The following is a 461,373-nucleotide window of genomic DNA, read 5'->3' on the forward strand; positions in this document are numbered from 1 at the left end:
TACCTGGTAATCGTTCTGCTTTGTGTCTGGAATATTTCCTGTAAGAAAACGGATCACCCGCTTTTTGAGTTATTATCTTCTTCATCTACCAATATCCATTTCATCAACCACGTCACCGATAATGATAAACCGGGAATTTTAGACTATTTGTATTTTTATAATGGCGGAGGAGTAGCTATCGGTGATATTAATAATGACGGCTTACCCGACATATTTTTTACGGCCAATAAAAAGGGAGGGAATAAGCTTTATCTAAATAAAGGCAATTACCGCTTTGAAGACATCACCGAAAAGGCAGGAGTAGCCGGAAATGCAGACTGGAGCTCTGGCGTTACCATGGCCGATGTTAATAATGACGGCTATCTGGATATATATGTATGCGTAGTTGCCCAAAAATTGGGTCTGCAAGGCCATAATATGCTTTATATCAACAATCATGATGGAACCTTTACAGAAGAATCGGCTAAATACGGGCTCAATTTTTCCGGCTTTTGCACTCAGGCTGTATTTTTTGATGCCAATCATGATGGTTTGCTAGATTGCTTTCTGCTTAATCAATCTGATCACACCGAATCTATGTATGGCATGGACACATCACAACGTAAAGTACCTAACAAGCTGGCTGGCAGTAAATTTTACCTGAACAACAAGGGGCACTTTGATGACTTCACCTCAAAATCAGGGATTTATAGTAGTGCTATGGGCTATGGTTTGGGTGTTGCTGTAGGAGATGTAAATAACGATGGATGGGATGATATTTATGTTAGTAACGATTTTCACGAAAACGACTATTATTATATCAACAATCACGACGGAACTTTTACAGAATCGGGCGCTAAACATTTTAACCATTATAGCCGGGCGAGTATGGGAAATGACATGGCCGATTTTAACAATGATGGCCAACTGGATATCATAACTGTAGATATGCTGCCTGCCGAAGAACACTTTTTAAAAACCTTTAACGGCGATGAGTCTTATGAACAATATAAAAGCAAGATTGTAACCCCAGGTTTCCAGTACCAGTATTCACGTAATTGTTTGCAAAAAAACTTAGGCAGTGGTAAAGCATTCAGCGATGTTGGTTTGATGGACGGTATATATGCCACAGACTGGAGCTGGAGCCCCTTGTTTGCAGATTTTGATAATGATGGAATAAAAGATCTTTTTGTAGCGAACGGAGTAGAACGCAGACCTTCAGATCTGGACTATATTACTTACATATCAGATGATGCGGTACGCGGCATGTTGGTAAATGGTCATGGTATGGATAGTGTTGTACTTAATAAAATGCCCGCCGGTGATTCGCATAGCTATATTTTTAAAGGCACAAAGAGCGAGAAATTTATTGACAAAAGTGCCGCATGGGGAATAAAACAAGCCATGCTTTCAAATGGTGCTGCTTATGCCGACTTAAATAATGATGGACATCTTGATATTGTAACTAACAATATTAACCGCGAAGCCTGTATATATAAAAATACCGACACCTCAACCCATCATCTCAGTCTTAAATTCACAGGAAGGGATGATAATCATTTTGGTATAGGAGTAAAAGCCTACGCCTTTAACGGGAAACAGTTGCAATATGAGCAGTTAATGCTCACCCGCGGATTTCAGTCATCCGTGGAGCCCAAGCTGCATTTCGGGTTTAACGGTTCTCCGAAACTTGATAGTTTATTAATTGTTTGGCCAAACCAAACATATCAATTGATTAAAAATGTGAAGACCAATCAACTTTTAAACATTGATCAAAAAAATGCAGCCGCCCATTTTGACTATAATAAGTTTTTTCCTCCTTCCGCCCCCCTTTTTGAGGATGTTACCAGCAAAACAAACGTAAACTGGAAGCACCAAAAAGATAGCTATGTTGATTTTAATCATCAGCCGCTTATTCCACACATGCTCTCAACGCAAGGGCCCCGGGTAGCTGTAGCCGATGTAAACGGCGACGGATTAGATGATTTTTATGTCTGTGGCGGAAAAGACCAACCCGGCGCTTTATTTATTCAATCAGGAGATGGGACTTTTAAATCGACTGTTCAGCCTGCCTTTATTGCTAATCGCGAAAATGAAGGAGCTGATGCAGTGTTTTTAGATGTAAATCATGATGGATTCCCAGACCTGTACGTAGCAAGCAGGAATAATGAACAGAATGCTGGTTCCTCGGGCCCGGAAGATCATCTATATGTTAATGATGGTAAAGGAAACTTTACCACGGTAAATTCTATTCCGGGCATAAAACTAAATAAATCAGCTATTGCAGTTGCAGATGTGAACCATGATGGCTATCCGGATATTTTCGTTGCCGGCAGTGCGAATGACCGGGCATTAGACATAATACCCGAATCATATTTATTGATGAATGACGGTCATGGTCGCTATCGCCAGGTACAGCTTCCCGAAGAGTTGAAACATGCCGGGATGATATGTACCGCATCATTTGCTGATCTGGACAATGATGGATGGCCAGACCTGGTTATTGCCGGTGAATGGATGCCGGTTGAGATATTTATGAATAAGAAAGGCCGGCTTATTCGAAAACACAGCGATGTTTTGGATAAGCAACAAGGCTGGTGGCAACGCATATTACTTACAGATGTAGATGGCGATGGAAAAATTGATATCATTGCCGGAAATTATGGCTGGAACTCCAAACTTAAACCAACCACAACAGACCCTGTAAAATTATTTCTATCCGACTTAGATTTAAATGGAACGCTCGACCCACTGCTTACTTATAGTATAAATCAAAACGATTATTCATTTTTAGGCCAAAATGAACTTGAAAAACAAATACCGTTCCTTAAAAAGAAATTCCCATACTATCGTGATTTTGCAGGAAAAACTGTTCAGCAGATTTTTGGTGATGCACTTAAAAGTGATAAACAGCTAACAGTTAACTCTTTCACATCTGGAGTATTTTACAATGAGGGGGGCGGTAACTTTACATTTAGGGAATTCCCGTCATCGGCACAAGTTTCGCCATTGTTTGGTTTTGCAGTTTCACCTGATGCAAACAAAACAATTTTAGCTGGGGGAAACTTTTCAGGAGTAACGCCGGTTGAAGGCAGATACGACGCCGATTACGGAGATGTGCTACTTATAGATAAAAATCGAAATTTCAAGACAGTATCCCCTATTTCATCAGGATTTCTTTTGGGTGGAGAAGTAAGAGATATTAAAACAATAAAAACCAAGTCAGGCCCTCTATATCTGGTTGCATTCAATAATCAGGAGATCAGAATTTTTAAATCCTTGTAGAAATGTAATAGTTTATATTATAATCAACTCATGCTATTTTCTTTAAAATTGGCCATACTACTTATTTAAAAAAATCACGGTTTTCTGCGATTGCCTGCCCCCTACCTATCAGCGATCTTTGAGTATTATTATAACATTATTTATGAAATCATTTTTTTCAAGGGTAATATTGTTTGCTGCCCTTTTTACTATCGCCGGAACCTTTATTAATGTGTCAATAAGCTACGCCCAAACATCTGACAATATTACAGCAATGACCGATAAGTACTGGGCCGATTATGAATCATATATTAAAAAAGCAGTCACTGAAAAAGACCCTCATAAATGCGCTGCAATACTTAATCAAATGGTAAAGGAACTGGTTCCGGAAGCAACTGAGCTCAAAGCAAAAACCGCTGTCTGGAAAAAATCCCATACCCAAATGGAACAAATCCAGGTGATGGGCGCCACCCAGGGTAACAAGCACATGATGGCGGCTGTTAAATATTTTATGGACCCGGGCATGGCAATGCGCTCTGGGCAAAATGAGGAATTGCATAAAGCTATGGATAACATGCAAAAAAAGCTCCCACTTAACATCAATAACAGCATGGATACAAAAGGGCAAATCAATACCAACTAATTAAAATCGGGATAAATGGCATTCCGTTAAACAGCTACTTTTAGCCAAAATGCATTGGTTGATCTTTTAATTAGCTCCATAGAATTTTTAACCTGCAGTTTTTTCAAAAGATGCCTCCGATGTGTTTCAACTGTATTGATACTGATAAAAAGCTGGTCGGCAATTTGTTTTGTTGAGTAGCCCTCCCCTATAAGTTGCAAAATTTCCAATTCCCTTTTAGTCGGCATCACCACACCATGAGGTTGTATATGATTATCTGTTAGGTATACGTGATCGGGTTTTGATTTTTGTTCCATGTCTATAACAGGCAGCGCATGTTGTAACATTTGATTGGTTTTGCGTTCTTCTTCAAGCAGTTTTTTTAGTTGTGCTTCTTCTTCATTCTTTATCTCGGTAATATCTTCAACTCTGCCAAGAATAAATTCATATTTGTTTTCGCTGGTTAACGACGCAACCAGTTTGGTTTCACACATCCACCGGTAATCGCCAAAAGTATTCTTTACACGATATTGCAGGGTGAATATTTTTTTAAGACGTTGCCTTGCAGGTTTTAAAAAATAATGTCGAAAAACCTCGTTAAGCATCGGTTCAAGATCATCCGGATGAATGATTGAAAGCCACCAATCCCGGCCTCCTTCTTGAATATCCCTGGGACTATAACCTAGCAACTCAGTCAAAGATTCGCTTATAAAGAGCATTTCCTTTTGCTCGCAGGAAGTAAGGTACAGACAATTTAACTTATTGCCATAAGTGCCCCAGAAGGCTTTTGGCACAACCAGGTTTGGTATAAACTCATAAATTTTTTTGGGTATAAGCATAATATCCATGTTATGGTGAATAAACCGGCTAAACCGGAAACGTTGTGTTAAAATAAATAGGGAGATGTGATAAAAGGTATAGGCGGTGTACTACAAATATAAAAAACTATTCAATTCTATCAGCCAGACTCAGGTAGTACTAACTTCAGTATCTTAAGTCATATTCAATTTCTTCGTTCACAAAATTACGGTTTCAAAAATCAGTAAATGAAAACCAGCTATCAATCACGGAATACCGTGATTGATGTATTAACCCAAAAGAATCGTTTTAAAATAAAACAGCTGTAATTCATTAATTCCAGGAGGACAGTCATACATCTACAGTAGTTCTCTTAATGTCATTAACCTGTTCATCAGCACGTTGCTTATAAAATCATGGTTTTCTGTGATTGATGCGCCTTTTGCTTATTCAGACTTTTGCAATCGTCGGGATAAGTTTTCCGGTTTTAATATTATTTAAAAAGTACTAATTATGAAAAAAACACAATTATTAATTGCATTTGCCCTTCTGATATCGGTTGCATTGGCAAGCTGTTCAAAAGACAAAAATGATGCAGGCAACAGCAGCAATAACAATCCGGGAAATGATTCGGTGACTTATATCATCAATGGAGGTTCCTTTGTAAATAAGCATATATCTTTTCATTCTGATCCCAAACAGAACCAGAATGGGGCTAGCGCAGGTCACATAGGTTATCTAAAAATAAATCTCACCGATACCCCCCCAGGTGGTTCGACAGTAACTCAAGGACTTGATATTGCCTATCCTCAAGCAACTACAGGAACAGCGAATGTAAATGATCCGATCAATAACATTTACCCGGGAAACACAGATAAACATGCATACTTCCTTTTGCAGCTTCAGGAGAATGGAAAAAACAGAATTCTTGACCGCGATTCCGAAAATCCGAGTAACACACCAGGGAAGATAACCATCACCAAGTGTGAATCGGTAGGCGGAGTTGTCGAAGGAGATTTTTCAGGTACCGTATCTGATGGTACCGGTAGTAACGCTCCTAAATATATCATCACTAAAGGACATTTCGTTGTAACCCGTAAATCATAACACTATTTACAAAACCTATGTAGTATAACGCAACGCGGGAAAAGTAATTTTTCACCGCGTTGCCTTGACCTGAATACCGCCTTATCAAATAATCATCTTATGAAAAAGAAATTAAAACTAATGCCACTCCTGGTATTACTAAGCATTTGTTGCCCGGTTTGGGGGCAGACTGAAAAAAACATAGTAACCTATACTATTGATGGTGCACTTTTCACCATAAGTTGATCACCTTTAGTGCTAGTCCCAAATCAGTGAGTAGCGGAGTTGATGCATCTGCAGGTTACCTAAAGTTATATATCGATGATGCCTCCTCAGAAAATGCAGATTCAAAATTTGCCCTTGTGCTCATCTTTAACAAACTGGGTACGGGGACAGCTAAAGTATTTGATCCGGTTAGTAATGCCACGGGCGATGATAAAGGGGCGGTAGTATGCTTTACTTTAGGGCTTCCACAGAATAAAGGATCATTGTTTCTTACCCGGAGTCTTAATTTTCCTGCACACACGCCCGGAACAATCACCATTACCAGGTTTGGATCCGTAGGTGGTACTATTGAAGGAACTTTTGAAGCTACGCTAATAGATTTGAGTAGAGTTAAGTACACTATAACGGGCGGACATTTCGTAACCACGCGCAAGGCATAGCTGCTTTCAAGAGCAGTTATTCTATCTCATCAATCAAAACCCAATTTTCAGGATCAATATTAACCATAGAATGGATATCAAAATATCCATTCTATGGTATGGTATTTCTTTTATCTATGAATGCCTTATAATTCTAATCACAAAATATCATTTAACAGATCTATACTTATGAAAACAAAACATTTTCTATTCACATTCGCTCTGCTAATAGCGGTTACATTAATTAGTTGCAAAAAAGACAAAGGCGACTCTAACAACAGTAACAATAATAACAATGGTGGCACTGGGGGAAACGCCCAGGTAAGTTATACCATTAATGGCGGAGGCTTCCAGAATCAACTGATCTCCTTTAATGCTAATCCCAAATCAACAGGCAACGGAGTTGATGCATCTTCAGGTTGGATAAAACTCTATATCGATGATGCCACGTCTGATGACGGGGATTCAAAGTTTGCCCTTACTCTGGGTTTTAACAAAGCAGGTACAGGGACAGCTAAAGTATATGACCCGATTACTAATGCTACTGGCAATGATAAAGGGGCCGTGGTAAGTTTCAACTTACAGCTTCAGCAGAATGGAGGATCAATGGTTGTCGGTCGGAGTGCTGATTTTCCAAAAACCACGCCAGGAACAATTACTATCACCAAATTCGGGCCTATAGGTGCAACTGTTGAAGGAACTTTTGAAGGTACGGTAATGGATATAACCGGCGTAAAATACACCATCACCGGAGGACATTTCGCAGTCCCCCGTACATTATAACGAACGGTACCAGTACTTTACACCTATTCGAAGGCGCTGAAAATCATCATATTCTGTGATTGCCGCATCGGTTATATAGCTGGAGCTTTATAAGCTTATTAAATAGTAATTTATATGAAAAAGAGATTCAAACTAATACCAGCAGTAATGGTACTGCTGACAACTTCTTACACTGTTTGGGGGCAGGCCGGAAAAAACCAGGTAACTTATACTATCGATGGCGGTACTTTTCACCATCAGCAAATCACCATTAACGCCGATCCCAAAGTGATGGAAAATGGAGCCTTCACAAATACTGTTGGTAATTACCTGGAAATAAACCTCGGCGACAAGGCCATGAATATTAAAAACGGAACTAAGTGGGGATTGAACATTGTTTTTAATAAAGCCAGTACAGGAACGGCTAAAGTCAATGATCCTATTCCTAAGGGTGTGCTTGATCACCAGGTATATTTTACTTTAGAGGTTCAGGTTAATGGAGAAACAAAGTTTCTGGGGGTTGATCTGCAGAAACCAGCTAAAACACCAGGAACAATTACCATCACCAGGTTCGGATCTGTAGGCGGAACTGTTGAAGGGAATTTTCAAGGCACGGTAACAGATGCTGCAGGCATTAAGTACACCATTACGGGAGGACATTTCGTAGCTGGCCGTAAATCATAATTGCATTAACGGGTAATTATTTAATTGTAGTGATACACTTACAAACAATCATTTTATGAAAAAAGAATTCAAACTAATATCGGTGCTAATAATGCTCTTAATAATTTCATGTTCCGGCTGGGCGCAGGATGGGAAAGACAAGGTAACTTATACCATAGATGGTGGCACCTTTCACCATCAGCTTATCACCATTAACTCTAACCCCAAGTTGTTTGAAAATGGAGCATTTACAAGTACTGCTGGTCATTCTTACCTAAAAATAAACCTCGACGACAACACTGTAGGTAATACTACAGGACCGAAGTGGGAGGTGGTGATTGCCTTTAACCGTGTAGGTACAGGAAGCGCTAAAGTAAACGACCCTATTCCGAATGGCATGATTGAGCATCGGGTATATTTTCTTTTACAGGTTCAAGTCGATGGTAAAGAAAGACTGCTGATGTCTGAATCGAAAAAGCCTGACCAAACGCCCGGAACAATCACTATCACCAAAGTGGATGCGCTAGGCGGAATTGCTGAAGGCACTTTTGAAGGCAAGCTAATCGACAATCATATTACATATACTATCACCGGTGGGCATTTCGTTGCCACTGTCAAAGACCGTATTCGTCTATAATTACTTGCACTGAATGCACATTTTATAAAACCAACTTTCAACACAGCTTTGCCTGTATAGTTCTAAAAAAATCATGCTATCACAATTTGTATCAGCACCTTACGCATAATAAATGATTGTAAAATCATGGTATTCTGTGATTGTGGCTTCAACCGGATTGAGAGACTTTTGTACAAAGTATCAAATAACAATTTTATGAAAAAGAATTTAAAACACATCTCAGCACTAATTGTGTTGCTTACATTTTCAGGCTCAATTTGGGCCCAGGCCGGAAAAAACATGGTAACTTATACCATTGATGGTGGAGCCTTTCATCACCAGCAAATAACCATTCATGCAGACCCTAAAGGAGTAGAGAACGGCGCCATGTCAGGTCCCACCGTTGGTTACACCAAAATAAATCTTGATGATGCAGCCCCTGGAGACAGAACAACAGGTCCTAAGTGGGATCTTGATATAGCCTTTAGTCAGGTAGGTACAGGTACCGCCAAGGTAGGTGAGCCTCTTACCGGTTCTCACAACCATGTTGATAGACAGGTATATTTTAGGTTACAGGTTCAGAGTGAGGGAAAAAACAAATATTTAGGTGCCGATCATAATGATCCTTCCAAAACACCGGGAACTATCCGGATCACCAAGTTTGGACCAGTAGGCGGAACGATTGAAGGTGATTTTGAAGGCACTGTAAAAGGTTCTGATGGCCTATATACTATTACAGGTGGCCATTTTGTAGCCACCCGTAAATTATAATTGCATTTATGCATAACCATTTTATTATAATACATACAATTTTCATGAAAAAACTATTTTTAATGTTTATCACGGTAACCGTTATTGGTTTCGTACAGGCGCAAACCAAAAGAAAAAGTGTTAAACCGGCAACGCCTGTTACTCCCGTAAAAGCGGCTTCTAAAACAGATAATACCACCAAAGCAACACAAACAGCAGCACCAGTTGCTGTTGCGAAACCAGAACCAAAAGCAGCCCCTAAAACAAATTCCTTTCAGGTAAAAGGAGCCAACTTGCTCAATGCAGGTATTGGCGTAGGCACTTATTATGTTGGCCTGCCTTTTGGGGTTTCATTTGAACACGGTTTCAGTAAGGACATCAGTGGCGGTATTTTTGTTGATTATTCATCTCATAACTACGGCTCTTATTACGGAGGTAATTCTAAATTAAACATAGTTTATGCTGGCGTCAGAGCTTCATATCATCTTGGAGAAGTATTCAAGGTAACGAATAATAAATTCGATCCTTATGCAGGTGCTTCGCTCGGATATCATCACATTAGCTGGACCTATGACGGAAGCAATTCCGTTGCTACACCTTATGATAATTCTATATTTTTTGGAGTACATGCAGGTGCCAGATATCTGTTCAGCGATCACGTGGGTGCTTTTGCAGAGGTTGGCTACGGCGTCGCAGCTTTAAAATTGGGTGCCACCTTTAAATTTTAATCAATCAATTAAATACCAATAAAATCCCGGCAATGTTGCCGGGATTTTATTATAGAATGACGACAATTCCACAGTTGATCATTATTCCATTAAGATTATCCTAACCCTTACCATGACCAAAATCATGGTTTTCTGTGATTGATCGACCTGTTTTATTTGGGCATAATTGTGAATTAAATCAGGATCCTCTTTAAAATCAAATATCAACACTAATGAAAAAATTATTAATACTAACCGTATTGCTATTATTAGGAGCCAAAGCCTTCTGTCAGATCATCGATCCAAAAGAAACGGTAAAAAACAGCGCGACCAGCCGGACCAATGATCGGATGGGTCAAGGCGTTGATAAAGGACTAGATAAAGTGGAAAGCGGCATTGGCAGCATTTTCAAGAAAAAAAAGAAAAAAACAGATACTCCTACTGAAACCTCCTCTACCGTAGATAGTGGTGTGGCTCCGGATTTTGTTATTGTCATCAACTACAAGCATTCAGATCAACAAAGCGCATTGAACGCGCAACGCCTATATAGCCAGGTCCTCAACCTGCAAAGTAAGCCCGTTACCTACTATACCAGCGACCTGGACAACGTTAATACCATAGCCGCATCCCATAAAATGATTAAACTAATGGGATTGGATGAGATCTGGCAAAAAATCAACAGTTCCGGAAACGCATATATCATTGATACCCGTAATAAAACGGTAGTAAAAAGCATTAAAACCAGCGCTACAGACGATGATGCGCTGAAAACTATATATACGGCAATGGATAGTAATTAACCCCATTCTGGGTATTTATAAAAATTAAAAATCCCGGCTTGTATAAACACAACCGGGATCGAATCAAAAACACGGCTAAACTTTGAATGAACAATCGTTTAAGCAGCTTTTTATTAAAAAACGTAAAATATGCTGGCCTGAATATTGGTATTCTTAAAGTCGTTGTTGATAGTGGTACCTGTAAAGTTGCCCACTTTGGAAATTCCATAAACGTACCGGGCGCCGATACCCAAACCAATTTTTGACTGATATCCGATACCACCTACAGCAGCCCCGTCTATCTTTTTAGCAAAATCGCTACCGTTGTACCCCACTACTTCCTCTTTAAGCTTTATCCCTACCTGGGCGCCTCCCTCAACATAGAAACCGGAATTGGTGCGGTATTTAAGCAGAAACGGCACAGTCATATAAGACAGCTTAAGGTTTTGGGCACCTAGTGAGCCGTCTGTGATTTTGGCTCCCTGTTGAGAGTATAAAAACTCTTCCTGGATCAAAAAATTATTAGTTATCTTGAAAGCTACCGTAGCTCCAGCATGGAAGCCAGCCAGGTAATCGGTTCCAAAATTGGCTTTGTCAAAATTACTATAGTTACCACCGGCCTTGATACCGAATTCTAGTTTTGAAGTTACTTTCTGGAAAAAACTCTGGCTAAAGCCTTTCGTTGATACCAGGATAAAACAAATTAACATTAAGATTAGCTTTTTCATAAATTTCATTTAAAAGTTTGAGATACTATTTGCAACACAGGGCCGCACCTATTTTTTATTTAGGCCAAAAGTGAGTCTTTAGAGCTGCTTATAGAAGGAAAAGGTAACCGAAGCGGGCAAACTTGGTTCGGAAGCGACATAAACGCGTTTAAATAAAAAGCAACAAATAGTTATTTATAAAAATCTACTACCTAAAACGATAAAAGCCTGATGTGCTATTAGTTAACACATCAGGCTTCTGGTAATAAAAAAGAAATGTAAGGATTATATTTCAGGCTTTTGACAACCAGTTCAGAAACTGGGAAGCTTTTCCTTTGCTTACTATCACCTTATCGTTAAAGGTTATGTTTAGATTGAGCGATAGCTTCCTGGAAAAGAAACTGGATACATCAATAATGGCTTTACGATTGACCAGAAACTGCCTGTTTGCCCTAAAAAAACAGCTACCGCTTAGCTTTTCCAGTTCATCCAGATTTTTATTTGGATAAAAAATCTTACCTGAGAAGGTTAGTAAATGAGTTACTTCGTTGGCGAGGTAAAACAGGGCTATGTCTTCCAGTTTTATAGGGATGATCTTATCCTGATGGTATACCAATACAGAAGATGATTTTTGATTGTTTTTGCCGGTCAGCATTTCCACCAGGGCATTATATTGCGGCGTCTGATTGGTTGAGAACAGTTTTTTAAGTTCGCTGTATCGTTGCAAGGCGCGTTCAAGCGTCTGCGTAGTAAACGGCTTCAGGATATAATCAATCCCATTTGCCTTGAAGGCATCCAGCGCATATTCGTCATAAGCAGTACAAAAGATTACCGGGACAGAAACAGGTATAGCAACAAATATCTCAAAGCTTAAGCCGTCTCCCAATTGAATGTCGCTGAATATCAGATCGGGCATGGATGTACTTTTAAAATAGTTGATGGCTTCTTTAACAGAATGAAGCTGCGTAATATTTAATGGCTCCGGCATCAATTGTGTGATACTCAATTCCAGGTCATCTGCAACTATCGGCTCATCTTCTATGATCACTATATTCATTGTTCAATAATTTAATGCTTACGGAAAATGTATTTTTATCTTCTTTGATCATGATCTCATCTCCGGATAACAAACTATACCTTTCGGCAAGATTGGCCAGGCCATGATAGGCTGAAGAAACGTTAACAGATTTTTTTTGAAGGTTATTGTACACTACAATTCTACCTTCCAAACAGAAAATATGTACAACCAACGGTGATTCCTGGGTAAGATCGTTGTGTTTGATCGCATTTTCCAATAATGGCTGCAATGAAAAAGACGGCAAATAATGATCTTTCAGAATCTCATCAGGCAGATCAATAGTACAGTCCAGAGCAATCCCGAATCTGATCTTCTGCATTTCCAGATAGTCACTCAACAGCGCTACTTCCTCTGCCAGGCTAGATACTTTGGCGGCATGATTATAAACAGAAGCTCTTAAAAAATTAGCCAGGTGAACAATATAGGTATCGCCAGCCCGCGGATCTTTCCTATAAAGTGCTTTTACTGTATTGAGGGCGTTAAACAAAAAGTGCGGATGTATCTGTTGTTTTAAAAGCAGATTGGTAGCCTCGGCATTAGCGGTTTTTAGTTTTGACAATTCCAACCCCGCACGTGCCTTATCACTATGCAGGATAATAAAATCATGAAAAATAACAATCACCGTATTAACAACTATACTTGAAACAACAAATATGGAAGGAAACACAAGGAAAGGATATAATTCGCTTTTTTTTGAGATATAATCGAACACAGGCGACAATCCAATGTAAATTACAGCACTAGCCGCGTAAGTGTATAAAAGCCGATAAACTTTAAATCGTTTGGTTTCAGCATTATATTTTCGCTCCAATAAAATTAAAATACCCACATTGGCAAAACCAACCAGGCCAATACCCAATCCAGTCATCACCGTATAAAATATCTTGTGGATTGGTAAATCCTCTAGCAAAAAAACAAAATACACCGATGAGATAGCCGTAAAAGCTACCACCAGCAACCAGTTAAGACGCACAAGGTTTTTAATTGGTAAAACAGAATCCATATCAACAAATGTAGCGAATCAGGCACCAATGAAATAAACAGTTATACCCCGAAGCAGGCAAAAACAACTTTGAACAACTCTTTTTGCTATTTAAAAGGTTACGAGCGAAAAATCACCTGCTATCCCCTATTGTCTGCCGGGCACTTTTTAGCTATCATCAACTATAATTTGTTGAACCTCTCTATTGAAACACTCAGTCGGCTTTTTGCCCGCTTCCCTTTGTTTTTGATATAACACGATGTTTAATGCCAATACCTTCGTTTCAAAATGAATGTTAAATTTTAAAAATCAACAAAATGAAAAAGACAACTGCATGCTGTATAAACCTGTTTATCGGTTTGCTGTTCATCCTCTTTGCTTCTTATACAAAAGCACAGGAAACGCAAATCAAAGTTACAGATATCAGGTCGGGAAAGGGAAATATCATCCTTAATGTATTTAAAGACAATGATTCTTACGACAAAAATCAACCTTACAAAAAATTCACATTTGACAAAAAGGCTTTATTAAACGGCACATTGAATGTACATATTAATATAGAACCCGGTGTATACGGAATAACAATGATTGATGACGAAAATGAAGATGGTAAGATCAATAAAAACTTTGTTGGAATACCCAAAGAAGGTTTTGGCTTTTCCAACTTTTTGATGACCAAAATGAAAAAGCCATCATTTGATGATTTCAAAGTTGATCTAAAATCAACTGAGCACCAGGTAACCATCAAAGTAAAATACATGTAAATCTACTAGTGAATTAACATAAAATAATTAAACAAGTACAACCATGAAACGAAATATAATTCATAACTACTTATTGATTGGAGCAGCACTATTGGTAACTGTTATATACGTTTCTTCTTGCAAGGAAAACAACGTTAATCCATCAGAAACCTTTGATATTAAAGTAGTTAATACCTCAGAAACCTCAGGTCCGCAAAGTTTCACCCTAGTTGATAAAGTGCTAGTTACCGGAGGTCTTAATTTTACCGATGCTTCTGATTATATAACTACTAATTCCGGTACCAGGTTGGTTGAACAGTTTAAAAATACAAACGGAAGTCTGACTGCTTCTGGTGAAATCTGGACCGATAATGGCAAAAGGTTTACCGTATACCTGGTTGGTGAAGGGTCAAAGGCCAGAGTTAAAGAATTTGAGGATAAACTTACTATTCCTCCCAGCGGTATGGCAAGAGTGAAGTTTTTGCATTTGAGTGACGGTGCACCATCCGTAATCAACATCAAAAATGCGAATGGCGATAATCTCGTAACTACCCTTTCAGAAGATACCGACAGCGGTTACTCTAATGTTGCTCCCGGAACTCTTTCTATTAGAATTTATGGCGTAGCTTCAAGAAACAACATCGGCAATTTTGATATAACAGATCTTCAGGCTGGTAAAATATACTCCATCTACCTTACCGGGTCTGGTGATAATAATCTTAGCGTACACAAAGTGTTGCATAATTAAAGCAATCAGAACCATATAACCTCATTCCGGAATCATGCAAATATCCCGGAATGAGGTTATTAATACAGTCGCAAAAGAGTAGGTCATGAGTAATTTTCCTGAAAACATCATTTCTGTTGTGGCGGGTAGTGGAAATACCTGCCAACATATTATAACTGCGTTATTAAATCATAATGCCACAGTAATTGTTCCTGTTAAAAGTTTTGTTGAGATACAGTCCCTTCAAAAAGCAACTGCTGATGTTACTTTGGGCGAATTGGTTCCTGTATTAGCTGACATACCGGATCATCATAAGGCATCTCGCCTTTTTAAAGATATTGAAGGGCGGTTTGGACAAATTAATTTAACAATAATAGTATTTGATAATAATTATTCGGGTGGCCAACTTACAGAAACCCCTTATGAAGAATGGGAAAGAATGCAGCAAAATAGTATATCATCCTGCTTTGTTGTTGGGAAGGTTATTCTGGACTTTATGAAACGCAATACTCAAGGTGTTTATAGAAATGCACATGGTATTTATATAGCTGTTAGCGACAGATATTCCTGTGATAAAGCAAAAATTTCTCCGCTTACTATTATCGCAGCACATATGCAGGCAGAATTATCAAAAATATTTGCAGAAGAAGTTAAATATACCGGCATCAAATATTACCATATTATTGCGGATGATTTTAATTCACAGACAAACGATTATGATATTGCCCAGTACATTATTGATCTGTGCACCGTGTAATTGGAAATAACGATGGTATAATCCAAGCACCTCTTTTATAACATCATATCCATAACGATGCTATCGTAAACAGAAGCGCTACAGTCATGATCAGGAATCCAAGTTTTAGAAAAGCCCATGCGCTTACACTTTGTCCCTCCCGGCGCAGAGCTACCAGCCACAGGATAGTTGCCAACGATCCGGTTATCGATAAATTAGGTCCCAGATCTACACCAATTAAAGCGGAACTTTTCACAATTTCTGGTATGTGGTCCCCCTGCATAACACTACCGGTTATCAGTCCTACAGGCAGATTATTCATAAGGTTACAGGCTAAGGCAATGATGATACCACTTCCCCATACAGTTTGGTTAACTGCATTCTGTGCACTTTGATGTAGCAAAACATTTAGCATCTGGGTTATACCTGTTTTATTAAGCGCCTCAACTAAAACAAAAAGCCCCCCTACTAACGGAAGTACACTCCAGGATACTCCTTTCACAATTGCCCAGGGATTTTTCCTGGCACTAACAATCACGATTGCCGAAGTAAATACTCCTGTAATTGCTGTAGGAAGACCAAGTTGAATATTCAGGGCCGAAGCTACGAGTAAGGTGACAGCCGTAACAGCAATACCAACAATCGCCGTTTTACCACCTTGTGAAAGTATTGGTACTGAAATATTAGTTTCGATATTTTGCTTTAGCGCTTTCCGTTGTGTTAAATACAGCATCAGATAGGTTACCACTATAGCTACTATAGAAGGCATAATATACTGCGGAAACCATTGTAATAATGGCGGCATATGATTACCGTAAATAACCAGATTAGCCGGATTGGATATGGGAAGTACGAAAGACGCAGCGTTGGCAATAAATGCGCAAATTAAAAGATAAGGAAGAGGCTTTTCTACCTTAGCGGCCTTTACCGCAGCAGCCACCGCGGGTGTTAATACAACAGCTGTAGCATCATTTGATAAAAATGCAGTAACTACAACGCCAACCAGATAAATTAAAAGAAAAAGATTGCCTGATGATCCTTTGGCCATTTTGGTTGCATGAGCTGCCAGCCAATCAAAAAGCTTTTCTTCTCGTGCTGTTTCAGCCAATAGCATCATACCTATTAAAAACAAATAAACATCAGTGCCCTTGTTGATTCCTGAAAGTGCTTCTGTAGGTGAAATAAGCTGCAACACCACTAATGCAACAGCACCGGATACTGCCCAGATAGCTTCTGGTATTTTAAATGGACGTATAATAACTCCTGCTATAGCTAAAAAAGTAATTATCCAGATAATATAGTGAGTCATTTCAGTGTATCAACAAACGTAAATATGTGTTTTTAAAGGCGGTCTGCAATGATGGGTTTAATATCGCAGGCTCTTTTTATTATTTTAGCAAATGTTGCCCATAAAAGTATAGATATTATTGCAAAGCTTCCTAGAATCAGGAAAGCAGCACTGAAACTAATACTTTGGGCAATCCACCCTCCTATGGCTGGGCTAAGTGATGCACCAAGTCCCTGGATAGTCATTACAGCACCCTGCCCTATATTTATCCGCCCCGTACCATCTAGGATATGGGCTACCAGTCCCGGCACCGCAACACTTTGCAAACCGGCTCCTACACCATCCAGTATTTGTACCGGATACAATCCAACATGACTAATCATATGAGCCGCAATTAAACCGCGAACCGGAAGAGCTAAAAAGGATAAGAGCATTACTAACCAGTATCCTTTTTTATTAGCCATCCGCATGGCTATCATCGACATCACAATCATGGCCAATTGTGCTATAATAATGGTCATAGCTACAAACATGATAGGATTCCCCTGATTACTTACCGCTGCCGCCATCCCGTACAACGGAAGCATTGCCCCATTACCTAAATGGAAAGCTGCGAGCGCACTGGCTAAAATTAAAAGAGGCTTACATGTAAATAAGGTTTTAAGACCACTTGCTTTTTCAACTAGTGCGTTTGTTCGCTTTAAGCCACGGGCAGCGTCATCATCAATTGTATTACCGGGTATCAACGATATAGAAATAATGGATAATACTCCAAAAATGGCAGCAAGCCAAAACACTGCCGGCATACCAAATTTCATTCCTAAATAACCAGACAGTCCAGCACCAGCTACATTCCCTGCATGATTAAAAGCCTGATTATAGCCATTTTGACGATTGAAACCTGCCTGCTTTACAATACCAAGCGTAATGCCAATTACTGCTGGCCCAATAGCAGCTCCTGCAATAGCAGTAGCCACCTGAGATACGCTTACCAGCCAGAAATTTTGAGATAATAAAATTACACCCGAAGCAATAATGGTAAAAATACCCGGGATAACAACGTACATTCGTTTACGTTTTGTTGCATCAATCAAGGCACCAGCGGGTGCAGTCATTAACATACCGGCAACACCACCAATCGTCATCACAGATCCTATCAAACCACTTTTCCAGCCATGTGCCAATAAGAATATCCCCAGAAATGGGCCGATACCGGCTTGCATATCTGCCATAAAAAAATTAAGAGACTGAAGTGACAGGATAACTCTTCTGTTGGCGATGTAACTGGGTTGTTGTTTATCCATACTTCAAATCCCAACAGTATTTAATCGGCAATGTTTTGGTTTAAAATACATTAACCAAAACATTGCTGATTATTTTATACTTGACAATACCACTTGAAATATTCTTGAATTAAGACGGTTAAAACTTAACCATCAGCTTTTCTGAGATAAGCTTACCATCCTGGTAGTATTCAAAAAACCAATCGTTATTCTTTTTCAAAACAATCCCATTAGAGGTGCCATTATTGGCAATAAAGTAATCTGGTACTGAGGTTTTAAGAAGAGTTAAAACAATTTTTGGTGTAGTATCAATTAATTGATAACCATTAGCTATTACCTGTGCATATAAAGTTCCGGCAGATTGACTCGGTTCCATCTGTATTGCCTTTGCCGAAACCATTGAAGCGGTTGCCTGGGGTGGAGCTATTGCAGTTTTGGGCGGTGCATTTGTAGTTGTTATTGTTGTAGTCGCGGCAACTGCTGGTTGTATTTGTTGTTCACTAGTTTTTCCATTATAAGCATATGGCACCCCATCCAATGAAGTAAATGCTTCTCTCAGTGCCAGATTATAAGAAACCCGATATTCTTTCTCCCTGCTTTTACCCTCTTTACTTTTAAAAACTATATTGCCCTGGCAATCCTTTAACAGTAGTGTAAGGCTGGTGGTGAACATACTGCTTTTCTCTAATACTTCAGCATTCAGCGCCTGACATTTGTTATTAGCAATTTCATTGGGTAATTCATTGTTATCCAGATAAACCGTAAATCCTTTTTCTGCTAAAAGAGCCTTGGTCAGGTTGTTTAATCCATACTGATCATTTTGCTTTAAGAAGCTAAATTTTTCGGGGACTACAACGTATTTGTAATTATTGATCGTATTTTGAGCGTATACAGAAAAAGAAAGAAATAAAAGAGATAATAAAATGTATTTTTTCATATAAAAACAAGTATGATAAAACCCCGAGTTTAACTTTAAAATTAGTTTACCTCAAAATCTTATAGGTTATCGGGAACGACATTAAAATTAGTAATATTTTTTAATATGGCTAAGTCATTCTACATGCTTAAATACTCTTTTGATGTACCTGCTGTTATAGTAAAAGTTGTGAATGGTAAAATTTTTAACTACCAATAATCTTGTTTAACATTATTTAACGAATATTTATTTGGTGTTTTGAGTTTGCTTTCTTTAATTTATAGCATAATGTTAGCATTCTTATATTCTCGGAAGTTATCCTTTATCACCCTGTTTATCTTTCTTTTACCTGCACCGCTCTTGGCACAAAATCTTTTTTTGGAAAAAATAGATGTGTGTAGTACTGCCAGTTTTTGCATGGATTGCGGAGACCCTAAAGCAACTTGCGACCAATTCACGCTTGATTATATCTGTGATCAGATTAATCGTAAATATATATTGAAAGATGCTTATGGGTCTATATCCTTCCAGGTATTGGTTGAGCCATCAGGTTTTAGCTGTGTACTTAGTCATACCGACGTTACCAATGGCCCTCTAACAGCAGAACTTATCAGGTATTTGAATGGTAATATATGGCGACCAGCCAAAGAAAATGGCAAACCCGTTTATGCATCTGTTAATGTGATTTTTCGTTTTGCCAATGGAAAAATATCGAGCCAAATGCAAAGAATGGATCTGACAGAATTAAAACCACCTGGTGATCCTGCTATTTATAATAAAACAACTACATATTCTAATCCATCGTTGAAATCTTATGAATTTACCACCTGGACTAAGTATAACTCCCCTCTTCCGGATAACATCAGCAAATCTTGTATTGTAGATAAATCTGATGTATTATGGTATACTACTATCAAAGGATTAACCCGGTTTGATGGCCAAAACTTTAATCCGGTTAATGAATTCAATTCACCATTCACTGCCGAAACAGTTGTAGCAGATATTAATGTCGATAAGGATAATAATAAATGGGTATATGTTGATGATAAAATGTATAAGTACAGCGATGCAGGATGGCAGATATTTGATTTTAAAAAGTTTGTGGCACCCGGAGCCATCCGGATTTTAAACAACCGCCATGGTGATCTTCTTTTTGCTACTAAAGCAGGGCTGGTTGTTTTAAGAAAGGACAAAGTAGTAGTGCTCAATAAGAAGACTATTCCCCTGCTCCCATCTAACGACGTTATTTATGTTTATGAAGATAGCCGAAAGCGGTTGTGGATGGGTACATCAAAAGGCTGCATTATGATTGACCACAATGTGCCAACTACATTTAATACATCTAATACACCTTTAAAAGACACCTATATTTCTAATGCTGTAGAAGATGAAGCTGGCAACCTATACTTCTCATTAACAGCCTGTAATGCAACACCGGGCGATAATGACAAAGAAGGCATAGCGGTATTAAAAACCAATGGAAGCTGGCTTCATTATACTGATAAAAATTCAGGGATGCCATCAAATCATGTTAATGACATGCTGTATGATAAATATGAACATGTTTTATGGATTGGCACCGAGCAGTCAGGCCTTGTACGGTTTAATTTGAAGGATGGTTGGGAAAACTATCATAACAATAACTCGCCTATGCCAGGCTACACCATTAACAAGTTAGCGCAAGACTCCAAAGGTGTTATTTATGCAGCGACAGTTAATGGCTTATTAAGGATCAAAAAGAAATAAAAGTGTATTTCGTATTATTAAACAGACGTTAGCTCTTTTGTAACCGTTTGCTTTTTCATTACACCAGAGGCAAAATCATTGGTTCGAGAAAATTCATACCCTTTTGATTGCGCCCAGGCAATAAAGCTTTTTATTCGAAGTATAAATGGCTCTCCTGAGTTTTTAGATATATAACCAGGGAGTCCGTATTTTTCTTTATTGTGCAGATTGGTAAACTCCCAGGGATGGAAGTAAAGATTAAGGTATCCATCTTTCCGATAAGCTGCTGAACTCATCCATTTAATCACCGATAAAGATAAATTGTGAAAACTTAACCAAAAAAGCGGAAAACGAATCAAAGGGGATACCGAAGCAGGGATCTGCAAAACGCCCTGATCATAAAACCAGGTACGCGGTTTATCAAAATTGTTATAACGACCAGGCAACCAGGTAGGATTTATGGATGAATTATAAGTATATCCGGCCATATTAATCTCAACCTCATCCACAGGCATCATCCGCGCCATCCGAAAACCTGTAACCTCAGTGCCCGAAATATCTTCAAGTACCTGCTTTGATTGCTTTAAATGCTCTGTTTTAAAATCAGAATGATAATATCCGTGCGATGCTATTTCATGCCCCTCATTCACAATTCTGGTAATAATATCAGGTTTATGAAGTGCGTAATTAGCAGTACAAAAAAAGGTAACTTTAATGTTTGCAGATCTCAACAACTCTAAAATTGAATTTGTTCCGTTTGTTGAGATTTGCAATTGTTCATCAAAAGATATTGACCGATCATATTCTAAAGGCAAATCAAACTCCTCTACATCAAACCCCAATAAAATCATTGTTTACATTTTTTATACTCATAAGATTTGTAGAGCGAATAATATAATTAGGACGATGTTTGGATTGCATAAATATTTTACCAACATACACCCCTATTATACCCAGCACCAGCAGTTGCAAACCGCCAAAAAAAGCTACGGTTGCCAACACAGAAGCCCATCCAGAAACAGCATACCCGGCAAAATAGCTAAACAATACATAAGGAATGTATAATATGGCCATAGCCGAAAAGAATAAACCAATACCTGTAACTAAATATAAAGGGCGGGCGCTAAAAGCCATAATACTACCTACGGCCAGCTTAACCAATTTAAAGAAAGAATAACTCGCTTCGCCGGTATGCCTTTTAGAAGGTGTATAAGGGATACCTATTTGCTTGTAACCAGCCCACTTAATTATACCTCTGAAAAACATCTCATACTCATCAATAAGCTTTAATTGTTTTACTACTTTTTCATCCATCAACCTGAAATCGGCCGTGCCATTCTCCAGTTTAATATCCGAGAGCATATTTATGCCTTTGTAGAAGAGTTTTGATGTAGCTTTTTGATAAGCTTTTGCATGGGGGTTGCTATTTTGCCTATAGGTATAAATAATGTCATAGCCGTTTTCCCAATACTTCAACATTTTCAATATTAAATGGGGAGGATGTTGCATATCAGCATCCATGGTTATTACGGCATCGCCCTGAGCCATACCAATACCCGCTTTAAGAGCATGGTCTTTCCCAAAGTTTTTTGAAAGCTCTATATAAAAAACATTGGCATGCAATTGTGCATTAAATTTTATTTCATTTAAGGTATTATCACTACTACCATCATCTACAAAAATCAATTCATAGTCATAATTGGTATTGCTCAGTGTTTCATTGATCTGGTCAATCAAAAAACCTATATTTTTTTCTTCATTATAAGACGGTATGATTACCGATATTTTCTTTTTTAGAACGAATGTCATGTTATTTTAACAGGGGCTTTAAACTGTGATAGGTGAACTAATACTATATTGGTCAGGATTATTATTATAGTCTTATTAATTATCTGTATGTAACAAATATGATACGAAGAATTAAACAACAACGTTACAACTGTATCATAATAAAAAAATCAGCACACAATTATCTACAAAGAAACATTTTTTAGCCAATGTAACTTTAGTGTTACAAAAATAAATAATTAATAATGATTTAATCATAAAATCATTATTAATTAGCCATAGAATTGTAAACATATCAACATGCCAGATAAGATGTTATCCAGGAAGTATTAATAGTCTATAACGCTTCAAGTTTTTCTTGCTTAGAAAAATCCCTTGTTAGCGTTTCGTAAACTATTTTTAGCCAGATTAGGAAACATGGCAGGGCTTTAAGTTTATAAGGCACAACATATTCCATCCTGATATATCTTGGAAACAGATCAGATGGAGAAAGACTGGTTATAATAAGGGCAAAAATCAATAAAAACACTTCGTATTTGGTAACTGGTCTGTCTAAATTCATGAACCAAATAGCCACTCCGGCAAAAGCAATAATATAAGTTGATGATTCTGATGAACTGCTGAAAATTATGGCAAATATCAAAGCAGATGATAAAATAAGCAATTGGTACTGTTGAAATTTAAAACTTTTGGGTCTCAGATAAGAAAGCGCAAAAAGCACAATCCCTGGCGCTATAACATATATATTTTTTAAGCCAGGATAATTAAATATTCTCCTGATCAGGCCCATTACACATATTTCCTGAAGGTCGGAACCCTGATTACTGGCATTTTTAGCTACTAGATCATGATACCAATCGTGATAAGTCTGAATAATAAATGCCGGCGATGAAATAAACATAGGCAGCACAAATAACACCATCGACCAAAAAAGAAAACTTCCGATAAACTTTAGTTTGTTTTCGGAAAAGAAGAAAAATGCAAGCCCTACTATTCCGTATAATTTTATAAACGTTCCGAGGGCTATCATCAAAGCTGCCCAAAAATCCTGCTTCTTTTTTATAAAACTAAAACTTAAAATAATCAATCCGGCTATCATTGGATTACTTTGAACATTAGCAGAAGCAGTCATTAACTCATGTGCACAAATCAGCAAAATAACAACGTACTGGTTTTCTTTAATGGGGAGTAGCTGTATGGCTTTAAATAGTATAAAAGCATTAAACATTACCCACATCAAAACGCCAATACTATCAGGCATTAGTGCAAAAGGTGCTATAATTAATGAAAATACCGGACCATAATGATTAAGATCATCGAAGTGTTCTGGTTGATAAGTATAAAGATTATGTTGATGGATGGTATTAATGAAATTGTATTTAAAAACCAGGTAATTATTAAACAACTGATGAGTTAAGATTCCTTTAAGAACAATCAGGAAACTTAGGCCGAACCATAAAGAAAAAACGAAGGGTTTGTTGTAAATAAGCTTAGTTATCTTTTGCATAAAACAGGGGCATTGGGTTGCGAATATACAAAACAAGCCCATTAGTAGTGTTTTATGTTTAATTTGAAGCAATTACGAGTAAATTTCCAATCAGATTTTTATTACTCTGTCCCTGCTTCTTTTACAAAAAATCTGGTGCCTACTTTGCGGGGACAAATAATACAGCATCAGCTACTACTGCCCCGTTAGCCCTGGCATTGGATATTTTTACCGATGCCTCTTTACCTGGCGCAAATGAGCTATCCCCTATCCAAAGCCATTCACCGGAGGTTTGGCCAGTCACCATCATATCTTTTGTATTTATAACTGTATTGATTCGCTTTACTCCATTAAATAACTCTACATTGGTAATTGTACTTGCATTTTGGAGTTTAGGAAAATAAACATATACCCTGTATTTGCCCGCCTTGCTAATAGCAGGTATAAATTGGACCCAAGCAGAAGCCGATTTCGTATTGACCAGGTATGATGGGCCGTATCCTCCATTATTTATTTGCTTCCAGTCCCCATTTTTAATGACACCTGTAGCATCATCGTTATCCACTAATATTTCCGGAGTAGAACCATCTGCCAATGGGTTGTTTTTTAATTCGCCCTGTAACTGTTTAATATTTACCTGTTGTACTGTTGATTTTTGATTTATAGCCATATCTGCCGCTACTGCTGCGGATTGACCAAGTACCATAAAAACTGGCTCCATACGAATAGAGCCATAAGCCATATGGCTGGCAGAAAGGCAAACGGGGACCAATAAGTTGCCGCATTGATTACTTTTGGGTGTAATGGATCTGTAAGCTATTGGATATGGGTTGACACCATCCCTGAGTTGTACATCACCTTCATTCTTTGCCATACCATTTACAACAATCCGTTCTGCATTGTGCGAATCCATGGTATAAGCCGCCTTTCCTATTTCATCAGTAACAACTTCTCTTCCCTGGCAGTTGGCCTGGGTCATCACGTAAGCCCCTATCATACGCCGGGCTTCCCGTACATACAATTGTGGTGTCCAGTGTTTATTATCCAAATACTCATCTTTAGGGTATCCCCACTCCAGCATCTGCTTACGCAATTGTTCTGGCATACGAGTGTCATGACCAATAAAATAAAGCAGTCCTTTTGTATAATCCTCATGTTTTTGAATAATGACAGACCGGGTTTGATAATCGCCATCAGGGTAATCGTAATTCATGCCGATCATATCGGTTGAAAACGGGCCATTATTATTAATATCCGTTTTATGATTAGGCATCAGGTCCATTTTCAAAAACCCACCAAGGTTGTCTGTTGGTTTAATGGAGAGATATCTTAGTAAAAGCTCGTAACGGGTTGAATCATAATTAGCCGGTCTGGTAATAGCGATACGATTGCCTGGGTCATTGCTCAAGCATATCCTAAAATTATAGGCTTGTACTTTTTTATCACTGCTGCCCATTTCGGCTAATATGCCTGTGCTGATACCCCAAAGTAAACCACTTTCAGGTTTGCCTGGCATTTTATAAGGATCAACCCCATCAGGGAATTGGTGTTCATTTTTTAACTGCACACCATTAACTGTTTCATGATATGTAGCGTTTGCTTCGCGCCCGATGGTATAACTTACACCTGCTTTGGCCATTAAGTCGCCTTCGTAAGTACAGTCTATATATTGTTTAGCTTTAATGAGCTCTTTTTTTGTGTTGGCCCTGTCAGAATTCTCCAGTTCAATGGATATGATAAGATTTTGTTTTTTATTAATCTGAGTGAGCCTCTTACCATATAACGTTTTAAATGCTCCCCTTTTTGCATAATCGTTAAATAATGAATCGGCTATCCTGGGTTCAAAAGTCCATTGTTCCAGCTTACCATAATGGGTACCTATACGGCGGTAAAAATCACGAGCCAACCCTGTAACCACATACTTATTGCCAATATCAGTAAATCCCAAACCACCGGATGATAACCCTCCTAAACGATGTCCAGGCTCCACAAGAATTACTCTTTTGCCCATTTTTGAAGCTGTATAAGCCGCAATTACACCAGAAGAAGTACCTCCGTATACGCAAACATCGGTGGTAACAATGTTCGATGTTGATGTTTGGGCTTGTATAATTCCTGGCAATAACCATAAAGTCAGTGTTACAAATTTTATTAAGTTATTAATCATTGGTACAAATTGGCAAACAAGTGAAGGATTTATTAAATGTGCGTTTTTAACAACACGCACATAACCACCAATATAGGACTTACAGGTCAATAAAAAAAGCCACCCGCTAGGAGTGGCTTTCTCTTGTATTTAATAAGTATCAGGATCCAGACGTTCCAGAATCAAGTTTTATTTCCAATGATGCCCTCACATTAGCCGGCAAATTGGATAACAAAGTATAGCCTGTAGCCAGCTCTATATCTTTTACAGTTACAATATATTTTGTCCAATCGCTATTAATACTGTTAATATTGGGGGTATTTACAGCAATAACTCTTGTTGAAGCGGTTACGCGACCCAGGTCATTATCACCAACTGGTATAATAACAGCCACCTTCCATACATTACTTGGAACATTAACATGACCATTATTGATGGTAGTTGCAGATCCATTTGAACCTGTACCACCCGTACCGTAGCTACCCATAATAATATATACCTCGTTACCTAAAACCACCTGCTCGCGCAGGTAATTTTCCAGGTTGCCCCAGGTTTGCTGATTATTCTGCGGAGCCTGAGGTATCATATTGGTCATTAAAAATGTAGCTGAATTGGCATCAGTTGAACTTGTTCTATCGGCCGAAGGACAATTATGCCCCCTATCGAACCCACTACCAGAGTAACTGTTATCATTAACCATATACCAGTTTGCCGGCAAGCTTGCCCAGCCTGCAAAGTTATTTAACCTGGCAGAAGCACCGGTGATATTAGTAGCATCCAAATGCCAGCTAACCCAATTCGGTTCGCCCTTGGTAGCATTGTATGATTCTGTATAATATTTCTGATCGATAAGATAGTTATCCATGGAGGCGGTGCTGCTTTGAGCGTTCGATGGGTTACCAAATAACAGGTCGCTGTTGTCGCCAGTTGAGGGTGGAGCATCCGTGCCTGCCGTTACATCTCTTGGTGTTGATGCAGGAGCTGTTGTTGAACCGCCACCATCGTCACCCCCATTGTCGGGCGTACCTACAACAATGCCAGGATCACCTTTACCTTTAAAGGTAATATCATCGATATTTATCCGATTTGTAGTACTTGTTCCTGTTCTCTTAATTTCAAAACGTACCTTACCTGTCACACTTACCTTAAACGAGTCAGTGACCAGTGTTGTATTGTTTTCGTTGATATCGTTTCCGACCTGTGTATAAGTTTTACCCCCATCAACAGACATTAACAGTTGCCAAACTGAAGCGGCGTCTGAACCATATTTGGCATGTTTGATATATAAGGTGTTAAGACCATTGATATCAAAATTCATAGCGATATCACCGGCGCGTATTCGTACTGCCCAGGAACCATCTTTTACATCAGCAGCAAGGTTACCTAAAACGGCGTCATTAAAATTCCAACTGCCGGTAAGTAAGGTTACATCTGCCGCAGCGTATCCAGGTTTCTTACCTTGTTCGAAGGTCTCGGTGATACTATACGATGGAATTACAGGTGGTTTAACCGTAGTTGTGTCCCCGGGTTTGGTAGGCGGCGTGTCTGTTGATTTTTTTGAACAGCTTGCTATGGTTAATACCAAAGCAAAGCCCAGCAGTAAGTTTTGAATTTTTATCATAATTTATTTTTTTGTGATAGATAAATAACAAAGCATGGCCATAGCATTTATGCCCATGAAAAAATCATACTAAGAGTGATATGGATGGGTGGGTAAAATCAGGAGCCGGTATAAACCATGCTCCTGATTTGGATATAGGTATATTTTAGCTTTTAATTATAAAAGCAGACCCGTTATAAGTAAATGTTTTGGTTACGTTTGATATAACACCAAATTTATAAACCGCATAGGTAACGTTAAATATCTGATCCTTGATAGGGCTGGTATATTTATTTGCTAACAAAGCTATAAAAGCATTATTTAAATCTGTATCGCTCCAATAAGTAGCATCTGTAGTAGCACTGATATTGAAATCTTTATATTGTGCTACGTTGGCTCTTGCTGCTGCTGTACCAGCACTGGTTGTTCCTATAAAGCTATAATCGGCAGAGGATAATGTTAAATAAACCGTAGGATCAGGTATCCAAGTTCCATTGTTTTTAAGGAATGATGCGGTTGATTGTGTGGCATTAGTTACCCATGCCGTACCGTTATAAGTAAGGGCGATTACTTTTTGGTAAGTAGTTAAATACCTATAATTTACATATTTAACATCTCCTGTTTTAACAGTTGTTGAAACAAGCGGATCTGCCTTTAAAAACGTGTTAATATAAGATGGAATGGTAGTACTACTACTTATATCAGAAGCAATAAACCAATTATTAGTACCACGGCCAACAGAGGCATATTGAGCCGCAGATACACGGTATATTTTTTGCCATGCACCATTCAAATATAAAAAAGCATCAGTAGCAGGAACGCCGGCACTCGGCGTAGCGCCCGATTCATAATAATTATAACTTAATACTGCCAATTGATTAGCTACAGGGCTTGTGTATTTGTAAGGAAGCCAGCTTAATATTTGGGCTGTACTAAAATCAGTATACGTATTACCAGGTAATAAGGTGTAATCGTCTTTTGTCAGCGTATATGCTGTTTTCGCGTTTGTTGAATCAGCTAAAGTAATAGATAGCGGCGCCAAGGTAAAAGTAACGATGGCTGTTGAACCGTTACCCAATTGAGGCTCTTTCGCATTTAAAATCTGTGGGATATAGGTATTTGCGTCGGCAATTGACTTAAAATTGTATGATTTAGAAGGATATTTTGACGTATCCAACAACTTATAATCTGCTTGTGCCAGAGTAAGGCTCATAGCCTTGGTATATGTTGCCGGGCTTACGTTTGGCTGCTTTTGACAAGCTGTTAATATAACAGCCATAAAAGCAATTAAGCTATATATCTTTTTCATGAAGTTTTTTTTTTAAAATTTAACTTTTATACCTGTAGTAAATGTTCTTACCAAACCATAATACACATTCAGATTTGAAGGAATACCGGTACCAGCGGCATCGTACGCATCTGATATATATTTGGTGTTTAACAGATTGTTTACATTACCATTAAGTGAAGCATCCAAACCAGCTAACTTAAACTTAAAGGTTGCGTTAAGATCCCATACTGAGTAATTCGGCAACTTGTACGGATGTGCCCCGGCAGATGTAATATTTGCGAAGTTGAAACTTGAATAATAATTACCAAAGAAGTTATAATTTGTACCCAGTTTTAAATCGGGCAAAACTTTAATATCTAACCCAAACGCCGCTGTGGTTTGTGCTGCATCTCCAACTTTAATTCCTTTTATGAATACCTCTTTAACTGTACCAATAGCCTTTTGCTGGTTATTGAATACGGTAGCTGGGCCTGCATTTTTGGTATAATACCAATCGCCATAAGAAAACATGCCATGCAATGTAACTGCTCTAATTGGCTGATATGTTAATTCCAATTCGGCTCCCTGGTGCATCTCACTAACTCCAGCTACGTTTACGCTGTATATTAGGTTCGTAGCGTTATCGGTAAAAGGAGTCGTAAATGCCTCATCCTTATATAAACTGCGGTAAAAATTCAGTTTGGCTAAAAAACCAGATGTTTTAAATTGATAGCCCAATTCATAGCTAAATAATTTTTCATCTACCGTTCCGGTGTTGATGGAATTGGTAAATTTTTGAAACACATTATCAAAATAAGGCGGTTTGGTGATGTAACCAATATTGGCAAACACGTTCATCTGATCGTTCAGATTATAGTTTGCGCCAGCTTTGGCCTGATAGCTCAGGAAGTTAACATATCGGCTTGATTGTGCCGGATCGCTGTTCAGGTAGTTATAAAGATCTGTTCTTTTATCACCTGTACCTGAACCAGAAAGTGTGATAAATGCAGAGAAATCATCCTTAGCATACTCTGCTTGTGTATACACACCACCAGACATTACATAATCTTTGTTGTAATAGCCAATTTTATCGCCAACTACTGCACGATGAAAAGGGTTATTGATATCACCTGAGCGGCTGCCAGCAGCTGAATTACCAGTATAAGGATCATATACATAATCGGCACCTAACAGATCTTTAACCTCTTCATAATGGGTACCTTTATAATACCTTGCATCAAGACCGGCAGAAAGGTTTAAATATTGCCCCAATGTAGTAGTATAAGTACTTCTTAAACCATACCAGGCATGATCATTATGTGCTGCGTACAAATAGGTTGATGCCGAACCATCCGGATTAGCAGCATTGCTTTTCTGTACAGCATCAAAATCAAATGGCGAATATAGGTTACTCACCCTCGGCGGTATAGCAGTACCACTAGCAGATGCGCCTATTGCACCACCGCCTCCAGTACCATAAGTAGCGTATAATACTGTTGACAGGCTTGATTTTTCATTAATAACCCAGTTATGATTTAATGAAAATACCGGCTTACTAAAAAAGTTGTTATATGGATTTATTTGTTTACCATCTTTAACTCCCAGATCGTAGTTCCATTTAATACCCTGCGGGGCACCGGCATATTCAGTTAACGGTCGTTCAGGACGCTGCCCGTGTGTTTGGGTTGCCCCCATTACGGTAAAAGATAAGGTTTGGCTTGGGGTCAATACTTTTGATAAGTTAAAAAAGTAGTTGTAACCTAAAAAGTTCAGTCCATCAGCATAGCCATCACCTTTGGTTCTGCTACCCTGAAAAGTAGCAGCCCAACCATTGGCATTTAAACCAGTTGATACCAATACAGCTGTTTTTTCGTAATTATTGGTTCCGATAGTTTGCGAAATGTATCCACCCTTTTCGGCATCAGTTGTACGTGTGGTAATATTGATAGTACCACCAAATGACGGAACAATAATTTTTGAAGCACCTAAGCCACGCTGTACTTGCACAGAATTGGTTACATCCGTAAGACCCGACCAGTTTGACCAGAATATTGAGCCGTTTTCCATATCATTAACAGGGATACCGTTAATGGTAAGTGCAACGTTACCCTTTTTTGAGCCGCTTGAAAAACCACGAATACTGATACGAGAATCGCCATAACCACCACCCTGTGCCGTTGCCATGATACCCGGTGTACTCTGTAAAAGCTGAGGAATGTCGCGACCACCTAATTTTTCTTCAATATATTGCTGATTAATAGTTGATACTGCTATTGGCGTTTTACGATCTATAGCCAAATCGCCGGTTACTACAACTTCTTTCATGGCATTTGCGCTGGATTTCAGCAGAATTAAGCCCAGGTCATTTTTATCTCCGAGTTGGATTTCCTGCGAAACGTATCCGATGTAAGAGATCACTAACACTTTGGCACCATCAGAACCAACGTTAAGCTTAAAATCACCATTCAATCCGGTTGAAGTGGCCTTGCCGCCACCTTTTACACCCACAGAAGCACCAATAAGAGGTTCTTTAGTATCGGCATCAACTACCTTACCGCTATACACAGAGGCTAACATAGCTTGCTCAGCTGCCGATAATGGTTTGCCCAACGTTTTTGCTTTAACCACAATGGTGTGGCCAACTATGGCATAAGTAATGGGCTGCCCTTTAAACACTTTATCCAATACGGCATTCAGAGCCTGGTTCTTTACATTAAGGGATACCTTGTTACTGCTGGCTACCAGTTCGGTTTGCATAAAAATATCATAGCCGCTTTGCTGTTCTATTTTATTTAAAATGCTTTCGAGACTTGCATTTTTTTCAGAAAGCGTAATACTTTGGCTAAAGCTCGCAGCACTCAGATGAAGGCATACAGCAAAAAGCAACGCTGTGATAAGTTTAATCCGCATAATAAATTTCCTTTTTGTGGCCGGATTTATCCGGGAAAAACAATTGGTAATCTTATTAATTTTATTTACCCGCGTGCCTTCACATACGGGCGCAGGAAATGTAGAAAAATCCATACTTTTGTTTGGGTTGTTTAGTAAAAAGTTTATTTAGTCAATATTATTTTATATGCTCAGCCCGATATCTGGCCGGAGGTGCTCGCAACACTTTCCGGCTTTTTTTATGGGGCCAAACCCGGTAACCGACCTTGCCGGCTACCGCTATCAGGCTTTATGATCTTACTATAATCTTCCTCCCGTCAATTGTGAAGTTTATGCCGCTTGTTTTTAATATCTGAAATATCTCTGAAACGGGTACATTCCGTGAAATACGGCCCCGGTAGTGCTTTTGCACTACGTTACCCTGATACTCTACATCTACGTCATACCATCTGGATAACTGGCGCATAATGGTATGCAGATCGGTATTTCGGAAAAGAAATTTGCCGTTCTTCCAGGCCACAGCTTCATCTATATCTGCATTTTCTTTTACATCAATGGTGTTTATTGTGTTTACAGCCTGTTCTCCTGGTTTAAGCTTAACAGAAGCTCCGCTAGTATTACTGATGACTTTTACACTACCTTCCAGCAATGTTGTTTTAGTAGTAGCTTCATCGGCATAGCTATTGATATTGAAATGCGTTCCTAAAACTGTAACAGTTTGCGTTGTAGTTTTTACATAAAAAGGTTTATTGGGATCTTTGCTTACTTCAAAATAAGCTTCTCCAGTGAGCTCCACCCTGCGTTCATTACCGGCGAATGCCGTAGGATATTTTAAAGACGAAGCTGAGTTTAACCAAACCTTAGTACCATCAGGTAAAACAATTTCATATTGACCACCGCGCGGCGTAGCCAACATATTCATCACAACCTTTTCAAACAGCGGCTGATCTTCATGTTGAGTAGCTTCCGCAACCTGGTAAACCAGCTCACCACTCTCATCTTTTGTTATAACGATATTTTGCTGACTGGCTATTTTCCCGCGCTTAGTATCGTCCAAAACAATCTTTGATCCATCCGCCAGTGTCAGGATAGCTTTGTTACTCCCGGGTAAAAGATCTTTCTGTGACTTAATAGCTATTTTTTGTTCACCGGAAGTATGGCGATACCGGGTTAATGTAACCCCCAGGGCTATTAATAGGATTACAGCGGCAGCATACGAAGGCCATAATTTAAGCGTAGCTTTTGTACGGTTAGTTTTTTTAAACCCCGTTTTCTTCACAATATTTTTCCAGGCTTTATCCTTATCGTTTGCCTCAAAAGTTTCAAGCTCCGAGTCGATTATAGTTTGATCGGTAAGTTTTTTGAATAACTCCGGGTTGTGTTCATCTGCCTGAAGCCATTGCTCCAGTTCGTCTTTCTCTTGTTCAGTAAGCTCATTTCGCAGATATTTTGCTATCAGCTTGCCAAGATCAAAATAGGGTTGGTAATTATTCATATTTCCTTTTCGTATATAAAGACACCTTCGTTTTCAAAAAGGATAAAGGAGGTATGAAAAAAAATATTTTTTTTTCTTCGACATGTCCAATTCAAGTCTCCTCAATTGATATGCAGGTGTAATTCATATATTTATTAACAATTAAAATTTGAAACGATGGACGAATTCATTTTAATATTCAGGCATGAGGATGGCACTAAAGTAGCCTCGCCCGAACAAATAGAGGTTTGGATGAAACAAACGATGGATTGGATAGGCGGTATTGCAGCCCAAAACAAATTCAGCAGCGGTACCGGTTTGCCTTTTGATGATGCCAAGGTAGTTTGGCATAATAATGTAGTAACCAACGGCCCTTTTGGCGAGATTAAGGAAACCATTGGAGGATATATTATTGTAAAAGCCAGTTCTGTTGAAGAAGCAGTGGAGTTTGCCAAAGGCAGTCCGGTATTACAGGGTGAAGGCAATAGCGTAGAGGTGCGCAAAATTGCCCGACGCGATGGCACGCATTAAATTATTGAGGCCAAATTATCAAACCGTCACTGGTGTTGTACCACCTACAAATTAACATTAAGCCGGTGATATTTATGCAAAAAAGTGGGTTAACATGGGTTTACACAATTTAGGGTTAAAATCGATTTATATAATTGACAGTCAATTAATTATATATTTTTTCAAGGAAATTATGTAAACCCACTTTTGGATTAATTGAATCAACCCAACCCTCATCTTACCATGGAAAAACAGGAACTCATACCCCATCTGTTCAGGACTGAATACCGGAAAATAGTAGCCGTGCTTTGCCGTCGCTTCGGGTTTGATCAGATCGAAATTGCCGAAGATATTGCCAGTGATACTTTCTTGGCAGCAGCCCAAACCTGGAGTTTTAATGGAATTCCGCCAAATGCCACGGCCTGGCTATACAATGTGGCTAAAAACAAAGCCAGGAATCATTTACACTGTAATACTATTTTTGAAAGCAAAATATCTCCTGAAATAAAAATCATCACTTCCGAATTTCATGAACTGGATATCGATCTTTCACCACAAAACATTAATGATAGCCAATTACAAATGATGTTTGCCATTTGCCACCCGGCTATATCTCCAGAGTCGCAAATTGGTCTATCATTGCGCATTCTTTGTGGTTTTGGAATTGACGAAATTGCCGAGGCCTTTTTGACCAATAAAGAAACCGTCAACAAGCGTTTATTCAGAGCTAAAGAAAAGATCAGAAACGAAAAACTAAAAATAGAGCTGCCAGGTCCTGCTGAAATTAATGATCGCCTTGAAAATGTATTAACTACCATATACCTGTTATTTAGTGAAGGATATTATTCAGTTAGCCAGAATCAAACATTACGTAAAGACCTCTGCTTTGAAGCAATGCGTTTGTGTAACATGCTAATTGAAAACAGCAGTACCAACAAACCGCAGGTAAACGCTCTACTATCGCTCATGTGTTTCCATGCTTCGCGTTTTGAGGCCCGTCTCGATAAAAACGGAGAGCATATTTTGTATGACGATCAGGATGTTAGTCTTTGGAACGCAGACCTGATCAGTAAGGGCGCTTATTTTTTAAAATGCGCCACAACTGGCAACATCCTTTCCAAGTACCACATCGAGGCCAGCATAGCTTATTGGAGTACTCAAAGAAACGATACTAAAGAAAAATGGGAAAACGTATTACAATTATACAATCGTTTATTACAGATAGCTTACTCTCCCATTGCCGCGCTTAACCGCACATTCGCTTTATCAAAAGCCAACAGTAAAGCAGAAGCAATTATGGAGGCCGAAAAACTTAGGCTAACCGATAATCAATTTTATTTTACCCTATTGGGCGAGCTTTATACAGGTATTGATCATGAGAAAGCAAAATGTAATTTTCAAATGGCTTTGTCTATAGCCCGCACACCTGCTGATAAACAGGTGATTCAAAAGAAGCTTGATCAGCTACAGTAGTAATTAATGTTTATTTCTTGAAAGTAAGCACCGCTAATGCAAACCAGGCAAATAATTCGGGCGAGAGTTTTACCCGCAGCAATTCCAGGGCTCTTTGTTTTTGTTTTTTTACCGTATTGATAGACATATTCAGTTCATCGGCAATTTCCTGGTTCTTTTTTCCGTCAAAATATCCCATGATAGATATCGATTTATAGCTATCTGGCAAAGCATGAAGGGCAGCATGAATTTCGGCCATTGCCTCGGCTGTGATCATGGCTTCAATTATAGGCGGTTCTTCAGGCTCGGCATTTCCATAATATTGTACGTAGCCCTCTACTACTTTGTGATGCCTGATGCTGTTAAGGCTTGCGTTACGAACCGAGCTATATAGGAAGTTTTTGATGGCTATATTATTCTGCATTACCGTTTCACGGTGATTCCAATATTTTATAAACGCATCCTGCACAATATCCTCTGCCTGATCTTTATCTTTAAGCAATTGGAAAGAAAAATATACAAGCCTGTCGTAATATTCTTTGAAAAGAACATCCAGGTCTATTTGCTCAGTTGACCTGTCCGACTCACTTTTGTGTGTAAATATTCCTTTTACAATGCTCATCTATCCGTTTCAGAAATAAGTTTGAGCATTAAATACATCATTTCCGATGCATCCTAAATACCCGGTTCAAAGTTGAACTTTGTGTGTTCAATTTAAGTTAAATCCGGGTTAATAAATAATGTTATTATAGTAACTTTTCAGTTGCAAACCGCATAACAAATTAAAAAGTTGCGGTACATGTCTGTTATCTGAAACTAATCAACTCCAATAATTACTGCGTATTTATAATTAATTAAGGGAAAATAACCGCAAATAGTCCAATAGTTCCCCGCCATCATCTATTTTTTCAGACACACTTTTACGGTTGCTTTGCATCATTAAAACAACAAATAAATGAAAGATCATAAAAAGTTAATAAAAGAAATATTTCAAAATATTTTTGAAAGCCCTGGTTATAACGAGGCCATTGTAAAGCGTTATTTTAGTACAGATTACGTACAGCTGGTAGATGGTAAAACACTACATTTCAACGAGTTTATCAAACACATTAAAGCAGTTAAAGAGGCTATAGCATCTATGTCTGTAACTTTTGACACGATAGCCCAGGATAATGATATTATTTTCACCAATCACCGGGTTACGGCGACTACTAAAGAAGGCCGAACAAGTGAAGTTCAGGTAATTGCTGAATTTCACATTCAGGGTGGACAAATAAATTATTGCAATGAACTAACCCGTCAGATCAGCGGTGACCCTCGGGAAGGTGATCTTGGTTCAAGACATTAATTATCACAATAAAGCTTTAAAAGCCACCCGGTTATTTCGGGTGGCTTTTTTTTAAAAAATGCGGGCCTACTTATAAAAGCTCACAAAAGTATCCGTTATTATTCATCAGCTTAATGACTCTTGGTACCGGAACATATTCTCCCTCAATTCGTAATACGCGGTCACAATCTTCCAGATCAAAATTTATTTCAATACCTGGAATATGTTGTCTGAGTTTGCGAATAAGTTTAACCGACTGATCAATAGTTTGAACATCTGTTTTGAAAACTTCTACCATGGTATCTGTCATTGTTGGTGCATATGCCTGTTTAACCATCATTAATTTGTTTTTATGAGAATAAGTGTACGGTGCAAAAAGGTGATTTTTAAAATCTGTAGTTAATACCGGTTGAAACAGCAACACCTGTTTTCTTTAATTCGGTTAAAGGAGCGCCTCGTTTGTCCAGGTTGTTAAATGGCACCCAGTTAACTTTTTGGTCTTTATCATACAGATCAAGCTTTTGGACAACATTATACCCGGCACTCACCTCTACGGAGAAATTTTTAGCCAATGCATAATTGTAGTATAGTGAAGCCTTGAACTGCTGTGCCTGGAAATAATCGGAGTTCATCTTTTTTGATAAACGATAAGTGCCGCCACCGATGCCAAAATCGCCGCTTAAGCCAAAATTGCTTTTCTTGGATAGCTTGTAGTTTAGCTTTTCAGAAACCGGTATAGTTCCTGATAAACTTAGTTTGTCGGAAATATTCCAATCAATACCAAATACCGGAACAAGTACAGAACCAAAGAATTGTTTAGAATAAACTACCCCTATTGAGTACGTAAATTTAGCTGATTTCCTGATCTTTAACATAGCCACACCTGTATAAAGCATGTCATTACCGGAAATGTCTTTCAGATCAGAAGATAATGTTGGTACAGCCGAAATAAGCAACGCATATTTAGGTGAAAGTGCCTTTTGAAAGGTAAGCGGAACCGAAAATGAGTGAAAGTTGTTACCGCCAAACTGATTGCCCATACCGGATAGAAACAAGCCGCTGTACCCTACTCCTGCCAGGAAAAAATCAACTTTACCATTTTGCATCTTGCTATATAAGGGTAAGGTAAGATTGCCATTCACCTGTTGTATATTCATATCCTTGCCATCAATTTTAAAGGGAGAATAGGTATAGTCGGCCTCAAATGAACCTAAATTAGGTACAGAGGTTATGGGAGCGGATACGCCTTCCTCTACCGGTGCATTTTGTTGTGCCTGTGCAGATAGCGCGAATGATACTGTAACTATCGCAATTAAAGACAAGATCTTTGTTTTCATGAGTTGTTGTGGAGTTTTTTTAATTATTTGATGATTTGTTTTGCCAAACCGGCTACAAGGTGGATCCTCCCTTGTATACAGTTTGATATTGCTTTTTAATTCATATTTCTCTTGAAACACGCTTAGGCACATTTACCCTTACTCTTCATGAAAATTATTCTGCAATACAGTCAGGCTATTTCACCTTAACCCTTAGTCTTTATTTAAATTATTTTCTGCAAATGACATTTTGATGATTAAACGACTCATCATCAGCATGGGTAAAAACAGGGGGTTAAAAATCAGGGTATGGTTTTTAGGATGGTCTGGAATAATAGTAATTCGGATGTGTCAGATACTATTTGATAAAGTACCTGCAGATTGACGGCCCTCAAAAACTTTTTAAACCTTAAATTTTAACACTTTTCTGCTCAAAAACGGCCTAAAAACGGGTCAAAATTCATTCAAAACCATCGATTTTAACACTTTTTAACAAATTACAGGAGGATTTTGATGCGTTTTAAAAACTTTAAAAAGTATTAATTTACTGACAATCAAATCAATACATAAAAAAACAGTTGATTTTTGACCTGTTCTTTTCTTTAGCAAAACGGCCCGGGTTCCTTTTTTATCAGGAACCCGGGCCGTTTAATGATCATCAATGTACGAAAATTTAACCGCAAAATCAAGACATGGATAGCGCCTCAGCTTGAAATTTGAAACCACTTTTGAAGAAAAATAAAAGAAATGAATTAGTGTATGATTAAAAATAAAGCGAAATTTAAAAAGACAAAATAAGCAAGTCATCATTCCATATGAACATACAAGAGCAAACCAAAGAATATCTTAACAACCTACCTGAGGCAAAGCGTAGCGATATGCAAGAGTTACACCATCTTGTATTGGAGGTTTTACCAGCTTGTAAATTATGGTTCGATGATGGTAAAAACAGCGAAAATAAAACCGTTACCAATCCTACTATAGGCTACGGATTGTACACTATAAAATATGCTGATGGGAAGACCAGAGATTTTTTCCAAATTGGTTTAAGCCCCAATAAAACCGGAATATCCGTTTATATCCTTGGTATTAAGGATAAAACGTACCTGGCTCAAACATATGGAAAAGAAATAGGCAAGGCGAGCGTGACCGGATATTGCATTAGGTTTAAAGCGCTAAAAGATATAAACATGAATGTACTTAAGGCAGCTATACAATATGGGGTTGAGGCTACCAGTGAAAATTAAATTGAGGCACTCTAAAAGAATCAGCAACCTATTTCCCCTCTTCCTTATTGACTTGCAGCAAAGCCAAAACATCATTCTTTAAATGATCTGGGATGAGTATAATACTTTGAGAAACCTGGCCGATCTCCTGAAGTTGGACGGGAATTTCGGGCACAGAACTACGATACCCTTTCAGAATAAAACAACCTTTTTCATTTTCATATTGCACGGTTATTCTTAATTCGGTTAATAATTGGATATCGCGGTAAAGGGTACGGGTGCTGATATGAAATTTTTCTTTTAAATAGTCAACCGTTACCACCTTTTGGGTTTGTAAAACGGCCAGCACCTCCAATAACCTGTCTGTCCTGTTCATTTGGTTTTGTGTTTCTATACAAAGCTGATACAGGGCGATGACAGCAGTATGTCAGTAGGTTTTGGGAGCAAGGATTGAGAGAGCAAGGAATAAGGACTCCTGGAATAAAGATTTTTGGAACAAGGAGCAAGGACTTTTGGATTAAAGATTTTTGGAGCAAGGAACAAAGATTTTGTATCACTCCTGTTTTTCCTTTTTGTTATTGGATTCAAAATCCTTGTTCCTTGTTCCAAAAGTCCTTGTTCTCCCAATCCTTGCTCCTGAAGCTCTCTAGTCCTTCCTCAGCCTGTCCCTTTCGTCACCGGCTCCCTGTTTCGGCTGACCGCTTGCCTTTGTGCTGCCAAATGATTTGGAATAGGTGAGTTTTATGACAGGGAATTTGCTCGATTCTGTATGTACATCCACGTAACTTTTAACGTTAAAAGGCTCCTGCGTTAATGTACCGTAATGAACATGCACCCGTATACTCCTTAAAATATCGGCCACAGAAAGCTGGAAACTCCCGCCGTTATTATTCAACTCCTTTTTTACACCCGCATTCAGGGAGCCTAGACCATCAATTTTAGTGGTACCATTATACCATTGCGAATTGTACCAACCCGAAAACTCCAGGGAATATTTTTTAGGCAATTTAAACGACTCATTAAAATTGAACGTATATATAAAATAGCTTTTTTGAAACGGAAATGCCGAATAGCCACTCCCCTTAAACTGGCTCAGTCCACCTGTAAAACTGTAGGTCATGTCCCACCAGTTGTTTATTTTAAAAGGCAGGTTTGCCTGAAAAGTAAAGTTGTTTTGATAAGTTAGGTTTTGGGGCGATATATACAGCAGATCTTTTGACGGCCCTGTACTGAGCTGGTACCGTGCTATAGGATTATCATCGCGGCTGTAGAGCAGCGAGAAGGAATAATCACGATAATTATAACCCAGTTTAATGTTATTGGTAATAGTTGGTTTAAGGAAAGGGTTACCGGTATACACAGCCGTAGGGTCGCTGTAGCCAACATATGATGCCAGATCGTTATAGGTAGGCCGGCTGATCCGTTTGGTGTAAGATAGCTGCAGTTCGGCATTGTCATTTAGTTTTTTCGAGAATAAAATATTGGGAAACAGTACACCCAGTTTACGGTTAACCAGATTTTTACCAGTGTTGGGATCGTTCATATCGGTATACGAATACTCGTACCTTAGCCCGACAGTAAGATTCATAGATGCACTTATTTGTGAATTGAATGAAGCATAAGCAGCACCTATGCCCTCTTTCATGTAGATTTCATTAGCCGATTCGGTTCTTTTAACCCATACATTATCTAACAAACTTTCTAATCCCGACGAGCTGGAACTGGTGGTATAGGTTCCTTTAATGCCTGTTTCCAGTTTCAGCTTAGGGTTCAGTTGTTTGGTGTAATCAACTTTGGCTACCCCAACCTTGATGCTTGTAGCGGCAAAACCTCTTTGCTGCGGTGAGTTCAAACTATCGTTAGTCCCCGCTACCTGCCCATGCTTATTAATAAAGGCAGTTTGCACCTGCGATGGATTATCATTATGGTAATAAATATAATCGGCGGCAAAGCTGAGTTTTTCGCCGGTATTTATTTGTTTGTCAATACTTACCGAGCTGACTACATTGCTCCAGCTATTTTGGGAGGTATTCAAACCTTTATAGGTTAATAAAGAATCGGGCAATACATTATAAAGAGCATGGTTAGTGGTGGTATAGGCCGCGCTGCTGTTATTGTAGGTTATATTACCACTTAAAGTTGTTTTTGAGCCGAGTTTTATGTCAGCCCCGATATTGGCGTTATGGTCATTCTGCACACGTTTGGTATGGCTGTCAAAAACAACAGCCACATCGCCACCCAAAAAGGGCATATTCTGGGTGCTGTTGATAAGCAAATCGGTGTAAGTTCTGTCGTGCGAAAAGGTATACGCGCCATATAAATTTACATTTTTTGTATTGTGAGCCAGGTTAAAGCTGGCTGTACCCTTTTCGCCCCAGCCATAACCGCCAGTTGCCGAAAATGAACCATTGGTACCCTGTTTTTTATTCTTTTTGGTTACAATGTTGATGACACCTGCGCTACCTTCGGCGTCATAGCCGGCGGGTGGCGTGCTCAACAATTCTATTTTTTCGATGTTAGAGGCGCTCATGCCACTCAGCATATTCACCACCTGATCCATCGGTATACGCATCAGTTTGCCGTCCATCATCACCATCACCCCGCCTTTACCATTTAAATTGATGCTGTTGTTTCGATGATCAATCACCACCCCGGGCGATCGTTCCAAAACCTGCAGGGCACTACTCCCTTTGGTCATTAAACTGCTTTCTACATTCACTACCATACCATCTGGGCGCTGCTGGTACAGCGGTTTGCTGGCCCTGATCACTACCTCGCCTAACTGCCGAGTAGTTCCCTGCACGATTTGGGTACCAAAATCTTTATTAGCAGAGCGGGCGTTGACCCCAAAAACCGGCGAGTCCCAGGTTTGGTAGCCAATACTCTTAAGCCTGAGCTTATAATTGCCAGCAGGCACGTTTGCTATGCGGTAAGCACCATCTGCATTGGTTTGCGCGCTTCTTACTACCGATGTATCTGTGGCTTTAAGCAACAATACATTAGCAAACATAAGCGGCTTTCCATCGACCGTCACGAGTTTTCCGCTTATCTGCCCAAAGCTATTTTGCATCAGCATAAAGCATAAAATATTCAAACAGAGTGTTTTCATCGGTAATAATTTTCGTTAATACTGGTTATCCCATATCAACTCACCCCGACGTCACTGCGCTTGTCACCCCTCTCTCCGCTTCGCGCATAGAGGGGATTTCATTTCCTTTTTTCCCACCCTCTTTCCGGCGAAGCCGAAGAGAGGGTGGTCCAGCGAAGCGTAGACCGGGTGAGTCGATTCTGCGGCGTGGTTTTATCCGGTTCAAAGAAATACTGCTAACTGATAACAGAAAAATGAGAATGACCAGCGGCTGTTTATAATTGATAAGGCGCACAAATACAAGCAAAAACACCAAAAACAATGATTATCACGCCTGATTTACAGCTTATACATTGGGTGATGTAAGTGGTCAATTAATTGGTTACGTTCATGTATCAGAGCTGTTTATAGTAATAGTAATTGCGTAACTTTAAATAATAGGCTTTTGATAAGATTAAGATACCTAAGATGAGGTGAATCAATACTTACAAAAGTGATATTTTGGCTAAAGCCATTAGATTGATAAATTTTAACCGTCCCTTAAAAGGGACGGCAATAGTTTGTCTCATTCATTGCCGTTGGCTTTAGCCAACGGATAATGAATTGCAAAAACAGGGCTTCAGCCCAATAAGACCGATGGATTATCAATAATGAATGGACTTCATAAAAATTGGCACTAAAAACAAAATGAACGCATTAGCAACCGATAAATTAAGCCAGAACTGGTTGTTTAAATACAAGCTGTACCACATCCCGTTTTGGTGTGTATACAACTATTTTTGGTATGTAATTGCCGTTGGCGATCCCTTAGCTGCTGCCCACTCCATGTTTTTTTCGGCTTATACCGTCAAGATTTTCTCATATGTGATATTCCAGGCGCTTGCAGTATATTTCAACCTCTATTTCCTGATCCCCCGTTACCTGGAAAAAAACAGACTTACCGAGTACATCATTTACCTGGCTATAACCATTGCCTGCGCTTCATCGCTGATCAACACCGGATATTATTTAAGCGCTTTTTTGGCTCATTGTACCATAACAAAAATGTTTGGAGCCGAGGCCGGCAGCTTTTTTCATTTTTATAACACCTCGCTCCCATCTACTTTGGCCAGTATGACCCTGGCGATGAGCATCAAGCTCACCAAAAACTGGATCCAGGCCGAGCGGAAACAACAGATGATGGAAAAGGAAAAGCTGGAAACGGAGCTCAAGTTTTTAAAATACCAGTTTAACCCGCATTTCCTGTTCAACAGCATCAATTCGATTTTTTTCCTGATCCACAAAAACCCGGATATGGCATCCGATTCGCTGGCCAAATTTTCGGGCTTGCTGCGGTATCAGCTGTATGAATGTAACGATCAGCAGATATCCCTCAGCAAAGAGATCACCTACCTGAAAAACTTTATTGAGCTGGAGAAACTCCGTCAGAATAACGATGTGGAGGTAATATTTGAGGTTGAGCAATCCGGTACCGAACATTGGGGTATAGCGCCGTTTATATTGATGACCTTTGTTGAGAATGCATTTAAACATGTATCCAAACATAGCAACGCCCCTAACTGGATCAGCATCAAATTGAGCACCAACGAAGGACTGCTGAACTTACTGATTACCAATAGTACTTCGCCCGATGTTGTAAAAGAAGCGGTGAATTACGGCGGCATTGGTTTAAAAAATGTACAACGCAGGCTTGATCTGGTTTACCCCGATCAGTACAAACTGGGTATACAGCATGCCGACAATTGTTTTGAGGTTAAACTACAATTAAAACTGAGCGAACTGGGATTCGAGAACGAGGACTTTTGGAACAAAGAACAAAGGCTATTGGAGCAAGGATAGAAGGAACAAAGAGTAAGGACTTTTTTTGGGAGCAAAGAGCAAGGACTTTTGGAACAAAGCCAGGAAGAACAAAGAAGAAAAAATCCTTGTTCCTTACTCTCAAAATCTTTGCTCCAATCAAAATCTTTGCTCTAAAAAAATAAAAGATGATTAATTGTGTAATTATAGATGATGAACCGCTGGCCCGGGAAGGCTTGTCCAACTATGTAAGGGAAGTTGACTTTTTGCAGTTGACAGGTACTTGTCAAAATCCGTTGGAGCTGATGAAACTATTGGATGAGTATCCGGTAGACCTAATATTCCTGGATATACAGATGCCCAAAATGAATGGTATCGATTTTTTAAAGATCGTACAAAATCCACCTATGGTGATCATTACCACTGCCTATCCCAGTTACGCGCTGGAAGGTTTTCAGCTCAATGTGCTTGATTATTTATTGAAACCGGTTACGTTTGATCGTTTTTTTAAATCGGCCAATAAAGCAAAGGATTATCACCGGTTACTCACCCAATCAACTCAAAACGGTGTTCAAAAAGAGGAACCTGAGGCCGACTATTTCTTTATCAAATGCGGCAACAAATACGAAAAGATCTATTTCGATGATATTCTGTATGTAGAAGGCATGCAAAACTATGTGAGCATTTACACCAGGAAGGGCAAATATATGACCCTGCTGAACCTCAAAAGCCTGGAGCAAAATCTGGATAGCCGGGCTTTTATCCGCGTGCATAAATCATACATCGTGTCTATCAGTAAAATAGAGGGACTGGAAGGCAACGAAATCTTTATACAAAGCCATCGTATACCTATCAGTCGCAATTACCGGGAGCAGGTGATAACCCAGGTGGTGGAATGTAAGCTATGGGATAAGATCAAACTGTCGTGAAGGGGCAAAAAAGGCTTGTCACCCTGAGCTTGTCGAAGGGTCGCGTGCAGAGGCCTGCCCACCATGCTTCGACGGAGCTCAGCATGACATCCGTTTTATTATCATCTATCCCCTATCCGTAAATCTCCTTACTCAAAAAATCATTCCGGAATTTTCCTTTGGGATCAAACTCGGCCACCAGCTTTTTAAAATCATTGAGCTTTTCATAGCGCGATTCCAGCACCTTGGGTGCCATGGTAAATATTTTGCCCCAATGTGGTCGCGCGTTAAACGGCGAAAGTTCTTTTTCAATCAGGGGTAACAGTTTCAATACAGCTGCTGTTTCCTGTTTCCAGGTAAAGTGAATGGTAACCGAAGTTTGATTATGGCATGGGCTCATCCACAACTGATCGGCGGCGATGGTACGAATCTCAGTAATGAACAAATGCGGACTTATCTGTTTACCCAAACGTGCAATAGCGCTTATAGCTTCTACAGCATGATGTATCGGCACAAAGTATTCCGATTGCAGTTCTTTACCGCTGCTGGGGGTAAAACCCATTTTAAAATGTGGTAAGCGTTCATACCAGGGCCCGGGTACACCCATTTGTTCGGTACAATTTTCGGCAGAAAGCGCGATGATGGGATGCACATTCTTTGTGGCTGCCTTGGCACCGTAAAACTCGGGGCCACTGTGATCTTTATCTGTACCGATGCGGCTTTTTATCCATACCTCGTTGATGCTGTCCTGCTGCCAGTCGGTAAATAAACTCACACTGTAACCGGCGGATACTATTTTTTCAAAATTTTGCTTTACCTGCGCCATGGGCATTTGGGTAAATACCCGTTGCTGCATCATAAAGGTGGGCTCCACCTGCAAAGTAACTTTAGTAATAACCCCGAGTGCGCCAAGACCAACTACGGCAGCATTCAGTTTTTCGGCATCCGCAGCTTTTGACAGATGGACGATACTGCCATCTGCTTTTACAATTTCCAGGGCGGTAACCGCGCTGGAAAGATTACCATTTTTAACACCGGAGCCATGCGTAGCCGTAGTGATAGAACCAGCTACAGAAATGTGTGGCAAGGATGCCAAATTATTGAGGGCAAAACCTTCTTTATGCAGGTATGGGGCCAATTCGCCATATTTAATGCCGCCTTCAACGGTAACGGTATGAGCTTTTTTATCGAGACTCAGCAACTTGTTGAGCTCTTTGGTAGAAAGCAGGTTGTCTTTACTATCGGCAATGGTATTAAAACAGTGCCTTGTACCCAACACCTTAAGCTTTGTATGTGATTTAACCAACTGCTGAACCTCCTGAACCGATTTGGGATAAAACACATGATCGGTGCTGTAGGTAAGATTACCTGCCCAGTTTTTTAATCGCGGAGCCTGGGCCCAGCCCTCCAGGGATGACAATAACGGTGTAGCCATTAAGGTGGTGCTTAATTGAATAAATGTTTTTCTTTTCATGATGTAATAGGTTACTACAATGTAACACTAAAAATCAAGAATCAATAGCATTTCAATCAAGATACTTTTTACCAAACCAGCAATGTTTTGCTGATACATTATTCTCCCTGATAAGATCTGAGCGGTAATAGTCGAGTAGCTTTTTCTTTTTTACCGGTTTAATGATTTCTACTTCGTCAGAGTCATTTGCCTGATCGGTTATCTTATTAATGGCTAACAACTCAGTTGGCTTTTCAAATGATCTGCTTATGGCAATAGTATCCAGGAATAAAGGGGACGGCAGGAGCGGTAATGTATCCCTTGCTGCTGTTGGCTGTTCACTTTGTATAGCTTCAACGGCAACATTTTTACTTCGCTGGTGCTGAATCGTTACAGGTATAAGTATGCGGGATACTGTTTCTTGGATCTGTGTTACCATCTGTGGTTTGGCCGCTTGTAATACTTCCCGGTAATAACGTTCGTTGAAGCGCATGGAAATAGCCTCTTCCACGTTACCCGTTATGCCCATGAGCAAAGCGCCCAGTCCCACGCCCAGCCAATAATTTTTTTTCATGGTGAAAAGCAATAGAACACCAGCAAGTGTCAGCACACTCCAAACAATTCTGATGCGCAGCCAGGAATGATGAGTACGTTCCACTTTCGGGACTTCTTCCTTAAAAAAAGCCTGTTTATTTTCCTGGTATAAACGCAGCTTTTCAGGCAGCGCTTTTCGGGTTACGTATCCATCGCCAAAACCACCTATACCCATCACCAGGCCAATAACAAGAAAAGGCAGCGATAACCCTTTTAACAAGGATAACGGTTTAGCAAAACGCCATAATACCAGGCCAGCTATTAATAAGAATACGCCTAACGCTGCTCCGGTAAAGCCGTGCCTGGATTCGGTATGATAGTATTGCAGTATTTTTTGAATAAAGTCCATGCTAAGGGATATAAAATATACCGGTAAAATTGAACAATAAAAAAGCACAGAATTTTGGTGAGAGGCTCAGTTTTACTTTGTTGCAAAGCTCAATGATAAGTTACTCATTATTAAAACATTTGAGCTACGGAATACGTTAAGTAGGTAATCAAAATTAAACCAAGTTACCATTATGAAACATGCATTTATTTTTGGCACCAGCATATTTTTAAGCCGCCAAAACACCCTGACCTACACAGACGGTGATAAAAGCACCGAATTTTTAAAGGTACTCGCATTTTATAAGCATGAACGGGGTTCGGAAGACCAATCGCTCGTTATTGATGCTAATATTACTACCCTATCCGGTGAAGTCATTAAAATAAGCGGCAACAAGTTGGAGACCGGCCCATCAACTGTACATGTAGAAACGGATGCCAATCGGGTTTGGGTATTTCAAACCGGTCACCACGAACCGGTATTAGATGTTTACCAATTAAATGAGCATGAATTTCATGGTTTAGGCAGCCATATTGTGAACGAGATAGGTGTACAACAACCAGATGCCGTACTCACCATTAAAGGAAACTTTAAAGTTGATGGGGCACACTTCATGATCGAAAATGAAAAGATGTTTATCAACCATAACGGTTTTGCTAATGGTGTAGAGAATGCGCATGAGGGCATCCTTTTATCTGCCGGAGAGCCAACTCATTAAGTTACATTAAATATTACTGTTTTTGAAAAGCCCTTGGATTGCATCCTGAGGGCTTTTTATTTGTTTGAACATTTTTTTACGCGTTTGGTCGCAAACCCTTAGGGTTAATTAACTTTTGAATAACTTTGACTTTATTTGCCGTAGTCAATTTAAATCAGATCAATAGGTATCAATTCCGGATCTGAATAGTGTCTATGGAATAGGTTGTTATGAAAGTGTAACCAAAATGGGTCCCGAAAACGATAAGCTGATTACTACTGATGATTCTGAACTTTGGGATCTGTTTAGGGATGGCGATGAATTGGCCTATACCCAGCTTATACAAAAATACTCCAAACCACTTTTTAACTATGGCTACCGCATTTATCAGGACAAGGATTTCCTGAAAGATTGTATCCAGGATGTGTTCCTGGAGTTGTGGAACAGAAGACTGCGTATAAGCCCCACACCTGCTGTAAAATGGTACCTGTTTAAAGCCGTACGCCTGCGCATATTTCGTGAACAATCCAAATGGAACAGAAGCGAGGAGCTTGATGATAGCTACGAGTTCCTGGTAGAGTTCAATATCGAGTCGAAAATGATAACGGACCTGGAAACCAAAAACCTAAGCTCCAGGATACAACAGGTTTTAAACGCCCTCCCTCCACGTCAGCGCGAGATCATGTACCTCCGTTTTTATGAAAACCTTGATTTTGATAACATTTCGCAGATCATGGAGATCAGCAAACAATCGGTTCATAACCTGCTTCAAAAGGCTTATAAAAACTTCAGGGCCGAATGGGTTATCCTGCTCATGGCCTTTTCAAACCTAAATTTGTAAAATTATACAACTGTTTATCAGACAATTATAATAAAATCACAAAAAACTTTCATTTTTTCATCTTTCAAGAGGGTAATATTCAGGCAATTCGGAATATATAGGTTATAACCAATTGAATCTGTTTCCTGTGACCAACTATACGAATTACGAAGTCGAAGACTTTTTGCACGACGATTTTTTTATCGACTGGGTTTTAAAAAACCAACCAGCACATCAGGCTTTCTGGGAGCAATGGCTTATTGAAAATCCAGATCGAAAAAAAGTCGTTGATCAGGCGCGTATCATTATCTTATCTATCAAAATTAACCCACTTCAAGAGGGATTGACCGATGCCGAGATAAACTCCATGCTAATCAACATCAATCAACAAATACATGGGCAACATGAACCTGTTATATGGAGGCCAAGATTTTATCAAACCGGTTGGTTTCGCGCTGCGGCTACCGTAGTGTTAGTTGCAAGTGCAGGCTTTCTTTTCTTTAAGAAATATGATCAACAAACATTACCAGCTAACCAGGTTGCCCGGGCCGATTCTTTTTTGCAAGTGGTTAACCATACCCCGAACTCAAAACTGGTGCAAATGAGCGATGGCAGCCTTGCAGTTTTAAAACCAGGCTCGGGACTTAGATACCTGCGTTCATTTCATGACAAAAGAGAGGTTTTTTTAGATGGGGAAGCTTTTTTTGAGGTTCACAAAAATCCACAGATGCCTTTCCAGGTGCATAGTCATGATATGGTGGTACGGGTATTAGGCACGAGCTTTACTGTAAAAAACTCGGATAACAATCAATATTTTAAGGTTGTGGTAAATACCGGCAAAGTATTGGTATACAATCAAAAAGCAGTTACCAAGGCCGATAAGCAAAAATATGAGGTTATTCTGACCCCTAACCAACAAGTTACTTATGCCGAAAAACAATCAGGCTTTAAAAAAGAAACACTCCCGGTACCATTAAAACTATCAAAGGAAATAGCGAAAAAAGATTTCACTTTTGATAATGCCCCTCTATCAAGCATTATTGACAGGATAAATAATGACTATGATGTGAATGTTGAATATGACAAAGCTAAGCTGGGAAACATCGGTCTCACTATGTCTATTTCTGACAGGCCTCTGGACGAAAAAGTAAAACTAATATGTAAAGCAATTAACGCCACCTGCCAATTTACCGATGGCCGTATCATTATTAACAGTCAAAATCTAAACCCTATACCACCAACCAATTAACCTATTATTAAACCTATTTATAAATGATGAGAGAAAGAAATACTTAAACCCACCTAAAAAACAAACCGGCAATATTTGCGGTACTGCCGGTCCAAATGTTTAGCCCCAAAATGATCGATACTCATTTACTGTAACCTTTTGCAAAGGTTGAGCGGGGCTTTTTTGTCAAGTTATTAACGAATCATTAACTCTAACCAAATTTATGAAATATAAACCTATACTCGTAAAAATAATGAAGATCACATTTTTACAGTTAACATTAAGTCTCTCATTATTAGGAAGCGCCATTGCAAAAGATGGTAAAGCCCAGGCTATTTTAGATACAAAGATTACTGTAAGCGAAAGTAATATTGCGTTAAAGGCAGTAATAAAAAAGCTGGAGCAGAAATACCACGTCAACTTTGCATTTAGCCCGGCGCTTATCAATGATAACCAGAAAGTGAATGCATCATTCACAGATAAAGCGTTAGGAACCGTATTAACCGAACTGTTTACGCCGCTTAATCTGGCTTATGAGGTTTCTGGTGATGTAATCGTGATCAGAAACAATACGCCACAGGTAATTACCAGAATAGCCGATCTGGATATGACCCAGGCTCCTATCAAAGGTAATGTAATCGACGATAAAGGATTAACGGTTCCTGGTGTTACGGTAACTATTAAAGGCACCAAAACCGGAACAGTTACGGATGTTAATGGTAATTTTTCGCTCAATGTAAGTCCGGGTACTGTATTGGTTTTTACCGCCGTAGGCTTTGAGCCAAAGGAAATGCTTGCCACAGCCGAGCCTATGAAAATTACCATGGTAACATCGAATAACAACCTTGCGGAGATAGTAGTGGTGGGTACAACCTTCAAAAAAGGCGACCTTACCGGCTCTGTAAGTAACGTAGATTCCAAAACATTGCAGGAACGCCCGGTTACCAATGTTAGCAGTGCTTTACAAGGTCGTGTGGCTGGTGTATTTATTGGAGGTGGCTCCAAACCCAGCGATGATCCAGTGATTAAAATCCGCGGTACCAATACCATCAATTCAGGCTCCACCCCTATTTATGTAGTGGATGGTTTGATTATGGAAAACAACCTGGGTGGTTTTAACTCCATCAACATGAACGATGTAGAATCGGTATCTATATTAAAAGACGCATCTGCTACGGCTCTTTATGGTTCACGCGGTGCCAATGGCGTGGTGGTTATCACTACCAAAAAAGGCAAGAAATCGTCTGGTGATGGTATTATTAGCTATGATGCATGGGCCGGCTTCTCCAACTACGCCAACAGGCCCGAAACAATGAATGCCCAGCAACTGTTTGATTTACGGGTAGATGCCTATGCCAACGGCTATATTAAAGATAACCCTAATGCCAACAGGCAGGATTACATCAATAATACTTTACTCAAAACCAACCTGGCATTTTCGCAGCAGGAGTTTGATACCAATAACAGCGGTAAAAGTTACGATTGGCTTAAAGCCATTTCACAAACCGGCTATCAGCAAAACCATGCATTAAGCTTTGCAGGAGGTACAGAAAAAGGCTCATTTTACCTGAGCCTGGGTTATGCCGGTACAAAAGGTCTTATTCAAACAGTAAATGAAAATAAATATACCGGTCGTTTTAATGCTGATTATTTAATTAAAAAATGGTTGAAAATCGGCACCAATACCGGCTATACCCGTACCGATGATGCCCAGGCCGATGACGATGCATATAACCAGGCGCTTAATGCCAATCCGCTTTTAAATTATGATCCATACAGGGCAGCGGCTACCAGGTATACCCCTAATTACCTCACCATATATTATCGTGCACTTGGCCAAAACAGCAACAATAATTTCAATCCGTTCAACGCGCTTGATATTACCCGCAGGCAAAATCGTAACCGCCTGGTAACATCAAACTTTATCAATGTAAACCCAATACCTGGTTTGGATATACGATCTACCTATTCTGTTGATTACGGACAGCAAAGCTACTCTACTTTTACGCCGAACAACATACAGGAAGCAATCCGTAACTATAATGGCGATGCGCGCGCCAGGGCCGAGCGCTGGAACGATTTGTATTGGCAGTGGGATAATACCGCCACATACAGTAAAACGTTTAACTCCAAACATCGTATTACTGCCTTATTGGGTACCAGTGCCAGCAAACGCACCTCTGATTATACTTTGGCACAGGGCGATCGTTTTGCAAGTAACGATCTGTTATATCATGATCTTGGAGGCGCAGCAGCGCAGGACAAAACAACTATCGGATCTAACTTTTATGCCTACTCTATTTTTTCGGTAATCGCCCGCTTTACCTACAGTTATGATGATAAATATTTCCTGACAGCTACCGCCCGCGATGACGGTTCTTCCAGGTTTGCTCCCGGGCATCAATATGGTATTTTCCCTTCAGCTTCGGTAAAATGGGATGTTACCAAAGAGGATTTCATGAAACAGCAGAAAATCTTTAACCAATTGAGTCTGCGGGTAGGCTATGGTGTTGTAGGTAATCAAGATATTACCAATTATGCTTTCCAAACACTGTACGGTTCAAAAGTAAATAATAACAATGCCTTGTTAGCCAATGATGGTTTAAAGGGTAACCCTGATTTGACCTGGGAAAGGCAAAAACAAGCCAATCTTGGTTTAGATATGGCCTTCCTGAACTCGCGTCTTTCTGTTACTGCCGATGCGTTTTACATTAACAATGATAACCTGTTGCTTGATCGTGGCCTGGCTACCACCACAGGGTATACGCATCAATTACAAAACATTGGCCGTGTAAATAACAAAGGTATCGACCTGTCATTAAGCGGTCAGGTAATCAAAAGCAAAGACTGGAACTGGTCATTATCAGGCAATATATCTTTTGCCAAAAACACCGTGAAACAATTGTATGGCAATGCCACAGTGATATACAGCACTTCGGGCGATAGTCGTGAAAACAATTTATTTATCGGTCAGTCACTGCATAGTATCTATACTTTGCGTTCGGGCGGAATAGCCCAGGAATCAAACCGTGCAGAATGGCAGGGGCTTAACTATAACGGTAAAACAGTAGGTCTGGGCGATTTATTCGCGCTGGATGTTTCTGGCCCAAATGGAGTTAAAGACGGTATTGTGAACCAATACGACAGGCAGGTTGTGGGTAACGAAGATCCAAAATACTATGGCGGTTTTTCAACAGATCTTTCCTATAAAGGAATAGTCCTGAACGCGGTATTTGTTTACTCGCATGGCGCTAAAAAGATCAGCAGTTATTACGAAGGTTTAATTAACAGTGTTGGCTCAAGCATGGCTTCAACCGATCTGTTAAACCGCTGGACACCAACTAACACCAATACCAATATACCACGCGTAATTGACAATACCAGCTATAACCGGTATAACCCTTCTGATCTGGATTATGCCATTCAGGATGCCTCTTATCTGCGTTTATCGGCACTTACTTTGGGATACAACTTGCCGCAAAAATTGCTGAACAGCTGGCATGCCAGCCGGGTACGTATATACGCCACAGGCTCAAACCTGTTCTGTATTACCAAATACAAAGGGCTTGATCCCGAGACAGGTGATTATGGTTATCCACCGGTAAGGACATTTGTTCTTGGGGTAAACTTTGGATTTTAAACTTCAATGCAAAAAATCATGAAAAAAACCATTATAAATATATTGATTGCCGGAACGGTAATATGTTCAGCTTCCTGCAAAAAATTTCTGAACCAGGATAGTTTGACAAAACTGGATGAAAGCAAGGTGTATTCAGATATCAACCTGGTACAAACAAGTTTAAAGGGTGTATATGCCAGCTGGTTAAATAACCGTGTAGATGAGCAGGGAACCGTTTTAATGATGGGTACCGACGAAACCCAACAGGGCGCCTATCAAATGAAAAGCGATGCCTCTAAAGGCGGATTGGACAGGTATGACGGCAACCTTAACTCGTTACAGGGGCAAGTAACCACCCAGTGGAACCTTCGCTGGCCACTGGTTAATGAAGCGGCCAAAATCATCAACGGGGTTGATAAACCTACACTGCAGGCAGGATCTGTAGAAGCCGGTATTGTTGGTGAGGCCTGTTTTATAAGAGGCTTTATTGACTTTGAGCTGGCCATGTACTGGGGTGAGATACCGATCAGGGACCTGAGTCGCGAATCGCAATTAGGTCTTAAACGCCAGCCACTTAAAGATGTATGGACATTTATTATTGCTGATTTGACCAAGGCAGCTGCTTTTTGTCCGGACAAAAACTCTCCGGGCAGGGCAACAAGCGGCGCAGCCTTGGCTATGCTGGGTAAGGCTTATATGTCGGCACCGGTATCAACAGGTCTGCGCGATTTTGATAAGGCCCGCGATTGCTTTGAAAAAATGATGGGCAGATATACCCTGGTGCCCTACGCCGATCTTTGGGACTATACCAAACCTAACACCAACGAGGCCATCCTGGAGTTCCAGTACAGTCCTGTTTCTCCAAACAATAATAAAGTACAGTTCCAGATAGGCTCGCGCGCGGTGCAGAATACCTTTGGCGATGGCTGCTATTATTCGGGATATGATAAAATTGTCCCAACAATACACGCTTATGAAACCGTAGCCAATGGTGGTATATGGGAAGATGGCGATATACGCCGTAACGAAAGTATCCGCTATGATTTTACTTATTATGGGGTTACACCAACGCTCGACATTATTTCGTGGGAAGGTTTGGGTAACGACTTTGATGAGCTAAAACCTCACGTAAAAAAGTATGAGGATTTCCGTACCGATACACATAGTGGTTTGGGCTATAACAATATGTACAACTCCGGAAAAGATATGCCGGTACTCCGTTTAGGCGATATTAAACTATGTTATGCCGAATGTTTGAATGAGTTGAACAGAACAGGCGATGCTATAACTGTAGTTAACCAGGTAAGAGCCCGTGCCTGGGGTGGTACATTACCCAGTGATAAAATGTGGGGCGCAATGGCACAAGCCGATTTCCGTACCAATATCATGGATGAACGCACCCGGGAACTTTTTGCAGAGGGCTGGCGCCGCATTGATCTGATCAGGACCGGGCTACTGGTCGACCGGACTAAAAAGTACAACAAATGGACCGCGCAATCCGGAACAATTCAGGCATTTAATAACCTGTATCCGATACCTGATACAGAATTAAAGCTGAACCCTGAAATAACACCACAGGATCAAAATCCGGGTTATCATTAATCCCGGGATCAATAGATCAAAATAAAAGAGGCTGTTTCCAAAGTGTGGGAACAGCCTCTTTTGTTACTGATGATCTGCATATCAGTTTACTATATTATCACGCTTAAAACTAAAGTATTCAATAAACTTCTTAAACCTGTTTTCTGATCTGGTAAACTGCTCCAGCAGTTTTAATTGATTTTGCGCCCTCACCAGGTTTTGTAACGGATAGGTAGTGTGATAATAGATATCGTCATTTAAAAAATCGGTCAGGAACCTGAGCACCTGCATATAGATCATGTATTTGCCAGAATACGTAAAATATTCCTTCTCTGCCGGTGTCAAAGCTGGCCCCATAGCCGAAATGTAACCTTTATAAATAGCATAAAAACACTCCTCGTTGATCTGTATCTTTGAAAAATCACGCTCTTCTTCATTTGCCGGTGAAAGATAAGTTCGTAACATATCCCCTACATCGCTCAGAAAATAACCCGGCATTACCGTATCCAGGTCAATCACACACAAGCCCTTATGATCCTGATCAAACAACACATTGCTAATTTTAGTATCATGATGTATAACACGCAAGGGCAATTGCTGGTGATCAATCAGTTGCATATAGGTAAATAATATGCCCTGATATTTATAAATATCATTGATAGCCGTTGTGGCTATGGCCAGCTTATCAGCACCCGCAGTTGAACATGCCTCCTTAAACTGATCAAACCGTAGTTTCAGGTCATGAAATTGGGGTAAGGTATAATGCAACTTTTCCAGATTGAAATCTCTCAATAAATAAGTGAATTTTCCAAATTGTTGGGCTGCCTCAAAGGCTTCCTGTTGGTTGGTAATTTCAGTAATAGTTACCGAATTGTCAATAAAAGAAAAAAGGCGATAATATTCTTTATGGTTAATTTCGGCCATACGCTCACCCTTTAAAGTGGGTATTGGTGCCACAAAAAGATAATCGGGTGCAGTATGTTTAAGGTAATCGGCCAGTAAGGCCATGTTTTCTGCAATAGCTTCCGGGTTTTTAAAAACGTACGGGTTAATACGCTGAAGAATGTAATTTTCGGGCCCGCTAACCTTCCAGGTATGATTGATCAATCCTGTACCAAAACTTTTAATATGATAGTTATTGGTGTTTAGTCCGTATAGTTCCAGGATCTGGTCAAGTATCATTTATGGGCAAATTTTAGCCAAACGTAATTAATTACTTATGAAAAAGCATGCGCAAACGTTTGTGTATTTTTTATTACACATAAGCTAATTATCTTAATAAAAGAGCTTTATAAAAAACAATAATATTTACAACGCTAATATTATAAAATATTACCCAATCATATACTTTAGAAAATTCAATAAACCCGGGTGAGCGATATATTTCGACTAGGACGTCGTCATGTTTAAAATCAATACAAACGATCATGCCCCAGTGTACAGATTGCAAACGTTTGCGTGATATTTTGTGCGTTTATTTGAGCGGCCTTATCAATGAAAACACTAATTTCCATTATTCTATTTAAACCACATATCGCATGAAATACAATATCAGTCAGCATCATTGGGGCAATTTTAATAATCAGGAGATATTTCTTTATCAACTGAGCAATGATCATGGCGTAAAAGTTTCCATTACCAATTTTGGCGCAGCTATACAATCTTTATCCGTTCCGGATCATCAGGGCACTATGGCTGATGTTGTACTGGGATACGATGATTTGCAAGGTTATATTGACGATCAGTTTTATATCGGCACCATAGTTGGCCGTTTTGCTAACCGCATTGCCGGTGGTAAGGTGGTCATCAACGGCGCAACACATCAGCTTACGGTTAAGGATGGCGGTTTTCACCATCATGGAGGCAAGGTTGGCTTCAATAAAAAAGTATGGCAATCACGGTCGTTTATTAATGATGACGGGGTTGGTGTAATCCTGGAGTACCTGAGTAAAGATGGTGAAGAAGGTTTTCCCGGCAACCTGACTACAACGGTTACTTATACCCTTAATAACCAAAACCAGTTAATAGTTGATTTTGATGCTGTAACAGATCAGTCAACCTTAATCAATTTAACACAGCATGCTTATTTTAACCTGGCAGGGCATAACAACGGTTCAATTTTAGATCATCAACTTCAACTACCTTTAGCAGACTACCTTCCAGTAAATGCCATGCAAGTACCCGAAGGTACCCTTACCCCGGTGAGCGGTACGCCCTTTGATTTTACAAAACCAACAGCCATTGGCGGGCGTATCCATGAAGATAATGCACAATTGATATTAAGCCGTGGTTACGATCATTCATGGGTGGTAAAAAAGCAAGACTCGACTGAGTTAAAGTTGGCTGCAACGGTTTTCGAGCCTATCAGCAAAAGGGTATTAAATGTTTTTACTACCGAGCCTGCCATACATATTTATACCGGCAATTTTTTAGATGAAACCTGCATCGGTAAACAAAACAGCAATTACCCGTTCAGGAGTGGGTTGTGCCTGGAAACACAACATTATCCGGATGCACCTAATAAACCCCATTTTCCAAGTACATTGCTAAATCCGGGAGATCGGTTTAAAAGCCGTACTGTTTTTGAATTTAGGGTAAATGCCTAGCACTATCAAACGTTTGCGGCGTGTTAGGGATATATAAGCTGTTGATTTTATAAATATCATCAATAACTTCAATCCCGAAACAGGGTTATAAACCAAACCATCAATTCAAACTAATAAATCATTATCAAACAATAACATAAATGGACAGAAGAACATTTGTAAAAAACAGTGCCATTGCTGCTGCAGGGCTTACTATACTGCCAACAGGCAGCTTATTTGCCAAAGATAACGGCAAAGTACGATTGGGCTATATTGGCGTAGGTGCCCGGGGTATGAGCCATATTTCTGAAGGTGCCCTGCGCGACGATGTGGAAATTGTTGCTATATGCGATACCCAGGAACACTCCTTAAATATTTGCCGGGAATTTTTGGCCAAAAAAGGTCGGCCGGCAGCTAAAGAGTACACTGGTGGCCTTGATGCTTACAAAAAACTACTCGAAAGAAATGATATTGATGCGGTAATTATAGCTACTCCATGGCAGTTTCACTACCAGCAATCTATTGATGCCATGAAAGCAGGCAAATATGTAGGTTGCGAAGTAATTGCAGGATTAACCGTTGAGGAGCACTGGGATATTGTTAAAACATCCGAAAAAACGGGCATTCCTTACATGACGCTTGAAAATGTATGTTATCGTCGTGATGTAATGGCTGCTTTAAATATGGTTAGACAAGGCTTATTTGGCGAATTGGTACACCTGGAAGGAGGTTATCAGCATAATCTTCGTGATGTATTGTTTAATGATGGCAAGGGCCGCTATGGTGGTAAAGGCGTAGAATACGGAGCAAAAGCATTGAGTGAAGCCCAATGGCGTACCCAATTCAACATCGATCGTGATGGCGACCTGTACCCTACCCATGGAGCCGGCCCTGTAATGCATTATATTGATATTAACAGTGGCAACCGGTTTACCAGCCTGGTTTCGTTCAGTTCAAAAGCACGTGGTTTGGCGGCTTATATTGAGGAGCTTTCACCGGGTCATCCAAATGCCAAACTCAATTACAAAAATGGCGACGTAACTACCACTATGATCAACTGTGCCAATGGCGAAACCGTTCTGTTATCGCATGACACGCATTTGCCTCGTCCGTATTCGCTCGGTTTCCGGGTTCAGGGTACCAAAGGTATCTGGATGGATGTAAATCAATCCATCTATATCGATCATAAATCAAAAGAGGATGATAGCTGGGATCCGGCAAAAGAATGGTTTGCCAAATATGACCATCCACTATGGAAAAAACACGATGCCGAGGCCGCGGGCGCCGGGCATGGCGGTATGGACTGGTTTGTGTTTAATGCTTTTATCGAATCGGTAAAACATAAACGCCAAACACCTATCGATGTATATGATTCCGTTACCATGAGCGTGATAGCACCATTATCAACTCAATCTGTAAAAGAAGGCAAAACATTGGAATTCCCTGATTTTACAAAAGGAAAATGGAAAGACCGTAAAAATACCTTTGCTTTAGACGATAGCGGCTTTTAAGCTTGTTTTCATAAAAATTTCAGTAATTTGAGCTGTGTTTGATCGGCTCAAAAAAATAGCACCACAACTTCAAGGCGCATGGGAAAAGTATGAGAGTCTTTACCATCGCCTTGAAGTTCCTGCAAAAACTATCCTTTTGCAGGAGGGCGACGTATCCAAAAAAGCTTACTATATTGAAAAGGGCTGCCTGAGGGTATGGTTCAACAATAAAGGCAAAGATGTAACCTTCCAGTTCTTTTTTGAACAGGAAGCTGTATCATCTATCGAAAGTTTCCGGAAAGGCACACCAAGTCTGGTTACGCTGGAAACCATTGAACCCTGTGTGCTTTACTGGATTCACAAAAAAGATTATGTTGAAATGATGAGCGAACTCAACGCCATTCCGGCGGTGAGGGAACAACTAGCCGATGTTATGCTCGACAGGCAAATTAACTACATGACGCATTTCATGTCGTTCATTAGGGATACACCCAGGGAGCGCTATCTGAATTTGCTGAAAGAAAAACCTCATATTGTTAAGCGTATACCACAGCGTTATATAGCTTCCTACCTGGGTATTACCTCTGTTTCGCTAAGTCGCATCCGGAACGCAGTTACCAGATAATTATTGAATTAGTGATTTAATGAATTACTGAATTACTGAATCAAAAGCGCCTTATTAATGATTATTGAATTAATGATTTAGTGAATTACTGAATCAAAAAGCGCCTTTTGATTTATTAACAATTGTTATCGCAGGCCTGTAGCCGGCTGCCGAAATTTGTTGAACAAATAATAAATGAAATGAAAGCAGCAGTATTATATCGGGTAGGTGAAATTCCTCAATATGCAGATTTTGCAGAGCCCATCCCCGCTCCTCACGAACAACTTATACACATGAAAGCGGCCAGCATCAAAAATCTGGATAAGGGAAGAGCTAAAGGTACCCATTACGATAAGCATAAAAATTATCCGGCAATTGTTGGGGTTGATGGCGTTGGCGTACTGGAAGATGGAACACGGGTTTACGCAGGGTCACAAACAGGTATGATGAGTGAAAAAGCGCTGATCAATAAGAGTTGGTATGTTTCCGTACCCGATGAGCTGGATGATGTTACCGCAGCGGCCATACCTAATCCGGCCATATCGGCATGGTTATCCTTAGTGTACAAAGGCAAATTAAAGGCAGGTGACACCGTACTAATATTAGGAGCAACTGGTATCACCGGGAAACTGGCCGTGCAGATAGCCCGCCATTTAGGTGCAGGTAAGATCATCGCTATCGGTCGTAATCAGCAGGCCTTGGATAAACTTGATGCTGATGTAAGCATCTCCCTTAACCAATCTGACGACGACATTAAACAGGCTATTAAAGCCGAAACAGCAAAAACTCCGTTCGATGTGGTTATTGACTACCTATGGGGCAAACCCGCCGAACTGCTACTAAATACTTTGGCAGGGCACGATCTTAATGCTACCATTGATCATATTACCCGCTACGTTCAGGTTGGTGAAATGGCTGGCTCTGCTATTAACCTGCCAGCCGCTATCCTGCGCAGCACCGCTATTGAACTCACCGGAGCAGGCGGTGGAAGCATTTCAAAAGAAGTAATTGTTAAAATCCAAACAGAGATACTACCCGAAGTATTTAAGCTGGCCGCGGAGGGAAAGTTATCTATAGATACCCTGGCCATACCCTTAAAAGATGTAGCCGATGCGTGGCAGCAGGAGGCACAAGGGAAACGAGTGGTGATTACGATGTGAGTTTATATTAAATTTGTCATCCTGAGGAATGAAGGATCTGTTTATTGGCAGATCCTTCACACCGTTAGCTCTACCTATCCACCATGTCATTGCGAGCGATAGCGTGGCAATCTCCTCGCTTGCATATTGAACGCGAGGAGATTGCTTCACTCCGTTCGCAATGACATGGTTTTATATTTTGTCCTTGCTCTACTTGCGCTCGTTTGTAACGAGTGCTTATTGTGGAGCAGCGATTGCATCGCTCTTGCGTTTTAAACGCAAACCCATTATAAGCACTCGTTACAAACGAGCGCAAGATAGTATTACCCTAACACTCATTAATTTGTCATCCTGAGGAACGAAGGATCTATCATACGACCTAACCGCTGGTCAATAGATTCTTCGTTGCACTCAGAATGACAAACTTTGTTGTTAAAACTAATTAACCGGCAATCCCTCCTCAAAACCAGCCGGATCATCATTCTTACTTTTGGCAACATCAATATTCCAGGCCGAGGTCAGGAAATAGGGTGTTGTACCTGCGGCATCTTTATTGCTGTAAGTACATTTGATCACCCTGGTTTCGCCGGGAGCCAGCGAAATATAGTTATCACTGAATATCACTGGTAATATGTCATCACCCTCTCTATCTTTTAACGCACGCAAGTGTATAAAAAAGGCCACCGCTTTACCGGTATTCGTAATTGTTACCGCATGTATCGTGCTATCGCCTTGAGCGGCTTCTTGAACGTGACTCAGTTTAAGCGCTGTTTTCGGGATCTGCTGTAAAGCGGTATAATCGGCATAGGCAGATTCCGGCGTGGTATACCAATTCGATTTTTTCCAATTCAGCACCTCTGCTTTTTGCGATAGCCAGTACCAATTAATGCTTTCTGTTTTACCTCTGTTATCGCTAAGCTCCAAACGCACAAAATAGGCCGGTGACAATCCAGTAATAGCGGGTAAGGCAAAAACCGCTTTCGAGGCATCAGCTTCGATACTCACCGGTGCAGTTTTGGTAAATTTTACAGAACCATCAATATTATAAACCGTAGCCTTTACCTGCAAACCGCTAAATTTCTTCAAATAGGAGTTGATAACACCTACTTCGTTTGATTTATAGGAATACATCACATGCAATGGCTCCATCGACTTCTTCATACCGAAATAAGTACCCGCCGGATACAGGTAATAATCATAGGTATGCCAAATTAATCCGGGCCATGGATTGCTGAGCATCCATTGTACTACCCCGGTAGCGGTATTGTATTTCTTAAAGCCGTAAGCCTCCATCATGGCGCGGTGTGCCTCATAATTTTGTGCTTGTGCCTTGGCTATATAATTTTTGATCGATGTTGATTCGCCGTAACGATTGGAAAGTGCCTTATCAAATACTTTGGTGGTGCCAAATGATCCTGTACCGCAATGGTATAACCATGCCGGCGAACTGGTTGATAAAGAATCTTTAGGGATAAACTTGATCAGGCTTTCATACGGAGGGATAGACGGGCCCGGTGATATCTCCGTTGCAAAACTCCAGGTGCCGCCAAATTTGTGCGTAGCATCCGTTTCCCAGTAAATAGGTGGCACCCATTCATATGGGCCAGCCATTTTTACACCGCTATAGCCCGATACTTTCGATTTAGTTTCATTGGCAGTTGATAAGGTAGGATTTGGCCACTTCAGCGTTTTCTCGATCTTCAGGTAATCACGCTCTACCGAAGTATCAGTCGGCGGCATGTCGCTGCCATTGAGCCATACCATGAGGCTGGCTTTGTTGCGCAGCCAGTACATCACGCTACTGTCGGATGCCATGGCTACCTTGCGTTCGGCCGCGTTCCAGTGTTCGGGATGCTGCCATACACCGCAGCACATCCAGCCGGTCATCACCAGCATACCATACTGATCGCACAGATCATAAAAGTTGTCATCCTCCATTTTACCTTCGGAGCGAATGATGTTCATGTTCATATCACGCACCAACCTTACCTCCTGCTCCTGACGCTCGGGCGACCGACGCTGGAAAATATCCGGCGACCAAGCCGCGCCCCGGATCAGGATAGGTTTACCATTCACAATAAACTCGCGCGATTCATTGTCTATCAGTTTGGAATCTATCTGGCGGATACCAAACTTCTCCCAAAGGGTGTTACTTACTTTACCATCTACCACAGCGGAAAGTTCAACCCTGTTCAACTCCGCCTTACCATATTGCCATGGCCACCAAATGCGCGGATTTTTGATATTGAGCTGCTTATACACCTCCGGACTAAAATCTACATTTTTGGACTCATGGGGCAGTAAATGCACTTTTTGTTCAAAGCTCACGTCACTGTTGATCTGCCCTTTGATTACGGCGTCCTGCGCGGTGTTGGTATAATTGGTTACCTGCGCATCTACGTATAAATGCGCTACGGCCAGTGAAGGCAGATCAAAATGAGTAGTCACCAGCGGATACTGCACCCCTACTTTATCGTAGGTTTTGATCTCAACATTGTTTACAATACCTCCGTTATAATCTGGTGGATAAGGAATCCAGTCGGCGTAATCAATGGCCAGGTCGCCTTTTGATTTGTTGGGTGTAAACGGTCGTGTTATTTGAAGGGCCAGCACATTGTTGCCCGTATAATTGATATGTTTGGTTACATCCAGCTGAATAATGCGGAAAGGTCCTTTGGTTTGGGTGGAATCGGCAATTTTTACGCCGTTAAGCCATATGTTCGCCTTGTAGTTGATACCGTGTAAGCGCAGGATCACATTTTTACCGTTTTCGGCGGCAGGCAAGGTAAACTCCCGGCGAAACCACCAGGGTTTATCCAGTTTAGTATCACTGAGTTTTTTTAAATTGCGGCCCATGAAAGGGTCAAAATCATAAACTTTATTGGCCAGTAAGCCGGCTATAATAGTAGTAGGTACGCTTACTTTGTACCAGCTTTGGGTATCGTAATTTTCTTTGGAGATTTTATCGGCCGATGCGGCATCGGTCACTGCCGATTGCATTTTCCAATCATCTTTCAGTATAAGCTGGAAACTTTCCTGCCTGGCCTGGCTAAATGCCTGTTGAAAGCACCATGATAAAATGAGCGCGAGTATGATTTTTTTCATGATAAGAAGTATAGTTTATTGTTGATGATCATAATACAGTGCCGCGGCGCCTATGATACCGCTATTTTCCAGTTCGGAGACCTCTACCCTAATCCGTTCAGCGGTTTTGGTATAGGCAAATGTTTTGATCTCCTGCCACATGGTTTGCTCAAACAGCGCGTAAGCATGCCGTACCGAGCCCCCCAGCACAATCAGCTGCGGATCATACGCATACATCACCTGTTTTATGGCATGGCCGATGTGCGTACCCAGCTCCGCATATAGTTTCAATGCTTCTGCATCGCCTTTTTTGGCATCCTCAAAAACCTGCACACCATCTAAACCATACACATTACTAAAAAATGATCCGCTGCAATAGTACTCCAGTATATTATCCAAATACGGAAACATGCCAAACTCGCCGGCGCCGCAATTAAAGCCGGGATATAGGCGTTTGTTGATCATTACTCCAGCTCCCAAGCCTGTGCCCAGTGTTAAGCCGATCATGGAATCAACACCGTTGCCTTTGCCAAAATAGTATTCGCCCAGGGCAAAGCAGTTGGCATCGTTATTTACATAAACGGGGATATCGTAACGCGCCTCCATGAGTTGTTTTAAATGCACCTCTTTCCAGGAAGGGATATTTTGTACATCATAAACAATACCTTCGGCCACATCAACCACACTGGGTACACCAATGCCTATAGCTGTTGGCTTATCTTCTTTTAGTAAAGCATCGGTTACTTTATAGATATCCTCCATCACCTCATTAACAGAACCATGCGTTCGGATTTTTTGTGATACGATATCGGATAAGGAACCATCGTTCACTACAGCACCTCGTATATTGGTGGCCCCCAGATCGAGCCCTATAATTTTAGTATTACTCATGGTTCGCTTTCTTTTTAATGTCGATAGTTTTATTGGTGATGAGTGGTTTCGCCCAAAAACCAACACTTAATATATAACCCAGGGTGATGTACAAAAAGAACATACCTGCCCGTAAACCAAACGCATCACCCAGCAAACCAATAACCGGCGGTATAATAGCGCCACCGATAATGGCCGTAACCAACAGCCCGGCAAAAGAGCCATGATCTTTATCAATAGAGTTAAGCGCCAATGAAAATATAATGGGATACATCACCGAGGCAAAGAAACCTACCAACGGAAACGCGACCAAAGCCCAGCTGGTTGGCCCGAACAAAGCCGCGGTAAGGCATACCAAAGCCAGTATGGTAAAACTGATGAGCACTTTACGGCTGTCCATGATCTTCAACAGAAACAGCCCAAGGATACCACCTGCTGTCATCAGTCCCCAGAAATAGGCTACTGTATCCGCCCCTTTTGTTTGCGGATCAAGTCCATGATAGGTTTTCAAAAATTGAGATATCCAGTTGGCAATACCCTGCTCGGTGCCTACATAACAAAACATGGCCACTAAAAACAGGATAACCACAGGCTGTTTAAACAGAGCAAAATGAGTTTGTAAAGAGCCCACTTGTTCATCTTCTTTTAATTCCACCTTAGGAAACCTGGTAAGCATCAACAAAATAACCATAGCCAGACAAATCACCGTAAAGAGCCAATACAAGGATATCCAGGGTAAGCTAGCAGGAACCAATGAATGTAATAAGCCTACGATACCGCCACTATTGTTTTCTTTTAGGGCTTTAACCATATAAGAATAAACCAGTGGACTCAGAAAAGATGCCAATCCGAATATCAATTGTGCTAAAACCGATGTAAAGGCATAATTCTCTTCACCTCCAGATGTCCGTAATAGTGGATTGATAACCACCTGCAGCATAGCCATACCGCAGCCTATCAGGAACAATGAAATAATGGCACTCAGGTAATTGGGTTCCATAGCCAATAACAGCGAGCCTAAAAAAGCCACGATGAATGCCGCGACCATGATCTTTTTCTCCTTGAACGTTTCCAGCATAATAGCCGATGGCACCGACATCACACCATAGGCAATAAAAAATGCTAAAGGAAGTACGCCTGCTAATGTGTAACTTAAATTGAATACTTTTATAATATCCGGTATCAGCGGACCGATCACATTGGTCAGAAAAGAGATCACGAAGAAAATCAGCATGATCAGGGCTACAATGTAGTAGTTGCGTTTCATTGGCTATGGTTAAAGGTTTATGAGATTTAATACCGCAAACAATGTTATTGATATTCTTTTATAATAACAGTTCCGTTTTGTTCTTAACGGCATAAGAAGGACAATTGTAGGGGCAAATACCCTCAAAGACAGAATAAATATTTAATTAATAATTGCTAAAGTGAGCATTGAACAAATTGTCAATCAAATTTACGCTATCCCTGAAGCTTCAAGTCAGCAATTGCAACAGGTAATAGAGGAAATCAATTTACCCAAAGGCCATATTTTGTTTGAAGCCGGTAAAATTGGCAGGAGCGTTTATTTTATAAAAAAAGGCATTGTGCGGGCTTATTTATACCAGCATGATACCGAGGTTACTTTTTGGTTTGGCCGGGAAGGTGATACCATTATTTCGATGAAAAATTATGTAGATAATAAACCCGGTTATGAAAATATTGAGCTTTTAGAAGATTGTGAGTTATATCGTATAAAAACCCGCGAACTCCAAAAGCTGTTTGCCGAGGATATCCATATTGCCAACTGGGGTCGCCGCTTTGCCGAAACAGAACTGATCAAGGTGGAAGAGAGATTGATCTCCAGGCAATTCAGCATGGCTGCCGACAGGTACCAGGAGTTACTCACCCATAATCCCGATCTCGTGCAAAGGGTGCAGTTATGCCATATAGCCTCTTATCTGGGTATTACGCAAGTGAGTTTGAGCCGCATAAGATCGAAAATCCGATAGCTATATTATTTATCCTATGTTAATTTTTAGGCTGTTTATACTCCGGAACTTTACAGTCGAAATAAATACAAGATAAAATGAATTGGATAATATTGATCATCGCAGGTCTTTGCGAAGTGGCTTTTGCCTCCTGCCTGGGCAAAGCAAAACAAACTACAGGTACCGAAATGTACCTTTGGTATACCGGATTTTTTATCACCATGACACTGAGCATGGTACTGCTGATAAAAGCAATACAAACCCTACCTATAGGTACAGCTTATGCTGTTTGGACAGGCATTGGTGCCGTAGGTACGGTACTGGTAGGTATTTTAGTATTTAAAGACCCAACTAACTTTTGGCGCTTGTTTTTTATGAGCACCCTTATTATATCCGTAATCGGGCTTAAGTTTGTTGCGGAGTAAACATAAAACAAAACCGGCGACCATATCAGGTCGCCGGTTTCCGTTAATCATCCGTCAGAAATCTTATTGATTTATCCGGAATGATTCTGTTGCGGTTATAGTTGTGCGGGTGCAAGTCATGGCCTGAGTACCACCCTCACTTGAAATATAAGCGCCATTATTTCCTCTGAGGGAAATTGTTCCGTCAGCGTTTACAACCCAGTCAAACTGTTCCCATGGGCCAACAGCCGTGCGATTGCAGGTAATAGCCTGGGTGCCGTTTTCTGAGGACACGTATTTACCTGAGTTTTGCAGAACAACTTTTCCGTTACCCGCGTTAGTAATCGCAAACTGCTCCCAACCTTGCGCTGTTGCACGGTTACAGTTCATAGCTTGCGTACCATTCTCTGAACTTACGTACAGGTTGTTTGAACCTTTTATAGTTATTGTTTGACCAAAAGGAGGTGTGCTTGGATTGCTGCCACCTACTACGGGCGCTGTCGGGCGTACAGCAGTAAGTGCAATTTGCCCTTTGAGCATCCTGCCGCCATCTCCTGTTAACCTCAGGTAATAATCGGCAGAACATACGGTGCCATCTTCGTCCAGCGATAAAAAGTTAGAACCAGCCGGAACAGATGACGAGTTTTCTGTTGTTTTAGCAATCTGGTTACCTTCGTTATATTCATCAAACATAGATATGTACAAACCTTGTGCACCACCTTTAATCAGGTTATAAAACTGTGCCCACATCAGGTCGCCATGCGCGCGCTGGCGCAGCTGCAGATCGCCCGGTAACACACATGGCTGGTAATCGATACCATTGGCATTACAATAAGCCTGATCCCCTGCCTGATGATCGTTATAAAAATTATTGGCTTCGGTTACGTTGCTTATTTTACCAATCATCCATGGCGATATCATGTTCAGCGCAGTAGCAGTTGGCAAAAAGTTGGGCTGTATATCGGTTGCATTGGTATCGCGCCAGGAGGCTGGCACCCCGCCTATAATATAAACTCCCTGGCCTTTAAACCAATTGATCACATCCAAACAAACGGCCGAAGAAAATGGGTGATTAGCATCGTTAAAACCTAATCCCCAGATACATACTACCGGTTTTCCGTTTTGTTTGGCATAAGCTGATGATGAAGTATATGCCGACATTTTATTAGTCCAATCAGTTTTAATTTCCGATTGCATATTTGTCCAGCCGGTTATATCATACATAATATAAAACTTACGGCCGGTAGCCTCGGCAGCGGTTTTTACTTTAGCGGTTATCGCATCACGTACGGGGCCTTCGCCTCCTGTAGGGTTAAAGCGTTGTAGCGCAGCACAATCAATATTGTTTTGCTGCATCCACTGGAACTGCACATTTACCGTTTGATCATTAAAGGATGAGAACAGTTTTGCCGGAGTACCATTATTCAAATTGGCAAAACCTGTTTGATACGAGCTGGTGTACTCGCGCATATCGGGCCATGATTTGATACCGACATTATTGGTTGAGGGTGCCTGGCTGGCATTTGGAGCCCAGTGCCACCAGATGTTAATGGGTGAACCATCGCCAATGGCGGCAAACCATCCCTGGTAACCTACGGTGATCTTTCCTACAACATCCCCCACCGGTGATGAGAATGTTTTCTTATTTTTTCCGGCCAATGCTCCGGCGTTGTTGCTATCTAATCCTTTTTTACAGCTGTTTAAACTTATTATGCCAAACAGTGCTAATAAAAATAAAGCTTTAATACTTTTTAGTTTCATAATTTAAGTGTTTAATAATTGGTTTGATAGTAGTTAATAGTAGAAATTGGACGTAGTAGTCCCTAAGGAGGCATAAAAACATGTTTTTTCATAGATATTAAGGTTTAATAAACCGAAAACTTTAAGAAAAAGTTTATCGGTATAAGTTGGTTATCAGCATAAAATAAGGAGATGGATATTAAAAAAAGCTTAATAAATACTTAATTTTTAAACTATTATGCAATAATTATTAAGCAGAAAAGAAAATTATAGATAACTTATAAGGAAACTCATAAACATATATGGTCAATAAATTTAATAAGCAAACAAATAACTTTGATCAAAATAAAAAGCCTGACTTTGTAAAGACAGGCTTTTTATTTTATATAGATAATAGATTATATCTACCGCCATCCACCACCCAGGGCGCGGTATAGATTCACAATGGCTTGTAATTCCTGAAGTTTGTCGCTCACACCGCTTAGTTGTGCGGCTAATAAATTTTGTTCGGAGGTTAACACATCTGTATAGTTTGTTGCCGAGCTGTAACGTAATAACTCCTGTGTATAGTCAACCGATTTTTGCAGGGCGATGATCTGCTTACTGCGTGAGTCCTGTTTTTCAACCGCGGTTTCGTGAGCATACAGGGCATTGGAAACTTCTTGTCCTGCCACTAACAAGGTTTTCTGAAAGCTGTTCAGGGCTTCTTGTTGCTGTGCTTGGGCGGTGCGTAAGCGGGCTTTATTAATACCCTGATTAAAAATAGGTTGAGTTAAACCAACAGCCGCATTGTAGAATATCGATTTGGTAAAGAAATCTGTTAAGGTTAAGCTCGATAATCCTCCGGAAGCCGTTATGGTAAACGAGGGATAAAAATAAGTCCGCGCCAGGTTGGTATTCTCAAAAGCGGCCCTAAAGGCATATTCACTTTGTTGCACATCCGGGCGATTGGTCAATAATTGTGTCGGAACGCCCGTCTGCAATTCGGTGGTCAGCTTTTGATCGGCCAGGGTACTCCGGTTAATTGGCCCGGGTGGCCTGGAAAGCAATATATCCAATGCGTTCTCTGTTTCACGGATACTGCGTTTGATATCTGGAATAGATACTTCTGCGGCATAACGATTGGCCTCACTTTGTACAACCGCAGCACCATTAACCACGGCTCCTTTTTTGAGCTCTTTCATGGTTTCTACATCCTGAATCCGGTTTTTGAGCGTTTGTTGGGTAATTTCCAATTGTTTGTCTAAGGCTAGCAAGCTAAAATAATTATTAGCAATATCAGCTATCAACTGGGTTTGCACTGCCCTTTTAGCGGCATCACTCTGTAAAAAGCTGGCCAGTGCAGCTCTTTTAGTACTGCTTAATTTACCCCAAACATCTGCCTCCCATGAGGTGCTTAAACCCGCCTGATACGTAGTGGTAAGCGTATTAATATCTATACCCTCCGGAAAATTTAAACCGGCCTGTGATTGTTTTGATCTTGTAACACTGGCATTACCGCTTAAACTGGGTAAATAAGCCGCCTTGCTTTGGCGCAATGTAGCCTGTGCTTCCAGGATCTTTTGAACCGCGGTTTTCAGGTCAAGGTTATTACTTAAGCCCTCTTGTATCAATGATCTCAATACCGTATCAGCAAAAAGGTTTTGCCAGGGCATCGAAGCCATGGTGGTCGTATCAGTCGACTGGCTACCGCGATATAGGCCCGAGGTGTTTACATCCGGACTTTTATAGCTTTTGGTTATCCGGCAGGAAAGCAACACTGACGAAAGCGAGGCAAATAATAATATATATTTTAAACAATTTCTGTTCATGGCGATGTTTTTAATTGATAGATCAATGAACTGGTTTAAGTTCAACCGCTTCATCCTCATCGTCGTCATTATCCTGTTTTGGTGGACCGCTCACCCTTTCCTGCAAATGCTGGAAGATGATAAACAATACAGGGATCACAAAAACCCCAAATATAGTCCCTACAAACATACCCCCAACTGCACCTGTACCGATAGATCTATTGCCATTGGCACCTGCCCCTGTCGAGAACATCAATGGCATAATACCAAATATAAAAGCGAAAGATGTCATCAGGATTGGGCGTAAACGGGCTTCGGCACCGGCAATAGCAGCCGGTATCAGTTCCATACCCGCGCGTCGTCTTTCCAAGGCAAACTCCACAATCAAGATAGCATTTTTGGCCAGCAAACCGATGAGCATAATGAGCGAGATCTGCAGGTAAATATTGCTTTCGATACCGAATATCTTGGCGAACAGATAAGTTCCGGACAAACCTACCGGCAAAGAAAGTAATACTGCGAAAGGCAGAATATAACTCTCATACTGGGCACTTAATAAAAAGTACACAAACACCAGGCAAAGCATAAATATATAAGCCGATTGCGTACCAGCGGTTAACTCTTCCCGCGTTAAACCTGAAAACTCGTAACCATAACCCGCGGGCAGACTCTCCAAGGCGACTTCTTTGATAGCTTTGATGGCATCACCCGTACTAAAACCAGCCTTCGGCTGCCCCGAAACAGATATGGCTGTGAACAGGTTGAACCTGGAAATCGACTCGGGCCCGAATACTCTTTTTAATGAAATGAAAGAAGTTATAGGCGCCATAGTTCCCGCGCTGTTACGTACAAATATTTTGCTTAAACCTGTTTCCTTAGCCCGGTAATCATAATCGGCCTGAACCATTACGCGATACTGTTTACCAAACTCGTTGAAGTTGGAGGCATATAAACCACCATAGTAACCTTGCAGCGTATTCAATACCGAATTTACGGTTACACCAGCCTCCTTACATTTGGCCACATTCACATCAACCTGATACTGCGGAAAATTGGGGTTGAAAGATGAATTAAGACTCTGAATTTCGGGGCGTTTGCCAAGAGCAGCTATAAAGTCGTTACTTACTTTAAATAATTCGTTCACGGTATGCCCGCCTTTGTCCTGCAACTGAAACTCAAAGCCATCGCTGTTACCAAAACCATTTAAGGTAGGCGGCGAAAAATAAAACACATTAGCCTCTCGCATTCCGCTGGTTTTGCCATAAAGCTGACCAATAATCCCTTCCTGGCTATCACTCTTTGACTTACGCTTATCCCAGGTTTTCAGCTTCATGATCACCATCGCATAGGCGCTGCCATTACCTGCTATAAAGTTAAACCCAACCAGTTTCAAGGTACTTACAACAGCCGGAAAAGTATGCCCGATGCTATCGATCTTATTGGCAACCGCATCCGTACGCTCCATAGACGATGCCGGAGGCAGACTAATAGCCGCGAATACAACACCCTGGTCTTCATTTGGCACAAAACTGGACGGGGTGGTTTTTACCAGATAAATCAAAACCGCGGCAAATATGGCGATGGCAGCCACCGCTATCCATTTTTTATGCGCCAAAAAACCTACCGATTTTTTATACTTACCGCTTACCGCATCAAAAGCGGTATTGAATATCACGTAGAAATGATTGATAAAGCCATGTTTCTTGGTGCCTTTTTCATGAGGCTTTAAGAACAGGGCGCACAAGGCCGGACTAAGCGTTAACGCATTAATAGCCGATAGCATAATGGCAACGGCCAGTGTAATACCAAACTGCTTATAAAATACTCCTGTAGAACCTGATATGAAAGTTACCGGTAGAAACACTGCCGACATCACCAGGGTAATGGACACAATGGCGCCCGATATTTCGCTCATGGCATCGACAGATGCTTTACGGGCCGATTTATAGCCGATATCCAGTTTAGCATGCACTGCCTCTACCACTACAATGGCATCATCAACCACAATACCAATGGCCAGTACCAGGGCGAACAAGGTAAGCAGGTTAATGGTAAAACCAAACAGGTTGAGGAAAAAGAAGGTACCCACAATAGCCACCGGAACCGCAATGGCCGGGATCAGGGTTGACCGGAAATCCTGCAGGAACACAAACACCACAATAAATACCAGTATAAACGCCTCAATAAGGGTACTGATCACCTTTTCTATCGAGGCATCCAAAACCTCATTGGCATCAACCAGATAGGTGATCTTCATCCCTTTAGGAAAAGTTTCAGAAGCGGCATCCAGGATCTTTTTTGATTCGTTGATCACATCACGGGCATTCGACCCTGCTGTTTGGCTAATGGCCACACCTACCGATGGTTTGCCATCGGTGATAATATGAAACGAATAATCCAGCGCGCCCAACTCAACGCGGGCAACATCATTTAAACGCAGTAACTGCCCGTTTCCAACCGATTTGATGATCATGTTACCAAACTCAGCGGCAGATTGCAATCGACCTTTATACCTGATCACATATTGAAAAGATTGATTGCTGTTTTCGCCAAATTTACCCGGCGCGGCTTCAATGTTTTGCTCGTTAAGTACATCGGTAATATCATCAGGCACCAGTCCATAGCGCGACATCACATCAGGTTTTAACCAGATACGCATGGAATAATCACGTGAGCCAAACACCTCAGCGGTACCCACCCCCGTTACACGCTGTATTTGCGGCACCAGGTTTATCTTGGCATAGTTTTGCAGAAAGGTTTCGTCGTAGGTCTTATTATCGCTGTATAAGGAAAAGATAACCAGGTTACTGCTCTGGCTTTTGGCCACTGTAACACCCGATTGTGTAACAACTAATGGTAATAAGCTGGTTGCTCGCGACACCCTGTTCTGTACGTTCACAGCGGCCAGATCGGGATTGGTACCCACTTTAAAATATACGGTGATAGATGCAGAACCATCATTGGAGGCAGTTGAGGTCATGTAGGTCATGTTCTCCACCCCGTTGATCTGCTCTTCCATGGGGATAATCACACTTTTAAGTACCACATCGGCATTGGCGCCATTATAAAAAGCAGATACGTTTACCGTTGGCGGCGCTATATCCGGGTATTGGGATATAGGAAGATTAATAAGACCTAATATGCCCAGTATCAGCAATAAAACTGATATAACTGTTGATAATACCGGGCGTTCTATAAATTTTTTAAGCATACAATTGCTTTAACAGGATTGATAAATTAAATTTCCATTATTTAAGGTTGCCGTAAACGGATGCCTCGCTAACCGGGTTGGCCTTTATGGTTGTACCATCTTTTAAGTTATTGGCGCTTTCCAGTACTATTTTATCGCCGGCATGTAAACCGTCGGTAACTACATAGAACTGGCCGGCAGTGTTATCCATCACTTGTATAGCCACATTTTTGATTTGGTTCTTTTTATCAACCAGGTAAACAAAGCGTTTGTCCTGCAGTTCATAAGTAGCGCTTTGCGGCACCAGCAAGCCAGACTTGATGGTATTTGGTATTCTTACAATTGCGCTGCTGCCGCTACGGATAAGACCACGGGGATTGATAAAACCGGCTCTTACATTGGCAGCCCCCGTAGCGGTATTAATTAATCCGTTCACGGTTTCTACACGACCAGTATGCTCATAAGGAGTACCATTAGGTAGTATGAGTAAAACATCAGGCAGCTTACTCAATTTTGATTTGAAAGAAGTTGTACCTGTGCTATCCTTGCTAAAATCGAGCAGTTGTTTTTCGTTCAGGGCGAAGTAAGCGTAAATATTGGAAGTGTTGTAAACTGTTGTTAAAGGATCGGTTGTGGTGCTGCTTACCAAACTGCCTAGTTTGTAGGGTAACGAACCTATAACACCATTTACCGGACTGGTGATGGTGGTATAGCCTAAATTTACCTGTGCATTTACCAATGCGGCTTTAGCTTGTGCTAAGGCTGCTGCTTTTGATTGTTGGGTATACTCTGCCGATTCCAGTTCGTAATGACTGATGATATCTTTCTCAACCAGAGGTTTTACTTTGATTACCTGCATTTTGGCTAAGCTCAGGTCTGCCTCTGCCGTTTTGATGCCAGCCTGTGCAGTACGTACATCCTGCTCATATTGCGGCGCATTGATCTTAAAAAGCAATTGCCCTTTTTTCACAATAGAGCCTTCGTCTACATATATTTTCTCTACGAAACCATCAACCTTGGGGCGTATTTCAATATTTTGCTGACCCTGTATACTGGCCGGATAATCAACATTTAAAGTAGCAGAACGGGGTTGCAAAGTAAGCACTTTATAATCCAACACAGGCTCTCCTGCCTGGCCCTCGGCAGCTTGTTTATTTTTACTGCCGCAAGAACTTAATATAGCAGTTGATGAAACAATTGTAAAAAGTAGAGCCCAGTTTTTAGGCAAAAGTACATGGTAAGCTTTGTAGAACGGTTTTAAAAGCATCATAAGGTAAAATAATCGTGAAAATATAGGGCGTAGAGGCTCACGCCGCTAAATACGGCATTAATTAGGTACTTTGACTGTTAAATATAGTTAATGTTACAGCTTATTTTAAAATCACAGCCATAACTAGTCAGACATCAATTAAAATAGCTTTTATTTTTTGATCGAGATCCTGCGCATCAAAAGGCTTTGCCACAAAATCATTCATGCCGTGATCCAGGCATTTTTCCATTACTTCCCGGGTGGCATGGGCTGTTATGGCAATAATCGGGATGCTGTTTTTGGCATTATCTTCACTTCGGATAGCTATGGTGGCCTCGTAACCATCTAACTCGGGCATATCCAGATCCATCAGTATAATGTCGTAATGATTTAGTTTTAATTTTTCCAGGGCCTGTCTTCCATTATCAACTGCATCCACGCAATACCCACGTTTTTCCAACACCTTACTAATCAGCAGCTTATTTAACTGATTATCATCTGCAACCAATACACGTGTATTTTTTGTTTCACCTTGTGGGATGCAATTATCCAAACCGTTCTCAACTATAGATGCCTGGGTAGTTACCACATGTTTATAAAAAGGAAGTGTAAATCTAAAATCTGACCCATCAGATGTGCTGGTTTTTATAAATATATCCCCGCCGTGCAGATCAACCAGATGTTTGGCCATGCTAAGTCCTAAACCTATTCCGCCTAATCCTTTATTTTGCCTGAACTGATCAAGGCTTTCAAATATTTTATCCTGCTTGTCTTCAGGGATACCCATGCCTGTATCCTGAACACTAAACCCTATCCAAACCACATCGGCCGTATTATCTATAACATACGCCTCTACCAAAACAGAGCCTTCCGGGGTGAATTTTACCGCATTGGAAAGCAGGTTTAATAATATATGGCTTAACCGCATCTCATCGCCCAAAACCAATTGTGGAACATCGCTATCAACATGGTAACTGATAGTCAGCGATTTTTTATTGATCTCCGGTTTTAACATCGATACTGCATGATGCACTACATCATAGATATTTAAAGGCTTTCTTTCTAACTGAACATGACCAGACCCTATTTTTGACAGATCGAGAATATTGTTGAGTAAGCCTTTCAAAAAATCACCAGATTTCATAATGGCGCGGATATATTCCTTTTGTTCTTTACTTATTTCTGATTCCTCCAGCAAACCGGCAAACCCCATGATGGCATTCATGGGTGTTAAAATTTCGTGGTTCATATTGGCGATAAACACCTGCTTAATTTTTTCAGAGGCTTCTGCCCTCTCCAATTGCCGCAACTCTTTAACTTTAGCGTTTTTCAGTTCGAATATAGTATGTTCCAGTTTATCCGTCATCTGATTAAAGGCAGTCGCCAAAACGCCAATCTCATCCTTTGAATATACTTTTACCCGTGTATCAAATGATTCTTCGGATACCTTTTTAGCTCCGGAAATAATTTCCTTGATGCCTTTTTGCATGCCCTTGCTTATGGATATTGCTATCAGTATCCCTGTAAGTTCAACGGTAAATGCCAAACCTATCAGAACTTTAAGTACAAGGCCCTCAAACCATCGGGAACCTTCACCCAGGCTATAGGAAAAGCCATCTTCCATAGGTGTAAATTCCACGTCGATCTTTGAAATGTAGCTTAAAAATTGTTGCGTTTCTGCCGGAGTTATGGTGCCGGATATTACCTTATCATGTAATTGCTTACTCACGGGGATTAGCTTCAACAATACACTCTCGGCTTTTTTCCAATAAAAAATGGTTTGTTTTAAATATTTCACCTGGCTAAATCGCAGCATCAGCTTAATCATACCATCGATATCATCAAGGTGATTGCGCCCTGCCAGGAAACCTAAACGGGCCGCATCATAATCTGGAGGTGTTTTTTCAAGAGCTGTTCGCGCTGCGCCATCGCCCAGCGGCACCTTTAAAAATTGCTGGAAAGCCTGGTAATCTTGTTCATTATGTGAATAGGCATAAACTTTTAAATGAGATAAAGCATCTTTTTGTGCCTTTGACCAAAGCCCTTCACCGCCTACATATGACCTTACAGCAGAAAGTGTTTTTATAGCAAAACTAAGCGTAAACAACTCTATCACAATTAGAAAAGCCATTATACCTATAGTAAAATACAGCTTTTTCGCAATCGGTATATCCCTAAACCATTTTACTAAAAAGAATGACTGCATGATGTGATAAGAGTTTCACGTTTTAACCTCTAAAAGTACTTTAAACTAAAATGTTATTTCTGTTCATTAATTACATACAAGTTCATTTTATTCACAGAACATATCTTCAATTTTTATCGGGTAAATCTATGAACAATAAAACTAAAGAAGGCCACCTATTGGTAGCCTTCTTTACTAAAACAGGTTGTAACTGTTCAAATAAATTAATGAAACACAAAGGTTGCAGGGAAATAATAGCCGGTATAGGAAATATCTTTACTTTGAGCACCGCTTGATGGATCATAAAAATAAAGGTCATTTACACTATAATTAGTGCCGTATCCTGATTTTACAGTGGTTACCACCAATTGGTTAAGTTTTTCATTATAGGCTAATCCTGCACCATACATTTCTTTGCCGGCGGGTACAGTAACAAATGGTGTAGTGAATGAAGCAGCATTTGCAGCTGTATATTTATAAATTTGGGTACCGCCGCTATAAGGGCCATTTTTAGCTATAAAAATAGCATTCTCGGTAGTTGAGGCAGTAATTGAACCCGGATGCCAGGCACCCCATGAACCATTAACAGTAAATGGTACTGTAATAGCTTGAACCACCAATGTAGCCGGATCAATACGCACCAGTTGTGTGCCACCGGCAGCCCATATAGCACCATCTTTACTGCGGGCAAATGCAACTTCTAAACCGGGAATAGTTTTAACTACAGCATAAGTAGTAGCATTTAATACAACTACGCCACTTGATTGTGATAGCGCGAATATATAATTACCTGCTTTAATCAGATCGCCTACCTCGCCACTTACACCGCTGATCTTGGCACCAAGCGTAACGGTTTGCAAATTAAGCTGGTAAATACCATCACCCGTACTTACCAAACCTGTGTTGCTATCAATTCCTACAAATGCCCGCCAATCGTTGCCTGAAGCGGCGGCTATACGTCCTGTTTCTTTCAGGGAAAGATCATCAGTTACTACCAAAGGTCCACCAGCTTTTGATAACAGGTAAAATTTATGATTATAAATCGTACCAAATTCAAGTGTTGAACCAATTGGTTCCAATGTTTTACCAGGATTTTCTTTCGTGAATATACTATCGGTTAACGCCCCTTTAGCGTAATCAAAAAAGCTTACGGTGCCAGTACCATGGCCAAACCAACCTTCGTTTACCACAAAAAAGCCATTTTCGTACTTACCAGGCTCGGCTATTTTAACATTGTGATCCTTTTTACATGATGCGATCGTCATCGTCAGCAATACCGGAATAAGGTACGCCGACAGTTTTAAAGTGAATTTATTTTTCATGCTTGTTATTTTTGATATCTAAAAAATTAATGAAATACAGCAATTGAAGGGAAGTAATATCCCGTGTAGGCAATATCATTGATCAATGAACCTGTAGAAGCGTTATAAAAACACAGGTCATTAAAACTATAATTGGTTGTAAAACCAGAGTGTACCGTATTAACAATTACCTGATTATGAACGGGATCATAAGCCACTCCGGCACCGTAAAGTTCCCTGCCTGTTGGCACTGTTATAAAGGGAGTTGTAAATGAAGCACTATTGGCAGCAGTATATTTATAGATCTGAGTTCCGCCAGAAAATGTAGCGTTCTGAGCTATAAAGATGGCATTTTCGGTAGTAGAGGCTGCGATAGATCCGGGATGCCATGCTGCCCATGAACCATATATAGAAAAAGGCACCGTTATAGTTTGCACCGCCAAAGTAGCCGGATCAATACGTACCAGTTGCGTACCACCGGCAGCCCAAACAGCGCCATCAGGAGTTTTGGCAAACGCGCAAAGCATGCCCGCAATAGAGGTAACAACTGTATTGTTAGATGCATTGAGCACCACTACCCCACTGGATTGAGACAATACAAAAACATAGTTACCCGCTTTAATCATATCACCTATCTGCCCTGTCACGCCGCTAAGCTTAGTACCCAGCGCCAATGTTTGCAGATTTATAGGGTAAATTCCCGAATTAGTACTCACTAAACCATTGTTAGCATCAATACCCACAAAGGCTCTAAAATCATTGGTGCTTTTGGCCGCAATCCGGTTTATTTCCTGTAAGCTATGTGAATCGGCTACTACCAATGGGCCCCCAACTTTACTTACCAGGTATAGTCTATCATTAAAAATAGTACCGTATTGCAAAGTACTACTGATTGGATTAAGATTTTTTCCCGGGTTTTCTTTAGTGAATAAGCTATCGCTGATTAAACCGGTGCCAAAATCGTAAAAACTTACTGTTCCGGTACCATGTCCATACCAGCCTTCATTTACCAGGAAAAAGCCGTTATCATATTTGCCTGTCCCGCGCACCTGGAGCTTTCCGGATGTTTGATTTGCATTCGTTGCATTAATAGCAGCATCCTTTTTACAGGAGCTTACCATTCCCATCAATAATATCGGGAAGATGCAGGGTAATAGTTTTACAAGGGCAGATTTTTTTGTGTTCATTTTTACAGGTTTTATGTTTTTGGATAGGTAGAATTATTGATTTGATTTTAGTTTTTAAGCATGCTTAAATCGGCAGCGCCACCAAACTCAGTCGATTGCTCGCCCAACCAGCCCATATTATATAGTATACCGGTTTGCACTTTTATAAAATCTATACCTTTCAGGCTCACTTTATTACCCTTAGCATCTATAGCATTATCAATATCTATTTTATCGCCACCTGCTGTATTATCGCCGTAGCCATAATCATAAGCCGCACTGGTAATGTATGTCGGGTCATCGTCGTTAATATTTGATGATGGCAACAGCGTGCCACTAAAAGTATAAGTATCACCTTTGATGCCGATAGGAAAATAAGGTTGCTTATGGAATATGTTGGTTTTTACAAAGCCAGTTTTGCCTTTATTGTCTTTCCATGGTACGCTGCACGTATCACATTTAGGCCGTGTATAGGTAACCGAGTAATTACGGGTATAACCATCCTTATACTGAGCACTACCGGTTAACTCATACCAGGTATCATCCGGCTTACCATTGTTATTGGTATCCTGCATCACCCATATGACACCGGGCTCCGAAAAATTGGCAAAAGCATTACCATAAACAATAAAGTCTTCTTTATAGGGTACGTTTAAAACCGTGTGATCAAAGCCAACGATGATATATCCACCCCAGGCTCCCAAGCTTACCAATCCCTGATCGCCGTTTAAGGTGCTTTTAGCGGCTACGGTATCACCAATACCTGTATTATCAAACTGTCCCGGAGCCGGATTAAAATCAAACAGCTGACTTACATATGCCTTGCTTTGGGCCGTTATAGGGTGTACAGGCGTTTCGGGAGTTGTATTATCGGTTGATTTATCCTTTTTACAGGATGACATTAGCACGATGCCGAGCAAAAGCCCTAAGGACAAGTTTTTCATGTGGTTTAAGTTGATCTTTATCATTTTTATTGATTTTCTGTTTCTTAATATTAATAAGCAAATGCAAAGTGCCCGGGGATATCACCTGTTATCACCGACCATTTTTTCTTTCCGGCTGTACTAAAGCAGTATAAAGTTCCTGGAGATACATAATCTTTTGCATCTGTAACCAACACTTCTTTGGTTACCGGGTTTACCGCGATGCCATAGGGAACTTTTATTTGGGCTTCGGTTCCGTCTGTTATAAACTTTGTATTCAGTACGGTTTCGTCCTTCACGTTAATCATCGAGTAGGTTGTGGTATTTTTACCGGTGATGTAGCTAAATTCATAACTATACATATAGGCTGTATCACCATCTATCCAAAGGTTGCTTACCCCAAAATCAAATTCCTTTTTTACCTGGTCGGTCTTGGTATCGATCACAAATAGTTTTGAAGGAATATTATAATAATCGCCCCGGGAGGTTACGTAGATGTCGCCATATTGATCGGCCTTTACCCTATCCAGATTGATTGCTACATCGATGCGTTTCAATTCCGTAAATGAAGCCAGGTCAACCACAGATACTGTACGCTCATAATTTGGAGGACTATAGCCACCAGAGTTGGCTACATACAGTTTTTCGCCCACAATGGCCATTTCTTCCGGCTGGCGACCGACGGTCACTGTTCGCGTAATCTGCAGGGTGGTAGTATCAATCTCATTTACTGCGCCATTCGGGGCTTTGGGATCACCCACTTTGCCCAGATAGGCGCTTACATAAGCTTTACCGTTATGAAAAGTAACATATCGGCAATTGGTAATGTCAATTTGAGTTATCCTTTTGTTAGTATGCAGGTTAAGCACCTCAACCTTGTTGGAATTATTAACTACGATATACACCTTGGAACCGTAGATGCCTACATCATTACCTACGTCGCCAAGACCTTTAACCACTTGTGGATTTGCCTGACCATATATGTTTTTACTGAATTGCCCTGTTGTATAATCCAGGTAATCCAATGATGCTTTACTTGAACCCAAATTACCTTCATCAACCAGGTAAAAGCCTTTTACCACACTATTGGGGTCTGGCGGAAACAGCGTAGTTACTACCTCCGGAACGGGCTGCTGAGCTTTGCGGCACGAACCGTATATCATTAGCGTACATCCGAGTAGCAGGTAAAGCAGTTTGTAATTTATATTTTTCATAACATCAAAAAGTTGAGCTTATGGTAAAACGATAGTTAATTTGCGGCATCGGAAAATTGAGCGCTATATAATTTTCCTGACTAAATACATTATTTAACTCGCCGGTTAGTTTTATTTTATGCTTGTTATAATTGGAGGTATAAGAAAAGCTTATATCATGGGTATACCAGGGTTGCAAATAATTCTCCGGGGCATTATATTTTGAATCGTACCTGCTGGCAACATAAATATAACTGTAGTTAAAGGCGAACTTACGCCACTCGGCACCAACCAATACCGAACCACTGTTGATCGGCGTATAAGGTATTTGCTGTTTGTAATTAATATCTGTTGGGTCTGTTACATCTATCGCTTTCTGATAAGTGTAGCTGATACCCGTATTAATAAACAGCTCGCCGGGTAATTGCCAGGTTGCCTGCGAGTTGATTTCAAGTCCTCTGATATGCACCTTACCGAGGTTGTACATCGTCCACCGCGCCAGGTTCATACCTGGTATAGCTACAATTTTATCTGTTACCTGGTTATAGTAGGCATCGGTTTGTATAGCAAAATAAATTAAGGTATGTTGTTGAAAGGTCTTATTATAAGTAAAACCTACATCATATTGCTTGGTATACTCCGGCCTTAAAAAAGAGTTCCCGATAAAAGTGTAATACAGATCATTAAAACTTGGCAGCCTGAAAATACTCTTGTAAAAACTCCTTAACCTGAAATCGGGATTATCAAATGGCTGCCATGATAAAAGTACTGCAGGTGTAAATTTTGTTTTTTTACCTGCGGCCTGCAGGGTATCAACCTGGTCATTTACAAAGGTACCCAGCAAGCTTGCCTGTGCGTTAAAGCGTTTAAAATGAACTTCGGTAGCTAATGCTGTTAATATAGTATTGCGTGTGGGTCGCACAAACCGGTATACTGCCGAATCATTTTGCGTAGCATCGAGCGTATTGCGCTGGTAATCGGCAGAGAACGCTGCATCCCAAAAGGAGTTGATATGAAATTTATTAGCTGCTGACAGGTATAGTTCGTGCTCGTCATATTTATTTTCGAGTAGCCCCCGTGTAGTGGTTATTGTGGGGTCGAAGTATTCTGTATGATCATCAGAATATTTAGCACCCAGCATTAAACTATAACTTTCACTAAACTTTTTGTTGTAGCTTGATTGTATAAAAACGTCCTTTTCTTTTTGCCGCTGTTTGGAATCGAAATTATTGTTTACAGTAGGGCCGGGTAATCCCCTGTCCGAATGATATAGATAACCCTTCAGCGTCCAGGCACTGCTATCTTTTAGCTTACCATACAATCCGGCTTCTACACGCTGCGCGTCAATGTCGCCATTGTGCCTTATTGCCGTGGTATCATAGCCAGTAACACCGTTGGTTGTCCTGAACCTGTAACGCCCATTGGCATGAATTACTTCGGTACTTATGCTGCTGTAAACATTATCGCTCAATTTATACTGCCAAAGCAATGACGGGTTTACCAATCCGAATGACCCTGTTTTAAAACTGAGCTTACCATTGGTGCGACTACCCGCTTCAAAATTTGGTTGCTTGGACATCATGTAAAGGGAAGCCCCCGCAGCGAAGCCCTTAGCCGGTTGAAAAATTGTACTTTTCTGGGCGTTGTATAGGTCTATTTCTTCAATGTTATCCAGCGAGAACTTACCCAGATCTACCTGTCCGTTCTGAGCATTACCGAACTCTACACCATCATAAAAAACAGCTACATGGTTAGTACCCAGACTGCGTACGTTAACCGTTTTTAAGCCTCCTATGCCACCATAGTCTTTTATTTGTACACCCGAAAAAAACCGGATGGCATCGGCTACAGAAAGACTGTTCAGCTTTTCAAGATCTGTGCCTTTAAGTATTTGAACAGGCGTGGCCGATGTATTACGCAGAGACAGGCGGGCGGCACGTATAGAAACCTCTTTCAAATGGTGGCTTTTAACCGTATCTGTAGTTATTTTTTCACGACTGGTATCTGCCGCCTGCGCCAAAGCATGGTCACAAAACAAGCCTTGTATCGCTGTAAGGCAAATAGAAAACATCAGGAAGCACAAATATTTGTACGAGTGTTGCAATACGTTCTGTTCGTGAAAAATTAAACAAACAGCCAACAGGGTACCATAAATGGAATACACACAACGTGAGGTACTTCATTCCAGCTTCAATCCCCGAAAGCTATGAATACATATAGTGCAATGGCAGGTCTTCTGACTTACTCCCCACTTATCCAGCCTTCCCGTCGCGATCATATCGAAACAGTGGCTACAGAATGGATAGCGGTTAACAGAGCTTACAGCTGCGGGACAGTTCCGGAATTACACCGGATTCCCTTTTAATCCCAAAACCACAAAGGGCTTCGGGAACCAAAAGCGACGCAAATATAGAAATAAAAAATGCAAGGAATTTTATTTTAGTATCATCAGGCGGCGGCCTGAGAATTGATAGCCTGTATCGGTAAAAACTTTTTAAACCTTTTATTTTAACACTTTTCTGATCAAAAACAGGGCAAAAAGGCCCGATAAATATCTGTTTTAACTAAATTTTAACGCCATTTTAACACTTTTTAACAAATTTTTGGTGGCTTTTGAAAGGTTTAAAAAGTATTAAATTATTGAATATCAAACAACTAAATACAAAACGACGTTTTTTCACCCTCTTTTCTCTTTAACTAAACAGCCCGGATGTCTGGTTGATGACATCCGGGCTGATATGGATATAAATATACGAAAATTCGGGCAGAAAAGCGCTAGCACTTTTCAGTTCTGTTGCCTTTTAAATAGCCGAATTAATAAAATAACTTAATGATATCAGAATTTACCATAACCTACATGTGCCATACGTTCGCCCATTTCGGCGTAGGCTTCGTTGGGGCCTGGAGCCCAGGTACCTAAACCATCTACATAACGGTTAAACATACAAAACGCGGCTGCTATCAGTACCGTATCATGTATCTCTGTATCAGTTGCCCCTTCTGCACGGGCCTTTTCTACGTCATTTTCCGTTACGTTTTTACCATTGCGCTGTACCTGGTGTGCAATGTGCAACAAGGAACGCAACTTATCAGATACCGGGGTATCGGGCAAGCCAGCTTTGATATCGTCAATAATATTCAGTCCGCTTTTTAAATGTGCTGCCGCCGCGGCAGCATGTGAAGTGTGACAGAAATGGCAATCGTTCCAATAAGATACCGATGCGGCTATAATTTCCCGTTCGCCGCTGGTTAAAGATGATGGCCCTCGCAATAAGGTTTCAGCCAGGTCAAGCAGAGGACGGGCAGTTTCCGGGCGGTAGTTCAATAAACCGATGATACCCGGCAGTTCTTCGTTGTTTAATTTAATATGCGCCATGCTCTTATATGGTTTCGGTTAAGTTCATATCGGTTACTTTTGGCGGAGGGGTCAGGTACCCTTCGCGGGCACGTTGTTCGCCCATTTTATCATATAATTCGTCATTATCGGGCTGCCAGGTAGCCAGGCCATCCACATAACGGTTATACATACAAAATGCAGCCGCTATTAACACGGTATCATGAATATCTATATCACTGGCACCTGTATTACGGGCACGCTCTACATCATCGGGAGTAACATTTTTTCCGCCTGATTGTACTTTGGCTGCGATATTTAATAATGCCTTAAGCTTATCGCTTACAGGGGCTGTTTCCGGATCGGCAATCACGCTGCTCACTATTTCGGCATTATTGCCTAATTGGTGTTTGGCAATAGCACCATGTATGGTGGTGCAATATTTACAGGTATTTAAACTGGATACATACGTAGCTATCAGCTCACGCTCCCCGGCGCTTAATGAAGGGTGTGGATCATGCAGTAAAGTTTGTACCAAATGATTCAGGGGAGCCGCGGTCTCTGGCCTGTACATGAACAAGCTCCGGATACCCGGAAATTCCGAGGGTAAATTAATGAGTGGCATAATCTGGTTTTTAAATAGGGTTGATTTTTACAATCTGTAACTGGTTAATTAAAGATGGATGATAAACGCCATATTTCAAAATATTTTCGATTATTCACCAACGCTTTTTATTCCCTCCCCACGGGAGGGGTGCGGTGGTTTGTGTAATGGCGGGGAGGGCTTCTACGCGCGATGATTATCCTGTTCCATAAACCCCTTCCTCCCCTTCCCGAGGGAAGGAATCGCACAGGGCTTGGGCTTTTTGATTGGCTGTCATGCTGAGCTCCGTCGAAGCATGGTGGGCAGGCCTCTGCGCTATACTTCGCTGCCGCGGGCTTCCAGCCCGTGGTATACATGGTTCAGCTTTCAGCTGACTGACGTAAGCTGAAAGCTTACCACAATACTACCCACGAGATACGCTCCGCTAATCTCGCGGGAGCGAATAACACACCCCTGCCCCTCTTAAGAGGGGAGCCAACACCCTTCTAACCCGTAGCCGCTTTCATTTTACGCAGGGCCGTTTGAGCAACACGCAAAGCATCCTGGGCATAATAACTTTTGTTGAATACCTCGCACGATATAATGAGGGGCTTTTCGGGATGCTTTACCAATTGCAGGATGCGCTTTAATGGCGCCACACCATCACCAGGATATACGCGGTCGGGTTCTGAAATAATCTCCGGATTTATACCTGACGGATAATCGTTTACATGAAATATCTCTAACGACGGTTTACCTACTAATTGCAGACTTTCTACCGCCGATTGCCCTTTGTAGATATGAAAAACATCCAGCAATACCCGGGCATCGGGATGCCCGCTTTGCAAGGCTACATACAGCACCTGGCTGATGTGTTTCAGATTAACCGATCCGCCCCACATTTCCAATTGTGGGATAACACCGGTATCGCGGCCCATGGTGAGGATGGTGTTATACCGCTCTGTTACCGTATCCAGATTGATCATATCACCTTTGGTTGCGCCTGCCGGCGGAGCAGCTATACGCTTGCAACCCAATTTGGCCAGCAGATCCATTTCGCCTTGTAACTGAGTAAGTGCTTGTTTGCGCACAGTCTCATCATCCACTATCCATGGCGCAAAACCTATGGCATTTTGAATGGTGATACTCAGACCATCGGCGATCTTTTTGGCCTCGGTTATTGAGCCCCCGTTTTTCAAATAGGCTTGCAAAGTGTCCAGCCAAATCTCCACTGAAGTAAAGCCAGCTTTGGCAGCAGTTTCCAGTTCCTTTACAAAACCCAGGTTTTGCCCGCGGATGGTACTCATGTTTAAAGAGTATTCAAAGCCATGTATGTTCTTATCTACACTAATAGCTGCCTCGGACCGGCTGCCGATAACCGCAGCGCCCACTGCTACCCCTAAAGTTTTCAATGCAGTTCTTCTATTTACAGATTTGAAATTCATAGGCTTATATTAATTTTTTAAACTTTTAATATAAGCTATAGTAACCGGTAACTGCTTGCTGTATGAGGGACTTTCATCTTCAATAAAATAATGTTTAATGCCCGCCTTTTTGGCCGCCTTCAGCACTTCGGGGATATTGATCTGCCCGGTTCCCAGGGCTACATCGTTGCGGGTATCCGTACCGCCGGTAAGGTCATTAGCTACGCCTTTGCGAATATCTTTCAGGTGCATGAGCTTCATGCGCGAAGGGTATTTGTTGATAAGCTGTGCAGGATCCTGCCCGCCATGAAACGACCACAGGATATCGATCTCGAACGATACATATCGCGGATCGGTATTTTTGGCGATGTAATCAAACAGCGTACCGTCCTCATATTTACCAAACTCATAGCCGTGGTTATGATAGCAAAAGGTCAATCCGTTTTCCTTTAATATTTTGCCCACGCGGTTAAAATCTGTGGCCGCTTTTTTGGCATCCTCCAGTGTAAACTCTTTTTTATGCGGTATCCAGGCTACCATCACGTAGCTTGCACCCAGCGTTTTAGCCAGCTTAACTATAGCTTGTGGATCTTTAACAATATCGTCATATCCTGCCCCAACCGATGGAATTTTGATGCCGCGCTCATCGCAAAGCTTTTTAAATTGTTCCTTGGGCATATCCTTTGGCCCCTCGCCTTCCAGTTCGGTTATACCAAGGGCCTTAATGGTATCCAACACAGCAACAGTAGCTTTGGGCATACTGCTACGAAAGGTATAAGCCTGTACACCTATAGCGTTGGTGAAAAGTGGCTTGCCGCTTTGGGCAAAGGCCGAAGATCCGAGTGCGAGACAGACACTTAGGATAATGGTATATTTTTTCATGGTTTATTGTTGTTATGTTCTTCGATATGTCATTGCGAGGAGGAACGACGAAGCAATCTCGTAGCTATTCTCATCAATGAGAACGCGAGGAGATTGCCACGCTCCGCTCGCAATGACATGGTTTTTATTTGTTATTACTCCTTACCTTCTTCTCCGTTGAGGGTGAGATCATTCAAACTGTATATCTTTAATACTCAAAATACCCTCGCTTGGTTTGGTTCTTTTGATAGCAAAAAAGTAGATGTCATGCTTGCCGCTAATTGGTTTCTGCACTTCGCCGGTTACAGAGGCCTGTTTTTTCCAGTCGCCTGTTTCAGTATAAGCTGCGGAGCTGATCACCGGACCTGCCTGCGAATCAATACGTACCTCAATTTCACCTGCCGCGTCTTTGGACGCGTATCGGTAAACAAACTTTTTAATATTCGAGAGGTCGATATCCCTGAACATCACATATGATTTATGGTTACCGGCCGACAGATCATTTTTAAAGCGGTTAAACCCTTTCAGCTCATCAGCATAAACTGCTTTTACATCGGCATTACGCAGGGTAACCACATCGGTACCTGTAAGCGGGCCAACCACTTTACCGCCTTTATCGGTGTATGACGCCAGCAGCGTGTATTCACCACGTGGTTCGGCATCATTGAATTTCAAATTCAGGCTGCCATGGAGTGGCAGTGGCATAACTTTGTTCTTTTTATCCGTAAGCGAAAAAATATACCGTACAATCTCTTTGGTATCCGGAGTTGATAATTGGGGATGAGCACTCATCAAATGCTCCGTTCCCCAACTGCCGGCACCACCATTGATGATCTTTTTAGCCAATTTATCAGTCGCTCCCTTTTGTGTTTTATACCGATTGGCTATAGCTGTAAAGCTTGGCCCTACGGCGGTTTTGTTTATAGTATGGCACGATTTACAATCGCTGGCGGCCATCAGAGCTTTGCCCGGGTAACTGACTTCAGCAGCCGATAAAGCTGCGAGGCTTTTAACAACTTTACCATCGGTAGATGGCTGCGGGTTATAAACGTAAAACAACTTTACCCGTTTTGGATCGATCACCTTATCTTCCTTATCCTTCACCACCACATTATACTTAAACGGCTTACTTTTCCAGATGAAGGATTTATTATCGGCACTGGCTATACTTACCGATGGTACGGTATTACCCACCTTTACCAGTATGGTATCACGACCTACCGCACCGGCCTTATCTGTTACTTTAAGTATAGCTTTATAAATACCTGGTTTTGTGTAAGTATGTGTTGCCGAAACAGTGGTGGCCCCTACCGTTTTACCATCAAAAAGCCATTGATAGCTAATCTGGTCATCATCGTCCAGATCGCGGCTGCCTTGCCCGTTAACGGTTAAGGTAAGCGGTGCCTGACCGGCTATTTCTTTTTTTACCGGGATAGTTTTCAACTCGGCAGTGAGGTATTTGGTGTGCTGATACAGGTTAATCATGGCGGCATCGGTAATAGCCGCTTTGGCTATCGGCGCACGGTTACCGGTATTGTATTCAATTTTCACCAGGCGGGCATCTTCGTTCTGCGCGCCGTAAACCGAACCGTATTCCAGCATATAAAATACGCCATCGGGCCCAAACTGCATATCAATAGGTCGCCTGAAATCGCCGGTTGAGGGCATAAAGGCATCGTTGCGTACATAATTTTCGTTCTGATCAAACCTCAGGTCGATCACCCAGTTGCGCATCCAGTCGGCCACAAACAAAGTACCGTCATAATACGCCGGAAATTTATTGGGGTTAGGATTATTGGCATCATACTCATAAAAATCGCCACCGATGGCGCAGCGGCCACCCAAACCCAGTTCGGGGAATTCATCCGAAGCAGCGTAAGGATACCAGATCATGGCGGGCATCGCCGGAGGCAAAACATTTAAACCGGTATTATTTGGCGAGTTATTTACCGGTGCTTTAGGATCAAACATGGGTCCGGGCGTTGCAGTAGCAAAATCCCAGTGTGAGTAAGCGAAGTTTTTGCCTACAAAATATGGCCAGCCAAAATTACCGGCTTTACGGGCCTGATTAAACTCATCATAGCCGCGCGGGCCTCGTGGCGAATCGTGCCCGGCATCGGGACCTATCTCACCCCAATACAGCACCGATGTTTTGGGATTTACGGCTATACGGTACGGGTTACGACAGCCCATTACATAAATTTCGGGACGGGTTTTGGGTGTACCTTTCGGAAACAGGTTGCCATCCGGGATGGTATAAGTACCGTCAGGCTCTGGGTGGATACGCAGGATCTTTCCTTTCAGATCGTTGGTATTACCGGCGCTACGCTGCGCATCCAGACTATAGTGTTCCTGACCGGGGCGTTCATCCAGCGGCGCATAACCATCGGAGGGAAAGGGACTGGAGCTATCGCCGACAGAAAGATACAGGTTACCATTCTTATCCCAGGCCAGCGAACCGCCATGATGCGCACCGCTCACCTTTTGAACCGGCACTTTAAATAAAATCTTTTCTGATTTGAGGTCGAGCACATTCTGCTTACTTAAAGTAAACCTTGACAGTTGAAAATTTAATGGTTCGATAGTTTGCCCGGCAGGCATATAATAGATGTAAACATAGCCATTGGTTTCAAACTGGGGATCGATATTGAGACCGATAACACCCGTTCCGCCATCGTCAGTAATGGGGAATTTATGAATTACCTTGTACTGTTTGGTATGCGTATTATACACCGAAAAATTACCGTACAACTGCGTAAAAAACACCCGGCCATCTTTAGCCACGGCCAGTTCCATAGGCGAAGCAATGTTATTTACCAGTACGGTTTTTACAAAGCGGCCCTGATCGGGCGCTACTTTGGAGTAAGCCTTAGTATAATCTAAAGGCTTGCCATTCCCCATAGCGTATTTGATGCCGCCTAACAATTGCCCCAGGAACAGCGGATCGCTGTAACTTTCGTCGGTATGACCGCAACCGGTATAAAAGGAGCGACCGCCATCATACTCGTGGTACCAGGTAATGGGATGGTCGGCGCCGTTGGTACCACCATCATAGGTATTTTCGTCCAAACTGGCCAACACATGGATGCCGCTGTAGATGGATTTATAATTATACCATTCGTCGGTACGCTCCCAGCGGGCCGGTAAATTGGCCGTGATGGGGTTGGTACGGTCGGTAACATCAATAGTAGCCTTGCGGATATTGGAATTATTGGGATGACTGGAAAAGTATGCCCCTACCAGTTTACCATACCAGGGCCAGTCGTACTCGGTATCTGCCGCCGAATGTACGCCGGCAAAACCACCACCAGCCTGTATATATCGCTCAAAGGCGGCCTGCTCTTCGGCGTTGAGCACATTGCCGGTAGTACAGTTAAATATCACCGCCTGATATTTTTTAAGATTATCGTCGGTAAAAAGCGCGGAATTGGTGGTAGTATCCACCTCAAAACCGTTCTCCTTGCCCAGCTTTTGAATAGCTGCTATACCAAACGGGATACAGGAGTGATGCCAGCCCAGTGTTTTTGAAAACACCAATACACGCGGCCCCGGAGCCGGCTTTTTAAACGAATACAGCAAAAAGCTAAGCCCAAGCCATAAAACACAGATGAGTTTGATTTTGAGAGACATGATGTGAGATTTAGTTGATATTTTTTATTCCATCAACCGGTAAAATCCCTCGTCATAAAGCACAATTACCTCTGCATGAGAGCATACTAACAAAATGCGCTATATAAAGATGAAATACTACCGGTTAAGCAATTGGTTACTACAATATTAATATTTATTTGTGTATTTACTACACTTATATTTATTCATTAAATATTGTAAGTAAATTGTTACCCGGTTTAATTTTTATCAGCTCATTTTCATAGCTCACGGTAAGCTATATCGGTTTAGTAAATTTTATCTCAATGCTTATTCAGTTTTTCTTCAATACGTTCCTGCATCTGTTTTTTATACTCTTCATCCAGCTTCAGCTCAGTGATTTTTTCCGGATGGAAGAGGTCACGTACCATTTTATTAATAAGCGTGCTTTGCTGTTCAAACACCCGGCAAACCGAGCAGCCGGCCAGGTGTATCTTCAATTCCAGTTTTTCGCGAAGCGTTAAATGGTCTATCAGCTTCTTCTCAATTAAATGAGTGGCTTTGCGGCAGTTGTACGCTATTTTTGTTAGTTCATCCATATTCCTCCCCTATTTTAAATCCAGTTTTTTTGCAGACAAGCCCTCAGATTAAGCTTGGTGCGGTGTATAATAACCCAGAAATTTGAGGGCGAAACCCTCAGTTCCTCACAAATAACATCGGTAGATTGATCATCCATATGTTTCATGGTAAATACCGAAAGCCAAAGCGCCGGCAGTTTTTGTAAACATTTTTGCAGGATGTAATTAAACTCCTTATTGATTAAGGGATCCTGTTCTTCAATTCCAAATGCTTTTGGGCGGTGTTCTACATTCCAATGCCCATCGTTGTGATCAAAGAAATCCTGTTGCTCCCGTTCGGCTTCGGCCACATCTGTTTTTTGGGCAAATGCAGATGATTTTTTACGATACACATCAATCACCTTATTTTTAAGGATGGCCGTTAACCAGGTACGCTCAGAGCTGTTGCCTTTAAACTGATCGAGCTTTTCCAGGGCTGCCAGAAAAGTTTCCTGAACAAGGTCCTTTGCCAGATCTTCATCGTTAATGCGCGTATAGGCGTACGTGTATAAATAATCGGCATATTGAGCCACCCATTTACCTGGCTCTGTTAACACATTGGTGGCGATATCATTATTGTTTGACATGAATATATTCCGGGTTAAAACTATTTTTCCTGTGCTTTTGCGGCTTAGTCGTGCCACAAGAAAAATCCTTACAGATTTTTTGAGCAAAGATTTTCGGACCAAGGAGTAAGGACAGAAAGAGAACGACGAAAGAAATTGCGCGGACCATACTGTCGCTTTTCATCCTTGCTCTTTGTTCTCTTCATCCTTACTCCAAAAAAATCCTTGCTCTTTGCTCCAAAAATCCTTGCTCCCAAAAATCCCTACCTTTGCAGGTAATGGATTATTTCAAAAAGCTCCTTGATCTGCTGAATAAAGAAAAAGAGGAGGACCGTAACGCTTATCTTAAACTAACCGAAAACTCATCAGCTGCCGACCGCCGTGCACAGGGACTTAGCTGGTACCCTATCGCTATCCGCGGAACCGAGCCCGGTCGGGGTGATTATATCAGCGTGGAGGTGGAACGCACTACTCATAAGGACCTGTCGCATCAACTGCGTTTTGGTGTACCGGCTGCCCTGTTCTCTAACCACGATCCAAAGACCGACCGTGTAGAAGGTACCATCACTTACCAGGGCGGCGATCGCCTAAAGATCACCCTATATACCGATGAACTACCCGACTGGACACGCGACGGCAAACTGGGCATCGATCTGCTTTTTGATAACAACAGTTACGACGAAATGCAGAACGCCCTTAAACAGGCTTCGGCATTAGCAGCAAAGCCACAGGAAGGACGTTTGATCCAGATCCTTACCGGTGATAAAGCACCTGCATTTAATACTATTGCACCCCTTTCCGTTCCACGCTTAAACGCGTCACAAACGGAAGCGGTTCAGAAGATCGTTTCGGCGCAAGATCTGGCTATTGTTCATGGGCCACCGGGCACGGGTAAAACAACCACTTTGGTTCAAGCCATTAAAGCGCTCATTCAGCAAAATAAAAAACAGGTTCTGGTTGTGGCTCCCAGCAATACAGCGGTTGATCTGCTCAGCGAAAAACTTACAGACGAAGGGCTGAATGTATTGCGCATCGGTAACCCGGCCAGAGTGTCTGAAAAACTATTTTCCTTAACCCTCGACAGCAAGGTTGCCGAGCATGGTGACAACAAGGAGATCAAAAAACTAAAAAAACAGGCCAGTGCTTATAAAGACATGGCCCATAAATACAAACGCAGCTTTGGCAAAGCAGAACGCGATCAGCGTAAGGCCCTGTTTAACGAAGCGCACAAGATCATGAAGGATGTGGCCGCCACCGAACAGCATATTGTTGATGATCTGGTGAGTAAGGCGCAGGTAATCACTGCTACACTGGTAGGCGCCAATCATTACACCATACGCGATGTTAAATTTGATACCGTGGTAATTGATGAGGCCGGTCAGGCGTTGGAGCCTGCCTGCTGGATACCTATACTGAAAGCGCAGAAAGTAATATTGGCTGGTGATCATTGCCAACTGCCCCCTACTATTAAATCGGCGGAGGCGGCAAAAAATGGACTGAGCACTACCCTTCTCGAAAAATGCACCACCCTGCACCCCGAAGCCGTGGTTTTACTGGAAGAACAATACCGTATGCACGAAGCCATTATGGGCTTTTCGTCGGCAGAGTTTTATCAGGGCAAGTTGAAAGCCCATGCTTCTGTAGCGCAGCGTTTACTATTCCCGGATGATATGCCTGTTTCATTTATAGACACCGCTGGCTGTGGTTTCGAAGAGCAACAGCAAGGTACCAGTGTGGCCAATCCCGAAGAAGCCGTATTTTTGTTAAAGCATCTGAATAAACTAGTCGGCAATTTAACTGATACTGCCAATTTCCCCAGCATTGCTATTATCGCGCCTTATAAAGAGCAGATCAGGGTATTGAATGAGTTGCTGGCCGCCCACCCCGAATTACTTCGTTACAGCAATCATATTTCGATCAATACTGTTGACAGTTTCCAGGGCCAGGAACGCGATGTGGTTTATATCAGCATGACGCGCAGCAATCCGGATGGTGAGATTGGTTTCCTCTCAGACATCCGGCGGATGAACGTAGCGCTGACCCGCGCCCGGAAAAAACTGGTGGTTATCGGCGACAGCTCTACCCTTACCCGATTACCTTTTTATGCCGACCTTGTTGACTATACCGAGCGCCTGAACGCCTACGAAAGTGCCTGGACTTATGCCGGTGATTAATACACTTTGCTAACACCTTTTAGTAGCCATTTTTACACTATTAACTCATGAAACGCAAACGTTATCGACGATAAATATTGCCAAATTGTTTCATTTTAGCCTTTTTTATGATTACCTTGTGAGCAAACCAATAACAAATTAATACGTAAAAAATACACTAAGCCTATGGCACAAGCAAAAACATTAGGGCAATTTATCATTGAAAAACAAGCGGATTTTCCGTACGCTAAAGGTGAGCTTTCACGCTTGTTACGTGATATAGGTATTGCGGCAAAAATTGTTAACCGCGAGGTAAACAAAGCGGGATTGATGGACATGCAGGGAGAAGCCGGTAGTACCAATGTTCAGGGCGAAAGTCAGCAAAAACTGGATATTTATGCCAATGAGCAATTTATAACAGCCCTTAAAAGCGGCGGGGAATGCTGCATTGTAGCATCAGAAGAAAACGAGGAGATTGTGATGCTGGATACCGATGTATCCCTGGATGCTAAATATATTGTAGCTATTGACCCACTGGATGGTTCCTCCAATATCGATGTGAATGTATCGGTAGGTACTATTTTTTCTATATATCGCCGCCAAAGCACTTCGGGCCGGGCTACACTGGCCGATGTATTACAAAAAGGCGTAAACCAGGTTGCCGCAGGTTATGTGATCTACGGTACATCAACCATGCTGGTTTATACCACTGGCAAAGGCGTTAATGGCTTTACGCTGGATCCGTCCATAGGCGAATTCTGCCTGTCGCATCCGGATATGAAAATACCCAAAACAGGCATTATCTATTCTATCAACGAAGGTTACTATGTACATTTCCCGCAAGGAGTAAAATCGTACATCAAATATTGCCAGGTTGAAGATGAAACCACCCATCGCCCTTACAGCTCGCGCTATGTTGGCTCCATGATAGCCGATCTGCATCGCAGCATGATTAAAGGTGGCATATTCATTTACCCGGTTACGGCAGCCACTCCAGGCGGTAAATTACGACTGGTTTATGAATGTAACCCTATGTCGTTTGTTATTGAGCAGGCTGGTGGCCGGGCCACTGACGGTAAAAATCGAATTATGGAACTGGATGTAAATTCCCTTCACCAGCGTACTCCTATTTTTATCGGCTCCGAACAAATGGTTCTCAAAGCCGAAGAATTTATGGCCGAAGCTGTAGAAGAGGAAATAAGTATGGGATTAGCGGGGTAAAAAGCGGAATTGTCATTCTGAGCGGAGCGAAGAATCTACTCTACGATAGTCAATTCGGCAATAGATCCTTCACTCCGCTCAGGATGACAAATTGAGTTAAAGAGAAAAGCCAAACCAAAAACCCCGGCAATTTGCCGGGGTTTTCTCATTTGAAAAACGAAACACAATTATTATCGATTATCCAGCCGTTACAACGGTTGGCCCAACGGAGCAAAGCATTCCGTCAGAAAATCCTTTGTATTGACTGCAGTTTTTGCGGAAAAGACCGGCCAGGTGATTAGCCGTTTCTTCGTAATTATAAGAGTCGGTCCAGGTATTTGCCGGGTTCAGTAACTCTGAAGGAACGCCAGGGCAGCTTTCAGGTATCATCAGATCAAAAATGGGTAGTTTTTGATAAGATACATCATTCAACTTTCCTCTAAGTGCGGCCTTGATCATGGCACGGGTATAACTTAGCTTAATACGTTCGCCTGTACCGTATGAGCCTCCTGTCCAGCCGGTATTCACCAGCCATACATTTAGCGGATACTTGTCCAGCTTTTCGCCCAGCATTTCGGCGTATTTAGTAGGATGCAATGGCAAAAAGGCCCTGCCGAAACAGGCAGAAAAGGTAGCTTCTGGTTCGTTAATACCATATTCAGTCCCGGCTATTTTTGCGGTATAGCCCGAAAGAAAATAATACATAGCCTGCGCTTTATTTAGCCTGGATATAGGTGGCAGCACCCCAAAAGCATCGGCCGTGAGGAAAAATATATTCTTCGGAATATCACCAATTGCCGGTTCTATCGCGTTGCTGATGAAACTCATGGGGTACGAAAGGCGGATATTTTCGGTCTTAGACAGATTATCAAAGTCAACCGTTTTTGACCAGGGCTTAAAACAAATGTTTTCCAAAAGTGCCCCGGGCTGCATAGCCTGGTATATCTGCGGTTCCTTTTCGGCTGTAAGTCCGGCTATCTTGGCATAACATCCCCCTTCAAAATTAAACACAGAATTTTCACCCCAGCCATGCTCATCATCACCAATCAGTTGTCGGTCCGGATCGGCAGAAAGCGTGGTTTTACCGGTGCCCGATAAGCCAAAAAAGATGGCCGTATCGCCATCTGCACCTTTATTGGCCGCACAATGCATAGGCAGGATCCCCTGGCGTGGTAAAAGAAAATTCAGTACGGTAAATACCGCTTTTTTGATCTCCCCGGTGTAACCTGTCCCTCCTATCAGGATAATCTTACGGGTAAAGTTGATGATCGAAAAATTATGCTGACGGGTACCATCCACAGCAGGGTCAGCTTTAAACCCAGGAGCCGATACAATAGTCCACTCCGGATCGATAACTCCTTCGGGTCGCAGAAACAGGTTATAAGCAAACAGGTTCTGACTGGCTGTTTCGGTAATCACACGCAAGGTAAGGCGACTGCTTTTTTCGGCACATACCATGGCATCGCGTGTAAAAATAGACTTGCCATATAGGTAAGCCATCACCTTAGTGTACAGACTATCAAACACTTCCGCATCTACAGGAATATTAATATCACTCCACCAAACGGTGTCTTTTGTCACATTGTCCAGCACAATAAACCGGTCTTTTGGTGAGCGGCCGGTAAACTCACCAGTGTCGATAGTTAATACATCATGATCAGTTAAATAGCCCTCCTTGCGTTCCAAAGCGGCTTTTATTAAAATCTCCGGAGGTAATTGATAATGAATCTCCTGGGCTTTATTCAGCTCCGGAAATTCCGTTTGTAAGCTTGTACTTTTATTAGTGATTTGTCCCATATCACATTAATTTTGTTATTGGTTTGGGGCAAAACTAAGACTACAAAAACGCAATTCAAAATATATAACAACTGATAATCAATAAGTTGTATTCAATACACTAAGCCAGTTAACCCTACTAATCAGAGGGTTACCGTGCAATTTCGCAAGGAATTGCTTTGGAAATATTTATAGCTGTAATATTGACGGAAATAAGCTAAAAACGGTTATTTTGAGGCATTTTCATATATTTTTCCTATCCATCTTTGTCACCTCAAACGATAATGAGAGATTTTTCGCCCAGGATAAGTTCAGCGCAAAAGATCTCTCCTCGTACCTCGTTCGAGATGACATTTCTTATTTTTCACATAAAGAGGATTCACACTTTGCTTACTGCTTAACCGGCACGCTGATAAAACTATTATTGTACCATTTGATACGCAGCGGAACGTTCCCGTCGCTTACAGTTTCAGTACTAACATCCTTCCCTGTCCCGTAGTTCACCTCAGCGAATGAATTTTTATTGATATCCAGCACTACCAGCAAACGACTACCTTTGCTTAACTGACGGCTCACCATACGGCTACGGTAAAACGGGATAGTTTCTATTTTACCCGGGTGCAGCAGTTTCCGCACACTCATATCTGCGGCATAACTGGCACGCCCTAAAAAGTACGACAGGTCAAAAAGATCGCCATTAGGCATCACCTCATATAGCGAAACCCCAATATCCATATCTTTTTTGTTGATCATGGCTTTTAAACTGCCACTAAACATACCGTTTACCTCCACCGGCTTATTAAAAGGCTTACTCATGAAAAACAAACCGGTAGTATGATCGAGCTCCTTTTTGATGATAGGATAAGGATAATAGTTATTATTATTAGAAGTCTGATGATCGGCCAGATTTACTTCCTGGTTCAGTGCCACAAGTGTATTGGGCTTTTTATCAGAAAGAACATAATGATCGCCTTCTTTTTTATCCGTGAGGTACAAATTAAGCGTGGTATTCGCCATTTTAGGTATAGAAGCTGCATGCTCCCATTTGTTGGCACCCATTACCTCAAAGTTCACCTTATCCTGCAAAATAGCCGGCTTTTTGTCATCTTTTAAAACATGATCCAGCCATTGAAAAGTAATATCCCGCGTATTGATAAGCGCTACAGAATCAACAGCATAGTCGCGCAAAACAGGATATCCGCCCCGTTGTGATCCAAAATGATCATAAGGACCTATGATAAGGTAATGCTCAGCTTTTGGATTATACTTTAGATGCTCCTGCAGGTAATGCAGAGCCGATATCTGCCCATCATCATAATACCCGGTAACTGTAAGTACAGGAATCTTGATATTAGCGTAATCCTCTTGATATGGTATCTGCCCCTGCCAGTATTTGTCGAAGCCAGGATGCTTCAAGGAGCGTTGCAGCCAGGGATTAGACGTTCCGTCGATGCTGTCGAGTTTATTATAGGCAACACCAGTGGTATACCACCTATCGTTTGTACTTCGCCAACGCTGGGGATTATAATACACCTCGTTGTCCAGGTATTTATTATTGGTAACATAAAGAAACCAGCCATAATTAGCATTGATAAATACATTGTTTTCCATCGGCAAGCCCAAACCTGGTATAGCTGCCACATAAGGCACAATGGTTTTAAGCGCTGGGTGATGGTATTTGGCTGCGGCCCATTGGGTAAAGCCATTATAACTGCCCCCATACATACCAATTTTGCCGTTACACCAGTTTTGTTTACTGATCCAGTCAATAACCTCATTAGCATCCTTGCCATCGTGCTCATAAGGAACAATCTGATCAGGACTTAAACCTTTGCCCCGGGTATAAGCCATCACTCCTGTATAACCATGAATAGCCGGCTCCAATATAGATGACCAGTCTGCACTATCGGCATAAATGGTGTATTGCAAAACCACCGGCTGTGGTGTTGTAACGCCTTTTAAACGAACCACGATAGCAGCAATGGAGGCGCCATCCTTTGTTTTAATGAGTTGATTACGGATAATATATCGCTTGTTAAATTCCTCGCTTAATAAAATTTTTGATATCGCCTCAACCTGCTGATAAAAGTTAAGCCGGTAGTATCTTTTGCAAAGCTCCAAAGCATCTTTGATATCCAGGCTATCGTTGTTTTCGGCCTTCGTCAGTGCTTCTGCAAAATCCTTTTTCACTTGACTTATTCCACTCCGGGTAATAAACGCGAGCGAAAAACGCACGGCATCCTTATTATTCAACTCAGAAAACATATTGCGGAACAATGGTTTATAAGCTTCACTAAACGAAAGATTGGATGATGACTGTTTGAGCCTAGCCTGCACCAACAGCTCATGTTGTTTATATAATAGCTGATCGTTGGTTTTTGATATTCCACGCAAGTTGGTAATGCTTACCAGGGCATCTGTATACCTGCCAGCTAATATCTGCAGTTGGAACACATCATTCAAATAGTCTTTTTGATCGCCGGCTTGCTGATACTTCGCCAGCACTTCATTAGCCAGTACCGGCATTTGCCGGGCAATACTTATGCTATCTGTTTCGCTTAGTTTTTGAAAATGAATACGTTGCGCGTGACAACAAAAACTTATCAAAAGGCATAGCAATGCCATACAGTGTTTTCTGTTCATGATTTTTAATGTTTTATGATTATTTACTCCTTCTCCTTTGGAGAAGGACTGGGATAAGATTTATATACGACCCATACTTTTCAGCTTTACGGATTGCCGGTCGGAAGCCTCGAGCACCTCTCCCGTTTTCAGACTGATCTGCAGGCGACCATTTGGCACGATTTGGACACTTTGGATAAATTTCAGGTTGATGATCTGCGAGCGATTGATCCTGAAAAAAACAGAAACATCCAGCTTTTCCTCCAATTGATTTAATGAGCTTTTCAGAAATACATTTTTATCCTCAAAGTATAACCGCGCGTAGTTATCCATAGATTCTATCAGATGCACCTTGCTCCATTTAATAAAATGATATTGCTGCCTGTCCTTCACAAATATTTGCGGGTCAGAGATTTGCTGTGCCAGTTTTTGCCGTACCTTTTCCATAGCCAGGGAAAAGCGTTCTTCACGGATGGGCTTCATCAGATAGTCCAGCGCGTTTACCTCAAAAGCCTTTACGGCGTACTCATCAAAAGCAGTGGTAAATATCACTTCGGGCACCTCGCTCAAGGATTCCAGCAGGTCGAACCCCGAACGTTCGGGCATCTGCACATCCAAAAAAATCAAATCGGGATGTTTTTCCGTTATTTGAACAATAGCCTCGTCGGCGTTTTTAGCCTCTCCTATAATCTCCATATCAGGATACGGCATCAACAAGCGTTTAACCTCCTGCCTGGCCATGCGTTCATCATCAATTATCAATACACGCAGCTTTTTCATGAGTTTGGGATCATTACGGTTGCTAAAACAATACCCGGCATCCGTCCGGTGATAGTAAAGGTTGCCTTACCCTTATACTGTAACTCCAGGCGTTCCTGTAAGTTTTTGAGCCCTACGCCTCCTCCTGACTGATCCATATCCAAATATCCCGGATTTTGAACGCAGATATGGGTATGCTCCGGAAATTGTTCGATTTGAATACTAACAAGTCCTCCATCCTTTTGCTTCGCGATACCATGTTTGATGGCATTCTCAACGAGAGTTTGAACGCTGAGTCTCAGGATAGACATTTTTAACAATTCATCATCAACCTTTATGATAAACTGCAGGCGTTCTTCAAAGCGTAATTTTTCCAGTTCCAGGTAATCTTTTACCAGTTCAACTTCTTTAGTGACAGATGTCAGCATGATATCACCGCTATATAAACTGGTGCGCAGGATATCTGAAAGCAGATCGATACCTCTGCGTGCCGAGTCTGGGTTTTCAATAACGAGGGCTTTGATATTATTAAGCGAATTGAACAAAAAATGCGGATTAAGTTGTGCCGACAGATTATTCAGTTGCGCCTCGCGGGTAATGATGGCCAGGCGGGCATTCTCTTTGGTTATGTTAATCTCTCTTCGTGCATATTGGTACAAATGATAAGCCAGCAACCAGATGGACATTAACCGCACACCAGCTATAAAAATATGCTCTATGTTTAATTGAACAAATTCTGAAAAAGGTTGCTGAAAGGCCGAAACAAACCAAAATTTCAAAAAATACACCTTTAAGATAGTAAATATGGTATAAGCCACACCCAATACCAAAGCGGCGGGCACCATTCTTTGCAGCAACCGGTTAATGCCCAGCATTTGCCATTGATGACGTAATGCAAAATTGCGGTACAGGTGGGTGATCAGGATATAAAGACCTACATCTGTTACAAACTGCAACAGCCCCAGCACCGGATTAAAAGGCCCACCAGTAAAACCAATAAAAGTCCAGTAAAGCGAAGCCACCGACCAACCGATGAGTTGGCATTTCCAATAAAGAGATAGAGGTAATGGCTTTTTCAATTTGTACTTTGCTTATTTTTTATATACCAAAGCAACAAAATCTATCTGCAACAAAAAAATAAAGTACAGGAACGGGGTATTTTGGGGATAAACGGGGGAACTTTGAATGATATAGTGATAACTAAATGCCATCGAAACCCAAAGGGTACAAACGCATGTAATACATCCGTACCCTTTGGGTTTTCCTACTACCGGTATTCGGAACTATTTATAATTTGCACCTCCGCGTTCTATTTTCCTCTTCCTGTCAGGTTTTTGATCAGTTCGGCTTCTTCGGATTTGTAAGGGGTGCCGTCTTTGCGGAAAATATCGTGAAACCATAATTTGGGTTCGCTGCCATCAGGTATAGGGGTATCCCAGGCGTAAATAGTATTGGTTTTGCCCGATACAAAACCCCAATTAATAGCACCAACATTTTCTTTCTTTAACATAGGCAATACCGTACTGAACAAACTATTGCGCGGACGTGCCATATATTCGGTACAGATCAACGGGCGACCAATCATTTTCAGGAACTGAACAGTTTTTAAATGATCAGCCTCGGGTGAGTAATCGTGATAAGTGATCACATCTGAATTGGCTATCTGGTACTGGTTGAGGGTTTCCAAATTCCAGCTCCATACACCTGCACTAACCGGTTGACTTGGATTGATTTCCCTTGCCCATTTAAAAACCGATTTTAATAGCGGTAAAGACTTATCACCTTTTCCTGAGTTGCCGGGTTCATTATACAAATCCCATAGCAATATGCGTTTATCAGCAGCAAAACGTCTTAATACATCTTTTACATATTTTTCGAGCGCCGGAAAATTGGCAGCTTCTTCTGAAGCGGGTTGTCCTGGATCCTGCATCCAGCCAGAGTTATGAACCCCTGGTTTGGGCTCTGGTTGTTTCCCGGTTTTGGGTTCCTTGTTCCAGCAATCATCAAAAAACACAAACATGGTTTGGATGCCGTGCTTACTGGAAATAGCCAGGTATTGATCAACCCGTTTCTTAAAACCTTCGGGATCTTGCTGCCAGGCCAGGTGGTGTAAAAACACACGCATCACATTCATGCCTATGCCTTGCGCGTAACCCAGCTCTTTGTCGATGGTATTGGGGTCGAAGGTATCGGCCTGCCACATTTCCAGTTGATTAATGGCCGTACTGGGTATAAAATCACTACCTACTAACCATTGGTGTTTAGCGTACCATGTTTTTGCCTTTTGTGCCGGCCATACCTGTGCCGGGGCTTTTTGCTGTGCCGAAGCCGCCATATGGAACAGGGCGAATACTATGGCCAATAATTTTAATTTCTTTTGCATGTGTTATTATTTAATAAATTCTTTTTTATTGATTAAATGTCCTTTGATCATCCAAATGGCTGTATAGCTATTATAAGCATCGGTTGAAGTGAGGGCAATAACGGTTCCATCCTTCAATATGCACAGCGAGTTCCATAATCCATGTTTATTTAGCGGGATGTTAAATGGTGTAGCTGTATTTACAAAATCCTCACCTTTATTATTGCCCACGGCTACCTGCATACAGGCCAGCTCCCAGTTGCCGTTCCTGCCAAAAGTGCTTTGATAAGATAAAATTGTTTGCCCGCCCGGTAGTTGGCGCAGATATGGCGCACCGGCGTAAACAGTATCAGGTAGTTTAGGTGTTAGGGCATAAGTGCGTTCAGGATCATTGGCACCTACCGTTCTTTGCCAGTTTTGACTAAAGCTATTGCGAATAATGGATGGCTTAAACTGGCGACCGGCATTGTCTTCGATAGAAAACAATATCTCTTTTGTCCCTTTCAGTATAATAGGCACAGGCATACCATCCCGATGACCCGGCGTAAAAGAAACTATCTTGGGTGTTGTAGTCCAGGTTAAGCCATTATCATGCGACCGGAAGATGGATATATTTTGCTCGTTGGAGTGCGTATAAACCCCTTCGTTGGAGAAATATAATTGAATTTCGCCATTGGGCAGCTGTATTTGCGATGGTTCCCAGCAACCATCTTCAAACCGATAGCCCGCTTCGTATACCAGCCGTTCATCGCGCCAGGTTTTACCTTGGTCATAACTTTTTTTAGTGCGGATAGCAAAATGTTTGTTGGTATCCCAGCTACCATTTATTTTGTGCGGCCGCGGATTATAGGATACCAACAACGAATGATCTTTCAATTCCAGGATATCGGGCACAGCCATATTCACCCCAGAGATAGCTTTAGCTATAACCACCGGTTGCAGCCAGGTTTTACCCAAATCATGACTTTGTGTACACTCCACGCCACCATTACTTTCATACACACATAACAGACTGCCATTGTACAGCTGTATCATACGGGCGTAGTTGGCATCTTTGCTGCCTGACAATGGCGCAACCTGTTTTAATGACGCCTGATCCCATATAATAGCTGCCTGCCCCATCGACATCAACGGGATAAATAGCAAGAACAGCCAGGCGAGTGTTTGTTTCATGGTCATTATTGAATATCGTCGAGCCAAAAATTAAATGGTTTATCCCTATCGCAAACGAGTGTGCCATTGCTCCATTCCAGTTCGGCCGCATGTATTGAAGTTCTCTTGGATGAGTAGGAATATGTCCCATCCTTATCCAGTCCCCCATCATCCTGGTGCGTTTTCCGGCCGGGATGCGTAAAGTAAATAATATAAGCATGATCGTCGGATATCACTACATCAGCATGAGCGCCGGTTGGTGTATCCTCCGGGCGGTGTCCCGGTGTATCCAACACGAGCCCTTGGCGTTCCCAGGTTTTGGCATCATTTGAACGGCAAACCCGTTGACCGTGCCATTCGTCAGTGATCATCCAGTAATAATTTTTGAACCGGAAAATCTTGGGGCCTTCATGTGCCTGGCCATCAATGGCGGGCTTATCAGCGGCTTTCCAATTGATCAGGTCGGTGCTTTCGGCGGTCATGGTGATGCTGCCCAGCTTCTGATCTTTATACCACATGTGCCATTTACCATCCAATAATTTGATGAGTGTGGGATCGATAATGTTATGATCGGGCAAATTCAGCGGTCCCACATATTTCCAGTCCCACAGGTTTTTACTCGTATAATGCACAAGGTGCGAGTCGCCGCCCCATTGGCTGTAAATCCCGCGGATGTAAACCACAAACATGTGATAGGTGCCATTTTCATAAACAACATCAGGCGCCCAAAAGGTATTTTGTCCTTGTTCAAACTCCAGGTTTAATGCGCCTTTATAAACCCAGGTATGGCCATGATCTTTAGATGTAGCCGCCCCTATTGCCGTACCATAACAAAAGGCTACACCTGGCGACTGTACATTAGCCCTGCGCTGGGTGTATAGCATTGTCCATACCTTTTCGGCACGATTGTAAACCAGTACCGGATCGGCAGCGCCATCATACACCGGATCGCGGTAAAGTGGCGATGGTGGCTGATGAGTTATAGCCAGGCTGTTCTGGGCTTTGCTATCAACAGACAGCAAAGCCAGAACTATGAATATCAGAAGGCCTTTTAACTTCATTCTGTTAACTATTCTACAACCGGGAAAGACGAAATTCGTAATCTGGCCCCTCCCATGGGCACTAAGGTGAGATTGGCTACCGGTTTATCCGTTTTTACCGGACTGGCTGGCAGTAATCCGCAAAGGCCATATTGATCTATCGTCCAGCCGGGAATCTGTTTTCCTTTTGCCTTGAGTTCAATAGGCGCGTTGGCATTGGTAAAAGGATTATCATCTTTTGGCCAGCTTTTGTGGATGACCTCTAAGGATTTTTCCGGATGCTGTTCATTTATCACCAAACCATAGTTCCAGGCAGATGCCGGGTGAATTTCATACGAAGGCCATTTCTGCGGATCGGCAGTGGCTTGCCAATGCGAATCGCCTTGTGTTGACTTACGACCATCTTCTTTTGTATATTGCTCATCAATTTTGAGCGAATACGTAAGCGGTCCGTAATTTATGCTCACACTATTCTTATTGGCAGCCCACTGGCGAACTTTCAGTTGCATAGGTAAATGCAGGGTTATCTTATCACCATTTTTCCAGGTTTTGGCCAACTTAATATAACTGCCTGTACTGGTATTTACCGCTACGGCAACACCATTTACTTTTACAGCAGCTCCCTTGCACCACTCAGGTATTCGCAAATAAAGCGGAAAACTTACTGAACCAGAGGTATTAACCGTAAAACTCACCTGATCTTCAAAAGGATATCTGGTAGTTTCTGTAAGACTTACCTGTACCCCGTTACCCACTTTGGCATTTACCTCACCTTGCGTGTACAACTGTACGGCAAGGCCATTATCAGGTGTGGCCATACAACTGTTTTCGGCATAGTAAACCCAACCAGCGGCATGATTATGCTGGCAACAACGGCTGCTGAATGGGTTCATCATCAAAAATGGCCCTTCATTGGATATACCGGGGTGATGGTCTTTGCTATCACTTACCACCATATTAGGGGCTGTTAAATATCGTAGCGACCGGTAGTCGGGCATAAAAGCAGCTGAGAAAGTATTGAAAGCTACGTCTTCGCAATTCTCGGCCCAGAAAGTATCGCCGGTTGAACCCAGCAACATCTGATCTGATGTCATTTGCTCCACCATACCGCAGGTTTCAACAGCCTGACGCGGGTCATCATAACCTTTACGGGCGTTTTCATCTGCACCAAACATACCGCCCGGCACCTGACCATACAATGTACGGATGATTTTAAAATCGTTATAGGTAGCAGCCAGGTCTTTTGGATCATGGCTTTGCAGGTAATAGGTAGCCGGTTCGCGAAAACACTGAGCTATATTTACGTTATGCCAATTGGGCAAATTGTTGGCCTGGCGCCAGTTTGCGGTATTTCTATCGAGCTTGGCAGCCAGATCGAGCAGGAATTTATCGCCGGTACGGTTGTACAACCAATATACGCTGAGCATATTATCGCCACCGCGGCTATTTTCCCAATAATCTTCCAGGAACTTATTATCGGGTACAGATAACTCGTACTTGAAATATTTGGTCATGAAAGGGATTACCCTGGGATCCTTACTATACTCATAATAAGATTGCAGGCACCAAAGCATCGGCATGTTCGTCCACAGGTCACGATTCCCATTATTTGTTCTTGCCGGACCGAAATCACCGTCGTCCCGTTGATTATTCAGCACAGCATCTATCCAGAATTTGGCTTCGGCAATCATTTTTTTGTCATTCAGCATATAACCAATATCGGCGTAGCCTTTTAGCCAGTAAGGCAGTTCTTCCCAGCCATATTCGCCTTTACCCTCTTTGTTAAGCCAGGCATTATTGGTTTTAGAGAGCCATATGCTAATCTCACCCAGGTTGCCGGTGAGGCCGTCACGCTGTAATTCCAGCGCTTTTTTTAACCAGCCACTGGCTTTGATGCTCCCGACAGGTAATTTGGTAAAGTATTGCCTTTGCAGGGGCGCACGGTTATTTACATAAAATGCATTAGCCTGCCCATTGTCAACTTTGGTCACAGTTGTGGCTTTCACTCCTGTTTGGGCTATTGCCGCAATACCTGAGCATACCAGAACCGAGGTAAAGCAAAGACTAGTTTTAATAATGTTGATCTTATTTTTGAAGCGCATATTCAACGGTTATTTTATTTTACTAAAGATGGATCGTACAGCTTACTATTTACTTTTTGCAACGATTCTACCGGCATTTTAATCACCTTACGATCATAGGTCATAAAGCCGTTCACCTCGCCTTCCACATCAGTAGTTTGGGTGTATACAGCCGCTGATAAACCTAGTTTAATTAATTCTTGTAACCTGTCGGTAAACGTGGCATACTTTTTAAACAGGTCATCGCCATTTTTAAAGTTTTGGTAGCCCCAGTTTTTGTTAGCTTGCCAGGTATGCCCTTCTACCGGCCACCCCAGACCACCAAACTCACCCAGTACTACAGCCTGCGTTTTACCAAATATTTCGGCACGCGGCATAGCCGGATTAGGATAGTTATGCAGATCGACTATATTACCGGTAGCATAAAAGTTGCCACCACTGGCGCTGTTCACCAGGCGTGATGGATCTTTTTTCATTGTCCACCCGGTAATTTCCACTGTTTTAAACTGGCCCCAGGCTTCGTTAAACGGCGTCCAAACAACGATGCATGGATAATTGTATAAAGCGTTCATAATGGCATTCCATTCCTTGCGGTAATAACCTTCAGACTCCGGCGTGCGCTGCTGGTCTGTTGCCCTGTCATACACACCCGGGCGGTTTTCCCAATGGTTACCTAAGTCTCCGCTGGGCATATCCTGCCAAAGCAGCATCCCCGTTTTATCACAATAAGCATAGTAACGGGCAGGCTCTACCTTAATATGCTTGCGGATCATGTTAAAGCCCATGGCTTTCAGCTTATCGATATCAAAGCTCATAGCCTCATACGTTGGTGGGGTGTATAAACCATCGGGCCACCAACCCTGGTCAAGCGGGCCATATTCAAATACAAACTTGTTGTTCAGCAACATGCGCTGTACACCATTGGCATCGGCCCCTAGTGATATTTTACGCATGGCGAAATAGCTTTTTACTTCGTCAACCAGTTTGTTGTTACGAATAAGTGCTACACGCAGGTCATACAGAAAAGGATCTGTTGTCGACCATAATTTCTCATTTTTAATATCCAGTACGGCGGTTGCGCCGGCATCCACAATTTTTTCGTCAACCTGCGTTTGTCCATCCCAGGCCGTGATCTTCAATTGATCACCTGGCTGGCTATTAGCAACATAGGCCGAAACCGAAAGTGTGTGCTCATCAATATTGGGTGTTTGCTTGGTAGCTTCGATATGCGTTTTGGCTACACCTTCTAACCAAACGGTTTGCCAGATGCCGGTAACAGGGGTATACCAGATACCTTCGGGCTTTTTAACCTGCTTACCGCGCGGTTGCGGACCATCATCCGTAGGATCCCAAACACTTACTTTAATTTCCTGTTTTGAACCTCCTTTTAAATAAGGAGTTATATTGAAGGTAAAAGGATCAAATCCACCTTCGTGGACACCGGCGCTTTTACCATTAACGAATACTTCCGTGCGCCAGTCCACCGCGCCAAAGTGTAACAAAATATCTTTTCCTTTGATAGTTTTATTAAGTGTGATGCTTGTTTTATACCACAACATGCTATCCTTACCTACTGTTTTGCCTACTCCTGATAATGCCGATTCAACAGCAAAAGGAACCAATATCTTTCCCTCATATTTAGCAGGACCCGCCGTAGCTTTAGGTACTATAGCATAGTCCCACAAACCGTTCAGATTTTGCCAGTTGGGGCGTACCAATTGCGGCCGTGGATATTCAGGCAGGGGCGCTTGTGGGTCAACCTTTTCGGCCCATGGCGTGGTGATCCTGTCTTTGATCAGATGCCAGTCATTTTGTTGCGCACCTGCTGACAGGGAAGCGGAAATTAAAAGGGATAAGCAAAAATTCAGTTTTTTCATCAGGGATTAACAGAGATGTAATTGTATATAGAATTAAGATTTATTTTATAAATATAAGGGGCCATCATGATGAATGGCCCCTTTAAGTTGTAATTAATAAGATACTTTAACTACCGGCGAAAATATCATATCCTCTACCCCGGCTATCCGGATGCCTACACGGGCATAAACATAGTTTTGTGTTACCGGAAAAGTAGGTATAGCCACGTTTAAAGATACATTTGATGGATCGGTGATAGCACCGCCATCCAAATCGGCTTCTGCGGCGTGATCGCTGGGCGATACAAACTGGGTTTTATTTACAAATAAACTTACCGTTTGTATATTTTTAGCGGTAGCATCCGTAATCACTTTTTCGATACCAAAATTTGCGGTTATTTTACCACTGGCAGCGGCTATCTGCGCATTCCTGATCATATAATAAGGAGTTACTTCAATATTTACGGTCTGATCTCCGGTTAAGGCGATATTAATCGTATCCCTTCCGCCCGAGGGGAGCTCTTTCCATTGAAAAGGCCCTTGCCCACCCGGAATAGTAAATTTATAATTTCCGCTGAAGGTTAATACAGAATAGGTACCATCCTGATCAAATGTACCGGTAATGGGCGTATTACCCTTATAACCTGTTTGATAAAGCTGAAAAGGAACCTGATTATATTCCACTCCAATAGGCGAACCTTTGTACATTAACTGCCCGGTTAATTTAATTGAAGGAGGTTTAACATTATCCAGCTTACAGCCCACAGCCGAAAGCATCAGGATAAATATGGCGATGTGATGAAATTTAATTTTCATGATCTTTGAATTATAATAATTGACTTATTGATTTGGCTGTCTCTTGATTTTTGGGTTAGCAGATATGATATTATCGCCAATTTGTGAATAGTAATTACCCAACCTGAAATTGAGAACACCCGTTACAGGCGATGGTAAAATCTCCCTGAATACCCATTTGCCATCATTCGGGCTACCTGGGCTATAATATTTATAAGGATACAGGCCCCAGGGCTGTGTATTTCTTTTGGTTGCCGAACTGATATTACTGGTTAAGTCATTTAAACCTTCCGGATTGCCATCCCAAACTTTGGTGGCTATTCTCCAGCGCTTCATATCAAACAACACATGCCCTTCAAATGAAAGTTCGGCACGACGTTCGTGTACTACCCTGTCGAAATAATTAGAAGCATTTAAAATAATAGGTGTTGTTAAACCTGCCCTTGCACGCACCTGGTTCATATAGTTTGATGCGCCCGCGAAATCACCGAGCTCAGCAGAAGCTTCTGCAGCATTTAATAAAACTTCGGCATAACGGTAACGGATAAAGTTAACATCACTCTGGCGTCCACGGCGACCGGATCCTGTTGCAGGATCCAGGTATTTACGAATATAAAAACCTGTTTGTGTACGAAGAGGTTCACCGGTTGGTGTAGGTCCATCTTTACCCACTACCTGTACCAGTGTAGAGCTGCCTGGTAACGCGGCATAATGTGTAGCATCATCACTGCTGATGATATTGCCATTAGCTAACAAATAGCCACCCCAGATATCAATATAAGCGGTTTTCCAGAAAAAGTGCGGTAACATTACAGTACCCGCCAGCCTGGCATCCCTCCCTGCAAATGGATCTTGCTGATCTGCATAATATATCGGGTTTCCTGAGGCATCTTTAGTGGCTATCGGTGCAAAAGTATTGTCCAGTTTTTCAAATGACTGTACCAGGTTCAGTGAAGGATCCAAACGGCCAGCATCCGAAGCTTCATCTGATACAGAATAAGGCTGATCATTGGTTGTAAAAGAGTGCACTTTACCGGCCAGCACTTTGAAATCTTCTACCCAAATTGACTCCTGGTTTACACTACTTTTATCTAAAAATATAGCAGCAAAGTTATCTGAAAGATTAGGCAGTACCTGGTATAATTTATATGACCCGGCAGAGCCACTGATGATTTCCTTGGCTGCGTTTAGGGCTTTGGTGTAATATCCTGGAGCCATGCTTGCCGGAATACCAACCTCACCCCCTGACAATGAAACCTGTGGTGTTGCAGCGCCATATTTTGCTATGGAACCTGCATATAATGCCGCTCTGGTTTCCATTGCCAGGGCTGCTGCTTTAGTTGCTCTTGATTTTTCAGTAGGATCAGCAGGTAATAATCCTTTGATCGCCTCTGCTTCGCTGATCACAAAATCATAAATATCAGATTCTTTTGAGCGTGGAAATTGCAAATCGGTTACGTTACCGCTATTGTTATAGGTGAGGGTTTGGGTGATCAACGGAACGCCTCCCATTCTCTTTACCATTTCAAAATAATAGCTGGCGCGTAAAAAACGTCCCTCAGCCAGGAAGCGGCTTTTATCAGCAGCCAGTAACTTGGTAGATGCAGTTACGTTGTCAATAAACAAATTCAAGTCGCGCACATACCCGTAATCCCAGGTTCCCCAGGTTCCATAATCCCATGACCTGTTTTGAACAAAGCCATAAGAGCCATTATCTGAGGGAAATGACTCTCCAAAATCGGCAAAGGTTGTCCAGCCGTTATCCAGGCTCGAAAAGTCGAGCACACGGTTATACAAATCGCCCAGTACTGATAATACCAATGCCGGATCTGAAAAAACCACATCGGTAGTAACCACCGACTTTGGCGGCACATTTAAAAAATCGCTATCTTTTTTGCATGATTCCGCGCCTATCAGTACCGAAATCATAGCTATTGTGAATATCTTTTTCATCGAATATTTTACTTAATGTTTTTATTAAAAGGTTAGGTTAACACCAAAGTTGTAAACCCTGCTTTGCGGCGTTTGCAAACCGTTATCGTCATTAACCTCCGGGTCAACTCCGTATTGGCGCAGGTTATCTATAGAAAACAGATTGTATACGTTGGCGTAGAATCTCGCCCTTTTAATTTTCACTTTGGCTAACAGGTCTTTAGGCAACGAATAGCCTATTTCAATTGTCCGGGCCCGTATGTATTTCACGTTGTGGAGCCAAAAGGTAGAGTTTGAGGAGTAGTCGTAATGATTGGTACCTACGTTGTTACGGTTAACCGGATACTTGCCGGATACCCAGGTACTATTTACATCGTTTGGATTACTCAGGTGCCAGCTGTCCAGGAAAATGGTATTTAAATTGCCATTATTCTGGAAGGCCCATCTTGATTCCCAGTTCTGGTTCCATGAATAGCCGGATCCGCCTGAAAAGTCGGCATGAAAATCAAAACCTTTATAAGCCAAACCCAGCGAAAGGCCAAAGTTCATATTAGGTTGCGCACCCAAACCGTAACCTATAGGGCGCATATCATTGCCGTCAATTTTACCGTCGCCATTTTGATCTTTGTATATCAAATCACCGGGTAATACAGTGCTGTTACCTTTTCCGTCTTCATTTACTTTATACCCGTTGATCTGGGCAGCAGAGGTAAATTGCCCGATAACCTGATATCCCCAGAAAATATTGGCGGTACGGTTATTTTGTGAGCGGAAGTATTCATCCAGCGAGTTGCCAAAAGGCGTATCGGCATAAATACCTGTTTTTTTACGACTATAAGAGAAGTTTCCGCCAATGTTATAGCTTACTTCACCTATTTTATTGTTGTAGGCCAGAGATATTTCAGCGCCGCGTTGCGAGTCGGAATTTTCATTGATGCCGGGCAAACCAAAGCCTACTTCGACTGGTAATACTACGCTATAATTGTTTCCGACAATACCTGTACGTGATCTTTTAAAATACTCAATGGCACCGGTTAAACGGTTATTGAGCATACTAAAATCGGCACCCACGTTAAATATTTTACTTTTCATCCAGGATACGTTATTAACCGGGATACCTTTATTGATGGAGGTGGAAACAGGGTTACCATCCAATATAGCCACGTTACCGGCAGCTCCATTTGCGTAATTATAACCGGGCAGATAAGCATATGGCGTTACAATAGGTGTATTTCCACTAGCATCATAAGGACTTCTGTCGTCACCCAGTACACCATATGAAGCTCTGAATTTCAAGTCGTTAAGTATGCTATTATCACCCAACAGTTTTTTCATAAAACCCTCGTTGGTAATTCTCCATCCTACCGATACACCGGGAAAATAACCAACACGATGGGCGGGGTCAAACAGATATGATGCATCTCTTCTACCCAATGCTTCCAAATAATAACGGTTATCATAGTTATAATTGAAACGGGCTACATAACCTATACGAGCTTCGGAGTCATCACTGTCCTGGTACTGATCCATAGTTGGGAAATAGATCAAAGGCAGATTATTAGAGATAGGGTTAGCATGCAGCCAGTTCCTCAGGTGCTCTTTATGGATGCGCTCGTTAACCAGGGTAGCGCCGATGGTACTTTTACCAAAAGTGTTATTATAGCTTAACTGTAGCTGGGTAGTGGTATTAAGCTCTTTCCGTTGTTCGCGCTCCCGCCACGGGTTGGTAACGGCATGGGTTATATCATAGTTACCGGTTTGTTGGTTATAAGTGTAGGCGTTGTAAGTATACTCGTGGTTGTTTAGCAACTCATCGGCATAGTAATATGAATAATCATACTTTGCTGTAAGACCTTTTATACCTGGGATAATATACTCAGCTTCAAAATTGGTTTGTAATACCCGCCAGTCCTGGTGCCAGACACCCGAAAGCTTATCATTTAAAAACGCATAATTGGCTTCGGTATGCGGACCATTGTCGCGCAAATAAGCGGGGTTATCATTAGCATAGGGTCTATCTAAAGGGGTATTTTCGAGTATTCCCAATTTAGCTAAAAAATAGTCGTCAGCTCCTGGAACACCCGGATTTTCGCGTGTTTCTACCCTGCCGTTGATATTCATACTTACCGAAAGACCAGCAGCTACTCTTGCTTTTACATTGGATTGGATATTGGTACGCTTGAAAAGATATTCAGCACCGGCCGGCGAGTTTTGGTATAAATGGGTACCAGCTACATAGTAGGTAACTCTATCGCCTGCGCCAGTAAAATCTGCATGGAATGAATTTAATGGTGCACCTGAATTTGCCAACACAAATGGTTTCCAATTAAAACTCTGATACCCTGGTTCGGTACCTGCCTTGTACTTTGCCAGTTCGGCGTCGGTAATGGAGGTACTGCCATTGGTAATTACCTGTGCTGCCGCCAGGGCTTTCATATAATCATAAGAATTAGTCAATACGTTTGGAAACCTGTCCCATGATTGAAAACCCAGGTAAGAGTCTACATTGATCCGGCTCTCTCCCGATCCTCTTTTAGTGGTTACCACTACCACACCATTTCCTGCACGTACACCATAAATGGCTGCTGATGCATCCTTCAATACCGAGATACTTTCCACATCATTAGGCGCCAGGTTGTTAAACTGCCCCTCATCTTGCTGAATACCATCAATTACATAAAGTGGTGCGCCCAAATTACGGATCTGGATAGACGCACTGGAACCAGGACGTCCTTCTGCTTGTCTGAAAGTGACACCTGGTATCTTACCAGCTAAACCCGTACTCACGGTAGAACCACCATGCACGCGTTCAATATCCTTACTGGTTATGCTGGAAATAGCACCTGTTATCGAAGCTCTTTTTTGCGTGCCATAACCGGTTACTACCACTTCCTGAAGTGCCGAGTTATTCGATTTTAAACGGATAGCAATAACCGATCGGCCATTGATCGGAATCTCGGCTGTTACAAAGCCAATATAGCTTACGCTCAAAGTGCTATTAGCATCCGGAACGTTGAGGGTAAATTTTCCTTTAATATCGGTTGTTGTACCGGCCTGGGTTCCCTGCACGCGGATGGCAACCCCGGTAAGCACTTCGCCGGTGGTATCAGTTACCGTACCGCTTATCTTAAACTTATTTTGCGCAGATACCGAAGATGAGGTAAGCAGGTAAAACATGAAGAAAAAAGCAACCAATGCTAATTGAGGGCACCATTTATTGGGTGGCCATTGCAAGCGGAAATACCCTACTTGTTTGAGTAGTAAAAATTTTCTCATAAATGATTTATTTAATTGGTTAAGTATTTTAATTTAAAAATGTAGGTTTGACAGATTTAAATCATGCTGTAAAGAAAAAGCATTTTCGTCCGCACCTATTAACCAAATCATATCAATTATTAGTCAAAACGTATCATTTTTTTCAGCAACAAAAACGCTTGTTGAGAATGGTTATATTTGCTTACTGAACGATTTTGAAACCTGTATTTTTAGCCGCTTTATTATTACTCCTGTCATTTAATATCTGCTGTGCACAATCGTACTATTTCAGACATTACCAGGTAGAACAGGGGTTGTCAAACAATACCGTTTACTGCATCATGCAGGATAAGCGTGGCTTTTTATGGCTCGGAACCAAGGATGGCCTTAATCGGTTTGATGGCTACACCTTTAAAACATTCAGGCATGATGTAAAGGATAAAAAAAGCATTTCCGGCAATATGGTGCATACCCTTTGCCTGGATAAGGACGGCAGTTTTTGGATAGGTACAGACCACGGACTTGACAAATACAACCCTCAAACAGAAAGCTTTATACACATCACTTCAAACAACAACGCCATCAGGTATATGGTAAGCGATCAGTTTCATAACTGCTGGTTTGTTTCCCGGTCGGCATTGATGAAGTTTGATAAAAGGACAGGAAAAATAATTGACTACAGGCCATTTCAACATTTTGATGCAACCTCTGTGGCCATTAATGAATCTGGCGATGTCTGGGTATCATCCACATCGGGCAGCCTGGAAAAACTGGATACTGTAACGCATTCCTTTAGCAGCTATAGTGTGTTTAAAAACTCCCCACTGGTTGCCTCAAAATTCATTGAAAAAATATATAGCGCTGATAATAAAATATTCATCGGCACTACCAACCAGGGTATCAAGGAGTTTGATTGCTCCAGGGGTACTTACCGCGACTTGCTAACCTACAATCCTAATAAAACCGAGATATACGTACGCGACTTTGTAAAATATAATGATCATGAATTGTGGATAGCTACCGAGTCGGGCATATTTATTTATGATATACAAAAAGGCACCTTCACTAATCTCAAGAAACAGTTCAATGATCCTTACTCTATATCAGATAATGCTGTTTACACGGTTTACAAAGACTCCGAAGGTGGTCTTTGGGCCGGAACTTACTTTGGCGGGGTAAATTATTATCCCAAGCAATACTCTACATTCAACAAATTCTATCCCGGATCTGACGAAACAGGTTTGCAGGGCAATGTGGTGCGTGAAATATGTAAAGATCAATACGGCAATCTATGGATGGGTACGGAGGACAACGGGCTGAACAAACTTAGTCCGGATAAACAAACCTGGACACATTACTATCCCGGTGGTAAAAACACTATATCCAACACCAATATACATGGCTTAATGGCCAATGGTAATGAGCTTTTTATCGGCACATTAGAACGTGGATTAAATATACTGGATATCCCCAGCGGTAAAGTGATCAGGTATTATCTGGCTGGCAATGCTAAAAACATGCTCAAAAGTAATTTCATTATCACTTTCTGCAAAACACGTTCGGGTATTATCCTGGTGGGCACAACACAAGGGCTTTACAGATACAATACCACTACCAAAGATTTTACGCAGATAGACGGCGTGCCAACACACGATTTTATTTACAGCATTACGGAAGATCATAACGGCAATATCTGGATAGGTACGGTACATGATGGTGTTTATTTTTATAACCCCGACAAAAATTCCAGTTACAAACTAAAAGATGAACATGGCATAACCAATGCCCTGGACAACAGCACAGTTAACGGCATTTTTGAAGACAGCAACCATCAGCTCTGGTTCGCTACCGAGGGTCTGGGTTTATGGAATTATAACCCGGATCAAAAAGCCTTTCAATTTTACGATCTAAGTAATGGTTTTCCTAGTAACTATGTTTTCCGGATACTGGAAGATGATCACAAAAATCTGTGGATAAGCACCACCCGCGGACTGGTGTGCTTAAACATTTACGCTAAAAGCATTAAGGTATACACCAAAGCCAGTGGTTTGCTGAGCGATCAGTTTAACTATAACTCAGCCTTTAAAGACACAGATGGCACCATGTATTTTGGCTGTGTAAAAGGCATGGTGAGCTTTAATCCTTCACAATTCAAAAAAAACGATTTTGTAGCGCCGGTTTATATCACCGGGATACAAGTACACAACCAGGAGATATTGGTTAACGGCAATGATTCCTTACTTCACCAATCAATCATCAGCACCAAAAAGCTTAGTCTCAACCATAACCAATCGTCATTTAGTATTGATTTTGCGGCATTGAGCTACCCTTCTCCCGAAATGACCCAGTATAAATACCTCATGAAGGGGCTCGACAAAAACTGGACTTTTTTAAAAACAAACCGTAAAGTATACTTTACTCAGTTACAACCCGGCCATTACACTTTTATTGTTAAAGCGACTAATAACAACGGACAGTGGCTAAGCCAAGAAACGAGGCTCGACATTACTATAACCCCGCCTTTCTGGGAAAGTATCTGGGCATATATGGCTTATATAGTATTGATACTGTTTGCTATATATTATTTATTAAATCAATACCACATTAAAACCCGCGAGAAGAACAAGCGACTCATCGAGATACTGGAAAACGATAAGGAAAAGCAGATATACAATGCCAAAATAGAGTTTTTTACCAATGTAGCCCATGAAATACGCACCCCGCTTACCTTGATAAAAGGCCCGATGGAAAAGGTAATCAAAAAAGCGGGCAGCGTTCCAGAGATACAGCACAACCTGCAAATCATGGAAAAAAACACCGATCGCTTGTTGGAACTGACTAACCAGCTGCTTGATTTCCGGAAAACCGAAACCAATGGCTTTAGCCTCAGCTTTGTTAAAACCGATATTACAGAGTTGCTTGCTGATACCTTTTTAAGATTCAAGCCCATGGCGGAACAGAAAAATATTCACTACGAATTGAAGCACCCACCTAAAAATCTGTATGCTTATGTAGATATTGAGGCTTTCACCAAAATTATAAGTAACCTCATTAACAATGCTATCAAATACGGTCGTTCGATAGTTGAGGTGGAATTATTGAAGCTCCAGCCAGATGAAGGTACTTTTTCTATCGAGATCAGGAACAATGGACACATCGTTCCCTATGAAATGCGCGAGAAAATATTTGAACCCTTCTTTCGCCTAAAAGAATCTGAAAAACAAATAGGTACCGGCATCGGACTTTCCCTTTCACGCTCCCTTACAGGGTTACATAAAGGTGTATTGGTGCTTTGCAAACCGGTGGATGACCTGAATACATTTTTGTTAACCCTACCTATACACCAGGACGAAGAATTTGACCTGTATAATATACCCGAGGATTATGAACTAATTGATAAAACCAAAGAGGAGGATTTTGACTTTATGAAACCAATTATACTTTTAGTGGATGATAACCCTGAGATACTTGACTTTATTTCGGACGACCTGAGCGAAAAATATTCGGTTATTAAAGCCCTGAATGGCCAGGAAGCTTTGGATATGATCGAAATTGAAAACATACAGCTCATCATCAGCGATGTAATGATGCCTGTGATGGATGGTTTTGAACTATGTAAAAAAATAAAAACCAACTTTGACCACAGCCATATCCCCATTATATTGCTTACGGCCAAAAACACCCTGCAAAGCAAAATAGAGGGCCTTGAGGTAGGTGCTGATGCCTATATAGAAAAGCCATTCTCGCCCGAACATTTACAGGTGCAGATAGCCAACCTGCTGATCAACCGCAACAAGATACGGGAACACTTTGCAAGCTCGCCGCTGGCAGGCATCAATACCATGGCTTACTCCAAACCCGATGAAAGCTTTTTGGACAGACTTAACTCGGCTATTACCAAAAACATCCAAAACCCCGAGCTGGATGTGGAGCAAATTGCCGGCTTAATGAATATGAGCAAACCCACTTTATATCGTAAGGTTAAAGCCATATCAAACCTCACCATCAATGAGCTCATTAACATAACCCGGCTAAAAGCCGCTGCCCAGCTGCTGGAAGATGGCGATTATAAAATTTACGAAGTAGCTGCTATGGTGGGTTACAGCTCACAATCGCACCTGGGCCGTAACTTTCTGAAACAGTTTGGCACTACCCCTACAGAGTATCAGCAAAATAAAAAAAGCATCAAAACCCGATCGGTTAATTAAACATTCTATACCATTATATATGAAAAAGTTATACATCACTTTTTGCCTTTTCATACTAACCTCCATGGGCTGCCTGGCTCAGGACACTTTTACCAATCCGCTGCTGCCATCAGGTGCCGATCCTTGGATTATTTATCACAATGGTTATTACTATTATACCAACTCAACCGGAAGTAACCTGGTGATCTGGAAAACCAAACGGGTAACCGACTTGAACAAAGCGGAGAAAAAAGTGATCTGGACACCACCCGCCGGTACAGCACATTCTAAAGAACTATGGGCACCCGAGCTCCATTTTTTGCAGGGCAAATGGTACATGTATTTTGCTGCCGATGATGGCGATAACAACCATCACCGTTTATATGTACTGGAAAACGCCTCTGCCGATCCGCTACAGGGCGAATGGATATTCAAAGGGCAAATTGGCGATAGCACCAACAAATGGGCTATTGATGTTTCTGTATTTGAGAACAAAGGCCAACTTTACCTGATATGGGCAGGCTGGGAAGGCGACGCCAACGGCCAGCAGAATATTTATATCGCCAAAATGAAAGATCCCTGTACTGTAAGCAGTGAAAGGGTTAAAATATCAAGTCCGGAGTATCCCTGGGAAAAATATGGCGACCTACACGACGACAAAAACCCAACCCATGTTAATGTAAACGAAGGTCCCGAGATATTGAAACATGGTAACAAATTGTTTCTGATATACTCGGCAAGCGGTTGCTGGACAGATTATTATGCACTGGGAATGCTTAGCACTACCATCAGCAGTAATTTACTTGATGCAGCCTCCTGGAAAAAGTCGCCTGAGCCGGTTTTTAAGCAGTCGCCCGAGAATGGGGTGTATGCGCCGGGACACAATTCATTTTTCAAATCGCCAAATGGTAAGGAGAATTGGATCCTGTATCATGCCAACTCCAAACCCGGTCAGGGCTGCGGACACGACCGTTCGCCAAGGGCACAAAAATTTACCTGGAATAAAGATGGTTCGCCAAATTTTGGTATACCTCTGAAAGAGGGAATACCGTTACCAATTCCAGCTGAGTAAAAACTTTTTAAACCTTAAATTTTAACAAATTTCTGCTCAAAAAGGGCGTAAAACAGTGCAAAAATTGATCGAAAAACCTCGATTTTAACACTTTTTAACAAATTACAATGCGGTTTTGATGCGTTTTAAAAACTTTAAAAAGTATTAATTTATTGATTGTCAAATAACTATATACAAAGCGATCAATTTTTGACCTTGTTTTGCTTTAACCAAACAGCCCGGTTATCCTATTTTAAGGTAACCGGGCTGTTGTTTGATACAATATACGAAATTTTCTGGACAGATACGGTGACCCTGTTATGCATGGCATCTTTCGTTATGCTACTCATCACGTGCCTCGCAATGACATATTTTTTAAACAAAAGAATTATTAAACCCTCCGTTCTTTCAAAACCCCAATCCGTTTTATTTTTTGACACCCCTATCATTTTTCTATAAAATTTTATCCTTAAACTGGCATGTTTTATATTTAAGCAAGACTATTAATTACTAAACACAGCATCCTTATGAAAATAATTATTGTGGGCGCCAGCGGCACCATTGGTAAAAAAGTAACAGAAGCCCTTCGCGGCGAAAATGAGATCATTACTGCCGGGTCCAAGAGCGGCGATATACAGGTAGATATCAGCAGTACCGAATCTATCGAAGCATTTTACAAACAAACAGGCCATTTTGATGCTCTCGTGAGTGTTACCGGCAATGCCTATTTTGGTCCGCTCAAAACCATGACCATCAAAGATTTTGATATCGGTCTGCAAAGCAAAGTACGAGGACAGGTAAACCTGGTATTAATTGGTCAGCATTATATAAACGCAAAAGGATCATTTACGCTTACCTCCGGTATTTTATCAGACGATCCTATTTTGCTTGGCGCCAACCCAAGCGCAGTAAACGGGGCCATTAACTCATTTGTAAAAGCCGCGGCTATTGAACTGGAAAATAATGTACGTATTAACGCTATCAGCGCCGGTGTGGTAGAAGACGCACCAGGCTATTTCCCCTACTTCCCTGGCCATATCCCCGTAACTATGGATAAGGTAACCAATGCCTATTACAAAAGCGTATTTGGCGCGTTGACTGGGCAGGTAATACAGGTTTGGTAAAACAAAAAACATGTCATTGCGAGGAGATTGCCGCGTCGTGCCTCCTCGCAATGACATATATGGTATATATCTCACCATCAATCCTCACTTCTCTCTCCTAAAGTGGGGATATACAGCATTTTTCATTTTAGTTTTAGGTATAAAAAACATAAGTTTGATGTTTGTAAATCCTTTTTAATTTAATGAGCCAGTTAATTGAATCGTCAACTATTCCCGGTTTTATACGCAATGTTGTAGCCAACGTCCATCCAGATAGTCATACTTTTTTAATGCATAAGGTAAAAGATACCTGGGTTGAAATAACCTATAAGCAAGCATTAGAAAAAATTGACGCTATATCGGCCTGGTTCCTTCGCATGGGTGTACAGAAAGGCGACCGTCTTTCGCTCATTATCGAGAACGGTCCTGATTATGTTTACTATGATCAGGCCCTGCAGCAGATAGGCGCCGTAAATACATCCATCTACCCTACACTTAGCGAAAGCGAGATTGAATACATCCTCAATGATTCTGGTGCTAAAACCATTTTGGTGGGTAATCCCTTTCTGTTAAGGAAAGTTTTAAGGGTTGCTAACAATTGCGAGGCCTTAATCCGCATTATACCGGCTTTTGATGATTTTGAAAAATACAGCGACAAGCTGAGCCTGAATGCCGGCGTAGTTGGCTTTGAGCAGGTGATACAGGAAGGTCTTGGTCTGGTTGAACAATACAAACACGCTATTGCCGCCGCCCGCGAAGCTATTTTAACTACGGATATTTCCTGTTTAATCTATACTTCGGGCACTACGGGTATTCCCAAAGGTGTTATGCTTACGCATCATAACCTTACCCAAAACGTGATCAACAGTTTAATTCAGATCCCGTATATCGAAAAAACAGACCTATTCCTCTCGTTCCTGCCCTTATCGCATGTGTTTGAGCGCACAGCCACTTATCATATTTGCCTTTCGATGGGTTGTACCATAGCCTTTGCACAAAGTTTGGAACTGCTGGCTAAAAACATGGCCGAGGTAAAACCAACCGTATTGTGCTGCGTACCGCGATTGCTGGAACGCATTCATGATAAGGCCATCAAAAACGGCACATCTGCCGGAGGCGTAAAATCAAAAATATTTCTTTGGGCCCTGGAAATAGGCAAAAAATACCGCCTGGTTCAGGAAGCAGGTAAAAAACCTGGACTCATTCTAAAAAATCAACATAAAATTGCCGAGAAACTGGTATTCAGCAAGATCAAGGAGAAAACCGGCGGTCGCTTAAAGTTCATGGTATCGGGCGGCGGTGCATTGCCACGTAATATCGGCGAGTTTTTTGGTGATCTGGGCATTGTGATACTGGAAGGCTTTGGCCTAACAGAAACATCGCCGGTTATGGCCGTTACCGAATATCACCGGGTAATTTATGGCACCGTTGGCCGTATTATTCCGGGTATTGAGGTGGCTATTCAAAATGTAGAAACACAGCATATTTATACCATACAAACACACGATAACTTTAAGGAAGATCTGGAATCGGAAGAAGGAGAGATCATTGTGCGCGGGCATTGCGTAATGAAAGGCTACTGGAACAAACCCGAGGAGACCGCTACCGTAATTGATAAAGATGGCTGGTTCCATACCGGTGATATCGGCAGATTTTATCGTGGCAACCTGCAAATAACCGACCGGTTAAAGAACATGCTCGTGAATGCCTATGGCAAAAACATATACCCTACCCCGGTTGAGAACACGTACCTCAAAAGCCCTAAAATTGAACAGATATTTTTAGTGGGCGATAAACGCGAATATATTACGGCCATCATCGTACCGTCGCGCGAAACCATGCAGGAAACTTTTGGCTTAAAAGACGCGTTTTTTGAACAGCCTGATGTGTTTATTGAAGATAAAGAACTGGTTGACTGGGTAGGTCAGGATCTGCGCAAACTGAGCCACGAACTGGCCAAGTTTGAGCGCATCAAAGCTTTCAAAGTAAAACGCAATCCATTCAGCATGGACGATGGTGAGATAACCCCCACCATGAAAGCCAAACGCAAAGTGATCGAAAAGAAATACGCCGCAGACATTGACGAAATGTACCTGCAGGAAACAGAAGCTGACTAGACCGCTGATTTTTTTGATTAAGCTGATAGCGTTGATGAATTAACCACTTAATGATATTATTTGTAGAGACACATTACATGTGTCTCTTTTTTGTTTAAAGCCGTCTATATCCAAATATGTCATTGTGAGGAGGAACGACGAAGCAATCTCCTGGCTATTGTAAGAACGCGACGAGATTGCCACGCTATCGCTCGCAATGACATATTTTGTTTTTATTTTACTAACTTTGTTAGCATGAAGCGATCCGGGAGTGCCGATATGCCTTTACATTATGGCTATGTGCCGCAATGGCTTGCCGAGCGTATGGCTAAGTTGGGTTTGGCCGTGGTAGAGAATATTGTGATAGATTACGGCAAGGATGAGGTTTTGCGTCGCCTGAGTGATCCTTTCTGGTTTCAGAGTTTAGGCGCGGTGATGGGGATGGACTGGCATTCGTCGGGCATTACCACATCGGTGATGGGTGCGCTCAAAAGGGCTATTAATCCACACAGCCGCGAACTAGGCATCTATATTTGCGGCGGCAAGGGCAAATACTCTAAACAAACCCCGGCCGAGCTGATGAAGATTAGCGAAAGCACCGGTTTGGATGGTAATTACCTGGTGAAATGCAGCAAACTGAGCGCCAAGGTTGATAATACTGCCATACAGGATGGCTTTCAGCTATATCTGCACAATTTTATCCTGAGCGATACCGGTAAATGGGCCGTAGTGCAACAAGGCATGAGCGATGCCAGCGGCACAGCACGCAGGTATCACTGGCATTCGGAACAATTAACCTCTTTTGTGAATGATCCGCATACCTTTATTTACGGGCAAAATCATGGACTTATCCTCAACCTGACCGACCAGCAGGCTGATAGTTCCCGAAATGGTGTAATGCAGATAGCAGGCGAAAACCCAGAGCAAATGCTGCGGGAGATCAACAAACTGGTCATGCCCGGCCATCATTACGTTACGGCTAAAGACGTTGACTTGAAACGGTTAGGCGCCGTGCTGTGGCTGGCCCATGAAAAACAACCAGCCGATTTTGAAGAATTATTGTTATTGCAAGGATTAGGTCCACGAACCTTACAATCATTGGCCCTGGTGAGCGAGGTGATCCATGGTACACCTTCGCGGTTTAAAGACCCGGCCCGGTTCTCTTTCGCGCATGGCGGTAAGGATGGTCACCCCTTCCCGGTGCCTACCAAAGTTTACGACGAAACTATCGGCACGCTGCAAAACGCCATCTATAAAGCCAAATTAGGACAATCGGAAAAGAATGAAGCCATCAAGCGCTTATCGAAAATAGCCGAGAATGCTGAAAAGGATTTTACGCCCAATGCCAATTTTGAGCAAGTGATAGCCCGTGAACGTGAAGATTCCTGGAAGTATGGCGGCCGTACGGTAATGGGGCCGGCCAAACCACCGGTGCAACAACAGCTGAGGTTATTTTAATGCAGCGCTCAAAGTCTTTTCCGACTCTAACCTTGCCCGTAAATCGGGTAATTTGATTTTAGCAAAATCTACCACATTGACATTACCGTTATGCGTGGCCGCCTCAAATAAACTGATTAGCTGTTGCTGTCCGTTAATAATTTCCTGCAAACAGGCCTTATCAAACAGAGTACCATGCATTTTTGTTAACCGGCTTATCATTTGCTGATGTTTGTCGCTTATCGAATCTTCGGAAGTTACAAAGTTATCGGTCTTCATTTTTTTCAGTTCGGCAACCAGCCTGGTATTATCCCCGTTGATCTTTTGGGCAAACTGGATAACCTCCTGATTTTTGGAGTTTGACAGTGGTAAACCCGAAATTTTGATCATGGTAAGCCCTGTTTCTGTTCCGCTATTCAAAAAAGCCAGGCCTTTATCATCTACCAATGGTTTGTTATTATAATTATTGGGGTGCTGATTACCTGTACAGCCCTGCACCAAAACCAAGGCTATCCATCCTATTAATATTCCTGCTATCTGCTTCATTTACACGTGACTTGTGGTTTACATAAACTTTAACAAAAATTATTCCTTCTGGTTTAGCAAAGCACCTATAATCAGGCTATCCATCTCAATTGTTACTTATTCAGTTTTTTTATTTTTTTTATTGTGTAACCAAAAGGTTTCATTTATATTTGTAACCTAACGGTTTCAAAACTATTAACTATGCTTCAGAGAGACGTTTTTAAGGCCATTGCCGATCCTACCCGACGCGAGATCATCAATTTGATTGCCCACAACAACATGAATTTAAATGCCCTGGCCGATAATTTTAACATTAGTCGACCAGCGGTATCAAAACATATTAAAATATTAACCGAATGCGGTTTACTGGTGATTAAGCAGCAGGGCCGGGAACGGTTTTGTCAGGCGGATCTGCGCCAGCTACAGGAAGTGACCGACTGGGCCGAGCAATACCGCCAATTCTGGATGAAAAAGCTGGATGCCCTGGGCGATTTCCTGGATAAAGAAGGAAGCTAAAGCCGAAAGCTAATACATTGATTATAAACCTAAAAATGAGAATTTATGAGCGCACAACCATTTGTGATCGACCGAGTTTACAATGCCCCGCCTGAAAGAGTTTGGCAGGCTATTACTGACAACAGCAAAATGAAGGAATGGTATTTTGATATACCTGATTTTAAACCGGTAGTTGGCTTTGAATTTAGTTTCACCGCCGGAAGCAAAGAAAAAGAATATGTGCACCTGTGCCGGGTAACTGAAGTTATAGAAGGCAAAAAACTATCGCACACCTGGCGATACGAGGGGTATGAGGGTGATTCAGAAGTTACCTGGGAATTGTTTCCTGAAGGTGATAAAACCAGGGTTGTATTAACCCATTCGGGTCTGGAAACTTTCCCTCACTTAAAAGATTTCGGCAGAGAAAGCTTTGCACAGGGATGGACAGATATTGTTGGCCGTATGCTGAAGGACTATGTAGAGAAGGCATAACAACAGACGCATGTGATGCGTCTCTACGTTTTATTTTTTGTAGAGACACATCACATGTGTCTCTTACCAGAAGATGCCGCAATTCTTATTATCTTCGGATGAACAATTATGCTGAACAACCTTACCAACCATATCAAAAAATTCGTAGAGCTTCATGATGCTGATGTGGAGTTGATCAATTCGGTGGTAACTATAAAGCAGTTTAAGAAGAAAACCTTTCTGCTGGAGCCTGATCATGTTTGCCGCGAGTTATATTTTGTAAGCAAAGGATGTTTGCGTCTGTATTTCATCAACAAAAAACTCAATGAACAAATAACCCAGTTTGCTATCGAAAACTGGTGGATGAGCGATCTGGGGAGTTTTGAAAATACGCAACCATCGAGCTACTATATTCAGGCAGTTGAAAATTCCGAAATCGTCAGCATCAGCAAACCCAAACTGGAAGAGCTTTTTGAAAAAGCCCCCAGTCTGGAGCGTTATTTCCGGATAGTGCAGCAGCGTGCCTTTATTGCTTCACAAAAGCGCATTGAATACATTTACAGCATGAGCGATGAAGAACGTTATCGCCATTTCAACAGTCTTTTCCCCGATTTTATACAGCGTATACCACAATATATGCTGGCCTCCTACTTGGGCTTTACGCCGCAGTTTATGAGTAAAATACGGGCCAAAAAAGTTTAATCAACACTGTTTTTCTTAATCTTGATTCATTTTTTGAGGTATGTTTTGTCCTGATCTTTGGGTATCACAAAAAACAAAAGAAAATGAAAACAAGAATCTTAATCAAAAAAGCAGATCCTGAAGCATATAAAGCACTAGGCGTTTTAAGCAGTTATGTTGCCAACAGCAGCTTAACCAAAACTCATCAGGAACTCATCAAAATACGTGCATCACAATTAAACGGCTGTGCTTATTGTATAGACGCGCACACCAAAGATGCCCGCAAAAACGGCGAGACCGAACAACGTATCTACGCCCTGAACGCCTGGCGCGAAACGCCTTTCTTTACCGAAGAAGAGCGTGCTATATTGGCCCTGACCGAAGAGGTGACCCTGATACAAAATCACGTATCCGACAAAACCTACGAAGAAGCCGAACGCCTCCTGGGCGAAAAATACCTGGCCCAGGTAATCATGGCCATCATCAACATCAGCGCCTGGAACAGGATCGGTATCGCTACAGGGATGCAGCCTGCTTTGTAAAAATCACAATTCTTCTTAAAAGCCATTTCAAGGCGTGAATTTTTTTAGGACATGCCCTCAAAAAATTCACGCCCTGTTTATTTACGGCATAATAATATCTGTTATATTAGCAAACCGTTATTTGAAACGGTTTTTGATTATTTATTATGACCCAACCTTATCTTGCCAAGCTCTTGCAGACATTATGCAACGGTCGCTCTATTTTGGCCATCCTGAAACGATGCGCCCTGTTCATGCTCTTCTTTTTTATTTCTGTGTTAACTGTTACGGCCCAGCAAAAAGGCAGCTACACTTTGCTTTGGCGTATCAGTGGCAAAGGTTTAGCCAAACCTTCATACCTGTTTGGCACCATGCATGTAAAAGATAAACGCGCTTTTGGTTTTAGCGATTCGGTAATGCTGGCTATTCAAAATACGCAGGCTTTTGCGCTTGAAGTACATCCGGATACGCTGATCGGTAAAATGTTTGAAACCATTCGCGAAAAAGATAGTACCCGCAGTATCCGCAAACTGCTGAGTAAAAATAATTATGACAGGCTGGCCAAACGCTTCCGGGAAAAGAACGGATACCCAATGGGCAACATCGATCCTGTTCAGCTGGAATCTATGATGAAACCTGAAAAGAAAAAGGCGGATGATAAAAAGACCGTTGTTGATGCTTACTTATATGGCGTGGCGCGCGGTTTGGGTAAAAACATCTACGGACTTGAGAATACCTCGCAACAGTATGACGAAATTTTTGGATCAAAAGCCGACCTGAAATCAAAATTAGAAGATCTGCTTGATGATAATGAAGAAGCAGACCTTGAAAATACCGAACAGATGACCAAGATATACAGCACCGGTAACCTAGAAAGTATTTTGGCATTTATGGATGAACACAACATGGGTACTGATGAAATTATTGCCCGCAACAAAGTTATGGCAAACGGCATGATTCAGCATATGAAAGATCAATCACTGTTTACGGCTGTTGGTGTTGCCCACCTGCCTGGCGAAAATGGCATCATTTCACTACTCAGAAAAGCAGGTTATACCTTAACACCTGTAAGTGCTGGTTTTACAGGTATTGCCAACAACTATAACACCGATTACTCCAAACTCCAATGGCAAACTTATACCGAAGAAAACAACGGATATTCTATAGCCTTTCCCTTTAAACCCATCAAAACCAATGTGTTTTTGGGTGTAAGCACCACCGTGTATGCCGATATTGCCAATGATGCTTTCTTTGGTGCATTTGCTATAAAAAAAGGCTCAGATCAAAAACCGGCAAATCAAATAGAAGTGATGCAGGACATGATTAACCGGTTTAAGGCCGATAAGAAGAATAATATACTAAGTCAAAAACCAGTAGTGATAGCCGGCTTAAAAGGTATCGATATCGTTATGAGATCGGGTAATAATGTTTTAAAATATCGCTTGTTATATACTAACAACTACCTGTATTGCCTGTATGGCGGCAATAATGAAGCAACGCTCAATTCAGCCTATGCCGATCGTTTTTTCAATTCATTTAAAAGTTTCAAACCAACTTCAAAAATCAATCCGGACTGGATTACTATAAAAAATGATACTGCAGCATTTTCACTGCATGTACCCGGTCAGCTCAAATTGCTCGAAAAAGAAACACCCGATCCCAGCGATATTCACGGGGAGTCTTTCAAAATGAAGATCTATTATATAACGGATACTGTTAATTTAGAAAACTATATTATACGTTATAATGATTATCCGGCGCAAAAGTATCTGGCTTATAAGAGTAAGGTTTTTGATGCCCTGGTAAACGAAATAAAATCAAAAGGGACACAGGTTGGCAAAATCAAACAAATATTTAAGGATGGGTATGAGGGCCGGGAGTTTGGTTTTATGCTTGCCGAAAAATACAACTGCAAGGCACAGATATTTGTGCGCGGAAACCGGATCTACCTTTTAATGAAGCAAAACCTTCAGGAAGGATCCAAAGAGCAGCCCATGGACGGCTTTTTTGAGTCGTTTAAGTTTCTGCCTTATATTAAACAAACGCTGAAGCCATTTAAAATTGACGACAGCGCTTTTTCGGCAGCGGGTTTTTCCATATTAAAAACTGCCTCTGATACCACGCATGACTATACTTCATTTTTGACATCCGTTTCAGACACGTATTCAACTAACCCGGCATCGGGCGGCTTGTATATTTTGGAGCATGCTACTATCAATAAATACTACCGTATAAAAAATGTCGACTCTTTATATAATTACCTTATTCCTAAGTTTGTTCATTATCCCGACTCTCTCATCAAAACAGATACGATCCTGGTAAACGGTTTGAAGGGCCGCGAGTTTATATCAGAAAAAAGGGAAACCAAGGAAAAAAGACGGTATCGCTTATTTATTGACAATGGCCACTTGCTTTATTTTTTTGGGTTTATGGCCAATGATGAGTTGTTTGACGAAAACAACAACGCTTTTTATAATTCCCTGATCAAAACAGGTACTAACCCTTCAATTGATCTGAATGCTTCAAAGGCCGAATTGATCACCAACGGTCTCTTAGCTACCGATACAAGCATTTATAAAGCAGCGCACGGAGCCCTCTCCTATTATAAATTCGAAAAGGAAGAACTTCCTTTTATTTACAAGGCACTTGATAAGAAATATGCTGATGATACCAGTAGTACAGGTACCCGCGCAAAATTGGTTGAAGTCCTGGAAAAAGTAAATGACACCCAAACTATCAGCAAACTAACCTCACTTTTTAAAAACCCGGATACAGGCGATGAAATAAAGCTAAACATATTAGCTGCCATCCCCAGGATAAATAAAAAGGAGGGTTATGATATCTATCTTGATCTTTTAACCAATTCGCCTGTTTTAAAAAGCGAAAATATTTACCCGGCTTTTGGACCTCTAAATGATTCGATTGAGTATGCTGCTGCTAACTTTAAACGCCTGATACCGTTGTTGAAATATCCGGATTATCGTAAAGAACTGCTGTCCATTACGCAGCAGATGCAGTATACAGAAGTTAAAGAGAAATACCTTCCTCTTTTAAAAACCCATTTTAATGATCTGACACAATATGCTCAAACCGATTTGGATGCATACCTTTCTAAAACAGATACGGCTAACAACAAATGGTTTTCATCTGGTTATTATTATCTCCGGCTGATGCAATCAGTGAAAAACCAACCTGTAACAGAATCATTTACAGCAAAATTTATCCGCGGTGATAAAACCGGGAATCAATTATATACTGCCGTCACTACCCGCCTAATGAATCATTTGGTTACAGATCAGAAACTGATAAATCAACTTATGGATAGTATAGAGAACCGTTATAATTTGATGGAAACCCTGAATAATGAAAAACAGTTATCACGCGTTCCGCTTAAATATAAAAGCCAGGCTGAGTTTGCTAAAATCAACCTTTACCAATCACTGGTTAATACAGACGATGATGATATGCCACAAAATATAACCTCATTAGGTACTCTATCAGATAAAAGCGGTATTTACTATGTATTTAAGTACAACCGGACATATAGCGAAGAAAACACATCATACATAGGTATATGCGGTCCTTATTCTCCCGCTTCAACCAAATTGGATTTCAGCAGCTATCATGCCTATTTTGACGGATCAGTTAAGAAAGCCAACTGGCAGCAGCAGGCCAAAGGCATGATACCCAAACTTAAACAACAAAATAAAGAGGAACTTGCCAACGCGGCTAAATAAAGCTTATCCTATAACAAAAAAGCCGGGTCTTTTTCAAGAGCCCGGCTTTTGGATTTGGATTTATAATTCAATTAGAACACACTAATTAGAATACTTGGTCAAATTGGTTAACGGCGTCTTTGCTTTCGAGCACGGAATGCCCCATCAAAAACTCGTCAACCTTGCGGGCGGTTTCGCGGCCCTCAGATATGGCCCATACCACCAGTGATTGTCCGCGGCGCATATCGCCTGCGGTAAATACTTTGCTTACATTGGTACGGTACACACCTTCTTTTGCTTTTACGTTTTTACGCTCGTCAAGCTCAACTCCCAACTGCTGGATCAAACCTTCATGCTGCGGATGTAAAAAGCCCATCGCCAGGAATACACGCTGACAAGGTATTTCGCGCTCAGAACCTTCGACCACGTTGAATTTTACCGGGCGACCCAGGAAATCCTGCTCCCACTCTACATCAACTACTTTAAGGGCTCTAAGGTTACCTTCGGCATCACCTAAAAACTCCAAAGTGTTTACGCCCCAGAAACGCTCAGCGCCTTCTTCGTGCGAACTGGTGGTTTTCATCACCATAGGGTAAGTTGGCCATGGCATGTGTTTGGTGCGCTGCTCTGGCGGCTGAAACATCACCTCAAATTGTTTGATAGAGCTGGCACCCTGGCGGTTTGATGTACCTACGCAGTCAGAACCGGTGTCGCCACCGCCAATGACTACCACATCTTTACCGGTAACCAGGATATCTTCACCCTGAACCTGAATATCGCTTACCCGTTTGTTTTGCTGTTTCAAAAAGTCCATCGCGAAATGAATGCCTTTTAACTCGCGGCCCGGGATGTTCAGGTTACGCGGGATGGTTGAACCGCCTGCCAGTACTACAGCATCATGACTGCGTACCAGTTCATCAGCAGCTACGTTAACACCAACCTCGCTGTTGCATTTAAATACAACACCATCTTTCTCCATCACTTCGATTCGGCGCTCAACTACCCATTTTTCCAGTTTAAAATCGGGGATGCCATAACGTAACAGGCCTCCTGGTTTGTCGTCGCGTTCGTAAACGGTTACCGCGTGGCCTGCCTTGGTGAGCTGCGCTGCAGCAGCCAATCCTGCCGGACCTGAACCTACCACAGCTACCTTTTTACCGGTTTTAACCAGTGGAGCCGTCTGTTTTACCAGGTTTTTCTGGTAAGCGATCTCGATAATATGTTTCTCAATTTCCTCAATAGCTACAGCGGGTTTGTTGATACCCAGCACACATGCCGACTCGCACGGAGCTGGACATATACGGCCTGTAAACTCGGGGAAATTATTGGTTGACGATAAAATATGGTAAGCCTCTTCCCAGTTTTTACGATAAACCGCATCGTTAAACTCCGGAATAATATTACCCAGCGGGCATCCCGAATGGCAAAACGGAATACCGCAATTCATACACCTGGCCGATTGCTGGTTCAGCTTTTCGTCGGTATATAAATTAACAAACTCTTTATAGTTTTTTACGCGTTCAGCAGCGGGGGTCTTGGTTGGTAACTCCCTGTTAAACTCCTGAAATCCTGTTGGTTTTCCCATTGAAATTTAGCCTATTGTTTGATATTGTAATTTCTCTATTGCTTTTTTATACTCTTTCGGATACACTTTTACAAACTGTGTAGATGCTTGCGCCCAATTGCTCAGGATCTGCTGTGCCAGTTTGCTGCCGGTTAAGCTGATGTGCTTGCGTAACAATGCCTGTATTTGTTCCCCATCCTGTGCAGATAGCGGATCAAGGTCAACCATCTCGGTGTTGCAGTTTTCGGCAAAAGTACCTTCCGGATTGTATACCCAGGCTATACCACCGCTCATACCCGCCGCGAAGTTTCTGCCTGTTTGTCCCAGGATCAACGCACGACCGCCGGTCATGTATTCGCAACCGTGGTCGCCTATACCTTCAACAACTGTTGTTGCACCGGAGTTACGCACCGCGAAACGCTCGCCTGCCATACCGCCGATGAATACCTCGCCGGATGTAGCGCCATACAGGGCCACGTTACCGATGATGATATTATCTTTTGGTACAAAAGTGGCATTACCTGCCGGGTAAATAGCCAGTTGTGCTCCTGATAAACCTTTACCTACATAGTCATTTGCTTCGCCTTCCAGCTCAAAGGATAAACCTTTAGTGGCAAACGCGCCGAAGCTTTGACCGGCTGAACCTTTAAACTTGTAGTTGATGGTATTATCCGGTAATCCTGCCGATCCATATTTTTTAGATACTTCGTTGGATAACAAAGTACCGATGGTACGGTTAACGTTGATCACATCAAATGATGCAAATACAGGCGTTTTATCTTCCAAGGCTGCTTTAGCGCTTTCCACCAGTTTCCAGTCCAGGATATCGGCCATGCCATGATCCTGGCTTTCGCTGTTGTACAGGGTCATGCCTTTGGTATTGGTTACCGGGTGCAGGATGCCGGAAAGATCAATCTTTTTAGCTTTCCAGTTATCCAGGTGGTCTTTTACTTTCAGGAACTGAACACGGCCCACCATCTCATTGATGGTACGGAAGCCCAGTTCGGCCATGATTTCGCGCAGCTCTTCGGCCATAAACTTAAACAAGTTCACCACATGCTCAGGCTTGCCAGAGAATAGCTTACGCAATTCAGGATCTTGTGTGGCCACACCTACCGGGCAGGTGTTCAGGTGGCATTTGCGCATCATGATACAGCCGCCGGCAACAAGGGCAGCAGTAGCTACGCCCCATTCTTCGGCACCCATCAGGGCGGCAATAGCCAGGTCACGACCGGTTTTTAACTGACCATCTGTTTGCAATACCACACGGCTACGCAGTTTGTTGCGTACCAGGGTTTGATGAGCCTCGGTTAAACCAAGTTCCCATGGTAAGCCCGCGTGTTTTACAGAGCTTATTGGCGATGCGCCTGTACCACCATCATATCCGGCAATCAGGATCACATCGGCGTGTGCTTTGGCAACCCCCGCAGCAATAGTACCTACGCCTGCTTTTGAAACCAGTTTTACGTTGATACGCGCGGCGCGGTTGGCATTCTTTAAGTCGAATATCAATTGAGCCAAATCTTCGATAGAATAAATATCGTGGTGCGGTGGCGGAGAGATCAAACCAACACCCGGTGTAGAGTGACGGGTTTTAGCGATCCAGTCGTCCACTTTATGACCGGGTAATTGTCCGCCTTCGCCCGGTTTTGCACCCTGGGCCATTTTTATCTGCAGCTCATCTGCATTAGTCAAATAATTGGAGGTTACACCAAAACGAGCCGAAGCGATCTGTTTAATAGCCGAACGCATCGAATCGCCGTTTGGCAATATTTCATAGCGCATTTCGTCTTCACCACCTTCGCCGGTATTACTTTTACCGCCAATGCGATTCATGGCGATAGCCATGGTGCTGTGTGCCTCATGCGAGATAGAACCGAATGACATGGCGCCCGTTGCAAAGCGTTTCATGATGTTTTCGGCCGGTTCAACCTCATCAATGGTGATGGCCTCACGGTGATGGGCAAAATCAAGCAGGCCACGGATGGTGAAATGCTTTTCGGTTTGCTCGTTAATTACTTTAGCGTAGTTTTTATATACTTCGTAGTCATTAGTACGGGTAGCATGCTGTAATAAGTGTACAGTAGTTGGGTTAAACAAGTGGGCTTCACCACGACGTTTCCACTGATAGATACCACCTTCGGGCAGTAAGTTATCAGCCGCTTTTGCACTAAAACCAATGCGGTGTTTGCAAAGAGCTTCGCGGGCAATTTCATCCAGACCTAAACCGCCTATGCGACTTACAGCACCGCAGAAATAACGATCAACAACAGCTTTGTTCAAACCTAATATTTCAAACACCTGTGATCCGTGGTATGACTGCAAGGTAGAGATCCCCATTTTAGAGAAGATCTTCAGCAAGCCATCGTTTACAGATTTTACATAATTCTTTTGCAGATACTTGATATCCAGGCTGGTTTCCAGGCTGCCATTGTTTTTGATAGTTTCGATGGTTGACAGGGCCAGGTAAGGATTGATAGCCGTTGCACCAAAAGCCAGCAAGCAGGCAAAATGGTGTACTTCCCAGGCATCGCCGGTTTCCACAACCAGGCCTACTGCACCGCGGCGACCGATCTTAACCAAATGATGGTGAACCGCAGATACTGCCAGTAGTGATGGTATAGGCGCATGTTCAGAATCCACCGCACGATCCGACAGGATCAATACCTCAAAACCGTCATCAACCGCATCTTCGGCATAGCGGCAAAGTCTGGCTATACCTTTTTCCAGTGAACCCGGCATGCCATCGGCATTAAAATAAGTTTGCAGGGTTTTAGCATGGAACAAACCGGTATCAATACTGCGCAGTTTCTCTAACTGGTGATTTTTTAATATCGGGTGTTTTAACACTACGCAATGGCAGTGCATTTTATCTTCATCCAACAGGTTACCGTTGTTGCCGATGAAGGTAGCCAAACTCATTACCAAACGCTCGCGGATAGGATCTATCGGCGGGTTGGTAACCTGGGCAAAAAACTGTTTAAAATAGCTCGACAGGTGCTGTGGTTTGTCAGACAGGATAGCCAGAGGCACATCCGTACCCATAGAACCTACAGGCTCTTTACCATCAACCGCCATTGGTTTAATGATAGTGTCGATATCCTCGCGGCTGTAGCCAAATACCTGCTGGTAACGGAACACTGCCGACTCAGACAGGCTGGCAAATGCCAAACGCGGTTCGGCCAGTTCGCCCAGGTTTATTTTATAGTTTTCCAGCCAGCGGCCATATGGTTGTTGTCCGCTAATCTCTTTTTTTATTTCATCATCGGTAATGATCCTGCCTTTTTCGGTATCAATCAATAGCATTTTACCGGGCTGTAAACGTCCTTTACGTACTACGGTACTTTCGTCAATAGCCAGTGTGCCTGCCTCTGAAGCTGCAATTACACGGTTATCATTAGTGATCACATAACGCAACGGGCGCAGACCATTACGATCAAGTACAGCGCCAACCAGTTTACCATCGGTAAAGCTGATAGCGGCAGGGCCATCCCATGGCTCCATTAAAGTAGCATGATATTCGTAGAATGCTTTTTTAACCGGATCCATCTGCTCGTTGCCGTCCCATGCTTCGGGGATCAGCATCATCATTACATGTGGTAATGAACGGCCTGAATGCAGTAATATCTCGATGATATTATCCAGACAGGCAGAGTCGGACTGGTTATTGTCGATCACCGGCATGATCATCTCCATTTCTTCGGCACTGAAATAGGTCGAAGCATAAGATTTTAAACCAGAGTAGAACCAGTTTAAGTTACCGGTAAGGGTATTAATCTCGCCGTTATGGGCAATCAGGCGGAAAGGTTGCGCCAATTTCCATGACGGGAAGGTATTGGTAGAGAAACGCGAGTGGATCATGGCAAAGCCAGATGCGATACGCGGATCGTTCAGATCTGAATAATATTTACGCAGTTGATAGGTAGTAACCTGCCCTTTATAAACAATGGTTTTACATGATAATGATGTAAAATAAAAATGCTCACCGGCGCCGGGAATAGTTTCGACGATGGTTTTATTAATATACCTTCTTAATATAAACAGTTTACGTTCAAAATCATCGGCATTGGTAATGCTGCCCGGGCGGGCAATAAAAATCTGCTCAACATCCGGTTCGGCCTGGCGGGCGGTTTCGCCAACAGCCATCGAATCGACAGTAAGCTTACGATAGCCTAACTTGATCAAACCCAGCTTTTCAATAGCATTGGTGATCACATTTCGGCATGCTTTCTTTTGTGCCGAATCTTTTGGAAAAAATATCATCCCCACACCATACTCACCGGGTTCAGGCAGGCTGATCTCCAGGTTTGAGCATTCTTCCATGAAAAATTCATGTGGCAATTGTATCAGTATACCTGCGCCGTCGCCGGTTTCAGGATCGCATCCGCAAGCGCCGCGGTGTTCCATGTTTTCCAACATAGTTAGCGCATCGTCAATGATCTGGTAAGATTTATGACCGTTAATATTGGTTATAAATCCTGTTCCGCAGGAGTCGTGTTCAAATTCTGGCCGGTAAAGGCCCTGGTGGCTCTCAGTTTGATTCATCGTAAAATTTAAACCAGTTTTATAAAAAGGGTGTAATCACGAAATTACTAAATCCCACATAAATTATAAAATTATCGGTTATTTTTTAAAATATCTAAAAAATCCATTACCGAAGTAATGTTTATTTAACAAATCGATAACAAAAAATACAGAATATTATGATTAAGAAAATGAAACACGATATTTTACTATTTAGAATCGATATAAAGTTGCACAAACAAAGCAATATTCAGTTATAGCAGCGGTAATTTTTATTATAACAGAATTAAATTTTGTGCGATTTCTCTATGTATCCTATAGGATAATGACTGTTTTTAAATAGTGTACAACTTACATTAACCGATTCGTTATCGACTCACCCCGGCATCGTTGCGCTCGCCGACCCTCTCTTCGCCTACGGCGGAAAGATGGTAAAAAAACTATTTGTCATGCTGAGGAACGAAGTATCTATTTTTGAACTTTTAATCGCAAAATAGATCCTTCACTCCGTTCAGGATGACAAAGAAGCAAGAATCCGAACCCCTCTCTCCAACGAAGCTAAAGAGAGGGTGCCCGAGCGAAGCAATGGGCGGGTGAGTCGACGCCGATTAAAGATATGCCTACCTTTTAACCTAAATTTTAGAATTGTTAACTTCGCACAAAATTTAAAACTGATGCCAGCAAAAAATAAAGCCGTTTTTTTAGATCGTGATGGGGTACTTAATCAGGAAATGGGCGACTATGTGCGCCGCCTGGAGGATTTTCATATCCTGGATAATTTTGAAGCACTAAAAACCCTGCAGGATCGAGGTTATATACTGTTGGTAGCCACTAACCAGGGCGGCCTGGCCAAAGGCTGGTATACCGAAGAAGAACTGGGTAAAATGCACAGTTTGTTAAAGCAGACCTACCACGAGCATGGTGTGGAAATTACCGACTTTTTTTATTGCCCGCACCATCCTCAGTTTACCGGCGATTGCGATTGTCGCAAACCAAAACCAGGACTATTATTACAAGGCATTGCGAAATACGATATCGACCCTGCCTTATCTTATTTTATAGGCGACCGTGAGCGCGACGTAGAAGCCGGAACCGCCGCCGGTGTTAAAGGTATATTAATAGACAGCGACCAGCCGATTAGTACGGTGTTGGATCAAATAAAATAAGAGCCCCACCCAACCCTCCCCTAAAGGGAGAGGGCTTTAAAAAATGGATTCTAAAAGTCTCACCCTTTAGGGGGAGATTATTCACGGTGATTCGCTCTTAATGTGTTCATGAGGGCTGCGCCGTTTAGAGGGGGCTCTACTTTTTTAAAACATTTTCGCTCTATACAACTTTTACCACTATTAACCAGTAAAACATCACATGCAACTAAACCGCTACCTGAAGAACTATGATACTTTTATAGCCGCACTGCTTGGATTTTTCGCTGTGCGTATATTTTGCAGTTATAGCGGTATCGGCATCTCGCCCGATTCAATCATGTATGTGAGCGCTGCCCGCAGTTTAAACACCAACGGTACGCTGCAAACATTTAATCATCTCCCCATAGTTGATTTCCCGGTGTTCTACCCTATTTTTCTGGGTATTATCAAATTCATCACCCGTATTGATCCGGTTGTTTTTGGTTCGGTTCTGAACGGGCTGATGTTTGCCACCTTAATATATTTCAGCGGCTGGATTATGCATCGTTTTGTACCCACATCACGCGTTTATAAATGGCTGATGCTGGTGGCCATTATACTGAGCCCGGCCTTGTTGCAGGTATACTCCTATTTATGGTCGGAGACTTTATTTATTCTGGAAACCTTAATCTTCCTGGTAGCTTTCAGGCAATACCTTTTAAAACATACGCTTAAACCATTACTGGTGGCCGCTATTATTGCTGCTATCAGCTGTATTACCCGTTATGCTGCGGTCACCATTGTAGGCACCGGTGGGTTGCTTTTATTGTTAGACAGGGTGTTGCCACTTAAAAAGAAAATCGTACATATTATGATATACGGTTTTGTTTGTATATCGCTGCTGGTAGGCAATCTGTTGTTCAACGCGTTTATGTCGGGCACTACAACCGGGCCGCGCGAACCTTCTATTACCTCCTTTGGTAAAAACCTGTACTATTTTGGTACCGTAATGTGCGATTGGATGGGCTTTACCCCCAATCAGTACTACCTGGCTACACCGATTGCTACCATTATGCTGCTGGGCTTTATAGCAGCTTTGGCTTACAATTACTATCGCCGCCGGCTGGATAGTTTTGAAAACCTGGCCATTACTTTTGCTTTGGTTTATGGACTGTTCATTATCGTTTCCTCCACCTTTTCGCGTTACGAACGTATCAATCACCGTTTACTGGCGCCAATTTTTATTCCGGCGCTTTGGGGTTATACCAGTTGGGGCTTGCTCATTTTGAAGAAGATTAGCAGTATAGCAACCCGCAGAATAGTAGCCGCTTTGTTTATAGTACTGATGCTGGGCTTTGTAACCAAGGAGTTTTTGATTGATAAAGCCCGCTACAGCGACCAGATAGCCGACCAATATGGCAACCCGGGCTATACCGACAATAGCTGGATCGAATCGCCTTTTGCGGCTTATTTGAAACATATTGATAAAAACATGTTTAAGCCAAAGGTTACCATTTACACCGATGCGCATGAGGCGGTTTATTTCTTTTCGGGCATGTCGTCGTACCTGGTTCCGCACCGTTTCTTCAAAAAAGACATTGCCAGTTTCTATAAAAAGAAACATTTCTACCTCATCTGGTTTAATGTGCTTGAAAACCCCGAACTGATCAACCTAAAAGATATTCAAAAAGTAAAATCGCTGAAGCTGATCAAAGATTTTGGCGAAGAGGGTGCTATTTATGAATATGAGGATCTGAATCAGCATTAAAGAATTTTAGAATTTACGGAACACAAATTTTCAATAATTCAATTTAGCGGGCAAATTATAGGGCATAATTCAGAAAATCCTAAAATTCAGAAAATTCTGATTCAGAAACTTTGATTTAAAAAACATCTGTCTATATTTGCGACAGCTAATCCATAGTTTTACTATATAAAAATGAACGGCATCGCACTACATCATCTTCATCTGCATCACCACCATGTGGTGATCAGCTAATATGTATGTTTCTACGCGAAATAACAACCCCCGTTTATACTCTTTTTTATCATAGTTTCTTAAATTCAATCTTTTGAAAACACTTAAAATAGCGATCCAGAAATCTGGTCGTCTCAACGAAAAATCTGTTGAATTATTAAAAAATTGCGGCTTAAATTTCGAAAATTACAAAAGCTCGCTTATCTCCCCCGTTTCCAATTTCCCTTTAGAGATCCTTTTTCTGCGCGATGATGATATTCCTGAATATGTTCAGGATGGCATTGCCGATCTGGGTATCGTTGGCGAAAACGTGATTCAGGAAACCGAGGTTGAAGTAAGCTATCTGCAACGCCTTGGTTTTGGCAAATGCTCACTCAAAATAGCCGTACCCAACAACAACAATATTCAAAACCTGAGCGACCTGAACGGCAAAGCCATCGCTACCACCTACCCTGTTATTTTAGGTAAGTTCCTGCAACAGCAAGGTATTCAGTCAGATATCCGTACCATATCCGGTTCGGTAGAGATCTCTCCGGGCCTTGGCCTGAGTGATGCCATCTGCGACCTTGTTTCAACAGGCGGTACTTTAAAAAGTAACGGACTAAAACCATTTGCCGATGTAATGTCGTCAGAAGCGGTGCTTATCGGCTGCAAAACTATCGAGGATAATCACCTGGTACAGGAGCTAATTCAGCGTATCCAATCCGTTTTGCGTGCTAAAGAAACTAAGTACGTGGTACTTAACGTTCATGTAGGTAACCTTAAGGCAGTAACCGCTTTATTGCCGGGCGTAAAAAGCCCGTCGGTAGTGCCATTGGCCGAACCAGAATGGGTTGCGGTACACACCGTAATCCCTGAGCGTGATTTCTGGGACAGGATAAGTCAGCTAAAACAAGCCGGCGCGCAAGGCATTGTAGTAATGCCGATTGAGAAGATAATTTTATAAGACCGCCCCCTACCCCCCTAAAGGGGGAATTTTTGAATAGCATAATGTAATATGGAAAATACAGAACCAACTGGGTCTTCCCCAACTTCCGGCTCCCCCTTTAGGGGGCAGGGGGGGCTGCAGCTTTATAATTATTCAGAACTTTCTGTTACCGATATCCAGAAACTGGTTCAGCGTAATGTTGACCCGGCCAATGAGATCCGTACCATTGTTGAAGAGGTTATTGCCAACGTACAGCAACACGGCGACCGTGCTTTGTACGATTATGCCAGCCAGTTTGACAAGGTTGAATTAAGCAACCTGTACCTGGACAAAACCGACCTGGAAGAACTGGCCGAATCGGTATCTGCAGAGCAAAAAGCCGCGCTGCAAACAGCATACAACAATATCCATAAATTTCACAAGGCGCAGTTAAAAACCGAGGATAAAGTAGAAACCATGCCTGGCGTTACCTGCTGGCGCGAATTACGGCCAATTGAAAAAGTGGGTTTGTATATTCCCGGTGGTACAGCAGTACTGCCAAGCACTTTTTTAATGCTCGGTATCCCGGCACGCATAGCCGGTTGTCATGAAATTGTGGTGTGTTCGCCACCGCAAAAAAATGGTAAAGTGAATGCCTTTATCGCTTATGTAGCCTTGCTATTGGGTATCGATAGAATATACCTGGCAGGTGGTTCGCAGGCTATCGCGGCCATGGCTTATGGCACCGAAAGCATCACTAAAGTTGACAAGATATTTGGACCTGGTAATCAATTTGTTACTAAAGCAAAAACCATTATCCAGTCAACTACCACAACAGCTATTGATATGCCTGCAGGCCCGTCGGAAGTATTGGTGATTGCGGATGAAACCGCTACCCCGGCCTACATCGCCGCAGATCTTTTGGCTCAGGCCGAACATGGTATTGATAGTCAATCGGTATTGGTTTGTACCTCTGCTAAAATAGCACAGGAAACGCTGGCCGAAGTAGAGAAACAACTACCTACTTTACCCCGTGCCGAAATAGCTAAACTGGCTATTGACAACTCGTACATCGTAGTTGCTTCCAGTTTAGAGAAAGCTATGGATTTCAGCAATCAGTATGCACCAGAGCACTTGATACTGGCTACCGAAAGGTGGAAAGAGATCATCGGTTTTATCATCAACGCGGGCTCGGTATTCCTGGGTAATTTAACCCCTGAAAGCGCCGGCGATTATGCCTCAGGAACCAATCATACGCTGCCTACCAGCAGCTATGCTCGTGCATATTCAGGTGTTTCGGTTGACTCTTTTGTTAAGAAGATCACCTTTCAGCACATCACCCGAGAAGGCATTCAGAATATCGGCCCATCAGTTGAAATTTTGGCCGAGTTGGAAGGCTTGCACGCGCATCGGAATGCGGTATCAATAAGGACTAATAATTAAAAGTTTGTCATCCTGAGGGACGAAGGATCTATTCAACGATTAGATTCTTCGCTACGCTCAGAATGACAGGAAAAATTTGAAAGAACCATGTACAATATCAACAATATACTCCGCGAAAACATCAAAAACCTAACCCCCTACTCCTCTGCACGGGATGAGTATCAGGGCGAGGCCAGTGTTTTCCTGGATGCTAATGAAAACGCGTTTGGATCGCCGCTGAACCAGCAGTTTAACCGCTACCCCGATCCTTTACAGTATCAGCTAAAAAAGCGTATCACCGAAATTAAAGGTGTACCGCCCCGCAATATTTTTATAGGCAATGGCAGCGATGAGGCTATCGACATCCTTTTCCGCAGTTTCTGCAACCCCGGTGTGGACAATGTGATCATCGTGCCCCCTACTTACGGTATGTACCAGGTATCGGCCAATATCAATGATGTGGAGGCCCGCAAAGTTCTACTCACCGAAGATTACCAGCTTAATCTGGAAGGCATTGCCGAAGCTATTGACGAGCGTACCAAGCTGATCTTCATTTGTTCACCCAACAACCCAACCGGCAATTCCATTAACCGTGCGGATGTGGAAACCCTGCTGGCCAACTTTAACGGCCTGGTGATTGTAGATGAGGCATATATCAATTTCAGTCGCCAAAAAACATTTATACAGGAATTAACTGAATATGCCAACTTGGTGGTTTTACAAACCCTGTCAAAAGCCTGGGGACTGGCCGGTTTACGCATAGGTATGGCCTTTGCCAGCGAGGAGATCATCGAGGTGATGAACAAGGTAAAACCACCTTACAATGTAAACGAGGCTTCGCAACAACTGGCTTTGGAGGCACTCGCCAATATCGACCAGATCAACAGCTGGATCAAGGAAACATTGACACAGCGCGACAGATTGGTGCTTGAACTCAAGAATTTTGATTTTGTACTGGATATTTACCCATCAGATGCTAACTTTATCCTCGTGAAAACAACCGATGCCAACCGTATCTACGACTACCTGGTAAGCAAAGGCATCATTATACGCAACCGTGCCAAAGTGGAGCTTTGCGAAGGCTGCCTGCGCATCACCGTTGGCACGCCCGATGAAAATACCATATTACTTGATACCTTAAAAAGTTTTAAATAAATATCCAGGTGGATCTTTTTGTACAAAGAAGGAAGAAATCACTAATTCAATAATTCACTAAATCAGTAATTATTTTAAATGAAACGGAAAATATTATTTGTTGACCGCGACGGTACGCTGATCAAAGAACCTGCCGATGAGCAGATAGATTCTTTTGAAAAGCTGGAATTTTATCCCGGCGCGTTAACTTATCTGCCCAAAATTGTCAAAGAGCTTGATTTTGAACTGGTGATGATTACCAACCAAGATGGTTTGGGCACGGCATCGTACCCGGAAGATACTTTTTGGCCGGTGCATAATTTCATATTAAAAACATTTGAAGCTGAGGGTGTAAAGTTCGACAACATCGTGATCGACCGTACCTTCCCTGCCGAAAAAGCGCCGACACGTAAACCGGGTACTGCCCTGCTTACCCAATATTTCGATACTGAAAAATATGACCTGCCGGGTTCATTCACCATCGGCGACCGTAAAAACGATGTACTGCTGGCCCGTAATTTAGGCGCAAAAGCCATCTGGATCAACAATGAATCGGGACTAGGCGGCGCTGAATTTACCGAAGCTGATCATATTGGCGATACCATTGTACTGGAAACTACCGACTGGCAACAGATCTACGAGTTTCTGAAACTGGGTCAGCGTGTGATTAAACACCGCCGTACCACTAAAGAAACCGACATCTACATCAAAATAAACCTGGATGGTACCGGCGAAGCCAAAGTATCTACCGGTTTGAACTTCTTTGATCACATGTTGGATCAGATTGCCCGCCACGGCAGCATCGACCTGGAAGTAATTGCCAAAGGCGATCTGCATATCGACGAGCATCATACCATTGAAGATACCGGCATAGCCTTGGGTGAGGTTTTTGCGGAAGCTTTAGGTAACAAAAAAGGCATTGAACGCTATGGTTTTTGCCTGCCTATGGACGATTGTCTGGCGCAAGCTGCTATTGATTTCGGCGGCAGAAACTGGATTGTTTGGGAAGCAGAGTTTAACCGCGAAAAAGTAGGCGACGTACCAACAGAAATGTTTTATCATTTCTTCAAATCGTTCTCAGACGCAGCCAAATGCAATCTAAACATTAAAGCCGAAGGGCAAAACGAGCATCACAAAATCGAAGCGATATTTAAAGCCTTTGCCAAGGCAATAAAAATGGCCGTAAAACGTGATGTAGATAAGATGGTTTTACCAAGTACTAAAGGGGTACTATAAGAGCCCCCCGGCCCCCTAAAGGGGGAGCAAAAAAACAACATGGAAACATTTAATCAAGATATATCCGGTGAAAGCCTCGCAGAGGCACCCCCTTCAGGGGGCGGGGGGGGCGTCGGCATTATTCTATACGGCGCAGGCAATATATTTTCTTTAACCGCGGCTTTGGAGCGGTTGGGCATTCCCTATGGCTTTATCAACAGCCAGGAGGATTTCGATAAGTTTGATCGCTATATTATTCCTGGTGTAGGCCATGCTGGCGCAGCTATGGATAAGCTGGAGAAAACGGGTCTGGTGCCCGCTATTAAAGCGCTTAAAAAGCCTACACTGGGTATTTGTGTGGGTATGCAGCTCCTTACCTCCTACTCCCAAGAAGGCGATTCCGATCTGTTAAATATCTTCCCGATCAAAACTTTACGGTTTCAGGACAGCGCCGAATATAAGGTGCCACATACCGGCTGGAACCAGGTGTATCCCGAAAAAGACAATCCATTATTTAAAAATATACCGTCGGGTTCACATTTTTACTTTGTACATTCATACTTTATTGAGTATGACAAGGCATACACATTACTATCTGCCAATTACAGCACCGAATTTTCGGCATCAATTTGGCATGATAATTTTTACGGCGTACAGTTTCACCCCGAAAAATCAGGAGTGTACGGCGAAACATTATTAACTAACTTCTCTAAACTATAAAAGACATGTACATTATCCCTGCTATCGACATATTGAACAAAAAGGTAGTGCGTTTGCGCGAAGGCGACTATGGCCAGGTGACTGAATACGATGTTACGTTGGAAGAAATGATTGAGCGCTACCAAAGCAATGGTACCAATTTCATCCACATTATTGACCTCAACGGCGCCAAAAACGATTTCAGTAATCAGCAATACCTGTTTGATGTGATCCGTAAAACCGATATGAAGGTGCAATACGGCGGCGGTATCCGCAGCATTGATAAAGTGAAAGAGCTGATAGATGCCGGTGTTCACCGCGTAATTGTGGGTACACAGGCTCTTACCAATCCTAACTTTTTGCCCGAGCTGGGTTCAGAGATCTGTGGTAAAGAAAAATGCTCAGATCAGGTAGTTATCGCCATCGATGTATTGGATGAAGTAATCAAATACTCCGGCTGGATGGAAAGCTCTCCCATTAAACTGATGGATTACGTTGATAAATGCCTTGCCCTGGGTTTCTTCCGCTTTTTATGTACCGACATTAATAAAGACGGTAAACTGGGTGGTGCAGGTATCGAGCTGTATGAAAAACTGCTTGATCATTCACCTTTTATCAAGCTGATCGCCTCGGGTGGCGTAAGCTCTATGAAAGATATCGAACAATTGAGTCGCCTTAAAGTAGAATCATGTGTAGTTGGCAAAGCCATTTACGAAGGTCACATCACTATCGAAGACGTTAAAAACTGGAATCTGGATGCGCTAATATCCATTTAATACGCCCCCTAGCCCCCTGAAGGGGGAACTACTTGCTTGCGTAGCCTTTTGCTTTATGAAAAAGAAGATGTTTTTGGGTGCAGATCCATTCATATTTAGAAATGCAGAGGCACTCCGTTACAAAATGACCGCAGCAGAAGATTTATTATGGGGACATTTAAAGGGTAAGCAATTAGGTGCAAAGTTTAGAAGACAGCATCCTTTAGGAATTTATATTGCTGATTTTTATTGTCATCAACATAAGCTAATTATCGAATTAGATGGCAGTATTCATAACCTGCACGAGATAGCCCAAAACGATATTGAACGACAAACCAATTTAGAATTGGATGGCCTAAAAGTATTAAGATTCACAAACGATCAAATATTCAACAACCTAAATAAAGTATTGGAAGATATAACCAAGCAAATCAAAAGCACCCCCTTTAGGGGGCGGGGGGGGCTATCGAAGCGAATCATCCCCTGTCTTGATGTAAAAGACGGTCGTACGGTAAAAGGTGTGAACTTTGTCGACCTACGCGATGCCGGCGACCCGGTTGAACTGGCCTGGAATTATTCGCGCCAGGGTGCCGATGAACTGGTTTTCCTGGATATTACCGCCACTGTAGAGCGCCGCAAAACCATGGTGGAACTGGTCAAATCCGTTGCACGACAGATCAATATCCCCTTTACCATAGGTGGCGGCATCAACGAAATTGCCGATGCCGACGCGCTGCTCAATGCCGGTGCCGACAAAATATCCATCAATTCGGCAGCGGTACGGAACCCAGCCTTGATCGATGAACTGGCCAAAGCCTTCGGTGTGCAATTTGTAGTAATAGCGGTTGATACCCGACGCATTGATGATAAAAATATAGTGCACCTGAATGGCGGTCGTCTGCCAACGGAGCGCCAAACCTTAGAATGGATAAAAGAGGCCGAAAGTCGGGGTGCCGGTGAAATACTGCTTACCTCCATGGATCATGACGGCACCAAGAACGGTTTCGACAATGGGTTGTTAAAAACAGTGAACGATGCCGTGCACATACCCGTTATCGCTTCTGGCGGTGCAGGCGCGGTACTGCACTTTGTGGATGTTTTTGAAAAAACCAATGTGGACGCAGCACTGGCGGCATCTGTATTCCATTATGGCGAAATACTGATACCTGATTTGAAAGCGGTATTAAAAAGTAATAATATTGAGGTAAGGATATAATCAGGATGAGGTTTAGTGAAGTCATCCCGAATTTATTTCGGGATCCCACATGCAAAGTCTACACCCATCAAATGTAATACCTTGCTGATGGGGTGCTGAAACAAGTTCAGCATGACATAATTTTTTACAACCAATCCGTTGTTTGTGTCCTCACAGACAACTACGAAACTGCCTGTGAGGACACAGGCAGTGGTAAATAAAAATAAAAATGAATATAGATTTTAACAAAACCGACGGACTGGTTCCGGTGATTATACAGGATGAGCAAACGCTTGAAGTGCTGATGCTTGGTTATATGAACCAGGAAGCCTACGATAAAACCGTACAGGAAAATATAGTAACCTTCTTTTCCCGCTCCAAGCAACGCTTGTGGACAAAAGGAGAAACCAGCAGTAACTTTCTGCATGTAAAAAACATCAGCATTGATTGTGATAGCGATACCCTGCTCATCAAAGTAAAAGCCGATGGCCCAACCTGCCACACCGGCTCGCGCAGCTGCTTTAAAACTGAATTTAACCAGAACTTTATCCTGGAACTGGAAAACATCATTGCCGACAGATATGAAAACCCGGTTGAGGGTTCATACGTAAATAAACTACGCAATAAGGGCCTTAACAAAATAGCCCAGAAAGTAGGTGAAGAAGGTGTAGAAACTGTTATAGCCGCGCTTGCCGAAACAGAAACCGATCTGATCAATGAATCATCAGACCTGGTATTTCACTTGCTGGTTCTATTGCGCGAAAAAGGCCTCGATCTGAAAACAATAGCTAAGAATTTAGAATCAAGACATAAGTAGTTTTTTAGTTCATGGTTCATAGATAATAGTTCATGGTAAAAATCACTACAGTACTATTATCCTTCCGTCTATGAACCATGAACCATTAACCATGAATTAAAGCAATGACCGCAGAAAAAATAGCAGAATTGACCGGGCATGGCAACCCCATTTTTACACTGGAGCTTTCGCAAAAACCTGACATTTTATTTACCGGTGGCAACGATAAGGGCTTGGTGGAATGGAACTTGCACGACTATTCTTTTATAAAAGTGATGTTCCCGGTGAGGGCATCTATTTATGCTATACATGGCCCGGTGGGCTATCCTATATTATTGACAGGTTTACGCAGCGGCGAGGTGTTGGTGTTTGATTTTATACAGCAAAAGATCATTAAATCATTACAACATCATCTAAAACCGATCTTCGATATCAAATCGGTGAGTAAAAAGAATGAATTGCTGATCGCGTCTGAAGATGGCACGGTTTCCGTTTGGAGTTTGGCCAGCCTAGAGATGGTGCACAGCATCAAATTATCTGCCGATACAGTACGCTGCATAGCCATATCGCCCGATGAAAAACAGGTTGCTTTTGGTTGCAGGGATAATTCTATCAAAATTTATGATCTTCATGATTATACCCTGCTTAAATCAATACATGGGCATACCATGTCGGTTTTTACCCTGGCTTATAGCCCCGATGGTACTTATCTGGCATCAGGTGGCCGCGATGCGCAGATCAAGATATGGGACAGTGCCATTTATCAACCTATCAAAAATATTCCCGCGCATCTATTTGCCATAAACCATATCCTGTTTCATCCCACAAAACCCTATTTTGCTACAGCCAGTATGGACAAGGGCATCAAGATCTGGGGAGCCGACGATTTTAAACTCTACAAGATCATTAGTCGCGAAAAAGGACATCCGGGGCATGTGCTCTCCATCAACAAACTAGCCTGGAACGGTGATCAGCTCCTATCGGTAAGTGATGATAAGAGCGTGCTGGTATGGGATATTAAGTTTGATTGAGGATTATTGTATTGCCAAATTCCCTCCCCACGGGAGGGGTGCGTTGGAATTGTGTAGTAGCAGGGAGGGGTTTATACAAGCGATTCAAACATGTCATGTTTACTAAACCCCTACCTCCCCTTCCCCAAGGAAGGAATCGCACTATCCCCCACTTTTCTTTGAGTATTACATAAATCTCTTAATACTATGCAGCTTATGCGTATGTCGTTTCTGCTCCAACGAATAAATGCCTTCCGCGTCTATCGTATCAATTTTAACTTTTCCTGAAGCGTGGATGATGTGTTCGTTGTTCAGCATAATACCCACGTGGGTTACTTTACCTGCTTCGTTATTAAAAAAAGCCAGATCGCCCAGGCGGGCCTCTTCTATATTTTCAACCAGGGTCCCCTCTTGAACCTGCTGACTGGCATCGCGTTTTATCTTGATATTGTTCAGGCTAAAAACTACTTGTGTAAAGCCCGAGCAATCAATACCAAAATGCGTACGACCGCCCCATAAATAAGGTGCATTTAAAAATGATTTGGCAGTGGTGGCTATGTCTTCCCGCTCACCTATTTCGCCTATAATTTCAAAACGCTCGTTACCTATACGGCAGGTGGTACCTTCTAAAAAGGCTAAAGAACTGCCTGCAGGTAAATAAACAACACTGTTATCGGCTATTTTCCAAGCTTGTGTTACAGCCCGGTAGGTAAGCGGTGGTTTTATATGTTTGAAGCTTTTGTAAGCGACATGCCCAAGCATAGCAAATTGCAGGCGACCGATCCAGCCTTCATAACCATCACTTTCGGTGATGATCTTTACCCAGCGTTCGCTCCATTCTATGATCTCAAATGCTTCGCCAAACAAAACCTGCGATACCTGCTCGCTGCGGTCATTAGCCTCGGCACGCAGCGGGATAACCGCCAGATTACAAATACCGTATTCCATTGATAATAGTGAAAAACAAATATAGAAATAAAAATAATTTATATATTTGTAAGTACTTACGTAACTAATATGAGTTTAATTGATGATCTGGAAGAATTGGCCGTTGGAGCAAGGCTCAAACGCCTTTATGAATACTTTGCAAAGGATGTTGTTCAGATATATAAAGATGAGCAGCTGAACTTTGAACCCAAATACTTTACCCTCTATTACCTGATCAGCAAACAGGGTGAAGCTGCTGTAACCGAAATTGCCGAAGAACTGGGCTGCACTCATCCGGGTGTCATTCACCTGGCCAAGGAACTGGAAGAACTGGGTTTTATTGAGTCAGTTAAATCTACAACCGACAGTCGTAAACGTATGCTGCGCCTGTCAGAAAAAGGGAAAGACTCCCTCCCAAAATTTGAGCGGGTATGGGCCAAGATCCTCACCCTCAATAAATCATTATTTAATAGTCAACAACATAATTTATTAAGCGCTATTATGGAAACTGAAGCACAACTCAACGACAAACCATACTACCAACGTTTTCAGGATATGTTTAATCCTCAGGGAAACAATCCGGTAACAGTAACCAACTACGATCCACAATATGCACGCTACTTCAAAAACCTGAATATAGAGTGGATCAACACTTATTTTACTGTAGAAGAGCATGATCTGGAGCAATTGAACCATCCCGAAGAATACATCATTGGCCCCGGTGGCGAAATACTTTTCGCTCATATCGACGACGATGTTGTTGGCACCTGCGCCGTGATCAAAACAGGCGAGGCCGAATACGAGCTGGCCAAAATGGCGGTAAGCCCAAAATACCAGGGCCGCAAAATTGGCAATGCCCTTATGGAAGCAGCCATAGCCAAAACAAAAGAGCTAGGCGGCACACGCCTTTGGCTCGGCTCAAACACATTACTTTCCCCGGCTATTAGCCTGTACCGGAAATACGGTTTTAAGGAGTTTAAAGTGGCTGATACGCCTTATGCCCGCGCCAATATCCACATGGAAAGGGATCTGCGGTAGATATGAGACGTGAGATATGAGATTTGAGACATCTAAAACATCCCGCGGGCCGTGTCCTCACGGTTCGCTTAACAATTCATAAAGCACAAAAAAAGGGGATCAATGCTGATCCCCTTTTTTGTGTCTCATATCTCAGATCTAATATCTCACATCTGAATACTATTCGTTGATATGCAGCCAGTCTTTCTTGGCTAACAATTCTTCTTTGCTTTCGCGAATATCTTCATCATCAACACAACAATCTACAGGGCATACTGCAGCACATTGTGGTTCGTCATGAAAACCAACACATTCGGTACATTTATCTGGTACAATGTAATATATATCATCAGAAAGTGCAGCCTGTGATTCTTCGGCATTTAATGTGTTACCATCGCCAAAATCAATAACCCCTTTAAGCCCTGTTCCGTCGCTAAAGCGCCATGCCGCGCCGGCATCATAAATGGCATTATTTGGGCACTCCGGCTCGCAGGCTCCGCAGTTTATGCATTCATCGGTGATTTTAATCGCCATATTTCTAAATATCTAATATTCTCAATTAACTTTGCCTGAAATTATCAAGCGCACAAATATAACAAAAAAAGGGTTTCGGGGTTTACAACCTTACCATATATATGTCAAAAATTAATATAAAAACCGCAATAAATTCATTTTCAGTCTTAGGAAAGCAGTTAGCCGAACCTGATGAGCAGTTAATGGCCATTATTAACGACGAACAGTACCATAATGCATGGTTTACACCCGAAAGTGTTTTACGCGCTGTTACCGCTATCGGCAAAATGCTTAATGAGGCTGATTTAACAGCCTGGCTCGACAGATACAACCTTTCGGGCGATGATCAACCTAAAAAAGTGGGACTCATCCTGGCCGGTAATATCCCGCTGGTAGGCTTTCATGATGTGCTTTGTGTACTGGCAACCGGTAATCACGCGCTCATTAAAACATCATCACAGGATGCGTACCTTATCAAGCACGTATTGCAACGCCTGGTTGATATCGATGATAGCTTTGCTTCCCAGTTTAGTTTTGTAGAACGCCTTACCGATTTTGATGCCATTATAGCTACCGGCAGCAACAATAGTTCGCGCTATTTTGACTATTATTTTGGCAAAGTACCCAATATTATCCGCAAAAACCGCAACAGCATAGCCCTGCTTACCGGCAACGAAAGTGCGGAGGACCTGTTTAACCTGGGTCACGATATTTTTGATTACTATGGCCTGGGCTGTCGTAACGTGTCGAAATTATTGGTACCTGAGGGATACGTTTTTAATTTCTTTTTTGAATCGATAGAAGAGTTTAAAACCATCATCCATCACCACAAATACAGCAACAATTACGATTACAACAAATCCATTTACCTGGTAAACGGCGACAAACATTTCGACAATGGCTTTTTAATGGCCAAGGAAGATGAACGTATAGCATCGCCCCTGGCGGTGGTGTATTACAGCCATTATGCCGATCTGCCTGCAGCACAGCAATTATTGATGGAACAAAGCGAAAACCTGCAATGCATCGTTACCAAAGCGCCAATAAATGTGCAAAGCCAGGTAGTAGGTTTTGGCCAAAGCCAGCAACCCGCTTTATGGGATTATGCCGATGGCATTGATACCATGGATTTCTTGGCAAATCTTTAAAATAACAATACCTTTGGGGGAAAGCATATAGTTGATAGTTCATAGATCATAGCTGATCTTTTTAGCTTTGAAGCAACATGAACCATGAACCATGAACCATGAACTAACATGTATATTATAAAAGTAAAAGGCGTTGCCAAAATACCCGATTATGTGCAGCTGCGTGATGATAAGTTTACGCTGCTGGCTTATTTCAGGGTCGACAGGCCTGATAAATCGCTGGATAAGGTGGGACTGGCCGATAAGGCCGAATATATTATGAATATAATCAAGGATCTGCCTTTTGGACAGATCTTAAAATTAGAGCTATAAAAAACGATGATCGGAAATTCTATTATTAAGCTAAACAATGTTGATATTTTTCAGCAGTCGCACCTGGTATTGTCAAACGTTAATCTGCATATTGATAAAGGCGATTTTGTATGGCTCATAGGCCAAACCGGATCGGGCAAGAGCAGTTTGCTTAAAGTAATTTATGGTGATCTGACCCCGAAATCAGGCACCGGTCATGCCTGCGGTTACGAGCTGAGCAAACTGGCCAGCCGCGAGGTGCCATTTCTGCGCCGTAAGCTGGGCATAGTTTTCCAGGATTTCCAGTTGCTTACCGATCGTTCTATCGAGCAAAACCTGTTATTTGTAATGCGCGCCACCGGCTGGACAGACAAAAAGCTGATAGCAGACCGTACCCTTGACGTATTGGAAAAAGTAGGCTTACGTTCCAAACTCAAAAAAATGCCGCATGAGCTATCAGGCGGCGAGCAGCAACGCGTGGTAATTGCCCGCGCCCTGCTAAACGACCCGGAAATTATCCTGGCCGATGAGCCAACCGGTAACCTTGACCCGGAAACATCCGAAGAAATTGTGTTGCTGTTAAAACAGATCAGCCAATCGGGTACCGCGGTATTGGTGGCTACGCATGATTATCACATCATCCGCGCTTTCCCTTCACGCATTATCAAATGCGTGAATGGTAAAGTTTTGGAAGACGCGGAGATATAACCGTTGATTGTCTGAACTCGAATTTCAAGAATTAGTGAATTAACAGAATGTCATCATTAATTCTGCCCATTCTTCAATTCTTAAAATTCGAGTTCAGACAATCAACGGTCATCTTGTCACCCCCGCGTAAAACGTGTCACTCCTTCCTGATATTAAAACACACCACTGACAGCTTGTCGGCTTTATGCTAATGGCAGGATACTTGATTGGCACTATGAGCTATGAAATTTAACGATATGTTGAAGAAAAAGAAGAAAGAAAATACGGACACCCCAGATATGAATACGGCAGAACAAGAAAATTTAAACGAGAACGGGCAGGAGCAAGCCCCAACCGAAGCTACTGAAGCAACTACAGCAGAAGTTGTATCTGCCGAAGACAAATTGAAAGAAGAATTGGCACAGGCAAACGACAAGTACCTGCGCTTATATGCCGAATTTGACAACTTCAGAAGACGTACCATCAAAGAACGCGCGGAAGCCCGTGAAACAGAAGGTAAAGAGCTGTTAGTAGCCCTGTTGCCTGTTCTGGATGATTTTGAGCGCGCGCAACGTTCCATGGAAAATGCTGCTGATGTAGCTCCGGTTAAAGAAGGTGTTACGCTGATACAGAACAAATTAAAAAACATACTGGGTCAAAAAGGTCTGAAAGAAATGACATCAATTGGCGAGCCTTTTGATGCCGATCTGCATGAAGCCATTACCAATATACCAGCCCCTACCGATGATCTGAAAGGGAAAGTGATGGATGAAATGGAAAAAGGTTATTACCTGAAAGACAGAGTAATACGTTTTGCCAAAGTAATTGTAGGAGCATAATTAATTAGTGAATTATTGAATTAGTGATTTAGTGAATTCTTTCACCTTCAGATTCAATTGTTCGCATGTTAATATTATTAAAATAAAAGGAATTGAATTATTGGTTATTCTAAATCAATCACTAATTCACTAACTCAATAATTCAACATTGAATATATGGCTAAGAGAGATTATTACGATATCCTGGGAGTCGCCAAAGGTGCCGATGCCGACGAGATAAAAAAGGCATATCGTAAAATGGCTATTAAATATCACCCGGATAAAAACCAGGGCGATAAAGAGGCGGAAGAAAAATTCAAGGAAGCTGCCGAAGCTTATGAAGTGCTGAGCAGCCCTGAAAAGCGCCAGCGTTATGATCAGTTTGGTCATGCGGCCAATGCGTCATCACCCAATGGTGGTGGTGGCTATGGCGGCAGCATGAATATGGACGACATATTTAGCCAGTTTGGTGATATTTTTGGTGGCGGCAGTCCGTTTGAAGGCTTTTTTGGCGGTGGCCGTCAAAGTGGCGGTGGTGGCAGGCGCGTGGCACGCGGCAGCAACCTGCGTATCAAAGTGCGTTTAACCTTAGAGGAAATAGCCAATGGCGCCGAAAAGAAGATCAAAGTAAACAAACAAATAGTTTGTAAAACCTGTGATGGTTCGGGCGCTAAGGATAAATCATCCTTCCAAACCTGTAAAACATGCGGTGGCTCGGGCGCGGTGCGCAGAGTAACCAATACCATACTGGGCCAGATGCAAACTACCAGCACCTGTCCTACCTGTAACGGCGAAGGCACAACCATACTGTCAAAATGTACCGTTTGTCATGGCGATGGCGTTGTTCGCGGCGAAGAGCTGATCACCATTAACGTTCCTGCCGGTGTAAGCGAAGGCATGCAGCTGAGCATGAGCGGCAAAGGTAATGCTGCTCCACGTGGTGGTGTACCGGGCGACCTGATCATCCTGATTGAGGAAATCCCGCACGAAACACTAAAACGCGATGGTAACAACGTAATATATGATCTGCACGTAAACTTTGTGGATGCTACCTTGGGTACCACTGTTGAAGTGCCAACCATTGACGGCAAAGCCAAGATCAAGATTGACCCGGGAACCCAGGGTGGTAAAATCCTGCGCCTGAAAGGCAAAGGCGTGCCCGAAGTGAATTCCTATCACCGTGGCGACCAGTTGGTTCACATCAACATCTGGACACCAAAGGCACTAAGCCGCGAAGAGCGCGAACTGCTGGAAAAATTACAGAACTCACCCAACTTTAAACCCAACCCGGGCAAAAACGAAAAAAGCTTTTTTGAACGGATGAAGGAATATTTTGAATAAAAGCTAAAAGCAGAAGGCTTAAAGCCAAAAGCTATTACAAAGCCCGGAGTTTATATACTTCGGGCTTTTTTGTTTTGATAGCTTGGTTGTATTAGCTATTATTGGGTTATGCGTAAATTGTTAAAGTTTCTCCTGAGTATAGCCTTATTCTTCTCTTGCAATTATCTTTTCGCCCAAACCCCATCCATCCGCAATAACTACCAAACCGAAGCGAGTGTGCCCCGCTTAAAAATTGAACGGAGCATGATTTACTCGCCTGATAAGGAATGGTTGTATAATCATCACCCTTCTATTATCCATTTCAAGGACCGCTTTATAGCGATATGGAGCAACGGGCTTATTGATGAGGATTCACCAGGCCAGCGGGTAGTTTATGCTACTTCTACCGATTTTGTGCATTGGTCGAAGCCTGAAGTGCTGGCATCGCCCGAAAAATTTAAAGATACACTAACCGTGCTTACAGCTGCCGGTTTATATCAATACAAAGGGACTTTAGTGGCTTATTATGGTGAGTATACCAAACATCGACAAAATACGCACTTATGGGCCAAAACCAGTACCGATGGCATCCATTGGAGCAATGCTATAGATATGCATGTACCGCTGATACCTAACCATGGCCCCGAGATTACCCAAAGCGGGCGGCTCATCATCAGCGGTAACTTTATGTTTCCGTACACCGATGATCCTAAAGGCATTTCGAGTTGGAAAATCAGCAGTTTTTACCCTGGTTCGTTATATACCCAGGATAACTCTTCCGCCTTTTATGCTCCGGCTGCCAAGCTGGGACTACCCCCACTTTGTGAGGGCTCATTTTTTGAAACGGACGATCATGTACTGCACATGTTGTTGCGGGTTACCGGTAAGGGTTGGAAAGGCCGTTTATGGCTAACCGAAAGCAGGAATGATGGTCAGAGCTGGTCGCGCCCGGTAGAAACCGCGTTTTCTGATAACGACAGTAAATTTCATTTCGGTCGCCTGCCCGATAAGCGTTTTTACTATGTAGGTATTCCAGATACGCTGCATCATTACAGCCGCAACCCGCTGGTACTGTCGCTCTCTCAAAACGGTGAAACTTTTGATAAAAATTATATTATTGCCGATGAACTATACCACCTGAAAAAAGAAGGTTTATGGAAAGGTGGCCAATATGGTTATCCGCATACCATTATTTATAATGGCTATATGTATGTAATTATTTCCCGGCAAAAGGAGGCTATTGAAACATTGCGGTTTAGTTTAAATCAGCTTCGCTGATAACTGCTGAGATTACAGAAGCCCGGGATCATAACAATCCGGGCTTTTTTGTTTCTCATGATTAGTTTATAACTTGCTTTTTAAATCATCGCCTCATGATCAACCTTAAGTCAATCCGCATTGTTACCTTAGTTGCTTTTTTTAAGATTGCTATTTTAATCCTCTACCCTTGTTTAGCTATAACTAATATAGTAGCAGCTACTTATATACGATATCTGTTCACCATTTTATCCCTGGCTACCTTTACCATTATTGTCATCTATCTGTTTGGTATTCTTAAATTTCTGAGAGAGGACGATGATATACTCCTGGCATTTAAAGTATTTATAGGTTTTGAGCTGGTTAATTTTGTGATAAATATGAGCCTCTCCCTGCTTGTGTTCCCTAAACTTCATAACAGCTATTTGTACGTAGGCTATTACTATGGAATCATGGAGATTATCCGCTTTGTCTTATTATTATATTTATCTATTCAGTTAAGCAGGATGCAAGATCCTGCACTTAAATCCTCTTTCGTATTTTTTGGGGTTGCATCATTGGCATCATGTATCATCGTAACAGTTGCACCATTTTATGCTGCATATATAGTAAACTACATGGGTGTTGGATCTCATGCGCATATTATGCGCCATATATATGACTATGCGGGCATGGCCAATATACTTCCATTAATAGCGGTAATTATTATCTTAAGTCAGCTACGGCAACGGCTTAATTACATAGATGAAACAATTAAAAAAGGACCTTTTTTTGCCGGATATGAAGACAACTCAGAGCAAAAATAGGCTTTCCAGCATTTCTGGGCATAAGTTTTCCAATACGCTGCCGTGATGTAACATTTTGAAATTGCCCGTATCTAAAGCGTACTATTAACATCATAAACCAATTACATGTTAAGCATACGCCATATTGTTAAACAGTACGCTGGTCACCGGGCTCTGGACGATGTAAGTCTGGAAGTGGAAAGTGGACAAATATTCGGGCTTTTAGGTCCGAATGGTGCGGGTAAAACCTCCCTTATCCGCATTGTAAACCAGATCACTGCGCCTGACTCGGGCGAAATCTATTTCGACGGTCAAAAACTCAATCAATCCCATATCGAACGTATTGGTTATCTGCCTGAAGAACGCGGCCTCTACAAAAAAATGGAGATTGGCGAACAGATGATCTACCTGGCCCGGTTGAAAGGCCTAAGCCGTGATGAAGCCAACAAGCGTCTCAAATTCTGGTTCGAAAAGCTAGGCATCGAAGCCTGGTGGAAAAAGAAAATAGAAGAACTATCCAAAGGTATGCAGCAAAAGGCCCAGTTTGTGGCTACTGTGCTGCATGAACCCGATCTGATAATACTGGATGAACCTTTCAGCGGATTCGATCCCGTAAATGCCGAAGTGATCAAGGATGAAATATTGGAGCTTAACCGCAAGGGAGCTACTATCCTGTTCTCTACCCACCGCATGGAATCGGTAGAGGAGCTTTGCGATTCCATTGCGCTCATCCATAAATCGCACAAAATATTGGACGGTAAGGTTAAACACATCCGTAATTCCTATCGTAATGAGGTGTACCTGGTGGAGTATTCGGGCAATCCATTAAGCTTTAGCGGCGCACAACCATTCGACCTCATCGGCGAAACCATCAGTGATGAAGACAGGCATACTATCCGCATCAAACTTCATGATGGCCGTACTTCCAATGATGTGCTGCAGTACCTCATCCCCCAAACCCACATCAATATGCTGCAGGAAATAATACCCAGCATGAACGAGATATTTATTGAAAAAGTAAACCTAATACCTTAACCATGAATAAAGTTTTGCTTATTATACAAAGAGAATACCTCACCAGGGTAAGGAAAAAATCGTTCATTATCATGATATTCGTGGTGCCTCTGCTTATCCTGGTAATGGGTGGCGCTATTGCCCTCATAGCTAAAAACAGCAGTCAGCTAACCAATCTGCAGGTAGTTAATGTGGTGGACAAAAGCGGTATTTTCGCCAAAAAACTGCAGAATGTACCCAATATAAAATTCACGTTTGCTCATCAGGATATTAATGAGGCCAAGGCAATGTCGAAAAAAGATGAGAATATCTCTACTTTATACATCCCTGCCGATTACACCAAAAAAGGAGCTATACAAATATTTGCCAAAAAGAAATCGCCACTGCAGCTTACAGATGAGATACAGAGGCAGATGAACGATATTGATTTTAACAACAGCATGATCATGCATCATATAGATACGGCAGTGATCCATTCTATCAAGAAAGCAGATATCTCTGTTAACGCTGTAGAAATCACCGACAAAGGCGACAAAGACGCCAATATAGGCCCTAATATAGCTATCAGTATTGCCTGTGCTATATTCATTTACCTGGCACTTTTTATTTATGGCAGCCAGGTAATGCGCGGGGTAATAGAAGAAAAAACGAGTCGTATTATAGAAGTGATCATATCCTCAGTAAAACCGTTTCAGTTGATGCTGGGTAAAATTATTGGTGTAGGCCTGGTGGGTTTAACACAATTCAGCGCCTGGATCATTTTATCAGTCATCTCATCAAAAATTGCCGGGCATGCCTTTAACACGCCGCAAAGCCCAATGGCAAGCGCTATGGCTGTGCTGCAAACTATTCCGTTTGGATTTATACTGGGCTGTTTCCTGTTTTACTTTTTAACCGGGTACTTATTGTACAGCGCCTTATTCGCAGCTGTAGGTTCGGCGGTAGATAGCGAAACAGAAACGCAGCAGTTTATGTTTCCCATCACTATGCCGCTATTGTTCACCTATATTTTATCGGTATCAGTTTTGTTCCGGGCTCCTGACAGCGCACTGGCTGTTTGGCTTTCCATTATACCATTTACCGCTCCTGTGGCCATGATGGTACGTTTACCCTTTGATCCGCCGGGATGGCAGTTAGCCTTATCCATGAGCTTAATGGTAATAGGCTTCCTGTTCACCACCTATGTAGCGGCGCGCATATATCGTGTTGGTATTCTGATGTATGGTAAAAAAGTAAACTTCAAAGAACTGGGCAAATGGTTTTTTTATAAAGAATAAGAAAGGTGAAAGGTGAAAGGTAGTCAAAAAGAGCTTTCATTTTTATCCTTTCTTTGTCCTTTTACCTTTCACCCTTTTCCTTTTACCTTTAAGAGCCTTATCTTAGCCTCATGAGTAAACGCGTTGCTGTAATGGATTTGGGTACCAATACCTTTCACCTGTTGATTGCTGAGGGTACCGTGACTAACTATCACGAAATTGCACATGATCAGGAGCCTGTAAAACTGGGCGAAGGCGGTATCAATAAAGGTTATATTTTACCAGAGGCCTTTGCCCGTGGTATAAAAACCATGCAGCAATTTCAGGAGCAGATAGATGCCAATAATGTACAGCAAGTGCGTGCCCTGGCTACATCGGCCCTGCGCAGCGCATCAAACGGCAGGGATTTTATTAACGAAGTAAAAGCAAAAACCGGTATCAGCATCGAAATCATTAACGGCGATCAGGAAGCCGGTTTTATTTATGAGGGGGTAAAGATCAGCGGTTGCTTATCTGCCCAAAATTCCCTCATTATGGATATCGGCGGTGGCAGCGTAGAGTTTATTCTGGGCAATACCGATCATATCATCTGGAAACAGAGCTTTGAAATTGGCGCGGCCCGCCTCATGGATCTTTTCCATCGTACCGATCCTATCCCACCGGCATCTATCGAAGCGTTGGATGTTTACCTGCAGGATAACCTAAGCGATTTGTTCAGTGCAATTGAAGGGCATGAAGTGGATACATTGATTGGCTCATCGGGCGTATTTGAATCCTTCGCTACGCTTATCGAAACCGAAAAAGGTCATTCTTTCGATCTCAAAACCACCAAGACCTATGGCTTTGATCAGGAGGAACTCCTGATCGAAACCAATAAAATTGTGCAATCCACCCATCTGCAAAGGGCAGCCAATCAGGATATTATCCCGGTACGTGTAGACATGATCGTGGTGGCATCACTCATTACCCGGTTTATTATACACAAACTGGCTATCCAGCAAGTTTTGATGTGTACTAATTCTTTAAAAGAAGGTGTTTTGGCCGGGATGCTTAGTTGAATATTTTGCGGATAGGCTTTCTGATCAGATTATAATACATTCGTTTAAAGAATGGCGGCTTTGATATAACACGTACACCACCAAGTACGCTAACTACTGTAGAATCTGCCTGCGGAATTTTATCCTGAAAAGCTATCGGTTTAAGGGCTGATACCACCTTCCCTATTCTTACATCATCATCATAAAGTATTTGTCTACCCCGAGTAGTATCAGTTTGCTCGGTTTTTATTGGCTTGGTTTGTGCCTGTGCTTTAAAAAACATCGTAGAGCCTACCAAACTAATAGCCATAATCCATTTTTTCCAATCATTTGAGCCTGATAAATTCTGGATATCCAACTGATCATTGAGGCTATCCAATTGATGTTCATTAAACCTGCCACAAACGTTCTTAGCAGAAGCCAGGTACGCTATGATCTCATCATTGCTCATCACCGTAAAATCGGTAACCGTTTTGCAGCATTGCTGGCAGTGCCTGCCTTGGTCAACCTGGGTCATTTGCTGCCACGATTCGTGACAGGCTTCAGGGATACTGATATTTTGAATTGGTGTCATGGTATTTATCTTTTATACCATGATGCATTTGATAACCGCATTCCATAAAAGAGATTCACTTTAATGCATCGGCCCAATATTTCCCAAAGCTACACAAGTTGAAAAACCAATTACCAATACCAAAAATGCCGATAGTATCCACAACCAGTCTTTACGCACAATGGTCATAATGATACAGGCAAAAACATGTACGGCTATCAAAAAGGCAGCCAGTAACAACCCTCCCAAATCAGGTATCAGTTTGCACAATATCGTATATATCACCAGTATCAATAAATTGATGCCAACAATTTTCATCCCCCCATTTTTGGGATGAGGACCGGGTTTTGGAATATAATTCGGCTTTTCTTCACCTGCAGGTGGATTGGGTTCGTTAATATCGTCTGTCATATTGCCATTTCGTTTCTTAGTTGTTCCAGGTATTCGCGTTTATCGTCCCGGTAAAAAATATTCATGGTTTCAAACGGGATGATCTGCATATCCTTATTCACAATGTGAACGCATGATTTTTTGATGGCGCGAACATCAAAGTTTTGCGCGTCGATAAATTGCATAATAATCACCCTGAACAAATTATCATAGCTCAGACTTGGTGCGTCGATCTCAGGTAAGCAGCACAATAACGAGTGCAGATGCTCCTTTGCTTTATCCACCGAATTACCGGTACTGAACATATTGAGCAAATGGCCTTTCAAACGCTCGTCCTGCTCATAAACAATAGTATTTTTGGAGTTATCCAGCAGATCGTCGGGATTGATCATCCGGGTGAGCGGTATTACCTCTCCGCCCAGTTTCAGCGCATAGCCCATCACCAGGGCATCGGGGTTACAGGGTACCGGGATCAGGTCATTATGGTTAAATACCTTGGTTTGCTCCAATATAGCGCTACGTACCTCGGTCATGGTATAACGATCGGTTTTACCGTTAAAGTTCTCCAGGCGACCCGCCTGCTGTGTTGGCTGAAAGGTTACGCCACGCACGCAAGGCTGTTGCAAGGCATATTCGATGATCTTGCCTATCTCGTCGGTATTCAATCCTTTTTGCAGGGTGACTACCAACGTGGTTGACAGGTTGTATTTATTCAGATATTCCAGCGCTTTCAGCCTTACCTCGCGCAGGTCTTCGCCCCTTAATTGCTCCAGTGCTTCTTTTTTGAAAGAATCAAACTGCAGGTAAATTTCGAAATCGGGCATATAGGTTGCCAGGCGTTTTACAAATTGCTCGTCTTTTGCTATGCGGATACCATTGGTATTCACCATCAGGTGTTTGATGGGTTTTGTTTTGGCAATATCAAGGATCTCAAAAAACTGCGGATGTACTGTGGGTTCGCCCCCGCTTATCTGTACCACATCTGGGTTGCCTTCGTTGGCGACTACCACATCCAGCATTTGCTCAATTTCTTCCAAAGTACGGTGACGGCCATAACTTGGCGACGACATGGCATAGCACGTTGGGCAGCTGAGATTGCACCTGTCGGTAACTTCCACTACCGTTAGGCAGGAATGCTGCTCATGATCTTGGCACAAACCACAATCATACGGACAGCCATAATGCGTTTTGGCGTTGAATTTCAGCGGCATTTCGCTGCGCTTGGCATAATTACGGCAGTTTTTATAATAGGCTACATCGGTGGCTATCAATACCTTTTCAAAACCGTGCTCGCGGCAGTTTTTAAGCATATACACCTTATCGTCCTCAAAAACTATCTTGGCATCAACCCTGCGCAAACAGGTAGAGCAAATGCTCAGCGTAAAATCATAATAAATATATGGGCGTTCAGGCATGGTTTTTCAGGAGTTTGGTTGGATACAGAAATACTTTATAATAATACAAAATCCCGCCGATACAAACCAACTGAATTACCGATAAGCCAAAGCTAAAGAAGTAGTCGGGCTTAATAAATTCTACCAGCAGCCTGAATAACAGGTAGCTTACCATAAATAATTTAAACCGGGCGCCGTCGGCAAACGAGTGTTTCTTTTCAATTATCCATAACACTATCCAAAGCAGCAGCCAAAAGATGATTTCGTATAAATTGGTAGGATGTCTGCGGATACCATCGCCAAAGTCAATAGCCCAGGGCAAATTAGAGGCGATGCCGTAGGTGCCATCTTCCAGTCCGGCCAGGAAACAACCGGTACGCCCGATGATCATGGCCAGTATAAGCGGATAAACCATCATATCGCCGGATGATACCCTTACACCTATTTGTTTTTTGGTAAGTTCTACACCTATTAAACCGCCCAGCATACCGCCAACAATGGTTTTGTTACCCATAAAATAGATCACCCCAAAATGTGATAGCAATGTGGGATTTTCCAATACACCCACTACATGCGAGCCTATAAACGCCCCGAAAGCCGCACCTATAAATATCAACAGCCGCTTATGATCGCTGATCTGATCAACCGTATGGCGGCGCAGGTACACATAGTACCGGTAACCCAGAAAATAGCTCAGGGTTTCGCACACAAAATGTACGGGGATAGACGACGAATGACCTATGGGGATGTTGACAGGGAAGTGCAAGATGGCGTAAAGTTATAGCAGGAGCAATGTACCAATTCATAGTATCATTTTAAAACTTCCGCAAAAAATACCCCCATCCTTTGTATATTGTGGCCTTAAAATTCCTACATGAAATTAAAATTTACCGGCTTTGCCTTATTGGCCCTGTTTGCTGTTTCGGCACAGGCGCAGAAAAGAAAGATCAACCCCGATGATACCACCTCCAACTATAACCCGGCCGAAGCTTTTTCGCCACAGTTTTATACCGATAAGGGTAACGATTTTCATTCGGCCAATGGCAACCCGGGTCCCCGATACTGGCAAAACCGGGCTAATTATACTTTAAATGTTAAACTGGATACCGCAGCCAAAACCATCGGCGGTACCGAAACTATCGAGTATATCAACAATAGCCCAGATGCTTTGCCATTTTTGTGGTTACAGCTGGATCAAAACACTTATAAAAAAGATGCCCGTTCTAACTTTGTAACCGGTTTTGCACCCAGGCCAGCCGATCATACCGATGGCTACCAGATTGAATCTGTTGCTATAGAGGAAGCCGGTGTGAGCAAAGAAGTAAAATATGTGATCAGCGATACCCGTATGCAGATCCGCCTGCCAAAAGCTGTACCTAACAAAAGCAGTATCCGCATCAAAATCAAATATCATTATACCATTCCCGGTGCTTTTGGCGGTCGTACCGATTATACAGATACTAAAAACGGGAAGATATTTGAAATTGCTCAGTGGTTTCCGCGCATGTGCGTATATGACGACAGCCGCGGCTGGGATACCCTGCCATTTTTAGGCAGCGGCGAGTTTTACCTGGATTATGGCGACATCGATTACAGCGTAAATGTTCCATGGGATATGATCGTGGCTGGCTCGGGCGAGTTACAGAACCCCAAAGAAGTATTAACTGCCAAACAAATAGCACGCCTGGAAACTGCCCGCAACAGCGATAAAACCATCATGATCCGCGATCTGGCCGAGGTGAACGACCCGGCAAGTCGCCCGGTGCAAAAAGGTACGCTTACCTGGCATTTTAAAATGCTCAACACCCGCGATGTAGCCTTTGGCGCATCCAAAGCTTTTATTTGGGATGCCGCAAGGGTGAATCTGCCCGAGGGTAAAAAATCCCTGGCCATGAGCGTTTATCCGGCCGAAAGTTATGGCAACGATGCCTGGGGCCGTGCTACGGAATACCTCAAAAAATCTATCGAGTATTTTTCCGAAAAATGGTTTGTTTACCCCTACCCGGTTGCCGTTAACGAAGCCGGTATTGCCGGTGGTATGGAGTACCCAGGTATTGTGTTTGATGGTATTACCGACAAAGGCGCTGTACTGTACTGGGTAACCGCACATGAGATAGGCCACAACTGGTTCCCGATGATCGTAGGATCGGATGAGCGCCGTTTTGCCTGGATGGATGAAGGATTTAACACCTTTATTGATGTATATGCCTCCGACGCCTTTAACAAGGGCGAATTTGCCCCAAAACGCGACAGCGAGTATGCCGAAAAAGGCGGCAATCCAGCCGATGAGATTATTCCTTTCATCACCGCTCCCGGCTCGCCAACCATCATGACAGCGGCCGATGGTCTTGCCGAAAAATATCGTCACCCACTTACCTACTTTAAACCAGCTTTTGGTCTGGTTTTGCTGCGCGAGCAGATATTAGGAAAAGATAAATTTGATTATGCTTTCCGTAATTATATCCACCAATGGGCCTACAAGCACCCGCAACCCGACGATTTTTTCCGCTCGATGGAAAACGGCGCCGGCGAAGACCTGAGCTGGTTTTGGAAAGGCTGGTTCTACAACAACTGGACACTTGACCTGGCCCTGATTGATGCCAAACAGGTAGATAACAAAGGCGTAAGCATCACCGTAGTAAACAAAGAAAAACTGCCAATGCCGTTTACCATCGAAGTAAAATATAAAGACGGCAGCAAAAAACGCACCTACCTGCCGGTTGAAACCTGGCTGCAAAACAAACAGATTTCCCTTACACTGCCCGGCACCCAGGAAGCAGAAAGCGTAACCATAGATCCAGATAACGCGCTGCCTGATTTGAACAGGAGTAATAATACCTTGAAAGTGAAGTAGTGAGTGGTGAGTTTTGAGCAGTAAAAAGTAAATAACAAACCCCAATTGTCATCTCGAACGAGGTACGAGGAGAGATCTTATACTCGGGATAAACCAATAGCAGACAGACTTACGAAGTTTTAAAAACTTCGTAAGTCTGTTTGCAAACAATTACTTCTACTTGCGCTCGTTTGCAACGAGTGCTTATTGTGGTTAAGCGATTGCATCGCCCTTGCGTTTAAAACGCAAACCCAGGTTAAGCACTCGTTGCAAACGAGCGCAAGAGCAATAGTAAATCAACTGCTTTTTATTCATTGCCGTCCCATTTATGGGGCGGACAATTGCAGTACCTTCTGGCTTTAGCCTCAATAGCAATCTTCCACACACCTTCGGCTGTAAATGAGCCAAAGGTTAGTAATAACCCGAAAGCTAAACCATTAAAGAGCTTCTGACGGTTTTAACCAGTTGATGCGTTAAGGGCAATGCTATATAATCTATTGGTTCTTTCCATGACGAGAACTTAGCAATAACCATATTGTTAGCCCGGTCAATAAAAAGGTTCTGACCATAAATACCCATAGCAAACATCATTTGGGGCTCATCATTAATCATATACCAACCATTACGATAGTTCATATTTTTGCTGATAGGTGCAAAAGCTTTACCCCATTGGCCATTGGCCCAGGCATCACCGTCACCATTGCTTGTGATATCATTTATTAATGATGGGGGTATAATTTCCGTCGAATTATGCATCCCCCCGTTTATAATAAGCTGACCGATACGGGCAAAATCCCGGGCGGTTGCGCAAAGCCCTCCTGTACATCTTGGTGCCCCATCCTTATCAACTGTTATATAAGCCTCATTTTCGGCCCCCATTGGCTTCCAAATCAGATCGCTCAACAGTGTATTAAATGAGCGTCCTGTAGCACATTCAATAGCCCAGCCTAACAGGTCGGTATTGGCAGATACATAACTAAAATTGTGATCTGTTAATTTTTCGGATTGCTTTAGTCGGGTAAAAAACCCGTGTAACCCCATAGGTTCATTTCCCTCAGGTACTGGCTCCCAATTTGTCGCGGCATCATATTGCTTTTGCTGATCTTCATCCAATATTATTCCGGCACGCATATCCAATAGCTGGCGCAGGGTTACCTGCTGATAAATTGTTCCCATAGTTTGCGGAATATAGGCGGAGACGGGGGCACTCAGATCGATTGCTCCTTGAAGTTCCAGGATACCTGCAACAAGCCCAACCACCGCTTTAGTTGCAGACATCAGGATATGCGGGGTATGTTCATCATTCCCGTTAGCGTATGCCTCATAAACAATTTTACCTTTATGAAGAATAACTATGGCGTCAGTTGCCGTAGCCTTTAGCAGTTGTTTAAGTATAACTCCCTTTATGGATACGGGAGCATTTTCCAGCAAATTTTGATGGTGAACATCATTCGCGATGGTTATTGATGGAATAAGCTTTTTAACGTGATGAAAAGACCAGCGGTTAAATGGCCTGGTTTTCCAGTTATTGATATTGGCCTGATTTTCTTGTGTAGCCGTTGTGGAGTTAGTTAGCATTTCATTAGTATTAGAAACACCAAAATTGCGACTGCCTTAGCGCATTTTTTTTGCCATATGGCAAAAATTAAGTGATCTTTCTTCTAATACGACTTAAAGAAGATTGCTTAATCCCCAGGTAAGAAGCAAGAGCCGATAACGGTATCCGGTTTGCCAGGCCCGGATAAATTTTCAGAAATTCCAGGTATCGCGTTGTCGCATCCTGTGTAAGCATATTTTGGCTTACTTTTGATTTATTGGTTAATGCCGTAGCGGTAATTTTTAAAAGAATCTCATTCCAGCCAGGAATTGCATTCGCCAGCTCAACCAGGTCTTTTTGGGAAAAAACCAGCAATTTGCAATTAGAAGTAGCCTCAAAACAAACTTCAGATGGTGTTTCGTTATTAAAACTTGAAACGTTTAGTGCGAAATGATGCTCCGGAATAAATGCTCTTGTAATATCCTCGCCATTGTCGTTATACCAACAAACCCTTAAAACTCCTTCCATTACAAACCCAAGCTGTTTAGCAATCCTACCAACTTCTAAAAAACAATCGCCCTTTTTTAGGCTTAATAATTTAGCCTTGCTGATTATCAATTCCATATGCTGCTGACTAAGTATACCGTATTTTGATAAACAATTTATAAGCTCTTTCATTATTCACGGCTTTATCACAACCAAACACTAAAGTACGTGAAGTATATATAAATGAGTTATCAAAATTCTTAAATTAAAGTCCTTAAATCATAATCAGCCCCTCGCTACTGCAAGCACCCTGCCAGTAGCTTCTTACATAAGCTAAGGTCTTATGATAGTTATCTGATAAATTTTTTGTATATTGTATAAAACAACAGCCCGGTTCTCCAATCAACGAGAACCGGGCTGTTTAGTTAAGAAAAATAAGCCAACAAAAACCGGCCGTTTGATATCTGGCTATTTAATAATCAAAAAGTTAGCACTTTTTAAAATTTCAAAAACACGCTAAAACCATGTTAAAATTTGTTAAAAAGTGTTAAAATAGATGATTTTGAATGAATTTCGAGCAGTTTTTACGCCATTTTTGAGTCGAAAAATGTTAAAATCGGGGGTTTAAAAAGGTTTCTCAGGAGGAAATATTTTTAAGAAGCCTGGGATCCCAAAAATAAGCTTCAAAAACCACAACCTCATTAATTTGTCAATCTTACCGGTCGCATGAAACTATTCATCATCTAAAGTTTTATCTTTGTTAAATGAACACAGCCGATCTGTTGCAACGCGCTTTGCGGTTTGATTTTTTAACCCAGGACGAAGGGGTTTACCTATATAATAATGCCTCTACTGCCGATTTGATGTATACCGCCAATGAACTGCGTAAAAAGCAGGTTCCGCATGGCAAGGTTACCTGGCAGATAGACCGTAATGTGAATACTACCAATGTTTGTATAGCCAATTGCAAGTTCTGCAACTTTTTCCGCAGGCCCGGTCATGAGGATAGCTACATTACTGATATTGAGACCTATAAAAAGAAGATCGAAGAAACTTTTCGCTATGGAGGAGACCAGTTACTATTACAGGGCGGCCATCATCCCGATCTGGGTCTACAGTTTTATACCGATCTGTTCAGGGAATTGAAACAGCTGTACCCCAAGCTAAAACTACATTCATTAGGTCCACCAGAGATAGCACACGTTGCTAAGCTGGAAGGTATGGCTCATATAGATGTGCTGAGAGCTATGCAGGAAGCTGGTCTTGATTCATTGCCAGGCGCCGGTGCAGAGATCCTGAATGACCGCGTACGCCGTCTGATATCCAAGGGCAAATGCGGTGGTAAGGAGTGGCTGGATGTGATGCGTGCCGCTCACCAATTGAACCTGCCTACATCAGCCACCATGATGTTTGGACATATTGAAACCATAGAAGAGCGCTTTGAGCACCTGGTTTGGATCCGCGAGGTACAGTCCGAAAAACCCGAAGGCGCTCATGGCTTTGTGGCCTTTATCCCCTGGCCTTTCCAGGATGATGGTACCCTATTGCGTAAAGTTCGTGGCATCACCAACAACGTAACCGGCGATGAATATATCCGCATGATAGCGCTAAGCCGCATCATGCTGCCCAATATCAAAAACATACAGGCTTCATGGCTTACCGTGGGTAAACAGGTGGCCCAGATATGCTTACATGCAGGGGCCAATGATTTTGGATCTATCATGATCGAAGAAAATGTGGTATCGGCCGCAGGTGCACCACACAGGTTTACTGCTAAAGGCATCCAGGATTCTATCAAAGAAGCTGGATTTGAGCCACAATTGCGTACACAAAAATACGATTGGCGCGATATCCCCGCCGAAATTGAAGAACAGGTTATTAACTATTAAAGTGAGTGGTGAATAGGGAGTGATGAGTGGAAAACAGGAAGTTACCTAACCATTCACCACTTACTATTCACCGCTCACCACTCACAAACATGGAGCATCAAATAGAGGCATTAATTTTCGCGTCGGAACAAGGTATTCGTATGGAGGAGATCATGTATTGCCTCCAGGCTGCCTTTGAACGCGATTTTACTGCTGATGAAGTAAATGAAAGTTTAACCGCTATCAAAAACAAGTATAGTGATGATAGTTTGGCAATTGAGCTGGTCAAAATAAACAATGGATATCAGTTTTTGACTAAAAAGCAGTATCATCCGGTTATTAATCTGTTACAGTTACAACGTTCCAAAAAGCGGTTAAGTCAGGCCGCTTTGGAAACCCTGGCCATTATTGCTTACAAGCAGCCGGTAACCAAAACCGATGTGGAGCAGATACGCGGTGTGAACTGCGATTATTCGATACAAAAATTACTGGAAAAAGAATTGATTGCCATAATTGGGAAGTCAGAAGGCGTTGGAAAACCCATTCTATATGGTACCAGCAGCATGTTTATGGACTATTTTGGTATAAATAGCATAGATGAATTACCTCAAATTAAGGATTTTACGACTAATACCGCAACCATAGGCGAACAAACAGAATAATTTTAAAAGATATTTTTAATAAAAATGATTTTAATTATTTTTACTACTGAATTAGCCGCCAGAAGTAAGAAAACAACCTAAGGCCGATTTAAATTATATTGATAAAGTTTTACTAAAAAAATCCGTTACAATGGGAACGCCAAAAAAACCGAGCACTAAAAAGATCGACAACTCAGAAGACGAAAATGATGACGATGATGATCAATCGCTTACTCCGAAAAAGAAAAAAGAGATTGACGAAGATGAGGATGACTATGATCAGCCATTAGATGATGATTTGGGCCGAGGAGGTTACGAATCATTTGACGATGACGACGACGACGATTTTTAATTATTAAGATACATACTTAGTTATAAAAGCGTTCAGTGGCATGCCCTGAATGCTTTTTTTATATTTGCCCTCCAGCAACATCCTATGACTATTACAGAAGTAAAAGACAAAACCTCCCAAAAAGCATTTTTAAACGTAGCCCGTATCATCTATAAAGATGATAAAACCTGGGTTTGTCCGCTTGATAATGATGTAGAAGCTGTATTTGATCCGACAAAAAACAACTTTCATCAGGACGGAAAATGCACACGCTGGATATTGACTGATGATAATAATCAGTTAATTGGTCGTGTGGCAGCGTTCATTAATAACAAAAAAGCCTATCATTATGAACAGCCAACCGGCGGCATGGGTTTTTTTGAATGCATTGACAATCAGGATGCTGCTTTTTTACTTTTCGATACTGCTAAAAAATGGTTACAGGATAACGGTATGCAAGCCATGGATGGCCCTATCAATTTTGGTGAAAATGATAACTTCTGGGGCTTACTGGTGGAGGGCTTTACACATCCTTCATATGGGATGAATTATAACCCGCTTTATTACAGAGTTTTTTTTGAATCATATGGTTTTAAAACACTCTATGAACAGATTACCAATCACCTGGATGTGCACAAGCCATTTTCAGAGCGGTTTACTAAAATTGCCAACTGGGTGATCCAGAAACCAGGATACAGCTTCAGACACTTCAGAGTAAAAGAAATGGAAAAATTTGCTGCTGATTTTATAGAGATATACAATGATGCCTGGCGCGATTTTGAGAATTTTGTCCCCATAACGCATGCTACCATAGCCGAAAGCTTTGAAAAAATGAAACCACTGATGGACGAAAAATTGATATGGTTTGCCTATATCGACGATGAACCGGCCTCATTTATTATTATTTTACCTGACGCCAATCAAATGCTTAAACCACTTAACGGAAAGTTAAATTTGATAGGTAAGCTTAAGTTTTTATACTACCGCTGGAAAGGTGTATCCCGCATGCGGGCTATTGTGATGGGAACCAAACAGAAATTCCAGAAGCATGGTTTGGAGTCGGCCATATTTATTAAATTAAAAGAATACGTTTTACCTTTAAAGCAATATGACGAGCTGGAACTATCGTGGGTTGGCGATTTTAATGAGAAAATGATTGCCATACACAGTGCAGTTGGAGCTACATTTGGCAAAAAGCATTTAACAATGCGTTATATTTTTTAACTAAGCCCGGCATTACACCGGGCTTTAGATTATGCAGTAGCTTTTGAGTGCCTTAGCTCTTCAAATAGCTCTATTACCTTCTTTTGCAGATCAATAACTTCTGTTTCGCGATCCATCAACCGTTTGTTAACGGTTTCAAGTTCATTAACAAATTTCTGATCCTGCTCGGCGTCATTAAATGTAAGAAGCTGAACTACAGACATTTCGAACAAAGTTGCAATCTGTTCAAGCCTCGATAAATTGATGTCAGTTATTCCAGTTTCAATCTTTGAAAAGGCTGGAATAGAGATATCCAATCGTTTGGCAACATCTTCCTGGCTCCACCCTTTTTGATGACGTAACAGTCTGATTTTTTTCCCAAGTGTTTTCATGTGAGTTTAATAATAGTAATAGTTAGGTTTCGCGAAAGTTAATTACTTTGCAATAGTATTTATTATTACGCTAATTATCAACTAATTTGCATTTTTTTTTATTTAAAAGTGAAACTTTTTTAAACAATCTTCGTTTAAGGGAATCTCTCTTTACAAAAGTGTATTCTTAACAATCATTAAATCAGCACATTAATTACTAATTAAGTTATTGATTATCATTAAAACGTAATTTAATGTTAATATAATGAAAATTTCAGAGCTTATAAAATATAAATTCTACTTTTGTACTGTAACTTTTTTAATTACAGATGAACGGACAATTTCAGATAGCAATTCACATTCTTACCCTACTTGACCAGGCTAATGGTGAACTCTTATCGTCTGAATATATTGCGGGCAGCATCAACATAAATCCGGCATTGGTACGTAAGGAAATACGTAACCTGCGCAATTATGGATTGATTAATAGTAAAGAAGGAAAAACAGGTGGCTATAGCCTGGGGAAAGCGCCGGACAACATTGCCTTAGCCGATGTATATAAAGCTGTAAAAAGTCACCCGGCACTGGGCCAGGCTAAAAATCTCCCTAATCCTGCCTGTCCTATTGGACGGCAAATCAATCAACATCTGGATGATTTAGCTGCCGAAGTAGATACAGCTATCATTAGTAAATTAACAAAAATCACATTGGCTGACTTTAGTCAAAAATTTAAATAATTTTTTTTAAACAAAACTGTAACAAATTTAATTACATATAAAAACAAATCCATTATGAAATTAGCACTGATAGGCGCCACAGGCAATGTAGGCCAAACCATTTTAAACGAAGCGTTGTTACGCGGCTATGAAGTAACTGCCATTGCCCGCGATCCGCAGAAATTGGATATAAACAATGATAAACTAACATTAAAAGCAGTTGATATATTCAATATAGACAGTTTAACCGAAGCACTTAAAGGTCATGACGCCGTAGTAAGCGCTTACAATTCAGGATGGGCAAACCCAAATATTTACGATGATTTTATTGCAGGTTCCGAAGCTATCCAGCAAGCGGTAAAGCAATCTGGTGTTAAACGTTTATTGGTAATTGGCGGGGCCGGAAGCCTGGAAATTGCTCCTGGACTTCAACTGGTCGACTCTCCGAACTTTCCTGCTGCGTACAAACCAGGCGCCTCTGCTGCCCGTGATTATTTGAATATCCTGCGTAAAGAAGAAAATCTGGATTGGACATTTTTAAGTCCGGCTATCAACATGCACCCGGATGCGCATGGCGAGCCTAAAAGAAAATTCCGTTTAGGTACCGATCAGCCGGTATTTAATGAAAAAGGCGAAAACAATATTCTTATTGAGGACCTGGCAGTAGCTGTTATCGACGAACTGGAAAACAACCAGTTTATAAAACGCCGGTTTACTTTAGGGTATTAATAAAGAAAATGCCGCTGTTAGTGGTTATGATACAAATAACAGCGGCATTTTAAATATCTACTTTACAAATTTAGCCGCTACCCAATCGTTCGTTTTTTTATGGGTAATATATTTTAAGCCATATTTCCTGGCTTCATCAGTAATAATTTCCAAGTCGGGAGATTCATAAAAACCGCTGAAATAGATCTCGCCCCCAGCTTTTAGTACCTGGGTATAACGCTCCATTTGATCCAACAGGATATTGCGGTTTATATTGGCCAGGATAATATCGTATTGTTCTTCAGGGATTACTTCTTTTGAGCCACACAGCGGAGTGATATTTGTTATATGGTTGAGTGCTGAGTTTTCAATCGTGCTATCATAACACACCGGATCATAATCAATAGCTGTAATTTCGGCGGCATTTAGTTTGGCAGCCATAATAGCCAGTATGCCTGTGCCACAACCCATATCCAATACTTTTTTACCGGCAAAATCATTCTCCAATATCAACTCCAGCATCATAGAAGTGGTTTGATGATGCCCTGTACCAAAAGCCATCTTCGGGTCAATCACAATTTCGTAAGGAAACGCAGGCCTGGCCGGGTGAAAAGTAGCCCGCACATATATCTTATCCCCTATTTCTATGGGCTCAAAATTACTTTCCCATACCTCGTTCCAGTTCTTTTGCGGGATAAGGGCTATTTCATAGCTAAAAGTAAACATATCCCGGTAGGGCAACAGATGTTCCTTTAGCTGCTGCTCATCAAAATCATCAGTAGGGATATATGCCTTGAAACCAAATTCCAGCTCTTCAAATGTATCAAAGCCAATCTCTCCTAAGGCGTTAATCAATAAATCCTGCTGATAATCTTCGGTAGTGATGGTGGTAAAAAGTAATTCGTAATAGTTCATTATTAATAGTTGATAATATCATTATAGCAACTGGCTTATGCCGCAGCTTCAACCTCTGTGGGTGCCGATGGCTTAGTAAACTTACGCCTGTCAATCAAAAACAAAATGACAAAGGTAAAAACCCAATAAAAAAGCTGAATTTCTGACATATACCACCAAAAGCTATAAAAAGGCGCATCTCCTTCGGTTTGATCCCAGATGATATAACTGATGAAACCTGCAAAAGCAATGCAAACTACGGCGATGCAAATTCCAATAATTAAACGCGCCTTAAAGCTTTTTACTGCATAGTTATCCCATAACGGCACTACGATTAAGTATTGGGTTAAAATACCAACCGTAAGCAACAAAGGCCAAAAAAGATGAAAGTAAGCCATTAAACTGTATAAATTACCGTCTCCAATCTCAATCAGTTTCATGGGATGAGTGGGCATATTATACTCAATCACGGCCCAATAGATGCCAAAATCAATTAAAACAGGTAGAATAACTTTTAACAGCTTCCTCATTTAGATATGAGTATGGAGATATGAGATTTGAGATTATTTTTATCTAACATCACAAATCTGTTTCTGTTTGATATGTGCATTGTTATCTCAATACTCATATCTCACATCTCATATCTAATTAATTGAATACTTTTACAATATCTACAAAATCGCGCGATTTCAGCGAAGCGCCACCTATCAAACCACCATCAATATCTGGTTGAGCAAATAATTCAGGCGCATTTTTTGGATTACAGCTACCGCCGTACAAAATGGTGGTATTATCGGCTACTTCTTGGTTGTATTTAGCAGCAATTTCTTTACGGATAAACGCGTGAATTTCCTGCGCTTGCTCTGATGAAGCAGTTACCCCTGTACCAATAGCCCAAACCGGTTCATAAGCTATAACCAGTTTTGAAAAGTGAGCCGCATCCAGGTGAAATACACCTTCAACTAACTGGCTTTTGATCACATCAAAATGTTGATTTGCTTCACGCTCCTGCAAAGTTTCGCCAATACAGAATATCGGGCGAAGATCATTTGCTAATACAGTATCTGTTTTTTTAGCTAATAATTCGTTGGTTTCACCAAAATACTGACGGCGTTCTGAGTGACCCAGGATCACATAAGCAGCCCCTATTGATTTGATCATTTTGGCAGATATTTCACCGGTATAGGCGCCGGATTCTGCCTGATGCGCATTCTGGGCTCCTAACGAAACTTTATTATACCCTTTTGCCAATTGTACCAGGCTGTGCAGATGTATAAAAGGACTACAGATAACCGCTTCCTGTGTACCGGTTACTTCATCTTTTACCATATTGATGATCTCGGAAAATACGCCCAAACCCTCGTTATAATCAAGATTCATTTTCCAGTTACCGGCAACAATTTTTTTTCTCATGATGGTGTTTTTTAGTGTGATCTTTTAGTTGATTAAGTTTGATTATGTTGATTGGTTGATTGGTTGACTGAGTTTATTGGGATTGATTGTTATATAGTTTCTTTAACCATGCACTTAATTAACTTAACAAACCCAATCAACCAAAAATTAAAACCTCCTGTATTCTTCGGTTAATTCAAATATTCGCGTTAGCAGGTCTTTTTCCATTTGATTAAACTGGCGGTGTTCGCGGCGTTCAAAAACCTTTTGAGCGGTTTCGAGCATTTTGTTAAGAACATAAACTTCAAAACCTGCTGCACCACCCCATGAAAAATCTGGAACAAAGTTACGCGGGAAGCCTGCGTCAAAAACATTGGCTCCCACACCTACCACGCTCCCTGTGTTGAACATGGTGTTGATACCGCATTTGGCATGATCGGCCATGATTAACCCACAAAATTGCAGACCTGTTTTACGGAAACTCTGGGTATTATAATCCCACAACTTCACCTCGGCATAGTTGTTTTTCAGATTGGAGTTATTGGAATCTGCTCCAATATTACACCATTCGCCCAGTACAGAGTTGCCCAGGTATCCCTCATGCCCTTTAGACGAATAACCCCATATCACCGCGTTATTTATTTCGCCACCAACGCGCGAATATGGCCCTACGGTTGTGGCACCATATATTTTTGTACCCATTTTCACTTGCGAATGTTCGCAAATGGCAAAAGCTCCGCGAATATGGGTACCTTCCCAAACCTCGGTATTGTTTGATAAATATATAGGCCCGTTAGTAGTATTAAATGTGGAGCATTCGGCAATGGCGCCTTCTTCGGCAAAAAAATCGTTGCCTATAATAACATTTGTAGGACTTACAGCTGCGCTGGTGCGACCTTTGGTAAGCAGTCGAAAATCCTTCCGCAATTCTATATCGTTCTTCCTGAAAATATCTTCCGGATAACGAATAGCGACAAAAAGATTTGGATAATTAACAATACTGTCAAATTCGGTCTCTGGCTTAAAGTTAACCGCATCTGTTTGATTTAACCTTACAGCCAATAAGTGCTCATTGTATTTAAGCGCCTGGCCTGTTTGTAGTTTATCAATAGCTTCCAGCAGATTATCGTCCGGACAAACAGCTCCGTTTATAAATAAATTATCCGTGCCAATCTTTACAGGATACTTGACCTGTAAATAATCAGCAGTATAAAAAGAATGATCTGTATTTAAATACCTGGCCCATTTTTCGGCTATGGTTAGTATACCTATCCGCAAATCGGCAACCGGCCGGGTGTAAGTAAGGGGCAGTAGTGTTTGGCGTGCGTTATCGTCAAAAAGGATAATAGACATGGAGCAAAAATAAAAAAAGTCGCCCGATGTATCGGGCGACTTTTAAATATTTAATTCAACAAGTAATTATTTCTTGTTGTAACGTGAGCGGAATTTATCGATACGTCCTGCAGTATCAACCAGTTTCATTTTACCGGTGTAGAAAGGGTGAGATGTATGCGAAATTTCTAATTTCACTAATGGATACTCATTTCCGTCTTCCCATTTTACGGATTCACGGGTATCGATGCAAGATTTAGTTATGAAAGAATAGTCGTTTGACATGTCTTTGAATACAACTAATCTATAGTTTGATGGATGCAGATCTTTTTTCATTATATATAAACTTATACCTTCTGTACTTTTTAAAAGAGGCGCAAATATAATTAAAAATTCAAAATTAAAAAGTCAAAAAGCTAAAAGTTTTATTTAACACTAAAATCAACTTACAAAGCCAGAGAACTATCTGTTAGTGAGCGCAAAACCTCAGTCTGCCTTATTATATATTTTATCTTGAGGCATAATTCTACTAACGCCGCCCCTACCTCCAGAATGAAAAAAGCATACCAGTTTTTTACCGGCACCTGCTTTAATCCATCTTTTAACAATATAAATTCATTTCTTTTGGCAGCTTTTCATATATATTATCCACTATTTTAATATCATTCCCCTGCAATATGAATATGCCTCACTTTGTTCATGTCCAAATATTGTAAATTAATGATCAGGATTAATATTTTGCCACTTGTTTTGAATGAATTTAAATAAAATCTTGTGTATCTTTGTTCTTGTTAATATACTTAAGATATGAATATCCCAATTTATTTAGATAATAATGCAACAACTCCGATGGATCCCCGCGTCCTGGAAGCTATGTTACCTTATTTTAACGAAAAATTCGGTAATGCAGCAAGCCGTAACCATGCCTTTGGCTGGGTGGCTGAAGAGGGTGTTGATTATGCACGTGAGCAGGTGGCCAAATTAATTGGCGCATCAGACAAGGAGATCATTTTTACATCAGGCGCTACCGAATCAGATAACCTTGCTATTAAAGGTGTGTTTGAAATGTATAAAGATAAAGGTAACCACATTATTACTACGGTTACAGAACATAAAGCTGTACTTGATGCCTGCAAACACGTAGAAAAATTGGGAGGAAAAGTTACTTATCTGCCAGTAAAAGAAGACGGGTTGATTGACTTAGCTGAATTAGAAAACCACATGACACCAGAAACCATCCTGGTATCGATCATGTATGGTAATAACGAGATCGGCGTTATTCAACCGGTTAAAGAAATTGCTGCTATTGCCCATAAGCACGGTGCTTTGTTCATGACAGATGCTACCCAGGCTGTTGGTAAAATTCCGGTTGACGTTAATGCTGATGGCATTGACCTGCTGGCTTTATCGGCACACAAAATATACGGCCCTAAAGGCGTTGGCGCTTTATACGTACGCCGTAAAGGACCACGTGTTAAGGTTACCGCTCAAATGGACGGTGGAGGTCACGAACGCGGTATGCGTTCAGGTACTTTAAACGTTCCTGGTATTGTTGGTTTAGGTAAAGCCTGTGAGCTTTGCGGTTTAGAAATGGAAAGCGAAGCAAAACGCCTTTCAGCTTTACGTGATAAACTACAAAAAGAATTAACCGTATTAGAGGAAAGTTATGTAAACGGTAATGTAGAACACCGCTTACCACACGTAGCTAACATCTCCTTTAAATACGTAGAAGGTGAAGGCTTGATGATGGCGATGAAAGATTTGGCCGTATCATCAGGATCGGCTTGTACATCAGCATCACTAGAGCCATCATATGTATTGAAAAGCTTAGGCTTATCAGATGATTTGGCACACTCGTCTATCCGTTTTGGTTTAGGCAGGTTTACTACCGAAGAAGAAGTTGATTACGCTATTGAAGTAACCAAAAAAGCGGTTACCCACCTGCGCGAATTATCACCACTTTGGGAAATGTTTAAAGAAGGTATCGACCTTAACTCTATTGAGTGGGCAGAACATTAATAAAATATGCAGATGTGCGAATTTCAAATGTGCAGATGCTTTAAAAAACAAAATATTACGAGTTCAGATTATTCAATAATTCACTAACTCAAAATTCAATAATTAAAAGAAAATGGCATATTCAGATAAAGTAATCGATCACTATACTAACCCCCGCAATGTGGGCACTTTAGATAAAAGCAGCCACAAAGTTGGTACCGGTTTAGTAGGTGCACCTGAGTGCGGCGACGTAATGCGTTTGCAAATACAGGTTGATGATAACAATGTTATCACCGATGCAAAATTTAAAACATTCGGATGCGGTTCGGCTATCGCTTCTTCATCTTTAGCTACAGAGTGGTTAAAAGGTAAAAGCATCGACGACGCTATGAAAATTGACAACATGGATATCGTTGAAGAATTGGCATTGCCACCGGTAAAAATCCACTGCTCAGTATTGGCAGAGGATGCTATCAAGGCAGCTATCAATGATTTTCGCGTAAAAAACGGCTTAGCGCCAATTGAAAGCGAAAAAGTACATCACTAAAAAGTATCAAGTAGTTAGTATCAAGTATCACGATTTTTTGTATTGACCAACTAACTACTTGAAATAAAAAAACGGTAAGGTATTTACAGGACATTTGTCTTGATACATGATACTAATTACTTGATACTAAAAAGAATAAAATGGTAACTGTAACTGATAAAGCAAAAAGCAAAATAGAACACCTGATGCAGGATTCGGGGCTTGATGCTTCTTATTTTCTGCGTGTATCTGTTCAGGGTGGTGGCTGCTCTGGTTTATCCTATAATCTTGATTTTGATAACGAAGAGAAAAAAGGCGACCAGTTTTTTGAAGATAAGGGTGTTCGCTTTGCGTTAGATATGAAATCGTTCCTGTACCTTGCCGGTACCGAACTTGATTTTTCTGACGGTTTGAATGGTAAAGGTTTTAATTTCAACAACCCAAATGCCAGCCGTACTTGTGGTTGCGGTGAAAGTTTTTCTGTATAACGATTATCATGAACATATTTAAAAGAGGCTCCTATTTGGAGCCCCTTTTGTTTTTACCATACTCGATTTGTATAGCGTAAGACTTACGAAGTTTTTGAAACTTCGTAAGTCTCCTGTTCTACTTGTTTGTCATCCTGAACTTGTTTCAGGATCCCTCAGGACAGGTTAATCAGCATGATTATGCTTTACTTGTGGGATACCGAAACAAGTTCGGCATGACGTATTTATTGATGTATCAAAACATGGCATCTGGCTCCACCCCATCCGGGATAGCCTGCTCTACACTCCAGTGTTCTGCTATTTTACTGTGCTCAACCCTGAATATTTCATAAAACACAAACGCTTTTCCAGCTCTTTTAAATTCTGATTGAACAACAACAAAATCCCCCTCGCCAATAATACGGTGTATTTTAATTTGGCGATCATTATCGGCGGTCAAATAAGCACCCAGGCCTTTACCGCTATGAATTACTGCTAGGTCATGCTCTACATAGTCCGGCTTTATCAAATCAGTTACAGACGCTTTTTGAATTACAGCCTGATAAAATTGATCAACAATTGCTTTACTTTTTGTGGCAGAAGCGTTTTGATCAATCTTATATCTTCCATTGGTAGCGGTGATAGCCATGCCGGTTTGATCGGGGAGCGCTTGTATCCCATCCCAATGTTCGGCCAGCATACCATCTTTTAGTTTAAACAGATCAATAACGGCCATGCGTTTACCCATAAACTCGACATCCAAATGGGTCACTACGAGGTCGCCCTCTTGTATAGCCCTGATAATCGGCGATTTCGCACCTGCCTGCGGTGGCGGTAAAGCTTTCAGATAATTGATCATTTCGGTGATACCGTCCCTACCCTGTTTCACGGTGGGATTGTGTTGCCTATAGTCTTCCCGCACAAATTCAGGGATCAGATCGGCCCGTCGTTGACCAACAATTAATTTATAAAATGAAAGTACTCTTTGTTTATTGGTTAAGGTATCCATAATAGTATTTGCTTTGGCAGGCAAGCTAGTGCATAATAAAATGCAGGATATAGCCATTGCCCGTAGTTTGGTAATTTGCATTACTTGTAATAAAAATAAAGGATGTAAAATTTAGTCCGTACAAAACACCGACACTAATAGTTCAGTGCTTTTGATAACCTGATTAACAGGCCGGATTTTTGGCAATCCTGATTTGATATGTGGTAAAAGTAATTATGCTTTAAATATAGGAATGTTTTCGATATAACGATAATATGGAACCATTCAGATATTAGTAATTCGTTGCTTAAAGTGGGTTAACATAAAAACCATGAAATTATGGTAATTATTTAATTAACTATCTAATTTTCAAATACATATAAATATGCAAACCATAAAAAGTGTAAACCCATGTAAACCCACTTTTGCCTACTCTTCTGCCGGCGCGGCATAAAACCGGCCATCAAAATTAACCAGAAAAAGCTCGGTGGTGGCACGGGTTACGGCGGTATAAAACCAGCGCAGAAAATCCATATTGATCATTTCGTCGGTCACGTAACCCTGATCAACAAATACCGCATCCCATTGCCCGCCTTGCGCCTTGTGACAGGTAATAGCATAAGCAAACTTGATTTGCAAGGCATTATAGTATGGATTTTGTTTCAATTCATTATGCATAGCACGCTTGTTGACCATACCCTCATAATCCTTCATTACTTCCTCGTAAAATCGTTTCTGATCTGCCTGCGATAAGGCCGGTGAATCAGCATATAGCGTATCGAGTAGAATTTTACAATCCAGCACCGGGTCTTCGGCATAATCAATAAACTCAATTTGTACATCGGCAAATCGGAAACCATACATATCTTCAATACGGCGTACCTTTCTGATACGGGCAATATCGCCATTGGCAATAAAATTGGTACTGCTTTCGTCCTGTTCCTGCAACCAGAAGTAATTGTTTTTTACCACCATGATCTGATCGCCGCCGGTAAGTTCTTCTTCGCGGTATAATATGCGGTTCCTGATCTGCCCATTGTACAGGTTAGCATTTTTATTGGAACGGCAGATAATGAGCGTACGGTCATAACCATATTTCCGGTAAGCATATTCCAAGCCCTCCGAAAGTCGCTCACCGGTCATCCTGAATACATCTTTATATCCTTTAGTAACTACCTTCGGCGTACTTATTTCTTTTGCCCGTATGATATCACGTATACGGGTGGCATTATACAATATCCCTGAGTCTTTTCCCTGCCGAAGCACATCGGTCAGCTCATAGCTAAATACAGTTAGCCCAAACTTGTCTTTCATTAAACTTTCGTCGAGCGCGGGGCTATTTTCAGAGCCTACAGGAGGTAATTGAGCAGTATCACCCACTAATACCAGCTTACAATTTTTAGTGTTATATACGTACTTTAATAAGTCGAACAGCAATGATGCCCGGTTTAAGCCACCAGGTTCGTCAGATATCATTGATGCTTCGTCTACAATAAACAGTGTATCACTGGCCAGGTTATCGGCGATGGCAAATCCATCATCCAGATTCAAAGCCGATTTTTTACGGTAGATGCGTTTATGTATAGTGAATGCCTTGCGACCCGAATAATTAGTGATCACTTTAGCCGCACGACCTGTAGGTGCCAGCAAAACAGCTTTATATTTATACGCTCTTAGTGCTTTTACTAATGCGCCCAATACCGTGGTTTTGCCCGTTCCGGCGTAACCTTTTAGTATAAAACATTCATCCCCGTCATCGCTTAACAAAAACTCATGCAGGCGGTTAAACAACTCCAGTTGCTGGCCCGTGGGCTGATGCGGAAAGGCCTTACGTATATGATCAAATTCAGTCACTTTACAAAAATGATGATTAGTAAATTAGTTATCATCATTTTTATAAATTTGACCATGGATTTTGATGAAGATAAAATAGAAGAAAGCGAAGGAGACTATGTTGAAATATATTCCAGGCGAGCCATATTCTGGTTTGCTGTATTCAGCCCCTTGTATGCAGGTATACTACTCATCATCAACTTATGGGTAGCGGGTTATAAATGGGTAATAAGCCAGGTTATCTTGTTTTTATTGTTCAGTAACCTGCTTTTATTGTTTATCGTGAGGGCGTTAAATATTAAACCCGACCTGGAAGCTCTGCGAAAGTTTGTATCAGGCAGTACCCCGTTAACCTCGTTTAGCCAAGTAATGCCTTTTTTTCAATTATTTTGTTTAACCCTAGTTTTCAATATTGTAGCAGGAATTGTGCTGACAAGATATTTCTTTAAGAAATATTTTCCAGATGATGACTATTACCCCAGATCTGTTTTGTGGCCAATATTGATTTATGTGCTTTTAACCCTGTTTTTGGGTGGAGGCGGTTTTTAATCAGATATGCTTTTTTGATTGCGGCATCTGCAGTATCTGCCAAAAAATATTACTTTTGTTAAACTGGCATGAGCGAATACAATTATAACTACCATGATGATAACTTTAGCCTTGATGAGGCCGAACGTTATAATTTATTGATACAGATTGATAAAGCTACATTTTCGTACGCGATCACTGATCAGGATAAACTGGTTGCCTGCGCGGATATGCATCCTCTGGATGAACTAAGCAATCCGCAGGAATTGCTCGATCTTTTATCAGCCAAGTACAAACACGTAGTTGTAGGCTTGCCGGCTAATGGTTTCACACTTGTACCTCAAAGCCTGTTTAGCCAGGATCATATTACTGATTTTGCCCGTTTCCTGGATGTAAAACCTGGCGAAAAAGTGTCTGCGCAACCTTTAGACATTCACAACACCATCGTTTATAAAACTGATAATGCGGTTATCAACGCTGCAGAAGAATTTGGTCTGCGTAACAGTGTATTTTCATCAAAAGGGTGGATAAAGGCCATTGCTAAAAATAATCCTGCAGATCATGACCTATATTTAAATTTAAACGGATCAGGTGTCGAGATCGTAACTTTCAAAGGAGGTCAGCTGCGTTTCTATAACCGGTTTGATTTTCAAAATAACGACGAACTCGCATACTTTATAGCCCTTACAGCCAATGAACTGGGTTTACAACCTGCCGATGTTCATGTTTACATAAATGGCGATATGGACACCAGCGATAAGAGCCTCAGCCATCTGGCAGACTTTTTTGGCCAGGTACAGCTTAATCAGCTACAAGTGGTAAAAGTTCCCGCCGAAATACCCGCACACCAAATATTGTCACTCGCCGCTTTATCCTTATGCGCATCATCGGAGGCCGTTTAAAGGGGCTCAGGCTAAACCCACCCAAAAATCTTCCGGTACGCCCTACTACTGATCTGGCTAAGGAAGCCTTATTCAATATCCTGCAAAATCAAATTGAATTTGAGGACATTAGGGTGCTTGACTTATTTAGCGGCACAGGCAATATCTCCATGGAATTTGCTTCCAGAGGAGCCTCTCAGGTTATCTCCGTGGATCGCAGCATACATTGTGTGAACTATTTGAAGGATATATCCCGTCAGCATAAACTGGAGCAAATAAAGGCCTACAAGGAGGATGTTTTCAAGTACCTGCAAATGGAAACCGAGCAATACGATCTCATTTTTGCCGACCCTCCTTACGACCTCAACAAGATTCCTGAAATTTCAAAGATTGTTTTTGAACGCAACATCCTGGCACCTGATGGCCTGCTGATTGTTGAGCACCAATCCATGCAAAACCTCAACAATCATCCAACTTTTGTGGAACAGCGAAAATATGGGCATTCTTCGTTTTCTTTTTTCAGGCATGCTGCCGAGTAAGGCTTCCAAAAGCTTTTTAAACCTTTAATTTTAACAAATTTAGGTTCAAAAACGGGTCAAAAAAGGCTCAAAATTCATTCAAAACCATCGATTTTAACACTTTTTAACAAATTCCAATGCGATTTTGATGCGTTTTAAAAACTTTAAAAAGTATTAATTAATTGAATATCAAATAACTATATAAAAATCAGTAGATTTTTGACTCTTGTTGTTCCTTAACAAAACAGGCCAAATCTCCTTAACAGAGACCCGGCCTTGGTATATCATAAAGATACGAAATTTTTATTTAAAAATACCCCACTCTATCAACGTGGATAAATATATTTGATATATGAAAAGAAACCTAACCTTAACCTATTCTTTACTTTTAAGCGTATTTCTTGGTATTGGATGCAACATCGGTACATCTGGTACATCGAAGGATGAAAGCATCAATAAAGATATCCGAAACCAAATCTCAACGCTCGATAACAAACTGTTCGAGGCCATCCGCACTAAAAATATACCTGGGGTTAAAAACTTATTATCGCCTGGTCTGATTAGCACGGCAGGCAGCTCAATAGATACCTTAATTAATAAAGTGGGTGGAGCTTTAAGCCCCGCTGGCTATAGCATTATTAATGAATTTTATGTAAGAAACACGGCGGTCGACATCCCCAACACTGTATTTTCGGGACTGGGCAGCAATAGAAATGATTATGCTGTTAGCTACAAGGCATTAAATATAGAAATGTATGTTTCGGTTATCAAGTCAAAAACCAACCCTACAAGCGCCCTGGTATTAGCCATATACGGAAGATATGGCAATGATTGGAAGATCAATATTTTACGGATAGGCGAATATTCCCTATTAGGGAAAACGGCGCCTGATTATTATGAAGATGCCGTTAAATTATATAACAGTGGAGATATTCTTGACGCGGTCAACAAAATGTTCCTGGCAAACCAATTAGGAGCACCAGGCGGTGATCAGATGAGATATCAAAATACCGACAAAATGAAAGACTTTTACTCCAAAATGCTTAAAACAGTAAACGCGACCTATAAATTTCCGCTTACAGTAACTGAAGTAAAAACCCATCCACAAATCTTTTATATTTATCCGCAATATATTGGCGAGCCTGGCCATGAAGGGGTATATCCGGCCCTCAGATATTTATCCACCATTAAGCTTGATGATACCATAGCATTAAAAGCCGAAAATCAGGAATTGCAAAAAAGCATTGGAAAAGTTTTTAAGGGGATCAATCAAAATAACGATGTCATCTTATATCAGGCATATAATGAAATTCCGAACAATACCAATATGAGAACAATCCATCATTATGGTTTTGTACAAAAATTAAAGTAAGGGTCTACCCCACCTGCAAAACAGTGAGCGCGGTATCTTTAAAGCCTGCCAATTTTTGGTCATCCGCATTGGTTATGATGGCTTCAACCTGGTTGATATCGGCAAATTTCAGATAAGTATCCTTTCCTATTTTGCTATCATCACATAATACATAGGTATAGGCGCTTTGGCTGATATACATCGATGTAATTTCGGCTTCCAACTCGCTGTTGGCAAACAAACCACGGGCAGATATACCATCTACCCCCAAAAATGCTTTACCGGCATGATACCTGGCAATATGTTCATTGGCTATTTTACCATGCGTTGCCTGCCGCTCGTTATTAAACTCACCACCAATAATGTTGATGGATACTGCACAGTTTTGCAGCTCATAAATAACGGGTAGCGAATTGGTGATCACCTTGATTTTCTTATGCTTGATAAACTGGCACAGCCTGAAAACCGTGCTGCCGCAGTCCATAAAAACAATGTCGCCATCGTTGATGTGCTCAGCTGCTTTACGACAGATACGGTCCTTTACATCAGCGTTTTGAGCCGCCTTATTGGCAAAATCTTTTGGTTTGGCTAAAGGATCAACTTTCATGGCGCCGCCATGGGTACGGTAAAGCAAACCATCATTTGCTAATTGATTCAAATCGCGGCGGGCCGTGATCTCCGAAATATCCAGTTCGGCAGCCAGTTCTTTAATGTCAACCTCGCCCGTACGGTCAAGCTGCTCTAATATTTTTTGCTTTCTTTTTTGAAAGTTCATTTAAATAGTTTTACATTTGATCAAATACAATCAAATATGATCATTTTTAATCAATTTATACATGAATGATATAAAAATTTTAAAAACAGAGGTACTATCAGATAACTGGTACATCCTCCGCAAAATAATTTTTGAAGCTACAAAAAAAGATGGCACCGTACTAAAACTTACCCGCGAAGCTTATGACCGGGGCAACGGGGCAACCATACTATTATATAACCGGGATTCTAAAACCGTGATACTCACCAAACAATTCCGTGTGGCCACATACCTCAATGGTAACGACAATGGGATGCTGATTGAATGCTGTGCGGGTTTGCTGGATCAAAACAATGCCGAAGACTGCATCAAGCGGGAAACAGAAGAGGAAACAGGCTATCAGATCACCAATGTACAAAAGGTATTTGAAGCTTACATGTCGCCAGGCTCAGTGACAGAGATCCTGTATTTTTTTGTTGCAGAGTACACCAAAGATATGAAGATAAGCGATGGCGGCGGACTGGAAGAAGAGCACGAAAACATTGAAGTACTGGAACTGCCATTTGCCACGGCCCTTCAAATGGTACAAACCGGCGAAATAAAAGACGGTAAAACCATTATGCTTTTACAATATGCACAACTTAATCAGTTAATATCATGACCAATACACCTTTAGTAATTTTAATAGCAGGCCCGTATCGCTCGGGTACCAACGACGATCCGAACCTGATGGCTCAAAACTTAAAAAAACTGGAAGAAATGGCGCTGCCGATATTCAGAGCCGGACATATCCCGGTAATTGGCGAATGGTTTGCCCTGCCCTTGCTGGAGCAAGCCGGTTCAACACACCCCGGTGATGCCGCTTACGAAGAGATCCTGTATCCGGTGGCCCAGCGACTGCTCACTAAATGCGATGCTGTTTTAAGGATTCCCGGCGCCTCCAAAGGAGCTGATGAAGATGTAAGGATAGCCAAAGAACGTGGTTTGAAGGTTTATTACCAGTTGGAGGATATTGTTGGCGCAGGAAGAGGATTCTAAATACCACTTGAAGACTTACGAAGTTTTAAAAACTTCGTAAGTCTTGCTTTCGACGTAACTCTTTTTAATACATGAAGTCATGCCGAATTTATTTCGGAATCCCATCAGCAAGGTGTACAACTTGGCAGTTAACCTGTCCTGTGAGATCCTGAAACAAGTTCAGGATGACCCATTTCTATCAATAGCACATCGTTATATCATTTCTGTATCATCCTTTGCTTTTAAATAGGAGTTGTTGTAAAATTCGCTTAGTATTACCATTGGATACAATCATACAACAACCATAAAAAACATGAACACTTTACCAGAAATTGCCAATCGTTTAGCTTCATTATGTAATGGGCTTAAATTTGTTGAAGCTTATACCGAATTATACGCTGATGATGCCGTAAGTATCGACCCTCAAAATAAAAATGAACCGATAATCGGTCTTCATAACCTGATTGAGCGGGAAAAACAATTTTTAGCCAATGTAGAAATCATTGATATCAAAGTATCTGATGCGATTTTTGCCGGGAGTTACTTCAGCCTGATTTTCTCGATGCATTTTACGATTAAAGGACAGGGCGAAAAACGGGTTGAAGAAGTTTGCGTTTACAAAGTTGAAAACGGAAAGATTGTTAGTCAGCAGTTTTTTATAGGCTGATAAGCTGAAAAACCTTTTTGTCATGCTGAGGCACGAAGCATCTGTTATCGAACTTGCAATTGTAGAATAGATCCTTCTCTCTCCGCTCAGAATGACAAATGGGTTTAATTTTTTCATCCCATTTATCCTCCGAACTCTTGATTCTTGACTCTTGATTCCTGGCTCTAAAAAACCTACTTTTGGGCAAAGCATTAACATCAGCCTAAAATGAAGATCGCTCTTTTCCCTGGTTCTTTTGATCCGGTTACCAAAGCCCACGTTGATATTGTAAAACGCTCGGTTGATTTATTCGACAAGGTGTATATTGGTATAGGCGCCAACAGTAGTAAACAGGGTCTGCTCAGTATTGAAACCCGCGAACAGATGCTCCGGGCTGTTTTTAAACATGATGAGCGGATACATATTGTGGCTTATGAAGGTTTAACGGTAAACTTTTGCAAAAGTGTTGGCGCTACCTATATGATCAGGGGTATACGCACCGTATCCGACTTTGAATACGAAAAAGCTATAGCCCAGATGAACCACGCTTTGGTACCCGATATTGAAAGCATTTTTATTGTAAGCAAACCAGGCTATTCGTCCATCAGCTCAACCATTGTGCGCGAAATTATGCGTCATCATGGCGATGTGGCCCAGTTTATCCCCGCAGAGGCATTAGCTTATTTGTAACCAGCTTTTCTTTATGCAGCACATCCATAATGGATGGAAAGGTATTTTCAACAATGGGTTCAATGTGCTCTTTTTTAAACCAACGCACATCGGTAATACCTTCTTCTTTTTGAGGTTTTAGCTTGTCCTTACCCTTGCTGTCCATGGCAAACCAATGTGTTTTTTTGAGCACCACTTCACCCCTGCTGATGTAAACATGGTAGGTTTTGCATATTTTCTCGTTCAGCTTGCTCACTTTTATGCCACATTCCTCTTCTACTTCGCGCACGGCAGCTTCTTTTACCTTCTCGTCCTTCTCAATTTTACCTTTGGGCAAGTCCCATTTATCGTTACGGTAAATAAACAGGTAATCGCCGGCTGTATTCATCACCAGCCCACCGGCCGCCTCAATAAGCGTTATATTTTTGATAACCGATTTTAAGAAAAGTTTGGCATTGCCGCAGGGCACATAGAATAACTTTTTAGGATTTGCCAGTATCCATGTATAAATTATTCTCAAATCAAATGTCTCAGCATCAAGTCGTTCGTAACTTTCTACATGTGATGGTTCCGATTCAGTTAACAGGATAACCTTTTCGTTGATATAAATTCTGTATTTTTGAGCCATGTTTAATAATAATGAGATCGAGCAGCAAGTTGCTGAATTCCTGCTGCAAATTAAAGCAATTAAATTACAACCTAACAATCCTTTTACATGGGCGTCGGGATGGAAATCACCAATTTATTGTGATAACCGAGTAACACTTTCTCATCCCTCTATCCGTACTTATATCCGTCAGCAATTAACCGTTGCTATTCAGGAAAAATTTGGCAGTGTGGGTTGCATAGCCGGTGTAGCAACTGCCGGTATACCACAAGGAGCCCTGGTAGCTCAGGAATTGGGCTTACCATTTATCTATGTACGCTCCAAACCAAAAGATCATGGCACCGGCAGCCTTATTGAAGGCGATGCCTCCACCACTACCGGCAAACGCGTGGTAGTTATTGAAGACCTGATATCAACCGGCAAAAGCAGTTTACAGGCTGTGGAAGCCCTACGCGCCGCTGGTTTCGAAGTAGCAGGTCTTGCAGCCATATTCAGCTATGGTTTTGACGTAGCTACCGAAAACTTTAAACAGGCCAGTTGCCCATTTGTCACTTTATCAAACTATAATGCTTTAATAAAATATGCCGAAGAGCATCAATACATTGCGGATAAAGACGTGGCTATTTTAAAACAATGGCGCGAAAATCCGGCAGCCTGGGGACAAATAGCATCCAGCTAAGACCATTGATTTCTTTGATTCCGATGATTGCGTTGATTTTTGTTGGAAGCATAATTGGCACGATTAAAGGATAATCAGGATTTTTGACTTGATCGTTTCCTAGCATAAAACTTACAACGTATCACGTACAACTTAAAAAATGAGCACTTTCACCAGCAATACCAGCATTAATAAACCTATTAGCGAGGTCTATGCGTTTTTAGCCGATTTTAACAATCACCAGAAACTGATGCCGGAAAATATACAGGAATGGGTTTCAACTACGGATGAAGCTCATTTCAGCATCCAGAATATGGCTAAGCTTTCTTTAAAGATCGAAAGCCGTATCCCTGATCAGGAAATTATCATTGCACCAACAGTAAAGCCGCCCTTTGATTTGAAATTAAAATGGTCGTTATCTTTTGATAACGACCATACTGATATTGTTTTTACTATTGATGCAGATCTGAACATGATGATGAAGATGCTTGCCTCAGGACCGCTACAAAAACTGGCAGATCATGAGACCAATAGTTTAACCGAAATATTAAGTTAAACAAGCAGGAAAGGTCTGCATCTTAATACAATTTTCTTTTTCTTTCAATTTTGTTAATGGCTATTACTATAACGTTGATAATAACCAATGTGATGATTAATGCTCCCATGACTGGTAATATTTAATAATTTATAAATCTGTTGAGTCAAAGGCTGTTCCATTTTTTACAATTGGCTTATTTATAACTTTATAACACTAAAAAGAGCTCTTAGTTTTAAAGTTACCTATAATACGGGCAAATATGTACACAGCAATGTCAATTAATTGTGACTGTATATGTACTTAAATGCACAAAACTCCCCATTTTAATATAAATCCAAATACCAAAAAAACGAACTATTTACCGTATTTTTGCGCCAAATTACAGGTGCAGCATGATTACGGTATCCAATCTATCATTACGTTACGGAAAACGGACTTTATTTGAAGACGTTAACCTTAAATTTTCACAAGGCAATTGCTATGGCATTATAGGCGCCAACGGTGCTGGTAAATCAACATTTTTAAAAATCCTTTCGGGCGATATTGATCCAACAAGTGGTTCGGTAAGCTTTACTCCGGGTGAGCGTATGGCGGTTTTAAGTCAGAACCATTATGCCTTTGACGAGTTTTCGGTTATTGAAACCGTAATGATGGGCTACAAAGAAATGTATGCCGTGATGAAGGAAAAAGACGCCATCTACCTGAAAGAAGATTTTACAGATGCCGATGGCGAGCGCGCCGGTGAACTGGAAAACCTTTTTGCCGAAATGGATGGATGGAATGCCGAAAGCAATGCCGCTACCCTGTTGAGTAACCTGGGCATTAAAGAGGAATTTCATTATAACCTGGTGAAGGACTTGGATAATACTCAAAAAGTACGTGTATTATTAGCACAAGCCCTTTTTGGCAAACCCGATATTTTACTACTGGATGAGCCTACCAACGATTTGGACATTCATACCGTAAGTTGGCTGGAAGATTTCCTGGCGTCATACGAGGCTATCGTTTTGGTAGTATCGCACGACAGGCACTTCCTGGATACTGTTTGTACCCACGTGGTGGATATCGATTTTTCTAAAATGACCATCTATACCGGTAACTATACGTTCTGGTATGAGTCGAGCCAACTAGCCTTAAAACAACGTGCCGATCAGAATAAAAAAGCCGAAGACCGTGTTAAGGAGTTGCAGGAGTTTATCCGCCGCTTTAGTGCCAACGCATCTAAATCAAAACAAGCTACCAGCCGTAAAAAAGCGTTGGATAAGATCAATCTTGACGAGATACAGCCATCAAACCGTAAATATCCCGGAATTATATTCAATAATCTGGGCCGTGAAGCTGGCGACCAGATATTACAGATCGAGAATTTAAGTAAAACCCTTAACGGCGAGCTTTTATTCAACAACATCAGTCTTACGGTAAACAAGGGTGATAAGATTGCCATATTATCACAAAACAGTTTGGCAACCACTGCCCTATACAATATTTTAACCGGCCGTGATACCGATTTTAAAGGAACCTTTAAATGGGGCGTAACTATTAACCATGCCGATATTCCGATTGACAACGCTGAGTATTTTAAAGGTAAAGATGATAACCTGATCGACTGGCTGCGCGAGTACTCACCGGGCGAAAAGGATGATCAGTTTATCCGCGGCTTTTTAGGCCGGATGCTGTTCTCGGGCGAAGAGGTATTGAAAAAAAGCAACGTACTGTCTGGTGGTGAAAAAATGCGCTGTATGTTTAGCCGTATGATGCTGCAACAAGCCAATTTACTGATGTTTGATGAACCTACCAACCACTTGGATCTGGAATCGATCACAGCGCTTAATAATGGCATGAAAGACTTCAGAGGCACCATCCTGTTCACCTCACGAGATCATGAGCTGGTAGAGACCGTAGCCAATCGCATATTTGAATTAACCCCGGGCGGTTACATCGACAAACTGATGACCTACGACGAATATATCAACAGCGATGTTGTAGAAAAACAACGGACTGACTTATACGCTTTAGTATAAGAAGCCTGAAAATTAGAAAAGACCGAAAGCCCGGAAGACAAGAAAGAAAAAACTTTCTGACTTTACTGGCTCTCGGTCTTTCGCACTTCAATAAAATTTTGTTTATTTGCAACCCCAATAAAAATTGACTTGGTAGCTCAGCCGGTAGAGCAACTGACTCTTAATCAGTGGGTCGAGAGTTCGAGCCTCTCCCAGGTCACTGAAGGAGACAACATATATTTGTTGGCTCCTTTTTTTATGCACATAAGAAAATGATAGCCAAACTGTTAGGCTTCCGCAAAAAAGAGTTCGAAATTTTAAAACAGGTTATATTTTTTGAATTATCAGGCTTTTATAATAGCCTAATGGTGCACTAATACTATCGGGATTCGTCAAAAATCAATTAAACACAGATTACAAATCCCCAATTTAATGGGAATTTGTAATCTGTACTATTTTCTCACAAATATTAATAACCAGGGTTTTGCGTTAATTTTTTATCAAGGTCAATTTCAGATTGCGGAAGCGGCCATAAATAATTTTTATCAGCAAACGCCCGGGTTTCAAGCCTTAATGGTGCCCCTGTTATGGTATATTTGCCCGTAGTGGGGTCTACTGTACCTAATTTAGCCCCGTAAACTGTCCCTGGCATCACCTGCGCGCCAATTTTCCAACGTTGGATGTCAAAAAAACGCAGTCCCTCAAATGCCAGTTCAACCCGGCGTTCGTTGCGCACCAGGGCACGCAGGTTGCTTTGGCTACCGTATACGGCTTTATCTGTACGGGGCATTCCCGCCCTTAGTCGTATCGCGTCTATATCATCATACACGGTACCATCAATTTTACCCAATTCTATCTTCGCTTCGGCATCGGTTAATAAAACTTCGGCATAGCGTATAACCGGCATGTTTAATCCGGTGTTAAATAGCTGACTAAAATCGCTTAGATTTGGTGTGTATTTTTTAACCAGGTAGGCTCCCGGCGAACTATTATTACGGCTTGCATAATAATCAGATCCCTGAGGGTCAAAAGGATTATAATAAGTAAGTGTACCATTTGGTTGCGTAAATTGCTGACCCGGATACATAATGGTAGCTGCCAGGCGGGGGTCGCGGTTTGCATATGGATTAGCTGTATCATAGCCTGACGCAGGATCAGTTATCGGTTTGCCATTATTCATCTCATAAGCATCTACCAGGTTTTGTAGCGGAACGAGAGCTGCGTAGCCTCCAGAAGAGTTGGTAGATAATTGGCCTGGCGTATTATTGGAATAGTTTGTTTGCACATATTGCGCTGACAGGATGACCTCAGAATTATTATTTTGATATTTCATTCTAAAAAGATCAGTAAAACTTGGGTACAAGGTATATCCCATTTTTATTACCGCCTGGCAATCGGTAATACAATTGGCATAATCCCCGGTATAAAGTTCCAGCCGTGCCTTTAATGCTAAAGCCGCACCTTGAGTAATATGGCCATCTCCCGAGTTATTGGTAACGGGCAAATCAGGGGCCGCAGCTGCCAGTTCGCTGAGAATAAATTTAACTATATCGGCCCTTGGCGCTCTGACAGAGATCAAAGATTCATCCGGGGAGAGCAATGTTGTAACCAATGGCACATCGCCATAAAGTTGGCTCATTAAAAAATATTCATAAGCGCGCAAAAATTTTACCTGGGCCACCATATTTGCCTTTTGTTTTGCATCAATAGGCGCTTTATCAATGTTGGCCAAAAAGAAATTACAACGGGTTATGGTTGTATAGCTGTATGCCTTGTAAGCATTGGTTGAAGGGTAGCCAGGGCCACCAACAAGTGAGGGGTTAACGGAACCATTGCCATATACCTGGAAACCTTCCCACGGCCATTGGCTATAACCATTATCTGCTACGCAATCAGCTTTAATCATAAAGTCAACACTCGTCCAGCCATTATAAACACCCGCGAGCGCTGCGGTAGCGTCGGTTGCCGAGGTCCATAAGCTGTTATTAGTATATGAGTCCTGCGGGTTCCTGTTCAAAAAATCTTTTTTACAGGCCGAAAAAAGCAATGATATAGCCAGTATATTTAATATAAATTTATTTTTCATGATCTTAATTTTTTGAATTCTTACAAAGTCGCATTCAAGCCGAAGGAATTAATTTTTAACTGGGGATAACCGCCTCCGTTTTGGCCGGCTGAGATTTCCGGATCAACCCATTTGTAAAAGCTGGTAAAGGTTAATAAATTTTGTCCGCTATAATATACCCGGAGTTTTTTAACACCTATTTTTTTTGCCCAGTCTACAGGTAGCGTATAGCCCAATTGTAAATTTTTTAATCGCAGGTAACTTGCATTTCTAACCCAGAACGATGAAACGGTAGATGAAGGATCGTTTTGACTATAAGTTATCCAGAGTCGTGGAAAGGTGGCATTTGGATTGCTTGGCGTCCAACTATCTAGCATAGCGCTGGTTGGTTTGCCTGTCGCGATTCCGTTTTGCCCCAACTGAACCAATTGAATATAGTTCTTAACACCGGCAGCTCCCTGAAAAAATGCGGTAAAATCAAACTCTTTCCAATTCAGGTTTAAATTGAGACCGTAGGTAACTTTAGGGAAGTTAGAACCTAATACGGTTTTGTCTTTCGCATCTATTTTACCATCGCCATTCAAATCCTTATACATAATATCACCAGGGCCTATATTTGTACCTAACCCCGCCTGGCTTGCATGCGCGTTAACCTGCGCCTGGTTCTGAAACAAGCCTTCGGCTACATAGCCGTAAAAAGAGGCCAAGGGTTGCCCAACTTCATTTATAATACCATTGGGATAGTTTGGCGGGTTTATTTGAGGAGCGTTAGTGGTACCTAACTTTAACACTTTATTTTTTATTAATGCAGCATTTCCGGTAACATTCCAGCTAAAAGCCCCCGCCCTATCATGATAAGTTAAAGCAAACTCCCATCCGGTGTTTTGAGAAGTTGAGGCGTTTACAACAGGTGCACCCAAACCATAAGTTGCCGGAAGTGTTACCTGATATAAAGCATCACTGTTTTTTTTATTGAAATAATCAACAGTCAGGCTAAATACATTTAAAAAATCAGCATCTAAACCAATATCAGTTTGTGTTGATTTTTCCCATACTATTGTAGGATCAACCCCATTGATTGGCGCAAGACCACCAATAACAGTACCACCAAAGGGATAATTTTGACCAGAGTTAACTGTTCCAATGGTTGGATAATATCCTGTAATATCCTGATTACCTAATTTACCCCAGCTTGCACGTAACTTTAAACTGGATACTGTTGATTTCAAACTGCTAAAAAAGTCTTCTTCAGAAATCCTCCAGCCTACAGAAGCACCAGGAAAAACACCCCATCTATTAGCCGGGGCAAAACGGGATGAGCCATCATATCTCATGTCGCCTTCTATCAGGTATTTTCCTTTATAATCATAATTGGCCCTGCCAAAAAATGATCGGAGCGCTACATCATGAGTATTACTTCCTGTTGATTGATTTGCGGGCGGTGCTGCATCCAGGTCACTTAAACTACTGTTTATAAAACCTTCCCTATAGCCTCTCAAATAGTAATTCTTGCTATACTCCTGCGATGCACCAGCCAGAACTTTAATACTGTGATTACCTATTTTAGTTCCATATTCTAATAACACCTGCGGCGAAACATAAGTAAAGCTGCCATACTCCTGGAGCGAACTGGCAAGGTTTGCTGTTCCATTGGTACCTCCTTGAGCGTTATAATACTGGATAGATGAGGTAAAATTAGTATTTTGATTGGTGTTAAACTTATAGTTTAACGATGGTTTAAAGTGGAGTCCTTTTATGATTTCCCAGTCGATCCCCACGCTTCCCTGAAAATTATAATAATTTTGACGATTGAACGATGGAGATTTGAGCCATGCCAAAGGGCTTCCATCCGAAATGCTTCCGTACTGACCATTCGCATAATACGCCGGGATAATAGGTGATATCCTATTGAACTGAAATATCACCTGGCTAAAATCAGGAGTGTTCCCACGTGAGTTTTGAGGCTCACTTACAGGCTGATAGTCATAGGATAAATATCCAAAAGCAGATAAATTATCTTTTAGCTGGGTATTTAAATTTAAGCGCGCCGTATATTTCTTGGTATTGGTATTTGGTGTAATACCATTTTGATCAAAGTAACCTGCCGAAAGCGCATAAGTTGTTTTGTCGCTGCCACCGCTAACACCTATATAATGGTTTTGTTGAAAGCCATTACCGGAGTAAAGATACTTTAACCAATCGGTATTAGGATAATTAAATGGATCTGAGCCATCTTTAAACTTTTGTATTTGGGCATCGGTATAAAGAGCAGTACCACCTTCATTTACCAGCGCCTGATCATACATGGTAGCAGCCTGCCACGACGGAAGATAATCGGGCAAGGCCACAGCTGTGTTTTTACCAAAAGAATTATTATAGGTAATTACCGCAGTTCCCTTTTTTCCTTTTTTGGTTGTAATTACAATAACCCCACCCGAGGCCCGGTTTCCATAAATTGATGCGGATGCAGCATCCTTTAAAACAGAAACATTATCAATATCATTCGGGTTGATATTGTTGAGCTCATTGGTTCCGGAGATAATACCATCAATAACCATTAACGCATTAGTAGCGTTTAGCGATTGCCCCCTGAGGTTAATACTACCCGCATCCTTACCTGGTTGGCCGTTATTGGTTATAATGGTAAGGCCCGGAACAGTACCTGCCAAAGCATTGGTAACACCGGTAACCGGTCGATTCTCCAATTGGGCAGAGCCAACTGTTGATACTGCACCCGTAAGGTTTGCTTTTTTCTGGGTGCCATAACCCACAACCACAACTTCAGAAAGTTTGGAATCCTGATCAACTAAAACAATATCTATCCTGGTTTTATCACCTATAGTTACCTCCTGAGTTACAAACCCAATAAAACTGAAGGCCAATACGTTATTACTATTATTCACGGTAATCGTATAACTACCATCAGTATTGGTCTGTGTACCAATGGCTGTGCCCTTAAGTTTAACACTAACACCGGGAAGAGGGAGGCCTTTTGAATCTTTAACTATACCCTTAATAATGATAGCCGGCGCAGGTTTTTCTTCCTGTTTCTTCGGTGTAATTATAATGGTATTATCATTGACCACATAAGTAAATGGTTGTCCTTGAAAACATTGTTCCAAGGCATTAACCAAACTTACATTATTAAGGTGCACATTTACCGCCACGGCCTTTTTGATCATTTGTGCATCATAAATGATATTAAAGCTGCTTTGCTTTTGAATTTGTTTTAAAACTGATGTTAACGAGGCGTTGGACGCATTCAGGTTGATTGTTTGTGCTGCGGTTGATGCCGCGCGAACCTGAAGTATAGAAACCAGAAGTAAAAAGGCTGACAACCTCATAATAAGAAAAAGCTTGGATTGGACACAGGAGGGCCTCCTGCATTTGATTGCAATTAAAATTTTATACATTTGAATGAGGGTAAATAATTGGTTACTGAATACGATTATTTGTTTACCTGACACCTAATACCAGGGGTGGTTAGAACACCTCTGGTTATTTACAAGATCATTACCGTTTACGATACGGATCTTTCAGGTGATTACAGATATAGTAGGAAAAATAAAGCTACTTCATAATAATCACCCTCCTTCCCTCAAGTTTATAATGTATGGTTTGAGTAAGTTGTATATTGTTTAGCAATTCCGTTATATTCTTGTATTTGGATATAGTGCCACCAAACTCTTTGTTTTGTACACCATCCTTATATTCAACATCAACATCGTACCACCTGCTAACCTGTTTCATGATATTGGCAATACTTTGGTCGTGAAATATAAAAAGGCCATTTTTCCAGGCCATAACTTCTTCGGCATCTACGAAACCGGTTTTGATTGGTTCGCCGGCCTTATTGGTTACCCCTTGCTGCCCAGGCTTAAGCATTACGGTAGCACCTGCATAAGTCATACTAACGGAGCCTTCCAATAATGTTGTAGCTATGTTAGAATTATCGGCATAGGCATTTACATTAAAATGAGTCCCAAATACCTGTACCTCGGTTCCGTTTGCCTTTACGATAAAGGGCTTGGCTTTATTTTTGGCCACCTCAAAATAAGCCTCACCGCTTAGTTCAACCTGTCTGTTTTTATCGATAAAAGCTTCTGGAAATTTAATATAGGATGCCGAATTCAGCCACACCCTTGTCCCGTCTTCTAACACAATCTGATACTGGCCACCACGCGGAGTTGTAATGGTATTAATTGCAGAGTATGCTGCTATATTTTTACCTGAGATGTTTTTATTAAAATGATAAATCAAAACGCCGTTGCTTGTTTTAGTTACCTTAACACTGGTGTTTTGAGAAATACTGCCATTTTTAGCGTCATCTAATATAATCCGGGTGCCGTTTGCAAGTGTTAAAACTGCTTTATTACCTCCCGGAGCTATATCATTTTTAAGTAATTGTCTTTTTGCTTTCAAATTATCGACAACCGGCCTTTTTAAAAGAAAATAAGCACCTGAAGCGAAGCAGAAAAGGATCACTGCTGCAGCGATGGAATATCGCCTTTTAAAATATCGTGTATTATTATCTTCAGGAATTTTTTGGAGTATCCTGTTCCAGATCAAGCGTTCCTCTTCCATGACATCCCCGGGACCGTCGGTTGCTTCTTGCTTGGCAGCTTCATGAAAATACCAGCGATCCAAAAGTGCTTGCTCTTCCGCTGTACATTCGCCGAGTTGACTTCTATTCAATAAATCCTGGGCTTGTTCCCTGGTCATGGTTTATTTGGTGGTTATTTATGATAAACGGCTACCAGGACAGGAAGTAGTAGATGAAATGAAAAAAATTACAATCTGGATAAAAATATGATGGCGATGGAGAGGTGCCGTAGTTTAGGACGGATTATCTGGATGGCATTGCTGATTTGTTTTTTAACCGTTTTGTCAGATATATTCAGTTTATCGGCAATTTCTATATAAGTTAGGTGCTCATGAATCCGCATTTCAAAAATCTGTTTCATTTTCACAGGTAATCGCTCAATTTCGTACTGAAGAGCTTGTAGCAGTTCTTTTTCTTCAATGCGTGCTGATATTTGGTTGCCATTAGTCTCTGTAAAAGAAGATAACGATCCTAAATAATCCAAACGGACACGTCGGTGGGTTATCAAATCCAAAACCTTATTTTTTGTGGCGACAAAAAGATATCCTGCTAAATTAACCTTCGGATCAATGAATTGGCGTTTGAGCCATAAAGATGTAAATATCTCCTGCACTATATCCCGCGCATCATTTTCACTTTTGAGCATTTTTAGTGCATGCATATACATGACCATCCAATAACGCTGATAAATTTTGGTAAATGCCTCTTTATCGCCCTCTCTCAGAAGAGTAACCAGTTTATGGTCAATAAGCACAGATTCATTAGGCATAATTGGGATATCAATCAAATGTAAAAAATTATTTAACTACTTTGACTCTAGAATATCCACCCTTATGCTGACGGATCTGAATTATTGGTCCTCTCAATAATGATGCGGTCTCCTTAGTTCTGCTTTTGTATAGTTTAAAATTTCAAGTTCTGTCGGATCTGATTCCTGCGCACGAACTAACCCATGCTTTGTTACCCTTTTTAGGTTTATACTTAGCCACGTAATAAAACACATTCAACATGACCATCATCCCGCAACCAGGAAATGAACATAAGAAGATTAACAGGTCAAAGTGTTCCAGCATGATTAGCCTGCTATTTCAGAATAAACTGCTTAACAAGCTATTTAATATTTAATTATAAAAATGTGGTGGATTATCTTTTTATAATTGAACACTTATTGATGCCGGTTTCTTCAAATCTTCCATAAAAAAGTTTGAAAACTGCGGTCGGACCGTCACTGAAGGAAACACTCCATTATGGATGTTTCCTTTTTTTATGCCCATAAGAAAATGATAGCCAAACCATTAGGCACAGTTAATTCCCCATCATTTTAACCATATTAATCTATTGATTATTAATTGCAATCCCCCTCATTTTTTAAACTATGCGGTGCTCCAAAGCACACGAAACAGCCTGAACAAGGCTCCTGGAATATCCACTATAGATTACTTTTTCGCTTTCTTTTGATAGTAGTGAGTGAGTTCTATCAACGTATCAACAGTTGTATGATATTTTTTGGCACCGACAACTTTAATATGCTCAGCTAAAAGTTCATTGGTCATTTCATCCATTTGCTGGTAAAATTTCTTTCCGCTCTCAGTAAGATACAGCCTTAACAGCCGTGCGTCGGAATCACTTTTTTCTGCTTTAACCAGTTTATAAGAAACCAGCTTTCGTACAATACGACCAGCACCTTGTTTAGTCACGCCGGTAAGCAAAGCCAGTTCGCTGGTCGATATTCCGGATAGTCCAATTCTCATAAAGAATGATAAGTACGTGAATTGAAAATCCGGGTATGTGGAAAAGTCAAAACTCTCATTAAACCACTCTTCCAGCGCTTTGTCGAGCACATATAGAATCCAAAAAATATTTCTATCACGGTCTTCGAAGTCGGTCAGTTCACTCGGTTTCATCTTCAAAGTTATCATTTTTCCAGTTATAAAGCAATTGTCACTGGTTTGTAAATAGACAACAGTGTTTACCTTTGTCGCATAAAAAATTAGCAATGGAAACTATACAAGAAACTTACATTCCCAATCCTCCCGTGGCTGCCCTTCCCTGGAAATGGGCTGTAATTGGCCTGGTAATAATTACCACGCTGTATTTCGGCAGCCAAAAGATCTATCACGCGTTTAATTATGAAAGTACAGATAACGCACAGGTAGAAAGTATTGCCGTACCGGTTGTGAATAGGGCTTCGGGCTTCATCCAGTCCTTTACGCTGAAAGATTACCAGTCGGTTGTAAAAGGTCAGGTTCTCTTAACAATTGATGACCGGGAATACAGGATTGCTGTACAGCAGGCAGAAGCAGATCTGGCAGCCGCTAAAGCCGATCTCGCTAGTGCAAATGCACAGATCAATAACATATCTTCAGATAAAAGCGTTGCGGCTGCCGGGGTAAACGTTGAGCAGGTAGCGTTGGACAAAGCTAAGCGGGACATGGAACGCGATCAGGCATTGTTCAACGAGGGATCTATTACGAGACATCAGTTGGATAACACTGGTTCAGCTTATCAAACTGCCATTAAACAAATAGCTAAAAGCCGGTCGGTAGTCAATCAGGTAAATACGCAAACCGGCACAGCAAATGCACAGATCGCGCGTTCAAAAGCTACAATAGCGCTTCGTGAAGCAGCATTGGAAACAGCTAAACTCAATTTGTCTTATACCCGCATTATCGCTCCGGCAAACGGCAAGATTGGGAAAACGAACCTGGAATCCGGGCAATTCATTGAGGCCGGACAGCAATTGTTCAGTGTGGTTAACAATAACTTTTGGATCATAGCTAATTTTAAAGAAACACAGATCGAACATATGCATATCGGGCAGCCGGTGAATATAGAGGTAGACGGCTATCCGGACAAAGGTATAACTGGTAAAATCAGCGACTTCAGCCAGGCCACCGGGGCAAGGTTCTCTTTGCTGCCGCCTGATAACTCCACAGGAAACTTTGTGAAGGTAACACAACGTGTGCCCGTCAAAATACAAATAGACAATGTCAACGAATTGCGGGATGTGCTTAAAGCAGGCCTGAGTGTAAACGTGGATGTTAAAATTAAATAACACGATCATGCCTGAAACCAGTAAAATTATCTGCGCCGTCGATTTTTCGGCCGCGTCTATGAAAACGCTTGAATACGCCAAAGATCTGGCCAGTATCAAAAATGCCTGCCTGTATATACTGCACGTTTTTCATTACGACGACCTTGCTGCCACCGTTTATGAAGATGATACTTATTACCAGGAAGCTGAACAGAAATTAAAGGCCCTGTGTATGGAGCACGATCCCTTACATCGGTACATCCAACCGCTTTTAGAAGCAGGAGAAGTATCTCCAACTATCGTCAGATGTGCTGAAGAAATGCAACCCGATTTTATGGTCATTGGCTCACACGGGCACAACATTATTCAGGAGCTTCTGGGTAGTACAGCGGCTTACGTTATGGAGCACAGTAGAGTACCACTGCTCATCATCAAGCATTAATTATTATGTACTATCCTAAAAAAATTCCCTATGGCCATCAGTAAATTAACCCGTGCAATTATCGTTATCACCACAATTTCGGGTGCAGTGATGGAGCTCATCGATTCTTCTATTGTTAACGTCGCACTCAATAATATCAGTGGTAACCTGGGGGCAACAACAGAGGATGCTTCCTGGGTTGTTACATCTTATGCTATAGCCAATGTGATCGTTATTCCAATGACGGGCTTTTTAAGTCGTTTTTTTGGACGGAAGAACTACTATTTGTCTTCCATCATCATTTTCACCATAGCCTCCTATATGTGCGGTGCTTCCACATCATTATGGATGCTTGTTTTCTGGCGCTTTATACAAGGTTTAGGTGGCGGAGCACTGTTGTCCGTTTCTCAAGGTATTTTATTTGAAGCTTTTGATCCCTCCGAAAAATCCAAAGCATCGGGAATCTTCGGGATGGGTGTGGTTATCGGGCCAACCATCGGACCCATGCTGGGCGGGTATATAGTAGATAATTACTCCTGGCCACTGATTTTTACCATTAACATTCCTATAGGTGTCATCGCTGCTTTATTAACCTGGCGTTATATTGACAAAAAGCCCGAAGAACTTGTTATTGACCGCAAAGTAATTAAGGTAGATTATATTGGTATACTTTCACTCGCGGCCGGTGTAGGCGCATTACAGTATGTACTTGAAAAAGGGCAGACAGACGATTGGTTTGAAAATGAAGCCATCCGCATCATGACAACCATCGCATTCGTTGGGCTGGCATTATTCATCTGGTGGGAAATCACCACAAAACAACCGGTTATTAATTTAAAGGTGATGAAAAGCACTAACCTGATTGGAAGTAACGTGATCACTTTTGTGTGTGGATTCGGGTTGTACAGCTCCGTTTATATTTTTCCGCTTATGGTACAACGTGCAATGGGTTATACACCAACGGAATCGGGCCTTTCTCTTATTCCAAGTGCGCTGGCGTCAATTATCGCTATGCCATTAATCGGCAATCTAATGGGCAAGGGTGTATCTCCGCTGATATTTGTTGCAGCCGGCTTCCTGTTCTTTATTTCGCATGGCTTTCTAGCATCACAGGCTTCACCAGAGGCCAGCAGGGCATGGTTCACCTACGTTCAGATTTTTCGCGGTCTGGGTACTTCCTGCCTAACAGTACCCCTACTCACTCAAGCAGTAGTTGGATTAAAGCCGAAAGATATTCCTTACGGCATATCGCTCAATAACATGTCCAGACAACTTGGAGGTGCTTTCGGAATTGGACTAATGAATACATATGCCGCGCGTCGCATGGCTGTCCACCGTTCAGACCTGGTATCCAACTTGCAGGGAAACAACATATTGTTACAGGAGCGGTTACACCGGATATCAAATACATTAACGGCCAAAGGCGTTAACCGCCTTCAGGCAAAATCACAGGCAGCCTACGCAACACTTGACCATGCTATTAGTAACCAGGCGCAAATGCGTGCCTATTTAGATGGGTTCCTGCTCATCAGCATATTTTTTATTGCTGCGGTTCCTTTCATACTAATGCTCAAAACAAAACCTATGGATGCCGCCACACGCGCCCGCATTGCCAGTGAAGCACATTAAAAAAACAGATTAACATCATGAGAAAATTAACAACTATATACCTATTCCTTTTTGCATGCAGCCATTTATCGGCCCAGCAGATCAATCCAGAGCTGAAAGGGTTAATCAACCAATCGTTCACCTATTTTCCGCAGTTTAATGAGCTGAATCAGCAGGTACAGGTGGCCTCCGACAAGGTTAGCCTGATCCAGGCTTCGCGGTTACCAAAGGTTGATGTCAGTGCGGGTTACCGATATGATGATCCTATTTCATCATTTGATTTACCCGTTAACGGCCGGTTAACGAATTTTAAAATAGCACCCAACAATAATTACAGTACCGCGATGAATGCGAGTTACGTGCTATTGGATTTCGGTATGGTAAAAGCCAATGTGGATAAGGCCAAAAAAGACCTGCAATATGCCAGAGACAATGTCGCTTACAATCAGGCGCAAACAGCTTACCAGGTAGCCAATATCTATTATCAGATCATTTACTTAAAAAAGGCTGTTGCGATTCAGGATAGTGTCATCAATTTTCTGAAAGCAAATAAGCAGGATACCGAGGTTAAGCTTAAACATGGTGATGCATTAAGATATGATGTACTGTCTATCCAATCTACCATCGATCAGGCCGAGAATACTAAGATCGATCTGCAAAACAGCCAGGCTAAGCAATACAATCTACTCCAATATATAACAGGATCTGCCCAAAACTCGGGTACGCAATTTGATTTTTCTGGCGAAGGATCTGTTAAGGCAGAAGACGCACTTGCAGCCGCACAAAGTAATAACCCCGGATTTACTCTATTAAAAGACCATATCGCGCAATCTAAAGCAGATTTAGCAGCGAGCAGAAACGGCGGAAAACCTTCTGTTGTATTAAGTGCAGGCACAGGCTTTGTCAATGGCTACGGCCCCAACCTTGACGCCTTTAAATATAACTACAATGCAGGTGTAACACTCCGCATCCCCATCTACCTTGGAGGCACTGTCAGAAAACAGATCCGGTTATCACAAAGTCAGCTCAGGGAAACTAATTTAAGGAAGGAATCGATGAATAACGATTACCTGAAAGATATTAAACAGGCACTCGTTGATATAGAAAGCAACAGGAATAGTCTGATCAATGTACAGAAGCAAGTCAATGAGGTTCAAGAAGCAAAAAAGCTGGCACAAAGCCGCTATCGGAACGGAACCGGTACTAATCTGGAGCTAACCAATGCAAGTACCAACGTTCAACAGGTGCAACTTACCCAACTGCGTTACAAATTTCAACTATGCCTGGCACAGCTGGAACTTGCAAGGCTTACAGGCGAGGTATACTGGTAATATACGAGAGAGACAATTCCAATCATAGAGGTTTATAATCTGCGATTAGCAGATCGACTGAAGTTATTTCAAAACATATTAGCCTTTTATAACAATTGAAGATGAATGCAAACATGACCGATCCTGTATATATCTTTACACACCTTATCATGATCATTTGTTTTTTAGTCGTGATGATTGTTCCGTATGAAAAAAATTTCTTAAAGTGGATACGGAAAAACCGGGTCTATCCTCAAATGTAATTGTTGCTACATTTGGAACAATTAGGCGAAATCGATTTTGCGAATAATATGCCCAAAAAGCTGAATATTGAAAAAATGTATGTCGTCAAAGATTCTTTGATCATAACCTTAATAAATAATAAGCGGCATTCAGAGTACTAATTTATTGGAAAACAAACACATTAATAACATATGCAACAATACGATATCAACTGGTTGAAATTTAGCATAGGAGTTATCATGAGCCTGGTGCTTTCGCTAAGTGTTCATATTGTAATGCTCCAGGGCATGAATGTAGCCTTTCCTGATTTTACAGTTATTACTGGGCCTTACAAATTTTTCACTCGCGTGGTTTCAGTATTGAGTTTGATGTTTTTTTGGGAATTAGCTGATAAGAAAGTTGGAGGAACGATTGCAAAAAAATGGACTTTGCTGGTTATTATTGATGCTATGTTAACAGAAAGTCTTTTTAGGGGCCCATTTATGAACGGCTATTGCAGCAATTCGATAAGCTTTATGTTGATCAACAACATTCCAAAGTTACTGGCGATAGCTGTAATGTGTGGACTAATAGTTTTCACTGCGTCAAGACTAAATAATTTTTTTCTTAAATTTTCAGCTGCAGTTGCCATAGCCGCTATTTTCATGTTTGTTGCGAGTCCATTGATTACAGCAGCCTGGAGGCCGGTAGCAAACTCGATCGCCCACCTTGCCCCTACAGGCGAATGGTGCAAATTGCCTTATGGTCCCGAAGTACTCATACCTTCATATGTCAGCTTTATTGAACCTGTTATTGCTTGCATGATAATGGCAATCTTAATTTGGAATCAGCTTTCACCAACAAGATGGTTAAAGTATTTTCTGTTCACTTTAATTATATTGGCAATAAAAAATCAATTATTAATGCCGATATTTTACGCAATATTGGGTAAAGACAATCTTATAATCAATTTGGCAAGCGAGGGACAATTTACTTTGGAAGCTATTACTTTAGCTATAACTACTGGTTTTACTTTTGAATGGAGCTTAAAAAGCTAGTTCTTGTTTCTCATTCGACCGCAAGGTAACCTCTTGAATTCAAACCACTATAACACATTGATAAACAGAAGAAAAAAATTTCAAAATACGATCCAAGCGAGAACCGATCTTATATAGTTCAAACTATACTGCCATCCAAGCCAATTTCTTCAAATCCTCCATAAAGGTGTTAGAAAACTGGCCGGACCTTCACAAAAAAAGCACAGTAATACTCAACATTACCGTGCTTTTTATTTTATAAACTGTAGTAACCCTATCAATACTTTTTTTCCTCAATAAAGGTTCTTAAATTCTTATCGTAACTAATTTCAACAATAGCATTGGGAAAGCCAATGGGAGTTTGTCACTTTTGAATTAAGATTTACGTTGTCATGATCATTGTCAACTATAAACATGTTACCGGATGTTAAAGTAGCAAAGCAAACAAGACGTGCTTAAGGCTTACACCTTTATCTAAATTCTTAACCTGCGTCAAGTGAATTTCTTACCATAGATCAAACGTTTACGATTTTATTTAGGCAAATTTTGTATGGTCAATAATGACATAACGCTTAATGCTTAAAAATGAAAAACGCCATTCAATCTGCAGCCATTATCCTGCTTATCATCACAGCCGGAAATTTCACACTCCAAGCTCAGTCAAAACAAGAAATTGTCAACGCACAAAATCAGCTTAAACAGCTTACCGCTGCCGACAAGCTGGTACAACAACATCTGAAAACTTTTGACACGCTCGATTATACCATTTTCAGTAATCAGCAATGGCTACGCTTTCATGAAAGTCATGCCCAAAACATTAAAGTTTACTGGCCCGATGGGCATGTAACTGTTGGCTTAGCAAAACATATTGAAGATATGAAGGCCTTGTTTGTTTATGCACCCGATACCCGGATCAAGCAACATCCTATCCGGTTTGGCTCTGGCAACTTTACCGCAGTAACCGGTGTTTTTGAAGGTACTTTTACTAAACCAATGCCTATAGGTAAAGGTAAGTTTATACAACCCACAGGTAAAAAATTCAGCATACCGATGGCTACCATTGGGATATGGAAAAATGGCGTAATGACCGAAGAACATCTTTTTTGGGATAATAAAGCCTACTTAGATCAGATAGGCTTAGGTAAATAATTTTTATAAACGTACCCGGATGATCCCTATCGTGATCATCCGGGTTTACACAGATACTACATATCATGAAACTGCACCATCTTGATCAGATAACACAGGGGTACCAGGCGAGGGATAAAAAAATGCCGGTATTGTTTATTGGCCATGGCCACCCGGTAAATGCTATCCTGGATAATGATTTTACACAAACGCTTACCAGCCTGGGCAGGCAAATAGACAAGCCCAACGCTATACTGGTTATATCGGCCCATTGGGAAACGGTGGGTACCTATGTAAGCGTAAACCCCAACCCCAAAATTATTTATGATTTTGGACGGTTTGACGACCGTCTTTTTGAGGTAAGCTATACCCCCCAAGGCCATCCCGAACTGGCCAGGGCTGTAAAACAAGCCGTTACCCTTACAGATGTTATGGAAGACCCGGAGATGGGGCTTGATCATGGCGCCTGGACCATTTTGAAATTTATATGGCCGCAGGCCGATGTCCCGGTTTTTGAAATGAGTATGGATTATACCCGCTCGCCCCAATATCATTATCAGCTTGGGCAGCAGTTAAAGGCTTTACGTAACAAAGGCGTGCTTATAGTTTGCAGCGGCAATATTGTACACAACCTGCGGCTTACTCACTGGCATGATATCGCGGCTAAACCGTACGACTGGAACCTGGAGTTTGATGCTACGGTAAAACACCATATTGATACCCATAATTTTGAGGCCTTGGTTAATTATCATCAGTTAGGTAATGCTGCACAACTATCCATACCAACAAACGATCATTATTTACCTATGCTGTATAGTTTAGGACTTGCCGATTCCAACGAACCCATTAAACATATTTACGAAGGCTTTCAGTTTGCCAGCATGAGTATGCGCTGCTTTCAGATAGGCTGATCATCAGCATTAAAAACAAAAAATGGAAAATAACCATAAATACACCGCTATCAAAGGCCAGGAATTGGTATTAACTTACAAGATCCGCCAACCTCTGGTAAAAACCACTAATCCAGGCTTGCTGATATTACTACACGGCGTGGGTAGTAATGAAGACGATCTATTTCGCTTTGCAGATACCCTGCCGCCACACTTCATCGTGGTTTCTGCCAGAGCGCCCTATACTATCTGCCCCGGACGTTATGCCTGGTTCAGGGTTGATTTTTCATCTGGCAAGCCAGTAATTGATCCGGAGCAAGCCGAAAAAAGCAGGCAGGTCTTGAATTTATTTACCAGCCAGCTTATGGAGCGTTATGAAGTTAACCCTACCGAAGTTTATATGGGCGGTTTTAGCCAGGGCGGTATCATGTCATACAGTACCGGTTTAACCCATCCGCAAAAATTTAAAGGTATTTTTATTTTGAGCAGCCGCCTGTTGCCCGAAGTAAAACCCCTTATTAACCCCGGGCCCGCGCTGCAAAAACTGCGCGTATTTATTGCACATGGTATAGCCGACCAGGTTTTGCCATTGCCGCATGCCCATGAAGCTAAAGCTTACCTGGATAACCTCACGCCCGACATCACTTATCACGAATACCGTATAGGCCACCAGGTTGATACCCGGGAGCTGGCTGATCTGAATAATTGGCTATTGTCATAACAGGGCATTATAGCTAATTTAGTCAATGGAATTTGCACTACTGTTCAATAATTTTAATAAGTATGCCCATGTTTCTGAAGAAGAGCAAGCCCTCATTGAAGAAACACTAATCAAACGCTTTGTAAAAAAAAGGCGCAATCTTTTGAACCAGGGCGATGTAAGCCGATACCTGTATTTTGTAAACAAAGGCGTGCTACGATCATACACGATTGATAAACAAGGCACAGAGCATGTGGTGCAATTTGCCCTGGAAGGTTACTGGATAGCTGATTTATGCAGCTTTGTAACCCAAACACCCGGCGATATCAATATTGATGCCATTGAGGATACCGAAGTACTAATGCTACCTCATCATGAACTGGAAATACTGTATGAGAAGATCCCTGGTCTCGAAAAATTCTTCAGGCAACTTTACCAGCGGGCCTATGTAGCTTTACAAAAGCGGTATAACTCATCGCAAAGCATCATAGCCGAAGAACGTTACCTCGAATTAATGCTGCAACAGCCCGATATTGCCATGCGTATACCGCTTATATATATTGCCTCGTACCTCGGTATTACAGCCGAAAGCCTGAGCCGCATCAGGAAAAAGATCGCTTCACCAAAACCAGGTTGATTCGACATTGGTAATGCTAGCCCGGTTAAAAATTATATGATCATAATTCTCTTATTTTTATATTTCTAAATGAAATACCAGTAGCCCAATCTTGTAATGCGATATGCCCGCTAATATGCTTTCCAAACTCCGGGAAGCCCTTAAAATGAGAGTTCGCTACTTTGTCTGCCCACTTTTTGGAGGTAAAATCTTCCTCAGCGGTCAATACACCATTTAAATAGAACTGTACCTTTCCGTTTTTTTGCTTGATTTCAGAATGATTCCATGCATCAGAGGGTTTACTTTTTACTTTGTTTTTTTGCGGAGCAAACCCATATAAACAGCCTGAACGGGATTGCGGTTTGGCAAAGTCGGGATTGGCATCATCCAGCAATTGGTATTCTGGCCCCGATGCCCAGGCGGTAGGAATTTCTTTCTTTTCCAAAACATTGATAAAAACACCGCTATTTCCACCTTTAGGTAGCTTCCATTCGAATTTCAGATCGAAATTTTTGTATTCCTGGTCAGTAATCAGGTCCCCTACTCCGGCCTTGTCCAACGGATCACAGAATAATTGGCCGTCCTTCGCTTTCCATCTGGTAAACGGCGCCTGGCTATTATACTGATGCCAGCCAGTAACTGACCGTCCGTCAAATAGGAGTTTCCAGCCTTGGGCTCGCTCTTTAGCGGAAAGCTTGTTGCTCTGATCTGTAGTATAGGCATAGCAGTTAAAAATGACTACTGATATGGCCAGCATCGAGAAAAATTTGATCGTGTTTCTTTTCATAATTTCAGGTTGTTAATTGTTAGTATTTGTGCATTAAGATGAATTTCACATCAATTGGTCTTAAGTTAATCTTAGAATGGTTTGAAATGGTAAGCAAAAGTATAGGTAATGAAAACTCTTCTCTTGTCTTATAATTGAAAATACTTGTCATATATTTGGAAAACTGATAAGTTTTAATGAAGAATACAGGTCGAAAAATCAAATATTGCCCACCATCGAACCAAGAAAAACGATCTTTCCGGGTTGACCATGTTAGAATTCCACCAAACGAGCAAATAACTTTTCACCAACATGATGCTCTTGAAATATCTTATATAATAGTTGGGTCGGGCACAAGGGTAATCGGCAATACCATGGAGCCATTCTCCCAGGGTGAAATCGTGTTCATCCCATCCAATGTGCCGCATTGTTGGTCATTTGACGATTTTGATACTTCATCTGACGGAACCATTGAAAATATCTCGATATTCTTTTCGCCTCGTTTACTTGAAAATGCTTACGCTGGCTTTCCAGAATTATATGAATGCGCGTCGAAAATGGAACAATTGGAAAACGCGGTTGTGTTTGGTGGTGGTACTTTAGTAAATCTGCAGTCCATAATGAAGGCAATGGTGTCTGAAACAGAAGTGGAACAGTTAGGAAGTCTTTTTAGAATGTTCGCAGCGATATCTTCTGCAGAACAAATGAATGTTGTTGGCAGCCGGATAACAGAAGATCGCAACAATAAAAGAATGCAGCGAGCCTACTACTACGTGATCAATAACTTTCAAACAGATATTTCGTTGGACGATGCGGCGAAATATGTCGGAATGGACAAGTCGTCCTTTTGCACTTTCTTTAAAAAAATGACAGGAAAATCCTTTTTTACATTTCTTACAGAGTATCGTCTTGAATCATCTGTACAGATGCTACAAAAGACCAATTTTTCCGTAGCCGAAATTTGCAATGCATCAGGTTTCAACGATGTACCTCATTTTAACAGGGTATTTAAAAAGGTGAAGCAAATAACCCCAACGGCCTTTAGAAAAAATATTTTAGCCAGATCTTTAAAAAGTAATAAATAAAACATTCCTATAAGAATGTTTTATTTATTACTTTTACCACATGGAACAACAGTTAAAGTCGGAATTAACTCAGCAAGTTATCCTGGATAAGGCATTCGACATCTTTTATAAAAATGGTTTCGAATCAACAACTGTTGCTATGGTTATGGAAGCCACTAAACTATCAAAAGGCGCATTTTATCATCATTTTACCAATAAAAAAGAATTGGTGCTTGCCGTTATCGCCCAAAAAGTAAAAAAAAGGATATATGATAGTATGATCCTCCCGCTTTATACAGACGGCGATGTTCCGGAGGTCTTAAAACATGTATTTTCGAACAGGATAAGATCTTTTAGCGAGGCAGAAAAACGTTCCGGATGCCCGGCAAATAATCTTATCAATGAAATCGGTGATACTGAGCCGGCTTATCAAATTGCCTTGCGAAAAATTATAGACGAATGGAAAGCTGCCCTGGTTGCATTATTAGAGAAAGGTAAGCGATCTGGAAATATTAAAAACAACATTAATAGCGATGCCGTGGCTATTTATCTGATTGGTGCTTTTGAAGGCGTCAGAGGTCTCAGAAAATTGTATCATAATGATGAGATTTTTGAAGATTATTTAAGCGCCGTTAATACTTACATCACTCAGCTAAGTTAATTTTTTTTATCATAAAACATTCTATAAAGAATGTTTTATGATACTCTCCCATTTGCCACAGAAAATTGAATGAATACGATGAAAACAATGAACATTAAACTAATGCAAAAATCTGCTACGGCAGTACAACTGACTCAGGAAGCGTATTCGGTTATTGTTGACAGGCCCATTGAAAACGGCGGTGGCGGTCAGGGAATTATTGGCGGAAAATACCTGCTAATTGGGATAGGAGGATGTTTTTGCAGCACACTGCTGGCCGCCGCACAATCAAGAAATATACGTATTGACGAATTAACGGTAGAAGTAACAGCGAATCTTTCAGCTGAGGCCCCTCTCCGATTTACAGATATCCAGATAACTGTAGATTATTTGCAGAATGCAGATTACCAACATATTAAAAAACTGATAGCCATAGCCGAAAAGGGATGCACGGTGATCAATACTATTAAAACAGGTGTAAATTTCAAGGCAGGACTTAAAGCATAATTATCATGAAAATTTTAGGGTTAATTGGTGGAATGAGTTACGTATCCACTTTAGATTATTACAGAATGATCAATCAAGGTGTTAATGAACAACTTGGCGGTTCAAATTTTGCGGAATGTATTATTCATTCCTTCAATTTTGTCAGTATGATCAGGCATTTTGAAGAACGGCAATGGGATGTTGTACTCCATAAAGTTGCCAATGTTGCACGCAGCTTAAAGGCAAGTGGAGCAGAAGCAATTCTTATTTGTGCAAATACACCTCATGTTATTGCCGATCAGCTGCAGGAAACAATCCAGCTGCCGGTTATCCACATAGCCCGGGAAACCGCAATGGAAATCAAAGCAAACGGCCTGAATAAGGTTGGTTTATTAGGAACAAAGCCCACCATGGATCTGCCATTCTTTAAAGATATCTTAAACAATGACAACATTGAAGTAATCGTTCCGGAACCTGATGAACGTGAGTACATCCATCAATCTGTATTTGGCGAATTAGGCAAAGGAATTTTCACAGAACAGGCTAAAAGCAAATATTTAGAAATTATTGAGCGCCTTATAGAAAATGGCGCACAAGGCATTATACTCGGCTGCACAGAAATCCCATTACTCATTAATAATAAAGATGTTGCTTTACCCCTGTTTAATACAACACAGATACATGCAAGGGCTGGGGTGAAGTTTGCTTTGAGTTTATAAATATAGTCAACGTTTTTACTTTAGTTGACGAGCACCTGCTAACTGATTTCACGAACCCATATCAACCATTGACGGCCGATAACTACCTCTTCGTCTAAATTTCTAATATTATACTTTAACTACCTCTACTTTAGCAGTTCAGAACTTTGCTCTAAAAAAATAACCTCTAAAAATCAATCTTATGGTAACGATTACGAAAGAACAAAAGTCAATAACCCTTGTCAATGTGTTTACTGTAGCGCCTGAAAGACAAGAAGAACTCGCTGCCTTCCTGATTCAGAATACTGATGAATTTATTTCCAAATGCCTAGGTTTTATTTCGGCAAGTGTTCTTAAGAGCATTGATGGAAAAGGTGTGGTAGTTTATGCACAATATGAAAGCCTGGAAGCATTTCAAAACATGATCAAAACCGAAGGTGGTTTAAAATTGGTAGAAGAAGGAACGAAAATAGCAGAATCTGCCCAGCGTAATTTATGCTATGTTTATGACACCAGGGATCTTCAATTGTAGCGTTAGTAAGTTGTACTTTGGGCTGGTTTAAGAAGATTTCGACAAAAAGGTGATTATCTGGCATTGCAGGATGATTATCTTTGATTGTTATGAAAAAAATTGGATTTCTATCATTCGGACACTGGTCTAACCACCCATCTTATAAAACCCGTACAGCGGGAGACACTTTACTTCAGTCTATTGATCTGGCTGTTGCGGCTGAAGAACTGGGCTTAGATGGCGCCTATTTCCGCGTTCATCACTTCGCGCGCCAATTAGCATCACCATTTCCTTTACTTTCAGCTATCGGTGCAAAAACAAACAAAATAGAAATCGGTACCGGCGTTATCGATATGCGATATGAAAACCCTATGTACATGGTGGAGGATGCCGGCGCTGCGGATCTCATCTCCGGAGGGCGTTTACAATTAGGAATCAGCAGAGGTTCACCGGAGCAAGTGATCGACGGTTGGCGTTATTTCGGATATGAGCCTGTTGAAGGAGAAATCGATGCGGATATGGGACGAAGGAAAGCTTTGGAATTTTTAGACAAACTAAAAGGCACTGGCTTTGCCCAACCCAACCCGAACCCCATGTTTCCGAATCCACCGGGTTTGTTACGCTTAGAGCCGCATTCGGATGGGCTGCGGGAACGCATCTGGTGGGGAGCTGCCTCTAATGCAACCGCAGTATGGGCCGCCGAGAACGGCATGCATCTGCAAAGTTCGACTTTAAAGTTTGACGAAACCGGCAAGCCTTTCCATATCCAACAGGCAGAACAAATCAGGCTATATAAAGAAGCCTGGAAAAAAGCAGGACATCAGCGGGAACCGAGAGTTTCGGTGAGCCGGTCTATATTTGCTTTGGTAACAGACCAGGACAGGTATTATTTCGGACAGCAAGGAAAGGCATCCGACAGTTTCGGTTATATTGAAAGCGATAAACGGGCCATCTTCGGGAAAAGCTATGCTGCCGAACCAGAACAACTCATCAGGGAACTGGCATTGGACGAAGCCATCCAGGAAGCGGACACACTGCTCCTGACCATCCCCAATACACTGGGTGTTGATTACAATGTACATGTGCTATCAGCCATTTTAGAACATATTGCGCCTGCATTGGGTTGGCGATAGCTCATTAACAAAACACACAATTATGTATAGTTAAAGTAATCGTACGCTGCTTGTGTCACAACAGAAACAAGTGCACTACAGCGTACGATTTGATTACTTTTCATACGATAAAAACATCCGGATTGCATTATACATTTCCACCCATTAATGGATCGGTTTTAGTAATTTTCCCATTTTCAACACGGCCTGCAAAACGATGCTCAAAAAATTCGTGCTTATTTAGTTTCACGCTGAAATCGCACCAATTATGGCTTTCTGACAGGGTTAAAACAATGCTTACCTTTCTACCAGGTGCAACTATTCTGGTAATACCACTGGTTTTGCAATTATTTTTTAATCGATTTTAACAATCACTTGCAGGAAGGTTTAAAAATCAAAGGTCAAATAGTAATTACAAAAAAATAGCTCGGTACAGTCAAAAAACAGCCTGGTCACGTATTTGTTGGCGCTGATCTTGTGAAGAGGTATCCTGTCAATTGGGTTGATCGATATTTCCCGACTGTTCATCGGGAAAATCATCCTCTTGACATGAAAATGTTACAGTAAACCTATGCTGTAGTACATTTGAGCCATGAAACTTCTATATAACAAAAAGATACAGCTGTAGGATATAACTCCTTCCAGGATTATACAGGATTATACAGGATTACAAAAAACGTTATGGTGTTGATGGCGGCTTAAGCCATTCCTTTGCCGATAAAAAGCAAATATTAAACTGGCCCTTGATGATATCTTTTATACGCGCCGTCTTATCTTTACTAGCAACGTAGTAGGAAACGATCTTCTTGTCCGTCAATATAGGGACACACACATTGGACGCCTAACCTTTACCTATAACTTTGGGAACAGTAAGATAAAATCGCGTCAACACCAAAGTGGTGCAGATGATGAAAACGACAGAGCTAAGAAAGGTAATTTAAGTTTGTAATTAAAGGCTAAAAGCATAAAGGGTGAAAGGTTTTAAAATCTTTTGCCCTTTTAATTATTAACTGGTATATAATATCTCCCACACTCTGTTTGGCTCCTTTATGAGCAATAAGCACTCCTGATTTTTTCATAACAACGTACTGTTTCGGACTATTAATTTACCCAAACCCGTTATTTTACTCCATCATGAACACATAATTTTGAAACGTCTTAACCTACCATCATGAATGCACTGCATACATGATAAGTCTGAAATGAAAAAACAATTTTAATTTTATTAATAATACCCCGAAATGAAAGTAACATCTACAACACTCAAAACGAGAAATTTTATTGTCCTTTATTTAATAGTCATATTGCTGGCTGCTTGTAGTAAAAACAATATTGGTCAGGATAATCCGCAGCCCACCAATTCAACCGATCAAAACGCCCTTACTGCGCCCACTACATTGAATTTACAATTGGGCTATGTAAATGGCCGCACTTTCCCGACCCGACTTGCATTACCTATAACTAAAATCGGCAACCAGGATATTAATATAAAAACAGTATTTGATACCGGCAGTGAAGGGCTCATTCTTAAGGCCGAACATGTCATCTCGCCAAGCCTGATCACTGCAGATGGTATAAACCTGAATGGGCAAAATCAAAGGGATATTAATGGCATTACCGTTACTTCGGCTAAAACTACAGCCTCTTATGGAACCGGCGTTAATATTAGAACGTTTTATGGACAAATTGCCTATGCCAGCATTACTATTGGTGATGCAAATGGTCATGTGGTTACAAAATCAATGCCTTTCTTATTAATCTATAAAGGAATTAGTAAGCCTTCTGGTAATCCCACCTCGATAGATCCCGATCTTGATGGGATATGCGGAGTAGCATCACCTAAAAGCTTACCAACGCAGGATACGTCACAAAGCAACAGACGTAGCCCGTTCGCTTATATTAATTATAGTAATAGTGTTATACCGGGCTTTAAACTACAAGCATATGAACCTTTTTTTAACGGTACTATCCCAGGACAAGCAACTGCGGGTAACCTCCAGTTAACCAATGCTCCTATACTCCAGGTAGGACTAACCGCCAACACTGAACAGGGCTTTACTTTACAACAAAAACCCGTTTTGAATAACGGTCAAAGCGTTTCGGCCTATGTTAATGGTAAATTTACAATTGGTAGTAATAGCTTTGATGCCGAAATTTTATTTGATACGGGTACTCCTCACGGTGTTAATATTTCCTTTCCTGAAAGTTTAGGCCTAAGCCAGTCTCAGGTGTTAAATGATCAAACCAAGGTTAGTTTCACTTCAGATGAGGGATACCATTATAATTACCTGGCAGATCAAACATCATGGAGAACACAAATAAATCCGGCTGTTAAGATAGGAAGGTCAATAGTTGGGTTACAATTTTTTGCTAACAACTCATTTTTAATTGATTTTAACAATCATTTTATTGGTTTAAAGCCTCTTTAAGATTTAAATCCATTCAGCAACTTCAATCTAATAAAAACATATCCAAACAGCTGATAATAATGAAGGCGGCAATAACTATTGCCGCCTTCATTATTATCAGCTGTAAATATTATTTTTTTTCGTCCACGTTTATTAACCTTGATAAAGGAGACCACATGAACATGATGCTTCAACAAAACTTATCAACTCCAACACATTACTTTATTAGCGGCATAGAGCAGTATGACATGCAGCGATGAGTTTACTAAGACGATTGCCTTCATGTATATGACTAACAGATCCCCTCGTAATAGTTACCTGCTATTTATAGCATATTTTTTGGGCTTCAATCCAATATGGGCTTCAAATATCCTCGAAAAATGACTGAGATTTGAAAACCCTAAACGGTATCCCACTTCAGATACAGAGATCTTTTCCTCTTTAATAAGGTAGGCGGCTTCCTGCATTCTGAATGATTGATGATAATTATAGATACTATTACCAAAAACCTGTTTAAACAATCGTTGTAGTTTTGATTGGCTCATTCCTGAAAACTTTGCCAGTTCTTTCAATTTGGGTGGCTTGTCCATAACCATCAAAATCCTTTCCTTTACCCTGTAAATCATTTTTGCATCACTACTATTAATCACCTGAACTGGAGTATCATTTCGTTTAGCTAAACCCATAAATAAATAATGGATCAATTCTTCTGCCTTCAATTTCAGGTAAGGGCGCTGTAAGGATTCGGCTGTATTAGCGGCAGCTAATTCCGTAGCTATAATTTGCATACAGGATGAAATCTGCTCCAGTAAAAATGATTGATTATCATGTGTAATAGTCTGTAATAAATTATTTCGATCATTTTGGTCGGGCATAGACCTTTTAACAACTGTCAAAAAACTTCGCTCACCGGCTATTTCTGGAATCATAATTTGACTGCTTATTTCTATATTCTTTTGCCAAGGGTCATTACATTTATAATGAACCTTAATTTTTGCAAGCCCAAATAAATGGAGTATTTCTTTTAGTTTTTCACTATTTAGACCATGACCTAATATAGCGGGGTGAAGACAACTTTATCAACCAAGAAATCATTTAGCGGTTGATTTTTTGCCTTTCAAAGTATAAAGAGTGCTTCTGGTCGAAAAGCCTATTGTATGATTCCATTTTTATGCAGTTTTACATGAGGTACTGTATGAAACTCAAGCAATATAATTCGATTGGCAGGCAGTTGTTGTTATGGCTGGTATATATTTTATATATCATCATCATCGATGGATGGAATCATCGGGATAGAGATACCTGGCATTTTATTTTACCCGGATCGGATCAGTTAACTGATATACTACTGGTTATGCTTGCTGTTTATATCAATTTATACTTTTTGATTCCCGTGTTTTACCTGCGCCAAAAATATGTACAATATATAGTGTATTTGTTATTGCTGGTGTTAGCAGGTGGTCTTTCGCAACGCTTTCTTTGTTGGTTAATCTGGTTTCCGATTGCGCGGATGCATCATCCCGGTATTAGATTGCCTACAGGTTTTTGGCTAACCATACGTATTATAAAGGATACCATCGATGTTTTAATAGTAGTAAGCGCTACGATGTTCATTAAACTGCTTAGAAACGCCCACCAGCAGGAAAAAAAATTGAGAGAAATAGAAAAGGAAAAATTTAGTGCCGAAATGAGTCTCTTAAAAGCTCAGATCAACCCACACTTTTTCTTTAACACGCTCAATAGTTTATATGCCTTAACTTTAGTTGCCTCAAAAGAATCACCGAATGTGGTGTTAAAACTATCAAATCTGATGCGCTATATGCTTTATGAAGCCAGCGAGGGTAAAGTAATATTAAGAAATGAACTCACCCATCTGCAAAACTATATCCAAATTGAACAGATGCGTTTTACAGACCGACTTGATCTTTCTTTTCAGTACTCCGGAGATATCGAGGGGCAGTGGATAGCTCCACTCCTGTTGCTTCCCTTTATTGAAAACGCCTTCAAACATGGCATCGAAAACAATTCTGGCTGGATCACTATCGATCTGAAAATCATTGAAAATCACTTATATTTAAAGGTGGAAAATAGTTTTGATACTGCCTCTAAACCCAAAATTGGAGGTTTCGGGCTTGCAAATGTAAAAAGAAGGTTACATTTGATTTACCCTGGAAGTCACGAACTTAACGAAGATCAGGATGAAGGTGTTTATAAGGTAGATCTGAAAATAAATCTATGAAAAAGATCAATTGTATTATAGCAGACGATGAGGTTCTGGCCCGGAATGTTATCGCATCATATATTGGTAAACTGGAAAGATTAAGCATTGGAGCCATTTGCGCTACCGGTTTAGAAGTATATACTGCAATCAGAGCCTCCAGTATTGATCTGCTTTTCCTTGACATTCAAATGCCTCACCTATCCGGTATTGAATTATTACGAACGCTTAAAAATCCTCCGGCCGTTATTATTACTACTGCGTATAGTGAGTTTGCGGTAGAAGGTTATGAACTCAATGTTATAGATTATTTGCTTAAACCCATTTCTTTTGAGCGTTTTTTAAAGGCCATCGATAAATACGAAAGTCAGGCCTCCCCCGGTCATATCCATCAACAACACGTTCAACTGACCGAGGCGATTAATAACGAAGCTTTTATTTATGTAAAGTCTGATAAAAAAATGGTTAGGATTGTATTAAAAGAGATCATGTATTTTGAAGGGCAAAAAGATTATGTCAAAATATTTACGATTAACAATCAAATAATTACCTATCAAACCTTGACTTATTTTGAAGAAAAACTACCTGCAAACCAATTCCTAAGAGTACACCGGTCTTATATTGTTTCTTTGGCTCATATCAATTCTTATTCCGCCTCGGTATTAACCATTCAATCTGCAACTATTCCCATCGGGAATACCTATGCAAGGGAAGTAGTGAAGAAACTGGATTGGAAAGTTTGATTAATAAAATCATGAAATTCAGGTCCATGTTGCTTGTATTTAACCTACAACTCTTCCTGGTTTTTTATCTATTCATTTTACGCATTGACGTTTGATTATGTAACTTATTCAAATCATCATTTTGTATAAAAAATAACACACCATTAATCAGGGTTACGATAATACTATTCAGACTCCAGATAATTCAGATCTTTATGAAATGTTTCTTCCATTTTCCAGACCGCTAAAAACGCAAACCCTACTGCACAGGCTCCCACCACTCCTGCTGAAGGCAATACTCCCCAATAACCTTTTCCTATCAAAAATAACGGTCCTAAAATATTAACGCTACCCCTAACAAAATTAGGAACGCTAGTTGCTACTGTAGCCCGGAGGTTTGTACCAAATTGCTCAGCTGAAATAGTAACAAATAATGCCCAAAAGCCAATAGAAAATCCAAGAAAAAGACAAAGGCTGTAAAACACGAAAATATTCTTTGAATCTTGTGTCAGAAAAAGTGTAATAGCGAAACTGGTCAGTATTAAAAAAAAGAAAACTATCTTTCTTCTGCTTTTCATATACTGACTTAATAGTCCGCTGCTGATATCACCCAGTGAAAGGCCAATATATCCATACATTACAGCTTTGCCAGCCTGAATGGGAACCGGTATTCCCATTACTTTACCAAACTCAGGAGAAAATGTGAATAATACCCCAATAACAAACCAAACAGGCAGCCCCACCAAGATACATCTTAGATATTTTATAAATTTCCGAGATGAGCTAAATAACACCAGGATATTTCCTCTTCTAATATTTTTCTCCTTTACCATGTTAAACATTCCGGATTCAAACAACTTAAAACGTATACCAAGAAGCATAAATCCCATAAAACCTCCTATTATATAAGCTATCTTCCAATCGAAGGCATCAGCCACCAGATAAGCTAAAACGGCTCCGAGTAAGCCTATAGCGGCAACTATGGAGGTACCATACCCACGGATGGCTTTAGGAAGTATTTCAGCAACCAGCGTAATACCGGCTCCCAGCTCACCAGCTAATCCAATCCCTGCAATGAATCTAAAAAAAGCATACTGATCAACGGAAACAATAAAACCATTGGCAATATTGGCCAAAGAATATAGGGTGATCGATCCAAACAATACTGACAGTCGGCCACGTTTATCACCTATAATACCCCAAAAAATACCACCTACCAACATCCCTCCCATTTGTATATTAATCAGGAAAACACCTTTTTCGAGAAGTTGATTAGCCGGCACATGTAATCCCTTCAGACTTGATATTCTGACAATACTAAATAACAACAGATCATAAATATCAACAAAGTAACCCATGGCGGCAACGAGCACAGGCAGTGATAATACTTGTTTATACGAATGGTTTTCTTCCATAAAATTCTATTAAATAAATTTATTGAGCGGCAATAGCTGGCGCCAGATTGATCATTATAATAACTTCACATTCCTGTTGCTTGTAAACAGCAGGCTGCTTTTAACGTACAACGTTTTTGAAATAGCTTAACAACGGTGGAGAAAGGCCGGAAGCTTAAAAATAGGGCAACACCTGATTATGTAAATGGCTTGGTTTGTCATGCTGAATAATTTGTATATAAACAGCACAAAATTATTTATCGGTGCACGGATAAAATAGCCTCTTCGGGTAAATAAACAGTCACAAACAGTAAAGTAATACCTAATATTTTAGAGATGCTGCAAGCTCTGATACATATGGAAGCGAAATACCATTTCAGACTATTAGTTAACTAAACGTAACTATTTTACCCCGCTATGAGTAGTTAATTTTGAACCAATATAGAGCGACTTAATTAAAAAAAGCAGATGGCCAAAGTTGGTGCGCTGAGCTATCTGCATGAAGGCTTATGCAGTAATCTAAAAGTAAATACACTTCGTTCTTTATTTCTCATAGGAATTACACGGATTATTATACGGGTAAACTAGATCGGTCAATAGTGCAATATATAGCACCGCTTAAGTGGGCGGTGCTTATATTAAACCGGCAGTTTTGAAGCAGCTTAGTTATAGGTATGGATTCAATTCACCAGATAATAATGCACTGCCTGCTAGCTTTTATAGGCTTTACTCATAAATCAATTTTCAGATCTACCCTATAAACGTCATTATCATGTTCTACATTCAGTTGATGATGAGAAGGATAAATTAGAGCAAGCCGCCTTTTTACATTTTTAAGCCCCATTCCTCCCCCTTGTAATCGGCCAGGAATTTCTGTAAAACTGTTTTCTACCTTTAGGTATAACCGTTTTTCGCTAACCTTAAGATCGATTGTCACCCAGCCTCCATCCTTTTCAACACCATGTTTAAAAGCATTTTCCACAAAAGGCAGCAACAAAAGCGGGGTGATCCATTTGCCTTCAATATCTCCGGAATACTGAAAAGAAAGATCAAGGTGATCACCAAAACGCATTCGTTCAATGCCTATATAATTTTCCAGGTGGGTGAGTTCATCTGTGAGTAAAACTCTACTTGCACTGGTATCATAAAGCATGTACCGCATTAAATCAGCCAAATGCATTATCATTTTTGGAGACTTGGGAGAAGCTTCCAGCGAAAGGGAATAAAGACTATTAAGGGTATTAAAGAAAAAATGTGGGTTGATTTGTGCTTTTAATAAACCAATTTCGGCATCATAACTTTCTCTTTCTATCTCCCTTATCCTTTTTTCCTGGCGGTAAGCATTACCAACCAATCTAAGAATCATAGTTGCTGCAATTACCGGAAATATTTTTGCGATATTTTTGATTATTCGTGCCGGGATCCAAAAATTACCAGGCTCCCATTCTGAGGGATTACCCAAATGTTCTAAAGGAAGCCATATCGAAAATGCAAAAAAACGTGTCCCAAGCCCTCCCATAAATAATAATAAAATAAAACAGCACATGTACTGAACATATTTACCCTTACTATAAAATGCTGGCATAAGCACATAGTAATTGATATACACTATAGGTACAATCACAATCAAATCGGTTGCAAGGGATGGTCGAATACTAAAAATCCAGGAATCTTTGTTTGTCCATCCAGCGTCGATTATATTATACAAGATGAAAGCCGACCAAAAAAGCAGATGGATACCAATTATTTTATAATTTTTCCGGATCAAATTGATCATGATACAAAAATGCTCATTTTACAGAGGATACTCGTACTACAAACCAAATTGTTTTCTGAACCCAACTTTATCTTTTTCTCCAAAATTCTGTGATTTTAAGTTCAGACTATACCTATAATTTGAATAAAGCGTGACTCAATTGCAAGTATTTTGATGCAATCTTCCATATGTATATACTTTATTGTCTTCTGTATTGACAATGCATTTTTAAAGAACGTCCGAGTTACTGTTAGACCCCATAAAACTTGTTAATACTGGATGAGCCAACCAATCTAAAAAGATATGTTGCTCTGATCTTTAAATTATTGAGGCCAATTTCTTTAAATCGTCTATAAAGGTATTGGAGAATTGTGGTCCGAGCGCCACTTAAAGAGACAATACTTAGGTGTTGTCTCCTTTTTTATGTCAATAAAAAATTGATATAGAGATACTTTATCTAGGCACGAATGAAAATTGTAAATCTCAAGACAGAGCAGTGCAATCCGATCCAGGTACCAGTATGCCGGTTTTATCGAAAAGCCCTTTGATATAGATCATCCCTTGTGCAAAGTAAACATACAGATAGCTAGTTAATATTAATCTTCCCTATCAGTTCACTACGAAATATCTAAAAAATAAAATATAAAACTTTACCATAATTATATAAAAACGAATCGAAGAATTGCCTTAATTTAGCATCGTGAAAAGAATAGCAGTCATATTACTTCTCCTGATCTACACAGCATCTGTTTATGGGATTACCATAGATAAGTTTTATTGTTGTGGTAAATTAGCCAGTGTATCTCTGTCTGTTAGTTCTGCATCGAAAGGTGATTGTAAGGCAATAAGTGGCTCTGATTGCTGCAAAACCGTTAAGGCAAACTTCAAAGTAAAAGACAATCACGTTTCGGCCAAAACCGATCTGAACTTAAAAAATTCATTTGCTTTTATTATTCCGTTATTTTCTGTTCCAACATTAGCAGAAAGAATAACCTCAAAAGATGTAAGGGCCTATAATAGCCAGGCACCCCCTTTCCATCGCGATCCACTTTACATCCTCTACTCCAACTACAGAATTTAATACCTCCGGCATTTCCTCTCCTATTGTTTAATCGCCATACAGGCGAATTAGACTATTCCATCTTTTAACCCATATTTTTTATCTATCGATGTATTGCTGAACGATTTCGGCAATTACACACTTATATTTTTAAAAATGAAAACTTTCAAATTTTCGATCGTTTTGTTTGCCCTGATTTTATCAAAATCATTGGTGCAAGCCAATAGCTTTAATGCTCCAATTATTATTACAACTCAAGATTCGCCTGTCGCCATAAAAGGTCTCCGCATTTCCGATTTCAAAGTTTTGGAACGCGGTGCCATTACTATTTACGAACGTCAGCGTCCCGGTGATAAACTTAACCTCTTCAAACCTGTCATTACGCATTATTTCAGTGTAAAGGGAGCTGATCAGGTATATCTGTATACCCTGGAGAATTTAAAAAAGATATTCAGGAACGGAAGGGCTTTCGAGGTTCTGGATACCCGGTTCAGAACAGACAGCGATCTGCTAATCTACGATGCTATTCACCAACAATATAGCGTCAACTATTACCTGTCAAAAGTGGATCCCTCCTGATTTTAAAACGTGCAATTAATCATCAAACCATATAATTAGTTAAAACTCATGAAAAAAGTAATGTTAATGGCTGTTGCCATCCTATTTTCAGCAGTAACCGTTTTTGCCACAAATACTACTAATACAGTATCCGACACCACAAAAACAAAAAAGGTTAAACCAGCAAAAGTGCAGTATACCTGTACCATGCATCCGGAAGTGCTGAGTGATAAACCCGGTAAATGTCCAAAATGCGGCATGACACTGGTTAAAAAAGAACCGGCCAAAAAGAAGACCGAACCGATGAAAATGAAGATGTAAAATGATTTACCCCCTTTTAGTCAACTGGCTAAAGGGGGTATTAAAACCTATTACGATGATTAATCAACTCATTTCCCTGTCTTTAAAAAACAGGTATATCGTTCTCCTGGTTGCGGCTGGTCTGTTTGCCTGGGGCATCTACGCGATTAAAGAAAACCCCATCGATGCTATACCCGATCTTTCGGAGAACCAGGTGATCGTATTTACCGAATGGCAGGGGCGCAGTCCGCAAATTATGGAAGACCAGGTGACTTACCCATTGGTGAGTAATCTGCAGGGGATTCCCAAAGTAAAAGCCATTCGTGCCACATCCATGTTCGGGATGAGCTTTGTTTATATTGTTTTTGACGATAAAGCCGATGTGTACTGGGCACGCAGCCGGGTACTGGAAAGACTAAATTACGCACAGCGTCTATTACCGCAAGGAATCACCCCGACGTTAGGTCCCGACGGCACAGGTGTTGGCCATATTTTATGGTATACACTGGATGCCAAAGGGATGGACCTGGGTGAACAAAGGGCCCTGCAGGACTGGTATGTAAAATTAGGACTGCAAACCGTACCGGATGTTAGCGAAGTGGCCTCTTTCGGCGGTTTTGAGAAGCAATACCAGGTTACTATCGATCCGCATAAACTCAATTACTATAATATCCCGCTATCACAGGTTTTGAAAGCGGTGAAAAGCAATAACAACGATGTAGGTGGCCGTAAGTTTGAAATGAACGGCACAGGTTACATCGTTCGCGGCCTGGGCTATATCAAGACCCTATCAGATGTGGAGAACATGCCCGTTGGCGTGATCAATACCATACCAGTGAAGATCAAAGATATTGCTACCGTACAAATGGGTGGAGATGAGCGCCTGGGCATTTTTGACCAGAACGGCAATGGCGAAGCTGTTGGTGGTATTGTGGTGATGCGTTACGGTGAAAATGCCGATAAGGTTATTCACGCGGTGAAAGATAAAATGGCCGACATTCAAAAAGGACTTCCTCAAGGCGTAAAATTCAAGATAGCTTATGACCGGAGCGAACTCATAGAAAGCGCTATTGGTTCTGTGAAACATACGCTTATCGAAGAAATGATCACAGTATCTGTTATTGTGATCCTGTTCTTGCTGAGTTTTAAAAGTGCTTTAAGCATTATTATACAGATCCCCATTACTATAGCCACCAGTTTCATCCTGCTCAATGCATTTGGCATCAGCTCTAACATCATGTCGCTAACAGGCATTGCGCTGGCAATTGGGGTAATTGTAGATAACGGCATTGTCATGGTTGAAAACGCGCACCGGAACCTATCCCTGGCACAACAAAAAGAAAAATCATGAACACAGCAGAACGAATAAAAATCATAGAAGCTTCCTGCAAGCAGGTGGGCCGTGGCGTGTTTTTTTCTACGCTGATTATTGTGGCTTCATTCCTGCCGGTATTTTTACTGGAAGGACAGGAAGGCAAACTGTTCGGCCCACTGGCCTGGACAAAGACTTTTATACTGGCTATTGATGCCATCCTGGCGGTAACGCTCGCTCCTGTCTTGATCTCTTTTTTCCTGAAAGGGAAATTGAGAACAGATGACCGTAACCCTTTAACTAATACGTTGGAAAAGCTGTACCGGCCCATACTTAACTGGTGCATTACCTGGCGCAAAACAACTATCGGGATTAATCTTATAGCTTTATTGATCAGCATACCACTGTTGGTGAGTTTAGGCAGCGAGTTTATGCCGCCATTAGATGAGGGGACGATCCTGTTTATGCCGGTTACCCAACCCGATGTATCCAATGCACAGGCAAAACAGCTTTTACAGGTACAGGACAAGATCATTAAAAGCGTGCCTGAGGTAAAAAATGTTTTGGGCAAAGCCGGGCGGGCCAATACCGCTACCGATAATTCACCGATCAGTATGACAGAAACAATCATCCTGTTAAAGCCTAAAAGCGAATGGCGTAAAGGCATTAAAAAGGAAGATATCATCAATGAACTGAACGCTAAATTACAAATACCTGGTGTGGTGAACGGCTGGACTCAACCCATCATCAACCGTATCAATATGCTCTCGACTGGTATCCGTACCGATGTGGGTTTAAAAGTTTACGGCCAAAATCTGGATACCATCTATGCGTTATCGAGCCAGATGAAACAAGCACTACAGGGCATTAACGGGGTAAAAGACTTATATGTTGATCCGATCACCGGTGGTAAATACCTGGATATCCAGGTCAATAAAGAGGCTATCGGCAGATACGGCCTTAGTGTAGACGATGTAAATGAGGTGGTGGAAAGCGCATTGGGAGGTATGAACCTAACCACTACAGTTGAAGGCAGGCAACGGTTCAGTGTCAACACACGGCTGGCGCAGGACTACCGCAACAACCTGGATGCAATCAAACGCACATTGGTACAAACTACTAATAACGGGCCGATTCCCTTATCATCCGTTGCTGATATCAAAATCAGTGATGGCCCGGCTATGGTACAATCCGAAAATGCCCTGTTGAGAGGTACAGTTCTGTTCAATGTACGCGACCGCGATCTGGGTAGTACGGTTAAAGAAGCACAGGAAAGATTAAATACCATGGTTAAATCGTTGCCCAAAGGTTATTATATTGAATGGAGCGGTCAGTATGAAAACCTGATCCGTGCTGAGCATACCTTAAAGCTGGTATTGCCCATTGTACTACTCATCATTTTTGCCTGTTTGTATTTTGCCTTCCACTCCATCCGTGAAGCTTTTTTTAGCCTCATCTCTATCCCTTTCGCGTTGATCGGCGGCGCTTACATGGTGTATTTCTTTGGGGTGCATTTGTCTGTTGCTGTTGCAGTGGGATTTATCGCTTTGTTTGGGATAGCTGTAGAAACAGGTATTGTGATGGTGATCTATTTGAATGATGCTATGCAGCAATTGATCGCATTAAAAGGAAATTCCAAAGAATCAATTACCCGCGAAGATCTGCGTGTTTACGTGATGAACGGTGCCGTGAAACGCCTGCGGCCAAAACTCATGACGGTTTGTGTAGCCTTGTTCGGATTAGTGCCAGTGCTTTGGGCAAGCGGAACAGGCAGTGATGTGATGTTGCCTATCGTATTGCCAATGATAGGAGGTGTTTTAACTTCTTCTACACATATTTTACTGGTTACCCCACTCATCTTTTTGATGGTGAAGGAATACGAGTTAAAAAGATATGGCAAGCTGGAAGTATTAGATGTAAAAGAATAAAACCATGAAAACGAAATTTCAAATTATAGCTATGCTGTTCGCCTGGTTTATATACCTGCCGGCAAAAGCGCAAGTACAGCGTCTGCCGTTGGATAGTGTTGTTGCTCGTGTGGCTGATAACCCTGCATTACAGGCTTTGGTCGCCAAGGCCAGCGCGCAGGATGCTTACGCCACCGGGGCAAAAAGCCTGGATGCACCCAAGATAAGCGCGGGCCAGTACCAGGTGCCCTACCAGTTTAGCCCCAATGGTGGTTCATTCATGATCCAGGCCGAGCAAATGTTCACCAACCCGGCAAAGCTCAAGGCCAAAGAGAATTATATGAAAGGAGCTTCCAAAATAACAGAAGCCGACAAAGATTATCTAAAAAACCAGCTGGTTGCTCAGGCTAAGCAATACTATTATGAGCGTGTGGTATTGGAGAAAAAGCTGACCTTACTACAGCATTCACAAAGCCTGTTGGAGTACATGCTCAAAGACGCCAATATCCGGCTCACATATGGCAAAGAAAAGCTTAATAATATTTACAAGGCCAAAGCAGATCTATACGAACTGGATAATACCCGTGATCAATTAAACAATGAGATCAGCCAAAAAAATATCATGCTCAATACGTTGATGAACCGGGATAAACAGGCAGTTTTTTCGGTAGACACTACAGTCGTATTAAATAATTACGACAGTGCATTAACCGATACCGCGACATTGGCCAATGCCCGAAGTGATATAAAAAGTATCAACAGGAATATTGAACTACAAGCATTAAATGCAAAGGTTGAATACAGCAAACGCAAGCCTGATTTTGGAATCCAGGCCGCACATATGATCAGTTATGGCGGTTATGCTAACCAATATATTTTAATGGCTTCTGTCACCATCCCTATAGTTCCATGGGCATCCAAAGAATATAAGGCTAACCTGAAAGGTATCCGCTACGAAGTTGAGGAATTACAGCAGCGAAAAATGGATGTGCTCAACCAGGCCCAGGGGCAACTGGCCAGTATTAAAGTAGATATGACGAACAAAAAAAAGCAGATTGGCAACTACCAGCAAAACATCATTCCCGCCTTACAGAATAGTTATAAAACAGCATTATTGGCCTATGATCAAAATACAGGCGACCTGCCATCCGTACTGCTTGTTATCAAAGATCTGCAAACTTCCAGAATGAATGCATTAGATCGCCTGCAGGAGCTTTTAACCTTACAGGTTGCTTATGAACGGGAAAATGAAACTACGGTATCCGCATTAAATAACCAGAACAAATGAAAAGTATTAAAATCATCATGATCAGTTTACTGTCGGGCCTGTTGCTGTTCTCTTCCTGTTCTGATCAAAAAAAGAAAGCAGCTAATGCGCAGGTTGAAACGGCTGCTAAATACACCTGCCCTATGCACCCTCAAATATTGGAAGATCATCCGGGCAGCTGCCCTATCTGTGGCATGGCACTGGTAAAGAAATCAGGTCAGGTCAGTGAAGGTTCGGGCATCGGTTTAAATACCGTTTTACAACCGGTTAGTTCTTCGGTGCTATCAACGGTTAATGCTATTGTGCCCATAGAAAAGGATGTACAAACAACGATCTCGGCCCAGGGTTACCTCGACTTTGATACACGCACATTTAACAATATTGCGTCACGTTTTTCGGGCCGTATAGAAAAACTGTATATCAAATATGCCTTTCAGGAAATTCACCGGGGGCAGCGGATTTTTGATATATACAGCCCAGATATGGTTACTGCCCAACAAGACCTGATCTTTCTGACAAAGAACTCAGCAAAGGAAACGGCATTAATTGATGCCGCAAAGCAGAAATTGTTACTGCTGGGCATGACCTCCGAACAAATTAACCAGCTTATTAAAACCAGGCAGATTTTTTACCGCTTGCCCGTATACAGTGCTTATGATGGTCATGTGCATGATATGCCACATAGCCAGATGGCTGGTGCTCCCCAGGTATCATCACCGTCTGATCTTACCACAAACCTGCCCTTATCGGTTAAGGAAGGTATGTATGTAGAAAAAGGACAAACTTTATTTAACGTAGTTGACCCACATAAACTTTGGGCGATCATAAAAATTGACGGCGCTGCTATTTCCGGATTGAAATTAAACCAGTCAGTAACTATTTCATTACCAGATATACCAGGCAAGACCATCAATGGTAAGATCAATTTTATTGAACCTGCTCTACAAGATGGCGACAAAACAACGAGCATCCGGGTTTATCTCGATAATATGAATCATGAACTAAAAGTAAATAGCATCGTCAAAGCTACTATACAAACCGGCAGTACGGAGGGCTTATGGATTCCGCGATCGGCGCTGGTTGATTTAGGGCAGACTAAAATTGTCTGGTTAAAAAGCGGCGGGTCTTTCCATGCTCACCAGGTAAGTTCAGGAACAGCCCACAATAACGAAATACAGATCACAAAAGGTTTATCCGTAACGGATAGCCTGGCATATAATGCCCAATATTTAACAGACAGTGAAAGCTTCATTAAAACACAAGGTCATGAATAATATAAAGAAACGTTTTTGGATATTAAGTGCAGCCGGGCTCCTATTCTTTATGACAGTAATAGCTGTACTTTTTACAGCCTGTACACAAAAACCGAAGGCTACAGTTACTAAGACGGCAAACAAAGCCTATTATACCTGTTCCATGCATCCGCAAATTCACGAAGATCATCCAGGCAATTGCCCGATATGTGGCATGAAGCTCATCAAAGTAGAAATGACCGGGAATAATATGGATATGACTGCAAATAAGATCAGATTGACAGTCACGCAGATTCAACTGGCCGGTATTCAAACCGATACCGTAAGGGAAGAGAATACTGGCAGTGAAAAAACGTTGACCGGAACCGTTACTACCGATGATAATCGATCAGAAGAGTTGAGTGCAAGGCTAGCGGGCCGGATACAGCAATTGTTTATCAGAACTACCGGCGAAAGAATTATGACAGGACAGCCTGTTTATTCCATCTATAGCGAAGATTTGCAAGAGGCAGAAAAGGAATATTTATTGGCTAAACAGCAGCAGAAGGTGCTCCATAACCCAGATGTGGATTACCAGCAATTGATTAGTGCTGCCGAAAATAAACTACAACTTTGGGGACTGTCACCTGCTCAGATCAGGAATATAGCAGCTTCCGGCAAAGTATCTGCAACCACAACCATATTAAGTAAAATCAGCGGAACTGTTAGTGAAATTGCTGTTCATGAAGGTGATTATGTAACTGAAGGGATGTCTATTTTGAAGACACAAGCCCTGGATAATTTATGGATAGAAGCTCAGTTGTATGCCAGCGAAATAAACAGCTATAAGGAAAATGACCGGGTAAGCGTTTCATTTCCTGATTTAGGCGGCCAAGTTACTAATGGCAAAATTGAATTTATTAATCCCGAATTATCAAATGCCTCTAAAGTAAATTTGATTAGGATTAATATCCCTAATCCACAAGGCTTGATCAGACCCGGAATGCTAGCTTATATTTCTATTGGCCATGGTAACAACCATGCTTTAGCGGTACCTGTTTCGGCTATTTTAACAGATGGAAAAGGCAGCTTAGTGTGGGTCAAGAACTTGGATGGCAGCTTTTCATCCAAAATAATCAAGCCGGGAAATGGTAATCAGAGCTATGTGCCCGTCCTTTCTGGTTTAAATGCCGGAGATATTGTGGTTACCAACGGAGCCTATTTGTTAAACAGCGAAGCCATATTTAAAAATGGTGGAGATAACATGGCTGGTATGAATATGTGATCGCCAACTTCTTTAAATCTCCCATAAAACATTCGTAAACTATGATTGCAAGGTCACTTGAGGAGACAACACATAAGTGTTGTCTCCTTTTCATATAAACTGATAGGCAACAGGATCTTTTATAGTTCGATTTTAGCAAATAAACCCCTAAACCGTTAAGCGCTAACAATTTAAAAGAGCGTCAGAAATGTGATTAAGCAGCAAAATCTTTATCTCCGAACGGGCATATATTGAACTAAGCGGCTGTTGAACCTTATCAGATATGTATAATTCACTCCTTTATCTTTAAAAAATCCCTCTTATAAGACATTTCAAAGCATTCGCAAACAAGCTATGCCAGATGGAGGAATGTTCAGCTTCTGAATTCCTTTCTTAACTTTTAATCTTTGAGTCCTGATTTTTTTTCCCTCACAATCAAATACATCAACTTTATATGCTCTGGCAAAATCCAATCGTAATAATACTCCATTTGTGGTTTTCCCGTTGATGACATCCACAAAAGGCATGTTTAAAAGAAGTGGCTGACTCTGATCACTGTAAATGCCTGCAATCAGTTTATCACCCATTTTACTGCTAAGTACCGGATAATTCATCTCCGGCCCATACGCTCTGAACCTGCCATTCAACAAAACATCTTTGTTTTTGAGCCAATACTGTGTATAAAACCTAACCATGTTAAGATGCGCTGCAGGTATTTCCGTTAAGCGTACAGAAAGCTGAGGGATAGCGAAGATCACATTGAGAATTTGCAAAGCAGCAACCTCCGGTTTATCTCCATAATTCCAGGTAAGCATATCAGAATGAATGGCAGTTTCTTCTGCTAATAACCTGATGTCTGTTGTTCTGATCCGGTTAGTAAGTGCAGCTGCAGCGCAATCGCCTGCTCTGAACATATTGCCATATTTGCGCATAGCCGGCCCTGTATAAGATTGCCGAAACTCAATCAGTATATCTGGTTTAATTGCAGTAAGTGCATTTTTCACCTCCACCATCAATGCATCAACCCCATCATAAATTGATTGATAATCGGCTTCTTTACTAACAACCGGAGGATTTCCAGGTTGATTGGTAAAGCTGTCAATAAAATCAAGTTTAAAACCATCTAACTTCCACAAGCTTAGTGCCTGCACATATTTATTCACTATAAATTTCCTGACATCGGGATATCTGGGATCAAGTACCCCCGCAGACTGACGGTCACTTTTGTATAAAAATTTGTTCTCAAATCGTTTATAAGCTTCGGCCCGGTACCCCATAAAAGGTACAGAGTACCAAAGCAAGCATTTCATTCCGGTTGCATGTACCTTTTTAATAAAATCAGCCATATGGGTAATACGTTCGGCTTTCCAATCCCCGGTAAATGCATACCCCCCGGAATGATTTACCGTTTGCCAGCCGTCATCAACAATAATTCCCGAATAGCCAAGTTTATGAGCCTCCATGCACTCCTTTAAAAGTAAAGATTCGGTAAAGTTCTGATGATAACTGTACCATGTTGAATATAAGGGCTGTTTTGCAGCAAAAGGTATCACAGCAGGATGATAAACGGGCATATTACCCCACCAAACGGCTACTTTGCGCAGGGCATCTTCATATCTTTCATCCTGATCGTTTAATAACAGGCTAAGTTGATATGGCTTGTTTCGTTCTTCGCCCGAGATTTCAATATTTGCAGTACAGCTCAGCATAGCACTATCTTCATTTACAGCGGCAGACAGCGTTGTTTTATGAAAAGCGTCGGATAAAGCTACGGTCAATCGATTTTGTCCCGCATCATTATACATGGCCAAAACCGGCGCCTGGCTGGCAAGGTTTGCCTGAATTTTGAAACCTGCATGAATAAAACGCGCTTCGTTACCGTTCGTTGTCCAGAAACCGGTAATATCACGAAGTGGGGTGGCCCATTTAATGATAATCTCATTTTTTAAAGAACTCGTCATAGTGAATTGACAGGTCACGAGTAAGGCCCCGCTTTTTAACCTTTCATGATATACACTCACTTTAACACCTTCTTGCTGTGGAATTGTAAACTTAAAAGCGCCTGCTTGATATTCCTGGGCCTTTACCTGAGTAGCCAGTAAGCAAAGTAAAACTAAAACAAATTTCAAAGCATAATTTATTGTATGACATGCTTTGTTTGGGGATTTGGGTATAGTAATTTTCATTGATTAGTTCCATTTCTATCTGATAGAAACCGCATTCTTTGATGTGGAATCTTTCAATTCATAAAGGCGTTGAATGTTGGTGGAGTATTTTCCGGCTATAATAATATTTTTCGATTGTGCTCCCCGAATTAGGAAAAGTAGAGGAATTGATTGGTTCCATGCATGACCTTCAAAACTCACTCCGGATGTCTCGCTCAGTTCTACTAATGGCGCACCACCAATTGGAGTAACAGCCTGTAGCTCCGAAATATGAATTCCCAGGCCATCCTCCACATATATTGCGGGACGAGCTTCGTCATCTAATGGATTAAATTGAAGGTTATAAAGACCAATATTACTTACATGCCTAAGGTATAAGCCATAGGCCGGAAGACTGGTATTAAACATCCGGTTTTCAGGATAGGCGTTCACCTGCTCAGGAACTTTGGCTAAATATTCATTTTTAATTCCCCCTCCCGGACTTTGGATATTGATATCACGCAAAAGTACGCTCTCGATCTTAAACCCCGGAACCGCTGTTATACTACTCGCTATTCTGCTTACGCTTTTAGCTGTCACATTACTTATTATCACATTTTTGATTGCACCGGTAGGATTGCTTCGAGATCCCAGCCGGATAAATAAAGGAGTTTGAACCCCATCCATTACTATGTTATTAATTTGAATACCATCCATAATACCGCCATCAACAATCTCCAGCGCAATTCCTGCAAGGCCAGTCACGGGTTCCTTTACGCCAGGAACACTGCGCTCCCAAAACCGGAAGCGGGATTCTGACGCTCTCCGCAATACACAATTACTTACGCTGATATTCCTGAAGCCACCTACAGAGGCGGTACCCATTTTAATAAAGTTGCAATTGGAGGCAAGGACGCAATTGGATACGGTAACATTCTGACAAATAAAACTGCTATCACTTTTAAAACATAGCGCGTCATCGTCAGTATCTATAATACAATTGCTTATAGTAACATTTTTACTATCGATATCCAATCCGTCATTATTAAAATTTACATGTGAATATATGCGGATGCCATCAACATTGACCTGATCATTATAAAGCAGACGAAAGGTCCAGAAAGCGGCATTCTTAAGACTGACACCAGATACTGCTACATGGCTGCAATTCTTTATCATAACCAGAAATGGTCGGTCAGGTGCGTTATCACCATGAAAAAAGGCTTCACCATTACCGTTAATCTCTCCTCTGCCTGTAATACTTATATCTGTTGCATTTAAAGCGAATATCAACCCGCGTTCGCCGGCAACCTTAGGGTAATCAGCCCGGTTAAGGCTCCCTGAAATTTTAGCGCCACTTTCCAGATAAAATTCAACATGACTCTTTAAATGTAGAGTACCTGTTAAAAAATCTCCGGATGGGATCACAACCCTTCCCCCGCCATTGGCCTGGCATGCATCAATAGCTTTTTGAATATATTTAGTGCATAGTTGGTTGCCGTTCCCTACAGCGCCATAATCGGTGATCAGGTAATCATTCGTTCGTGCAAACAATTGCGATCCTGTAAAAAGTAATAATAACGCCAGAAAAGATTTGCTCATAATTTATTATCGCGTTCAAATTGGTTATTGGGCCGCCTTTATAACTTAACAGCGGCTATGATGGCGAAACTATCAATTCGGCATATTTAAGGTTAAATGCATTTTCAGGCATAGTCAAGCAGAATACGCCAGCCATGAATTTTTATGATTTTAGGAGTAGTATTGCAAAGCGATTTTAAGTTTTCAAATACGGGAAGGAGTCGCTGGTTGCGAAAAATGTGTTGTGTAAAAAAACAATGTGAATTGTCATAAATTTTAGATTCCATTTAGCATATTTGAGAGCCAACTAAAACCCGATTAATTATACTATTGATGCTTTTGCACAATTGCTGACTTAAACATGAAGAACCATGACTATTTGCTAAAATGTACTCAGTTAATCGAGGATAAAATGCAGTCGGGGAAAAGCAATGACTGGATTGATTACAATTACACAAAACTTCATGATCAGATTTTTGAAGCAACAAGGGTCTCCATCAGCATTCGTACATTAAAACGTATTTTTAAAGTAAACGATAACTATGAGCCACAGATAGCTACAAAAAACGCGATGGTCCAATACCTGGGATACAGGGATTGGGCTCATTTTTTGAAAGAAAATTTCGATACGGAAACAAATGATATCCGTATATCAGAAGAGACGGTTAATACGCCTCCTAAAACGCTCAATCAGCGATATAAAACAACTAAATTTTGGATAATCAGCGGGGTATCGCTAATTGTTTTAATTATCGGAACAACCCTATTTTTTAATCAATTTATCGATCAGCCAAAGGTTTTTTTCAATGTAAAAAATAATTCGGGGCATGCTCCGCTTACGGCAGCTATTAGTTATGACCTTTCCAATATCAATTATAAAAATGCTTTTATAGATTTTGGAAGCGGCGGTGAGTACAAAATGTTACTCGCACCAAAAGGCGAACTTACCTATCAGTACAAAACCCCAAACTTTTATAAAATGAGGTTAATTGCTGATGGTAAAGCATTAGCCAAAACTACTGTTGATGTAACAACAAAGGGATGGGTCTGTTATGTGGGTAATAACGACCAGAATGCCAGGGTGGTAACTGATCGGGATAAATTCAGCGATAAAACATCACTATACTTTGTTCCGGCCATAATAAGTACACTCCAAATCAATACCAATGAGGAGTATTGGGTTGATTATCGCAACATACGTAACTTTCATGTTGATGGTGATCAGATGACTGTAGAGTTCCGTTTACGCAACAGTCAAAACATAGGAGGCTTCGATTGCTTTGATACCAGCCTGGAATTTACCGGTGAAAGCGGACGCGGGCGTTTCAAATTTGTTAAACCTGGCTGTACCCAATACGCGGATACTGAATTTGGGGATACTCAGCTGACCGGTAATTTTCACAATCTATCTTCATTAGGTGTCGATTTATCAAAATGGACTGTTGTACGTATTGAAACCCGAAATAAAACGAGCATGGTTTATATTGACAATGCTTTTAAGTTTAAAACGGTTTACAACACACCTATTGGAAATATAAGGGGGCTTTTCTGCAGATTTAAAGGGTCAGGCCAGCTTGACTTTATCAGGGTTTATGATCAAGGCCACCATTTGGTGTATAATGACGAGTTTAATCGTTAATGTAATAAATAAAAAGAGCAAGCAATAATTCAAATGCTTACTCTTTTTATGGTATAATCAATGTTCACTAAAAGCTTTTGCAATGGCCGGGGCAAGCATACCATAACCAACCGCATTAGGATGCAAACCATCACCAAATAATTCCTCTCTGATCTTGCCTGAGTTATTGAGCAAAGCGGTTCCGGGGTTGATAAATGTTATCTTCTTTTCTTCGGCTAACTTTTCGATGGATTGATTGAGCAGTGCGATCCTATCTTCCATATTCCGTCGTGGCAAAATTCCGGAAATTAATACCTTGCTATTTGGCTGCCGTACCCCAACAGCAACAATCAGCTGCCGAAGGCCCTGAATAATTTCGTCGTTGGTGTTCACTTGCAGATTATTAGTACCGATCATGAGCAGAATATGATCTGCTTTAAAACCATCCAGTTCATCATGGTAAATTCGCCAAAGCACATTTTCAATCCTATCCCAGCCAAATCCCATATTCTGAACACCTAATGGCTGGAGATAGGCATTCCATGAATCCTGCCCGCGGGCAATGATTGATTGTGGCAAACCGCCCCAGTAATGAATGATGGAGTTGGCAAATATGATATTTTTTGGTGCTTTTTCTTTGCTCAAAGCCAGCTCGTCGGCATGGCGTTGCCGCCAGTTATAATTTCTATCACGGCTTTGAATTACGGCCTTCGTTGTAGAAATTTCGCCATCTGGTTCTTGAAAAACAGAACGTACGTTTGTATTGAAAGCGATCCAATTATCTGTTGTTGGACTCGCTAACAGATATATGCCTTTTATATTAGCTATCCTTCGGGCAACTACTTTTAATATACCCTGACTCCCGACCGGCGTATCCCCACTTGGAAAAATAAAGACAGGTATTCCTGCCCGTTGTATTTGACGGGTCTCTTTTATAATTTTATTTGCTTCATCAGTAGCATTCCCGTGAGCATAAAGCTCCCAAAAAACAGCTTTTGTTTCCGACTTTAATCCGTTACGTAAAAACCTTTCCCAATCGCTACTCCGATCTAAAACCATGGCAGGCCGGTCTAATGCTCTTTCTAATCGGGCCGACCAATCTGTTCCTGGTATACTCTGCTTGTCTTTTGAAACCTGTTTATAAATAACAATTTGCTTTTCGGGTTGAGGAAGCATTAACTCGATATGGCTTTGTGCCGGAATGCCCATAGCAATAAGAGACGGCATCTTTCCCTCTGGCAGAAATAAGCGATATTCAAAATTCCTGGCCGGAATGTGGCTATCTAGTGAAATCCCCTGAAATGACTGTGTAATAACTGTATCGCCCGATGATTGGATTCCCTCAAATTCAATCCATTTACCATCGTCATTCAAACCATAAAGCATGCATTTGCTCTTCTCCCCTTTTATATCAATATTTGGTATCGACTGATAAGTTAAACGAATAACAACGTTGCCAGCATTAGTAACAAACCGCACATAAGGATAATTATTTTTTTGCCCTAATACCTCATTGCCAGAATTCTGAAATGGCGCATAAAATTCGGCCCAAGTGATTTTATCGGTTTGGGCAGAACAGAAAATTGGCCTCGTTAAAATAATGAGGAGTAATATTTTATATTTCAGCATAGGTTAATATCGGTAATTTTATTACAAATCATTTTTCAAAACTAAATTCCACTTCGTTTGCCCAATGTGTTTTCCAATCGGGATGAAATGCCCGGGCATTTATTTTAGACACACTTCGGTCTTTGGCAAGTTCCATAGTGGCTGCTGGTGAAGCATTATCATTAACCCGGAAAGATAATTTTATTTTCTCTCCTCTTTCAAACGCTTTTCGTACATCCGGTATTTCTGACCAGGGAATTGCACATTCTGTAATCAGGGTATTTCCAATCCTTTTAATTGCTAACTGACCATTTTTTACAGGCCCTTCGCCGGTAGATTTTGGCTGCCGGGGGAAGAAATGTTTTCTGTTCAGTTGAGGCGTTAACAACCGCCAGATTTCAGTTCCTCCTCCATACTCAGACGCTACACTGTTCATGGCATACTCGTAATCCGTATCTTTATAACCTGTGTACCGAGGCATTGTACCAGGAGGGTTTGCCAGCATACCATCAGTCCCCACCGGCAATACATTGAAAGCTAAGATGACATTATCAAATGAATAACCGAGCCCGGAATTATCTGGCGTTACCGGATTTTTACGATAGGTATAATGACGAACGCCGGCAGGCCAGGGCAGCGGAAGCTTAACCTTTACCTCCGGGATGCTAAGTTTTAGATCCGTAGGTACTTTTCCCGGAACTCCTATAATATTATAGCCGTTTTTTCCATAAAGCCCTTTCCAGTTGCCCCTGGTGTCCAGATCGTCTTTGATAAAAACAGCTTTATCATGTACTTCCTTACTGGGTGAGTCATCAAAGAAAAGGCCGGCAACTTTTACTGATGTCCACCAGTTATAAGTTCTGAAAACTACCCGTACCTTACCAGCAAGATCCAAAGTTTCGTAGGCTCCCTGCCATAAATTATCTATTTTTTTTCTTAAAATAAATTTACCATTTACTCCATCAAACACTTCAATTGTTGCATTAGGAACCCTGATGTTAGGCATATAAAATGATACTCTTGTATACTTTTGTGCAGGCAGATCCATGTCGATACCGAAAGCATAAGCTATATCACTGCTTGACCAGAAATGCATAATTCTCCCATTTCCATAGGGCATTTGCAGCGCTCCGTTGTCATTGTTTTTTAGAGGCACACTATCCTCTTTGGCTATCAGTGTTTTATCCATATCCATCACATAAGAGGTATCCGGATAAAAGAAAGTATCATCTGGCCTGTTTTCAAACCTGTAAGTACCAGGATGAGGTGTATTATCGGCTACCTTAGCCGCGAAATAGAAATTCTTATCGTCATAGGCAAAGTAACCATTAGCATACCCCTCGGCCTTAGTGTCAAAATTTTTAAATGGGTACCAGGCTGCCTCTGTGAGACTTACATTTTCAGTTCCCTTACTGCTTACGGTTTGCGGTATTGCCGTCCCCCATTCATCGAGATTTCCGTCCACTTTAACGGGAATCCGCGAAATAACATTAACATGCATATCTTCATCAAGCACAGCAATACCATCCTTAGGCGTTTCAATACGGACATTCAGCGGATAAACATTCGCATTATTGGATTGCCCCTTGATTATCCGGACAGGTATAGTAATTGTTTCATGCGGGGCAATGGTTATAGTCTTTGGATAAGACAACTGAAAATTGGAAAGCGTCGCCGTCAATTTCCCACTGATCGGACGATTAAGAATGTTAGTTAGTTGCAGATCAAGTGAAGCCTTTTGTTCAATTCTGGCTGTCATATCATGAGCTATGATCTCCACAGGTTCATAACCATCAATACGGGCATGTTCCATGGCTTTAATAAGCATCGCAAAGGATCCTTTACTACCATCTGTTCGCAAATAATAACCTTGTGTATTTAATGGGACTTGAATACTGTTACCCTTTGGTTTTATGATATTACCATAAAAATCATACAACCTGAAATGCTTATCGGCTGGCAGAATCATTATACCGCCAGAAAGCGGCTGGGGTATTTTCAGTAAGCGGGATAGACTGTCCTTTTGATTAGAATTAAGGGAATTATCCTCCAGTTGCTTGCGAATACGGTCTTTATCTGCAACTTCTTTAAGACCTCTTACCGTTCTGAAAAGTAAACGTTCGTTGCCAAAGGCTTCGCCGATGTCGCCACTTACTACAGCCGTGCCATCATCAGGGTTCTGATCGTAGCCGTTAAACAGCATAACCCAGGGTAAGCCTTTTTTAAATAGCAACCTGTTAAAATCACGTTCCCCTATTAAATGTTGAACTGCACCTACCCCTACCGCTGGCGCCCATGCATCCGGAATCCTGTCTATTACTGTGTGTCCGGCATCGGTTAGTACAGTTTGCTTAAAATGTTCGGATCCTCGTCCTCCTGTAGATAAATAACCGGCATAAATACCCATAGAACGATCGTACCCGGCTGATCTGTTGGTTGCAACCGTCAGTCCGATACGGTCATCTGTATTCCCTACCCAGCTTTCGGTATCCCATATTTTAACCCGCCCTCTGGGCGATTTACGATTAACCCATTCCGGGTAAATACTCGGCGATTCCATTCCCTGATAATGAATAGAGCAAAAATCGAAAATAGGCAGAAAGGTCATCTTACCGTCGGCAAAAAGCTTATCCCAGGCGTTGGAGTTGGAATCTCCGCCGCCAACCAATACATCAGCACCTTTTTTCCGGGCATCTAAAACTGCGTTGGCCATAGCTGTATAAATTTCCCGGTAACGTGGAATATCAGACTGCCATCCTGAAATAGAGCTTCCCTCCCATGGTTCGTTCCATAACGATACAGCTGTAACTGGCCCATTTGGCCAGCCCTGATCAACGCAGAACCGGTTAACGAACTTAGCAAAATCCTTATCTGTTGGTGGTGCCCATACCAGGTCCTGTTTGGTTTTACGCATAATGCCCTCATCATTTAACAGCGGCCGGGGCATTCCTAGCGGTAATTCTGCTGTGCCTGCACCAAACATCAATAAAACCGTAATATTTCTGTCTCTGTATTTCTTCAATTTTTCGTAGACGGTAGACAATTTAGTCTGATAATCAGCATCTGTGGTAGGAAAATAATCAATACCCATCCGAACTGCCTGAATGCCTAAGCGTTGAAGAAAATCGGGATCCATATCGTCCAATGATTGCTTGGGATACTGTAGCCGTTTGGGGTTAGCGGTAAAAGTTCTTACTACGCTGCATATCAGTCGGCGGCCATATTTCCCCAGATCAAGAATGATTGCATAGCCTCCAAAGGTGGCTGGAATAATGGGTTTGATCTCCATATTAACAAAGCCCTTTGTTTTTAAAGATACCTGCAGATCTGATGTAGAAACGGTAGCATACTTTACTACCTCAGGCTGCCAGATATCATTAGGCCTGCCTTTTGTGCCGTAATGAATAATCTCCAGTTTCCCTTTAGCATCCAGGGGTTCGGCAAGATTGTTAACAATCTGGATGGTATATTGAGCCTGCTCGCCGGGCCAAAGCACATTTGTATTGGTACTTGAACGAATCAGGGCAACATTGTAATCATATTGTCTTAATCCGGTTTTAAGATTAAAAACCAGGTCATAGTTCACCCATTGCTCCGGCGCTGTCATCTGTGCCCCTACCGTTAAATAGTTTAACAGCAGAAGCAACAGGATAACTTTGTATTTTATCGATTTAATGATATTCATTTATATTTATCGGTTATTTTATAATTATCATGGAGTCCACTGATAAAGCACTACTTTATTAGCATTATAATCATCCTTCGTGATCAGGTATTGACCGTTCGATTTACGGTAAGCGCTGATGCCATACATCGAGTCGACATCATTGCCAACATAAACATCATTATTACTGGTCATGCTCAACACTAATGCTCCGGTAGCCAAATCAAAAATATCGATATTCGGCATCGCATAATAGCCCACAAATACATAATTCCCAGCCGCAGTCATAGATTTTGCCTGGCCCCTGGTTAAAGTAATAACGGTATTGGGTGTGCGGTTACCAGCCTTCCATCCGTTATAAACCTCTATCCGGTTTCCGATAAGCGTCCAATCATTATTGCCACCTGCTAATATCATCCGGTCGCCATTTGGTAAATATATCAAACGGTTGAGACGGGCTATACTTGCCGGTACAGGTGTACTCACGGGCGAAGCCCAGGTTGGTTTTCCATTGCCGCCAAATCCGGTTAATTCGTAATATTGAATAGCATTGGTTTTATCTTGCGAGGTCCATACATTACCCAGGGAATCCAGTGCAAAACCATTGCGTATTTTGGTAAATGAATCACCAGGGATGGCAATATAGCCATCGGTGTTTCTGTTAAAATAAAAACTATACAAAACATCCGGATTCTGACCGCAGGCAATCAGGATCTTTTTTCCGCCAACATCGGCAAACTGCCCGAAGTGTAACCCTCTTGAAGGGTCACTGATATTGATACGTGGATCAGATGGGTACCGGAAAGGGTCAATAGTATTACCCTTATATCTTCCGCCTCCGGTACCGCTATAGGTATAAAAAATGTTCGCACTGTAAAAATCGGCACCATCTGTTCCTGAATCAGCAGCGGCATTTCCTTCAAAATTGAGCGCCTGTAACTCCCACAATAAATTGCCCGAAGCGCCGTAACAATGAATATCCGTCGCACCGTTACGTCCCAGATCCCAGGAACCTCCCCATGGATTATTGAGCACATATAATTGACCGGTGTTATCCTTTCCTATACCTACTATCCGGGTAAATCGCTTATCTCCGGTTTGGCCGCGAATACCCATAGTTGATTCCAGGTAACCGCCGGTAACACCAAAAGTGCCCTGTAATTGAGGCGTTGATGCCAGGTTAGTATAAATTTTGATATTTTGATCCGGGCCTTGATCGCCAACATAAAGCAGGCCGGCCGCCTTGTCACAATAGAGTGCAGAAGGCTGGGCATTTGCCCCCATTGTAATAACCGGTCCGGCAACGCCGCTGGTACTAAAACTTTTTAACTGCCCCGCGCTCATCTGCGTAACCCACAATTGAGATTGGCCGTCTATAGTTATTGCTCCGGGTTCTGTAACCGTCCATTCTCTTAACAGAGAACCGGTTTTAGAATATACTCCAATCCTGTTTCCGGCAAAATCACTTACAAAAATCTCATTGCCATTAATCACAATCCCACGAATAGCTTCTCCCGTACCATTACTCGCTTTAAAAAGCAGATCACGTGTTTTCGAATTTCGGTTATAGCGACCGATGTACCCGGAATTTGGTGCTTGCTGTGCCGTATAAATATAAGTTGAATCGCCACCTATAGCACTACCCTGGGAATCTTTTGTGCCTCCCATGGCCCCTATAGTGTTGCCATTTTGGTATATGCCTATATTTCTTCCCTTTTCATCCCAAAGAGATGCGGTATAAACAACACCTTCTGGTGATACCCACATTGACCGGGCAGCATTCCCTACATAGTTAGTAACAGCAGGAAAATTGTTTCCAAACCAGGTAACTGTATAATCATTAACAGAATTGGTATTCTTTTGATGATTAATAGCTTTTAAATGATCATTGGTTGAGGTCATTTGCTTTGTACAATTGGTAATTATACCGGTAAAGCAAAACAACAGTGTGTAAATTAAGCTCTTTTTCATAATGGTAATAAGTAGGGTTAATAGCCAGGGTTTTGTTGTAATTTAGGATTACGGCCAACCTCACGAAGCGGAATAGGCCATAAAGTTTGATTCGTACTGATTCCGAGGACAGCCGCGGCACGACCAGTTCTAACCAGGTCATCAAAGCGTTGTCCTTCAAAGCACAGCTCTTTCATCCGCTCATTTTCAATAGCCTGCGTCAGGTTATAACCATTAACGGTATCATTTGCACTGGGAAAATCCCGACTGGAAGCTGTGTTTAATGGCAATCCAAACGCCCTTCTCCGAATAATGTTCAAGGCATCTGTTGCCCCGTCAGTTTGTCCCAGATTATTCAGTGCTTCGGCCCGTATCAGTATAATATCGGCAAGTCTGATAGCTATAATATTAGGATCAGTACCATTGGTCAGTCTTAAATATTTACCTATATAAGGGACAGAGGGCGTGGCGGGACTATTGCTTACTGATACCGTCCTCCTGATATCGCCCGCTTCAAAGGCATTGATGATCTTATCTGTAGGTACAATCTGGTAACTGCCTCCCTGAATGCCGCTTGGGGCCGGAGTTGGTACATAAAAACTAAACAAACCATTGCTCTCAGATGATGAGCTTACATATTGAATTTCAAAAATAGATTCATTACTATTTTTAGATGATGCGGAGAACATAGCTGCATATGACGATGCACCGGTTACAAGGTTATAAGTACTGTTATTCATTACCTCAAGCGCTTTTGCCGCCGCGTTGGTATAATCTTTCATAGCTAAATATACTTTAGCCATAAGCGCTTTTGCCCCGCCCTGAGTAGCCCTTCCCCGGGTATCAATATTGGAGGGATAACTTAAGGGAAGATTAGGTTCAGCATTTTTCAGATCAGCAAGGATCTGAGCGTATACCTGATCGGTTGTAGAGCGCGCTATGGTAAAGTCAGCGTTGAAAGAATCATAAGGTACGGTTACAAGTGGTACCCCACCAAAGGCTTTTAGCAGGTTAAAGTAAAAATAGGCTCGCATAAAATAAGCCTCACTCAGGATCCGCTCTTTTTGCCCGGCGGCAAACAAACTGCTGTTAATATTGGGCACATTTTTTAGTACATCATTACACCGGCCTATTCCCAAATAGTTATTTTGCCAATAGGAAGCCACTATAGCATTGTCAACCGTAATTCCATGCTGTGAAAATGGACTGTAGTTAATTAGTAAGGCATTGGCCAAATCGGATGCTGCGTCAAAAGCCACCGGATATTGGGTAGATAATGCCTGGGCCGCATCATAAATACCAGTTGCTGCTGCTTCGGCATCACCAGGGGTTTTATAAAAATTTTCTTCCGTGATTTTATCCTGTGGAACCTGGTCAAGTACTTTGGTGCACGAATTAAGTACAAATACTGGTATAAGAAGTGTTATTAAAAACTTTTTCATAATGGATGAATTAAAAACTAACATTGATGCCTGCACTGATGGTACGTGGTTGTGGCTGAACCGCATAATCAATACCGAGTTGTGAATTTTTGACCGACTGGTTTTGCGCTTCCGGATCATATCCGGAGTATTTAGTCCATAGAGCAAGGTTTTGTCCGCTCAGAAATACTTTTGCCGATTGAATTCGCAGTCTTTTTAAAACAGATGCTGGGATATTGTAGTTCAATGTGATGTTTTTGAGCCTGATAAAGGAACCATTCTCTACCCAACGTGATGACATTTCTCCATTGGTAAGACTATTGGTAACCACCGGATCGTTAAAAACGGCTTTAGGCACATTGGTAACAGTATTAGCAGGTGTCCATCGATTCAGCGTTGTTGTGTTACCGTTATTGTAACCAGCCATGCGCTCCAAGATAGCCCTGGTTTGGTTATATACCTGGTTACCATACGAGAAATAAAGGAAGATGCTAAGATCAAATCCCTTATAACTGAAAGTATTCGTAAATCCACCGGTGAATTTAGGTAACGCGTTCCCAATGATAACTCTATCTGCAGCGTTAATTTTTCCATCACCATTCGTATCCTGATAGATCATATTTCCAGTTGCCGGATTTACACCCAGGCTCTTATAGCCAAAAAAAGATCCAACAGGTTCGCCTACACGATAAATACTCGTAGGGAGTGTTGTGCCATAAAGCCCCGGTAAACTTTCTGTAAAATCGGAACTGCTGGGATCGCCCACAACCAACTGTGGTAAATCGGTGATCTTGTTCCGGTTAAAAGACATATTATAATTTGTACTCCAGGCAAATTTGCCCCTGATATTATCGGTACTCACATTGATATCGATGCCCTTATTTTGCAGCTTACCTATGTTTGCTCCATTTGTTCTGGCGAAACCCGAAGTATAAGGCAGATCCAATTTAAAGATCAACCGGTTTGTTTGTTTAAGGTAAGCGTCGACCGTGATGTTAATGCGACTATTGAAAAGGGAAAGATCCAATCCGATGTTTGTTTGCGTGGTAGCTTCCCAGCTTAAATCTTTATTTGATAGTGTCGAGGCGGCAATTCCTGGCTCTGTACCGTAGTTAACCCCAGTGGCATAGGTTGCCAATGACGGAAAATCATTTCCTAAACCTTCCTGGCTCCCGGAAACACCGATACTTGCACGTAACTTCAAATCATCAATGAAGGTTTGATTCTTCATAAATGATTCATTACTAATGCGCCAGCCACCAGAGATAGTTGGGAAGAATCCATATTTTTGGTTTGTACCAAAACGCGAAGAGCCGTCAATACGTCCGGCTACTTGTACCAGGTACCGATCCCTGTAATTATAATTGACACGTCCAAAATAAGAGAGCAATCCGGATTTAGAGCGATAGTCACTTGCTTCTGTACGATTTGTAAAACCGGTTATCGCCTCAATCAAATCTGTAGCATTGGTATTCCCGGCTGCACCAATTCTGCGGATACTGGTCACCTGGGTACTTTCGCCAATCACTCCAGAAAGCGAGTGTCCTTTGGGTAAATTTGCGGTATAAGTAAGGGTATTCTCGTTTAGCCAAAGCAACTGCGTAAAAAAGTCAGCAGCCCCGGTTGCAGCGCTTTGGTTGTTGATTTGGGTAGATTGATAACGATCATCCTGGATACCTTGATTATCCATACCAAAACTCGTCCGGAATTTCAGATTTGGCAGAATAGTATACTCTCCAAAAATATTACCAACATAACGGTCAACAATAGACACAAAACGAAGATTATTAGCCAGCATGACCGGGTTGGTAGCTCTGCGGTTAACATCATAATAATAGCTTCCATCAGCATTATAAATCGGGTAATTGGGATTATATATCAATGCATTAGCAAGAACAGATTGGCCGGAAAAACTATTATCGATACGATTATTTAACGAGTGCATACCATTCATACTTATGCCGATCTTTAAATCATCTGTTGCTTTATATTCCAGATTTATCCGTCCGTTGAAACGCTTAAAATGTTGCCGGCCTACAATTGTGCCTGTTTGATCAAGATATCCAAGCGATAAATAATGAGTGATATTTTTATCTCCACCTGAAATAGATAGATTGTATTCGGAGATGGGTGCATTCCTAAAAATGGCATCCTGCCAATTGGTATTGGTGCCAGTTTTAACAATTGCAGGGTCAACCGGAAGATTTGCATTGGCACGTTCTTCCGTAATCAGATCTACATATTGGTCGGCATTAAGTAAGGAAAGTCGTTTTTTCACTGTTGCCACACCGGTATAAGCATTGAAATTAAAGCGGGCTCTTCCGGCCTTACCTTTCTTAGTCGTTATCAGGATTACACCGGCAGCGGCGCGAGAGCCATAGATAGCTGTTGCCGCTGCATCTTTTAGTACCTCAATAGATTCCACATCATTGGGGTTAATATCATTGGTAGCGGTTATCCGTTGACCGTCCCCACCAAGCGGAGATACTCCAGCAGGAATATTATTCATCGGCACACCATCAATTACATATAATGGCCGGTTTTCACCAAACAACGATCCGTTACCCCGGATACGGATATAAGTTTCGTCGCCCGGCGCACCTGAGTTCTGAACCACCTGAACACCCGCTACTTTTCCTTGCAACGCTGCATCAAGATTGGTTACCGGTACTCTCGCAATTTCTTCGCCTTTAACAGAGGCAACAGATGATGTCAGATCTTTCCTTGTTTGGGTGCCATAACCCACCACTACTACCTCGTTAAGTGATTTTGAATCCTCAACCAATTCAATAGAAAGGTTTGTTTTACCACCTACCAGCACTTCTTGTTTAACAAACCCAATCATACTGAATATCAGCATATCGTTGGTACTCGCTTTAATTGTAAAATGTCCGGTCGCATCTGTAACTGATCCTCCTTTTATTCCTTTAACAGCAATAGTTACACCTGGCAATGGTTGTCCCTTACTGGTAACTACGCCTGTAATAACTTCCTCGGGAAGGTGATGGAATTTTTTGTTTTTAATAGCTGAATATGAAGTAAGCGGAGCTGCTATAACAGTAAAAATAAGGCCGCACCATACATGTATAGCACAAAGCTTTAATACTTGATGTCTATACCTCCATTGAAGTAAAAATTGTTTCATAATTAATTATTAATTGTCAAATTGGTTTCGATCCCGATGACGTCATCAGATGCATATAGTTTGTTACGATGTGCAAACTGACATTTCCTACTCTGAGCAGCATGCATACTCAACGATGGCGCATGAATTTAATATGGGCAATCAGCAGGAAAAGAGTCATTATTATAATTGGTTGACGGTGCCCCAAACTTATCCGTGTTCCATTTGCAACTGTATCCGGTGATGTCGGGCGACTATCGTCTAAGCAAACATATTATTACTGCTTGCAAAATCGGTCAGGCAAAATCAGGCATTTACATGCAAAGTCTAACAAAATCAGAAAATGCAAATAATGAAGCAATTGAATAGAGTGTTACTGTGAGTGAAGCAGGAAGTCGGTAATCTTTTTCCTGGTCTCCTGACTTATCAATTTAATAGCAATTTAAGCGCTGTAAACCCTATCAAATAAATAAAGTTCAATATAACTGTAGCTGATTCCTAAACTACGGCACCAGCTGAGGAAAGCCTACAAAACTGCAGTTGATTTTAAGTACTACAGAAGTACATTAGTGTTCCATTTTTGAAGTAACAAGAATAAGCTTTTCGAATTGTATAAAATCCTTGTCCAGCTTTGCTGTCAGTTTTTGCTTTATGTCCGGTTCTTTGATAAAAGAGTATTTTATACTGTTGTACACAATTTCTTTAATGTCCTGGTAAGTAAATTCCGGGTATCTGTTAGCCAATAATACATATTGCTCTGTTAGGTTTGTCCTTAAAACTCCGGCATCATCTGAGCTTATTACAATTGGTACTTGAAACTCTTTATAAAGGGTAACAGGGTGGCGGCCTTCTTTAACTTTTAAAATGAATTCGTTGCTCGAAAGATTTATTTCGACAGCTATCCCCTTTTTCTTCATATAGTTCATTAAAGCATAACTATTTGTTTCATACGGCATATCCACACCGTGCCCAATGCGCGAGGCGCCCGCATCAAATACAGCTGCATTAATATGCCAGTTGAGCTCTTCTGGTTTTACCAGGCCCAGTGTAAGTTCTCCGGCATGCATAGAATACTTAACTCCGGGATATTTCATATGGAGATATCTAAACATCTGCATATGTAACCAATAATCCCGCATCGCTATATCATTATTTTCTGGCGAAAGGATATTAACACCCACAATTAATGGGTTTTTACTGGCTGCATCAAAAGCCGATAATAGTCGCTTAAAAACTTCAGTTGCTTCAAAAGTCCTTACGGTGTAAGTCTGGTAGCGCATCGTAAACAAATCATCATCGATATGTAATGAGCTGTGAGTTTTAGTAATTGTATTTGCGCTGAAATTATCTGCACAGGAGATAATATCTTTTTTTATTAACTCCCCATAAACCGTATCCAGGATCGCTTGACAGTGCGTTACATTTTTTTCTTTTAATACCACCTGAAGTTTGGGGTCAAACTGTAAGCTTACATCATCTGTACGACCACATGCCGGTGAAAAAAACGTAGTTTCTATATAACTCACATGTTCATCGATCGCGCGTTTCTTTATCTCCAGTAACCCTGTCTCCACATCATTTCTGCTGGCAATACTAAAATTCGGAAACGTTTCGAAAAATTGCTTATCTGAAGGGATACTTACCTGGTTATAGTCTTTTATAGACCATTTTTGCAGAAGCCTAAATTTATATTCTGATAGTTGTCCATCTTTTTCCAGCGTGCTGAATTTTGTCCAGTTCTCATCCTCGGAAGTTTTCCTGTTGTTTACTTCCAGCGTCTGCTTATTTAGAAAATAATCCTTTTCAATAACGTATTTAATAAACGTTTCGGCATAAACTGAACCGCTGTAGTGATGATGAAGGTCGCCCCCTTTGGGCATTTGTGAGAAAAAGGCTGTAAGTTTTGCCGGATTATTCCTGATTTTGTCCAAATAAGTATTGACCGATTGTGCATCGACAGAAAAATAAAAAAATAAAAAAATTAAGGTAAGATACTTTTTCATAGAACCAATTTGGCTTGCAAAGTCATAAAGATCGGTCTTCTAAACGGAAGTACAGCTGTTTTATCACTTATTGATCAAATAAAACCGAAAGTCCTGCATTGGTGTACCATTGTAATTTTTTATAGTAGGTCAGGTTTTTATCTCCCTGATAAGGGATATAACTAGTTAACCCGGAGAACTTCCTGATAGGCACTCCTAAAAAGCTTGGAGTAGCCGCCTTGTATAAGATAACTTTGCCCAAAGCTTGATTAATACCATTCAGATCTGCAGCCTCGAAATTGTGCGTTAAGAAATCACCGAAATCATAATTAGGGACAGGAAAATTAGCCGTATAATCTAAACGCTGGACACCAGCACTTATCAGCGCGTCACCATATTTTTTATGGCTAAGCATCAGCGTCTTCATTTGCGAAGCCAGGTCAGCCAGTTCGCTGGTTTTAATTAATACTACTGTCGCAGAACGCCGGTCATCTGTGTAGGCGTTATAATAATTATAGTAGGCCTGGCCTACGTCGCTCAAATGATCTGGTGTTTGAAAAAGCAACGGAACGATATTTTGATAAGGAAAGCTTTCGGATAGCGTTTCTGTGGGAGAAGCAATAATATATTTGGCCTTGTCCTTAAACTCATACAACACCTCAACGCCACCCATCGAGCATGCATCGAAGATCAGGAATTCCAGATTGTCGGGCAAGGCATTTTTCAGGTCTATGATATCCATTTCTTTTCCCGAATCTTCGCCAAATGAAAAAGTTTTGAGCTGACCGGAGGGAGGAGCCCAGGATGTAGCATGCGACCAGAGGATAAGACCATAACTTTGCGCCGGAAACTCGGCCTGTGCATATTGAACTACATTATGAAGAAACTGAGCATCCGAAGGATTGCTGCTATTAAATACTTTAACGGTATCACTAACGATCCTGTTCACATCAGCATCAGCTTTGATCTTGAGCAAGTAGGAATTCGCACTGTTTGTTTTGATATAGACCAGTAAAGTTCCGTCTAATGCACCGGCGCCTTTTTCCATCATATTGATACTGTTCAGGGCATCATATCTCAAATCGTTGTTGGCCTCCATGTATACCAACACAGTCTTCTTTGCAATGCTTTTTTTTATCGCTCCCTCCTTTTTACAAGATAATGAGGCGCTAAGAAAGAGAAAAATAAAAAACAGAAAAAAATTATGTTTTAGGGATTTCATGAACAGTAATCTCTGTTGCCCGGTGACAACATCATAAAATCAGGAGAAGACAAATCTATCAGCCACAATAATTATTGTTCAGATTCATTGAATTCCTGGCCTGCAAAATTACATCTATCCGTCAAGTATTTTTATTATCAAATTGTTAACTATTGTTATATCATCAACCCTATTTTTTGACTATAGCGCAGGGAAATAATTTCATATAAATCTGATTATCAGTAATTAAAAAACTTTTTCAAGTTAACAAAATCTTGTCACCGGCTTAACCTCAAGGCTACATTCCGGCGTTTTCTTTGTGAGCTCAAACTTGTTAAGCCTTTGGATACAACTGCTGACCTTATCTAAAACTCCGCCCCTACCGTTTTAGGTCATTAACCTGCTAATCACTTAAAAATAAATATGCGTATTAAATCCTTAAAAATTCCTGCTTTTGCACTGCTGTTGATGTTCGTCGGTGCCTGTAAAAAAGACAACAAAAAAGATGTGCCTGGCGTCGGCCAGGCCGAAGTTCAATTCTCATCTACCATCAGTGGTCAGATCAAGACCAAGGCGGTAAACGATTCCTGGGAAGCTAATGATGCTATCGGGGTGTTTATGAAAACCGGTACCGGATTAAGTAATGTTTTAGCCGCCAACAAATCTTATATGACCACTGGCGATGGTACATTCAAAGCATCTTCGACAGACCAGACCATTTATTATCCCGAAGACGGCAGCAAGGCCGATTTCATTGCTTATTATCCCTATAAGCAAAGCTTAACCGACGCCAATTACCCGGTTAATGTAACCGACCAATCGGCACAGGGAGCTATTGACCTGATGTACGCCAATAATGCGACAGGCTTGAGCAAAACCAACACCAACGCACAACTTGTTTTTGTACACCAGTTATCTAAAATTCAGATTACTGTAAAAAACGGTGTTGGCGTTGCTGATCTGAATGGTCTGAGAACAACCATCTCTGGTTTAAAAACCACTGCCAATTTTGCTTTGGCTACAGGATTTCTAAGTGGTCAGGGCCAGGTATCCGATATCCAGGCCAAAACCAGTGTCCAGAACGGGCTCACTGTAGCGGAGGCCATTGTGCTCCCGACTACAGATGAAACTGGTATTAAAGTAGTTTTTGTATTGAATGCCAAAACCTATACCTGGACCTTACCTGCGGGTACCACCTTTGAACAGGGCAAGAAATACACTTACGAAGTGGAGTTACAGGGAGCTGGCGGCAATAGTGGTATCGCCGCATCATTGAATGCGATTATCACCAACTGGACAGATACCCCCTCAGGCAGCTATTCTTTAGATCAGGAAACAGGAAGCTCAAATCCTCCGCAAACTTCTGCCTATATGGAAACACCGTTAATTACTACGGATAATAATATGACCTATATCTTCCATAATTCGCCTGACAATGCAAACGTGCGGGATTATGCGATGCTTTATGACAAACGTTATAAAATGGCTTATTGGGTGGCTTATCCCCTGCATGCTTCCTACATCGGCGGCTCCGGAAGAACAGACGCCTGGGCATTTGATCCATCCCTTCCCCAAAGCCAACAAGTAGACCTGAGCAGCTCCTTTGGTAATGGTTATGACCGCGGACACCAGATTCCAAGCGGTGACCGAACCGCATCCAGGACGTTGAATCAGACCACTTTTTATTATACCAATATGACGGCCCAGATATCTTCGATGAACCAGGGTATTTGGGAAAACCTGGAATCGCAGGTACGTACCTGGATGAGCAAGGGTGATACTCTATATGTGGTGACCGGTGCTTCTATCAAAACAGCTACCGATGCTACCATCAATTATGCGAAGGGTTCGGCTATACCGAAATATTACTATAAAGCTCTGGCCCTCAAGAAAGGCGATGTGTACTACACCATAGGTTTTAAGATCAACAACGCAATCATCCCGTCGCCTCTTACTTACAACAGTTTCCGCATCAGTGTAAGTGACCTTGAAAAAGAAACAGGCTTTACTTTTTTCCCAAAACTTTCTACAACAGTAAAAACAACGATCGATAACACAATCTGGAATTAATCTTACACACACAATCAAATGAAAAAACAAAACATCCTGCTGGCAACAACCGTATCGCTGCTCATTCTGGGCAGTTCATGCAAAAAGGAGAACAAACACGAAGGTGGCAATCCAACCGGTTCTAAGGCGGTGCAATTCACAGCTTCTATCAATGGTCAGATCAAAACCAAAGCATCGAATGATCAATGGGGTGCTGGCGATACGATCGGCGTATTTATGAAGACAGGTACCGGCCTGAGCAACGTGCTTGCGGCTAACAAATCTTATTCAACTACCGGTGACGGGGCATTTACGCCATCAAAAACAGATCAGACCATTTATTATCCTGAAAACGGAACGGTAGACTTCATCGCCTACTATCCATTCAAACAAATCCTTTCGGGCAATACCTATCCGGTTGACGTGACTAAACAGGCTAATCAGAGCGCTATCGACCTGCTTTATTCGAATAACGCAACTGGTTTAAGCAAAACCAGTACACTTGCTAACCTGGTATTTGCACACCAATTATCAAAAATCGAATTCACTGTTAAAAATGGTGCAGGTGTAGCCGATCTGAATGGTCTGACTGTAAGCCTGGCGGGGCAAAATGCCAAAGCTAATTTCGATCTGGCAGCCGGTACATTATCAAATACAACAGCAACTGCCGATATCAGTGCAAAAACCACTACTCAGACCGGCTCTGTTCTGGCCGAAGCTATTGTGCTGCCAACAGCAGATGCCAGTGGTAAGGTAGTTACCTTCAGTCTTCCTGCTGGTCAGTTCAAATTGACCTTACCTGCAGGCACCAAGTATGAGCAAGGAAAAAAATACACTTATGATATTGAGTTAAAGAATGGATCGGCGGGTACTCCGGTTGCTGCAGCCATATCGGCAACAATTACCAACTGGACCAATGTGCCATCCGGATCTTATACCGTAGGCCAGGATTCGACAGCTAATCCACCAGCAGGTACAGAGGAAGTATTGTTTACCGAAACTTTTGGTACCGGTTCGGCAAGTACTAAACCAAAAGTTAGTGCTTATAGCGGCTGGGCAAATCCAAGCTGGACTTTCAGCGACAGTTTTGGCACCGCTGATTTACGCACTATCAGTGCTTATCCAGACAATATACATTTATGGCTTCCGGCTACTAAGGATGCTTCATTGAAAATCGAAAACATACAGATTACAGGTTACACTAAGCTGAAACTTAAATATGATCTGGCCCCTAATGCGGCCTCGGCATCATCGGTTACAGACGTGAATGTGATTAGCGTTAAAGTGAACGGTATAAGCATCACTGTTCCTAGTCGCCAGCTTACCAACGCAGACAATAATAAATTTGTAACTGTCGAATTAAGTAACATTACTGCTTCAGCAACCAACACCATCGAATTTATGGGGTCGGCGGCTACCAATACCTTAGGTATGCGCCTGGATAATCTGGTGGTTATCGGCGTGAAATAATTGATCAAAAATCTAAATGAGCGAGCCTGTCCCCAAAAAGGACAGGCTTTTTTATTAATTACATGAGGTCAACACGTAAAATTACAGCGGCAATTTAATGCTTCTGTACACATTCCCCCCCTTGTAATTTCGCGACTATTTTAGTTTTAAATTGCTATGACTTATAACCAATACTAACTTCCTATTTAACAAAGCATCATTAAGCCTTAATCCTACCGCATGACCTCATTATTTAGTTTTGCCATCAGAAACTTAATACATTTTAACAAAACAAAAAATGAGGAAATTTTTACTTCTCTCCTTACTCTGCTTTTTTACCACGATGCATGTTTTTGCACAGGTAACGTCCAGCAGCATGTCGGGGACAATCAAAGACGACAAGAATGTCACATTACCAGGTGCAACCGTAAAAGCAACGCATTTACCTTCAGGAACAGTTTATGCTGTAATCACCAACAAAGATGGGTTATTCAGTATTCCGGGCATGCGTACCGGTGGCCCATACAAGGTTGAAATATCTTTTATAGGTTTCAGCAAATCAACCTATACCGATATTACACTACAATTAGGACAGCCTTATATTTTAAATTCAAACATGTCTGCAACCGGTGTGGAATTACAGGTTGTAACCGTTAAGGGTACTAAGCGTTTAGCAACTGCACGTACAGGCGCAAGTACCAGTATTGATAGAAAATCAATCGAAACTTTGCCTACATTTTCGCGTAGTATTACCGATTTTACCCGTTTATCACCACAGGCAAGCGGTAGCAGTTTTGCCGGTCGCGATCCAAGGTATAACAGTATAACAGTTGACGGAGCCAACCTGAACAACACCTTTGGTACCTCTAATGACTTGTTACCCGGCGGCGGCACTCAGCCAATCTCTATAGAAGCTTATGATGAGATTTCAATAAATGTTGCTCCTTTTGATGTGAAACAATCGGGCTTTACAGGAGCCGGGGTGTATGCTACCACTAAAAGCGGTACTAATACCTTCCATGGTTCTGCGTATACCTATTACAAAAACCAGTCGTTTAACGGTAACAATATCGGCGATAACTACATCGGTAATAACGTAGCCAAAGCCAGCACTAAAATTTACGGCTTTACCTTAGGCGGTCCAATCATTAAAAACAAATTGTTCTTCTTCGGTAACTTCGAAAAGGAAAATTCAACTTCACCAGGTATCAACTATTCACCCAAAGGAGGTTCTGGTAATGGCACCATTGCCGGTACACCCGTTGCAGATTTAGTTAAAGTATCTGATTACCTGAGAACTAAATTCGGTTATGAGACCGGTGCTTACGACAATTTTGATGCATTTAAGCCAAAAAACACCAAGTACCTGTTAAAACTGGATTGGAACATCAATGACAAAAATAAGCTGACAGTTAAATATAGCTATTTAAACGCTACGAGCGATCAGCAGATAAATGCTGGCAGCACGCCAAACAATGCTGCTTATTCGTTCACCAATAGTACTGGTGGAACTACAACACGTGGTACCGGTGGTTTACCAAACAATCGCTACAGCAATCAATCAATTGCCTTCGCCAATTCAAATTACGGATTTATCAATAAGATAACTACCGGAACTGCAGAGTTAAACAGCTCAATCAGTCCTAAATTATCAAACCAGTTATTGTTAACCTTTAAAAGGTACGATAATCCAAGAACATCTAAAGGTGACATATTCCCAACCATAGACATCTTTAATGGTCAGGGTAATAACTACATTACCGCAGGTTCTGATCCGTATACCAAATACAACGAGGTTATTGATAATACAACCAGTTTATATGACAACGTAACCTATTACGCAGGTAAGCATACCATTACAGGTGGTATTAACTATGAGTATCAGCGTATTGGTAACTCCTATATGCCTGGTGCAGCGGGTTCATATATCTATAACTCATTAGATGATTTTCTAAATGATCGCGCACCAATCCAATTTACCTATAACTACTCACTGGTACCCGGACAGGATAAAGTATTTGCTGCTAACTTAAAAGTGGGTACGCTAAGTTTATATGCTCAGGACGAGTATACGGTAAACAGTAATTTCAAAATTACTTATGGTTTACGCGCAGATAAAAGTATTTACCTGCAAAATCCAATAGAAAACCCGCAAATGACAGCGTTATTGTTGCCGGATGCCAATGGTAACATGAAATCTTATAGCTCTGGTTTATGGCCAAAGTCAAGAATAATGTTATCACCAAGAATTGGATTCAGAGCAAGCTTCCTGGATGATAACTCACTAGTGTTCCGTGGTGGAATGGGTATTTTTACCGGCAGGGTTCCTTATGTGTTTTTAACCAATGGCCCAAGCAACAGCGGTATGTATAACTTTGGCGGCGTTGCTACAGCAGAACAGCTAAAAACCATTAAATTAAACCGCGATCCAAGTACTTATGCCTCCTTGTTCCCGCAGTCGGCAGGTACAGCAATCCAATCGACGACAGTGTTAATCGACCGTAATTTCAAGTTCCCGCAAATTTTCAGGGTTAACGCCGCTTTAGAGAAAAATCTGGGTAATGGTTTTACCGCAACTTTTGAAGGTTTATATACTAAAGATATCAACGCAACCCGCATGCGTAATGCAAACCTTAAAGCGCCTACCGGTGTCCTTATCGAAGGTGATCAATCAAGGGTACGTTATGTGGGAACAGGCGCTAACGGCTTGGTTACTGCCAATGACCGTCTAATTTATCCTAACATCAATACCGCGGTAATATTAGAAAACACGAATAAAGGTTACGCTGCCTCTGCCACAGCACAGTTAACCAAAAGATTTGAAAACGGCCTGTTTGCTTCTGCATCTTATACCTACACCAAGGCCCAGGAGGCATTTAGTACCGCAGGCTCAACAGCAGCCAGTGTTTGGGCTTCTACTACAAATGTAGGCACCAGTAACGATATAGAACTTGGCAACACACCAAACTTTGTACCTCATCGTGTGGTTGCTTATGCATCTTACAGATTTAACTATCTTGATCATGCTGCTACCACTATCGGTTTATTCTACCAGGGATCAGCACAAGGTTTCGGAGGTTACAGCTATACCGTTAATGGTGATTTGAACGGAGACGGAAACGGATCTTCAGACCTGATGTACATTCCTAAAAAGGCGAGCGAGTTAACTTTTGCTTCTTACACAGCTACTGTAAACGGTGTGGTATATACTTTTACGCCTCAACAACAAGCCGCTGCTCTGGAGCAGTTTATCAACAATACTCCTTATCTGAAAAAACACAGAGGTCAGTACGCTCAAAGAAACGCAGCTTATTTCCCTTGGTATAACCGTATAGATGCCAATTTACTACAGGACTTCTATTTTACTACCGGTAAAAATAACCAGAGACATACCTTGCAATTAAGTGCCGTTGTACAAAACCTGCCTAACTTATTGAGTAAATACTGGGGCATACAAAAGCAAGCTACTTATACCAGCCCACTTACTTATACCAGTATTGATAACAATGGCGTACCAAGTTATAACATGCGCCAGTTAAACGGACAATTGGTAAATACACCATTTGTTGATGCTACCTCTGGTACAACATGGAGTTTATTAATTGGTGCCAAGTATATTTTTTAATCAACGATAGCATTCAGAATTTTAAATAGAAAACAATGAAAAAAAATATAATCATGACTTTTGTAATGCTGTTAACATTAACCATGTTTTCGTGCACAAAGAAGGCCGATATTGAGGGAATTGAACCCAAACTACCCCCACTGCAACTAAGCAGCCTGGGATACCAGCAAGTGAGCCCTTTTACCATATCAAATACAGTTTTGCAGTTGAATTTTGGGGCAACTACTACTAATATGACTACAGGAGCGTTTAAAGTAGACATCCTTAACGGCTCCACAGTTATTAAAACCGTTAATTTTGCTGCCTGGACTGGTAAAGATGAGTCATCAACCGGTACTACTACCAACCATACCATCGACTACACTTTGCAATCAACTACTTATAGTAGTAATACGAGTGTTTATGCGGGCACAATTAACCTTAAACTAAGTCTTTTGGGCCTAACCAATGGTGGAACTTATGGTGTAAGAGCCACTGCCTATAATGCAGACAAGTCAAAAAGCTCATCTATAACACAAGCGTCTTTCTTTAAGACAACAGCACAGTAAACTCAATTAACAGAATTGAGGCTGCTTACAAAAAGTAAGCAGCCTCTTTTTATTTATATGGTCACCTGCATATTAAGTTTTGATTAAACAATTTCAATAATATTATTATCTGAAAATTATATCTCATATTTGCAAGCTAATTAGTTTCAATATTGATCCGGTCTGCTTTTATAAAGTCTTTCTTTTTGCTGTTAAGCATTTATATGCTTTTAATAAGTCCGGCAATTTTTGCTTTTCAGGGTGGCACACCTCATATTCATAAGCCAGGTTTAAACGCTTCTTTTGTTCATGCCAATTCCTGGGAATCAATTTCTCATTATCATTTTACAACACCAGCACCTATTAGATTAGCCATTAAAGACCTGGCTATCATATTTTATTGCATAGGTTTTTTACTCTTTACTTCAAGCAATCTTACCGCTGCTTTAAGAAACCGTTTATATAAATATCCCATTATACCCGGTTCAAGCGGCATTTACCTTCTCATTCGAACACTTCTTATCTGATATAAACAAAAAATACATTTAATACCCCCCATTTCAATGTATCTTATTGTTTTATGTGTGCTCTCTGCTAAAAACAGGAACAGAGCGTTTTAGTGATTTTATTTTATGAATTTCGGAGAAGAGTTTAGCTTGGAATTAAAGCTGGCTAATAAATCATATCATCAATATTTAAGTAAATTTTTTGGACAAAGCGATATCAGGCAACATTATCAGATCATCATACAGCTGTCGCGTTTTGGCGGCAGAATGACTCAAAAAATGTTATGCAGAAACCTGAATATCGAACGCTCGAATATGGTACCTATCATCGATACGCTTCAAAACAATGGGTACGTAACCCGTGAGATGAATAATAAAGACCGACGAGGCAAACTTGTTTTACTTACTGAAAAGGGAAACAAAATTTTAGAGAGTTTGGAAACAACTTTTCAGCATTTTGAAGCAAATATTATACAGGGTTTAACCTGGCAGGAAATGTATAACTGCATTCGCGTTTTGAAGGTGATTAACATGAATCTTGGAGATATTTTAAGTGAAGACAAATTAGATTTAACTACAGCAATGTAGAGGGGCTCTTTACGGTAAGCAAGTATTTAGTATAGCCATGTTATGCTAGTCTTTTATTTACTTCATCCCAGTTTACTACATTCCACCAACCGGCTATATAATCGTTGCGTTTGTTCTGGTATTTTAAATAATAGGCATGCTCCCAAACATCCAAAGCCAATAATGGCGTGCCTTTTACCTCAGCATTATTAAATAACGGATTATCCTGGTTTGCAGTGGATGTTATTTTTAAAGTGCCGTTGTCATTAACCAGCCATGCCCAACCCGAGCCAAAACGGGTAAGGGCAGCCTGGCTAAACAACTCTTTAAATTTATCTACAGAGCCAAATGAACTGATGATGGCATCTTTCACTTTACCATCCGGCCCGGTAGATATGCCTGGCTTTAAACTCTGCCAAAAGAAATTGTGGTTCCAGGCTCCGCCGCCATTGTTGCGGGCTTTGGCCGATAGTTTGGATGCATTATCGAAAAAGTTCTTTTCAGAAGAAAAAGTCAACTTTTCGGCTATTATTGCCTCATTTACATTTTTAATATAGGCGGTATGATGTTTTGTATAATGTATTTCCATGGTAAGCGCATCTATGTGTGGTTCTAAAGCCTTATAATCAAACCCTAACGGTACTTGTGTAAATTTCAAGGGTTCATCTGCATTAGCCAGATGATGATTTCCGGTAACTGATGCCGATGCACTGTTTAAAATTGCCGGAACGCCTATCGTAGCTATTACCGTTGCTTTTAAGGTATTTTCAATGAATTTTCTGCGACTGTTTGTTTTCATGATATCATGTTTTAGAGGGTTAAGTAATTAAAGCAGCCCGGAACGGGACCGGGCGTGCTTTAAAGCACACGCTATTAAATCACTTATATAATGTGCTGTATTTTAGTTATGCGTTAGGATAGTTGCACCTATGGCTGCGCTGCCCGGTGTTCCGTTAATGTAAATGGTATAAATTTTACCGGCCTGTAAGCTAATGTTGCTCAATTGATTATTCAGTATGCTTACTGCTGAGTGATCGCTTGTTTTGCTTACCTGAAAATTAAGCGTACCCGCATCTATAGTAATAAATGGCCCTATTGACCAGGTGTTAAAACCAGCTCCTGATAATACGGAACCTCCTGCCCTGCCATATGCGGTATTGGTAAACAATGCGGTTTGCCCTGCTATACCAAAATCAACATTCGGGCTGCCCGGGGCCAGGTTCACAAACCTTATTTTGGCCTTGCCTGCCGTTGGTACGGCCAGATCATCATAAAACAGGATCAGTGAATCGGCAGTTGCCTTGGTATTTTTAATGGCGAACACCGTATGGTAATAATTGGCTATAGGGCCATTAGGCCCTCCGCTGCTGGTGAATGTAGCACTGTTACCAAACTCACGCGATGCTTTATAAGAGGTATTTGTACCCTCGGTAAAGTTGATCTGCACATCGCCAAACTGCGCATCCAGATAATCTGATTTACCATTAATAGGTATCGCAGTTTTGGTTACCTGGGTGGTATACGTCCAGAATTGTATGCCCACGTTAACCGGCCGGGCATTTACAAAGCTGATATGCGCAGCAAGCGGAGGTCTGTCCGCAGCGTTAATATCAAGATAATCAGCCTTTTTGCAGGATGAAGTAATCAGAGTTAATACTCCTATCCATAATAACAATCCCTTTGACCGCGAAATGAAAGCTATACTGTTCATGGCTTTTTTATTTATAAAATATATTTTGTTCATGTTTTGAAGGATGAATGATTAAAAATGGGCTGATAACCTGACAAATGGCTGAATACCCGCGCTGCCATTTTGAATACCAACCACGGTTGGGTTACGCAGGCCGGATATAGTTGGATCGGTATAATCTCCCAGGCTATTGAATACATTATTTACCCCAACGGTACCTTGTAGCTTGGCGGTAAATTTATATCCTACCGATAGGTCGGTTACCCATATGGGTTTAAGTCGCTGATAAAAATAAACAGGGTTAAGCGGATCGGCGGCACTAAGCTGTGTTGCTGTAGTAACGCTGCCAAAGTATACGGTGCGGGCCAGGAAAGTAAATTTATCTATGCTGTAAATACCCTGCAGGTTAATTTTTTGACCGGGAATATTAGTGGTTACCCTGGCACGCTCTCCCGGGCTCAGGATCACGTTCTTGTAGGCTTCCAGGCCTTTTGGGGTATTTACTTTGGTTACTTCGTTCTTAGCAAAATTACCGCCGAATAAAAAGTTGATATTCCCTTTGTTCAGCAATACGTTATAGCTGCCTGTAAACTCAATCCCTTTGGTGCGTGTACTAAATTCGTTATAAAAAAAGTTAGCCTGAGCCGCACCGGTTTGTTGAAATAATGCCTTTACATCGGCAGGCAGATTGGCATCTGTAGCTGTAAAATTGCCCGTATTACCTACCCGGTTATCAATATTAATGAGGTAAGCATCCACAGTTAACTCCACATTACTGCCTGGTGCCGAGGTTAGACCAATGGTATATCCTTTTGACTTTTCGGGTGATAGTTTGGGGATACCGAGTGCCCTTGCCGCAGCACTTTGATTCGATGCGGTCAGGATATCAACACCCCTCCCTTGCTGAAAGGTAGTAGATACCGAAGTGTAATATGATTGTGCCAGATCTGGAGCGCGGAAACCGGTATTGGCAGATCCGCGCAGGTTTAACCAGGGTGCAAAGGTATACCGGGTTGCGGCCTTCCAGGTAAATACATTACCAAAATCCGAGAAATACTCGGCTCTTCCTGCGGCTGATACCAGCCATTCTTTAGTTACATTCAATTCAACATCGGCATAACCGGCAGTTACGGATCTATTTACATCAACCGCATTCTCGGGCCTGAAACCCAGGTGGATCTGTGAACCAGCTGCAAGGCCATTCAAGGAAGTAACTCCTGCTGATGATAAATAGGGTATGCCTCCGGTGGTTGTATCTATGTCGACGATGGTGCGTTGGTCGGCTTTGGAATAGGAAGCTTCTTCCCCTGCTTTGATCTGGAAGGTCTCCACCCGGTGTTGCGCGCCAAAGGCAATGTTGAGCCCCTTTAGTATTTTATCAAAATAGCGGGTAAAATCTAAAGCAGTGGTGTTTTGACTGGCATTATAACTACCGGCATCAAAACTGGTAGGACTTTTTAAACCCAAACTGGCATTCAGTGAATTATCAACCCGGTTGCCAAAAATATTTTTACCATAAACATTGGAGAAATCGACATTCCAGTCGCCTACTTTACCTTTTAAACCTATGGCTATGGATTCATCTACAATGTTGTTTTCCATGGCCGGTAAAAAACCGTCGGGATAAATAAAGTTGTTGTTCCTGGATGTCCAGCCCGGTAAACGATACGTTGCTGTAAACTGCGAATTACGACTGCTGATACCACCAAAAGCATATAATTCAGCTGAGTTTTTTAAGGGAAGCCCAGCATTAAAAAACAACAAAGCATCCTGACCGGCATTGGATCCGCTGGCGCGCTGATCAAAAAAATGCCTGTCGATACCGCGGCTTTTTAATATAGCATCGTCAATATCTTTAGTATAAATAGCATCGTAGCCCCTAGTATTGGCACCGCCACCGTATATCGGGCCATTATAAAGCCCGGCATCAGCCTTACCTGATGGCAAAGAAATAGCCTGAGTAGCATATTCTGTAGTAACGTTAATATACCCTCCGTTGCCCAAACCTACGCCATAATTTACATTGGTACGTGTTACTGCGCCATCACCACGACGGCGTGTGCTTCCGGTGCTGCTTACAGCCAAATCATCTGTTTTTTTCTTCAGCACAATGTTGATCACCCCGGCAATAGCGTCTGATCCATACTGGGCCGCAGCACCGTCACGCAATATCTCAATGCGATCAATGGAGCCCGTGGGTATGGAGTTCAGATCGTATCCGGTTGACCCATTACCCAGGCCTCCATAGTTTACGTTGGCGCTTTTATGTCTGCGTTTTCCGTTAACCAACACCAATACCTGATCCGGGCCGAGGCCACGTAACTGAGCCAAACTCAATGCCGATCCCGCATCACCGGCATTACTGCCATTCACCGAGTGGAAGGATGGGGATATGTACTGCAGTATCTGCGTTACACTTACCTGCGGTGCCGACTCCAATAAGGGTTTAATATCAATAACATCAACAGGCGATGCCGAGTTGAGTTTAGTACGATTAGCATTGCGCGAGCCAACGATCTGCACTTCATTCAAGGCATTACCGGCAGGTTTCAAGCTAATATTAAAGTTCTTAATACCGTCAATCTCTACCTCCTGACTTTCAAAACCAATAAACGAAAACACCAGGTATTTACCATTACGTATCACTATCTCGAAAGAGCCATCGGCTTTGGTAACCGCTCCCTGGTTAAGACCTTTTACGGTTACCGACACACCCGGCAAGGGCGCTTTATCATCTGCGGAGGTTACTACTCCGCTTACCGTTCGTTTTTGTGCCCATACATTTTGCCCGTAAAGCAGGCTGAGAAATAAAATTAAGCGTACAATTTTCTTCATTTTACAATAGTTTAAAGGCAAAGCAGCGGCCCGGGCAAGGCGAAAAACACCTGCCAGCACCTTACTGATACCCAGATCAATTAATTATTTATATAGGGGATTATATTTTCAATTAGCGGCGATCTTTTGTTTAAAGCGGTCGTCGGTGAGTGCTTTTAAAAATTCAACAATGTCATCAATTTCGCTGCTGCTGAGGTTTAAAGGTTTATCAAGTGAGAGGTCGCGGTTAATACCATCCTTAACTACAGCCGAAGGGTCATTATAATATTCCACCACGCTGCGCAGGGTTTTAAACTTGCCATTATGCATATAAGGCGCGGTAACAGCCACATTGCGTAAGCTCGGGATCTTAAATTCGCCGTCTTCCGTTTTATTTTTGGTGATCACCGAACGGCCCGGATCGTTCAGATCCTTCCCGTTATACAGGCCGATACTTTTAAATCTGTCGGCTGTAAAATCTTCGCCCGAGTGGCAGTTGTTACAATTGGCTTTACCAATAAACAATAACCTGCCACGTGCAGCGGATGCGGATAAGGCATTATCATCTCCATTGATGTACCGGTCATAAGGGCTATTTGAGGTTTCCAATGTACGCTCAAATGAAGCTATAGCCTTAAGCAAGTTATCTTTGTTGGCAGGTGCCTTAAATACTTTTTGAAAAGCCGCAGCATAAACTACATCATCATTCAATCTTTTAACCGCTTCATCCAGGGACAGCCCCATTTCCGTGGGCGATGTGATAGGTCCCATAGCCTGTTCTTCCAAGGAAGATGCGCGTCCGTCCCAAAAAAGATGTGGCCGGCCTGAAAGATTAGTAAGTCCCGGTGAATTTCTGGCAGTGCGGTTACCTTTGATACCCAAGCTAAAAGTAACGGTATCGGCAAAAGCAAATTCCGGCTTATGGCAGGATGAACAACTGATAGTTTTATCCAGCGATAATATCGGATCGAAAAAAAGTTTCTCGCCCAGTTGCTCCTTGCTCTGTACCTCATCCCTGCCGCTCATAAAGCCGGTGAGACTTATTATTAAACTAAATACAGTTAAAATTAATAGCGTACTTTTCTTTTTCATATCAAACTACAGGTATTCCAGAACTTTCGCCGGGGCATACATGAGCCGCTACCCCGGCTACTCGTTCACTAACCACCAAATCCGGCTTTTTTGGATACTTTTTAGCCAAAACAGTGGCCATTCGCTCCATAGAGCGACTTTAATTGTGTTGTATCTTGTTAAAATTTGTTAAAAAACGGGCTTACTGAGCGTTGGCCACCAGGTTCACATTAAGATCAAAATCATCGTAGATCACTTTGTCGCCCAGGTTTTCGAAAAAATTCTTCGACCTGAATTTGATATCATACTTGGTACGGTCGACTGTAATTTTGGCGGTAGCATTTAACTTTTTCCCATCAACTTTTACAGCAGCCGGGAAACTCACATCATTGGTAATACCCTTAATGGTTAATTTGCCTTTAACATCATATTGGTTACCAGATGTTTTAGTTGCGGAAACGATCACAAAATTTGCTTTTGGAAACTTATCAGTACTGAAAAAAGTTTCGCTTTTAAGGGTGCTTACCAGTTTATCGTTCGAGGCCTGATCAGTTAGGTCGGCATCAGTAATGGTATTCAGGTCGATATCAAAAGTGCCACTTTTTAAAACATTATTTTCGGCTGTAAACTGGCCGTTACTTATTTTAACCTCGCCGTTATGATCGCCGGTTGCTTTTTTAGCTTGCCAGGTAAGTTTACTACCCTGATTATCAACCTTAAAACTTTGAGCCTTATAGTGTCTGTGTGCCGAAATAGTTTTTATCGGAAGGTTGGCTGTAGTTGTATTTGGGGTAAAAGCTGTAGCTAAAGTTGCTATAGAAATAATAGCTGCGGAATAAGTTGCGATGGTTAGTTTAGTTGTCATGGTGGATAGTTGTTTTGTATCTGTTTTCAATATGTTAAATGTTACCCGGTAAAGTATTAAGCTTTACCGGGGTGTATTAATGATTATTTACCTTTTTGCGTATTACTTTGAGAGTCTACTGCCGATGCACTGGCCGGAACTGGTTCTGCGATCAGTTCATCTAAAAGCTTATTGAATTTCTGCTCGTAATCTGCATAATACTTGCCTGTTACCGTGCCGGTATAACCTGTGTATATCTCCCTTACATCACCTTTACGATCGATAATGATTGTGGTTGGGAAAGCTATAAACTTATTCAGGGCAGGTAATTTTTGCGATACCAGCTTTTTATCGGCCAGGCCACCAAACAGGATATCGTACTGGATATTGTATTTCTCTTTCAGTTTCCCTAAGGTATACTGTGCATACTTCAAGCTGTCTTTTTGCTCAAAACCTATGGCTATGGCTTCTACACCTCGATTGTGGTTTTTGTTAAACCAAGGCGATAGAAATACCGTCTGATCTGTACAATTGGGGCACCAGGTACCAACAATCTCAATGATGGTGACCTTGCCTTTATACTTGGCATCGCTTAATGATACAGGCTTGCCTGTTAAATCTGGAAAAGTAAAATCGAGCTTTTTGTAACCCTCTTTCAAATAGGTAAGTTTGTAGGGATCAGGCAACTCGGCTTTATCATCCTTCACGGCATCAAACTTGGTATTATCATAAATTCCCTGTCCTATCTCTCCGCTTAAAGTACCATCGGCATTGATCTTTCCTTTATAGATTTTGGGACTCGGTCCGGTAAAACCTGATAGCTCAAATTCATCGCCCTGAACGGTACCTTCCAGCTCCCGGCTATCACCGGTTACCTGCATAATAACACCGGTAAGCTTGTTACCTGTTTGCTTTAAAATGGCTATCTTATTAGGTACCTGTTCTTTTGAATAAACTTTAAGCTCCCATTTACCGGTTAAGTTAGCTGCAGGAGCTACATCCTTACCTGGTTCAACAAAGCGGTAGCTTTTGCCATACTCAGCTATAAAAGGCAAGGAATTGCCTCTGAAACCAGGTACCAGGCTACGATATTCACCGCTCAGAGTCCCGTCATCTTCTATTTTGGCAACCAGGGCAGCATCATAGGTATTCATTTTTATAAATACCGAATCTTTGCCGATACGCTGCACATGAAAATTATCACGGCGGCTTCCATTAAGCAAGGTAAATACGGCATGTTCGGCATCTTTACCTTTAAACTCAAAGTTGAATGGTACTTTTGATTCGGCCACGGTAAATACGCCACGCCATACACCTTCTTTTATAAATTTTGCAGAAGGTGGGATATCTGCAGCTACGGCGGCTCCGCTAAACAACAAGCCTACTGTCAGGCATTTGAATGAAGTAATCAGATTAAGTGTTTTCATTTGATTGATTATAGATAGGTTAATAATGTTAGTTTCCCGGATGTGTAGCCGAATCTTTTACTGCTGCACTTTCAGGTGCAGGTTCAGCTATCAGTTTATCCAGCAGCTGGTTAAATTTCTTTTCATAATCCTTGTGGTATTTACCGGTTACCGTACCTGTATAGCCGGTATATATTTCGCGCACATCGCCATTTCTGTCGATAATAATAGTTGTGGGGAATGCAATGAACTTATTGAGCGCAGGGAGTTTTTGAGCAACTAGCTTTTTATCTGCCAAGCCACCAAAAGCTATATCATAGTTGATAGCGTATTTTTCTTTGAGTTTACCCAAAGTATACTTGGCATAATCAAGACTGTCTTTTTGTTCAAAACCAATGGCTATAGCCTCTACCCCACGATTATGGTTTTTATTGAACCATGGCGACAGGAATACAGTTTGATCTGTACAGTTAGGGCACCACGTACCTATAATCTCTACAATCACCACTTTTCCTTTGTACTTATTATCGCTCAGCGACACGGGTTTACCGTCGATACCCGGGAAAGAGAAATCAAGCTTTTTATAGCCTTCTTTTAAAAATGTAAGCTTATAAGGATCGGGCAATTCCACTGTTTCATTTTTGGCGGCATCAAACTTCAGATTTTTGTAGATCCCAAAGCCTTCTTCTCCGCTAATGGTACCATCGGGATTGATTTTTCCTTTGATAATAAACGGACTTGGGCCTGTAAAGCCGCTCAGGGCAAACTCGTCGCCTTGAACAGTACCTTCCAGCTCACGGGTGTCACCTACTACGGTCATCACAACCCCAGTAAGTTTATTACCTTTTTGTTTTAAAATGGCGATAGATGCAGGGACGGCTTCCTTACTATAGGTCTTGATTTCCCATTTACCGGAAAGATCTGCCTTTGGGACAACATCTTTACCAGGTTCCACAAAGCGATAGCTTTTACCGTATTCGGCAGTAAAAGGCAGTGAGTTGCCTCTGAAACCGGGTACCAGGCTACGGTATTCGCCACTTATTTTACCATCGTCTTCAATTTTAGCTACTAAAGCCGCATCATAGGTATTCATTTTTATGTAAACAGAATCTTTGCCTATTGCTTTCACATGGAAATTATCACGGCGCGAACCATTGATCAGCGTAAATACGGCGTGTTCGGCATCTTTACCTTTTAGTTCAAAATTAAAGGGTACCTGCGATTCACTTACTGTAAATACACCTCGCCAAACACCTTCTTTAATAAATTTGGAGGGAGGATTTTTATCCGCAGCTAACGTTGCGCCGCTGATCAGCAAACCTAATGACAGGCATTTTGCTTTAGTTAAATAATTGTGAATGTTCATATTTTTATAAAATTTAGTTATTGGAAGTTTTACTATGATAATTGCCGGATTTGAGATTTGGGCACAACAATCCCATGGCCCTGTTAAAGACCGGAAAAAGCACACAAAAAAATTTTAGCTGTTAATGCTTAAAACCAAAAGGCAAACTGAATACTGCAACATCGCAAGGCTGATGCTGGTCGCACATAAGATTGTAGATACTTTAATGTTTTCATGACAATAGTTAATTTATATTTCTAAAAAAATTTCAGAAAAAAGTTTAGCACTTATTTCAAGCTGAAAAGTTGCTGAAGATCATCGAGACTTCCTCTCCCTTCGTCTTTATAAATCAACTAATTAATGGTGGGGTTAATTAGAATGCTGTAAAGATAATAACAATTTTTATAATTACAAGTAAATCTATAGATTTAGTATAATATTTTTAGTTTAGTTCAATTTTTAATATAATCAACATCCTGGACTGTACAGCACACGCCTGTTTTACCACCATAGCAAAGCAACGCACTTAGTACAGCCAGGATGTTGATCTTATTTCAGGATCAATTTCCGGGATGAACTGTGCGAATTAACAATACTGGTAACAACAGAAAAGGATGCCACCATTCTGTATGTGAGCGTTAGTGAGAGAATTCATTTTCAGATTCATGGTATTTGTTGTATAAGCCGGACGCAAAATAGGTGGTTTAGATAACCTTCAGTTTTGCTATCCATTTAACAGCTCAGTTGGTGGCGATTGATCTGTTAAACTATATTAATTTAAGTATTACGCTTTTTTATTTTACCGGGATACTAAACTCAACCTCCTCGGGCGGCAAACATTGCTTATCGCTGCATACCATATAATTTACGGTACCATTAACCGATGCCTGCCCGCTTTTAAGCTTTATTTTTTGTTGAAACGTAACCGACTGTTCAAAGTACTGCACATTCATGCTAAAGGCTTTTTCATACTTATTTACTGCTTTAGGCTCTGAGGTATTGCCATTTAGTATATAATTATCGCTTTTGGTAAATTTAAAAGAAGTACTTATCGGTCCGCCATCGGCAAGATGTTGTGAGTAAATATGCCAGCCTTTATCAATGGTTGCCTTTATAAATACAATAGCTTGCTCGTTATCGATCTTCTTTGCCCCGTACGACCATTTTACAGGTGCCAGGATCTGTGCATAAGAAACCGTGCTGATGATATATGTTAAGAATACTAGTAATAGTTTTTTCATTCGGGGTAATGTGCTGAAGATGTAGGTTTATTTTATTGCTGAACGCTTCAATTGTTAGCAACAACAATGCATATCTGCATGATAGGCACTGATTAAGGTTTGATAGGTTTTCATTTATAGCCAGGTTATAATTTTTCAGTTATCAATTTGTATTCTATAAAACTTACCGGGGACAGAGCTGTAGAGATATTTATATAAACCTGTAGCTTCTTATCTTTCCCCTTTAGCAGGAGCAGGAATTAGCACCTTTTACATCTTATAAATTTTGTACAGGTTGCCAAGACTTCATGGGGCCTTTCCCTCCGTCTTATCTCGATAAGTATTAAAGAACTGATGTGGCAAATATATAATTAAATCTATAAATCCTATAGATTTAATATATTTTATTTCTTATCATTGCAAAGCAGGTAGCCATTGATTAAACAGCTCCTCATCAATCATTCTTTAAGATAATTATTTACCATCAAAAAAATGCCCGATCAAAAACCAAAACAAACAGCCCTTGGCGATGTAGCTGCCAGACAGTTAGCAGTAGCAACACGTACCGTTCCGCAATTGTCAACCATTACACCACGATGGTTAACACATTTATTAAACTGGATCCCTGTTGAATCTGGCGTTTACCGGTTAAATAAGGTTGTTGATGCCAACAATGTAGAGGTTGATTGCTCATCGCGTGATGAACGCGAGCTTCCATCAACTTTTGTTGACTATGAAGAAAATCCACGTGAGTATAACCTAAGCGCTGTTAACACGGTGCTGGATGTACATACACGTGTTTCTGACCTGTACAGCAAACCTTATAATCAGATCAGCGAGCAACTGCGCCTTACTATTGAAATAGTTAAGGAAAGACAAGAGAGCGAACTGATCAACAATCCTGAATATGGTTTACTGAGCAGTATTGCCCCATCTCAAAAAATTAAAACAAGGCTCGGCCCTCCTACTCCCGATGATCTGGATGAACTGATAACCAAAGTTTGGAAAGAACCAGGATTTTTCTTGCTGCATCCACTGGCCATTGCGGCGTTTGGTCGCGAATGTACCCGCCGGGGCGTACCGCCGCCAACAGTATCGCTTTTTGGCTCGCAATTTATTACCTGGAGAGGTATACCGCTTATTCCATCTGATAAATTACCTATTGTCAATAATAAATCGAAGATCATTCTTCTACGTACTGGCGAAAGCAGGCAGGGTGTGGTAGGGCTTTACCAGCCAGGTCTTCCCGGAGAACAATCGCCCGGTTTATCCGTGCGTTTTATGGGTATCAACAATAAAGCCATCGCTTCTTATCTGGTTTCGCTTTATTGCTCCCTGGCTGTTTTAGTTGATGATGCCATTGCTGTTTTAGAAGATGTTGATTTAGGTAACTATCATGAGTATAAATATTAATCCAGACAATATACCCAGCGCACAGGAACTGGAACAGTTGGCCAATCAGCTTTTTAAAGCCGGTCCAACAGGTTTCTTCAGTCATTCTCCGGCATTTACCCCGCAAAGTCAGTCCCTTTTGGGCGAGCTGCCTGATATTAATTCCTTTGAAGCTCCTGCTGCCCCTAATCAATCTATTCCGCCCAGTACCATTGGTGGGGGCGGAATTTCGCCATCAGCCATAAACCAGGGAAATGCCGTAAATCTGAAAGATCCGCAAACCAGCTTTACCGATCCTAATTTAAATGGTAGTCAACAAACTTCACCCTCTGCGCCTGCGTACAGCTCGCCTGCTTTTGGAGGGCAGTTACCGGCACAACAGGGATTTAATTATGATTCTTATTTAGAGAAAACAGACCTGATCTCCCATAATCCAACAAAGCAGCAATTTCCTATCGAACAGTTATCTGTAGTTCCAGACAACCTGCTACAGCTTCCTTATCAACAGGATCAGCATTTTGAAACTGAATTGCGAAAAGTGCTTGATGGAATAAACACTTCCAGTCCCGGTATTTCCGTTCCTTTTAACGGGGCACCGTTAGCACCGGAAATACCATTCTACTTTTTAAATGGCAACCATGGTTTACCGAGCGTAAAACCCACGGCTGATAAAGCATCAAAAGCGGGGATCAGTAATATTATAGATCTCCCTTTTGATGTAAATATTATCCGGCGCGATTTCCCGATATTACAGGAACGCGTTAATGGCAAACAATTGGTATGGCTTGATAATGCTGCCACTACGCAAAAGCCCAAACAGGTAATTGACCGCATCAGCTATTTTTATGAGCACGAAAACTCCAATATCCATCGTGCCGCCCATGAACTTGCGGCAAGGGCCACTGATGCCTATGAAGGCGCCCGCAGAAAAGTACAGGCCTTCCTGAACGCAGCCTCCATAAATGAGATCATTTTTGTACGGGGGGCCACAGAAGCCATAAACCTGGTAGCCAAAAGCTGGGGCGAGCAAAATCTGCAACCCGGTGACGAAATTGTAGTAAGCCACCTGGAACATCATGCCAACATTGTTCCGTGGCAGCAACTGGCAGTAAAAAAGGGTTTGAAACTAAAAGTTATTCCGGTTGATGATGATGGGCAGATATTGCTCGACGAATACGTAAAACTGCTTGGCCCTAAAACTAAACTGGTTTCATTTACACAGGTATCAAATGCTTTGGGTACCGTTACCCCCGCCGCACAGATCATACAACTGGCGCATCTGGCAGGGGCCAGGGTTTTGGTCGACGGAGCTCAATCGGTATCGCATATGCCAGTTAATGTACAGGCACTTGACGCTGATTGGTTTGTTTTTTCGGGGCATAAAGTTTTTGGCCCAACAGGTATTGGGGTGTTATATGGCAAGGAAGATCTGCTTAACGAAACGCAGCCATGGCAAGGCGGCGGTAATATGATAAAGGATGTGACCTTTGAGCATACCCAATACCATGACGCTCCCGCCAGATTTGAGGCCGGAACCGGAAATATTGCAGACGCAGTTGGCCTTGGAGCCGCTATTGATTATGTTACCCGGATAGGCATGCTTGTTATAGCAAAATATGAGCATTACCTGCTTGTATACGCTACCCAGCTTTTAAAAGAGGTTAAAGGTTTACGTTTGATAGGCACAGCACCAGACAAGGCAAGCGTAATATCATTTGTATTGGATGGTTATAAAACAGAAGACGTTGGCGCGGCATTAAATAAAGAAGGTATAGCGGTTCGTTCAGGCCATCATTGTGCGCAACCTATATTGCGCCGTTTTGGTGTCGAAAGCTCGGTGAGGCCGTCATTGGCATTTTATAATACCTGTGCCGAAATTGATTTGCTGGTAAATACGCTTCACAGTCTTAAACGATAAGCCATTACATGAAAGACGATAAATTCGACAGCTTTATTGAGCTGCTTTATCAAACCCATAAAGCAGAGTGGGAAGCTACACCATCCATCCGCGATTGCGTTGGGTGGTTGTTTGATCTTTTTGAGTTCCTGTTTCCGAATAACCGGTCAAACAAATTATCCATTTATGGCGGTCATCTGAAGAAAAACCAGATCGACCTGGAGAACATCCTGCTCAGTTACCTTGATCCACGGAATATCGATATACAAAAAGCGGTCAGTCTTTTTTATAATTCGCTCGACGAGATTTACCAGGACTTACGCCATGATGCGTCGATGATCTATGAAAATGATCCGGCTGCTATCAGTGTTCATGAGGTTATCGTTTCCTATCCTGGGTTTTATGCTATTGCGGTTTATCGGATAGCTCATAAACTAACACAAGCTTCCATCCCCATTTTACCAAGAATATTAAGCGAGCACGCCCATGGTAAAACCGGGGTTGATATCCATCCCAAGGCAGTTATAGGCGTCCCTTTTTGTATTGATCATGGTACAGGCATAGTAATTGGGGCAACCAGCATCATAGGTAAAAACGTCACTATTTATCAGGGGGTAACACTGGGTGCATCACAGGTAAGCAAGGTATTATCAGATATCAAGCGCCACCCAACGGTTGAAGATAACGTGATTATTTACGCACGCAGCACCATATTGGGCGGCAGAACAGTGATTGGACACCATAGCGTAATTGGCGGGAGTGTGTTTTTAACAAAAAGCGTTCAACCATACTCACATGTATTTAACACGCATCAGCTTAGGATAGAAGTAAAAGAAAACCTGCAATAATTACCCATCATGATTTCCAAACTCAGTTCGGCAGAGATCGTACATTTTTTGCTTATACTTTTAATTATTCTTATTCCGGCGCGTTTGCTGGGGGAGCTTTGCCGCAGGTATAAATTACCGGCCATCATAGGCGAAATTTTTGCAGGTATCATTGTAGGACCTACCCTTTTGGGATTATATTTTCCGGATCTGTTTAAAGGTATTTTCCTTACCGCACCTCACTCCTTTGAGGCATTTGACGGGATAGCCAATATTGGTATCATTCTGCTGATGTTCATTGCCGGCTTTGAGGTAGATCTGAAACAGATCCGTCAAAATGGTAAGCAGGCTATCAGCATAAGTCTTACCGGCATCCTTTTTCCATTTGCTATAGGCTTTGGCTCGGTTTGGTTTCTTTACCAAAGTCATTTCGCCAATGGCTTTAACAACCAGCTGGTAACGTCGCTTTTTTTTGGTACGGCGTTATCCATTACTGCCCTTTCTGTTATAACCAAAATATTGCTTGACCTGGATATCCTGAATACCCGCATTGGCAACATTGTACTTACCGCCGCTATGGTTGATGATTTTTTAGGCTGGATACTGTTTTCGGTGATCATCCAGCTCATGAATGCCGGTAAACAGGATGCTTCTTTCTGGAAGGTAAGTACCGTTATAGTTTATGCCATTTTTATGCTCACTGCAGGGCGCTGGCTAATGCATAAACTACTGGCATTTGCTGGTAAAAAAAATAAACCTGGCAGGGTACTCACGGTTGCCGTTTGCTTATGCCTCATTAGCGCCTGTATTACAGAAGGACTTGGCGTACGTGGTGTTTTTGGTGCTTTTTTAGTTGGCGTAGGAATCAACGACTCCGAATACTTTACCGAAAAACATAAACATGTGCTTCATCAGTTTACTATCAATGTGCTTGCGCCCTTATTTTTTGCTTCAGTTGGCTTAAGGCTCAACTTTATTGCCAATTTCAACCTTGAAGTTGTAACCATTATCCTAGTCATAGCATGCCTTGCAAAGCTTGTAGGTGCAGGGATAGGCAGTATACTGAGCGGGATGAGCAAAAATGAATCAATAGCCGTTGCTTTCGGGATGAATGCCCGTGGTTCACAGGAAATTGTTTTGGGCTTGTTAGCTTTACAGGCAAAAATAATCAACGAGCCCGTATTTGAAGGTTTGGTAGTGATGACCATAGTAACCATGATTATATCAGGCCCCATTATGAAATACTACTTTTTAAAGGAACAAAATTTAAAACCAGCTACAGAATCAATTACTCCGGATTATCTCCCCTTACGTTAGCGCCTTAATCAATTTGTTTGTTATTCATTTGGGAATACTTTCCGCTTTGGTACCAGGGCTTTTGAGGGCGGTTTGCGGGAAATCCGTATTTTTCGCGATAAGCCTTGCGTTCGGCGGTAAAATCCCACCAGCGTTTACTGTCGTCGCGATTTTCAATATAATGTATCAGCAAACGATAGGAATCCTCCACGCAAGGATCGGCCCAGGTACCGCAGTGCTGTTCAAAAGCATTAAAAAGCTCTACTGCTGACCTTCCTTTGAGTTGCTCCAGCTTGTAGTATCCCTGGCTGATGAGCTCTTCTGCAAAATTAATACCCAGCAATGGTATACTTTGAAATTCCGCAAGCGCGTTTAATTCCCGGGCCCGTTGAACAGAGGCCTCCAACAGGGTGGCAATCTCATCCGGGGCGTAGTCCTGCAATAATTTTTGGCTTACTTTTTTAGCTTTCAATATTTGCTTTTCCGCTAAGGTCAATCTATAATTAATCTTCTTTTTCATAGCCTTTCTACATAATTGATGATAAAATTAGCCAGTTGTTCCTGCTCTCCGACAGATAATAGGTCGCCATCATAAATCCAGTATCCCTTTTCATCAAATAAAATGCAGCCCAGGTTATCAGGCTTTTCTTCAAAAGCAGTGTATAACTGATAACATTGAATTACTTTGCCGGGCAGATGGCCGGGCACTACCCTTATGATTTCATCGGGGCCATTGATTCGCTTTACAAAAGCTTTAGCCTCCCTGGTCAGATAGCTATGCGTAGTCATTTTTTAAGGGTTATAATTTTTTTCCAAAGATAAATAAAATACTAATATTTTTAGTATTAACTTTACAGCCCGTGATTTAATATGCCAAAAACTAAAGCCAACATCTTTAACCTCCTATTTAAAAACCTTTCTCCTTGAAAGCTCTTTTCATTTAGGATGAATTCTATGGATAATGCTATTATTGTAAACGAATGAGTGAACTTAATCCCGCGATGCAACTGGCCGCCGATTACCTGGAATCAACCAATACGGTTGTTTTCCTTACAGGTAAGGCAGGTACAGGAAAAACCACTTTCCTGCAAAACTTAAAGCATACCTCGAAAAAGAAACTGGCCGTAGCGGCTCCTACCGGCGTTGCAGCTATTAATGCGGGTGGCATGACAATCCATTCCTTATTTCAATTGCCATTTGGGCCGCTTTTACCCGGTGGGAATGACCGGCCAGACACTCACTATAGCCAGGAAAAGAAGGAACTACTGGATAATCTGGAACTGTTGATTATTGACGAAATTAGTATGGTGCGGCCCGATGTATTGGATCAGATTGACCTGATATTACGGAATATTAAAGAATCTTCTCATCCTTTCGGTGGTGTACAACTATTATTGATCGGGGATCTTTCGCAACTAAGCCCCATCATCCGTGACGAAGAATGGGTATTATTAAGCCGTCATTATGCCACTCCTTATTTTTTTAGTGCGCTGGCCATGCAAAAGGCATCTTATGTCCGCATAGAACTGAACCACATCTACCGTCAAAAAGAACAGGCCTTCGTTGATATCCTGAATGAAGTGCGCAACCAGCAGATCAGCGAGGAAAGTTTAAGGTTATTGAATGCCCGCTACATACCCGAATTCAGACCAACCGCCGATGACCCTTACATTACGCTCACCACACACAACAATATAGCCCAGCAGGTAAATACAGAATTTCTGGAAGCTTTACACGGGCAGGAATTTGAATTTGCAGCCACCATACGTGGTGATTTTCCTAAGGATGCCTATCCCACCGAAACCAAACTCAAACTCAAAATCGGCGCGCAGGTGATGTTTGTAAAAAATGATGGCTCGGCCGAAAAACTATATTATAATGGCAAGATCAGTACTGTTAGCCGCATAGAGGGTAATACCGTATTTGTTCAATGTAACCTGAACGATAAAGAAATTGAGGTGGAAGCCGCGGAATGGACGAATGTTAAATATCAAATGGATGGTGAGGCTATCAATGAAAGTAATGCCGGCAGTTTTGCACAGATCCCGTTAAAACTGGCATGGGCTATTACTATTCATAAAAGTCAGGGCTTAACTTTTGATAAAGCTATTATTGATGTGAGCGAGGCTTTTGCCTCGGGACAGGCCTATGTGGCGCTGAGCCGTTGCCGTACTTTATCAGGTATGGTTTTACGTAATCCTATCGGCGCCCATAATATTATCGGCGACCCGGCAGTCATCCGCTTTAACGAGCAGGCCGTTTTAATCACACCCGATGTTAACACACTTCAGCGCGACCAATTGCTATATGAAAAGTATTTACTCGGTGAATTATTTAATTTCAGTGCGCTGCAAACCAGGCTCAAAGGTTTCGAAACACTGCTTCCTGACCTGGAGAAAGACATTATCAGCATAGCTGCTAAATTTGCCAAACAGCTCAATGTAGAACGAAGCGTACAAGCCGCTGCTTATTTTCTCGAAAAACTAACTGCCGCTACCGAAAGCCTGTATCAACAATTACCAGAGTTGATAGGGCAATCAAAAGAATTAGCCAAAAAGGCAGACCAGCTTATTGTTTGGTTGATGAACCGGATACGGCTGATGGAATATTTTGCGCAAATTCCGTTTACAACAGCCTCTTATCTGGACAGAACCAAAGACAAAGCTAAAACCCATGACCGCTCCTACCTGAAGGCACTGAACGCCCCACCCAATGAAAAACTATACGAACAAATGTTGGAGTGGCGAGAAAAAATGGCAATAAAAGAAAGCATTATGCCCAATATGGTGCTTTCTGAGAAGACCATGTTGGCCATAGCCGAAAAACTACCCGATACGCTTAAAGCGCTGAGCACCATCAAAGGAATCGGTGTGCAAAAGGCGACGCAATATGGACCGGACCTGATCAGTTTGATCCGTACCTATCAACATGAATTACAAAGTCCCGGAACAGAACAGGTAAGCTTATTTTAAGCCCCCGAACGGATTTCCCCAAAAGAAATAATTTGATATGTTCTTACCTATGACAAAAAAGAGGCCGTCTCGAACTTTCGAGACGGCCTCTTTACAATTATTTTCAGTAATAAATTATCAACCGCCAGTATTTGCTATCAGCGACGCAGGTATGGCTTTTTTGTTTACAACTACCGATATGGTATTTATGGCAAAATAAGGCATGCTCACATATAAATACCCAGCAAAAGGGCTTGCTCCTTTACCCCATGAATTTTTCACTATAAAGTACTCGTTGCCTTTGCTGTCTTTGGCAAGACCGGTTATTTGCATCAGGTGATCATCCTGGGTAACCTGTCTGTCAAACAAATCCTGGCGAATTTCGGCCGTTGGAGTTTTCTCTGTAAAAGTTGCAAAATCTTTTGACTCGTCATCCTTATCAACCCATTTGGCAAACCCTTTTTTCATCTGGAAGCCTTTGTTGCTCACATCTGCATCCCAGGCAACTGTATAACCTTGCAGTATAGCCTCTTTAACGCTTTTTATAAACTCATCAAGCGGTAAATTATAAAACATGTTGCTGTTATAATTATCAGGAACCTCGATAGCAAAAGTGGTATTATAAGGATGATGCTGGAAAGATGTTAACCCTATATAGCCCGAAAGTTTAAGCGGAACAAATTCTGCCGCGTACGATTTTGGAGTATAGGTTTTTCCATTATAGCTAAAAGTTTCTGGTGGTGCTCCCAGGTAGCTGTTTAAAATTGATTTATAGTTAACTTTCCAGGATGCTGGAATGGTATCGGGGTTGTTTTTTAACAAATCATCCAGATAGGCTTTTAATTTAGTTTCCATTTGCCCGTCGTGGTTTAATACCGTATCGCGCCCCACACCTGGATAAATTTCCTGCGGCATAGAACCAAAATTATCAGCAGCAAACATCACATCCTGTTGTATACCACCTTCGGTAAATCGGGTATTACCGCGCCTGCGAATGTATTTTTCGGCTTTATCTATATATAAATTATACACCGTGTAAACTTCAGAAAGGTCTGGGTCTTTTTCCTTCTTAGCAAGCATTTCACTTTCTACAAGCGACGTAGTGGCAAAACACCAGCAGGTTCCGGAGTTACCCTGATTTTTAACCGCCGTTGCCTGGTTGTTTTTAATAATTGTAAACTCGGGCTTTGGTGTAGCCAGATTAAGTTTAGTATTGGGTTCTTGCGCAAATGCCCCAAAGGACACGGCAGAAAGTACCAAAATTGAAGCTATTTGTTTCATGTTCTTTTTAGTAAAAGAATAAATGTATCAAACAATTCAATTATAAAAAAACTAAAAATCACTTATCCTATCATTTAAAAACAAAACACCTATAATAAATTAGGTAAAATAAATGTACCTATCATTAAATGAAACACATAAATTTATCGATTTAACAGCACCAATTATTTCCTAAATTTTAACCTTATGCTAAAACTTTCTTTTAACCTGCTTTTTGTCGTAGTTTTTTTAGGTATACTTCGATATTTCGCAGGTTCTTTTTTACAAGAAAATCATCCGCAAAGTAAGTATGCTTTGCTAAATCGAAACCAGGCATCAAATGTCGGGCAAAAAGATACCACACGTGGGCCTGATGGATTAACCATTACCAGGTTTGCCGGCCCTGATCTTACACCAAGTCCGGCCTGTATAGCAACAGCGCCAACAGGCGAGGTATATGTTGGTGTAGATATGATAGGATCCCTGGGTAAAACTCCCGGGAAAGGAAAAATCATCCGGTTGGTAGACAGTGACAATGACGGCAAGATAGACAAGCATACAGAATTTGCCGAGGTTGACGACCCTCGCGGTATCCTGGTTATGGGCGATCAGGTTTTTGTAATGCACACCGTTTTTTCAAAAGAAACTGGTAAGGCAACCGGGATGAACCTGGAAGTTTTTACCGACAAAGATCATGACGGTATTGCCGACGGGCCGCCAAAACCGCTTATTGAGCATATCAGTAACGCCCATATGCTGGCCGAACGGGGTACAGACCATGCTACCAATGGCATACGCATGGGTATTGATGGCTGGATATATATTGCAGTGGGCGATTTTGGGTTTCATGATGCTATAGATCGCAGTGGTAAAAAGCTAACCATGCTGGGTGGCGGTATTGTTAGGGTACGGCCCGATGGAACCGAAATGGAGATATACACTCATGGAACACGAAATATCTACGATGTTGCTATCGACCCCTATATGAACGTTTTCACCCGGGATAATACCAATGACGGTGGAGGATGGAACATTCGTTTTTCTCATCACATCCAATCCGGCGAATACGGCTACCCTGTATTGTTTCAGCACTTTACCGATGAGATCTTGCCCGCCCTGGTTGATTTAGGCGGCGGATCAGGCACAGGTTCCTTATTTATGGACGAGCCCACCTGGCCCGAAAAATACAATCATGTACCTATGACAGCCGACTGGGGAAGAAGCGAGCTTTATATTAACCGTTTAAAACCCGATGGCGCCAGCTTTCAGCAAAAAGAAGAAGAATTTATCCAGTTACCGCAAATTACCGATTTAGATGTAGATGGATCCGGAAGGCTCTATCTATCTGCATGGGATGGCGCTGGCTATTCCGGCGATGCAGCTAAAGGCTATGTGGTAAGAGCTGTACCCAATAACTGGACCTACAAAGCTTTCCCTGATCTTAAAGCGGCTTCGGCAAGCGATCTGGCAAACTTATTGAAATCAGCAAGCGCAGTGGCCCGGCTAAACGCATCTCAGGAGCTTCTGAACAGACCAGAAGCAGGTAAACTATCGCTCGAAATTGCAAATGATGCAAGCCTGCCACTATACACTCGCGTAGCTGGTGTTTACACTTACGCCCAGGCAACCCGCGAAAATGGAATACCGGCATTAGTACTGCTTACGAAGGATAAAGATTTACGAGAATTTGCTTTAAGGGCATTGGCCGACAGAAAAGCCGGTATTCAAAACGTGCCCATTGAACCATTTTTAGCCGGATTGAAAGATCCATCCGAACGGGTTCATGCAGCGGCTATTATAGGGCTGAACCGCCTGGGCAGGATAGCCGCGGCGCAGGCCTTATTGGCAACACCGGTTCCGGCTTCTTTTGTGGCGCCAGCCAAAAATGAAGAAGGCCCTCATGCCAAACCGAACTCGCCTATTATACTGCCGCACCTGGCGGTAAGGGCATTGGTGGGCATGAACGCCGTAGATGCTTGTGTTAGCGCGATCGGCACTCCAAACTCAACCCTGGCTTTATGGGCCTTAAGATATATGTATGATGCTAAGGCCGTTGATGGCTTAATTAAAGCCTATGCCAGAGTGAAGGATGATAAAACTAAAAAACAGATATTGGTAACCCTATCCCGCCTTTATAAAAAAGAAGCCGATTATGATGCTTCCTGGTGGTGGGGTACAAGACCCGATTCGCACGGACCAATTTACAAAGGGGTAACCTGGGATGGCTCTCCGCGGATTGAGCAATTTTTAAAAGCTCAGTGGACAAAATCGAGCCCTGCCGGGAAACAGTTTTTCGCCAATTTAAATGCCCGTCATCAAATGGGGATTACAGCGTTTGGCGGTGAAGAAAAAGCTGCCGCCACGAAAGAAGTTAAGATTGACCTGGCCAAGATTACCAACAAGAAAGGCCAGATCGGAAAAACTTCTATCGAAGATGTCATGATCATGATCGCTAAAATAAAAGGAGATCCTTTAAAAGGAAAAGCCCTTTTTGCGCGTCAAGGCTGCATCGCTTGTCATAGCCTCACCAGAGGCGAAAAGCTGAAAGGTCCGTTTATGGGACAAATCGGTTCCATTATGACAAGGCAACAAATTGCCGAGTCGATTCTTAAACCAAGCGCGTCAATTTCGCAGGGTTTTGCCACCGTTGTGATATCTGCAAAAGGAAACAAAAACTATATGGGTTTTATTACCGAGGAATCGGCCCAAAAAATAGTGATGCGGGATATAACGGGTAATGTTTTCACCATCAAAGCTGCTGATGTGATCAGTCGCAAGGAATTGAAAACATCCATGATGCCAGTAGGTTTGGCCAACGCACTATCATACGAGGAATTCGCTTCGCTCATTACCTTTCTTTCCCAACAGAAGAATTAATTATTTGTTAAACGGACGAAAAATCGTCGTAAAAAAAGCTTCTTTGATTATCAAAGAAGCTTTTTTTATATCAAATTGGGTGTATAATTTGTTAAATTAACAAGCGGATAACCTGTACAAAGCGACGTTTATACCTTTCGTCCATGTTGGATATGGTAACGCCATGTTCTTTGCCCGATGTAGAGTGGATAAATTTAAACTCGTCGCTGGAATTGCAGTATACAATACCCACATGCCCAATTCGGCGGGTATGTTTTTTGGTACCTGTAAACAGGATAATATCACCAGGCCGGGCATCCTCTAATCGTACTTTTGTACCCACACTAATAAACTCGCATGAGGAACGGGGTACATTAAAGTTAAACTTCTTGAAAACGTAACTCACAAATCCCGAACAGTCAAACCCTACCAAAGGATCAGAACATCTGGAACGATAGCGAGTACCTAAGAGAGATTGTGCAAAATGCAAAAGCGTATCCGCCGAAACGCTATCCGTTGATAAACTGACATTTACATGCTTTATTTTATGAGCTAATTTAAATCTGCGCACATGCGTTTTGGAGAACAGCGATGTGGTAAGGCCTATAAAAAGAAGAAGGATCAAGTATTTACTCATATTGCCCGGGCAATTTATAAAATTAAACTAATAGGCAATTAAAAGAATGAACAAGTTTTTTTAAACAATTTGTTAACATTATTTGGGGTTTTTGTCGGATTTCTCGGAGAGATTTGCCTGCGTTAACCTCAGGGCCCCCTCCGGGAGACCCTGAGGGGACATAAAAGCAAAAGATTTTTAAGTCCCTCCCTCGGGAGGGGTGTGATGGGCTGGTGTAATGGCGGAGAGGGGTTTCTACGCGCGATGACTACCCTGTTCCATAAACCACTTCCTTCCCCTTCCCGAGGGAAGGAATCGCACATGGCCCTGACCCTTTTACGCAAATAAAGTGGGTTTACATGTAAACCCACTTTATCGCAACAAAACACGTATAAATAATTGTAAATCAATTAATTAAATACATTAAAATCATAAAAAATGTAAACCCATGTAAACCCACTTTTATAGCTTTAAGCCATATTTGTCGCTAAACTTTTTGTAAAGTTGTTTGTGGAGATTATCCAGGTTGATGTTACGGCCTTGTATAAAAGCGGTTTCCACATCAAGGCCTATCATATCCAGGGCATCGCCTTTGGATATAAAAAGATTGGCGTCCTTTCCGGTTTCCAAAGTACCTGTGGTTTTATCGATACCTAATATTTTGGCATTGTTCAGGGTGATCATAGATAAAGCTTGCTCTTTGGTTAAGCCATAGCCTACTGCCTGCCCTGCTTCAAAAGGTAAATTACGCTGGCGCCAGAAACCTGTACCGGTTAAGCCATAAAGCACGCCACCATCCTGCAGCAACTTGGGTAATTTGTAAGGCAGGTAAACATCATCTTCATCCCTATCAGGCAAGGCCTGGGTTTCGCGGATAATTACCGGTACATTATTGTCTCTGAGCAGGTCGGTAACCAAGTATGATTCTTTACCGCCCACAATCACAGCAGAAATGCCCAAGCGTTTTGAAAATGCAACTGCCTGCCCTATTTCTTTGGCATTATCAGCAATGATGAACAGCTTTTTGGTACCATTAAATAAACCGCGCATAGCCTCAAAGCGGATATTGGTTACCGCGGGCTTAGCAATTTCTGCATAAGCCTTGGCCTGCTCAAACAGGCTGGTGATTTCATCTACCTTTTTCTGGGCACGCTGGGTCGGTGTTTCCTGTACAACTCCGGGTACTGGCAACGCTGCCCCCCTCCTTTCGCGACCACTGGCAACCACAGGCCAGTTTAAATGAATAGCCATATCTTTTTTATAAGCCGCATCCTCCCAATTCCAGGCATCTAATTGCACCACGGATGATTCTCCTGAAATTATCCCGCCGTTTGGCGTAGGTTGGGCCAATAAAATACCATTGGAGCGTACCGTAGGAATAACTTTAGAATCGGCATTATAAGCCACTAATGAACGTACGTGCGGATTAAGGTCACCTGTTTCTGTATCGTCAACCGTACCGCGGGCACCTTCTTCTATTTCAATTAAACCTAATGTGGTCATTGGGGCTATAAACCCTGGGTACACCTGTTTGCCTGTGGCATCAATCACGTCGGCATCGGTTACGCTTGGCGCGGCACCTTCTCCAACACCGGTGATCTTACCTTTTACAAAAGTAATGTAACCGTTATTAATTACCTGTCCATTGCCAATATGTATAGTTGCACCTGTAATCACTACCGGTTTTACTTGTGGTTTGGCAGGTGATATGTTTGCCTGCCCGTATGAGAAGGAAATGCCAAGCAATAATCCTCCTAAACTTAATATAGTTTTTTTCATGTTGATTTTAAATGGGAAATTATTGCTCGTTACGATCTCTTGCTTCGCGTGCAGCCTGTTTGGCCCGCTCCATGTCTGTATAATCATCGGCTACTACAAAATTGTCTTCTTCTACGCTTTCGCATTCATAAAGTCGGCGGCGGGTTGCGGTTGGTCTTTGTGTAGCAGCGCCTTTGTTTTTGGCTTCTAGCATTTTTTGAATGATACGGGCTTCATCCCTGGCTATGGCTTTTTGTTTTTCAGCATCCTTTTCAATGTCCCAGTACAGTACACCATCAACAAAGGTTTTCTCGGCAACAGCATAAACAGACAAGGGATCAGCCGACCATAAAACAATATCGGCGTCCTTACCCGGCTTAATACTACCTATCCGGTTATCTACGTGCATCATTTTCGCCGGGTTTAAGGTTACCAGCTTTAAAGCATCCTCCTCGCTCATGTGTCCGTAGGTCACGGCTTTCCCGGCTTCCTGGTTCAGACGGCGGGCCATTTCCGCATCATCGGAGTTAAAGCCGGTTACCAAACCTACTTCATGCATCAGCTTGCCGTTGTATGGGATGGCTTCGGCCACTTCACTTTTGTATGCCCACCAATCCGAGAAGGTAGAACCAGCAATATTGTGCGCTTTCATTTTATCAGCCACTTTATAGCCTTCCAGTATATGGGTGAAAGTATTGATATGGAAACCCATCGAGTCAGCCACATGCATCAACATATTGATCTCTGATTGTACATAAGAGTGGCAGGTGATAAAGCGTTTGTTATCCAGTATCTCCACCAGGGCGTCCAGCTCCAAATCCCTGCGGGTGGTGCTTCCCTTTGCTACACGAGCCGCTTTGTATTCTTTGGCACGTGTAAAGGCATCTATATATACCTCTTCAACCCCCATGCGTGTTTGCGGAAATCGCAGGGCCGAATTATTGGCAACAGGCCCATTATTACTTCCTTTTACGTTTTCGCCTAGGGCAAATTTGATAAAGCCGTCGCTGCCCGCAACCTTGATCTCCTCGGGCAGCATACCCCAGCGGTGTTTGATCAGTTGTGTTTGACCGCCAATAGCATTGGCCGAACCATGCAATATATGCGATGTGGTTACCCCACCGGCCAATTGACGGTACAGATTGATATCTTCCGCGTCAATAACATCGGCTATGCGAACCTCTGAAGTAACCGACTGTGTACCTTCGTTAATGCCCCCGGTTGCCGCGATATGTGAGTGCTCATCAACAATGCCTGCCGATATGTGCTTACCTGTGGCGTCTATTACTTTTGCCCCAGCCGATGAAAGATTTTTGCCTACCGCCTTTATCTTGCCGTTTTCCAATAAAACGTCGGTGTTTTTTAATATACCGTCTTTTTCATTTGTCCATACGGTACCGTTTTTTAACAACACAGTTTCGGCCTTGGGTATTTCGGTATTACCAAACGCGGTAAACGGATAAATGACAGGCCCAACGCTTGCATTAGGTTTAGGGGTATCCTGTGAAGATTTTGATACAGGCGCAGCGCTACTGAACGTTGCAGTCCATTTACTTAATGAGCCATCCGGAAATATGGCATCACCTTTTAATGTTATCGGTGAAACAGAAGCGATATATCCGGATAAACGGATGATACCTTCGGGATTCTTCTTATAGTCAAAATAAACGCTTACGCGATCGCCGGTCCGTGTAATAGTTCCCCGGGTACGGGTGCTATCCGTGCCAGAACGTTTAACACTCGCTTCGTACACACCAGGCGTACCGCTGATAGTTAAGGTAGTATTGGCAAAGCCCGTTCCGTTAACCTGGTAATTCCCGCGCAGATCGGCAACGTTCATTTTACTTACCACATACTGGCGCCCTTCTGTCCAGGTCTCATAAATAATGTTATCTGGTTTGAACAGCTCGCCCGAAGTAATAATAAAGCTGGCCAGTTTACCTTTGCTTAAGGTACCTACTTTGTCGGACACACCAAGCATTTCTGCTGGTACGGTTGTCAATGAGTTCAGGGCTTGTTTTTCACTCAATCCGGAAGTGATGGCGGTTCTGATGTTTGTCCAAAAATCACGGGCATTGGTTAGTCCGTATGATGTTATGGCGAATTTCACACCTGCTTTTTCCAGAACCCCGGGATTGGTTGGTGCCAGCTCCCAGTTTTTCAATTGCTCATATTTAACGGTCCGGGCATCTATAGGATCCTCCACATCATAAGGCTCGGGGAAATTCACGGGAATGATAAATTCACTGCCTGTAGCTTTGATAGCAGCTACGCGACGATACTCCAATCCATCGGTTTTGTAAATATAATGGCGGCCAAACTCTTTGGCTATTTTATCGGCCCGTAAAATACTTTGCGGGTCACTTACCTCAAAAATCTGGGGCAGGTTTTGGGTACGGTTAAATTCATCAAGCGAGATATTATACTCTGCTTTTTGTGTTTTATACCACTGCGCATCGTAATAGGTTTGACGGAGCAGGGCTATGCTACCCATTAATGATGATGGATAGTTGGTTGCAGCAGTGCCTTTACTGAAAGAATAATGCGCGGCGGCCTGATCGTTCAGCATCACTAGGTTATCGCGCTCATCGGCTAAGCTTACTACAACAGAAGTTCCGCGGGCGATGCCATCATGTATCAATGATTGTACGATGCTAAAGCCGTTTTTCTTCAGCTCTTCGCTCTTTGCTGCATCACCATGAAATACCGTTTTGGCATTCATCTCGGGTTTGATGGATTCATTCCAGCCATAAGCCCCCGGTTTGGTAGATACGGGGACAATGACCCTCCCGAAACCACCAGCTCCAAATGCCTGCCTTGGTTGTTCTGGTATACCGTAGGTGGTGTATGCGTCAATAAGACCGGGATAAATAAATTTCCCCTCCAGGTTCACTACGGTATAGCCTTTAGGGATAGGGATATCCTTGCCAACGGCTTCAATTATCCTGTCTTTCACCAATAGTGTGCCGCCGCTTATGGTTTGATCTGCGCTGGTTATTATGGTGCCATTGGTAAACGCGTATTGCCCCGGACGGATATCCCATGCACCGTTAACCGGGAAGGTTTCCTGAGCATTGGAAATTTTAAGAGCAAAAAAGAGAAAGCAAAAAAGTATTGTTTTTTTCATATGTATTGACTTACCTCTAAATTTATCAATTAAGCTCAGAAAAAGAATAAATATTTTAATTATTCATGGGTTTGTTACACCAATCTAGGATATTAATCCTTATAAATAGGAACTTTAATAAATTGAGGCCCTATTCTGCACGCGCTAATAAATAAGAATCAATTTCATCGTATAAAAATGAAGGCTTTGCTGTTTATAACAGCAAAGCCTTCTGAGCAGATTCTTTTATTAAAATAACCTTATTAATTTTTAATTATAACCTGGGTTTTGAATCAATTTAAGATTCTTATTTACCTCAGTTAGGTTGATAGGTAAAAAGTACATCTTATCGAGCCATTGCCTGTTTTCGATGCTATTATCAATACCTGGCGTATAGGTATAATTATAAATAGTTTCATCATGTCTGTATGGTGATGGAGCCGTTTGGCCTGGCTTTAAGGTACCTGTTACGGTTATAAAGATCAATTTTTGCCCCAGGGTAGCGGGCGCTATCATCCAGCGGCGTGCATCATGGTAACGCTGTTCTTCATAAACCATTTCTACCCTTCGCTCATTGCGGTAGCGTTGTCTCAAAGCGTCGCCCGATTCTGTAAGAGCTGGCATTCCTGCGCGGAAACGGATCTTGTTGAGCCAGGTCCGGGCTTCAGCGTCCTGTCCTAGCTCGATACAAGCTTCAGCATAGTTAAATACCGCCTCGGTGTAACGGAAAAATGGCCATGGAATAAACTGTTTGGTGTTATTATCAACTACGTTCGGATCGATATCGATAAACTTGCGTACGTAGTAACCAGTCCAGCTGCCGTTCCAGTTTTCGATGCTGCTTTGACGGGTATCTAAGCCAGCCAATGTTCCTGAACCAACCTGATAACTCCCGGTTTGAATTTGATTTGCCGGATCAACGTTACCAGATATCTTATCGCGGGGTTTCCATCCGGCACCATCATATAATATGGAAGCATAGAACCGCGGATCCCTGTTTTTATAAGGCGCAGCTTTATTTGCCGGGTTATTCCAGTCGAATTTAGTACCATCAATATTTTCATAATCGCTCACTAAATTCTCAACTGGCGTATTACCTGCCCAGTTATGATAGCCATTTGGGCCATTATTTAAGCCTACATTTTCGCCGCCTTCATCTTTACCCGCAACAAAATACCGGGCAAAAATAAGTTCGCTTGAAGCTGTTGCGTCAACAAATGTGGCTTTACTGCCACCGCCCATAGCGATAGAGATATAGTTAGTTTTGGCATCATCAAACGAGGCTGGTGAAGACAGATTGAGTTTATAGCCTGTGCCTGCGGCGTCTAAAACCGCTTTGGCAGCGTCTTTTGCAGCCTGCCAACGAGCAGTCCTGTCGCCACTTATATAACCAAGAAGCTCTGGATGTCCGTAGGCGCTGATTACGGCAGATTTGGCTTTGGCAGTTGGAATATCATGCAGATCACTCGCGGCATATAACAATACCCTTGATTTTAAAGCCAGGGCGACTGGTACGGATGTTCGGCCTTTGTCCATCGTTTTACCGGTTAACAGCGTAACAGCACTATCACAATCGGCAGTGATAAACTTAATACAATCGTCGTAGTTGTTTCTGGCTACAGAGTAATCGGCTTCACCCAATTGATATACTTTGGTAATAAGGGGCACACCGCCATAGTAACGCACCAACTGCTGATAATAGTAGGCCCGTAAAAAATGGGCCTCTCCCTGCAGGCGCTCTTTAAGCGATTGATCAATGGTGGACTTAACGAGATTCTGCAATGCTACATTACATGTTCTGATGCGGTTATACATGCTACCCCATTCGTAAGTATTGTTTGTCCAGCCAATATTGCTTGGCCCAACAGTACCTTCATTAATGATATTTATACCTCTTCCGGGATGGGTAAATACGGCTTCGTCTGATAGGGAAGCCAGCTCCTGCTCATCAAAACCACCATTGCCTAAGCCATTATAAATTTCGTTTACAAAAGCGGCGGAAAGAGCACCATCTTTCCAGGTATCTTCGGAGGGCACTTCTGTTAAGGGCTTGGTGTTTAAAAAGTCTTTCTTACAGGAAGTAAGTAACGCGCCCGAAACAATTAACACAGTTAAAGTATGTTTGATTAAATTTTTCATGGTTTTCGTTATTAAAAGGTTACTCTGACACCAGTATTTAAAATTCTTGACTGCGGATAATACTGTCCGTTGCCAGAAAGTGATTCAGGATCCCATATATGTAATTTATCCCAGGTGATGAGGTTTAGACCACTTACATACACCCTTAAATTGCTCATCCCAATTTTTTGAGCTATCTGACCAGGAAGATTATAACCCAGCTCCACATTCTTTAAACGGATATAGTTGGTGCTTCTGTAGAAATAGGTATTGGCCTTGTTACCCAAAGAATACCAGGCATCACCCCGGTTAGCAATGCGCGGATCAACACTGCTTGGTTTGTCAACTGTCCATTGGTGATCATAGGTATATTGCAGATAATTACCTATATCTCCCGATTCTGTATCAACTGGCAGGTACCCTCCCGTTGCTCCCTGGAATAGTATAGACAGATCAAACATTTTGTATTGCAGGTTAATAGCAAAACCACCGGTAAATTTGGGCGTTAAGCCCATATCCAGCCTTTTACGGTCGTCACCATTAATTTTACCATCGCCATTAATATCCTTAAATTTCAGATCGCCGGGCTTAAGCTGCGGGGTCATTTCGCTGTAATCTAACTTATTGGCATTAATTTCGGCCTGGTCTTTAAATACCCCGTCGACAACATATAAAAGCGGCGATCCAATAGGCATTCCTGTTTGACGCTGGTAAGGAAGAACTCCCGGAGCTTCATCCTGGTAGATGATCTTATTTTTGGCATATCCACCGTTGATACTCACATTATACTTGAGTTCACCAATCTTCCCCTTATACCCTATTTTAAACTCATAACCTTTATTATTAACCTTACCTATATTTTCAGGAGGTAAAAGATTACTTATCCCCGTACTGGCCGGTGTTGAACCCTGGCGAGCCCAAAGTATATTGGTTCGTTTATTATAGAAGTAATCCAATTCAAAATTAATACGGCCTTCCAACAACTCACCCTCCAAACCAATATCATAATTATTGGCTACTTCCCAGGTAAAATTGGGGTTAGGCACCCGCAGCTCGTATAATGATTTGGTTACCTGATCATTAAATATATAGCTCCCAAAACCGTAAGTTGATAAGTATTGATTTTCCTGTAGTGTATTATTGTAGTATGGCTCTGCTCCCATTTGTCCATAGGAGGCCCGTATTTTTAGGTAATTGACTGCCTTAACGTTGTTTTTCCAGAAATCTTCCTGAGATATGTTATAGCCTAACAAAAAGCCCGGAAAGAATCCAAAACGATGTGCTTCGGGGAAGATATATGATCCGTCATAGCGCCATAAAAATTCGGCCAGGTATTTCTGCTTATAGTTGTAGGCGGCTCTGCCAAAATAACTTAACCGGGCACGGTCATAAGCACCACCAGAGTTATCCTTTTCCGCATCGCCACCAGCAAATAACTGATCAACATCGGGCGATAGAAAGTAACGGCGATAGGCGCTAAAATAATCATCACTAATGGTTTCACGCGTTACGGCTGCCATCAGGTTAATGGTATGATCGCTGAAAGTGCGATCGTAATTGATAAAGCCTCCTAATAAAACATTCAGCTTATTTTCATCACTTTGCGACAAGCGCGGATCGGTAAAGGTAGAGCGTACACTAGGTGTAAGTACAGGAGTTTTACCGTCCGCTTCATAGGATTTATGATCCCAGTAATACAACGTCCAGGGTGTCGACCATACCTTTTCGCGTTTGATGTACTTATCAATAGAAGCTGTACCGGTTAACTTTAAACCTTCTACTCCGGGAACCTGTATTTCCACTTTTCCGTTGGTTTGAAAATAGTCTCTCCTATCCCTGTCATATCCTGTTTTGTTGGTGGTAATTACAATGGGGTTCTGACCGTTTTCGATATCCGGACCTGGTAAACCGTTGGGCCAAACCTCTTGTTCTGTAGGTTTGCCACGCATCAACATCCGGAAAATCGATCCCGCGCTTTGTGTCGGAAAGTTTCTGGCCTCCTCCCGCGCTGTTACGCCAACACTCGTATTGATATACTTATTTACCCGGGCATCTAGGTTTATGCGGAAGTCATATTGTTTGTAACCCGTAGCGGAGTTTTTGTAATAGCCATCCTGAGTGGTATAACCCAGCGACGTTAAGAATTTGAAGTTGTCTCCCCCCCCGGTTAACTGCAGATTATGACGACTTTGAGGCGACCATGTTTTTAGGGTAGTTTTAAACCAATCGGTATTGGGGTGACCAAGCGGATCTGAACCATCCCGATATTTTTGTATATCGGCAGGCTGGAAAGCCGCATTGATCACTTTTCCGTTTTGAAGCGTGTAATGCCCTGTTGTGTTAAAAGCCGCCCAGGCTGTCCCCCAATCGGCTACCGGGATGTCGCTGTTATATAAGGTAATTTCATTATTCATGGTGGCATATTCAGCGGCATTCGCCATTTTGGGTATCACGGTAGCCTGCGCCCAACCTTGGTTAAAATCATATGATAGCTGTGTTTTTCCTGATTTACCATGTTTAGTGGTGATCAGAATAACCCCATTTGCCGCCCTTGAACCATAAATCGCCGCCGAAGCATCTTTTAAAACTGATATGCTTTCCACATCGGCCGGGTTTAACCGCTCTAAACCTCCGGCTCTGTCTGGTACACCATCAATAACTACAAGAGCATCACTGTTACCCAGGCTGTTTGTCCCGCGAATATGAATGGCAGAACCATCATAACCCGGCTCGCCACTGGATTGTACCGCTGTAACCCCGGGTAAACGCCCGGCTAATGTATTTGATAAGTTTACTGTGGGTGATTTTTCCAGATCGGTTCCCTTAACAGAAGCCACAGATCCGGTTACGGTTACCTTTTTTTGGACACCATAACCTACCACCACCACCTCGTTGAGTCCTTTTGATGAGGCCTGCAATTTAATACTAATGGCATTTTTTCCATTAACCGGCATCTCCAAAGTGTTATAGCCAATGTAAGTAATTACCAAAACTCCATCATCAGGGGCGGTAATAGTAAAACGTCCATTAACATCGGTCACCGTACCGTTATTGGTGCCTTTGACCATGACCGATACGCCGATCAATTTTTCACCCGTGGCCTGATCGCTTACATTACCGGAGATTTTCACAGGAGCATTTATGTTATTTTTTCGCCCATATATCGTTTTGACCGGTATTTTCCGGGTATTAGTAACATCCGCATAGGAAAACGGTGCCCATATCAGAACTATTAATAATTGACACAGAATAGTTTTACAAACTTTTTGCAGGGGATAATTCCTATCCAAATTGTGTTTCATAGCTTTTTTAATTAGTTAATAATTAATGCGTGTAATAAGATGTACAGATACTTTTCAGGAGGAGATCAGTAATAATACTCCCTCTGACATTACATAATCGTTTTAGCTCATTTTTCTCATAGGCAATTGCTTTAGTTTATTTTTTACTAATTGGTTAATTCAATAAAAAGGCTGATATAGGCGATACCCGATACCGGGGTGCCTGGGCAAGGGCAAATAATATCACGCCCTGATACTCAGGGGTGGAGTAAGAGGGAGCTGTGTACTATCGGCTGTTTCTGATAAAAAGTTGATAAGCGCACTTTATCAACCAGGAATTATCAGGTAAATGTTTAATTATCAATAGGTTCTGCAGAACAATAATTGTCCTAATAACACTTCTTTAATTGGCAGAGCTAATATAATAATATTTAAATAAGTTGTACACCGTATAAGAATATTAATAACTCATGGAAAATATTCTCCTTAAAACAAAGACGAGATAAACCGCTGATTGGTTCATTTAAAGCTAATTAATGACAAAACAGCATGTTTCTTTAATCGGCTTACCGTGAATACGGAAATTATTACAGTGTTTTTTAAAGGGTTCATTTATTGATTACACCTGTTTGAAAGGATTTATATGGATCAGTATTCTTCGACCATTATTAATGCCGTAGAGAAAGTTAAAACGGCAGTGGTCAAAATTGAACTTTTTAAACAACAAAAAGGAAAAGAACAGCCCGTTGGCTCTGGATCTGGCTTCTTGTTTTCTTCAGACGGATATCTTTTTACTAACAGCCATGTGGTACAACAGGCAGAGATTATTAAAGTTAAGATGCATGATGGCCATACACATGCAGCTACCCTGGTTGGTCAGGATCAGGATACCGATTTGGCTATACTAAAAATATCTGCTTCAGATTTTATACCAGTTCACATGGGCGATTCCGAATCCCTGGCTATAGGACAATTGGTAATAGCTATTGGAAACCCCTTAGGCTTTCAACATACGGTAACAGCGGGTGTTGTTAGCGCCCTTGGCCGAACACTTCAAAGTCAAAACGGGCGATTGATGGACAGTATGATCCAGACAGACGCGGCTTTAAATCCGGGAAACTCCGGTGGCCCGCTCATCAATACTGATGGTGAAGTCATTGGTGTAAACACGGCCACTATAAGCGGAGCACAGGGATTATGTTTTGCCATCAGCATTAATACAGCAAAAGATATCGCCAGTCAGCTAATCCGTTTTGGAAAAGTGAGAAGAGCATACCTGGGTTTGGTGTTGCAGCAAATAGATATTGTACCTAAATTACGGACAATAGCCGAAGTTGCTAATAAACAGGCCCTGTTTATTTCTGATGTGGCCAAAGGAAGTCCTGCAGATAAAGCCGGAATCCAAAGTGGGGATATTTTATTCTCCTTTAATGACATAGCTATTGAAAGCTCCGATGCTCTTTTTAAGTTGTTATCTGAAGAAAAAATAGGTCAATTTCAATTTATCGGTATACTGCGAAACAATTATAAAACCGAGTTTCGGGTTACGCCTGTTCAAAAAAACTGATTGGGTATCTTAGCCTGTGGTCGGTGATAACACCGACCCACAGGCTATTTCCCCTTTATCAACCCAAGCGCTTTTTTCAGATCACCGGGTTTGCTTGTCAAATTTTTCCATGGATCCTGGATCTTTTTTACCCTATCTGGCATGTTATAAATCGTATAATTGGATAGTTGAAGCTCATCATTCACCTCATGCCAATGCAAGGGTGCTGAAACCGTTGCGCCCGGCTTGGGTCGTACAGAATATGGGCAGGCTACCGTTTGGCCGCGTCTGTTCTGTAGAAAATCTATATAGATCTTGTTTTTTCTTTTAGCCGGACTTCTTTCCACACTAGTTGTATCCGGTAGTTTCTGGTGGATGAGGTTGGCGGTATACTCGGCAAACATTTTTACAAAATCGTAATCATATTTTGCCCCAAGGTAGCAATAAATATGCAGGCCCTTTGAACCGGATGTTTTGATAAAAACATCCAGATGCATGCGGTCAAAGATCTCTTTGGTTTTTAAAGCGGCTTCTACCGCTTCAGTAAACGGCACATCGTGCGGATCAAGGTCGATCACCACAAACTCCGGATTATCCGGTTTTTTGTAGGAACTTAACCAGGGATTAATTTCAATACAACCCAGATTTACCATATACAGCAAAGTAGCGGCATCCTTCCCGATAATGTAGTTGATATCTTTATCATTGCTTTCGGAGTGCAGCGGTTCTGTTTTTATCCAGGCGGGCAAATGCTCCACATCCACATCCTTCTGAAAAAATCCAGCATCTTCAATACCATTGGGTTGACGGCGCATAGATATGGGCTTATCTTTTAAATAGGGCACAATCCAGTCGGCCATGTGCTGATAGTACCTGATCAACTCGCCTTTGGTTATTCCCTCCTGTTTCCAGAAAATTTTATTCAGGTGGGTAACTTTCAGCTTCGTACGACCAAATGCAATAGTTTCTTCGTCGGCCATTTGTTTTTCAGGTGTTTCCATAATTACGTTCTCCATATCTTTATCTGTGCGCAATCCTTTAAAAACTGCTTGCCTTAAATGACCATCTGCTGTCCACTCAGCATACCAAACCTCGCAAACCAATTCGGGTCTCAGCCAGGTTACTTTAGTAATTTGATGGGCTTTTTCCTTGAAAGGCTTCTCATCCATTTCTAACGGACGCAATTTTTCATACAATTCTTTTAAGCCGATATCATTAAAACCTGTTCCACAATTGCCAATGTACCGGATATTGGAGCCTTCACGAATACCCAATACCAAAGCGCCAAAATACTTTCTCGATCCCGACGGCGCAGTATAACCGCATATAATAGCTTCCTGTGAGTTTCGAGCTTTAAATTTCAACCACCTATCTGATCGTTTTCCGCTGTGATAGGTACTTTCTTCATCTTTTCCGATAATCCCCTCCCAACCCAACGACTGTGCTTTCTTAAACAGATCGCCCCCATTGCCTTCCATATGGGTATTGTAAATTATCGTTTTGCTATTCAAGGGTTCTATCAGCGTTTGTAATAATTTCTTGCGTTTTACCAGTTCCAGGCCACGCAGATCATGTTCTTTCAGATTCAAGAGATCAAATACATAATATTTAAGGATCAAGTTGGCGCTATCACCCTCATAATGCTGAATATCCTGAAAACGGCTTTGGCCTTTTTTATCCTCAATCACCAATTCTCCATCCAATATGGCATCCTGGTTAATCAGTTTTAGTTCATCTATTACTTTGTCATACTTTGCGCTAAAATCAATGCCATTCCGCGAGATCAGTTTTGCGTCTTTTCCAGTGTATCCAATGGCCCGGTAGCCATCCAGTTTACGCTCATAGATCCAGCCCTTGTGGTCAACAACTTTAGTTTCCAATTTAGCCATCATAGGCGTATAAGCTTTTTCAACTATGCGCTTTTCCTGCTTTTGGGAGCTGGACTTTTTTTTTTGACCTCTTTATTTTTAAGATCAGGTAACGCGGTTGCTTCGCCACTTTTATTATTCCGCATTTTTTTAATGTCGGCAGGTACCAGATCCTCGCTGCTGTATTTCTTTTTTACAGCGAATTCATCGTTATGCTTGATCAGCAGCCAGGCATTATTTTCGGCATTGTGCAGTTTCACCAGGGCAAATTCACCCTGCAGCTTTTCGCCATTTAATTTAAACTTCAGGTTGCCGCTTTTTAAGCCTGATCTTAAGACCTTTACATCATCTTCCCGTGATTCGGCTAGTGACTCATAGGTACCATGATCCCAGATCAGCACCACTCCTGCCCCATAATTACCGTTGGGGATGATGCCTTCGAAATGCTGATAATCAATAGGGTGATCTTCTACCATCATAGCCAGGCGTTTGTCGCCCGGATTCATGGAAGGGCCTTTTGGCACGGCCCAGCTTTTTAAAGTACCATCCAGTTCCAGCCTGAAATCATAATGCAAACTGGTAGCATGGTGCCGCTGTACCACAAACGAGAGCGTTTTACCACTACCTTTACCCGTTTTAGGTTCAGAAGTCTGTTGAAAATCGCGTTTTTTGATATAATCTGTTAAACTCATCTTATGCCCCTTTCTTAGTCTGTAAGCTTTCCATCAGTTGCTCATACAAATCATCGCTGGTAGTTTTATGTGGTTTTAGCTTCTTGATGGTTGGCCGTTTTCCCTTGGCTTTGGCCTTAATAATATTGAGCAGTTCACTATTATACTCATCTTTAAATTTCGAGATATCAAAGTGCTCGGTGTATTGCTTGATTAACGCCAAACCTACATCCAATTCTTTTTTGGTGACGCCGACATCATCGGAGATGTTTAAATCATCCGTAGGTCTGATCTCCTGCGCGAAACGGATACGGGTTACTACCATTACGTTATCTGAAGGGTGAACAATGCATAAACTTTCGGTATTGCGCAATACAAAACGTGCCAACCCAACTTTGCCCGATTTGAGCATGGCTTTTACTAAGAGCGCATAAGCTTTATTAGAAGGGGTATCGGGTTCGACATAATAAGATGTTTCATAATACATGGGATCGACATCAGCCATATCCACAAAATTCTCTATCTCGATCACTTTGCTTTTTTCGGGAGCCGCATCGGCAAAGTCGCTTTCTTCCACTATCACATATTCGTCTTTAAGCTTATAGCCTTTAACGATCTTGTCATACGGCACCTCTTTATGCGTTTGCTCATTAACCCGCTGGTAACGGATCCGGGAATGATCCCTGCCATCCAGCATATCCAGGTCAAGGGAGCTTGTTTGCACGGCGGAATATAATTTAATTGGGATACTAACCAGTCCAAAACCGATTGACCCTCTCCATATTGCCCTCATACTAAAATATTTAAGCGTATTTATAGTATAACCCAATTAGCCTTGCCTGGTTTGCATCAAAATAAAATCATTCAATAATAGAGGCTATAAAGTGGGTTTACACTTTTTCTTTAAAAAAATAACCAACAAGCTCATTATCAACTATATAAATCCATGTAAACCCTAAATTATGTAAACCATGTAAACCCACTTTCTGGTAGTTTAATCAATCCACCCCACAAGACTATCCATCGCTTACGTATCTGAGTAATCAAAAAAAAGAGGCTGATCATGCTTGATGATACAGCCCCTTTATTATAGAAAAACAGTAAAAAAGAGGCGCCCACCATGGTGAACCGCCCCTAATCAACTATTGTATTACTTTACATCCCAGAATATTTTTGTTGTACGGGTGTCTTTAGCCTTTACTGTGCTATAATTAGTATTATAACCGGTTTCAACCGTTGGATACAAAAGCCTGGTTGGAGGATTTTGGTAATCAGTAGCGGTTTCAACCGGGAATGTCAATGCAGGGTATTTTGTCCTCCTGTATTCTGCCCAGGCCTCATCAGATTGTAAAAAGCCGAAATGCAGCCATTTCTGAGTATAAATCAGAGCCAGCTTATGCGTTTGATCAGCTGCCAGGCTATAATTAATGTTACTATTAGCTAAAAAGGTATTGATTTCTGTAGTTGTTGGAGCAACTTCAGTACCCTGACCTATACTATTAAGATAATAATAAAAAGTGATGGATTGCTTTAACGCGGTATTGTAAGCTGCCGACGCATCGCCCAATCCCCAGCGCTCATAAGCCTCTGCCTTCAAAAAGTTAACTTCAGAAGCGGTGATCACTATACCCGGCATTTTAATATTATTTAAAAATGTTGCCGAATCTACAATTGAATATTTGAAAAAAGCAGTATCCTGCTGGCCTGATCCATAACTTATTGGCATGGCCCGGTAGGTTTTGTTTGGAACAAATTTGCCACTTACAGTTTGACCATATTTATCAAACATAACCCTTATCCTAGGGTCGTTTGAAGGTAACATCACCTTATTTAGCTTGTAGTCGGGAGCCCAATAACTATCGATCTCAACTAAAGCAGAAGATAGCGTACTGTTAGTTGTGGTTGTTAATGGCTGTAAAAGGATATCAGAGCTCAAAGGGCTGTAACTACCGTTATTCCCACCGTCAACAAGTGGATATGCTGTGGGGTTACTTAACATGGTTGTAACGGCTGCTTTAGCGGTGGCTTCATCTACATTTGAAATACGCATCAACAAGCGTAAGCGCGCCGAGTTGGCATATGCTTGCCATTTAAGTACACTGCCATTATTCAAAATATCGGCTTTGTTAAATGCCGATTGTACATTGCCTGCCAATTTTACTCCTGCAAAATAAGTTGCAGCTTCATTAAGATCACTGATGAGTGAATTATAAAGCGTTTTGCTATCATCAAAAACAGGGTTTTTAATAGTACTCGTGGTTTCCAGGCTACCTGCCTGTGTAAAAGGGATGTCTCCCCACATATCAATCATTTTAGCTGCCCGCTCGGCTAAAACTATTTTAGCGGCCTCCATATAAACCAGTTGATCTGCCTGGTCTGATTTGGATAGAGCAGCATAAGATGCCTGCATGGCTCGGTATACAGCCATTGGCCCACTTCCATTACCTGACGGGTAGTAAAAATCCGACCAATATTGTCCTATATAATCGTCTCTGTGTTTATAGGCTGTTGATACGTTATCAAATGTGGTGGTTTGCGCATAAACCGATATCTGCGGAAAGAAAAACGTACGCAAGTTCCAGTAAGCGGGTCTAACTCTGTCGCTATTTAACATCGCGGTAAAAAAGCCGCTTACAATAGGCTTTGTTGATAATTCCGGATTGTTATAATTCTTATCAATCGTTTTCTTACAGGCGCTGAATGATGCCATAAGCGATAATAAGACAGCACTATATATAAATATTTTTTTCATCTTCTGATCAATTTTAATGGTTAAAAGGTGGCATTTAAGGAGAAACCGTAACTTCTTGTTGCAGGCAACGAGCCGTGGTCAATACCTTGATTATACCACTGGTTTCCAATTGGCGTTTCCGGATCAAGATTTTTCAACGTACGGTATATATACAGTAAGTTACGGCCTATCAGCGAAAACTTGATTTTTGACATACCTATATGGCGTGCAAAACTTTGAGGCAAATTATAACCTAATACAACTTCACGTAATTTAATATAGTTGTTGTTGTATACCGCGCTTCCAGTATTTTGGCTATTTGGATCGCCCGCAGAAAACTGATTTTCATAATAACTTGCAGCGTCTATGATAGTAGTATTAGGCGCACCGCTTGCAACCACACCAGGTTGTATTAACCCGTCATGATACACTTTTTCTCCACCCGGGCCAGCTGTTGCGTTTGATGGCAATCCTACGTAGGTACCAGCCCCGTTTATATAATACGCCAAGCCTCCATGCTCTGCATCCCTATACTTTAAAGTACTGGTATACATACCTGCATTTATACCGTATTTTAACGGAGGTGATATCAACTGACCACCAAACCTGTAATCAACCAGGGTGGTAAGTGACACGCTTTTGTATGTAAATGTGTTTGAAAAACCACCTGTAGCCTTTGGTAGTATGTTACCTACTTTTACATAGTGAGAGTTATCGGCATTGTAATAACCATTGGCATCTACCAATTTATTTCCTTTTCCATCTGTTTGCAGCGGGAAACCATAAATATTACCCAGTTCTTCACCTGGTCTCGCTACTACTTTTAAAGATCCGCCTTCAAAGCTTGTACCTGGTAAAACCAACTCCTGCAGGTTAGGAGCCAAAGCGTAAACTTTTGTATTATAAACAGAGTAATTTAAACGCACATTCCACTTAAAGTCGTTGGTTGAGATAGGCGTAGCATTCAAGGCAAGTTCAAAACCTTTAGTTCCAATAGTACCTACGTTAACTATCTGGCTTCCGGCACCGTTACTTGGTGCAGCAGTTAAGCCCAGTATCTGATTATTTATTTTGTTGCTATAGTAACTCGCATCTACACTGAGTTTATCATTTAAAAAGCGAAGTTCTAAACCGCCTTCATATTCATGCTTCCTCTCGGGCTGTAATGTATTGTTACCATAAGCTCCCGGTATGGAAAGTTGAGGTACCGAACCATTAATAGTTTGCAGCGAAGTTTGCTGATAAGCCACATTGGATTGATATCTTGGGGCCGGGTTACCATTTTCTGTATAGGAAAGTCTTAATTTACCATAACTTAAAAACGATGGCATAGCATCTTTCAATGCGTCTGTAAATACAAAGCTTCCGTTAACTGCCGGATAGTAATACGTATTATTTTGAGGAGGTAAAGTTGATGCCGACTCTTGACGTAATGCACCTTCTAAAAACAAATAGTTTTTATAAGTTAGGTTTAACAAACCAAAAACACCTGTTTTTACTTCAAACTGCCTGGTATAAGAAGTACTGACAATGCCATTAGAATTACTTAATGAAAAGAAATTCTCTGTCACTAAACCTTGGGTTGTTCCGGATGCTTCATCACGATAAGACTCACGCCTGGCCGTAAAACCACCTGTTAATGAAAAGTTAAAATCCTTTGTAATATTGGTATTGTAGGTTAACAAAGCATCGCCGTATAGTATGGAGTAAATACCTGTAGATACATTATAACCACCTGTACTGTTGCCACCGGTATTAAAAGCTACCGGGTAAGTATTGTAGCTTTCGGCCTCTGTATTACGACCGGTGTAATCATTTCCAATTCTTCCACGGAATTTAAGATGATTTAAAATACCCCAGTTTAAAGTTGCGCTTGAGTATAAGCGATTTTCATTTTCAGTATAAGTATTTTTCAAAGTATTGAAAAAATAATCATAAAGACTAGGCCTAACCCTAAACACAAAAGCTTCAGACGGGTTGTATTGTGGATTTTCTGCAGGAGCATATTCAAACCCTTCAGAGGTAAGAAATTTTTGTCTTACCAGGTCCATTTTTTCTTCCCTTCCAAAAAAACCATCAAATGATTCTGCCAGTCTGTTAGTTTGATATGGGCGATTTTGGGTTAAAGTGTTTACAAAGTTGGCAACAACATCCACACTTACTTTTTTGCTCAGTTTTAGCGAGCTGTTTAAATTGAATGAGTTTTTGTGAACACCTGATTCCCGCTGTATCCCGTTATAATCAAGCCTGGTATACGAAAACCGGTAATCGGCATTTTCGGTTTGATTGGAGATCGATACGTTAGCACTTGAGCTTGTACCTTGCCTGAATATATCTTTATAATTATCCGGTTGCGGAGAATATGATTGGATTGACCCATCCCACCAACGAACTTTTTGCCCATCCATTTTGGGGCCGAAATCGGCATATGCCCTAAAGTTGGGCCTCCAGCCTGCCGGTGATTGTGTATCAGGAACAGAACCATCTTCGTTAAAGCCAAGAGAAATATTAGTGGCACGGTCATAACCCTGTCCGTAAACATTCTGATAGTTGGGTAAAAAAGCGGCCCGTTCTACGGTACCATAATAATTAAAATCTACGGCTGGACCTTTTCCTTTAACACCTTTTTTTGTCGTAATAACAATTACGCCACCCTCGGCATCAGAACCATAAAGTGCAGTAGCACTACCGCCTTTTAGTATATCTATACTTTCAATATCGGTAGGGTTAATGTCCAGCACGCCATTGCCTTCAATACGCTGATCGCTGTAAAAACCACCATTATTAAAACCATTTTGACCATATTGCTGTTGGTTCCGGATAATTACCCCATCTACAACATACAATGGAGGTTGATTGTAATTGATGGAGTTGATACCTCTGATCTGGATATTTACTGCACTACTAGCACCACCGGGTTGAGTTTTAACTGTAACGCCAGCTGCTTTACCATATAAAGCCGATGCAAAATTAGTATTACCTGCTTCGGTAATTTCCTTAGCCGAAACCGTGCTGGTTGCATAACCAACAGATCTTTCCTGCCTTTTGATACCAAAAGAGGTGGTTACGGTAACTTCTTTTAATTGATTACTACCTACAGCCAGGGTTACATTAATAACCTGGTCATCGCCAACAGTAACTTCTTTTGTAGCATAACCAATAGAGGAGAATTTAAGTACATCGCCTTTTGTCGCTTTGATGCTGTACGCGCCGCTGCTGTTGGTTTGCACTCCATTTGTTGTACCTTTTATAAGTACAGACACACCTGGTAGGGGCCCGGTTTCATCACGAACCACGCCGGTAACTGTTGTTTGGGCAAATGCGTTTGCCGAAATCAGTAAGAGTAGCAGCACTACCCATTTTCTGAGAATTAAGTAAAGTTGTTTCATGCAAATTGTTTTGGATTAATTATGGATTAGTTAATTATAAGGTTCTTTTAATATTATGCAGGTTCGAAAATATTAGCCTGCGGGCTGAGTTTATATAAATTTTCAATCACAGTGGTTACCCCACCTAAAAGTTGAGCATCGTTGCCCAGATTGGAAACAGCCAGTTGAGTGTAAGTAGTTAAATGCGGTATGCAATGCTCATTCATAGCCTGCTGGATAGGGATAAGCCATAATTTACCTATAACACTTCCCTTTCCACTCAGTATAATACTTTCTGGATTCATCAGGTGCAGCAGAATAGCCAAACCCTGACCAATGAAATAAGCCGCTTCGGAAATTATTTTTACGGCAAAAGCATCGCCTTTAAGCGCTTCATCAATGATGTTATCGGCCGATATGATATCATATTTCATCAAGCTGCTCACCTGTCCTTGTTTTAAGCCTTCGGTTGCTTTGGCTTCAATAGCAAGTAAGGAGGCTTCAGTTTCTAAACAGCCCTGCTTTCCGCATGAACATAGCTTTCCGTTCTTATGAAGCGGCAAGTGACTAAATTCCCCGGCAAAACCGCTGTGCCCTTTAAATATTTCTTTATTAATGATCATGCCTAAACCAATGCCCCAGCCCAGATTAATGATCATGGAATTATTACGGGCTATCGGTAATCCAAATTTTTGTTCGGCAAGGGCTATAGCAGTCGAGTCATTTTCAATAAATACGGGCAGTTCAACCTGTTTGGTAATATACGTTACCAGTGTTGTATCATCAGAAGATTTGAGAAAGCTCAGGTTATTACCCTGAAAAGCATCAATAAAACCCGGCATAGTAATACCTATAGCCAAAAATTTATCTTGTGGTAAACCAGAGTTGATAATGGTGGTTTTAATATATGTCACTAAGGAATGGATGGCATTACTATCATCATTAAGTTTTAGCTGAAACTCCTGCACCTTCCCCACAAACTCATTGTTCATATCGGTAATGACTACTCTGGTCACAAACTGGCTCATCGCCACCGAAATAATAAAACCAATATCTGCTATTAAAGAGTATGTTACCGGCTTACGTCCCCCAGTTGAGGTACCTATCCCGATTTCCTTTACCACATTTAAATTAATAAGGTCAGTCACAGCCTTAGTTACATACGGAATGCTCCTGCCTACGCTAATACTCAGTTCATTTAACGAAGCCGTTTTACCGTAATATAACCCCTTAACAATATCTATGTGCTTGAAAAACATTTTAATTCAGTTTTATATTTGCATATTTATTAAAATAAATTTAATAAAAAAAGGATTCTTTTTAAATTTATTAAAAAGATGTTAACTTCATATAAAAAAATCAATTAGTAAATCATGCTAAAAAAAACTACTCATTATCTTGTATCCTTATTTACTATATTCTACACTGGTTATGTACAGGCACAACACCATGTAAACCCTGATGAGATCAAAGAAAAAATGCAATGGTTTGCGGATGCCAAACTGGGCATATTTATTCACTACGGTATCTATTCTGTAAAAGGGATAGATGAAAGCTGGAGTTTTCATAACAAAAAAATCAGTTATCCGGATTATATGAACCAGTTAAATGGCTTTACTGCAAGTCAGTATAAACCTAATGAATTGGCCGATCTTATTAAGGAAAGCGGTGCCCGTTATGCTGTAATGACCACAAAGCATCATGACGGGGTAGCTTTATGGAACAGTAAGTACGGTCGGCTGAACGTAGTACAAAAAACCCCTGCTAAAAGAGACCTCCTAAAACCTTTATATGACGCTTTGCGTCAGCGTGGTATAAAAACAGGTGCCTATTTTTCGCTGATTGATTGGAGCTATGCCGATTATCCTGGCTTTTTAAAAGATAGCAGCAGATATGAGGTAAAAAAACAGCCTGCCAAATGGGCTAAATTTTTAACTTTTATGAATGGGCAACTGGATGAACTTGCCAAACAATACAATCCCGACCTTTGGTGGTTCGACGGTGATTGGGAACACAGCGCCGAAGAATGGAATGCGGCAGAGATCAGGCAAAAACTGTTGGGTTATAACCCCAACACTATCATCAACGGGCGTTTACAAGGCTATGGTGATTATGATACTCCCGAACAAAACTTCCCGGTATCGAGACCAGCCTACAAATGGTGGGAACTTTGCATGACCAGCAATGATAACTGGGGCTTTCAGCCACAGGACAAAAATTTTAAAACACCTTATGAGATCATCAGTATTTTTACCGATGCCGTAAGTTATGGTGGAAACTTATTGTTAGACATTGGCCCAAAAGGCGCTGGCAGTATTCCACCCGAAGAAGTCAACCTGCTTAAAGAACTAGGTGCCTGGAATAAGAAGAACGGTGAAAGCGTTTTTAATACCATTGCCGGTATGCCGCAAGGTCATTATTATGGCGCCAGCACCTTATCCAAGGATTCGACCATTGTATACTTGTTTGTACCCGCCAAAACCAGCGCGCCGTTATTGATAAAAGGACTGAAAAACAGCATCAAAAAAGTAAGTGTACTGGGTAGCAACACCCCGCTGACCTATAAAATTGTGGGTAAAATATCATGGAGTGTTGTACCGGGCTTAACATACATCACCATTCCTGAGAACCTGCAGGACAAGTATATGTCTGTCATAAAAGTTGAATTAAATGGCAAACTTGATCTTTACAGAGGTAAAGGCGGATTTCTGACTAATGAGTAAGGCTCTTAATATTAATATCTGAAATTTAGTTAAAAAGCCTTGTCATTTCGACGAGGAACGAGGAGAAATCTTTTGCACCGGACTTATCAGGCCCAAAAGATTTCTCCTCCTCCTATACTCTGCCAACCCATGTTCGCTCGCAATGACATATTTTTTATTATCGGGATCAACACTAAATACTAATAGCCACCTTTGACCCAGTTTTAACAGCCTGGTAAATGGCGTCGATAATCTTGAGGTCTTTTACAGCCTCCTCCCCATTCACAGGCACCACCGGCTGTTTGTTGTCAAAAATAATGGCAGACATCTCTTCCATTTGTACCGTTTGATGTGTAGTTACTGGCTGAGTAAGTTCGCCTTTATGGGTACGCCCTTGTATAGGGCCATAACCTGTGGAGGGCTGCAGTTCGGCAAAACCTTTTTCCCCATCCAGGAAAAAGCGGTCGAGGTTATTCATGTTATAGGTTGACAAGCAGGATGCTACTGCTCCGCTCGGAAAGCCGAACTGGAACTGGATGGTTTCGTCAACCCCTTCTTTAAATTTCACGGGGTCGGTTTTGGTTTCCTGGGCGGTAACCCAAATTGGATCTTCGCCGGTCATATAGCGCGAGCCATTGATAGCATAAATACCAATATCCATCATCGCTCCTCCGCCTGCCAATTGTTTATTGAGCCGCCATTGGGTAGGATCACCGATCTTAAAACCACACTGGCCCTGGAAAAAGAGGACCCTCCCAAATTCGCCGTTGTTACGCATCCGGATTATCTCAAGCGTTTTTGGCTCAAAATGCATCCGGTATCCTACCAGCAGCTTCACATTGGCCTTTTTACAGGCATCTACCATAGCCTGCCCCTCTTTGGCGTTTACGGCCATGGGCTTTTCGCAAATGGCATGTTTACCAGCTTTGGCCACCCGTAATACCATATCGTGGTGTAATGCGTTTGGCGTGATCACATAAACCGCGTCAATATCCTGGTTGTTTTTAATGCTGTCGAAATTCTCATAGTTGTAGCAATTCTTTTCAGATATGCCGTACTTGCTTTGCCAATCCTTAATTTTTGAAGGTGTACCACTCACCACACCAACCAATTTGGCTTTTACGCATGATTGCATGGCTTCGGCTACCCTCGTTCCATAGCTTCCGAGTCCCATAATAGCTACACGAAGTACACGACCTTCATAAGGGGCTTCGGTATAGCTTTTACTGTTGGTCCATCCCGAAAGCGGGGCCAGATGTAAAGCCAGGGCAGAGATCCCCAGCTTCTGTAAAAAGTCACGGCGCGAATTCATAGGCATTGATTTTAAGGTTCGTAATCGATTACAATTTAGGGTTTTTTACCAAAATCGTTATCATACAAAATATTTTTACCACTTACCGGAACACTCGAGGCTACTTAACGCTAACTATTTTTTCACAGCCGATACAATCAAGAACATAGGGCGGCGTAATTCATCCTGCATTTCGGGTACATTTTCTAACATCGTTTTTTTCGGTTCAGGTTCAATAAGCGCGGTAATTTCAAACCCACTCCTGATCAGGCTATTGATATAGGTTGTTAATGTTTTGTGATACTTGATAACCTGCTCGCCCAGGAACGTTGTTGTACGATTACCCTGACTAAAGTAATTATCAACAGGCCAGTGCAGGCGTTTCCCCTGTTCATCCACATACCAGTTCTGTCCGCTCTGAGCTGTAAATATGGGGTGTTCAACCGAAAAAATAAATGAGCCACCAGTTGTAAGACATTGATATACCTTACTACATATATTATCAAATGATTCCAGGTAATGAAATGCGAGTGAACTTATGACTACATCAAATGAGTCGGGTTCATAAGTAAAATCCTCTATGGCCAAGCATTTGTACTCAATCAATGGAGAGTTGTTTATTTCTTTTGCCTTATTGAGCATTTTTTCCGAAAGATCAATACCAATCACATGCGCTGCTCCTTGTTCAACGGCATAGCGGCAATGCCATCCAAAGCCACACCCCAGATCAAGAACACGTTTGCCGTGAAAATCCGGCAACATTTTTTGAAACGCGTGCCATTCCCCAGCCCCTTTTAAACCGCTAACCGAGCGAGCCATCTGGCTATATTGTTTAAAGAAACTTTCGTTATCGTATTTATTCTCTTTCATGATCAGCAAGTTTACAAAACAAGGCACCCGAATTCAATAAAAATCACAGATATTCCTTACAAAACCATTTGTTATATTTACAACAAAGCAACACCCCCAAACGTTTGCCATAAATATCGTATACCCATGAATAAACAAACTTTAAAAACCACCGCCCAACAATTAATGGCGGGCGACAAAGGCCTTTTGGCCATGGACGAAAGTATAGCTACCTGCAACAAACGCTTTGCAGAAGCCGGCATTCCCCAAACAGAAGAGTACCGCCGAAAATACCGTGAACTCATAGTAAGAACCCCCAAACTGGGCGAATGTATTAGCGGTGCTATTCTATTTGACGAAACCACAAAACAAGTTGCTGATGATGGCACACCATTCATCGATCTTTTGGTTAAAGCCGGCGTTATTCCCGGCATTAAACTAGATGAGGGAGCCAAAGATATGCCTGCCTTCCCCGGTGAAAAAGTAACCGAAGGCCTTGACGGACTGCGGGAAAGGCTAAAAAACTATGCCGCGGCCGGCCTCAGGTTTGCCAAATGGCGCGCGGTGATCGTTATTTCGGACGATACCCCAACCGATGGTAGCATTTATGCTAATGCCCATGCCCTGGCGCGTTACGCGGCACTTTGCCAGGAAGCCGATGTGGTACCTATAGTAGAACCCGAAGTACTGATGGATGGCAAGCATACTATCGAACGTTGTTTTGAAGTAACCCAAAGGGTTTTGCACATCGTATTTGAAGTACTGATACAGCAACGCATTTACCTGGAAGGTATGATATTGAAACCCAATATGGTGGTATCCGGTGTGGATGCATCGGTGCAAGCTAGCGTTGACCAGGTTGCCGACCTTACCGTTGAGTGTTTATTGCGTTGTGTACCAGCAGCTGTACCCGGTGTGGCATTTCTATCAGGCGGGCAAGCGGCTTCAGATGCCAGCGCACACTTAAATGCTATGCATGTAAAATACAAAAATAGGTTACCATGGACGCTTACCTTTTCGTTCGCAAGAGCGGTTCAGCAACCGGCTATGGAATATTGGAAAGGCAAAGATGAAAATGTAGCCGTTGCTCAGCAAATATTTCACAAACGGCTGAGCATTAACAATGCCGCCCGTCGCGGTGAGTATACACCGGCATTGGAAGCCTAACTTAGTTAAATACAGCAACAGCAAATCGCTAAATAATAAACGGCTTGCTGTTGCTTATAAACCTGATCTTTTTTTCATTTTTCACGTTGGTAGTATAGTACAATTACCCCGGCATCCAGTTGTTGGGTTTTAACTAGTTTTAAGCCCGAAGCCTGGAAATCATCAATAAAAAAACGTTTTCCGCTACCTAAAATAATGGGGTGAACCATCAAACGGTATTCGTCAACCAGATCGGCTTTGGCCAGTGCTTTTACCAGTTCGGCGCTGCCTTCCAGCATGATCTCGTTACCGGGCAATTCTTTTAGGCGGGTGATTTCTACGATCACATTTTTACTAATGATCGTGGTGTTATTCCAGTCGGCTTTTTCTAAGGTAGTTGAAACCACGTATTTAGGAACGCTATTCAACTTATCGGCAACGCCATCTTCATTATTTTTTTTGGTTGACCAATATGGCGCCAGCATTTCGTAGGTTTTACGACCCAAAAGTATGGCATCGCAAGTATGGTGGCAATTCTGAATGTAAGCGGCTTTGGCTTCGCCAAAAAAAGGCATAAACCATTCGCCCATGCGGTCGGCATCAAATACACCATCTAGGGTTATCCATTCTGAAACTATTAGCTTTCTCATTTTCTTTTCATTTAAAATTGTGTGATCTTGTTTGCTTTTATATCACAAAGTAACGGCACCGGGGTAACCTGTGATAGAACAAACCCGACAATCTAAAATTTACTGTGGAAACTCGGAAGCGCTTTTTAGATATTCCAGAGGGGTATAGTTGGTAAACTCCTTAAACGAACGAATCAGATGGCTCTGATCGGCATAACCGTTTTCAAAAGCTACATCCGTCATCTCTGTAAACTGGTTTTGGCTAAGTTGCTGAAGTGCCGAATGAAACTGGCAAATCCGGCTAAACGTTTTTGGCGAAACACCTACATGAAGCTCAAACATTCGTTGCAGTGTTCGTTCGGTTACAAATAGCTCTTCCTGCACATGGGTAAGTGATACCAGTCCCTTATTTTTTTGAATGGTGCGGGTGGCAAATGCAATAGTGTTGTTTATGCCTGGCTTATAACGTTCAGCCAGTTTAAGTATATAGCCGTTCATCAGTTGTAAACGCTTATCCAGTGTAATGGCATTCAGGAGTTGTTCTTTTAAACTTATGGAACGGGCCGATTCAAAAAAGTTAAGATCGATGCTGATATTGGTGAGTTCTTTAGCGTCGATGCCAAACAAAGCCTTGAGCATGTGTGGATATAAGAAATAGGCTATAATGACTACATACCCACAAGTAAACAGTTCAATAGGTTTGGTATTTTGGCCATAAAGCACCAAACTGTCCATATTTTTTTGACTATTGAGCAATAGGCCTGTATCGGTAACCTGAAAGGTAATACTGGGATATCCATTCGCTATCAATGGCAATACAGCTTCCCGGTAAATATTGTTATTTTCGATCACCACAATATTACTCACATAACCAGCAACAGACGGATGTGGGGTGATAACCTGTGTTTTCATTCCAGGGTAAATAATTGATCAGGTAGTTTAAACAAAGGGTACCTGATCAACTAATTTACGGATATAAACCGAAAATACTTGGCAACTTATCATTTATACTTATCTAAACAAATCAATATGATCTTTCACAAAGGTTTTCACGGTACGGGCAGGTTTATTTAATATATTTTTCACGGCTGAACTGACATAGGCTGCCTTGTTATTTCTTTGCGCTTCGGCATAAGCCAATATAGATTGAATAGCCATTTCGGGTACTCCCTTTTTTTCCATGCGCTGCCAGGCTTCCTCCGGGCTAAGCGGAATAAACTCAACATCTTCTCCTATCTCATCACTAATTATCGCAGCTATTTCCTTGAAATTTACAGCCTGATTACCCGTAAGCAAATAAGCCTTACCCACGTGTTGCTCAGGGTTAATCAGTATCCTGAATGCAACTTCGGCAATATCGCAGAGATCTACATAAGCCCTTTTACCTTCACCCGTGGCCTCATATATCTTACGCTCCTGTTTAACCGTTTGTGCCAGCTCTCCTAACCAATTTTGCATAAATCCATTGGGCTGTAAAAGCGTCCATGAAACTCCTGAAGATTTTAATATGGTCTCCACCTCTTCATGAACTTTCGCGATGAACGAACCCGGAATATAAAAAGGCGAATTCTTATCCACTGCTCCCGATGATAATTTTACAATATGCCCTACACCTTGTTCTTTAGCTACTTCAATAACATTCCCTTGCTCTATAACAAAATTGCTACTATGGCCCGAAAGCAAAAAAACAGCTTTGGCATCATCCATGGTTTTGTAAAGACTTTCCTTATTGGCCATATCTGCCTCTGCCCAGTCTACAAAAGGCATATTTACCGCTTTATTTTTATCGCGTGTAACCGCTAGAGTTTTAACACCCGCTGCCGACAAAAAACGAAGTAGTTCTATACCTATTTTACCTGTTGCACCAAATACGGTGATATATGTATTATTTTCCATTTTAATGATCTAATTTTGTGGCAGCAAAGTTAAATACCATCAATACTGGCAGTTAACGCTAAAGGAAATTCCATCAACGCAGGAGGAAGTATTATGGAGAGTGGTGTGCTTAACGAACAAAGGAATATAGTACAGGATGAATCTGGTTTTCGGATGCAACTGGATGAGATCGCTTTTAACCAGATAGATCTGCGCTGGGGTAGTTACATCAACCCACTCGAAAAAACATTGTTCTTTACGCCTGCTAAACCTACCATCATTTCGCATTTCAAACTAGCTGAGGATTCGCCCCGACTTAACAGAAGCAAGGCCGAAAAACAGTTTATAATTTATCGTGAACCGGTGAACGCCTATACACAAAGCATCGAGCCAACCGGCAAAAAAATACGCTCCTTTTTTGAGCTCATGATCTCGGAGCATTTTTTTAACCATATAGTTACCGAAGAAAGTGCGTCACTGATGAGCCTTTATCATCACAATACCGGCATACCACCATTTGACCTGATTGCTCAATTGACTCCTGCTATGTACAGTGTGATCAATGATATGTGGCACTCCCCATACAGCGGTCATTTAAAAGGCATATACCTGGAAGCTAAAGCGATTGAACTTTTCCTGTTACAAATCAAGCAACTGGATCAGCAAGATCAGGCCGTTACGTCCAAACTAAAACCACAGGACGTCGCATGTTTGCATGAGGTTAAAGACACCCTGGAATTACACTACAGTCAGCCACACTCCATCACAGAACTGGCCAGAAAAGCAGGCATCAACCAAATGAAGCTCAAAAATGGCTTTAAGGAGCTATTTGGCAATACCGTATTTGGCTACTTACATGATATCCGCATGAAAGAAGCCAAACGACTTCTGCTTGATGAAAAAATGTATGTAGGCGAAGTAGCTTATCTCATAGGCTACAAACATCCGCATCATTTTACCGCCGCTTTCCGGAAAAAATTCGGCATGTTACCCAGGGATCTTAAGAATTAACTACGATCAAAAAATAGGATAACTAGCCGGTTCCGCATCCATCCGCTGGTTTACCAATGCCCTGATTTCGGGGATAATAGCTAATTCAACCTCGCCATAAACTTTTTTCATTTGGTCAAGCGCATCCAATCGCTGTTTTAGCCAATCTGCCGATGGCTTTTCTTTGTTTTGTAGCAGTTTGATGGCGTCCAATCCTATCATTGCCACTGCGTAAAGCTTTTTTGAATTTTCATTAATATTATTATCCAGCAATCCCTTATTGATCATGGGTTCCATTGCCGTACGATGATCAAGCCATTTTTTTAATTGTGTAGTGATAGATGTGGCATCTGCATCATTGGACTTATCTAAATAGCTTTTCACTGCTGCCCTGAATTGCCTTTTCACTTCCGAATCAACAAAAACAATATCAGATATAGCTGTTAATGGTGCAGTTTGATAGCTCATGCTTTTAGGTGAAGTCATTTTTGCAAACAGTTTTTTATAGCCTTTTAGCGGGGTTAAAACATCTGTTAGTGTTTTTAGCGACGCCATATCGGCACCATTTGTGAGGCGCCGCAAGCCTCGTTCATAATTACTGATATGCTGCACTCCTATTTCATCCAATTGATTGCTGATCACAAACAAGCGGCGGTACATATCATCTACATTATTTACTGTATAGGGCGACCATAATCGCTCAGCCACCGCGGCAGCCCTTGGCCATATCTGGGTTTCGATATTGTCCTTGTCAACCGCCTCGGCCCATTGTGCAGCCTCGCCACCCAATATTTTTGATGCCACACTATCGGGAAGATTACCCACCAGCAGATCATTCTGATAATGTGTATAGGCTGGCATAAACAGATCCAAATAAAAACCCTTTGAAACGATAACCGAGTGACCAAGTCTAGCGGCTTCATTCATTTTTGTACCGTCTGTCCATACCTGCACAGCCACATCTTTTGGCAGATCTTTAGATAATAACTCCTCCCAACCCAGTGTACGTTTGTGATGTTTGGTTAATATCTGTTGTACCCTCTTTACAAAATAAGCCTGTAAGGCATGGGTATCTGCCAGGTTATTTTTTTGCATAAATGCTACTATATCCGGGTTATTGCGCCAGGATACGCCGTTATTCTCATCAGCACCGATATGGATATAGGGCGATGGAAAAAGTACCGCCATTTCGCCCAGGAATTTATCAATGAACACGTAAGTTGATTCTTTTGAAGGATCAAAAGAGGGCGTTGGATAACTATTGATCATTTTCATGATATCCATCAGGCCCATCTGCTTATCGCCAAAAGCAAAACGCGGGCCCGGTTGATAAGTTTGCCCAGGGTTGCTCGACAAATTGGGATAACCTGCTAAAAAGCCGGTGATATGCCCCGGCATATCAAATTCGGGCACGATGATTATCCCCCGCTGTCTGGCATAAATGATCAATTGTTTTATTTGAGCCTGGGTAAAATATTCGTCGTAGGAACCCTTTTTCTGCAATTCCGGAAACAACTTTGACTCTATACGGAAACCCTCGTCGTCAGACAAATGCAGGTGCAATACATTTATTTTTACAGCTGCCATAGCATCTATATTCCTTTCGATCACATCAACCGGGATAAAATGCCGCGCCACATCAATCATCAGCCCCCTCCACACAAAACGTGGTGAATCCTGTATGCTTACCGCAGGCAGAAAAAAACCTTCCTTATCATGCTGTACCAATTGTAATAATGTCTCTAAACCGTGCAAAGCGCCTGCTGTTGCAGATGCCTCCAGGTATATATTTTGTGGTGTAACCGTTAAAGTGTAGGATTCGTCACCACCCGGTATGGCTTCTTTTTTCTGTTTAACCCGAATGATCAATGAACAGGTATCACTGGCATCTTTAGCTGTTATCCGCTGCTGCCCGAAATAAAGGGCCGTGCGCCGGTTGAGTGTTTGAAAAGCTCTGTTAACTGCAAAGTATAAAATACTATCGCCCGGATCAGCTTTTACTGCAACGGTAAAAGTAGAGCTTAGCCGGAAACGCCCATTACCAACCGATACTTGTTGTGGCACAGGTAAAAGCGAGCTATTTTGTGCATTAGCAACGATTGAGACACAAAGCAAAAAAATGATCAGGAGCGCTTTTTTCATGGTGATAAATATTTAAGGTTGTCCAATATTTTTATTCCTTTCGGCGTGCATATCCCTCTTAAAAATACAACTATGGTATTCGAGGCTAGTTCAAAGGGGCTCAGGTTAAATTCCCTGTATTGACCGGTTCGGGTAAGCGACCTATATAATAAACCCAGGGATTCTAAAACAACCCTCGCATTCAGTTCCGGCCTGAAAAAACCTTGCTCCATACCATTTTTAATGGTATCTGTTATATGTTGCCCGTTGTTTTCATAATACCTGGAAATTACTTTATCCTGCATTTCGGGATAGTAATAATTGAGATCATGATAAAACACAGGAGCCACTTTAAAATCCTCTTCCAACCCCATAAAAAACATCTTGAATAGTCTTTCTGCCGGGTTGGAACTATTGGCTATCATTTTTTTAAACTCCTGGCCCATTTTTTCATAATGAACTAGCAGGCAGGCTTCCAGTAACTCCTCCTTACCACTAAAATACTTATACACCGTTTTGGTCGAAATACCTAATGGGGCCACAATCTGCTGAACGGTCATCTTTCGGATGCCGTTTAACAAAAACTGTTTGAGCGAGTTTTGGATGATGTCTTCTTTGGTCATAAATGGAAAATAAAATTAAAAAAATATTTTCCATTTGCAAGTAACTCTTTTATTTAATATGATAGCACAAAGCATGTTTAAACATTATTAATAAACTGAATATGAGTATTCTAACCTATTGGTTTATTGATTTTTTATTTATCTTAAGCCAAATTCCAAAACCTAAATAATGAACAACAACCTTTACCTTGGCATCGGGAGGCTTTTCCTGATGATCAGCATTATCGCCATAGGCGTAATTCATATTGTATCGGGCCATTTCCCCGTCGGATTAATGCCCGTTGCGGCTTCGTTACCGGCCAAACAGGTCTTAGCCTATTTAACCGGTTCGCTCATGATCGTGGCCGGGATACTTGTCGTCACTAAAAAATACGCGGCTTATGGAGCATCTTTAGCAGCATTACTTTATTTATTAGCCTTGCTTCTGATCCATGTACCCAAAGTGCTGGCCGAGCCCAGGAATCCATCAGAATGGGCTGGCTTCTTTGAAGTTATCTGCATCATGGGTGGTATCCTTATCCTGTTGGGCATTACCAGTAAAGATGGCGGTGCTAAGCTGACAAAAACCGGCACTTATCTTTTTTCGCTCGGTCTGTTGGTATTTGGCGTACAACACTATATGTATGCCCAGTTTGTTGCTAACCTGATACCGGCCTGGATACCTGCCCGTTTGTTTTGGGACTACCTGGTTATGGTGGCCTTTTTTGCATCAGCCATCAGCTTTATTATTCATAAATTGAGCAAGCTTGCCGGCACTCTTTTGGGCCTTATGTTTTTGATATGGGTGCTGATACTGCACTTGCCGCGTGTTATAGCCAGCATTCATACCGAACCAGAATGGACAAGCCTGTTTGTTGCCCTGGCATTTAGCGGAATATCTTTTTTATTAGCAGGTTTAGCCGTTACCAAAACTTCAAAGACCTAAGCAAAGTTGTAATGAGCCTGTTGATTATCAATATCAGCAGGCTTTTTCATACTAAACCTTAGTTTTTTTCATCTGGCAATAATTATTGCCCCAATCGCACAGCGCATCCATAATGGGGATGAGGGTTTTGCCCAATTCGGTAAGCTTGTATTCCACCCGAGGAGGCGATTCAGCGTAGGCTGTGCGTAATAAAATACCGTCGCGTTCCAGTTCTTTGAGTTGGGCAGTCAGTGTGGCCTGGGTGATATACTGCATCTTTTTACGTAGCACCCCGAACCTCATAGGGCACTCTTCCCTGATCTTATTGAGCAGCATCAGCTTCCATTTTCCGCCTATGATGTCCAGCGCATTTGTCATGGGACAGTTATCTTCTAAAAAAATCCCATTTTCTGTTTTTATAACCAGCTGATCGTCATCGTTAGTATCATTTTTCATACTTAGTATCCTCCATCAAACTACTTGTGAGCATCTCCCATGGCAGCCATCTTTGAAAGGTAAAGTTAACAAAATCAGGCTTAAAGCCGGTTAATTTCATTTATCTGCAAATTATGAATAAGCAAATTTCAAGGTGGTTTCTGCTCATTATCCTGTCGTCGGCAGTGTTTCTATCGGTGATTGATATCTTTATTGTTAATGTTGCTATCCCTTCCATTAAAAGGGGTATACATGGATCTGATAGTGATATCCAGCTGGTTATTGTACTGTACCTACTGGGCTATGCTGCCTTCCTTATCACCGGTGGCCGGGCCGGCGATCACTATGGTAAAAAGAACGTTTTTATAGTGTCCATGCTGCTATTTGTGGTCACTTCCTGCCTGTGCGGTTTTTCGCAAACGGCCTGGCAAATCAATACCTCTCGTTTTTTGCAGGGTATCAGCGCGGCGTTTATGATCCCGCAGAGTATTACTTACATCCAGATACTCTTCCCGTTACATCATGACCGCATCAAGGCGCTGGGTATTTACGGTAGTATAGCTGGTACCGCATCGGTCATTGGGCAGTTTTTAGGCGGATTGCTGCCTGATGTCCATTTTTTAATGGATGGATGGCGACTCATTTTCCTCATCAACTTGCCTTTAGGTTTGATTGCCGTGATACTGGCGGCCATATTTCTGAAGGACACCCCAACCGAAAAAAAATCACGATTTGACCGCTCAGGTGTTAGCCTGCTCACCCTGGCCCTGATAGCCTTGATCTACCCGTTGGTACGCGGCCCCGAACTTCATTGGCCCTGGTGGAGCATGGCATCCATCGCATTATCCCTCCTGTTATTATACCTGTTTGTGCTCGACCAGCGTCGCAAGCTGCATTCCGATCTGGAACCCCTGGTTGATGTGCGCCTGTTTAGTTTCAAGGATTTTAATATTGGCCTCTGTGCTGTGCTGTTTTATTTTATGGTACAGGATACTTATTTCCTGATCAATGTGATTCTGTTTCAGAATGGCTTTGGCATCAGCTCGTCCGAAACCGGAATTTTCTTTGTTTTTCAAGGTGCTGGGTATGTGGTGGCCTCCTTGTTGTCCCTTCGGCTGGTGCCCATTTATGGTAAGCGGGTGCTGCAAGCCGGCGTTTTGATCATGGTTACAGCGCTCCTGTTTCATTTGATATTTTTTAACTCTATGACTGTCAGCAGGTATTTATTATTACCCGTACTTTTTATTTATGGTACCGGCTGTGGCTCGGTACTGCCATCTTTATTAACCATGGCCCTAAAAAGCATCCCAACCCATTTTGCCGGGGCCGCCTCCGGAACTTTCTCTACCTTTCAGCAAACTGCTATTGCTTTGGGGATAGGTATAGTGGGTGGTGTATTTTTCTACCGATTGGCCGGAGATACCAGTTTGGCCGGATACGTATCGGCTTACCGGCTGGCTACCGGAATCAATATTTTTTTGCTCGCTATTGTGAGTTTGTTTCTGTTTTTGCTACCCGATAATCCGCAGAAAAAACTTTTTAAACCTTAAATTTTAACACTTTTTTAGTCAAAAACAGCGTAAAAACGCGTCATTTTCGGTCACTTTAACTAAGTTTTAACGCCATTTTAACACTTTTTAACAAATTTTTTGCATGTTTTGAAAGGTTTAAAAAGTATTAAATTATTGATATTCAAATAATTAAGAAAAATAAGTCGATTTTTGGCTTATTTTAAGACCTTATGCAAACGGCCCGGTTCTCTCTTTTGGTGAGAAAACCGGGCCGTGATACATACAAATATACGGATTTTTGGGCGGATTTACCCTGCATGATTAAGCATTTGTACCATTTTGATCAGTGCATCTTCGGCATGCATCCATGACACCATTTCCAGTGAATCCTGCGCTTCTTTGGCGGCTCTTGGCCGCATTTGTTTTTCGTACGCTGCAATGGCAGATTGGGTATTGTTAAACTCACCGCTTGTAAGGCATTCGCTTAGCTCCAAAGCATCCAGCATAGCTAAATTTACGCCTTCGCCGGATGGTGGCATCAAATGAGCCGCATCACCCAGTATGGTTATGTTGGATTGTGCATCCCAGGTTTGGTTAATATGCATGCAATACTGCGGACGAAGCATAAGCGGCATACCCGCGTTTTCGAATAACTCAAACCATATACTGCTCCATTCCGGAAACTTGTTTTTAAACCAGGCCAGCACCTGTGTTCTATCCGAAAAATCAATGCCGTTGTTTTGCACCCAGTTCTCCTCCTGTTTGCAGCTGAGGTAAAAATCCAAACTGCCATCGCCTTTGGCGGAGACATGCAAAAATATACCACTACCGTGTGCGTAAATCTTTCCGCCTTTTAGCAATTGGTGTATGTTGGGCACTGCTGTCGCAGCATGATCTACATTGCCCTGCACAATCACTACACCTGCATAGTAAGGCTGGATCGGCGTAATAAACGGCCGGATCTTAGAATTTGCACCATCTGCCCCTATTACTATATCCGCAGTAGCTGTTGTGCCATTTTTAAATTCCAGTTCCCAGGTATCGCCAACATTCAACATGTTTGCAAACTGGCTATCCCAAACAACGGTATCAGGGGCCAGCGCATCTAATAACATATCCCTTAAAGGCCCCCTGTCAATTTCGGGCCTGAAGTATTCATTGCCAAAATCTGCTTTAGATACCTCCGTGTCCATGTGCTCATCGTAAACTATGTTTGCATGTTCATCAACAATTCGCCCCTTATCCGCACCTGGTCTGTATGTTTCTTTAAAAGCATCCATCAGTCCCGCTCCTTCCAATGCCTTCAAACCCGATTCATAATGCAAGTCGAGGGTTGCACCCTGCACGCGTACATTCCTGTTAAAATCTCTTTCATAAACTTTTACATCTACCCCTTTCAACTGTAAAAGCCTGGCCAGCGTTAAACCACCCGGACCGCCGCCTATAATGGCTACTTTTTTATTATCCAGTAACATATCTTTTGGTATTATGATTAATCTTTATTTCTACTTACAAAATTGTTATTACTTTTATAAATAAAATAGCCTAAATAGCTCATAAAATAGTCGTAAATGAAAATTTCAATTACAGATACCGGATCGGGCATTACGAAGGAATTTGCGCGGGCAATAGGAGCCACAATAAAAGGACGGTTTATATATATTCCGGAGAGCAAGGGCGGCGGCTACATTACCGGCTTTTCCTGGGGAAATGATCTGCGGATGATGATCAGGAATTATCATCTGTATGAAGATATTGTTATTGAGCGGACGAATGAATTGGCCGAAGGACAGGAAGATGTTGTTTTCCTGTTAAGCGGAATTTTTCCCTCACCTGCGCAGACCGAGAAACAACTCTCGCCAGAGCAAGCTCATGTACTGATCTGCATGCATGCTGTTTCTTCTATCATAGCCATGCCTTCCAATACCATTTTTGGTAGTGTGACCATAGCGGTTTCGAGGCAGTACCTGCGTTCGCTTTTTAGCAAAGCAGATCATCCCATAGCAGAAAACATATTGCAGGGGAAAGATAATTTTGTGTTTGAAACCGGTATTTCGCCCGAAATGATCAAAACCGCCAGCGAGATGCTGCATCAACCTATTCCGGAAAGCCTGGAAAATCATTATTACAAACTAAAATGCGAAGAACTGTTATGCTATATTTTTGCCTTACTGATGCAACGGGAGGCAATGCCAACAAGCCATATGCATATAAATGATATCAAAGCTATATATGCTATTAAACTCCACTTACAATCGCACTTAAACCAACCACCCCAGGTTGCAGCACTCGCCCAAGAAGCGCATATGAGTGAACCCAAACTCAGGAAATTATTTAAACAGACCTTTGGCACTGGCGTGTTTGAGTATTACCAAACCACACGGATGCAGGAGGCTGCCAAATTACTGAAAGAAAAACGGATGACGGTTTCGGAGGTGGGTTACCAATTAGGGTTTACCAATCTGAGCCATTTCACCAGGGTTTTTGAGCAGTACATGGGTGTAAAGCCAAAGAAGTATTCGGCAGGTTAAGTTCGATGAAATAGGAGATGATATCGCAAGGGCGATCCTATATATTCCAGAGAACACGGGTTACGACTCACCCCTTCTACGCTTCGCTGGACGACCCTCTCTTCGCCTACGGCGGAAAGAGGGTTGAAAAAATCTCATAAAAAAAGCGTCATTTCGAGGCATGAAGCAAGCTCTAAACTATACAGAGTAACTCTGCTAATCGGGGATTGCTTCGTACCTCGCAATGACGCGTGGAGGTGTAAATGATGACATATAGCGCATTCACCCCAACTCACCACTCACTATTCACTACCTTGCTTCATCGAGCTCTATAACCACACTGGTTCTATTTTTGTCTACATGTGGGTTTACGCCTACATTCATTAAAAAGTCGCCGGTTAATACCAGGTCGTTTTCTATGGATGATTTAGCCCCCGGGTAAAGGTTGATCTCTTTTACCGCGTATTTTTTCTGCGGATCGAGGCCTTTTAAGCGAATTGGCACACGCGTACCTGTACCATACCGGTTATTCACCAGGTAGTTAAACATCACCGCTTTTGCTTTGGCATTATCTACATACATGATAGATGCGGCATCATTATCCCATGGACTTTGTAAACGATACTGATCGCCATGCCAGATAGCCTCTTTCAGGTTATCATAATTTTTTAAAGCGCCATGCACATAATCCAGGTCCTGCTCGCCTAGCTTGCTGATCACGATATCAAAGCCCAGTTTACCCATCATGGCTACATCTGTACGGAATTTAAGCGGCTGTTTGCCCCAGTCGGTCACGTGGTTTGAGCTGGTGATAGCCGGGTAGAAGTAAGAGTACTCCCACTGGATGAACACGCGCTCCAGCGGATCGGTATTATCGCTTGGCCAAAATTCGGTGAAGTATTTCAATGCGCCATAATCCACACGACCACCGCCGCCTGAGCAAAGCATTAAAGGCACCTTTGGATATTTAGCCCGTACACGCTCCAGCACTTTATATAAGCCGCGTACATAATCGGTATACAAATGCGACTGATCCTTTTTCAGATATGCCGAATAGGCGTTATATATCACCGCGTTACAATCCCATTTAATGTAAGCCAGATCTGGATTTTTGGTAAACAGGTTATCTACTATGCCAAATACAAAATCCTGCACTTTAGGATTAGTGAGATCAAGTACCAGCTGGTTACGGAAATACTTTTCGGGACGGTTTGGTTGTTTAATCACCCAATCCGGATGTTTTTCATACAGCTCGCTTTTAGGGTTAACCATTTCAGGTTCAATCCAGATACCAAACTTTATGCCATTGCTTTGCGCTTCTTTCACCAGCCAGCTGATGCCGTCGGGTAGCTTTTGTTTATTCTCCTGCCAGTCGCCCAAACCTGCATGATCATCATTACGCGGATATTTATTGGCAAACCAGCCATCATCCAGCAAAAACAGGTCTACACCCAATTTTTTGGTATCTTTTAATAACTCGGCCAGTTTAGTTTCGTTGAAATCAAAATAGGTGGATTCCCAGTTGTTCAGCAGGGTTAATCTTGAGCCTTCGCCATCAACAATTTTGTATTTGCGGGCCCAGCGCTGTAATTTACGGCTGGCATCACCCTTACCCTGATCGGAGTAGGTGTACACTAAAGCTGGCGTAGCAAACTCTTCGTTCGGTTTTAAATGATATTCAGCCGCGGCGTTGTTGATACCGGCAATCAGTCGCAGGTTATCAGACACATCCAGTTCAAAATCGAGCCTGAAATTTCCCGACCACTCCAACGCGCCCAGCAATACTTTTCCTTCATCCTCAGTAGCAGGTTTATCCATAGATACTGCAAACATGGATGGCTCATACAAATTAGCCCGAGTGCCCAATTTACTGTCAATAGTTTTGATACCGTGGGTTAGTTTAGCCTCCTCCGGACGCATTTCTTCGGCCCAGTTGCCATGGTATTGTTTCAGCCAAAAGCCATCACCTTTTAAGTTAAGGTTGGCCGAGGCAAATTTATTTAACACCACCTCACCTTTTTCACCATGTTTTATCACCGACCATTGTTCGGTAACATCCTCTTTGAAATAGGTTTTGTAAAACAGTTTTACCTCAAAATCATAAACCGGATCTTTCAGCGTAACCGTTAATAGCGAAATATCATCCGCAACTTTGGTTACCTCGTGGCTCACATAAGCCAGATTGAGTGACTTATCGCCGTTGGCATGAGTAACGGTGATGGCGGGTTCGGCCAGGTTAGCGGAGCCAGATGGTGTATAAGCCGAGTTAAGGATACCGGAGTCGTCCTTTTGGTTATACATTTTCTGGATGCGTGCGTACTCGGTGGTATTGCTCAGCTTAGCGCCAAAATAAACCATCTTCAGGTTTTTGTTGGCATCGGTTTGTAATACCAGCGCGTTGTGCTGTGTTTCGACCGGGATGGTCACCACCTGGGCAAAACTGCTGCCGGCCGTAAACAGACCACCAACCAGGCATAAGGGCAGTAAATGATTTCGGAACATTCTTTTCAATTTATAAGGTTATTTTCAGTGTTAATGTATTAGCAATTATTCTTTTTCAAAATCCTCAGCGCTGTTCGAAGTCTCTGACTTCGAACCCGTATGCTTGTAGTCTTCAGACTACCCGCTTCCGGTAGTTGCAAACTACCGGCATAATCGTCCGAAGTCAGAGACTTCGGACAGCGGCGTTTACTTTTTAATTTTTATTTCTTCGCATCAATATCCAATTTGTATAAAGCCGCATCACCAGCCTCCAGTTTAAAGCTTAATGTTTTGCCCAGGATATCACCCTGCAGCAGTTCGTGTATCTCGTATTGATCTTTGCTGTTTAAACCCAGGCGTTTGCCATCCATAGCAAAGGTTTTTGGTTCGCTGCTGTAATTGAAAACGGCAATATAGATACTATTTCCAATTTTTTGGGTGAACATTTCCGAAGCGTTTTCGCCGGTATTGCCTTCCACTGGTTTAAATGTTTTCCCGTTTTCGATCAGCTTTATGATCTCCGGTTTTTGGTACCAGTTTTTAGCTCTGTCGCTCCATGGGCCGTGTACCGAAAAATCATCGCCGGTAATTACGGTACCGGTTATCACAGCCGATAAAAAGCGGGCCCGGTTAGCACCTTCGCTCTCGGTTGACAGCACCACATGATCGGCATCAACATAATTGTATAAAAAAGTTTGCCACCAGCCATAGCTTACGCTGTTGAGGGTGTACTGGGAATCTTTGATGGTTTTAAAGGCATCGCAGGCAATGCGGCGGGTATGTACGTAACGGCCGGTAGCCAGGCTTGGCGAAATAGCGGCGTAAATCAACATCTGGTCGCCCAGTTTGTTGATCAGGTACTCCATGCCTTTGCGATAAGCTTGCATCCCCGTGGTTACCGTTGGATCATAAAAATGGGTCGACTCGGCTGTAGCATGTCCTAAAAAGTCGATCTTGATCATTTTAAAACCGCAGGCTTTCAGTTTGCCTATAGTGAGGTCGATACGCTCAAGCGTACCGGGGTGGGTTGGGTCGATAGCGCGGGCGCCGTCGATATCATGATAACCGTTGCCTACTTTTGTCCAGATATCGCCAAAGGTGTATTTGCTGCCGGGCACTTTGCGCTGCGGACCATCTTTCCAGCCCCAGTCGGTAAACGGCGCCCAGTATACGCCGGGTTCCAGGCCTTTGCTCTTGCAGTAATCAGCAAATTGTTTCAGCTTGCTGTAATCGCCTTCGGGGCCACCTTTCACCATAAAATCCCAATAAGAATCCAGATCGATAAAAGCGGTTTTACCTGTGCGGAAACCAGCCAGGCTATCGGCAAAAAAGTCGGCCACTTTGGTGGCTTTCTCGTAGGTGAGTTTATCCTGCATTACGCCCCAGCTGTTCCAGCCTACGGGTGTGGGTTTTGTCCAGTTGAACACATAAGGCGGCTCGGCAATGCGGTTGGCTTTGGCATACTCTTCCATGCCGGTGCGCCAGTCGTCAAAATAGCCTACCAGTATTTTTGGTGATTTCACTACATCGCCGCTGATGGTTCCGTGAGCGATATTATCGCGGGTTACACTGTTTTCGGTGTACCCAGCCCAAACCTGGATGGCATTGCCACTATCGGCTTTGGCGGTGCTGCGGATACCGGTTTTCCATACTTCGTGCTCGATGGAGCCTGCCACAAAACCGGCGCGGCTGTCGTTGCTGTACACGGCCCCTACTTCGGAGCTCATATTGCTGAACGGAGCAGTAAACGGTTTGGCGTTATAACGGATAAAAGTGTCATTATCAAAAGGTACAAAAATGCTGCGCGCATCGCCGGTAATGGCAGCTATATTGCCCGAGAACGGGATGATGGAATTGGTCTGCAATCCCTTGCCAGATGCCTCTATCTGGGTGATAAAATACTCGTGGCCAGGGTAAGTGTAAAACACCTGTTTGATAGGGTTAAGACCTTTACCGCTTAGCGTGATGGTGTGTTTAACACCCTTGCCAAAACCATCGGTAACAGCGGCTTTGGTATAGGTGCGGGAGGTATAATCTTTGGTAGAAACAGTTTTACCATTTAGTGAGATACTGGCATTTACCTTGTTGTATACCAGTATTTTACCCTTAACTACCGAATACAGTCCGCTTTTCAGATCGTAGGCAATGGCGTTACCGGTACCGTAGGGTATGATAACCTGTCCTGTGCCCGGCGATTTAAGCGCCTGCGCCGAAACTTTATTTACAAATGGCAAAGCCAGTAGTAGTGCGAACACTAGAACCGGCCTGGCTATTTTTTGGATGGATTGTCTTGTTGCTGTTGCAATAGGCTTCATGTATAGTTTAAATTGTTTAGCTTTTTTGGGCGGTAATATTTTTGATCACGCCGTTTATTTTCACCTTCACACCGCGCGGATTGGGCGAGGTGACTTTATATGTGGTGACCTTGCCATCCTTCCAGGCAAAATCAACAGTAAAGTTGCCGCGGGCTTTGAGGCCTTTTACAGAGCCGGATGCTTTCCAGCTATCGGGCACGGCGGGCAGCAGATCGATATAACCGGCGTGGCTTTGGATGAGCATTTCGGCTATACCGGCGGTAGTACCAAAATTACCATCGATCTGGAACGGAGGTCCGGCAGAAAGCAGGTTGGGATAAATACCACCGCCCGAGCCATAATTGATATCGGTACGGGTGGTTGGTTTCATGATCTCGGTAAACAGCTTGTAAGCGCGGTTACCATCATGCAGCCTTGCCCAGAATAATAGTTTGTAGGCGATAGACCAGCTCGGCCCGTCGTCGCCACGAACGTTGAGTGTTTTCTTGGCAGCTTCCGCGAGTTCGGGTGTGCCATCCGATGTAATTTCGGATGCTGGGTAGATACCGTACAGGTGCGAAATATGGCGGTGCTGAGGTTCGGTTTCCTGATAATCTTCCATCCATTCCTGGATGCGGCCATTTTTACTGATTACACCGGGAGGCGGGATCTGTTTAAGGCGTAATTTCAAGGTATCGCTGAATGATTTATCAATCCCCAAAGTTTCAGAAGCAGTAATTACATTGGCGAATAATTCGCGCATGATCTGGTTATCAATAGTAGCGCCGATACAAATACTGGCATGCCGGCCACTCCCATCAGGCATCACAAAACTATTCTCGGGCGATGAAGACGGCGCTGTAACCAGGTAACCGCTTTTAGGATCTTTGATGAGGATACTGCTGTAAAACTGTGCAGACCCTTTTAAAATAGGATAAATGCTTTTTAAATATGCCTTATCGTTACTGAAGGCATAGTGATCCCAAAGGTTGCTGCACAGCCAGCCCGATCCGGCTTTGGTTACACCCCAGGAAGCACTTTCGCCGGGCTCTGTCCAGCCCCAAACGTTAGTGATTACGTGGGCCACCCAACCATCGGCATTGTAGTAAGCTTTGGCGGTACGTTCGCCGGGTTTAACGAGGCCACGCACCAGTTCAACCAGGGGCAGGTTCAGTTCGGATAGATTGGATACCTCTACCGGGAAATGGTTCATCTGTACGTTCACATCCAGGTGGTAATCGCCGTTCCAGGGAGTATGGATCTGATTAGCCCAAAGGCCCTGCAAGTTTGGCGGCAGCAGACCCACACGCGTACTGCTGATACTCAGATACCTGCCGAATTGAAAAAACAACACCGGCATATCTTTATGATTACCCGGTTGCTTATGAAAGCTGATCAGCTGCTGATCGGTAGTTTCGGTGCTTTCCGGTGATCCTAAATTGATGTCGACACGGTTAAACAGTTTTTGAAAATTGGCGATATGCTGTTGTTTTTGCGCAGCATAAGGCTTTTTTATAGCGGCATCCAGATCGCGCTGGATCCTTTGTTTAAAATCGGGCTTGCGGAAATCGGTGGCTGCCGATACGTAAATGATCACCTCGGTAGCATTTTTTATCACCAGGCTGTTGGTGGTGCTGCTGAGCGTACCGCCGGTTAATTTGGCTTTAACGCTGGCCTGGTATTGCATGCCGTTGCCATCGGTACCGTTATCCAGCCTGCCCTGCAATAACAAGGTGTTGCCGCTGGTGCTGGTAGCTGAACGTTCGGGGCGGGAAATGTTGATACTGAAATTGAGCTTGCCGGGTTTATCCGCCGTAAGCCTGATCATGTCCACATCATCGCCAAAACTGGTGAAGTATTCGCGTTTGTAGGTAACGCCATCAACCTGGTAGTTGGTATTGGCTACCGCTGTAGGTAAGGACAAGGACCTTTGGTAATTGGTAACCTTGGCATCGGGTTTACCATAGTCAAACTTCAGGTCCAGATCACCCAAAACCTGGTAGCAGCCCCAGCGTGCGCCACCCGAGCCCGGGCCTTTGCACACAAAATCTTTGTCGATCAAAGCCTGCGCTTCTACATTTTTACCGGCCAGCAACAGCTCCTTTATCTGCGGCAGCTGTTTATAAGCCTCGTAATTGTTGGCATCCTGTACTGAGCCCGACCATAAGGTAATGTCATTCAGTACGATCTTTTCATCGTTCACGCCGCCGTCGGGCATCATGCCCAGCCTGCCGTTGCCCAGGGGCAGGGTTTCTTCCCAAACGGCGGCGGGTTTGTCGTAATGCAATCTCAACGCTTGTTTTTGCGCAAAACTGAGCGTTGAGGTTAATAACAATATACTTGTTATGGATGTGAGACGTTTGGATATCATTAGTTTTAAGTAATTAGGCTTTGGTGGGTATTACCGGGATGCTCTGCGCGCTTTTGTCTAGATCCAGAACAATCACCGAGCAATTTTCATCGGGCATGGTAACTGGCAGGTTAATCTGATAATTGTTTTTATCTGCTTTAAGAGTCACTGCAGCCCCATTCATAAAATAGGATTTGGTGATCCTTACACCCGGAATAGCGGGAATAGTGAGCACTCCATCCTTACGCTGAAAAACATGCAGGTATATTTTATTACCCTTACGAGTGGCCCCGTAAACAGCATTTGGTGCGTAAGGTCCTCCTTGGGTACTGTAAATGCTTTCGCCGTATTGTTTTAACCAATCGCCCATTTCCTGCAGGCGTTTTATCTGCCGGGCCTCCATGTGTCCATCCATGGCCGGGCCAACATTGAATAACAGGTTACCATTGCCGGCTGCGGTAGTTACCAGCGTTTGGATGCATTGTTTCAGGGACTTCATCTGGTCGTTGGGTTTCCAGGCCCATTGATTACAAATGGTGATGCAGCTTTCCCAGGGCTCGTTCATATTGATCTCCCCTATGCGTTGCTCGGGGGTTAAAAAATCACCTACCGATTCCTCGTTCAGTTTTTCGCTGATCTTACCCAGTCTGTTGTTGACGATCACATTGGCGTCAACACTTTTGATGAACTGGTATATTTCTTTGCCATCTTCTTTTGTCCATGGCTTTTCCCAGTAGCCATCAAACCACAGCATAAAAGGTTTGTATTTGGTGATCACTTCCTTCAGCTCGTTTTTCATGCGGGTTTTAAAGGCCGTCATATCGCCCTTAACATTTTTGGTAGAGTCGTAAGGGTTGTGGATGGGGTAATCAGGGTCGTGCCAGTCTAACACGGTAAAGTAGATACAGAAAGTTACACCCTGTTTTTTACAAGCCTGTGCCAGCTCACCCACGATATCTCTTTTAAATGGCGAATTGGATACGTTATAATCAGAAAAAGCGGTTGGCCATAAGCAAAAGCCATCATGATGTTTGGCGGTGATGGTGAGGTATTTCATACCGGCATCCTTGGCGGTTTTCACCCAGGCATCGGCATTGAACAATCTGGGATCAAACTCATGGTACAGGTTGTCATAATCAACCTGGGCTACCTCTTTATTGCGGCTCCAGCCAATTTCGGTACCGCGCTGGGTTACCGGGCCAAAATGAATGAACATACCAAAACGCTTGTCCATAAACTGATCCATCACCGCTTTTGGGGTTTTAACCTCCTGGGCAAACGCCGTGCAAATGCTTAATGCCAGGGCCATGATCAGAGCCGCTTTTTTCTTTATCATATTCAGGGTTTATTTGTTGTTTACCAAAAAATGAACGATCCTGCAGGCATGCCCCTTGCTCGCATTGTTCTTTTTATCGCTGATCTTGATTTTCAGCATATGATTGCCATTGCTCAAATTATCGCCCAGTAAATGATAAATGGGCAGATGCAACCAGCTGCTGAACTCGGTGAACAGGTCCTTATCTTTATAAGGGCCATTATCTACCGCGTAGGATATCGTGCCCGCGTCGCCACCGGCTACTACGGCAATACCTACCGCGTTACCTTTAAATGGGAGTGTTAATTCTGCCCCCGGTTCATCGGCATTCAATACCGGCACATGCACAAAACCCGGGCGGGTGGAAAGACCATCCTTCGGATTCCAATCGGGTGTGATCTGCCAACCTTTGCCCAGCTTGGCATTAGCCAGGTCATAATAGCTGCCATTTTCATAGCGGGCCTTATCAATTACCTGGGGTACAGGCATTTTAAACGGCACTTTGTATTTAGCCTCCACACACTCCTGCAACAGCGTCCGGATGGTGGCGAAATAGAGCTCCTGCCCGTAATAGGCCGGGTGGATGTCTTTAAAATCATCATTCCAGGTAAGCTCCTTATTTTTGATCTTGTCGTTCACTTCCAGCGCCAGGTTTACATAGGGCAGGTTATAGTGTTTGGCTATCAGTTCATGGTTAAATAATTCGGGCGATAACTTGCCTTTGGCATAGTTTTCCATTTTTTGCTGATCGACAAAGGCCATCAGGATTACGTCGGTATAAGGATTGGCATTGCGGGCATGCCTTACAATACCTTCCAAAGCACGTACCTGTGTGGTGCTGTCGGTACCGCGATCGTTTACGGCCGCCTCTAAAAACAGCAGGTCGGTTTTACCCGAATCCAGGATATCACGCTGCACGCGGAATGCATGCGGCAAACTACCTAAGGATGGTATACCGGCGGCTATAAAATGAAAATCAGTTTCGGGATAAGTTTCTTTCAGATACCGGCAGATCTTGTTGCGCCAACCCGGGTTAAAGGTGATCGATCCGCCCAGGAACGAAACTGTGGCCTTCTTTTTAACCGTTACCGTGTAATAAAAATTATTGAGCTTGCTGGCTGTGGTTACATAATTGCTGTACGGCAGCGCGTTTTTTACGGGGTACGAATTGCTGTAGATAAAATCGGCATAATAACCGGGGCGATCAATTTTAACGTGATGTCCCTGCAGCTCCACAGGCCCCTGGGTTATAGGCTGAATGCTCACCGGGCCACCCAAAGCCAGGTAATTTTTAGCGAAGATATAGGTATTTTCATCGGGCGGAACCAACTTATCGTTTAAGCCGATAGTATGCAGCACCGGCACGCGGAACGAGGCCAGCCCTTCCAGGTTATCTATCGGGTTATCTTTATAAGCCAATGCCTGCTCTTCGGTAAAATGATATACCTCTTTCAGCTCTTTCCAACTATTGGCATCACCGGGGCCTTTACCTTTGCCACCGGGCCAGCTTTTAAAATCGCAAACCGGTGTTTCGCCATAAATACAACTTACCTTATCCGGATTACGCTTAGCCCAGCCATATACATACAAACCGCCACGGCTTACGGCTTCTAACGCCACCTTGTGGGCGAATGCTTGCTTTTCTGTTAAATAGGCATAAAATTTATCCCAAACCTGTAAGGCCTGCGGAGCGCCATATTGATTATCTACATTAACAAAGGCCACATAAAAACCCCGGGTAAGCAATATGCTGTCGATTTCGGTATGCCAATCCGGGAACGAGGCGCGCCATACCCAGGGATTGCCCGGTAGAGGGTGCGCGGGCTTTACATAATAAGCGTCGTGCCCGTCGATGTTAATGGTTACTTTTTCAAAACCCTTCCAAAGGGTGTTTTTGTCCTGAGCTTTTACCGGTAAAAAAGCCCCCAGGGTTATGGTTAAAATAAATAAGTATTTAAATTTTATCATGCCTTGCATCCTATAATACTGTTATAATGGTTTTCGCCGGATGGCTTTTTTACTGGTTTGGTAAATGTATTGGCTAATTATATCTCAAAAAATGGATAAATCTTTGAAATAGATGGACAATCCCCTTTGCCTCATCTTTCGCAGGCGACTCACCCCGTCTACGCTTCGCTGGACGACCCTCTCTTCGCCTGCGGCGGAAAGAGGGTTTGGAAAACATTTTGTCATGCTGAATGGAATGAAGCATCTGCTATTGAACTTTTTAATTGTAGAATAGATACTTCGTTCCTCAGGATGACAAAAAGAAAGGCGATCCCCTCTTTCCGCCGCAGGCGAAGAGAGGGTGATCAAGCGAAGCGATGATCGGGTGAGTCGATTCTGCGGCGTTATCAATTCCCCACAAAATCATAAACCTTCCCCTTCTCTGTCTTAAAGCTGTAAGCCACATCATTACCAGCCCCATCAGTTTTTGAAACCTGTGAAGCAGTTTTTAAAGCATTAGGGCTTTGCAGTTTACATTCGCCGCCGGCCAATGATTTGATACTAAGCTTAACAATTTTGCCGTCTTTCCATTCCATGTTCACGATCTCAAAATCACCACGGGCACGCAGGCCCTGTACACTCCCTGTTGGCCAGGTTTTGGGTAACGCGGGTAATAATTGCAGTTCGCCGGTTTGGCTTTGCAGCAGCATTTCGGTTACGCCGGCTGTGTAGCCAAAGTTTCCATCAATTTGGAATGGTGGATGCGCACAAAAAAGGTTGGCATATAAACCGCCGCCTTCGTTATAATTTACTCCGGAACCACCAACCAGCGTTATAAAATTGTTCAGAATGGTATAAGCGTGGTTACCATCTTGTAAACGTGCCCAGAAATTCATTTTCCAGGCCATCGACCAGCCTGTTGATACATCACCACGGGCCAGTAAGCTTACTTTAGCAGCTTTGGCCAACTCAGGTGTTTTGAGCGTGCTGATGCGGCTGCCCGGGTGCAGACCGAAAAGGTTTGAAGAATGGCGGTGCGTATCTTTCGGATCGTCACGATCGGTTTCCCATTCCTGCAGTTGACCCCATTTACCAATTTTTGGTTTTAGCAGGTGCTCTCGCATATCGGCTACGCGATCGCGGTATGTTTTGTCGATGCCTAAAACATCAGCGGCCTGAATGTAGTTAGTGAACAGGTCGTATACTATTTCCTGGTCATAAGTAACCCCATCTTCGGTAGGTCCATGCTCTGGCGACCAGCCCAGCGGCGATACCAGCGTACCATCAGGGCGACGTTTCAGGTGATCATCCCAAAACTCCACTACCTCTTTCAAAATAGGATAACCAAAGCTTTTCAAATAGGCTTTGTCCTGTGTAAAGGCATAATGCTCCCAGATGCCCTGCATATACCAGGCGCTGCCGGGAGTGTTCCACAAAAAGCTGGAACCGCCATAAATATTGTTCTCGGTTTTCACCGTCCAGCCGCGAACGCCGGGATACTGCTTGCGGGTACTTTCCTTTTTCACCTCGCGCATACTGTTAATATAATCGAGGTATGGGAAATGACATTCTGAAAGATTAGTAGGCTCGGCCAGCCAGTAGTTCATCTGGATATTGATGTTGGAGTGGTAATCACTGCGCCATGGTGGGTTATTGCTTTCGTTCCAAAGGCCCTGCAAATTGGCTGGCAGGCCTCCTTTACGTGAGGAGCTGATGAGCAAATAGCGGCCATATTGATATAACAAGGCCTCTAATTGCGGATCGCCTTTGGTTTTATAAGCTGTAAGTCGTTTGTATGTGGGCAAAGCGGCCTGCTCTGCCGGGGTGTTACCCAGGTCAATAGCTACACGGCCAAACAATGCCTGATAATCCTGTAAATGGGCAGCTAACAGTTGCGCATAGGTTTTGCTCCAAGTCGCCGTTAAGGCTTGTCCTACTTTTACTTCCGGGGATTCGCCGCGCCAGTGTTGTTCACGTTGGTTACTGTAATCAGTAGCTGCAGCCAGTAATACGGTAAAACCATTTGCTTTTTTAATAGTTAATTGCGGCTCCCCTTTACTATCCGGTTCAACATATGCAGTACCACCATCTACTTTAACTGTAAGCCCGGCATAGTATGCCAGGCCGTTATCCAATTTACCTTTAATTTTCAGCATGACGCCATTTTCGGTAACTTTAGTGTTGTGGGCATCTTTTAATTTAATAGTGGCAGAATAAGCGCCTTTTTTATTGGCGGTAAAGTGCAATACCATCACTTTGCCAGGGAAACTGCAAAAATACTCGCGTTGATAAGTCACGCCCCCATCGGTATAGCTAATCTGTTGTACGGCCTTACTAATATCCAGCTGACGGCGATAATTTGCCGGTATTTTTTGGGTTGAATCTTTACCCTTAAAATCAATGTACAGATCGCCGAAGGCCTGGTAAGCGCCGGTTTCGTTTTCGTCGCCCGTCCATAAACTGATCTCGTTAAACTGGATGTGCTCCTGCGCCAATCCGCCGAATACCATACCGCCTATGCGGCCATTACCTATGGGATAGGCTTCGGTCATCCAGGTTTTGGCGGGTTTATCATCCCAAACCGTTAAACTTTTTTGATGCAGACCTGGATTTACCTGTTGGGCACCTGCGGTAAATACCCATAGGGTTTGCGTTAAGAAAAGCGAAAAGCAAGTAATCTTTTTAATCATCAGAAACAAAAATTTAGTGTTTAATTGGTTTGATTGTTTCGCTCCGGATATACTTACCATATTCTATCTCCAAAAGCACCCAGATGTAACAATCAGCGCTAAAAATATAAATTAAATGTAATACTTACAGTTTTAATTTAAACACACATGATATTTGTTACATTTTGCCGGATATCATGCTCAATCGGTATGGAAAACCTCTTGCATGTTTTGCCATATTTTTTGCTGAGCTGCCGCCTCGGGCAGTGGATTTTGCGTGGGATTGGTTTCTTTCCACCAGCGCTGGGTGGTGGTATCGGCAGCCATCAGGGCCATGTCTTTATCAAAATCGGCCCCCACATATTCAAAATAGCTGAACAGAAAATACTTACCCTCTATTTTTTGAATGTAGATGGAGTAGTTACGGATGTTGCATTCTTTGATCTTTTTTAATACCCCAGGCCAGGCGGCAGCGTGCAGCTTTTTATAGTAAGCCATCTTTTCGGGTTTTAAGCCGGTTATCATACCAAAGCGTTTTACTTTGACAACATGAGCAGTTGATTGTTGCTGCTGAGGATGATCACATGCTGAAAAAGTCAGCAGGCAGATGATCGCTATACAAAATCTTTTCATATCCATCATTAATTATCTGAAAATGTAAAAAAGCACCACCATAATGAGTACCAGTAATACCGAGAGCACTTTATAGTTCCCCAAGCCGCTCCAGGCCGGGCCACGCAGGGGTTCCCAGGGCGATCGCCAGTAGAGTACCGAACTTTCCTTGGTATGTTTTACTGGGTAGATATAGGATAGCGATACCTGTATCAGTACACAGATCACAAACAGGTAAAAAGCCATCATCATAAAGGGGATCTGCCCTATTGCGGTATCCGGAAACAACTTATTCGTCGCGAATACGATCACACCAATAGCCGAGCCAATCCACAAAGTATATTTGGCTGATACGGCCGATGCCTTATCCCAGAATACGCCCAACAAGAACACGCAGGTTATAGGCGGCGCTATATGCGCGATGATGTCATTCAACCCATCGAAAATACTGCCGTAGCGATTAAGCAGCGGCAGCAAAGCCAGCGACAAAACCAGTGATACTCCCGCAGCTATTTTGCCCACTTTTACCAGTCCGGCATCGTTAGCCTCCGGCTTATATCGTTTATAAATATCATAGCTTACAATGGTAGAAATGGAGTTTAGCGCCCCTGAGATCTGGCTCATCAAACCCGATAACAGGGCGGCAACTAATACACCTATCAATCCTTGAGGTATCAGTTGGGTGATCATGAGGGTGTAGATGCCTTTGCTGTCAACAACCTCTTTCCCGCCAACAACAGATTTTAATGCCGAAATATCCAGGTGACCGCTTTGTGCCAGCGTATAAGCAAACAGGCCCGGCATCACAAAAATAAAAACGGGTAATATTTTAATAAAACCGCAGAATAATGGGCCCACACGGGCATGGTTCTCGTCTTTGGCGCCCAATACCCGCTGTACAATGGTTTGATCGGCGCACCAGTACCAGATGCCTAACACCGGGTAGCCCAGAAATACAGCGTACCAGGGCATACCGCTCGGATCGCCATGCGGACGTAGCATGGAAAGCTTGTTCATTTCGCCGGTATGTTTTAATACATCCACCATCGGCTCCCAGCCGCCCATTTTGTTATAGGCGGCAATGCTCATGATAATGGCGCCGCCCAACAGCACCAGGGTTTGGATAGATTCTGTCACCACCACAGCGGTTAAGCCGCCAACAACGGTGTAAATGGTGGTAATAATGGAGATAACGATAACGCTGGTATACATATCCACCCCGAACAAAGTATGCAGCACTACCCCACCGGCCAGTAGCGAAAAAGCGATATGAATAAGTACCGCCGACACTACGGATATAATAGCCAGCCAATCGCGACTGGCACGATCATACCTTTTCTCCAAAAAATCGGGCAGGGTAGCCACACCCGATTTGATATAGAACGGCGCGAAGAACAAGGCCAGCAAGATCAAAGTAAAGGCAGCCATCCACTCAAAATCGCCATTGAGCAGGCCTTTATCAAAGCCGCTTTGGGCCAGGCTTACCAAATGCACACAGGATATGTTGGTAGCGAACAAGGCCAAACCGATCATGGGCCAGCGCAGTTTTTTGCCCGCCAGGAAGTACTCCCCGGCAGCATTATTGTTATTCCGCGTTTTACGCTGATGCCGGATACCCGACCATAGCCCTATGATAAAAATAAAGGCGATGTACAAGGCGCTGATGATCAAATCGGGAGTATGGATCATGTTTTTTTGTTTAGAATCAAGAGATAAGAATTAAGACAAACTGTTGCTTTATCAACCTTCCCTTTGTTCTCATATTTTGACTTTTGAATTTTTACTTTTGACTTAATGCTATCAAATCGCAGCTGCTGCCGGGCTCCTGCGGGGTGATGTATACACCATTGCTGATATGTACCGGGTTTACAAAATGCTGCTGTAAATGTGGGATATGCTCTAAAAACAAGGCTTCGTGCCCCATCGATATATGGTTGAACAGTACCAGGTGCTGGTGTAATTGCCCCATATCGCCTACATGAGGCACTACCGGTATACCGTATTTTTTACAAAGCAGGCTCACCGTGATAAATTCGCTTACCCCGCCTACACGCACCGCATCCACCTGGATAAAAGAGGCGCAGCCAGTTTGCAGGTAATTTTTAAATATGATCTTATTGGGTACGTGCTCGCCCAAGGCCAGTTTTACCGGGGACACGGCATCGGCCAGGGTTTTATGGGCCAGTACATCATCCGGGTGGGTGGGCTCTTCTACCCAGTAAGGGTTCATGCTTTTGAATTGATTGCAGATGGAGATAGCCTGCGGCAGGTTCCATTGCTGGTTGGCATCCAACATCACTTTTACGCTGTCACCCGCCACTTCACGTACAATGTGCGCCCTGCGGATATCCCTTTCCGGATCAACAGAACCTACTTTAAGTTTCATGGCGGTAAAACCTTCTTCCAGGGCTTTCTTACAGTTCTCGCGTACTTTTTCGTCGGAGTAGTTGAACCAGCCGATGGAAGTATCATAACCCGGGTAGCCGGTTTGTAAAATATTTTCCCGCTGATGGCTGGCAGACCTTTGATCGGTAAGCATTTGGATAGCCTGCGCATGAGTCAATTCATCCTCGAGATAGGAAAGATCAAGCGTCGCCACAATTTGCTCGGGCGACAGATCAGTGAGTAATTTCCATAGCGGTACCCCCCTCTTTTTGGCCCAAAGATCATAACAGGCATTAGTGACCGAAGCCAAGGCCAGGTGCACCACACCTTTATGCGGCCCCAACCATCGGAATTGCTGATCGTTGGAAAGCTGGTTGAACAATCGACCAAAACCGGCCATGGTTTCTTCAATATCTTTCCCCGCCAGTTTGCTGGCATAATAATGGGCGGCTTTGCAAACCAGGTCGTTGCCCTCGCCAAGGGTAAAGGCAAAGCCGGTGCCTGTTAGTCCGCTATCATCAAACAAACGGGTTACTGCGTAGGAATAAACGGGGTTGGTATGTACGGCATCACTCCCGGCGCTACCATCAAGCGCGTAGCGTACGTCGTCAACTTCAATATTCTTTATCATCTATTTTAATTCTGTTTTTTATTGATTTGGCGCATTCATAACACGACGATAGCCTAATTCGGCACCTCCGCTTACGGGTAAAATACAGCCTGTTATAAAACGGGCCTGTTCAGATATCAGGAACAAACAGGCATCGGCTATGACATCACCTTCCGGGCAATAGCCTAAGGCATGGATCCCATCCAGATAGTTTTCGATAGTCAACGGATCGGGCTGCTGCTGGCTCCAACTACGTAACATAGGCGTCCATACACCTGCCGGCGCAACAGCGTTCACCCGAATACCAAAAGGCGCGTAATCAAGCGCCATTGATTTGGTAAGGGCATTAACAGCTCCTTTGGTAGCGCTGTATGCCGCATGGATCTCCTGCCCTATCTCCCCTACAAGACTGCTGGTATTTAAAATATTCCCTTTCGTTTTTTTGAGTTCATCAATGCCAAAACGGGTGGTATTATAAATGCCTTTTACATTCACATCGAACACTTTATCCCACTCTTCTACCGTAGTTTCGTGTACAGCTTTTGAGGGGTTGGATATACCGGCGTTATTATGGATCACATCTATCCCGCCAAAACGAGCTACGGTTTCGGCAATGGCGCGCTGCATATCATCAGTTATGGATACGTCGGCATTTATAAATAATATTTCGGTTGCAGGTAGTTTTGATTTTGCCTGTTCAATACTGCTTTCGTTATTGGAAATGATGCTCAACCGGGCCCCGGCGGCGCTGTATACTTTGGCGCATTCCCAACCGATACCCTCGGTGCCCCCGGTCAAAAAAATCACTTTGTTGTTGAGTATCATATATTTTATAGTTAAAATCAAGGCAGAACATCAGCTATCGCGTAACTGCTTTTCCTCGAAATTTATTAGTCGTCTGGTTAAATTGGTACTTGCAGAACAATTCAAAAGTAAAGCCCTGCGCTATTGTTTATAATAGGCAAAACATTTTTTTTAATGGATTATTCAACTAAAAATGAAGCGATAAGTACAGGATATTGGCAAAATGTTGTCATGGGTATTCAATATGGCTTAAATGATTGTATTTGCAGATTGTTTTATCTATAATAGCGTTAGATATTACACAACGATCTGTTAATGATGTAATATTCCATTATAAACCAATTGTTACCTTCATGAATAGCACCTTAAAAAGACGGGATGGCTTTATAGGAGAAAAGATGTTGGCCATCCCCCCAAAAATACTGCGGGAAGCGAAAGACAAAAACCCTGAGCTTTTCCGCATCTATATTACTTATATAGGTTATTTCCCCAAAGCCGCCGCCCATTACCGCGAGCGCAGGAAGGGATGTGAGGACAATATCCTGATCTATTGCCTGCAAGGGAAAGGACATTATATATTGGATAATAAACGCTATGAGGTAACATCCAATCAATTTATCATTATACCGGCTACGGATAAATACATCCGTTACTGGGCCGACAAGGACGATCCCTGGACAATTTATTGGGTACATTATACCGGTGAAAATATCCGGGCCCTTAACCAGTCGCTCAACCTATATATCAACAAAGGCCCTATCCCAATACCTTTTAATGAAAAAGCCATAGAGATATGGCAAAATATTTATCAAACCCTGGAAATGGGTTACAGCATCGAGAACCTGTGTAACGCCGCCTTTTGTCTGCATCATTTGGTAGCCACGTTTCTGTTTCCGCAGCGACATGTGCAACATGATAAAGAGAATAATGGCGATATGATCACCAAAACCATCAATCATATGCGGCTTCATATCAGTCAAAAGCTTACTGTGGAAGATATGGCTATCAGGCATAGCTTATCAGTATCGCATTTTTCCAACATTTTCCGGAAGGCCACAGGTATGCCGCCTATTGATTATTTTATCCAGCTCAAAATGCAAAAGGCTTGCCAGTTGCTTTATGCTCATGATGATAAAATAAAGGCGGTAGCTGCCGATCTTGGCTATGATGATCCATACTACTTTTCGCGGATATTTAAGAAGTATGTGGGCTCCTCGCCGGAAGCTTATCGGGTTACGGCGAAGAATACGGGGTAACCAATCAATTCCGGGTGTCATGTTGAGCCTGTCGAAGCATGGTGGGCGGGCCTTTACGCGCGAGTCTTCGACAGGCTCAGACTGACAGACCTGCTTGTTTCCTCCCCCTACCTTCCCCAGGCTTTATTAGGCTTAGGCCCCATCACCAGTTCTAATGTGGCACCGGATGCGATAGCGGCATAATCCAGATAACAATGACGATATGGCCTGCCGTTGAGCGTAGCGCTTTGGATATATACATTGGCAGCCGAATTATTTTTGGCTATGACGGTAAACGCTTTGCCTTTGGCATATTTTGGATCAAGGTTAATCTTTACCTTGCTGAATACCGGGCTGGTGATCTCATAACGCGTATCGCCAGGACAAACCTGGGCTATCCCGCTTGCTGCCAGCACATACCAGGCCGACATCTGCCCCACATCTTCGTTACCTACCAAACCTTCCACTTTGTTATGATAAGCACGCTGGCAAATGATTCTTGTCCACTTTTGAGTTAACCATGGCGCACCTAAACGATTAAATAAAAACGGCACATGGTGCACTGGCTCGTTGGCGTGGTTGTAATAATCGTTCCAAAGCAAATTGGCGGGGGCTTTTTCAAAAAAGTTGGTCAGGTCGGCTATGGCTTTTTCATTGCCGCCCAGCAGTTTGGCCAGGCCTTCAACATCCTGCGGAACAAACCAGCCCTGCTGATAGGGGTTGCTTTCTACCGTACCATAACCCTGCTGCAACCTGCCGGTAGCGGGCCACTCCTGCCAGTCGCCGTTATCTTTTTTCGGGCGGAACCAGTTTTTATCTTTATCCCATACATTTTTATAGGCCAGGGCCTTTTCGGCATATTTAGCGGCATCCTCTTTTTTACCGAGTGATTTAGCCAACTGCGCTATACACCAATCAAAATAGGCATACTCCAACGTTCCGGATATGCTGTTACCGCCAGTGGTAAAACCACGCTGCCCATTGCCGTCCTTAGTATTGGTATTCACGCTGTATTCATACGCTTTATTTACATCATAACCACGGATACCTTTGGCATAAGCATCAGCAATAACAGATATAGAAGGACTACCGATCATACAACCACTGTACGCGTTCAGCAACTCCCAGCGATCAAAAAAATGTGAGCCATTTTCAGTCGCCAGTGTAACCTGCGAATTGATGAGATCATTCACCAAACCCGGATTGATCAAAGTTTGCAAAGGCATCTGACTGCGGAACACATCCCAGCCGCTAAAGATAGTACGCTTGGTAAAATGATCGGCCACATGTGGTTTCAGATCGCCGCCGGGATATTTCCCGTCAACATCCTGAAACGTGCGCGGGTCTATCATGGTGTGGTACATGGCGGTATAAAAATTATATTTTTCTTCGGTTGTACCGCCGGTTACCTGTATTTTTGATAAGGCTTTATTCCACAAGGCACGGGCCTGTTGATGAACCTTGTCAAAGTCATAGTCCTTAATTTCGGTCTCCAGGTTGTTTTTTGCACCTTCGATACTATTGTAAGAGATACCTGTCTTTAATATTACCTGTTCATTAGCTTTGGTGTCAAAATCGGTATAAAAACCCAGGTGTTTGCCCAGTTTTTCTTTGGTACCAGGCAATATAGTTGCATGGGCGATGATGTCCTGGTATTTGGCACTTTCAATATCTTCCAGTTTACGGGTTTGGCCCTGTGGGATATTGGCGCTCCATACTCCATATTCTTTTAAGGGTTTATTGAATTGGGCATAAAAGTAAACGGTGTAAAAAGCATGTCCTGCACCATTGCCCCAGCCACCGCCTTCAGGCGTACATTTTATCCAGCCTTGTATGGTATGGTCGTCGACCACTTTTACATATTGATTAACCGAAGTACCGCCAACACGGCGGGCCAGATCTATCTGAATCCTCGAACCACTATTTTGGGGAAACGTAAACCGCATGATACCGCAATGTGGTGTAGCTGTAAGTTCTGATTTGATCTGATGATCTGTCAGCAGTACCGAATAATAACCGGCCGATGCTTTCTCGCTGGCTTTATCATAGTAGGAACGGTAACCATCGTGATGCCCTTCCTTACCAGCACTCGTTTTTAATGTTCCCGCGGTAGGCATCACCAAAAAATTACCCAGATCGCCATACCAGCCAATGCCGCTCATTTGGGTGAGGGCAAAACCCTCTATAGTTTTATGCTCATAGCTATAACCCGGCCCGTTATCTCCGCCCGTTATGGTATTCGGACTTACCTGCACCATCCCAAACGGTACGGCAGCACCCGGAAAAGTTTTACCTAGCCCCGCAGGATTACCCGCCGACTGCATATTGGTACTGGCACCTATAAAAGGGTTCACATAGTCGGCCAGTTGTTTTTGCTGAGCAAATAGCGTGGTACTGAAAGATATAGACAGGCTGATACCTGCAATTTTTAGTATATTATTTTTGAGCATGTTTTATTACTAAGGTCTATTGATAGCCGATCAACAACATATTACTGGTTTAACAACTAACAGGATGGTAAAAATATACCCGAACCCTATTACCTAACATAGATTAAAACACGATGTTGATGGATTATATATGGAAACAATAGCAAATTTATGATTTAGCCCGGTTTTATGGTATACCAGGCTGTTATTAACGTCTTTTTTACAATGAATGTGGGGTGATTACAAAAAGTTTGTCATGCTGAGGAACGAAGCATCTATTCATGAACCATGCTTCACGGAGAATAGATTCTTCGTTCCTCAGAATGACAAGGGGTGGTATAAATCCAAGGAGCTCTTTTACACCCGTGTCAACTTCACCGGAGCTGTGTGGTAAGCGTTCCACTGGCATACGTAAACATTTTTATCCTCATCAACACAAACGTCATGACCATGCTGAAAAATTGGATTAACCGCCTGTAAGGTTGGTTGTAATACCCCATTTTTATAAACCGGTGCGGCACCACCAGGGTTTGACACCACTTTATCCTTCGCATCCAATACGGTTACAAAACCCGAGTAATCAAAGCGTTTGCCAGCTGCGTCTTTCGACCAGCATACACCGGCATAAATATTTTGCTCATTGATCACCGCCCGGCAAACGTACATGCCCGGCATATCAATGCGCTTGATGAATTTACCATCGAGCGTAAATACTTTAAAACAGTTTTCTTCGCGTGAGGTACATATCAACGTTGGGTTATTTTTATCGCGGGTATCAACCGTAACGCCATGCGCGTTAATCAGGTTATGATCCTTATTGGTATTGTGATGACCACCAAAGTGATTGATGTATTGCCCTTTGCTGTTGTAATGGATAATATAATCGGAGCCATAACCATCGGCCACATAAATATCGCCGTTGGGTGCTACAGCGGTTTCGGTGGGTTTAAAGGGCTCGTCGTCTTTATAAATACCAATGGTTCGGGGGTGACCTATCGCAAATATCAGTTTACCATCGAGCGTGGTTTTCAATACCTGGCCCGATTGGCCATAGTTATTACCCGTTCTGTCCAGGGCCCATCCACAATCGGTCAATAATAAAAAATCTTCGCCGCCTTCTTTGCTGATACTTAACCCATGACCACCAGGCAATGAGGTTCCCCAGTAATCAAGCAGTTTGCCCGATTTATCAAATATCAGGATGTTGTTGTGGGTATGGTCGCCCAGCATAATGAGGCGGCCTTTGCTGTCCTGTACCATTTCATGGCAATTGGCCAGCGGATTACTGTTTACGCTGATCTTAGCCCAGTTTTTATCGGCTTTATAGGTAAATTCTCCCTGTCCGATGGTTTGGTCGTTTGGTTTCATATCCTGATGTAATATAGCAAAACTTTTAGCTGGCGCGGCGGCAACCAGGGCGGATGCAATAGCCGAATTCTTTATAAAATTTCTTCTCGATTTCTCCATGGTTTTATAATTGTTCTATTGTATGAACATAATGCTAAGGTAGTATATTTTCTGTCAAATTATCAGCCTCAAAAAAGAGAAATTATTTATCGTTACGATTTTAAAAATGAATAACAAAATACGTTTTGAAAACTTGTATTTTTCGCAGATAATTAAAAACATAAACCGGACAAACATCCAGTACGTATAAGAGCAGGACGACTGCTTAATAAAATGTAACATCAAGGGACTATACATTTAATATATTGAAATTAAATATTTAGTTTTAAAAATTGATCACTATTAACCATACCAGCACTAACTGAATTGATATATGGCGGGATTTGCGGCGCTTATTACCTTTTTCTTATGTACACAACTGCGTAAAAATCTAAAACGGGATGGTGTCAATTCGCCATGGTCACAATATCTGCTGTATGCCATGTGTACGGCGATTGCACTTATGGCCATGAGTTTTAATTATGAGAGCAGGCCTATTTTTCAGCTGCTTATTTATGTATTAGCTACCGGGGTGGTTACGCTGCCCTACACCGTAGAGGAGTTTAGGTCGAGCCGCTCTCTCGTTAATGCGGTAATCCCTATCGTAGCGGTTGGCCTTCTTACTTTTGCCTGCGAGCATTTATTCCCCAAGCTTTACGAAAGCATTGACACTTTTATGGAGAGTGCCATATGGTTTGCTGTAATCTGGTTCTGCGCCATGTGGTTTATCAATCGCCGGCAAAACAAAGCGTTGGAGATTGAGCGTGTTAAACGCCGCAACGAGGAAGAGCAGAATCGCATGATGGCTGCCCGAAAAATCACCCTGGAAAGCGAAGTTAAACAACGTACCGCCGAGCTAACCCAGCAAAAAGAAGAGCTGCAACAAACCCTGGCCGAACTCAAAAGCACTCAGGCTCAATTAGTACAGCAGGAAAAAATGGCATCATTAGGTGAGCTTACTGCCGGCATTGCTCATGAGATACAAAACCCGCTAAACTTCGTCAATAACTTTAGCGAGGTAAGTATCGAGCTATTGGATGAGCTGAAGGAAGATATTTTAAGTAAACTGCCCGAGGAGACTAAAGAAGAAGCAGACGATATCATCAATGACCTTACCCAAAATCTCGCTAAAATAAACCAGCATGGTAAGCGTGCTGATGCCATTGTAAAGGGCATGCTGCAGCATTCGCGCGCGTCAACCAGTAAAAAGGAGCCTACCGATATCAATGCGCTTGCCGATGAATATTTACGCCTCAGCTACCATGGCCTGCGCGCCAAGGACAAATCATTTAATGCAGGTATGAAAACCAGCTTTGATGAAAGTATTGGCAATGTTGATACGATGGCGCAGGACCTGGGGCGGGTATTGCTTAACCTCTATAACAACTCGTTCTACTCTGTAGCCGAAAAGAAAAAATTGAAAGGCGAAGGTTATGAGCCCATGGTTAATGTAAGCACCAAACATATAACGCTTGCCAATGGCCATAATGCTGTTGAAATTGTTGTAAGCGACAATGGTATGGGTATCCCTCAAAAGGTACTGGATAAAATATATCAGCCATTTTTCACCACTAAACCTACCGGTCAAGGAACCGGCCTGGGTTTATCTATGAGCTATGATATCGTTACCAAAGCCCATAACGGCGAGTTGAAAGTAGACACCCAGGAAGGCGAATACGCCAAATTTACCATCATTATACCTACAAATGGGTAGGGTTTGGGAGTAAAGATTTTGGGAACAAGGAGTAAGGACTTGAAGAATAAGGAATATAGCATGATGATTTTTTAAAAAAGACACTAAATCACTAATTCGATAAATCACTAATTCACTAACTAAATTAATTCACTAATTAAATTGAAGATACTTGTTGTTGATGATGAGGCCGATGTACAGCCATTATTTACCCAACGCTTTAGGAAAGAGATCAAAAGCGGTGAAATGGTATTTACATTCGCGTTATCGGGTGAAGAGGCCATGGGATATCTGGAGCAAAACCACTCCGAAGTGATCCTTATTTTATCAGATATTAATATGCCGGGGATGAGCGGACTGGAGTTGCTTAAAAATATCAGGAGTACCTATGAAAAACCACCACCGGTAGTCATGATGATAACCGCTTATGGCGATGATGAGAATTACAGGCAATCCATGGATCTGGGCGCCAATGATTTTTTAACCAAGCCCCTTGATTTTAATAATTTGAAAGATAAACTAAAACATATAGAACAATAATGGCCAAGATACTGGTGGTTGATGACGAGTCGGATCTGGAATTGCTCATCAAGCAGAAATTCAGGAAAAAGATCAGGGAAAAGGTATTTGATTTTGTATTTGCCCAGAATGGTTATGATGCGCTAAAAAAACTGGCCGAAGAGCCTGATATTGATGTAGTTTTAAGCGACATCAATATGCCCGAAATGGATGGCCTTACCCTGCTTACCAAACTGCCCGAAGCCAACCCTATTTTAAAGGCAGTTATGGTATCGGCTTACAGTGATATGGATAACATCCGCACGGCCATGAACCGGGGGGCTTTTGACTTTGTGGTGAAACCTGTTAATTTCGAGGATCTGGATATTACTATCGAAAAAACGCTGCTACATGTTATCGAACTCAAAAAAACAATGCAGGCCATTAAGGAGAATAACATCTTGCGCATGTATGTGGACGAGAATGTGTTGAACTTTATGACTCACAAAGAGTTTGAAACCAGTCTGCTCTCCAACGAGACCATCGATGCAACCGTTATATTTATTGATATATGCGGTTTTACAGCCATCTCAGAGCATGTACCCGCCAACACCGTGGTAAGTTTGGTTAACAAACTGTTTGATGCCATGGTGAAAGAGATCATCGCTCAAAACGGCCATATTGATAAATTTATGGGCGATGCGGTGATGGCTGTTTTCAGGGGTGAATATCACCTCGACCGCGCTATTGACGCTGCCCTTGCTGTACGTGAAAAAATGCATGCCGCCGAACCCATAGTGTATGGCGACAGAACTTTTAAACCCGAGGTATCTATCGGTATCAACTCCGGCGAAATGATCTCGGGTAATATTGGCTCTGCTTCTTTAAAACGATTAGACTATACCGTAATTGGCGATGCCGTTAACCTGGCCCAGCGCTTACAATCGGTAGCCCAGGCCAACCAGATCATTGTAACCGAAGAGGTTTACGAAAAAGCCAAAGAATCATTCGAACTCAACAAAATTGGTGAAGTAAGCCTGAAAAACAAAGCCAAACCGGTGGAGATATACGAGGTGGTTTCTTAGTGATAATATCTATATAGTATCAAGTAGCTAGTATCAAGTATCAAGACAGAATTTTCAGATATCAAAAAACTTCAAGAATCTTGATACTTGATACTAGCTACTTGATACTAAATAAAAATCAATGTTCCCTTACTCTTTTCTTCAATACGCCACCGGCGGCTTCTTTGATGCTGTTGGTAAATACAAAAGCTTTAGGATCGATGCTGTGAACCAGGTTTTTTAAGCGGCGCACTTCAAAACGGGTTATTACGGTGAAGATGATATCCACAGGCTGATGTACATCAAAGCTTTCTTTTAAAAAGCCACGCTCGCCTTTGTAAATGGTAATACCCCTACCCAGTTCCATCACCAGCTTTTCTTTGATAATTTCACTTTGGCCGGATATAATATTCACAGCCGTATACTCTTCCAGGCCATCAATCACAAAGCTGATGGTTCGCGAAGCAGTATAATAAGTTAAGATGGAATACAGTGCAGTTGGCAAGCCAAGCTTAAAGGCCGCGATTAAGAAGATGATAATATTGATCCCCAGGATGATCTCGCTGATGGTAAAACCGCTTCGTTTTAAGGTGTATAATGCTAGTATTTCGATGCCATCCAGCGCGCAGCCGCCACGGATGGACAAGCCCACACCCAAACCCATAAACACTCCGCCAAATATAGATACCAGCAGCTTATCAGATGTAATAACCGGGTATGGCACATAATGCAAACAAATACCCAATGCCACTACACAGGCAAAGGTTTTAAGCGCGAACGACTTGTTTACCTGGAACATCCCCATAATAATAAACGGGATATTGGCCACCACAATAACGAATGCGATATTAAAATGATACAATTCATGTATTAACAGCGATATACCGGTAACACCACCGTCAAAAAAGCTATTGGGTACCAGAAAACCTTTCAGGGCAAAACCGCAAAATAATATCCCGATGATAACCGTTACTACATCCTTAATTATTTCGGGTAAACTGTGTTCCGCTTTGGTCATGAATTATATTTTAAACTGTTCTTTTAATGATCTCTTCCAGATGCAACTGCTTAACAGGATTACGCTGTTCGATAGCTGTTTTGGTAAAATAATGATGATTTTTCAGAAAAACAATCTGCAGCTTATCCCAGTCCTGTTCATTTTTCAAACCATCCGTTATTTCAAGTTCCGAAAATAGCTTTTTACTGAGTACAAAAAAATCATTCCGGCCTAAATAATCCAAATCGGCATCACAAATAATTTCGCCTAAATGATCATGAGGACTTTGCGGCATTTTGGTGGCCATAATAATATCGCAGATCCGCTCAATATCTTCGCCGGTATAACCAAAATTCGGCAGATATAAACGGGCATTATCGCATGACTTATTTTCGTGATCTTTTTGTCCCGCTAAAAACCCCGAATCATGAAACAGCGCCGCGGTAAGTAACAGTTCTGTTTCGTGATCATTTATCCCCTCGTTTTGTGCCAGCTGTTTCGACGCGGTATACACATCCACCGCATGATCGGCATTATGATAATGAAAACATTCAGGTAGCTCTTTTTTTAGTTTAGCCAGTATAAATTCCCGGGCCTGTTCAATCTGCATCGGTGTTTAAAATTGATGGCTAATATAATAATTTGGTTTATCGGGAGACACAAATATGTGTCTCTACATTAAAAACAAGACGTAACGACGCCTAAGAGAGTATCATTTTTAATTCCCTTCCCACGGGAGGGGCGCGTTGGACTGGTGTAATGGCAGGGAGGGGTTTCTACACGCGATGATTATCTTGTTCTATAAACCCCTTCCTCCCCTTCCCGAAGGAAGGAATCGCACAGGGCCTTGGCTTTTTTGATCAGCTGTCACCCTGCCGTTATACATAAGAAAAGAGACACAAGTATTGTGTCTCTACATTAAAACAAGACGTAGAGACGCATTACATGCATCTCCCATAAGATAGAAAATAAAAAGCCTGCTGACAGTCAGCAGGCTTTTTAAAACACTTTAAAAGCTTACATTTTAAGTGTTAAATTAAGTGTAAACCGGGTTGGATTTTGCGGCGCCAAACGGAACGACCAATATTTTTCGTTAGTGAGGTTATCAAATTTTACACCAATGCGGTATTTAGGCTGATCATAAAAAGCAGTCGCATCAACCGTGGTATAGGATGGTATAGTAAATTTAAATGTTGCTGTATTGGTTTGGTATGAAGAGCTACCGTAGTTACCGCCTACACCAAAGCCCAAACCTTCCACCTTACCATTGGTAATGCGGTAGCTTGCCCATAAGTTAGCCAAACGGGCCGGACCTGATGCTGCGGGGCGTAAACCTTGTATACCTGTACCAGGCGCTGCGCTGGTTATTTTACTATTGTTATAGGCGAAGCCACCTACAATGTTAAAGCCGGCAAATGGGTTGGCTATCAATTCAGCTTCGATACCTTTACTTAACTGGGTACCAGCCTGGGTTGAAAATCCCGGATGTGCCGGATCATCCATCGTGGTGTTGGTTACCGAAATATCATAATAGCTAACCGTTGAACTGATTTTATGATCCCACACATCAACTTTTACACCACCTTCCCACTGGTTGGCGTATTGAGGTTTAAATGGCGTATTATCAAAACTGGTAGCTGTAACGTTGTTAAAACCGTTCATATAGTTGCCAAACAGCGATACCTTGTCTTTAACCAACTGGTAAACCAAACCAAATTTTGGCGACCATGCCGTTTGGTTAAAGTTACCTGTAGTTTTGCCGTCGGCCGGGGTATAAGCACCTTTGTTCTCAAAGCGGTCTATACGAATACTGGCCATGGCGTTCAATCTATCGGTGATATTAAACACATCTGATACATAGGCCGCGTATGAACTTTGGTTATTTTGAACATAATTGCCCGGTATTGGCGCCTGCGCAGCAATAAGTGCAGAAACCTTTTCAGGGGTGAAATTATTGTAAGCAGCTCCCGGGTTTTTATAGTTGATGAGCGGCATATTTACCGAAACATTGGTATTGTTACTTTTTTGGTTGTAGTATTCAAAACCAGTAACGATACGATTGCGGAAGCTACCAATCTTAAAATCGCCAATAAAGTTTTGCTGTACGTTGGTAATGTAATATGGGTAATCTTCTTTGGTTGCCTGCCGTCTTATTGCAGTATCAGCTATGGTAAACGCCGTAACAAAGCCTTTTGTGGTAGAGAAAGTTTTGTTGAACATGGTTTGTGATTTCCAGTTATCAGATATCTTGTAGTTAACTAAAGCATAAATATCAATTTGGCGACTTTGATAATCCAGATTGTTATTGGCAAACGAACGTTTATAATCTATACCCAGATCTTTAATATTGTAAATTTTGGCTTTAGGATCCGGCGCCAGGCGGTAAGCAGATGTGGCGCTGCCGTTACCTATCTCCGCGTCAACATCAACAGATAAACGGTCATTAACAATATAAGTGATGCTCGGCGCTACAAAGAAGCTGCGGTTATAACCGGCATCCTGAAAGCTATGCTCAGTGTGCAGGGCTGTATTAACGCGAAATAATAATGTTTTATCCTGATTCAATGGCATGTTTACATCCGCGGTAAGACGATTAAGGTCGAAACTGCCGGTTTGATAAGCGATCTCTGTATGCGGCGTACCAAAAGGCTGCTTGGTAACCCGGTTAAACAAACCGCCAAATGAAGCTAAGCTACTGTTAAACAGAGTACCTGTAGGCCCTTTGATAGCTTCAATCTTTTCGATATCGGCGGGGTCAATAGCATTAAAATTGTAGCCGGCTACGCTGTTACGGATAAAGTTACCAGTAGTGAAGCCACGGGATAAAAGTGTTGTACGCCCGTTGTTATATACCAATGGCACACCTGTACCTGGGATATTTTTAAAACCATCCACATAGCTGGTTACTATTTGCTCTTTCATCAGTTCGCTGGTTACTACGCTATATACCTGTGGGTTTTCCAGGTTTTTGAGTGGTAAACGGGCTACATCTTCTGTTTCTTTTTTCAGGAACTTATTGGTTTTGTGACCTTTTACACTTACTTCCTGTAAGTTTTTACTATCATCCTCCAGAATAAAATCGGCAATTGTTTCGGCGTTTTCCGTAACGGTAATCTGCTGCGATTTGGTGGTCGAACCTACAAATGAAGCAACCAGGGTATAAGTACCTGGTTTTACCTTTTTAAAGTTAAAACGACCATTTACGCTGGTCATCGTGCGTTGGTTGGTTTCCTTGATGAGCAATGTGGCCAGGCCTATAGGTTCGTTATCGCTGGTTTTAACGATACCTTTTATACTACCTGTTGGTATTTCTGCTGATGCAAAACGAGTATTGAGGCAAAGCGTTAAAAAGAAAATACAAAATATAAAACTAAACGAGGGTGGATGATTTTTACGTAAAGAATGCGTCATTGTGTTAGGGGATTAGAGGTATGCGATCAATAGTTTTGTATGGTTAAACCTATAGTGGTAAAACGCCGCAAAGTTATTTTTATTTAGAATAAATCCAAATAAAAATCACTAATACGTTTTCGTGAATAATCGCTTATAAATTGTGCCTGGATTTAGGGATCCTTCTACTATAAGCAGACATATTTCGGCATATAAGAATTATATTAGCCCAATGAATAGCTGGTTCAAAAATTACAAGGGTATCATTTGGCTTATGACTGGTATTATAGCAGGAAGTATAGCCGGGATATTTTTAGGCAAAAAAGTAGAGCTTATTAAACCTATCGGCGATATTTTCCTGAATCTGCTGTTCACTGCTGTAGTGCCATTGGTATTTTTTGCTATAGCATCGGCCATTGCCGGGCTTGATGGATCAAAACGGCTTGGCCGCTTACTGGGCATCACTTCGCTGGTGTTTTTATCAACCGTATTGGTAGCAGCTATTGTAACCATTATTGCAACGTGGATATTTCCTATCCATCAGCATCTGGTAGCCAGTCCTATAACCGAAACCATCGTCAAAAAACCATTTGGTGATCAGCTTACCCAACTATTTACCACCAGCGAATTTTATGAATTGCTGTCCCGGAAAAGCATGCTGGCTGCTATTATATTTTCCATATTGATAGGATTCGCTACCCTACGCTCGGGCGAAAAGGGCGCTTCTTTTGCCCGTTTTTTGCATAGTGGCAATGAGGTGTTTAAAAATATATTCATCCTCATCATGAAGCTTGGCCCAATTGGTTTGGGAGCCTATTTCGCTTACCAGGTTGGGGTATTCGGTCCGCAATTATTTGGTGGATATGCCCGGTCTATGGGTTTGTACTATGGTGTAGGGGCATTTTATTTTGTGGTGATCTTTAGTCTCTACGCTTTTATAGCTGGTGGTGTAAACGGCATAAAAAAATATTGGCGCAACAATATCATACCATCGGCAACGGCTGTGGGTACCTGCAGCAGTATAGCTACGATACCAGCCAATTTGGATGCAGCCAAAAAAATAGGTATTCCGGATGTTATAGCCAATGTTACTATCCCACTTGGCGGCACATTGCATAAAGATGGCTCGAGCATATCATCGATAGTAAAAATGGTGGTGGTGTTTGCCTTATTCGGCAAAAGCTTTAACAATGTCGATACGATAGTCCTGGCCCTGGCTATGACTGTGCTGGTAAGTCTGGTTGAGGGCGGTATACCCAATGGAGGATACATTGGCGAGCTGTTATTTATATCAGCTTATGGTTTTCCACCCGAAGCCCTCCCTCCTGCCATGATCATCGGTACCCTGGTTGATCCTATGGCGACCCTTTTAAACGCTACTGGCGACACGGTGGCCGCTATGCTGGTAACCCGCTTTAATGAAGGTAAAAACTGGCTTAACAAGGCCGAACAGCCATTCTCCTGAGTAATAGCCCATCACTAGACAAGAAGGGGGCTGTCACCCTGAGCTCCGTCGAAGGGTAGAGCGCAGAGAACCCAAAGTGGGTTTACACTAAAACCCATAATATATCAGCAAAATACAACTAACTATCTGTATATCAATTATATAAATTAATGTTAATCATAAAAAGTGTAAACCATGTAAACCCAATTTGCCCGCATTTTCAAACGCCATTTATTTGGCAGCTCCGAATAATTATATTTGAGCTATACGTAAATTCGCACTCAAAATCCCGGGATCATTATGTTACATATATTATACATCATCGCCATTATTGCCGAAGCTATGACGGCTGCTTTATCAGCCGGGAGGCGTAATATGGATTGGGTGGGCGTTTGCATTATTGCCTGGGTTACTGCCCTGGGCGGTGGTACCGTACGTAATATTTTATTTAACCATTACCCCATGAGCTGGGTTGAGCACCCTGAATACCTGCTGATTACCGCTGGTGCGGCCATATTAGCGGCTATCATCGCTTCCTTAATGACCAAACTCAAAAGGCTCTTTTTATATCTTGATGCGCTGGGTTTGGTAGTATTTACCATTATAGGTTGCCAGGTAGCTCAACAAATAAACCTCCCGCCTACTATCGTGATGTTCAGCGGTATGATCACCGGCTGCGCGGGTGGTGTACTTCGGGACGTATTATGTAATGATATCCCGTTGTTGTTTCATAAAGAGATTTATGCCAGCGCTTCGATAGTTACCGGGGCGGCTTATTTAGGTATTGAATATTTGGGAGGAAGTTCGGAGCTTGCCATTGTACTGGCCTGTATTATTGGTTTGGCATTACGCTTATTATCCATCCGTTATAAATGGCAGATGCCCAAGTTTGTTTACAACGAAGAATGGCATTAAAACAAAAAGGCCCTCCGAAATATCGGAGGGCCTTTTTGTTATTCTGATAATCAATATTACCAACCTGTATTTTGGGTTAATTTATTGTTTGTGGAGATCTCACGTTGCGGGATCGGCCACAGATAATATTGATCCTTCATGGTAACACCCTGCTCATTTGCGGTAGATGTTGCCGGACCAAATACATTGTTTTTTACATCATATATCTGGTGTGTACGCTGGATATCGAAATATGATTTATCCTCGAAAGCAAGCTCGTGATAACGCTCTTTCCAAATGGCCACGCGGAACTGATCTTTGGTTAAACCAGCCAAGGGTGCCAGGTTTGCACGAGTACGGATCTGATTTACCGCAGCATAAGCATCAGCAGTTGGACCATTCACCTCGTTTGAGGCCTCAGCATAGGTCAGCATAGCTTCAGGCAAACGTAAAAGTGTCCAGTTTTCATCACATTTTCCGCTATTGGCAGTACCCGATACAGAACTTTCCACATGGAAGTATTTGTACAGGCAGTGCTCTCCAAAAATAACAGTGGATTTACCATCAGAAGATGGATACTGTGAAAAATAGAATTGTTGTTCTTGTGTACGCTTATCACCAGCCTCATAGCTGGCAAAGAAAGCATCCGTAGGGATCATAGCACCCAGGTGGTCGCCATAAACACCAACCGGCAAGTTAAACGGTACGGTTAACTGGGTAATAGCATTGGTAGCATTTTTAGTTGCATCATAATTGGCCTGAAATATCAACTCACCCTGGTTTTTATGAGCGTTATCATGTAAATAGGCGTAATCAGTAAACAGGGTATATAAAGGCAGCGCTTGTTTTGCCTCGTCTGCGGCTTTCTGATAGTTCTCAGTTTTTTGCAGCGGATAACCAGCCATAGTTAAATATACACTTGACAACAATGTATGAACAGCACCCATTGATGCTAACATACCATTAGTACCTGGAAGGCCAGATTGCTCGGCTGCCAAAAGATCACTTACTACCAGATCATACACCTGCTCTTTTGCTGTGCGCGATGGATATAAAAGTGAGCTATTCAAATCAACCGGAGCAGTGATCAAAGGCACATCACCATACAATCTTACCAGGTGATAATAATAGAATGCCCTTAAAAAGTACACCTCGCCTAACATTGATTTTTTTGTAGCGTCATCCATGCTGATAGCAGGTATACGGTTCAATGCAATATTACACTCTGCAATGGCGGTATAGCAGCTTTTCCATACGGTTTCAAAACCGGGATTGGTTGGATCTGTACGCTCAAATATTACGTTATTATTATTCACACTTTGTCCTAATGATGTGGCGTGACCAGCAAACAGTTCAAGCGTAATAAATGGGGCTTCACCATAAGCATCACCATTCTGAAAAAAGTAGGTGCCATAGTTTTGACCATTCAGGTTGTTGCCGTAAATACCGTTTACAAATGCACGTGCCTGACTCTGCGTTGTAAAATAGTTTTGCTGAGTAAAGTTGCTTTTATTAGGTTCATCAAGATATTTTTTGCAACTGGTAGCGCTTGCTATAACGATCAGGGCCAGTAAACCAGTCCTGTATTTTTTTAAATTAAATTTCATAATAACATTCATTTAGGTATTTAATTAAAAACTTGCATTTACACCCAGAAGATATACTCTTGGTTTTGGATAATCGTAAAACTGGATACCCTGGGTAAAGTTACTGCTACTGTTGTAGGTGGAAGTTTCAGGATCATACCCGGTGTACTTGGTGATCAGGAACAAGTTTTGGCCTTGTGCATACACTCTTAACCTGCTTAGTTTAATTTTCTTAACCAGGTTATCAGGGAAATTATAGCCCAACGTTACGTTACGGCCACGGATGAAGTTACCGCTCTCTACCTTGGTTGAGTATATTTCTGTTTGATAATAAACATAAGCAGGACGATCCTGTGCTATACTGGTATTTTGATGATCTGGAGTCCAGGCATTCAATACAGTGGCATAGCTATTGGCCTGGCCGGTACGATCCTGGCCAGAGTGACGTGTTAAGTTCATGATCTGGTTGCCATAGTTAAACTGTAGCTCAATACCCAGATCAAACGCTTTGTAACGGAAGCTGTTGGTAAATGTTCCGTAACCAGATGGGGTTGATTTACCCAAAATTTGCTTATCAGCTACAGTAATTTTTCCATCGCCATTGGTATCCTGTATTTTAAGGTCACCAGGTAATTTGCCATATTTAGCAGCTTCGGCAGCTTCGGCTGTACTCCATGTACCTAACACTTTGTAGCCATAAAATACGCTGGCAGGTTGCCCAACACGTAAAAGGTTAAATTGCGAAAGGAAAGTAGGTGCCAGGAAGATATCATCATTAGCATCACCTAAGTGCAGAATTTTATTTTTCAGGAACGAGATGTTAAAAGTGGTATTCCAGGTGAAATCCTGTGTTTTAACGTTAACAGAGTTAATGGTTACCTCAATACCTTTGTTTTCAAGGCTACCGATGTTTTTAAACACGCTGCTGTAACCACTGCTTTCAGGAATTGGTGCGTTTAATAATAGCGCCTTGGTCTTTTTGTAATAAGCATCCGCATCAACGTTCAACCGGTTATTGAACAAGCCGAAAGCAACACCAAAGTTAAACTCGCTATTTTTTTCCCACTGAAGATCAGGGTTACCCGGGCTGCCTGTATCAATTACAGTTCCTGTCCCGCCTACCACCGTGCTTCCGGATACGAGGTTAGCCTGAGAGCGGTATTGACCAATTTCAGAGTTACCTGTTAAACCATAGCTAAATCTCAGTTTCAGATCGGAAATGGTTTTGTTATCCTTCAGGAAATCTTCCTGGGATACACGCCAGGCCAAAGCTGCTGACGGAAAGAAACCATATTTTTTTGAAGGACCAAAACGGGAAGAACCATCTTCGCGACCTGTTAAGGTTAACAGATATTTATCTTCATAACCATAATTGATACGTCCGAAGAACGACTGTATCTGCCATGCATAATAATTTGAAGCAGGTGTTCCGGGAACCGCACCTACACCCAGGTTATTGAATCCAAAGTAGTTATCAGACAGGCCGGATGTAGAGGCTCCTACACTCAGCTCATTAAAGCTTTGGCGTTCTGTACCTACAACTACGTTCAATGAGTGCACTTTATTGAACACTTTGCTATAGGTAAAGTGGTTTTCCCACTGCCAGAAGGTATCATTATACTCATTAATAGAAGCCGAACTGTTGCTTTGGTCAACTGTAGCACCGCCAACTAAACTGGTTTGATAATGCGGGTTATAATTGGATTGAGTAGTAACACCTAAAGTACTGCGGAATTCTAATCCCGGAGCCAGATTTATATTCAAATAACCGTTACCGCTAAATATGCTTTTGCGATACAGATTGTGAATTTCATTGGCTTGCGCAACTGGGTTATCGCCACCTTCCAGATTCGGATAATCGGTTCTTTTACCATATGAACCATCAGGATATTTGATTGGAATAAATGGCACCATTTCAATCAACATACGTGGAATATTATTACCACCTGTACCGTCATCTGCGGTACGTTGCTCAGAGTTATTGTAGTTAATGGTAGCACCCACTTTTAACCATGGTTTTACCTGGTGGTCAATAGTTAAACGTGCGTTATAACGTTTCTGATAGCTATTCAGGATAATACCTTCATCATCGGCATAGTTTAGAAATAAGCCATAAGTAAGGTTATCTGAACCACCTGTAAAGGTTACATTGTGGTTTTGGCTATAAGCAGTACGCGTGGTAGCTTTTTGCCAATCTACGTTATACAACGGATTCAGATTCTGATCAAATAATTTACCTATCAGCGCGGTACGTTCTTTTTTTGGATCATCATCTACATATTTTCCTGCTGCCCAACCTACGGGGTCATATTTAGGGATATTGGCATAAGATTGATCTTCAACCGATAACCATTGCTGAGAGTTAAGCACAGGTAGTTCTTTAGCCATTACACTAACGCTTCCATAAGCATCATAACTTACGCTACCACCCTTTTTACCACGTTTAGTAGTTACCAGGATTACACCATTGGCACCGCGGGTACCATATATAGCTGTTGATGACGCATCCTTCAAAACGTCGATAGTTTCAATATCGTTAGGATTTAACGCTGCGCCGCCGGCTGTCCATACCACTCCATCCACTACATACAGCGGATCTGTTGCTGCATTGATAGAACTGTAGCCGCGGATACGGATCTTGGTTTCACCACCTGGTGCGCCAGAGTTGGTAGATACGTTTACACCCGCAATTTTACCAGCTAATTCCTGCTCTAAGTTAATAGCCGGACGCTCCTGTAAAGCTTTTGCGCCAACGCTACCAACTGAACCGGTAAGATCAACCCTTTTTTGAGTACCGTAGCCAACCACAACAACTTCGTTAAGGCTTTTTTGATTCTCAACAAGTGTTACATTGAGCACAGATTTGTTACCAACAGGCACTTCCTGCGTGTTGTAACCCACAAAGCTAAATACCAGGGTTGCATTACCATCTGGCGCATTTAAAGTATACTTACCGTTTACATCAGTAATTGTACCCACACTTGAGCCTTTAATCCTGACACTTACACCAGGAAGAGGTCCTTTATCATCACTTACCGTACCTTGTACTTTAAATGCCGCCGGAGTATTTGCAGCAGTTTCATCTTTCTTTTTAACTACAATGGTTTCCTGGAAAATCTTGTACGTTAAGGGCTGATCTTTAAAACACTGATCAAGCGCTTCCTGAAGCGAAGCATTGGATACTTCAACATTTATTCCGCCTGCATTGGATACATCCTTTTTATCATATAAAAAATGATAACCAGTTTGTTTTTCAATTGCTTTCAGTACTTTTTCAACAGTAGTGTTCTTCTGATGCAAAGTCACTACCTGACTATAACTTTTTGCACTTACATTGGTAAGGGCTGCAATTATAATAATAGCCGTTAGCTTCATAGCCAGTATTATTTTGGATAATTGGGGCCATGCCAGAGGCGTGGCCTTAGAATTAAAATTCATAAGTTTGTTGTGTTTGGGTTAAACATTAAATTCAATTCGTCGATTGCATTCTTTTGGGGCCCAGATAATTTTGGCCGGGAAAGTGCAGCGAACACTTCCCGGTTTTTTTATATCATATACCTATTACCTGCTTTAGGGATTATAAGCCTATACGGCGCAGAAGCAGGACATCATAAGTTGTGGAATCCCCCTGCCGGAGCTAACTTATTTTTGGTATTTCTTCCATCATAGAGTTGTTTAAGGTGAATAATTGGTTAGTTGTTTTGAGATTTATTTAATCCTGATCAACAGGATTATTGCATTATAGTAATGTGCTTATCTTCTATTTTAAAATTAACCCCTTCATATTTAAGCATTCCCAAAAGTTCAGAGGCTTTTACATTACGGGATATACGCCCGGTAAACTCTCTCTCAGGGATTTTACCTTCATAAGTTACCTCCACATCATACCAGCGGGCAGCCTGTCTCATGATCGATTGGATGCTGGCACCGGTAAACTGAAACAGTCCGTCTTTCCACGCAATCGATTCATCAGCATCGGCATCATTAACCACGCGGATCTCACCGTTCTGGTTTAAAGATGCCTGCTGGCCAGGTTTTAAAATACTGGTGTAGTTGTTATTACTTATTTTAACAGATCCTTCAAGAAGCGTAGTTTTCATTACCGCCTCATCGTTATAAGCCATGGTATTAAAATGGGTTCCCAATACTTCAATAACGGTATGGTTAGTTTTCACCCTGAAAGGCATGGCTGCATTTTTCGCCACTTCAAAATAAGCCTCTCCGGTAATTTCAACTTCCCTGGTTTTACCTGTAAACACAGCCGGAAAGCTTAATGACGATGCTGAGTTTAACCAAACTTTGCTCCCGTCGTTCAATACTAATTGATATTGCCCTCCTCTTGGCGTCGCGATGGTATTCATGGGTATTGCCCCGGTAGCAGCCCCATCTTTGCCACCTTCATAAACTAACTGCCCGTCGTGGGTTTTATTAATTTGCGTATTTCCTTCTTTGGCTAAAACACCGTTTTGTGCATTATCAAGATAAATCGTTTTACCATTTGCAAGCGTTAATAGCGCCCTGTTCCCTCCTGGCAACACATCATGCCTGGGTTGCGTTTTCGCTATGTTTTTTTTTGTATCAGGCTGTCTTTTCTTGTTGATCAGTACATAGGCGCCAAAGCCTAAAAAGATCATTAATGCGGCGGCTGTACCCAACCGTAGCCATAATCTGTAATTATCCGGAGGCTTAATAATATGAATATTATCCTGGTTTCCGTTTTTCAGGATATTGTTTAACATATCCATGCTTTTTGAGGGGTCAAAAAGTAGCTCATTTACTTCGAGGTCATTCCACGCCTGCTGAATAAGTGCTGTCAGTTCAACATCATTGGATGAGGCATTAATAATTTGAAACAGTTCATCCCGCTCCTGTTCTGTAGCGGTTTGGTTATAGTAGCTGTTAAAAAGATAACGTAATCTGGCATTCAATGCACTCATACCGTGTAATTGTTTATCATAGTAAATAATTGGCGAATGATGGTTTTTAGGAAACCTCACTTACATGACAACAACAAGGGTAAAAAAGGGGGTATTAATTTCTAAAAAAAATAAAAAAACTTTTTAGAGCGATTAGCAAAAGCACTATAACTTCCAGATGCTCATGCACATACTCTGTTATTGACAGGGTAGCTATCTGCAAATATTTTTTTACAGTTTCGCGCGATAACTCCAGTTGGTCGGCTATTTCAGCGTATTTCAAGCGACCGTGCCTGCTCAGTAAATACACTTTTTGCTGCTGAGGAGGTAATTGATCAATAGCTTCGTCCAATAAATTATAGTACATATCTGTACCAGCTATTTCAGCATGAAGGTTTCCGGTACCAGCTTCTTCCATTTGTTTGATCACTGCACGTTCCTTAGCCAGTTTTTTCAGGCAGTTTAAGGCGTGGTTTTTGGATATTACAAACAGGTAAGCCTTAAAATTATCAACGCGAACCAATGATTCACGAGTGAACCATATTTTCAAAAAAACATCCTGCACTATTTCTTCAGCTAGTTCAATGGAGTTTGTTATGCGTAGCATATGCTCCCCTAATTGCTGATGATACATCATAAACAACTGGCGAAAGGCATGTTCATCACCCGAAGCTACCTGCATCAACAGCTCTCTCTCATCAGCATGAGCAATTTCAAACATAGTTTAGTGTATAAATATTGGCAAATAATTAAACTTTTATAAAACCTTTAACGCTCCTAACTAAATTAAGTCAAGTGCAATAACAGTACTATAGTGATAAAGTTTATTCTTTTTAGAAAACCGCCCCTTCCGCGCGATAATCTTTTACTTATTAGCAGGGGTATCTAAACTAATGGTTATTCTTTATTTTCAGGTGCTTCGCGGGTTAATTTGTTTTCAATCCTTTTGTCAGGAATAAACCACAGGGCGGCAACCACACCGTATAACACAAAGCTAATTACAGGACTTAGCCAGGATAAACCAATTGCCGCAGCATATATAATTACAGAACTTTTTGCTTTCCAATCGCGCCCTAACACATTAGCAATAACAGAATTTTTACCATTATGCCTGATCAGCGCTTTTTCCAGAATGGTATATGCAAGGCCATTCATCGCCAATATAAACCCGTAGCAGGCTACTGGTAATTGGGTAAAATGGTTTTCGCCAACCCAACCGGTTACAAAAGGAATCAGTGACAACCAAAAAAGCAGGTGAAGATTGGCCCATAATATTGCCCCGTTTACCGATTTTACGATATGGAACATGTGGTGATGATTGTTCCAGTATATCCCCACATAAATAAAACTCAGTACATAACTTAACAAAACAGGCATCAGCGGTTTTAACGACGCAAAACTTTCACCATGAGGCACTTTCATCTCCAGCACCATAATAGTGATGATAATGGCTATAACACCATCACTAAAAGCCTCTATCCTCGATTTACCAAATGCCATAGATTTTTATTTATGATCAACTTTAATTTTTTACGCCGAATGCCTGGTATCTTTTCATCGCTTCAATAAAATAGTAGTCAGCATAAGTCAGAGGCACATTAACCTCGGTACCTCCTGGCAAATGACCTACGCTATGCTCCAATATGAAACCTCCATTTGTTCCGGCTGGTGCTTTATAAGCTGGTGATGATAATGTTTTCAAAATAGTTTCGGCAGTTGTAAAATATTCCTGCCCCATATTGTTATCCGAGTAGCGGCAAAGCTCCAGTAAAGCCGAAGCCTCTATTGCAGCAGCCGAAGCATCCTTAAGCGCATTGGGAATATTGTTAGCATTATAATCCCAGTAAGGTATCTTATCAGCAGGCAGATTAGGATTTGCTAGTATAAACCGGGCAATGTTTTGCGCCTGTTCCAGGTATTTTTTGTCTTTGGTTTCACGATACATCACAGTGTAACCATATAAACCCCACGCTTGTCCCCTGGCCCATGCCGATTCGTTAGCAAAGCCTTGTGCTGTCTTTTTTTCTTTGACCGCCCCCGTTTGGGCATCGTAATTGATCACGTGATAGGAGCTGTAATCGGGTCTGAAATGATTTTTCATGGTAGTATTGGCATGGGTAACCGCTATTTTGTAATAGCTGGAATCGCCGGTTTCATGAGTGGCCCAGAACAGCAGTTCCAGGTTCATCATATTATCAATGATCACCAGGTAATCTGACGGGTTTTTAGAATCCCATGATTTGATACAGCCCACTGTCGGGTTAAACCTGGTTGATAACGATTTAGCACTGTTGATTAAAATTTGTTTATACTCCGGTTTAGGCTCAATCCGGTTAGCATTACCAAAGCTGCAGTACATCATAAAACCCAGATCATGCGTATGCGTATTGAATTGTTCCTTAGATAGTACACCCAATATACGGTTAGCTTCGGTCAGTAACTGCTGATCGTGGTTCTGCTCATACAGATACAATAAACTACCCGGATAAAAACCGCTGCACCACCAGCCCGAATTGCTGTTTTCCTGTTTTTTGGTATCAGGGTGATATGTTTTTGGAAATTCCTGCGGACCTATCTGCCGAGCCAGAAATTTATATTGATTATCCGCATCCTTAAAGTTTTTTTTGATGGTTGATAACAGTCCTTTCTCCGGCTTAAAATTATTTTGGGCAAACAGATTTAAGCTGAATACGGAGAATAAAAACGCACAAAAAACAACAGGTAGAATTCTGGACTTCATAAAAGGCATTTATAAAATTTGGCTGAGGGTAAAAATGCAAATTTTGATTGAAATTGCAAGCAATATAATTTAACCACTAAGCATAATGTTATAACGGAGCTCTTTGTTACGTAATAGTTATCTTAACCGATCGTTTATCAACCGAATTATCATGGGCATTATTTATAAATATCTCTCCCCCGCCGAACTGCACCGGATAGCCGAAATTGACCGCGCTGAAGAAATACGGGAAAGCTATTACCTGCATAACGATCAATTACTTTTAAAACCAGACCGGCAAACCGTTACCCATTTCGACCAGCAGGAACTCGACGAGATCATCTTGCGGCAACATAAACTAATCAGTACCAATGGACGGGTTATCGGGGCTTTTGATGACAACTCGCTTGTTGGTGTTGCCTCTATAGATGGTGTAAAAAGAGGCATCCAACATAATTATCTTAAAATGGATATCCTGTATGTGAGCAAGCGGGTACGCGGGCAAAAAGTAGGGCAAAATCTGTTGGAACAATGCAAAACTATTGCAAAGGGTCTCGGAGCCGAAAAACTATACATATCTGCCACACCAACCAGGGGCACCGTTGATTTTTATTTAAAGAACGGCGCCATCCTAACCAAAGAGATTGACCCGGGGTTGTTTGCCCTTGAACCAGAGGATATTCATTTGGAATTGAAGATATATTAAGTCTTAGACACAAAGTCAATGATCAGATCTTTGCCATGTTCCTTCAAAAAATCCCTAACTTCCATTAATGCAAAACCCAATAAATTTAGTCCTCGCCAATTATTAGGATTATTGATTTGTTCATTATCCTGTGCTAAGCCAACTCCCCAAATGGTATCTACAGGGCTGGCTTCTACTAAAACTCTTTCACCAGTATTTATCAAATATTGGGCAAATTCAGGGTGCTGGTTAAATTTGTGGATATTACCGTTAACTACTATTTGATACCTTTGATCTCTCCAGATCATTTCATCAAAATTTTCAACCATTCTGCCAAATTCTTTTACTTCACCTGGGCGATTGGCTTTGAGAATTTTATCATGATTCTTTTGATCCCCAAATAAAAGTGCCTTATTGGCCATCATCCAATGCTCCGCCGTTTTGTAAGTTATACCACCAACCGTGAACGGTAACTCAAACCATTGACTAAAGCAAAATTTTCCCACCTGCTCATGTGGCTTCTTATTATGTCCCCAGAAAAATAAAAATTTAACAGGCTCCTCATTATAATATTTTTCAATAAGCCACTGTGTATGATAGTTTTGTTTCATTTGTCGACATATTAAAGAGCAAAGCAAACATACTCATCGCCCGACTTACTCCCTATTTTACCACCGCCACAGGCTATAACCAGGTATTGTTTACCATCAATGGAGTAAGTGGCTGGTGTGGCATAACCTGCTGCAGGTAGCTGAGCCTCCCATAATACTTTACCAGTTTTTTTGTCAAAAGCGCGGATCTTTTCGTCCTTGGTAGCGGCTATAAATACCAGACCGCCTTTGGTTACCAGCGGACCTCCATAGTTTTCGGTGCCGGTAACTGGGATACCCTTTTTGGTCAGTTCGGCGTACTCGCCAAGCGGTACTTTCCATAATAGTTTACCCGTAGTCAGGTCTACTGCATTCAGCGTACCCCATGGTGGTTTTATGCCGGGATAACCGTCCTTATCCAAAAAGCGGTTGTAGCCTGTCATGGTATAAGGCACTTCGTCCACTACTTTTTTCTCAGCTTTTGTACTTACATTACGATTTACTGTAGGTTCCTTCGCTACTGCTTTGCTTGCCTTCGTATCAGGTAATTTCAGCAAAAACGCCAGCAGGGCCTTTTTATCTGCCGGGGCTATTTGTTTAAAAGATGGCATCATATTGCGCCCGTTAGCGATGATCTGGCTGATCTGCTCCTCTTTATATTTTTTGCCGATGTTCACCAGTGACGGGTATGAAGAACCATTACCCTTTAACTCAGGCCCATGGCAGCCGATACAATTTTTGTTATAGATCACCTGCCCCATGCCTTTTAACGATTGATCGTTGCCACCTTTTGGCACATCGATCATCACCTGCGCCCAGGGCATTTCGGAGCAGTTGATATACATGATTTTTGACTCGGCATCAACCGCCGCACCGCCCCATTCACCACCACCATCAAAACCCGGAAATATCCAGCCACCTTGTTTACTGGGCGGGGTAAACATCAGCCTATTTTTAACCTGGTTATACTTTTGCAGCATATCCTCGTGGGTTTTGGGCGAAATATCGGTCACGTCCTCCGGATTAAAAGTTTGCCTCGTAAAAGGTTCGGGTAAAGTTGGAATAGGCTGTGTTGGCCACGGTTGCTCTCCAGGCAGCGCCATGGTGGGCACTGGTTTTTCTTCTATCGGGAATATGGGTTTACCATTGGTTCTGTCGAACATAAAGATATAACCATGCTTGGTGATCTGCGCCACGGCATCTATCTGTTTGCCATCATGCATGATAGTCACCAGGTTGGGATTGGCAGGTAGGTCACGATCCCACAGATCATGATGAACTACCTGGAAATGCCATTTGAGCTTCCCTGTAGCCGCATTCAGCGCGAGTAGAGAATTGCCAAACAGGTTTTGCCCTTTGCGGAAACCGCCATAAAAATCGCCACCGATAGAACCGGTCGGGATGTATACTATACCACGCTTTTCATCCAGCGACATGCCTGCCCAGCTGTTGGCACCGCCAAATTTTTTCCAGGCAGCGGTATCCTGCCAGGTTTCGTACCCCTTTTCGCCGGGATGAGGTATCGTATGGAAGATCCAGCGCATTTTACCTGTACGGGCATCATAAGCCCGGATATGCCCCGGCGCGGCATCGGCAGATTCAGCCACACGGGTACCCACAATAAACAGATCATGATACACCACACCCGGTGTGGTACCTGCCACAAACGACTTTGTTTCACGTCCTAGATCTTTAGTGAGATCGATATATCCGCCCAGTCCGAATGTTTTTACGGGTGTGCCTGCTTCAGCATCAATGGCGTAAGTTTTAGAGCCTACACTATAAAAAATACGCTTTTCGCCGCCTTTTGCATTTTGCCAGTAGATCACTCCCCTGCTCACTTTGTAATAAGCCATCGGATCGTTTTTACCGGCAGTATCCACACTTGCCGGGTCAAATATCCAGCGCTGCGCACCCGTAGCGGCATCCAGGGCAAATAGTTTCAATTTAGGACTTGTACCATACAGCACACCATTAACCACAATAGGGTTACACTGGTTCTGGCTGCGGTTGGCAGTATCTTTATCCTTTGTGCTGAAGGTCCAGGCTACTTTTAGATGATATACATTGCTTAAATTGATCTCGTCATTGGATGAATAGCGGTTACCTTCCTTAGTGCCAGCATAGGTTTGCCAGCCATTGTAGGCTGTTGGTAGCATTGTTGGTTTGTTTTTGCAGGAACTGTAGAGTATAACTACTGTGCAAAACATTATTGGGAGGTAACATATCTTCATCATATATAAAATTATAAACTTTTCAGATGCCCTTTTTTCCACTCATCAATAGTAACTTTCGCATTAAAAGAAATGATTCCACTACCCTTAGAAGCTTCATTCAATGTTTCTAAGGCACGTTTTTCATTTATTGGCAATAGGTAAGTAGCTGCCCATACTCGGATGTTTAAATTGGGATCATCCAAAAATTGATTTAGGCAATCTATCTGATCAATCTCTTTCAGGTAAGTTATAACCTTGAAAATTAAATGATAATTTTTATTAGCTAGCTTATAATTTCCTGTTCCCGTTGCCTCACCATGTACCCTTGCAGCCTCTTTAAATGTTTCTATCGCAGTAGCAACATCTTTTATCTTACCCATCACATTACCCTATTTCTTCACCAAACTCGCCGGTGCCACCTCATGACTTAGTAGTTGCCCAAACAGCTCCCAGCGTTTTTGCGGATCTTTGGCAGTACCACCGTTACTTTCAATATAGTTTTTTACCAGGTCGAGCCCATAATTATAGTTGATTACATAGCTGCGGTATTTTTTAATGAAGCTGAGCGATTTATCAGCCGTTTCATCGTTCATGAGGCAGTATTTGGTGAGATAGGTTCTGGCCTTATCGCGCGACATGGTATTGTTTATCAGTCCCCTGGCAGCTTCGTTACGGGCATAGTTCAGGTTACCTTTGATAGTCAAAGCTTTGAAATACAGATTGACACCGGTTGTATCTAAACCTGCCAGCGGCAGCAGCACACTTTTGGCAAATTTCACTTTTTCATCACCCGGGAAAGCTACCTCGATGCCATAGTTGGCACTCCCCTCTGCAATTAACGATTGCGGACTAAATAATGGGTACAGCGAAATCTCCACCCAACCTTTATCGTGGTATAAATTCTTTTCCAGCAGCGTATTATACACATGGTGACCGGGATAACTTTCATGACTGCCCACATCAATGGCCCTATCTATAAATATTTTCAAATCGGTATTGATCTGTACAGTACTTTTATAACCACCCTTGTACCAGTTATAACCACTCCAGGGTTTATTGGTTACATATTCCAGCGTAAAGGTTTCACCAGCAGGTAGCTTATAGTGCGCCAGGGTACGTTTTCGGGCTTCGGCAATAGCGGCTTTGATCACCGGGTCGAGTTTATCCTTGGGGATAATAAACTTATTGGCCAGTTTCTGGAAACGATCGTTCACGCGGCCCTTGCCGGGTAAAATACTGTCCAGCTGCGCTATCTGGGCCTTAAAATAGTCTTCTGTATAAACCGGAGCGGTTACGCCGAACAGTTCGCGGGATTCCTCATCAAATGGGCGTTCCTCACCAGAGAAAATGCGTATCCGGCGACTAAAAGCCAACAACTGATCAGACATCCAGTCGGCCCTCATTTTATTGGAATCAACTACAGCTGAGGAGGATACAGACCTTAACTCATTCATTAAAATATTAGCATCGGCCAGCAGGCTGTCCTTCGGGAACTCCTTGGCAGGCTCTGTTTTGGGCTTCAGCGAATCAGGGCCATAATAGGCGTCCACAAAATCGGAATCATACTGCCCTATAGTAAGGCCTAGCTTCACATATTTAACAGCCAGGCTGTTAAGCTTTTGATTTTCGCGGTTACGGGCAGGGTCCACATTGCACGAAAGGATAAACAATATAGGTGCAAAAAGCAGTAGTTTTTTCATGGTAGATTTTCGGGGTGATGTAAAAGTGGAACAAGATAATAATTCCATTGTTTATAAAATAAAAAACACAGGATTGGCTCCTGCCTACGCTTCGCTTTTCGTCTGCGGCGGAAAAGGCGTAGAGAAATTATTAAAAAACGTCATTGCGAGGTACGAATCAATCTCTATACTGTACAAAGCGGCTCTGTAAGTTGGGGATTGCTTCGTACCTCGCAATGACGCGTGGTGAGAAATGGGGTGTTAATAATTCAATAATTAACTTTTACTTCCAATCAAATTCAACTGTTTTCCCGTTCAGTTTCCATTTTTGGGGTTGCATGTTATCCATCCAATCCAAAGGCTCGCCTATGGGTTGCGGTTTGGCTGCCTGAGCAAAGGCTTGTTTTATAGCAGCTTTTTGCTCGGCACCAAGAGCCTCGGGCTGGGCCGATATAAAGAGCGGTGCACCGCTTCCGGCCAATAGTTCCAGCCATTGTTTATTTCTTTCCCAGGAAATATCTGTGGTGAGGCCCACGCAATCGCCATCTACCGCGTAAAATTTATCGTGCTGCGGCAGGCGGAAGGCTAGTGTGTTCACGCCCATTTTGCGGGTACGATCCCATTCGTGGCCACTGGTATCGTCGCCAATACGGCACATCTCAAATACCCCCGCCGATAGATGACTCATGGTATTGCAGCCAATAATGTAGATACCATCGCCGGCAGACTCCCGGATAGCGGCATACAGATCATTAATAATTTCGGCGGTGGTTCTGCTGCGGTCATTAAAATTCCAGCCGGGTGCGGTAATGCTGTCTTTCATGCCGGCGCCCCATCTGCCGGTAATATCATAGGTGCTAAAGTCATGCTTCACCATATCATACCCCCATTGTTTATATACATCAAAATTATGTTTGATACGGGCGATGTTCTCGGGGATAGTAGGATCGAGTACAGGATTCTTCGGATCGTCCCTGCCGGGTATTTTGGGAGCCAGCAAGCTGGCTTTTTCGTCATGACGAGCACAAAGCGGGCGCATCCACAAACCGGGACGCATACCCAACTGCTTAATCTCGTTGGCCATCAGATGCATATCCTTAAATTTATCGTTAGGCCTGGAGAAATCATCGTTCCAGCCGCCATCACCTGGTAATAAAGGCGAGTAAGTTGCCCAGCCTGCATCTACTACCGAAAAGGGGCGATTATGGGTATCGGTCACCAGCTCGGCCATCATGGCTGTTGTCTTCTTAATCAGATCAAAGGAATTATTACCATAGGCAAAATACCAGTCGTTAATACCATAAGCCGGTTGTTTAGGCAAACGAGGATTTGGGCACATCATACCGCAAAACCTATGGGTGGTGTAAAAAGCGTTTTCGCCCGGGCGATTGTTAGTGGTGATGATATCCGCCGCATGTAATTGGCGCGTGCCTAATAATACGCCGTTACCGCCGGAGTGCATATCTAAAGTAAGTTCCAGGCTATCATTGGTCAAGCCCCACCAGCAAATACTTTTACAGCCTGTCTTTACACCAAAGCAGGCGGTTTGCTTATCATCATGAATGATTACATACCATGGATTTTTAACATTGTTGGTCTGGGTTTTCCATTGTAAATCGCCATAAGAGCGCTCCCAGTGATCGCCCAGGAATTTGGAGTTGGGCGATAAATGATGCTTCCATTTCAGGCGTACAGCATTGAGTTGCTGTGTTGGCGAAGTAACAAATATGCCTTTGGCATTACCACTGGTTTTAAAACTAACGCTGATGTCCTTATAAGTAAATAAAGTACCATTGGTACCCTTTAACTTAAACCATTCATCGCCAGATTGTGCCCAAACTTCGTCCGGAGCGTTAATGGCCGTAGTTTGAGTTGAGGTAGCATGGGTAATCCTGCTAAAGAGTACGGCAGCCGTGGCAGCCGAAGAAAGTTTTAAAAAGTGTCGCCTTTGCATAGTTGTAAATTGGTATTACAACGTTACTAAAAGGATTCAGCTAATAAAAATATTTTGAAGGGAAAATCCCTCTGGTTTTCGTTATCTCCTTTCCGGGCTAAGGTGTAAAACCCCATCGTAACATCCAATCCTAATCCTCAATTTCTGCACCTTACCTGTCCATTATCATCAAAAATGTCCGGAATCGATCACTTTTTAAAAATCAAAAATACATAAGTAACTAATAACCAATTTTTTAACAATGGTATAGCTCTTGCAAATCCCTATCCCAAAAAGCATAACAATGGATAAGGAAATAACTCTTGAAGTAACCACGCAAAAACGCCGGAAAACCACGATGATCGTCTTGATCGTTATCAGTGGCTTGGTGCTGGCTGTATGGATACTGAGGGGATTCATCAAGTCGTCAATAAACAGAGGCCAGATTACCGCGTCCGCGGTTGTAGTGGGCAATATCGAAAATACCATCAACGCTACCGGCGAAGTTTTACCGGAGTTTGAGGAAATTATCACCAGCCCCATCAATGCATCCATCAAAAACGCCCTGATGGATGCCGGTAATAAAGTGAATGTGGGGCAATCCATCATCACCCTTGATAAAACCACTACTCAAACCGAATACGACAAGCTCAACTTTCAGCTGGAATCAAAACGCAACGAGATCAGCAAGCTCAAACTTGATCTGAACAAAAGTTTTTATGATATCCAATCGAACAACGATATCAAGCAGCTCCACATCAGCAACCTGGCAGATGCAGTTGAAAATGCCAAGCGCCTGTACAAGGCAGGCGGCGGTACCCGCGAAGGTATTGAACAGGCCGAGCTTAACCTGAAAGTGGCCCAGCTGGAAAAAAAACAGTTGGAAAACGAAATTAAAAATAAGCAGCAAACCATGCAAATAGAGATCAAAGAAGCGGAGATTGCTGCGGCCATACAGGAAAGTGATCTGAACGCACTGCAACGTAAACTACAACTGGCCAATATAGTGGCTACCCGTAAGGGGGTTATTACCTATGTAAATAAAAACATAGGCGCCAACATACATGAGGGCGAAACGCTGGCCCGCATTGCAGATCTGGGAAGTTTTAAGGTACAGGGCAGTATATCCGATAACTCGGTTGATCAGTTACACGCGGGTATCCCGGTGGTCATCAGGTTTAATGATAACCAGTTACGCGGACATGTAAGCAATGTATCCCCATCTATCCAAAACAGCATTATTTCTTTTGATATCCAGCTGGATGATCGGTCCAGCAAGCTGCTACGGCCCAATATGAAAGTTGATGTTTTTCTGGTAACCGCAACGCATAGCAAGGTAATGCAGGTAGCTAATGGGCCTGCATTTAAGGGATCGTCTGTACAAGACATTTTTGTGATCAATGGCGCAAAAGCCGAACGCAGGACAGTTCATATCGGCCTAACCAATTTTGATTTCGTGGAGATTAAAGACGGGGTGAAACCTGGTGATGTGGTGATCACTTCAGATATGAGCGAGTATAAAAACTCGAAAGAAATAACGATAAATAACTAGGGTAAAAAGACAAATCATTGCGAAGCCCTCTCGGTTGGGTGAGGCTCTTTTGCAATGATGCTTAGAATAACAGCATGAAAATTTTATACATTATAAGTTTGTTGACCATGAGTGCAGGGGCATTTGGCCGCAGCAACAGCGATACGCTGCGGCTAACCCTGCAGCAGGTGGTTGAAATGGCCAAGGCAAACTCTATAGCCGCCAAACAGGCTGCTACCGTGCGCGAAACCAAGTACTGGGAATATCGTACCTATAAATCAAACTATCAGCCGCAGTTGGCTTTGAGTGGTACCTTGCCCGATTATCAAAAAACTTTTTCGCAGGTGTTTCAGCCCGATGGTACTATACTGTTTCAGCCCGTTCATAATGATAACTCACAACTGCAACTTGATTTTAGTCAGAGCATTACCGCCACCGGAGGTACCATTTATGGCAGAACCCAACTGCAGCGTTTTACTGATTTTGACAGGCATAGTGCATTATACAATGGTGTTCCGTATAGTATTGCGTATACTCAGCCGCTTTTTCAGTTTAACCAGCTCAAGTGGGATAAAAAAATTGAACCGCTAAAATATAACGAGAGTAAACAGAAATACATTGAAGACCAGGAAAATATAGCCGTTACGGTTGAAGGATATTTTTTTGATCTGTTGCTGGCACAGGTTAACTTGCACATTGCCGAAACAAATTACAGCAACACTCAAAAAATAATGGCTATAACCAACATTAAATTTGAGTTAGGTAAAGTATCAAAAAATGAGATATTGCAATTGCAACTGGAATTGATTAATGCTAAAAAAGCCGTGGGTGCCGCAAAACGCGACATAGAAATTGCTACGCTTAATTTGCGTAGCTATATCGGGCAGGAGGATGATAGCAAAATTGTGTTGGCTATACCCGAAAACATCAGTCAGATGAATGTTACCTCGGATAAGGTTTTGGCCGAGGCCTATGCTAACCGCGCAGACGCCATAGGCTTTTTAAGGCGCATTGCCGAAGCCAAAAGAGATGTAGCCAAAGCCAGGGGTGAAACAGGCTTGAAAGCTACCTTGAATGCCAACCTGGGCTTTTCAAATACGGCCACCAGTATTCCCGGAGTATATAATAATCCGCAAAATCAGCAGATAGTACAGTTAACGCTGTCTGTGCCTATTCTGGATTGGGGCAGGTCAAAATCGCGTACCAAAACAGCATTGGCCAACCAGCAACTTACTGAGTATACGGTGGAGCAGGATAAGCAAAATTTTAAACAGGGAATATTTACACAGGTATCGCTTTTTAATTTGATGAAGGAGCAGCTGGTGTATACCGCCGAAGCCGACAGTATAGCCTCAGAAAAGTACAAAATAGCCCGTGAACGCTATGTGCTGGGCGACCTGAGCATTACCGATCTGGGTATAGCCTTTCGCGAAAATGACGCAGCTAAGCGCGATTATATTACCTCGCTCCGCGATTTCTGGGGAGCCTATTACCAGCTGCGTTACCTATCGTTATATGATTTTGAAAACAACCATAAAATAACGTACCAGTAGATTTAAGTCAAAATTCAAAAGTAAAAAATCAAAAAGAAATCAGTCATTCACTAATTAACCTAAACCTTATCACTAAATCAATAATTAATCTAACTCACTCATTCACTAAATCAATAATTCAATAATTAAATAATATGATACGTTTACAAAACATTGAAAAAGTGTACCGTACAGATACTATAGAAACACTGGCCCTCAACAGCATCAGCCTGGATGTAGCCAAAGGCGAATTTTTATCTATCATGGGCCCTTCGGGCTGCGGCAAAAGTACGCTGCTGAATATCATGGGCTTGCTGGATACACCATCTAAAGGTGATATCAAGATAGGTGATCAAAAGACCGATCATTTGTCTGACAAGCAACTGGCGCAGTTCAGGAATCAGAAATTGGGTTTTATTTTCCAGAGCTATCACCTCATCAATGATCTGCAGGTACTGGATAATGTAGAACTGCCCCTGTTGTACCGCAACACCACAGCCAAAGAACGTAAGGCGCTGGCTACAGAAGCTCTCGCCAAAGTAGGCTTATCCAACCGCATTAAACATTTCCCTACACAACTATCGGGTGGTCAGCGGCAACGTGTGGCAATAGCCCGGGCTATTGTGGGCCGCCCGGAAATTATACTGGCCGATGAGCCCACCGGTAACCTGGACAGCGCTATGGGTAACGAGATCATGGACATCCTCATTAACCTTAACCGTAACGAAGGCACCACCATTGTAATGGTAACGCACGATGAAAATATGGCCCATAAAACCCATCGGCTGGTACGCTTATTTGATGGTTCGCAGGTTCAGTAATACATCAGCTTAAAACATTAAGATCATGCTAAAAAATTACTTTAAAATAGCCATAGCGGTATTAAGGCGCAGAAAGTTCTTCACCTTTATCAGCTTGTTCGGCATCAGCTTTACGCTTACTATATTACTGGTACTCACGTCTTTTCTTGATAAGGTTGTAGGTGACAGTTATCCTGACAGGAAACGCGACCGCTCATTGTATGTAACGCATCTTCAAGAGGATGGTAAAGATGGACAAAGCTCAAGCACATTATCCTACTATTTTTTAAGTCACTTTGTAAGTAGTTTAAAAACTCCGGTTAAATTGGGCATATCGTCAACTTATGAAGGTACAAACACCTATGTCAACAATAAAAAGATAGCCGTAAACTATAAATACACCAATGCCGACTACTGGGACATTATGGAATATGATTTTATTGAGGGTAAAGCTTTCAATAAGCAGCAGATAGATAATGCCGATAAAGTAGCCGTGATATCTGAGGATATGAAAAGAGCGTATTTTGGCGATATCCCATCCGTAGCAGGCAAATATATCGAGGCTGATAATGTAAAATACCGAGTAATAGGTGTAGTAAAAAACGTACCGATAACCAGTTATAACTTATACAGCGATATATACCTGCCTTATACAGTAGCAAAAACAGATTTTACGAAGGGGAAAGGATACCTTGGTGGCTTTACCGCTGTAATGTTGGCTAAATCGGCAGCGGATGTACCACGCATGCGCAATGAATATGATGCTATGATGCGCCGTATACCCATGGAAAGTAATCGGTTCAATAAAATGTATAGCCATGCCGAATCATATCTCAGGAGTTATGTGAATACGGGTAACGAGAACACATCTGGCGTAACCATTGTGCTTACCATTATAGTCATATTTGTTTTATTGGTAACTGTGCTCCCCACACTTAACCTGGTAAACATCAATATTACCCGAATTATGGAACGTTCATCAGAAATTGGGGTGCGCAAAGCTTTCGGGGCTTCATCGGGCACGCTGGTGTACCAGTTTTTGATAGAGAATATTATACTCACGCTCTTAGGCGGGCTCATCGGCTTAATATTGGCATTCGTTGCCATACAGGTAATCAATAGCTTTCATCTGATCCCTAACCTGGTACTGTCAATCAATTTTACAGTGCTGGGTATCGGTTTGCTGGTTTGTTTTTTCTTCGGCTTGTTATCGGGTGTTTACCCGGCCTGGCGCATGTCAAAGCTCAATGTAGTAACTGCTTTAAAAGCCCAATAAATATTATTAACATTTAAATCACGATATAATGTTCAAGCATTTATTTAAACTGATCTGGAACAAAAAGAAACAGAACTTTTTGCTCATGACCGAAATGTTGTTCTCGTTTCTGGTACTGTTTGCTGTATTTACACTGCTGGTGTATTATTACGATAACTATAAAAAACCGATGGGTTTTGAGTATCAGAATGTATGGGTAATAAGCTACAACAACGCTTACCAAACAAAGAGCACCGACTCGCTCAACACCTATTATGAAATTTTACGCCAGAATATTAAGGCAATGCCTGAGGTACGGGATTTGAGCTTTTGTAGCTTTAATACCCCATTTACCAATAATATGTCGCAAGGGCGTGTTACCTACCATAAAAAAGAGTTTTACCATATGAACTTTTATACGGCTGATGACAGTTACCCGGCCACTATGAATATGCAGATATTGGAAGGGCGCTGGTTTAATAAAACTGATATAGTTGCCAAAGACAAGCCTATCGTGATCAATAGCGACACTAAAGAACAATTGTTTGGTAAGGGAACTGCAGTAGGTCAGTTAATTTCTAATGGCGATGATAAAGATAAAATGATGCGGGTGATAGGCGTAGTACAAAGTATTAAAGTGAAAGGCGATTATGCACCTGCTGGTTTAGGGCTCTATCAACGGTCAGACACCGGCTCACTCCGTTGGTTTGGTAAAATCATGGTGCAGGTTACCCCGGGTGCCAACGCTGCTTTTGAAGGGCGCTTATATAAAACCCTGGCCAACTATATGAAAAATTCAAACGTTGAGATAGAGCATTTAACCAATAAACGTACAAGCATCAATTATTTTACCCTGGTACCCATGATCGTGCTGAGTATTGTAGGCGTTTTTCTGGCTATCAATGTTGCACTGGGGCTTTTCGGGGTGCTTTGGTATAACATCAACCAACGCCGTGGAGAAATTGGTTTGCGGCGGGCGGTTGGCGCCAGCGGTGGAGCTGTTTCGTCACAGCTTATTTATGAATCCATGATTCTGGCTACCTTGTCATTAATTGTGGGGTCTTTTTTTGCCGTGCAGTTCCCTTTGTTGAATGTTTTTGATCTGTCGGCAGGTATTTATATTTCTGCTATGTTGCTGGCTATCTTGTTTATTTATACGCTGGTATTCCTGTGTTCATTATATCCTGGCAGGCAGGCCGCGGCAATTTATCCGGCGGTAGCCTTACATGAAGAATAAATTACGATATTAACCTGCTATTATGATATTGGTTATTGATGATGATTTAGCGGTACGCACCTCTTTAGTATTGTTGCTGAAAAGCGAAGGCTACGATGTGCAGTGTACCGAAGGCCCGGCCGAGGCACTAAAGGTTATCCGCAAGCAAAGCCCGGAGCTGATTATACTCGACCTTAATTTTTCGATAGATACCTCGGGCAAGGAAGGGCTCGACCTGCTGACCAAAATAAAGCAGATCAACAACACCATTCCCGTAATACTGATAACCGGCTGGGGCAGTATTGAACTGGCCGTAGCCGGTATGAAAATAGGCGCCAGCGACTTTATCAATAAGCCCTGGAGCAACGAGCACCTGGTACAATCGGTTAAAACCCTGCTCGATCTGCAGGACAACAAGGCCGAACACCGCACCCGTAAACAGCTTGATAAAAGCTACAACTTTCAGCACATTATTGGTGAAGACCCTAAAATGCTGGATATACTGGAAACCATAGGCCGCGTAGCCCAAACTGATGCATCGGTACTCATCATGGGCGAAAGTGGTACCGGTAAGGAACTGATTGCCGAGGCCATCCACCAAAATAGTTTGCGTCGTAACAAACCATTTATTAAGGTAAATCTGGGTGGTATCAGCACCTCTCTGTTTGAAAGCGAAATGTTCGGCCATATCCGGGGCGCGTTTACCGATGCACGGTTCGACAGGATCGGGCGTTTTGAAATGGCCAACAAAGGCACCATATTTCTGGATGAAATTGGCGACCTGGATGCCAGCAGCCAGGTAAAGCTGCTGCGTGTACTACAGGATCGCACCTACGAGGTGCTGGGCAGCAGTCGTACCAAAACAGTTGACGTACGGATAGTTTGTGCTACCAACAAAAACTTAAATGAAATGGTGAGCAAGGGTACGTTTCGCGAGGATCTGCTTTATCGCATCAACCTTATCACCGTTTACCTACCCGCCCTGCGCGACAGACCAAAGGATATCCCCCTGCTGGTGGAATTTTTTATCAATAACTTAAAAGAAATTTATAACCGGCCAAAGCTATCGGTAGCACCGGGCGCTATGAAATGGCTGCAGCAGCTGCCGCTGCCGGGTAATATCAGGCAATTGAAAAACCTGGTAGAGCGCTCCATTCTCGTCAGTAAAAAGGATGAGTTAGGTATTGATGATTTCCGCTCACAGTTGGAGCTTTCGCCGGTAAAAAAGGGGAATATGCAACTGCCTGGCGTGGGTACCCTCACGCTGGAAGAAGTGGAAGTAGAGATGATTAAACGGGCAATGGATCATCATAAAAACAAAATAAGCCGTGCCGCCGCTGCTCTGGGCCTCACGCGTAGTGCCCTGTACCGCCGCCTCGATAAATACCAGATACCTTACGATGAAGCTGAGGATTAAATATATCTTATTTGTGGTTATACTGCACCTGCTTACGCTGGTGCTTACTTACTTTATTTTTAGCGATAATAAAATATTCTTCATCGCGTCGGAGGTGGTGGTCATCATTTCTGCCGTCATAGCCTGGCAGCTTTACCGCCAGTTGATACAACCCCTTAAACTATTGATGCAGGGCGTAGAAGCTATTAAAGACAAGGATTTTAACGTAAAACTGATATCCACGGGCAAACATGAGGTCGATGAATTGATTGAGGTGTATAACCGGATGATGGATGAGTTAAGAAAGGAGCGTACCATGCAGGAGCAGCAGCATTTTTTTTTAGAGAAACTGATCTTTACTTCGCCAACGGGTATCATCATACTGGATTATGACAACCGTATCCAACAGGTAAACCCGAAAGCTTTACAATTGCTGTCGGTTAGCGAAGAAAGCCTGAAAGGGTATTCTATTGATGAGTTGGAGCACCCGTTAATACAACAGATCAGGGAACTACAATCAGGTGAAACAACGGTGGCCCGGGTTGATGGCATCAGCTCGTTCAAACTGCAAAAATCACATTTTGTGGACCGGGGTTTTTCCAGGCATTTTATCATGATTGAGGACCTTACCGCCGAGATCCTGGCTGCCGAGAAGAAGGTTTATGGCAAAGTGATCAGGATGATGGCGCATGAAGTGAATAATACCATTGGCCCGGTAAATTCCATTATGCAATCGGCAATGGGTACCGATCAGCTTTGGGAAAGCCACGAGTTTGATGTGCTGAAGGATGCCCTGCAAATAGCCATGGACCGCAATCAAAATCTGAACCATTTTATGCGCAACTTCGCCGATCTGGTGAAACTTCCGCCGGCTAACAAGCAACCCATCATACTGCAAAAGTTAATCAATTCGGTAGCAACGCTTATGAGCGCTAAAGCCCGTGAAAATAAAGTGGTGTTTGAGATGGAACTACCAGCCGATGCTATTCACATCCGTGCAGATGAACAGCAATTAGAGCAGGCATTTATCAATATCGTTAAAAATGCCATTGAGGCTATTGAGGATGGCGGCATAATAAAAATTACCGCCATACCTGCTAAACGTCTGCTAGTGATCACGGATACCGGCAAGGGTATCAGCGCCAGCGAACATGCCAACCTGTTTTCGCCATTTTTCAGCACCAAAAAAGATGGGCAAGGTATCGGTCTCACCCTGGTTCGCGAGATCCTGATTAATCATGGCTTTGAATTTAGCCTCAAAACCGTAGCCGATAAGCAAACGGAATTTACAATACATTACAATTGAGCCAATAAATGATTTAACAAAAATCAAAAATCCGAATAAGCTGCAGGATACAGGAAAATAATATCCGCGTGCGATACATTATTCTGGTACTCGGGCTTTGAGGAAAGGCTTTTCCAGTAGGCATCATTACTAAATGTTTCCCAATGCTTATCCCTGTCGGCCTTGTTATTAAAAGTGGTCATGTACATGAGGTTAGGCATACGGCTGCCTGAAATCACTTCCGAGTAAAATACTGCGTTAAAGCCCAGGCGTTTAAACAATCCCACCTCGTCTCCAATATTAAACATGCGTACTTTATTGAAATTATATTTCTCGGTAGCACTTTCGTAGCTGCGCAGTTCGTACACCCTATCGGCTTTGGCGCCCGTTAAATTGGGAACAGCCGGACCCGGCATACCGGGGAAAGCCTGCAACACGATAGTTTCTATACGGGTATAGGGCGCATCTTTATACCCGGCGTTGATGTAATCGTCGCCATTGGTTAAGTATTCAGTATCGCCCTGTAGTTTTTTGTCATTATTTACCAATTTATCAAAGGTGGAGAATGGTGTAAAAACATAAATGCGCATATCGGCGGTATCCTGCTTAACCGGTTTAAATACCCCCACATTTTTTACACCCACCCGGTGCATAGCCGGCACATAGGCCTGCTCCAGGTAACGTTCTATCCTCCCCTCCTGCGCTGTTGTTTTATAATGATATATTTTTAGCTGATAGTAAAACCTTTTAGCTGCCATAGCCGAAGAGGCCGAAAGGCCCAGCATAAAAAATAATATCAACGCGAACAGTGAATAGCGGGTTTGGTAAAGTGATTTCATGAGTTTATTAAAATGGTAAAGATAGGTTCAAATCTGATGATTTTTTGTTTTTTTCATCACTATTAAAAATAATTTATAAGAGTAGTTCGATCAAAATAAGGAGACTCCGATGGAGTTTATAATGTTGATTATACAATATACTATAAACAGGTCGCTCCTCCGGAGCATAGATAGCTCAAGGCTCCAGCGGAGCCTCGTGTTTATAGAAAACATATGATCATCTTTCGACTCCATCGGAGTCTCCTCCTTATTGAATTAGTATTTTATCAGACCGGATTTACGCACCAACAAAAAAGCCCGCAAGCATATTGCTTACAGGCCCTGGATTTATTAAACAAATACGGGATATTATAATTCGCGCACCCAGATATTCCGGAAGCTAAGCGGTTCGCTTTTATCGCCATGAGCCTGCAATTTAATTGGCGCAGCACCATGTTTTTTACCTTCGTAAGATGCCTTGCCAATGTATTGGGTTGGGCCCCATAGTTCAAAGTTATTTTCAACTAAAACACCGTTATAAAATACGGTAGCTTTGGCTGCTGATTTTAAAGAACCATCCTCGTTAAATACCGGAGCGGTCCAAATCACATCATACACATTCCACTCGCCTGGTTTACGACCAGGATTTGCCAATGGAATAGCTTGTTTGTATAAGCTGCCCGCCATACCATTAACATAAGTTTTATTGTTGTATGAATCTAAAACCTGTAATTCATAACCTGCATCGCCTTTGCCTAATGAAGCCAGGAAGATACCACTGTTACCACGGGCCTGTCCTTCTCCTGTAATGTTGGCAGGTACGCGCCACTCGATATGCAACTGGTAATTGGTGAATTTTCTTTTGGTTTCAATGTTACCCTTGGTTTTATCAACGGTTAAAATACCGCCTTTAACCACCCATGATGCAGGTGTCTGGTCGGCTACAGAAACCCACTCGTCCTGATTTTTGCCATCAAACAAAACAATAGCGTCAGAAGGGGCCTCGCCTAAAACTTTACCCGGAACAACTACTTTTGGTATCGGTTCCCAGGTTTCAGTATCTTCTGGTTTTGCCTGTTGCGCATTAGCTACAAAAAAGCTTCCTGCTAAAAGCGCTGTTAATACAATTGGATATTTCATATCAGTATTATAATTGGTTTTAAATTGTTTTTAGTATCAAGTAGCTAGTATCAAGTATCAAGACACCTTTTATCTTTGGCTTCAATTCCTAAAAAGAACAAAAATCTTGATACTTGATACTAACTACTTGATACTACACGTGTAATGTATTCTTCAAGTACGATGCACTTTTGGCAATACTTACATACGGATCGATATTGGTATAGTTTTCCTGCTCCACAATAAAGTGTTTAATGCCGGCAAGCTTGGCTTTACCCAAAATGGTTTTAAAATCAATGTCGCCATTACCAATTTCGGTGTTCAGGTTGGCATTGGTTTTATCCCTGTCTTTAATGTGTACAAAGGTAAAACGACCCGGATGTTTCTGGAATATAGCTACAGGGTCCTGACCGGCACGAACTACCCAGTAAAGGTCCATTTCCATATTTACCAGTTTAGGATCGGTATTGTTTAGTATCACATCATAAAAAGTAGTATCGCCAACCGGGTGCCACTCAAAATTATGGTTGTGGTAACCCAGCTTTAAACCTGATGCTTTACAGATCTCGGCAATTTTATTCATCTTTTCGGCTACGCCTTTGCAATCGTCAACCGTTTTGATGAAGTTGTGGTTTAGTGAAGGGATGATGATATAAGTTTGACCGATGGTGTTAGCTACTTCAATATAAGCCTTCAAGTCATCGGTTTTACCTTCGCCAAAATACTGATCAAGACCATAGTGACCGCTTGGTGTGCTCAAGCCGTTATCCTTTAATAGTTGACCAAAATCTTTACCTGGTAAGCCCCAGTAACCTGTTTGTTGATTAAACCCAAAGGTTTCTACTTCTTTATAACCGGCTTTAGCAACCTGGGCAATTACGCCTTTTACATCTTTTGGCAGTTGGTCGCGCAGGCTGTATAATTGCAGCCCCACACCATTAGTGCTTTTGGCCGATAGTAAATTAGGTTTTATCATCACACCTGCCGCAACTAATCCGGCTTGTGCTAAGAATGTTCTTCTGGTTGTCATGTATAGTTATTTGGTTAATGTATTTGTTAGAGCGGCTGCAAAGCTTAAGGTCTAAACATCGCAAATATGTACCGCCTTACGTAAAGAAGCAATATGATCTGGCTGCTTGGGAATAAATTCCTGTGCTACATAGCCCTTATGCCCTACCCCTACGATAGCTTTCATAATAGCCGGATAATATAATTCTTGCGTATCATCGATTTCGTTTCGGCCAGGTACACCACCGGTATGATAGTGCGCGATGTATTGATGATTATCACGTATATTGCGGATCACATCGCCCTCATCTATCTGCATGTGGTATATATCGTACAGTAGTTTAAAGTTTTCGGAACCTAGCCTTCTGCAAAGTTCGGCGCCCCATGATACACGGTCGCACTGGTAATCTTTGTGATCAATTTTGCTGTTCAGCAATTCCATTACCAGTACTACGTTATGTTTCTCGGCCAGTTCAACCATTGGTCTCAAACCTTCCACACAGTTGTTCCATCCGGTTTCGTTATCCTTACCCCGGCGGCTACCGCTAAAGCAGATAAGGTTTTTATAACCTGCTGCCGCCACTTTAGGTATCATTTCCGAATAGTTTTTCTGCAACTGGGCATGAAACTGTTTATCGCCAAAACCATCGGTAAGGTTTATTTCGGCGCCATTACACATGGATGAATACAGACCATATTTTTTAAGCGTAGGCCAATCAGCTGGGCCAACCAGGTCGATACCTTTAATACCGATATCTTTGGCCGCTTTACAAAGTTGCTCCACGCTTATATCGCCGTAACACCAGCGGCAAACGGCGTGATTAATATTTCCTTTTAGCGTATCAGGTAACACCATTTGTTTCTCTTGTTCGGTTGACGTAAATGAAGTAAGCACGCCCGACGCTGTGATAGCAGCCGTGCCCGCAAGCATGTTTTTGATAGCCGATCTCCGGTTTTGGTTTGATGCCATTGATTTAGTTATTAGGTGCAGGTTCGTTAATAGCTACGTTATCTTTTTTATCCTTAAAGAATAGTACAAACAAGATAAATACTACGGCCGCGATACCGGCAGGTATCAGCCATATCATTTTCCAATCGTGCCCGGCAGGGCTGTTATAGCTGTCGGATATTAATCCGGCAATATAAAACCCAATCAACATACCCACGCCATAAGTAGCCAGGGTTATCATACCCTGTGCAGCGCTTTTATATTGGATGCCAGCTTTTGAATCTGTATAGATCTGTCCGGAAACAAAGAAGAAATCATAACATACACCATGAAGCGCTATACCTATGATGAGCAGGAAGCTCAGTTCGCCGGCATTACCGTAGGCAAACATGGCATACCTAACCGCCCACGCCAGCATACCCACCAGGATTGTTCTTTTAAACCCGAATTTCTTAAAGAATATAGGTAAACAAAGCAAAAACAACACTTCTGAACCCTGACCAATGGCCATTTTTCCGGTGGGATTATCAACCTTAATATCGGCTAAAAACGCACCTGCATTTTGATAGTAAAATGCCAATGGAATACATATCAGGATAGAAGCTACAAAGAAAACAGCGAAATTTTTGTCTTTCAGCAGTTTCAATGCATCCAGGCCAAGTACCTGCGAAATGCTAACCTTCTCGTCTTTAGCAACCTTAGGCGGCGTATTTGGCAAAGTGAAGCTGAATAAACCCAAAACCAGGGAGGCAATTCCTGCCATCAGGAACGTATTTTTTAAAAAGCCCTGTGCAATGCCGTTTGGAGAATCCCAGTGAAACAAATAGCTGATGGATACACCTGCCAATATCCACCCCACAGTTCCCCAAACACGGATAGAAGAAAACTCCTTTTCCGGATCTTTCATCTGGTTAAATGAAACCGAATTTACCAGCGCCAGCGTTGGCATATACAGCACCATATAACCCAATACGTATGGATAAAATCCTGCAACATCTGAGGCCTTGTACATCTGGTACATTAAAACAGCACCGGCAATATGCAGTATGCCCAGTATTTTTTCGGCATTAAAATACCTGTCGGCAATTAAACCGATAATAAAAGGTGCAATAATAGCGCCCCACGATTGAGTGGAGAATACAGATCCGGCCTGAACACCTGTGGCATGCAGCGTTTTATCTAAAAATGCGCCCAGTGTTACAAACCATGCTCCCCAAATAAAAAATTCGAGGAACATCATAGCAGAAAGTTTTACCCTGATTCCAGTGGTCATAATTGATTTTGTAAGGTTTATAATTGGTTAGGTTTATTTTTTTAATGACAAAATGTATTTAACCATTTCCTTAGCATCATCTAATGACAAAGTTGGGTGAGCAGACATCGGGATATCGCCCCAGTTACCTTTACCACCGGCAATAACTTTTTTAGCCAGGGTTTCAATATTGGTTTCGGTGGCTGGATATTTAGCGGCAACGTCCTGTAATGCAGGTCCTATTACCTTGGTATCAACCTTGTGGCAAGTGTTGCAATCGGCAGCTGCCATTAAACTTTCGCCTTTGGCCGAACCTGCTGATCCGCCAGCCGCTTCTGTACCTGTTTTTGCAACAACAGTATCAGCGTTAGCATCAGCTGCTTTTGCGGTTTGGTTTGCCGCGCTGGTGCTGTCGCTGCCACCTTTGGTTGATGAATTGCTGCCACAAGCTGTTACTACCGCGCTGATACAAAGAATAAAAAAAGCCTTTTTCATGAGTGTTTTTTTGTTTTTTAATAATAACCTGACAGGGGAATATCTGTTTTAGTTGATTACAACTGCCGGTTTACTTCTGTTTTTTGGTTTTTGATTAACGAGGGCGAAAAATACAATTTTTTATCATAATCAGTGTACTTTTTACACCGCAACTGTGCTTAATGGTTCACTTTTTTTCTTGCCGCGCATATAAAATACCAAACCGGCAAATGCAACTATCAATACTACGGGAATAATGAGTGTGGTATTCAGCACTTCGGGACCTGCGGCCGATCGGGCTGCATCAAAAGCTTTGGCCATATCCGTACCCGCAGCAGCCGACCGGTAAGCATCCAGACTAGCTCCTGCCGGAAGTTTCTGGGTCATGATAGCATCATAATGCCCCCCCATAAACATCATATAAATAGATACACCGAACATACCTGCACCGCCCATCAGGTTTAAGCCAACAGCTCCGGTACGTGGCAGATTTTCGGCCACAAAGCCTATCATACATGGCCAGAAGAAGGCGACACCTAATCCAAAAACAATAGCTGCCAGATAAATAGCATCGCCATGCAGGTGAATCATGAGGTAAATACCCAATGCCGACAATATTGCCGAAATAAGCAATACACCCTGCGGCGCTACACGATGTACAATTGGACCGGCAAATGCCCTGCCCAACACCTGCACCGAGGCCACAAAAGTGAGTATCAGAATAGCATTATCGGTTACGGTTTTAAATAATACGTCTGTCCACTGGTTGGTAAACAGCTCTGTAATAGCGGTACCAAACATACAAACAATCATGAACACAAATAATGGATTGATGAGCGCCTTGTACATATCGCCCGTGCTTACACCAGCAGACACTCGCTCGGTAACCGGGAACTCCAGTTTGGAGAACAGGAAACCATAAATTAATGTTGGGATAAGCATAATGGCTACTTCCAGCTGTGAAATCCAATAAGGTTTTGGAGATACGCCATGTGCTAAAGTCGTATCCAGCCCAAACACAATCAATGTACCTATCACAATGCCTGCCGGAAACCACAAGTGAAAATGGTTAAGCTTGGTAGTTTTATTATCGGTATAAAGCGAAGCTACCAAAGGGTTACAGGAAGCTTCGACAGTACCATTGGCGATACCGATCATCAGTGTCGACAAAAACAGTGTCCAATACCCGTTTGCAAAAATGGTTAGCAGGATGCCTATCAAATGGAAAATAAAAGCTGATACCAGCAATTTTTTCATGCCTATAATATCTACAATAAAGCCCCCCACGATGATAGCTAACGGGAAGCCCCAAAAAGCCGTTGCAGCAATGGTGCCGAGTTCTGAAGCGTTAAGGTGAAATCTGACACCTTGGTCGTTCAAGATACCGGCACGGATGCCGAATGATAATGAGGTTACTAACAGGGATAAACAACTGGCCCTGAAGAGCTGTGTACGGTTAATGGCTTGCATTTAAAAGATAATTAGGTTTAATTGAATTGGTTAATTGGTATACCAAATATAATGCTTTTATCTTCCCACTTATCACCTGCCTATTTTGTCATCCTGAGCGTAGCGAAGGATCTATTCGTAAACATGTATGCAGACAAACAGATCCTTCGCTACGCTCAGGATGACAAAGTATTTTCAAGATTGGGTTTATATCCCCAGCGTCTTCCTGTTAAATGCATCATCAGAGCCTGATGCGGCAAAATCATCAAAGGCACGCTCGGTAACCCTGATGATATGATCCTTGATAAAGATGGCGCCTTCTCTTGCCCCGTCTTCCGGATGTTTAAGCGCGCATTCCCATTCTAATACGGCCCATCCTTTAAAATCATATTGGGTTAATTTGCTGAATATCCCTTTAAAATCAACCTGACCATCGCCCAGTGAGCGGAAACGGCCCGCGCGATCAACCCAATTTTGGTAACCACCATAAACACCCTGACGACCGGTCGGATTAAATTCTGCATCCTTCACATGGAACATTTTGATGCGCTCATGATAGATGTCGATAAACTCCAGGTAATCCAGGCACTGCAATACAAAATGCGATGGATCATACAGGATATTGGCACGTTTATGATGACCAACCTTATCTAAAAACATTTCGAAGGTGATACCATCATGCAGGTCTTCGCCTGGATGCAGTTCGTAGCAAAGATCAATACCGTTTTCTTCGTACACATCCAGGATAGGTTTCCAGCGTTTAGCCAGTTCATCAAAACCTGTTTCTACTATGCCTGCCGGGCGTTGAGGCCATGGATATACCATTGGCCAAAGCAAGGCTCCGCTAAAAGTAACAGAAGCTTTAAGTCCTAAATTTTTTGATGCCTCTGCAGCATATTTCAGTTGCTGTACCGCCCATCTTTGTCTGGCAGCCGGGTTATTGCGATAAGCTTCTGGAGCGAAAGCGTCAAAAAGCGAATCGTAAACCGGGTTTACAGCCACCAACTGACCTTGCAGGTGGGTTGATAGTTCGGTAATTTCTAATCCGGCAGCGTTTACAATGCCTTTGATTTCCTCGGCATAAGTTTTGCTTTCGGCGGCTTTTTGCAAGTCGATAAAGCGTGCATCTAAAGTTGGCAACTGAACACCTTTGTAACCCAGGCCAGCGGCCCATTTACAAATTGATTCCAGGCTGTTAAATGGTGCAGTATCGCCTATAAATTGCGCTAAAAATATGGCTGGTCCTTTTATAGTTGTCATAGTTTTTTAAATAGAAAATTCGGTCCACTTTTTATCTGATTTGCCCGAGGCGATCACATTTTCGATAAATGCCATGCCGCGCACGCCTTCTTTAACTCCCGGAAAATCCAATTCTTCCGGAGTAGCTGTCCTACCTTCGATACCAGCTTTTACTGTTAAGGCAAAATTGCGGTACAGGTTGGCGAAAGCTTCCAGGTAACCTTCGGGGTGACCGGCAGGCGTACGGGTATTATGCTGCGCGAATGAGCTGGTGTAGCCACCACCCGTGCGCCAAACTTCCATCGGTTTATCGGTATACATCACGGTGAGGGAATTAGCATCACTCTGATGCCATTCCAATCCGCCTTTTTCACCGTAAACGCGTATTTTAACATTATTTTCTTCGCCGGCGGCAATTTGTGTGGCGGTTAATACACCGCTTGCACCGTTGTTGAATTTAAGCAGTGCGGCACCGTCATCATCCAACTTACGACCTTCAACCACAATATTGATATCAGCACAAATTTTAGTAACCTCCAAACCTGTTACATATTCGGCCAGGTTAAAGGCGTGAGTACCTATATCGCCCATGGCACCGGCAATACCGCTTTTACCCGGATCGGTGCGCCATGAAGCCTGTTTATTATCGTCACCTTCCAAAAAGCTGCTGAGCCATCCCTGCGGATACTCTACATATACTTTACGGATAGCACCTAATTTTCCGGCTTTGATCAATTGTTTAGCCTCTTTTACCATCGGGTAGCCGGTATAGGTATGGGTAAGGCAAAATAATTTACCTGTAGCCTTTACTATCTTATCCAGTTCTTTGGCTTCGGCCAGGGAAAAGGTCATGGGTTTATCTAAAACAACATGAAAGCCATTTTCCAGCGCCATTTTTGTTGGGGCAAAGTGTACGTGGTTGGGTGTCACAATACTGATCACCTGTACGCGCTCGTCCGCTGGCAGTTGTTTTTCTTTTTCGATAAGTTCGGTGTATGAGTTGTAGATGCGGTTGGGAGATAGTCCCAGTAACAAACCGCTGGCTTGTGATTTTTCGGGGTTACTGCTAAAAGCACCGCAAACCAATTCATATTCACCATCTATACGTGCGGCTATGCGATGCACGGCGCCAATAAACGCGCCCTGACCGCCACCGATCATTCCTAATCTTAGTTTCATTCTTTTTAGTGAGTGGTTGATTCAATCGATTGGTGAGTGGTTGCATGAGTTTATAACCATTCTCCACTCACCTAATCAACTAAAAACTAATTTTTTAAGTAGCCCAGGCTTTGTCGCCTTTTTTGTAGGTTACGTTGCCATCATAATGTCCAGGTACAGCAATGTAGCGCAGTGCTTTGGTTGCACCAACTTCTGAGGTAAAGAAACCCAACAGGGTTAACTCTTTCATCATCCGGAAGTAATGGTTCGGATCTTCGGGCTTTTTGTTTTTGGTGTAGTTTTTTTGCTCGGCATCCAGTTCGGTAAGCAGTTCGGTGCGTTGTTTGGCATCGGCTTCCATAAACGATTTGCTGAACTTTTTCTTGCTGGCTTCATCCAGGTCAGAAATACCTTTTACAAATATTTTCTGATCTTCGGGCTTATAGCAATCCTGAACCATCAAGGCCATAAAGTTGCCTATAGCAGCAGCCTTGGCACCAGGAGTACTGGTGGCCGGTAAAATGGTTTCGCCAATTTCATCAAATAAGGCTACATTGTTTTCATCAAACAATTCGTTCACTTTTTTGGAGCTTGGTTTACAACCCGAGATAAAAAACTCAGCGCCGATTATGGTACCTCCCAGTATCAATCCAACCCTGCCTAAAGCTTCTCTTCTATTCATGATTAATTATTGATTTAGTGATTTAGTGAGTTATTTTGAATTATTGAATTAGTGATTTAGTGAATTAGTGAATCTAAAAACGAGATGAATATTGGTAAAATTCACCTTTTCCAAATCACTAATTCGCTAACTCACTAACCCATTAATTAGTTTATTGAATTAGTGAGCTTAAATATAAAATTAGTGATCGGTAAAATTTACTTTTACCGATCACTAATTCACTAAAATCATTAATTCACTAATTAATTTATGCTTTTAATTTAAATCCATCAGGATAATCCCTTTGGATGTATTGGTTTACCGCGTCAAAGTTGGTCACTTTCATGGCTTTGTTATCCCATAATAGTTTTATGTCGCCACCTCTAAGGTCATGACCACGTACAGCCAAATTAGCCATTAACAAGGCTTCGGTAAGCGGACCGGCTTTATCAAATGATGAGCTCAGTTCTGTTTTACCGTATCCGGCTATACAGCCTTCAACCCACTGTGCATAGTGACCTTCGGCACCGCCCGGTACACGTTTCCATTTCTGCGGAGCATTGGCGCTTGCCGTTAATGATTTTGGCAATAAAGTAGCCGCATCTGAATAAGTGCTGGCATACATTTTACCTTTTGTACCAATGAACAGCGTACCATTACCCTCTTCGCCACCAAATTTTTCGTTTGCACCTAATTCAACAGGCCTTTCCGGTGTAATACCACCATCCATCCAGTGCATGGTAACATCGCCTTTTGTTTTTTCTGTTTTAGGGAAAGTTAAGGTAATATGGCTTGATGGAGGGCAGCTTTCAGGGAAATGACCTTGTTTAAACTCATCTACATATACACTGCCTACGCTAGCCTGTACATCTTTAACATATTGTAAACCCAGTACACGGAACGGAGCTTCAACCAGGTGACAACCCATATCGCCAAGGGCGCCGGTTCCGTAATCCCACCATCCGCGCCAGTTAAACGGCACCAGTTTATCTACGTAATCCTTTTTAGGCGCTGTACCAAGCCACAGATTCCAATCCAGTTCTTTTGGAATCTCTTTTGCAGGCTGAGGCCAGGCAATACCCTGAGGCCATACCGGGCGGTTTGTCCAGCAGTAAATGGTGTGCACATCACCAATCAAATCGGCATCATACCATTCCGACATTAAACGGGTGCCATCATTTGATGATCCCTGGTTACCCATCTGGGTTACTACTTTATATTTTTTGGCAGCCTCGGTTAATAAACGGGCTTCCCAGATATCATGCGTTAACGGTTTTTGAACATACACGTGTTTACCCAACTGCATAGCATGGTAGGCAATTAAAGCGTGGTTATGATCTGGTGTCGAGACTGATACCGCGTCAAAGTTTTTTGACTCTTTATCATACATCTCGCGCCAATCTTTATAGTACTTGGCTTTAGGGAATTTGGCACGTGAGTTTGCCGATCTTCTGTCATCTACATCGCATAGAAAAGCGATCTCCGCTTTTCCGCTTTTGTAAAAATTGGCAATATCGCTCTGGCCTTTACCGCCCGCACCTACACCGGCAATAAGCAGTTTGTCGCTGGGTGCTATAAAGCCTTTGCCGCCCAGTACAAAACGTGGAACGATCATAAAACTTGCCGCAGCTAATGTGCCTTTTTTAAGAAAATCCCGTCTGGAGGCGTCGGGAATACTTTTGTCCTGTTCTTCAGTCATTGGTTTGTATATTTTGGATATCCGGTTAATTTAGATCTCGTTTTTCTTCAAGGCCTCAACCGCGTAGTTGGCTGCACGGGCGGTCATAGCCATGTAAGTAAGTGATGGATTCTGGCATGCTGCCGATGTCATGAAAGAACCATCGGTAACAAATACGTTTTTGGCATCCCACACCTGGTTCCACTGGTTAAGTACTGATGTTTTTGGATCGCGGCCCATACGTGCGGTACCCATTTCATGAATACCACGACCCAGGTATGGATTTTTGCTGCTTGTTTGTACATTTTTAACACCTGCGGCCTCCAGCATGGCTTTGCCTTCGCTTTCCATAGCAATACGCATTTTTTTCTCGTTGTCTTTCAGTTCAGCGTCGATAGCGATAACAGGAAGGCCCCATTTATCTTTTTTGGTTTTATCGATGAACACTTTATTGTCGTGGTAAGGCAATGTTTCGCCAAAGCCACCCATTCCTACCGACCATGAACCTGGCTCGGTTAGGGCATCTTTAAAGGCTCCGCCTATGCTCAGTTCGGCAATATCACGGCTCCACCCTTCGCGGCTTGCACCTCCCTGGTAACCAAAACCACGTATAAAATCACGCTTATCGTTACCCAGGTTGGCAAAACGGGGAATATAAAACCCATTTGCACGACGCCCGAAATAGTACTTATCCTCATAACCTTCTACCTGCCCCCATGCATTAACATTTAAGTGGTGATCCATCAGGTTATGACCCAATTCGCCGCTGCTGCTGCCTAAGCCACCTTCCCACACATCATTTGCCGAATTCATCAGGATCCAGGCTGAGTTAATGGTAGAAGCATTCAGAAATACAACCTTGGCAAAGTATTCGTATGTTTTGTTAGTTTCGGCATCCAGTACCTCTACACCTTTGGCTTTTTTGGTATCCTTATCGTACAAAATTTTGGTAACGATAGACCACGGGCGAACGGTTAAATTACCGGTAGCCATAGCCGCAGGCAAAGTAGCCGATTGTGTGCTGAAATAAGCCCCGAACGGACAGCCCAACCAGCATTTGTTACGGTACTGGCAATTGGTACGGTTATTATGCGGCACAGTGATATTGGCTGTACGACCAATAATCATGGCTCTTTCTTCTTTGTAATACTCTTTTAATCTTTTAGCTACATCTTTTTCAACCACGTTCAATTCCATAGGTGGCATAAAATCACCATCCGGCAAAATGGCTAAGCCATCCCTGTTGCCAGAGATACCTGCAAATTTTTCGGCATAGCTGTACCACGGAGCGATATCCTTATAACGGATAGGCCAATCTACGGCAATACCATCTTTAAGGTTGGCTTCAAAATCAACATCAGCCCAGCGGTATGATTGTCTGCCCCACATCAATGAACGGCCACCAACGTGATAACCACGGAACCAGTCAAATCTTTTTACTTCTGTATAAGGACTGTCTTTATCACTTGCCCAATAATCAAGGTTGGTTTCGTTAAGCGGATAATCACGTTTTAATACCGGATAATCCTCAATCATCTTTTCTGTGCGCCCGCCACGGTGAGGAAACTCCCATGGTGCTTTATTAGCGTTCACATAATCCTTAATGTGCTCGATGTTACGACCACGCTCCAGCATAATGGTTTTTAAACCCTTTTCTGTAAGTTCCTTGGCAGCCCACCCGCCTGAAATTCCTGAGCCAATGACAATAGCGTCATAAGTGTTTGCAGACATATCTATTCGGTTAAAATGAATTTGTTTTGTACTTGGTTATCCCGCTAAATGTATGAATAAAAATTATTTTACAAATAGCGCATTGTGTTTTTTTTACACATTGAAATCTTCAATCGGTTTATAACAATTAAGTTATTTTGGTTTTTGCATTTTGGAGCTGATACTCCTGCTGCTCTAAAGTAAAATCCCTTCATTGTATTACCTATTTGTATACCGAAAATTTAAAATAAAAACACTTTTTAAAAACACAAAGCACTATATATCAATAAAATTCAAAAAACAACTATTCAAAAAATATAAATACAATTTAGGCTGTATCCTATAAATTATATATTCTTTTTTTCATTTCGTTCCATGCATGTGCCTGCCGAACGATTGGTAAAAGCCATATAGATTAAACAATGTGTTTATAAATATGGTAAATGGTTTTAGCAGTTCTTAGTTAAGCTACTCGTACTTTTAAAGGCACAGGCATTTTGGCTTAATAAATGAACTTTGGTTTATAAAACGATTTTCAAACTTAATAATTTAAAACACTAAAAAAAGAGTGTTTCAGGAAATTTATTGTCTGGTGAAATTACCTTATTAATATCAATAACCCCATTTTTTCATGATTTGTAAATCAATTTTTACACAATCAACCGGGTCTTTTCCCTGATAGGCTTCCTGCTCAATAATAAACAGAACCGTACCCCCTTTTTTGCTGGCCGCTTTTACAATTTCTTTAACCGGCAATACGCCCTGGCCCAGTACTGTACTTTCGGTATCGTCACCATCACTCCGCGGAGCTACCTTAATCTCGTCTTTTACGTGTAATGATTCAAAACGACCGGGGTATTTATTGATAAAATCAAGTGCTACCCCACCTGTACTGTACATATTACCAATATCCATTTGCTGGGCCACCAATTTAGGGTCGGTATTCTGGATGATAAAATCATACAGCGTGATATCCCCTACTTTAGTACTGATCTCAAAGTTGTGGTTGTGATACCCAAACTTCATAGATGATTTTTGGCACAGCTCCCCACATTTATTAAACTGCTCCATAAAGCGTTTTAATTTGTCGGTATCATGACGCAGGCTTTCATCCAGCCAGGGACTGATCACATAACGCTGACCAACGGTGGCAGCATCCTCAATGGTATACTTCCAGGCATCGGTAAAATCGTTTTTAGTGCTATCCCAATGCTGAGCCGTCATTACGGTATGGCCGCTTGGCATTTTTATATCCAGATCGGTAATTATTTTTTTAAATTCCTTAGCTGTATAACCATAAAATTTGCGGTCGACATAGTTGGCATGCTCAACATGATGATAACCGGCATCGGCCAGTTTCTTTAATGTTCCTGCCGGATCGGTCTTCATCGCATCACGTACACTATACAACTGTACACCTACGCGCTGCAGGTGCTTATCTGCTGCCAGTAAATGATCGGGTAATAATGCCGCGCCTGCTAATGCCAGGGCACCTGTTTTTAAAAATGTTCTGCGGGAGGTTTGCATTGAAATGATGTATTTAAGGTTATAATTGGAATAGATTAGAATCAAGAGTTAAGAATCAAGAGACAAGATAACTACATATTAGGTTATTTCGTTTCATTTAATTCAATTTCTCACCTTGAATCCATAAAGTTGATTTTCGCACATTTCTTAATCCTCATTTTTTCTTCTTGGTTCTTGATTCTTATCTCTTGACTATTTTTCTTGATTCTTCATTTAGAGTTACTCACAAATGCAATACACTTACTATCCGGCGACCATGACGGTGTATTAATAGTACCCTGCCCACCATACAAATAGGCCACCACTTTTGAAGGGCCACCACCTGCTGGCATCACCCTGATGAATACATGTTTATAAAAGGGATGATCGCCGGGCTCTACTTCGTTTTTGAGGAAGGTGATATAGCAGATCCATTTGCCATCGGGCGATACATGCGGAAACCAGTTATTATGATCGTCATTGGTGATCTGTGTTTGTTCGCTGCCGTCCGGCTTCATACGCCAGATTTGCATCAAACCGCTGCGTACCGAATTAAAATAGATGTATTTTCCATCGGGCGTATATTCCGGGCCATCATCCAAACCCGGGCTGGTGGTCAATCGTTCCTCTTTTCCTCCTCCCGAAGGGATACGGTATACATCAAATTCTTTATTACGTTCGCCGCAAAAAACAATGTACTTTCCATCGGGCGACCAGCTATGCATATAGCTCGCTCCAACACCTACGGCCGATATTCTTTTCGCCTCGCCGCCACCAACAGGTACGGTATAACCTATTGACGGACCTCCATCATTACTACTGATAGCCAACATTTTGCCATCGAAGGAAAGTACGTGATCATTATTATTGTTTTTTGCCGGGGCAGTATTCAACACAGTAGGTTGCCTTGTTTTGAGATTGAATTTATATAAAGAGCCTTCGCTGTTATAAATAAGTGATTGCCCATCGTGCATCCAGTTGGGTGCCTGCAATGATTTGGGCGATTGATAAATAACGGTGCTGTTTTGTGTAGCCAGGTCAAGCAACTCGATACTGCTACCTAAATACTGTTTGTAGGGCACCAGTGTTGCCGGAGCAGGCACCACAATGCGAACATTGCTAAAGATGGCTTTTTCGGTTACATTGGCATTGTGCGAGCAAATGAATATTCCTACGTACACTTCGTCGCCCAGGTCAAGATCGCTTATTTCTTCGGTCACAAACATATCGCCTTTGCGCGCTACCGACATGGTGAAGGTATTACCCTTCCGCTCCAGTTGGATGACATCCGCAGCGGTGATACCTGATTTTTTCTCTTCGGTTATGCCGCCTACGGTTTTACGGTATTGTAAGGAGGTTAAGCCATCGCCATGAACAACCGCATTGATATGCTTAGCGTTGGAGTCGAGCGTAGATCGTACCATCAAACCTATCTTACGATGAGCCTCAACACCCTTACCTATAAAAGCAGCATTGGTACGTAATATAAAATCTCCCTTCATGCGTTTCCACACAAAATGAAAGGCATCGCTGGTGGCCCATATATTAGCGCCTGACCCTTCCAGGTGGTATTGCTGTAATTCAGAATCGTATTTTAAACCACCTTTATGCTTTACAATGCCTACATCGCTTTGATTATCAAATATCCCTATTGAGGAAGTTTGGGCAATTGCTTTTTGGTTAAGAATAATAAAACAAAGCAAGCAAAAAAATAAACAATGTATTTTATTATGCATGGACTTTCGTGTTGATATTACACTTTATAATTGGTCTCGCTAAGTTATAAAATCCTTTTGTAAATAACATAGCACTATTTTACTAATATCATCCATTTCACCCGTCTGTTTTTAGATTTTTATTCGTGTTCTTTTAACAAAAAAAGGGAGTAATAGCTATGCTATCACTCCCTTTTTAATTTTAGTATCAGTTAATTTTACGATTCCGTCACAAACAGGGATTTAGCCGTTTGCGGATATTCGGCAATTGGGCCAACTACCGGTTTTACGGTACAGTACTCCAGCAGGAATTGTTTTTTGGAATCGCGGTATGAACTTACGGCACCTATCATGCTAAGCAATTTAATGTAGCACCAGGCCAAATCAAGCTGATGTGGTTTAAATCCAGAACGGGCACTTTTGGGGAACAGGTGATGGTTATTGTGCCATTCGCCGGCCACATAACCAGGCCATAGCTGATTGATAGACATATCCTCGCGGTTATGATCAATACCTTCGCGGCGTTTATCCTCGCCTTTGCCATGGCCTTCGTAATTAAAGGTACGCACGCCAACAGCCCAGATACCGGCCGAGCCAAAAACGGCACAGGCCAGCGGCATACCACCAATCAGGTAAAATACAACAAACCAGAAACCCCAGTTTAATATAATACCCAAAATAGTACGGAATGGGTTAGCAATGGTTCCCCATTTTTGATATTGTTTGTAGGTGTTAGGAGTAACGCCTACGTGTTTCATAAGATTAACGCATTTTTTGTAGCAGGCCTCGCCCATGTTGCGGGCAATAGGCTGATGATTTACATCGGCCAGGAAGCAGTACATAAAGCCGCCCTGGGCATTGTATGGGTCGCCGGGCTGGTCTGAAAGCGCGTGGTGAACATGGTGCGATACGGCGTAAATCTCCTCAGGGATGATCTTCAACGTAAGGTTCTGGGTAAAAAAGCGCCAGAATTTATTGCTGAAAGTATAAGCGCCATGCGTACAATACCGGTGATGCCAGATAGTGCCGTGTGTTCCCATGATAATCATGCTGTACACAAACGCCACAATTAAACCGGTAAAGCTGAAATACTTAAATATAAATAAGCCTAAAAAAGGTACCAAAGCAAGCACCAGGAACCAGCTTAAAAACGACAGCCAGTTTTTTTTGTCCCTAAATACGTTGAGTCTTAAAAAGAATTCTTTTACAATTTTGCCATTTGAGGGTTTTGAGAGATCTCCGTTTTCATCTGTCCAGCCATACGAAGGCGGTTCAAGTACCGTGTTTAAAAAAGCCATTAAGTTTTGTGGGGATTAATAGTAAATAGTTTAAAGAGGGATAAGCGGCCACAATGTAGTGATATAATATCACCGAATTGTCATTTTCTAAAGATATATTATGTTGTGCCAGATCCCTGCTAAAACTTAAACCCTTTTCGGAGTATTCCTTCGAGTTGTAAGTGGGATAGACAATTGTCAGGGGCTGTAAATGTTTGTGTTGGTTAGCGACGGTGAAGTCCTTCCATTTGATGCAGGTTAATTTTTGAAGAGCACAGGTATTAAACTTAATACTTATAGTTTAAACTCCGAACCCCGTACTTTATTTCATCTAATGTCAAATAAATGTCAGAAAACTTACCGTTGATATTTTTGATTACGTTGATTCCGCTGATTTTGTCTGAACACGATTAAAGAATTCCCAGGACTGTCCCCCATTTAACATAATGTCCTTTTGACTTTTGACTTTTGACTTTTGACTTTTGACTTTTGACTTTTGACTTTTGACTTTTGACTTTTGACTTTTGACTTTTGACTTTTGACTTTTGACTTTTGACTTTTGACTTTTGACTTTTGACTTCCCTTATTCCCCCGCTACCAGGCAGCGTTCGCCCATGAGCATGGCTATACAATGTTCATAATTATCGGGCATTTGGATCTGCTCCACTTCCTGCATATAGCTTTGTTTGATCTCTTTACGCCTTCGCGATTCAATAAAGCGCCTTACCTGCTCGCGATTTTCCAGTATCAGTCCGGGTACCTTTACCGGTTTATTGTTCTCATCCTTGGCTACCATGGTAAAATAACTGGTATTGGTATGCATCACGGAATTATTCTTGATATTTTCTGACACGACGCGGATACCTACCACCAGCGATGTTTTACCCACATAGTTAACCGATGCCATAAGCGATACCAGTTCGCCAACTTCTACCGGCTGTAAAAAATCAACCGTATCGATGGATGCTGTTACACAGTAATTACCGGCATGTTTAGCGGCGCATACATAGGCTACCTTATCCATCAGCGACAGCAAAATGCCCCCATGTATCTTCCCCCCGAAGTTAGAATAGGAAGGTATCATCAATTCGGTAATAGTAGTTTGCGAAAAACTTACCGTTTTGTAATCAGATTGGTCGGTGAGCGCTGTTGTCATGCGTTATATGTTTGGTTACAAGTTTAAGCATCTGCCCGCAATATTTGCAACAATTGTATTACATACATTTAACGTGTTAAACTTAATCAAATCTTTATGGTCATTTGTATTCCATTAAACCTGAACTATGACCAAACACCTGCTACTCATCTTCTTTTGCTCTTTGTTTATAACACGAACGCTGGCACAGCAAAGCCGAAAGGTTAGCGGAACAGTTATAGATAGCGTAGGTGCGGTACCCGGTGTTAATGTAAAACTCATATCAGATAAAGACAGCCTCAACGCAGCTACCGATCCGGGCGGAGTATTCAGTTTCCCTGCGGTTAATGCAAAAAACTTTAAAATAACTATAAGCGGTATCGGCTATCAAACCCTCATACGGCGGTATGTGATGGATAACGATACCAAACCCATCAAGCTTGATCCCATAAAAATTAAAGTACAAACCAACTTTTTAAAAACGGTAAATGTGGTAGCTCAGGTTAACCCCATCACTATTAAAGAAGATACGGTTGAATATAAAGCCAGCGCCTATAAAGTACGTGAAGGCTCGCCGGTGGAAGATCTGCTTAAAAAACTGCCCGGCGTAACTGTGGATAAAGATGGTAACGTTACGGCGCATGGCAAACAGGTAACCAAGGTGCGGGTTAACGGCAAGGATTATTTCACCGGCGATGTACAAACCGCCACTCAAAATCTCCCGGCTGATATTGTTGATGCCATACAGGTGATTGATGATTATGGCGACCAGGCCAACCTCACTGGCATCAAAACCGGCGACCCCGACAAAATCCTGAACATTACCATACAGAAAGAAAAAAACAGGGGCAATTTTGGGCAAGGCAGCGTGGGTGTAGGTAATGACGACCGGTATCAGGCCCGCTTATCGGCCAATACGTTTATGGATACCCGGCAGATAGCCCTGATTGGTACACTCAACAACACCAATACCAACTCGTTTAATCTTGGCGGCGGAGGTGGCGGCGGTGGCAGGGCTGGTCGCGGTGGCGGTGGTGGCAGCAGCGGCTCACAAATCAGTACGGCTAATGGTATTACCACTAACCGGTCAATAGGTACCAACTACCGCGACGATTGGGGTAAAAAAATAACGGTTTATGGCAGTTATAGCTTTGCCGATAAAGACCGGGACCAGAGCAGCACCACCGTGCAGCAAAACATCTTTCAATCGGGCACGCTGATCAATAACGATAATAGTGATGACAGGAATCACGGCGTAAACCACCGTTTTGATTTTAATATGGAGTACAAGATCGATACCTCCAATTACCTTAAGGTAAATCCCAGTTTTTCGTACGGTATATCCAACACCGTTAGTACAGATACCTTCAGTAATACCCGCAACAACACCCTGGTAACCGGCAACGAACTAGCCTTAACCGATGCTACTTCCAAAAGCGGGGGCATCAACGTATTGTACAACCATAAGTTTCATAAAAAAGGACGCAATTTTAGTGTGAGCGCGGGCCTGAGCCTTTCGCAAAGCAATCAGGGTTTAAATGACCAGTACACTACCCGGCAGGATACCGTGGTAACCCCTCTCTTTCAACAAATCAATAGCAACAATCATTCGCAGCGGGCAAACGTTCATTTATCCTATATCGAACCCATTGGCAAAACAACCTACCTGGAGGCCAATTACGCCTATAGTTATTCTAATACGGATAATAACCGGTACAACTACAGAGTCGATCCGGTAACGGGAAGCCAAACTTTTGTCGATTCGCTCAGCACTATTTATAATTACCAGTTTATTACCAACCGCTTTGGTTTAAATATCCGGGGGATCGGCGCCAAGTATAATTATACCGTAGGCATGGCCGTACAGCCATCAACGCTGCAAGGCGAATCGCATAATTTCCGAACCACCACCAATACTTTTAATTTGATCCCTACGGCCCGGTTTATCTATAATTTCTCGCGCAATCATTCTTTCACCATCAATTATAGTGGTTCTAATAGTCAGCCTTCATTTACACAATTACAGATCCAGCCCGATTATTCGAACCCGCAAAACCGGGTTTATGGTAACCCCGATTTGAAACCTTCATTTACCAATAGTATTAATTTGCGCTATAACCAGTTTGATATCGCCAGCGGCAATTCACTGTTCACCAATCTGTCGTTTTCCGAAACACAGAATGCCATTGTAACCAACACCTCGCCGGTTTCCATTGCAACTGGCTCAGCCACCGGAACCGACCCCAGCCAGCGTAACAACACCATACAGGAAACCCGTTACCTGAACACCAACGGCTTATATAATGTAAACGGCAATTATTCTTTTTCGAAGCCCTTTGCCGAGCGCCAGTTCACCGTATCAGTAAACGGCAGCGCGGGTTACAGCAACAATGTATCCTTTATCGAAAATCAGCGTAACCAGGGTAAAAACTGGGTATGGAATCAGGGCCTGAAACTGAGGGTAGATATCGACAGTATTATGGATACCGAAATAAGTGGTAACTACAGCGTAAATACCACCCGCTACAGTCTGCCGTCGTCCTTAAACACCGATGCCAGCACCTGGACACTGGGGCTCGATGGCCGCAACTATTTCTTTTATGCCTGGGTACTGGGCTATAACTTAACTCAAACTATAAATCATGGCTTTAGCAGTACGGTAAAGGCTAACCCTACCCTGCTGAGCAGTTATATAGAATACCAGTTCCTGGCTAAGCACATTGCATCTATCCGATTTCAGGCCTTCGATTTGTTTGATGAAAACAAAGGTATAAGTCGCACAGTATCCGGCAACCAGATCATTGATACACGCACCAATCGGCTGGGCCGGTATTTCATGCTTTCATTTACCCTGCGTTTGCAAAAATTTAAAGGCGGTCGTCCTTCTGGTGGTGGTGGACGCAGGAATGGCGGCGGTGGACGCAGAGGCGGTGGTGGAAGGAGTTAATTTCACAAATAGTGAGAAGAATCAAAAAAAAGCTAAATAGAAGGTTTGGCTAAAGCCCATAAGAGTTTAATTATAGCCCGTTGGTTAAAACCAACGGCAATCAAGAATAACCTAAATACTTTTCTATTCGTTGCCGATCATAAAAGTATTTGCCTAATTGCTTTTTTATTCATTGCCGTCCCATTTATGGGACGGATAACAAAAGTATCTGTGGGCTTTAGCCCCAAATATTCTTCCGACCCCCCCCCTGTTTAATTTAAACAGCCGTGTTTTTGACATTATGTAAAACCTGTTTTATATTTACCAAAATTGAATTGTGTTGAAAGTTATAACCTTATTTATCGCCCTGCTTTTTTACTTCCATACTGGTTTTGCACAAGAAACCATAGTACGCAAACATCGCCTCAACGACCAGGTAATCGAACGGATATCTGTATTAAAGAGCGATAAAAGTACCCGGCAAGGTATTTACCAGGCCGTAACTGAAAAAGATATTGCCGTAGCGAGCGGCAGTTTTGACCATGATAAGAAAACTGGCGTATGGCATTTTTATAATCTTAACGGACAGTTGCTTCAAAACTACGATTATACCAAAAAAACCTTATTATTTGAGGCCCCCGAAGATACCACCTCAAACCTGCGGTATTTTGTAGATAAAACATTAGCCGATACCGACCGTACCGCCAAACCTATTAAAGCCGGTGGCCGGTATTTTGGTTATATCCCCTACCTCAAAATGTTTAAGTTACCAGAGGATCTCATGGGTATCAGTCGCACGGCATCTTATGCGGTTATTGAATTGCTGGTTAGTCCAGGCGGCCGCCTGGCCGATTTTAAGGTGCATTTATTTAGCGGACTGAATTACCATAAGGTATTTAACAGGAGCACCGATATGCCCAACGAAGAAGATAAAATATTTATCCCCGCCACTGTAAACGGCGATCCCATAGGCTGCCGCATCATGATCAGCTGCCGTATCAATAACGACGGTGGGTTGGAAATGCCGTGATTAATTAGCTTTTTAAAAAATTCCTTTAATATGGATCTGAATTTAGACGACCTTGTTATAGCTCCCAAAAGCATCGACATTAATTATCTTGACGCTTATTGGAAATGGCTTGCAGATGATATAAAACAAATTCTATTGGTGTCAAAATTGGGAGATGTATTTATTGTGCGGGCAGATGAAAAAGTTTACTGGATAGCTACCGATGACGGATCATTAAGCAAGGTGGCTAACTCTGCAACAGAGTTTCAAGTACTTTTAGAAGAGCCTGACAACCTTGATAATTGGTTTTTACCTGGATTTCTTGAGGAATTAGAAGTTGCGAATATCATTTTAGAAAAAAATCAAGTATATAGTTATAAAAAATTACCTGTGCTCGGAGGTGAATACACTATTGATAATATTATCCCAACTGATATCAAAACTCATTTACAATTAACCGGAGCTATTTTGGAACAAATTAAGGGCTTCCCTGATGGTACACATATGGAAATTAGGCTAACCGATTAGCCACTTTATATCAACCATAGAAGATTTCTCTTTCGCACAATACTCATATCCGACCCAGGCTTTATCGAAATGACAAACTTTTTAATTATTTTTCCTTCCCCGTCAGCAGATAAGCTTCAGGCGAAAGCAGGCAGAACAATGGCGGGCGGTGCGGATGCGGGGCATAGCAAGTTTTTGCTGAAGCCCGGGGCTGGAGCGAACAAAGTAGGGCAAAATAATTGCAGCCCTGGTTCTGCCTGATTTGCAGGGCAAAGGCCGGGTGCGCAAAGAAGCATTTCTGCTGAAAGCCCTTTGGTTACTTTGTGGCTACAAAGTAACTGGCCCTCCCGCGGCCAAGAGCGGGTATACGCCATGTAAACCTCTCTGCTATAACGAGATTGCTTCGTTCCTCGCAATGACGCGATAAAAAACATGGATAAAATGAAAAGCGCCAGACATTAAATGCCTGGCGCTTTTTTTATATCAATAAAAATAAAATTAGTGATCGTGGTGACCATCCGGACCATGTGCATGCCCGTGTGATAACTCTTCCGGTGTAGCCGGACGTACATTCAGGATGTTACCTTTAAAGTGCAGTTCCTGGCCCGCCATCGGATGGTTCAGGTCAACAATAACAGCATCTTCAGCAACAGATACTACCTGTGCCTGGAAACGGTTACCCTGGTTATCCTGTAAAGGCAAAATGCTGCCGATCTCAGGAATTTCCTGACCCTGGAACATTTCTTTAGGCAGGTTAGCTACCGCTTCTTCGTCATATTCGCCGTAAGCATCCGCGGCAGAAAGACGAAACTCATAAGCATCACCGGTCGACAGCGTGCTCAGGTTTTCTTCAAATTTGGGCAGCATCTGGCCAGCGCCGAATAAAAAGGTTAACGGTTGTTCTTGCGTGGCGCTTTCGGCTAAAACTTCGGCTCCGTCGCGGTCAACATACAAATCGTAAGTTAATGATACTACGTGTTGTGGTTCAATCTTCATTGTAAAGTATTTTTTAAATAAGCAATCAGGCCTCAATTTGTTTTAAAGCATCGGCCGTATTATTGGCAGGTAATCCGCAGGTTTTATCTTTACAAATAAAAATTTGTGTTGATTGACCAAACTTATCCTGCAACAAAGGTAAACTTCCTTTTTTACCACCCAAGATTATTTTGTTGGGGATGTAATTATTTTCTATTTCCTTTCGCACAGTTTCGGTTTCGTTGCCTGTTATTGCTATTTCATATATACCAAACACTTCGTCAAGCAATAATAAGGACCAGTTAGAATAGGCTGTGCCGTATTTAGCCAGTTGCGGCATAATGTTGCGTAACAGCTGCGCCGAAACCGCTGCATAGCCTTCATGATCAAAAAGCAAGCCTAACTTTTTCAGGTTGATCGCCATGGCCGAATTACTGGCCGGCGTAACCCCATCCATGATCTCTGACTTGCGGGCTATCAGCTGTTCGTCATCATCGGCAGTATAAAAAAAGATACCGTTTATTTCATCGTAATAATGCGCTATAGCGGTGTCGGTCAGCTTTTTAGCCTGTTGCAACCACTGTTCATCAAAAGTAACTTCATATAAGGCGATGAATCCATCGATGATATTGGCATAATCATCTAAAAATGCAACTGAGACCTCGCCTGTCGTATTGACATTATAAACTCTTGATATCCTGCTATTTTGACTTATCAGATTAGCATAGATAAACCCGGCATTTTGCAAAGCCAGTTCCAGGTACTTGGGATTGTTAAATGCCCGGTAAGCCTGGCACAAACCTTTTAACATCAGTCCGTTCCAGGAGGCCAAAATCTTATTATCCAGGCCCGGTCTTACGCGGTGCCTGCGAACTTCAAATACCTTTTTGCGTGAGGCTTTTATCTCTGATAACAAATCGTCTACCCCTAAGCCTAATTGTTCGGCCAAATCTTCATCGCTTTCCCGGCGGAACAATACATTGGAATGCTCTTCTTCCCAGTTGCCATCATCGGTAATATGGTAGTAAATACAGAATAGTTCGGCAGCATCTTCGCCCAGGATCTCTTCAATTTCCTTTTTGGTAAAAATGTAAAACTTGCCCTCCACCCCTTCGCTATCAGCATCCAGTGCCGAGTAAAAGCCTAATTCAGGCGAAGCCAGTTCCCGGGTCGAAAAGGTAATGATCTCCTCTACTATCTGCTCATAAAGCGCATCCGGGCTCCAGGTGTATGCTTCGGCGTACAGGCTGATGAGTTGGGCATTATCATACAACATTTTTTCGAAATGGGGCACATGCCAGCGGCCATCAACCGAATAGCGGGCAAAACCGCCGCCTATATGATCATAAATACCACCGAAGGCCATTTTATGCAGGGTAAGCTTTACCTGTGCGGCTATCTCCTCATCCTTCATCAGGTGGGCATAACGCATCAGCAGCAGCCAGTTATTGGGCATGGGAAATTTAGGCGCGTTGCCGGTACCACCTTCGTATTGATCAAAATAGCGTTTCCAGTTATCGCCGATCACCTGCAGATCGGCTTGGGTATATTCGGGATGTTCCTCAACAAACTGTACCGATTCATAGTTTTGGATGCCTTCGGTAAGGCGCACGGCATATTCTTCGGCCTCTTCGGGTTTTTGTTTATAAAAATCGGCCAGGTTAAATAATAAGGAGGTCCAGTCGTTTTTGCGAAAATAGGTACCTCCATAAATAGGTCGCTGATCGGGCAGGCAGATACAATTCAGCGGCCAGCCACCTCTGCCACTCATCAGTTGCACAGCGCTCATATAAATCTGGTCAACATCGGGGCGTTCTTCCCTATCCACCTTAATACACACAAAAAACTCGTTCATTACGGCAGCTACGGCTTCGTCCTCAAAACTTTCATGCTCCATTACATGGCACCAGTGACAGGCCGAGTAACCGATACTCACCAGGATGAGTTTGTTTTCGGCTTTGGCTTTGTCCAGGGCTTCTTTACCCCAGGGATACCAGTTAACCGGATTGTTGGCGTGTTGTAATAAATACGGAGAGGTAGAATTAGCCAGGCGATTCATAGCAGATGTGTTTGATAGCAAAGATGCGGATATAAATGAACATTGGCAGGCTAATGAAGCTTATTAACATGAGGCAGTTCTACCCGTGGTATACTTTTGGGAATTCTCATTGGTTCCCAATACTCACTTTGCCTCAGATCAAGAAGAAAACTATATAGGCGACGCAAGCCAAAAGTCCCAATGGTTCCGTAATCATTTATCTTTTTTACGGTGCCATCTTCAAATACTATTTCATAGTCAACAGCTTGATCATCAGTCCATTGAGCTTGGTAATCGTCTTTGAGTTTTTTTACCTGAATATAATCAAGCAACGATTTTAATTCGGCCAACTTATTTGTTGAAATTTTACCTGTGAAATATCCGCTTTCAGATTTAAACTTAAATGCAGAATAGGCAGCCTTACCATCTGCCTGTATATTCGCGGTATATTCAGGTCCAGGCCATGCAGTCGGACGCGAATTTATGCTGATAGACCTAATGGCATAGTTTTTAACCTTCGGATTATATTCAATAAAATCGTCGTACAAATAAACCAGTGTATCCGTTTTTAACTCTGTTCTCCATTTCCATTCACCATCTCTTACTTTTCCCTCATAAATATAAGTTCTTGAATAAAAAGCAAGCATCTGTTTGTCAGCTACTTTAATCGGCCATGCCAATTGACAATTTTCGCCAGTTAGCCACCCCCTGGTTAAATCTAATGCTTTAAATAGGTTATCTCCTTTATCAATAACAACAAATACATGAAATACATTATACCATTTTAGCGTAACTAACAGATCTGTACGTCCGTCCCGATTAAAATCAACCTTTTGCCAGGCTTTAACGCTCCATTGGCGCGCTACATCATTGCATTTTATTAATTTAAGCAATGTATCTGTGGGCACTATGGTAACTTGTGACTCGCCTTTATAAGTTAAATTGCTATCAACTTTAAGTACAAATTTTAAAACATCGTTATCTGTTTTCAGGCTGTCAACGGCGTTGCCTGAGGCTGAAAAAGCAAAGGAGAAAAAAAGTAAAAAAAGCAGCAGGCGTTTCATCAGGTTAGGAAAATTTTCATATCTGCATGAATATCGATTAATAAAATCATAAATCAAAGTATGGAATTTAACGCTCTCCATAAAAAACTCATTAATTCAATAAATCACTAATTCAATAATTATAAACTCGTAACAATACCATTACCCGCTTATAAAATTCGCTTATACGCAATCGATTAAGCACTCAAATTATCAAGTTCACAAATTATTTCCCTTTATTTGCGGCTTTATTATTAATAATTCAAATGCGCTATTTTAAACTGATCGACTTTTTATGCGCCATGGGCTTATTAGCCGGTGCAATACCCGTGGCAGCGCAAACTGCCGATACCCCAAAATACAATCACCAGGACGTATTTGGCCCCATTACCTGGCCTGTTACCAGCGGTGGTACCCGCTCTGCCAGCGGACAGCCCGCCGCCAATTACTGGCAAAACCGTGCCGATTACCAGATAAAAGCCACCCTGAACGAAGGTCGCGATACTACCATTACCGGCGAGGTTACCATTACCTATACCAACAACAGTACCGATAAGCTGGATTACCTGTGGCTGCAATTGGATCAAAACCTGTTCCGCCCTGATTCACGCGGAGCGGCAACCACTCCGGTATCAGGCGATCGTTTCGATGTTCGCGGATTTAGTCGCGGTGGCTATCATATCGGGTCGGTAACTGTAACTTATAAAGGCGAAACCTATACCGTAACGCCTGTTATCACCGATGCCCGCATGCAATTACGTCTGAATACCCCGCTTGATGGTAAAGGCGAAAAGATACAGGTAAAGATCAACTATGATTTTGCCATCCCCTTTTATGGCGCCGACCGTATGGGTCGTAAAAAGTTTAAACAAGGCTATGTATATGAAATTGCCCAATGGTACCCGCGCATGTGCGTTTATGATGATGTAGAAGGCTGGAACACCCTGCCCTACATGGGCCTGGGTGAGTTTTACTGTGAGTACGGCGACTTTGATTATTACATCACCGCCCCTGCCAATATGATTGTGGTAGGTTCCGGCGATCTGCAAAATCCTGAAGAAGTACTTAGTCCCGCCCAACTAAGCCGGTTGGCCAAAGCCAAAACCAGCGACAAAACAGAAATGATCATTAAAGCCGGTGAAGTGGGCAAAGCCTCTACACGTCCGTTCAAGGGCAACTTAACCTGGCACTATAAAATGGAAAACACCCGTGATATTGCCTGGGGCGCCTCCAATGCCTTTATATGGGATGCGGCGCAGGTTAATTTCCCTTCGGGTCGTAAAGGCATTGCCATGTCGGCCTATCCGGTTGAAAGCGCAGGTAACGATGCCTGGGGCCGTTCAACAGAATACCTCAAAAACAGTATGGAGATCTATTCCAAAGCTTATTATGAATACCCATGGAACTCGGCCGTTAACGTATCGGGCGTGGCTTTGGGTATGGAGTACCCGGGCGCTATATTTTGCCTCAGCAACTTTAAAAAAGGTCAGCTTTGGGGCGATGTTACGCACGAGATCGGTCACAACTGGTTCCCGATGATCGTGGGTTCCAACGAGCGCAAATACATGTGGATGGACGAAGGTTTCAATACTTTTATTAATGAGTATGCCAGTCAGCAGTTTAACAACGGTGAATATGCCGAGCCATCTAAACAAGCGCAAAACATACTGGCATCCTACCGCAACAGCAAAGACCCTTTGATGACCGCTCCGGAAGCTATCGGCTTAAATGATTACGGTCAGTACTATAATAAAACCGCTTTGGGCCTGGATATACTACGTAACGTTGTACTTGGGCCAGAACGTTTTGATTATGCTTTCCGCGAGTATATCAAACATTGGGCGTTTAAGCACCCACTACCGTACGATCTTTTCCGGGCCATGAATGATGCCAGCGGCGAAGATTTGAACTGGTTCTGGAAACCATGGTTCTTTACCACCTGGAAACTTGACCAGGCCATTACATCGGTTAAATATGTACAGGACGATGCTGCTCATGGCGCCATGATCACCCTAACCAACAAAGAAAAAATGGTCATGCCGGTTGATCTGAAGATTACCCAGGTAAATGGTAAAACCGAAACGCTTCACTTGCCGGTAAACATCTGGCAGCGCGGCGGTGTGTGGACCTTTAAATATCCATCCACATCGGCCATCAAATCCATCGTGATAGATCCGGAACACGAATTACCGGATGTTGACCTCAGAAATAATACTTACGAAGGGAATTAGTGAGTTTGACAATTTTTAAAAAGCGACGGGTATTTTACCTGTCGCTTTTTTATATTAGGACTTTAATAATATTGCCCTGCGAATACAGTATAAATCAACCTAAACCAAGTCATGGAAAGACAAACATTAACTACAAACTTTCTGTATACGATTAGCTGGTTTGGCGATACTATTGCTGATTGGGGCGCAGCAGGAACACAATATTTTATCGACGGACGAATAAAACAGCTTCATAAGTATCATCTCACACTCAACTTTGATGGCTCCATTAATTCGGCTGATGGAAAGTATGCTTTCATTTATCAAAAGTTGGGTACAAAGGGGCTTTTATTAAAAGAAGGCGAGCTATTAAGAGAAATTAACCGTAGCTATTACTGTGCTAATGTTTATGAATATCCGGCGGCTTTTGTTACCGTAAATGACATTACCTATTTGATCCATTGCCCCATAAGCTATTGCCAGCTTGATTTTGAAAACGTGGAAACCGGCGAAATTGTCACCCATATACCCGAAAGGGATGCCGGTGATGTATTTTATTCGCGGCTGGAAATAAGCAGTGACAATAAGTTTTTAATGAGCAAAGGCTGGTTATGGCACCCCTTAAATTGGATTGATGTTTTTAATATAGAGGAATGTCTAAAGAACCCATTGCAACTCGACCAATCAACTTTGTACCCAGGTGTCGGTACAGAAATTTGCACTGCCAGTTTCATTGACAACAATAGAATACTCATAGGCTCATCTGACGAGGTTATAGACGGAGAGAACAATAACTTACCGCCAAAGCATATAGCCATCTGGGATCTGGAAATTAACCAAATCTCTAAACCGGTCAAAGCAAAGGGAGAGTTTGGAAACCTATTCGCGATTGATGAAAACCTAGCCTGGGATATGTACCTGTTCCCGAAGATCATCAATATCCACACGGGCGAAATAATAAACAGCGACGAAACTATTGATAGCGGTAATCAAAACTCCGCTATAATAAATCGTGATGATAAAATACCACAAATTGTATTCAACCGGCAAACCAAACAAATAGCTATAGCAGGGCACGAAAAAATAGAGGTCCTTACTCCTTAAAATTTATTAGGGTATTGATCTTCATGCTGAGCATCGTCGAAGCATGTCGGGTGGGCCTCTGCGCTCTACCCTTCGACGATGCTCAGGGTGACACCTCCACAAACGGTTAATTCCCAGGTCATCAATCCCCTTAATTAAAATCCACCCGTCCGAAATTCGATCTGATGGTGATGGTTTTATCCGCGTTACCTTTACCTAACTGACCTGTATAACTTTTTTGTGCGGTAAAACCATGCGTATCTGTCCCCGGTGTTTTATTGGATATGCTGGCATGGGTACCGTCGTAATTAAATGAACCATAATAGGTGCTGATATCAAAATTGGCGTTTTCGTTGTTATTGATCCCTACTTTTACGCTGGAGTACGACGAGGTGATATCCAGCATTTTCAGGTTTTTATCCAAATCTGCAATCTGTAGCTTGCCACAATATTTAACCTTAATATTCCCTGAAGTACGCAGAGTTCCAATTTTAGCCGGACCATAGCTGATATCCGCGTTTAATTTATCGCTTTCTGCCAGGTTAAGGCTGCCGTAGGTTATTTGTAAGTTGCCTCCGGTAAGAGTGCCGATATTAACATCCCCAAAACGGACCTTAATTTCACACAGCGGGTTCAACAGGCTTTTTGCCTTTAAACTCCCATAAAAACTATGTATAGTTACTTTTCCCTGCAGATCGGGTAAGGTGGTGTTACCATATTTATTATTGATGCTCAGTACATTTTTTGCCGGCATGTAAACCACATAATTAATCTCTATTTTTTTGATATGTTTTTTGTCCTCCCCTTTCCATAACTCAGGACTCAGGCTGCCATTTTCGCCAATTACGGTTTTAAACCATGCCAATCCAGCCGTTTTGCTGTCATTAATTTGAATAAAATTCAAAAATTTGTCGGCGTCGGCCTCTGCATTAGCGTAAACTTTTATCTGTACTTCTACCTTAAATTCCTTCCGATCCCAGGTATTCACCACTACTTCGCCAAAACTATTGTCTATTTTCAACTCATCATTGCCGGCTGCCGGGTATACTTTACTGTAGGTTTTAACCTTTTCCTTTAGGTCGCCATTTTCTACTTTATTTTTCAAATCGGTGCCAGCATATTCGAGCTCAAACGGGCTCGGTACAGCTTTCATCATTACCGGAACAAGGGCCGTATCCTGGCGGGCGTCGTCGTTATCAGAAACAGTTTGGGCATTTGCCGCATTTGTTCCAAACATTGCGGCAATAAGGCATAGTAAAATGAGCTTAGGTTTCATGTTGTCGGTTGTTTAATATTTTATTGATAATGATACATTTCTGCCTTAAATGACAAACATTTTCCCGGCGCGTTGCACAACAAAAAATAATCATGAACGTTGCCGCTATTTTTTCTATTTTTCTGCCCGATATGAAAAAATACTGCCCGCTTCTGATACTGTCTGTTCACTTACTGATACTTTGCTATTCCATCCCGGCCCAGGCAGGTAAAAAAGCCTGGTACATTAACCCGCAAACCGGTAACGATCAAAATACAGGCACAGATAGCCGTCATGCCTGGAAAACATTTACCCCGCTTAACCAACAAACGCTTTTGCCTGGCGAACAGGTAAATATTATTGCTCCCGGCGATTTCCATACCTCATTCATACTGAAAGCCAAAGGGAGCAGCATGGCGCACATTGTTGTTAATTTTGCACCGGGAGTATATAATTTTTACCCGGATGGCGCTTTAAAAAAACAATTCCAAATCTCCAACACCAATGATGTACCCGATGGCATGAAAGCTATCGCCCTATATGTAAACAATTGCCGGTTTGTGGATATCAAAGCGCGAGGAGCCAAAATAGTACTGCGTGGAAAAATGATCGAAACCTGTGTTGATCACAGCGAAAACATCAGCATTGATGGCATTACTTATGATTATTACCGGCCTACCGTGTCGGAATTAACGGTAGTAAACACCGGTGATCATTTTGCCGATATACAGATTCACCCCGACTCTAAATACAGTATTAAAGATAGCCTGCTTACCTGGCAAGGCGAAGGCTGGCAACACAAACCTTTTTGGCTTTGGCAGGTACTCGACCCGCAAACGGGCGATCTGCAGCGTATGGATATCGCAGTTGACAGCATCCGTTACGCAGAAACCGGCACCAACCTGGTGCGGGCTTATTTTAAAAAGAACCCGGGCTTTAAAACCGGACTGATATACCAGAACCGTGATGTAACCCGCGATTGCTCGGGCATATTTATGCAGCGCAGTAAAAACATCAGCCTTAAAAACATCCATATTAATTTTATGCATGGCATGGGCGTGGTGAGCCAGTTTTGTCAAAACATCCGTATGGACCACATCAGCGTGAGGCCCGATCCTGCATCTGGTCGTACCTGTGCCGCCTGGGCCGATATCCTGCATTTTTCGGGCTGCCGTGGGAAGATCGAGATCAGCAATTCCTACCTATCCGGCGCTAATGACGATGCTATCAACATACACGGCACCTATCTACGGGTGATCAACACGCCAAAGCCGCAACAGGTACTGGTGCGTTTTATGCACAACCAAACTTACGGCTTTGATGCCTTCACTTCTGGCGATAGCATAGCCTTTATCCACGCCGAAACCCTGCGGGAGTACAGCAATAATGTGGTGGTACAGGTGCAAAAAATCAACGATAAAGATTTCCTGCTGACGCTTAAAAATCCTGTTCCTGCGCATATGAACCCAACGGATGTAATAGAAAACACCACCTGGACACCACAAATCTGGATTCGTCAGGATACAGTGGCCCGCATACCGACACGGGGCATACTCGTAACATCCCGCAGAAAAACAGTGATCGAAAACACCGTTTTTCTGCATCCGCACATGAGTGGTATTTCCATTGCCAACGATGCCGCCAGCTGGTATGAATCGGGTATGGTTAAAGATGTAACTATCCGCCATAATCAATTTATACAATGCGGCGAACCCGCCATTATCATCTGTCCGGAAAATAAACAGTCAGGCGGTCCGGTGCATCAAAACATAGTTATTACAGATAATCACTTTGATTTGCAGGGAACGAAGGTGCTATCTGCAAAAAGCACCTCTGGAATCATTTTTAATAATAATACCATCAAAGCAGATAAGGCTTTTGATATTAAAAAAGGATTGGAGCTGAAAGATTGTACTGATGTAAAGGTGGCGGGGAATATGATTAGGCAATAGATTTATAACCCATAGAAAAAAAATAAAAGTTGTCATTTCGATAGAGCATGTCCGGGCTTGAGCGTTGTGCGAAAGAGAAATCTGGTAATAATACGTCTGTTTGGACAAATTAATCCCTCATATCAAATATATCTTAGAAATGGAAAATTGCAAGCTGAAAAGCTATTTCACTATTTTGACATTAACCGCTTTATCGTTTTTGTAATAATTAATCATTAACGCCTGAAGCTCCATTTGTCTTGCTTGAGCCTCATTGTTTAATTTTGCGATATCATCATCTGCAACTTGTTGTGTTAGAATAGAAGTTTCACCGTTTAAAACTTTAATTAATAAATCTCTACTTGCACTCGTTTGCAACGAGTGCTTAATATGGGTTTGCGTTTAAAACGCAATAGCGATGCAATCGCTTAACCACATAAGCACTCGTTACAAACGAGCGCAAGCTTCGGCCCGTGGTCGGTGTTATCACCGCACCACTTCTAGCCTTCTTTCCCTTCTCCTTAAAAATTTTAAAACCATTTTAGGAAAAGTTTGCTTATATATGCCCCAATATTGTTAAAATCAATTTTGCATTTATGATTATTGAACCCAGAATTCGCGGCTTTATTTGTTTAACAACACATCCAAAAGGCTGCGAACAAAACGTAATTAACCAAATCAATTACGTTAAATCAAAAAACAACCCTGCGGGCACCAAAAAAGCGCTCATTATTGGCGCATCAACCGGTTTCGGTTTGGCTTCCCGAATCACCAGCGCATTCGGATCCGGCGCAGCCACCGTGGGTGTTTATTTTGAAAAACCACCGGCACCCGGCAAACCGGCATCTGCAGGCTGGTATAATACCGCCGCTTTTGAAAAACAGGCTCATGAGGCCGGTTTATATGCCAAAAGTATCAATGGCGATGCTTTTTCTGACGAGATCAAACAAAAAACTATCGAGTTGATTAAAGCCGACCTGGGACAGGTTGACCTGGTGATCTACAGTCTGGCTTCACCACGCCGCACTAATCCTAAAACCGGTATAACCCATAGTTCTGTATTAAAACCTATCGGCGAATCTTTTACCAATAAAACTGTTGATTTTCATACCGGTGTGGTATCCGAAATTTCTATCAACTCCGCAACAGACGAAGAGATAGCCAATACCGTAGCCGTAATGGGTGGCGAAGACTGGCAATTCTGGATCAACGATCTGAAAGCTGCCGGCGTACTGGCCGATGGCGCTTTAACTGTTGCTTACTCTTACATTGGTCCGGCAGTTACCGAAAAGGTATACCGTAAAGGAACCATTGGCAGGGCCAAAGACCATCTGGAAGCCACTGCTAAGCAGATCAGCGACCAATTGAAAGACATCAATGGCAAAGCCCTGGTATCGGTAAACAAAGCGCTGGTAACCCAGGCAAGTTCGGCCATACCGGTTATCCCGCTGTATATTTCGCTGTTATATAAAATCATGAAAGCCGAGGGCACACAGGAAGGTTGTATTGAACAGATACAACGCTTATTTGAGCAGCGCCTGTTCACCGGTGGCGATATACCTACAGATACCGAAGGTCGTGTACGTGTGGATGATTGGGAAATGAACCCCGAAGTGCAAGCCCAAATAGCCAAACTATGGCTGCAAGCTACTACCGAAACCCTACCCGATCTGGGAGATCTGAAAGGCTACAGAACCGATTTTCTGAACCTGTTCGGCTTCGACGTTCCCGGTGTAAACTACCAGGACGATGTTGATGAAATGGTTGAGATACCGGGATTAGTAGGATAATTAATTCATAAAATCCCCCACGCGTCATTGCGAGGTACGAAGCAATCTCTACATAAGCAGGTCAACTATAAAAGTTCGCTCTGTATAGCATAGAGATTGCTTCGTACCTCGCAATGACGCGTTTTTATTTATCTGCAATAAATAAACGGTCATCCTGAACTTGTTTCAGGATCTCTCAGGACAGGTTAATCGCCTTATTGCACACCTTGCATGTGAGATGCCGAAACAAGTTCGGTATGACGTGACTTGGAGTAAAAAACTCAGGAAAGATCCAATGGGTTCCCCATCAACATACGCGTCATTTCTTCGTGGTTATCCAAAAAGTATTTGGTGAGCCTGAAATGCTCGGTTTCTTCATAGTTTATTTTGCGCATACCCTCCTCATCCAACTGGTAAATAACCGCGTTGGGATAAGCCAGCAAAATAGGCGAATGTGTAGCGATAATAAACTGCGAATTGGCCTGTACCAACTCATGAATGGCTGATAAAGCCGCCAATTGCCTTGCGGGCGATAAAGCCGCTTCGGGCTCATCAAAAATATAAAGTCCGTTACCCGAAAGCCTATGGGTTAACGTGGCCATAAATGATTCGCCGTGCGAACATTCATGCAGGGAGCTTACGCCGTAATTTTGCTGGATCTTGCCTTTATCTGCCTCTTCCAGATAAGTGGCTACGTTGTAGAAACTCTCAGCCCTCAAAAAGAAATAATCAGAAGGTTTGCGATAACTTTTGGAACTGGTGAGGTAATCAAACAAAACTGAGGCATTTTGATGCGTTTTGGTCTGCATATTTTTGCTGCCACCCTCAATACCCAAACCCAGATGCAAGGCAATAGCTTCAATGAGGGTTGATTTACCCGAGCCATTTTCGCCAACAATAAAAGTAACATCCCGATGAAAGGTCATTGACGACAGATTCTTTATCGCGGGTATATGAAAGGGGTACGCCTCAAACGAGGCCACCGACTCGCGCTCAAGCGATATTTGCTGCAGATAGGGCTTTGCTTCCATGGCCCGGTAAATTTAAGGAAGAAAAGAAATAATACCGAATCATGAATTTTGAATATCGAACGTAGATTTTCCACCCACTTCATTATTCAACATTCGATGTTCAGTGTTCGATATTAAACACCATTCTCCGCATTCCTTAACCCTTTTGCTGTTTTTTCCACTCATTAAATTTAGTTCTTAATGTTTTGATGGGGTTGGTGTCATCGCCTGTTTGGTTAATAATGATATTAATATATGGCTTTTTAGGGTCGTCATTAGGCCGGGCTACTGTCAGGAAAGCACTCAAAGCTTTGCGATCACCACAGCGTTTATCACCACCGTATTCTGCACCGGCCTCCATGGCCAGCATCAAAACATCCTGAATACTGAGCGATTCCTTTTGCGCTTTAAGCACCGCCTCCAGTATTTTATGAAGCATCTCTTTATTGCTCAAGGTATTGCCCTGAATGGATACACCTTTTGCGGTTTCAGCACCCCTGTCGGTGGTTGTTTCCAGGCCGGTGTAGGTTTGCGGTCTGTCGAGATTATGAAGACATACTACAGCATATTGCTGCTGTTCGGGATCAAATTCGGGGTTCCTGATCGCCTTCAGAATCTCTTCTGGCGATGCGTCAGCAAGAACCATTTGCAACCCTTTGTCGCGGGCATCTTTATTGCTCATGGCCTGTACCACTACCGCCCCTTTGCCGGGAATAATGCCGCCAATGCCATAAACGCTAAATGTACATGAAGCACCAGCAATGCCGATCTCTTTTGTTTGGGGATCGATGACAATGATTGACCATGTCGCCTTTGCGTTGCCAACTATGGCAATCACCAGGCCAAGGGTTAACACCAGTTGTTTTAGTTTTCTCACAAAATAAAGATAACGTTTTGGAACCGAGCACGATTAAAGAAGAAAAGAAATAACATTGAATCATGAATTTAGAATATCGCAAATCGAATCTTTTGCCTCGTTATTCAACGTTCGATATTAAACCTTAAGACCTTGCTAAGCCAAACTATTTTTCGTATATTTAAGTATATCCATCAGCGGCCCTGCTTACTTTGAAAATTGTAAGCAGGGCTGTTTGGTTAAAGGGACAAAACGATCCAAAAATCAACCTGTTTGCATATAGTTATTTGAATATCAATAAGCTAATACTTTTTAAAGTTTTTAAAAGCTGTCAAAAATTTGTTAAAAAGTGTTAAAATCTGTGGTTTTGGATGAGTTTTCGATCAGTTTTAAAGCAATTTCATACTCATTTTGGCCAAAAAAGTGTTAAAATAAGGGCTTAAAAAGCCCCTTTGCAACCAGGCATAGTTTGAATTTTGTAAGTTTTGTTTTCGACATATCAAAAACGCGGTGTCTATTTGGGACGAAAGTTTTGCACACTCAATTTTCCCACCTTTACTATTGTTGATATTTTTATCCCGTTCGGCGTCAATCTTACTTTCCCCTTTCGGGCCAAAAGCTTAATTTCGCTGATTCAAGAAAAGAGGACAAGATTTTGGATTATCTACAGGGTTTAAACCCCGAACAAAGGGCTGCGGTTGAGCAAACCGAAGGACCGGTAATGATTATTGCCGGCGCCGGATCTGGCAAAACAAGGGTTATTACATATAGAGTGGCACACCTGGTACGCAAGGGTGTCGACTCCTTTAATATACTGGTACTTACATTTACCAACAAGGCTGCCCGCGAAATGCGCGAGCGTATCACCCATGTGGTGGGTACCGAAGCCAAAAATATATGGATGGGTACATTCCACTCGGTGTTTGCCAAGATATTACGCGTGGAGGCCGACAAAATTGGCTACCCAAGCAACTTTACCATCTACGATACCGACGACAGCAAAAGCGTGCTGCGGGCCATTTTAAAGGAAATGAACCTGGACGATAAGCTGTACAATGTAAATTTTGTACTGAACCGCATATCAGCATCCAAAAACAACCTGATCTCGTGGCAGGAGTATCAGAAAAATGAGCAGATCCAGGCCGACGATTTTTCGAGCGGGCGTGGTCAGCTGGGGCTTATTTACCAGACTTATGCTACCCGCTGTTTCCGTGCCGGCGCTATGGATTTTGACGATTTGCTGTACAAAACCAACGAGCTGCTGAAACTGCACCCTGATACGCTTAATAAGTACCAGCATAAGTTTAAATACCTTATGGTGGATGAGTATCAGGATACTAACTTTTCGCAATACCTGATCGTTAAAAAGCTGGCTGCCGTAAACGAAAACCTGTGTGTGGTGGGTGATGACGCTCAAAGTATCTACGCCTTCCGTGGTGCCAATATCCAGAACATCCTCAACTTTGAAAAGGATTACCCGGATTTGAAAGTGTTTAAACTGGAGCAAAATTACCGCTCTACCCAAAACATTGTAAATGTTGCCAATAGCATCATCAGCAATAATAAGGATCAGCTTAAAAAGAACGTTTTTTCTGAAAAGGAAAGTGGCGATAAAATAAAAGTAATGCGTGCCTTCAGCGATAATGAGGAAGGTAAAATGGTGGCCGAAACCATTATGCAGGATCGCAGTCTGAAAGGCCGTAAATGGCATGATTTTGCCATTCTGTACCGCACTAACGCCCAATCACGATCTATGGAGGAAGCCCTCCGTAAGTTGGGTATCCCCTATAAAATATACGGTGGTCTGTCTTTTTATCAGCGCAAGGAGATCAAGGACCTGATAGCCTATTTCAGGCTTACCTTTAATCCTAATGACGAGGAAGCATTAAAACGGGTGATCAATTACCCTAAAAGGGGCATCGGCGACACCTCGGTTGATAAGATCATTGTAAGCGCAGATCAGCATGGCATCACTCCGTGGGAAGTAATTGCAGAGCCGGGCAAATACCCGGAAGGAAAAATTTCGGGCGCGGTGGGCACTTTTGCTACTATGATCCAGAGTTTCCAGGTGTTGGCCAAGTCAAAATCGGCTTATGAATCGGCTTTGTATATAGCGCAGCATTCGGGCTTATTAAAAGACCTGTATGAAGATAAATCCGTAGAAGGGCTTAACCGTTATGAGAATATCCAGGAGTTACTGAATGGTATCAAGGAATTCTCTGAACGGGAAGATATTGAAGAAAAAGGACTTGATGTTTTTATGCAGGATGTGGCCCTGCTTACCAATGATGATAAAGATAAAGACAAGGACGCCGATACCGTTTCATTGATGACTATCCACTCCAGCAAAGGTTTGGAGTTCCCGCAGGTATATGTGGTTGGCTTGGAGGAGAACCTGTTCCCCTCACAAATGTCACTCAACTCGCGCAGTGACCTGGAAGAGGAGCGTCGCCTGTTTTATGTGGCCGTTACCCGTGCCGAAACCAAGCTTACCATCAGTTATGCTACCTCCAGATTTAAATTTGGCACGCTGATCAGCTGTGAGCCTAGTCGCTTTTTGGACGAAATAGATGCCAAATACCTGGAGCTTGATTACAGCGCCAAACCGGCCAGCAGCGGCAGTAGTGCATTCTTTGATGATGACCGTAAAGCCTGGAGCAGCGGCAAGCAAGCCGATGCATTCTCCAAGCCTAAACCGGCAACAACGGCTCCGGTTAAAACAACATCGATATTGGCTAAAGCGCATGTGCCCTCACCAAATTTCAAACCCTCTGACACTTCAAACCTGCAAGTGGGTATGGAAGTAGAGCATGAACGTTTTGGCTTTGGAAAGGTGTTGACCCTGGAAGGTAACAAGCCCGACGTTAAAGCAACCATATTTTTTAAGGAGATAGGACAGAAACAATTACTGCTTAAATTTGCCAAACTATATATCGTTAATAATATCAACTGAAGGTTAAGCTTATTTTTCGTGTAAATAATTCCCCACTTTTTTTAATATCCCGTTAAACTAAGGGTTATTCCCAGTAGTTTTAACCGGAATTAATGATGGCATACCATTTGGATATGTTTCCTCAGTTAATTAGGAGGAAACATTGATATGAACGACAGCACCAAAAAGAAAACGAACAAATCCGTTGGAAAGAACATCAGGACTTTACGTCACCAACGCGGATGGAGTCAGGAAGATGTAGCAAACCGGCTGGGTATTTCTATCCCGGCTTTTTCAAAAATCGAAACTGGTGTAACGGATATTAACTTGTCGCGACTGGAGCAAATTGCCAATATATTTGAAATAACAGTAGCACAAATATTAAGTGTTGAAGAAGGTGAGGTTGACCTTACTCCATCAAACCTGAGCATTGCCCAGAAAAAACTGGTAGACAGGGAATCGGAGATCGCAAGCCTGCAACGCAAAGTGATTTTACTTTATGAGGAATTGCGAAACAAAAGCATTTTAGTCCTATAATTTAACACATGTGTTCTGTAAACCTTACAGTTACACCTTTTATACTACATACCTTGATATAAATTACTGATTAATTCAGTTCGATTCAATTAAATATTGGTTAACAATATTTAATTCCAGTAAATTTTGCAAGGAAAATGCAAATAAATGATCACAATTTCATTTTATATCCCCTATAATTTAAAATTGGAGTAAAAATTGTGGCATAAACATTTTTTATCATAAAAAGTGTTTATGTCAAATTATCTTATATCTATTTCAAAAAACCAGGCTTTGAAAGATGGGACCATCCATGATCCCAAAAGCAAACTTAAAGTTAAGGTATTTGATCTTTTACAATCAAGATTTAAACCCAGACAAGGCGAAGTTAGATTTTTTGTTACCGCTGGTGACGAAACACTTGCTTTTGAAACTGAGGGTTATAATAAACACAGGCAATTGCTTATCCTGCAAATGATATCCAGATATTGTATTTACCTGGGGCTTATTGAAGCCCAAATACACTCTACCTGGCCAGGCGCATTTAACCTCGGCTAGCCATTATAAAAACCAGTATTGTTTCAGGAGTTGCTATTATGCGATGGGCCATGCAGCATGTCGCTCATTTCTATTATTTTCTCATCAATTTCCGAAACACATTTATCCATCATGGCGATACACTCTTCCTGATCAACCAACCCTTCCTTCTCCAGGTTTATCAAACCGCGTAGTGTAGCAATTGGCCCCCTAATCTGATGCGACAGATAGGAGGAATGTTCAGAAAGCTTTTTGTTCTTGATCTGCAGATCTTTTGTTCTTTCATCAATAATTTCTTCCAGATGATGGTTTATCCGGTCTAGATTGTCCTTTTGTCTTAAAACCTCACCATTAAGCATAGTAAGCTGAGCATTGGTTTTTGCTTTTCGTTTCACATTACCTACTAGCAAACCAATAACAACCAGTAACAAGCCAGCCACAGTACTAACGGCCCAAAAACGGGAACGTTCATAAGCCTGCCTATCTGCCACGCGTTCATTTTCTTTGGCCTGTTCTTCCTGTTTGCGTTTAGCCTCTATCAAATTCATCTGTACAGATACATTTGTTTTATAGGTTGCGCTGTCAAGTTTATATATTTCCCTTAAAGACGATAAGGCGCTCTCAAAATTCCTTCTGTTAAGCTCCAGCTCATAAGTGGTATACTTATAATCGTATTCCAGTTTAGGGTCTTTAACCAGCTGCGTATAGGCTGTACCTTCACGTACCATTTTTTCGGCATCATCAAACTTACGCTGTGCCATATACAACGAAGCCAGGGTAAGATTGATACTGGCTACCGATTCATTCAGATCACGTGATTTAGCCCCTCTGTTAGCTTCCAGCAGCAAGCCAAGAGCTTTATCATAATCCTTTAACTTATAAAATATCACACCTCTGTTTAACAAACATTGTATAAGGTTTACTGAGTCTTGCAACTTACTAAACAGATGGTAACTTTTATCATAATAACTAAGGGCCTGATGCAGGTTATTTTTGCGATTATAGGTATTCCCTATGTTGAGATACGAAGCTGCAATAAGTTTGTTATCGCCAATTTTTTCGGCAATAACCAGCGATTTGTTTAAGTAAACCAAGGATCGGTCATAGTCATGATCGCGAAATAACACCCCTATATTGTTGTAAACTTTAGCTTCGCCCCTAAGATTACTGTTTCTGGCAAAATAAGCTAATGCATTAAGATAATTATCAATGGCTTTTTCGGGTTGGTCGAGGTAATACTTTCCAATCCCTATAACGCGATAAGATTCGGCAATACCATCTAAATAACTGAGTTTAGTAGCCAGGGTCAATGCTTTAGTTGCATCCTCAACTGTTTGCTTCGGATCGGTCAACCTATTTGCATAAGCCTGGCTATTTAAATTTACTACCTCATTTGTATCCCTAGCCACCACTTCATTAATATTCCTTGCATATGCGGTAAGTGTTACAAAAAAAAATAATAAAAATGTACAGTTTTTTTTCATTAAAGCACTTTTACGGTCAATTAGCGTGAAAGTTATGAATTATGCTGAAATATATCCAATAAGCGGGACAAAAACGTTGTTGAAAACTTTTTTATCTTTTTTACCATCAAAATCAAAAAACATATTTATATTTGCAGTGTTAATTGATTGATATACAATAGATTGTGTAAATATGATTTTAATATTATAATATTTAAACAACATAAAAATAGCACTTCATGCTTCATTTTAAAGCATAAAAATACTTGAAGGGGCCATATTTTAAACTATTATACTATCTGATTAATTAAAATAAATAAAAAAGGAATAAACGTTTTATCAAGCATACAACCATTGCCTCTAAAACTACTATTTTTTTTCAATAAAAGAGATATGAATTGTTATATAAAGGTTAAATAACCACTTCATATAACGTTGATTATCAAATTAAATTAAAATACGAATACAACAACCGGTTACATAAATAGAGATCAGGTTGCAAACAAATAAAATACAGCTAACATTAAATATCAGTTACAATATTATTTAATATTAGTTAATTAAATATGATATTAATATAAATATTAACCAACATGAAAAGGACCATCCTATTGGCATTGCTTATAGTAAGCACAGGAATTGTATCATCATCGTCAAAAAAAACTGTAGAGGTATCTGTACCAGCTTTTAATAAAACCGCAACTGGATTTAAAAGAGATTTAGGCAGCGCCGACTAAACTTTTAGACTACACATTAATATTTAACCGAATCTGCACAGCATTAGATTATAATAAGTCATGAAAAAACTGATCATCATCACCGTAGCCACTCTTTTTACCGGCATTGTTTCATCTTGTCAAAAAGCAAATGTACGTACCGAGCTCATCGGCACTCATTCATTTACCAATGGCTTTAAAAGAGACCTGGGTAGTGCAGATTGATCTACAATCATGACCGTAGACGCGCTTAATGATGACCTATCATCGTCATAAAAGAAAGCACCTCAGTTTTAAGTTATGGCAATATTTAGCCATGACCAAGATTTAGGCATCGTCAATTAACAAGCATACAAACACGATTTGAAATAATTTATATAAAACAAAAATATTCATCCCCCACAATCAAAATTTAAAAACACCATGAAAAAGTCAACAATCATAGCAGCCCTAGCTTTAAGCACCTTCTTAACCTCTTCAGTTTACAGCTCAAACGCTTCAACTTCGGATGGAGGCAAAACTGCCGCTAAATCTGGTCCGAAAAGAGATTTAGGTTCTGCTGAATTCGCTTCGGTTTCTGGTCCTAAAAGAGATTTAGGCTCTGCTGATTTTACTGCGGTATCTGGTCCAAAAAGAGACTTAGGTTCTGCTGATTTCGCTGCTGTTTCTGGTCCAAAAAGAGATTTAGGTTCTGCTGACTTTGCTGCGGTATCTGGCCCAAAAAGAGATTTAGGTTCTGCTGACTTTGCTGCGGTATCTGGCCCAAAAAGAGATTTAGGTTCTGCTGACTTTGCTGCGGTATCTGGCCCAAAAAGAGATTTAGGTTCTGCTGATTTCGCTGCTGTTTCTGGTCCGAAAAGAGATTTAGGCTCTGCTGATTTCGCTGCGGTTTCTGGTCCAAAAAGAGACTTAGGTTCTGCTGATTTTGCTGCTGTATCTGGCCCTAAAAGGGATTTAGGCTCTGCTGATTTCGCTTCGGTATCTGGCCCTAAAAGGGATTTAGGCTCTGCTGATTTCGCTGCGGTTTCTGGTCCAAAAAGAGACTTAGGTTCTGCTGATTTTGCTGCTGTTTCTGGTCCTAAAAGAGATTTAGGCTCTGCTGATTTCGCTGCTGTATCTGGCCCTAAAAGGGATTTAGGTTCTGCTGATTTTGCTGCGGTATCTGGTCCGAAAAGAGATTTAGGTTCTGCTGATTTTGCTGCGGTATCTGGTCCGAAAAGAGATTTAGGCTCTGCTGATTTTGCTGCGGTATCTGGTCCGAAAAGAGATTTAGGTTCTGCTGATTTTGCTGCGGTATCTGGTCCAAAAAGAGATTTAGGCTCTGCTGATTTCGCTGCTGTTTCTGGTCCGAAAAGAGATTTAGGTTCTGCTGATTTTGCTGCTGTTTCTGGTCCGAAAAGAGATTTAGGTTCTGCTGATTTCGCTGCGGTTTCTGGTCCTAAAAGAGATTTAGGTTCTGCTGATTTCGCTGCGGTTTCTGGTCCTAAAAGAGATTTAGGTTCTGCTGATTTTGCTTCGGTATCTGGTCCTAAAAGAGATTTAGGCTCTGCTGATTTCGCTGCATAATTATTTAAACGGGTAAATCACTCTCAATATATACTATAACAGTTCATGCAATTAAAGCGCATGAACTGTTGCTGTTTTAAGTCAATAAACATCAATATATTTGCTGCAAATTCTATAACTATGCAGCATATAAAACAGTATGTAGACGAAAACAAGCAACGTTTACTTGATGAGTTGTTTGAACTTTTGCGTTTCCCGTCGGTTAGCGCCGATCCTAAATACAAACCCGACGTTTTAAAAACCGCCGATTACGTAGCTCAAAAATTACGCGATGCTGGCGCCGATAAAGTTGAGGTTTGCCAAACCGCTGGTTACCCCATTGTTTACGGCGAAAAAATAATTGATCCTTCCAAACCAACTGTATTAGTATACGGGCATTATGATGTACAGCCACCAGATCCGCTGGAGCTTTGGAAAACCCCTCCTTTTGAACCAACCGTACGTGATGGTAAAATATATGCCCGCGGCGCCTGTGATGACAAAGGTCAGTTTTACATGCACGTAAAAGCATTCGAACTGATGATGCAAACCAATACGTTACCTTGCAATATCAAATTTATGATAGAAGGTGAAGAGGAAGTAGGCTCATCAAACCTGGGCATTTTTGTAAAAGCTAATAAAGAACGCCTGAAAGCCGACGTGGTGTTGATATCAGATACTTCGATGATCAGCATGGAGCATCCTTCGCTGGAAACCGGTCTGCGTGGCCTATCCTACCTGGAAGTAGAAGTAACAGGCCCAAACCGCGATCTGCATTCCGGTGTTTATGGTGGTGCTGTAGCTAATCCGGCAACTATATTGGCTAAAATGATAGCATCACTGCATGATGAAAACAATCATATTGCCATTCCCGGCTTTTATGATGATGTAGTTGATCTTACATCTGCAGAACGTACCGCATTGAACAATGCGCCTTACAATGAGGCTGAATACAAAAAAGACCTTGATGTAGAGGAGCTTTGGGGCGAAAAGGGCTACACTACCTTTGAGCGTACCGGCACCCGTCCAACCTTAGAAGTAAACGGTATTTGGGGCGGCTATATTGGCGAAGGTGCTAAAACCGTATTGCCTTCAAAAGCAAATGCTAAAATATCTATGCGTTTGGTGCCCAACCAAACCAGCGAGAAAATTACCGAGATTTTCACTAAACACTTTTTAAGCATAGCTCCGGCCAGTGTTAAAGTAAAGGTAACCCCGCATCACGGTGGTGAGCCGGCTGTAACCCCTACTGATAGCGTGGCTTATCGTGCAGCTCAAAAAGCTATTGCCGAATCATTCGGTAAAGATCCGATCCCTACACGCGGTGGTGGCAGTATCCCTATTGTGGCATTGTTTGAAGCCGAGCTTGGTCTTAAAACTGTACTGATGGGCTTTGGCCTGGATAGCGATGCGCTGCATTCTCCAAACGAAAAGTATGATATCTTCAATTATTATAAAGGCATTGAAACTATTCCATTGTTCCACAAATATTTTGCGGAGCTAAGCAAGTAATTAGAATAAAAGATTTTTGAAATAAAGAACAAGGACTCTTCCTTAAAGACTTACGAAGTTTTTAAAACTTCGTAAGTCTTACTTCTAAGTGCTTATTTCAGCTTAAGTTTCATTCCTTCATGCGAAGCAACAAAGCCTAACGATTCATAAAAACGGATAGCATCAGGTCTTTTTTTATCGGAGGTGAGCTGCACCATATGACAACCTTTTTCTTTTGCCCTGTTGATGGCGTACTCAAATACCCGGGTTCCTATACCCTGCCCACGGAATTTACCATGAGTTCTTACCGCTTCGACCTGTGCCCTTAGGCCTCCTTCATAAGTTAAATATTGAATAAATGACAATTGAAATGTTGCCACTTTTTCACCGTTCATTTCAACAATAGTCAGTTCCTGGTTTGGGTCTTTTCGGATATTCTCAAAGGCATGGATGTACCTGTCTGAAAATACAGCTCCTACCTTCTCTCTTCCCATACCCAGTGTATCGTCGGCAAGCATGGCCACAATATCAGCCAGATCATCTGTGGTAGCCAACCTAAATGTCAGTTCGTTATTCATATTTAAGCAGATGTATTTTACTCAGGTAAAGTTAATACAAACTACGCCGGCATCAATCCTAACCCTTTACTGAAAAACTACTCAGACTCCTTCCAACCCATACTGCTTTAATACATCGGCAGGTACACCCTCCCATTTACCGGGCGAATTTCCCTTATATCCTAAATCGGCTATACCAATTTTACTGGTGAAAAAACCGATAGCAGTCAGCTCACGCATTTTATTAAAAAAGGTAACACCTGGCAGCATATCCGGTTTGGCCAGTGCAGGGTAAGCGATCTGGCTGCACATCGCTTCCTGTTGCTGCGGGGTGCAGCTTTTGAATTCACTATCATACATATTCAAACATTTTACATCCAGCCAGCGCAGGCCGCCACGCATAGGCAGGGCATGCTCGGGTTCGTCCTTTACAATGAACTCTATAAAATCGGTCACTTTGGCGTCTGAGGCGCTGCCGCTATGTTCGTCTTTAGGGATAATGATATCGGCCAGTACGGTTATCGTAGCCAGTTCATGATCGGTAAAGTATTTTTCTGACTGCAGGTGCTTATCCCTTTCCGTTTCATAAGCCTGGCGACCAGGCTCGACTATGGTTTTACTATCTTCTGTTGGGGTATCCGGATTTGTTTTGCAGGCATCCAGCAGTACCACTGTTGATACCGATAAACCTATGGCTTTTAAACTTTCTCGTCTGTTCATGGCTTATACGTTTAGTTTTCGTTTCTGATCTAAAATATACTCGGCTGTGCGCATCGAAAGCGCGAGGATAGTCCAGGTGGGATTCTTTTCAGATTGCTGGGTGAACGCGGCGCCATCCACTACAAAAAGGTTTTTACAATCATGCGCCTGGCACCATTTATTCAATGCCGATTTACCGGCGTTGTCGCCCATGCGTACTGTACCCACCTCGTGGATACCTTTACCCGGTTTATCCAATCCATATTTTTTATCAGGTCCCGCAGGCTGTCCCAAAGGAATACCACCCATAGCTTTGATGATTTCCTGGGTGGTTTGCTGCATGTGCCGGGCCTGTTTTATCTCTTCATCCCCCCATTTATAGTTAAAGCGCAACACCGGGATACCGTATTTGTCAACCACGCTATTATCTATCTCGCAGTAGTTATCTGCTTTGGCGATATCCGTACCGTGGCAGCCTACTCCGGCCAGGGTACCATAAAAACGACGATAATCTTCTTTCAATGATTTGCCAAAACCACCACCTGGTTTCATCTTACCATCGGCCCCGGGCAAATATCCATTGATATAAGGCACCAGTGTACCTTCAAAACCAAAATAACCACCATATGATGGCATCATCATACCGCCGAATATCTCCAGGTGATAGCCGCGGGCAAAATCGAGTTTTTTATGATCGCCCCACCAGGGTGCATATAAATGCAGGCTGCCTACACCATCCTCATTAAACCGTTTACGATTGAGTAGTTGAGGCATAATAGCAGCACCACCGGTTTGGGTAGAATCATGCAGATATTTACCAACTACATTACTACCGTTAGCCAAGCCGTTAGGATGCTGAGCCGATTTTGAATTAAGCAGAATACGAGCAGACTCGCAAGTACCCGCCGCCAGGATAACCGTTTTGGCCTTTACGCTGTATTCCTGCATATAGTCTTTGAGAATATAGGATACCCCGTTGGCTAAACCATCACTTCCGGTTAATATCTCCCGCACTACGGCATTGGTAATTACTTTTAGATTACCCGTTTTAATAGCCGGAATCACAAGGCACGACGAAGCCGAAAAATCGCCATATATTTTACAGCTGCGGTTACATTGCCCGCAAAAGAAACAGGCGCCCCGGTCTTTATTACCCGGCAGCGGCGCGGTAAGCACCGAACCCCTACCCGCAATTACTTTAATACCAAGTCCGGTCGCTGCCTTTTTTACAAACAGTTCGTTAAGCCGGGGCTTGGGGGCTGGCAAAAATATCCCATCCGGGTCATTCTCCAAACCCTCCATCGAGCCGTATACACCGATAAGCCTGTCAACCTTATCATAATAGGGTTTAATGTCATCGTAGGTTATGGGCCAATCGTCGCCTGCGCCAAAACTGCTGTAACATTTAAAATCCTTGGGGCCCATGCGCAATGATATACGTGCCCAGTGATTAGTACGCCCACCCAGCATTTTGGCCCTGAACCATTTAAAATCAGTGTCACCTTTTTGGGTATATGGTTCGCCGTCGATATCCCAGCCGCCATAAGCTGCATCAAAATCACCCATTGGCCGCGTAGCATTACCACCACGCCGGGGCGACTCATAAGGCCATTTCAGTTGCGCCGAGTCTTTTGCAGGGTCAAAAAAAGGTCCGGCTTCCAGCATCAGCACTTTTATACCCGCATGAGCTAACACATAACCGGCCATACCACCACCTGCGCCCGAGCCAATGATCACTATGTCATATACCTCGGCCGACTTTTTGATCTGAATATCTTTCATGTCGGGATGGGTTAAGCAGTTTTACCAGCCTTTTCAACTAATTTTTTGGTAGCAAGCACTCCGGCGTCATCATCCAGGTAATTGCTTTGGGGTGCGTACATTTTAAATAGCCCTCCTTCGTACTCAATGCTCACCCAACCATTAAAACCCGACTTTTTGATAATGCCGAACATTTTATAGAAATCAGTTTCGGTATCATTGCCGGCGGCATCAAACGTGTGACTTTTGGCGTGGACCCCTTTGGCGTAAGGCATCAACTCGGTAATCCCCTTGTAGCGGTCATACTCTTCCAGGCATTTGGTTTTCATGTAGGCATCGATAGTTTGCGCCTCGGGCTTGGTGCGGTTGATACAGAAGTTGCCAAAATCGGCCAGGGTGCCGCAGTGTTTATTGTTAACGCTTTTCATCACTCCCGCTAGCCAGGCGCCATTACAGGATATACCTACATGGTTCTCTACAATAATATCTATCTTGCTTTTACTCCCGTATGCTATGAGTTTAGCCAGGCTATCTTCGGCTGCTTTGGCTACCTCTTCAGGTGCTCCATCACCTTCCACATTCACCCTGATCATGGGGCAGCCCAATAAGGCCGCTGCATCTATCCATTTATAGTGATTTTCGATAGCTTTTGTACGCTCGGCAGTATCCAAATGCCCCAGTACACCTTCCCCATCCACCATAATACGCAGGCTGTAGCAACCATTATCTGCCGATCGTTTTTTCAATTCATTCAAAAACGTGGTATTCTTTGCCTTATCGGCAAAAAACATAGAACAGTAATCCAATCCTTCAATACCGAAGGCGGTTTTTGTCTTCATCGGAAAATCAAGCGGATCGAGCTTTTTGCTCCAAAACTGGCTTGCTAGCGAAAACTGTGATAAGGCCAGCTTAAAAAACAGTCCATCAGCTTTTTGTTCTGTCTTAGCAAACAAAAAATCTGGTATAGCAGCAGCTATGCCAATTCCCGCCGCACCCATCGCGGTAAGGGTAATAAAATCTCTTCTGTTTAAGGTCATAAGCGGTTAGTGGTAAAAGAAGGTTTCTATTTGGTAAATTTTACACAATAAAGTTATGGCTTAATTTCTATTTTGCAAATTTTACCAAATAGAAATTATTAGCTTTACTTTTAAGTCGATTTTGACGTACTTTAAACGCTATGAACACCCTCAGTGAACTACAGGATTTTATTACCAACGGGCATAAGCATTATATGCCGCATATATCTATTGATGCTGCTATATTCGGCTACCACGATCACCAGTTAAAAATATTATTATCGGGTTATAAAGCGCTGGGAGGCTATTGCCTTCCCGGGGGATACATTAAACGAACAGAAACCCTGGACGAGGCGGCCAACCGCATTGTGGCCGAAAGCACCAGTCTGACGGATCTGTACCTGAAGCAATATAAAACCTTTGGCGATCCCGACCGCATCAAATGGAGCGAGCTTGATTTTGAAAAATTCTCGAAAGAGGTGGGTGTACCTTATATTAAAGATAGTTGGTTGATAGACCAAACCATTTCTGTGGGATACTATGCCCTTACCGATTTTTCGCTGGTTACACCGAAGGCCGGTCTGCTCTCTGACTCTTGCAATTGGTTTAACATCGACGAGATACCTCCCCTGTTATATGATCATGATCAGATGGTTAAGGATTCGCTGCATACCCTGCGCACGCAGCTCTATTACTATCCCATTGCCGAAAAACTACTGCCCACTAAGTTCACCCTGACCGAAATACACGCGGTTTATGAAACTCTGTTAGGCAAAAAACTGGACATCCGGAATTTCCCGAAAAAGCTGGTGTTTTTAGGTTTGATTAAAAAATTGAACGAAAAACGAAACATCGGCCCGCACCGGGCACCGTTTTTATACAAATTTGATCTGAAAAAATACACTAAGGCCCTGGAAACCGGCACAACCTTGACGTAAATATGACAACGTTTTGTTCACATTAAATAAATACAATAATATGACACATTTCCTTATATTTACGTAAAACAAAAGCACCTGATAGCGAGTATTATTCATATATATAAAACATACTATTATGGAAACTAAGGAAAAATCAAAAGGCGAAACCGTAAAGGAAGTAAGGGAAGTTAAAAACACTAAAGCCGAAAAGATCACAACGGCAAAAAGCGCCAACAGATTTAAGCGCAAACCGTTGTTATAAAACCACACGATGGGGCTGTCGGCAAACGCCGCGCCCCCATTGCCTAAATCTTAAAATGCTCACAATGGGCCAAAAAGGCCTCATTAGCATCGGCGCCTATCCCCGGTTCGTCACCAATACTTAACTGATAACCTTCATAACTCACACCGCCAATGCAGGGATCTTCCAGATGCCCCAGCATACAGGTATCCATATCATAAAACCGAATATTCGGACTGGCATATACAAAGTGCAGTTTTGCACTCAGTCCTATACGGCTTTCCAACATCCCCCCCATCATACAGGCAATACCTTTTGAAGCCGCCTCATCGTGAATTTGTTTCGCTTCCAGTATCCCGCCCGATTTTGACATTTTGATATTAATGTAATGGCAAGAGCCGCTATTGATCTGCTTACGGGCATCATGATGGTTGTACACGCTTTCATCTGCCATGATCTTAACGGGTGATAGCTGCATCAGTTGCGGTAAACGATCATCGTACCAGGTACGCATAGGTTGTTCGCAAAATTCAATATCATATTGCCCCATGGCCTGCAGTGCAAAAACAGCATCATCAAAGCTCCAGCCCTGGTTGGCGTCAATACGTATTTTGATATCGCTGCCGATAGCTTCACGTATCTGACGGATGCGTTCTACATCCTCAATCGCATTCTTTCCCAGCTTTACCTTGAGCACAGTAGCTCCTGTGGCTTTAAAATCAAGCGCCTTAAGCGCCATCATATGCGGCCCGGCAATACCAATGGTAATGTCTGATTCTACTTCACGCCGTTCGCCTCCTAATAAACGATATAATGGTACACCGGCATTTTTTGCGGCAATATCAAACAAAGCTATATCAAAAGCACTTTTAATGGTAGTATTACCGGCGGTGAAATTATGCAGCTGTTGCATGCGGGCGGGTATATCCAGGGCATCATGACCTTTCCAAAGTTTGGCAAATTCACGAGCCATTACCAGGCAGGTATCCTGCGTTTCGCCTACGATCATGGGGAAAGCCGAGCACTCTCCTACTCCATAAAAACCGGCATCGGTATGTATCCGGATAAAAACGTTTTGGGCATGATCTAAAGTCCCCGTCGCAATAGTGAACGGTTCCATAGGAATGCTAAAGCGGTATATATCGATATGGGTGATGATTATTTTGTTTTTCACGATGCAGATTTTATGTTTATGATTGTCTAAAGTAACATTTTGCGTCAATAATTTGCACATTGATACTATTACCTTATATTTGCGTTACTACAATATAGTAACAATTCAATTTTAGCCTCATATCCCAATTCACGGGCATTTGTCTGGCTAATTTAAATCCTTCTTAATAATAACATTACAACAGCATAAACATGGCTCAACAAAACACGCCTGAATTTGACTATAACTCAACCAGGAAAAAACTTATCCTGTCTGAATATGGCCGCAACGTACAAAACATGGTTAAATACATTGTTGCGTTGCCTACTAAAGAAGAACGTAACCGCTACGCGCAGGTAGTGATTGATTTAATGGGTTTTTTAAACCCACACCTGCGCGACGTAGCCGACTTTAAGCATAAGCTTTGGGATCACCTGCACATCATATCAGACTACCAGATAGATGTAGACTCACCGTATCCAAAGCCATCACCAGAGGCTATACATATTAAACCACAGCCTTTAAGATATCCACACCAACGCATCAGATACAAACACTATGGCAAAACCATTGAGCTGATGATCGAAAAAGCAAAAAGCATTGATGATGCCGACCGTAAACGCCATATGGTGCAGGCCATTGCCAATTTCATGAAAATGGCTTACGTACAATGGAACAAAGATTCGGTTGCCGACGAAAGTATCCTGGCCGATCTGTACGCCTTATCAGGTGGTACGCTGAAACTGGAAGAAAACATCAACCTTAATCGCGTTGAATTCCGCCCTAACCAAAACAACAGCAATAACAATCAGAACAACCGCGGGCGCAATCAGAATAATAATCAAAACAATCGCGGCCGTAATCAGAACAATAATCAAAACAACCGCAATAACAATAACAACCAAAACAATCGCAACCGTAACAATGGCGGCGCTAAGAAATACTAGTTCAATGGTTCATTAGTGCACTTGAACTATAAAGCAACAACAACCCGGTTATCTGCAAGGTAACCGGGTTGTTTGCTTAAAACCGATCAAATATTTTCAATCAAATATTTGATTGAAAGATCGGCTTGTCTCCATTAATTTTATAATCTTTGCCCTGAAATAGTACGCTTATTTTACTAATTTAAGTGTGGGCAAAAACGAATCATGATCAATCAATTATAAACTCCTATGACTAACGCATTTGTGATAAACGGCGGGAAACCGCTAAAGGGCGAGATTACTCCGCAGGGAGCAAAAAATGAGGCTTTACAGGTAATTTCGGCGGTATTATTGACCGACAAGAAAGTTACCATCAGTAATATACCTGATATAAAAGATGTAAATAAGCTGATTGAGCTGCTGGGCGACATGGGCGTTATTGTGGAGAAAACCGGCGATGATACCTACACCTTTATAGCAAAAGATATTGATCAGGATTTTTTCCAGTCAGAAACTTTTAAATCAAAAGGTGGTGGTCTTCGCGGGTCAATCATGATCGTGGGTCCACTGCTGGCTCGCTTTGGTAAAGCATCCATCCCCAAACCAGGTGGCGATAAAATTGGTCGCAGGCGTTTAGATACCCACTTCCTGGGTTTCGAAAAACTGGGTGCTCAATTTAACTACAACCCTGCCGACGGCTTTTTCAATGTCGATGCTTCCAACCTTAAAGGCACTTATATCCTGCTGGATGAAGCTTCGGTAACCGGTACGGCCAATATTGTAATGGCAGCTGTTTTGGCCAAAGGTATAACCACCATTTATAACGCGGCCTGCGAACCATACCTGCAACAGCTTTGCAAAATGCTGAATCGCATGGGTGCCAAAATAAGCGGTATCGGCTCTAATCTGCTTACCATTGAAGGTGTTAACTATCTTGGCGGTACAGATCATCGTTTACTGCCAGATATGATCGAGATTGGTTCCTTTATCGGTCTTGCGGCCATGACCGGTTCCGAGATCACTATTAAAGATGTAAAATATCCGGAGTTGGGTATGATACCCGACGTATTTAAACGCTTGGGTATTAAACTGGAGCTGCGTGGCGATGATATTTATATTCCGGCACAGGATCATTACGAAATAGAAACCTTTATCGACGGATCAATCATGACTGTTGCCGATGCTCCATGGCCCGGCTTTACCCCCGATCTGATCAGCATTGTATTGGTAGTTGCCATTCAAGCTAAAGGATCGGTACTGATCCATCAAAAAATGTTCGAGAGCCGTTTATTCTTTGTGGATAAACTGCTGGATATGGGTGCACAGATTATCCTTTGTGATCCGCACCGTGCTACTGTTATCGGGTTAGACAAACAAGTTCAACTGCGCGGTATCTCTATGACATCGCCTGATATTCGTGCCGGGGTGGCATTGCTCATTGCCGCACTTTCGGCACAAGGACAATCTACCATTTATAATATTGAGCAAATTGAACGTGGTTATCAACATATTGATGATCGTTTGAGAGCTCTTGGCGCAGATATTACCAGAATATAATTGAAGGTAAAAGGTTAAAGGCGAAAGGTTAAAGGTAGCTGCATCTACCAATGATAAAAACCTTTTGCCTTTAACCTTTATCCTTTCACCTTCCCTCTAAATCGTTACATTTCACTTTTTTGTTTTTAAGAATTGTTATGTTACTTTAGCATTTGGCTTTACCCCCTGCTTTGAGCCTTGTAAAACCTACCAGAACAATGCCATATAAAAACCGAAAGTCAACTTATGCATATTTCATACTGATTTTTGTATTTATAAAAGTAGTTCTTAATTTATTTGCCATAAACCATTTTGGATTTCAGCGCGATGAATTATTACACCTGGTTTTAGCTAATCACCTGGATTGGGGTTATAAAGAAGTGCCTCCCTTTATCGCCATCGTAGCCAAAATATCCAACACTTTTTTTGGGCATTCGCTTTTTGCAGCACGCATTTTCCCTACCATTTGCAGCGGGCTTATTATTTGGTTTGCCGGTTTGATTACAGTTGAATTTGGAGGGCGCAAGTTTGCCATTACCCTAACTTGTTTAGCGCTTATATTTTCGCCGGCATTTGCCGCAAGTGGTTATCTTTTTCAGCCTGTTGTTTTCGATCAATTCTGGTGGGTGTTAACCGTTTGGCTATTGATCAAATACCTTAACACCACCGATGTTAAATACCTGTACTGGTTAGGTCTGGCTGTTGGTCTGGGTATGCTCACCAAGTATACTATGGCCTTTTTTACGTTTGCCCTGATTATTGGTATTCTTATCAGCAAACAGCGTAAACTACTATTTAACAAGCATATATTGGGTGCAGTTTTAGTAGCATTTTTAGTTTGCCTGCCAAATCTCATCTGGCAAATTCAGCATCACTGGCCGCTGATAACGCACATGAAAACCCTGCGCGAAGAACAGCTAAGCTATATTAAACCCGTTGAATTTATTGAACAGCAATTGCTGGTGCATGGTGTAGCTTTTTTTGTTTGGTTCACTGGTTTACTGTTTCTCATCTTCTCCTTCAGGCTGCGCAATTTTCAATTTCTGGCTATAGCTTATGCGCTGATATTTATTTTTTTACTGGAGATGGATGGCAAAAACTATTATCTTTTTGGCGCCTACCCTATGCTATTCGCAGCCGGCGGTTTTGGTTTTGAAAGATGGTTAAAAACCAAAGGTTATATACTGCGCACTTTTACTATAGCCGTATTTGTGTTACCTAATATGCTCTTGCTGCCCATGCTATTGCCCATATTTTCGATAGAACATACCCTGGCATTTTTCAGATTTGCCCATAAAAATATACCGGCCACGGACTTTTTGATTACTTGGGAAGATCAAAAACAACACCCCCTTACACAAGATTATGCCGATATGTACGGCTGGGATGAGCTGGCCCGAAAAGTAGGCGAAGCTTATCATAAGTTAACCCCCGAACAGCAAAAACAAACTCTTGTTTATGCCGATAACTACGGCGAAGCCGGCGCCCTAAATCATTATAGTAAGCAATTCAACTTTCCTAAAGCTATATCCCTCAACAGCAGTTTTACGCTTTGGGCACCAGATAGTCTTCTGTGCAAATACCTCATCTATGTGGATGATAACGGCGGCGAAAATATTCGTCAGTTTGTAGCCGGTAAAATGATCGGCTCCTACCAAAAGCTTGGAGAGATTGATCATTACCTTGCCCGTGAAAAGGGTACCGGTATATATCTGATAACCGATATTAAAGCCCCACTACAAGAACGATATACCAAAGAGCTGGCGAGGAAGAGGTTGGAGTAAATTAAGCGAAAGGCTTGATAAAAACATCTGTAATAAATCGTACAGCTAAAGCGTTCAACAGATACCAACCTTATTATCATATGAGATATTTATCAACCTTATTTTTATTAGCCTGCGTTTGTATCTGTGCATGTAACGATAAGCAGCAGGCAAACAAAAAAAACATATTGGGCAACTGGGTTAAGGTTAGAAGCAAAATAGCACCAACGGGCAAAAACGTAGTGCTCGAACCACCTGAAGACGAGAAACCTGGCTTTACTTTTTATGCAGATCATTCCGTTGAGTATAAATTAGGCTTCTTTAAAAGAACAAATGGTATCCGTATCTTTTTAGGTACAAAATCTAAATTTAAGATCATAGCCAATGATCTAATGATTTTAGATATAGACAGTAATAAATGGAACAAATACCGCCTTATTAAACTCACTACCGATTCATTACAATTCATTTTTGATGGAAGATTAGCAACATTTAAACATTATCAGATCAAGGAAAATACTACGCCGGAATTTGATCAAATAATTTTATCTACTTCGGGCTGTTTTGGGACTTGCCCTGTCTCAAATACCATGATAAATGCCGATGGATCTGTTATATTTAATGGACTATTTTACACCGCTAAGAAAGGATTATTTGCTGGTTCAATTACCAAAGCGCAATACAAACAACTACAAGATAATTTTAGGAATACTGATTTTAATCTATTAAAAAACGATTACAACGTAGGCTGGACAGATGACGAAACCATCAGCACAACTTTTGTAAAAAATGGCAAAATATATAAATCGGTAAACGATTATGGCTTAGCAGCACCCTATCAATTTACCTGGGCTTATGCCCCGCTACGGTATTTATATCAAAGCATAGCCTTAAAAAGCATGCTTGTCCCTGAAGCTACCCCATCTATTAATTACCCCAATGGTGTATATCTTAAAACTGCTAATATGGGTATGGCCTTAACTCAATCAGAGACCTTTTTGTTGTTCTATTATTTACAAAAAGGAAAAGTATCAAACGCTACTTTTAAATCACGTTATAAGTTGAGCTCGCCCTTTGATATAAAAAAGCCCCATGATATTGATACGGATGGACGTTTTTATAAGTTTGAAGTAAACAAAAAGTCAATAATTATTGACATTGGCTTTAATTTTCTTGATATAAACGAGAAAAACTGGCACTGGCAAAAAATTACCGAATAGGATTAAAAAAAGGTGTCATGCAACAGCACAACACCTTTTATCTTTATTCTTTCGCCTTTAAAGTTAAAAACTAGGCCGATATAGCATTAATGATATCATATTGGGTAATGATCTCAATTTTGCCATTACCGTCTTCAACCAGTACGGCGATGTTATCTTTATTGATCATTCCTGAGATCTTATCGATAGAAGTATTCAGATCAACAAAAGGAAATGGCGCTGTGGTAATATTTTTGATCGGTTGCGATTTGATAGATGGATTCTCGATCAGTGAATCCAAAATATCACTTTCCGTGATCTTGCCAATCACCATACCTTGCTGTGTTACCGGAATCTGAGATATGTTGAGTGATTTGATAGTATTGATAGCCTCCAACACGCTTTTTTCGCAGTCGATAGTGATAATTTCCTGCACATCTTTTTTGCTGATGATATCGGCGGCGGTTAGTTTGCCATCCTTTAAAAATCCGCGATCGCGCAGCCAGTCGTCATTATACATTTTGCCCAGGTAACGGGTACCATGATCCGGGAAAATGATCACCACTACATCGCCTTCTTTAAACTTATCCTTCATTTGCAAAGCACCAGCTACTGCCGATCCTGTAGAGTTACCAGCGAAGATCCCTTCTTTGCGGGCAACTTCGCGGGTCATAAGGGCTGCATCCTGGTCAGTCACTTTCTCAAAATGGTCAATCAGGCTAAAGTCGACGTTCTGCGGTAAAAAGTCTTCGCCGATACCTTCGGTGATGTATGGATAGATCTCGTTCTTATCCATGATACCGGTTTCTTTATATTTTTTAAATACCGAGCCGTAAGTATCAATGCCAAGCACCTGGATATTAGGGTTCTTCTCTTTAAGATAACGCGCTATGCCCGATATGGTACCACCGGTACCTACCCCTGCTATCAGATGTGTAATTTTGCCACCGGTTTGTTCCCATATCTCCGGACCGGTTTGCTCATAATGCGCCTGCGAATTGCTCAAGTTATCATACTGATTGGGTTTCCACGAATTTGGCACCTCGCGCTCCAAACGGGAAGATACAGAGTAATAAGAACGCGGGTCTTCGGGCTCTACATTGGTAGGGCAAACAATTACCTCGGCACCAAAAGCGCGCAGGGCATCAAACTTTTCCTTGGATTGCTTATCGGTACTGGTAAAAATACATTTGTAACCTTTAATTACCGCGGCTATAGCCAAACCCATCCCCGTATTGCCCGATGTACCTTCAATAATGGTACCGCCGGGTTTTAGCTTACCGCTTTTTTCGGCATCCTCTATCATTTTAAGAGCCATGCGGTCTTTAATAGAATTGCCTGGGTTAGTGGTTTCTATCTTTGCCAAAACCGTTGCCGGGATATCTTTTGTTACTTTGTTTAATTTAACCAGCGGTGTGTGACCAATGGTTTCCAATATATTGTTATACCACATAAATTTAAATATCTACTAATCCGGTATACTTAGCCGAATAATGCATCAAAATTAACTTTCTTAAATGATATTTCTTTACAGAATAATAAATAGATATACACGCACAGAAAGAATAACACAAATTTTATATTTTTTTTATGGAATAGAGGAAATATAAGAAAAACAAATGTCATCTCGAATAAGGCACGAGGAAAGATTTTATACCTGAGATATTTCAGTTGTATAAAATCATTCTCCACCACTCAAAATGACAAGCAAGAGGGGAAATAAATTCAATAAAACTATCATTCTGAGCATAGCGAAGAATCTATTCTTCAACATATTTATTGTTGAATAGATGCTTCACTTCGTTCAGCATGACAGCATTAAATGATCACTGGCTTCATGAGCCAATTAAAATTTCAAATGCTTAACAGTTAAACCATTATTGATCAGCTGCTTTAACGATTCGATACCGATACGCAAGTGCGTTTCTACAAACTGTTCGGTTACGGTTGAGTCGCTTTCGGCGGTTTTTACGCCCTCCGGGATCATCGGCTGATCTGATACTAACAACAGAGCTCCAGTAGGGATTTTGTTAGCAAAGCCAGTGGTAAAAATGGTAGCAGTTTCCATATCAACAGCCATGGCACGCAGCTCTTTCAAGTATTTTTTAAATACTTTATCATGCTCCCAAACACGGCGGTTGGTAGTGTAGCAGGTACCTGTCCAATAATCGCGTGAAAAATCACGAATAGTTGTAGATATTGCTTTTTGTAAAGCAAATGATGGCAATGCTGGCACTTCTGGTGGTAAGTAATCATTTGATGTACCTTCACCCCTAATGGCGGCTATCGGCAGTATCAGATCACCTACGGCATTTTTCTTTTTCAAACCACCGCATTTGCCCAAAAATATAACTGCTTTGGGGTGTATAGCTGTTAGCAGATCCATCACAGTAGCCGCTACCGAGCTGCCCATACCAAAATTGATGATAGTAATACCATTGGCGGTAACGCTTTGCATCGGCTTTTCCAGACCCATGATCGGCGCGTTATCATTCCATTGCGAAAACAGTTGGATGTATTTCGAAAAGTTGGTTAGTATGATGTATTCGCCAAAAGCCTCTAATGGTCTGCCTGTATAACGTGGCAGCCAATTAACCACAATAGCATCCTTGGTTTTTAATCCCGATTTTACGGGTGTGTGCACTTCCTTTACTACCGGTGCATCGGTAGGATCCTTTTTTACATTCATTTGTTCATTCATATTTTTTGTGTTTTGAGTATCAAGTAACTAGTTCAAATAGTATCAAGTAGCTAGTATCAAGTATCAAGACTTTTAATTCAGGATTAATTATACCGAAGTGATAATCATCTTGATACTTGATACTAGCTACTTGATACCTTAAACAACCTGATACCAATAAATAAAAACCTGTGTATACAACAAACCCCGGCGTTTCACCAGGGTCTGTGTTTATTATAATAAAGATAGCTACTTAATTGATATCAAATTGTTACGCTACTTTTAATTTTTTCAGATCCGATTTTTCAAACTTTTCGTGGGCATAGTCTAAAGTAACCTGCAGTCGCTTTACATCTTTTTTAGATGGGAACTCAAACATGGCATCAATCATGATCGCCTCACAGATGGAGCGCAGGCCCCTTGCGCCAAGCTTAAATTCCATGGCTTTATCTACAATAAACTCCAGCACCTCATCCTCAAAATCAAGCTTTACACCCTCATATTCAAACAGTTTTTTGTACTGTTTCAACAAGGAGTTTTTTGGCTCGGTTAATATGTTACGCAATGCAGCCCTGTCAAGCGGGTTCAAATAAGTTAGTACCGGCAAACGGCCAATCAACTCAGGTATTAACCCAAATGATTTCAAGTCCTGCGGGGTAATATATTTGTACAGGTTTTTCAGGTCAACCTCACTATCATCACGTTTTAATTTATAACCAACGGTTTGCGTACGCAAACGGTTAGCTATTTTACGATCAATACCGTCAAACGCACCACCGCATATAAACAATATGTTGCTGGTGTTTACGGTGATCATTTTTTGGTCGGGGTGCTTGCGGCCTCCCTGTGGTGGTACGTTAACCATGGTACCTTCCAATATCTTTAATAAAGCCTGCTGTACACCTTCGCCTGATACGTCGCGGGTGATGGAGGCATTATCACTTTTACGGGCTATTTTGTCAACCTCATCAATGTAAACAATACCTTTTTCGGCAAGGGTTACATCATAATCTGCTGATTGCAGCAAACGGGTAAGTATGCTTTCCACATCCTCGCCTACATAACCAGCTTCGGTGAGTACGGTAGCATCGCAGATACAAAACGGAACGTTTAATATCTTGGCCATGGTTTTAGCCAGTAAAGTTTTACCCGTACCAGTTTCGCCCACCATAATGATGTTTGATTTTTCAATCTCTACCTCATCCTTATCAATACGCTGGTTTAAGCGTTTGTAATGATTATATACAGCTACAGAAAGTATCTTTTTGGCATCATCCTGACCGATAACATATTGGTCAAGGTGCGTTTTAATTTCGGCAGGTTTTAACAAAGAAGGTGCCGAAGGTGAAGCTTTTACCTTGCGTACCTTTAACTCCTCAGCCAATATTTCATTAGCCTGGTTAACGCATTTATCACAAATGTGAGCGTCGAGCCCTGCAATTAACATCAGGGAATCCTGTTTACCTGCACCGCAAAATGAACACCTGATTTCCTTACTGTTCTTATTCATCTGATTCGTTTGTAATTCAAAATTAACTAATTAGTGGCAGAAAAAAAAGTTTTGAGTTATAAGTACTGGGTTTTAAGCAACAATGAACAGTTGTAAAACCCTCATTATCACTCAAAACCCAACACTCAAAACTTATTTCGGCAGCTTATTTACTCGCTTTGCCGCTGCCTTTTAAAATCTCGTCCACCATACCAAATTCTTTGGCTTCTTCGGCTATCATCCAGTAATCACGGTCTGAAGCGTCCCAAACTTTCTGGAACGGAGCACCACTATGATCGGCAATGATCTGGTACAGCTCTTTTTTCAGCTTGGTGATCTCATGGTAAGAGATCTCGATGTCTGACTGCTGACCTTGTGCACCACCCGATGGCTGGTGGATCATTACCCTTGCATGTGGCAATATAGCCCTTTTGCCTTCGGTACCGGCACATAATAATACCGCTGCCATTGATGCTGCCATACCTGTACAAATAGTGGCCACGTCATTTGATATAAATTGCATAGTATCATAGATACCTAAACCTGCGTAAACAGAACCACCAGGTGAATTGATGTAGATCTGGATATCGCGTTTGCTATCGGCCGACTGTAAGAACAGCAATTGAGCCTGGATAATGTTTGCAATATTTTCATAAATGGCATCGCCAAGGAAAATAATACGGTCCATCATCAAACGTGAAAACACGTCCATCTGGGCCACATTTAACTGACGTTCCTCGATGATATACGGGGTCATACCGGTTGGGGTGTAAATTCCGGATGGCATTCTGCTTCTGTCAACAGCAGAGATATATTTATCTACGTGTAAGCTGTTTAAACGGTGATGCTTAACAGCATAATTTCTGAATTCGTTCTTATCGATGTTACTACTCATGGTTTTTGTTATGTTATTTGTTTAGATGCAGGAGTTACCTGCGATAAATATAGTTTTTAGTTGAATAAAATTCTTACCTGATAGTATGTATTAAGTAAAATATTTTAGTGGTGAAGGTATAATGCACGCGTCATTGCGAGGTACGAAGCAATCTCTATGCTGTACAGATCAACTATTCAAATCCGACCTGCCTGTGTAGAGATTGCTTCGTACCTCGCAATGACGCCTTTTTGAAAGATCAATTGCCCGACTTAAAACACCAAAAGCAACCTTGTGAGTTGCTTTTGGTGTTTTGTACAGAAGTAAAAATGAGCTTATTGCTGCTCTTTTACCAGCTCGCTGAAATCTGTATAAAGAATATCTTTTTTCTCTAAAGTGATTACGCTTTTGATATGATCAAATACTTTAAGCGCTTTTACTTCTTCAAATATCTTGTTAGCATTCTCTTTGTTTTGAAGATATTGTACAGTGTACTGACCTAACTGCTCATCAGGGATAGGCTGAGGGCTGTACATTCTGAACTGCTGATCCAGACGAACTTTTGCTAATGCAAAAACCTCGTCATATTTAATCTCGATCTGATTGTCCTTGATGATCTTGTTTTCGATCAGGGTCCATTTCAGGTTGGTTGCAAAATCATTGTAACCGCCATTCAATTCCTCATCGCTCAGTTTTTCGTTAGTAGCTTTTAACCAACGTTTCAAAAATTCATCAGGCAGGTTAAAATCAACCTTAGCTACGCTCAGTTTGTAAATATCGTCCTGTAATTTACGCTCTGAATCCTGAACCATCATGGTTTCAATCTCTTCAGTAATTTTAGCCGTAAATTCAGCTTCGGTAGTTACTGTACCTTCACCAAATAATTTGTCAAAGAACTCCTGGTTCAAATCGCTTTCTTCTAAACGGTTTACATTTTTAACCGTCAATTGAAATTTCGATTTTAACTCAGCCGCTTCGTCTTCTTCAATTTTTAATAAAGCAGCAACCTTTGGCGCTTCGTTATCAAAAGCTTTCTGAATATCCAGCGTTACTACATCACCTTTTTTCAGGCCGATCAATGATTTTTTTATTTTTTCGTCTTTGATCTGGTCTAATCTAACCGATGCGGTATTGCTTATGCCTCCCTCAAAAACAGAACCATCTGGTGAAAGCTGGGCCAAATCTGCGTAAAGCACGTCATCGTCTGCCGATACGTCAGGATTTGTCATTTTGCCATAGCTGCGACGGATATTTTTGATACGTGAAGCCAATGTTTCGTCATCAACTTTAATCACGTACTGAGTTGTTTTATCTTTTGATGAGAAATCAATATTGAATTGCGGCGCTAAACCTAACTCGTAGTTAAATTCAAAATTATCATTAAAATCCCAGTTATATTCTTTCTCGTCATCAACCTTTGGCAATGGCTGACCCAATACTTCCAGTTTTTGCTCGTCGATATATTTACTTAAAGTATCTGATAACAAGTTGTTGATCTCGTCAACCAAAATACTTTTACCGTACATTTTTTTGATATGTGCAGCAGGCACCATTCCGGGACGAAAGCCTGGCAGTTTAGCCTTTTTAGCGTTTTCTTTTATGGCTTTATCAACACGTGGCTGGTAATCTTCAGGGTTAATGTTGATCTTAACAACTGCGTTCAGGGCATCTACTTTTTCCTGTGTAATATTCATCTTTTTACCGGGTATTTTAATTTAATGGTTCAAAACGTAGCCGTAAAACCAATTCAGGCTATACAAATTTCGAGGCGCAAAAGTATGAATTTTATTTTAAATTTAATCACGTAATTCTGCCGGAGTATATTTATCTACCTTGTTTTTTACCGGCTTAATTGTTTTCATATAGGCGTATATAGCCTCCAGATCGCTTAGTTTCATTTTACCATATTTATACCAGGGCATAATAGTCTGAAACTCACCTGGTACTATCCTCTGGTGCTTATGTGTGCTATCAGCGTACTGGGTAAAACGGTTCAAAAACTGAGCCTTTGTCCAGTTGCCAATACCCGTTTCCTTATCAGGCGTAATATTAGCCGACCGTATTTTGCCACCATTTGGTGAGGAGTATTCATGCCCGCCGGCAAATTCCAGTCCTTCAATTATTTTACCTTTGTTAGCCTGGCTGTGGCAATCTTTACAGGCCGCTATCCGTACCAGGTAAGCGCCGTAGGCCAGCGTATCATGTTCATCTGGCACGGTGCCTAATGTGGCTTTTGCCGGCATGGTATGCACCAATATGTTTAACGGAAAATCGAGTTCACGTTCGGGGTAATCGGCTCTTTGCGGTTTCAGCGTACGCAGGTAGGCAATAATGGAATAAACATCCTCCCGGCTCATTTTGGAGTACGACTCCCAGGGCATAATTGGAAATATAGCCGATCCATCCTTTTTAACCCCCGTAGTAATGGCCCTGAACAATTCACCGTCGGTCCAGTTTTTTAGATGATATGGGGTAATATTAGGCACATAAACACTACCCGGAAAATTAATATTTGCATCAAACTTTTCGCCGCCTGCGCCTAATCCTTCCTCCTTCACCGGGCCGGCGTATATTGTCCAGTCTCTGGTGGAGTGACAATCAACACAAGCCGTTACGTGGTTAGCCAGGTACTTGCCACGTTCAATACGCTGCGGGGTGGCTTCTACTTTAATATTTTCGGGCTCGCCAACATTGGGCAGGGCCAGGGTAATATAGCTTATACCGGCTATAACAATTAAAACAATGGCTATAACAATGTAGCCTGCAAACTTTAAGATTTTTTTCATGACAAGTAATAAGAACGCGGCAAAACTAAGTAACTTTTCATCCCTGTATCCACCGTATTTTCACTGGAAAAGCGTGCGTAGATTTACGGTATTTTCACCCAGTCACCTGCGTCGATGAAAAGAAATTCCATTTAAATTTTCCCCGCAAACAAAAAAGGCAGGAGCCTTCGCCCCTGCCTTTTGTCAGCTAGTAAAATAATTATTTAGTCGACCTTTTCAATGCTCGATGCGCCCGACTTGTCGTTGTTAACGGTTGAAGGTGAACCTTTATACTTGATCTCCGAAGCACCGGAAGAGTGCACATTCAGCGTTTTTAATACATTGATCTTGCAATGACTTGCACCTGATGACCTAATAGTGTATTCGCCAACTACAAAATCAAAGGCATTGATCTTACCCACACCACTAAAAGATACCTGGTGCGTTGCTGCCTGCCCGGTTAAATTCAATTCGCTTACACCGCTGCCATGGCTATCAACATTGGCGGCATTGAGGTCAAGATTAATTTTTGAAGCGCCCGATAAGTGAATGCTCACATCACCTGCATTGATTTTTCCGGTTGATGAAACCTCCACTGCGCCTGACGACTTGAGTTCCTCCAATTTACGTATGCCAATATCTACCACCAGGTCATCATCCAAACATATTGTTTTGGTGGTTTTGATAACTAATTTATCGCCGTTAACAGAGGTAGAAACATATTTGAGTAAATTATCGTCTCCCGTAACCGAAATACTAAGCGAGCTATCCTGCTTTAAATGAATTTTGTATGCACCAGATATATCGATCCGGCTAAAATCAGTGGCTTTGCGTTGCTCGGTTGTTATTTTTCCTGAGCCATGTACGCAAACAAGCTTACACGATGATAATATACTGAATGATGCGCACGCGACAATGGCAATGGCTAAACCTGCTTTTTTCATAGTAATAGATTTTTATGGTCATGAAGCTATCCGGCCTTATTGCCTGTGATAGTTTCATCGTGTTTTTTACTTTGTGACGTTGTTTATAAGTTTGAAGTTACATCAAAAATAAAAAAAGCTGCCACAAATTGTGACAGCTTCTCAGAATATATGATGAACTTTTGCAAAAGTTGGATTAAAGACCGGCAAACTCGTTTGCTATTTCTTTTTGTGGTAAACCATTCAATTTATCACTGAAGCTTTCGGCGGCAAAGTTGTTGTTATTTACGCTGGTGGTATTGCTGTGGTTTAAAGTGTAAACAGTAGCGCTGCCACTCAGATCAATTTTAGCGTGATCATCCAGGTTAACATTGGCTGTGTAAGTATCTACATTTAAGGTAGCGGTAGCATTGTTGTGCAGGTTCACTTCCAGTTCAAGGGCTGATAATTTACCAAATGATTTTACCTGGGAATTGTCATAAGCGTTAATAGCGCGCAAATCATTAGCTGTTACCCAAACAACCAGTTTTTCTGCTTTGTATGAAGTGATACGTAACACGCCGTTTTCGCTTTGAACAAGGGCGCTTTCGCCATAATAACGGTTGTAAACTTTTACCTGATCGGCAGACCCGTCTGATACAAACAGTTCTACATTACCACGGATCTCGATCTTGCTGATTTTGCTTACTTCTTTTACCACAGTTGCAGCGTTGCCGATTGCTTTATTATTAGTAACTGCATAAGTTGTGCCTGCGATACCACCTACTAAAACTAACATAGTTGCGATGGTGAATAATTTTGTTTTCATGATATTAATATTTTGATTGTCAATTAATTGTATTGTCTTATTTTTTAAATACATCTATATGACGCCTGCATTTTTGAAACGTTACAGCTATTTGGGGGCAATTAGATGTACGGCCGTATTTTATCGGTGAACGGAGGATTTATATCGGTGAACGGCGAAATTATTTTTAGCGAAAAATGGGGAAATGGCTGATTATGGTAGTCGCAGTCTCCCGGATCAGGCCAGGTGACAATTATTTACAGGTCTTTGATCCGCAATCTGAATACATTATGGTGTAGTATCTGCCGGAAGCCGAGTAATAGTGGTCACTCGGCTGGAGCCGAACGACTGGTGGTGAATCGACTCACCCGACCATCGCTACGCTTGGTCACCCTCTCTTCGCCTGCGGCGGAAAGAGGGAATTTAGACTTACAAAATAATAAAACAACCTTCTTAACCCTCTTTACGGCGAAGCCGAAGAGAGGGTCGGCAAGCAAAGCGACGCCGGGGTGAGTCATCTCCATCAGAACGGCTTTTACACCGATATCCTTCAACGATGCTCAAGATGACAAGTCTTTTGTAAAATCACTGGTCTTCCTCAGTTAACTATCGGGTTCACCGGCCGGTAATAAACCTCACTGCGGCCGTTTACTGTTTTTACTACAAAGCCATGTTCAATAAGCCATTGCAACACCAGGTAAATACTGCTGGTGCTCACCTTTACCCCATTAAAGCGGATGTGTTTTGACAGCGTGTCTACATCGGCATCCTGGGCCAGCTTCAAAACATGGGCTATAATGTGCTTTTTTTTAACCGACAGGTTATATTGATGCAAATGACAATATTGTACAAATTCATCGGGAAGGGCTGTTGCCGAGAGGTTGAAGTGTGTCATAATTGTGATTCAATTAAAATACCGTTTAGCTATTTCAAAGAAAAAAATATATACACGTACAATTGTTGTACATAGGGGCGATATAGTTGTAAATTTACGACATGAAAAAAAAGCAATTTGCGCCCCTGGTAATTTGCAATGTGGAGGGTGCCGGCATGATACAAGCCCGGCATAGCCATACTTATTATGAAATTATTTATGTGCAAAAGGGCTCCGGCACGCACATCCTCAATCAGAACAGTCTCCCATACAAGGCTGGCGACCTGTTTTTAATATGCCCCGAGGATGAACATTGTTTCGACTATAAAAAGTACACCTGTGTTACGCTGATTAAATTTACCGATGAGTTTTTCAGCTCTAACAATCAATCTATTCCGCATGTAGGGATCGTATTCAGTCCGCAGGACCTGATGCGGCACAAATTATTAAAAGAGATTAAACTTACTTTCGACGAGCCCTTTAAAACCATTTTAAGAGGCACTATTGATAACATTACCGCGTATAATGAATCGACAGATATAGCCACCTGCCCGTATATCTTTTACCAGATATTGTCGCTCTTTGGTTTAATCACACAGGCGCTGGGCCGTATCGATTCGCAATTGGTTAACTGCCCGCCGGGTAAACAGGAGCTGATATCCTATATCCATCAGCACATTTACGAACCCGAAAACATCCAGATCAAAAAAGTAGCCGCGCATTTTAATATCGCCACCAGCTATTTCAGCGCCTGGTTTAAAAGAAACTTTGATATCAGCTATCGCGATTATATCAACGGCTACCGTGTTAAATTAATTGAGATCCGTATCAGCAACAAAACTTCTACCCTGAGCCAGATAGCCGAAGAATTTGGATTTACGGACGTAAGTCACCTGTCCAACTATTTTAAAAAGCAAACCAATACCAACGCAAGCCATTACGGTAAAACCGCGTGATGCTATATTATATATTATAAAGTATGAAAATACACATCATGGGTGCATCGTGCGCCGGCTCAACCACTTTAGGTACCGCTTTGGCCCGGCAACTGCACTACCCTTTGTTTGACAGCGACAAATACTTCTGGGAAACAACCGAAAAACCCTTTACCGTAAAGCGCGATCCCGAACTGCGAAACGCCATGATATTACATGATACGGGCAAGCAACCTGACTGGATACTCAGCGGATCGATGGTAAGCTGGGGCACCGAATGGCTGAGTATGTTTGATCTGGTTGTATTTCTATATATTCCCCACCACATCCGGATGCAGCGTCTGCATAACCGCGAGCTGGAACGCTACGGCGACGCTATTTTTACCGATCCGGAACGTGCCGCCAATTACCAGGTATTTATAAAGTGGGCCACTGGTTATGATGATAACACCACCAAGGGCCGCACCCTGCAGGTACACGAAAATTGGTTGAGCCAGGTAAACTCCCCTATTTTAGAAATCCGTGGCGACACCACTGTACAGCAGCGTGTGGAGCTGGTTTTGGAGAAGATGAAGGAGCTGTAACGCTTTAAAAAAGACTTACGAAGTTTTGAAAACTTCGTAAGTCTGATGATCAAAAATCAAGTGATAGCGCGATTCCCAATCTTGAAACTAATGTAAAGATCGAACGCGCAGTATCGACTCACCCCGACATCGCTGCGCTTGTCACCCCTCTCTCCGCTTCGCGCATAGAGGGGGTTTCATTTCATTTTCTCCCACCCTCTTTCCGGCGAAGCCGAAGAGAGGGTGGTCCAGCGAAGCGTAGACCGGGTGAGTCGAGACTCTGCGCGTGTTTAACCTTATGGTTTAAAAACCCATCTAAACACCTGTAACCTAATACTCCATATCATAGTCGTAATCCTAAATTTTAAGAAGATGGCTACACCCTTTGCAACCCGAAACATACGAACTTATTTCATTGTGCCCCTTTTGCTTTTAATCACACTGGTTACTAATGCCCAGGAAAAAGACAGCACCTATTATAAAAAACAACAGGAACCAGGGGTAAAGAAAATACTGATCAACGGAAAGTTTTGGGTATGGACGCAAAAAATAGGCGATGGAAAAATTAATGTATTGCTGTTGCATGGCGGCCCTGCCCAATCACATGAATATTTTGAAATATTTTCAAAGTACCTCCCCAACAAAGGCATAACCATTTATTATTATGACCAGTTTGGATCATACTTTTCTGAGCAACCCACGCCCCAACAATTAAACGATACAAGCATTTGGAAGGTATCCCGTTATGTAGAAGAAATAGAACAAGTACGGAAAGGCCTGAATCTCGATCATTTTTTCATATACGGGCACTCTTTTGGTTCCCTGTTGGCCCTTGCCTATACCTATCAATATCAAACACATGTAAAAGGGATGATATTTTCAGACATGAACCCCTTTCCTAAAGATTTTGATCAACGGATTTCTTCTACCAGTGCTCAAACCGATAGTATATTGAATGCAAGCCCAAAGTTTAATTCCCTAATGCAGAACAAACAGAAAGGGTTGTCTTATGACCAAAACATATATCAGAAAGCCTTTGACAGTACATTTACCCGGACCTTTGTACTCAGACTGGATAAATTGCCCGATGCCATGCTAAGAACCAAGCTCCATAAGAATATGGAGGTTGCCCGAAAAATAGGTCCATCAACTTTTTCATTGGATTACGCTGGGATGATCTCTAAAATAACCGTTCCCGTTTTGCTAATAAGAGGGGAATACGATTTTATTATCAGTACGGGGCAATTAAAAAAGCTAAACACCTTGTTTGCTAAGTCGCAATATTACGTGGTGCCTAACGCGGGGCATATCTGTTTTATTGATAACCCCGATCAATATTTTCCGGGTTTGATAGCGTTTATCAAGCATAATAATTAGAATGTTGATTTCTATGATAAAAGCAAAAGATTTTTAATTAAGAACTCATTTTCAATTCCCTCCCCACGGGAGGGGTGCGCTGGGGAGGCGTAATGGCAGGGAGGGGTTTCTACGCGCGATGATTAATCCCTTCCTCCCCTTCCCTCGGGAAGAAATCGCACAAGAGCTCTGGCTCTCTCCTGTCCACTCAGGATATCTTGCAGAGGCCCCTGAGTTATAAGCTGGGCAGCCTCAGGGTCCCTTTCAGGAGACCCTGAGGAGACAAGAGGAATCGCACCAAGCCATGGCTCTTTTGATGGCTGTCATGCTGAGCCTGTCGAAGCATGGTGTGCAGGCCCCTGCGCTCTACCCTTCGACGAAGCTCAGGGTGACAGCCCTATTTCCTGTCCACTCAGGGTCTCTCGCAGAGGACCCTGAGTTATTCGAAATCTCCCCGCAATTTGAATATTATATAGCATGCTTGGCTATGTTCTCCTTTTTCAAGGATAATAAAGCCACTGTAATGGCCACCGAGAGCACGATGTAAATGATAGCAAAGCTACGCTGATCATGAATATTGATGAGGCTTACCAGGGCCGAGCTTACAATGGAAACCACCACATATGAACCGCCGCTGGTGATACCGCTTGCCGTTCCGGCATAGGCAGGGAACCGCATAAAGCAATAAGTAAGGTAAATATTATACATAAAGCCGGCTAAAAAGTGCAGCATCACTACAAAGATCAACAACGAAAAAATATTAAAATAGCCGGCATAAAACACACCAAACATAAACATGAGCAGAGCTATACCGAATTGTACCAGGTTGCCGAGCTTCAGTTTTTTATGAAAAGGTTTATCTATCAGCATACGGCTCAGCATGCCGCCCGTTAATAGTGATACACCAGAACATAACGAAGCATAACCCGTAATTACCGGGGAGTAATGAAAAACATGCTCAATAATAAAAGGAGCCGACATGCCAAAGATGATTACCATAGAATAGCTCAATCCCAAAACAAGCACGCCAATACTGAAATCCTTTGCCGATAAAAACTCGCGGTAGGTATTTAAAATGGTTTTAAGGTGAAAAGGTTTATAAGCCGCGATGGTTTCGCCGCTGTATATCAGCTCTAAAACTAACATTACTGCCCCATATAAGGCCAGAAAATAAAAGTTGGCCTCCCAGCCGATAAAGCTTTGCAGATAGCCCCCCACAAAAGGTGCTACCACAGGCGCGGTTGACCATACTACAGAAAGCAAGCTGGTATACTTTTTACGTTTATCACCGGTATATATATCTATAAATAAAGTTCTCTTGGCAACCATGATCAACGAGATCACCAGGCCCTGAAGCGCCCGCATTACAAAAATAACCTCGATGTTTTTGGTTACAACAATGGCAATGTTACTCAATACAAATACCAGTAAAGAGACAAGAGCAATCTTATACCGGCCAAAACTATCTACAATACTACCTACAAACAATTGAGATACACCATAACTGATCAGGAAAATGGAAAGCGTTAACCTGATATCAGATGGCGTGGCGTGAAGGTCGTTCACCATTTGAGGAAACGATGGCACATAAACATCAATCGCAAAACCCGATATGGGTATGATCATAAATGCTAAAATAGTACCTATCCATTCGTTTTCTTTTTTAAGCCGCTTCATATTACCTCTAAAATTTACGATACAAAATTAGAAATAGCCAGGCGTACCTATATTACACCATTCAAAGCAATTATTAAACAATTCAAACATTTTCGACCAATTGACCGCGATATGATTTTGGACTGCTGCCGGTTTGCCTTTTGAAAAAAACGTTAAAATGCTGCGGATACTCAAACCCAAGACCGTTACCAATTTCCGAAATATTCCAGTCGCTGTTCTGGATCAGCGCTATGGCCTCTACCGCAATCCGTTCATTGATAAGCTGCGTGGTTGATTTTCCCAATACGGCTTTTAACGAATGATTGAGATGATTTACATGCACATGCAACTGACCAGCAAAATCGGCAGGGGTTTTATACAGGATGCCATTTTGTGGTGACTCTACCGGGAACTGGCTATCCAGTAATTCTATAAAATTATTTACCAGGCGATCTCTTTTCTGTACGCCGATATCTTCGGGACTAAGTGCGCTTTGAATTTTTATGGCCGTGTAAATAATCAACCGGAGTATATTTTCAACCAGTTCTTTTTTATAAGCAAAGTTGCCGTTGTATTCATTATACATCAGGCTGAAGTAATACATCAGTGTATCATATTGTTCTTTATCCAAAAAAATGATCGGATAAACACTGTTCTTAAACAGCTCATACAGTTTTTTAAATTCCTTCCTGAGCTCTGTACTCAGATATTGCTCATTGAACAGGCATATATAACCATCCTTTTCACTGGAAAGCCCCTTCCAGCCAAATTTCACATTCGGGCTGGAAAAAATGATAGCGTACTGATCAATGGCTACCTCACCGTTAGCTGTATACAGCATTGCTTTGCCATATATCAAACATATCTTGTAATAATCCCTGCGCTGAAATGGAAATGCGCTCAGGCAATTGTTCCGCTTCAAAACATTAAAATGACTCGTAGTGCCCTTGGTATTGAGCAACTCAGATGGAATTTCCCTGTTGGTGAGTTGATAATAATGTAATAATGTTTCTACCTGTTCCATACTAACAAAATTAAACAATTCAAATAAAGCAGGCAGTATCTATCGTAATCTCCATGTCATTATCAGCTACATAGGCATTGATGATAATAATCCACGCCCATTCAAGCGTCCTCCGCTTGAATGCAGGGCCATATGAGCGTCCACGCTCATGTGCTATCCAATTTGATAAAGGTGAGTGCAGATGCTCACCGAAGTATTAGCGCAAGCGGAGGACGCTTGAACTGGCACCATATGAATGGGCAAAGAAATCCTTGCTCCTTGTTCCAAAAATCCTTACTCCAAGAATCTCCTTAAAATTTCGTATCTTTATATCAACAGCGGCCCGCTTGTCTTTTCAGGAGACAAGCGGGCTGTTTAGTTAGGGATAAAAGAGGTTAAAAATCGATCATTTTATATTCAATAATTTGACTATCAATAACCTAATACTTTTTAAACCTTTCAAAACCCACCAAAAATTTGTTAAAAAGTGTTAAAATCGATGGTTTTGGATGAATTTTCGCCAGTTTTTGAAGCATTTTCACCCCATTTTCGATCATAAAAGTGTTAAAATTCAAGGTTTAAAAAGTTTTATGTTCAATAAATGGCATCACCATTTGTCTAAACCCAGCAACTTTTTGCCCAATGGTGAAAGTTGGGCAACGGGATTTTTCTTCTCCCGTTCCAATGGGTCGCCCGGGAAAGCGTAGCCCTGCATGGCTTCCCGGTTTTGCCAGCTGTTGATGCGCCATTGCCGCAGTTCGTCATTATGTTCCTGGGCGGGCATCATGGCCACATACTGGGCAATACGCACTTTATTACCACTGGTATTGGGCCTGATGCCGTGAGGCTGTAAACTATTGAAAATCAAAAGATCACCGGCTTCCAGCTTTACTTTAACAATATCAAAGCCGGTAGTATCGGGCTTATAATGGTCGCGATCAGCGGGTTGGGTTAGCTTCCAGGTATCATAAGTGCGATAAAGCTCAGGGATACATTGAAAACCGCCCATATTTTCGTCGGTTTGATCGGCCAGGGCCAATACACCCTGCACGTTTTGGGGTTTGGTTTCGGGATCGTAATCCCAATGGATAAAACCCTTGTACTCAAAACCGGGTCGTACTGGGAAATTCAGGTTGGCACGGTCGATGTTGGCCCAAAGTTTTTCGGTACCCCAGATATCAGCAAAGGCCTGGTGCACACGAGGATACTGGCGATTGTCCCACAAATACTGGTGGTTGTAAATTTCAACCATACCGGTATTATTCAGTTCTTTCATTTGCATTTGAGCATTGGGCCTTTTGTACCAGCTTTCTATATCGTTGGGATCTTTATCCTCGTATTGCCACAGGTAGTCGGCTGTGCGTTGGGCCATTTCCTTGGGGATAGCGTTCTTAACAATTACGTAGCCATTGGTTACCCAAAAGCTCCAGTCGTCCTCGCTCAATACCCTCAGGGGTTGCCCGTTACTGCGATCGTTCAATTTTACCTGGCTCGATTTGGCCGCAGAGGGATTACCCGGGATATCTTTATGGGCTTCGTTAGGATTCATTGTAGGTGCCATAGCGGCCATAGTTTTGCTTGTTGCTTCCATGATCTATGTGTTGGTTAATAATTCAAAATTACAGGGATACAACAAGCGGTATATCCGCTACAATGATCAATATTTGTTCTACATTGACTTATTTAATACATTTATGATAAAAAATTATACAATACAAGATGAATCAGATACAACTGGAGCGAATAGAATTTGAGCCGGGAAAATCATTCAAACTGTTTTCGCCCAGGCTGCGCAACACTTTTTTGTGGCATTATCACCCGGAGGTGGAGTTGGTTTATGTGGAGGCCGACGCCGGTATCCGTCATGTAGGCACACATATTTCGGGCTATACTCAAAGCGACCTGGTGTTTATCGGCCCTAACCTCCCCCATCTCAATTTTGATTATCGCCTGCGCAGTGATTATCATCAGATAGTAGTACAGCTACGAACCGATTTTATGGGCGATGCCATCAACTATGCTCCCGAACTTCAACTGGTGAATAAACTATTCAAAAACGCTGCGTATGGCGTTGCCTTTCATGGCGATACCCGGGCGTTGGTGGCACAAAAGCTGAAGGCCATAGGTAACCTGAGCAATTTTGATCAGCTACTGGAACTGATGAACATTTTTCGGATACTGGCTGATTCTAAAGAATATACCCTGCTCAATAATGACGAAAACAGCAAGGATTTTATCCTGAAGGACAAGATCAGGATGGGTGCTATTTACGAATATATTGACGCCCACTATGCACAAAAACCAGATGTAAACGTAGTCGCAGGGAAAGTAAATCTAACTACCCCAGCCTTTTGCCGGTATTTTAAACGACAAACCCATATCACTTTTACCGATTTTGTAAAC

The 461,373-nt window shown here is 42.0% G+C and carries 364 protein-coding genes, 1 tRNA gene, 1 pseudogene and 3 riboswitches (2 of these 369 running past the window's edge); of the genes and pseudogenes, 173 read left to right on the plus strand and 193 right to left on the minus strand.

What is annotated here, in order from left to right:
* Positions 1-3,264, plus strand: the 3' portion of a protein-coding gene (locus G7092_RS06935) for a VCBS repeat-containing protein (protein WP_166087558.1). The gene continues 21 nt to the left of window position 1, outside the view; the window shows 3,264 of its 3,285 coding nt (coding positions 22-3,285); the start codon falls outside the window, past its left edge; the stop codon is at positions 3,262-3,264.
* A gap of 142 nt (positions 3,265-3,406) precedes the next feature.
* Positions 3,407-3,886 (plus strand): hypothetical protein, encoded by a 480-nt coding sequence (locus G7092_RS06940; RefSeq protein ID WP_166087560.1) that lies wholly within the window; start codon positions 3,407-3,409, stop codon positions 3,884-3,886.
* 26 nt (positions 3,887-3,912) lie between these two features.
* Here the strand turns inward: G7092_RS06940 and G7092_RS30620 are convergent, their stop codons facing one another.
* Positions 3,913-4,713, minus strand: coding sequence for a LuxR C-terminal-related transcriptional regulator (locus G7092_RS30620; protein ID WP_235953794.1), 801 nt, complete (start codon positions 4,711-4,713; stop codon positions 3,913-3,915).
* 463 nt (positions 4,714-5,176) lie between these two features.
* Between G7092_RS30620 and G7092_RS06950 the strand changes: the two genes are divergently transcribed.
* The 9 genes from G7092_RS06950 to G7092_RS06985 all read left to right on the plus strand — a co-directional run bounded on the left by G7092_RS06950 (position 5,177) and on the right by G7092_RS06985 (position 10,691).
* Positions 5,177-5,770 (plus strand): hypothetical protein, encoded by a 594-nt coding sequence (locus tag G7092_RS06950; RefSeq protein ID WP_166087562.1) that lies wholly within the window; start codon positions 5,177-5,179, stop codon positions 5,768-5,770.
* A 99-nt stretch (positions 5,771-5,869) separates the two neighbouring features.
* Positions 5,870-5,995: a hypothetical protein gene (locus G7092_RS30750; protein WP_262889476.1), complete on the plus strand. Its 126-nt coding sequence runs from the start codon at positions 5,870-5,872 to the stop codon at positions 5,993-5,995.
* 26 nt (positions 5,996-6,021) lie between these two features.
* Positions 6,022-6,414, plus strand: a complete 393-nt coding sequence (locus G7092_RS06955; RefSeq protein ID WP_166087564.1) for a hypothetical protein — start codon at positions 6,022-6,024, stop codon at positions 6,412-6,414.
* A 168-nt stretch (positions 6,415-6,582) separates the two neighbouring features.
* Positions 6,583-7,176: a hypothetical protein gene (locus G7092_RS06960; protein ID WP_166087566.1), complete on the plus strand. Its 594-nt coding sequence runs from the start codon at positions 6,583-6,585 to the stop codon at positions 7,174-7,176.
* Positions 7,177-7,290: 114 nt separating this feature from the next.
* Entirely contained in the window at positions 7,291-7,839 is a 549-nt protein-coding gene (locus G7092_RS06965) for a hypothetical protein (RefSeq protein WP_166087568.1), read from the plus strand.
* Between the two features lie 91 nt (positions 7,840-7,930).
* Positions 7,931-8,455 (plus strand): hypothetical protein, encoded by a 525-nt coding sequence (locus tag G7092_RS06970; protein WP_166087570.1) that lies wholly within the window; start codon positions 7,931-7,933, stop codon positions 8,453-8,455.
* A gap of 195 nt (positions 8,456-8,650) precedes the next feature.
* Entirely contained in the window at positions 8,651-9,205 is a 555-nt protein-coding gene (locus G7092_RS06975) for a hypothetical protein (protein WP_166087573.1), read from the plus strand.
* Between the two features lie 44 nt (positions 9,206-9,249).
* A complete protein-coding gene (locus G7092_RS06980) occupies positions 9,250-9,912 on the plus strand; it encodes a porin family protein (protein WP_166087575.1) in 663 nt (220 codons plus the stop codon).
* 212 nt (positions 9,913-10,124) lie between these two features.
* Positions 10,125-10,691 carry a hypothetical protein gene (locus G7092_RS06985; RefSeq protein WP_166087577.1) on the plus strand — a complete coding sequence of 189 codons (567 nt, stop codon included), beginning with the start codon at positions 10,125-10,127 and terminating at the stop codon, positions 10,689-10,691.
* Between the two features lie 113 nt (positions 10,692-10,804).
* On the opposite strand, the gene G7092_RS06990 is transcribed toward G7092_RS06985, so the two are convergent.
* From G7092_RS06990 to G7092_RS07000, 3 genes are all read right to left on the minus strand, one after another.
* Positions 10,805-11,398: a porin family protein gene (locus G7092_RS06990; RefSeq protein WP_166087580.1), complete on the minus strand. Its 594-nt coding sequence runs from the start codon at positions 11,396-11,398 to the stop codon at positions 10,805-10,807.
* A gap of 271 nt (positions 11,399-11,669) precedes the next feature.
* Positions 11,670-12,434 (minus strand): LytR/AlgR family response regulator transcription factor, encoded by a 765-nt coding sequence (locus G7092_RS06995; RefSeq protein WP_166087582.1) that lies wholly within the window; start codon positions 12,432-12,434, stop codon positions 11,670-11,672.
* The gene (locus G7092_RS07000; RefSeq protein ID WP_166087584.1) at positions 12,409-13,458 is read right to left on the minus strand and encodes a sensor histidine kinase; all 1,050 of its coding nucleotides are present in this window, start codon (positions 13,456-13,458) and stop codon (positions 12,409-12,411) included. The genes G7092_RS06995 and G7092_RS07000 overlap by 26 nt, the downstream gene beginning before the upstream one ends.
* Positions 13,459-13,754: 296 nt before the next feature.
* On the opposite strand from G7092_RS07000, the gene G7092_RS07005 reads away from it, so the two are divergent.
* From G7092_RS07005 to G7092_RS07015, 3 genes are all read left to right on the plus strand, one after another.
* Entirely contained in the window at positions 13,755-14,201 is a 447-nt protein-coding gene (locus tag G7092_RS07005; RefSeq protein WP_166087585.1) for a DUF2141 domain-containing protein, read from the plus strand.
* Positions 14,202-14,244: 43 nt separating this feature from the next.
* Positions 14,245-14,928 (plus strand): DUF4397 domain-containing protein, encoded by a 684-nt coding sequence (locus G7092_RS07010; RefSeq protein ID WP_166087587.1) that lies wholly within the window; start codon positions 14,245-14,247, stop codon positions 14,926-14,928.
* Positions 14,929-15,013: 85 nt separating this feature from the next.
* Positions 15,014-15,664 carry a Rossmann-fold NAD(P)-binding domain-containing protein gene (locus G7092_RS07015; RefSeq protein WP_166087589.1) on the plus strand — a complete coding sequence of 217 codons (651 nt, stop codon included), beginning with the start codon at positions 15,014-15,016 and terminating at the stop codon, positions 15,662-15,664.
* Positions 15,665-15,707: 43 nt separating this feature from the next.
* Here G7092_RS07015 and G7092_RS07020 read toward each other — a convergent pair whose 3' ends face one another.
* The 3 genes from G7092_RS07020 to G7092_RS07030 form a co-directional block, all read right to left on the minus strand.
* On the minus strand, positions 15,708-16,952 hold the full coding sequence (locus G7092_RS07020) for an arsenic transporter (protein ID WP_166087591.1): 1,245 nt from the start codon (positions 16,950-16,952) through the stop codon (positions 15,708-15,710).
* A gap of 32 nt (positions 16,953-16,984) precedes the next feature.
* Entirely contained in the window at positions 16,985-18,235 is a 1,251-nt protein-coding gene (locus tag G7092_RS07025) for an MFS transporter (protein ID WP_202985231.1), read from the minus strand.
* A 118-nt stretch (positions 18,236-18,353) separates the two neighbouring features.
* Positions 18,354-19,151, minus strand: a complete 798-nt coding sequence (locus G7092_RS07030) for a hypothetical protein (RefSeq protein ID WP_166087593.1) — start codon at positions 19,149-19,151, stop codon at positions 18,354-18,356.
* Between the two features lie 396 nt (positions 19,152-19,547).
* On the opposite strand from G7092_RS07030, the gene G7092_RS07035 reads away from it, so the two are divergent.
* Positions 19,548-20,876 carry a ligand-binding sensor domain-containing protein gene (locus G7092_RS07035; protein WP_166087595.1) on the plus strand — a complete coding sequence of 443 codons (1,329 nt, stop codon included), beginning with the start codon at positions 19,548-19,550 and terminating at the stop codon, positions 20,874-20,876.
* A gap of 17 nt (positions 20,877-20,893) precedes the next feature.
* Here the strand turns inward: G7092_RS07035 and G7092_RS07040 are convergent, their stop codons facing one another.
* The 8 genes from G7092_RS07040 to G7092_RS07075 form a co-directional block, all read right to left on the minus strand.
* The gene (locus G7092_RS07040) at positions 20,894-21,706 is read right to left on the minus strand and encodes a polysaccharide deacetylase family protein (protein ID WP_166087597.1); all 813 of its coding nucleotides are present in this window, start codon (positions 21,704-21,706) and stop codon (positions 20,894-20,896) included.
* Complete coding sequence (locus G7092_RS07045) at positions 21,687-22,664, minus strand: glycosyltransferase family 2 protein (protein WP_166087599.1); 978 nt, start codon at positions 22,662-22,664, stop codon at positions 21,687-21,689. The genes G7092_RS07040 and G7092_RS07045 overlap by 20 nt, the downstream gene beginning before the upstream one ends.
* 316 nt (positions 22,665-22,980) lie before the next feature.
* Entirely contained in the window at positions 22,981-24,150 is a 1,170-nt protein-coding gene (locus tag G7092_RS07050; RefSeq protein ID WP_166087601.1) for a glycosyltransferase family 87 protein, read from the minus strand.
* 139 nt (positions 24,151-24,289) lie between these two features.
* A complete protein-coding gene (locus G7092_RS07055; RefSeq protein WP_166087603.1) occupies positions 24,290-26,296 on the minus strand; it encodes an FAD-dependent oxidoreductase in 2,007 nt (668 codons plus the stop codon).
* A gap of 139 nt (positions 26,297-26,435) precedes the next feature.
* Positions 26,436-27,896 (minus strand): DNA/RNA non-specific endonuclease, encoded by a 1,461-nt coding sequence (locus G7092_RS07060; RefSeq protein ID WP_166087605.1) that lies wholly within the window; start codon positions 27,894-27,896, stop codon positions 26,436-26,438.
* A 145-nt stretch (positions 27,897-28,041) separates the two neighbouring features.
* Entirely contained in the window at positions 28,042-29,184 is a 1,143-nt protein-coding gene (locus G7092_RS07065) for a hypothetical protein (RefSeq protein WP_166087607.1), read from the minus strand.
* A 12-nt stretch (positions 29,185-29,196) separates the two neighbouring features.
* Entirely contained in the window at positions 29,197-32,055 is a 2,859-nt protein-coding gene (locus G7092_RS07070) for a TonB-dependent receptor domain-containing protein (protein WP_166087609.1), read from the minus strand.
* 268 nt (positions 32,056-32,323) lie between these two features.
* Complete coding sequence (locus tag G7092_RS07075; protein WP_166087611.1) at positions 32,324-33,529, minus strand: FecR family protein; 1,206 nt, start codon at positions 33,527-33,529, stop codon at positions 32,324-32,326.
* Positions 33,530-33,685: 156 nt separating this feature from the next.
* On the opposite strand from G7092_RS07075, the gene G7092_RS07080 reads away from it, so the two are divergent.
* The gene (locus tag G7092_RS07080) at positions 33,686-34,039 is read left to right on the plus strand and encodes a YciI family protein (protein ID WP_166087613.1); all 354 of its coding nucleotides are present in this window, start codon (positions 33,686-33,688) and stop codon (positions 34,037-34,039) included.
* 222 nt (positions 34,040-34,261) lie between these two features.
* On the plus strand, positions 34,262-35,491 hold the full coding sequence (locus tag G7092_RS07085) for an RNA polymerase sigma factor (RefSeq protein WP_166087615.1): 1,230 nt from the start codon (positions 34,262-34,264) through the stop codon (positions 35,489-35,491).
* A 10-nt stretch (positions 35,492-35,501) separates the two neighbouring features.
* On the opposite strand, the gene G7092_RS07090 is transcribed toward G7092_RS07085, so the two are convergent.
* On the minus strand, positions 35,502-36,092 hold the full coding sequence (locus G7092_RS07090) for an RNA polymerase sigma-70 factor (protein ID WP_166087617.1): 591 nt from the start codon (positions 36,090-36,092) through the stop codon (positions 35,502-35,504).
* A 333-nt stretch (positions 36,093-36,425) separates the two neighbouring features.
* On the opposite strand from G7092_RS07090, the gene G7092_RS07095 reads away from it, so the two are divergent.
* On the plus strand, positions 36,426-36,818 hold the full coding sequence (locus G7092_RS07095; protein ID WP_166087619.1) for a nuclear transport factor 2 family protein: 393 nt from the start codon (positions 36,426-36,428) through the stop codon (positions 36,816-36,818).
* A gap of 70 nt (positions 36,819-36,888) precedes the next feature.
* Here the strand turns inward: G7092_RS07095 and G7092_RS07100 are convergent, their stop codons facing one another.
* Together G7092_RS07100 and G7092_RS07105 are read right to left on the minus strand one after the other, a co-directional pair.
* Positions 36,889-37,137, minus strand: a complete 249-nt coding sequence (locus G7092_RS07100; RefSeq protein ID WP_202985232.1) for a hypothetical protein — start codon at positions 37,135-37,137, stop codon at positions 36,889-36,891.
* Between the two features lie 46 nt (positions 37,138-37,183).
* On the minus strand, positions 37,184-38,134 hold the full coding sequence (locus tag G7092_RS07105) for a DUF6268 family outer membrane beta-barrel protein (RefSeq protein ID WP_166087621.1): 951 nt from the start codon (positions 38,132-38,134) through the stop codon (positions 37,184-37,186).
* Positions 38,135-38,928: 794 nt separating this feature from the next.
* Between G7092_RS07105 and G7092_RS07110 the strand changes: the two genes are divergently transcribed.
* Positions 38,929-39,360: a DUF1801 domain-containing protein gene (locus tag G7092_RS07110; RefSeq protein ID WP_166087623.1), complete on the plus strand. Its 432-nt coding sequence runs from the start codon at positions 38,929-38,931 to the stop codon at positions 39,358-39,360.
* A 28-nt stretch (positions 39,361-39,388) separates the two neighbouring features.
* Here G7092_RS07110 and G7092_RS07115 read toward each other — a convergent pair whose 3' ends face one another.
* Entirely contained in the window at positions 39,389-39,715 is a 327-nt protein-coding gene (locus G7092_RS07115) for a helix-turn-helix transcriptional regulator (RefSeq protein WP_166087625.1), read from the minus strand.
* A gap of 270 nt (positions 39,716-39,985) precedes the next feature.
* A complete protein-coding gene (locus G7092_RS07120) occupies positions 39,986-42,448 on the minus strand; it encodes a TonB-dependent receptor domain-containing protein (RefSeq protein WP_166087627.1) in 2,463 nt (820 codons plus the stop codon).
* Between the two features lie 666 nt (positions 42,449-43,114).
* Here G7092_RS07120 and G7092_RS07125 point away from each other — a divergent pair.
* Together G7092_RS07125 and G7092_RS07130 are read left to right on the plus strand one after the other, a co-directional pair.
* Positions 43,115-44,266: a sensor histidine kinase gene (locus tag G7092_RS07125; RefSeq protein WP_166087629.1), complete on the plus strand. Its 1,152-nt coding sequence runs from the start codon at positions 43,115-43,117 to the stop codon at positions 44,264-44,266.
* Between the two features lie 146 nt (positions 44,267-44,412).
* The gene (locus G7092_RS07130; RefSeq protein ID WP_166087631.1) at positions 44,413-45,153 is read left to right on the plus strand and encodes a LytR/AlgR family response regulator transcription factor; all 741 of its coding nucleotides are present in this window, start codon (positions 44,413-44,415) and stop codon (positions 45,151-45,153) included.
* A 112-nt stretch (positions 45,154-45,265) separates the two neighbouring features.
* Here the strand turns inward: G7092_RS07130 and G7092_RS07135 are convergent, their stop codons facing one another.
* Together G7092_RS07135 and G7092_RS07140 are read right to left on the minus strand one after the other, a co-directional pair.
* Positions 45,266-46,606 carry an FAD-binding protein gene (locus G7092_RS07135; RefSeq protein ID WP_166087633.1) on the minus strand — a complete coding sequence of 447 codons (1,341 nt, stop codon included), beginning with the start codon at positions 46,604-46,606 and terminating at the stop codon, positions 45,266-45,268.
* A gap of 52 nt (positions 46,607-46,658) precedes the next feature.
* Positions 46,659-47,528: a hypothetical protein gene (locus tag G7092_RS07140; protein WP_166087635.1), complete on the minus strand. Its 870-nt coding sequence runs from the start codon at positions 47,526-47,528 to the stop codon at positions 46,659-46,661.
* A gap of 172 nt (positions 47,529-47,700) precedes the next feature.
* On the opposite strand from G7092_RS07140, the gene G7092_RS07145 reads away from it, so the two are divergent.
* The 5 genes from G7092_RS07145 to G7092_RS07165 all read left to right on the plus strand — a co-directional run bounded on the left by G7092_RS07145 (position 47,701) and on the right by G7092_RS07165 (position 55,473).
* On the plus strand, positions 47,701-48,225 hold the full coding sequence (locus G7092_RS07145) for a hypothetical protein (protein WP_166087637.1): 525 nt from the start codon (positions 47,701-47,703) through the stop codon (positions 48,223-48,225).
* Between the two features lie 226 nt (positions 48,226-48,451).
* Positions 48,452-49,045, plus strand: coding sequence for an RNA polymerase sigma factor (locus G7092_RS07150; RefSeq protein WP_166087639.1), 594 nt, complete (start codon positions 48,452-48,454; stop codon positions 49,043-49,045).
* Positions 49,046-49,172: 127 nt separating this feature from the next.
* Positions 49,173-50,273 carry a FecR family protein gene (locus G7092_RS30885; RefSeq protein WP_166087641.1) on the plus strand — a complete coding sequence of 367 codons (1,101 nt, stop codon included), beginning with the start codon at positions 49,173-49,175 and terminating at the stop codon, positions 50,271-50,273.
* Positions 50,274-50,505: 232 nt separating this feature from the next.
* Positions 50,506-53,892, plus strand: a complete 3,387-nt coding sequence (locus G7092_RS07160; RefSeq protein WP_166087643.1) for a TonB-dependent receptor — start codon at positions 50,506-50,508, stop codon at positions 53,890-53,892.
* 18 nt (positions 53,893-53,910) lie between these two features.
* The gene (locus tag G7092_RS07165; RefSeq protein ID WP_166087644.1) at positions 53,911-55,473 is read left to right on the plus strand and encodes a RagB/SusD family nutrient uptake outer membrane protein; all 1,563 of its coding nucleotides are present in this window, start codon (positions 53,911-53,913) and stop codon (positions 55,471-55,473) included.
* A gap of 81 nt (positions 55,474-55,554) precedes the next feature.
* Here the strand turns inward: G7092_RS07165 and G7092_RS07170 are convergent, their stop codons facing one another.
* A complete protein-coding gene (locus G7092_RS07170) occupies positions 55,555-56,634 on the minus strand; it encodes a phosphotransferase enzyme family protein (RefSeq protein ID WP_202985233.1) in 1,080 nt (359 codons plus the stop codon).
* Between the two features lie 356 nt (positions 56,635-56,990).
* Between G7092_RS07170 and G7092_RS07175 the strand changes: the two genes are divergently transcribed.
* The 4 genes from G7092_RS07175 to G7092_RS07190 all read left to right on the plus strand — a co-directional run bounded on the left by G7092_RS07175 (position 56,991) and on the right by G7092_RS07190 (position 61,291).
* The gene (locus tag G7092_RS07175; protein ID WP_166087646.1) at positions 56,991-58,058 is read left to right on the plus strand and encodes an aldose epimerase family protein; all 1,068 of its coding nucleotides are present in this window, start codon (positions 56,991-56,993) and stop codon (positions 58,056-58,058) included.
* A gap of 140 nt (positions 58,059-58,198) precedes the next feature.
* Positions 58,199-59,548, plus strand: coding sequence for a Gfo/Idh/MocA family protein (locus G7092_RS07180; RefSeq protein ID WP_166087648.1), 1,350 nt, complete (start codon positions 58,199-58,201; stop codon positions 59,546-59,548).
* 34 nt (positions 59,549-59,582) lie between these two features.
* Positions 59,583-60,152, plus strand: a complete 570-nt coding sequence (locus tag G7092_RS07185; RefSeq protein WP_317169987.1) for a Crp/Fnr family transcriptional regulator — start codon at positions 59,583-59,585, stop codon at positions 60,150-60,152.
* Positions 60,153-60,331: 179 nt separating this feature from the next.
* On the plus strand, positions 60,332-61,291 hold the full coding sequence (locus G7092_RS07190; protein ID WP_166087649.1) for a quinone oxidoreductase family protein: 960 nt from the start codon (positions 60,332-60,334) through the stop codon (positions 61,289-61,291).
* A gap of 417 nt (positions 61,292-61,708) precedes the next feature.
* On the opposite strand, the gene G7092_RS07195 is transcribed toward G7092_RS07190, so the two are convergent.
* From G7092_RS07195 to G7092_RS07205, 3 genes are read right to left on the minus strand one after another with little or no spacing between them, the layout of a single operon-like run.
* Positions 61,709-64,375 carry a glycosyl hydrolase 2 galactose-binding domain-containing protein gene (locus G7092_RS07195; protein WP_166087651.1) on the minus strand — a complete coding sequence of 889 codons (2,667 nt, stop codon included), beginning with the start codon at positions 64,373-64,375 and terminating at the stop codon, positions 61,709-61,711.
* 15 nt (positions 64,376-64,390) lie between these two features.
* A complete protein-coding gene (locus tag G7092_RS07200) occupies positions 64,391-65,245 on the minus strand; it encodes an ROK family protein (protein WP_166087653.1) in 855 nt (284 codons plus the stop codon).
* Positions 65,238-66,491, minus strand: coding sequence for a sugar MFS transporter (locus tag G7092_RS07205; RefSeq protein WP_166087655.1), 1,254 nt, complete (start codon positions 66,489-66,491; stop codon positions 65,238-65,240). Before G7092_RS07205 ends, G7092_RS07200 begins: the two co-directional genes overlap by 8 nt.
* A 160-nt stretch (positions 66,492-66,651) precedes the next feature.
* Between G7092_RS07205 and G7092_RS07210 the strand changes: the two genes are divergently transcribed.
* Both G7092_RS07210 and G7092_RS07215 read left to right on the plus strand, forming a co-directional pair.
* Positions 66,652-67,215, plus strand: coding sequence for a Crp/Fnr family transcriptional regulator (locus G7092_RS07210; protein WP_166087657.1), 564 nt, complete (start codon positions 66,652-66,654; stop codon positions 67,213-67,215).
* Between the two features lie 77 nt (positions 67,216-67,292).
* Positions 67,293-67,619: a DMT family transporter gene (locus G7092_RS07215; protein WP_166087660.1), complete on the plus strand. Its 327-nt coding sequence runs from the start codon at positions 67,293-67,295 to the stop codon at positions 67,617-67,619.
* Positions 67,620-67,682: 63 nt separating this feature from the next.
* On the opposite strand, the gene G7092_RS07220 is transcribed toward G7092_RS07215, so the two are convergent.
* The 17 genes from G7092_RS07220 to G7092_RS07300 form a co-directional block, all read right to left on the minus strand.
* Complete coding sequence (locus G7092_RS07220) at positions 67,683-69,359, minus strand: lectin (RefSeq protein ID WP_166087663.1); 1,677 nt, start codon at positions 69,357-69,359, stop codon at positions 67,683-67,685.
* Positions 69,360-69,742: 383 nt separating this feature from the next.
* A complete protein-coding gene (locus G7092_RS07225) occupies positions 69,743-71,149 on the minus strand; it encodes an efflux transporter outer membrane subunit (protein WP_166087665.1) in 1,407 nt (468 codons plus the stop codon).
* Between the two features lie 22 nt (positions 71,150-71,171).
* Positions 71,172-74,339 carry an efflux RND transporter permease subunit gene (locus G7092_RS07230; RefSeq protein WP_166087666.1) on the minus strand — a complete coding sequence of 1,056 codons (3,168 nt, stop codon included), beginning with the start codon at positions 74,337-74,339 and terminating at the stop codon, positions 71,172-71,174.
* A 37-nt stretch (positions 74,340-74,376) separates the two neighbouring features.
* The gene (locus G7092_RS07235) at positions 74,377-75,588 is read right to left on the minus strand and encodes an efflux RND transporter periplasmic adaptor subunit (RefSeq protein WP_235953795.1); all 1,212 of its coding nucleotides are present in this window, start codon (positions 75,586-75,588) and stop codon (positions 74,377-74,379) included.
* 127 nt (positions 75,589-75,715) lie between these two features.
* Positions 75,716-77,698 carry a response regulator gene (locus G7092_RS07240; RefSeq protein WP_166087668.1) on the minus strand — a complete coding sequence of 661 codons (1,983 nt, stop codon included), beginning with the start codon at positions 77,696-77,698 and terminating at the stop codon, positions 75,716-75,718.
* 278 nt (positions 77,699-77,976) lie between these two features.
* Positions 77,977-79,074 (minus strand): DUF5074 domain-containing protein, encoded by a 1,098-nt coding sequence (locus G7092_RS07245; RefSeq protein ID WP_166087670.1) that lies wholly within the window; start codon positions 79,072-79,074, stop codon positions 77,977-77,979.
* A gap of 26 nt (positions 79,075-79,100) precedes the next feature.
* Complete coding sequence (locus tag G7092_RS07250; protein ID WP_166087672.1) at positions 79,101-80,240, minus strand: DUF5074 domain-containing protein; 1,140 nt, start codon at positions 80,238-80,240, stop codon at positions 79,101-79,103.
* Between the two features lie 47 nt (positions 80,241-80,287).
* Positions 80,288-81,187 carry a cell surface protein gene (locus tag G7092_RS07255; RefSeq protein ID WP_202985234.1) on the minus strand — a complete coding sequence of 300 codons (900 nt, stop codon included), beginning with the start codon at positions 81,185-81,187 and terminating at the stop codon, positions 80,288-80,290.
* A 26-nt stretch (positions 81,188-81,213) separates the two neighbouring features.
* The gene (locus G7092_RS07260) at positions 81,214-82,356 is read right to left on the minus strand and encodes a YncE family protein (RefSeq protein ID WP_166087674.1); all 1,143 of its coding nucleotides are present in this window, start codon (positions 82,354-82,356) and stop codon (positions 81,214-81,216) included.
* A 4-nt stretch (positions 82,357-82,360) separates the two neighbouring features.
* The gene (locus G7092_RS07265) at positions 82,361-84,406 is read right to left on the minus strand and encodes a TonB-dependent receptor plug domain-containing protein (protein ID WP_166087676.1); all 2,046 of its coding nucleotides are present in this window, start codon (positions 84,404-84,406) and stop codon (positions 82,361-82,363) included.
* Positions 84,407-84,544: 138 nt separating this feature from the next.
* A riboswitch (cobalamin riboswitch) is annotated at positions 84,545-84,747 on the minus strand.
* A gap of 424 nt (positions 84,748-85,171) precedes the next feature.
* Complete coding sequence (locus G7092_RS07270; protein ID WP_166087678.1) at positions 85,172-85,711, minus strand: carboxymuconolactone decarboxylase family protein; 540 nt, start codon at positions 85,709-85,711, stop codon at positions 85,172-85,174.
* Between the two features lie 4 nt (positions 85,712-85,715).
* On the minus strand, positions 85,716-86,294 hold the full coding sequence (locus G7092_RS07275) for a carboxymuconolactone decarboxylase family protein (RefSeq protein ID WP_166087680.1): 579 nt from the start codon (positions 86,292-86,294) through the stop codon (positions 85,716-85,718).
* A 464-nt stretch (positions 86,295-86,758) separates the two neighbouring features.
* A complete protein-coding gene (locus G7092_RS07280) occupies positions 86,759-87,697 on the minus strand; it encodes a sugar phosphate isomerase/epimerase family protein (RefSeq protein WP_166087682.1) in 939 nt (312 codons plus the stop codon).
* Positions 87,698-87,706: 9 nt separating this feature from the next.
* Positions 87,707-88,558: a sugar phosphate isomerase/epimerase family protein gene (locus G7092_RS07285; RefSeq protein WP_166087684.1), complete on the minus strand. Its 852-nt coding sequence runs from the start codon at positions 88,556-88,558 to the stop codon at positions 87,707-87,709.
* Positions 88,559-88,726: 168 nt separating this feature from the next.
* Complete coding sequence (locus G7092_RS07290; RefSeq protein WP_166087686.1) at positions 88,727-92,167, minus strand: ThuA domain-containing protein; 3,441 nt, start codon at positions 92,165-92,167, stop codon at positions 88,727-88,729.
* A 281-nt stretch (positions 92,168-92,448) separates the two neighbouring features.
* Complete coding sequence (locus G7092_RS07295; RefSeq protein WP_166087688.1) at positions 92,449-92,724, minus strand: hypothetical protein; 276 nt, start codon at positions 92,722-92,724, stop codon at positions 92,449-92,451.
* Between the two features lie 14 nt (positions 92,725-92,738).
* Entirely contained in the window at positions 92,739-93,329 is a 591-nt protein-coding gene (locus tag G7092_RS07300) for a sigma-70 family RNA polymerase sigma factor (RefSeq protein WP_166087689.1), read from the minus strand.
* A 257-nt stretch (positions 93,330-93,586) separates the two neighbouring features.
* Here G7092_RS07300 and G7092_RS07305 point away from each other — a divergent pair, with 257 nt between their 5' ends.
* Both G7092_RS07305 and fbp read left to right on the plus strand, forming a co-directional pair.
* Positions 93,587-95,482, plus strand: a complete 1,896-nt coding sequence (locus G7092_RS07305; RefSeq protein ID WP_166087691.1) for an AAA domain-containing protein — start codon at positions 93,587-93,589, stop codon at positions 95,480-95,482.
* Positions 95,483-95,647: 165 nt separating this feature from the next.
* Positions 95,648-96,682: a class 1 fructose-bisphosphatase gene (fbp, locus tag G7092_RS07310; protein ID WP_166087693.1), complete on the plus strand. Its 1,035-nt coding sequence runs from the start codon at positions 95,648-95,650 to the stop codon at positions 96,680-96,682.
* 177 nt (positions 96,683-96,859) lie between these two features.
* Here fbp and pckA read toward each other — a convergent pair whose 3' ends face one another.
* The 12 genes from pckA to G7092_RS07370 form a co-directional block, all read right to left on the minus strand.
* Positions 96,860-98,458, minus strand: a complete 1,599-nt coding sequence (pckA, locus tag G7092_RS07315) for a phosphoenolpyruvate carboxykinase (ATP) (protein WP_166087695.1) — start codon at positions 98,456-98,458, stop codon at positions 96,860-96,862.
* Positions 98,459-98,827: 369 nt separating this feature from the next.
* Positions 98,828-101,080: a CocE/NonD family hydrolase gene (locus G7092_RS07320; protein WP_202985235.1), complete on the minus strand. Its 2,253-nt coding sequence runs from the start codon at positions 101,078-101,080 to the stop codon at positions 98,828-98,830.
* A 60-nt stretch (positions 101,081-101,140) separates the two neighbouring features.
* A complete protein-coding gene (locus G7092_RS07325; RefSeq protein ID WP_166087698.1) occupies positions 101,141-101,839 on the minus strand; it encodes a LytR/AlgR family response regulator transcription factor in 699 nt (232 codons plus the stop codon).
* The gene (locus tag G7092_RS07330; RefSeq protein WP_166087700.1) at positions 101,836-102,897 is read right to left on the minus strand and encodes a sensor histidine kinase; all 1,062 of its coding nucleotides are present in this window, start codon (positions 102,895-102,897) and stop codon (positions 101,836-101,838) included. Before G7092_RS07330 ends, G7092_RS07325 begins: the two co-directional genes overlap by 4 nt.
* Before the next feature lie 230 nt (positions 102,898-103,127).
* Entirely contained in the window at positions 103,128-104,201 is a 1,074-nt protein-coding gene (locus tag G7092_RS07335; RefSeq protein WP_166087702.1) for a cellulase family glycosylhydrolase, read from the minus strand.
* 6 nt (positions 104,202-104,207) lie between these two features.
* A complete protein-coding gene (locus G7092_RS07340) occupies positions 104,208-105,353 on the minus strand; it encodes a sialidase family protein (protein WP_166087704.1) in 1,146 nt (381 codons plus the stop codon).
* Positions 105,354-105,358: 5 nt separating this feature from the next.
* Positions 105,359-106,393 (minus strand): family 43 glycosylhydrolase, encoded by a 1,035-nt coding sequence (locus tag G7092_RS07345; protein WP_166087706.1) that lies wholly within the window; start codon positions 106,391-106,393, stop codon positions 105,359-105,361.
* Positions 106,394-106,401: 8 nt separating this feature from the next.
* Positions 106,402-108,474 carry a beta-L-arabinofuranosidase domain-containing protein gene (locus tag G7092_RS07350; RefSeq protein ID WP_166087708.1) on the minus strand — a complete coding sequence of 691 codons (2,073 nt, stop codon included), beginning with the start codon at positions 108,472-108,474 and terminating at the stop codon, positions 106,402-106,404.
* Between the two features lie 14 nt (positions 108,475-108,488).
* Positions 108,489-110,330, minus strand: coding sequence for a glycoside hydrolase family 2 protein (locus G7092_RS07355; protein WP_166087710.1), 1,842 nt, complete (start codon positions 110,328-110,330; stop codon positions 108,489-108,491).
* A 93-nt stretch (positions 110,331-110,423) separates the two neighbouring features.
* Entirely contained in the window at positions 110,424-111,125 is a 702-nt protein-coding gene (locus G7092_RS07360) for a DUF3823 domain-containing protein (protein ID WP_166087712.1), read from the minus strand.
* Between the two features lie 24 nt (positions 111,126-111,149).
* Positions 111,150-113,057, minus strand: a complete 1,908-nt coding sequence (locus G7092_RS07365) for a RagB/SusD family nutrient uptake outer membrane protein (RefSeq protein ID WP_166087714.1) — start codon at positions 113,055-113,057, stop codon at positions 111,150-111,152.
* Positions 113,058-113,081: 24 nt separating this feature from the next.
* The gene (locus G7092_RS07370; RefSeq protein WP_235953796.1) at positions 113,082-116,312 is read right to left on the minus strand and encodes a SusC/RagA family TonB-linked outer membrane protein; all 3,231 of its coding nucleotides are present in this window, start codon (positions 116,310-116,312) and stop codon (positions 113,082-113,084) included.
* Between the two features lie 194 nt (positions 116,313-116,506).
* Here G7092_RS07370 and G7092_RS07375 point away from each other — a divergent pair, with 194 nt between their 5' ends.
* The 5 genes from G7092_RS07375 to G7092_RS07395 all read left to right on the plus strand — a co-directional run bounded on the left by G7092_RS07375 (position 116,507) and on the right by G7092_RS07395 (position 126,186).
* Positions 116,507-120,499, plus strand: coding sequence for a hybrid sensor histidine kinase/response regulator transcription factor (locus tag G7092_RS07375; protein WP_235953797.1), 3,993 nt, complete (start codon positions 116,507-116,509; stop codon positions 120,497-120,499).
* 19 nt (positions 120,500-120,518) lie between these two features.
* Positions 120,519-121,550, plus strand: a complete 1,032-nt coding sequence (locus G7092_RS07380) for a glycoside hydrolase family 43 protein (protein ID WP_166087716.1) — start codon at positions 120,519-120,521, stop codon at positions 121,548-121,550.
* A gap of 506 nt (positions 121,551-122,056) precedes the next feature.
* A complete protein-coding gene (locus G7092_RS07385; RefSeq protein ID WP_166087718.1) occupies positions 122,057-122,653 on the plus strand; it encodes a short chain dehydrogenase in 597 nt (198 codons plus the stop codon).
* 182 nt (positions 122,654-122,835) lie between these two features.
* Positions 122,836-124,749, plus strand: coding sequence for an AMP-dependent synthetase/ligase (locus tag G7092_RS07390; RefSeq protein ID WP_166087720.1), 1,914 nt, complete (start codon positions 122,836-122,838; stop codon positions 124,747-124,749).
* A gap of 234 nt (positions 124,750-124,983) precedes the next feature.
* Entirely contained in the window at positions 124,984-126,186 is a 1,203-nt protein-coding gene (locus G7092_RS07395; protein ID WP_166087722.1) for a DUF763 domain-containing protein, read from the plus strand.
* Here G7092_RS07395 and G7092_RS07400 read toward each other — a convergent pair.
* A complete protein-coding gene (locus tag G7092_RS07400) occupies positions 126,178-126,711 on the minus strand; it encodes a DUF4142 domain-containing protein (protein WP_166087724.1) in 534 nt (177 codons plus the stop codon). The genes G7092_RS07395 and G7092_RS07400 overlap by 9 nt on opposite strands.
* 180 nt (positions 126,712-126,891) lie before the next feature.
* Between G7092_RS07400 and G7092_RS07405 the strand changes: the two genes are divergently transcribed.
* From G7092_RS07405 to G7092_RS07425, 5 genes are all read left to right on the plus strand, one after another.
* On the plus strand, positions 126,892-127,206 hold the full coding sequence (locus G7092_RS07405; protein WP_166087726.1) for an ArsR/SmtB family transcription factor: 315 nt from the start codon (positions 126,892-126,894) through the stop codon (positions 127,204-127,206).
* Positions 127,207-127,251: 45 nt separating this feature from the next.
* Positions 127,252-127,677, plus strand: a complete 426-nt coding sequence (locus tag G7092_RS07410; RefSeq protein ID WP_166087728.1) for an SRPBCC family protein — start codon at positions 127,252-127,254, stop codon at positions 127,675-127,677.
* Positions 127,678-127,785: 108 nt separating this feature from the next.
* Positions 127,786-128,358 carry a Crp/Fnr family transcriptional regulator gene (locus G7092_RS07415; RefSeq protein WP_166087730.1) on the plus strand — a complete coding sequence of 191 codons (573 nt, stop codon included), beginning with the start codon at positions 127,786-127,788 and terminating at the stop codon, positions 128,356-128,358.
* An 83-nt stretch (positions 128,359-128,441) separates the two neighbouring features.
* The gene (locus tag G7092_RS07420) at positions 128,442-128,879 is read left to right on the plus strand and encodes a carboxymuconolactone decarboxylase family protein (protein ID WP_166087732.1); all 438 of its coding nucleotides are present in this window, start codon (positions 128,442-128,444) and stop codon (positions 128,877-128,879) included.
* A gap of 146 nt (positions 128,880-129,025) precedes the next feature.
* Entirely contained in the window at positions 129,026-132,595 is a 3,570-nt protein-coding gene (locus tag G7092_RS07425) for a TraB/GumN family protein (protein WP_166087734.1), read from the plus strand.
* A gap of 85 nt (positions 132,596-132,680) precedes the next feature.
* On the opposite strand, the gene G7092_RS07430 is transcribed toward G7092_RS07425, so the two are convergent.
* Both G7092_RS07430 and gltB read right to left on the minus strand, forming a co-directional pair.
* Positions 132,681-134,159 carry a glutamate synthase subunit beta gene (locus G7092_RS07430; protein ID WP_166087736.1) on the minus strand — a complete coding sequence of 493 codons (1,479 nt, stop codon included), beginning with the start codon at positions 134,157-134,159 and terminating at the stop codon, positions 132,681-132,683.
* Between the two features lie 6 nt (positions 134,160-134,165).
* Complete coding sequence (gene gltB / locus G7092_RS07435) at positions 134,166-138,683, minus strand: glutamate synthase large subunit (protein ID WP_166087738.1); 4,518 nt, start codon at positions 138,681-138,683, stop codon at positions 134,166-134,168.
* A 653-nt stretch (positions 138,684-139,336) separates the two neighbouring features.
* Here gltB and G7092_RS07440 point away from each other — a divergent pair.
* The 12 genes and pseudogenes from G7092_RS07440 (at position 139,337) to G7092_RS07490 (ending at position 150,918) form a co-directional block, all read left to right on the plus strand.
* Entirely contained in the window at positions 139,337-139,828 is a 492-nt protein-coding gene (locus G7092_RS07440) for a D-glycero-alpha-D-manno-heptose-1,7-bisphosphate 7-phosphatase (protein ID WP_166087739.1), read from the plus strand.
* 199 nt (positions 139,829-140,027) lie between these two features.
* Positions 140,028-141,554, plus strand: coding sequence for a hypothetical protein (locus G7092_RS07445; RefSeq protein ID WP_166087741.1), 1,527 nt, complete (start codon positions 140,028-140,030; stop codon positions 141,552-141,554).
* A 304-nt stretch (positions 141,555-141,858) separates the two neighbouring features.
* The gene (hisG, locus tag G7092_RS07450; RefSeq protein ID WP_166087743.1) at positions 141,859-142,710 is read left to right on the plus strand and encodes an ATP phosphoribosyltransferase; all 852 of its coding nucleotides are present in this window, start codon (positions 141,859-141,861) and stop codon (positions 142,708-142,710) included.
* Positions 142,711-142,761: 51 nt separating this feature from the next.
* Entirely contained in the window at positions 142,762-144,114 is a 1,353-nt protein-coding gene (gene hisD / locus G7092_RS07455; protein WP_166087745.1) for a histidinol dehydrogenase, read from the plus strand.
* Between the two features lie 87 nt (positions 144,115-144,201).
* A complete protein-coding gene (gene hisC / locus G7092_RS07460) occupies positions 144,202-145,248 on the plus strand; it encodes a histidinol-phosphate transaminase (RefSeq protein WP_166087746.1) in 1,047 nt (348 codons plus the stop codon).
* Between the two features lie 78 nt (positions 145,249-145,326).
* Positions 145,327-146,463, plus strand: coding sequence for a bifunctional histidinol-phosphatase/imidazoleglycerol-phosphate dehydratase HisB (gene hisB / locus G7092_RS07465; protein ID WP_166087748.1), 1,137 nt, complete (start codon positions 145,327-145,329; stop codon positions 146,461-146,463).
* A gap of 39 nt (positions 146,464-146,502) precedes the next feature.
* Complete coding sequence (gene hisH, locus G7092_RS07470) at positions 146,503-147,162, plus strand: imidazole glycerol phosphate synthase subunit HisH (protein WP_166087750.1); 660 nt, start codon at positions 146,503-146,505, stop codon at positions 147,160-147,162.
* 5 nt (positions 147,163-147,167) lie between these two features.
* A complete protein-coding gene (locus tag G7092_RS07475; RefSeq protein ID WP_166087752.1) occupies positions 147,168-147,917 on the plus strand; it encodes a 1-(5-phosphoribosyl)-5-[(5-phosphoribosylamino)methylideneamino]imidazole-4-carboxamide isomerase in 750 nt (249 codons plus the stop codon).
* 67 nt (positions 147,918-147,984) lie between these two features.
* Positions 147,985-148,317 (plus strand): annotated as a pseudogene (locus tag G7092_RS30630) (endonuclease domain-containing protein); the annotation flags it as partial.
* 9 nt (positions 148,318-148,326) lie between these two features.
* Entirely contained in the window at positions 148,327-149,112 is a 786-nt protein-coding gene (gene hisF, locus G7092_RS07480; RefSeq protein WP_317170001.1) for an imidazole glycerol phosphate synthase subunit HisF, read from the plus strand.
* A 208-nt stretch (positions 149,113-149,320) separates the two neighbouring features.
* Complete coding sequence (gene hisIE, locus G7092_RS07485; RefSeq protein ID WP_166087754.1) at positions 149,321-149,908, plus strand: bifunctional phosphoribosyl-AMP cyclohydrolase/phosphoribosyl-ATP diphosphatase HisIE; 588 nt, start codon at positions 149,321-149,323, stop codon at positions 149,906-149,908.
* A gap of 104 nt (positions 149,909-150,012) precedes the next feature.
* Entirely contained in the window at positions 150,013-150,918 is a 906-nt protein-coding gene (locus G7092_RS07490) for a WD40 repeat domain-containing protein (protein ID WP_166087756.1), read from the plus strand.
* A gap of 165 nt (positions 150,919-151,083) precedes the next feature.
* On the opposite strand, the gene G7092_RS07495 is transcribed toward G7092_RS07490, so the two are convergent.
* The gene (locus G7092_RS07495) at positions 151,084-151,845 is read right to left on the minus strand and encodes a C40 family peptidase (RefSeq protein ID WP_166087758.1); all 762 of its coding nucleotides are present in this window, start codon (positions 151,843-151,845) and stop codon (positions 151,084-151,086) included.
* A 69-nt stretch (positions 151,846-151,914) separates the two neighbouring features.
* Between G7092_RS07495 and G7092_RS07500 the strand changes: the two genes are divergently transcribed.
* Positions 151,915-152,862 carry a bifunctional helix-turn-helix transcriptional regulator/GNAT family N-acetyltransferase gene (locus tag G7092_RS07500; RefSeq protein WP_166087761.1) on the plus strand — a complete coding sequence of 316 codons (948 nt, stop codon included), beginning with the start codon at positions 151,915-151,917 and terminating at the stop codon, positions 152,860-152,862.
* A 159-nt stretch (positions 152,863-153,021) separates the two neighbouring features.
* On the opposite strand, the gene G7092_RS07505 is transcribed toward G7092_RS07500, so the two are convergent.
* Entirely contained in the window at positions 153,022-153,375 is a 354-nt protein-coding gene (locus G7092_RS07505) for a 4Fe-4S dicluster domain-containing protein (protein ID WP_076378133.1), read from the minus strand.
* Between the two features lie 101 nt (positions 153,376-153,476).
* On the opposite strand from G7092_RS07505, the gene G7092_RS07510 reads away from it, so the two are divergent.
* The 10 genes from G7092_RS07510 (at position 153,477) to G7092_RS07555 (ending at position 162,988) form a co-directional block, all read left to right on the plus strand.
* Positions 153,477-154,502 carry an acyl-CoA reductase gene (locus tag G7092_RS07510; RefSeq protein ID WP_166087763.1) on the plus strand — a complete coding sequence of 342 codons (1,026 nt, stop codon included), beginning with the start codon at positions 153,477-153,479 and terminating at the stop codon, positions 154,500-154,502.
* 108 nt (positions 154,503-154,610) lie between these two features.
* Positions 154,611-154,814, plus strand: coding sequence for a fructose-6-phosphate aldolase (locus G7092_RS07515; protein WP_076378137.1), 204 nt, complete (start codon positions 154,611-154,613; stop codon positions 154,812-154,814).
* A gap of 6 nt (positions 154,815-154,820) precedes the next feature.
* Positions 154,821-155,501, plus strand: coding sequence for a cell division ATP-binding protein FtsE (locus G7092_RS07520; RefSeq protein WP_166087765.1), 681 nt, complete (start codon positions 154,821-154,823; stop codon positions 155,499-155,501).
* Between the two features lie 221 nt (positions 155,502-155,722).
* Positions 155,723-156,319 (plus strand): nucleotide exchange factor GrpE, encoded by a 597-nt coding sequence (locus G7092_RS07525; protein WP_235953798.1) that lies wholly within the window; start codon positions 155,723-155,725, stop codon positions 156,317-156,319.
* 156 nt (positions 156,320-156,475) lie between these two features.
* Positions 156,476-157,639: a molecular chaperone DnaJ gene (gene dnaJ / locus G7092_RS07530; RefSeq protein WP_166087767.1), complete on the plus strand. Its 1,164-nt coding sequence runs from the start codon at positions 156,476-156,478 to the stop codon at positions 157,637-157,639.
* Between the two features lie 108 nt (positions 157,640-157,747).
* Positions 157,748-158,896: an exo-alpha-sialidase gene (locus G7092_RS07535; protein ID WP_166087770.1), complete on the plus strand. Its 1,149-nt coding sequence runs from the start codon at positions 157,748-157,750 to the stop codon at positions 158,894-158,896.
* Positions 158,897-158,991: 95 nt separating this feature from the next.
* Entirely contained in the window at positions 158,992-159,681 is a 690-nt protein-coding gene (locus G7092_RS07540) for a hypothetical protein (RefSeq protein ID WP_166087772.1), read from the plus strand.
* A 105-nt stretch (positions 159,682-159,786) separates the two neighbouring features.
* The gene (locus G7092_RS07545; protein ID WP_166087774.1) at positions 159,787-160,695 is read left to right on the plus strand and encodes an ABC transporter ATP-binding protein; all 909 of its coding nucleotides are present in this window, start codon (positions 159,787-159,789) and stop codon (positions 160,693-160,695) included.
* Between the two features lie 2 nt (positions 160,696-160,697).
* Entirely contained in the window at positions 160,698-161,951 is a 1,254-nt protein-coding gene (locus G7092_RS07550; protein WP_166087776.1) for an ABC transporter permease, read from the plus strand.
* Positions 161,952-162,061: 110 nt separating this feature from the next.
* Positions 162,062-162,988: a Ppx/GppA phosphatase family protein gene (locus G7092_RS07555; RefSeq protein ID WP_166087778.1), complete on the plus strand. Its 927-nt coding sequence runs from the start codon at positions 162,062-162,064 to the stop codon at positions 162,986-162,988.
* On the opposite strand, the gene G7092_RS07560 is transcribed toward G7092_RS07555, so the two are convergent.
* The 4 genes from G7092_RS07560 to G7092_RS07575 are packed head-to-tail and all read right to left on the minus strand — an operon-like array spanning position 162,981 to position 166,070.
* Positions 162,981-163,541, minus strand: a complete 561-nt coding sequence (locus G7092_RS07560) for a hypothetical protein (protein ID WP_166087780.1) — start codon at positions 163,539-163,541, stop codon at positions 162,981-162,983. The genes G7092_RS07555 and G7092_RS07560 overlap by 8 nt on opposite strands.
* Before the next feature lie 60 nt (positions 163,542-163,601).
* The gene (locus G7092_RS07565) at positions 163,602-163,931 is read right to left on the minus strand and encodes a hypothetical protein (protein ID WP_166087782.1); all 330 of its coding nucleotides are present in this window, start codon (positions 163,929-163,931) and stop codon (positions 163,602-163,604) included.
* Entirely contained in the window at positions 163,928-165,325 is a 1,398-nt protein-coding gene (locus G7092_RS07570; protein WP_166087785.1) for a radical SAM protein, read from the minus strand. The genes G7092_RS07565 and G7092_RS07570 overlap by 4 nt, the downstream gene beginning before the upstream one ends.
* A complete protein-coding gene (locus G7092_RS07575; protein WP_166087788.1) occupies positions 165,318-166,070 on the minus strand; it encodes a prolipoprotein diacylglyceryl transferase in 753 nt (250 codons plus the stop codon). The genes G7092_RS07570 and G7092_RS07575 overlap by 8 nt, the downstream gene beginning before the upstream one ends.
* 108 nt (positions 166,071-166,178) lie before the next feature.
* On the opposite strand from G7092_RS07575, the gene G7092_RS07580 reads away from it, so the two are divergent.
* Positions 166,179-168,158, plus strand: a complete 1,980-nt coding sequence (locus tag G7092_RS07580) for a M1 family metallopeptidase (RefSeq protein WP_166087790.1) — start codon at positions 166,179-166,181, stop codon at positions 168,156-168,158.
* A gap of 408 nt (positions 168,159-168,566) precedes the next feature.
* Here G7092_RS07580 and G7092_RS07585 read toward each other — a convergent pair whose 3' ends face one another.
* On the minus strand, positions 168,567-169,715 hold the full coding sequence (locus tag G7092_RS07585; RefSeq protein ID WP_166087792.1) for a serine hydrolase domain-containing protein: 1,149 nt from the start codon (positions 169,713-169,715) through the stop codon (positions 168,567-168,569).
* A 67-nt stretch (positions 169,716-169,782) separates the two neighbouring features.
* Positions 169,783-170,298 carry a Crp/Fnr family transcriptional regulator gene (locus G7092_RS07590; RefSeq protein ID WP_235953799.1) on the minus strand — a complete coding sequence of 172 codons (516 nt, stop codon included), beginning with the start codon at positions 170,296-170,298 and terminating at the stop codon, positions 169,783-169,785.
* A 626-nt stretch (positions 170,299-170,924) separates the two neighbouring features.
* Between G7092_RS07590 and mqnC the strand changes: the two genes are divergently transcribed.
* The 4 genes from mqnC to G7092_RS07610 all read left to right on the plus strand — a co-directional run bounded on the left by mqnC (position 170,925) and on the right by G7092_RS07610 (position 174,224).
* Positions 170,925-172,049, plus strand: coding sequence for a cyclic dehypoxanthinyl futalosine synthase (mqnC, locus tag G7092_RS07595; protein WP_166087796.1), 1,125 nt, complete (start codon positions 170,925-170,927; stop codon positions 172,047-172,049).
* Positions 172,050-172,138: 89 nt separating this feature from the next.
* Positions 172,139-172,690: an SMC-Scp complex subunit ScpB gene (gene scpB, locus G7092_RS07600; RefSeq protein WP_166087798.1), complete on the plus strand. Its 552-nt coding sequence runs from the start codon at positions 172,139-172,141 to the stop codon at positions 172,688-172,690.
* Between the two features lie 130 nt (positions 172,691-172,820).
* The gene (locus G7092_RS07605) at positions 172,821-173,021 is read left to right on the plus strand and encodes a hypothetical protein (RefSeq protein WP_076378165.1); all 201 of its coding nucleotides are present in this window, start codon (positions 172,821-172,823) and stop codon (positions 173,019-173,021) included.
* Positions 173,022-173,105: 84 nt separating this feature from the next.
* Entirely contained in the window at positions 173,106-174,224 is a 1,119-nt protein-coding gene (locus G7092_RS07610) for a GNAT family N-acetyltransferase (RefSeq protein ID WP_166087800.1), read from the plus strand.
* A gap of 29 nt (positions 174,225-174,253) precedes the next feature.
* On the opposite strand, the gene G7092_RS07615 is transcribed toward G7092_RS07610, so the two are convergent.
* Positions 174,254-174,595, minus strand: coding sequence for a helix-turn-helix domain-containing protein (locus G7092_RS07615; RefSeq protein WP_076378169.1), 342 nt, complete (start codon positions 174,593-174,595; stop codon positions 174,254-174,256).
* Positions 174,596-174,903: 308 nt separating this feature from the next.
* Here G7092_RS07615 and G7092_RS07620 point away from each other — a divergent pair, with 308 nt between their 5' ends.
* Positions 174,904-175,311 carry an Rrf2 family transcriptional regulator gene (locus G7092_RS07620; RefSeq protein WP_166087802.1) on the plus strand — a complete coding sequence of 136 codons (408 nt, stop codon included), beginning with the start codon at positions 174,904-174,906 and terminating at the stop codon, positions 175,309-175,311.
* A gap of 54 nt (positions 175,312-175,365) precedes the next feature.
* Positions 175,366-176,019: an NAD(P)-dependent oxidoreductase gene (locus G7092_RS07625; protein WP_202985236.1), complete on the plus strand. Its 654-nt coding sequence runs from the start codon at positions 175,366-175,368 to the stop codon at positions 176,017-176,019.
* Positions 176,020-176,076: 57 nt separating this feature from the next.
* Here the strand turns inward: G7092_RS07625 and prmA are convergent, their stop codons facing one another.
* From prmA to G7092_RS07650, 5 genes are all read right to left on the minus strand, one after another.
* Positions 176,077-176,913, minus strand: coding sequence for a 50S ribosomal protein L11 methyltransferase (prmA, locus tag G7092_RS07630; RefSeq protein WP_166087804.1), 837 nt, complete (start codon positions 176,911-176,913; stop codon positions 176,077-176,079).
* 35 nt (positions 176,914-176,948) lie between these two features.
* A complete protein-coding gene (locus G7092_RS07635) occupies positions 176,949-177,422 on the minus strand; it encodes a hypothetical protein (protein WP_166087807.1) in 474 nt (157 codons plus the stop codon).
* Between the two features lie 118 nt (positions 177,423-177,540).
* Positions 177,541-178,305 (minus strand): triose-phosphate isomerase, encoded by a 765-nt coding sequence (gene tpiA / locus G7092_RS07640; protein WP_166087809.1) that lies wholly within the window; start codon positions 178,303-178,305, stop codon positions 177,541-177,543.
* Between the two features lie 147 nt (positions 178,306-178,452).
* Positions 178,453-179,637 (minus strand): GlmU family protein, encoded by a 1,185-nt coding sequence (locus tag G7092_RS07645; protein ID WP_166087811.1) that lies wholly within the window; start codon positions 179,635-179,637, stop codon positions 178,453-178,455.
* Positions 179,638-179,703: 66 nt separating this feature from the next.
* On the minus strand, positions 179,704-179,952 hold the full coding sequence (locus tag G7092_RS07650; RefSeq protein WP_166087813.1) for a type B 50S ribosomal protein L31: 249 nt from the start codon (positions 179,950-179,952) through the stop codon (positions 179,704-179,706).
* Between the two features lie 471 nt (positions 179,953-180,423).
* Between G7092_RS07650 and G7092_RS07655 the strand changes: the two genes are divergently transcribed.
* The 3 genes from G7092_RS07655 to G7092_RS07665 all read left to right on the plus strand — a co-directional run bounded on the left by G7092_RS07655 (position 180,424) and on the right by G7092_RS07665 (position 182,628).
* Positions 180,424-181,635, plus strand: a complete 1,212-nt coding sequence (locus G7092_RS07655; protein WP_166087815.1) for an IscS subfamily cysteine desulfurase — start codon at positions 180,424-180,426, stop codon at positions 181,633-181,635.
* Positions 181,636-181,747: 112 nt separating this feature from the next.
* Positions 181,748-182,161, plus strand: a complete 414-nt coding sequence (iscU, locus tag G7092_RS07660; protein ID WP_076378185.1) for a Fe-S cluster assembly scaffold IscU — start codon at positions 181,748-181,750, stop codon at positions 182,159-182,161.
* Positions 182,162-182,301: 140 nt separating this feature from the next.
* The gene (locus tag G7092_RS07665; RefSeq protein WP_166087817.1) at positions 182,302-182,628 is read left to right on the plus strand and encodes a HesB/IscA family protein; all 327 of its coding nucleotides are present in this window, start codon (positions 182,302-182,304) and stop codon (positions 182,626-182,628) included.
* Positions 182,629-182,863: 235 nt separating this feature from the next.
* On the opposite strand, the gene G7092_RS07670 is transcribed toward G7092_RS07665, so the two are convergent.
* Positions 182,864-183,697 carry a nuclear transport factor 2 family protein gene (locus G7092_RS07670; protein ID WP_166087819.1) on the minus strand — a complete coding sequence of 278 codons (834 nt, stop codon included), beginning with the start codon at positions 183,695-183,697 and terminating at the stop codon, positions 182,864-182,866.
* A gap of 327 nt (positions 183,698-184,024) precedes the next feature.
* Positions 184,025-185,449 (minus strand): ATP-dependent DNA helicase, encoded by a 1,425-nt coding sequence (locus G7092_RS07675; protein WP_166087821.1) that lies wholly within the window; start codon positions 185,447-185,449, stop codon positions 184,025-184,027.
* Between the two features lie 54 nt (positions 185,450-185,503).
* Between G7092_RS07675 and G7092_RS07680 the strand changes: the two genes are divergently transcribed.
* From G7092_RS07680 to G7092_RS07695, 4 genes are all read left to right on the plus strand, one after another.
* The gene (locus G7092_RS07680) at positions 185,504-185,977 is read left to right on the plus strand and encodes a hypothetical protein (RefSeq protein ID WP_166087823.1); all 474 of its coding nucleotides are present in this window, start codon (positions 185,504-185,506) and stop codon (positions 185,975-185,977) included.
* A 68-nt stretch (positions 185,978-186,045) separates the two neighbouring features.
* Positions 186,046-186,858 carry a DUF3822 family protein gene (locus G7092_RS07685; protein ID WP_166087826.1) on the plus strand — a complete coding sequence of 271 codons (813 nt, stop codon included), beginning with the start codon at positions 186,046-186,048 and terminating at the stop codon, positions 186,856-186,858.
* Complete coding sequence (rsmD, locus tag G7092_RS07690; protein WP_166087828.1) at positions 186,834-187,376, plus strand: 16S rRNA (guanine(966)-N(2))-methyltransferase RsmD; 543 nt, start codon at positions 186,834-186,836, stop codon at positions 187,374-187,376. The genes G7092_RS07685 and rsmD overlap by 25 nt, the downstream gene beginning before the upstream one ends.
* Before the next feature lie 331 nt (positions 187,377-187,707).
* Positions 187,708-188,727, plus strand: a complete 1,020-nt coding sequence (locus tag G7092_RS07695; protein WP_166087830.1) for a hypothetical protein — start codon at positions 187,708-187,710, stop codon at positions 188,725-188,727.
* Between the two features lie 4 nt (positions 188,728-188,731).
* Here G7092_RS07695 and G7092_RS07700 read toward each other — a convergent pair whose 3' ends face one another.
* Positions 188,732-189,481 (minus strand): DeoR/GlpR family DNA-binding transcription regulator, encoded by a 750-nt coding sequence (locus G7092_RS07700; protein WP_166087832.1) that lies wholly within the window; start codon positions 189,479-189,481, stop codon positions 188,732-188,734.
* Positions 189,482-189,542: 61 nt separating this feature from the next.
* Here G7092_RS07700 and nudK point away from each other — a divergent pair, with 61 nt between their 5' ends.
* The 4 genes from nudK (at position 189,543) to coaD (ending at position 191,813) form a co-directional block, all read left to right on the plus strand.
* The gene (nudK, locus tag G7092_RS07705) at positions 189,543-190,121 is read left to right on the plus strand and encodes a GDP-mannose pyrophosphatase NudK (RefSeq protein WP_166087834.1); all 579 of its coding nucleotides are present in this window, start codon (positions 189,543-189,545) and stop codon (positions 190,119-190,121) included.
* Positions 190,118-190,498 (plus strand): DUF4406 domain-containing protein, encoded by a 381-nt coding sequence (locus tag G7092_RS07710; protein WP_166087836.1) that lies wholly within the window; start codon positions 190,118-190,120, stop codon positions 190,496-190,498. Before nudK ends, G7092_RS07710 begins: the two co-directional genes overlap by 4 nt.
* Positions 190,499-190,790: 292 nt before the next feature.
* Entirely contained in the window at positions 190,791-191,144 is a 354-nt protein-coding gene (locus G7092_RS07715; RefSeq protein WP_166087838.1) for a nuclear transport factor 2 family protein, read from the plus strand.
* 207 nt (positions 191,145-191,351) lie between these two features.
* Positions 191,352-191,813, plus strand: coding sequence for a pantetheine-phosphate adenylyltransferase (gene coaD / locus G7092_RS07720; RefSeq protein WP_166087840.1), 462 nt, complete (start codon positions 191,352-191,354; stop codon positions 191,811-191,813).
* Here coaD and G7092_RS07725 read toward each other — a convergent pair.
* Entirely contained in the window at positions 191,782-192,420 is a 639-nt protein-coding gene (locus tag G7092_RS07725; protein WP_166087842.1) for an NUDIX hydrolase, read from the minus strand. The two genes, coaD and G7092_RS07725, sit on opposite strands and share 32 nt — an antisense overlap.
* Between G7092_RS07725 and pyrE the strand changes: the two genes are divergently transcribed.
* The 4 genes from pyrE to G7092_RS07745 all read left to right on the plus strand — a co-directional run bounded on the left by pyrE (position 192,419) and on the right by G7092_RS07745 (position 195,815).
* Complete coding sequence (gene pyrE, locus G7092_RS07730; protein ID WP_166087844.1) at positions 192,419-193,078, plus strand: orotate phosphoribosyltransferase; 660 nt, start codon at positions 192,419-192,421, stop codon at positions 193,076-193,078. The two genes, G7092_RS07725 and pyrE, sit on opposite strands and share 2 nt — an antisense overlap.
* A 139-nt stretch (positions 193,079-193,217) precedes the next feature.
* Positions 193,218-193,613, plus strand: a complete 396-nt coding sequence (locus G7092_RS07735) for an SRPBCC family protein (protein ID WP_166087847.1) — start codon at positions 193,218-193,220, stop codon at positions 193,611-193,613.
* Positions 193,614-193,987: 374 nt separating this feature from the next.
* Positions 193,988-195,616, plus strand: a complete 1,629-nt coding sequence (locus G7092_RS07740) for an ABC-F family ATP-binding cassette domain-containing protein (protein ID WP_166087849.1) — start codon at positions 193,988-193,990, stop codon at positions 195,614-195,616.
* 126 nt (positions 195,617-195,742) lie between these two features.
* A tRNA-Lys gene (locus tag G7092_RS07745) sits at positions 195,743-195,815 on the plus strand.
* A 249-nt stretch (positions 195,816-196,064) separates the two neighbouring features.
* Here the strand turns inward: G7092_RS07745 and G7092_RS07750 are convergent.
* The 5 genes from G7092_RS07750 to G7092_RS07770 form a co-directional block, all read right to left on the minus strand.
* A complete protein-coding gene (locus G7092_RS07750; RefSeq protein WP_166087851.1) occupies positions 196,065-197,681 on the minus strand; it encodes a RagB/SusD family nutrient uptake outer membrane protein in 1,617 nt (538 codons plus the stop codon).
* A gap of 20 nt (positions 197,682-197,701) precedes the next feature.
* A complete protein-coding gene (locus G7092_RS07755; protein WP_166087853.1) occupies positions 197,702-201,004 on the minus strand; it encodes a TonB-dependent receptor in 3,303 nt (1,100 codons plus the stop codon).
* 226 nt (positions 201,005-201,230) lie between these two features.
* Positions 201,231-202,382 (minus strand): FecR family protein, encoded by a 1,152-nt coding sequence (locus tag G7092_RS07760; RefSeq protein ID WP_166087855.1) that lies wholly within the window; start codon positions 202,380-202,382, stop codon positions 201,231-201,233.
* Positions 202,383-202,450: 68 nt separating this feature from the next.
* Positions 202,451-203,050 (minus strand): RNA polymerase sigma factor, encoded by a 600-nt coding sequence (locus G7092_RS07765; RefSeq protein ID WP_235953800.1) that lies wholly within the window; start codon positions 203,048-203,050, stop codon positions 202,451-202,453.
* A gap of 649 nt (positions 203,051-203,699) precedes the next feature.
* Positions 203,700-204,167, minus strand: a complete 468-nt coding sequence (locus G7092_RS07770; protein WP_166087856.1) for a MarR family winged helix-turn-helix transcriptional regulator — start codon at positions 204,165-204,167, stop codon at positions 203,700-203,702.
* Positions 204,168-204,259: 92 nt separating this feature from the next.
* Here G7092_RS07770 and G7092_RS07775 point away from each other — a divergent pair, with 92 nt between their 5' ends.
* The 9 genes from G7092_RS07775 (at position 204,260) to G7092_RS07815 (ending at position 213,250) form a co-directional block, all read left to right on the plus strand.
* Positions 204,260-205,318 (plus strand): HlyD family secretion protein, encoded by a 1,059-nt coding sequence (locus G7092_RS07775; RefSeq protein WP_166087860.1) that lies wholly within the window; start codon positions 204,260-204,262, stop codon positions 205,316-205,318.
* 7 nt (positions 205,319-205,325) lie between these two features.
* A complete protein-coding gene (locus tag G7092_RS07780) occupies positions 205,326-205,739 on the plus strand; it encodes a universal stress protein (RefSeq protein ID WP_166087862.1) in 414 nt (137 codons plus the stop codon).
* 30 nt (positions 205,740-205,769) lie between these two features.
* Positions 205,770-207,347, plus strand: coding sequence for a DHA2 family efflux MFS transporter permease subunit (locus G7092_RS07785; RefSeq protein ID WP_166087864.1), 1,578 nt, complete (start codon positions 205,770-205,772; stop codon positions 207,345-207,347).
* Positions 207,348-207,364: 17 nt separating this feature from the next.
* Positions 207,365-208,657 carry a TolC family protein gene (locus G7092_RS07790; RefSeq protein WP_166087866.1) on the plus strand — a complete coding sequence of 431 codons (1,293 nt, stop codon included), beginning with the start codon at positions 207,365-207,367 and terminating at the stop codon, positions 208,655-208,657.
* Between the two features lie 413 nt (positions 208,658-209,070).
* A complete protein-coding gene (locus tag G7092_RS07795; RefSeq protein WP_166087868.1) occupies positions 209,071-209,916 on the plus strand; it encodes a hypothetical protein in 846 nt (281 codons plus the stop codon).
* A gap of 564 nt (positions 209,917-210,480) precedes the next feature.
* Positions 210,481-211,044 (plus strand): ester cyclase, encoded by a 564-nt coding sequence (locus tag G7092_RS07800; RefSeq protein WP_166087870.1) that lies wholly within the window; start codon positions 210,481-210,483, stop codon positions 211,042-211,044.
* 65 nt (positions 211,045-211,109) lie between these two features.
* Positions 211,110-211,934 (plus strand): 4,5-DOPA-extradiol-dioxygenase, encoded by an 825-nt coding sequence (ygiD, locus tag G7092_RS07805; protein WP_166087872.1) that lies wholly within the window; start codon positions 211,110-211,112, stop codon positions 211,932-211,934.
* A 22-nt stretch (positions 211,935-211,956) separates the two neighbouring features.
* A complete protein-coding gene (locus tag G7092_RS07810) occupies positions 211,957-212,634 on the plus strand; it encodes an alpha/beta hydrolase (RefSeq protein ID WP_166087874.1) in 678 nt (225 codons plus the stop codon).
* A 25-nt stretch (positions 212,635-212,659) separates the two neighbouring features.
* A complete protein-coding gene (locus G7092_RS07815) occupies positions 212,660-213,250 on the plus strand; it encodes a Crp/Fnr family transcriptional regulator (protein ID WP_166087876.1) in 591 nt (196 codons plus the stop codon).
* A gap of 40 nt (positions 213,251-213,290) precedes the next feature.
* Here G7092_RS07815 and G7092_RS07820 read toward each other — a convergent pair whose 3' ends face one another.
* Positions 213,291-214,016: a 3-keto-disaccharide hydrolase gene (locus G7092_RS07820; RefSeq protein WP_166087878.1), complete on the minus strand. Its 726-nt coding sequence runs from the start codon at positions 214,014-214,016 to the stop codon at positions 213,291-213,293.
* A gap of 176 nt (positions 214,017-214,192) precedes the next feature.
* On the opposite strand from G7092_RS07820, the gene G7092_RS07825 reads away from it, so the two are divergent.
* The 6 genes from G7092_RS07825 to G7092_RS07850 all read left to right on the plus strand — a co-directional run bounded on the left by G7092_RS07825 (position 214,193) and on the right by G7092_RS07850 (position 218,527).
* Positions 214,193-215,080: an AraC family transcriptional regulator gene (locus tag G7092_RS07825; protein ID WP_166087880.1), complete on the plus strand. Its 888-nt coding sequence runs from the start codon at positions 214,193-214,195 to the stop codon at positions 215,078-215,080.
* Positions 215,081-215,120: 40 nt separating this feature from the next.
* Positions 215,121-215,720 (plus strand): TetR/AcrR family transcriptional regulator, encoded by a 600-nt coding sequence (locus G7092_RS07830; RefSeq protein ID WP_166087881.1) that lies wholly within the window; start codon positions 215,121-215,123, stop codon positions 215,718-215,720.
* 87 nt (positions 215,721-215,807) lie between these two features.
* Entirely contained in the window at positions 215,808-216,206 is a 399-nt protein-coding gene (locus tag G7092_RS07835) for an OsmC family protein (RefSeq protein WP_166087883.1), read from the plus strand.
* A 5-nt stretch (positions 216,207-216,211) separates the two neighbouring features.
* A complete protein-coding gene (locus G7092_RS07840; RefSeq protein ID WP_166087885.1) occupies positions 216,212-216,904 on the plus strand; it encodes an aspartate/glutamate racemase family protein in 693 nt (230 codons plus the stop codon).
* A gap of 181 nt (positions 216,905-217,085) precedes the next feature.
* Positions 217,086-217,415: an antibiotic biosynthesis monooxygenase family protein gene (locus tag G7092_RS07845; RefSeq protein ID WP_166087888.1), complete on the plus strand. Its 330-nt coding sequence runs from the start codon at positions 217,086-217,088 to the stop codon at positions 217,413-217,415.
* Between the two features lie 89 nt (positions 217,416-217,504).
* Positions 217,505-218,527: an LLM class flavin-dependent oxidoreductase gene (locus tag G7092_RS07850; RefSeq protein WP_166087891.1), complete on the plus strand. Its 1,023-nt coding sequence runs from the start codon at positions 217,505-217,507 to the stop codon at positions 218,525-218,527.
* 127 nt (positions 218,528-218,654) lie between these two features.
* On the opposite strand, the gene G7092_RS30965 is transcribed toward G7092_RS07850, so the two are convergent.
* Entirely contained in the window at positions 218,655-218,837 is a 183-nt protein-coding gene (locus G7092_RS30965; RefSeq protein ID WP_166090942.1) for a phospholipase domain-containing protein, read from the minus strand.
* 910 nt (positions 218,838-219,747) lie between these two features.
* Between G7092_RS30965 and G7092_RS07860 the strand changes: the two genes are divergently transcribed.
* The gene (locus G7092_RS07860; protein WP_166087894.1) at positions 219,748-220,935 is read left to right on the plus strand and encodes a hypothetical protein; all 1,188 of its coding nucleotides are present in this window, start codon (positions 219,748-219,750) and stop codon (positions 220,933-220,935) included.
* A 293-nt stretch (positions 220,936-221,228) separates the two neighbouring features.
* On the opposite strand, the gene G7092_RS07865 is transcribed toward G7092_RS07860, so the two are convergent.
* Complete coding sequence (locus tag G7092_RS07865) at positions 221,229-221,789, minus strand: helix-turn-helix transcriptional regulator (RefSeq protein ID WP_166087896.1); 561 nt, start codon at positions 221,787-221,789, stop codon at positions 221,229-221,231.
* Positions 221,790-222,109: 320 nt separating this feature from the next.
* Here G7092_RS07865 and G7092_RS07870 point away from each other — a divergent pair, with 320 nt between their 5' ends.
* Both G7092_RS07870 and G7092_RS07875 read left to right on the plus strand, forming a co-directional pair.
* The gene (locus tag G7092_RS07870) at positions 222,110-223,153 is read left to right on the plus strand and encodes a sensor histidine kinase (protein ID WP_166087898.1); all 1,044 of its coding nucleotides are present in this window, start codon (positions 222,110-222,112) and stop codon (positions 223,151-223,153) included.
* Entirely contained in the window at positions 223,150-223,875 is a 726-nt protein-coding gene (locus G7092_RS07875; RefSeq protein ID WP_166087900.1) for a LytR/AlgR family response regulator transcription factor, read from the plus strand. Before G7092_RS07870 ends, G7092_RS07875 begins: the two co-directional genes overlap by 4 nt.
* A 164-nt stretch (positions 223,876-224,039) precedes the next feature.
* Here G7092_RS07875 and G7092_RS07880 read toward each other — a convergent pair whose 3' ends face one another.
* Positions 224,040-225,269 carry an MFS transporter gene (locus G7092_RS07880; protein WP_166087902.1) on the minus strand — a complete coding sequence of 410 codons (1,230 nt, stop codon included), beginning with the start codon at positions 225,267-225,269 and terminating at the stop codon, positions 224,040-224,042.
* A gap of 709 nt (positions 225,270-225,978) precedes the next feature.
* Positions 225,979-227,025: a sensor histidine kinase gene (locus G7092_RS07885; RefSeq protein ID WP_166087904.1), complete on the minus strand. Its 1,047-nt coding sequence runs from the start codon at positions 227,023-227,025 to the stop codon at positions 225,979-225,981.
* 679 nt (positions 227,026-227,704) lie between these two features.
* Between G7092_RS07885 and G7092_RS07890 the strand changes: the two genes are divergently transcribed.
* From G7092_RS07890 to G7092_RS07925, 8 genes are all read left to right on the plus strand, one after another.
* On the plus strand, positions 227,705-228,085 hold the full coding sequence (locus G7092_RS07890) for an HYC_CC_PP family protein (RefSeq protein WP_166087906.1): 381 nt from the start codon (positions 227,705-227,707) through the stop codon (positions 228,083-228,085).
* A gap of 135 nt (positions 228,086-228,220) precedes the next feature.
* Positions 228,221-228,643, plus strand: coding sequence for a DUF4197 domain-containing protein (locus G7092_RS07895; RefSeq protein ID WP_166087908.1), 423 nt, complete (start codon positions 228,221-228,223; stop codon positions 228,641-228,643).
* Between the two features lie 48 nt (positions 228,644-228,691).
* The gene (locus tag G7092_RS07900) at positions 228,692-228,943 is read left to right on the plus strand and encodes a heavy metal-binding domain-containing protein (RefSeq protein WP_166087910.1); all 252 of its coding nucleotides are present in this window, start codon (positions 228,692-228,694) and stop codon (positions 228,941-228,943) included.
* 55 nt (positions 228,944-228,998) lie between these two features.
* Positions 228,999-230,273, plus strand: coding sequence for an efflux RND transporter permease subunit (locus G7092_RS30755; protein WP_166087912.1), 1,275 nt, complete (start codon positions 228,999-229,001; stop codon positions 230,271-230,273).
* Complete coding sequence (locus tag G7092_RS30760) at positions 230,270-232,162, plus strand: efflux RND transporter permease subunit (RefSeq protein WP_166087914.1); 1,893 nt, start codon at positions 230,270-230,272, stop codon at positions 232,160-232,162. Before G7092_RS30755 ends, G7092_RS30760 begins: the two co-directional genes overlap by 4 nt.
* A 4-nt stretch (positions 232,163-232,166) precedes the next feature.
* Positions 232,167-233,429, plus strand: a complete 1,263-nt coding sequence (locus G7092_RS07915) for a TolC family protein (RefSeq protein WP_166087916.1) — start codon at positions 232,167-232,169, stop codon at positions 233,427-233,429.
* Positions 233,426-234,682 (plus strand): heavy metal-binding domain-containing protein, encoded by a 1,257-nt coding sequence (locus G7092_RS07920; RefSeq protein ID WP_166087918.1) that lies wholly within the window; start codon positions 233,426-233,428, stop codon positions 234,680-234,682. The genes G7092_RS07915 and G7092_RS07920 overlap by 4 nt, the downstream gene beginning before the upstream one ends.
* Positions 234,675-235,925, plus strand: a complete 1,251-nt coding sequence (locus G7092_RS07925) for an efflux RND transporter periplasmic adaptor subunit (protein WP_166087920.1) — start codon at positions 234,675-234,677, stop codon at positions 235,923-235,925. The genes G7092_RS07920 and G7092_RS07925 overlap by 8 nt, the downstream gene beginning before the upstream one ends.
* Positions 235,926-236,236: 311 nt before the next feature.
* Here the strand turns inward: G7092_RS07925 and G7092_RS07930 are convergent, their stop codons facing one another.
* Positions 236,237-238,033, minus strand: coding sequence for a glycoside hydrolase family 36 protein (locus G7092_RS07930; protein WP_166087922.1), 1,797 nt, complete (start codon positions 238,031-238,033; stop codon positions 236,237-236,239).
* A 72-nt stretch (positions 238,034-238,105) separates the two neighbouring features.
* The gene (locus tag G7092_RS07935; protein WP_166087924.1) at positions 238,106-239,650 is read right to left on the minus strand and encodes a glycoside hydrolase family 28 protein; all 1,545 of its coding nucleotides are present in this window, start codon (positions 239,648-239,650) and stop codon (positions 238,106-238,108) included.
* 340 nt (positions 239,651-239,990) lie between these two features.
* Between G7092_RS07935 and G7092_RS07940 the strand changes: the two genes are divergently transcribed.
* A complete protein-coding gene (locus tag G7092_RS07940) occupies positions 239,991-241,268 on the plus strand; it encodes a hypothetical protein (RefSeq protein ID WP_166087926.1) in 1,278 nt (425 codons plus the stop codon).
* Between the two features lie 57 nt (positions 241,269-241,325).
* Here G7092_RS07940 and G7092_RS07945 read toward each other — a convergent pair whose 3' ends face one another.
* From G7092_RS07945 to G7092_RS07975, 7 genes are all read right to left on the minus strand, one after another.
* Complete coding sequence (locus G7092_RS07945; RefSeq protein WP_166087929.1) at positions 241,326-242,876, minus strand: GDSL-type esterase/lipase family protein; 1,551 nt, start codon at positions 242,874-242,876, stop codon at positions 241,326-241,328.
* Between the two features lie 28 nt (positions 242,877-242,904).
* A complete protein-coding gene (locus tag G7092_RS07950) occupies positions 242,905-246,540 on the minus strand; it encodes a hypothetical protein (RefSeq protein WP_166087931.1) in 3,636 nt (1,211 codons plus the stop codon).
* A 27-nt stretch (positions 246,541-246,567) separates the two neighbouring features.
* Entirely contained in the window at positions 246,568-248,490 is a 1,923-nt protein-coding gene (locus tag G7092_RS07955; protein WP_166087933.1) for an NHL repeat-containing protein, read from the minus strand.
* 17 nt (positions 248,491-248,507) lie between these two features.
* Positions 248,508-249,911, minus strand: a complete 1,404-nt coding sequence (locus G7092_RS07960) for a RagB/SusD family nutrient uptake outer membrane protein (RefSeq protein ID WP_166087935.1) — start codon at positions 249,909-249,911, stop codon at positions 248,508-248,510.
* Between the two features lie 10 nt (positions 249,912-249,921).
* Positions 249,922-253,035, minus strand: a complete 3,114-nt coding sequence (locus tag G7092_RS07965; RefSeq protein ID WP_166087937.1) for a SusC/RagA family TonB-linked outer membrane protein — start codon at positions 253,033-253,035, stop codon at positions 249,922-249,924.
* A gap of 545 nt (positions 253,036-253,580) precedes the next feature.
* A complete protein-coding gene (locus G7092_RS07970; RefSeq protein ID WP_166087939.1) occupies positions 253,581-255,017 on the minus strand; it encodes an amidohydrolase family protein in 1,437 nt (478 codons plus the stop codon).
* A 67-nt stretch (positions 255,018-255,084) separates the two neighbouring features.
* Positions 255,085-256,107: a clostripain-related cysteine peptidase gene (locus tag G7092_RS07975; RefSeq protein WP_166087941.1), complete on the minus strand. Its 1,023-nt coding sequence runs from the start codon at positions 256,105-256,107 to the stop codon at positions 255,085-255,087.
* Positions 256,108-256,620: 513 nt separating this feature from the next.
* Between G7092_RS07975 and G7092_RS07980 the strand changes: the two genes are divergently transcribed.
* From G7092_RS07980 to G7092_RS08000, 5 genes are all read left to right on the plus strand, one after another.
* Positions 256,621-258,267 (plus strand): fimbrillin family protein, encoded by a 1,647-nt coding sequence (locus G7092_RS07980; RefSeq protein WP_166087943.1) that lies wholly within the window; start codon positions 256,621-256,623, stop codon positions 258,265-258,267.
* Positions 258,268-258,285: 18 nt separating this feature from the next.
* A complete protein-coding gene (locus G7092_RS07985; protein WP_166087945.1) occupies positions 258,286-259,716 on the plus strand; it encodes a fimbrillin family protein in 1,431 nt (476 codons plus the stop codon).
* Between the two features lie 277 nt (positions 259,717-259,993).
* Positions 259,994-263,320, plus strand: a complete 3,327-nt coding sequence (locus G7092_RS07990; protein WP_166087947.1) for a TonB-dependent receptor — start codon at positions 259,994-259,996, stop codon at positions 263,318-263,320.
* 35 nt (positions 263,321-263,355) lie between these two features.
* Positions 263,356-263,868, plus strand: coding sequence for a hypothetical protein (locus G7092_RS07995; protein ID WP_166087949.1), 513 nt, complete (start codon positions 263,356-263,358; stop codon positions 263,866-263,868).
* A 611-nt stretch (positions 263,869-264,479) separates the two neighbouring features.
* Positions 264,480-264,941, plus strand: a complete 462-nt coding sequence (locus G7092_RS08000; RefSeq protein ID WP_166087951.1) for a MarR family winged helix-turn-helix transcriptional regulator — start codon at positions 264,480-264,482, stop codon at positions 264,939-264,941.
* A gap of 40 nt (positions 264,942-264,981) precedes the next feature.
* On the opposite strand, the gene G7092_RS08005 is transcribed toward G7092_RS08000, so the two are convergent.
* The 8 genes from G7092_RS08005 to G7092_RS08040 form a co-directional block, all read right to left on the minus strand.
* The gene (locus G7092_RS08005) at positions 264,982-265,719 is read right to left on the minus strand and encodes a superoxide dismutase (RefSeq protein ID WP_317169988.1); all 738 of its coding nucleotides are present in this window, start codon (positions 265,717-265,719) and stop codon (positions 264,982-264,984) included.
* Between the two features lie 102 nt (positions 265,720-265,821).
* Positions 265,822-266,664, minus strand: a complete 843-nt coding sequence (locus G7092_RS08010; protein ID WP_166087953.1) for a DUF4397 domain-containing protein — start codon at positions 266,662-266,664, stop codon at positions 265,822-265,824.
* Between the two features lie 18 nt (positions 266,665-266,682).
* On the minus strand, positions 266,683-269,445 hold the full coding sequence (locus tag G7092_RS08015; protein WP_166087955.1) for a TonB-dependent receptor: 2,763 nt from the start codon (positions 269,443-269,445) through the stop codon (positions 266,683-266,685).
* Between the two features lie 108 nt (positions 269,446-269,553).
* On the minus strand, positions 269,554-270,516 hold the full coding sequence (locus G7092_RS08020) for a cytochrome-c peroxidase (RefSeq protein ID WP_166087957.1): 963 nt from the start codon (positions 270,514-270,516) through the stop codon (positions 269,554-269,556).
* A gap of 181 nt (positions 270,517-270,697) precedes the next feature.
* On the minus strand, positions 270,698-271,360 hold the full coding sequence (locus tag G7092_RS08025; RefSeq protein WP_166087959.1) for a YceI family protein: 663 nt from the start codon (positions 271,358-271,360) through the stop codon (positions 270,698-270,700).
* Positions 271,361-271,443: 83 nt separating this feature from the next.
* Positions 271,444-272,766 (minus strand): peroxiredoxin family protein, encoded by a 1,323-nt coding sequence (locus tag G7092_RS08030; protein ID WP_166087961.1) that lies wholly within the window; start codon positions 272,764-272,766, stop codon positions 271,444-271,446.
* 28 nt (positions 272,767-272,794) lie between these two features.
* Positions 272,795-274,111, minus strand: coding sequence for a peroxiredoxin family protein (locus tag G7092_RS08035; RefSeq protein WP_166087963.1), 1,317 nt, complete (start codon positions 274,109-274,111; stop codon positions 272,795-272,797).
* A gap of 225 nt (positions 274,112-274,336) precedes the next feature.
* A riboswitch (SAM riboswitch) is annotated at positions 274,337-274,441 on the minus strand.
* 443 nt (positions 274,442-274,884) lie between these two features.
* Positions 274,885-275,331: a protein-disulfide reductase DsbD N-terminal domain-containing protein gene (locus G7092_RS08040; RefSeq protein WP_166087966.1), complete on the minus strand. Its 447-nt coding sequence runs from the start codon at positions 275,329-275,331 to the stop codon at positions 274,885-274,887.
* A 207-nt stretch (positions 275,332-275,538) separates the two neighbouring features.
* Positions 275,539-275,653, minus strand: a riboswitch (SAM riboswitch).
* 149 nt (positions 275,654-275,802) lie between these two features.
* On the opposite strand from G7092_RS08040, the gene G7092_RS08045 reads away from it, so the two are divergent.
* The 4 genes from G7092_RS08045 to G7092_RS08060 are packed head-to-tail and all read left to right on the plus strand — an operon-like array spanning position 275,803 to position 280,743.
* Positions 275,803-276,723, plus strand: coding sequence for a family 2A encapsulin nanocompartment shell protein (locus G7092_RS08045; protein WP_166087968.1), 921 nt, complete (start codon positions 275,803-275,805; stop codon positions 276,721-276,723).
* Positions 276,707-278,620 (plus strand): family 2A encapsulin nanocompartment cargo protein cysteine desulfurase, encoded by a 1,914-nt coding sequence (locus tag G7092_RS08050; RefSeq protein ID WP_166087970.1) that lies wholly within the window; start codon positions 276,707-276,709, stop codon positions 278,618-278,620. Before G7092_RS08045 ends, G7092_RS08050 begins: the two co-directional genes overlap by 17 nt.
* 8 nt (positions 278,621-278,628) lie before the next feature.
* Entirely contained in the window at positions 278,629-279,447 is an 819-nt protein-coding gene (locus G7092_RS08055; protein WP_166087972.1) for a serine O-acetyltransferase, read from the plus strand.
* A gap of 9 nt (positions 279,448-279,456) precedes the next feature.
* A complete protein-coding gene (locus tag G7092_RS08060) occupies positions 279,457-280,743 on the plus strand; it encodes a cation:proton antiporter (protein ID WP_166087974.1) in 1,287 nt (428 codons plus the stop codon).
* A gap of 4 nt (positions 280,744-280,747) precedes the next feature.
* Here the strand turns inward: G7092_RS08060 and G7092_RS08065 are convergent, their stop codons facing one another.
* Entirely contained in the window at positions 280,748-281,242 is a 495-nt protein-coding gene (locus G7092_RS08065) for a helix-hairpin-helix domain-containing protein (RefSeq protein WP_166087976.1), read from the minus strand.
* Complete coding sequence (locus tag G7092_RS08070; protein WP_166087978.1) at positions 281,239-281,511, minus strand: hypothetical protein; 273 nt, start codon at positions 281,509-281,511, stop codon at positions 281,239-281,241. The genes G7092_RS08065 and G7092_RS08070 overlap by 4 nt, the downstream gene beginning before the upstream one ends.
* A gap of 191 nt (positions 281,512-281,702) precedes the next feature.
* On the opposite strand from G7092_RS08070, the gene G7092_RS08075 reads away from it, so the two are divergent.
* Positions 281,703-283,694: an HRDC domain-containing protein gene (locus G7092_RS08075; RefSeq protein WP_166087980.1), complete on the plus strand. Its 1,992-nt coding sequence runs from the start codon at positions 281,703-281,705 to the stop codon at positions 283,692-283,694.
* 117 nt (positions 283,695-283,811) lie between these two features.
* Here G7092_RS08075 and G7092_RS08080 read toward each other — a convergent pair whose 3' ends face one another.
* Positions 283,812-284,954, minus strand: coding sequence for a C1 family peptidase (locus tag G7092_RS08080; protein WP_166087981.1), 1,143 nt, complete (start codon positions 284,952-284,954; stop codon positions 283,812-283,814).
* Between the two features lie 186 nt (positions 284,955-285,140).
* Between G7092_RS08080 and G7092_RS08085 the strand changes: the two genes are divergently transcribed.
* The gene (locus tag G7092_RS08085) at positions 285,141-287,810 is read left to right on the plus strand and encodes a DUF7133 domain-containing protein (RefSeq protein ID WP_166087983.1); all 2,670 of its coding nucleotides are present in this window, start codon (positions 285,141-285,143) and stop codon (positions 287,808-287,810) included.
* A 91-nt stretch (positions 287,811-287,901) separates the two neighbouring features.
* On the opposite strand, the gene G7092_RS08090 is transcribed toward G7092_RS08085, so the two are convergent.
* From G7092_RS08090 to G7092_RS08110, 5 genes are all read right to left on the minus strand, one after another.
* Positions 287,902-288,426, minus strand: a complete 525-nt coding sequence (locus tag G7092_RS08090; protein ID WP_166087985.1) for a C40 family peptidase — start codon at positions 288,424-288,426, stop codon at positions 287,902-287,904.
* A 441-nt stretch (positions 288,427-288,867) separates the two neighbouring features.
* A complete protein-coding gene (locus G7092_RS08095; protein ID WP_166087987.1) occupies positions 288,868-290,184 on the minus strand; it encodes an amidohydrolase family protein in 1,317 nt (438 codons plus the stop codon).
* A gap of 19 nt (positions 290,185-290,203) precedes the next feature.
* Positions 290,204-293,290 carry an amidohydrolase family protein gene (locus G7092_RS08100; RefSeq protein ID WP_166087989.1) on the minus strand — a complete coding sequence of 1,029 codons (3,087 nt, stop codon included), beginning with the start codon at positions 293,288-293,290 and terminating at the stop codon, positions 290,204-290,206.
* Between the two features lie 249 nt (positions 293,291-293,539).
* On the minus strand, positions 293,540-295,408 hold the full coding sequence (locus G7092_RS08105; RefSeq protein WP_166087991.1) for a RagB/SusD family nutrient uptake outer membrane protein: 1,869 nt from the start codon (positions 295,406-295,408) through the stop codon (positions 293,540-293,542).
* A gap of 11 nt (positions 295,409-295,419) precedes the next feature.
* The gene (locus tag G7092_RS08110; RefSeq protein ID WP_166087993.1) at positions 295,420-298,689 is read right to left on the minus strand and encodes a SusC/RagA family TonB-linked outer membrane protein; all 3,270 of its coding nucleotides are present in this window, start codon (positions 298,687-298,689) and stop codon (positions 295,420-295,422) included.
* A 622-nt stretch (positions 298,690-299,311) separates the two neighbouring features.
* Here G7092_RS08110 and G7092_RS08115 point away from each other — a divergent pair.
* Positions 299,312-300,235 carry a S1C family serine protease gene (locus G7092_RS08115; protein WP_166087995.1) on the plus strand — a complete coding sequence of 308 codons (924 nt, stop codon included), beginning with the start codon at positions 299,312-299,314 and terminating at the stop codon, positions 300,233-300,235.
* 44 nt (positions 300,236-300,279) lie between these two features.
* Here G7092_RS08115 and ligD read toward each other — a convergent pair whose 3' ends face one another.
* From ligD to G7092_RS08145, 6 genes are all read right to left on the minus strand, one after another.
* A complete protein-coding gene (gene ligD, locus G7092_RS08120) occupies positions 300,280-302,106 on the minus strand; it encodes a DNA ligase D (RefSeq protein ID WP_166087997.1) in 1,827 nt (608 codons plus the stop codon).
* Positions 302,107-302,126: 20 nt separating this feature from the next.
* Positions 302,127-302,774, minus strand: a complete 648-nt coding sequence (locus G7092_RS08125) for a DNA polymerase ligase N-terminal domain-containing protein (protein ID WP_166087999.1) — start codon at positions 302,772-302,774, stop codon at positions 302,127-302,129.
* Position 302,775: 1 nt separating this feature from the next.
* Positions 302,776-303,546, minus strand: a complete 771-nt coding sequence (ku, locus tag G7092_RS08130) for a non-homologous end joining protein Ku (RefSeq protein WP_166088001.1) — start codon at positions 303,544-303,546, stop codon at positions 302,776-302,778.
* 357 nt (positions 303,547-303,903) lie between these two features.
* A complete protein-coding gene (locus G7092_RS08135; RefSeq protein ID WP_166088003.1) occupies positions 303,904-305,505 on the minus strand; it encodes a SusD/RagB family nutrient-binding outer membrane lipoprotein in 1,602 nt (533 codons plus the stop codon).
* A 20-nt stretch (positions 305,506-305,525) separates the two neighbouring features.
* On the minus strand, positions 305,526-308,873 hold the full coding sequence (locus tag G7092_RS08140; RefSeq protein ID WP_166088005.1) for a SusC/RagA family TonB-linked outer membrane protein: 3,348 nt from the start codon (positions 308,871-308,873) through the stop codon (positions 305,526-305,528).
* Positions 308,874-308,926: 53 nt separating this feature from the next.
* Positions 308,927-310,111 (minus strand): ROK family protein, encoded by a 1,185-nt coding sequence (locus G7092_RS08145; RefSeq protein WP_166088007.1) that lies wholly within the window; start codon positions 310,109-310,111, stop codon positions 308,927-308,929.
* Positions 310,112-310,225: 114 nt separating this feature from the next.
* On the opposite strand from G7092_RS08145, the gene G7092_RS08150 reads away from it, so the two are divergent.
* On the plus strand, positions 310,226-311,575 hold the full coding sequence (locus G7092_RS08150) for an alpha-L-fucosidase (protein WP_166088009.1): 1,350 nt from the start codon (positions 310,226-310,228) through the stop codon (positions 311,573-311,575).
* A 172-nt stretch (positions 311,576-311,747) separates the two neighbouring features.
* Here G7092_RS08150 and G7092_RS08155 read toward each other — a convergent pair whose 3' ends face one another.
* Both G7092_RS08155 and G7092_RS08160 read right to left on the minus strand, forming a co-directional pair.
* Positions 311,748-312,866 (minus strand): Gfo/Idh/MocA family protein, encoded by a 1,119-nt coding sequence (locus G7092_RS08155; protein ID WP_166088011.1) that lies wholly within the window; start codon positions 312,864-312,866, stop codon positions 311,748-311,750.
* A gap of 114 nt (positions 312,867-312,980) precedes the next feature.
* On the minus strand, positions 312,981-313,715 hold the full coding sequence (locus tag G7092_RS08160) for a class I SAM-dependent methyltransferase (protein WP_166088013.1): 735 nt from the start codon (positions 313,713-313,715) through the stop codon (positions 312,981-312,983).
* A 126-nt stretch (positions 313,716-313,841) separates the two neighbouring features.
* Here G7092_RS08160 and G7092_RS08165 point away from each other — a divergent pair, with 126 nt between their 5' ends.
* Positions 313,842-314,861 (plus strand): class I fructose-bisphosphate aldolase, encoded by a 1,020-nt coding sequence (locus G7092_RS08165; RefSeq protein WP_166088016.1) that lies wholly within the window; start codon positions 313,842-313,844, stop codon positions 314,859-314,861.
* A 74-nt stretch (positions 314,862-314,935) separates the two neighbouring features.
* Here the strand turns inward: G7092_RS08165 and G7092_RS08170 are convergent, their stop codons facing one another.
* From G7092_RS08170 to G7092_RS08180, 3 genes are all read right to left on the minus strand, one after another.
* Positions 314,936-315,490, minus strand: coding sequence for a dihydrofolate reductase family protein (locus G7092_RS08170; protein ID WP_166088018.1), 555 nt, complete (start codon positions 315,488-315,490; stop codon positions 314,936-314,938).
* A 99-nt stretch (positions 315,491-315,589) separates the two neighbouring features.
* Positions 315,590-316,381: a helix-turn-helix domain-containing protein gene (locus G7092_RS08175; protein ID WP_166088020.1), complete on the minus strand. Its 792-nt coding sequence runs from the start codon at positions 316,379-316,381 to the stop codon at positions 315,590-315,592.
* Positions 316,382-316,480: 99 nt separating this feature from the next.
* Positions 316,481-317,365 carry an NmrA family NAD(P)-binding protein gene (locus G7092_RS08180; RefSeq protein WP_166088022.1) on the minus strand — a complete coding sequence of 295 codons (885 nt, stop codon included), beginning with the start codon at positions 317,363-317,365 and terminating at the stop codon, positions 316,481-316,483.
* Between the two features lie 93 nt (positions 317,366-317,458).
* Between G7092_RS08180 and G7092_RS08185 the strand changes: the two genes are divergently transcribed.
* Positions 317,459-318,355 (plus strand): helix-turn-helix transcriptional regulator, encoded by an 897-nt coding sequence (locus tag G7092_RS08185; RefSeq protein WP_166088024.1) that lies wholly within the window; start codon positions 317,459-317,461, stop codon positions 318,353-318,355.
* A 6-nt stretch (positions 318,356-318,361) separates the two neighbouring features.
* Here G7092_RS08185 and G7092_RS08190 read toward each other — a convergent pair whose 3' ends face one another.
* Together G7092_RS08190 and G7092_RS08195 are read right to left on the minus strand one after the other, a co-directional pair.
* Entirely contained in the window at positions 318,362-320,476 is a 2,115-nt protein-coding gene (locus G7092_RS08190; protein WP_166088027.1) for a beta-N-acetylhexosaminidase, read from the minus strand.
* Positions 320,473-321,078, minus strand: coding sequence for a TetR/AcrR family transcriptional regulator (locus G7092_RS08195; protein WP_166088028.1), 606 nt, complete (start codon positions 321,076-321,078; stop codon positions 320,473-320,475). The genes G7092_RS08190 and G7092_RS08195 overlap by 4 nt, the downstream gene beginning before the upstream one ends.
* Positions 321,079-321,247: 169 nt before the next feature.
* Here G7092_RS08195 and G7092_RS08200 point away from each other — a divergent pair, with 169 nt between their 5' ends.
* A complete protein-coding gene (locus G7092_RS08200) occupies positions 321,248-322,003 on the plus strand; it encodes a hypothetical protein (protein ID WP_166088030.1) in 756 nt (251 codons plus the stop codon).
* Positions 322,004-322,054: 51 nt separating this feature from the next.
* Here G7092_RS08200 and G7092_RS08205 read toward each other — a convergent pair whose 3' ends face one another.
* Positions 322,055-322,438, minus strand: coding sequence for a winged helix-turn-helix transcriptional regulator (locus G7092_RS08205; protein WP_166088031.1), 384 nt, complete (start codon positions 322,436-322,438; stop codon positions 322,055-322,057).
* A gap of 113 nt (positions 322,439-322,551) precedes the next feature.
* On the opposite strand from G7092_RS08205, the gene G7092_RS08210 reads away from it, so the two are divergent.
* On the plus strand, positions 322,552-323,967 hold the full coding sequence (locus G7092_RS08210; RefSeq protein WP_166088032.1) for an MFS transporter: 1,416 nt from the start codon (positions 322,552-322,554) through the stop codon (positions 323,965-323,967).
* 269 nt (positions 323,968-324,236) lie between these two features.
* Here G7092_RS08210 and G7092_RS08215 read toward each other — a convergent pair whose 3' ends face one another.
* The gene (locus tag G7092_RS08215) at positions 324,237-325,403 is read right to left on the minus strand and encodes an FAD-dependent oxidoreductase (protein ID WP_166088034.1); all 1,167 of its coding nucleotides are present in this window, start codon (positions 325,401-325,403) and stop codon (positions 324,237-324,239) included.
* A 96-nt stretch (positions 325,404-325,499) separates the two neighbouring features.
* Between G7092_RS08215 and G7092_RS08220 the strand changes: the two genes are divergently transcribed.
* Positions 325,500-326,459, plus strand: a complete 960-nt coding sequence (locus tag G7092_RS08220; protein WP_166088035.1) for a helix-turn-helix transcriptional regulator — start codon at positions 325,500-325,502, stop codon at positions 326,457-326,459.
* Positions 326,460-326,747: 288 nt separating this feature from the next.
* On the opposite strand, the gene G7092_RS08225 is transcribed toward G7092_RS08220, so the two are convergent.
* The 10 genes from G7092_RS08225 to G7092_RS08270 all read right to left on the minus strand — a co-directional run bounded on the left by G7092_RS08225 (position 326,748) and on the right by G7092_RS08270 (position 343,926).
* Positions 326,748-328,940, minus strand: a complete 2,193-nt coding sequence (locus tag G7092_RS08225) for an alpha-galactosidase (protein ID WP_166088036.1) — start codon at positions 328,938-328,940, stop codon at positions 326,748-326,750.
* A 200-nt stretch (positions 328,941-329,140) separates the two neighbouring features.
* Positions 329,141-331,234 carry an alpha-galactosidase gene (locus G7092_RS08230; protein ID WP_166088037.1) on the minus strand — a complete coding sequence of 698 codons (2,094 nt, stop codon included), beginning with the start codon at positions 331,232-331,234 and terminating at the stop codon, positions 329,141-329,143.
* Positions 331,235-331,250: 16 nt separating this feature from the next.
* Positions 331,251-333,584: a glycoside hydrolase family 95 protein gene (locus tag G7092_RS08235; RefSeq protein ID WP_166088038.1), complete on the minus strand. Its 2,334-nt coding sequence runs from the start codon at positions 333,582-333,584 to the stop codon at positions 331,251-331,253.
* A 13-nt stretch (positions 333,585-333,597) separates the two neighbouring features.
* Positions 333,598-334,899 (minus strand): alpha-L-fucosidase, encoded by a 1,302-nt coding sequence (locus G7092_RS08240; RefSeq protein ID WP_166088039.1) that lies wholly within the window; start codon positions 334,897-334,899, stop codon positions 333,598-333,600.
* A gap of 9 nt (positions 334,900-334,908) precedes the next feature.
* A complete protein-coding gene (locus G7092_RS08245; protein ID WP_166088040.1) occupies positions 334,909-336,846 on the minus strand; it encodes an SGNH/GDSL hydrolase family protein in 1,938 nt (645 codons plus the stop codon).
* Positions 336,847-337,232: 386 nt separating this feature from the next.
* Positions 337,233-339,515 (minus strand): glycoside hydrolase family 95 protein, encoded by a 2,283-nt coding sequence (locus G7092_RS08250; protein WP_166088041.1) that lies wholly within the window; start codon positions 339,513-339,515, stop codon positions 337,233-337,235.
* A 180-nt stretch (positions 339,516-339,695) separates the two neighbouring features.
* Positions 339,696-340,127 carry an L-rhamnose mutarotase gene (locus tag G7092_RS08255; RefSeq protein WP_166088042.1) on the minus strand — a complete coding sequence of 144 codons (432 nt, stop codon included), beginning with the start codon at positions 340,125-340,127 and terminating at the stop codon, positions 339,696-339,698.
* Between the two features lie 12 nt (positions 340,128-340,139).
* Positions 340,140-341,795: a sodium:solute symporter family transporter gene (locus G7092_RS08260; RefSeq protein ID WP_166088043.1), complete on the minus strand. Its 1,656-nt coding sequence runs from the start codon at positions 341,793-341,795 to the stop codon at positions 340,140-340,142.
* A 91-nt stretch (positions 341,796-341,886) separates the two neighbouring features.
* The gene (locus G7092_RS08265; protein ID WP_166088044.1) at positions 341,887-343,122 is read right to left on the minus strand and encodes an enolase C-terminal domain-like protein; all 1,236 of its coding nucleotides are present in this window, start codon (positions 343,120-343,122) and stop codon (positions 341,887-341,889) included.
* Between the two features lie 18 nt (positions 343,123-343,140).
* Positions 343,141-343,926 (minus strand): SDR family NAD(P)-dependent oxidoreductase, encoded by a 786-nt coding sequence (locus G7092_RS08270; protein WP_166088045.1) that lies wholly within the window; start codon positions 343,924-343,926, stop codon positions 343,141-343,143.
* Between the two features lie 332 nt (positions 343,927-344,258).
* Here G7092_RS08270 and G7092_RS08275 point away from each other — a divergent pair, with 332 nt between their 5' ends.
* Positions 344,259-345,161 carry an AraC family transcriptional regulator gene (locus G7092_RS08275; protein ID WP_166088046.1) on the plus strand — a complete coding sequence of 301 codons (903 nt, stop codon included), beginning with the start codon at positions 344,259-344,261 and terminating at the stop codon, positions 345,159-345,161.
* 107 nt (positions 345,162-345,268) lie between these two features.
* On the opposite strand, the gene G7092_RS08280 is transcribed toward G7092_RS08275, so the two are convergent.
* Together G7092_RS08280 and G7092_RS08285 are read right to left on the minus strand one after the other, a co-directional pair.
* Positions 345,269-347,590, minus strand: a complete 2,322-nt coding sequence (locus tag G7092_RS08280) for a GH92 family glycosyl hydrolase (RefSeq protein ID WP_166088047.1) — start codon at positions 347,588-347,590, stop codon at positions 345,269-345,271.
* 336 nt (positions 347,591-347,926) lie between these two features.
* Entirely contained in the window at positions 347,927-349,036 is a 1,110-nt protein-coding gene (locus tag G7092_RS08285; RefSeq protein WP_166088048.1) for a twin-arginine translocation signal domain-containing protein, read from the minus strand.
* Positions 349,037-349,349: 313 nt separating this feature from the next.
* On the opposite strand from G7092_RS08285, the gene G7092_RS08290 reads away from it, so the two are divergent.
* From G7092_RS08290 to G7092_RS08300, 3 genes are all read left to right on the plus strand, one after another.
* Complete coding sequence (locus G7092_RS08290; RefSeq protein ID WP_166088049.1) at positions 349,350-350,729, plus strand: sensor histidine kinase; 1,380 nt, start codon at positions 349,350-349,352, stop codon at positions 350,727-350,729.
* Positions 350,730-350,870: 141 nt separating this feature from the next.
* Entirely contained in the window at positions 350,871-351,248 is a 378-nt protein-coding gene (locus G7092_RS08295; RefSeq protein WP_166088050.1) for a response regulator, read from the plus strand.
* Positions 351,248-352,291: an adenylate/guanylate cyclase domain-containing response regulator gene (locus tag G7092_RS08300; RefSeq protein ID WP_202985237.1), complete on the plus strand. Its 1,044-nt coding sequence runs from the start codon at positions 351,248-351,250 to the stop codon at positions 352,289-352,291. The genes G7092_RS08295 and G7092_RS08300 overlap by 1 nt, the downstream gene beginning before the upstream one ends.
* Before the next feature lie 118 nt (positions 352,292-352,409).
* Here G7092_RS08300 and G7092_RS08305 read toward each other — a convergent pair whose 3' ends face one another.
* The 3 genes from G7092_RS08305 to G7092_RS08315 all read right to left on the minus strand — a co-directional run bounded on the left by G7092_RS08305 (position 352,410) and on the right by G7092_RS08315 (position 356,678).
* Positions 352,410-353,288, minus strand: coding sequence for a YitT family protein (locus G7092_RS08305; RefSeq protein WP_166088052.1), 879 nt, complete (start codon positions 353,286-353,288; stop codon positions 352,410-352,412).
* 10 nt (positions 353,289-353,298) lie between these two features.
* The gene (locus G7092_RS08310; protein ID WP_166088053.1) at positions 353,299-353,877 is read right to left on the minus strand and encodes an HD domain-containing protein; all 579 of its coding nucleotides are present in this window, start codon (positions 353,875-353,877) and stop codon (positions 353,299-353,301) included.
* 407 nt (positions 353,878-354,284) lie between these two features.
* Positions 354,285-356,678, minus strand: a complete 2,394-nt coding sequence (locus G7092_RS08315; RefSeq protein ID WP_166088054.1) for a TonB-dependent receptor — start codon at positions 356,676-356,678, stop codon at positions 354,285-354,287.
* A gap of 253 nt (positions 356,679-356,931) precedes the next feature.
* On the opposite strand from G7092_RS08315, the gene G7092_RS08320 reads away from it, so the two are divergent.
* Positions 356,932-358,122: a dicarboxylate/amino acid:cation symporter gene (locus G7092_RS08320; RefSeq protein WP_235953801.1), complete on the plus strand. Its 1,191-nt coding sequence runs from the start codon at positions 356,932-356,934 to the stop codon at positions 358,120-358,122.
* Positions 358,123-358,401: 279 nt separating this feature from the next.
* Positions 358,402-359,016, plus strand: coding sequence for a trimeric intracellular cation channel family protein (locus tag G7092_RS08325; RefSeq protein WP_166088056.1), 615 nt, complete (start codon positions 358,402-358,404; stop codon positions 359,014-359,016).
* 56 nt (positions 359,017-359,072) lie between these two features.
* Here the strand turns inward: G7092_RS08325 and G7092_RS08330 are convergent, their stop codons facing one another.
* The 6 genes from G7092_RS08330 to G7092_RS08355 all read right to left on the minus strand — a co-directional run bounded on the left by G7092_RS08330 (position 359,073) and on the right by G7092_RS08355 (position 368,237).
* The gene (locus G7092_RS08330) at positions 359,073-360,602 is read right to left on the minus strand and encodes a RagB/SusD family nutrient uptake outer membrane protein (RefSeq protein ID WP_166088057.1); all 1,530 of its coding nucleotides are present in this window, start codon (positions 360,600-360,602) and stop codon (positions 359,073-359,075) included.
* 24 nt (positions 360,603-360,626) lie between these two features.
* Positions 360,627-364,019, minus strand: coding sequence for a TonB-dependent receptor (locus tag G7092_RS08335; RefSeq protein WP_166088058.1), 3,393 nt, complete (start codon positions 364,017-364,019; stop codon positions 360,627-360,629).
* A gap of 293 nt (positions 364,020-364,312) precedes the next feature.
* Positions 364,313-365,518, minus strand: a complete 1,206-nt coding sequence (locus tag G7092_RS08340) for a FecR family protein (RefSeq protein WP_166088059.1) — start codon at positions 365,516-365,518, stop codon at positions 364,313-364,315.
* 94 nt (positions 365,519-365,612) lie between these two features.
* Complete coding sequence (locus G7092_RS08345; RefSeq protein WP_166088061.1) at positions 365,613-366,218, minus strand: sigma-70 family RNA polymerase sigma factor; 606 nt, start codon at positions 366,216-366,218, stop codon at positions 365,613-365,615.
* Between the two features lie 176 nt (positions 366,219-366,394).
* Positions 366,395-366,997: a TMEM175 family protein gene (locus tag G7092_RS08350; protein WP_166088063.1), complete on the minus strand. Its 603-nt coding sequence runs from the start codon at positions 366,995-366,997 to the stop codon at positions 366,395-366,397.
* Positions 366,998-367,019: 22 nt separating this feature from the next.
* Complete coding sequence (locus tag G7092_RS08355; RefSeq protein WP_166088065.1) at positions 367,020-368,237, minus strand: glycoside hydrolase family 88 protein; 1,218 nt, start codon at positions 368,235-368,237, stop codon at positions 367,020-367,022.
* Between the two features lie 151 nt (positions 368,238-368,388).
* On the opposite strand from G7092_RS08355, the gene G7092_RS08360 reads away from it, so the two are divergent.
* The gene (locus G7092_RS08360) at positions 368,389-368,922 is read left to right on the plus strand and encodes a GNAT family N-acetyltransferase (protein ID WP_166088067.1); all 534 of its coding nucleotides are present in this window, start codon (positions 368,389-368,391) and stop codon (positions 368,920-368,922) included.
* On the opposite strand, the gene ybiA is transcribed toward G7092_RS08360, so the two are convergent.
* The 4 genes from ybiA to G7092_RS08380 all read right to left on the minus strand — a co-directional run bounded on the left by ybiA (position 368,919) and on the right by G7092_RS08380 (position 373,407).
* Positions 368,919-369,512, minus strand: a complete 594-nt coding sequence (ybiA, locus tag G7092_RS08365) for a riboflavin biosynthesis intermediates N-glycosidase (RefSeq protein WP_166088069.1) — start codon at positions 369,510-369,512, stop codon at positions 368,919-368,921. The two genes, G7092_RS08360 and ybiA, sit on opposite strands and share 4 nt — an antisense overlap.
* Positions 369,513-369,523: 11 nt before the next feature.
* A complete protein-coding gene (locus G7092_RS08370) occupies positions 369,524-371,650 on the minus strand; it encodes an outer membrane protein assembly factor BamB family protein (RefSeq protein ID WP_202985238.1) in 2,127 nt (708 codons plus the stop codon).
* An 86-nt stretch (positions 371,651-371,736) separates the two neighbouring features.
* On the minus strand, positions 371,737-372,087 hold the full coding sequence (locus G7092_RS08375; RefSeq protein ID WP_166088071.1) for a DUF2019 domain-containing protein: 351 nt from the start codon (positions 372,085-372,087) through the stop codon (positions 371,737-371,739).
* 9 nt (positions 372,088-372,096) lie between these two features.
* On the minus strand, positions 372,097-373,407 hold the full coding sequence (locus G7092_RS08380) for a hypothetical protein (protein ID WP_166088073.1): 1,311 nt from the start codon (positions 373,405-373,407) through the stop codon (positions 372,097-372,099).
* On the opposite strand from G7092_RS08380, the gene G7092_RS08385 reads away from it, so the two are divergent.
* On the plus strand, positions 373,406-373,597 hold the full coding sequence (locus G7092_RS08385; protein ID WP_166088074.1) for a hypothetical protein: 192 nt from the start codon (positions 373,406-373,408) through the stop codon (positions 373,595-373,597). The genes G7092_RS08380 and G7092_RS08385 overlap by 2 nt on opposite strands.
* 72 nt (positions 373,598-373,669) lie before the next feature.
* On the opposite strand, the gene G7092_RS08390 is transcribed toward G7092_RS08385, so the two are convergent.
* Positions 373,670-375,340, minus strand: coding sequence for an alpha-amylase family protein (locus G7092_RS08390; RefSeq protein ID WP_166088076.1), 1,671 nt, complete (start codon positions 375,338-375,340; stop codon positions 373,670-373,672).
* Positions 375,341-375,623: 283 nt separating this feature from the next.
* On the opposite strand from G7092_RS08390, the gene G7092_RS08395 reads away from it, so the two are divergent.
* The 7 genes from G7092_RS08395 (at position 375,624) to G7092_RS08425 (ending at position 384,355) form a co-directional block, all read left to right on the plus strand.
* Positions 375,624-376,871 (plus strand): efflux RND transporter periplasmic adaptor subunit, encoded by a 1,248-nt coding sequence (locus tag G7092_RS08395; protein WP_166088078.1) that lies wholly within the window; start codon positions 375,624-375,626, stop codon positions 376,869-376,871.
* Positions 376,872-376,945: 74 nt separating this feature from the next.
* Positions 376,946-378,403: a TolC family protein gene (locus tag G7092_RS08400; protein WP_166088080.1), complete on the plus strand. Its 1,458-nt coding sequence runs from the start codon at positions 376,946-376,948 to the stop codon at positions 378,401-378,403.
* Positions 378,404-378,537: 134 nt separating this feature from the next.
* Positions 378,538-379,203: an ABC transporter ATP-binding protein gene (locus tag G7092_RS08405; RefSeq protein WP_166088082.1), complete on the plus strand. Its 666-nt coding sequence runs from the start codon at positions 378,538-378,540 to the stop codon at positions 379,201-379,203.
* A 25-nt stretch (positions 379,204-379,228) separates the two neighbouring features.
* On the plus strand, positions 379,229-380,458 hold the full coding sequence (locus G7092_RS08410) for an ABC transporter permease (RefSeq protein WP_166088084.1): 1,230 nt from the start codon (positions 379,229-379,231) through the stop codon (positions 380,456-380,458).
* A 28-nt stretch (positions 380,459-380,486) separates the two neighbouring features.
* Positions 380,487-381,674 (plus strand): ABC transporter permease, encoded by a 1,188-nt coding sequence (locus G7092_RS08415; RefSeq protein WP_166088086.1) that lies wholly within the window; start codon positions 380,487-380,489, stop codon positions 381,672-381,674.
* Positions 381,675-381,696: 22 nt separating this feature from the next.
* A complete protein-coding gene (locus G7092_RS08420) occupies positions 381,697-383,070 on the plus strand; it encodes a sigma-54-dependent transcriptional regulator (RefSeq protein WP_166088088.1) in 1,374 nt (457 codons plus the stop codon).
* Positions 383,054-384,355 carry a sensor histidine kinase gene (locus G7092_RS08425; protein WP_166088090.1) on the plus strand — a complete coding sequence of 434 codons (1,302 nt, stop codon included), beginning with the start codon at positions 383,054-383,056 and terminating at the stop codon, positions 384,353-384,355. The genes G7092_RS08420 and G7092_RS08425 overlap by 17 nt, the downstream gene beginning before the upstream one ends.
* Positions 384,356-384,378: 23 nt before the next feature.
* On the opposite strand, the gene G7092_RS08430 is transcribed toward G7092_RS08425, so the two are convergent.
* The 16 genes from G7092_RS08430 to G7092_RS08505 all read right to left on the minus strand — a co-directional run bounded on the left by G7092_RS08430 (position 384,379) and on the right by G7092_RS08505 (position 403,503).
* Positions 384,379-385,173 carry an NIPSNAP family protein gene (locus G7092_RS08430; RefSeq protein ID WP_166088092.1) on the minus strand — a complete coding sequence of 265 codons (795 nt, stop codon included), beginning with the start codon at positions 385,171-385,173 and terminating at the stop codon, positions 384,379-384,381.
* A 348-nt stretch (positions 385,174-385,521) separates the two neighbouring features.
* Positions 385,522-386,292 (minus strand): 3-keto-disaccharide hydrolase, encoded by a 771-nt coding sequence (locus G7092_RS08435; protein WP_166088094.1) that lies wholly within the window; start codon positions 386,290-386,292, stop codon positions 385,522-385,524.
* A gap of 133 nt (positions 386,293-386,425) precedes the next feature.
* A complete protein-coding gene (locus tag G7092_RS08440) occupies positions 386,426-387,301 on the minus strand; it encodes a sugar phosphate isomerase/epimerase family protein (RefSeq protein WP_166088097.1) in 876 nt (291 codons plus the stop codon).
* Positions 387,302-387,352: 51 nt separating this feature from the next.
* Positions 387,353-388,249: a hydroxypyruvate isomerase family protein gene (locus G7092_RS08445; RefSeq protein WP_166088099.1), complete on the minus strand. Its 897-nt coding sequence runs from the start codon at positions 388,247-388,249 to the stop codon at positions 387,353-387,355.
* A gap of 4 nt (positions 388,250-388,253) precedes the next feature.
* Entirely contained in the window at positions 388,254-389,501 is a 1,248-nt protein-coding gene (locus tag G7092_RS08450; RefSeq protein WP_166088102.1) for a nucleoside permease, read from the minus strand.
* Between the two features lie 33 nt (positions 389,502-389,534).
* Complete coding sequence (locus G7092_RS08455) at positions 389,535-389,975, minus strand: c-type cytochrome (protein WP_166088104.1); 441 nt, start codon at positions 389,973-389,975, stop codon at positions 389,535-389,537.
* 141 nt (positions 389,976-390,116) lie between these two features.
* Positions 390,117-391,424 (minus strand): MFS transporter, encoded by a 1,308-nt coding sequence (locus tag G7092_RS08460; protein WP_166088107.1) that lies wholly within the window; start codon positions 391,422-391,424, stop codon positions 390,117-390,119.
* Between the two features lie 186 nt (positions 391,425-391,610).
* A complete protein-coding gene (locus tag G7092_RS08465; RefSeq protein ID WP_166088109.1) occupies positions 391,611-392,663 on the minus strand; it encodes a sugar phosphate isomerase/epimerase family protein in 1,053 nt (350 codons plus the stop codon).
* A gap of 6 nt (positions 392,664-392,669) precedes the next feature.
* Positions 392,670-393,821 (minus strand): Gfo/Idh/MocA family protein, encoded by a 1,152-nt coding sequence (locus G7092_RS08470; RefSeq protein ID WP_235953802.1) that lies wholly within the window; start codon positions 393,819-393,821, stop codon positions 392,670-392,672.
* Between the two features lie 94 nt (positions 393,822-393,915).
* Positions 393,916-394,482 (minus strand): gluconate 2-dehydrogenase subunit 3 family protein, encoded by a 567-nt coding sequence (locus G7092_RS08475; RefSeq protein ID WP_166088111.1) that lies wholly within the window; start codon positions 394,480-394,482, stop codon positions 393,916-393,918.
* A 247-nt stretch (positions 394,483-394,729) separates the two neighbouring features.
* Positions 394,730-396,160 carry a Gfo/Idh/MocA family protein gene (locus tag G7092_RS08480; RefSeq protein ID WP_166088113.1) on the minus strand — a complete coding sequence of 477 codons (1,431 nt, stop codon included), beginning with the start codon at positions 396,158-396,160 and terminating at the stop codon, positions 394,730-394,732.
* Between the two features lie 30 nt (positions 396,161-396,190).
* On the minus strand, positions 396,191-397,870 hold the full coding sequence (locus G7092_RS08485) for a GMC oxidoreductase (protein ID WP_166088115.1): 1,680 nt from the start codon (positions 397,868-397,870) through the stop codon (positions 396,191-396,193).
* Between the two features lie 591 nt (positions 397,871-398,461).
* Positions 398,462-399,376 (minus strand): sugar phosphate isomerase/epimerase family protein, encoded by a 915-nt coding sequence (locus G7092_RS08490; RefSeq protein WP_166088117.1) that lies wholly within the window; start codon positions 399,374-399,376, stop codon positions 398,462-398,464.
* Positions 399,377-399,585: 209 nt separating this feature from the next.
* Positions 399,586-401,091, minus strand: a complete 1,506-nt coding sequence (locus tag G7092_RS08495) for a TolB family protein (RefSeq protein ID WP_166088119.1) — start codon at positions 401,089-401,091, stop codon at positions 399,586-399,588.
* A 197-nt stretch (positions 401,092-401,288) separates the two neighbouring features.
* Entirely contained in the window at positions 401,289-402,368 is a 1,080-nt protein-coding gene (locus G7092_RS08500) for a fatty acid desaturase (RefSeq protein ID WP_166088122.1), read from the minus strand.
* Between the two features lie 562 nt (positions 402,369-402,930).
* A complete protein-coding gene (locus G7092_RS08505) occupies positions 402,931-403,503 on the minus strand; it encodes an acyl-CoA thioesterase (protein ID WP_166088124.1) in 573 nt (190 codons plus the stop codon).
* A 127-nt stretch (positions 403,504-403,630) separates the two neighbouring features.
* Here G7092_RS08505 and G7092_RS08510 point away from each other — a divergent pair, with 127 nt between their 5' ends.
* The 3 genes from G7092_RS08510 to G7092_RS08520 all read left to right on the plus strand — a co-directional run bounded on the left by G7092_RS08510 (position 403,631) and on the right by G7092_RS08520 (position 407,945).
* Positions 403,631-406,429: a TonB-dependent receptor gene (locus G7092_RS08510; RefSeq protein ID WP_166088126.1), complete on the plus strand. Its 2,799-nt coding sequence runs from the start codon at positions 403,631-403,633 to the stop codon at positions 406,427-406,429.
* Between the two features lie 316 nt (positions 406,430-406,745).
* Positions 406,746-407,438: a hypothetical protein gene (locus G7092_RS08515; RefSeq protein WP_166088129.1), complete on the plus strand. Its 693-nt coding sequence runs from the start codon at positions 406,746-406,748 to the stop codon at positions 407,436-407,438.
* A gap of 30 nt (positions 407,439-407,468) precedes the next feature.
* Positions 407,469-407,945: a T6SS immunity protein Tdi1 domain-containing protein gene (locus G7092_RS08520; RefSeq protein WP_166088131.1), complete on the plus strand. Its 477-nt coding sequence runs from the start codon at positions 407,469-407,471 to the stop codon at positions 407,943-407,945.
* 477 nt (positions 407,946-408,422) lie between these two features.
* On the opposite strand, the gene G7092_RS08525 is transcribed toward G7092_RS08520, so the two are convergent.
* From G7092_RS08525 to G7092_RS08535, 3 genes are read right to left on the minus strand one after another with little or no spacing between them, the layout of a single operon-like run.
* The gene (locus tag G7092_RS08525) at positions 408,423-408,920 is read right to left on the minus strand and encodes an FKBP-type peptidyl-prolyl cis-trans isomerase (RefSeq protein WP_166088133.1); all 498 of its coding nucleotides are present in this window, start codon (positions 408,918-408,920) and stop codon (positions 408,423-408,425) included.
* 25 nt (positions 408,921-408,945) lie between these two features.
* Positions 408,946-410,958, minus strand: a complete 2,013-nt coding sequence (locus G7092_RS08530; RefSeq protein WP_166088135.1) for a thioredoxin domain-containing protein — start codon at positions 410,956-410,958, stop codon at positions 408,946-408,948.
* A 50-nt stretch (positions 410,959-411,008) separates the two neighbouring features.
* Positions 411,009-412,001, minus strand: a complete 993-nt coding sequence (locus G7092_RS08535) for a DUF6438 domain-containing protein (RefSeq protein ID WP_166088137.1) — start codon at positions 411,999-412,001, stop codon at positions 411,009-411,011.
* A 245-nt stretch (positions 412,002-412,246) separates the two neighbouring features.
* On the opposite strand from G7092_RS08535, the gene G7092_RS08540 reads away from it, so the two are divergent.
* Together G7092_RS08540 and G7092_RS08545 are read left to right on the plus strand one after the other, a co-directional pair.
* Positions 412,247-414,211, plus strand: coding sequence for a M1 family metallopeptidase (locus tag G7092_RS08540; RefSeq protein ID WP_202985239.1), 1,965 nt, complete (start codon positions 412,247-412,249; stop codon positions 414,209-414,211).
* Positions 414,212-414,322: 111 nt separating this feature from the next.
* A complete protein-coding gene (locus G7092_RS08545; RefSeq protein ID WP_166088139.1) occupies positions 414,323-415,294 on the plus strand; it encodes a hypothetical protein in 972 nt (323 codons plus the stop codon).
* Between the two features lie 130 nt (positions 415,295-415,424).
* Here the strand turns inward: G7092_RS08545 and G7092_RS08550 are convergent, their stop codons facing one another.
* The gene (locus tag G7092_RS08550; protein ID WP_166088141.1) at positions 415,425-416,549 is read right to left on the minus strand and encodes a DUF4097 family beta strand repeat-containing protein; all 1,125 of its coding nucleotides are present in this window, start codon (positions 416,547-416,549) and stop codon (positions 415,425-415,427) included.
* A 92-nt stretch (positions 416,550-416,641) separates the two neighbouring features.
* On the opposite strand from G7092_RS08550, the gene G7092_RS08555 reads away from it, so the two are divergent.
* Entirely contained in the window at positions 416,642-418,480 is a 1,839-nt protein-coding gene (locus G7092_RS08555) for a right-handed parallel beta-helix repeat-containing protein (protein WP_166088142.1), read from the plus strand.
* A gap of 162 nt (positions 418,481-418,642) precedes the next feature.
* Here the strand turns inward: G7092_RS08555 and G7092_RS08560 are convergent, their stop codons facing one another.
* Positions 418,643-418,837 (minus strand): hypothetical protein, encoded by a 195-nt coding sequence (locus tag G7092_RS08560; RefSeq protein ID WP_166088144.1) that lies wholly within the window; start codon positions 418,835-418,837, stop codon positions 418,643-418,645.
* A gap of 218 nt (positions 418,838-419,055) precedes the next feature.
* Here G7092_RS08560 and fabV point away from each other — a divergent pair, with 218 nt between their 5' ends.
* Complete coding sequence (gene fabV, locus G7092_RS08565; RefSeq protein ID WP_166088146.1) at positions 419,056-420,249, plus strand: enoyl-ACP reductase FabV; 1,194 nt, start codon at positions 419,056-419,058, stop codon at positions 420,247-420,249.
* A 260-nt stretch (positions 420,250-420,509) separates the two neighbouring features.
* Here fabV and G7092_RS08570 read toward each other — a convergent pair whose 3' ends face one another.
* Together G7092_RS08570 and G7092_RS08575 are read right to left on the minus strand one after the other, a co-directional pair.
* Positions 420,510-421,259, minus strand: a complete 750-nt coding sequence (locus tag G7092_RS08570) for an AAA family ATPase (protein WP_166088149.1) — start codon at positions 421,257-421,259, stop codon at positions 420,510-420,512.
* A gap of 136 nt (positions 421,260-421,395) precedes the next feature.
* Complete coding sequence (locus G7092_RS08575; RefSeq protein ID WP_166088151.1) at positions 421,396-422,115, minus strand: DUF1028 domain-containing protein; 720 nt, start codon at positions 422,113-422,115, stop codon at positions 421,396-421,398.
* A gap of 634 nt (positions 422,116-422,749) precedes the next feature.
* Here G7092_RS08575 and G7092_RS08580 point away from each other — a divergent pair.
* The 3 genes from G7092_RS08580 to G7092_RS08590 all read left to right on the plus strand — a co-directional run bounded on the left by G7092_RS08580 (position 422,750) and on the right by G7092_RS08590 (position 426,100).
* Complete coding sequence (locus tag G7092_RS08580) at positions 422,750-425,047, plus strand: ATP-dependent helicase (protein WP_166088153.1); 2,298 nt, start codon at positions 422,750-422,752, stop codon at positions 425,045-425,047.
* Positions 425,048-425,194: 147 nt separating this feature from the next.
* Positions 425,195-425,563, plus strand: coding sequence for a helix-turn-helix domain-containing protein (locus G7092_RS08585; protein ID WP_076374337.1), 369 nt, complete (start codon positions 425,195-425,197; stop codon positions 425,561-425,563).
* Between the two features lie 234 nt (positions 425,564-425,797).
* The gene (locus G7092_RS08590; RefSeq protein ID WP_076374336.1) at positions 425,798-426,100 is read left to right on the plus strand and encodes a hypothetical protein; all 303 of its coding nucleotides are present in this window, start codon (positions 425,798-425,800) and stop codon (positions 426,098-426,100) included.
* Between the two features lie 23 nt (positions 426,101-426,123).
* On the opposite strand, the gene G7092_RS08595 is transcribed toward G7092_RS08590, so the two are convergent.
* Positions 426,124-427,563 (minus strand): tetratricopeptide repeat protein, encoded by a 1,440-nt coding sequence (locus G7092_RS08595; protein ID WP_166088155.1) that lies wholly within the window; start codon positions 427,561-427,563, stop codon positions 426,124-426,126.
* A gap of 572 nt (positions 427,564-428,135) precedes the next feature.
* Between G7092_RS08595 and G7092_RS08600 the strand changes: the two genes are divergently transcribed.
* The 4 genes from G7092_RS08600 (at position 428,136) to G7092_RS08615 (ending at position 431,315) form a co-directional block, all read left to right on the plus strand.
* Positions 428,136-428,279 (plus strand): hypothetical protein, encoded by a 144-nt coding sequence (locus tag G7092_RS08600; RefSeq protein ID WP_166088156.1) that lies wholly within the window; start codon positions 428,136-428,138, stop codon positions 428,277-428,279.
* 60 nt (positions 428,280-428,339) lie between these two features.
* Positions 428,340-428,483 (plus strand): hypothetical protein, encoded by a 144-nt coding sequence (locus tag G7092_RS08605; RefSeq protein ID WP_166088159.1) that lies wholly within the window; start codon positions 428,340-428,342, stop codon positions 428,481-428,483.
* A gap of 198 nt (positions 428,484-428,681) precedes the next feature.
* Positions 428,682-429,824: a hypothetical protein gene (locus tag G7092_RS08610; RefSeq protein WP_166088161.1), complete on the plus strand. Its 1,143-nt coding sequence runs from the start codon at positions 428,682-428,684 to the stop codon at positions 429,822-429,824.
* Positions 429,825-429,944: 120 nt separating this feature from the next.
* Entirely contained in the window at positions 429,945-431,315 is a 1,371-nt protein-coding gene (locus tag G7092_RS08615; RefSeq protein ID WP_166088163.1) for a dipeptidase, read from the plus strand.
* A gap of 92 nt (positions 431,316-431,407) precedes the next feature.
* Here G7092_RS08615 and G7092_RS08620 read toward each other — a convergent pair whose 3' ends face one another.
* From G7092_RS08620 to G7092_RS08635, 4 genes are all read right to left on the minus strand, one after another.
* Positions 431,408-431,872, minus strand: a complete 465-nt coding sequence (locus G7092_RS08620) for a GNAT family N-acetyltransferase (protein ID WP_166088165.1) — start codon at positions 431,870-431,872, stop codon at positions 431,408-431,410.
* Positions 431,873-431,953: 81 nt separating this feature from the next.
* Positions 431,954-432,571, minus strand: a complete 618-nt coding sequence (locus tag G7092_RS08625) for a gluconate 2-dehydrogenase subunit 3 family protein (RefSeq protein ID WP_166088167.1) — start codon at positions 432,569-432,571, stop codon at positions 431,954-431,956.
* A gap of 3 nt (positions 432,572-432,574) precedes the next feature.
* Positions 432,575-434,332, minus strand: coding sequence for a GMC family oxidoreductase (locus tag G7092_RS08630; protein WP_166088170.1), 1,758 nt, complete (start codon positions 434,330-434,332; stop codon positions 432,575-432,577).
* An 11-nt stretch (positions 434,333-434,343) separates the two neighbouring features.
* Complete coding sequence (locus G7092_RS08635; protein ID WP_166088172.1) at positions 434,344-435,348, minus strand: sugar phosphate isomerase/epimerase family protein; 1,005 nt, start codon at positions 435,346-435,348, stop codon at positions 434,344-434,346.
* 140 nt (positions 435,349-435,488) lie between these two features.
* On the opposite strand from G7092_RS08635, the gene G7092_RS08640 reads away from it, so the two are divergent.
* Both G7092_RS08640 and G7092_RS30765 read left to right on the plus strand, forming a co-directional pair.
* A complete protein-coding gene (locus G7092_RS08640) occupies positions 435,489-436,265 on the plus strand; it encodes an NUDIX hydrolase (RefSeq protein WP_166088174.1) in 777 nt (258 codons plus the stop codon).
* A 118-nt stretch (positions 436,266-436,383) separates the two neighbouring features.
* Positions 436,384-436,509: a hypothetical protein gene (locus tag G7092_RS30765; RefSeq protein ID WP_260170807.1), complete on the plus strand. Its 126-nt coding sequence runs from the start codon at positions 436,384-436,386 to the stop codon at positions 436,507-436,509.
* 43 nt (positions 436,510-436,552) lie between these two features.
* Here G7092_RS30765 and G7092_RS08645 read toward each other — a convergent pair whose 3' ends face one another.
* Positions 436,553-437,650, minus strand: a complete 1,098-nt coding sequence (locus G7092_RS08645) for a mandelate racemase/muconate lactonizing enzyme family protein (RefSeq protein WP_166090949.1) — start codon at positions 437,648-437,650, stop codon at positions 436,553-436,555.
* Positions 437,651-437,853: 203 nt separating this feature from the next.
* Between G7092_RS08645 and G7092_RS08650 the strand changes: the two genes are divergently transcribed.
* The 4 genes from G7092_RS08650 to G7092_RS08665 all read left to right on the plus strand — a co-directional run bounded on the left by G7092_RS08650 (position 437,854) and on the right by G7092_RS08665 (position 443,086).
* Positions 437,854-438,588 carry a DUF4290 domain-containing protein gene (locus G7092_RS08650; RefSeq protein WP_166088176.1) on the plus strand — a complete coding sequence of 245 codons (735 nt, stop codon included), beginning with the start codon at positions 437,854-437,856 and terminating at the stop codon, positions 438,586-438,588.
* A 228-nt stretch (positions 438,589-438,816) separates the two neighbouring features.
* Positions 438,817-440,124 carry a UDP-N-acetylglucosamine 1-carboxyvinyltransferase gene (gene murA, locus G7092_RS08655; RefSeq protein ID WP_166088179.1) on the plus strand — a complete coding sequence of 436 codons (1,308 nt, stop codon included), beginning with the start codon at positions 438,817-438,819 and terminating at the stop codon, positions 440,122-440,124.
* Between the two features lie 197 nt (positions 440,125-440,321).
* On the plus strand, positions 440,322-441,887 hold the full coding sequence (locus tag G7092_RS08660; RefSeq protein ID WP_166088181.1) for an ArnT family glycosyltransferase: 1,566 nt from the start codon (positions 440,322-440,324) through the stop codon (positions 441,885-441,887).
* Between the two features lie 80 nt (positions 441,888-441,967).
* Positions 441,968-443,086: a DUF6438 domain-containing protein gene (locus tag G7092_RS08665; protein WP_166088183.1), complete on the plus strand. Its 1,119-nt coding sequence runs from the start codon at positions 441,968-441,970 to the stop codon at positions 443,084-443,086.
* Positions 443,087-443,156: 70 nt separating this feature from the next.
* Here G7092_RS08665 and G7092_RS08670 read toward each other — a convergent pair whose 3' ends face one another.
* From G7092_RS08670 to G7092_RS08710, 9 genes are all read right to left on the minus strand, one after another.
* Positions 443,157-444,518, minus strand: coding sequence for a pyridoxal-phosphate dependent enzyme (locus G7092_RS08670; protein WP_166088186.1), 1,362 nt, complete (start codon positions 444,516-444,518; stop codon positions 443,157-443,159).
* Between the two features lie 393 nt (positions 444,519-444,911).
* Entirely contained in the window at positions 444,912-445,766 is an 855-nt protein-coding gene (locus G7092_RS08675) for an AMP nucleosidase (protein WP_166088188.1), read from the minus strand.
* Positions 445,767-446,016: 250 nt separating this feature from the next.
* Positions 446,017-447,255: an ATP-dependent Clp protease ATP-binding subunit ClpX gene (gene clpX, locus G7092_RS08680; RefSeq protein WP_166088190.1), complete on the minus strand. Its 1,239-nt coding sequence runs from the start codon at positions 447,253-447,255 to the stop codon at positions 446,017-446,019.
* 145 nt (positions 447,256-447,400) lie between these two features.
* Complete coding sequence (locus tag G7092_RS08685; RefSeq protein ID WP_166088192.1) at positions 447,401-448,129, minus strand: ATP-dependent Clp protease proteolytic subunit; 729 nt, start codon at positions 448,127-448,129, stop codon at positions 447,401-447,403.
* A 314-nt stretch (positions 448,130-448,443) separates the two neighbouring features.
* The gene (gene tig / locus G7092_RS08690; protein ID WP_166088194.1) at positions 448,444-449,802 is read right to left on the minus strand and encodes a trigger factor; all 1,359 of its coding nucleotides are present in this window, start codon (positions 449,800-449,802) and stop codon (positions 448,444-448,446) included.
* Positions 449,803-449,904: 102 nt separating this feature from the next.
* Positions 449,905-450,894, minus strand: a complete 990-nt coding sequence (locus G7092_RS08695) for a c-type cytochrome (protein WP_166088196.1) — start codon at positions 450,892-450,894, stop codon at positions 449,905-449,907.
* Between the two features lie 203 nt (positions 450,895-451,097).
* Positions 451,098-451,817 carry a head GIN domain-containing protein gene (locus G7092_RS08700; protein ID WP_166088198.1) on the minus strand — a complete coding sequence of 240 codons (720 nt, stop codon included), beginning with the start codon at positions 451,815-451,817 and terminating at the stop codon, positions 451,098-451,100.
* 175 nt (positions 451,818-451,992) lie between these two features.
* Positions 451,993-452,604 carry a GIN domain-containing protein gene (locus G7092_RS08705; RefSeq protein ID WP_166088199.1) on the minus strand — a complete coding sequence of 204 codons (612 nt, stop codon included), beginning with the start codon at positions 452,602-452,604 and terminating at the stop codon, positions 451,993-451,995.
* 577 nt (positions 452,605-453,181) lie between these two features.
* Positions 453,182-453,478: a helix-turn-helix domain-containing protein gene (locus tag G7092_RS08710; RefSeq protein ID WP_166088202.1), complete on the minus strand. Its 297-nt coding sequence runs from the start codon at positions 453,476-453,478 to the stop codon at positions 453,182-453,184.
* Positions 453,479-453,579: 101 nt separating this feature from the next.
* On the opposite strand from G7092_RS08710, the gene G7092_RS08715 reads away from it, so the two are divergent.
* The 3 genes from G7092_RS08715 to G7092_RS08725 all read left to right on the plus strand — a co-directional run bounded on the left by G7092_RS08715 (position 453,580) and on the right by G7092_RS08725 (position 456,332).
* A complete protein-coding gene (locus G7092_RS08715; RefSeq protein ID WP_166088204.1) occupies positions 453,580-454,413 on the plus strand; it encodes a helix-turn-helix domain-containing protein in 834 nt (277 codons plus the stop codon).
* A 23-nt stretch (positions 454,414-454,436) separates the two neighbouring features.
* Positions 454,437-454,976: a P-loop NTPase family protein gene (locus G7092_RS08720; RefSeq protein WP_166088206.1), complete on the plus strand. Its 540-nt coding sequence runs from the start codon at positions 454,437-454,439 to the stop codon at positions 454,974-454,976.
* A gap of 351 nt (positions 454,977-455,327) precedes the next feature.
* On the plus strand, positions 455,328-456,332 hold the full coding sequence (locus G7092_RS08725) for a proline iminopeptidase-family hydrolase (protein ID WP_166088208.1): 1,005 nt from the start codon (positions 455,328-455,330) through the stop codon (positions 456,330-456,332).
* Between the two features lie 447 nt (positions 456,333-456,779).
* Here the strand turns inward: G7092_RS08725 and G7092_RS08730 are convergent, their stop codons facing one another.
* The 3 genes from G7092_RS08730 to G7092_RS08740 form a co-directional block, all read right to left on the minus strand.
* Complete coding sequence (locus G7092_RS08730; RefSeq protein WP_166088210.1) at positions 456,780-457,988, minus strand: MFS transporter; 1,209 nt, start codon at positions 457,986-457,988, stop codon at positions 456,780-456,782.
* An 82-nt stretch (positions 457,989-458,070) separates the two neighbouring features.
* On the minus strand, positions 458,071-458,991 hold the full coding sequence (locus G7092_RS08735; protein WP_166088212.1) for an AraC family transcriptional regulator: 921 nt from the start codon (positions 458,989-458,991) through the stop codon (positions 458,071-458,073).
* Between the two features lie 586 nt (positions 458,992-459,577).
* Complete coding sequence (locus G7092_RS08740) at positions 459,578-460,561, minus strand: phytanoyl-CoA dioxygenase family protein (protein WP_166088214.1); 984 nt, start codon at positions 460,559-460,561, stop codon at positions 459,578-459,580.
* Positions 460,562-460,689: 128 nt separating this feature from the next.
* On the opposite strand from G7092_RS08740, the gene G7092_RS08745 reads away from it, so the two are divergent.
* Positions 460,690-461,373 carry the 5' portion of a helix-turn-helix domain-containing protein gene (locus G7092_RS08745; protein ID WP_166088216.1) on the plus strand. It continues 165 nt past the right edge of the window, so 684 of the gene's 849 nt are visible here — the first part of the coding sequence; the start codon lies at positions 460,690-460,692; its stop codon lies off the right edge, out of view.

This window comes from Mucilaginibacter inviolabilis (assembly GCF_011089895.1).
Classification (GTDB): Bacteria; Bacteroidota; Bacteroidia; order Sphingobacteriales; family Sphingobacteriaceae; genus Mucilaginibacter; species Mucilaginibacter inviolabilis.

What these genes read in the sequence shown, in the direction of transcription:
- G7092_RS07735 (WP_166087847.1), top strand. Translation starts at nt 193,218, where the DNA reads ATGAGCACTTTCACCAGCAATACCAGCATTAATAAACCTATTAGCGAG.
- rsmD (WP_166087828.1), top strand. Translation starts at nt 186,834, where the DNA reads ATGCGCATCATCGGAGGCCGTTTAAAGGGGCTCAGGCTAAACCCACCC.
- G7092_RS08590 (WP_076374336.1), top strand. Translation starts at nt 425,798, where the DNA reads ATGTCAAATTATCTTATATCTATTTCAAAAAACCAGGCTTTGAAAGAT.
- G7092_RS07305 (WP_166087691.1), top strand. Translation starts at nt 93,587, where the DNA reads ATGGATTATTTCAAAAAGCTCCTTGATCTGCTGAATAAAGAAAAAGAG.
- G7092_RS08430 (WP_166088092.1), bottom strand. Translation starts at nt 385,173, where the DNA reads ATGAAATCACTTTACCAAACCCGCTATTCACTGTTCGCGTTGATATTA.
- G7092_RS08415 (WP_166088086.1), top strand. Translation starts at nt 380,487, where the DNA reads ATGTTCAAGCATTTATTTAAACTGATCTGGAACAAAAAGAAACAGAAC.
- G7092_RS08000 (WP_166087951.1), top strand. Translation starts at nt 264,480, where the DNA reads ATGAATTTCGGAGAAGAGTTTAGCTTGGAATTAAAGCTGGCTAATAAA.
- G7092_RS07400 (WP_166087724.1), bottom strand. Translation starts at nt 126,711, where the DNA reads ATGAAGCAGATAGCAGGAATATTAATAGGATGGATAGCCTTGGTTTTG.
- pyrE (WP_166087844.1), top strand. Translation starts at nt 192,419, where the DNA reads ATGTTTAATAATAATGAGATCGAGCAGCAAGTTGCTGAATTCCTGCTG.
- G7092_RS08275 (WP_166088046.1), top strand. Translation starts at nt 344,259, where the DNA reads ATGAATAGCACCTTAAAAAGACGGGATGGCTTTATAGGAGAAAAGATG.
- G7092_RS07695 (WP_166087830.1), top strand. Translation starts at nt 187,708, where the DNA reads ATGAAAAGAAACCTAACCTTAACCTATTCTTTACTTTTAAGCGTATTT.
- G7092_RS07075 (WP_166087611.1), bottom strand. Translation starts at nt 33,529, where the DNA reads ATGAATAATTACCAACCCTATTTTGATCTTGGCAAGCTGATAGCAAAA.
- G7092_RS08100 (WP_166087989.1), bottom strand. Translation starts at nt 293,290, where the DNA reads ATGAAAAAAACAATACTTTTTTGCTTTCTCTTTTTTGCTCTTAAAATT.
- G7092_RS07150 (WP_166087639.1), top strand. Translation starts at nt 48,452, where the DNA reads ATGGGTCCCGAAAACGATAAGCTGATTACTACTGATGATTCTGAACTT.
- G7092_RS07475 (WP_166087752.1), top strand. Translation starts at nt 147,168, where the DNA reads ATGTACATTATCCCTGCTATCGACATATTGAACAAAAAGGTAGTGCGT.
- G7092_RS07110 (WP_166087623.1), top strand. Translation starts at nt 38,929, where the DNA reads ATGAACATACAAGAGCAAACCAAAGAATATCTTAACAACCTACCTGAG.
- G7092_RS08390 (WP_166088076.1), bottom strand. Translation starts at nt 375,340, where the DNA reads ATGCAAAGGCGACACTTTTTAAAACTTTCTTCGGCTGCCACGGCTGCC.
- G7092_RS08235 (WP_166088038.1), bottom strand. Translation starts at nt 333,584, where the DNA reads ATGATATCCAAACGTCTCACATCCATAACAAGTATATTGTTATTAACC.
- G7092_RS07840 (WP_166087885.1), top strand. Translation starts at nt 216,212, where the DNA reads ATGAAAATTTTAGGGTTAATTGGTGGAATGAGTTACGTATCCACTTTA.
- G7092_RS08635 (WP_166088172.1), bottom strand. Translation starts at nt 435,348, where the DNA reads ATGACCTTAAACAGAAGAGATTTTATTACCCTTACCGCGATGGGTGCG.
- G7092_RS07220 (WP_166087663.1), bottom strand. Translation starts at nt 69,359, where the DNA reads ATGAAACTAAAAAGTATTAAAGCTTTATTTTTATTAGCACTGTTTGGC.
- G7092_RS08510 (WP_166088126.1), top strand. Translation starts at nt 403,631, where the DNA reads ATGACCAAACACCTGCTACTCATCTTCTTTTGCTCTTTGTTTATAACA.
- G7092_RS08400 (WP_166088080.1), top strand. Translation starts at nt 376,946, where the DNA reads ATGAAAATTTTATACATTATAAGTTTGTTGACCATGAGTGCAGGGGCA.
- G7092_RS07830 (WP_166087881.1), top strand. Translation starts at nt 215,121, where the DNA reads ATGGAACAACAGTTAAAGTCGGAATTAACTCAGCAAGTTATCCTGGAT.
- G7092_RS08640 (WP_166088174.1), top strand. Translation starts at nt 435,489, where the DNA reads ATGAACACCCTCAGTGAACTACAGGATTTTATTACCAACGGGCATAAG.
- G7092_RS08425 (WP_166088090.1), top strand. Translation starts at nt 383,054, where the DNA reads ATGAAGCTGAGGATTAAATATATCTTATTTGTGGTTATACTGCACCTG.
- clpX (WP_166088190.1), bottom strand. Translation starts at nt 447,255, where the DNA reads ATGAATAAGAACAGTAAGGAAATCAGGTGTTCATTTTGCGGTGCAGGT.
- G7092_RS08050 (WP_166087970.1), top strand. Translation starts at nt 276,707, where the DNA reads ATGAGTATAAATATTAATCCAGACAATATACCCAGCGCACAGGAACTG.
- G7092_RS08155 (WP_166088011.1), bottom strand. Translation starts at nt 312,866, where the DNA reads ATGAATTCGCGCCGTGACTTTTTACAGAAGCTGGGGATCTCTGCCCTG.
- G7092_RS07230 (WP_166087666.1), bottom strand. Translation starts at nt 74,339, where the DNA reads ATGCTTAAAAAATTTATAGAACGCCCGGTATTATCAACAGTTATATCA.
- G7092_RS30760 (WP_166087914.1), top strand. Translation starts at nt 230,270, where the DNA reads ATGAACACAGCAGAACGAATAAAAATCATAGAAGCTTCCTGCAAGCAG.
- G7092_RS07010 (WP_166087587.1), top strand. Translation starts at nt 14,245, where the DNA reads ATGAAACGAAATATAATTCATAACTACTTATTGATTGGAGCAGCACTA.
- G7092_RS07965 (WP_166087937.1), bottom strand. Translation starts at nt 253,035, where the DNA reads ATGAAACAATTTTTACTTCAATGGAGGTATAGACATCAAGTATTAAAG.
- G7092_RS07915 (WP_166087916.1), top strand. Translation starts at nt 232,167, where the DNA reads ATGAAAACGAAATTTCAAATTATAGCTATGCTGTTCGCCTGGTTTATA.
- G7092_RS07750 (WP_166087851.1), bottom strand. Translation starts at nt 197,681, where the DNA reads ATGAAAAATAAATTTATATTAAATATACTGGCTATATCATTGCTTTTT.
- G7092_RS07420 (WP_166087732.1), top strand. Translation starts at nt 128,442, where the DNA reads ATGAAAACAAGAATCTTAATCAAAAAAGCAGATCCTGAAGCATATAAA.
- G7092_RS07300 (WP_166087689.1), bottom strand. Translation starts at nt 93,329, where the DNA reads ATGTCAAACAATAATGATATCGCCACCAATGTGTTAACAGAGCCAGGT.
- G7092_RS07080 (WP_166087613.1), top strand. Translation starts at nt 33,686, where the DNA reads ATGGACGAATTCATTTTAATATTCAGGCATGAGGATGGCACTAAAGTA.
- G7092_RS06965 (WP_166087568.1), top strand. Translation starts at nt 7,291, where the DNA reads ATGAAAAAGAGATTCAAACTAATACCAGCAGTAATGGTACTGCTGACA.
- G7092_RS06990 (WP_166087580.1), bottom strand. Translation starts at nt 11,398, where the DNA reads ATGAAAAAGCTAATCTTAATGTTAATTTGTTTTATCCTGGTATCAACG.
- G7092_RS07860 (WP_166087894.1), top strand. Translation starts at nt 219,748, where the DNA reads ATGAAAGTAACATCTACAACACTCAAAACGAGAAATTTTATTGTCCTT.
- G7092_RS07105 (WP_166087621.1), bottom strand. Translation starts at nt 38,134, where the DNA reads ATGAAAACAAAGATCTTGTCTTTAATTGCGATAGTTACAGTATCATTC.
- G7092_RS08090 (WP_166087985.1), bottom strand. Translation starts at nt 288,426, where the DNA reads ATGAGTAAATACTTGATCCTTCTTCTTTTTATAGGCCTTACCACATCG.
- G7092_RS08095 (WP_166087987.1), bottom strand. Translation starts at nt 290,184, where the DNA reads ATGAAAAAAACTATATTAAGTTTAGGAGGATTATTGCTTGGCATTTCC.
- G7092_RS08315 (WP_166088054.1), bottom strand. Translation starts at nt 356,678, where the DNA reads ATGACGCATTCTTTACGTAAAAATCATCCACCCTCGTTTAGTTTTATA.
- G7092_RS08490 (WP_166088117.1), bottom strand. Translation starts at nt 399,376, where the DNA reads ATGCAAACCTCCCGCAGAACATTTTTAAAAACAGGTGCCCTGGCATTA.
- G7092_RS07200 (WP_166087653.1), bottom strand. Translation starts at nt 65,245, where the DNA reads ATGAGTAATACTAAAATTATAGGGCTCGATCTGGGGGCCACCAATATA.
- G7092_RS08030 (WP_166087961.1), bottom strand. Translation starts at nt 272,766, where the DNA reads ATGAAAACACTTAATCTGATTACTTCATTCAAATGCCTGACAGTAGGC.
- G7092_RS07665 (WP_166087817.1), top strand. Translation starts at nt 182,302, where the DNA reads ATGGTAACTGTAACTGATAAAGCAAAAAGCAAAATAGAACACCTGATG.
- G7092_RS07385 (WP_166087718.1), top strand. Translation starts at nt 122,057, where the DNA reads ATGAAAATAATTATTGTGGGCGCCAGCGGCACCATTGGTAAAAAAGTA.
- G7092_RS07290 (WP_166087686.1), bottom strand. Translation starts at nt 92,167, where the DNA reads ATGTCTCTCAAAATCAAACTCATCTGTGTTTTATGGCTTGGGCTTAGC.
- hisD (WP_166087745.1), top strand. Translation starts at nt 142,762, where the DNA reads ATGGAAAATACAGAACCAACTGGGTCTTCCCCAACTTCCGGCTCCCCC.
- G7092_RS08255 (WP_166088042.1), bottom strand. Translation starts at nt 340,127, where the DNA reads ATGAAAAGATTTTGTATAGCGATCATCTGCCTGCTGACTTTTTCAGCA.
- G7092_RS08355 (WP_166088065.1), bottom strand. Translation starts at nt 368,237, where the DNA reads ATGAAGTCCAGAATTCTACCTGTTGTTTTTTGTGCGTTTTTATTCTCC.
- G7092_RS08385 (WP_166088074.1), top strand. Translation starts at nt 373,406, where the DNA reads ATGGTAGATTTTCGGGGTGATGTAAAAGTGGAACAAGATAATAATTCC.
- G7092_RS07505 (WP_076378133.1), bottom strand. Translation starts at nt 153,375, where the DNA reads ATGGCGATTAAAATCACCGATGAATGCATAAACTGCGGAGCCTGCGAG.
- G7092_RS07255 (WP_202985234.1), bottom strand. Translation starts at nt 81,187, where the DNA reads ATGATAAAGATCAACTTAAACCACATGAAAAACTTGTCCTTAGGGCTT.
- G7092_RS07900 (WP_166087910.1), top strand. Translation starts at nt 228,692, where the DNA reads ATGAAAAAAGTAATGTTAATGGCTGTTGCCATCCTATTTTCAGCAGTA.
- G7092_RS07050 (WP_166087601.1), bottom strand. Translation starts at nt 24,150, where the DNA reads ATGCAAAAGATAACTAAGCTTATTTACAACAAACCCTTCGTTTTTTCT.
- G7092_RS08135 (WP_166088003.1), bottom strand. Translation starts at nt 305,505, where the DNA reads ATGAAAAAAATATTTATATATAGTGCTGTCTTATTATCGCTTATGGCA.
- G7092_RS07130 (WP_166087631.1), top strand. Translation starts at nt 44,413, where the DNA reads ATGATTAATTGTGTAATTATAGATGATGAACCGCTGGCCCGGGAAGGC.
- G7092_RS07140 (WP_166087635.1), bottom strand. Translation starts at nt 47,528, where the DNA reads ATGGACTTTATTCAAAAAATACTGCAATACTATCATACCGAATCCAGG.
- G7092_RS07570 (WP_166087785.1), bottom strand. Translation starts at nt 165,325, where the DNA reads ATGCCTGAACGCCCATATATTTATTATGATTTTACGCTGAGCATTTGC.
- G7092_RS07030 (WP_166087593.1), bottom strand. Translation starts at nt 19,151, where the DNA reads ATGAAAAAATACATTTTATTATCTCTTTTATTTCTTTCTTTTTCTGTA.
- G7092_RS08710 (WP_166088202.1), bottom strand. Translation starts at nt 453,478, where the DNA reads ATGACACACTTCAACCTCTCGGCAACAGCCCTTCCCGATGAATTTGTA.
- G7092_RS07770 (WP_166087856.1), bottom strand. Translation starts at nt 204,167, where the DNA reads ATGAAACCGAGTGAACTGACCGACTTCGAAGACCGTGATAGAAATATT.
- G7092_RS07940 (WP_166087926.1), top strand. Translation starts at nt 239,991, where the DNA reads ATGAAGAACCATGACTATTTGCTAAAATGTACTCAGTTAATCGAGGAT.
- G7092_RS08540 (WP_202985239.1), top strand. Translation starts at nt 412,247, where the DNA reads ATGCGCTATTTTAAACTGATCGACTTTTTATGCGCCATGGGCTTATTA.
- G7092_RS08460 (WP_166088107.1), bottom strand. Translation starts at nt 391,424, where the DNA reads ATGCAAGCCATTAACCGTACACAGCTCTTCAGGGCCAGTTGTTTATCC.
- G7092_RS06960 (WP_166087566.1), top strand. Translation starts at nt 6,583, where the DNA reads ATGAAAACAAAACATTTTCTATTCACATTCGCTCTGCTAATAGCGGTT.
- G7092_RS07845 (WP_166087888.1), top strand. Translation starts at nt 217,086, where the DNA reads ATGGTAACGATTACGAAAGAACAAAAGTCAATAACCCTTGTCAATGTG.
- G7092_RS07980 (WP_166087943.1), top strand. Translation starts at nt 256,621, where the DNA reads ATGCGTATTAAATCCTTAAAAATTCCTGCTTTTGCACTGCTGTTGATG.
- G7092_RS07990 (WP_166087947.1), top strand. Translation starts at nt 259,994, where the DNA reads ATGAGGAAATTTTTACTTCTCTCCTTACTCTGCTTTTTTACCACGATG.
- G7092_RS08420 (WP_166088088.1), top strand. Translation starts at nt 381,697, where the DNA reads ATGATATTGGTTATTGATGATGATTTAGCGGTACGCACCTCTTTAGTA.
- G7092_RS07925 (WP_166087920.1), top strand. Translation starts at nt 234,675, where the DNA reads ATGAATAATATAAAGAAACGTTTTTGGATATTAAGTGCAGCCGGGCTC.
- ygiD (WP_166087872.1), top strand. Translation starts at nt 211,110, where the DNA reads ATGAAACTGCACCATCTTGATCAGATAACACAGGGGTACCAGGCGAGG.
- hisH (WP_166087750.1), top strand. Translation starts at nt 146,503, where the DNA reads ATGGAAACATTTAATCAAGATATATCCGGTGAAAGCCTCGCAGAGGCA.
- G7092_RS08360 (WP_166088067.1), top strand. Translation starts at nt 368,389, where the DNA reads ATGGGCATTATTTATAAATATCTCTCCCCCGCCGAACTGCACCGGATA.
- G7092_RS08300 (WP_202985237.1), top strand. Translation starts at nt 351,248, where the DNA reads ATGGCCAAGATACTGGTGGTTGATGACGAGTCGGATCTGGAATTGCTC.
- G7092_RS07605 (WP_076378165.1), top strand. Translation starts at nt 172,821, where the DNA reads ATGGGAACGCCAAAAAAACCGAGCACTAAAAAGATCGACAACTCAGAA.
- G7092_RS07055 (WP_166087603.1), bottom strand. Translation starts at nt 26,296, where the DNA reads ATGATTAATAACTTAATAAAATTTGTAACACTGACTTTATGGTTATTG.
- G7092_RS30750 (WP_262889476.1), top strand. Translation starts at nt 5,870, where the DNA reads ATGAAAAAGAAATTAAAACTAATGCCACTCCTGGTATTACTAAGCATT.
- G7092_RS07045 (WP_166087599.1), bottom strand. Translation starts at nt 22,664, where the DNA reads ATGACATTCGTTCTAAAAAAGAAAATATCGGTAATCATACCGTCTTAT.
- G7092_RS07780 (WP_166087862.1), top strand. Translation starts at nt 205,326, where the DNA reads ATGCCTGAAACCAGTAAAATTATCTGCGCCGTCGATTTTTCGGCCGCG.
- G7092_RS07515 (WP_076378137.1), top strand. Translation starts at nt 154,611, where the DNA reads ATGTATATTATAAAAGTAAAAGGCGTTGCCAAAATACCCGATTATGTG.
- G7092_RS08245 (WP_166088040.1), bottom strand. Translation starts at nt 336,846, where the DNA reads ATGATAAAATTTAAATACTTATTTATTTTAACCATAACCCTGGGGGCT.
- G7092_RS07260 (WP_166087674.1), bottom strand. Translation starts at nt 82,356, where the DNA reads ATGAAAAATATAAATTACAAACTGCTTTACCTGCTACTCGGATGTACG.
- G7092_RS08145 (WP_166088007.1), bottom strand. Translation starts at nt 310,111, where the DNA reads ATGTTTTTCAAGCACATAGATATTGTTAAGGGGTTATATTACGGTAAA.
- G7092_RS07960 (WP_166087935.1), bottom strand. Translation starts at nt 249,911, where the DNA reads ATGAAAAAGTTTTTAATAACACTTCTTATACCAGTATTTGTACTTAAT.
- G7092_RS07320 (WP_202985235.1), bottom strand. Translation starts at nt 101,080, where the DNA reads ATGAACAGAAAACACTGTATGGCATTGCTATGCCTTTTGATAAGTTTT.
- G7092_RS07955 (WP_166087933.1), bottom strand. Translation starts at nt 248,490, where the DNA reads ATGAAAAAGAGCTTAATTTACACACTGTTGTTTTGCTTTACCGGTATA.
- G7092_RS08015 (WP_166087955.1), bottom strand. Translation starts at nt 269,445, where the DNA reads ATGAAGAAAATTGTACGCTTAATTTTATTTCTCAGCCTGCTTTACGGG.
- G7092_RS08505 (WP_166088124.1), bottom strand. Translation starts at nt 403,503, where the DNA reads ATGACAACAGCGCTCACCGACCAATCTGATTACAAAACGGTAAGTTTT.
- G7092_RS06950 (WP_166087562.1), top strand. Translation starts at nt 5,177, where the DNA reads ATGAAAAAAACACAATTATTAATTGCATTTGCCCTTCTGATATCGGTT.
- ligD (WP_166087997.1), bottom strand. Translation starts at nt 302,106, where the DNA reads ATGATGGCTAAATTGGAAACTAAAGTTGTTGACCACAAGGGCTGGATC.
- G7092_RS07065 (WP_166087607.1), bottom strand. Translation starts at nt 29,184, where the DNA reads ATGAAAAAGATATATAGCTTAATTGCTTTTATGGCTGTTATATTAACA.
- G7092_RS07685 (WP_166087826.1), top strand. Translation starts at nt 186,046, where the DNA reads ATGAGCGAATACAATTATAACTACCATGATGATAACTTTAGCCTTGAT.
- G7092_RS08595 (WP_166088155.1), bottom strand. Translation starts at nt 427,563, where the DNA reads ATGAAAAAAAACTGTACATTTTTATTATTTTTTTTTGTAACACTTACC.
- G7092_RS08500 (WP_166088122.1), bottom strand. Translation starts at nt 402,368, where the DNA reads ATGGCTTTTTTAAACACGGTACTTGAACCGCCTTCGTATGGCTGGACA.
- G7092_RS08330 (WP_166088057.1), bottom strand. Translation starts at nt 360,602, where the DNA reads ATGAAATTTAATTTAAAAAAATACAGGACTGGTTTACTGGCCCTGATC.
- G7092_RS07205 (WP_166087655.1), bottom strand. Translation starts at nt 66,491, where the DNA reads ATGAAACGCAACTACTACATTGTAGCCCTGATCATGCTGATTTTCTTC.
- G7092_RS07635 (WP_166087807.1), bottom strand. Translation starts at nt 177,422, where the DNA reads ATGAGGAAGCTGTTAAAAGTTATTCTACCTGTTTTAATTGATTTTGGC.
- G7092_RS08115 (WP_166087995.1), top strand. Translation starts at nt 299,312, where the DNA reads ATGGATCAGTATTCTTCGACCATTATTAATGCCGTAGAGAAAGTTAAA.
- G7092_RS08125 (WP_166087999.1), bottom strand. Translation starts at nt 302,774, where the DNA reads ATGAGTTTAACAGATTATATCAAAAAACGCGATTTTCAACAGACTTCT.
- G7092_RS08485 (WP_166088115.1), bottom strand. Translation starts at nt 397,870, where the DNA reads ATGTCTGCAAACACTTATGACGCTATTGTCATTGGCTCAGGAATTTCA.
- G7092_RS08230 (WP_166088037.1), bottom strand. Translation starts at nt 331,234, where the DNA reads ATGAAGCCTATTGCAACAGCAACAAGACAATCCATCCAAAAAATAGCC.
- G7092_RS07325 (WP_166087698.1), bottom strand. Translation starts at nt 101,839, where the DNA reads ATGAAAAAGCTGCGTGTATTGATAATTGATGATGAACGCATGGCCAGG.
- G7092_RS07700 (WP_166087832.1), bottom strand. Translation starts at nt 189,481, where the DNA reads ATGAACTTTCAAAAAAGAAAGCAAAAAATATTAGAGCAGCTTGACCGT.
- G7092_RS07785 (WP_166087864.1), top strand. Translation starts at nt 205,770, where the DNA reads ATGGCCATCAGTAAATTAACCCGTGCAATTATCGTTATCACCACAATT.
- G7092_RS08620 (WP_166088165.1), bottom strand. Translation starts at nt 431,872, where the DNA reads ATGAATAACGAACTGACATTTAGGTTGGCTACCACAGATGATCTGGCT.
- G7092_RS08545 (WP_166088139.1), top strand. Translation starts at nt 414,323, where the DNA reads ATGGAAAGACAAACATTAACTACAAACTTTCTGTATACGATTAGCTGG.
- G7092_RS08380 (WP_166088073.1), bottom strand. Translation starts at nt 373,407, where the DNA reads ATGAAAAAACTACTGCTTTTTGCACCTATATTGTTTATCCTTTCGTGC.
- G7092_RS08555 (WP_166088142.1), top strand. Translation starts at nt 416,642, where the DNA reads ATGAACGTTGCCGCTATTTTTTCTATTTTTCTGCCCGATATGAAAAAA.
- G7092_RS07870 (WP_166087898.1), top strand. Translation starts at nt 222,110, where the DNA reads ATGAAACTCAAGCAATATAATTCGATTGGCAGGCAGTTGTTGTTATGG.
- G7092_RS07880 (WP_166087902.1), bottom strand. Translation starts at nt 225,269, where the DNA reads ATGGAAGAAAACCATTCGTATAAACAAGTATTATCACTGCCTGTGCTC.
- G7092_RS07500 (WP_166087761.1), top strand. Translation starts at nt 151,915, where the DNA reads ATGAGTTTAATTGATGATCTGGAAGAATTGGCCGTTGGAGCAAGGCTC.
- G7092_RS07235 (WP_235953795.1), bottom strand. Translation starts at nt 75,588, where the DNA reads ATGATGCTTTTAAAACCGTTCTACAAAGCTTACCATGTACTTTTGCCT.
- G7092_RS08525 (WP_166088133.1), bottom strand. Translation starts at nt 408,920, where the DNA reads ATGAAGATTGAACCACAACACGTAGTATCATTAACTTACGATTTGTAT.
- G7092_RS08070 (WP_166087978.1), bottom strand. Translation starts at nt 281,511, where the DNA reads ATGACTACGCATAGCTATCTGACCAGGGAGGCTAAAGCTTTTGTAAAG.
- G7092_RS07795 (WP_166087868.1), top strand. Translation starts at nt 209,071, where the DNA reads ATGCAACAATACGATATCAACTGGTTGAAATTTAGCATAGGAGTTATC.
- G7092_RS08550 (WP_166088141.1), bottom strand. Translation starts at nt 416,549, where the DNA reads ATGAAACCTAAGCTCATTTTACTATGCCTTATTGCCGCAATGTTTGGA.
- G7092_RS07415 (WP_166087730.1), top strand. Translation starts at nt 127,786, where the DNA reads ATGCTGAACAACCTTACCAACCATATCAAAAAATTCGTAGAGCTTCAT.
- G7092_RS07040 (WP_166087597.1), bottom strand. Translation starts at nt 21,706, where the DNA reads ATGATTTTATTGGGGTTTGATGTAGAGGAGTTTGATTTGCCTTTAGAA.
- G7092_RS08440 (WP_166088097.1), bottom strand. Translation starts at nt 387,301, where the DNA reads ATGACAACCAGAAGAACATTCTTAGCACAAGCCGGATTAGTTGCGGCA.
- G7092_RS08065 (WP_166087976.1), bottom strand. Translation starts at nt 281,242, where the DNA reads ATGAAAAAGAAGATTAATTATAGATTGACCTTAGCGGAAAAGCAAATA.
- G7092_RS07545 (WP_166087774.1), top strand. Translation starts at nt 159,787, where the DNA reads ATGTTAAGCATACGCCATATTGTTAAACAGTACGCTGGTCACCGGGCT.
- G7092_RS08650 (WP_166088176.1), top strand. Translation starts at nt 437,854, where the DNA reads ATGGCTCAACAAAACACGCCTGAATTTGACTATAACTCAACCAGGAAA.
- G7092_RS08280 (WP_166088047.1), bottom strand. Translation starts at nt 347,590, where the DNA reads ATGCTCAAAAATAATATACTAAAAATTGCAGGTATCAGCCTGTCTATA.
- G7092_RS08455 (WP_166088104.1), bottom strand. Translation starts at nt 389,975, where the DNA reads ATGAAAAAGGCTTTTTTTATTCTTTGTATCAGCGCGGTAGTAACAGCT.
- G7092_RS07295 (WP_166087688.1), bottom strand. Translation starts at nt 92,724, where the DNA reads ATGGATGAACTAACAAAAATAGCGTACAACTGCCGCAAAGCCACTCAT.
- G7092_RS08435 (WP_166088094.1), bottom strand. Translation starts at nt 386,292, where the DNA reads ATGAAATATCCAATTGTATTAACAGCGCTTTTAGCAGGAAGCTTTTTT.
- G7092_RS07285 (WP_166087684.1), bottom strand. Translation starts at nt 88,558, where the DNA reads ATGAAAAAATATACCATTATCCTAAGTGTCTGTCTCGCACTCGGATCT.
- G7092_RS08290 (WP_166088049.1), top strand. Translation starts at nt 349,350, where the DNA reads ATGGCGGGATTTGCGGCGCTTATTACCTTTTTCTTATGTACACAACTG.
- G7092_RS08035 (WP_166087963.1), bottom strand. Translation starts at nt 274,111, where the DNA reads ATGAACATTCACAATTATTTAACTAAAGCAAAATGCCTGTCATTAGGT.
- G7092_RS07920 (WP_166087918.1), top strand. Translation starts at nt 233,426, where the DNA reads ATGAAAAGTATTAAAATCATCATGATCAGTTTACTGTCGGGCCTGTTG.
- G7092_RS08150 (WP_166088009.1), top strand. Translation starts at nt 310,226, where the DNA reads ATGCTAAAAAAAACTACTCATTATCTTGTATCCTTATTTACTATATTC.
- G7092_RS06940 (WP_166087560.1), top strand. Translation starts at nt 3,407, where the DNA reads ATGAAATCATTTTTTTCAAGGGTAATATTGTTTGCTGCCCTTTTTACT.
- G7092_RS08240 (WP_166088039.1), bottom strand. Translation starts at nt 334,899, where the DNA reads ATGATAAAGAAAAAAGCGGCTCTGATCATGGCCCTGGCATTAAGCATT.
- G7092_RS08720 (WP_166088206.1), top strand. Translation starts at nt 454,437, where the DNA reads ATGAAAATACACATCATGGGTGCATCGTGCGCCGGCTCAACCACTTTA.
- G7092_RS07790 (WP_166087866.1), top strand. Translation starts at nt 207,365, where the DNA reads ATGAGAAAATTAACAACTATATACCTATTCCTTTTTGCATGCAGCCAT.
- G7092_RS07175 (WP_166087646.1), top strand. Translation starts at nt 56,991, where the DNA reads ATGAAATACAATATCAGTCAGCATCATTGGGGCAATTTTAATAATCAG.
- G7092_RS08185 (WP_166088024.1), top strand. Translation starts at nt 317,459, where the DNA reads ATGGAGAGTGGTGTGCTTAACGAACAAAGGAATATAGTACAGGATGAA.
- G7092_RS07970 (WP_166087939.1), bottom strand. Translation starts at nt 255,017, where the DNA reads ATGAAAAAGTATCTTACCTTAATTTTTTTATTTTTTTATTTTTCTGTC.
- G7092_RS08260 (WP_166088043.1), bottom strand. Translation starts at nt 341,795, where the DNA reads ATGATCCATACTCCCGATTTGATCATCAGCGCCTTGTACATCGCCTTT.
- G7092_RS07380 (WP_166087716.1), top strand. Translation starts at nt 120,519, where the DNA reads ATGAAAAAGTTATACATCACTTTTTGCCTTTTCATACTAACCTCCATG.
- G7092_RS07945 (WP_166087929.1), bottom strand. Translation starts at nt 242,876, where the DNA reads ATGCTGAAATATAAAATATTACTCCTCATTATTTTAACGAGGCCAATT.
- G7092_RS07430 (WP_166087736.1), bottom strand. Translation starts at nt 134,159, where the DNA reads ATGGGAAAACCAACAGGATTTCAGGAGTTTAACAGGGAGTTACCAACC.
- G7092_RS07615 (WP_076378169.1), bottom strand. Translation starts at nt 174,595, where the DNA reads ATGAAAACACTTGGGAAAAAAATCAGACTGTTACGTCATCAAAAAGGG.
- G7092_RS07950 (WP_166087931.1), bottom strand. Translation starts at nt 246,540, where the DNA reads ATGAATATCATTAAATCGATAAAATACAAAGTTATCCTGTTGCTTCTG.
- G7092_RS08480 (WP_166088113.1), bottom strand. Translation starts at nt 396,160, where the DNA reads ATGACTGAAGAACAGGACAAAAGTATTCCCGACGCCTCCAGACGGGAT.
- G7092_RS07135 (WP_166087633.1), bottom strand. Translation starts at nt 46,606, where the DNA reads ATGAAAAGAAAAACATTTATTCAATTAAGCACCACCTTAATGGCTACA.
- hisC (WP_166087746.1), top strand. Translation starts at nt 144,202, where the DNA reads ATGTACAATATCAACAATATACTCCGCGAAAACATCAAAAACCTAACC.
- ku (WP_166088001.1), bottom strand. Translation starts at nt 303,546, where the DNA reads ATGAGGGCAATATGGAGAGGGTCAATCGGTTTTGGACTGGTTAGTATC.
- G7092_RS08225 (WP_166088036.1), bottom strand. Translation starts at nt 328,940, where the DNA reads ATGTTCCGAAATCATTTACTGCCCTTATGCCTGGTTGGTGGTCTGTTT.
- G7092_RS07510 (WP_166087763.1), top strand. Translation starts at nt 153,477, where the DNA reads ATGTCAAAAATTAATATAAAAACCGCAATAAATTCATTTTCAGTCTTA.
- G7092_RS07035 (WP_166087595.1), top strand. Translation starts at nt 19,548, where the DNA reads ATGGATTGCGGAGACCCTAAAGCAACTTGCGACCAATTCACGCTTGAT.
- G7092_RS07825 (WP_166087880.1), top strand. Translation starts at nt 214,193, where the DNA reads ATGAAGAATACAGGTCGAAAAATCAAATATTGCCCACCATCGAACCAA.
- G7092_RS08725 (WP_166088208.1), top strand. Translation starts at nt 455,328, where the DNA reads ATGGCTACACCCTTTGCAACCCGAAACATACGAACTTATTTCATTGTG.
- G7092_RS07335 (WP_166087702.1), bottom strand. Translation starts at nt 104,201, where the DNA reads ATGCAAAAGAAATTAAAATTATTGGCCATAGTATTCGCCCTGTTCCAT.
- G7092_RS06975 (WP_166087573.1), top strand. Translation starts at nt 8,651, where the DNA reads ATGAAAAAGAATTTAAAACACATCTCAGCACTAATTGTGTTGCTTACA.
- G7092_RS08025 (WP_166087959.1), bottom strand. Translation starts at nt 271,360, where the DNA reads ATGACAACTAAACTAACCATCGCAACTTATTCCGCAGCTATTATTTCT.
- G7092_RS08685 (WP_166088192.1), bottom strand. Translation starts at nt 448,129, where the DNA reads ATGAGTAGTAACATCGATAAGAACGAATTCAGAAATTATGCTGTTAAG.
- G7092_RS08170 (WP_166088018.1), bottom strand. Translation starts at nt 315,490, where the DNA reads ATGAGAAAGCTAATAGTTTCAGAATGGATAACCCTAGATGGTGTATTT.
- G7092_RS08675 (WP_166088188.1), bottom strand. Translation starts at nt 445,766, where the DNA reads ATGAATGAACAAATGAATGTAAAAAAGGATCCTACCGATGCACCGGTA.
- G7092_RS08700 (WP_166088198.1), bottom strand. Translation starts at nt 451,817, where the DNA reads ATGAAAAAAGCAGGTTTAGCCATTGCCATTGTCGCGTGCGCATCATTC.
- G7092_RS08080 (WP_166087981.1), bottom strand. Translation starts at nt 284,954, where the DNA reads ATGAAACAAATAGCTTCAATTTTGGTACTTTCTGCCGTGTCCTTTGGG.
- G7092_RS07935 (WP_166087924.1), bottom strand. Translation starts at nt 239,650, where the DNA reads ATGAGCAAATCTTTTCTGGCGTTATTATTACTTTTTACAGGATCGCAA.
- G7092_RS07875 (WP_166087900.1), top strand. Translation starts at nt 223,150, where the DNA reads ATGAAAAAGATCAATTGTATTATAGCAGACGATGAGGTTCTGGCCCGG.
- pckA (WP_166087695.1), bottom strand. Translation starts at nt 98,458, where the DNA reads ATGGGACAAATCACTAATAAAAGTACAAGCTTACAAACGGAATTTCCG.
- G7092_RS08055 (WP_166087972.1), top strand. Translation starts at nt 278,629, where the DNA reads ATGAAAGACGATAAATTCGACAGCTTTATTGAGCTGCTTTATCAAACC.
- G7092_RS30755 (WP_166087912.1), top strand. Translation starts at nt 228,999, where the DNA reads ATGATTAATCAACTCATTTCCCTGTCTTTAAAAAACAGGTATATCGTT.
- G7092_RS08175 (WP_166088020.1), bottom strand. Translation starts at nt 316,381, where the DNA reads ATGAAAACACAGGTTATCACCCCACATCCGTCTGTTGCTGGTTATGTG.
- G7092_RS07680 (WP_166087823.1), top strand. Translation starts at nt 185,504, where the DNA reads ATGGATTTTGATGAAGATAAAATAGAAGAAAGCGAAGGAGACTATGTT.
- G7092_RS08345 (WP_166088061.1), bottom strand. Translation starts at nt 366,218, where the DNA reads ATGTTTGAAATTGCTCATGCTGATGAGAGAGAGCTGTTGATGCAGGTA.
- G7092_RS07280 (WP_166087682.1), bottom strand. Translation starts at nt 87,697, where the DNA reads ATGAATTTCAAATCTGTAAATAGAAGAACTGCATTGAAAACTTTAGGG.
- G7092_RS07240 (WP_166087668.1), bottom strand. Translation starts at nt 77,698, where the DNA reads ATGGCTTTTCTAATTGTGATAGAGTTGTTTACGCTTAGTTTTGCTATA.
- fabV (WP_166088146.1), top strand. Translation starts at nt 419,056, where the DNA reads ATGATTATTGAACCCAGAATTCGCGGCTTTATTTGTTTAACAACACAT.
- G7092_RS08530 (WP_166088135.1), bottom strand. Translation starts at nt 410,958, where the DNA reads ATGAATCGCCTGGCTAATTCTACCTCTCCGTATTTATTACAACACGCC.
- G7092_RS08625 (WP_166088167.1), bottom strand. Translation starts at nt 432,571, where the DNA reads ATGAACAGACGAGAAAGTTTAAAAGCCATAGGTTTATCGGTATCAACA.
- G7092_RS07810 (WP_166087874.1), top strand. Translation starts at nt 211,957, where the DNA reads ATGGAAAATAACCATAAATACACCGCTATCAAAGGCCAGGAATTGGTA.
- G7092_RS08205 (WP_166088031.1), bottom strand. Translation starts at nt 322,438, where the DNA reads ATGAAAAATGATACTAACGATGACGATCAGCTGGTTATAAAAACAGAA.
- G7092_RS07350 (WP_166087708.1), bottom strand. Translation starts at nt 108,474, where the DNA reads ATGCGCTTCAAAAATAAGATCAACATTATTAAAACTAGTCTTTGCTTT.
- G7092_RS08010 (WP_166087953.1), bottom strand. Translation starts at nt 266,664, where the DNA reads ATGAACAAAATATATTTTATAAATAAAAAAGCCATGAACAGTATAGCT.
- G7092_RS08200 (WP_166088030.1), top strand. Translation starts at nt 321,248, where the DNA reads ATGAACAACAACCTTTACCTTGGCATCGGGAGGCTTTTCCTGATGATC.
- G7092_RS07760 (WP_166087855.1), bottom strand. Translation starts at nt 202,382, where the DNA reads ATGACCAGGGAACAAGCCCAGGATTTATTGAATAGAAGTCAACTCGGC.
- G7092_RS06985 (WP_166087577.1), top strand. Translation starts at nt 10,125, where the DNA reads ATGAAAAAATTATTAATACTAACCGTATTGCTATTATTAGGAGCCAAA.
- fbp (WP_166087693.1), top strand. Translation starts at nt 95,648, where the DNA reads ATGGCACAAGCAAAAACATTAGGGCAATTTATCATTGAAAAACAAGCG.
- G7092_RS07775 (WP_166087860.1), top strand. Translation starts at nt 204,260, where the DNA reads ATGGAAACTATACAAGAAACTTACATTCCCAATCCTCCCGTGGCTGCC.
- G7092_RS08375 (WP_166088071.1), bottom strand. Translation starts at nt 372,087, where the DNA reads ATGGGTAAGATAAAAGATGTTGCTACTGCGATAGAAACATTTAAAGAG.
- G7092_RS30765 (WP_260170807.1), top strand. Translation starts at nt 436,384, where the DNA reads ATGGAAACTAAGGAAAAATCAAAAGGCGAAACCGTAAAGGAAGTAAGG.
- G7092_RS08335 (WP_166088058.1), bottom strand. Translation starts at nt 364,019, where the DNA reads ATGAATTTTAATTCTAAGGCCACGCCTCTGGCATGGCCCCAATTATCC.
- G7092_RS08270 (WP_166088045.1), bottom strand. Translation starts at nt 343,926, where the DNA reads ATGATACTCAACAACAAAGTGATTTTTTTGACCGGGGGCACCGAGGGT.
- nudK (WP_166087834.1), top strand. Translation starts at nt 189,543, where the DNA reads ATGAATGATATAAAAATTTTAAAAACAGAGGTACTATCAGATAACTGG.
- G7092_RS07405 (WP_166087726.1), top strand. Translation starts at nt 126,892, where the DNA reads ATGCTTCAGAGAGACGTTTTTAAGGCCATTGCCGATCCTACCCGACGC.
- G7092_RS07820 (WP_166087878.1), bottom strand. Translation starts at nt 214,016, where the DNA reads ATGAAAAGAAACACGATCAAATTTTTCTCGATGCTGGCCATATCAGTA.
- G7092_RS07620 (WP_166087802.1), top strand. Translation starts at nt 174,904, where the DNA reads ATGAACGGACAATTTCAGATAGCAATTCACATTCTTACCCTACTTGAC.
- G7092_RS07360 (WP_166087712.1), bottom strand. Translation starts at nt 111,125, where the DNA reads ATGAAAATTAAATTTCATCACATCGCCATATTTATCCTGATGCTTTCG.
- mqnC (WP_166087796.1), top strand. Translation starts at nt 170,925, where the DNA reads ATGAACACAGCCGATCTGTTGCAACGCGCTTTGCGGTTTGATTTTTTA.
- G7092_RS08610 (WP_166088161.1), top strand. Translation starts at nt 428,682, where the DNA reads ATGAAAAAGTCAACAATCATAGCAGCCCTAGCTTTAAGCACCTTCTTA.
- G7092_RS07495 (WP_166087758.1), bottom strand. Translation starts at nt 151,845, where the DNA reads ATGGAATACGGTATTTGTAATCTGGCGGTTATCCCGCTGCGTGCCGAG.
- G7092_RS08535 (WP_166088137.1), bottom strand. Translation starts at nt 412,001, where the DNA reads ATGAAACGCCTGCTGCTTTTTTTACTTTTTTTCTCCTTTGCTTTTTCA.
- G7092_RS08060 (WP_166087974.1), top strand. Translation starts at nt 279,457, where the DNA reads ATGATTTCCAAACTCAGTTCGGCAGAGATCGTACATTTTTTGCTTATA.
- G7092_RS08285 (WP_166088048.1), bottom strand. Translation starts at nt 349,036, where the DNA reads ATGGAGAAATCGAGAAGAAATTTTATAAAGAATTCGGCTATTGCATCC.
- G7092_RS07835 (WP_166087883.1), top strand. Translation starts at nt 215,808, where the DNA reads ATGAACATTAAACTAATGCAAAAATCTGCTACGGCAGTACAACTGACT.
- gltB (WP_166087738.1), bottom strand. Translation starts at nt 138,683, where the DNA reads ATGAATCAAACTGAGAGCCACCAGGGCCTTTACCGGCCAGAATTTGAA.
- G7092_RS08730 (WP_166088210.1), bottom strand. Translation starts at nt 457,988, where the DNA reads ATGAAGCGGCTTAAAAAAGAAAACGAATGGATAGGTACTATTTTAGCA.
- G7092_RS07345 (WP_166087706.1), bottom strand. Translation starts at nt 106,393, where the DNA reads ATGAAGTTAAAAGGCCTTCTGATATTCATAGTTCTGGCTTTGCTGTCT.
- G7092_RS08600 (WP_166088156.1), top strand. Translation starts at nt 428,136, where the DNA reads ATGAAAAGGACCATCCTATTGGCATTGCTTATAGTAAGCACAGGAATT.
- G7092_RS08195 (WP_166088028.1), bottom strand. Translation starts at nt 321,078, where the DNA reads ATGACCAAAGAAGACATCATCCAAAACTCGCTCAAACAGTTTTTGTTA.
- G7092_RS07165 (WP_166087644.1), top strand. Translation starts at nt 53,911, where the DNA reads ATGAAAAAAACCATTATAAATATATTGATTGCCGGAACGGTAATATGT.
- G7092_RS08305 (WP_166088052.1), bottom strand. Translation starts at nt 353,288, where the DNA reads ATGACCAAAGCGGAACACAGTTTACCCGAAATAATTAAGGATGTAGTA.
- G7092_RS07540 (WP_166087772.1), top strand. Translation starts at nt 158,992, where the DNA reads ATGATCAACCTTAAGTCAATCCGCATTGTTACCTTAGTTGCTTTTTTT.
- G7092_RS07560 (WP_166087780.1), bottom strand. Translation starts at nt 163,541, where the DNA reads ATGACACCAATTCAAAATATCAGTATCCCTGAAGCCTGTCACGAATCG.
- G7092_RS07090 (WP_166087617.1), bottom strand. Translation starts at nt 36,092, where the DNA reads ATGAGCATTGTAAAAGGAATATTTACACACAAAAGTGAGTCGGACAGG.
- G7092_RS07250 (WP_166087672.1), bottom strand. Translation starts at nt 80,240, where the DNA reads ATGAACACAAAAAAATCTGCCCTTGTAAAACTATTACCCTGCATCTTC.
- G7092_RS07535 (WP_166087770.1), top strand. Translation starts at nt 157,748, where the DNA reads ATGCGTAAATTGTTAAAGTTTCTCCTGAGTATAGCCTTATTCTTCTCT.
- G7092_RS07025 (WP_202985231.1), bottom strand. Translation starts at nt 18,235, where the DNA reads ATGGATAAACAACAACCCAGTTACATCGCCAACAGAAGAGTTATCCTG.
- G7092_RS08320 (WP_235953801.1), top strand. Translation starts at nt 356,932, where the DNA reads ATGACTGGTATTATAGCAGGAAGTATAGCCGGGATATTTTTAGGCAAA.
- G7092_RS06970 (WP_166087570.1), top strand. Translation starts at nt 7,931, where the DNA reads ATGCTCTTAATAATTTCATGTTCCGGCTGGGCGCAGGATGGGAAAGAC.
- G7092_RS08450 (WP_166088102.1), bottom strand. Translation starts at nt 389,501, where the DNA reads ATGACCACTGGAATCAGGGTAAAACTTTCTGCTATGATGTTCCTCGAA.
- G7092_RS07895 (WP_166087908.1), top strand. Translation starts at nt 228,221, where the DNA reads ATGAAAACTTTCAAATTTTCGATCGTTTTGTTTGCCCTGATTTTATCA.
- tpiA (WP_166087809.1), bottom strand. Translation starts at nt 178,305, where the DNA reads ATGAGAAAAAAAATTGTTGCCGGTAACTGGAAAATGAATCTTGATTAT.
- G7092_RS07710 (WP_166087836.1), top strand. Translation starts at nt 190,118, where the DNA reads ATGACCAATACACCTTTAGTAATTTTAATAGCAGGCCCGTATCGCTCG.
- G7092_RS07885 (WP_166087904.1), bottom strand. Translation starts at nt 227,025, where the DNA reads ATGATCAATTTGATCCGGAAAAATTATAAAATAATTGGTATCCATCTG.
- tig (WP_166088194.1), bottom strand. Translation starts at nt 449,802, where the DNA reads ATGAATATTACACAGGAAAAAGTAGATGCCCTGAACGCAGTTGTTAAG.
- hisIE (WP_166087754.1), top strand. Translation starts at nt 149,321, where the DNA reads ATGAATATAGATTTTAACAAAACCGACGGACTGGTTCCGGTGATTATA.
- murA (WP_166088179.1), top strand. Translation starts at nt 438,817, where the DNA reads ATGACTAACGCATTTGTGATAAACGGCGGGAAACCGCTAAAGGGCGAG.
- G7092_RS07270 (WP_166087678.1), bottom strand. Translation starts at nt 85,711, where the DNA reads ATGGCGCATATTAAATTAAACAACGAAGAACTGCCGGGTATCATCGGT.
- G7092_RS07445 (WP_166087741.1), top strand. Translation starts at nt 140,028, where the DNA reads ATGCAACTAAACCGCTACCTGAAGAACTATGATACTTTTATAGCCGCA.
- ybiA (WP_166088069.1), bottom strand. Translation starts at nt 369,512, where the DNA reads ATGAAACAAAACTATCATACACAGTGGCTTATTGAAAAATATTATAAT.
- G7092_RS07670 (WP_166087819.1), bottom strand. Translation starts at nt 183,697, where the DNA reads ATGCAAATTACCAAACTACGGGCAATGGCTATATCCTGCATTTTATTA.
- G7092_RS30620 (WP_235953794.1), bottom strand. Translation starts at nt 4,713, where the DNA reads ATGGATATTATGCTTATACCCAAAAAAATTTATGAGTTTATACCAAAC.
- G7092_RS08220 (WP_166088035.1), top strand. Translation starts at nt 325,500, where the DNA reads ATGAAAATTTCAATTACAGATACCGGATCGGGCATTACGAAGGAATTT.
- G7092_RS07550 (WP_166087776.1), top strand. Translation starts at nt 160,698, where the DNA reads ATGAATAAAGTTTTGCTTATTATACAAAGAGAATACCTCACCAGGGTA.
- G7092_RS07865 (WP_166087896.1), bottom strand. Translation starts at nt 221,789, where the DNA reads ATGCCCGACCAAAATGATCGAAATAATTTATTACAGACTATTACACAT.
- G7092_RS08180 (WP_166088022.1), bottom strand. Translation starts at nt 317,365, where the DNA reads ATGGAAAATAATACATATATCACCGTATTTGGTGCAACAGGTAAAATA.
- G7092_RS07195 (WP_166087651.1), bottom strand. Translation starts at nt 64,375, where the DNA reads ATGAAAAAAATCATACTCGCGCTCATTTTATCATGGTGCTTTCAACAG.
- G7092_RS07565 (WP_166087782.1), bottom strand. Translation starts at nt 163,931, where the DNA reads ATGACAGACGATATTAACGAACCCAATCCACCTGCAGGTGAAGAAAAG.
- G7092_RS08250 (WP_166088041.1), bottom strand. Translation starts at nt 339,515, where the DNA reads ATGATTAAAAAGATTACTTGCTTTTCGCTTTTCTTAACGCAAACCCTA.
- G7092_RS07650 (WP_166087813.1), bottom strand. Translation starts at nt 179,952, where the DNA reads ATGAAAAAAGATCTGCATCCATCAAACTATAGATTAGTTGTATTCAAA.
- G7092_RS07190 (WP_166087649.1), top strand. Translation starts at nt 60,332, where the DNA reads ATGAAAGCAGCAGTATTATATCGGGTAGGTGAAATTCCTCAATATGCA.
- G7092_RS08105 (WP_166087991.1), bottom strand. Translation starts at nt 295,408, where the DNA reads ATGAAAAATTTAATCAAACATACTTTAACTGTGTTAATTGTTTCGGGC.
- G7092_RS08520 (WP_166088131.1), top strand. Translation starts at nt 407,469, where the DNA reads ATGGATCTGAATTTAGACGACCTTGTTATAGCTCCCAAAAGCATCGAC.
- G7092_RS08670 (WP_166088186.1), bottom strand. Translation starts at nt 444,518, where the DNA reads ATGTGGTATAACAATATATTGGAAACCATTGGTCACACACCGCTGGTT.
- G7092_RS07740 (WP_166087849.1), top strand. Translation starts at nt 193,988, where the DNA reads ATGATTACGGTATCCAATCTATCATTACGTTACGGAAAACGGACTTTA.
- hisB (WP_166087748.1), top strand. Translation starts at nt 145,327, where the DNA reads ATGAAACGGAAAATATTATTTGTTGACCGCGACGGTACGCTGATCAAA.
- G7092_RS08615 (WP_166088163.1), top strand. Translation starts at nt 429,945, where the DNA reads ATGCAGCATATAAAACAGTATGTAGACGAAAACAAGCAACGTTTACTT.
- iscU (WP_076378185.1), top strand. Translation starts at nt 181,748, where the DNA reads ATGGCATATTCAGATAAAGTAATCGATCACTATACTAACCCCCGCAAT.
- G7092_RS08735 (WP_166088212.1), bottom strand. Translation starts at nt 458,991, where the DNA reads ATGGAACAGGTAGAAACATTATTACATTATTATCAACTCACCAACAGG.
- G7092_RS07390 (WP_166087720.1), top strand. Translation starts at nt 122,836, where the DNA reads ATGAGCCAGTTAATTGAATCGTCAACTATTCCCGGTTTTATACGCAAT.
- G7092_RS07985 (WP_166087945.1), top strand. Translation starts at nt 258,286, where the DNA reads ATGAAAAAACAAAACATCCTGCTGGCAACAACCGTATCGCTGCTCATT.
- G7092_RS07555 (WP_166087778.1), top strand. Translation starts at nt 162,062, where the DNA reads ATGAGTAAACGCGTTGCTGTAATGGATTTGGGTACCAATACCTTTCAC.
- G7092_RS07625 (WP_202985236.1), top strand. Translation starts at nt 175,366, where the DNA reads ATGAAATTAGCACTGATAGGCGCCACAGGCAATGTAGGCCAAACCATT.
- G7092_RS08040 (WP_166087966.1), bottom strand. Translation starts at nt 275,331, where the DNA reads ATGAAAAAACTATTACTAGTATTCTTAACATATATCATCAGCACGGTT.
- G7092_RS07095 (WP_166087619.1), top strand. Translation starts at nt 36,426, where the DNA reads ATGAAAGATCATAAAAAGTTAATAAAAGAAATATTTCAAAATATTTTT.
- G7092_RS07160 (WP_166087643.1), top strand. Translation starts at nt 50,506, where the DNA reads ATGAAGATCACATTTTTACAGTTAACATTAAGTCTCTCATTATTAGGA.
- G7092_RS07245 (WP_166087670.1), bottom strand. Translation starts at nt 79,074, where the DNA reads ATGAAAAATAAATTCACTTTAAAACTGTCGGCGTACCTTATTCCGGTA.
- G7092_RS08570 (WP_166088149.1), bottom strand. Translation starts at nt 421,259, where the DNA reads ATGGAAGCAAAGCCCTATCTGCAGCAAATATCGCTTGAGCGCGAGTCG.
- G7092_RS08465 (WP_166088109.1), bottom strand. Translation starts at nt 392,663, where the DNA reads ATGACAACTATAAAAGGACCAGCCATATTTTTAGCGCAATTTATAGGC.
- G7092_RS07815 (WP_166087876.1), top strand. Translation starts at nt 212,660, where the DNA reads ATGGAATTTGCACTACTGTTCAATAATTTTAATAAGTATGCCCATGTT.
- G7092_RS07850 (WP_166087891.1), top strand. Translation starts at nt 217,505, where the DNA reads ATGAAAAAAATTGGATTTCTATCATTCGGACACTGGTCTAACCACCCA.
- G7092_RS08405 (WP_166088082.1), top strand. Translation starts at nt 378,538, where the DNA reads ATGATACGTTTACAAAACATTGAAAAAGTGTACCGTACAGATACTATA.
- G7092_RS08265 (WP_166088044.1), bottom strand. Translation starts at nt 343,122, where the DNA reads ATGATAAAGAATATTGAAGTTGACGACGTACGCTACGCGCTTGATGGT.
- G7092_RS08470 (WP_235953802.1), bottom strand. Translation starts at nt 393,821, where the DNA reads ATGAAACTAAGATTAGGAATGATCGGTGGCGGTCAGGGCGCGTTTATT.
- scpB (WP_166087798.1), top strand. Translation starts at nt 172,139, where the DNA reads ATGGAGCATCAAATAGAGGCATTAATTTTCGCGTCGGAACAAGGTATT.
- G7092_RS07120 (WP_166087627.1), bottom strand. Translation starts at nt 42,448, where the DNA reads ATGAAAACACTCTGTTTGAATATTTTATGCTTTATGCTGATGCAAAAT.
- G7092_RS07410 (WP_166087728.1), top strand. Translation starts at nt 127,252, where the DNA reads ATGAGCGCACAACCATTTGTGATCGACCGAGTTTACAATGCCCCGCCT.
- G7092_RS07715 (WP_166087838.1), top strand. Translation starts at nt 190,791, where the DNA reads ATGAACACTTTACCAGAAATTGCCAATCGTTTAGCTTCATTATGTAAT.
- G7092_RS08140 (WP_166088005.1), bottom strand. Translation starts at nt 308,873, where the DNA reads ATGAAACAACTTTACTTAATTCTCAGAAAATGGGTAGTGCTGCTACTC.
- G7092_RS08475 (WP_166088111.1), bottom strand. Translation starts at nt 394,482, where the DNA reads ATGAATAGAAGAGAAGCTTTAGGCAGGGTTGGATTGATACTGGGAGGT.
- G7092_RS08350 (WP_166088063.1), bottom strand. Translation starts at nt 366,997, where the DNA reads ATGGCATTTGGTAAATCGAGGATAGAGGCTTTTAGTGATGGTGTTATA.
- prmA (WP_166087804.1), bottom strand. Translation starts at nt 176,913, where the DNA reads ATGAACTATTACGAATTACTTTTTACCACCATCACTACCGAAGATTAT.
- G7092_RS07580 (WP_166087790.1), top strand. Translation starts at nt 166,179, where the DNA reads ATGAAATTAAAATTTACCGGCTTTGCCTTATTGGCCCTGTTTGCTGTT.
- G7092_RS07225 (WP_166087665.1), bottom strand. Translation starts at nt 71,149, where the DNA reads ATGAACAGAAATTGTTTAAAATATATATTATTATTTGCCTCGCTTTCG.
- G7092_RS07020 (WP_166087591.1), bottom strand. Translation starts at nt 16,952, where the DNA reads ATGACTCACTATATTATCTGGATAATTACTTTTTTAGCTATAGCAGGA.
- G7092_RS08715 (WP_166088204.1), top strand. Translation starts at nt 453,580, where the DNA reads ATGAAAAAAAAGCAATTTGCGCCCCTGGTAATTTGCAATGTGGAGGGT.
- G7092_RS08020 (WP_166087957.1), bottom strand. Translation starts at nt 270,516, where the DNA reads ATGAAAAAGAAAAGTACGCTATTAATTTTAACTGTATTTAGTTTAATA.
- G7092_RS07070 (WP_166087609.1), bottom strand. Translation starts at nt 32,055, where the DNA reads ATGCGGATTAAACTTATCACAGCGTTGCTTTTTGCTGTATGCCTTCAT.
- G7092_RS07365 (WP_166087714.1), bottom strand. Translation starts at nt 113,057, where the DNA reads ATGAAAAAGATATTCACAATAGCTATGATTTCGGTACTGATAGGCGCG.
- G7092_RS08165 (WP_166088016.1), top strand. Translation starts at nt 313,842, where the DNA reads ATGAATAAACAAACTTTAAAAACCACCGCCCAACAATTAATGGCGGGC.
- G7092_RS07590 (WP_235953799.1), bottom strand. Translation starts at nt 170,298, where the DNA reads ATGGAATTGATAATCAGCAAGGCTAAATTATTAAGCCTAAAAAAGGGC.
- G7092_RS08340 (WP_166088059.1), bottom strand. Translation starts at nt 365,518, where the DNA reads ATGAGTGCATTGAATGCCAGATTACGTTATCTTTTTAACAGCTACTAT.
- G7092_RS08085 (WP_166087983.1), top strand. Translation starts at nt 285,141, where the DNA reads ATGCTAAAACTTTCTTTTAACCTGCTTTTTGTCGTAGTTTTTTTAGGT.
- G7092_RS08605 (WP_166088159.1), top strand. Translation starts at nt 428,340, where the DNA reads ATGAAAAAACTGATCATCATCACCGTAGCCACTCTTTTTACCGGCATT.
- G7092_RS08215 (WP_166088034.1), bottom strand. Translation starts at nt 325,403, where the DNA reads ATGTTACTGGATAATAAAAAAGTAGCCATTATAGGCGGCGGTCCGGGT.
- G7092_RS08310 (WP_166088053.1), bottom strand. Translation starts at nt 353,877, where the DNA reads ATGCAGATTGAACAGGCCCGGGAATTTATACTGGCTAAACTAAAAAAA.
- G7092_RS07395 (WP_166087722.1), top strand. Translation starts at nt 124,984, where the DNA reads ATGAAGCGATCCGGGAGTGCCGATATGCCTTTACATTATGGCTATGTG.
- dnaJ (WP_166087767.1), top strand. Translation starts at nt 156,476, where the DNA reads ATGGCTAAGAGAGATTATTACGATATCCTGGGAGTCGCCAAAGGTGCC.
- G7092_RS08045 (WP_166087968.1), top strand. Translation starts at nt 275,803, where the DNA reads ATGCCCGATCAAAAACCAAAACAAACAGCCCTTGGCGATGTAGCTGCC.
- G7092_RS07100 (WP_202985232.1), bottom strand. Translation starts at nt 37,137, where the DNA reads ATGATGGTTAAACAGGCATATGCACCAACAATGACAGATACCATGGTA.
- coaD (WP_166087840.1), top strand. Translation starts at nt 191,352, where the DNA reads ATGAAGATCGCTCTTTTCCCTGGTTCTTTTGATCCGGTTACCAAAGCC.
- G7092_RS08325 (WP_166088056.1), top strand. Translation starts at nt 358,402, where the DNA reads ATGTTACATATATTATACATCATCGCCATTATTGCCGAAGCTATGACG.
- G7092_RS07005 (WP_166087585.1), top strand. Translation starts at nt 13,755, where the DNA reads ATGAAAAAGACAACTGCATGCTGTATAAACCTGTTTATCGGTTTGCTG.
- G7092_RS07610 (WP_166087800.1), top strand. Translation starts at nt 173,106, where the DNA reads ATGACTATTACAGAAGTAAAAGACAAAACCTCCCAAAAAGCATTTTTA.
- G7092_RS07215 (WP_166087660.1), top strand. Translation starts at nt 67,293, where the DNA reads ATGAATTGGATAATATTGATCATCGCAGGTCTTTGCGAAGTGGCTTTT.
- G7092_RS08190 (WP_166088027.1), bottom strand. Translation starts at nt 320,476, where the DNA reads ATGAAAAAAGCGCTCCTGATCATTTTTTTGCTTTGTGTCTCAATCGTT.
- G7092_RS07125 (WP_166087629.1), top strand. Translation starts at nt 43,115, where the DNA reads ATGAACGCATTAGCAACCGATAAATTAAGCCAGAACTGGTTGTTTAAA.
- G7092_RS08370 (WP_202985238.1), bottom strand. Translation starts at nt 371,650, where the DNA reads ATGCTACCAACAGCCTACAATGGCTGGCAAACCTATGCTGGCACTAAG.
- G7092_RS06980 (WP_166087575.1), top strand. Translation starts at nt 9,250, where the DNA reads ATGAAAAAACTATTTTTAATGTTTATCACGGTAACCGTTATTGGTTTC.
- G7092_RS07490 (WP_166087756.1), top strand. Translation starts at nt 150,013, where the DNA reads ATGACCGCAGAAAAAATAGCAGAATTGACCGGGCATGGCAACCCCATT.
- G7092_RS08005 (WP_317169988.1), bottom strand. Translation starts at nt 265,719, where the DNA reads ATGAAAACAAACAGTCGCAGAAAATTCATTGAAAATACCTTAAAAGCA.
- G7092_RS07060 (WP_166087605.1), bottom strand. Translation starts at nt 27,896, where the DNA reads ATGATAAAAATTCAAAACTTACTGCTGGGCTTTGCTTTGGTATTAACC.
- G7092_RS07015 (WP_166087589.1), top strand. Translation starts at nt 15,014, where the DNA reads ATGAGTAATTTTCCTGAAAACATCATTTCTGTTGTGGCGGGTAGTGGA.
- G7092_RS08695 (WP_166088196.1), bottom strand. Translation starts at nt 450,894, where the DNA reads ATGAAAAAAATCTTAAAGTTTGCAGGCTACATTGTTATAGCCATTGTT.
- G7092_RS08210 (WP_166088032.1), top strand. Translation starts at nt 322,552, where the DNA reads ATGAATAAGCAAATTTCAAGGTGGTTTCTGCTCATTATCCTGTCGTCG.
- G7092_RS08630 (WP_166088170.1), bottom strand. Translation starts at nt 434,332, where the DNA reads ATGAAAGATATTCAGATCAAAAAGTCGGCCGAGGTATATGACATAGTG.
- G7092_RS08740 (WP_166088214.1), bottom strand. Translation starts at nt 460,561, where the DNA reads ATGGAAGCAACAAGCAAAACTATGGCCGCTATGGCACCTACAATGAAT.
- G7092_RS08705 (WP_166088199.1), bottom strand. Translation starts at nt 452,604, where the DNA reads ATGAAAACAAAATTATTCACCATCGCAACTATGTTAGTTTTAGTAGGT.
- G7092_RS07520 (WP_166087765.1), top strand. Translation starts at nt 154,821, where the DNA reads ATGATCGGAAATTCTATTATTAAGCTAAACAATGTTGATATTTTTCAG.
- G7092_RS07085 (WP_166087615.1), top strand. Translation starts at nt 34,262, where the DNA reads ATGGAAAAACAGGAACTCATACCCCATCTGTTCAGGACTGAATACCGG.
- G7092_RS07655 (WP_166087815.1), top strand. Translation starts at nt 180,424, where the DNA reads ATGAATATCCCAATTTATTTAGATAATAATGCAACAACTCCGATGGAT.
- G7092_RS07370 (WP_235953796.1), bottom strand. Translation starts at nt 116,312, where the DNA reads ATGAGAAAATTTTTACTACTCAAACAAGTAGGGTATTTCCGCTTGCAA.
- G7092_RS08395 (WP_166088078.1), top strand. Translation starts at nt 375,624, where the DNA reads ATGGATAAGGAAATAACTCTTGAAGTAACCACGCAAAAACGCCGGAAA.
- G7092_RS07115 (WP_166087625.1), bottom strand. Translation starts at nt 39,715, where the DNA reads ATGAACAGGACAGACAGGTTATTGGAGGTGCTGGCCGTTTTACAAACC.
- G7092_RS08585 (WP_076374337.1), top strand. Translation starts at nt 425,195, where the DNA reads ATGAACGACAGCACCAAAAAGAAAACGAACAAATCCGTTGGAAAGAAC.
- G7092_RS07000 (WP_166087584.1), bottom strand. Translation starts at nt 13,458, where the DNA reads ATGGATTCTGTTTTACCAATTAAAAACCTTGTGCGTCTTAACTGGTTG.
- G7092_RS07275 (WP_166087680.1), bottom strand. Translation starts at nt 86,294, where the DNA reads ATGCCACTCATTAATTTACCCTCGGAATTTCCGGGTATCCGGAGCTTG.
- G7092_RS07170 (WP_202985233.1), bottom strand. Translation starts at nt 56,634, where the DNA reads ATGATACTTGACCAGATCCTGGAACTATACGGACTAAACACCAATAAC.
- G7092_RS08075 (WP_166087980.1), top strand. Translation starts at nt 281,703, where the DNA reads ATGAGTGAACTTAATCCCGCGATGCAACTGGCCGCCGATTACCTGGAA.
- G7092_RS07425 (WP_166087734.1), top strand. Translation starts at nt 129,026, where the DNA reads ATGACCCAACCTTATCTTGCCAAGCTCTTGCAGACATTATGCAACGGT.
- G7092_RS07340 (WP_166087704.1), bottom strand. Translation starts at nt 105,353, where the DNA reads ATGAAACAAACACTCGCCTGGCTGTTCTTGCTATTTATCCCGTTGATG.
- G7092_RS08495 (WP_166088119.1), bottom strand. Translation starts at nt 401,091, where the DNA reads ATGCATAATAAAATACATTGTTTATTTTTTTGCTTGCTTTGTTTTATT.
- G7092_RS07355 (WP_166087710.1), bottom strand. Translation starts at nt 110,330, where the DNA reads ATGAAAAAACTGAATTTTTGCTTATCCCTTTTAATTTCCGCTTCCCTG.
- G7092_RS07755 (WP_166087853.1), bottom strand. Translation starts at nt 201,004, where the DNA reads ATGAGGTTGTCAGCCTTTTTACTTCTGGTTTCTATACTTCAGGTTCGC.
- G7092_RS06995 (WP_166087582.1), bottom strand. Translation starts at nt 12,434, where the DNA reads ATGAATATAGTGATCATAGAAGATGAGCCGATAGTTGCAGATGACCTG.
- G7092_RS07995 (WP_166087949.1), top strand. Translation starts at nt 263,356, where the DNA reads ATGAAAAAAAATATAATCATGACTTTTGTAATGCTGTTAACATTAACC.
- G7092_RS07265 (WP_166087676.1), bottom strand. Translation starts at nt 84,406, where the DNA reads ATGTTTTCTATTTGCCTTACAGCGATACAAGGCTTGTTTTGTGACCAT.
- G7092_RS07180 (WP_166087648.1), top strand. Translation starts at nt 58,199, where the DNA reads ATGGACAGAAGAACATTTGTAAAAAACAGTGCCATTGCTGCTGCAGGG.
- G7092_RS07585 (WP_166087792.1), bottom strand. Translation starts at nt 169,715, where the DNA reads ATGCTAACTAACTCCACAACGGCTACACAAGAAAATCAGGCCAATATC.
- G7092_RS07145 (WP_166087637.1), top strand. Translation starts at nt 47,701, where the DNA reads ATGAAACATGCATTTATTTTTGGCACCAGCATATTTTTAAGCCGCCAA.
- G7092_RS08665 (WP_166088183.1), top strand. Translation starts at nt 441,968, where the DNA reads ATGAGATATTTATCAACCTTATTTTTATTAGCCTGCGTTTGTATCTGT.
- G7092_RS07725 (WP_166087842.1), bottom strand. Translation starts at nt 192,420, where the DNA reads ATGGCTCAAAAATACAGAATTTATATCAACGAAAAGGTTATCCTGTTA.
- G7092_RS08410 (WP_166088084.1), top strand. Translation starts at nt 379,229, where the DNA reads ATGCTAAAAAATTACTTTAAAATAGCCATAGCGGTATTAAGGCGCAGA.
- G7092_RS08660 (WP_166088181.1), top strand. Translation starts at nt 440,322, where the DNA reads ATGCCATATAAAAACCGAAAGTCAACTTATGCATATTTCATACTGATT.
- G7092_RS07800 (WP_166087870.1), top strand. Translation starts at nt 210,481, where the DNA reads ATGAAAAACGCCATTCAATCTGCAGCCATTATCCTGCTTATCATCACA.
- G7092_RS08110 (WP_166087993.1), bottom strand. Translation starts at nt 298,689, where the DNA reads ATGAAACACAATTTGGATAGGAATTATCCCCTGCAAAAAGTTTGTAAA.
- G7092_RS08445 (WP_166088099.1), bottom strand. Translation starts at nt 388,249, where the DNA reads ATGGCATCAAACCAAAACCGGAGATCGGCTATCAAAAACATGCTTGCG.
- G7092_RS07645 (WP_166087811.1), bottom strand. Translation starts at nt 179,637, where the DNA reads ATGTCTATTATCCTTTTTGACGATAACGCACGCCAAACACTACTGCCC.
- G7092_RS08160 (WP_166088013.1), bottom strand. Translation starts at nt 313,715, where the DNA reads ATGAAAGAGAATAAATACGATAACGAAAGTTTCTTTAAACAATATAGC.
- G7092_RS07525 (WP_235953798.1), top strand. Translation starts at nt 155,723, where the DNA reads ATGAAATTTAACGATATGTTGAAGAAAAAGAAGAAAGAAAATACGGAC.
- G7092_RS07440 (WP_166087739.1), top strand. Translation starts at nt 139,337, where the DNA reads ATGCCAGCAAAAAATAAAGCCGTTTTTTTAGATCGTGATGGGGTACTT.